General features: G+C 69.4%; 433 protein-coding genes and 4 tRNA genes (2 of these 437 cut by a window edge). 177 read left to right on the top strand and 260 right to left on the bottom strand.

What is annotated here, in order from left to right:
- Nucleotides 1-253, top strand: the 3' end of a protein-coding gene (pdxR, locus tag QTI20_RS15370) for a MocR-like pyridoxine biosynthesis transcription factor PdxR (protein ID WP_286552120.1). 1223 nt of this gene lie to the left of the window's left edge; only the last 253 of its 1476 coding nucleotides appear in the window; the start codon falls outside the window, past its left edge; the stop codon is at nt 251-253.
- Here the strand turns inward: pdxR (QTI20_RS15370) and QTI20_RS15365 are convergent.
- From QTI20_RS15365 to QTI20_RS15325, 9 genes are all read right to left on the bottom strand, one after another.
- Complete coding sequence (locus QTI20_RS15365) at nt 250-1179, bottom strand: helix-turn-helix transcriptional regulator (RefSeq protein WP_286552119.1); 930 nt, start codon at nt 1177-1179, stop codon at nt 250-252. The two genes, pdxR (QTI20_RS15370) and QTI20_RS15365, sit on opposite strands and share 4 nt — an antisense overlap.
- A 38-nt stretch (nt 1180-1217) precedes the next feature.
- Nucleotides 1218-1919, bottom strand: coding sequence for a fumarylacetoacetate hydrolase family protein (locus tag QTI20_RS15360; protein WP_286552118.1), 702 nt, complete (start codon nt 1917-1919; stop codon nt 1218-1220).
- A gap of 83 nt (nt 1920-2002) precedes the next feature.
- A complete protein-coding gene (locus tag QTI20_RS15355; protein WP_286552117.1) occupies nt 2003-2959 on the bottom strand; it encodes an ABC transporter substrate-binding protein in 957 nt (318 codons plus the stop codon).
- A gap of 33 nt (nt 2960-2992) precedes the next feature.
- The gene (locus tag QTI20_RS15350; protein ID WP_286552116.1) at nt 2993-4141 is read right to left on the bottom strand and encodes a c-type cytochrome; all 1149 of its coding nucleotides are present in this window, start codon (nt 4139-4141) and stop codon (nt 2993-2995) included.
- Nucleotides 4142-4154: 13 nt separating this feature from the next.
- Nucleotides 4155-4928 carry an ABC transporter ATP-binding protein gene (locus tag QTI20_RS15345; RefSeq protein ID WP_286552115.1) on the bottom strand — a complete coding sequence of 258 codons (774 nt, stop codon included), beginning with the start codon at nt 4926-4928 and terminating at the stop codon, nt 4155-4157.
- Nucleotides 4922-5980 (bottom strand): ABC transporter permease, encoded by a 1059-nt coding sequence (locus QTI20_RS15340; protein WP_286552114.1) that lies wholly within the window; start codon nt 5978-5980, stop codon nt 4922-4924. Before QTI20_RS15340 ends, QTI20_RS15345 begins: the two co-directional genes overlap by 7 nt.
- A 61-nt stretch (nt 5981-6041) precedes the next feature.
- Entirely contained in the window at nt 6042-7040 is a 999-nt protein-coding gene (locus QTI20_RS15335) for an ABC transporter substrate-binding protein (protein ID WP_286552113.1), read from the bottom strand.
- 24 nt (nt 7041-7064) lie between these two features.
- Nucleotides 7065-7889, bottom strand: a complete 825-nt coding sequence (locus QTI20_RS15330) for a class II aldolase/adducin family protein (RefSeq protein ID WP_286552112.1) — start codon at nt 7887-7889, stop codon at nt 7065-7067.
- Between the two features lie 152 nt (nt 7890-8041).
- Nucleotides 8042-9148 carry an LLM class flavin-dependent oxidoreductase gene (locus QTI20_RS15325; RefSeq protein WP_286552111.1) on the bottom strand — a complete coding sequence of 369 codons (1107 nt, stop codon included), beginning with the start codon at nt 9146-9148 and terminating at the stop codon, nt 8042-8044.
- Nucleotides 9149-9295: 147 nt separating this feature from the next.
- Between QTI20_RS15325 and QTI20_RS15320 the strand changes: the two genes are divergently transcribed.
- The 3 genes from QTI20_RS15320 (at nt 9296) to QTI20_RS15310 (ending at nt 12534) form a co-directional block, all read left to right on the top strand.
- Nucleotides 9296-10507 (top strand): acyl-CoA dehydrogenase family protein, encoded by a 1212-nt coding sequence (locus QTI20_RS15320; RefSeq protein ID WP_286552110.1) that lies wholly within the window; start codon nt 9296-9298, stop codon nt 10505-10507.
- Between the two features lie 31 nt (nt 10508-10538).
- Nucleotides 10539-12176: a rhodanese-related sulfurtransferase gene (locus QTI20_RS15315; RefSeq protein ID WP_286552109.1), complete on the top strand. Its 1638-nt coding sequence runs from the start codon at nt 10539-10541 to the stop codon at nt 12174-12176.
- Between the two features lie 136 nt (nt 12177-12312).
- Complete coding sequence (locus tag QTI20_RS15310) at nt 12313-12534, top strand: hypothetical protein (protein WP_286553431.1); 222 nt, start codon at nt 12313-12315, stop codon at nt 12532-12534.
- 244 nt (nt 12535-12778) lie between these two features.
- Here QTI20_RS15310 and QTI20_RS15305 read toward each other — a convergent pair whose 3' ends face one another.
- From QTI20_RS15305 to hpaH, 10 genes are all read right to left on the bottom strand, one after another.
- Nucleotides 12779-14257 (bottom strand): DEAD/DEAH box helicase, encoded by a 1479-nt coding sequence (locus QTI20_RS15305; RefSeq protein ID WP_286552107.1) that lies wholly within the window; start codon nt 14255-14257, stop codon nt 12779-12781.
- 111 nt (nt 14258-14368) lie between these two features.
- Nucleotides 14369-15247 (bottom strand): KPN_02809 family neutral zinc metallopeptidase, encoded by an 879-nt coding sequence (gene ypfJ / locus QTI20_RS15300; RefSeq protein WP_183024040.1) that lies wholly within the window; start codon nt 15245-15247, stop codon nt 14369-14371.
- Nucleotides 15248-15296: 49 nt separating this feature from the next.
- Complete coding sequence (locus tag QTI20_RS15295) at nt 15297-15551, bottom strand: hypothetical protein (protein ID WP_286552106.1); 255 nt, start codon at nt 15549-15551, stop codon at nt 15297-15299.
- Nucleotides 15552-15666: 115 nt separating this feature from the next.
- On the bottom strand, nt 15667-16233 hold the full coding sequence (dcd, locus tag QTI20_RS15290; RefSeq protein WP_183024042.1) for a dCTP deaminase: 567 nt from the start codon (nt 16231-16233) through the stop codon (nt 15667-15669).
- A 56-nt stretch (nt 16234-16289) separates the two neighbouring features.
- The gene (guaD, locus tag QTI20_RS15285; RefSeq protein ID WP_286552105.1) at nt 16290-17582 is read right to left on the bottom strand and encodes a guanine deaminase; all 1293 of its coding nucleotides are present in this window, start codon (nt 17580-17582) and stop codon (nt 16290-16292) included.
- 57 nt (nt 17583-17639) lie between these two features.
- Nucleotides 17640-18737 (bottom strand): BMP family ABC transporter substrate-binding protein, encoded by a 1098-nt coding sequence (locus tag QTI20_RS15280; protein WP_286552104.1) that lies wholly within the window; start codon nt 18735-18737, stop codon nt 17640-17642.
- A gap of 84 nt (nt 18738-18821) precedes the next feature.
- Nucleotides 18822-19769 carry a fumarylacetoacetate hydrolase family protein gene (locus QTI20_RS15275; protein ID WP_286552103.1) on the bottom strand — a complete coding sequence of 316 codons (948 nt, stop codon included), beginning with the start codon at nt 19767-19769 and terminating at the stop codon, nt 18822-18824.
- Nucleotides 19766-20638: a DODA-type extradiol aromatic ring-opening family dioxygenase gene (locus tag QTI20_RS15270; protein WP_286552102.1), complete on the bottom strand. Its 873-nt coding sequence runs from the start codon at nt 20636-20638 to the stop codon at nt 19766-19768. Before QTI20_RS15270 ends, QTI20_RS15275 begins: the two co-directional genes overlap by 4 nt.
- Before the next feature lie 14 nt (nt 20639-20652).
- Complete coding sequence (locus QTI20_RS15265; protein ID WP_286552101.1) at nt 20653-22122, bottom strand: aldehyde dehydrogenase family protein; 1470 nt, start codon at nt 22120-22122, stop codon at nt 20653-20655.
- 165 nt (nt 22123-22287) lie between these two features.
- Nucleotides 22288-23091, bottom strand: a complete 804-nt coding sequence (hpaH, locus tag QTI20_RS15260; protein ID WP_286552099.1) for a 2-oxo-hept-4-ene-1,7-dioate hydratase — start codon at nt 23089-23091, stop codon at nt 22288-22290.
- Nucleotides 23092-23350: 259 nt separating this feature from the next.
- On the opposite strand from hpaH, the gene QTI20_RS15255 reads away from it, so the two are divergent.
- Nucleotides 23351-23662, top strand: a complete 312-nt coding sequence (locus QTI20_RS15255; protein WP_286552097.1) for a DUF1161 domain-containing protein — start codon at nt 23351-23353, stop codon at nt 23660-23662.
- 3 nt (nt 23663-23665) lie between these two features.
- Here QTI20_RS15255 and QTI20_RS15250 read toward each other — a convergent pair whose 3' ends face one another.
- Nucleotides 23666-24109 (bottom strand): GNAT family N-acetyltransferase, encoded by a 444-nt coding sequence (locus QTI20_RS15250; protein WP_286552096.1) that lies wholly within the window; start codon nt 24107-24109, stop codon nt 23666-23668.
- On the bottom strand, nt 24106-25023 hold the full coding sequence (locus QTI20_RS15245; RefSeq protein ID WP_286552094.1) for a LysR family transcriptional regulator: 918 nt from the start codon (nt 25021-25023) through the stop codon (nt 24106-24108). Before QTI20_RS15245 ends, QTI20_RS15250 begins: the two co-directional genes overlap by 4 nt.
- Nucleotides 25024-25151: 128 nt before the next feature.
- Between QTI20_RS15245 and QTI20_RS15240 the strand changes: the two genes are divergently transcribed.
- The 3 genes from QTI20_RS15240 to QTI20_RS15230 are packed head-to-tail and all read left to right on the top strand — an operon-like array spanning nt 25152 to nt 28269.
- Complete coding sequence (locus QTI20_RS15240) at nt 25152-26087, top strand: hydroxymethylglutaryl-CoA lyase (RefSeq protein WP_286552092.1); 936 nt, start codon at nt 25152-25154, stop codon at nt 26085-26087.
- 14 nt (nt 26088-26101) lie between these two features.
- A complete protein-coding gene (locus tag QTI20_RS15235; RefSeq protein ID WP_286552090.1) occupies nt 26102-27253 on the top strand; it encodes a CaiB/BaiF CoA transferase family protein in 1152 nt (383 codons plus the stop codon).
- A gap of 35 nt (nt 27254-27288) precedes the next feature.
- Entirely contained in the window at nt 27289-28269 is a 981-nt protein-coding gene (locus QTI20_RS15230) for a tripartite tricarboxylate transporter substrate binding protein (protein WP_286552089.1), read from the top strand.
- 7 nt (nt 28270-28276) lie between these two features.
- Here the strand turns inward: QTI20_RS15230 and QTI20_RS15225 are convergent, their stop codons facing one another.
- Nucleotides 28277-29326 carry an adenosine deaminase gene (locus QTI20_RS15225; protein ID WP_286552088.1) on the bottom strand — a complete coding sequence of 350 codons (1050 nt, stop codon included), beginning with the start codon at nt 29324-29326 and terminating at the stop codon, nt 28277-28279.
- A gap of 169 nt (nt 29327-29495) precedes the next feature.
- Here QTI20_RS15225 and QTI20_RS15220 point away from each other — a divergent pair, with 169 nt between their 5' ends.
- The 3 genes from QTI20_RS15220 to QTI20_RS15210 all read left to right on the top strand — a co-directional run bounded on the left by QTI20_RS15220 (nt 29496) and on the right by QTI20_RS15210 (nt 33106).
- Nucleotides 29496-30731: a phosphatase PAP2 family protein gene (locus QTI20_RS15220; RefSeq protein ID WP_286553430.1), complete on the top strand. Its 1236-nt coding sequence runs from the start codon at nt 29496-29498 to the stop codon at nt 30729-30731.
- 67 nt (nt 30732-30798) lie between these two features.
- On the top strand, nt 30799-31422 hold the full coding sequence (locus tag QTI20_RS15215) for a GNAT family N-acetyltransferase (protein ID WP_286552085.1): 624 nt from the start codon (nt 30799-30801) through the stop codon (nt 31420-31422).
- A gap of 232 nt (nt 31423-31654) precedes the next feature.
- Complete coding sequence (locus QTI20_RS15210; protein WP_286552084.1) at nt 31655-33106, top strand: SulP family inorganic anion transporter; 1452 nt, start codon at nt 31655-31657, stop codon at nt 33104-33106.
- A gap of 31 nt (nt 33107-33137) precedes the next feature.
- Here the strand turns inward: QTI20_RS15210 and QTI20_RS15205 are convergent, their stop codons facing one another.
- The 10 genes from QTI20_RS15205 to QTI20_RS15160 all read right to left on the bottom strand — a co-directional run bounded on the left by QTI20_RS15205 (nt 33138) and on the right by QTI20_RS15160 (nt 45416).
- Complete coding sequence (locus tag QTI20_RS15205) at nt 33138-33515, bottom strand: helix-turn-helix domain-containing protein (protein ID WP_286552082.1); 378 nt, start codon at nt 33513-33515, stop codon at nt 33138-33140.
- Nucleotides 33516-33564: 49 nt separating this feature from the next.
- Complete coding sequence (locus QTI20_RS15200; RefSeq protein ID WP_183024060.1) at nt 33565-33876, bottom strand: type II toxin-antitoxin system HigB family toxin; 312 nt, start codon at nt 33874-33876, stop codon at nt 33565-33567.
- 106 nt (nt 33877-33982) lie between these two features.
- On the bottom strand, nt 33983-35152 hold the full coding sequence (locus QTI20_RS15195; RefSeq protein WP_286552080.1) for a BMP family ABC transporter substrate-binding protein: 1170 nt from the start codon (nt 35150-35152) through the stop codon (nt 33983-33985).
- 50 nt (nt 35153-35202) lie between these two features.
- Nucleotides 35203-36123, bottom strand: a complete 921-nt coding sequence (locus QTI20_RS15190) for an ABC transporter permease (RefSeq protein WP_286552079.1) — start codon at nt 36121-36123, stop codon at nt 35203-35205.
- Nucleotides 36123-37274 carry an ABC transporter permease gene (locus QTI20_RS15185; protein ID WP_286552078.1) on the bottom strand — a complete coding sequence of 384 codons (1152 nt, stop codon included), beginning with the start codon at nt 37272-37274 and terminating at the stop codon, nt 36123-36125. Before QTI20_RS15185 ends, QTI20_RS15190 begins: the two co-directional genes overlap by 1 nt.
- Entirely contained in the window at nt 37267-38805 is a 1539-nt protein-coding gene (locus QTI20_RS15180) for an ABC transporter ATP-binding protein (protein ID WP_183024064.1), read from the bottom strand. The genes QTI20_RS15185 and QTI20_RS15180 overlap by 8 nt, the downstream gene beginning before the upstream one ends.
- A gap of 121 nt (nt 38806-38926) precedes the next feature.
- Nucleotides 38927-39883 (bottom strand): LysR family transcriptional regulator, encoded by a 957-nt coding sequence (locus QTI20_RS15175; RefSeq protein WP_183024065.1) that lies wholly within the window; start codon nt 39881-39883, stop codon nt 38927-38929.
- Nucleotides 39884-39930: 47 nt separating this feature from the next.
- A complete protein-coding gene (gene xdhB / locus QTI20_RS15170) occupies nt 39931-42375 on the bottom strand; it encodes a xanthine dehydrogenase molybdopterin binding subunit (protein WP_286552076.1) in 2445 nt (814 codons plus the stop codon).
- Between the two features lies 1 nt (nt 42376).
- A complete protein-coding gene (gene xdhA, locus QTI20_RS15165; RefSeq protein ID WP_286552075.1) occupies nt 42377-43984 on the bottom strand; it encodes a xanthine dehydrogenase small subunit in 1608 nt (535 codons plus the stop codon).
- Nucleotides 43985-44153: 169 nt separating this feature from the next.
- Nucleotides 44154-45416: an Nramp family divalent metal transporter gene (locus QTI20_RS15160; RefSeq protein WP_286552073.1), complete on the bottom strand. Its 1263-nt coding sequence runs from the start codon at nt 45414-45416 to the stop codon at nt 44154-44156.
- 99 nt (nt 45417-45515) lie between these two features.
- On the opposite strand from QTI20_RS15160, the gene QTI20_RS15155 reads away from it, so the two are divergent.
- Nucleotides 45516-46349: an alpha/beta hydrolase gene (locus QTI20_RS15155; protein WP_286552072.1), complete on the top strand. Its 834-nt coding sequence runs from the start codon at nt 45516-45518 to the stop codon at nt 46347-46349.
- A 6-nt stretch (nt 46350-46355) separates the two neighbouring features.
- On the opposite strand, the gene QTI20_RS15150 is transcribed toward QTI20_RS15155, so the two are convergent.
- Nucleotides 46356-47690: a glycerate kinase type-2 family protein gene (locus tag QTI20_RS15150; protein ID WP_286552070.1), complete on the bottom strand. Its 1335-nt coding sequence runs from the start codon at nt 47688-47690 to the stop codon at nt 46356-46358.
- Nucleotides 47691-47850: 160 nt separating this feature from the next.
- Nucleotides 47851-49056: a urate hydroxylase PuuD gene (locus QTI20_RS15145; RefSeq protein WP_286552066.1), complete on the bottom strand. Its 1206-nt coding sequence runs from the start codon at nt 49054-49056 to the stop codon at nt 47851-47853.
- Nucleotides 49057-49288: 232 nt separating this feature from the next.
- Between QTI20_RS15145 and QTI20_RS15140 the strand changes: the two genes are divergently transcribed.
- Nucleotides 49289-49642: a VOC family protein gene (locus QTI20_RS15140; protein WP_286552065.1), complete on the top strand. Its 354-nt coding sequence runs from the start codon at nt 49289-49291 to the stop codon at nt 49640-49642.
- 16 nt (nt 49643-49658) lie between these two features.
- Here the strand turns inward: QTI20_RS15140 and xdhC are convergent, their stop codons facing one another.
- A complete protein-coding gene (gene xdhC, locus QTI20_RS15135) occupies nt 49659-50459 on the bottom strand; it encodes a xanthine dehydrogenase accessory protein XdhC (protein ID WP_286552063.1) in 801 nt (266 codons plus the stop codon).
- A 68-nt stretch (nt 50460-50527) separates the two neighbouring features.
- On the opposite strand from xdhC, the gene QTI20_RS15130 reads away from it, so the two are divergent.
- On the top strand, nt 50528-51043 hold the full coding sequence (locus QTI20_RS15130; RefSeq protein WP_286552061.1) for a hypothetical protein: 516 nt from the start codon (nt 50528-50530) through the stop codon (nt 51041-51043).
- On the opposite strand, the gene QTI20_RS15125 is transcribed toward QTI20_RS15130, so the two are convergent.
- On the bottom strand, nt 51024-51947 hold the full coding sequence (locus QTI20_RS15125; protein WP_286552058.1) for a LysR family transcriptional regulator: 924 nt from the start codon (nt 51945-51947) through the stop codon (nt 51024-51026). The genes QTI20_RS15130 and QTI20_RS15125 overlap by 20 nt on opposite strands.
- A gap of 169 nt (nt 51948-52116) precedes the next feature.
- Between QTI20_RS15125 and QTI20_RS15120 the strand changes: the two genes are divergently transcribed.
- Both QTI20_RS15120 and QTI20_RS15115 read left to right on the top strand, forming a co-directional pair.
- Complete coding sequence (locus QTI20_RS15120) at nt 52117-53490, top strand: aspartate aminotransferase family protein (RefSeq protein ID WP_286552056.1); 1374 nt, start codon at nt 52117-52119, stop codon at nt 53488-53490.
- Between the two features lie 14 nt (nt 53491-53504).
- Nucleotides 53505-54383 carry a transporter substrate-binding domain-containing protein gene (locus QTI20_RS15115; RefSeq protein ID WP_286552053.1) on the top strand — a complete coding sequence of 293 codons (879 nt, stop codon included), beginning with the start codon at nt 53505-53507 and terminating at the stop codon, nt 54381-54383.
- A 6-nt stretch (nt 54384-54389) separates the two neighbouring features.
- Here QTI20_RS15115 and uraH read toward each other — a convergent pair whose 3' ends face one another.
- A complete protein-coding gene (gene uraH / locus QTI20_RS15110; protein WP_183024078.1) occupies nt 54390-54740 on the bottom strand; it encodes a hydroxyisourate hydrolase in 351 nt (116 codons plus the stop codon).
- An 84-nt stretch (nt 54741-54824) separates the two neighbouring features.
- Here uraH and QTI20_RS15105 point away from each other — a divergent pair, with 84 nt between their 5' ends.
- From QTI20_RS15105 to QTI20_RS15085, 5 genes are all read left to right on the top strand, one after another.
- Nucleotides 54825-55490 carry a GntR family transcriptional regulator gene (locus QTI20_RS15105; RefSeq protein WP_183024079.1) on the top strand — a complete coding sequence of 222 codons (666 nt, stop codon included), beginning with the start codon at nt 54825-54827 and terminating at the stop codon, nt 55488-55490.
- Nucleotides 55487-56431 carry an allantoinase PuuE gene (gene puuE / locus QTI20_RS15100; RefSeq protein WP_286552050.1) on the top strand — a complete coding sequence of 315 codons (945 nt, stop codon included), beginning with the start codon at nt 55487-55489 and terminating at the stop codon, nt 56429-56431. The genes QTI20_RS15105 and puuE overlap by 4 nt, the downstream gene beginning before the upstream one ends.
- 154 nt (nt 56432-56585) lie before the next feature.
- Nucleotides 56586-58373, top strand: a complete 1788-nt coding sequence (uraD, locus tag QTI20_RS15095) for a 2-oxo-4-hydroxy-4-carboxy-5-ureidoimidazoline decarboxylase (protein WP_286552049.1) — start codon at nt 56586-56588, stop codon at nt 58371-58373.
- Nucleotides 58374-58390: 17 nt separating this feature from the next.
- A complete protein-coding gene (locus tag QTI20_RS15090) occupies nt 58391-59617 on the top strand; it encodes a M20 family metallopeptidase (protein ID WP_183024082.1) in 1227 nt (408 codons plus the stop codon).
- A 140-nt stretch (nt 59618-59757) separates the two neighbouring features.
- Entirely contained in the window at nt 59758-60186 is a 429-nt protein-coding gene (locus QTI20_RS15085) for a YciI family protein (protein ID WP_286552046.1), read from the top strand.
- A 40-nt stretch (nt 60187-60226) separates the two neighbouring features.
- Here QTI20_RS15085 and QTI20_RS15080 read toward each other — a convergent pair whose 3' ends face one another.
- Nucleotides 60227-60646, bottom strand: coding sequence for a hypothetical protein (locus QTI20_RS15080; protein WP_286552045.1), 420 nt, complete (start codon nt 60644-60646; stop codon nt 60227-60229).
- A gap of 238 nt (nt 60647-60884) precedes the next feature.
- Between QTI20_RS15080 and QTI20_RS15075 the strand changes: the two genes are divergently transcribed.
- Nucleotides 60885-62381 carry a nucleobase:cation symporter-2 family protein gene (locus tag QTI20_RS15075; protein WP_286552044.1) on the top strand — a complete coding sequence of 499 codons (1497 nt, stop codon included), beginning with the start codon at nt 60885-60887 and terminating at the stop codon, nt 62379-62381.
- 115 nt (nt 62382-62496) lie between these two features.
- Here the strand turns inward: QTI20_RS15075 and QTI20_RS15070 are convergent, their stop codons facing one another.
- A complete protein-coding gene (locus QTI20_RS15070) occupies nt 62497-63354 on the bottom strand; it encodes an aldo/keto reductase (protein ID WP_286552042.1) in 858 nt (285 codons plus the stop codon).
- 134 nt (nt 63355-63488) lie between these two features.
- Here QTI20_RS15070 and QTI20_RS15065 point away from each other — a divergent pair, with 134 nt between their 5' ends.
- From QTI20_RS15065 to QTI20_RS15055, 3 genes are all read left to right on the top strand, one after another.
- On the top strand, nt 63489-64808 hold the full coding sequence (locus QTI20_RS15065; RefSeq protein WP_286552040.1) for a C4-dicarboxylate transporter DctA: 1320 nt from the start codon (nt 63489-63491) through the stop codon (nt 64806-64808).
- 5 nt (nt 64809-64813) lie between these two features.
- Entirely contained in the window at nt 64814-65518 is a 705-nt protein-coding gene (locus QTI20_RS15060) for a GntR family transcriptional regulator (RefSeq protein WP_286552037.1), read from the top strand.
- A gap of 161 nt (nt 65519-65679) precedes the next feature.
- Nucleotides 65680-66825, top strand: coding sequence for an AI-2E family transporter (locus tag QTI20_RS15055; RefSeq protein WP_286552035.1), 1146 nt, complete (start codon nt 65680-65682; stop codon nt 66823-66825).
- 70 nt (nt 66826-66895) lie between these two features.
- Here QTI20_RS15055 and QTI20_RS15050 read toward each other — a convergent pair whose 3' ends face one another.
- The 7 genes from QTI20_RS15050 to QTI20_RS15020 form a co-directional block, all read right to left on the bottom strand.
- Nucleotides 66896-67198, bottom strand: coding sequence for an AzlD domain-containing protein (locus tag QTI20_RS15050; protein WP_286553428.1), 303 nt, complete (start codon nt 67196-67198; stop codon nt 66896-66898).
- A gap of 13 nt (nt 67199-67211) precedes the next feature.
- A complete protein-coding gene (locus QTI20_RS15045; RefSeq protein ID WP_286552034.1) occupies nt 67212-67919 on the bottom strand; it encodes an AzlC family ABC transporter permease in 708 nt (235 codons plus the stop codon).
- Nucleotides 67916-68383, bottom strand: a complete 468-nt coding sequence (locus QTI20_RS15040) for a DUF2000 family protein (protein WP_286552032.1) — start codon at nt 68381-68383, stop codon at nt 67916-67918. Before QTI20_RS15040 ends, QTI20_RS15045 begins: the two co-directional genes overlap by 4 nt.
- Before the next feature lie 19 nt (nt 68384-68402).
- A complete protein-coding gene (locus QTI20_RS15035; RefSeq protein ID WP_286552031.1) occupies nt 68403-69599 on the bottom strand; it encodes a stearoyl-CoA 9-desaturase in 1197 nt (398 codons plus the stop codon).
- A gap of 61 nt (nt 69600-69660) precedes the next feature.
- Nucleotides 69661-70416: a class I SAM-dependent methyltransferase gene (locus QTI20_RS15030; protein ID WP_286552029.1), complete on the bottom strand. Its 756-nt coding sequence runs from the start codon at nt 70414-70416 to the stop codon at nt 69661-69663.
- A gap of 8 nt (nt 70417-70424) precedes the next feature.
- Nucleotides 70425-71153, bottom strand: coding sequence for a cupin domain-containing protein (locus tag QTI20_RS15025; protein WP_286552028.1), 729 nt, complete (start codon nt 71151-71153; stop codon nt 70425-70427).
- Between the two features lie 332 nt (nt 71154-71485).
- Complete coding sequence (locus QTI20_RS15020; RefSeq protein WP_286552026.1) at nt 71486-72388, bottom strand: LysR family transcriptional regulator; 903 nt, start codon at nt 72386-72388, stop codon at nt 71486-71488.
- Between the two features lie 111 nt (nt 72389-72499).
- Between QTI20_RS15020 and gcl the strand changes: the two genes are divergently transcribed.
- The 4 genes from gcl (at nt 72500) to QTI20_RS15000 (ending at nt 78570) form a co-directional block, all read left to right on the top strand.
- Nucleotides 72500-74293 carry a glyoxylate carboligase gene (gene gcl, locus QTI20_RS15015; protein WP_286574221.1) on the top strand — a complete coding sequence of 598 codons (1794 nt, stop codon included), beginning with the start codon at nt 72500-72502 and terminating at the stop codon, nt 74291-74293.
- Between the two features lie 174 nt (nt 74294-74467).
- Nucleotides 74468-75253, top strand: a complete 786-nt coding sequence (gene hyi, locus QTI20_RS15010) for a hydroxypyruvate isomerase (RefSeq protein WP_286552021.1) — start codon at nt 74468-74470, stop codon at nt 75251-75253.
- Nucleotides 75254-75266: 13 nt separating this feature from the next.
- Nucleotides 75267-76169: a 2-hydroxy-3-oxopropionate reductase gene (locus tag QTI20_RS15005; RefSeq protein WP_286552020.1), complete on the top strand. Its 903-nt coding sequence runs from the start codon at nt 75267-75269 to the stop codon at nt 76167-76169.
- Between the two features lie 100 nt (nt 76170-76269).
- On the top strand, nt 76270-78570 hold the full coding sequence (locus QTI20_RS15000; RefSeq protein WP_286552019.1) for an NADP-dependent malic enzyme: 2301 nt from the start codon (nt 76270-76272) through the stop codon (nt 78568-78570).
- Between the two features lie 63 nt (nt 78571-78633).
- Here QTI20_RS15000 and QTI20_RS14995 read toward each other — a convergent pair whose 3' ends face one another.
- Together QTI20_RS14995 and QTI20_RS14990 are read right to left on the bottom strand one after the other, a co-directional pair.
- On the bottom strand, nt 78634-79701 hold the full coding sequence (locus tag QTI20_RS14995; protein WP_286552018.1) for an S-methyl thiohydantoin desulfurase domain-containing protein: 1068 nt from the start codon (nt 79699-79701) through the stop codon (nt 78634-78636).
- Between the two features lie 49 nt (nt 79702-79750).
- Nucleotides 79751-81391, bottom strand: coding sequence for an OPT/YSL family transporter (locus tag QTI20_RS14990; protein ID WP_286552016.1), 1641 nt, complete (start codon nt 81389-81391; stop codon nt 79751-79753).
- Between the two features lie 156 nt (nt 81392-81547).
- On the opposite strand from QTI20_RS14990, the gene QTI20_RS14985 reads away from it, so the two are divergent.
- The 6 genes from QTI20_RS14985 to QTI20_RS14960 all read left to right on the top strand — a co-directional run bounded on the left by QTI20_RS14985 (nt 81548) and on the right by QTI20_RS14960 (nt 86213).
- Entirely contained in the window at nt 81548-82321 is a 774-nt protein-coding gene (locus tag QTI20_RS14985; protein WP_286552014.1) for an IclR family transcriptional regulator, read from the top strand.
- Nucleotides 82322-82460: 139 nt separating this feature from the next.
- On the top strand, nt 82461-83492 hold the full coding sequence (locus QTI20_RS14980; RefSeq protein ID WP_286552013.1) for an ABC transporter substrate-binding protein: 1032 nt from the start codon (nt 82461-82463) through the stop codon (nt 83490-83492).
- Nucleotides 83492-84349 carry an ABC transporter ATP-binding protein gene (locus QTI20_RS14975; RefSeq protein ID WP_286552011.1) on the top strand — a complete coding sequence of 286 codons (858 nt, stop codon included), beginning with the start codon at nt 83492-83494 and terminating at the stop codon, nt 84347-84349. The genes QTI20_RS14980 and QTI20_RS14975 overlap by 1 nt, the downstream gene beginning before the upstream one ends.
- Nucleotides 84346-85122 (top strand): ABC transporter permease, encoded by a 777-nt coding sequence (locus QTI20_RS14970; protein WP_183024101.1) that lies wholly within the window; start codon nt 84346-84348, stop codon nt 85120-85122. Before QTI20_RS14975 ends, QTI20_RS14970 begins: the two co-directional genes overlap by 4 nt.
- A 7-nt stretch (nt 85123-85129) precedes the next feature.
- Entirely contained in the window at nt 85130-85615 is a 486-nt protein-coding gene (locus tag QTI20_RS14965; protein ID WP_286552009.1) for a nucleoside deaminase, read from the top strand.
- Nucleotides 85616-85670: 55 nt separating this feature from the next.
- On the top strand, nt 85671-86213 hold the full coding sequence (locus tag QTI20_RS14960) for a hypothetical protein (RefSeq protein ID WP_286552007.1): 543 nt from the start codon (nt 85671-85673) through the stop codon (nt 86211-86213).
- On the opposite strand, the gene QTI20_RS14955 is transcribed toward QTI20_RS14960, so the two are convergent.
- Complete coding sequence (locus QTI20_RS14955; protein WP_183024104.1) at nt 86210-86611, bottom strand: OsmC family protein; 402 nt, start codon at nt 86609-86611, stop codon at nt 86210-86212. The two genes, QTI20_RS14960 and QTI20_RS14955, sit on opposite strands and share 4 nt — an antisense overlap.
- A 52-nt stretch (nt 86612-86663) precedes the next feature.
- Nucleotides 86664-87740: an aromatic ring-hydroxylating dioxygenase subunit alpha gene (locus QTI20_RS14950; RefSeq protein WP_286552004.1), complete on the bottom strand. Its 1077-nt coding sequence runs from the start codon at nt 87738-87740 to the stop codon at nt 86664-86666.
- Between the two features lie 189 nt (nt 87741-87929).
- On the opposite strand from QTI20_RS14950, the gene QTI20_RS14945 reads away from it, so the two are divergent.
- Nucleotides 87930-88448 (top strand): nucleoside deaminase, encoded by a 519-nt coding sequence (locus QTI20_RS14945; protein WP_286552002.1) that lies wholly within the window; start codon nt 87930-87932, stop codon nt 88446-88448.
- 114 nt (nt 88449-88562) lie between these two features.
- Entirely contained in the window at nt 88563-89393 is an 831-nt protein-coding gene (locus QTI20_RS14940) for an urease accessory protein UreD (protein ID WP_286551999.1), read from the top strand.
- Between the two features lie 3 nt (nt 89394-89396).
- Here QTI20_RS14940 and QTI20_RS14935 read toward each other — a convergent pair whose 3' ends face one another.
- Entirely contained in the window at nt 89397-90572 is a 1176-nt protein-coding gene (locus QTI20_RS14935) for a GGDEF domain-containing protein (RefSeq protein WP_286551998.1), read from the bottom strand.
- A 113-nt stretch (nt 90573-90685) separates the two neighbouring features.
- Here QTI20_RS14935 and QTI20_RS14930 point away from each other — a divergent pair, with 113 nt between their 5' ends.
- Entirely contained in the window at nt 90686-92146 is a 1461-nt protein-coding gene (locus QTI20_RS14930) for an MFS transporter (RefSeq protein ID WP_286551996.1), read from the top strand.
- Here the strand turns inward: QTI20_RS14930 and QTI20_RS14925 are convergent.
- From QTI20_RS14925 to QTI20_RS14845, 17 genes are all read right to left on the bottom strand, one after another.
- Nucleotides 92109-93542, bottom strand: coding sequence for a cytochrome c (locus tag QTI20_RS14925; RefSeq protein WP_286551995.1), 1434 nt, complete (start codon nt 93540-93542; stop codon nt 92109-92111). The two genes, QTI20_RS14930 and QTI20_RS14925, sit on opposite strands and share 38 nt — an antisense overlap.
- 3 nt (nt 93543-93545) lie before the next feature.
- Nucleotides 93546-95198 carry a GMC family oxidoreductase gene (locus tag QTI20_RS14920; protein WP_286551994.1) on the bottom strand — a complete coding sequence of 551 codons (1653 nt, stop codon included), beginning with the start codon at nt 95196-95198 and terminating at the stop codon, nt 93546-93548.
- A 60-nt stretch (nt 95199-95258) separates the two neighbouring features.
- The gene (locus QTI20_RS14915) at nt 95259-95882 is read right to left on the bottom strand and encodes a sugar dehydrogenase complex small subunit (RefSeq protein WP_286551992.1); all 624 of its coding nucleotides are present in this window, start codon (nt 95880-95882) and stop codon (nt 95259-95261) included.
- Between the two features lie 58 nt (nt 95883-95940).
- On the bottom strand, nt 95941-97362 hold the full coding sequence (locus tag QTI20_RS14910; RefSeq protein ID WP_286551990.1) for an MFS transporter: 1422 nt from the start codon (nt 97360-97362) through the stop codon (nt 95941-95943).
- Nucleotides 97359-98627, bottom strand: coding sequence for an MFS transporter (locus tag QTI20_RS14905; RefSeq protein ID WP_286551988.1), 1269 nt, complete (start codon nt 98625-98627; stop codon nt 97359-97361). Before QTI20_RS14905 ends, QTI20_RS14910 begins: the two co-directional genes overlap by 4 nt.
- A 113-nt stretch (nt 98628-98740) precedes the next feature.
- Complete coding sequence (locus QTI20_RS14900; protein ID WP_286551986.1) at nt 98741-100222, bottom strand: heavy metal sensor histidine kinase; 1482 nt, start codon at nt 100220-100222, stop codon at nt 98741-98743.
- Complete coding sequence (locus QTI20_RS14895) at nt 100219-100917, bottom strand: heavy metal response regulator transcription factor (protein WP_183024115.1); 699 nt, start codon at nt 100915-100917, stop codon at nt 100219-100221. The genes QTI20_RS14900 and QTI20_RS14895 overlap by 4 nt, the downstream gene beginning before the upstream one ends.
- Complete coding sequence (locus QTI20_RS14890) at nt 100914-104081, bottom strand: efflux RND transporter permease subunit (RefSeq protein ID WP_286551981.1); 3168 nt, start codon at nt 104079-104081, stop codon at nt 100914-100916. The genes QTI20_RS14895 and QTI20_RS14890 overlap by 4 nt, the downstream gene beginning before the upstream one ends.
- On the bottom strand, nt 104078-105259 hold the full coding sequence (locus QTI20_RS14885) for an efflux RND transporter periplasmic adaptor subunit (protein WP_286551979.1): 1182 nt from the start codon (nt 105257-105259) through the stop codon (nt 104078-104080). The genes QTI20_RS14890 and QTI20_RS14885 overlap by 4 nt, the downstream gene beginning before the upstream one ends.
- Before the next feature lie 4 nt (nt 105260-105263).
- The gene (locus tag QTI20_RS14880; RefSeq protein ID WP_286551978.1) at nt 105264-106799 is read right to left on the bottom strand and encodes an efflux transporter outer membrane subunit; all 1536 of its coding nucleotides are present in this window, start codon (nt 106797-106799) and stop codon (nt 105264-105266) included.
- A 74-nt stretch (nt 106800-106873) separates the two neighbouring features.
- Nucleotides 106874-107566, bottom strand: a complete 693-nt coding sequence (gene urtE, locus QTI20_RS14875) for an urea ABC transporter ATP-binding subunit UrtE (RefSeq protein ID WP_286551977.1) — start codon at nt 107564-107566, stop codon at nt 106874-106876.
- A gap of 633 nt (nt 107567-108199) precedes the next feature.
- Nucleotides 108200-109072 carry an urea ABC transporter ATP-binding protein UrtD gene (urtD, locus tag QTI20_RS14870; RefSeq protein WP_286551975.1) on the bottom strand — a complete coding sequence of 291 codons (873 nt, stop codon included), beginning with the start codon at nt 109070-109072 and terminating at the stop codon, nt 108200-108202.
- The gene (urtC, locus tag QTI20_RS14865) at nt 109069-110283 is read right to left on the bottom strand and encodes an urea ABC transporter permease subunit UrtC (protein ID WP_286551974.1); all 1215 of its coding nucleotides are present in this window, start codon (nt 110281-110283) and stop codon (nt 109069-109071) included. Before urtC ends, urtD begins: the two co-directional genes overlap by 4 nt.
- Nucleotides 110280-111827, bottom strand: coding sequence for an urea ABC transporter permease subunit UrtB (urtB, locus tag QTI20_RS14860; protein ID WP_286553425.1), 1548 nt, complete (start codon nt 111825-111827; stop codon nt 110280-110282). Before urtB ends, urtC begins: the two co-directional genes overlap by 4 nt.
- 184 nt (nt 111828-112011) lie before the next feature.
- Nucleotides 112012-113280 (bottom strand): urea ABC transporter substrate-binding protein, encoded by a 1269-nt coding sequence (gene urtA, locus QTI20_RS14855; protein ID WP_286551972.1) that lies wholly within the window; start codon nt 113278-113280, stop codon nt 112012-112014.
- A 145-nt stretch (nt 113281-113425) separates the two neighbouring features.
- Nucleotides 113426-114238 (bottom strand): putative hydro-lyase, encoded by an 813-nt coding sequence (locus QTI20_RS14850; protein WP_286551970.1) that lies wholly within the window; start codon nt 114236-114238, stop codon nt 113426-113428.
- A 33-nt stretch (nt 114239-114271) separates the two neighbouring features.
- Nucleotides 114272-114907, bottom strand: coding sequence for a GntR family transcriptional regulator (locus QTI20_RS14845; protein ID WP_286551967.1), 636 nt, complete (start codon nt 114905-114907; stop codon nt 114272-114274).
- A gap of 192 nt (nt 114908-115099) precedes the next feature.
- Between QTI20_RS14845 and QTI20_RS14840 the strand changes: the two genes are divergently transcribed.
- The 6 genes from QTI20_RS14840 (at nt 115100) to QTI20_RS14815 (ending at nt 121436) form a co-directional block, all read left to right on the top strand.
- Nucleotides 115100-116287: a M24 family metallopeptidase gene (locus QTI20_RS14840; protein WP_286551964.1), complete on the top strand. Its 1188-nt coding sequence runs from the start codon at nt 115100-115102 to the stop codon at nt 116285-116287.
- A 63-nt stretch (nt 116288-116350) separates the two neighbouring features.
- Entirely contained in the window at nt 116351-117400 is a 1050-nt protein-coding gene (locus tag QTI20_RS14835) for a TRAP transporter substrate-binding protein (RefSeq protein WP_286551962.1), read from the top strand.
- Nucleotides 117401-117407: 7 nt separating this feature from the next.
- Nucleotides 117408-118046 carry a TRAP transporter small permease subunit gene (locus tag QTI20_RS14830; RefSeq protein WP_286551960.1) on the top strand — a complete coding sequence of 213 codons (639 nt, stop codon included), beginning with the start codon at nt 117408-117410 and terminating at the stop codon, nt 118044-118046.
- A complete protein-coding gene (locus QTI20_RS14825; protein WP_286551958.1) occupies nt 118043-119326 on the top strand; it encodes a TRAP transporter large permease in 1284 nt (427 codons plus the stop codon). The genes QTI20_RS14830 and QTI20_RS14825 overlap by 4 nt, the downstream gene beginning before the upstream one ends.
- Nucleotides 119327-119408: 82 nt before the next feature.
- Complete coding sequence (locus QTI20_RS14820; RefSeq protein WP_286551955.1) at nt 119409-120095, top strand: DUF2848 domain-containing protein; 687 nt, start codon at nt 119409-119411, stop codon at nt 120093-120095.
- 33 nt (nt 120096-120128) lie between these two features.
- Nucleotides 120129-121436, top strand: coding sequence for an amidase (locus QTI20_RS14815; protein WP_286551953.1), 1308 nt, complete (start codon nt 120129-120131; stop codon nt 121434-121436).
- A gap of 6 nt (nt 121437-121442) precedes the next feature.
- On the opposite strand, the gene QTI20_RS14810 is transcribed toward QTI20_RS14815, so the two are convergent.
- Nucleotides 121443-122486, bottom strand: coding sequence for an extracellular catalytic domain type 1 short-chain-length polyhydroxyalkanoate depolymerase (locus QTI20_RS14810; RefSeq protein WP_286551951.1), 1044 nt, complete (start codon nt 122484-122486; stop codon nt 121443-121445).
- A 52-nt stretch (nt 122487-122538) separates the two neighbouring features.
- Complete coding sequence (ppk2, locus tag QTI20_RS14805; protein WP_286551949.1) at nt 122539-123468, bottom strand: polyphosphate kinase 2; 930 nt, start codon at nt 123466-123468, stop codon at nt 122539-122541.
- 141 nt (nt 123469-123609) lie between these two features.
- Here ppk2 and QTI20_RS14800 point away from each other — a divergent pair, with 141 nt between their 5' ends.
- From QTI20_RS14800 to QTI20_RS14770, 7 genes are all read left to right on the top strand, one after another.
- Nucleotides 123610-124644 carry a transporter gene (locus tag QTI20_RS14800; RefSeq protein ID WP_286551947.1) on the top strand — a complete coding sequence of 345 codons (1035 nt, stop codon included), beginning with the start codon at nt 123610-123612 and terminating at the stop codon, nt 124642-124644.
- A gap of 78 nt (nt 124645-124722) precedes the next feature.
- On the top strand, nt 124723-125577 hold the full coding sequence (locus QTI20_RS14795) for a 3',5'-nucleoside bisphosphate phosphatase (protein ID WP_286551945.1): 855 nt from the start codon (nt 124723-124725) through the stop codon (nt 125575-125577).
- Nucleotides 125574-126521 carry a DMT family transporter gene (locus tag QTI20_RS14790; RefSeq protein ID WP_503011402.1) on the top strand — a complete coding sequence of 316 codons (948 nt, stop codon included), beginning with the start codon at nt 125574-125576 and terminating at the stop codon, nt 126519-126521. Before QTI20_RS14795 ends, QTI20_RS14790 begins: the two co-directional genes overlap by 4 nt.
- Nucleotides 126522-126525: 4 nt before the next feature.
- Nucleotides 126526-127161: an L-threonylcarbamoyladenylate synthase gene (locus QTI20_RS14785; RefSeq protein ID WP_183029275.1), complete on the top strand. Its 636-nt coding sequence runs from the start codon at nt 126526-126528 to the stop codon at nt 127159-127161.
- Nucleotides 127162-127211: 50 nt separating this feature from the next.
- Nucleotides 127212-127883, top strand: a complete 672-nt coding sequence (locus tag QTI20_RS14780) for a site-2 protease family protein (RefSeq protein ID WP_286551941.1) — start codon at nt 127212-127214, stop codon at nt 127881-127883.
- A 19-nt stretch (nt 127884-127902) separates the two neighbouring features.
- Complete coding sequence (locus QTI20_RS14775; protein ID WP_286551939.1) at nt 127903-129228, top strand: tryptophan--tRNA ligase; 1326 nt, start codon at nt 127903-127905, stop codon at nt 129226-129228.
- A gap of 60 nt (nt 129229-129288) precedes the next feature.
- Nucleotides 129289-129897, top strand: a complete 609-nt coding sequence (locus QTI20_RS14770; RefSeq protein WP_286551937.1) for a response regulator transcription factor — start codon at nt 129289-129291, stop codon at nt 129895-129897.
- A 241-nt stretch (nt 129898-130138) separates the two neighbouring features.
- Here the strand turns inward: QTI20_RS14770 and shkS are convergent, their stop codons facing one another.
- Nucleotides 130139-131575, bottom strand: a complete 1437-nt coding sequence (gene shkS, locus QTI20_RS14765; RefSeq protein ID WP_183029271.1) for a surface-behavior sensor histidine kinase ShkS — start codon at nt 131573-131575, stop codon at nt 130139-130141.
- Between the two features lie 129 nt (nt 131576-131704).
- Entirely contained in the window at nt 131705-132625 is a 921-nt protein-coding gene (locus tag QTI20_RS14760; RefSeq protein WP_286551935.1) for a LysR family transcriptional regulator, read from the bottom strand.
- Between the two features lie 102 nt (nt 132626-132727).
- On the opposite strand from QTI20_RS14760, the gene QTI20_RS14755 reads away from it, so the two are divergent.
- Genes QTI20_RS14755 through QTI20_RS14745 form a run of 3 tightly spaced genes read left to right on the top strand, consistent with a single transcriptional unit; the run spans nt 132728 to nt 135912 of the window.
- The gene (locus tag QTI20_RS14755) at nt 132728-133504 is read left to right on the top strand and encodes an aldolase/citrate lyase family protein (RefSeq protein WP_286551932.1); all 777 of its coding nucleotides are present in this window, start codon (nt 132728-132730) and stop codon (nt 133502-133504) included.
- A 37-nt stretch (nt 133505-133541) separates the two neighbouring features.
- Nucleotides 133542-134504 (top strand): Bug family tripartite tricarboxylate transporter substrate binding protein, encoded by a 963-nt coding sequence (locus QTI20_RS14750; RefSeq protein WP_286551929.1) that lies wholly within the window; start codon nt 133542-133544, stop codon nt 134502-134504.
- Between the two features lie 22 nt (nt 134505-134526).
- A complete protein-coding gene (locus tag QTI20_RS14745; RefSeq protein WP_286551927.1) occupies nt 134527-135912 on the top strand; it encodes an NAD-dependent succinate-semialdehyde dehydrogenase in 1386 nt (461 codons plus the stop codon).
- On the opposite strand, the gene QTI20_RS14740 is transcribed toward QTI20_RS14745, so the two are convergent.
- A complete protein-coding gene (locus tag QTI20_RS14740; RefSeq protein ID WP_286551926.1) occupies nt 135900-136937 on the bottom strand; it encodes an AraC family transcriptional regulator in 1038 nt (345 codons plus the stop codon). The two genes, QTI20_RS14745 and QTI20_RS14740, sit on opposite strands and share 13 nt — an antisense overlap.
- A gap of 249 nt (nt 136938-137186) precedes the next feature.
- Between QTI20_RS14740 and QTI20_RS14735 the strand changes: the two genes are divergently transcribed.
- The 3 genes from QTI20_RS14735 (at nt 137187) to QTI20_RS14725 (ending at nt 142591) form a co-directional block, all read left to right on the top strand.
- Nucleotides 137187-138917, top strand: coding sequence for a CocE/NonD family hydrolase (locus QTI20_RS14735; protein ID WP_286551924.1), 1731 nt, complete (start codon nt 137187-137189; stop codon nt 138915-138917).
- Nucleotides 138918-139027: 110 nt separating this feature from the next.
- Nucleotides 139028-140797 (top strand): CocE/NonD family hydrolase, encoded by a 1770-nt coding sequence (locus QTI20_RS14730; RefSeq protein ID WP_286551922.1) that lies wholly within the window; start codon nt 139028-139030, stop codon nt 140795-140797.
- A gap of 63 nt (nt 140798-140860) precedes the next feature.
- A complete protein-coding gene (locus tag QTI20_RS14725; RefSeq protein ID WP_286551920.1) occupies nt 140861-142591 on the top strand; it encodes a CocE/NonD family hydrolase in 1731 nt (576 codons plus the stop codon).
- Nucleotides 142592-142604: 13 nt separating this feature from the next.
- On the opposite strand, the gene QTI20_RS14720 is transcribed toward QTI20_RS14725, so the two are convergent.
- The gene (locus QTI20_RS14720; protein ID WP_286551919.1) at nt 142605-144719 is read right to left on the bottom strand and encodes an alpha/beta hydrolase domain-containing protein; all 2115 of its coding nucleotides are present in this window, start codon (nt 144717-144719) and stop codon (nt 142605-142607) included.
- 338 nt (nt 144720-145057) lie between these two features.
- Here QTI20_RS14720 and QTI20_RS14715 point away from each other — a divergent pair, with 338 nt between their 5' ends.
- The gene (locus QTI20_RS14715) at nt 145058-146047 is read left to right on the top strand and encodes a hypothetical protein (protein ID WP_286551915.1); all 990 of its coding nucleotides are present in this window, start codon (nt 145058-145060) and stop codon (nt 146045-146047) included.
- A 185-nt stretch (nt 146048-146232) separates the two neighbouring features.
- On the opposite strand, the gene QTI20_RS14710 is transcribed toward QTI20_RS14715, so the two are convergent.
- The 8 genes from QTI20_RS14710 to QTI20_RS14675 all read right to left on the bottom strand — a co-directional run bounded on the left by QTI20_RS14710 (nt 146233) and on the right by QTI20_RS14675 (nt 153417).
- Complete coding sequence (locus QTI20_RS14710; protein WP_286551913.1) at nt 146233-147537, bottom strand: MSMEG_0569 family flavin-dependent oxidoreductase; 1305 nt, start codon at nt 147535-147537, stop codon at nt 146233-146235.
- A gap of 22 nt (nt 147538-147559) precedes the next feature.
- Nucleotides 147560-147844 carry an MSMEG_0570 family nitrogen starvation response protein gene (locus tag QTI20_RS14705; protein WP_286551911.1) on the bottom strand — a complete coding sequence of 95 codons (285 nt, stop codon included), beginning with the start codon at nt 147842-147844 and terminating at the stop codon, nt 147560-147562.
- Nucleotides 147845-147855: 11 nt separating this feature from the next.
- Entirely contained in the window at nt 147856-149064 is a 1209-nt protein-coding gene (locus tag QTI20_RS14700; RefSeq protein ID WP_286551908.1) for an MSMEG_0565 family glycosyltransferase, read from the bottom strand.
- Complete coding sequence (locus QTI20_RS14695; RefSeq protein ID WP_503011401.1) at nt 149057-150085, bottom strand: sll0787 family AIR synthase-like protein; 1029 nt, start codon at nt 150083-150085, stop codon at nt 149057-149059. The genes QTI20_RS14700 and QTI20_RS14695 overlap by 8 nt, the downstream gene beginning before the upstream one ends.
- 25 nt (nt 150086-150110) lie before the next feature.
- The gene (locus QTI20_RS14690) at nt 150111-150713 is read right to left on the bottom strand and encodes an MSMEG_0567/Sll0786 family nitrogen starvation N-acetyltransferase (protein WP_286551906.1); all 603 of its coding nucleotides are present in this window, start codon (nt 150711-150713) and stop codon (nt 150111-150113) included.
- Between the two features lie 3 nt (nt 150714-150716).
- Nucleotides 150717-151787 (bottom strand): MSMEG_0568 family radical SAM protein, encoded by a 1071-nt coding sequence (locus QTI20_RS14685; protein WP_286553420.1) that lies wholly within the window; start codon nt 151785-151787, stop codon nt 150717-150719.
- Complete coding sequence (locus QTI20_RS14680) at nt 151750-152799, bottom strand: Nit6803 family nitrilase (protein WP_286551903.1); 1050 nt, start codon at nt 152797-152799, stop codon at nt 151750-151752. The genes QTI20_RS14685 and QTI20_RS14680 overlap by 38 nt, the downstream gene beginning before the upstream one ends.
- 135 nt (nt 152800-152934) lie before the next feature.
- Complete coding sequence (locus tag QTI20_RS14675; protein WP_183029256.1) at nt 152935-153417, bottom strand: MSMEG_0572/Sll0783 family nitrogen starvation response protein; 483 nt, start codon at nt 153415-153417, stop codon at nt 152935-152937.
- A 356-nt stretch (nt 153418-153773) separates the two neighbouring features.
- Between QTI20_RS14675 and QTI20_RS14670 the strand changes: the two genes are divergently transcribed.
- Complete coding sequence (locus QTI20_RS14670) at nt 153774-155165, top strand: aminotransferase-like domain-containing protein (protein ID WP_286551901.1); 1392 nt, start codon at nt 153774-153776, stop codon at nt 155163-155165.
- A 142-nt stretch (nt 155166-155307) separates the two neighbouring features.
- On the opposite strand, the gene QTI20_RS14665 is transcribed toward QTI20_RS14670, so the two are convergent.
- A complete protein-coding gene (locus QTI20_RS14665; RefSeq protein ID WP_286551899.1) occupies nt 155308-156294 on the bottom strand; it encodes a Bug family tripartite tricarboxylate transporter substrate binding protein in 987 nt (328 codons plus the stop codon).
- Between the two features lie 59 nt (nt 156295-156353).
- Complete coding sequence (locus QTI20_RS14660; RefSeq protein WP_286551897.1) at nt 156354-157847, bottom strand: class I adenylate-forming enzyme family protein; 1494 nt, start codon at nt 157845-157847, stop codon at nt 156354-156356.
- Nucleotides 157848-157949: 102 nt separating this feature from the next.
- On the opposite strand from QTI20_RS14660, the gene QTI20_RS14655 reads away from it, so the two are divergent.
- Nucleotides 157950-159062 carry a M14 family metallopeptidase gene (locus QTI20_RS14655; RefSeq protein WP_286551896.1) on the top strand — a complete coding sequence of 371 codons (1113 nt, stop codon included), beginning with the start codon at nt 157950-157952 and terminating at the stop codon, nt 159060-159062.
- A 50-nt stretch (nt 159063-159112) separates the two neighbouring features.
- Here QTI20_RS14655 and QTI20_RS14650 read toward each other — a convergent pair whose 3' ends face one another.
- The 4 genes from QTI20_RS14650 to metC are packed head-to-tail and all read right to left on the bottom strand — an operon-like array spanning nt 159113 to nt 162711.
- Nucleotides 159113-159547 (bottom strand): PaaI family thioesterase, encoded by a 435-nt coding sequence (locus QTI20_RS14650; protein ID WP_183029251.1) that lies wholly within the window; start codon nt 159545-159547, stop codon nt 159113-159115.
- On the bottom strand, nt 159544-160557 hold the full coding sequence (locus QTI20_RS14645; protein WP_286551894.1) for a zinc-binding dehydrogenase: 1014 nt from the start codon (nt 160555-160557) through the stop codon (nt 159544-159546). The genes QTI20_RS14650 and QTI20_RS14645 overlap by 4 nt, the downstream gene beginning before the upstream one ends.
- Nucleotides 160554-161483, bottom strand: a complete 930-nt coding sequence (locus QTI20_RS14640) for a VOC family protein (RefSeq protein ID WP_286551892.1) — start codon at nt 161481-161483, stop codon at nt 160554-160556. Before QTI20_RS14640 ends, QTI20_RS14645 begins: the two co-directional genes overlap by 4 nt.
- Nucleotides 161476-162711, bottom strand: a complete 1236-nt coding sequence (metC, locus tag QTI20_RS14635) for a cystathionine beta-lyase (RefSeq protein ID WP_286551890.1) — start codon at nt 162709-162711, stop codon at nt 161476-161478. The genes QTI20_RS14640 and metC overlap by 8 nt, the downstream gene beginning before the upstream one ends.
- Nucleotides 162712-162910: 199 nt before the next feature.
- Here metC and QTI20_RS14630 point away from each other — a divergent pair, with 199 nt between their 5' ends.
- Complete coding sequence (locus QTI20_RS14630; protein ID WP_286553418.1) at nt 162911-163369, top strand: Lrp/AsnC family transcriptional regulator; 459 nt, start codon at nt 162911-162913, stop codon at nt 163367-163369.
- 44 nt (nt 163370-163413) lie between these two features.
- On the opposite strand, the gene QTI20_RS14625 is transcribed toward QTI20_RS14630, so the two are convergent.
- Complete coding sequence (locus tag QTI20_RS14625) at nt 163414-165126, bottom strand: M24 family metallopeptidase (protein ID WP_286551889.1); 1713 nt, start codon at nt 165124-165126, stop codon at nt 163414-163416.
- 86 nt (nt 165127-165212) lie between these two features.
- Here QTI20_RS14625 and pdxR (QTI20_RS14620) point away from each other — a divergent pair, with 86 nt between their 5' ends.
- The 3 genes from pdxR (QTI20_RS14620) to QTI20_RS14610 all read left to right on the top strand — a co-directional run bounded on the left by pdxR (QTI20_RS14620) (nt 165213) and on the right by QTI20_RS14610 (nt 167633).
- Entirely contained in the window at nt 165213-166712 is a 1500-nt protein-coding gene (gene pdxR / locus QTI20_RS14620; protein WP_286551887.1) for a MocR-like pyridoxine biosynthesis transcription factor PdxR, read from the top strand.
- A gap of 88 nt (nt 166713-166800) precedes the next feature.
- Nucleotides 166801-167505, top strand: coding sequence for a DUF4865 family protein (locus tag QTI20_RS14615; RefSeq protein WP_286551886.1), 705 nt, complete (start codon nt 166801-166803; stop codon nt 167503-167505).
- A complete protein-coding gene (locus QTI20_RS14610) occupies nt 167502-167633 on the top strand; it encodes a hypothetical protein (protein WP_286551883.1) in 132 nt (43 codons plus the stop codon). Before QTI20_RS14615 ends, QTI20_RS14610 begins: the two co-directional genes overlap by 4 nt.
- 14 nt (nt 167634-167647) lie before the next feature.
- On the opposite strand, the gene QTI20_RS14605 is transcribed toward QTI20_RS14610, so the two are convergent.
- The 6 genes from QTI20_RS14605 to QTI20_RS14580 form a co-directional block, all read right to left on the bottom strand.
- Nucleotides 167648-168499 (bottom strand): LysR family transcriptional regulator, encoded by an 852-nt coding sequence (locus QTI20_RS14605; protein ID WP_183029237.1) that lies wholly within the window; start codon nt 168497-168499, stop codon nt 167648-167650.
- Between the two features lie 207 nt (nt 168500-168706).
- A tRNA-Ser gene (locus QTI20_RS14600) sits at nt 168707-168794 on the bottom strand.
- A gap of 65 nt (nt 168795-168859) precedes the next feature.
- Nucleotides 168860-170191, bottom strand: coding sequence for a serine--tRNA ligase (gene serS, locus QTI20_RS14595; protein ID WP_286551880.1), 1332 nt, complete (start codon nt 170189-170191; stop codon nt 168860-168862).
- 56 nt (nt 170192-170247) lie between these two features.
- Nucleotides 170248-171216 (bottom strand): threonine/serine dehydratase, encoded by a 969-nt coding sequence (locus tag QTI20_RS14590; RefSeq protein WP_286551878.1) that lies wholly within the window; start codon nt 171214-171216, stop codon nt 170248-170250.
- 20 nt (nt 171217-171236) lie between these two features.
- Nucleotides 171237-172208, bottom strand: coding sequence for a 4-hydroxy-3-methylbut-2-enyl diphosphate reductase (ispH, locus tag QTI20_RS14585; RefSeq protein WP_183029231.1), 972 nt, complete (start codon nt 172206-172208; stop codon nt 171237-171239).
- Nucleotides 172205-172663 (bottom strand): FKBP-type peptidyl-prolyl cis-trans isomerase, encoded by a 459-nt coding sequence (locus QTI20_RS14580; protein WP_286551876.1) that lies wholly within the window; start codon nt 172661-172663, stop codon nt 172205-172207. Before QTI20_RS14580 ends, ispH begins: the two co-directional genes overlap by 4 nt.
- Nucleotides 172664-172768: 105 nt before the next feature.
- Between QTI20_RS14580 and radC the strand changes: the two genes are divergently transcribed.
- Nucleotides 172769-173449 carry a RadC family protein gene (radC, locus tag QTI20_RS14575; RefSeq protein ID WP_286551874.1) on the top strand — a complete coding sequence of 227 codons (681 nt, stop codon included), beginning with the start codon at nt 172769-172771 and terminating at the stop codon, nt 173447-173449.
- Nucleotides 173450-173542: 93 nt separating this feature from the next.
- A complete protein-coding gene (locus tag QTI20_RS14570) occupies nt 173543-174199 on the top strand; it encodes a Smr/MutS family protein (RefSeq protein ID WP_286551871.1) in 657 nt (218 codons plus the stop codon).
- A gap of 81 nt (nt 174200-174280) precedes the next feature.
- Here QTI20_RS14570 and QTI20_RS14565 read toward each other — a convergent pair whose 3' ends face one another.
- From QTI20_RS14565 to QTI20_RS14555, 3 genes are all read right to left on the bottom strand, one after another.
- Complete coding sequence (locus QTI20_RS14565; protein WP_286551869.1) at nt 174281-174658, bottom strand: helicase SNF2; 378 nt, start codon at nt 174656-174658, stop codon at nt 174281-174283.
- 267 nt (nt 174659-174925) lie between these two features.
- The gene (locus QTI20_RS14560) at nt 174926-175336 is read right to left on the bottom strand and encodes a group II truncated hemoglobin (RefSeq protein WP_286551867.1); all 411 of its coding nucleotides are present in this window, start codon (nt 175334-175336) and stop codon (nt 174926-174928) included.
- Between the two features lie 45 nt (nt 175337-175381).
- On the bottom strand, nt 175382-177898 hold the full coding sequence (locus QTI20_RS14555) for an ABC transporter permease (RefSeq protein WP_286551866.1): 2517 nt from the start codon (nt 177896-177898) through the stop codon (nt 175382-175384).
- A 140-nt stretch (nt 177899-178038) separates the two neighbouring features.
- Between QTI20_RS14555 and QTI20_RS14550 the strand changes: the two genes are divergently transcribed.
- From QTI20_RS14550 to QTI20_RS14515, 8 genes are all read left to right on the top strand, one after another.
- Complete coding sequence (locus QTI20_RS14550) at nt 178039-178362, top strand: hypothetical protein (protein ID WP_286551864.1); 324 nt, start codon at nt 178039-178041, stop codon at nt 178360-178362.
- Nucleotides 178363-178467: 105 nt separating this feature from the next.
- Nucleotides 178468-181542: a formate dehydrogenase-N subunit alpha gene (fdnG, locus tag QTI20_RS14545; RefSeq protein WP_286551862.1), complete on the top strand. Its 3075-nt coding sequence runs from the start codon at nt 178468-178470 to the stop codon at nt 181540-181542.
- Nucleotides 181543-181707: 165 nt separating this feature from the next.
- Nucleotides 181708-182685 carry a formate dehydrogenase subunit beta gene (gene fdxH, locus QTI20_RS14540; protein WP_286551860.1) on the top strand — a complete coding sequence of 326 codons (978 nt, stop codon included), beginning with the start codon at nt 181708-181710 and terminating at the stop codon, nt 182683-182685.
- Nucleotides 182686-182701: 16 nt separating this feature from the next.
- Nucleotides 182702-183325: a formate dehydrogenase subunit gamma gene (locus QTI20_RS14535; protein WP_286551858.1), complete on the top strand. Its 624-nt coding sequence runs from the start codon at nt 182702-182704 to the stop codon at nt 183323-183325.
- 9 nt (nt 183326-183334) lie between these two features.
- Nucleotides 183335-184354 carry a formate dehydrogenase accessory protein FdhE gene (gene fdhE, locus QTI20_RS14530; RefSeq protein WP_286551857.1) on the top strand — a complete coding sequence of 340 codons (1020 nt, stop codon included), beginning with the start codon at nt 183335-183337 and terminating at the stop codon, nt 184352-184354.
- Nucleotides 184354-185802 carry an L-seryl-tRNA(Sec) selenium transferase gene (selA, locus tag QTI20_RS14525; RefSeq protein WP_286551856.1) on the top strand — a complete coding sequence of 483 codons (1449 nt, stop codon included), beginning with the start codon at nt 184354-184356 and terminating at the stop codon, nt 185800-185802. The genes fdhE and selA overlap by 1 nt, the downstream gene beginning before the upstream one ends.
- A 304-nt stretch (nt 185803-186106) precedes the next feature.
- Nucleotides 186107-188017, top strand: coding sequence for a selenocysteine-specific translation elongation factor (gene selB, locus QTI20_RS14520; protein WP_286551853.1), 1911 nt, complete (start codon nt 186107-186109; stop codon nt 188015-188017).
- 16 nt (nt 188018-188033) lie between these two features.
- Nucleotides 188034-188126, top strand: a tRNA-Sec gene (locus tag QTI20_RS14515).
- Nucleotides 188127-188169: 43 nt separating this feature from the next.
- Here QTI20_RS14515 and prpR read toward each other — a convergent pair.
- Nucleotides 188170-190164: a propionate catabolism operon regulatory protein PrpR gene (gene prpR, locus QTI20_RS14510; protein ID WP_286551850.1), complete on the bottom strand. Its 1995-nt coding sequence runs from the start codon at nt 190162-190164 to the stop codon at nt 188170-188172.
- 242 nt (nt 190165-190406) lie between these two features.
- Here prpR and QTI20_RS14505 point away from each other — a divergent pair, with 242 nt between their 5' ends.
- Both QTI20_RS14505 and QTI20_RS14500 read left to right on the top strand, forming a co-directional pair.
- Nucleotides 190407-191339: a Bug family tripartite tricarboxylate transporter substrate binding protein gene (locus QTI20_RS14505; RefSeq protein ID WP_286553417.1), complete on the top strand. Its 933-nt coding sequence runs from the start codon at nt 190407-190409 to the stop codon at nt 191337-191339.
- A 49-nt stretch (nt 191340-191388) separates the two neighbouring features.
- Nucleotides 191389-192249 carry an isocitrate lyase/PEP mutase family protein gene (locus tag QTI20_RS14500; protein WP_286551848.1) on the top strand — a complete coding sequence of 287 codons (861 nt, stop codon included), beginning with the start codon at nt 191389-191391 and terminating at the stop codon, nt 192247-192249.
- 9 nt (nt 192250-192258) lie between these two features.
- Here the strand turns inward: QTI20_RS14500 and QTI20_RS14495 are convergent, their stop codons facing one another.
- The 3 genes from QTI20_RS14495 to QTI20_RS14485 all read right to left on the bottom strand — a co-directional run bounded on the left by QTI20_RS14495 (nt 192259) and on the right by QTI20_RS14485 (nt 194295).
- Nucleotides 192259-192480 (bottom strand): hypothetical protein, encoded by a 222-nt coding sequence (locus tag QTI20_RS14495; protein ID WP_219209157.1) that lies wholly within the window; start codon nt 192478-192480, stop codon nt 192259-192261.
- Nucleotides 192481-192541: 61 nt separating this feature from the next.
- Nucleotides 192542-193018, bottom strand: coding sequence for a GNAT family N-acetyltransferase (locus QTI20_RS14490; protein ID WP_183029199.1), 477 nt, complete (start codon nt 193016-193018; stop codon nt 192542-192544).
- 32 nt (nt 193019-193050) lie between these two features.
- Nucleotides 193051-194295: an MFS transporter gene (locus tag QTI20_RS14485; RefSeq protein WP_503011400.1), complete on the bottom strand. Its 1245-nt coding sequence runs from the start codon at nt 194293-194295 to the stop codon at nt 193051-193053.
- An 87-nt stretch (nt 194296-194382) separates the two neighbouring features.
- Between QTI20_RS14485 and QTI20_RS14480 the strand changes: the two genes are divergently transcribed.
- Both QTI20_RS14480 and QTI20_RS14475 read left to right on the top strand, forming a co-directional pair.
- Complete coding sequence (locus QTI20_RS14480) at nt 194383-194826, top strand: winged helix-turn-helix transcriptional regulator (RefSeq protein WP_286553410.1); 444 nt, start codon at nt 194383-194385, stop codon at nt 194824-194826.
- A gap of 44 nt (nt 194827-194870) precedes the next feature.
- Nucleotides 194871-195101: a hypothetical protein gene (locus QTI20_RS14475; RefSeq protein ID WP_286551839.1), complete on the top strand. Its 231-nt coding sequence runs from the start codon at nt 194871-194873 to the stop codon at nt 195099-195101.
- On the opposite strand, the gene QTI20_RS14470 is transcribed toward QTI20_RS14475, so the two are convergent.
- Nucleotides 195090-195932 (bottom strand): class I SAM-dependent methyltransferase, encoded by an 843-nt coding sequence (locus QTI20_RS14470; RefSeq protein WP_286551836.1) that lies wholly within the window; start codon nt 195930-195932, stop codon nt 195090-195092. The two genes, QTI20_RS14475 and QTI20_RS14470, sit on opposite strands and share 12 nt — an antisense overlap.
- A gap of 65 nt (nt 195933-195997) precedes the next feature.
- Between QTI20_RS14470 and QTI20_RS14465 the strand changes: the two genes are divergently transcribed.
- From QTI20_RS14465 to QTI20_RS14445, 5 genes are all read left to right on the top strand, one after another.
- The gene (locus QTI20_RS14465; RefSeq protein WP_286551831.1) at nt 195998-196417 is read left to right on the top strand and encodes a helix-turn-helix domain-containing protein; all 420 of its coding nucleotides are present in this window, start codon (nt 195998-196000) and stop codon (nt 196415-196417) included.
- Nucleotides 196418-196512: 95 nt separating this feature from the next.
- Nucleotides 196513-197229 (top strand): DUF3348 domain-containing protein, encoded by a 717-nt coding sequence (locus tag QTI20_RS14460; RefSeq protein WP_286551830.1) that lies wholly within the window; start codon nt 196513-196515, stop codon nt 197227-197229.
- 9 nt (nt 197230-197238) lie between these two features.
- On the top strand, nt 197239-199995 hold the full coding sequence (locus QTI20_RS14455) for a DUF802 domain-containing protein (protein ID WP_286551828.1): 2757 nt from the start codon (nt 197239-197241) through the stop codon (nt 199993-199995).
- The gene (locus QTI20_RS14450) at nt 199995-200642 is read left to right on the top strand and encodes an OmpA family protein (protein ID WP_183029184.1); all 648 of its coding nucleotides are present in this window, start codon (nt 199995-199997) and stop codon (nt 200640-200642) included. The genes QTI20_RS14455 and QTI20_RS14450 overlap by 1 nt, the downstream gene beginning before the upstream one ends.
- On the top strand, nt 200639-201247 hold the full coding sequence (locus tag QTI20_RS14445) for a DUF2894 domain-containing protein (RefSeq protein WP_286551825.1): 609 nt from the start codon (nt 200639-200641) through the stop codon (nt 201245-201247). Before QTI20_RS14450 ends, QTI20_RS14445 begins: the two co-directional genes overlap by 4 nt.
- Nucleotides 201248-201254: 7 nt before the next feature.
- On the opposite strand, the gene selD is transcribed toward QTI20_RS14445, so the two are convergent.
- Nucleotides 201255-202322 (bottom strand): selenide, water dikinase SelD, encoded by a 1068-nt coding sequence (gene selD / locus QTI20_RS14440; RefSeq protein WP_286551823.1) that lies wholly within the window; start codon nt 202320-202322, stop codon nt 201255-201257.
- Nucleotides 202323-202396: 74 nt separating this feature from the next.
- On the opposite strand from selD, the gene QTI20_RS14435 reads away from it, so the two are divergent.
- The 5 genes from QTI20_RS14435 to mnmH are packed head-to-tail and all read left to right on the top strand — an operon-like array spanning nt 202397 to nt 206764.
- On the top strand, nt 202397-203254 hold the full coding sequence (locus tag QTI20_RS14435; RefSeq protein WP_286551821.1) for a putative selenate ABC transporter substrate-binding protein: 858 nt from the start codon (nt 202397-202399) through the stop codon (nt 203252-203254).
- Nucleotides 203255-203261: 7 nt separating this feature from the next.
- Nucleotides 203262-204074: a phosphonate ABC transporter ATP-binding protein gene (locus QTI20_RS14430; protein WP_286551819.1), complete on the top strand. Its 813-nt coding sequence runs from the start codon at nt 203262-203264 to the stop codon at nt 204072-204074.
- Complete coding sequence (locus tag QTI20_RS14425) at nt 204071-204904, top strand: PhnE/PtxC family ABC transporter permease (protein WP_286551816.1); 834 nt, start codon at nt 204071-204073, stop codon at nt 204902-204904. Before QTI20_RS14430 ends, QTI20_RS14425 begins: the two co-directional genes overlap by 4 nt.
- The gene (gene phnE, locus QTI20_RS14420) at nt 204901-205698 is read left to right on the top strand and encodes a phosphonate ABC transporter, permease protein PhnE (RefSeq protein ID WP_286551812.1); all 798 of its coding nucleotides are present in this window, start codon (nt 204901-204903) and stop codon (nt 205696-205698) included. Before QTI20_RS14425 ends, phnE begins: the two co-directional genes overlap by 4 nt.
- Nucleotides 205691-206764: a tRNA 2-selenouridine(34) synthase MnmH gene (gene mnmH / locus QTI20_RS14415; RefSeq protein WP_286551809.1), complete on the top strand. Its 1074-nt coding sequence runs from the start codon at nt 205691-205693 to the stop codon at nt 206762-206764. The genes phnE and mnmH overlap by 8 nt, the downstream gene beginning before the upstream one ends.
- Nucleotides 206765-206770: 6 nt before the next feature.
- Here mnmH and QTI20_RS14410 read toward each other — a convergent pair whose 3' ends face one another.
- Entirely contained in the window at nt 206771-207781 is a 1011-nt protein-coding gene (locus tag QTI20_RS14410) for an aldo/keto reductase (RefSeq protein ID WP_286551808.1), read from the bottom strand.
- Nucleotides 207782-207857: 76 nt separating this feature from the next.
- Nucleotides 207858-208169, bottom strand: coding sequence for a hypothetical protein (locus QTI20_RS14405; protein WP_286551805.1), 312 nt, complete (start codon nt 208167-208169; stop codon nt 207858-207860).
- Between the two features lie 289 nt (nt 208170-208458).
- On the opposite strand from QTI20_RS14405, the gene QTI20_RS14400 reads away from it, so the two are divergent.
- Nucleotides 208459-208935 carry a hypothetical protein gene (locus tag QTI20_RS14400; RefSeq protein ID WP_286551802.1) on the top strand — a complete coding sequence of 159 codons (477 nt, stop codon included), beginning with the start codon at nt 208459-208461 and terminating at the stop codon, nt 208933-208935.
- Here the strand turns inward: QTI20_RS14400 and fdhD are convergent, their stop codons facing one another.
- From fdhD to QTI20_RS14385, 3 genes are read right to left on the bottom strand one after another with little or no spacing between them, the layout of a single operon-like run.
- Nucleotides 208936-209808: a formate dehydrogenase accessory sulfurtransferase FdhD gene (fdhD, locus tag QTI20_RS14395; protein ID WP_286551799.1), complete on the bottom strand. Its 873-nt coding sequence runs from the start codon at nt 209806-209808 to the stop codon at nt 208936-208938.
- Nucleotides 209809-209840: 32 nt separating this feature from the next.
- Nucleotides 209841-210110 (bottom strand): hypothetical protein, encoded by a 270-nt coding sequence (locus tag QTI20_RS14390; RefSeq protein ID WP_286551798.1) that lies wholly within the window; start codon nt 210108-210110, stop codon nt 209841-209843.
- The gene (locus tag QTI20_RS14385) at nt 210110-212464 is read right to left on the bottom strand and encodes an FdhF/YdeP family oxidoreductase (RefSeq protein WP_286551795.1); all 2355 of its coding nucleotides are present in this window, start codon (nt 212462-212464) and stop codon (nt 210110-210112) included. The genes QTI20_RS14390 and QTI20_RS14385 overlap by 1 nt, the downstream gene beginning before the upstream one ends.
- A 143-nt stretch (nt 212465-212607) precedes the next feature.
- Here QTI20_RS14385 and QTI20_RS14380 point away from each other — a divergent pair, with 143 nt between their 5' ends.
- Entirely contained in the window at nt 212608-213210 is a 603-nt protein-coding gene (locus QTI20_RS14380; RefSeq protein WP_286551794.1) for a phosphatase PAP2 family protein, read from the top strand.
- On the opposite strand, the gene QTI20_RS14375 is transcribed toward QTI20_RS14380, so the two are convergent.
- Nucleotides 213144-214079, bottom strand: coding sequence for a LysR family transcriptional regulator (locus QTI20_RS14375; protein WP_286551791.1), 936 nt, complete (start codon nt 214077-214079; stop codon nt 213144-213146). The two genes, QTI20_RS14380 and QTI20_RS14375, sit on opposite strands and share 67 nt — an antisense overlap.
- A 20-nt stretch (nt 214080-214099) precedes the next feature.
- Nucleotides 214100-215191 carry an iron-sulfur cluster carrier protein ApbC gene (gene apbC, locus QTI20_RS14370; protein WP_286551789.1) on the bottom strand — a complete coding sequence of 364 codons (1092 nt, stop codon included), beginning with the start codon at nt 215189-215191 and terminating at the stop codon, nt 214100-214102.
- A gap of 62 nt (nt 215192-215253) precedes the next feature.
- Between apbC and QTI20_RS14365 the strand changes: the two genes are divergently transcribed.
- From QTI20_RS14365 to QTI20_RS14355, 3 genes are all read left to right on the top strand, one after another.
- Nucleotides 215254-216492, top strand: a complete 1239-nt coding sequence (locus QTI20_RS14365; RefSeq protein WP_286551788.1) for a patatin-like phospholipase family protein — start codon at nt 215254-215256, stop codon at nt 216490-216492.
- A gap of 62 nt (nt 216493-216554) precedes the next feature.
- Nucleotides 216555-217160 carry a type IV toxin-antitoxin system AbiEi family antitoxin domain-containing protein gene (locus QTI20_RS14360; protein WP_286551786.1) on the top strand — a complete coding sequence of 202 codons (606 nt, stop codon included), beginning with the start codon at nt 216555-216557 and terminating at the stop codon, nt 217158-217160.
- Nucleotides 217157-218026: a nucleotidyl transferase AbiEii/AbiGii toxin family protein gene (locus QTI20_RS14355; RefSeq protein ID WP_286551782.1), complete on the top strand. Its 870-nt coding sequence runs from the start codon at nt 217157-217159 to the stop codon at nt 218024-218026. Before QTI20_RS14360 ends, QTI20_RS14355 begins: the two co-directional genes overlap by 4 nt.
- 16 nt (nt 218027-218042) lie before the next feature.
- Here the strand turns inward: QTI20_RS14355 and QTI20_RS14350 are convergent, their stop codons facing one another.
- From QTI20_RS14350 to QTI20_RS14335, 4 genes are all read right to left on the bottom strand, one after another.
- On the bottom strand, nt 218043-218753 hold the full coding sequence (locus QTI20_RS14350; RefSeq protein WP_183025087.1) for a YceH family protein: 711 nt from the start codon (nt 218751-218753) through the stop codon (nt 218043-218045).
- A 1-nt stretch (nt 218754) separates the two neighbouring features.
- Nucleotides 218755-219792, bottom strand: coding sequence for an isocitrate/isopropylmalate dehydrogenase family protein (locus QTI20_RS14345; protein ID WP_286551779.1), 1038 nt, complete (start codon nt 219790-219792; stop codon nt 218755-218757).
- Nucleotides 219793-219868: 76 nt separating this feature from the next.
- Nucleotides 219869-220186, bottom strand: coding sequence for a hypothetical protein (locus tag QTI20_RS14340; protein ID WP_286551778.1), 318 nt, complete (start codon nt 220184-220186; stop codon nt 219869-219871).
- 17 nt (nt 220187-220203) lie between these two features.
- Nucleotides 220204-220779, bottom strand: a complete 576-nt coding sequence (locus tag QTI20_RS14335; RefSeq protein WP_286551775.1) for a TetR/AcrR family transcriptional regulator — start codon at nt 220777-220779, stop codon at nt 220204-220206.
- Between the two features lie 103 nt (nt 220780-220882).
- Here QTI20_RS14335 and QTI20_RS14330 point away from each other — a divergent pair, with 103 nt between their 5' ends.
- The 5 genes from QTI20_RS14330 (at nt 220883) to QTI20_RS14310 (ending at nt 225263) form a co-directional block, all read left to right on the top strand.
- A complete protein-coding gene (locus QTI20_RS14330) occupies nt 220883-221548 on the top strand; it encodes a hypothetical protein (RefSeq protein ID WP_286551773.1) in 666 nt (221 codons plus the stop codon).
- Nucleotides 221549-221745: 197 nt separating this feature from the next.
- Nucleotides 221746-221958 (top strand): hypothetical protein, encoded by a 213-nt coding sequence (locus QTI20_RS14325; RefSeq protein WP_286574217.1) that lies wholly within the window; start codon nt 221746-221748, stop codon nt 221956-221958.
- Between the two features lie 8 nt (nt 221959-221966).
- Nucleotides 221967-222746: an ATPase gene (locus tag QTI20_RS14320; RefSeq protein WP_286551770.1), complete on the top strand. Its 780-nt coding sequence runs from the start codon at nt 221967-221969 to the stop codon at nt 222744-222746.
- Nucleotides 222747-222945: 199 nt separating this feature from the next.
- Entirely contained in the window at nt 222946-225042 is a 2097-nt protein-coding gene (metG, locus tag QTI20_RS14315; RefSeq protein WP_286551767.1) for a methionine--tRNA ligase, read from the top strand.
- Nucleotides 225043-225056: 14 nt separating this feature from the next.
- A complete protein-coding gene (locus QTI20_RS14310; RefSeq protein ID WP_286574216.1) occupies nt 225057-225263 on the top strand; it encodes a hypothetical protein in 207 nt (68 codons plus the stop codon).
- Between the two features lie 12 nt (nt 225264-225275).
- Here the strand turns inward: QTI20_RS14310 and QTI20_RS14305 are convergent, their stop codons facing one another.
- Nucleotides 225276-225767 (bottom strand): outer membrane protein assembly factor BamE, encoded by a 492-nt coding sequence (locus QTI20_RS14305; protein WP_286551764.1) that lies wholly within the window; start codon nt 225765-225767, stop codon nt 225276-225278.
- A 41-nt stretch (nt 225768-225808) separates the two neighbouring features.
- On the opposite strand from QTI20_RS14305, the gene QTI20_RS14300 reads away from it, so the two are divergent.
- From QTI20_RS14300 to panC, 5 genes are read left to right on the top strand one after another with little or no spacing between them, the layout of a single operon-like run.
- Nucleotides 225809-226015, top strand: coding sequence for a DUF3460 family protein (locus QTI20_RS14300; protein ID WP_219209125.1), 207 nt, complete (start codon nt 225809-225811; stop codon nt 226013-226015).
- 58 nt (nt 226016-226073) lie between these two features.
- Complete coding sequence (locus QTI20_RS14295; RefSeq protein ID WP_183025099.1) at nt 226074-226871, top strand: segregation and condensation protein A; 798 nt, start codon at nt 226074-226076, stop codon at nt 226869-226871.
- Nucleotides 226872-226881: 10 nt separating this feature from the next.
- Nucleotides 226882-228459, top strand: a complete 1578-nt coding sequence (gene nadB, locus QTI20_RS14290; RefSeq protein ID WP_286551759.1) for an L-aspartate oxidase — start codon at nt 226882-226884, stop codon at nt 228457-228459.
- A 60-nt stretch (nt 228460-228519) separates the two neighbouring features.
- The gene (gene panB / locus QTI20_RS14285) at nt 228520-229407 is read left to right on the top strand and encodes a 3-methyl-2-oxobutanoate hydroxymethyltransferase (RefSeq protein ID WP_286551758.1); all 888 of its coding nucleotides are present in this window, start codon (nt 228520-228522) and stop codon (nt 229405-229407) included.
- A 13-nt stretch (nt 229408-229420) separates the two neighbouring features.
- A complete protein-coding gene (gene panC / locus QTI20_RS14280; protein WP_286551756.1) occupies nt 229421-230251 on the top strand; it encodes a pantoate--beta-alanine ligase in 831 nt (276 codons plus the stop codon).
- Nucleotides 230252-230254: 3 nt separating this feature from the next.
- Here panC and pabB read toward each other — a convergent pair whose 3' ends face one another.
- The 7 genes from pabB to QTI20_RS14245 form a co-directional block, all read right to left on the bottom strand.
- The gene (gene pabB, locus QTI20_RS14275) at nt 230255-232006 is read right to left on the bottom strand and encodes an aminodeoxychorismate synthase component I (RefSeq protein ID WP_286551753.1); all 1752 of its coding nucleotides are present in this window, start codon (nt 232004-232006) and stop codon (nt 230255-230257) included.
- Complete coding sequence (gene nadA, locus QTI20_RS14270) at nt 232006-233118, bottom strand: quinolinate synthase NadA (RefSeq protein WP_286551751.1); 1113 nt, start codon at nt 233116-233118, stop codon at nt 232006-232008. Before nadA ends, pabB begins: the two co-directional genes overlap by 1 nt.
- Nucleotides 233119-233124: 6 nt before the next feature.
- Nucleotides 233125-234003: a carboxylating nicotinate-nucleotide diphosphorylase gene (gene nadC, locus QTI20_RS14265; RefSeq protein ID WP_286551747.1), complete on the bottom strand. Its 879-nt coding sequence runs from the start codon at nt 234001-234003 to the stop codon at nt 233125-233127.
- Nucleotides 234004-234034: 31 nt separating this feature from the next.
- Entirely contained in the window at nt 234035-235069 is a 1035-nt protein-coding gene (locus QTI20_RS14260) for an NAD(P)H-dependent glycerol-3-phosphate dehydrogenase (protein ID WP_286551744.1), read from the bottom strand.
- Between the two features lie 24 nt (nt 235070-235093).
- Entirely contained in the window at nt 235094-235552 is a 459-nt protein-coding gene (gene secB, locus QTI20_RS14255; RefSeq protein ID WP_286551742.1) for a protein-export chaperone SecB, read from the bottom strand.
- A 107-nt stretch (nt 235553-235659) separates the two neighbouring features.
- The gene (gene grxC, locus QTI20_RS14250) at nt 235660-235920 is read right to left on the bottom strand and encodes a glutaredoxin 3 (RefSeq protein ID WP_183025072.1); all 261 of its coding nucleotides are present in this window, start codon (nt 235918-235920) and stop codon (nt 235660-235662) included.
- A 66-nt stretch (nt 235921-235986) separates the two neighbouring features.
- Nucleotides 235987-236406, bottom strand: a complete 420-nt coding sequence (locus tag QTI20_RS14245; protein WP_183025071.1) for a rhodanese-like domain-containing protein — start codon at nt 236404-236406, stop codon at nt 235987-235989.
- A 94-nt stretch (nt 236407-236500) separates the two neighbouring features.
- Between QTI20_RS14245 and gpmA the strand changes: the two genes are divergently transcribed.
- The 3 genes from gpmA to QTI20_RS14230 all read left to right on the top strand — a co-directional run bounded on the left by gpmA (nt 236501) and on the right by QTI20_RS14230 (nt 239550).
- A complete protein-coding gene (gene gpmA, locus QTI20_RS14240; protein ID WP_183025070.1) occupies nt 236501-237244 on the top strand; it encodes a 2,3-diphosphoglycerate-dependent phosphoglycerate mutase in 744 nt (247 codons plus the stop codon).
- Between the two features lie 79 nt (nt 237245-237323).
- The gene (locus QTI20_RS14235) at nt 237324-238766 is read left to right on the top strand and encodes a S41 family peptidase (RefSeq protein WP_286551739.1); all 1443 of its coding nucleotides are present in this window, start codon (nt 237324-237326) and stop codon (nt 238764-238766) included.
- Between the two features lie 34 nt (nt 238767-238800).
- Nucleotides 238801-239550 carry a HesA/MoeB/ThiF family protein gene (locus tag QTI20_RS14230; RefSeq protein WP_286551738.1) on the top strand — a complete coding sequence of 250 codons (750 nt, stop codon included), beginning with the start codon at nt 238801-238803 and terminating at the stop codon, nt 239548-239550.
- 12 nt (nt 239551-239562) lie between these two features.
- Here QTI20_RS14230 and QTI20_RS14225 read toward each other — a convergent pair whose 3' ends face one another.
- Complete coding sequence (locus QTI20_RS14225) at nt 239563-241584, bottom strand: AsmA family protein (RefSeq protein ID WP_286551737.1); 2022 nt, start codon at nt 241582-241584, stop codon at nt 239563-239565.
- A gap of 303 nt (nt 241585-241887) precedes the next feature.
- On the opposite strand from QTI20_RS14225, the gene QTI20_RS14220 reads away from it, so the two are divergent.
- Nucleotides 241888-242286 (top strand): response regulator, encoded by a 399-nt coding sequence (locus QTI20_RS14220; protein WP_286551736.1) that lies wholly within the window; start codon nt 241888-241890, stop codon nt 242284-242286.
- 55 nt (nt 242287-242341) lie between these two features.
- Here QTI20_RS14220 and QTI20_RS14215 read toward each other — a convergent pair whose 3' ends face one another.
- Nucleotides 242342-242974 carry a response regulator gene (locus QTI20_RS14215; protein ID WP_183025065.1) on the bottom strand — a complete coding sequence of 211 codons (633 nt, stop codon included), beginning with the start codon at nt 242972-242974 and terminating at the stop codon, nt 242342-242344.
- A 132-nt stretch (nt 242975-243106) separates the two neighbouring features.
- Between QTI20_RS14215 and QTI20_RS14210 the strand changes: the two genes are divergently transcribed.
- The 4 genes from QTI20_RS14210 to QTI20_RS14195 all read left to right on the top strand — a co-directional run bounded on the left by QTI20_RS14210 (nt 243107) and on the right by QTI20_RS14195 (nt 245872).
- Nucleotides 243107-244462: a CHASE3 domain-containing protein gene (locus QTI20_RS14210; protein ID WP_286551730.1), complete on the top strand. Its 1356-nt coding sequence runs from the start codon at nt 243107-243109 to the stop codon at nt 244460-244462.
- Nucleotides 244463-244632: 170 nt separating this feature from the next.
- Nucleotides 244633-245007: a hypothetical protein gene (locus tag QTI20_RS14205; RefSeq protein WP_183025064.1), complete on the top strand. Its 375-nt coding sequence runs from the start codon at nt 244633-244635 to the stop codon at nt 245005-245007.
- A 39-nt stretch (nt 245008-245046) separates the two neighbouring features.
- Nucleotides 245047-245427 (top strand): hypothetical protein, encoded by a 381-nt coding sequence (locus QTI20_RS14200; RefSeq protein WP_286551728.1) that lies wholly within the window; start codon nt 245047-245049, stop codon nt 245425-245427.
- Nucleotides 245417-245872: a hypothetical protein gene (locus tag QTI20_RS14195; RefSeq protein ID WP_286551725.1), complete on the top strand. Its 456-nt coding sequence runs from the start codon at nt 245417-245419 to the stop codon at nt 245870-245872. Before QTI20_RS14200 ends, QTI20_RS14195 begins: the two co-directional genes overlap by 11 nt.
- Before the next feature lie 77 nt (nt 245873-245949).
- Here the strand turns inward: QTI20_RS14195 and QTI20_RS14190 are convergent, their stop codons facing one another.
- From QTI20_RS14190 to nudB, 8 genes are all read right to left on the bottom strand, one after another.
- On the bottom strand, nt 245950-246471 hold the full coding sequence (locus QTI20_RS14190; RefSeq protein ID WP_286551724.1) for a BON domain-containing protein: 522 nt from the start codon (nt 246469-246471) through the stop codon (nt 245950-245952).
- Between the two features lie 43 nt (nt 246472-246514).
- Nucleotides 246515-246712, bottom strand: a complete 198-nt coding sequence (locus tag QTI20_RS14185) for a CsbD family protein (RefSeq protein WP_286551722.1) — start codon at nt 246710-246712, stop codon at nt 246515-246517.
- Nucleotides 246713-246832: 120 nt separating this feature from the next.
- Nucleotides 246833-247675 (bottom strand): DUF429 domain-containing protein, encoded by an 843-nt coding sequence (locus QTI20_RS14180; protein ID WP_286551720.1) that lies wholly within the window; start codon nt 247673-247675, stop codon nt 246833-246835.
- A 13-nt stretch (nt 247676-247688) separates the two neighbouring features.
- Nucleotides 247689-248570 carry a DMT family transporter gene (locus QTI20_RS14175; protein WP_286551718.1) on the bottom strand — a complete coding sequence of 294 codons (882 nt, stop codon included), beginning with the start codon at nt 248568-248570 and terminating at the stop codon, nt 247689-247691.
- Nucleotides 248571-248626: 56 nt separating this feature from the next.
- A complete protein-coding gene (locus QTI20_RS14170) occupies nt 248627-249049 on the bottom strand; it encodes a BLUF domain-containing protein (protein WP_183025058.1) in 423 nt (140 codons plus the stop codon).
- A 5-nt stretch (nt 249050-249054) separates the two neighbouring features.
- Nucleotides 249055-249786 carry a GTP cyclohydrolase I gene (gene folE / locus QTI20_RS14165; RefSeq protein WP_183025057.1) on the bottom strand — a complete coding sequence of 244 codons (732 nt, stop codon included), beginning with the start codon at nt 249784-249786 and terminating at the stop codon, nt 249055-249057.
- A gap of 70 nt (nt 249787-249856) precedes the next feature.
- Nucleotides 249857-250615 (bottom strand): endonuclease/exonuclease/phosphatase family protein, encoded by a 759-nt coding sequence (locus QTI20_RS14160; RefSeq protein ID WP_286551716.1) that lies wholly within the window; start codon nt 250613-250615, stop codon nt 249857-249859.
- Nucleotides 250612-251073: a dihydroneopterin triphosphate diphosphatase gene (gene nudB, locus QTI20_RS14155; RefSeq protein ID WP_286551712.1), complete on the bottom strand. Its 462-nt coding sequence runs from the start codon at nt 251071-251073 to the stop codon at nt 250612-250614. The genes QTI20_RS14160 and nudB overlap by 4 nt, the downstream gene beginning before the upstream one ends.
- 393 nt (nt 251074-251466) lie before the next feature.
- On the opposite strand from nudB, the gene mqo reads away from it, so the two are divergent.
- Complete coding sequence (mqo, locus tag QTI20_RS14150; protein ID WP_286551710.1) at nt 251467-253134, top strand: malate dehydrogenase (quinone); 1668 nt, start codon at nt 251467-251469, stop codon at nt 253132-253134.
- A 101-nt stretch (nt 253135-253235) separates the two neighbouring features.
- Here the strand turns inward: mqo and aspS are convergent, their stop codons facing one another.
- The 12 genes from aspS to serA form a co-directional block, all read right to left on the bottom strand.
- Nucleotides 253236-255044: an aspartate--tRNA ligase gene (gene aspS, locus QTI20_RS14145; protein ID WP_286551709.1), complete on the bottom strand. Its 1809-nt coding sequence runs from the start codon at nt 255042-255044 to the stop codon at nt 253236-253238.
- A gap of 35 nt (nt 255045-255079) precedes the next feature.
- Nucleotides 255080-255703: a DUF502 domain-containing protein gene (locus QTI20_RS14140; RefSeq protein ID WP_183025052.1), complete on the bottom strand. Its 624-nt coding sequence runs from the start codon at nt 255701-255703 to the stop codon at nt 255080-255082.
- An 18-nt stretch (nt 255704-255721) separates the two neighbouring features.
- A complete protein-coding gene (locus tag QTI20_RS14135) occupies nt 255722-256069 on the bottom strand; it encodes an FmdB family zinc ribbon protein (RefSeq protein WP_183025051.1) in 348 nt (115 codons plus the stop codon).
- Between the two features lie 82 nt (nt 256070-256151).
- The gene (locus QTI20_RS14130) at nt 256152-257600 is read right to left on the bottom strand and encodes a high affinity choline transporter 1 (RefSeq protein WP_286551705.1); all 1449 of its coding nucleotides are present in this window, start codon (nt 257598-257600) and stop codon (nt 256152-256154) included.
- A 66-nt stretch (nt 257601-257666) separates the two neighbouring features.
- On the bottom strand, nt 257667-259232 hold the full coding sequence (gene ubiB, locus QTI20_RS14125) for a ubiquinone biosynthesis regulatory protein kinase UbiB (protein ID WP_286551703.1): 1566 nt from the start codon (nt 259230-259232) through the stop codon (nt 257667-257669).
- The gene (locus tag QTI20_RS14120) at nt 259229-259786 is read right to left on the bottom strand and encodes a ubiquinone biosynthesis accessory factor UbiJ (RefSeq protein WP_286551702.1); all 558 of its coding nucleotides are present in this window, start codon (nt 259784-259786) and stop codon (nt 259229-259231) included. The genes ubiB and QTI20_RS14120 overlap by 4 nt, the downstream gene beginning before the upstream one ends.
- A 70-nt stretch (nt 259787-259856) precedes the next feature.
- The gene (locus tag QTI20_RS14115) at nt 259857-260888 is read right to left on the bottom strand and encodes a Tim44 domain-containing protein (RefSeq protein WP_286553408.1); all 1032 of its coding nucleotides are present in this window, start codon (nt 260886-260888) and stop codon (nt 259857-259859) included.
- Between the two features lie 46 nt (nt 260889-260934).
- Nucleotides 260935-261666 carry a bifunctional demethylmenaquinone methyltransferase/2-methoxy-6-polyprenyl-1,4-benzoquinol methylase UbiE gene (gene ubiE / locus QTI20_RS14110; protein ID WP_286551700.1) on the bottom strand — a complete coding sequence of 244 codons (732 nt, stop codon included), beginning with the start codon at nt 261664-261666 and terminating at the stop codon, nt 260935-260937.
- A 78-nt stretch (nt 261667-261744) separates the two neighbouring features.
- Complete coding sequence (locus tag QTI20_RS14105; protein WP_286551698.1) at nt 261745-262158, bottom strand: gamma-butyrobetaine hydroxylase family protein; 414 nt, start codon at nt 262156-262158, stop codon at nt 261745-261747.
- Nucleotides 262158-262601, bottom strand: a complete 444-nt coding sequence (locus QTI20_RS14100; RefSeq protein WP_286551696.1) for an HIT family protein — start codon at nt 262599-262601, stop codon at nt 262158-262160. The genes QTI20_RS14105 and QTI20_RS14100 overlap by 1 nt, the downstream gene beginning before the upstream one ends.
- Nucleotides 262598-266476 (bottom strand): DUF3683 domain-containing protein, encoded by a 3879-nt coding sequence (locus QTI20_RS14095; protein ID WP_286551695.1) that lies wholly within the window; start codon nt 266474-266476, stop codon nt 262598-262600. Before QTI20_RS14095 ends, QTI20_RS14100 begins: the two co-directional genes overlap by 4 nt.
- Before the next feature lie 82 nt (nt 266477-266558).
- Nucleotides 266559-267788 carry a phosphoglycerate dehydrogenase gene (serA, locus tag QTI20_RS14090; RefSeq protein WP_286551694.1) on the bottom strand — a complete coding sequence of 410 codons (1230 nt, stop codon included), beginning with the start codon at nt 267786-267788 and terminating at the stop codon, nt 266559-266561.
- 252 nt (nt 267789-268040) lie between these two features.
- Here serA and ugpB point away from each other — a divergent pair, with 252 nt between their 5' ends.
- From ugpB to QTI20_RS14040, 10 genes are all read left to right on the top strand, one after another.
- Entirely contained in the window at nt 268041-269351 is a 1311-nt protein-coding gene (gene ugpB, locus QTI20_RS14085) for a sn-glycerol-3-phosphate ABC transporter substrate-binding protein UgpB (RefSeq protein ID WP_286551693.1), read from the top strand.
- Nucleotides 269352-269504: 153 nt separating this feature from the next.
- On the top strand, nt 269505-270386 hold the full coding sequence (gene ugpA / locus QTI20_RS14080; protein ID WP_286551692.1) for a sn-glycerol-3-phosphate ABC transporter permease UgpA: 882 nt from the start codon (nt 269505-269507) through the stop codon (nt 270384-270386).
- A 1-nt stretch (nt 270387) separates the two neighbouring features.
- Complete coding sequence (gene ugpE / locus QTI20_RS14075) at nt 270388-271239, top strand: sn-glycerol-3-phosphate ABC transporter permease UgpE (RefSeq protein WP_183025040.1); 852 nt, start codon at nt 270388-270390, stop codon at nt 271237-271239.
- A gap of 139 nt (nt 271240-271378) precedes the next feature.
- A complete protein-coding gene (ugpC, locus tag QTI20_RS14070; protein ID WP_183025039.1) occupies nt 271379-272386 on the top strand; it encodes a sn-glycerol-3-phosphate ABC transporter ATP-binding protein UgpC in 1008 nt (335 codons plus the stop codon).
- Between the two features lie 2 nt (nt 272387-272388).
- On the top strand, nt 272389-273129 hold the full coding sequence (gene ugpQ / locus QTI20_RS14065; protein ID WP_286551691.1) for a glycerophosphodiester phosphodiesterase: 741 nt from the start codon (nt 272389-272391) through the stop codon (nt 273127-273129).
- A 34-nt stretch (nt 273130-273163) separates the two neighbouring features.
- On the top strand, nt 273164-275653 hold the full coding sequence (locus QTI20_RS14060; protein ID WP_286551690.1) for a DUF3772 domain-containing protein: 2490 nt from the start codon (nt 273164-273166) through the stop codon (nt 275651-275653).
- 210 nt (nt 275654-275863) lie between these two features.
- Entirely contained in the window at nt 275864-276790 is a 927-nt protein-coding gene (locus QTI20_RS14055) for an ABC transporter substrate-binding protein (RefSeq protein WP_286553405.1), read from the top strand.
- Nucleotides 276791-276862: 72 nt separating this feature from the next.
- Nucleotides 276863-277759, top strand: coding sequence for an ABC transporter permease (locus QTI20_RS14050; protein ID WP_183025036.1), 897 nt, complete (start codon nt 276863-276865; stop codon nt 277757-277759).
- Nucleotides 277759-278553, top strand: coding sequence for an ABC transporter ATP-binding protein (locus QTI20_RS14045; RefSeq protein WP_219212603.1), 795 nt, complete (start codon nt 277759-277761; stop codon nt 278551-278553). The genes QTI20_RS14050 and QTI20_RS14045 overlap by 1 nt, the downstream gene beginning before the upstream one ends.
- Entirely contained in the window at nt 278553-279065 is a 513-nt protein-coding gene (locus QTI20_RS14040; RefSeq protein ID WP_286551687.1) for a GNAT family N-acetyltransferase, read from the top strand. The genes QTI20_RS14045 and QTI20_RS14040 overlap by 1 nt, the downstream gene beginning before the upstream one ends.
- Before the next feature lie 7 nt (nt 279066-279072).
- Here the strand turns inward: QTI20_RS14040 and QTI20_RS14035 are convergent, their stop codons facing one another.
- A complete protein-coding gene (locus QTI20_RS14035; RefSeq protein WP_286551684.1) occupies nt 279073-279351 on the bottom strand; it encodes a hypothetical protein in 279 nt (92 codons plus the stop codon).
- A gap of 105 nt (nt 279352-279456) precedes the next feature.
- Here QTI20_RS14035 and hemA point away from each other — a divergent pair, with 105 nt between their 5' ends.
- The 5 genes from hemA (at nt 279457) to paeA (ending at nt 284624) form a co-directional block, all read left to right on the top strand.
- Nucleotides 279457-280746 (top strand): glutamyl-tRNA reductase, encoded by a 1290-nt coding sequence (gene hemA, locus QTI20_RS14030; RefSeq protein WP_286551681.1) that lies wholly within the window; start codon nt 279457-279459, stop codon nt 280744-280746.
- A gap of 180 nt (nt 280747-280926) precedes the next feature.
- A complete protein-coding gene (gene prfA / locus QTI20_RS14025) occupies nt 280927-282015 on the top strand; it encodes a peptide chain release factor 1 (protein ID WP_286551679.1) in 1089 nt (362 codons plus the stop codon).
- A complete protein-coding gene (gene prmC / locus QTI20_RS14020; RefSeq protein ID WP_286551678.1) occupies nt 282012-282860 on the top strand; it encodes a peptide chain release factor N(5)-glutamine methyltransferase in 849 nt (282 codons plus the stop codon). Before prfA ends, prmC begins: the two co-directional genes overlap by 4 nt.
- Before the next feature lie 68 nt (nt 282861-282928).
- Entirely contained in the window at nt 282929-283255 is a 327-nt protein-coding gene (grxD, locus tag QTI20_RS14015) for a Grx4 family monothiol glutaredoxin (RefSeq protein ID WP_183025029.1), read from the top strand.
- A 67-nt stretch (nt 283256-283322) separates the two neighbouring features.
- The gene (gene paeA / locus QTI20_RS14010) at nt 283323-284624 is read left to right on the top strand and encodes a polyamine export protein PaeA (protein WP_286551675.1); all 1302 of its coding nucleotides are present in this window, start codon (nt 283323-283325) and stop codon (nt 284622-284624) included.
- Here the strand turns inward: paeA and QTI20_RS14005 are convergent.
- Both QTI20_RS14005 and QTI20_RS14000 read right to left on the bottom strand, forming a co-directional pair.
- Entirely contained in the window at nt 284621-285265 is a 645-nt protein-coding gene (locus QTI20_RS14005; protein ID WP_286551674.1) for a lytic transglycosylase domain-containing protein, read from the bottom strand. The two genes, paeA and QTI20_RS14005, sit on opposite strands and share 4 nt — an antisense overlap.
- Nucleotides 285262-287007 (bottom strand): proline--tRNA ligase, encoded by a 1746-nt coding sequence (locus tag QTI20_RS14000; RefSeq protein WP_286551672.1) that lies wholly within the window; start codon nt 287005-287007, stop codon nt 285262-285264. The genes QTI20_RS14005 and QTI20_RS14000 overlap by 4 nt, the downstream gene beginning before the upstream one ends.
- A 114-nt stretch (nt 287008-287121) precedes the next feature.
- Between QTI20_RS14000 and QTI20_RS13995 the strand changes: the two genes are divergently transcribed.
- Together QTI20_RS13995 and QTI20_RS13990 are read left to right on the top strand one after the other, a co-directional pair.
- Nucleotides 287122-287778 (top strand): RNA pyrophosphohydrolase, encoded by a 657-nt coding sequence (locus QTI20_RS13995; RefSeq protein WP_286551669.1) that lies wholly within the window; start codon nt 287122-287124, stop codon nt 287776-287778.
- Nucleotides 287765-288265, top strand: coding sequence for a CNP1-like family protein (locus tag QTI20_RS13990; RefSeq protein ID WP_286551668.1), 501 nt, complete (start codon nt 287765-287767; stop codon nt 288263-288265). The genes QTI20_RS13995 and QTI20_RS13990 overlap by 14 nt, the downstream gene beginning before the upstream one ends.
- A gap of 20 nt (nt 288266-288285) precedes the next feature.
- Here the strand turns inward: QTI20_RS13990 and proB are convergent, their stop codons facing one another.
- The 4 genes from proB to rplU all read right to left on the bottom strand — a co-directional run bounded on the left by proB (nt 288286) and on the right by rplU (nt 291256).
- Nucleotides 288286-289425: a glutamate 5-kinase gene (gene proB / locus QTI20_RS13985; protein WP_286551667.1), complete on the bottom strand. Its 1140-nt coding sequence runs from the start codon at nt 289423-289425 to the stop codon at nt 288286-288288.
- 67 nt (nt 289426-289492) lie between these two features.
- On the bottom strand, nt 289493-290548 hold the full coding sequence (gene cgtA / locus QTI20_RS13980) for an Obg family GTPase CgtA (RefSeq protein WP_286551666.1): 1056 nt from the start codon (nt 290546-290548) through the stop codon (nt 289493-289495).
- A gap of 123 nt (nt 290549-290671) precedes the next feature.
- Nucleotides 290672-290932, bottom strand: a complete 261-nt coding sequence (rpmA, locus tag QTI20_RS13975) for a 50S ribosomal protein L27 (RefSeq protein WP_140839925.1) — start codon at nt 290930-290932, stop codon at nt 290672-290674.
- 12 nt (nt 290933-290944) lie between these two features.
- Entirely contained in the window at nt 290945-291256 is a 312-nt protein-coding gene (gene rplU / locus QTI20_RS13970) for a 50S ribosomal protein L21 (protein ID WP_183025021.1), read from the bottom strand.
- A gap of 184 nt (nt 291257-291440) precedes the next feature.
- Between rplU and QTI20_RS13965 the strand changes: the two genes are divergently transcribed.
- From QTI20_RS13965 to QTI20_RS13930, 8 genes are all read left to right on the top strand, one after another.
- Nucleotides 291441-292433 (top strand): polyprenyl synthetase family protein, encoded by a 993-nt coding sequence (locus QTI20_RS13965; protein WP_286553403.1) that lies wholly within the window; start codon nt 291441-291443, stop codon nt 292431-292433.
- Nucleotides 292434-292486: 53 nt separating this feature from the next.
- Nucleotides 292487-292563, top strand: a tRNA-Pro gene (locus QTI20_RS13960).
- Between the two features lie 116 nt (nt 292564-292679).
- Nucleotides 292680-294413 (top strand): type IV-A pilus assembly ATPase PilB, encoded by a 1734-nt coding sequence (gene pilB / locus QTI20_RS13955; protein ID WP_286551664.1) that lies wholly within the window; start codon nt 292680-292682, stop codon nt 294411-294413.
- Nucleotides 294414-294436: 23 nt separating this feature from the next.
- Nucleotides 294437-295660: a type II secretion system F family protein gene (locus QTI20_RS13950; RefSeq protein WP_183025019.1), complete on the top strand. Its 1224-nt coding sequence runs from the start codon at nt 294437-294439 to the stop codon at nt 295658-295660.
- Nucleotides 295660-296508, top strand: coding sequence for a prepilin peptidase (locus tag QTI20_RS13945; RefSeq protein WP_286551655.1), 849 nt, complete (start codon nt 295660-295662; stop codon nt 296506-296508). Before QTI20_RS13950 ends, QTI20_RS13945 begins: the two co-directional genes overlap by 1 nt.
- A 4-nt stretch (nt 296509-296512) precedes the next feature.
- Nucleotides 296513-297103, top strand: coding sequence for a dephospho-CoA kinase (gene coaE, locus QTI20_RS13940; protein WP_286551653.1), 591 nt, complete (start codon nt 296513-296515; stop codon nt 297101-297103).
- A gap of 67 nt (nt 297104-297170) precedes the next feature.
- On the top strand, nt 297171-297926 hold the full coding sequence (gene zapD, locus QTI20_RS13935) for a cell division protein ZapD (RefSeq protein ID WP_286551652.1): 756 nt from the start codon (nt 297171-297173) through the stop codon (nt 297924-297926).
- A 61-nt stretch (nt 297927-297987) separates the two neighbouring features.
- Nucleotides 297988-298200, top strand: a complete 213-nt coding sequence (locus tag QTI20_RS13930; protein ID WP_183025015.1) for a DNA gyrase inhibitor YacG — start codon at nt 297988-297990, stop codon at nt 298198-298200.
- Nucleotides 298201-298213: 13 nt separating this feature from the next.
- Here the strand turns inward: QTI20_RS13930 and QTI20_RS13925 are convergent, their stop codons facing one another.
- The 4 genes from QTI20_RS13925 to secA form a co-directional block, all read right to left on the bottom strand.
- Nucleotides 298214-298618: an NUDIX domain-containing protein gene (locus QTI20_RS13925; protein WP_183025014.1), complete on the bottom strand. Its 405-nt coding sequence runs from the start codon at nt 298616-298618 to the stop codon at nt 298214-298216.
- A complete protein-coding gene (locus QTI20_RS13920) occupies nt 298615-299484 on the bottom strand; it encodes an ATP-binding protein (protein ID WP_183025013.1) in 870 nt (289 codons plus the stop codon). Before QTI20_RS13920 ends, QTI20_RS13925 begins: the two co-directional genes overlap by 4 nt.
- A gap of 62 nt (nt 299485-299546) precedes the next feature.
- A complete protein-coding gene (gene argJ / locus QTI20_RS13915; RefSeq protein WP_286551651.1) occupies nt 299547-300776 on the bottom strand; it encodes a bifunctional glutamate N-acetyltransferase/amino-acid acetyltransferase ArgJ in 1230 nt (409 codons plus the stop codon).
- Between the two features lie 36 nt (nt 300777-300812).
- Nucleotides 300813-303605 (bottom strand): preprotein translocase subunit SecA, encoded by a 2793-nt coding sequence (gene secA / locus QTI20_RS13910; protein WP_286551649.1) that lies wholly within the window; start codon nt 303603-303605, stop codon nt 300813-300815.
- Nucleotides 303606-303771: 166 nt separating this feature from the next.
- Between secA and QTI20_RS13905 the strand changes: the two genes are divergently transcribed.
- Nucleotides 303772-304077 (top strand): methionine synthase family protein, encoded by a 306-nt coding sequence (locus tag QTI20_RS13905; protein WP_286553402.1) that lies wholly within the window; start codon nt 303772-303774, stop codon nt 304075-304077.
- Between the two features lie 85 nt (nt 304078-304162).
- Here the strand turns inward: QTI20_RS13905 and QTI20_RS13900 are convergent.
- The 6 genes from QTI20_RS13900 to petA all read right to left on the bottom strand — a co-directional run bounded on the left by QTI20_RS13900 (nt 304163) and on the right by petA (nt 308496).
- A tRNA-Thr gene (locus QTI20_RS13900) sits at nt 304163-304238 on the bottom strand.
- A gap of 31 nt (nt 304239-304269) precedes the next feature.
- Nucleotides 304270-304827: a ClpXP protease specificity-enhancing factor gene (locus QTI20_RS13895; protein WP_286551648.1), complete on the bottom strand. Its 558-nt coding sequence runs from the start codon at nt 304825-304827 to the stop codon at nt 304270-304272.
- A gap of 158 nt (nt 304828-304985) precedes the next feature.
- Nucleotides 304986-305597, bottom strand: a complete 612-nt coding sequence (locus QTI20_RS13890; RefSeq protein WP_183025009.1) for a glutathione S-transferase N-terminal domain-containing protein — start codon at nt 305595-305597, stop codon at nt 304986-304988.
- 98 nt (nt 305598-305695) lie between these two features.
- Nucleotides 305696-306451, bottom strand: coding sequence for a cytochrome c1 (locus tag QTI20_RS13885; RefSeq protein WP_286551646.1), 756 nt, complete (start codon nt 306449-306451; stop codon nt 305696-305698).
- A 15-nt stretch (nt 306452-306466) separates the two neighbouring features.
- Nucleotides 306467-307867 carry a cytochrome b gene (locus QTI20_RS13880; RefSeq protein ID WP_286551645.1) on the bottom strand — a complete coding sequence of 467 codons (1401 nt, stop codon included), beginning with the start codon at nt 307865-307867 and terminating at the stop codon, nt 306467-306469.
- A gap of 14 nt (nt 307868-307881) precedes the next feature.
- A complete protein-coding gene (gene petA, locus QTI20_RS13875; RefSeq protein ID WP_183025006.1) occupies nt 307882-308496 on the bottom strand; it encodes a ubiquinol-cytochrome c reductase iron-sulfur subunit in 615 nt (204 codons plus the stop codon).
- 162 nt (nt 308497-308658) lie between these two features.
- Between petA and mscL the strand changes: the two genes are divergently transcribed.
- On the top strand, nt 308659-309087 hold the full coding sequence (gene mscL, locus QTI20_RS13870) for a large conductance mechanosensitive channel protein MscL (protein WP_286551643.1): 429 nt from the start codon (nt 308659-308661) through the stop codon (nt 309085-309087).
- On the opposite strand, the gene pdxA is transcribed toward mscL, so the two are convergent.
- Both pdxA and QTI20_RS13860 read right to left on the bottom strand, forming a co-directional pair.
- On the bottom strand, nt 309074-310144 hold the full coding sequence (pdxA, locus tag QTI20_RS13865; protein ID WP_286551642.1) for a 4-hydroxythreonine-4-phosphate dehydrogenase PdxA: 1071 nt from the start codon (nt 310142-310144) through the stop codon (nt 309074-309076). The two genes, mscL and pdxA, sit on opposite strands and share 14 nt — an antisense overlap.
- Before the next feature lie 5 nt (nt 310145-310149).
- On the bottom strand, nt 310150-310923 hold the full coding sequence (locus tag QTI20_RS13860; protein ID WP_183025003.1) for a Nif3-like dinuclear metal center hexameric protein: 774 nt from the start codon (nt 310921-310923) through the stop codon (nt 310150-310152).
- A gap of 110 nt (nt 310924-311033) precedes the next feature.
- Here QTI20_RS13860 and QTI20_RS13855 point away from each other — a divergent pair, with 110 nt between their 5' ends.
- Nucleotides 311034-312197, top strand: a complete 1164-nt coding sequence (locus QTI20_RS13855) for a S1C family serine protease (protein WP_183025002.1) — start codon at nt 311034-311036, stop codon at nt 312195-312197.
- Between the two features lie 48 nt (nt 312198-312245).
- Here the strand turns inward: QTI20_RS13855 and tatC are convergent, their stop codons facing one another.
- The 42 genes from tatC to QTI20_RS13645 all read right to left on the bottom strand — a co-directional run bounded on the left by tatC (nt 312246) and on the right by QTI20_RS13645 (nt 351117).
- Nucleotides 312246-313049 (bottom strand): twin-arginine translocase subunit TatC, encoded by an 804-nt coding sequence (gene tatC / locus QTI20_RS13850; RefSeq protein ID WP_286551639.1) that lies wholly within the window; start codon nt 313047-313049, stop codon nt 312246-312248.
- Nucleotides 313050-313109: 60 nt separating this feature from the next.
- Entirely contained in the window at nt 313110-313571 is a 462-nt protein-coding gene (gene tatB, locus QTI20_RS13845) for a Sec-independent protein translocase protein TatB (RefSeq protein WP_286551638.1), read from the bottom strand.
- A 10-nt stretch (nt 313572-313581) separates the two neighbouring features.
- Complete coding sequence (gene tatA, locus QTI20_RS13840) at nt 313582-313818, bottom strand: Sec-independent protein translocase subunit TatA (RefSeq protein ID WP_183024999.1); 237 nt, start codon at nt 313816-313818, stop codon at nt 313582-313584.
- A 76-nt stretch (nt 313819-313894) separates the two neighbouring features.
- A complete protein-coding gene (locus tag QTI20_RS13835; protein WP_183024998.1) occupies nt 313895-314254 on the bottom strand; it encodes a histidine triad nucleotide-binding protein in 360 nt (119 codons plus the stop codon).
- Nucleotides 314244-314633, bottom strand: coding sequence for a DUF4870 family protein (locus QTI20_RS13830; protein WP_286551636.1), 390 nt, complete (start codon nt 314631-314633; stop codon nt 314244-314246). Before QTI20_RS13830 ends, QTI20_RS13835 begins: the two co-directional genes overlap by 11 nt.
- 9 nt (nt 314634-314642) lie before the next feature.
- Nucleotides 314643-315017, bottom strand: a complete 375-nt coding sequence (locus tag QTI20_RS13825) for a phosphoribosyl-ATP diphosphatase (protein ID WP_503011399.1) — start codon at nt 315015-315017, stop codon at nt 314643-314645.
- Nucleotides 315017-315406 (bottom strand): phosphoribosyl-AMP cyclohydrolase, encoded by a 390-nt coding sequence (gene hisI / locus QTI20_RS13820; RefSeq protein WP_183024996.1) that lies wholly within the window; start codon nt 315404-315406, stop codon nt 315017-315019. The genes QTI20_RS13825 and hisI overlap by 1 nt, the downstream gene beginning before the upstream one ends.
- A 46-nt stretch (nt 315407-315452) precedes the next feature.
- Nucleotides 315453-316232, bottom strand: coding sequence for an imidazole glycerol phosphate synthase subunit HisF (hisF, locus tag QTI20_RS13815; protein ID WP_286551634.1), 780 nt, complete (start codon nt 316230-316232; stop codon nt 315453-315455).
- A 28-nt stretch (nt 316233-316260) separates the two neighbouring features.
- Nucleotides 316261-317094, bottom strand: a complete 834-nt coding sequence (locus QTI20_RS13810; protein WP_286551633.1) for a D-hexose-6-phosphate mutarotase — start codon at nt 317092-317094, stop codon at nt 316261-316263.
- A gap of 19 nt (nt 317095-317113) precedes the next feature.
- Nucleotides 317114-318301 carry an AAA family ATPase gene (locus tag QTI20_RS13805; RefSeq protein ID WP_286551632.1) on the bottom strand — a complete coding sequence of 396 codons (1188 nt, stop codon included), beginning with the start codon at nt 318299-318301 and terminating at the stop codon, nt 317114-317116.
- A gap of 49 nt (nt 318302-318350) precedes the next feature.
- Nucleotides 318351-319094, bottom strand: coding sequence for a 1-(5-phosphoribosyl)-5-[(5-phosphoribosylamino)methylideneamino]imidazole-4-carboxamide isomerase (hisA, locus tag QTI20_RS13800; protein WP_183024992.1), 744 nt, complete (start codon nt 319092-319094; stop codon nt 318351-318353).
- A gap of 21 nt (nt 319095-319115) precedes the next feature.
- Nucleotides 319116-319763, bottom strand: a complete 648-nt coding sequence (hisH, locus tag QTI20_RS13795; protein WP_286551631.1) for an imidazole glycerol phosphate synthase subunit HisH — start codon at nt 319761-319763, stop codon at nt 319116-319118.
- On the bottom strand, nt 319763-320392 hold the full coding sequence (hisB, locus tag QTI20_RS13790) for an imidazoleglycerol-phosphate dehydratase HisB (protein ID WP_183024990.1): 630 nt from the start codon (nt 320390-320392) through the stop codon (nt 319763-319765). The genes hisH and hisB overlap by 1 nt, the downstream gene beginning before the upstream one ends.
- Nucleotides 320389-321489 carry a histidinol-phosphate transaminase gene (gene hisC, locus QTI20_RS13785; RefSeq protein WP_286551630.1) on the bottom strand — a complete coding sequence of 367 codons (1101 nt, stop codon included), beginning with the start codon at nt 321487-321489 and terminating at the stop codon, nt 320389-320391. Before hisC ends, hisB begins: the two co-directional genes overlap by 4 nt.
- 6 nt (nt 321490-321495) lie before the next feature.
- Nucleotides 321496-321849 carry a hypothetical protein gene (locus QTI20_RS13780; protein WP_183024988.1) on the bottom strand — a complete coding sequence of 118 codons (354 nt, stop codon included), beginning with the start codon at nt 321847-321849 and terminating at the stop codon, nt 321496-321498.
- A 10-nt stretch (nt 321850-321859) separates the two neighbouring features.
- Nucleotides 321860-323182, bottom strand: a complete 1323-nt coding sequence (gene hisD / locus QTI20_RS13775; RefSeq protein ID WP_286551629.1) for a histidinol dehydrogenase — start codon at nt 323180-323182, stop codon at nt 321860-321862.
- Between the two features lie 4 nt (nt 323183-323186).
- On the bottom strand, nt 323187-323828 hold the full coding sequence (hisG, locus tag QTI20_RS13770; protein WP_183024986.1) for an ATP phosphoribosyltransferase: 642 nt from the start codon (nt 323826-323828) through the stop codon (nt 323187-323189).
- A gap of 28 nt (nt 323829-323856) precedes the next feature.
- Nucleotides 323857-325128: a UDP-N-acetylglucosamine 1-carboxyvinyltransferase gene (gene murA, locus QTI20_RS13765; protein WP_286551628.1), complete on the bottom strand. Its 1272-nt coding sequence runs from the start codon at nt 325126-325128 to the stop codon at nt 323857-323859.
- A gap of 43 nt (nt 325129-325171) precedes the next feature.
- Nucleotides 325172-325414 carry a BolA family protein gene (locus tag QTI20_RS13760; RefSeq protein ID WP_183024984.1) on the bottom strand — a complete coding sequence of 81 codons (243 nt, stop codon included), beginning with the start codon at nt 325412-325414 and terminating at the stop codon, nt 325172-325174.
- A 142-nt stretch (nt 325415-325556) separates the two neighbouring features.
- On the bottom strand, nt 325557-326321 hold the full coding sequence (locus QTI20_RS13755; protein ID WP_286551626.1) for an ABC transporter permease: 765 nt from the start codon (nt 326319-326321) through the stop codon (nt 325557-325559).
- Nucleotides 326318-327265, bottom strand: a complete 948-nt coding sequence (locus QTI20_RS13750; protein WP_286551625.1) for an ABC transporter ATP-binding protein — start codon at nt 327263-327265, stop codon at nt 326318-326320. The genes QTI20_RS13755 and QTI20_RS13750 overlap by 4 nt, the downstream gene beginning before the upstream one ends.
- 70 nt (nt 327266-327335) lie before the next feature.
- The gene (locus QTI20_RS13745) at nt 327336-327608 is read right to left on the bottom strand and encodes an STAS domain-containing protein (RefSeq protein ID WP_286551624.1); all 273 of its coding nucleotides are present in this window, start codon (nt 327606-327608) and stop codon (nt 327336-327338) included.
- 2 nt (nt 327609-327610) lie between these two features.
- Complete coding sequence (locus QTI20_RS13740; protein WP_286551623.1) at nt 327611-328270, bottom strand: MlaC/ttg2D family ABC transporter substrate-binding protein; 660 nt, start codon at nt 328268-328270, stop codon at nt 327611-327613.
- Nucleotides 328271-328462: 192 nt separating this feature from the next.
- On the bottom strand, nt 328463-329218 hold the full coding sequence (locus QTI20_RS13735) for an MlaA family lipoprotein (RefSeq protein ID WP_286551622.1): 756 nt from the start codon (nt 329216-329218) through the stop codon (nt 328463-328465).
- A complete protein-coding gene (mlaD, locus tag QTI20_RS13730; RefSeq protein ID WP_286551620.1) occupies nt 329215-329724 on the bottom strand; it encodes an outer membrane lipid asymmetry maintenance protein MlaD in 510 nt (169 codons plus the stop codon). Before mlaD ends, QTI20_RS13735 begins: the two co-directional genes overlap by 4 nt.
- Nucleotides 329725-329751: 27 nt before the next feature.
- Entirely contained in the window at nt 329752-330531 is a 780-nt protein-coding gene (gene mlaE, locus QTI20_RS13725; protein ID WP_183024977.1) for a lipid asymmetry maintenance ABC transporter permease subunit MlaE, read from the bottom strand.
- Nucleotides 330528-331391, bottom strand: coding sequence for an ABC transporter ATP-binding protein (locus tag QTI20_RS13720; RefSeq protein ID WP_286551619.1), 864 nt, complete (start codon nt 331389-331391; stop codon nt 330528-330530). Before QTI20_RS13720 ends, mlaE begins: the two co-directional genes overlap by 4 nt.
- 110 nt (nt 331392-331501) lie before the next feature.
- Nucleotides 331502-332980, bottom strand: a complete 1479-nt coding sequence (locus QTI20_RS13715; protein ID WP_286574215.1) for a glutamate synthase subunit beta — start codon at nt 332978-332980, stop codon at nt 331502-331504.
- Nucleotides 332981-333018: 38 nt separating this feature from the next.
- Entirely contained in the window at nt 333019-337758 is a 4740-nt protein-coding gene (locus tag QTI20_RS13710) for a glutamate synthase-related protein (protein WP_286551616.1), read from the bottom strand.
- 200 nt (nt 337759-337958) lie between these two features.
- Nucleotides 337959-338654: a transposase gene (locus QTI20_RS13705; protein WP_286551615.1), complete on the bottom strand. Its 696-nt coding sequence runs from the start codon at nt 338652-338654 to the stop codon at nt 337959-337961.
- Between the two features lie 22 nt (nt 338655-338676).
- Complete coding sequence (locus tag QTI20_RS13700) at nt 338677-339549, bottom strand: class I SAM-dependent methyltransferase (RefSeq protein WP_286551614.1); 873 nt, start codon at nt 339547-339549, stop codon at nt 338677-338679.
- Nucleotides 339546-340124, bottom strand: coding sequence for a DUF1415 domain-containing protein (locus QTI20_RS13695; RefSeq protein ID WP_219212719.1), 579 nt, complete (start codon nt 340122-340124; stop codon nt 339546-339548). The genes QTI20_RS13700 and QTI20_RS13695 overlap by 4 nt, the downstream gene beginning before the upstream one ends.
- On the bottom strand, nt 340121-341380 hold the full coding sequence (locus tag QTI20_RS13690) for an MFS transporter (protein ID WP_286551613.1): 1260 nt from the start codon (nt 341378-341380) through the stop codon (nt 340121-340123). Before QTI20_RS13690 ends, QTI20_RS13695 begins: the two co-directional genes overlap by 4 nt.
- A 2-nt stretch (nt 341381-341382) precedes the next feature.
- Nucleotides 341383-342552: a deoxyguanosinetriphosphate triphosphohydrolase gene (locus QTI20_RS13685; protein ID WP_286551612.1), complete on the bottom strand. Its 1170-nt coding sequence runs from the start codon at nt 342550-342552 to the stop codon at nt 341383-341385.
- Between the two features lie 12 nt (nt 342553-342564).
- Nucleotides 342565-343674: a 3-dehydroquinate synthase gene (gene aroB / locus QTI20_RS13680; RefSeq protein ID WP_286551610.1), complete on the bottom strand. Its 1110-nt coding sequence runs from the start codon at nt 343672-343674 to the stop codon at nt 342565-342567.
- 26 nt (nt 343675-343700) lie between these two features.
- Complete coding sequence (locus QTI20_RS13675; RefSeq protein ID WP_286553398.1) at nt 343701-344249, bottom strand: shikimate kinase; 549 nt, start codon at nt 344247-344249, stop codon at nt 343701-343703.
- A gap of 20 nt (nt 344250-344269) precedes the next feature.
- Nucleotides 344270-346027, bottom strand: a complete 1758-nt coding sequence (locus QTI20_RS13670; protein ID WP_286551609.1) for a carboxypeptidase-like regulatory domain-containing protein — start codon at nt 346025-346027, stop codon at nt 344270-344272.
- Nucleotides 346028-346059: 32 nt separating this feature from the next.
- On the bottom strand, nt 346060-348204 hold the full coding sequence (locus QTI20_RS13665) for a type IV pilus secretin PilQ (protein ID WP_286551608.1): 2145 nt from the start codon (nt 348202-348204) through the stop codon (nt 346060-346062).
- Nucleotides 348201-348743, bottom strand: a complete 543-nt coding sequence (locus QTI20_RS13660; RefSeq protein ID WP_503011398.1) for a pilus assembly protein PilP — start codon at nt 348741-348743, stop codon at nt 348201-348203. The genes QTI20_RS13665 and QTI20_RS13660 overlap by 4 nt, the downstream gene beginning before the upstream one ends.
- Nucleotides 348740-349417 (bottom strand): type IV pilus inner membrane component PilO, encoded by a 678-nt coding sequence (locus QTI20_RS13655; RefSeq protein ID WP_286551604.1) that lies wholly within the window; start codon nt 349415-349417, stop codon nt 348740-348742. Before QTI20_RS13655 ends, QTI20_RS13660 begins: the two co-directional genes overlap by 4 nt.
- 12 nt (nt 349418-349429) lie before the next feature.
- The gene (locus QTI20_RS13650) at nt 349430-350041 is read right to left on the bottom strand and encodes a PilN domain-containing protein (protein ID WP_286551602.1); all 612 of its coding nucleotides are present in this window, start codon (nt 350039-350041) and stop codon (nt 349430-349432) included.
- On the bottom strand, nt 350038-351117 hold the full coding sequence (locus QTI20_RS13645; RefSeq protein ID WP_183024961.1) for a pilus assembly protein PilM: 1080 nt from the start codon (nt 351115-351117) through the stop codon (nt 350038-350040). The genes QTI20_RS13650 and QTI20_RS13645 overlap by 4 nt, the downstream gene beginning before the upstream one ends.
- A gap of 241 nt (nt 351118-351358) precedes the next feature.
- Here QTI20_RS13645 and QTI20_RS13640 point away from each other — a divergent pair, with 241 nt between their 5' ends.
- Complete coding sequence (locus tag QTI20_RS13640) at nt 351359-353758, top strand: penicillin-binding protein 1A (RefSeq protein WP_286551600.1); 2400 nt, start codon at nt 351359-351361, stop codon at nt 353756-353758.
- Between the two features lie 9 nt (nt 353759-353767).
- Here QTI20_RS13640 and cyaY read toward each other — a convergent pair whose 3' ends face one another.
- On the bottom strand, nt 353768-354097 hold the full coding sequence (gene cyaY / locus QTI20_RS13635; RefSeq protein WP_286551599.1) for an iron donor protein CyaY: 330 nt from the start codon (nt 354095-354097) through the stop codon (nt 353768-353770).
- Between the two features lie 12 nt (nt 354098-354109).
- Between cyaY and lptM the strand changes: the two genes are divergently transcribed.
- Both lptM and lysA read left to right on the top strand, forming a co-directional pair.
- On the top strand, nt 354110-354343 hold the full coding sequence (lptM, locus tag QTI20_RS13630) for an LPS translocon maturation chaperone LptM (RefSeq protein WP_286551598.1): 234 nt from the start codon (nt 354110-354112) through the stop codon (nt 354341-354343).
- Nucleotides 354340-355620: a diaminopimelate decarboxylase gene (gene lysA / locus QTI20_RS13625; RefSeq protein WP_286551596.1), complete on the top strand. Its 1281-nt coding sequence runs from the start codon at nt 354340-354342 to the stop codon at nt 355618-355620. Before lptM ends, lysA begins: the two co-directional genes overlap by 4 nt.
- Here the strand turns inward: lysA and msrQ are convergent.
- The 5 genes from msrQ to QTI20_RS13600 all read right to left on the bottom strand — a co-directional run bounded on the left by msrQ (nt 355617) and on the right by QTI20_RS13600 (nt 361661).
- Nucleotides 355617-356276, bottom strand: coding sequence for a protein-methionine-sulfoxide reductase heme-binding subunit MsrQ (msrQ, locus tag QTI20_RS13620; RefSeq protein WP_286551595.1), 660 nt, complete (start codon nt 356274-356276; stop codon nt 355617-355619). The two genes, lysA and msrQ, sit on opposite strands and share 4 nt — an antisense overlap.
- A 16-nt stretch (nt 356277-356292) precedes the next feature.
- Nucleotides 356293-357291: a protein-methionine-sulfoxide reductase catalytic subunit MsrP gene (gene msrP, locus QTI20_RS13615; RefSeq protein ID WP_219212748.1), complete on the bottom strand. Its 999-nt coding sequence runs from the start codon at nt 357289-357291 to the stop codon at nt 356293-356295.
- Nucleotides 357292-357376: 85 nt separating this feature from the next.
- Complete coding sequence (ccsB, locus tag QTI20_RS13610) at nt 357377-358693, bottom strand: c-type cytochrome biogenesis protein CcsB (protein WP_286551592.1); 1317 nt, start codon at nt 358691-358693, stop codon at nt 357377-357379.
- Entirely contained in the window at nt 358690-360825 is a 2136-nt protein-coding gene (locus QTI20_RS13605) for a cytochrome c biogenesis protein ResB (protein WP_286551590.1), read from the bottom strand. Before QTI20_RS13605 ends, ccsB begins: the two co-directional genes overlap by 4 nt.
- Before the next feature lie 167 nt (nt 360826-360992).
- A complete protein-coding gene (locus tag QTI20_RS13600) occupies nt 360993-361661 on the bottom strand; it encodes a c-type cytochrome (protein ID WP_219212754.1) in 669 nt (222 codons plus the stop codon).
- Nucleotides 361662-361731: 70 nt separating this feature from the next.
- Between QTI20_RS13600 and yihA the strand changes: the two genes are divergently transcribed.
- Together yihA and QTI20_RS13590 are read left to right on the top strand one after the other, a co-directional pair.
- A complete protein-coding gene (gene yihA / locus QTI20_RS13595; RefSeq protein WP_286551589.1) occupies nt 361732-362415 on the top strand; it encodes a ribosome biogenesis GTP-binding protein YihA/YsxC in 684 nt (227 codons plus the stop codon).
- Nucleotides 362416-362546: 131 nt separating this feature from the next.
- Entirely contained in the window at nt 362547-363458 is a 912-nt protein-coding gene (locus QTI20_RS13590; RefSeq protein ID WP_286551588.1) for an alpha/beta fold hydrolase, read from the top strand.
- 40 nt (nt 363459-363498) lie between these two features.
- On the opposite strand, the gene QTI20_RS13585 is transcribed toward QTI20_RS13590, so the two are convergent.
- Together QTI20_RS13585 and QTI20_RS13580 are read right to left on the bottom strand one after the other, a co-directional pair.
- On the bottom strand, nt 363499-364383 hold the full coding sequence (locus QTI20_RS13585; protein WP_286551587.1) for an LpxL/LpxP family acyltransferase: 885 nt from the start codon (nt 364381-364383) through the stop codon (nt 363499-363501).
- Between the two features lie 61 nt (nt 364384-364444).
- Nucleotides 364445-365323 (bottom strand): lysophospholipid acyltransferase family protein, encoded by an 879-nt coding sequence (locus QTI20_RS13580; protein WP_286551584.1) that lies wholly within the window; start codon nt 365321-365323, stop codon nt 364445-364447.
- Nucleotides 365324-365532: 209 nt separating this feature from the next.
- Here QTI20_RS13580 and metK point away from each other — a divergent pair, with 209 nt between their 5' ends.
- Complete coding sequence (gene metK / locus QTI20_RS13575; protein ID WP_183024947.1) at nt 365533-366717, top strand: methionine adenosyltransferase; 1185 nt, start codon at nt 365533-365535, stop codon at nt 366715-366717.
- A 3-nt stretch (nt 366718-366720) separates the two neighbouring features.
- Here metK and QTI20_RS13570 read toward each other — a convergent pair whose 3' ends face one another.
- A complete protein-coding gene (locus QTI20_RS13570) occupies nt 366721-368154 on the bottom strand; it encodes a sensor histidine kinase (protein WP_286551582.1) in 1434 nt (477 codons plus the stop codon).
- 11 nt (nt 368155-368165) lie between these two features.
- Entirely contained in the window at nt 368166-368840 is a 675-nt protein-coding gene (locus QTI20_RS13565) for a response regulator transcription factor (protein WP_183024945.1), read from the bottom strand.
- Between the two features lie 150 nt (nt 368841-368990).
- Here QTI20_RS13565 and QTI20_RS13560 point away from each other — a divergent pair, with 150 nt between their 5' ends.
- From QTI20_RS13560 to QTI20_RS13550, 3 genes are read left to right on the top strand one after another with little or no spacing between them, the layout of a single operon-like run.
- A complete protein-coding gene (locus QTI20_RS13560) occupies nt 368991-370019 on the top strand; it encodes an ABC transporter substrate-binding protein (protein ID WP_286551579.1) in 1029 nt (342 codons plus the stop codon).
- A 2-nt stretch (nt 370020-370021) separates the two neighbouring features.
- A complete protein-coding gene (locus QTI20_RS13555; protein ID WP_286551577.1) occupies nt 370022-370834 on the top strand; it encodes an ABC transporter ATP-binding protein in 813 nt (270 codons plus the stop codon).
- A 23-nt stretch (nt 370835-370857) separates the two neighbouring features.
- Nucleotides 370858-371730: an ABC transporter permease gene (locus tag QTI20_RS13550; RefSeq protein ID WP_286551575.1), complete on the top strand. Its 873-nt coding sequence runs from the start codon at nt 370858-370860 to the stop codon at nt 371728-371730.
- A gap of 49 nt (nt 371731-371779) precedes the next feature.
- Here QTI20_RS13550 and QTI20_RS13545 read toward each other — a convergent pair whose 3' ends face one another.
- From QTI20_RS13545 to QTI20_RS13495, 11 genes are all read right to left on the bottom strand, one after another.
- Nucleotides 371780-372811, bottom strand: coding sequence for a DUF1513 domain-containing protein (locus tag QTI20_RS13545; RefSeq protein WP_503011421.1), 1032 nt, complete (start codon nt 372809-372811; stop codon nt 371780-371782).
- A gap of 40 nt (nt 372812-372851) precedes the next feature.
- On the bottom strand, nt 372852-373883 hold the full coding sequence (locus QTI20_RS13540; protein ID WP_286551572.1) for an imelysin family protein: 1032 nt from the start codon (nt 373881-373883) through the stop codon (nt 372852-372854).
- Nucleotides 373883-375319 carry a di-heme oxidoreductase family protein gene (locus tag QTI20_RS13535; RefSeq protein ID WP_286574212.1) on the bottom strand — a complete coding sequence of 479 codons (1437 nt, stop codon included), beginning with the start codon at nt 375317-375319 and terminating at the stop codon, nt 373883-373885. The genes QTI20_RS13540 and QTI20_RS13535 overlap by 1 nt, the downstream gene beginning before the upstream one ends.
- Nucleotides 375320-375327: 8 nt before the next feature.
- Entirely contained in the window at nt 375328-376539 is a 1212-nt protein-coding gene (locus tag QTI20_RS13530; RefSeq protein ID WP_286551569.1) for an imelysin family protein, read from the bottom strand.
- A gap of 112 nt (nt 376540-376651) precedes the next feature.
- Nucleotides 376652-378766 carry a TonB-dependent receptor family protein gene (locus QTI20_RS13525; protein WP_286551568.1) on the bottom strand — a complete coding sequence of 705 codons (2115 nt, stop codon included), beginning with the start codon at nt 378764-378766 and terminating at the stop codon, nt 376652-376654.
- 55 nt (nt 378767-378821) lie between these two features.
- Nucleotides 378822-380399: a DUF4394 domain-containing protein gene (locus tag QTI20_RS13520; protein ID WP_286551566.1), complete on the bottom strand. Its 1578-nt coding sequence runs from the start codon at nt 380397-380399 to the stop codon at nt 378822-378824.
- A 75-nt stretch (nt 380400-380474) separates the two neighbouring features.
- Complete coding sequence (locus QTI20_RS13515) at nt 380475-383171, bottom strand: excinuclease ABC subunit UvrA (protein ID WP_286551564.1); 2697 nt, start codon at nt 383169-383171, stop codon at nt 380475-380477.
- Nucleotides 383168-385462: a xanthine dehydrogenase family protein molybdopterin-binding subunit gene (locus tag QTI20_RS13510; protein ID WP_286551562.1), complete on the bottom strand. Its 2295-nt coding sequence runs from the start codon at nt 385460-385462 to the stop codon at nt 383168-383170. The genes QTI20_RS13515 and QTI20_RS13510 overlap by 4 nt, the downstream gene beginning before the upstream one ends.
- On the bottom strand, nt 385459-386493 hold the full coding sequence (locus QTI20_RS13505; RefSeq protein ID WP_286551560.1) for an FAD binding domain-containing protein: 1035 nt from the start codon (nt 386491-386493) through the stop codon (nt 385459-385461). Before QTI20_RS13505 ends, QTI20_RS13510 begins: the two co-directional genes overlap by 4 nt.
- The gene (locus tag QTI20_RS13500) at nt 386490-387035 is read right to left on the bottom strand and encodes a (2Fe-2S)-binding protein (protein WP_286551559.1); all 546 of its coding nucleotides are present in this window, start codon (nt 387033-387035) and stop codon (nt 386490-386492) included. Before QTI20_RS13500 ends, QTI20_RS13505 begins: the two co-directional genes overlap by 4 nt.
- A 156-nt stretch (nt 387036-387191) precedes the next feature.
- Complete coding sequence (locus QTI20_RS13495; RefSeq protein ID WP_286551558.1) at nt 387192-388169, bottom strand: ferritin-like domain-containing protein; 978 nt, start codon at nt 388167-388169, stop codon at nt 387192-387194.
- A gap of 245 nt (nt 388170-388414) precedes the next feature.
- On the opposite strand from QTI20_RS13495, the gene QTI20_RS13490 reads away from it, so the two are divergent.
- Both QTI20_RS13490 and QTI20_RS13485 read left to right on the top strand, forming a co-directional pair.
- Entirely contained in the window at nt 388415-388657 is a 243-nt protein-coding gene (locus QTI20_RS13490) for a hypothetical protein (protein ID WP_286551557.1), read from the top strand.
- 146 nt (nt 388658-388803) lie between these two features.
- Nucleotides 388804-389799 (top strand): CysB family HTH-type transcriptional regulator, encoded by a 996-nt coding sequence (locus QTI20_RS13485; protein WP_219212791.1) that lies wholly within the window; start codon nt 388804-388806, stop codon nt 389797-389799.
- On the opposite strand, the gene QTI20_RS13480 is transcribed toward QTI20_RS13485, so the two are convergent.
- The 10 genes from QTI20_RS13480 to QTI20_RS13435 form a co-directional block, all read right to left on the bottom strand.
- Nucleotides 389768-390637: an ABC transporter permease gene (locus QTI20_RS13480; RefSeq protein WP_286551556.1), complete on the bottom strand. Its 870-nt coding sequence runs from the start codon at nt 390635-390637 to the stop codon at nt 389768-389770. The two genes, QTI20_RS13485 and QTI20_RS13480, sit on opposite strands and share 32 nt — an antisense overlap.
- Nucleotides 390638-390751: 114 nt before the next feature.
- Complete coding sequence (locus tag QTI20_RS13475; protein ID WP_503011397.1) at nt 390752-391663, bottom strand: ABC transporter ATP-binding protein; 912 nt, start codon at nt 391661-391663, stop codon at nt 390752-390754.
- Complete coding sequence (locus tag QTI20_RS13470; RefSeq protein ID WP_286551554.1) at nt 391663-392673, bottom strand: ABC transporter substrate-binding protein; 1011 nt, start codon at nt 392671-392673, stop codon at nt 391663-391665. Before QTI20_RS13470 ends, QTI20_RS13475 begins: the two co-directional genes overlap by 1 nt.
- A gap of 139 nt (nt 392674-392812) precedes the next feature.
- Complete coding sequence (locus QTI20_RS13465) at nt 392813-393724, bottom strand: TauD/TfdA dioxygenase family protein (RefSeq protein WP_286551552.1); 912 nt, start codon at nt 393722-393724, stop codon at nt 392813-392815.
- 144 nt (nt 393725-393868) lie between these two features.
- Nucleotides 393869-394450 carry a hypothetical protein gene (locus tag QTI20_RS13460; RefSeq protein ID WP_286551551.1) on the bottom strand — a complete coding sequence of 194 codons (582 nt, stop codon included), beginning with the start codon at nt 394448-394450 and terminating at the stop codon, nt 393869-393871.
- An 11-nt stretch (nt 394451-394461) separates the two neighbouring features.
- The gene (locus tag QTI20_RS13455; protein ID WP_286551550.1) at nt 394462-395286 is read right to left on the bottom strand and encodes a MetQ/NlpA family ABC transporter substrate-binding protein; all 825 of its coding nucleotides are present in this window, start codon (nt 395284-395286) and stop codon (nt 394462-394464) included.
- Nucleotides 395287-395430: 144 nt separating this feature from the next.
- Complete coding sequence (locus tag QTI20_RS13450; RefSeq protein ID WP_183026147.1) at nt 395431-396093, bottom strand: methionine ABC transporter permease; 663 nt, start codon at nt 396091-396093, stop codon at nt 395431-395433.
- The gene (locus QTI20_RS13445; protein ID WP_219212806.1) at nt 396086-396961 is read right to left on the bottom strand and encodes a methionine ABC transporter ATP-binding protein; all 876 of its coding nucleotides are present in this window, start codon (nt 396959-396961) and stop codon (nt 396086-396088) included. Before QTI20_RS13445 ends, QTI20_RS13450 begins: the two co-directional genes overlap by 8 nt.
- 102 nt (nt 396962-397063) lie before the next feature.
- Complete coding sequence (locus QTI20_RS13440) at nt 397064-397843, bottom strand: tRNA-uridine aminocarboxypropyltransferase (protein ID WP_286551547.1); 780 nt, start codon at nt 397841-397843, stop codon at nt 397064-397066.
- A 39-nt stretch (nt 397844-397882) separates the two neighbouring features.
- Entirely contained in the window at nt 397883-398290 is a 408-nt protein-coding gene (locus QTI20_RS13435; protein ID WP_286551545.1) for a Rid family hydrolase, read from the bottom strand.
- A gap of 133 nt (nt 398291-398423) precedes the next feature.
- On the opposite strand from QTI20_RS13435, the gene QTI20_RS13430 reads away from it, so the two are divergent.
- From QTI20_RS13430 to QTI20_RS13420, 3 genes are all read left to right on the top strand, one after another.
- The gene (locus QTI20_RS13430; RefSeq protein ID WP_286551544.1) at nt 398424-399350 is read left to right on the top strand and encodes a LysR family transcriptional regulator; all 927 of its coding nucleotides are present in this window, start codon (nt 398424-398426) and stop codon (nt 399348-399350) included.
- Between the two features lie 111 nt (nt 399351-399461).
- The gene (locus QTI20_RS13425) at nt 399462-400289 is read left to right on the top strand and encodes a MetQ/NlpA family ABC transporter substrate-binding protein (protein WP_286551543.1); all 828 of its coding nucleotides are present in this window, start codon (nt 399462-399464) and stop codon (nt 400287-400289) included.
- Between the two features lie 155 nt (nt 400290-400444).
- Entirely contained in the window at nt 400445-400804 is a 360-nt protein-coding gene (locus QTI20_RS13420) for an HPF/RaiA family ribosome-associated protein (RefSeq protein WP_286551542.1), read from the top strand.
- A 14-nt stretch (nt 400805-400818) separates the two neighbouring features.
- Here the strand turns inward: QTI20_RS13420 and QTI20_RS13415 are convergent, their stop codons facing one another.
- The gene (locus QTI20_RS13415) at nt 400819-401805 is read right to left on the bottom strand and encodes a glycosyltransferase (protein ID WP_286551540.1); all 987 of its coding nucleotides are present in this window, start codon (nt 401803-401805) and stop codon (nt 400819-400821) included.
- 236 nt (nt 401806-402041) lie between these two features.
- On the opposite strand from QTI20_RS13415, the gene QTI20_RS13410 reads away from it, so the two are divergent.
- Nucleotides 402042-403055, top strand: coding sequence for a sensor domain-containing diguanylate cyclase (locus tag QTI20_RS13410; protein ID WP_286551539.1), 1014 nt, complete (start codon nt 402042-402044; stop codon nt 403053-403055).
- On the opposite strand, the gene QTI20_RS13405 is transcribed toward QTI20_RS13410, so the two are convergent.
- A complete protein-coding gene (locus QTI20_RS13405; RefSeq protein ID WP_286551536.1) occupies nt 403052-404059 on the bottom strand; it encodes a Bug family tripartite tricarboxylate transporter substrate binding protein in 1008 nt (335 codons plus the stop codon). The two genes, QTI20_RS13410 and QTI20_RS13405, sit on opposite strands and share 4 nt — an antisense overlap.
- 127 nt (nt 404060-404186) lie before the next feature.
- Here QTI20_RS13405 and QTI20_RS13400 point away from each other — a divergent pair, with 127 nt between their 5' ends.
- From QTI20_RS13400 to rutD, 9 genes are all read left to right on the top strand, one after another.
- Nucleotides 404187-404798: a hypothetical protein gene (locus QTI20_RS13400; protein WP_286551533.1), complete on the top strand. Its 612-nt coding sequence runs from the start codon at nt 404187-404189 to the stop codon at nt 404796-404798.
- Between the two features lie 223 nt (nt 404799-405021).
- On the top strand, nt 405022-405945 hold the full coding sequence (locus tag QTI20_RS13395) for a LysR family transcriptional regulator (protein WP_286551531.1): 924 nt from the start codon (nt 405022-405024) through the stop codon (nt 405943-405945).
- Nucleotides 405946-406078: 133 nt separating this feature from the next.
- Nucleotides 406079-407155 (top strand): ABC transporter substrate-binding protein, encoded by a 1077-nt coding sequence (locus tag QTI20_RS13390; protein WP_286551528.1) that lies wholly within the window; start codon nt 406079-406081, stop codon nt 407153-407155.
- Between the two features lie 17 nt (nt 407156-407172).
- On the top strand, nt 407173-407859 hold the full coding sequence (locus tag QTI20_RS13385) for an isochorismatase family protein (RefSeq protein WP_286551526.1): 687 nt from the start codon (nt 407173-407175) through the stop codon (nt 407857-407859).
- Between the two features lie 45 nt (nt 407860-407904).
- A complete protein-coding gene (locus QTI20_RS13380; protein ID WP_286551524.1) occupies nt 407905-408291 on the top strand; it encodes a Rid family hydrolase in 387 nt (128 codons plus the stop codon).
- A gap of 31 nt (nt 408292-408322) precedes the next feature.
- Nucleotides 408323-409159: an ABC transporter permease gene (locus QTI20_RS13375; RefSeq protein ID WP_286574211.1), complete on the top strand. Its 837-nt coding sequence runs from the start codon at nt 408323-408325 to the stop codon at nt 409157-409159.
- 12 nt (nt 409160-409171) lie between these two features.
- Complete coding sequence (locus QTI20_RS13370; RefSeq protein ID WP_286551522.1) at nt 409172-409996, top strand: alpha/beta fold hydrolase; 825 nt, start codon at nt 409172-409174, stop codon at nt 409994-409996.
- On the top strand, nt 409993-410778 hold the full coding sequence (locus QTI20_RS13365; protein ID WP_286551521.1) for an ABC transporter ATP-binding protein: 786 nt from the start codon (nt 409993-409995) through the stop codon (nt 410776-410778). The genes QTI20_RS13370 and QTI20_RS13365 overlap by 4 nt, the downstream gene beginning before the upstream one ends.
- Nucleotides 410775-411560, top strand: a complete 786-nt coding sequence (rutD, locus tag QTI20_RS13360; protein ID WP_286551520.1) for a pyrimidine utilization protein D — start codon at nt 410775-410777, stop codon at nt 411558-411560. The genes QTI20_RS13365 and rutD overlap by 4 nt, the downstream gene beginning before the upstream one ends.
- Before the next feature lies 1 nt (nt 411561).
- On the opposite strand, the gene QTI20_RS13355 is transcribed toward rutD, so the two are convergent.
- From QTI20_RS13355 to QTI20_RS13335, 5 genes are read right to left on the bottom strand one after another with little or no spacing between them, the layout of a single operon-like run.
- Complete coding sequence (locus QTI20_RS13355) at nt 411562-412290, bottom strand: ABC transporter ATP-binding protein (RefSeq protein ID WP_286551518.1); 729 nt, start codon at nt 412288-412290, stop codon at nt 411562-411564.
- On the bottom strand, nt 412274-413311 hold the full coding sequence (locus QTI20_RS13350) for an ABC transporter substrate-binding protein (RefSeq protein WP_286551517.1): 1038 nt from the start codon (nt 413309-413311) through the stop codon (nt 412274-412276). The genes QTI20_RS13355 and QTI20_RS13350 overlap by 17 nt, the downstream gene beginning before the upstream one ends.
- Nucleotides 413308-414432: an LLM class flavin-dependent oxidoreductase gene (locus tag QTI20_RS13345; protein ID WP_183026127.1), complete on the bottom strand. Its 1125-nt coding sequence runs from the start codon at nt 414430-414432 to the stop codon at nt 413308-413310. The genes QTI20_RS13350 and QTI20_RS13345 overlap by 4 nt, the downstream gene beginning before the upstream one ends.
- A gap of 16 nt (nt 414433-414448) precedes the next feature.
- Entirely contained in the window at nt 414449-415324 is an 876-nt protein-coding gene (locus QTI20_RS13340) for an ABC transporter substrate-binding protein (protein WP_286551515.1), read from the bottom strand.
- A gap of 37 nt (nt 415325-415361) precedes the next feature.
- The gene (locus QTI20_RS13335; RefSeq protein WP_286551513.1) at nt 415362-416192 is read right to left on the bottom strand and encodes an ABC transporter permease; all 831 of its coding nucleotides are present in this window, start codon (nt 416190-416192) and stop codon (nt 415362-415364) included.
- A gap of 182 nt (nt 416193-416374) precedes the next feature.
- On the opposite strand from QTI20_RS13335, the gene QTI20_RS13330 reads away from it, so the two are divergent.
- From QTI20_RS13330 to QTI20_RS13305, 6 genes are all read left to right on the top strand, one after another.
- The gene (locus QTI20_RS13330) at nt 416375-417022 is read left to right on the top strand and encodes a CGNR zinc finger domain-containing protein (RefSeq protein WP_286551512.1); all 648 of its coding nucleotides are present in this window, start codon (nt 416375-416377) and stop codon (nt 417020-417022) included.
- Nucleotides 417023-417095: 73 nt separating this feature from the next.
- The gene (locus QTI20_RS13325) at nt 417096-417809 is read left to right on the top strand and encodes a 2OG-Fe(II) oxygenase (protein WP_286551510.1); all 714 of its coding nucleotides are present in this window, start codon (nt 417096-417098) and stop codon (nt 417807-417809) included.
- Nucleotides 417809-418459, top strand: coding sequence for a DNA oxidative demethylase AlkB (gene alkB, locus QTI20_RS13320; protein WP_286551508.1), 651 nt, complete (start codon nt 417809-417811; stop codon nt 418457-418459). The genes QTI20_RS13325 and alkB overlap by 1 nt, the downstream gene beginning before the upstream one ends.
- Before the next feature lie 85 nt (nt 418460-418544).
- A complete protein-coding gene (gene ada / locus QTI20_RS13315) occupies nt 418545-419633 on the top strand; it encodes a bifunctional DNA-binding transcriptional regulator/O6-methylguanine-DNA methyltransferase Ada (protein ID WP_286551507.1) in 1089 nt (362 codons plus the stop codon).
- A 2-nt stretch (nt 419634-419635) separates the two neighbouring features.
- Nucleotides 419636-420229 carry a 2OG-Fe(II) oxygenase gene (locus QTI20_RS13310; RefSeq protein WP_286551505.1) on the top strand — a complete coding sequence of 198 codons (594 nt, stop codon included), beginning with the start codon at nt 419636-419638 and terminating at the stop codon, nt 420227-420229.
- Nucleotides 420230-420480: 251 nt separating this feature from the next.
- Nucleotides 420481-422406, top strand: a complete 1926-nt coding sequence (locus QTI20_RS13305) for a S8 family serine peptidase (protein ID WP_286551504.1) — start codon at nt 420481-420483, stop codon at nt 422404-422406.
- A gap of 126 nt (nt 422407-422532) precedes the next feature.
- Here the strand turns inward: QTI20_RS13305 and QTI20_RS13300 are convergent, their stop codons facing one another.
- Nucleotides 422533-423006, bottom strand: coding sequence for an Lrp/AsnC family transcriptional regulator (locus QTI20_RS13300; protein WP_286551503.1), 474 nt, complete (start codon nt 423004-423006; stop codon nt 422533-422535).
- Nucleotides 423007-423188: 182 nt separating this feature from the next.
- Here QTI20_RS13300 and QTI20_RS13295 point away from each other — a divergent pair, with 182 nt between their 5' ends.
- From QTI20_RS13295 to msrA, 6 genes are all read left to right on the top strand, one after another.
- On the top strand, nt 423189-424406 hold the full coding sequence (locus QTI20_RS13295) for a diaminopropionate ammonia-lyase (RefSeq protein ID WP_286551502.1): 1218 nt from the start codon (nt 423189-423191) through the stop codon (nt 424404-424406).
- A 37-nt stretch (nt 424407-424443) separates the two neighbouring features.
- Nucleotides 424444-425406, top strand: coding sequence for a Bug family tripartite tricarboxylate transporter substrate binding protein (locus QTI20_RS13290; protein ID WP_286551501.1), 963 nt, complete (start codon nt 424444-424446; stop codon nt 425404-425406).
- On the top strand, nt 425406-426566 hold the full coding sequence (locus tag QTI20_RS13285) for an amidohydrolase (RefSeq protein WP_286551500.1): 1161 nt from the start codon (nt 425406-425408) through the stop codon (nt 426564-426566). Before QTI20_RS13290 ends, QTI20_RS13285 begins: the two co-directional genes overlap by 1 nt.
- Nucleotides 426567-426861: 295 nt before the next feature.
- Nucleotides 426862-427152 carry a co-chaperone GroES gene (locus tag QTI20_RS13280; RefSeq protein WP_183026119.1) on the top strand — a complete coding sequence of 97 codons (291 nt, stop codon included), beginning with the start codon at nt 426862-426864 and terminating at the stop codon, nt 427150-427152.
- 51 nt (nt 427153-427203) lie between these two features.
- Nucleotides 427204-428856 (top strand): chaperonin GroEL, encoded by a 1653-nt coding sequence (groL, locus tag QTI20_RS13275; RefSeq protein ID WP_183026118.1) that lies wholly within the window; start codon nt 427204-427206, stop codon nt 428854-428856.
- A 234-nt stretch (nt 428857-429090) separates the two neighbouring features.
- Entirely contained in the window at nt 429091-429819 is a 729-nt protein-coding gene (gene msrA / locus QTI20_RS13270; RefSeq protein WP_286551496.1) for a peptide-methionine (S)-S-oxide reductase MsrA, read from the top strand.
- 12 nt (nt 429820-429831) lie between these two features.
- On the opposite strand, the gene xylB is transcribed toward msrA, so the two are convergent.
- From xylB to tal, 11 genes are all read right to left on the bottom strand, one after another.
- Nucleotides 429832-431289 carry a xylulokinase gene (gene xylB / locus QTI20_RS13265; protein WP_286551494.1) on the bottom strand — a complete coding sequence of 486 codons (1458 nt, stop codon included), beginning with the start codon at nt 431287-431289 and terminating at the stop codon, nt 429832-429834.
- Between the two features lie 201 nt (nt 431290-431490).
- Nucleotides 431491-432414, bottom strand: coding sequence for an AraC family transcriptional regulator (locus QTI20_RS13260; protein ID WP_286551493.1), 924 nt, complete (start codon nt 432412-432414; stop codon nt 431491-431493).
- A gap of 25 nt (nt 432415-432439) precedes the next feature.
- Nucleotides 432440-433240, bottom strand: a complete 801-nt coding sequence (locus QTI20_RS13255) for an L-iditol 2-dehydrogenase (RefSeq protein ID WP_286551492.1) — start codon at nt 433238-433240, stop codon at nt 432440-432442.
- Nucleotides 433237-434199 carry a carbohydrate kinase family protein gene (locus tag QTI20_RS13250; protein WP_286551491.1) on the bottom strand — a complete coding sequence of 321 codons (963 nt, stop codon included), beginning with the start codon at nt 434197-434199 and terminating at the stop codon, nt 433237-433239. Before QTI20_RS13250 ends, QTI20_RS13255 begins: the two co-directional genes overlap by 4 nt.
- Before the next feature lie 3 nt (nt 434200-434202).
- Nucleotides 434203-435588, bottom strand: coding sequence for a D-arabinitol 4-dehydrogenase (gene dalD / locus QTI20_RS13245; RefSeq protein ID WP_286553395.1), 1386 nt, complete (start codon nt 435586-435588; stop codon nt 434203-434205).
- A gap of 72 nt (nt 435589-435660) precedes the next feature.
- A complete protein-coding gene (locus QTI20_RS13240; RefSeq protein ID WP_286551490.1) occupies nt 435661-436692 on the bottom strand; it encodes an ABC transporter ATP-binding protein in 1032 nt (343 codons plus the stop codon).
- Between the two features lie 167 nt (nt 436693-436859).
- Nucleotides 436860-437681, bottom strand: a complete 822-nt coding sequence (locus QTI20_RS13235) for a carbohydrate ABC transporter permease (RefSeq protein WP_286551489.1) — start codon at nt 437679-437681, stop codon at nt 436860-436862.
- Between the two features lie 142 nt (nt 437682-437823).
- On the bottom strand, nt 437824-438681 hold the full coding sequence (locus tag QTI20_RS13230) for a carbohydrate ABC transporter permease (protein WP_286551488.1): 858 nt from the start codon (nt 438679-438681) through the stop codon (nt 437824-437826).
- Between the two features lie 143 nt (nt 438682-438824).
- A complete protein-coding gene (locus QTI20_RS13225; RefSeq protein WP_286551486.1) occupies nt 438825-440135 on the bottom strand; it encodes an ABC transporter substrate-binding protein in 1311 nt (436 codons plus the stop codon).
- 228 nt (nt 440136-440363) lie between these two features.
- Nucleotides 440364-441917, bottom strand: a complete 1554-nt coding sequence (gene pgi / locus QTI20_RS13220; RefSeq protein ID WP_286551484.1) for a glucose-6-phosphate isomerase — start codon at nt 441915-441917, stop codon at nt 440364-440366.
- On the bottom strand, nt 441914-442864 hold the full coding sequence (gene tal / locus QTI20_RS13215) for a transaldolase (protein ID WP_286551483.1): 951 nt from the start codon (nt 442862-442864) through the stop codon (nt 441914-441916). Before tal ends, pgi begins: the two co-directional genes overlap by 4 nt.
- 104 nt (nt 442865-442968) lie before the next feature.
- Between tal and QTI20_RS13210 the strand changes: the two genes are divergently transcribed.
- Complete coding sequence (locus QTI20_RS13210) at nt 442969-443655, top strand: lipocalin family protein (RefSeq protein WP_286551482.1); 687 nt, start codon at nt 442969-442971, stop codon at nt 443653-443655.
- Here the strand turns inward: QTI20_RS13210 and QTI20_RS13205 are convergent.
- From QTI20_RS13205 to QTI20_RS13190, 4 genes are all read right to left on the bottom strand, one after another.
- Nucleotides 443652-444287, bottom strand: a complete 636-nt coding sequence (locus QTI20_RS13205) for an HAD family hydrolase (protein ID WP_286551481.1) — start codon at nt 444285-444287, stop codon at nt 443652-443654. The genes QTI20_RS13210 and QTI20_RS13205 overlap by 4 nt on opposite strands.
- A gap of 46 nt (nt 444288-444333) precedes the next feature.
- Nucleotides 444334-445377 (bottom strand): ABC transporter ATP-binding protein, encoded by a 1044-nt coding sequence (locus tag QTI20_RS13200; RefSeq protein WP_286551480.1) that lies wholly within the window; start codon nt 445375-445377, stop codon nt 444334-444336.
- Between the two features lie 137 nt (nt 445378-445514).
- Nucleotides 445515-447725: an ABC transporter permease gene (locus tag QTI20_RS13195; protein WP_503011396.1), complete on the bottom strand. Its 2211-nt coding sequence runs from the start codon at nt 447723-447725 to the stop codon at nt 445515-445517.
- Between the two features lie 4 nt (nt 447726-447729).
- Nucleotides 447730-447791, bottom strand: the end of a protein-coding gene (locus QTI20_RS13190) for an ABC transporter substrate-binding protein (protein ID WP_286551479.1). Its footprint extends 955 nt past the window's final position; only the last 62 of its 1017 coding nucleotides appear in the window; its start codon lies beyond the right edge, outside the window — the gene reads right to left on this strand; its stop codon occupies nt 447730-447732.

Here is a 447791-nt window from a genome sequence, read left to right as displayed (position 1 = left end):
GCCGCACAGCATCGAGGGCGGCCACTGCGGCCTGCACCTGACGGTGCGCCTGCCCGCGGAATTCGACGACCGCCGGATCGCGGCCGAGGCGCTGCGCCACCGCATCGCGCCCTCCCCGCTGTCGGGCTTCGCGCTGCAGCCGCTGGCCGGCGACAACGGCCTGGTGCTGGGCTACGGCAACACCTCGGCCGAACTGTTCGAGCCGCTGGTCCGGCGGCTCTCGCAGATCGCGCGGGCGAGCGCACGTCCCTAGGCCTGCGTGCCCGCCGCCTGCGCGCACCGGAAGTGGCGCGGCGTGGACCCGACCCACTGGCGGAAGCGGCGGTTGAAGTAGGCTTCGTCGGTGAAGCCGCACTGGTGGGCGATCTCGCGCACCTGCAGCGAGGTGGACGCGAGCAGTTCCTTCGCGCGCTCCATGCGCCGCTCGGTCACCAGCTCGGTGAAAGTGCGGTCGGTCTTCTTGCGCAGCAGGTTCGCCAGGTAGTTGGGCGAGAGAAAGGCGGCGGCGGCCGCATCGGTGAGCGACAGCGGCTGGTCGAGGTTGTCGCGCACATAGCGCACCACGCGCTGCAGGGCATCGCGCTGCGAGGTCCGCCCGTTGTGCTGCAGCGAGAGCCGCATCAGCGAGTCCTCCTGCCGCATGCAGGCCAGCCCGATGATCTGCTGCACGATGCCGCGCATCGCGATCTTGGCGCCGAAGCCGCGGCCCGCGTTGAGCGCCTGCAGTTCGTCGAGCCAGCCGCGGATGCGCGCGAAGTCCGCCGCGTCGAAGGCGAAGTCGACGTACTCCTGGAACAGGAAGGGCGCGAGATCGGGATGGCGTGCGAGCGACACGTCGTCGAGGTCCAGCGCATCGACCTCGAGCGTCGGCCAGAGAAAACGCTGGTCGAAGTTGACGATGCAGTACAGCGCCTCGGGCGGGTGGGGGATCACGTGCACCCGGTAGGGCAGCACGAAGCTCAGGTGGCGCGGGCCGAAGGGCCGCACCGCGCCGCCGATGGCCTGCTGCGACTGCCCTTCGATGCCGACCTGGATCTGGAAGTAGGCATGCCGGTGCGGCAGCGTGAGCTCGTTGCGCGCGCCCTGGAAGCGGATGTCGAAATCCAGGTGATCGGCACGCTCGTGCATGCCGTAGGTGCGGACGGACGTCGGAAGGGAAGAAGAAGAGGAAGAGCGCATCGCGCCCGCGAGCGTACGCCAGCCGGCGCGCCGCCGCTTCAGACGACCTCGGCCTCCAGCACGCCGACGCCCGCCACCGTGCCGCGCAGCCGGTCGCCGCGCTGCACCGCGCCCACGCCGGCCGGCGTGCCGGTGAAGATCAGGTCGCCGGGCTGCAGCGTGAACAGCGTCGACAGGTAGGCGATGGTGTCGGGCACGTTCCAGATCATGTCGGCCAGGTCGCCGACCTGGCGTTGCGCGCCGTTGACCTCGAGCCGGATCTCGCCCGCGGCGGGATGGCCGGCCTGCGCCACCGGCACCAGTTCGCCGCAGGGCGCGGAGCCGTCGAAGGCCTTGCCGGTGTCCCAGGGCCGGCCCGCCTTCTTGGCCTCGGCCTGCAGGTCGCGGCGCGTCATGTCCAGGCCCACGGCATAGCCGTAGACATGCGCGAGCGCATCCGCCGCGGCGATGTTCGCGCCGCCGGTCTTGAGCGCGACCACGAGTTCGATCTCGTGGTGCACGTCCTTCGACAGCGTCGGGTAGGCGAAGGCCGCGCCGTCCGCGACGATCGCGTTGGCCGGCTTCATGAAGAAGAAGGGCGGCTCGCGCTCGGGGTTGTGGCCCATCTCGCGTGTGTGTTCGGCGTAGTTGCGGCCCACGCAGAAGATGCGGTGGACCGGGAAGCGCGCGCGCTCGCCCGCGATGGGCAGCGAGTGGACGGGCGCGGGGGCGATGGCGTAGCGGGTGTCGGTGGAAGTCATGGATCGACTCTAGCCAGCGACGGCCCGCGCGCCGGGCACGCGTCTACGCAGGTCTTGGACTCCGCTACGTTTCGGCGCGCCGCTCAGCCCGCGACGCTGAAGCCGGTGTCGAAGGTCCCCTTCACATCGAGCGGCTGCTTGATCAACCCGACCTGGCGGTAGAAGTCGGCCGTGGCCTGCTGGTCGGCGACCACCTGCGCGTCGATGGCCACCCACTTCTGCTGGCGGCGTTCGAACTGCAGCTTCGCCGCCTCGGGCGGGATGCCGATGATCCGGGCCAGCGCGGCCGAGTAGGCGTCGACGTTGTCGTAGGACCAGCGCTGCGCCTTCACCACGCGCTGCAGGAAATCCTGCAGCACCGGCCGCTTGGCGCCGATGGCGCCGTCGGTGGCGGCAAGGTAGCTCAGGCCCGGCAACAGGCCGCGCCCGCTGACCAGCACCCGCGCGTGCTTGCTGACCTCGGCCAGCGCGGTGTAGGGCTCCCAGGTGGCCCAGGCGTCGACCGAGCCCTGCGTGAGCGCCAGCTTGGCATCGGCGGGCGCGAGGAAGCGGATGTTCACGTCCTCGGGCTGGAGGCCGGCCGAGCCGATGGCCTTGAGCGCCACGTAGTGCCCGATCGAGCCGCGGTTGGTGGCGATGCTCCTGCCCTTGAGCTCGGCCGCGGTCTTCAGCGGCGAGTCGGGGCGCACCAGCACGGCCGTGCCGTAGGCGTCGGAGCGGTTGGCGCCGATGGCCTTGACGCGCGTGCCCGCGGCCAGCGCGAAGATCAGCGGCGCATCGCCGATCGGGCCCGAATCGACCGCGCCTGCATTGAGCGCCTCGGCCAGCGGCGCGGCGGCCGGAAACTCCGACCACTGGATGTCGTAGCCCAGTCCTTCGAGCCCGCCCGCGGCCTCGAGCAGCGCGCGCAGGCCGCCCTTCTGGTCGCCGGCCTTGAGCACCGGGCGGGACTGGGCGTGCGATGCGAGGGCGGGCAAGGCCAGGGCCGCGGCGGTGCCGAGGGCCTGGGTCACGAACTGGCGGCGGGAAGTGAAGGTCATGTCGAGATGTCTTTCAGGGGGAGAGGAGGAAACTCAGTGGACGAAGCCGCCCTTGACGAAGCGCACCGGCTGCGCGTCCATGCGGCGGATCAGCGCCTCCAGGCCGTCGGTGGGCGGTGGCGCGTCCACGGCGCGCGGCGCGATCTCGGTGCGGCACAGCAGGTCGTCGTCGGACCAGCCCGCCTGACCCGGCCGGCCGAGCGCGCGCAGCCAGCCGTCGCGGTCGGCGAGCAGTTCGGCGCCGGCCAGCGCCGCGCTGCCGGCGACCTGCGAGAACGCGGCCCAGGCGGCGTCGCCCTCGAGCACGCAGCCCGCGCTCGGCGCGGCCGAGGCGGCGGGGCGCAGCCAGACCGTCACGAGGCGCGGGTCTTCCAGCGGCGGCGCGCCCGCGGCCACGATGCGCACGCGCTGGCCGCGCCAGCTCGCGAGCGGGCGCGCCGGGCCGCCGTCGCAGCGCACGGCGGCGTCGGGCAGCGCCACCGGCAGTGCCCAAGCGCCGGTCGCGCGCAAGGTCTCGCCCGCGGCCTGCGCCTTCATGAAATCGATCAGCGCCCAGGCCTCGTCGTCGCGCAGCACGGCGCCGAAGGCCGGCATCGACGGCGCGCCGTGGCGGTCGCGCGTGCCGTTGAGCACATGCCACAGCAGGTCGCCGTCGGCGCGCCGCCACAGCAGCGGGCCGCTCAGGTTGGGCGGCCACACCGGCTGCGCGGCCGCAAGCGGCCCCTGCCCTCGCCCGTCGCTGCCGTGGCAGGCGATGCAATGCTGCGCATAGAGCGCGCGGCCCTGCGCGATCGATTGCACCGTGAAGCCGCTGGGCGAGCGATGGAAGCTGGTCGGCGTGGCCGGCACCCAGGCCACGCGCGCGTCGGGCCAGGGCGCGAGCAGCAGCAACAGGGGCACGCTGGCCAGCAGGGGCCAGCGGCGGCGGCGCCAGAAGACGGCCAGCAGCAGCACGAGGGCGCACAAGGCGAGCACCGCCACCGTGAGGCCCAGGCGCCGCGCCTGGCCCAGGTCGATCAGCAGGTTCTCGCCCGACAGCCGCCAGGCCCAGGGCCAGGCCGGCTGGCCATGGCTGCTGCCCGCCAGGCCCAGCCAGCCGAGCAGGCGCAGCAGCCCGAGCTGTAGCGCCTGCAGCAGCGCGATCAGGCCGTTGAGCCAGCCGCCCTCGATCACGGCGCTCACGCCGTCGCTCGGCTCACCATGTCGCGTCCAGGCCGAGGTGACGCAGCGCCTCGTGCCGCAATTCGACCAACCGCGGATGGTTGCGGTGCCGCGGGTACGGCAGGTCGACCACCAGCTCGGCCACGATGCGCGCCGGGCGGTCGCTGAGCACGATCACGCGCTTGGCGAGGAACAGCGCCTCCTCCACGTCGTGCGTGACCAGCAGCGCCGAGAAGCCGGCGCGCTGCCAGAGCTTGACCAGCTCGCTCTGCATCGCGATGCGCGTGAGCGAATCGAGCTTGCCCAGCGGCTCGTCGAGCACCAGCAGCTGCGGATCGTTGACCAGCGCGCGCGCCAGCGCCACGCGCTGCGCCATGCCGCCCGAGAGCTGGTGCGGAAAGCTCTTCGCGAAATCGGCGAGGCCCACCAGCGCCAGCGCATCGTCGACGCGCGAACGCTGCGTCTTCAACAGGCCGCGCGCCTGCAGGCCCAGCGCCACGTTGTCCCGGACGTTGCGCCAGGGGTAGAGCGTCGGGTCCTGGAACACGACGATGCGCGAGGGGTCGGGCCGGGTGATGGCCTCGCCGTCCTGCGCGATGCGGCCCACGGTCGCGGGCTCAAGCCCGGCCACCAGGCGCAGCAGCGTCGACTTGCCGCAGCCGCTGGGGCCCAGCAAGGCGACGAACTCGCCGGGCTGCACGCGCAGGTCGATGTGGTCGAGCACCTGCAGCACGCCGTCCTGCTGCTTGAACCAGTGGCTCACCCCCTCGATGTCGATGTGGGCGCCGGCCGTGGCGGTGGCTACCATTGGACGGTCCCCTTCTGCCACGACAGCGCGCGGTCGCGCACCGTGAACAGCAGCGTGATCAGGCCCGAGCACAGCACCGCCATCACCCCCAGTGCCGCATACATGTTGGCGTAGGCAGCCCAGCCCTGGGCCCACTGCAGGTACCAGCCCAGGCCGGCCTTGACGCCCATCATCTCGGCCGTGACCAGCACCGAGAACGAGGCGCCCAGGCCCATGAACAGGCCGACGAAGACCTGCGGCAGCGCCGCCGGGATTGCCACCCGCCGCACCAGGAACCACTCGGTGGCGCCCAGCGTGCGCGCCACGTCGTAGTAGCTCTTGTTCACCGAAGCCACGCCCGACCAGGTCAGCACCGCCACCGGGAAGAAGGTGGCGAGCCCGACCAGGAACACGGCCGCGGCATAGCTCGAGGGCGCGAAGAAGAAGGCCAGCGGCAGCAGCGCCGACGCGGGCACCGGCCCGAGGAAGCGCAGCACCGGGTGCACCCAGTAGCCCGCGATGCGCGACCAGCCGATCCACACGCCGGTGCCGAAACCGACCAGCGCGCCCAGCACGAAGCCGTGCGCGAGCAGGCGCAGCGAATGCGCGGTCGAGAGGCCGAGCCGGGCCCAGTCCTCGCAGGCCACGTCGATCAGGCTCTGCGGCGGCGCGAAGAAGGGCGGCGGCAGCAGGCCCAGCTTGGCGGTCAGCAGCTCCCACAGCGCCAGCAGCAGCGGCGCGGCGATCAGCCACTGGCCCGCGGGCCGCAAGCGGCGGCCGGCCGCACCGGCGTGCGTGCCGAGCAAGGCCACGGCCAGCAGCAGCACGCCCGCGACCAGCGCGGCCACGCCGAGCTCGGTGGTGAAGGTCCAGTCGTTGAAGCCCACTTCCTTGTTGGGCCAGGCGAGCGTGAGCCCGCCGAAGGCCAGCCAGGCCAGGGCCGCGACGACGCCGGTGCGCCAGAGGCCGGTGGCGACGACGTCCTGCAGCGACGCGGGCAGCGTGGCGGCGCGCGGCAACGGCGCCACGGGCCGCTCCAGCCGTCCGCCCAGAACCTGCTCGGCGGTCGTCATGGAAGCACCTCCGTGCTGCGCACTGCGGTGCAAGCTTGCTTGGGGCGGCCCGGCGCGGCGCTCATGCCAGCACATCCACCGCCACGTGATTGGCGAGTCGCGCCGGATCGGTCGAGGCCTTGAGCACGCCGACCGAGCGGAAGTCGCGCGCATAGAACTCGACCTCGTCGCGCAGGTTCTTGCCCACCGGATGGTGGCCGTGCGTGAGCGTGCCCAGCAGCGCCTGCAGGTCTTCGACCGGCACCTTGGGCGAGTACTTGGCGAACAGCTTGGCCGATTCGTTGGGGTTCTCGGCCACGAAGTCCGAGGCCTGCACGATCGAGCGCACCAGCGCCGCCACCGTGGGCTTGTCCTTGCGCACCAGCTCGCCGCGCGCGCCGACGATGCAGCAGACCTTGTCCTTGTATTCGCCCGAGAGGTTCGACGCCAGCTCGACGTAGCGGCCCTTGTTGCGCTTCTCGATCAGGTAGAGCGTCGGGTCGCCATCGGCGATCGCCTGGATCTCGCCCTTGTTGACGGCGATGTCGAGCAGGTCGGCCGGGTACTGGCGCCAGGCCACGTCCTTGTCGGCATCGATGCCGTTCTTTTTGAGCAGGATGGAGAAGAAGTTCTTGCCCGGGCTCGCGATGTCCGACACGCCGATGGTCTTGCCCTTGAGCTTCTGCAGGTCGGTGATGCCCGCCTCCTTCACGCCCACCAGCCGCACGCAGCCGCCGTGCGAGCTGCCCACGATCTTCACGTCGAAGCCCGACTCCAGCGGCTTGAGCCAGCGGTGGATCATGCCGACCGCGGCATCGGCCTTGGCCGTGGCCAGCGACTCGAGCAGCTGGTCGGTCGAGCCGGTGTAGTTGATCAGGTCCACCTGCAGGCCGTTCTTCTCGAAGAAGCCGCGCTCCTGCGCCACCACCACCGGCGACAGGCAGAAGGCCGATGCGTTCCAGGCGAAGGTGAGCTTGCGCGGCTGCGACCAGGCGCGCGAGGCGAGCAGGCCGCTCGATGCGACGACCGCGGCCGCGCCGCCGGCACGCAGGACGCCGCGACGGGAAAGGGATGTGTTCATGCTGGAGGGACCTCGTTCTTGGATTTACAGGAGCAGTTCGGGCTCGGCCTCGACCAGCCCTTCGTAGAGGCTCTCGAAGGCATGGCGCGCGCCGTCGGGCCCGCCGATCTGGCCGTGCGTGTGGCGCGCCACCGCCTCGTCGATGGGCTGCGGCGTGCCGGCCGCCTCGGCCAGCAGTTGCGTGTGGCAGGCGTTGTCGAGCGCGATGTACCACCAGGCCGCGGCCTCGACGCTCGGACCCGCGGTCAGGATGCCGTGGTTCTTCAGGATCGCGCCCTTGCCGTCGCCCAGCGCCTTGGCGATGCGCAGGCCTTCGCTGTCGTCGACCACCATGCCGGTGAAGTCGTCGAACAGCGCCACGTCGCCGTGGAACACGCAGCTGTCCTGCGTGAGCGTGTCGAGCTTGCGGCCCAGCGTCGACCAGGCCTTGCCGTAGGTCGAGTGCGTGTGGGCGGCGGCGACGATCGCGGGGTTGTATTCGTGGATCGCCGCATGGATCGCAAAGGCCGCCTTGTTGAGCGGCCGGTCGCCGATCACGGTCTCGCCCTTGGCATTGACCAGCAGCAGGTCCGACACCTTGATGCGCGAGAAATGGATGCCCAGCGGATTGACCCAGAAGTGGTCGCCGAGCTCGGGGTCGCGCGCCGTGATGTGGCCGGCCAGGCCCTGCGCGAAGCCGAAGCGCGCGAACAGCCGGAAGGCGCCCGCCAGCCGCTCCTGCCGATGGCGGCGCTCGGCCTCGACGCTGGTGCGCGGCGCGGGCGGGTCGAACCAGAACTTCTGCTGCGGGTTCGGGTTGAGCTTCAGCGGCTGGGCCGCGTGGCGGTCGATGGAAAGAACAGCGCTCATGGGGATTCCTCGTGTGTTGGGGGTATTGCTCCTTCCCCCTCTGGGGGAAGGCGGGGATGGGGGCTTGCGGCGCATCGAACGCTGCGGCGGTCTTCAAGGCTGCGGGCCCCCACCCCCGCCCTCCCCCAGCGGGGGAGGGAGAAAGAAAAGAGTCAGGCCGCCTTGCGCGCCGAAGCGATGCGCTGCGCCACCAATTCGTGCGTGCGCGGGATCAGCTCGCGGCCGTAGTCGCTCGCGTCCTCCAGCGGGTCGAAACCGCGGATCAGGAAGGTGGTCACGCCCAGGTCGTAGTAGTCGAGCAGCGCGTCGGCGACCTGCTCGGGCGTGCCGACCAGCGCGGTGCTGTTGGAGCGCCCGCCGATCTCTTCGGCGACCGCGGTCCACAGGCGCTTGTCGACGCGCGAGCCCTGCGCGGCCGCGGCCAGCAGGCGTTTCGCGCCTTCGCTCTGCTGCGGGCCGCCGCGGTTGTAGCCCTGCACCACGCGCAGGCGCTTGGTCTCGGCCAGGATGCTCTCGGCGCGTGCCCAGGCGGCCTCCTCGGTCTGCGCGAGGATCGGCCGGAACGACACCGAGAAGCGCACGCTGCGCCCATGCTTCGCGGCCTCGGCGCGCACGCGGGTGGTCAGCTCGCGCGCCTGGTCCAGCGATTCGCCCCACAGCGCGTACACGTCGGCGTACTTGCCGGCGACCGGAATCGCCGCCGCCGAAGCGCCGCCGAAGTACACCGGCACATGCGGCTTGCCCTGGCGCGTCTGCACCGGCTTCACTTCTGAGAAAGCGCTCTGGAAGCGGTAGTGCGCGCCTTCGTGGTCGAAGGGCTTGTCGGCGGCCCAGACCTTGTGCAGCACCTCGAGGTACTCGTCGGTGCGCGCATAGCGCTGGTCGTGGTCGAGCCAGTCCCCGTCGCGCTTCTGCTCGTCGTCGGAGCCGCCCGAGATGTAGTGCACCGCGAGCCGGCCGCCGCTGAACTGGTCGAGCGAAGCGAACTGGCGCGCCGCCAGCGTGGGCGACACGAAGCCGGGCCGGTGCGCCAGCATGAAGTGGATGCGCTCGGTGACCGAGGCGGCGTAGGCGACGGTCAACGTGGCGTCGGGGCCGGTCGAGTGGTGCGGCACCAGGATGCGGTCGAAGCCCGCGTTCTCGTGCGCCTGCGCAAAGGCCCTGACGTAGTCGCGGTCGATCGCGGGACCGCTGGGCGCATGGATCTCGGAGACCTTCTGGCCCTGGATCATGCCGATGAATTCGATGGGACTGCTCATGGGTTTTCCTTCGACGTGGACGCGCAAAGCGGGATGCAGGACCGAGACCGTAAGCGGCGCCCGGCCCAAACCCAAGGAGGAAAAGCGCGTTTGGATATGCGCGAAACTTTGTTCGCCCGGTCGGGGCCGGCGCTTACCGTCGCAGGCATGAGCACCCACGCCCTGCAACGCACCGCCCTTCCCCCCGCCCCCGCCATCGACGACGTGGTGCTGGCGCAACTGACGGCCCGCTTCGCCGCGACCGCGGCCGACCACGACCGCTACGGCAGCTTCCCGCACGACAACTTCGCCGCGCTGCAGCAGCACGGGCTGATCGCGCTGGTCGCCCCCACCGCGCTCGGCGGCGGCGGCGCCTCGCTGGGCACGGCGCGGCGCGTGATCGCGGCGGTGGCGCGCGGCGAACCCGCGACCGCGCTGATCCTCACCATGACCTACCTGCAGCACAGCACGATCACGCGCGCCGACAGCCGCTGGCCGCGGCACCTGCGCGAACGCGTGCTGCAGGACGCGGTGCGGCACGGCGCGCTGGTGAACGCACTGCGCGTGGAACCGGCGCTGGGCTCGCCCGCGCGCGGCGGCCTGCCCGGCACCCTCGCCCGCCGCGACGGCGAGGGCTGGACGATCGACGGCCACAAGCTCTACACCACCGGCATCGAGGGCCTGGGCTGGCTGTCGGTCTGGGGCCGCACCGACGAGGCCGCGCCGCGCGTCGGCACTTTCCTCGTGCCGCGCGATGCGCCGGGCGTGCGCGTGATCGAGAGCTGGGACCACCTGGGCCTGCGCGCCTCGGGCAGCCACGAGGTGGTGTTCGAGAAGGTGCGCATCCCGCTCGACCATGCGGTGGACCTGCGCGCGCCGGCCGACTGGGCACCCGACGCCGGCAGCCAGACCGACATCGACGGCCACGCCACGCAGAACGCCTGGATGGTGGTGCTGCTGGGCTCGCTCTACGACGCCATTGCGCAGGCCGCGGCCGACTGGCTGGCGGCCTTCCTCCACGAACGCGCCCCGGGCAGCCTGGGCGCGCCGCTGGCGAGCCTGCCGCGGGTGCAGGAACAGGTGGGCGAGATCCGTGCGCTGCTGCGCAGCAACCGGGTGCTGCTCGACCAGGCGGCGGCCGAGGTCGATGCCGGGCGTGCGCCGTCCGTGGTCGACAGCGGCCTGCTCAAGTACACCGTGACGCGCGACGCGGTGCGCGCCGTGGAGATCGCGCTGCAGCTGTGCGGCAACCACGGCCTGAACCGCCGCAACCCGCTGGAGCGCCACTACCGCGACGTGCTGTGCAGCCGCATCCACACGCCGCAGAACGACGCCATCCTGCTGGCCGCGGGCAAGGCCGCGCTGCGCCCCGCGGCCTGACTGGTCGCCGAACGATCGACAATCCCTTTCCATGACCACTGCCACGCTCACCCCCGCCGACGTCCGCCGCCACCTGCTCGCGCGCGACACCGAGATCGCGCTGCTCGACCTGCGCGAGGAAGACCCCTTCGCCCAGGAGCACCCGCTGTGGGCCGCCAACCTGCCGCTGTCGCGCATCGAGATCGAGGCCTGGCGCCGGATCCCGCGGCGCGACACGCTGGTCGTGCTGTACGGCGAACACGGCGGCATCGACCTCGCGCCCCAGGCCGCGAAGGTCTTCGCCGCGCTGGGCTACACGAATGTCCACCGGCTCGAACGCGGCCTCGAAGGCTGGCGCGCGGCGGGCGGCGAACTGTTCCGCGACGTCAACGTGCCGAGCAAGTCCTTCGGCGAACTGGTGGAGCACGAGCGGCACACGCCCTCGCTGTCCGCGCCCGAGGTCAAGGCGCTGGTCGATGCCAAGGCCAACGTGGTGGTGCTCGACGCGCGCCGATTCGACGAGTACCAGACCATGAGCATCCCCTCGGCCACCAGCGTGCCCGGCGCCGAGCTGGTGCTGCGGGTGCGCGCGCTGGCGCCCGACCCGGCGACGCAGGTGATCGTGAACTGCGCGGGCCGCACACGCAGCATCATCGGCACCCAGTCGCTGGTCAACGCCGGCATCCCCAACCCCGTGGCGGCGCTGCGCAACGGCACCATCGGCTGGAAGCTGGCCGGCCAGGTGCTCGACCATGGCGCCGACCGCCAGGCGACCGCCCCGCTGTCCGACGCGCAGCGTGCCCAGGCCCAGGCCGATGCGCGCCGCGTGGCCGACCAGGCCGGCGTGCGCCGCATCGCGCTGGCCGCGCTGCACACGCTGGAAGCCCCCGGGCGCACCGTCTACCGCTTCGACGTGCGCACGCCCGAGGAATACGCCGCCGGCCACCTGCCGGGCTTCGCCAGCGCGCCCGGCGGCCAGCTGGTGCAGGAGACCGACCACCAGGTGCCGGTGCGCGGCGCGCGCATCGTGCTGGCCGACGACGACGGCGTGCGCGCCGCCATGAGCGCCTCCTGGCTCGCGCAGATGGGCTGGGAGGTCTATGTGCTCAGCAGCGTGCCGGACGCCGCAGCGCTCGGCGAGAAGACCGTGCCTGCGCCCGCCTACCCGCCGGTGGCCGCCGTGGTGGCGGAGATCACGCCCAGTGAACTGGCGGCGCTGCTGAAGCTGCCTTCAGGCACGGCCGTGATCGACGTGACCACCAGCGCCAACCACGTCAAGCGCCACATCCCGGGCGCCTGGTGGGCGATCCGCGCGCAGCTCGCGGATGCGCTGGCCGTGGTCCCGGCCGCGCAGCGCTACGTGCTGACCTGCGGCAGCAGCCTGCTCGCGCGCCATGCCGCGGCCGACCTGCGCGCGCTGCTCGATGCGCGCGGGCAGCAGGAGGTCGAGGTGGTGGTGCTCGCGGGCGGCAACGCCGCCTGGTTCGCCGCCGGCTTCGACGGCGAGAGCGGCGAGGCGCGGCTGGCCAACCCGCGCACCGACCGCTACCGCCGGCCCTACGAGGGCACCGACGCGCCTGCCGAAGCCATGCAGGCCTACCTCGACTGGGAGTTCGGCCTGGTGGCGCAGCTGGGGCGCGACGGCACGCACCATTTCAAGGTGATCGGGCAGCCGCCGAAAGCGGCCTGAAAGCATCGCAACGCGGCCGTCACAGTATGTAGGCCGGGTAAAGGATCGCGCGGTGCGGCGACATCCGTCATCGGCCGAAGCGCCTGGACGTTGGAGGGAAACACCCACAACAACACCCGTCAGGAGCTTTGCCATGATCCGACTCCCCGTCCTTGCCCTGTCCGCCGCCACGCTGGCGGCGGCCCTCACCGGTTGCGTGGTCGCGCCGGTGGCGCCCGCCTACGCAGCGCCTCCGGGCGTCGCCTATGTCGCGCCGACCTATGTGTCGCCGGGCGTGGGTTTCGTCTGGGCCTACCACCCGCGCTATGGCTGGGGCTGGCGCCACCCCCAATACGGCTGGCACCGTGGATGGAGATAGGCTCTCCCCCGAGGGCTTTGCGCACTGCGTGTCGCTTCGCCTTCCCCCTCCGGGGGCAACACCAGCGGCCCGGAAAGCCGGTTCCGCGGTAGCACTTGGATCTCCCCCGAGGGCTCGCGCACTGCGTGTCGCTTCGCCTTCCCCCTCCGGGGGCAACACCAGCGGCCCGGCAAAGCCGGTTCCGCGGTGTTTCACGAAGGGAAGAGGAGCGCGCGGAGCCCTGCTTGGGCTCGGCGTCTGAGCCTCAGCTCGGCTCGGCGCTCTTGAACAGCGCCGCGACCTTGCGCTTGGGCTTGATGTTGCTCGAGATGCCGCGCGCGGGCGCGGCCTTGGCGGCGGCCTCCCAGGCGGGGGTGGCGTCGGGCTCGCCCGGTTCGTAGGGCTTGTCGAAGAAGGGGTCGCGCGAGGCGGCGCGGTGCGGACGGCCGGCGGGGCCGCGCGCGGGGCCGCTGCTGCGCACTTCCGCACTGCGTTCGCGCGGGGCGTCGAGCTTGTCGAGCACGTCGCGTGCATCGCCGGCCTCGCCCTCTTCGCGCCAGTGGCGGCGGCCGTCGTTGATGCGGCCGCGCGGGCGGTCTTCCTCGTACTCCATGGCCTCGAGCTCGATCGGCTTCTTGATCAGCTTTTCGATGTCGGCCACCAGGCGCGCGTCGTTGCCGCCGCTGGCGAAGCTCACGGCCAGGCCGGAGGCGCCGGCGCGGCCGGTGCGGCCGATGCGGTGCACGTAGTCTTCGGCGTTGAACGGGATGTCGAAGTTGAACACCGCCGGCACGTCCTTGATGTCCAGGCCGCGGGCCGCGACGTCGGTGCACACCAGCAGGTCGACTTCGCCCTTCTTGAAGGCCTCGAGCGCCTTCAGGCGTTCGTCCTGGCTCTTGTCGCCGTGCAGCGCGGTGGTCTTGAGGCCTTCACGCTCCAGCGAGCGGGCCAGCCGGGCGCAACCCAGCTTGCTGTTCACGAAGACGAAGGCCTGCGTGATGCCGCGCTGGCGCACGATCTGCTTGAGCGCGCGGCGCTTGTCGTCGTCGCCCACGCTGTAGAAGCGCTGTTCGACGGTCGACGCGGTTTCGTTGGGGCGCGCCACCTCGATGGTGACCGGCTCCTGCAGGTAGCTGCCGGCCAGGCGCTTGATCTCGGGCGAGAAGGTGGCCGAGAACAGCAAGGTGGTGCGCTGCTTGGGCAGGTAGCTCAGGATGCGCTGCAGGTCCGGCAGGAAACCGATGTCGAGCATGCGGTCGGCCTCGTCGAGCACCACATACTCGACCTGGTTGAGCACCGCGTTCTTGGCCTCGATGTGGTCCAGCAGCCGGCCGGGCGTGGCGACCAGCACCTCGACGCCCTTTTTCAGTTCCAGCGTCTGGGGTTTCATGTCCATGCCGCCGAACACCACCGCGCAGCGCAGGTTGGTGTACTTGGCATAGAGCTTGACCTGCTGGGCGACCTGGTCGGCCAACTCGCGCGTGGGCAGCAGCACCAGCGCACGCACCGGATGGCGCGCGGGCGAGGTGGAGCTGTTCTCGTGCTTGAGCATGCGCTGCAGCAGGGGCAGCGAAAAGGCGGCCGTCTTGCCGGTGCCGGTCTGGGCGGCGCCCATCACGTCCTGACCCGACAGCACCACCGGAATGGCCTGTTCCTGGATCGGCGTCATGGTCTCGTAGCCCATTTCGGCTACGGCGCGCGCCAGCGGTTCAGCCAGCGAAAGATTGGAGAAGGAGCTTGTCATGAAGCCCGCTATTGTCGCACCGCGGCAAAAAACGGCGATGACAACGCGGAAAAGCGGCTTTTCAAGCCGCTCGGGTGGCGCGAAAACCACGCGCCACGGCGCTTACAGTCTTTACAACTGCTTGGCAGCGAAGGTGTCGCAGGCCTGCATGCTGCCGGTCTTGTAGCCGTTGCCGAACCAGCGCTGGCGCTGGGCGCTGGTGCCGTGCGTGAAGCTGTCGGGCACCACCGCGCGGCCGGCCGAGCGCTGCAGCGCGTCGTCGCCGATCTTCTGCGCCGCGTTCATGGCCGACTCGATGTCGCCCGGGTCCAGCCACTGCTTGGACTGCTGCGAGCGGTTGGCCCAGACGCCGGCGAAGCAGTCCGCCTGCAATTCCACCCGCACGCTGACCGCGTTGTTCTGGGCCTGGCTGAGCCGCCCGCGCATGCCGTCGACCTTGGCCGTGATGCCCAGTTCGTCCTGCACATGGTGGCCGACCTCGTGCGCGATCACGTAGGCCTGGGCGAACTCGCCCGGCGCCCCCAGGTCGCGCTTGAGCGTGTCGAAGAAGCCCAGGTCGATGTAGACCTTCTTGTCGCCGGGGCAATAGAAAGGGCCCATGGCCGACTGGCCGGTGCCGCAGGCCGTGGGCGTGGCGCCGCGGAACAGCACCAGCCGCGGCGCGGTATAGCTGCCGCCGTTCTGCTGGAAGGCCGCGGTCCAGACCACCTCGGTGTTCTTGAGCACGGTCGAGACGAAGGCCGCCTCGCGGTCGTCGGGCGGCGGCTTGTGGGCCGGGCCCTGCTGCTGCACCTGCGGGGCCGGACCGCTGCCGCTGAGCAGGCCCAGCACGGTGAGCGGGTTGATGCCGAAGATCCAGCCCGCGATCAGCGCGACCGCGACCGTGCCGATGCCGACGCTGCGCCCTCCGATCGGGAAGCCACCGCCACCGCCGCCGCCATCGCGGCGGTCTTCGACGTTGTCCGACTGTTCATTGCCTTCCCATCTCATCGCGCTCTCCTTCGCCGGTGGATGACGGCGACGCCCGGATCGTACGCGCTCAACGGGCCGAAACGTAACTGACGCTGAGCAGGCCGCCCGGTTCGACGGCGCGCTGCGAGGCGGTCGCCGACGACTGCGTGCTCGCTGCGCTCGTGCCCTGGCGTTCGGCCGCGTAGAAGCGCTGGGCCTTCTCGACCTGCGAACGGGTCAGCGACACCATCCAGACGATCTGGACCAGCACGACGGCGAACAGGACGGCGAGCAGCAGCCAGCGGTAGGGACGCTGTTCGCGCAGGGCATTCGACTTGGGCATGGGAGGCTCCGGTACCGCGGGCACAGCGCGGCCGGAAGCGATATTGCCGCGCCGGTGCCTGTGGACCACAGGCGCCGCAGCGCGACCGGCTGTAGGACCGAAGCGGCCCCGCGCCTCAGGTTTTGGGCAGCGTGACGCCGCGCTGGCCCTGGTACTTGCCGCCGCGGTCCTTGTAGCTGGTCTCGCAGACCTCGTCGCTCTCGAAGAACAGCACCTGCGCGCAGCCCTCGCCCGCATAGATCTTGGCCGGCAGCGGCGTGGTGTTGCTGAACTCCAGCGTCACATAGCCTTCCCACTCGGGCTCGAAGGGCGTGACGTTGACGATGATGCCGCAGCGCGCATAGGTGCTCTTGCCCAGGCAGATGGTCAGCACGTTGCGCGGGATGCGGAAGTACTCGACGGTGCGCGCCAGCGCGAAGCTGTTGGGCGGGATGATGCAGTAGTCGCCGTGCATGTCGACGAAGCTCTTCTCGTCGAAGTTCTTCGGATCAACCACGGTGCTGTGGATGTTGGTGAAGACCTTGAATTCGGGCGCGCAGCGGATGTCGTAGCCGTAGCTCGAGGTGCCGTAGCTGATGATCTTCTGACCCGCGGCCTCGCGCACCTGGCCCGGCTCGAAGGGCTCGATCATGCCGTTCTGCTCGGCCATGCGCCGGATCCACTTGTCGCTTTTGATGGTCATGTCGGGTGTCCTTAGGGGGCGCTATTCTAGGCACCCCGTCGCCCGGACCGGCGCGTTCAGCCCGGCAGCGCCTGCGAAATCACCGTCCGTTCGATCAGCCGGTCGTCGCCCAGCACGATCATCGCGAACAGCAGCTCCTCGAGGTTCTGCGCCAGCCCGGTCTTGCGCGCCAGCAGCGGCGTGGCCTGGGGGTCGATCACCAGGAAATCGGCCTCGCAGCCCGGCTGCAGGTTGCCGATGGTGCCGGCCAGGCCCAGCGCCTCGGCCGCGCCGCCGGTGTGGCGCCACCAGAGCTCCGAAGGGGCGATGCTGATGCCGGGCTTGGTCTGGCCCTCGCGGCCCACGTAGTAGGCGGCCAGCATCGTGGTGAAGGGGCTGAAGCTGGTGCCGCCGCCCACGTCGCTGGCCAGGCCGTAGCGGTAGCCGATGCGGTCGGCGCCTTCGAAATCGAAGAAGCCGCTGCCCAGGAACAGGTTGCTGGTCGGGCTCACCGCGGTGGCGGTGCGGGTGGCGCGCATCAGCTGCCGGTCGGCATCGTCGAAATGGATGCAGTGGGCATAGACCGCGCGCTCGCGCATCAGGCCGAAGCCGTTGTAGACCTCGAGGTAGGAGCGCGCCTGCGGGAACAGCTCGCGCGCCCACTTCACTTCGTCCTTGTTCTCCGCCACGTGCGAATGGACCCAGGTGTCGGGGTAGCGCGCCGCCAGCTCGCCCGCGCCGCGCAGCTGCGCGTCGGTGCTGGTGGGGGCGAAGCGCGGCGTGATCGCATAGCCCAGCCGGTCGACGCCATGCCATTGCCGGATCAGGTCTTCGGTGTCGACCAGGCTCTGCACCGTGTCGTCGCGCACGCCGTCGGGCGAGTGGCGGTCCTGCAGCACCTTGCCGGTGATCATGCGCAGGCTGCGGCGCTGGGCCGAGGCGAAGAAGGCCTGCACCGAGGGCACGTGCGAGGTGGCGAAGGCCAGCGCCGTGGTCACGCCGTTGCGCAGCAGCTCGTCGAAGAAGACCTCGGCCACCGCGGCCGAATGGGCCGGGTCGGCGAAGCGGCTCTCGGCCGGGAAGGTGTAGTTCTCCAGCCAGGGCAGCAGGCCGTCGGCGGGCGCGCCGATGATGTCGGTCTGCGGGAAATGGATGTGCATGTCGATGAAGCCGGGCGCCAGCATGCGGCCGGGCCAGTGCGTGACCGCCGCATCGGGGTGGCGCGGCGCCACCGTCGCATGGCTGCCGGCTTCGAGCACGCGCTGGCGACCCTGGGCATCGGGCGCGACGACCAGCAGGCCGTCCTCGTCGTAGAGGGGGCGACCGTGGTCGTCGAAGCGCAGGAGGGCGGCGCGGTAGGCTCTTTTCATCGTGGCCGAAGCCTAGCGCAAGACGCGCCGGCGCCGATCCACCGCCGCGTATAGCGGCTATCGGGCGACACGCCCCTGCACGCCCTCGACCAGCCAGTTCATCCGGAGGATCTGCTCGTCGGCCAGCGCGCTGCCCTTGGCGATCACCACATGCCCGTCGTTGTCGCGCACGTCGGCGGCCACGGCCGCGAAGGGCCGCAGCTGGCCCGCGGCGATGTCCTTCTGCCGCGCCAGCACCTCGTCCTGCACCGCCTTGGGCACCTTGGGGCCGAAGTCGCCCACGCGGATCATTCCTTCCTTGACGCCGCCCCAGAGATTGCCGCTCTTCCAGCTGCCGTCGAGCACGGCGCGCGCGCGCTGCGTGTAGTAGCCGCCCCACTGGTGCGTGACCGCGACGATCTGCGCATCGGGCGCGACCTTGCGCATGTCGGAGTGGTAGGCCACCGCCATCTTGCCGCGCTCCTGCGCGGCCGCCATCACGGCGGTCGAGCCGGTGTGGAAGGCGATCACGTCGGCGTCCTGGTTGAACAGCGTCATGGCGGCGTCGCGCTCCTTGGGCGGGTCGAACCAGACGTCGAGCCACACCACCTTGACCTGCGCCTTCGGGTCGACCGAGCGCATGCCCAGCGTGAAGGCGTTGATGCCCTGCAGCACCTCGGGGATCGGGAAGCCCGCCACGTAGCCCGCCACGTGCGTCTTGGTCATGCGCCCGGCCGCCACGCCGGCCAGGTAGCGGCCCTCGTAGTAGCGCGCGTTGGCGGTGGCGACGTTGGGCGTGGTCTTGTAGCCGGTGATCGACTCGAACTTCACGTCGGGGAAGTCCTTCGCGACCTTCAACGTCGGCTCCATGTAGCCGAAGCTGGGCGTGAAGATCAGCTTGTGGCCCTGCTGGGCCAGGTCGCGGATCACGCGCTCCGCGTCGGCGCCCTCGGGCACGTTCTCGACGAAGGTGGTCTGCACCCGGGGGCCCAGCGCGGCCTCGACGGCCTTGCGGCCCTGGTCGTGCTGGTAGACCCAGCCCGCGTCGGCCAGTGGCGCGACGTAGACGAAGCCGATCTTGAGCGGGGGTGCGGCGGGCGCAGCGCCTTGTTGTGAAAAGGCGGGAGACGAAAAGCAACAGGCAGCCGCGAGCGCGGCCACGAGGTTTTTGTACATGGTGTTCCTCTACATGGCCCCGGTGAATGAAAAACGCGTTGCAGCCGGGACGCCTGCAACGCGGGGCGGTATTTTAAGCCACCGTCAGCGCCCCGCCTTGGCCTGGCGCAGGTTGTCCTTCAAATGCGCGGGCACGCGCTCGTCGAAGCCCAGCGCCACGCGGCGCACCTCGGGCGTGTCGGTGGGCGCATGGCCCACGCCCAGCGCGCTGGCGCGCGGCGCGTCGATGGCCACCACCGTGCCCTCGACCCGGCCGATGCCGCTGATCTCGCAGGCCACCACATCGCCCGCATCGACCGAACGCGAATGGCAGGGCGTGCCCATCAGGATCACGTCGCCCGGCAGCAGCGTGATGTGGCGCGCGATGTCGGCGATCACGTAGTGCGGGCCCCAGATCGTCTCGTCGCCGATGTGGGCCTCCTGCACCACCTGGCCGTTGACCGTGGTGCGCAGGGTCTGGGCGAACAGGTCGACGCCGCGCACGATGCCGGGCCCGATGGGCAGCAGCGTGTCCGCGCCTTTGACGCGCAGCATCGAACCCTGGTCGGTGTCGCGGAAGTCCTGCAGCCCCATGTCCAGCGCGGGGCAGAAGCCCTCGATGAAGTCCCAGGCCTCGTCGGGCGTGACGTTGCGGCAGGTCTTGCCGATCACCACCGCGTACTCGCCCTCGTAGTTGAGGTACTTCACGTCGGCCGGCTTGAGGATCTGGCCGCCGTGGCCGTTGAGCGCCGTCGGCGGTTTGGTGAAGTAGGTCGGCGTCTCGCTGGGCTTGGGCTTGTTGCGCGTCTCGTGGCTGCGCGAGCTGTAGGAGATGTGGACCGCGATGATCTTGCTGGGCGAGACCGGCGGCAGGTAGTGCGGGCCTTCGGCCTCGAGCAGCCGACCGTCGTCGAGCCGCAGCCGGCCGGCGTCGGCGCCCTCCTCCACCACCGTGCCCCAGAAGGCGCTGCCGCCCGCCAGCACGCGGCGGCGCTCGACGCGCGGGCCGCGCATCACGGCGGGCAGTTCATGGAAAGGAAATTCGAAGTTCATGGCGTTCCCTGAAACCACATGTGGATGTTGCCGGTGCCTCTCGCGTTTTCATAGGCCGAGAGCGTCTCGCCCGGCGTGCGGCATTGGGCCCCGCCCAGCGCGCCCAGCATCTGCAGGTAGTGCGCGCCGAAGGCCTCCCAGGGCAGGCGGCGGTACTCGCTGTCCCAGCGCTCGAGGATCTGGTCGTGGCGGCCCTGGCGCAGCAGCTCGATCGCGCCCTTGTCGCTCGCGATGTTCTCGGGCCGCGACACGTTGCTCTCGTGGAAGATGCGCGGATGGTTGGGCTTCCAGTCGATGCCGTTGAACTTGTGGCTCAGCGCGCCCGAGGCGATCAGCAGCACGCGCAGGTCGCTGCGTTCGATGGCCTCGCCGATGGCCTCGCCCGACTTCAGGAAGTGCGGCCACTCGCAGTTCTGGCACGAGCTCACCGTGACCACCGGCAGCGCGGGTTCCTCGAAGCGCAGGTGCTTCACGAGATTGATGGTCGGGTACTGCCGGCCCAGGTCGGGGTGGGCGATCACGCGGTTGTAGCCGCCGCGCTCGCGCGACACCGTCTCGATGGCCTGCGCCAGCGCCGGATGGCCGCGATAGTCGTAGGGCACGCCGTGCAGGTACCAGGGCATCTCGTCGGAGGTGTACATGCCGCTGTACTGCCGGCCGCCGTCGACCAGGTGGTAGCCGGTGGTGAACCAGTGGGTGTCGAAGATCACCGCCACGTCGGGCCTGGCCTCGGCGATCTTCGCGCGCAGCCGGGCGTAGCCGGCGATCAGGTCCGAGTCCTCGCCCGCGCCCTGGAGCCGGCGGAATTCCTCGCACTGCATCAGGCCCGGGTGGTGCGAGACCAGCGCGGCGCCAACGATCGTTCCCATGTGTTGTTTCCTTTTCAACGGTGGCTGAAGCTGGCCTTGAACGGCTTCTTCGGGACCACGACGTCCTTGACGTCGCAGAAGAACTCGAAGCTCCAGTCGCCGCCCTCGCGGCCCACGCCGCTGCGCTTGATGCCGCCGAAGGGCGCGGCCAGGTCGCGGATGCCGAAGCTGTTGACCCAGATGAAGCCGGTGCGCACCCGCTGCGCCACCGCGGTCGCGTGCGCGGCCTCGCCGTAGCAGACGCCGCCCAGGCCGTAGTCGGTGCCGTTGGCCAATGCGATGGCCTCTTCGTCGTCGGCGAAGGTCTGCAGCGTGAGCACCGGGCCGAAGACCTCGTTCTGCACGATCTCGTCGTCCTGCCGCAGGCCGGTGAGCATGGTGGGCTGGAAGTACTGCGCGCCGAAGCCGTGCTTCGCGCCGCCCCACAGCACCTGCGCGCCGCCGGCCACCGCCCGGTCCACGAAGCCGGCCACGCGCTCGACCTGGCGCGGATGGATGATCGGCCCGACCTCGGTCGCCTCCTCGCGCGGATCGCCGACCGTGAGCTGCTCGACCTGCGCGCGCATCGCGGCGACGAAGGCCTCGGCCACTTTTTCGTGCACCAGGAAGCGCGTGCCCGCAAGGCAGACCTGGCCCGCGTTGCGGTACATCAGCGCGCCGGTCGCAGCCGCGGCCTCGAGGTCGGCGTCCTCCAGCACGATGAAGGGGCTCTTGCCGCCCAGCTCCAGGCTGCAGGGCACGAGGTTGGCGCCGGCCGCCTGCGCGATGGTCCTGGCGGTGGGCACTGAGCCGGTGAAGGACACGCGGGCGATGCGCGCATCGGCCACCAGCGCGGCGCCGGTGCGCGCGCCCGTGCCCTGCACCACGTTGAACACGCCCGGCGGCAGGCCGGCCGCGTGCGCCGCATCGGCCAGCAGCGAGCAGGTCAGCGGCGCCCACTCCGGCGGCTTGAGGATGCAGGTGTTGCCGGCCGCCAGCGCGGGCCCGAGCTTCCAGGTCGAGAGCATCAGCGGCGCGTTCCAGGGCGTGATGATCACCACCACGCCGGCCGGGTCGTGGCGCACGATGTGCTGCGCCTGCTCGGTGTCGATGGGCCGGTCCTGCAGCGTGAGCGCGTGCTGCGCGAACCAGCGGATGTTGAGCATGGCGCGCGGCACCACGCCGTGGCGCATGCGCGAGAGCAGCACGCCGGCGTCGTTGCTCTCGAGCAGGCAGAAGGCCTCGGCGCGCTTGCCGATCTCCTCGGCGAAGCGGTCCAGCAGCGGCTGGCGCTCGGCCGCCGTCAGCGCGCTCCAGGCCGCAAAGGCCTTCTGCGCGGCGGCGATCGCGGCCTCGACATGCGCGGCCGTGCCTTCGGCGATGCGGCCCAGCAGGCGCTGGTCGATCGGGCTGTGCAAGTCGAAATGCTGGTCCGACGGCACGCGGCGGCCGTCGATGTAGTGGTCGGGGGACACGGCGATGCCGGCCACGTCGAGGGTTGTCATGGGTACACCTTCACAAGTCGGTTGTCCATTGCGCTACACGCCGCCCGCAGCCGACGAAACGGGTGCAGCCAAGGCGAGAGATACCGCGGAACCGGCTTTGCCGGGCCGCTGGTATCGCCCCCTTGAGGGGGAGGCGCCGAAGGCGCTTCGGGGGTGGGCTTCATTTCAGACGAAGCGGACGGAGATGGAGCCCAAGGGCCCGTAGTCCGCATGGAACACATCGCCCGCCGCGCAGGGCACGGGCCGGGTGAAGGAGCCGCCCAGCACGATCTCGCCGGCGTCCAGCCCCTGGTCGAAGGCCGCGAGCTTGTTGGCCAGCCAGGCCACGCCGTTGGCCGGGTGGTTGAGCACCGCGGCGCCCAGGCCCGATTCCTCGATCACGCCGTTCTTGAACAGCAGCGCGCCGGCCCAGCGCCAGTCGACCGCGTCGGGCCGCATCGGCCGGCCGCCCAGCACGATGGCAGCGTTGGCCGCGTTGTCGGCGATGGTGTCGAGCACCTTGCGCGGCGCCTTCGTCTCGCGGTCGAACTGCTCGATGCGCGCGTCGATCAGTTCCAGCGCGGGCACCACGTAGTCGGTGGCGTTGAGCACGTCGAACAGCGTCACGCCCGGGCCCTTGAGCGGCTTCGCGAGGATGAAGGCGAACTCGGTCTCGAAGCGCGGCACGATGAAGCGGCTCGCCTCCACCTCGGCGCCGTCGCGCAGCAGCATGTCGTCGAGCAGGGTGCCGTAGTCGGGCTCGGTGATCTGCGAGGCCAGCTGCATCGCGCGCGAGGTCAGGCCGATCTTGTGGCCGATCACGCGCCGACCCTCGGCCCGGCACAGCTTCATCCACTCGGCCTGGATCGCGTAGCTGTCCTCGATGGTCATCGTGGGATGGCGGCGCGAGAACTGTTCGAGCTGCACGCGGCTGCGCTGCGACTGCTGCAGTTCGCGCGCCAGCGCGGCGTGGATCGACGCATCGAGCATGGGGTGTCTCCGTCTTGGGTTCAGGGTGCGGGCCACGAGTGTCGGCCGCGCCCGGCGCGCTCACAAGCAATGGTTTCGGAGACATTCACAAGCAGAGATTGACAATCGACGGGAATGGGCGCGCCGCATCGGCCCGCCGGCTGAAGCATTCGGTTGCAGCCGCCCCGCCGGATGCTGGCAACCTCGGGGCTTCATGGAAAAAAGAAATCCCTTTCAACGACACGCGGCCGCCCTTCGATGCCTGGGGCTCGCGGCCCTCATGCTCGGCGGCGCCGCCCAGGCACAGAACAACACCGGCGCGAGCTGCGAAACCCTGCGCGCGCAGATCGAATCGCGCATCGCCGCGGCGGGCGTGGCCCAGTTCAGCGTGACCACGGTCGACGCCAACGCGCCCGCCAATGGCAAGGTCGTGGGCAGCTGCGAGCTGGGCTCGAAAAAGATCGTCTACGAGGTCAAGGACGCCAAGGCGCCCGCGCAGGGCACGACCGCGCCGCGGCCGGCGCGCGGCCCGGCCATCGTCACCGAGTGCCGCGACGGCACGGTCTCGATGGGCGGCGACTGCCGCCCGTAGTCCTCAGTGCGCGTCGTCGGCGCGCGAGGCCAGCAGCAGGTAAGCGCTGTCGCCCGTCCCCCCGCTGCCGGCCAGCGTGAAGCCGCAGGCGCGATAGAAGGCCTGCGCGCCTTCGTTGAGGCTCAGGCACTTGAGCACGAAGCGCGTCTGCGGCCAGCCCGGCAGCGCCCGCAGCAGGGCCCGGCCCACGCCGCGCCCGGCCCAGGCGCGGTCCACGTACAGGTGGTGGATGAAGCGCTCGGGTGCCCAGAGCGCGATGAAGCCGATCGGCCGCGCCGCGTCGTCGAGCGCCACCCAGAGCTGCTCGTCCTGCGTCTGCGCATCGAAGTCGGCCAGCGCGAAGGCCTCGGCGGGCTGCCAGACGAAGGTCTGGCGGCGCGAGCGCAGGAAGAGTTCGCGCAGCGCTGGGGCATCGGCGGGCTCGGCACCGCGGATGGTGAAGCTCATGCGCCGGCCTCCTCGGCCTCGCCCTTCTTCACCAGGAACTCCACCATCTTCGCGGCCGCGGGCTGCAGGCTCTCGGCCTCGCGGTAGCAGACCGCGAAGCGCCGGCGCGCCCAGGTCTCGTGCAGCGGGATCACCTGGACCATGCCCGTGCGCGCGGAGGCCAGGCCGACCTGGCGCGGGATCACGCTGATGCCCAGGTTGGCCGCCACCACGCGCAGCGCGGCGTCGAAGTTCGACACCACCACCCGGTAACTCAGCGTGCGGCCGGCGCGCGCCGCGGCGCGGTGCAGCATGGTGTGCACCGCCGTGGCCGGCGGCAGGCCCACGTGCTCGAAGTCCAGCGTCTGCTCGAAGCGCAGCGTGCGCCTGCGCGCCAGCGGATGCTCGGGGTGCACCGCCACCGCGAGCTCGTCGCGCCGGTAGGGCCGGTGCTGCAGCCCCTCGAAGCCGATGCTGTCCCAGCACACGCCCAGCGACGCGCTGCCCTCGCGCACCATGCGCACCAGGTCGCGCGAGAAGCGCTCCTCGATGTCGACCTTGATGTCGCGGTGCGCGGGCTCGCGCATGAAGGCCGCCACGTCGTCGAGCAGCGATTCGGCGATGGCCGAGGCGCTGGCCACCAGCCGCACCTGGCCGCGGATGCCGCCCGCGAAGGCCGCCACGTCCGACTCGATGCGCGCCAGGGTGAACAGCAGCGTGCGCGCATGCTCGAGCAGCGCCAGCCCGGCCGGCGTGGGCTCGACGCCGCGCCGCCCGCGCACCAGCAGCGGCGCACCCAGCTGGTGCTCGAGCTGGGCGATGCGCTTGCTGATGGCCGAGGGCTCGATGTGCTCCTGCGCCGCCGCCTGCTTGATGTTGCGGTGGTCGCACACGGCCACCAGCAGGCGCAGGGTCTTGAGGTCGAGGTCTTGCATCGCGTCTTCCTGAGAGATTCCGATCTGGAACTTTGCATGTTCCGATTTACCACTGGATCATGCCATCGGGAATTCCTATAGTGGGCCCACAGCGCGCTGCAACCCGCAGCCCGACCCGGAGACACACGATGAATGGATTGCCCGCACGCGCCACGGTGCGCGAGGTCGGCCTGCGCGACGGCCTGCAGAGCATCGCCACGGTGCTGCCGACCGAGCGCAAGCGCGAATGGCTGCGCGACGCGGTGGCCGCGGGCCAGCGCGAGATCGAAGTCGGCTCCTTCGTGCCGGCGCGCCTGCTGCCGCAGCTGGCCGACACGGCCGAGCTGCTGGCCTATGCCAAGACCCTGCCCGGCCTTTCGGCCTCGGTGCTGGTGCCCAACCTGCGCGGCGCCGAGAGCGCGCTCGAGGGCGACGCCGACCTGATGATCCTGCCGCTGTCGGCCAGCCACGCCCACAGCCTGGCCAACCTGCGCAAGACGCCCGACGAGGTGGTGGCAGAGCTGGGCCGCATCCGCGCGGCCCGCGACGCCTCGGGCCGCAAGACGCTGATCGAGGGCGGCGTGGGCACGGCCTTCGGCTGCACGCTGCAGGGCGCGGTCGCGCCGGCCGAGGTGCTGCGCCTGCTGCAGGCGCTGCTCGACGCCGGCGCCGACCGCGTGAGCCTGGCCGACACCGTGGGCTACGCCGACCCGCTGTCGGTCAGCCGGTTGTTCGAGCAGGCGCTGAAGATCGCCGGCGACCGCTTCTGCTGCGGCCACTTCCACGACACGCGCGGCCTGGCGCTGGCCAACGTGCTGGCCGCGGCGCAGCTGGGCGTGAGCCGCTTCGACGCCTCGCTGGCCGGCATCGGCGGCTGCCCGCACGCGCCCGGCGCGAGCGGCAACGCCGCCACCGAGGATCTGGGCTTCATGCTGGCCGCGATGGGCATCGACACCGGCCTCGACATGGACGCGCTGCTCGCGCTGCGCGCCAAGGTCGCGGGCTGGCTCGCGGGCGAGCAGACGAACGGCGCGCTGTGGCGGGCCGGCCTGCCCAGGACCTTCCCACGCGCCGCGGCGCACTGAAAAAGAAAAGCCCCATGAACACTCCCCCGACCGCCACCGGCCTCCCGCTCGAAGGCGTGCGCGTCATCGAATTCACCCACATGGTCATGGGCCCGACCTGCGGCATGATCCTGGCCGACCTGGGCGCCGAGGTCATCAAGGTCGAGCCGCCCGGCGGCGACAAGACGCGCCAGCTGCCGGGCCTGGGCATCGGCTTCTTCCGCAGCTTCAACCGCAACAAGAAGAGCGTGGTGCTCGACATCCAGACGCCCGAGGGCCTCGCCACCGCGGTCGAGCTCATCGGCCAGTGCGACGTGATGCTCGAGAACTTCCGCCCCGGCCTGATGGCGCAGCTGGGCCTGGACCACGCCACGCTGTCGGCGCGCCATCCGCGGCTGATCTACGTGAGCCACAAGGGCTTCCTGCCCGGCCCCTACGAACACCGCACCGCGCTCGACGAGGTGGTGCAGATGATGGGCGGCCTGTCGTACATGACCGGCCCCGAGGGCCGGCCGCTGCGCGCGGGCACCAGCGTGAACGACATCATGGGCGGCATGTTCGGCGCGATCGGCGTGCTGGCCGCGCTGCGCGAGCGCGAGCGCACCGGCCGCGGCCAGGAGATCCAGAGCGCGCTGTTCGAGAACTGCGCCTTCCTCTCGGCCCAGCATGTGCAGCAGTTCCTCATGACCGGCGAGCCCGCGCCGCCGATGCCCTCGCGCGTGTCGGCCTGGAGCGTCTACGACGTGTTCACGCTGGCCGAGGGCGCGCAGCTCTTCATCGGCGCGGTCAGCGACAAGCAGTTCCAGACCCTGTGCCGCGTGATCGACCGGCCCGACCTGGCCACCGACCCCGCGCTGGCCACCAACGCGCAGCGCGTGGCGGTGCGGCCCGCGCTGCTGCGCCAGCTGGGCGAGACCATGGCGCACCGGCGCATCGACGAACTCTCGGCGCAGCTCGAGGCCGCCGGCCTGCCCTATGCGCCCATCACCCGGCCCGACCAGCTGGTCGACGACCCGCACCTGCTGGCCAGCGGCGGCCTGGCGCCGATGGAGGCCGAGGACGGCAGCCAGACGCAGGTCGTGCTGCTGCCGCTGCTCATGGGCGGCCGCCGGCCGGGCGTGCGGCAGGCGCTGGCGAAGATCGGCGAGCACACCGACGAAGTGCTGGCCGGACTGAACGCGCGCTGAAGCCCATTCGATTGACACAAGACGGAGACAAAGAGATGAACACAGCCATTGCACGCCGCACCCTGCTCGCCCTGGGCGCCGCCGCGCTGTGCGCCGCCACCGGACTGGCCAGCGCACAGAACACCACGCCGCTGCGCGTGGTCCTGCCCGTGGGGGCGGGCTCGGGCGTCGACACCATCATGCGTTCGGCCCAGGTCGCGCTGTCGAAGGCGCTGGGCGGCCAGCCGGTGGTGATCGAGAACCTGCCCGGCGCGGGCGGCATCAGCGGCACGCAGGCCGTGGTCAAGGCCGCGCCGGACGGCAACACCGTGGGCGTGGTGTCGAACAACCATGCGGTGAACCCCAGCGTGTTCAAGAAGATGCCCTACGACGGCATTGCCGACCTCACGCCCATCACCGTGATCGGCGGCTCGCCCTTCGTGCTGGTGGTGAACCCGGCCAAGGTGCCGGCCAGGAACGCCAAGGAACTGCAGGCCTTCCTCAAGGCCAAACCCGGTGCCTACAACTACGGCTCCTCGGGCAACGGCACCATCATCCACCTCGCGGGCGAGATGTACATGGAGGCCGCGGGCGTCGAGGTGCGCCACATCCCGTACAAGGGCATGGGCCCGATGCTGGCCGACATCGTGGGCGGCCAGGTCGAGATGGGCGTGGGCGCGGTGCCCGCGGTGCAGGGCCACCTCAAGGCCGGCACCTTGCGCGCCATCGGCGTGATGGGCAAGCAGCGCGTGGCCTCGTTGCCCGATGTGCCGACCATCGCCGAGCAGGGCTTCCCGGGCGTGGACGTCGAGGGCTGGTTCGCGCTGGTGGGGCCGGCGAAGCTGCCGGCCGCGCAGGTCAAGCGGCTGCACGACGCCATCGTCGCCGCCTTCAACGACCCCGAGGTCAAGGCCGCGATGGCGCGGCAGGACAACTTCATCGCCCCCACCACGCCCGAGGCCGCGGCGCAGTTCTTCAGGACCGAGCAGGAGCGCTACGCCCGGCTGGTGAAGAAGGCGAACGTGCAGGTCGAGTGACGACGCTTCAGGCGGCGGCGAAGCGCGCGAAGGTCTCGTTCAGGCGCTCGATGTAGCGCGCCTTGGCCGCATCGTCGATGAAGCTGCCCTCGAAGCTGTTGGCGGCCAGCTGCCAGGCGTGCTGCGCCGTGAGGCCGGTGGCCGCGAAGGTCTGCAGGAAGTTCTCGTTCATGTAGCCGCCGAAGTAGGCCGGGTCGTCGGAGTTGACGGTGGCGGCCAGGCCGGCGTCGAGCAGCGTGCCGAGGTTGTGTTCCTTGAGGTCGGGGAACACGCAGAGCTTGAGGTTCGACAGCGGGCACACCGTGAGCGGGATGCGCTCCTTCGCGAGGCGTGCCATCAGCGCCGGGTCCTTGGCGCTCTGCACGCCGTGGTCGATGCGCTCCACCTGCAGCACGTCGAGCGCGCTCCAGACATAGGCCGGCGGGCCCTCCTCGCCCGCATGGGCCACGAGGTGCAGGCCCAGTTCGCGGCAGCGCGCGAACACCTTGGCGAACTTCTCGGGCGGATGGCCGACCTCGCTCGAATCGAGGCCGACGCCGATGAACTTGTCGCGGTAGGGCAGCGCCTGCTCGAGCGTCTCGAAGGCCTCTTCCTCGCTCAGGTGGCGCAGGAAGCACAGGATCAGCGCGGCGCTCACGCCCAGCCTGGCCTGCGCATCGACGCAGGCGCGGTGCAGGCCGTCGATCACCACCTTGACGTCGACGCCGCGCGCGGTGTGGGTCTGGGGGTCGAAGAACATCTCGGTGCGCAGCACGTTGTCGGCCGCGGCGCGCTCGAGGTAGGCCCAGGCCATGTCGTAGAAGTCCTGCTCGTGGAGGAGCACGCTGGCGCCGGCGTAGTAGATGTCGAGGAAGGACTGGAGGTTGGTGAAGGCGTAGGCCTGGCGCAGTTCCTCGACGCTCGCGTAGGGAATGGCCACGCCGTTGCGCTGCGCCAGCGCGAAGATCAATTCGGGCTCGAGCGAGCCCTCGATGTGCATGTGCAGCTCGGCCTTGGGCATGGCGCAGAGCAGTTCGGGCAGCCGTTCGGCGGGGATCTTGAAATCGTGGGGGTTCATGCAGGGACTCTAAATCCATTTCCGGCGCAGCGACAATGGGCGCCCTGGCCGACAGCGCCGTCGGTCGCCGGGTCCGACGTTTTCCGAAGAAAAGAGTGCTCCTCATGTCGAAGCGAATGCCTGCAGCCCCCAGCGTCCGGGGAGACGGACGTTGAACGCCTTGAACCTGGTGCTTTTCGACTGGCTGGGCGCGGGCTTCGCGCCCCACCCCGCGCTGCTGCACATCGCCTCGCTGCTGGCCGAGGGCTCCACCTGGCTGTGCGCCGCGCTGATCGTCGGCGCGGCCTGGATGCAGCCGCCGGTGCGCCCGCGCGTCGCGCTGATCCTGGTGGTGGCGGGACTGGTGTCGATGCTCTCGCGCGAGATCGCCGCCGTGCTCGCCATGCCCCGGCCCTTCATGCTCGGGCTCAGCCCCATGCACATCCCGCACGATGCCCGGCCCGGCCTGCCCAGCACCCATGCCTCGGTGATGTTCACCGTGGCCTTCATGCTGCTGACCGACCGGCGCCTGCGGCCCATCGGCTGGGCCGTGCTGGCCATGGCCGTGCTGACGGGCGGCGCGCGGGTCTACGTCGGCGTCCACTTCCCGCTGGACGTCGTGGCCGGCGCCCTGCTCGGTGGCTGCGTGGCCCTGGGGGCGCAGGCCGTGCTGAGGGCCACCGGCCGCCTGCGCGAAAGCGCCAGACCGCAACTGACGGCACTCGCGCGGGCCCTGTCGCATCCGCGGTCCGGGCCTTGGTTGCTGGTCGGCATCGCACTGGCCGCGACCTGGATCGGGCTCAACATGCCCTTGTCCTTCCGGCCGAGCCTGCTGCAGCAGGGCGGCGCCATCGGCAACAGCACGCTGATCGGCTACCTGCTCGCGGCGTTGTTCGTGCTCAGGATGCGTCCGCCGGCATGGTCGAAGCGCGATGCCGGCGCGCTGCTCGTCGTGCTGCTCGCCCTGGCGGCGAACGAGGCCGGCCTGCACGTCGCGTTGTTCGGCATCAGCATCCTCAAGGCCCGTTTCTACAGCGGTGGCGCGCCGTGGCAGATCGCCGTGGCGCTGGCCCTGCTGGCGCCGATCGCCATCGCCGCGGGCTGGCTGCTGCGCCGCTCGCACGGCGTCTGGCGCAGCGCGCTCGCGCGCCGCCGCTGGCGTGCCGCGGCCCGCACGGTGGCCTCCTTCGGGGTGGCCGTCGTGACGATCAGGGTTCTGGACGGACTGCCGGGCCTCCTGCTGGATGCCGGGATGCTGAGCGAGGTGCCGAGCGCGCTGCACTATCTGTTGCTGAGCCTCGAGGAGATCCTGGAGCTGGCGCTGCCGCTGCTGGCCCTGCTGGCGCTGGTACAGCTGCGGCTGGGCCGCCATCCCACCTGGCTGCGCCGCGGCGACGGCGCGCCCCGGCTGGCGGCCACGGCCTGAGGCCGCAGCCGCGCGATGGCGCGCGCTACGCTATCGGCCCTGCCACCGCGGCCCCCGAGGAAAAGAGATGGACCTTCAACCGACATTGACCGCCACCGCGGTCGAACTCCGGCCGCTGCAGGCCGCCGATGCGCCCGCCCTGCTCGAGGCCGCGGCCGACGGCGAACTGTGGACGATGAAGTTGACCGTCATTCCCGGCCCGGAAACCGTCGAGCGCTATGTCGCGACCGCGCTCGCCGGCAGGGAGGCCGGCACCGTGATGCCCTTCGCGATCGTCCGGCGCGACACCGGCCGCATCGTGGGCAGCACGCGCTTCTGGAAGATCGACCGGGCCAACCGCAAGCTGGAGATCGGCCACACCTGGCTGGGGCTGTCGGTCCAGCGTTCGGGCATCAACACCCAGGCCAAGTACCTGCTCTTGCGCCATGCCTTCGAGGCGATGGGCTGCGTGCGCGTCCAGTTCACGACCGACGAACTCAACGAGCGCTCGCGCGCCGCGATCCTGCGCATCGGCGCCCGGCAGGAGGGCGTGGTGCGCCACGAACGGATCATGCCCGACGGCCGCAAGCGCAACTCGGTGCGCTTCAGCATCATCGACGACGAATGGCCCGAGGTGAAGGCCATGCTGCAGCGCCGGCTGGACGGCGGGCCGCCCGCGCCCTGCGCCGCTTCATCGGCTTCATCGACCTGACCCGTCCCGCCGTGGCAGGGCACCGACGAAGACCGGAATCCCGGTCCCCCGGGCTTCGGCGTTCTCCCCACAAACCTTGGGTAACTCTGTGAATAACTCAGGCAATGCCTTGTAAAGAGCGCGCAAGCTGTTGTTTTTAAAGAAGAAAGCTTAGCCTGCCCAAAAGGTGGGCAGTGGACACCTGGATCTCGCGCCGGCCTTTAGCAGAATTTTTTCGTACTGTCAGCTTTCAATGCCTCTTTCCCGACTGCGCGCCGAATGGGCGCCAAGCATTCCGCGCGAACTCATGGCGGGTGCCGTGGCCACCTTCGCGCTGATCCCCGAAGTCATCGCCTTCTCCTTCGTCGCCGGCGTCGACCCCTCGGTCGGCCTGTTCGCCTCCTTCGTGATCAGCATCGTGATCGCCTTCACCGGCGGCCGCCCCGCCATGATCTCGGCGGCGGCCGGCTCGGTCGCGCTGGTGGCCGCGCCGCTGGTGCAGTCGCACGGCCTGGCCTACCTGCTGGCGGCCGGCGTGCTGGCCGGCCTGGTGCAGGTCGCGTTCGGCCTGCTGCGGCTCGGCGCGCTGATGCGCTTCGTCTCGTCCTCGGTGCGCACCGGCTTCGTCAACGCGCTCGCGATCCTGATCTTCGCGGCCCAGATGCCGCACCTGGTGGGCGCCAACGGCGCGAGCTGGGGCCTGCTGGCGCTGGGCCTGGCGATCATCTACCTGCTGCCCCGGCTCACTTCGGCCGTGCCCTCGCCGCTGGTCTGCATCGTGGTGCTGTCGGTGCTGGCGGCCGTGGCCGGCCTGCCGGTGAAGACCGTGGCCGACCTCGGCCAACTGCCCGACGCGCTGCCGATGTTCGGCTGGCCGGACGTGCCGCTCGACCTCGCGACGCTGCGCCTGATCGCGCTGCCGGCGCTGGCCATCGCGATGGTCGGCCTGCTCGAATCGATGATGACGGCCAAGGTGGTGGACGAACTCACCGACACGCCCAGCGCGAAGAACCGTGAATGCACCGGCCTGGGCATCGCCAACGTCGCGGCCAGCCTGTTCGGCGGCATCGCGGGCTGCGGGATGATCGGCCAGACGGTGAGCAACGTGCGCTACGGCGGCCGCGGCCGGCTGTCGACGCTGTTCGCCGGCGCCTTCCTGCTGATCCTCATGGTGTTGCTCAAGCCCTGGGTGTCGCAGGTGCCGGTGATCGCGCTGGTGGCGATCATGGTGATGGTCTCGGCCTCGACCTTCGACTGGGGCTCGCTGCGCGGCATGGTGCGCCACCCACGGGTGTCGAGTGCGGTGATGCTGGTCACCGTCGCGGTGACCGTCGCGACCGAGAACCTCGCCGCCGGCGTCGCCGTGGGCGTGATGCTCAGCGGCGTGTTCTTCACCTTCAAGGTGGCGCGGCTGATGGGCGTGGCCATCGAGGACGACACGGCCGGCGGCCCGCGTGTCTACCGGGTGACCGGCCAGGTCTTCTTCGCCTCGGCCGACCTGTTCGTCGACGCCTTCGACACCCGCGCCACCGAGAACCGCCCGGTGCGCATCGACCTGACGCAGGCGCATTTCTGGGACCTGACCGCGGTCGAGGCGCTCGACACCGTGGTGCAGCGCCTGCGCAAGCACGGCAGCGTGGTCGAGGTGGTGGGGTTGAATGCGGCGAGCCGGGTGCTGATCGACAAGCTGGGCAGGGGCGCGTAGCGATCGCTCGTGACGCTCTACGCCGCGCGCTTCAGGCTGCGACGGCGTCCGATTCGCGAATCAGCACTTCGGCCGGGATGCGAAGGCCGTCCGCGAGCCTTCGGATCATGCCGAGCGACAGCGGGCGCTTGTACGCCAGCACTTCGTACACCCGGTTGAGCGGGCCGATGTAAGGCACGAGGTCTTTCACCGTCAGGCCTGCCTGGTCCATCCTGAACTTGATGGCTTCGATGGGGTCGGGCGGATCGATGGGGTGATGCTTGGCCTCGTAGGCCTGGACAAGCGTCACCAGCACATCGAGGCGATCGCCATCCGGCGTGCCCAGGTCCGGGTCGCGCGCCATGAGAAGCGACACATCGCGCAGCGTCGCCTTGTAGTCCGCGGGGGTCCGGATCGGATGGATATTCATGTCGTTCACTCCAGACGCGACTCCCGCGTCCCTTGAATAAACACACCGTCTACTGAGTCTGGTCGACGGTCTCGGCATCGATCGCGTCGTACGCAACATGCGTCCCGACGAACTTCACGTACACCACCTGTTGCTTGTAGGAGATCGACACAATCAAGCGATAGTCGTTCCCCTTGATATTGAAGACCACACGCCCGCCCTTCAGGATGCTTGCGTTGGCGTAGCGCGCCTTCACGTCTGCAGGCTGGGTCCATGCTGCCGCCGTCGCTTCGGCGTACCAGGCCTTCAGCGCTTGTTCTGCATGGCGGTGTGCGGGCAATGCCCAAAAACTCCGCAATGTCGACAGCGCAATCACTCGCATGCCAGGATTTTAGTCCCATTTCGGGACTAGGTGCCAGTCCCCAAACGACAACGGGCCGCACCCTTGCAGGTGCGACCCGTGAAGCAGTTGGCTTTGCCTTGTGCTTTTACTTCTTGTCGCCGCCCGGCACCTTGCCTTCGACGCCCTTGACGTAGAAGTTCACGCCCGAGAGGAACTTGTCGTCGGCCACGGCACCGGCCGCGACCACGTCCTTGCCGTCCTGGCCCAGGATCGGCCCCTTCCAGATCGAGAAGCTGCCGTCCTTGAGGCCGGCCTTCACGGTCTCGACCTTGGACTTGATGTCGGCCGGCACGTCTTCAGCCACCGACACCAGGTCGATCGCGCCTTCCTTCACGCCCCACCAGCTCTGGCCGGTGGCCCACTTGCCGTCGAGCGCGTCCTGGGTGGCCTTGATGTAGTACGGGCCCCAGTTGATCACGGCCGAGGCCAGGTGGGCCTTGGGGCCGTAGGCGGTCATGTCGGAATCCCAGCCGAAGGCGCGCTTGCCCTTTTCCTGCGCGGTCTTGAGCACGGCCGGCGAGTCGGTGTTCTGGAACAGCACGTCGGCGCCGCCGTTGATGAGCGCGGTGGCGGCTTCGGTTTCCTTCGGCGGGCTGAACCATTCGTTGACCCACACCACCTTGGTCGTGATCTTCGGGTTCACCGACTGCGCGCCCAGCGTGAAGCTGTTGATGTTGCGCAGCACTTCGGGGATCGGCACCGAACCGACCACGCCCAGCGTGTTCGACTTGGTCATCGCGCCCGCGATGATGCCGGCCATGTACGCGCCTTCGTAGGTGCGGCTGTCGTAGGTGCGCATGTTCTCGGCCGTCTTGTAGCCGGTGGCGTGCTCGAACTTGACTTCCTTGTTGTCGGCGGCGACCTTGAGCAGCGGCTCCATGTAGCCGAAGGTGGTGCCGAAGATCAGCTTGTTGCCCTGGCCCACCAGGTCGCGGAACACGCGCTCGGCGTCGGCCGACTCGGGCACGCTCTCGACGAAGGTGGTCTTGATCTTGTCGCCGAATTCCTTCTCGAGCGCCTTGCGGCCGTTGTCGTGCGCGAAGGACCAGCCACCGTCGCCCACCGGGCCGACATAGGCGAATGCGATGTTGAGCGGCGCGGCGGCGGCCGGCGCGGCAGCGGCGGCCGGTGCGGGCGCGGGGGCCGGTGCGGCGGCCGCCGGCTCTTCCTTCTTGCCGCAGCCGATCAGGGCGGCGGAAGCGACAGCCGTGACGGCGGCCAGCTTGAGCAGGGAGCGCTTGTTCAAATCATTCATTGGTCTAAATCCTCGAAGGACGGGTTGGCGAAGAAACGAAGGGAAACAGATTATGAGCCGGGGTAGAAGGGTTTCCCGATGGAAGCCGGCATGTTGGCGCGGATGAAGGCCGGGTTGCGCGAGATCAGCGCCAACACCACGATCGGCGCGATGTACTGCAGCATGCTCAGGAACTGGCTGGGCACGTCGACGCCGGTGCTCTGCAAATGAAAGCCCAGCATCGACACGCCGCCGAACAGGTAGGCGCCCAGCAGCACCCGCACCGGTCGCCAGGTGGCGAAGGTGGTCAGCGCCAGCGCGATCCAGCCGCGGCCGGCCACCATGCCCTCGACCCACAGCGGCGTGTAGACGGTCGACAGGTAGGCCCCCGACAGCCCGCACAGCGCGCCGCCCGCGACCACCGCCATGAAGCGGATGCGCCGCACCGGATAGCCCAGCGCATGCGAGGACTCGGGCGACTCGCCCACCGAGCGCAGCACCAGGCCGGCGCGCGTGCGGTAGAGGAACCAGATCAGGCCGAGGGTCAGCGCCACCGCGAAATACACCATCGGGTGGTGGCGGAACAGGGCCGGCCCGACCAGCGGGATGTCGCCCAGCACCGGCAGCGCATACGACACGCTCTCGGGCAGCTTGGCCTGCACGAAGTTGATGCCGACGAAGGCCGAGAAGCCCACGCCGAACAGGCTCAGCGCGAGCCCGGTCGCGTACTGGTTGGTGTTGAGCCAGATCACCAGCACGCCGAAGACCGCGGCCATCGCCGCGCCGGCCGCCATGCCGGCGAGGAAGCCCAGCCAGGGATTGTGCGTGGTCACCACCGTCGCGAAGCCCGCGATGGCGGCGCACAGCATCATGCCCTCGGCGCCGAGGTTGACGATGCCGGCCTTCTCGTTGATCAGGAGGCCGAGCGCCGCGATGGCCAGCACGGTGCCGGCGCTCAGCGAGGAGCCGATGAGCAGTGCGTAGGAGTCCATCAGACTTGTCCCCCGGTGGTGCGCGCGACGGGCGCGGTGAGTGGTGTGCTGGCTTGCAGCGAAGAAGTGGTGGCGGCGACCGATGCCGCCTTGGCCGCGGCCTTGCGGCGCACGCGGTAGACGATCAGCGTGTCGCAGGCCAGCAGCGAGAACAGCAGCAGGCCCTGGAACACGCCGGTCAGCGACTTGGGCAGGCCCAGGCGCGACTGCGCGAGTTCGCCGCCGATGTAGAACATGCTCATCAGGATGGCCGAGAAGATCATGCCCACCGGATGCAGCCGGCCGACGAAGGCCACGATGATGGCGGCGAAGCCGTAGCCCGCGGGCACGTAGGGCGTGAGCTGGCCGATCGGGCCCGCCACCTCGAGCGCGCCCGCCAGGCCGGCCGCGCCGCCCGAGGTCAGCAGCGCGATCCAGACCGCGCGCCGGGCCGAGAAGCCCGCATAGCGCGCGGCCGCCGGTGCCAGGCCGCCGACCTGCTGCGCGAAGCCGGCGCGGGTGCGGAACAGGAACACCCACAGCGCGCCCGCGCCCACCAGCGCGATCAAGAGGCCGATGCTCACGCGCGAGCCCTTGATCAGCCGCGGAATCTGCGTGACCGCATCGAAGGTCTTGGTCTGCGGGAAGTTGTAGCCCGCCGGGTCCTTCCAGGGCCCGTAGACCATGTAGCCCAGCAGCAGCGTCGCGACATAGACCAGCATCAGGCTCACCAGGATCTCGTTGGCGTTGCACTTGTCGCGCAGGAAGGCCACGATGCCGGCCCACACCATGCCGCCCAGGATGCCGGCCATGAGGATCGGCACCACGATCCACGGGCCGGTGCTCTTGTCGGCCAGCAGCGCCACGCCGCCGGCGAAGATCGCGCCCATCACGAACTGGCCCTCCGCGCCGATGTTCCAGACGTTGGAGCGGAAGCACACGGCCAGGCCCAGCGCGATGATCAGCAGCGGCGTGGCCTTGACCATCAGCTCGCCCAGCGCGTAGCCGCTCTTGATCGGCTCCCAGAAGAACACGCCCAGTCCCTTGACCGGGTCCTTGCCGAGCAGCGCGAACAGCGCCACGCCAATCACCACCGTGATCAGCAGCGCCAGGATCGGCGAGCCGTAGGTCCAGAAGCGCGAGAGTTGCGGGCGGGGTTCGAGCTTAAACATGGGCCATCTCCTTGGCGGCAGCGGGTGCGCCGTGGGCGTCCCAGAGGCCGCTCATCCATTCGCCGATCTTCGGCACGGTCGCGGCGGCGCGGTCGACCGAGGGCGACAGCCGCCCCTTGGCGATCACATAGAGCCGGTCGCTGATCTCGAACAGCTCGTCGAGCTCCTCGCTCACCACCAGCACCGCGCAGCCGGCATCGCGCAGCGCCAGGATCTCGTTGCGGATCAGCGCGGCCGCGCCCACGTCCACGCCCCAGGTCGGCTGCGAGACGATGAACAGCTTGGGCTTGGCGTCGATCTCGCGCCCGACGATGAATTTCTGCAGGTTGCCGCCCGACAGCGAGCGCGCCGCCGCATGCGGGCCGCCGGCCTTGACGTTGAAGCGCCGGATGATCTCGCTGGCATGCTGCGCGAGCTGGCCGGTGCGGATCCAGCCGCCCTTGCCCACCGAGTCGCTGCGCGTGAGCAGCATGTTGTGCGCCAGGCCCAGCGTGGGCACCGCGCCGCGGCCCAGCCGCTCCTCGGGCACGAAGTGCACGCCCAGCGCGCGGCGCTGGCGCGGCCGCAGCCGGGCCGCGGCCTGGCCGAAGACCTCGATCATCGCGGGCTCGGCCCGCGTGTCCTCGCCCGACAGCGCATAGAGCAGCTCCTTCTGGCCGTTGCCCGAGACGCCGGCGATGCCCACCACCTCGCCCGCGCGCACGTCGAGCGAGACGCGGTCGAGGTCGACGCCGAACTGGTCCTCGCGCGCCAGCGTCAGCGCCTTGACCCGCAGCGCCACCGCGCCCGCCTTGAGTTCGCGGTGCTGCAGCGGCGGCGGCTCGGCGCCGATCATCAGCCGCGACAGCGACTCGTTGGTCTCGTTCTGCGGATTGCACACGCCCGTGACCTTGCCGCCGCGCAGCACGGTGCAGGCGGTGCAGAGCTCGCGGATCTCGTGCAGCTTGTGGCTGATGTAGAGGATGCTGCAGCCTTCCGACGCCAGCTTCTTCAGCACCACGAACAGCTTGACCACCGCCTGCGGCGTCAGCACCGAGGTGGGCTCGTCGAGGATCAGCAGTTGCGGGTCGGTCAGCAGCGCGCGGATGATCTCCACCCGCTGCATCTCGCCCACCGACAGCGTGTGGACCGGGCGCGAGGGGTCGATGTCGAGCCCGTACTCGCCGGCCTTGGCCGTGATGCGGCGCGTGACCTCGGCCAGCGCCAGGCTCTTGTCGAGCCCGAGCCAGACGTTCTCGGCCACGGTCAGCGTGTCGAACAGGCTGAAGTGCTGGAACACCATGCTGATGCCCAGCGCGCGCGCCTCCTGCGGATTGCGCACGTTCACGGCCTGGCCGTTGAACATCACCGTGCCCTCGTCGGGCTTGACGGAGCCGTAGATGATCTTCATCAGCGTCGACTTGCCGGCGCCGTTTTCGCCGAGCACGGCGTGCGTCTCGCCCGGCTGGACCACCAGCGAGACGTCGCTGTTGGCCACCACCGCCGGGTAGCGCTTGGTGATGTGGGAGAGCTGGAGTCGTGGCGTGGTCATGCGTGTCTCGCTGGCATCGTGGTTGTCATGGGGGCCGAATCGGTCCGTGGATCCATCGTTGTTCTTCGGTTTCGGCATCGACGTGGAAGCAGGAAGCAGGCCACGCGCGGTGCCCGGGGCGCTAGGGTTCCAGAACGGCGGCGGCGGCGGGCGAACGCAGCGAGGCCGCCACCGACTTGATGCGCTCGCGCAGCCAGCGCGCCGAACTCGACGCGTGCGTGCGCTCGTGCCACAGCTGGTAGTACATCAGGCGCGGAAAGCTCACCGGGCACTCGACGATGCGCACCGGCAGCCGGGCCGCGAAACGCTCGCAGTACTGGCGTCCGGTGGTCAGCACCAGCAGGCTCGAGGCCACCATGTCGGGAATCAGGCCGAAGTGCGCGCAGCGCGCCGTGATGTTGCGCTGCAGGTCCTGCGCGTCGAGCATCTGGTCGATGATGCCGCGCGCGCCCGGGTGCATCGGCGTCGGCGCGACGTGCTCGGCCGCCAGCCAGGTCTCGGCGTCCCAGCCGCGGCGCAGCACCGGGTGGTCGGCGCTCACCAGCGAGACGATCTCGTCGCCGAACAGCCGGGCCATGTGCAGGTCCTCGGGCGGCTTGAGCCAGTTGCCTATCACCAGGTCGACGTCGCCCAGCGACAGGTGGCCGTGGTAGTTGGAGTCGGGCGACAGCGGGTGGATCTCGATCTTGCACAGCGGCGCCTGCGCCTTCACCTGCGTGACGAACAGCGGCAGGAACATCGGGTCGAGGTAGTCGCTGGCGGCCACGCGGAAGGTGTTGGTGGCGGTCTGCGGGTCGAAGCCGCGGGCGTCGCTGAACAGCACCTCGGCCGAGCGCAGGATGCTGGCGGCGGGCTCGATCATGCGCAGCGCGGCGTCGGTCGGCACCATGCCCGAGCCGGAGCGCACCAGCAGCGGGTCGCCCGACAGTTCGCGCAGCCGCTTGAGCGCGGCCGAGACGGCGGGCTGGTACATGCCCAGCCGGATGGCGGCGCGCGACACGCTGCGGTCGGTCAGCACCGTGTGCAGCACACGGATCAGGTGCAGATCGATCTTGTCGAACAGCGCTTGGTCTCTCATAACAATCTACACATTTTCACAATATGCGGACGGTTATACCGCTGCTTTCAGGCAGCGGCGGCCTGGACGGCGGTGATCGCGCTCAAAATCGCCTCGCTGGTCGCGGGCGCGCGCAGCGGCGGGTCGATCCGGTGCCCGCCGGCGGCCGAGACGGCGTCGCGGATCGCGAAGAAGACCGAGAAAGGCAGCAGCAGCGGCGGCTCGCCCACGGCCTTGCTGCGGTGGATCGAATCCTCGGCGTTGGGGCCGTCGAACAGCCGCACGTTGAACACGGGCGGGCAGTCGTTGGCGGTCGGGATCTTGTAGGTGCTGGGGGCGTGGGTCGTGAGCTTGCCGCTTTGCGGATGCCAGACCAGTTCCTCGGTCGTGAGCCAGCCCATGCCCTGGATGAAGGCGCCCTCGACCTGGCCGATGTCGATGGCCGGATTCAGCGAGCGGCCCGCGTCCTGCAGGATGTCGGCGCGCAGCAGCTTCCACTCGCCGGTCAGGGTGTCCACCACCACCTCGCTCACGGCCGCGCCGTAGGCGAAGTAGTAGAAGGGCCGGCCCTTGAGGCGGTCGCGGTCCCAGCTCAGGCCCGGCGTGGCGTAGAAGCCGTCGGACCAGAGCTGCACCCGGTCGATGTAGGCCTCGCCCACCAGCGTGGCGAAGCTCAGCGTGCGGCCGGCGACTTCGACCTGGTCGTTGGCGAAGCGCACGTCGGCCGGCTCGCCGCCATGGCGCGCGGCGGCGCACACGGCCAGCCGCTCGCGGATCTGCCGCGCCGCATCCTGCGCGGCCTTGCCGTTGAGGTCGGCGCCGGTCGAGGCCGCGGTGGCCGAGGTGTTGGCGACCTTGGTGGTGTCGGTGGCGCTCACGCGCACGCTCTCGAAACCCACGCCCAGCTCGTGCGCCACCACCTGGGCGACCTTGGTGTTGAGCCCCTGCCCCATCTCGGTGCCGCCGTGGTTCACCAGCACCGAGCCGTCGCTGTAGACATGGACCAGCGCGCCCGCCTGGTTGAAGTGCTTGACGTTGAAGGAGATGCCGAACTTGAGCGGCGCCAGCGCGAGGCCGCGCTTGAGCACCGGGCTCGTGCGGTTGAAGGCCGCGATGGCCTCGCGCCGCGCGCGGTAGTCGCTGCTCTGCTCGAGCTCGGCCACCAGTTCGTGGATCACGTTGTCGGTCACCACCTGCTCGTAGGGCGTGACGTTGCGCTCGTCCTTGCCGTAGAAGTTGATGCGCCGCACGTCCAGCGGATCGCGGCCCAGCGCGCGCGCCACGGTGTCGAGGATGTTCTCGACCGCGATCGCGCCCTGCGGCCCGCCGAAACCGCGGAAGGCGGTGTTGCTCTGGGTGTTGGTCTTGCCCGAATAGCCGTGCATCGACACCTCGGGCAGCCAGTAGGCGTTGTCGAAGTGGCACAGCGCGCGGGTCATCACCGGACCCGACAGGTCGGCCGAATGGCCGGCGCGCGAGACCATCGAGATCTCCGCGCCCAGCAGCCGGCCCTCGTCGTCGTAGCCGACCTCGTAGTCGTACCAGAAGCAGTGGCGCCGGCCGGTGACCATGAAGTCGTCGTCGCGGTCCAGCCGCAGCTTGACCGGGCGCTGCAGCTTGTTGGCCGCCACCGCCGCCACGCAGGCGAACAGGCCCGATTGCGATTCCTTGCCGCCGAAGCCGCCGCCCATGCGCCGGCATTCGACATGCACCTCGTTGGCATGCAGGTGCAACGCGTGCGCCACCAGGTGCTGCATCTCGCTCGGGTGCTGGGTCGAGCAGTGCACATGCATGCCGCCGCCCTCCTTCGGGATCGCGTAGCTGATCTGGCCCTCGAGGTAGAACTGCTCCTGCCCGCCCACGTCGAGCGTGGCCTTCAGCCGGTGCGGCGCGGCCGCGATGGCGGCGCGCACCGCCGCCTGCTCGTCGCCGCCGGGGGCGGAAGCGCTGCGCCGCAGGTGCATCGGCGGCACCACGTACTGGCCGCGCGCGTGCGCGTCCTGCGGCGTGAGCACCGGCGGCGCGGCCTCGACCGTGAGCACCTCCTTGGCGCGCGCGGCCACGCGGCGGGCGATGTCGCGCGTCTGTGCGATCACCGCGAACACCGGCTGGCCCAGGTAGCGGATGTCGCCGCTGCACAGGATGGGGTCGTCGTGCACGATCGAGCCGCAGTCGTTGCTGCCCGGGATGTCGGCGGCCGACAGCACCGCCACCACGCCGGGCAGCGCGCGCAGCCGGTCGAGGTCCATGCCGGTCAGCCGGCCATTGGCCACCGGCGACAGGCCCAGCGCGCAATGCAGCGTGCCGCGCAGTTCGGGGATGTCGTCGATGTAGGTGGCCTCGCCGGCCACATGCAGCTGCGCCGATTCGTGCGGGCGGCTGATGCCCACGCGCGCGCCGCCGTCGTGCGCCTTGGCCTCGGCACCGCGGTCGATGCGCGCCAGGATGTTGGCCTCGTAGTCGGCAAAAGCCTCGGCGGGCTGGAGCAGCAGGGCGTCGATGGACTTGTTCATCTCAGGCTCCTTGGACCGTGGCGGTGGCCGCGGCCGGCAGCACGTCGTGGGGCATCACGCTCCAGACGCTGGTGGATGCGGGCGGCAGCGCGTCGGTGGCGCGGGTTTCCAACCACAGGCGCTGGACCAGGTTCTGCGCCACCTGCAGCCGGTAGGCGGCCGAGGCGCGCATGTCCGACAGCGGCTGGAAGTCGTCGGCCAGCGCCTGCTGCGCGGCCTTCACGCTGGCCTGCGTCCAGGGCTGGCCCAGCAGCGCGGCCTCGGCCCCGGCCGCGCGCTTGACGATGCCGGCCATGCCGCCGAAGGCCAGCCGCACCTCCTTCACCGTGTCGCCGTCGAGCGCGAGCGCGAAGCCCGCGCACAGCGCCGAGATGTCGCAGTCGAAGCGCTTGCTGATCTTGTAGGCCCGCACCTGGCGCTGCAGCGCGGCCAGCGGCACCGACAGGCCCTGGACGAACTCGCCGGGCTCGAGCCGGTTCTTCATGTAGTCGAGGTAGAAGTCGGTCAGCGGCAGGCGGCGCGTGCGCTCGCCGCGGCGCAGCTCGATCTGCGCGTCCAGCGCCATCAGCACCGGCGGCGAATCGCCGATGGGCGAGCCGTTGGCCACGTTGCCGCCCATGGTGCCCGCATGGCGGATCGGCGGCGAGGCGAAGCGCAGCCAGACATCGACCAGCGAAGGCGCGCGCTGCGCCAGCGCGCTCCAGGCGGCCTCGAGCGAGGCGCCGGCGCCGATGTAGAGCGCGTCGCCGCGCTCCTCGACCACCTTGAGCTCGGCCACGTCGCCCACGTAGAGGATGTCGCCCAGGTCGCGGAATTGCTTGTTGACCCAGAGGCCGACGTCGGTCGAGCCCGCGAGCAGCCGCGCGGCGGGCTTGCTTTCACGCAGCGCGGCCAGGGCGGCCAGCGTGGTCGGGGCGTGGAAGTGGTCCTGGCGGCCGTCCCGGGCGGCGGCATAGTCGAAGGTGCCGTCGCGCCGCAGGCCTTCGAGCGCCTGCACCACCGGGCGGGTGTCGAAAGGCATCGCGGGCAGGTCGAACATGCGCTGGCCGGCATCGAGGATCGGCCGGTAGCCGGTGCAGCGGCACAGGTTGCCCGACAGCTCGTCGGCCAGCTGCTGGCGGCTCGGGCGGGTGCCCGTGGCCTGGTGGTGTTCGTAGCTGGACCACAGCGACATCACGAAGCCGGGGGTGCAGAAGCCGCACTGCGAGCCGTGGCAGTCGACCATCGCCTGCTGCACCGGATGCAGGCGCTGCACCGGGTGCTTGTCGTGGCGCGCGGCGTCGTGCGTGCGCTCGGCGGCGCAGCGCGACTTCAGGTCCTCGACCGTGAACAGCGCCTTGCCGTGCAGGGTCGGCAGGAACTGGATGCAGGCGTTGACCGTTTCCAGCTTCAGGCCGCCCACGGCGCCGGGCGTGCCCTCGGGGGCCAGCTCGCCGATGACCACGGTGCAGGCGCCGCAGTCGCCTTCGTTGCAGCCTTCCTTGGTGCCGGTGCAATGGGCGTCCTCGCGCAGCCAGTCGAGCACCGAGCGCGTGGGATGCACGCCGCCCACCTCGACGGTGCGGCCCTGATGGAAAAAGCGGATCGGTGAAGTCGTCGTGGGCGTCATGTTCTGGTGCGGCTCGGGTCGGTCGGGGCGGCGCATTCCGCCCATGCAGGAACTTAAGGCCCGCAGGCCTCTGTTTCATACGGACGTCACCATAGTGGCTATATGGGCCAGCCGCTGTGCGGACCGCCGATCCGGCCATTGTCATCCCGCCGGCAGCCCGGCGAAAGGCTCAGAAGAACAAATCGCGCGCCATCATCAGCACCGCGAAACCCATGAGCGCGGTGCCGCCCCAGCCCAGCCAGCGGGTGCGCCGGCTCGAGACGAAAACGCCCATCACGCGCTCCTTGGCCACCAGCATCATCATGGCCGCCATGATCGGCACCGCCACCACGCCGTTGACCACCGCGCTCCAGTACAGCGCCTTCATCGGGTCGATGGGCGTGAAGTCGAGCGCGGTGCCGACCAGGGTCGCGATGCCGATGATTCCGTAGAAGGGCTTGGCCTCGCGCCAGTGCAGTTCCAGCCCCTCGTCCCAGCCGAAGGCCTCGGCCACCGCATAGGCCGCCGACGAGGCCAGCACCGGCACCGCCAGCAGGCCGGTGGCGATGATGCCGCCGGCGAACAGCCAGAAGGCGAAGTCGCCGGCCAGCGGCCGCAGCGCCTCGGCGGCCTGCGCGGCCGAGCTCACGTCGTGGATGCCCGCGGTGTAGAGCACCGAGGCCCCCACCACCATCACGAAGAAGGCGATGGTGTTGGAGAAGATCATGCCAATCCAGGTGTCGAGCTTGACCCGTCGCAGCCCGCGCCAGATCTCGGCCTCGGTGCCGACGTGGCTCACGCCGCCGCCCTTCTGCCGCAGTTCCTCGACCTCCTGCGAGGCCTGCCAGAAGAACAGGTAGGGCGAGATCGTGGTGCCCAGCAGCGCGACGATCATCATCCAGTAGTCGCTGCTCCACTGCAGCTGCGGCACCACCAGGTCGTGCAGCACCCTGGCCCAGGGCACCTTGACCGCGAACACCGTCGCCACATAGGCGAACAGCGTCAGCGTGAGCCACTTGAGGATGTGCGCGAGCCGGCGGTAGGGCACGAAGATCTGCAGCAGCACCGTGACCACGCCGAACGCGAGCGAATGGAAATGCTGGCCGCCGCCGACCACCAGCTGCAGCGCCTCGCCCATGGCACCGATGTCGGCCGCGATGTTGATGGTGTTGGCCAGCACCAGCAGCCCGATCAGGCCCAGCAGCAGCCAGCGCGGCATGTGGTCGCGCAGGTTGGCCGCCACGCCCTTGCCGGTGACCCGGCCGATGCGCGCCGAGACCATCTGGATCGCGATCATGAAAGGCAGCGAGAGGAACACCGTCCAGAGCAGGCCGGTGCCGAACTGCGCGCCGGCCTGGGTGTAGGTGGCGATGCCCGAGGGATCGTCGTCCGCCGCACCGGTGACGACGCCGGGGCCCACGTGGCTGAGGAAGGACGGGATCCGGTTTTTCATGGGTGCGAAGCTAGCATGGGAGGATGGGGCGAAACTGACGAAATCACGGACTCACCCGATGCGGCGAAACTAGGGCCTGTCTGTCTTCCAGGAGTCTCCTTGTCATCCAAAGCCTCCCGCATCGCACTCTCGGTCTCGGCCGCCGCCCTCGGCAGCCTCGCGGCCTACTGGACGCTCCTGGCCACGCGGCAGGGGCATATCCTGTTCAACGCCCGCAAGCTGCCCGTGGTGCACCTGTCCGAGCACTTCTCCACCTACTCGCACACGGTGCCGGGCGGCATGGTGCGCGGCTATGTCTACCACCCGCTGGGCGAAGAGGCGCTGCAGGACCTGTTCATCTACTTCGCGGGCCGCGGCGAGGACGTGCGGGCTACCGCCCAGGCGCTGCACTGGCTGCCCGAGGGCTTCGGCCTGGCCGCCTTCAACTACCGCGGCGTGGCCGATTCGCAGGGCGACCCGTCGGAGATCGCCTCGGTGGCCGACGCGATCCAGTTCGCCACCCACTTGCGCCGCGCCTTCCCGCGCGCGCGGCTGCATGTGGTGGGCCGCAGCCTGGGCACGGGTGTGGCCATCCAGCTGGCGGCGCAGCGCGACTTCGCGAGCCTGCAGCTGGTGACGCCCTACGACTCGATGCTGGAGGTGGCGAAGAAGCGCTTCCCGCTGGTGCCGCTGGCGCTCTTGCTGCGGCACCGCTTCGACTCGCTCAAGCACAGCCAGGAGGTCGCGGCCAAGACCCAGGTGCTGCTGGCCGAGCACGACGTGGTGGTGCTGCCCGAGCGCTCGCAGAAGCTCATCGACGCCTGGCCCACGCCGGTCCACGTCCAGACGGTGGCGGACTCCGATCACCACAACATCATGGGCCTCGAGGCTACCTGGCTGCACCTGGTCGATTTCGCGCTGACGACCGTGCTGCCCGAGACCAAGGCCGCCTGAGACGGCTCAGAGAATCAGCAGCGCCCGGAAGTCGTTGACGTTGGTGTGGGTCGGCCCGGTGACCAGCAGGTCGCCGATCGGGTCGAAATAACCGTAGGCGTCGTTGCGGTCCAGGTGATCGGACAGCTTGCGGCCCGCGGCCGTGGCGCGCGCCAGCGTGTCGGGCGTGACGAAGGCGCCGGCGTTGTCCTCGACGCCGTCGATGCCGTCGGTGTCGGCGGCCAGTGCCCAGACCTGTTCCTGGCCCGTCAGCGCACCGGCCAGCCCCATGCAGAACTCGCCGGCCCGGCCGCCCCGGCCCTTGGCCTGGCCCGGCTGGCGCGGCCGGATCGTGACCGTGGTCTCGCCGCCCGACAGGATCACGCAGGGCCGCGCGAAGGGCTCGCCGCGCAGCGCCACGGCACGCGCCAGCGCCGCATGCACCTTGCCGACCTCGCGCGACTCGCCCTCGATCTCGTCGCTGAGGATGTGCGCCGCGATGCCCGCATCGCGCGCGGCCTGGGCCGCCGCTTCGAGCGACTGCTGGGGCGTGGCGATCAGGAAGGTCTCATGGCCCTGGAAGACGGCGTCGGCCGGCTTGGGCGTCTCGAGTTCGCCGCTCTCCAGCCGGGCCCGCACCGGCGCCGGCACCTCGATGCCGTAGCGGTCGAGAACGGCCAGCGCGTCGGCGCAGGTGGTGGCGTCGGGCACGGTCGGGCCGCTGGCGATCACGGCCACGTCGTCGCCGGGCACGTCGCTGATGGTCAGCGTCAGCACGCGGGCCGGCGCGCAGGCCGCGGCCAGCCGGCCGCCCTTGATGCGCGACAGGTGCTTGCGCACGCAGTTCATCTCGCCGATGCCGGCGCCGCTCTCCAGCAGCTGCTTGTTGATGCGCTGCTTGTCTTCCAGCGTCAGGCCCTCGGCCGGCAGCACCAGCAGCGAGGAGCCGCCGCCCGAGATCAGGCACAGCACCAGGTCGTCGGCCGTCAGGCCCTCGGTCAGCGCGAGGATGCGTTCGGCGGCCTGCATGCCGGCCGCATCGGGCACCGGGTGGGCCGCCTCGACGATCTCGATGCGTTGCGGCACGCCTTCGGGGCGCGGCGGGATGTGCTCGTAGCGCGTGACCACCAGCCCCGACAGCGGCGCCTCGGCCGGCCACAGCGCCTCCAGCGCCTGCACCATCGAGCCGGCCGCCTTGCCTGCGCCCAGCACCAGCGTGCGGCCCTTGGGCGGCGGCGGCAGGTGCGCGCCCAGCGTGTGCAACGGCAGCGCGCGGGCGACCGCCGCGCGGTAGAGGTGTTCGAGGAAGGCGCGCGGCGCCGTGCGGGGATCGGGGATGGTCACGGGGGTCGAGGCGGTCATGTTGTCTTGCGTGTCTCCAATCCCGGAATTCTGCCGCACACCCTGAGCTGCCGCTTTGGCGCCCTTCCAGGAACACCGCGGAACCGGCTTTGCCGGGCCGCCGGTGTTGCCCCCCGGAGGGGGGTTGGCGCTGCCACACGAAGTGGGCAAGCTTGGGGGGTCAGTCTATTTTTGCGCCGGCCTGGAACCAGCGGCCGATCAGCGCGCGCTCCGCGTCGGTGATCTGGGTCGCGTTGTTCATCGGCATGATCTTCGTGACCACCACCTGCTGGTAGACCGCCTGCGCATGGGCCGCGACCTGGTCGGGCGTGTCGAGCCGCACGTTCTTCATCTGCACGGCCGCGCCATGGCACATGTAGCAGCGCTGCTCCAGCACCTTCTGCACGTCGCCGAAGGCGACCTTGGGCACCACGGCGCCGGCCACGGGCGCGGCCACCGGTTCGGGCTTCATCCAGACGATGGTCAGGCCCAGCACCGCGATGCCGAACAGCGCGTAGGGCAGCGGATGGCGCGCATTGCCCAGCTTGAAGCGGTGGCGCACCACGAAGAACTGGCGAATGGCCGCGCCGCCCAGCATGATCAGCAGCAGCACCACCCAGTTGTACTTGTGGGTGTAGGTGAAGCTGTAGTGGTTGCTCAGCATCGCGAACAGCACCGGCAGCGTGAAGTAGGTGTTGTGCACGCTGCGCTGCTTGCCGCGCTGCCCGTGCACCGGGTCGACCGACCTGCCCTCGCGCAGCGCCTGCACGTTCTTGCGCTGGCCGGGAATGATCCAGAAGAACACGTTGCCGCTCATGGTCGTGGCCATCATGGCGCCGACCAGCAGGAAGGCCGCGCGGCCGGCGAACCACTGGCAGGCCAGCCAGGTCGCGAAGGCGATGAAGACCGCGATCAGCACGCCGACGATGGTGTCGCCGTTCTTGCGCCGTCCGAAGATCTGACAGATGCCGTCGTAGACGATCCAGAACACCACGAAGAAGGCCAGCGCCACCGAGATCGCGGCGCCCGGCTCCCAGTCCATCTTGCTCTTGTCGATCAGGTAGGTGCTGGCGTTCCACAGATAGGACATCGTGAACAGCGCGAAGCCGGTGAGCCAGGTCGAATAGCTCTCCCAGTAGGACCAGTGCAGATGGTCGGGCAGCTTCTTGGGCGCCAGCGCGTACTTCTGCATGTTGTAGAAGCCGCCGCCGTGCACCGCCCACTGCTCGCCGCCCACGCCCTTGTCGAGCGACTCCTGGTCCTGCGGTTTCTCGAGGCTGTTGTCCAGCATCACGAAATAGAAGGAGGCACCGATCCAGGCGATGGCGGTGATGACGTGGACCCAGCGCAGCAGCAGGTTGGCCCAGTCGAGGTAGTAGCTTTCCATGCTCAACCTTGTCGGCGCGTGGGAGCGCCTTGTGAGGGTTTGGATCTGCTCACCACTGCGGGCGCTGTAAGCAGATGAATGGCCGCGAACGCAGGTCTGGCGACCTCGCTCCGCTGCGGCTTGTTGTGGACCAAAGTGTATACACATTTCCTCCGTGTCTGGTGGTTTTTATGGGCAGGGATTTACCGTATCGACCAGCACAATCCGGGCCACCTTCACGCATTGGAACGCCATGGCAGCCACGGGCCAGGATCGGCAGATCGACAACATCGAATTCAACGTCGCGGACATCGCGCGCAGCAAGGCCTTCTACGGCGCCGTGTTCGACTGGGCCTTCACCGACTACGGCCCCACCTACACGGAGTTCAGCGACGGCCGGCTGACCGGCGGCTTCACCACGGGCGAGCCGGTGCGGCCGGGCGGCCCGCTGGTGATCCTGTATGCCGACGACCTGGCCGAAACGCAGCGGCGCATCGAGGCCGCGGGCGCGGCGATCTCGCGGCCGGTGTTCGCCTTCCCGGGCGGGCGCCGATTCCACTTCACGGACCCCGACGGCTACGAGCTCGCGGTCTGGTCGGCGCCCTGAGCCGGCCCGGCGGCGCTCACTGCATCAACAGCTGCGCCGCCACCGCCACCGCGATCACCTCGGGCTCCTTGCCCTCGATGCCCGGCACGCCGATCGGGCAGGTGATGCGCGCCAGCTCCTCGGGCGTGAAGCCGCGCGCCTCGAGCCGGTGGCGGAAGGTCGCCCACTTGGTCTTGCTGCCGATCAGGCCCACGAAAGGCAGGTCGTCGCGCGCGCGCAGGCGCTGCAGGCAGGCGATCACCACGTCGAAGTCCTCGGCATGGCTGAAGCTCATGATCAGCACGCGGGAGCCCGGTGCCAGCCCGGCCACCGCGCCCTGCACCGGTTCGGAATGCTCGGTCTCGATCTGCACCGGCAGCGCGGGCGCGAACACGCCCTCGCGGCTGTCGATCCAGCGCACCGAGAAAGGCAGCGTGGCCAGCAGGCGGGCCAAGGCGGCCCCCACGTGCCCGCCGCCGAACAGCGCGACCGGCTTGAAGTGCGCGCTGAGCTCGCGGGTCAGCGCCGGCACGTCGCGCGCGATGACCCGCTGGAAGGCCAGGAACACCACGCCGCCGCAGCACTGACCCAGGCTGGGGCCCAGCGGGTAGCGGCGCACGGCCTCGATCGGCTCGCCGCCGGCCAGCCAGGCGCGCGCCTCCTGCACCGCCTGGAATTCGAGCTGGCCGCCGCCGATGGTGCCGGTCAGGTCGTCCTGCCAGACCGCCATCCAGGTGCCGGCCTCGCGCGGCACCGAGCCCTGCGTGGACGCGACGCGCACCAGCACCGCGGCCTCGCGGCCGAGGCGCTGCAGCAGTTCGTCGAGGGCCGGGATCATCGTGGGATTGTCCTCCGGGATCACATGCCGATGCATGGGCCTGCCGTATGCACGGTATAACGTCGGCGATGATTTTCCGCCTCACCCCGCGCCATGTCGCGCTCGCCGCCGCCCTGTCCGCCACGCTCTGGCTCGCCGGTTGCGGCACCGCCCCCACCGCCACCACGCCCGGCCAGGTGCCCGGCCAGCTCAGCGGCGCCACCTCCGCGCCGCCGGGCCCGGTCCAGCAGCCGGCGCCCCGCGCGTCGGTCGCGGCCAACCCGCGCGAGTACCGGCGCGACGCCGCCCGCCACGTCTACGACGCCAACAAGGACCGCATCTACGGCGGCAAGCTGCCAGCCGTGCTCTATGCCGTGGGCACGCTGCAGGTGAACCTGGACGCGGGCGGCAAGGTGCTGTCGATGCACTGGATGCGTGCGCCCCAGCATGCGCCGGAAGTGATCGCGGAGATCGAACGCACCGTGCTCGCCGCCGCCCCCTACCCGGTGGCGCAGCGCCTGGGCCCGGTGACCTGGACCGACACCTGGCTGTGGGACAAGGGCGGCCGCTTCCAGTTGGACACCCTCACCGAGGGTCAGCTGTAACCACGCACGGGGACGGCGCCCCGCTGCAGATCCGTTCCCACAACTGCCCGACGACCGCCCGCGCCTGCGTCCGGGCGCGGTAGGCCACGATGCTCACCTCCACATCCCAGGCGCCCTCGCCCACCGGCACCAGGTCGGCCAGCCGCCCGGCGACGAAGGAGCTGTCGGGCAGCCAGGCGACGCCCAGACCCTGCGACGCCAGGTCGCCCAGCACATCGGTCATCTCGGCCTCGAAGGCCCGGTAGCCGAACAGCGGCTGCGACGATTGCTCGATGGCCGAATCGACCACGCGCGCGAAGTAGCCGCTGGCCGAGTACATGAGCAGCGGCACCGGCCGCTCCGGCGTGCCCGGCAGCGCGAGCCCGCCCGAGGCGGCCAGCGCGCGCGACGCATAGGGCCGCAGCCGCTCCACCCCCAGTTCGTGCCGCTCGAAGCGCGCCATGTCGAGCTGGATCGGATGCGCAGCCTGGTGGAAGCCGATCAGGATGTCGGCCGAGCCCGCGTTGAAGGCCGACACCGTGTCGTGCACGTTGCCCACCTCCAGGCTGCAGGTGATCGCGCCTTCGCCCGACCACTGCCGCCACCATCCCGGCAGCCGCGTGCTGGCCAGCGCATAGGTCGAGGCGATGCGCACATGGTTGCGCGAGGGCGCGTCGCCGATCGCGGCCTTGGCGTCGGCGATCTGGTCGAGCAGCCCGGTCGCGACCTTGCGGAAACGCTCGCCCGCCGGCGTGAGCCGGGTCGGGAACGCGGCACGGTCGATGAGCTTGGCGCCCAGCCATTGCTCCAGCGCCTGGATGCGGCGGCTGAACGCGGCCTGCGACACGTTGCGCATCTCGGCCGCGCGGGTGAAGTTCTGCACTTCGGCCAGTGTCACGAAGTCCTGAAACCAACGGGTGTCCATTGCCTGATTTGCTCCTTTGCCACGACCTTTTGCAAGTCGCATGCCGATTCGATTTGCGCATCGGCCATGCGTGACGCGCATTGCGGCCGGATGCAAACTCAACATTGGACCGCAGGCCGCTCGCTCGCGACCATCACGAATCCCCTCTTCACAACCCAAAGGATTCATCATGAGCGAGCAACTTCGCGCGGCGGCCAAGGAATACATGGTCCGCTACGGTGGCGACACCTTCCCCAACCTGTTCCGCAGCGCCCGCGGCGCCATCGTGATCGACGACACCGGCCGCGAGATCCTCGACTTCACCTCGGGCCAGATGTGCGCCACCATCGGCCACAACCACCCGGCCATCGTGCGCGCGGTGCACGAGGCCGGCGAGAAGGCCTTCCACATGTTCAGCGGCATGATCCCCGAGGTGGTGGCCGAACTCGCGCAGAAGATGGCGACCGACTGGATGCCCGCGCCGCTGACCAAGTCGATCTTCGTCAACACCGGCTCCGAGAGCAACGAGGTGGCGCTGCGCATGGCGAAGATGTACACCGGCGGCTTCGAGATCCTGGCCGTGGGCGGCTCCTGGCACGGCGTGACGGGCGGCACCAGCGCCGTGTCCTTCGCCAGCGACCGCAAGGGCTACGGCGTGCACGTGCCCGGCGTGTTCGTGATGCCCGAGCCCAACGCCTACCGGCCCTACATCCAGGGCATGTCGGCCGAGGAGTCGGCGCTGACCTGCCTCGAGCTCGGCCTCAAGATGTACGACATGGCCTCGACCGGCCGCCGCGCGGCCATCATCATCGAGCCCATCATCAGCGCTGGCGGCGTGCTGGTGCCGCCCAAGTCGTACATGCAGGCCCTGCGCAAGGCGGCGGACGATCGCGGCATGCTGCTGATCTTCGACGAGGCCCAGACCGCCTTCGGCCGCATCGGCCACCGCACCGCCTCCGACTTCTACGGCGTGGTGCCGGACATCATGTCGGTCAGCAAGACCATGGGCGGCGGCCTGCCGCTGGCCGCGACGGTGACCAGCCCCAAGATCGAGCAGGACGTGTTCGAGAAGGGCTTCACCTTCTACACCAGCCACGTCTCCGATCCGCTGCCCGCCACCGTGGGCCTGGCCGTGCTCGAGACCATCCGCAGCGAGGGCCTGATCGAGCGCGCCCGCAGCACCGGCGCCTACCTGCGCGGCCAGTTGCTCGACATGCAGAAGCGCTACGAGGCCATCGGCGACGTGCGCGGCGAAGGCCTGCTGCTGGGCGTGGAACTGGTGCAGGACCGCGACTCGCGCCTGCCCTACCACGAGCTGGGCGCGCGCACCACGAAGAAGTGCTTCGAGCTGGGCCTGAGCATGAACATCCGGCGCCGGCCCGAGCGCGGCTCGGTCTGGCGCATCGCGCCGCCGCTCAATGTGCACCTCGAGGAGGTCGACCGCGCCGTCGCCATCCTCGACCGCGCGCTGCGCGAGAGCCTGGACGAGATCGCGCGGCCCGCGCCCGTGGCGCGCGCGGACGCGAAGGTGGCTGGCAAGGCCGTCGCGGCGGCGAACCACTGAAGGGCGGCGTCACCATGACCCGACCTCTTCTCCTCGGCGTCGCGCTGGCCCTCGCCTGCCTGGGCGCCGGCGCGCAGGACAGTGGCACGCTCGCCAAGGCCCGGGCCGCGGGCAGCGTCACGATGGGCGTGCGCGACGCCTCGCCGCCGCTCTCGTACTCGCTGGGCACCGGCTATGCGGGCTACCACGTCGAACTGTGCGAGCAGATGCTGTCGAAGCTGCTGCCCGGCGTCGCGATCCGGCAGATGGCCGTGACCTCGCAGAACCGGCTGCCGCTGCTGCAGAACGGCACCATCGACATCGAGTGTGGCTCGACCACCAACAACGCGGCCCGCCAGCAGCAGGCCGCGTTCGCCCACACGACCTACATCACCGAAGCGCGCTTCGCGGTGCGGGCCGCGAGCGGCATCGGCTCGGTCGAGCAGCTCAAGGGCAAGACCGTGGTGACGACCACCGGCACCACGCTGGTCCAGCGGCTGCGCCGGCTCGAGCAGGAGCGGCACATCACGGTGGTGCTGGCCAAGGACCACGCGGAAAGCTTCCTGCTGCTGGAGAGCGGGCGTGCCGACGCCTTCGCGATGGACGACAACACGCTGGCCGGCAACATCGCCAACGCGCGCAACCCCGGGGACTTCAGGATCGTGGGCAAGCCGCTGGGCATCGAGCCGATCGCGATCATGCTGCGCAAGGACGACCCGGCCTTCAAGAGCGCGGTCGACGGCTACCTGGCCACGGCCATGGCCTCGGGCGCGCTGGAGAAGCTCTACGCCAAGTGGTTCATGGCGCCGATCCCGCCCAAGAACGCGGTCATCAACATCCCGCTGAGCGATTCGCTCAAGGCCGCGTTCCTCGCGCCCAACGACCGGCCGGCCGAGGCCTACGAGGAGAAGTAGCGCCGCTCAGGACCCGCGGTAGGTGGAGTAGCTCCACGGGCTGACCAGCAAGGGCACGTGGTAGTGCTGGTCGGTGTGGGCCACGCCGAAGTCCAGCGAGACCTTGTCCAGGAAATTGGGCTCGGGCAGCTGCACGCCGCGGGCCTTGAAATAGGCCGCCACGTCGAAGGTCAGGCGGTAGGTGCCCACGCGCAGGCTGGCGTTGTCGTAGAGCGGCCCGTCGCTGCGGCCGTCGGCGTTCAGGGTGAAACGCTTGACCAGCGTGGCCTGTTCGCCCTGCGTGGTGTACAGCGCCACCGCCATGCCGGCGGCGGGCCCGCCGTGCATCGTGTCCAGTACGTGGGTGCTCAGGCCCATGGCTCGCTCCTTCGGTCCGGCGGTGCCGGTAGTTTGGTGGACAAAAGTGTATACAGTTGTGGGATTCAGGTCTATCATGAATGCATGGAGTCCTCCACCACCGGCGCGATCGTCGACGCCCTGACCAAGGCGATTGTCGAGCACCGCCTGCAACCCGGCAGCAAGCTCGCCGAACAGAAACTGGCCGATCATTTCGGCGTCTCGCGCACGCTGGTGCGCCAGGCGCTGTTCCAGCTGTCGCAGAACCGGCTGATCCGGCTCGAGCCCGCGCGCGGCGCCTTCGTGGCCGCGCCCACGGTCGACGAGGCGCGGCAGGTCTTCGCGGTGCGCCGCATGCTCGAGGCCGAGATGACGCGCGCCTTCGTGCGACAGAGCACGCCGGCCCGGATCAAGGCGCTGCGCGAACACGTGGCGCACGAGAAGGATGCGGTGTCCGGCGGCAGCGCCCGGCAGCGCAACGAACTGCTGGGCGACTTCCACGTGCGCATGGCCGAGCTCATGGGCAACGAGGTGCTGGCGCAGATGCTGGGCGAGCTGGTCTCGCGCTGCGCGCTCATCACGCTGATGTACCAGAGCACGAGCGCCGCCGAGCACTCGCACGACGAGCACGCCGACATCGTGAAGGCGCTGGCCGCCCGCGACGAGGAGCGCGCGGTGCGCCTCATGACCGAACACCTGGAACACGTCGAGGCCGAACTGACCTTCGACCGCAAAGTCCCCACCAACGACATCTCGCAAGCCTTGTCATGACCGTTTACGACTCCACCCTGCCCTACCCGCGCGACCTGGTCGGTTACGGCCGCAAGCCGCCGCATGCGCGCTGGCCCGGCGGCGCCCGCATCGCGGTGCAGTTCGTCCTCAACTACGAGGAAGGCGGCGAGAACGCCACGCTGCACGGCGACGCGGGCTCCGAGCAGTTCCTGTCCGAGATGTTCAATCCGGCCAGCTACCCGGACCGCCACATCAGCATGGAAGGCATCTACGAGTACGGCTCGCGCGCCGGCGTCTGGCGCATCCTGCGCGAGTTCGAGAAGCGCGGCCTGCCGCTGACCGTGTTCGGCGTGGGCATGGCGCTGCAGCGTTATCCCGAACTCACGGCCGCCTTCCAGGAACTGGGCCACGAGATCGCCTGCCACGGCTGGCGCTGGATCCACTACCAGAACCTCGACGAAGCCACCGAGCGCGAACACATGCGCCTGGGCATGGAGGCCATCGAGCAGCTCACCGGCGAACGCGCGCTGGGCTGGTACACCGGCCGCGACAGCCCGCGCACCCGCCGGCTGGTGGCCGACTACGGCGGCTTCGAATACGACAGCGACTACTACGGCGACGACCTGCCCTTCTGGATGAAGGTGCAGAAGACCGACGGCACGGTGGTGCCGCAGCTCATCGTGCCCTACACGCTGGACGTCAACGACATGCGCTTCGCGCTGCCGCAGGGCTACTCGCACGCCGATCCCTTCTTCCAGTACATGAAGGACAGCTTCGACGCGCTCTATGCCGAAGGCGACCCGGACGGCGACGACAGCCCCAAGATGATGAGCATCGGCATGCACTGCCGCCTGCTCGGACGGCCGGGCCGCATCACCGCGCTGCAGCGCTTCCTGGACCACATCGCGCAGCACGACAAGGTCTGGGTCTGCCGCCGCGTGGACATCGCGCGCCACTGGAAGCAGGTCCACCCGGTATGACGCCGGCCACGGTACGTCGCAACGGTCTTCACCCCTTCCCCCTTTGGGGGAAGGCCGGGATGGGGGCAAGCACCCCAACTGCCCGTGCACCGAGCGCCGCGTGCCCCCACCCCTGCCCTCCCCCAGCGGGAGAGGGAGCCAGACAAGGAACGATATGAGCCAGACGAATCTGACCGTTGCCCAACTCAACGCCGCCGCGCCGGCCGAGGCCGTCGCGCTGCTCGACGGCGTCTACGAGCATTCGCCCTGGATCGCCGAGCGCGCGCTGGCCGCGCGGCCCTTCCGCTCGCTCGCGCACCTCAAGCATGCGCTGGCGCAGGTGGTGAACAACGCCGCGGCCGACGAGCAGATCGGCCTGATCGCGGCCCACCCCGAGCTCGCCGGCAAGGCCATGGTCAGCCAGACGTTGACGGCCGAATCGACCAACGAGCAGCGCAAGGCCGGCCTGACCGACTGCACGCCCGAGGAGTTCGCGCAGATCCAGCAGCTCAACGCCGACTACAACGCGAAGTTCGGCTTTCCCTTCATCCTCGCGGTGCGCGGCCCGCGCGGCACCGGCCTGCCCCGGCGCGAGATCATCGAGACCTTTGCGCGCCGGTTGCACCACCACCCGGCCTTCGAGCGCGGCGAGGCGCTGCGCAACATCCACCGCATCGCCGAGATCCGGCTCGACGACAAGTTCGCCGTCGACCTCGCGCTGGGCAACGACGTCTGGGACTGGCAGGAACAGCTGTCGGTCCACACCGATCCCGGCTATGCCGAGAAGGGCCAGCTCACCGTCACCTACCTGACCGACGCGCACCGCGCCTGCGCCGCGCAGATCTCGGCGCTGATGCTGGCCACCGGTTTCGACTCGGTGCACATCGACGCGGTCGGCAATGTGGTGGGGCGCTATGAAGGCGCCACGCCCGACGCGAAGACGCTGCTCACCGGCTCGCACTACGACACCGTGCGCAACGGCGGCAAGTACGACGGGCGGCTGGGCATCTTCGTGCCCATCGCCTGCGTGCGCGAGCTCAAGAAGCAGAACAGGCGCCTGCCCTTCGCCTTCGAGGTGGTGGGCTTCGCGGAAGAGGAAGGCCAGCGCTACAAGGCCACCTTCCTGGGCTCGGGCGCGTTGATCGGCCACTTCGACACCCGCTGGCTCGACCAGAAGGACGCCGACGGCATCACCATGCGCGAGGCCATGCAGCACGCGGGCCTCCAGGAAGAGGACATCCCGAAGATCCAGCGCGATCCGGCGCGCTACCTGGGCTTCGTCGAGGTGCACATCGAGCAGGGCCCGGTGCTGACCGAGCTCGACCTGCCGCTGGGCATCGTGACCTCGATCAACGGCAGCGTGCGCTATGTGGGCGAAGTCATCGGCATGGCCAGCCATGCCGGCACCACGCCCATGGACCGCCGCCGCGACGCCGCCGCCGCGGTGGCCGAGCTGATCCTCTACACCGAGCGGCGCGCCGCGCAGGATGGCGACTCGGTCGGCACCGTGGGCATGCTCGAAGTGCCCAGCGGTTCGATCAACGTGGTGCCGGGCCGCTGCAAGTTCAGCCTGGACCTGCGCGCGCCCAACAACACGCAGCGCGACGCGCTGGCCACCGACGTGGTGGCCGAACTCCAGGCCATCTGCGAGCGCCGCGGCGTGCGCTTCGAGCTGGAAGAAACCATGCGCGCCGCCGCCGCGCCCAGCGCGCCCGCCTGGCAGCAGCGCTGGGAGAAGGCGGTCGATGCCCTGGGCATCCCGCTGTTCCGCATGCCCAGCGGCGCCGGCCACGACGCGATGAAGCTGCACGAGGTGATGCCCCAGGCCATGCTCTTCGTGCGCGGCATCAATTCGGGCATCAGCCACAACCCGCTCGAATCGAGCACCAACGACGACATCCAGCTGGCTGTCCAGGCCTTCCAGCTCTTGCTCGAAGGCCTGACCACCGACCCTGCCCCTTGATTCGGAGAAGACACGACATGACCGACTACGCCAAGCTCGACGCCTGGATCGACGCCCACTTCGACGAGGAAGTGAAGTTCCTGCAGCAACTGGTGCAGGTGCCCACCGACACGCCGCCCGGCAACAACGCGCCGCACGCCGAGCGGACGGCCGAGCTGCTGAAGGACTTCGGCTTCGAGGCCGAGAAGCATGCCGTGCCCGCGCAGGAAGTGCAGGACTACGGGCTCGAGTCGATCACCAACCTGATCGTGCGCCGGCCCTACGGCAGCGGCGGCCGCACGGTGGCGCTCAACGCGCACGGCGACGTGGTGCCCCCGGGCGACGGCTGGACGCACGACCCGTATGGCGGCGAGATCGCCGAGGGCAGCCTCTACGGCCGCGCCGCCGCGGTCAGCAAGAGCGACTTCGCCAGCTTCACCTTCGCGCTGCGTGCACTCGAGGCCGTGGCCAAGCCCACCCAGGGCGCGGTCGAGCTGCACTTCACCTACGACGAGGAATTCGGCGGCATCCTCGGCCCGGGCTGGCTGCTCAAGAACGGCCTGACGAAACCCGACCTGATGATCGCTGCCGGCTTCAGCTACGAAGTGGTCACGGCCCACAACGGCTGCCTGCAGATGGAAGTCACGGTGCACGGCAAGATGGCCCACGCGGCCATCCCCACCACCGGCGTCGATGCGCTGCAGGGCGCGGTCAAGATCCTCAACGCGCTCTATGCGCAGAACACACGCTACCAGCAGGTCACGTCGAAGGTCGAGGGCATCACCCACCCCTATCTCAACGTCGGGCGCATCGAAGGCGGCACCAACACCAACGTGGTGCCCGGCAAGGTGGTGTTCAAGCTCGACCGCCGCATGATCCCCGAGGAGAACCCGGTCGAGGTCGAGGCCGCCATCCGCCAGGTGATCGCCGATGCGGCCGCCGAGAGCGCGGGCATCACGGTCGAGATCAAGCGCCTGCTGCTGGCCAATTCGATGAAGCCGCTGGCCGGCAACAAGCCGCTGGTCGACGCGATCCAGAAGCACGGCCAGGACGTGTTCGGCGAACCCATCAAGGCCATGGGCACGCCGCTCTACACCGATGTGCGCCTCTACGGCGAAGCCGGCATCCCGGGCGTGATCTACGGCGCCGGCCCGCGCACCGTGCTCGAGTCGCATGCCAAGCGCAGCGACGAGCGCGTGGTGCTCGAGGACCTGCGCCGCGCGACCAAGGTCATCGCGCGCACGCTGGCCGACCTGCTGGGCTGAGCGCAGCGCCCGCTGACGTGCCATGCGGCGTCGATGCCGCTCCTGGTGGCCGGCGGGCGACGCACCGTCGATTGGCGTCGCGTCCCTCGTCGCGCTAAAGTGGACCGAGGGCCTTTCCTCTGTCTGCCAAGGAGATCGACATGCGTTTCATGGTGATGGTGAAAGCGACGAAGGACAGCGAAGCGGGCGTGATGCCCACCCAGGAAGAATTCGCCGCGATGGGTGCCTTCAACGAGGCGCTCGTCAAGGCTGGCGTGATGGAGGCCGGCGAGGGCCTCCACCCGAGTTCCCATGGTGCCAGGGTCGCGTTTTCCGGCAAGGATCGGCGTGTGATCGACGGGCCGTTCCCCGCGACGCAGGAACTGGTCGCCGGCTTCTGGATCTGGAAGTGCGCCTCGCTGCAAGAGGCGATCGAATGGGTCAGGAAATGCCCCAACCCGATGCGCACGGACTCCGAGATCGAGATCCGGCAGATCTTCGCACCCGAAGATTTCGGCGACGCGCTGACCCCCGAACTGCGCGAACAGGAAGCGCGGCTGCGCCGGGAAAGCCAGTCGCGCGCCGACTGACGCGAGACGCCTTGCCTGCCTGGCGCCGCCAGCCGTGCAGCTACTGCGCAACGAAGGCGATCACCTCGCCATTCACGTTGCGCTTGTAGAACAGCATGTTGTCCTTGACCCGCACGTCATTGCAGCTGCTCTCGATGGTCTTGCGCATGTCCTGGCAGAGCTTGTCACCGTCGAGTCTCACCTTGCCGTCCAGCATGCCCGCTTCTCCTTGCATGGCGATCCGGTAGCCGTAATCGGCCCCGAAATCCAAGGTCAGGGATTTGCCGTCCGCTCGCTTGCCGACGAACTTCTTGCCTTCGAGACCCTTGAGCGTTTCGGCCGTCAAGGGCGTCGCGTCGGTCGGAAATTCCTTGGGCTGCGCGCTCGCGATACCCATCCAGATCGCGGCGATCCAGACGCCCGCATTCCGGCAGCTTCGAGGAACGGCGGCAGCACCGAGGCATGGACGGTTGGAAGTCATGGGCAACTCCTTCTGGTCGTTGGGTGGACACGAGGCCGGACGCCATCTTGCGTCGCAACGCGCCATCGCACCCCACTTTTTGTGAAACCTTTTGTTTTAGATTTCTCTGAAATTTGCGCCTTCACGGCCGCCGCAGCCGTGCTCCGAGACCGATAGAAAACACTATTGCGCACATCTTTGTATACAGTTAATGTGGACTGATCGTCGACCTTCGTCGTTTTCAGCAGGAGTTTTCGCCATGAGCACTCACTCGTCCGCACCGCCCGCCACGGTCCATCCCGTGGACCAGCGGCTCCCTCTCGGCAAGGTTTCGGCCCTCGGGCTGCAGCATGTGCTGGTGATGTATGCCGGGGCCGTCGCGGTGCCGCTGATCGTGGGCCGCGCGCTCAAGCTCACGCCCGACGAGGTCGCGCTGCTGATCTCGGCCGACCTGTTCTGCTGCGGCATCGCCACGCTGATCCAGTCGCTGGGCGCCACGCAGTGGTTCGGCATCAAGCTGCCGGTGATGATGGGCGTGACCTTCGCCTCGGTCGCGCCGATGGTCGCCATCGCCAATGCCAACCCCGGCACCGCAGGGGCGCAGCTGCTGTTCGGCTCGATCATCGGGGCCGGCGTCATCTCGATCCTGATCGCGCCCATGGTCAGCCGCATGCTGCGCTTCTTCCCGCCGGTGGTCACCGGCACGATCATCGCGGTGATCGGCATCAGCCTGATGCGCGTGGGCATCAACTGGATCTTCGGCAACCCCTTCGGCCCGACCGCGCCCGCGGTGGTCGATCCGGTCTATGCCAAGTGGCTGGCCGAGGTCACCTCGCCCGGCAGCTCGATCCCGCCGGTGCCCAAGGGCTTCGCGATCATGCCCACCATGCCCAACCCCAAGTACGCCGACCTCACGGGCCTGGGCGTGGCCGCGCTGGTGCTGGTGTCGATCCTGCTGATCGTGAAGTACGCCAAGGGCTTCATCGCCAACATCTCGGTGCTGCTGGGCATCGTGATCGGCGCGGTGGTGGCTTCGGTGATGGGCATCATGACCTACGAGAAGGTCGGCAAGGCGCCCTGGTTCGACGTGGTGCTGCCCTTCCACTTCGGCATGCCGGCCTTCGACCCGGTGCTGATCCTCACCATGACCTTGATCATGATCGTGGTGATGATCGAGTCCACCGGCATGTTCCTGGCGCTGGGCGAGATGACCGACCGCAAGGTCGACCAGAAGGCGCTGGCCAAGGGCCTGCGCACCGACGGCCTGGGCACGCTGATCGGCGGCATCTTCAACACCTTCCCCTACACCAGCTTCTCGCAGAACGTGGGCCTGGTCGCGGTCACCGGCATCAAGAGCCGCTATGTCTGCGCGGCCGGCGGCGTGATCCTGGTGGTGCTGGGCCTGCTGCCCAAGATGGCGGCGCTGATCGAGTCGCTGCCCACCGTGGTGCTGGGCGGCGCGGGCCTGGTGATGTTCGGCATGGTGGCCGCCACCGGCATCCGCATCCTCTCGGGCGTGGACTTCAAGACCAACCGCCACAACCCGATGATCGTCGCGGTGTCGATCGGCGTCGGCATGATTCCGCTGATCGCCCCCAACTTCAAGCAGTGGATGCCGCACGGCCTGCACTCGCTGATCGAGTCGGGCATTTTGCTGGCCTCGATCACGGCGGTGCTGCTGAACCTGTTCCTCAATGGCGCCAAGCACGACGAGCAGGCGATCATCACCGCGGCCAAGCAGGCCGAGGCGCACTGAACCGACTCACCCCCAGTCTCCGCGCACTGCGTGTCGCTGCGCCAACCCCCTCGCCGGGGGCAACACCAGCGGCCCGGCAAAGCCGGTTCCGCGGTGTTCCGCGCGAAGAGGCCCGTCAGATCATTGCCAGAGGCATTTTTCGCCGCGGCGGTGGCCGCAGCCGGTCCAGCTCGGCCAGGGTCGCTGCATCCAGCACCAGGTCGGCGGCGGCCAGGTTCTCCTTCAGGTGCGCACTGCGCGCCGCCTTCGGGATCGCGACCACGCCGGGCCGTGCGATCACCGCGGCCAGCGCGAGCTGCGCGGCCGTCACGCCCAGCCGGGTCGCGAGCCGGCCCAGCGCCGCGTCCCCGGCCAGCGCGCCCTGATCGATCGGGCTGTAGGCCATCAGCGGCATGCCGCGCTCGCGCAGCCAGGGCAGCAGCGCGAACTCGGGCCCGCGCTCTCCCAGCGACAGATAGACCTGGTTGACCGCGCAGCCGGGGCCATCGCCGATGGCCTGCGTCAGCGCCTCCATGTCGTCGGTGTCGAAGTTGCTCACGCCCCAGTGGCCGATGCGGCCCTTCGCCACCAGCGCCTGCATCGCCTCCACCGTTTCACGCAGGGGATGGTTGCCGCGCCAGTGCAGCAGGTAGAGGTCGATCGCGTCGAGCCCGAGCCGCTGCAGGCTGCGTTCGCAGGCGTCGCGCGTGTCCTCGCGGCTGGCGTTGTGCGGATAGACCTTGCTCACGATGAACAGCTCCTCGCGCCGCACGTCGCCGGCACGCAGGGCCTCGGTCACCGCCTGGCCCACCACGGTCTCGGCGCCGCCCTCGCCGTACATCTCGGCCGTGTCGATGAGCCGGTAGCCCATCACGATGGCCTCGCGCAGCGCCGCGACCTCGGCCGCGCGACGCGCTTCGGCCTCGCCCATCTGCCAGGTGCCGAGACCGAGAACCGGCATCTCGCCACCGGTGGGAAGGGGAAGTTTTCGCATGGCGCCGATGGTACGAGCGGCCCGGAATCCGCCCCGGGATAACCCTCTGTGGTGCCCCGGGCATCTTGCCTACATTCCTTGTATGCAAGATAGAGCGGTCCTTGCATGCAAACCCAAAGACAACAGGAGACTCCATGCCTCGCTTCGCCAAATCGCTTTTCGGTCAGGTGGTCATCGCGCTGGTGCTGGGCGTGCTCGCGGGGCTGCTGGCCCCCGAGTACGCCGTCAAGCTCAAGCCGCTGGGTGACGGCTTCATCAAGCTGATCAAGATGATCATCCCGGTGCTGGTGTTCTGCGTGGTGGTGCACGGCATCGCCGGCGCGGGCGACCTGCGGCGCGTGGGCCGGGTGGGCATCAAGTCGCTGATCTACTTCGAGGTGCTGACCACCATCGCGCTGGCCATGGGGCTGGTGCTGGCCTTCGTGTTCGAGCCGGGCGTGGGCATGAACGTCGATCCGTCCAAGCTCGACCCGGCCGCGATGAGCGCCTATGCCTCCAATGCCGACAAGCTCACCAGCGGCGGCACGGTCGACTTTCTGATGAAGCTGATCCCCACCACGGTGGTCAATGCCTTCGCCACCGGCGACGTGCTGCAGGTGCTGCTGTTCGCGGTGCTGTTCGGCTGCGCGCTCACGCTGCTGGGCGAGCGCGGCAAGCCGGTGGCGGTGGTGGTGGATGCGCTCTCGCTGGTGCTGTTCAAGATCATGGGCATCCTGATCAAGCTGGCGCCGCTGGGCGTGCTGGGCGCGATCGCCTTCACCGTCGGCCAGTACGGCATCGGTTCGCTCAAGCAGCTGGGCATGCTGGTGGCGCTGTTCTACGGCGCGGTGCTGGTCTTCGTGTTCGTGGTGCTGGGGCTGGTGATGCGCATGTCGGGCTTCAGCCTGTGGAAGCTTCTGCGCTACCTGCGCGAGGAACTGGCGGTGGTATTCGCCACCACCTCCTCCGACAGCGTGCTGCCGCAGATCATGGCCAAGCTGCGCCGCATGGGCATCCGCGATTCGACGGTCGGGCTGGTGATCCCCACCGGCTACTCGTTCAACCTCGACGCCTTCTCGATCTACATCACGCTGGCCGCGGTGTTCATCGCCCAGGCCACCAACACGCCGATCTCGATGGCCGACCTGATGACCATCCTGGCGATCGCGCTGGTCACCTCCAAGGGCGCGCACGGCGTGCCGGGCTCGGCCATCGTGGTGCTGGCCGCCACGCTGCATGCGATTCCGGCGATCCCCGCGATCGGGCTGGTGCTGGTGCTGTCGGTCGACTGGTTCATGGGCATCGCCCGCGCGCTGGGCAACCTGATCGGCAACTGCGTGGCCACCGTCGCCATCGCCGCCTGGGAAGGCGACATCGACCGCGAGCGCGCGCATGCGGTGCTCGACGGCACCTACTCGCCCGACGACGAGCCGCTGGCCGAGGCCGGTGCCGCGCCGCTGTCGACGGGCCACTGAGCGCCATGGCGACCGACGTCAGCCCCACCGCCATCGCCGCGCGCGTGGTCGAGGCCATCCTGGCGCAGAAGCTGGCGCCGGGCGAGCGGCTGGGCGAGCAGACGCTGGCCGAGACCTTCGACGTGAGCCGCACCATGGTGCGCGAGGCGCTGATGCAGCTGCAGGCGCGCGGCTTCGTCGAGGTGCAGCCGCGCCGCGGCTGGTACGTGGTGGAGCCCTCGGCCGAGGAGGCGCAGGACGCCTTCGCCGCCCGCCGCATCGTCGAGTCGGGCATCCTGGCCGAGAGCAAGGGCCGGCCGCTGCAGAAGGTGATCCGCAAGCTGCGCGAGCACATCGGCCAGGAGCAGCGCGCCATCGACGGCGCCGATGCCGCCACCCGCGCCTTCCTGCTGGCCGACTTCCATGTGTGCCTGGCCGAGCAGATGGGCCACCGGCTGCTGGTCGACGTGCTGCGCGACCTCACGGCCCGCACCACGCTGGCGGCCACGCTCTACCAGTCGAAGCACGATGCGGGGCAGTCGTGCGCCGAGCACGGCGCGATCGTCGCGGAGCTCGAAGCCGGCGACAACGCGGCGGCGCGCACGCTGATGATCACGCACATCGGCAACGTCGAACGCGCGCTCGAGGTCGCGCCGGCGCCCGGGCTCGATGCGCCGGGCCGGCTGCGGGCCGCGCTGTCGCCCGTGGAGCTGCCCCGCGGCAAACGCTGAAGCCGTGACTTATTACCGCCGGCTGCTATCGAATGCGTAGCTAGAGGTCCAGCACTGGCAGCCGTCCGGCGCCGGTTCCTGGACCGGCCTTGTGGGGGCTCATGAGGGCATGCCCGCCGACACGACGGCGGCAGCGGGCTCGGATAAAGTCCTCCTCACCTATGAATTCACCCCAACTTCAGCGCGGCGTGTTCCTCGCCCTGCTCGCCGCCGTCACCGCCGCCTTCCTCTGGGTGCTGCATCCCTTCTTCGGCGCGGTGCTCTGGGGCGTGGCACTGGCCATCCTGTTCACGCCGCTGTTCAAGTGGCTGCTCCGCAAGATGCCCGGCAAGCGCAACGCGGCGGCGCTGTCGACCCTGGCGCTGTGCCTGTTCATCGTGATCCTGCCGCTGGCCATGGTGGGCGTGTCGCTGGTGCAGGAGATCGCGCTGGTCACGCAGAACATCCGTTCGGGCGAGATCAACTTCGCCACCTACTTCCAGCAGATCCTCGATGCGCTGCCGCAGTGGATGCTCAACCTGGTGCAGCGCTTCAACCTCGGCAACATGGAAGCCTGGCAGGCCCGCATCTCGGCCGGCGCCGCGCAGGGCAGCCAGCTGGTCGCCAGCCAGGCGCTGACCATCGGGCAGAACACCTTCGATTTCGTGGTGAGCTTCTTCGTGATGCTCTACCTGCTGTTCTTCCTGGTGCGCGACGGCGCGGAGCTCTCCAAGAAGGTGCGCGATGCGCTGCCGCTCGCCAAGCCGCACACGCACTACCTGCTGAACAAGTTCACCACCGTGATCCGCGCCACCATCAAGGGCAACGTGGCGGTGGCCGTGGCGCAGGGCACGCTGGGCGGCCTGACCTTCTGGTTCCTGGGCGTGCAGGGCGCGCTTCTGTGGGCCGTGCTGATGGCCTTCCTCTCGCTGCTGCCCGCGGTGGGCGCGGCGCTGATCTGGGGCCCGGTGGCGATCTACTACCTCGCGACCGGCCAATGGTGGCAGGGCGGCGTGCTGATCTTCGTGGGCGTGTTCGTGATCGGCCTGGTCGACAACATCCTGCGCCCGCTGCTGGTGGGCAAGGACACGCAGATGCCCGACTACATCGTGCTGATGTCCACCATCGGCGGCATGGCGCTGTTCGGCATCAACGGCTTCGTGGTCGGCCCGGTGATCGCGGCGCTGTTCATGGCGGCCTGGAGCCTGTTCGCGGACTCGGGGCATGTGGGAAACGGACATGGGACATACGAAGATGCCCCGAAAGAGTCCGTGGCGTCCGATCCAGCACTCTTGTCCAAGCGCGACGACAGCAGAAGGAAAAATTAGGCCACGAGTCGAAACTGTCTCGGAAAAAGTGCGCTCCTGGTGTCATTCAACATCCGTGCGCTCTGCGCCTCTACAGCATGTATCGCGTGAGCAAAGAAAGCACCACCAATCCGAGCACAACACTCCCCAAAGCGTTGCGCCAACGCAGATAGCTGAACGCAACGCAGCCCAGAGCAACGATTTGCGGCCCTGTGTGCGACCACAACGGGCCAGGCACTCCCGAGCTCCCCATCGAGGTCAAGATAAGGACCACCATGACGCAGAGCGGCAGTTCTTGGTTCAAGCGCAACATCCATGGCGCACGCAGCCAGGACTTGCTCATTAAAAGTGGGACTGCCCGCAGCAGGATGGTGATGCCGCTCATCACTGCCACGGACAGCCAGGGGTCATTCAACTGAATCAACTTTCGCCCCTTCAGTGCGCGGCACCGACGACGCCGCAATTGCGCACACCACAAGAATCACCAGCCCAAAGGCGAGTGAAAAGAGCAGTTCATATCCGCTGAACCACTTGGCTGCGATGAGGTAGCCCATCAGGCCGACCATGATCGGCATCCAGCGGCGGCGAACGAGGTACTGTTCAATAGCCAGAATAGTGAAAAGCGCCGGCAGCGCAAAATCCAGGTTTGGAATCCAACGACCCGCCTGCGCGCCGAGCGCCACGCCGAGACCCGTGCCCACTATCCAGTAGGCATGGTTGCACAGAGTGATGCGTGTCGCCAGTCGCAACCGCTCGGAAGATGGCAGCGTCGTGAGCACGGAGTAATTCTCATCCGTCAGTGCTGCCACCACGTACGCCCTGCTTAGGCGTCGCCGCGGCAAATGATCGATCAATGGGATTGCATAAAGAACGTGGCGCAGATTGACAAGCAAAGTCGTCAGCACGAATGCGCCCAATCCCGCCGGCGACGCCAGCATGGAGATCGCCGCGAACTGCAAAGCCCCTGCAAAAATGAAGATACTCATCGCCATTGCCAGCATTGACGAAAGGCCGGCCTGAACGGCCAGCACGCCAAACGCAAATCCTGTCGGCAGATATCCCATGCCTACTGGCAAAGTGCGCTGAAGAACCTCCTTCCAGATGCGTTGCCTCATGGCTTGGTGTCCGCACCCAGCGCATGAGCGGTATCGCGGAGGCTGTAGAGCGTATGTGACTTGATGAATGGCCGAATCTCAGTCTCTTCACCAACGAGCGAAACACAAACGATTCGCACGCTGCCCGGGGTCGCCTCCAGCGTCCTTCGCTGCTGTTCCGTGGCAGAGCTTCCCAACATGCTTTCCATGAAGACGTTGTGCGCAATGCCTGCCGTCTTCAATTGCATAACAAGTTTCTCCAGAGACGCTGAACGCTTGCATCGCAGAACAATGACCGGATACTCGCTGATTCGGCTGTTCGCGCCGAAAGCGGGACTGGGGTAATCCAGAAATCTCCAGTTCTCTGCGCCATGCGCGTCCCTTAGCCCGAGTGCGACGTGTGCGACCGCATTCAGGAGTACGGTAATGGGGAACTCCGCATTCAGTACCAATACCGTTTTCCGAGCGTTATCGGAATAAGCCATTCCAGCGTCCCTCCTTTTTTTATTTTCTGGCGGCGTGGGAGCGAGAATCTGCGCCCGGCATTTCGTAATGGCACACGATGCTCTCGAGCCAAGTGAACTGGTGGGCGATCATGCGTGGCAAGCCCCATAGCTCGCGTTGCGCGAAACCAGCTCGATCACCATCTGCAATCGCCTTCTGACGCAGGTGGAGGCTTGACTGCCAAGCGCGCGCATTCTGGCCAGCCATATGTGCAAGATGATGCCAGTCATGGGCTGGCAGGTCCGACACGAGGCAGGCCAAGCGCACCGGCAGGTGCAGAAACAGCATCTTCACAATCCACACCATCACTCGGGCTACGAACAAAATGCCGCCTCCAAACCCGTTGGTCCGTTGAGGAAAGCGCGCTCCACAGAACCGCCCCCAGCAGCGTTGCGCATAGTGCGTCCAATCTTCGACGGGGCCTGCTGCAACGTTCCATGCATGTTCGGTTAGAAATTGGAGCAATGCACTGATGTGATACAGAGGAAATAGAGGCAACACAACAGCCAAAAGAAAGGCCTTTCCACCAACAATCCAAAGCAGAATCGCATACCCGAGTGCAGCGCCTACGCTCAACAGAACAGCTACAGGCTTGGCACGAACGAAGACGGAAGTAAGACGCGCTTGCAAAAAGAGCAAGTGAAAAACCGGGCTCAGAACTGTCATCCACAAGCTCATCCAGAGTTCGTCTTTTTTTCGTCCCGGCAAGAATCCAAGCCTCGCTAAAAATGCTGCATCAGCATCGTCCTTTGTAGTGAAGACGTCTGCATTGTGATGAGCCAGATGCTCCTTACGATATTCATCTGAATTTTGAATGAAGAGTACAGCAGACACCAAGGTCGCATAGGCCTTGTTAAGACGAGAACTCTCGAATAGGCGATTGTGAATCGCATGATGCATGTGTGTCACTTGTACTTTTCGCAACAATCCTACCAGCGGCAACCACAGCACGAATATACCAATCCACGCAAAAATCGTATCCAAAGCGGATAGGTAAATCAGCAGAGCAACGATGCCTAGCGCCAAGACCAGCGTGAAGATTACGTCACCCCATCGAGGAAAATGATACGACGGTGGCTGCTGTTCATGGAGCGGCTTTCCTGTCAGCCAGGTCAGTACCGGCTGCAGGAAGAGTGGGAGTCCGCGCATAGACTCGCGTAGGCCGACTTCGAACATTTCTTGTGTATTCTTTTTCATTTCTGGAATTTCTCTGAAGCTTCGCTCGGTTTCACTGTGAAGACATCGTTTTACTTGGTGTTCATGCCTTCTCTGCGCGAAAACGAATTCTGGTGTAGTCCACGGTCCATCGACCATCAGCGCCGAGCAACTCAGGCTCGAGCCGCTGACTTACTTCGTCGAGAAAAACGGTCTTTTCCAATTCACTACCAAGCACCGTAAGGTATGGACTTCCAAAGATTCGAATCCACTCAATGATTGAATAGTCCAGCACCACAGGGCGATCGAATAATTCTACGTTGGACACCATAAGCCCCCCGCCTTCCAACACCCCGCGATAGGCTTGTGCGGTAGGCAAATACCACGGATCAACTTTCGCAGATTCAATGCCTCGTCTTTCCAATGCTTGGTGAATTTCACAACGAATACGAAACGCATTTCCGAACCCCGCGAATTCACCCACAAAGCGCCCCCCAGGCTTCAAAGCGTTCGCAACAGCCGCAACAACTGCGCTCGGGCGTCGCATCCAATGAAGCGCCGCATTACTGAAAATAGCGTCGAACTCGCAGCTAAAATCCATCTCCTCTGCATTTCCGACGATGACTTCCAAGCCTCGAGCGCGAGCCGCATTTGCAAGCTCAGGGCTGAGATCGTAGCCAAGCAGTCGCGCGCCCATCGTGGCAAGCCTATGAGTCAGATAGCCATCACCACAGCCGACATCGAGAATTCGCTCACCTTTCCGAGGATCGAGCAATTCGACGACCGCGCCGGCCAGATCGCCAACGAAATGTGCTTTTTCTGCATACGACTGGGCATTCCATCGTTGCAAGTTCGGCATTGAACGCATCATTCCAGGTCACCAGCGACGGTCTGCAGGCACCCTGACTGGGCTGTTTTTCCGTTGACATAGGTTCGGTTAAGCATTGTGTGATCGGTATGCGTAGGACCTGAATCGGAGTCGGGGTGGTATATCACCACGCGCAGCGCCTCGTCTGCACTCTGAAAGCTATGCAGCACTTCTGCTGGAATGAAAAAGACAGTTCCCGGTCGGAACGGAAGAGAGCCATACGCCGTCCCACAACTTCCACTCCCCGACAGAATCAAACCGATGCGGGGAGACGGATGTGCGTGCAGTGTTTGCGTTGTCCGGCAGGGCAGGTGCATGAAGTTCAAGCAGGGTTCACCACGCACGGGCGGAGGGATGAGCAAGCTGGCCGTGCAACCATCAATGTAACGAAGCCGACCTCTCGCCTCAATGGGCCCCCCCATGAGCACTGGGCTTTCATAGCCCATGCTCGAGATAATCAATGCACTCCCACGCGCCTTCAATCGAACTGCACCAGGGAAACTGCCGAAACAGTTCTCGCGCAGAACATATTCCCCTGTCACCAATGACGCACGCACTTCACCTTTATGAATGACAACGAAATGACTCGCCTGGGGATCGAGGTTTAACTCAGAATCAACAATCGATTGAACACGTATGTGGTGCTTATCGTCAACGAAATCGAATTTTTCGAGCAAGCGAATTGACATCCGATCACCCTGCAATGGATTGTCTTTTTTAATTTTCATCTCCCTCTTTAGTGATCCCAGGTGCAGCCCTTGTGCCTACCCGGAAAATCTTCCTTGAAGAACCGGAAGTTCCGCCCTCCAAACCCACCTGCAGTTTCTACCTGAAGAGTCGACCACCCTGTTGGTAACAAGTGACATCCAGCCCTGGCCGTTTGCAAGTCAGTGCAATCTTTCACGAACAGCGGAAAAACAAATCTGCATCAGATCATGAGGAGAGAGAATTAACAATGCAACGACAATGAACTTAAAATTTGACGTTTACAAAAATCGTGGTCATGGATAACTTTTGTATTGCGCCAAGTGCATTCATGCTGCCGCAAGCTAAATTCCTGTTAGAGCTCCCACCAGCCTTCCTCGAAATGCCCCTGCAGGAAGGCCACGAAGCCCGACACCTTGCCGGGCAGCAGCTTGGGCGAGGGGAAGACCGCATGGATCTCCTGCTCGGGCAGGCTGTGGTCGGCCAGCACCGCCAGCACCTTGCCGGCCGCCAGCGACTCGCTCGCCACATAGCGCGGCATCAGCGCGATGCCCAGCCCGTCGCGCGCGGCGGCGAGCACGGCCGACAGGTTGTTCGAGCGGAAGCGGCCCGACACCGGCACCGTGACCGCATCGCCCTTGGGCGTGTGCATGCGCCAGAACTCGTCGCCCACCACGCTGCTGTAGACCAGCGCCACGTGTGCACCCAGGTCCTGCGCGCGCCTGGGCGTGCCGTGCTTCTTCAGGTAGGCGGGTGACGCCACCATGACCCACGGATTCACGCCGAGGTAGCGCGCGCCCAGCGAGGAATCGGCCAGCTTGCCCATGCGGATCGCGACGTCGATGCCCTGCGCGATCAGGTCGACGTAGCGGTCCTCGAAGCTCAGGTCGAGCTGCAGTTGCGGATGCCGGCGCATGTAGGCCAGCGCCAGCGGCACCACCACGCGGCGGCCGAAGGCCACCGAGGTGCCGATGCGCAGCAGCCCCTGCGCCTGGTTCTGGCGCAGCTGCACGATGCTGTCGGCCTCCTGCGCGTCGCGCACGATGCTCTTGCACTTCTCGTAGTACAGCGCGCCAGGCTCGGTCAGGCTCACGCCGCGCGTGTTGCGGTTGAGCAGCCGCACCTTGAGACGCGCCTCGGTGGCCGCGACCTGCTTGGTCACGGTGGGCTGGGTGGTGTTGAATTCGCGCGCGGCCTTGGAGAAGCTTCCGGTCTCCACCACGCGCACGAACATCTCCATGGCTAAGAGGCGGTCCATGGCCCGCATCCTAGCCACTTATTCCGCCACGGAATAGCTTTTATGGCCCCCCGCCCTCTTCTTCGAACGCGCCCCGCTTCCTACAGTGGGCCCACCTCAAGGAGAGTTCCCATGGCAAAGATGACCGCGGCCCAGGCCGCCGTGCTGGTGATGGAAAAGGAAGGCGTGACGCAGGCCTTCGGTGTGCCGGGCGCGGCCATCAATCCGCTGTATGCGGCGCTGCGCGGGCGCGGCAGCATCGCCCACATCCTGGCGCGCCACGTCGAGGGCGCCTCGCACATGGCCGAGGGCTACACGCGGGCCATCGCCGGCAACATCGGCGTGTGCATCGGCACCTCGGGGCCGGCCGGCACCGACATGATCACCGGCCTCTACTCGGCCTGGGCCGATTCGATCCCGATCCTCTGCATCACCGGCCAGGCGCCGCGCGCGCGGCTCTACAAGGAAGACTTCCAGGCGGTGGACATCGAGTCGATCTCCAAGCCCGTGACCAAGTGGTCGGTCACGGTGCGCGAGCCCGGCCAGGTGCCGCAGGTGTTCCAGCAGGCCTTCCACCTGATGCGCTCGGGCCGGCCCGGCCCGGTGCTGATCGACCTGCCCTTCGACGTGCAGATGGCGCAGATCGAGTTCGACATCGACAGCTACGCGCCGCTGGTGCCCTACAAGCCGGCCGCCACCCGCGCGCAGATCGAGAAGGCCATCGGCATGCTGAACGCCGCCGAGCGGCCGCTGATCGTGGCCGGCGGCGGCGTGATCAACGCCGATGCGAGCGATCTGCTGGTGCGCTTCGCCGAGGCCACCGGCGTGCCGGTGATCCCCACCCTGATGGGCTGGGGCGCGATCGCCGACGACCATCCGCTGATGGCCGGCATGTGCGGCCTGCAGACCAGCCACCGCTACGGCAACGCCACGATGCTGGCCAGCGACTTCGTGCTGGGCATCGGCAACCGCTGGGCCAACCGCCACACCGGCTCGGTCGAGGTCTACACCAAGGGCCGCACCTTCGTGCACGTGGACATCGAGCCCACGCAGATCGGCCGCGTGTTCACGCCCGACTTCGGCATCGTGTCCGATGCCAGGGCCGCGCTCGAACTGTTCGTGGAAGTGGCCGAGGCCATGAAGGCCGCGGGCAGCCTGCCGGACCGTGGCAGCTGGGCCGGCGCCTGCCGCGACCGCAAGCGCACCATGCTGCGCAAGACCCATTTCGCCGATGTGCCGATGAAGCCGCAGCGCGTGTACCAGTGCATGAACAACCACTTGGAACGCGACACCTGCTACGTGAGCACCATCGGCCTGTCGCAGATCGCGGCGGCGCAGTTCCTGCACGTCTACAACCCGCGCCACTGGATCAACTGCGGCCAGGCCGGTCCGCTGGGCTGGACCATCCCCGCCGCGCTGGGGGTGCGCGCGGCCGACCCCACGCGCAAGATCGTCGCGCTCTCGGGCGACTACGACTTCCAGTTCATGATCGAGGAGCTGGCCGTGGGCGCGCAGTTCAAGCTGCCCTACCTGCACATCGTGGTCAACAACTCCTACCTCGGGCTGATCCGCCAGTCGCAGCGCGGCTTCGAGATGGACTACTGCGTGCAGCTCGCCTTCGACAACATCAACGCGGCGCCCGATGCCGGCATCGAACGCGGCTACGGCGTGGACCATCTCAAGGTGGTCGAAGGCCTGGGCTGCAAGGCGATCCGCGTGCGCACCCAGGAAGAGATGGCGCCGGCCATCGCACGTGCCGAGGCGCTGATGGCCGAGTTCAGCGTGCCGGTGGTGATCGAGGTGATGCTGGAGCGCGTGACCAACATCGCGATGGGCACCGAGATCGACGCCATCAACGAATTCGAGCCGCTGGCCGAGAGCCTGGCCGATGCGCCCACGGCGCTGGCGGTGGCGATGCTGGATTGAATGCGGACTTCCGGACGCAGAGGACGCGAAGGTTTCGCGGAAGACGCAGAAGGAAAACCAGACAAAGATCTTTTTCGGATGTTCTTCCGCGTCCTCTGCGAAATCTCTGCGCCCTCTGCGTCCTGCCCCCGATCCCGATCCCGATCCCGATCCTGAATTCAAGAGACACCCACCATGCCCCAATTCGCCGCCAACCTCACGATGCTCTTCACCGAGCTGCCCTTCATGCAACGCTTCGAGGCCGCCGCCAAGGCCGGCTTCAAGGGCGTCGAGTACCTGTTCCCCTACGCCTTCGACAAGAAGGAACTGGCCGCGGCCCTGCGCGCCAACGGCCTGCAGCAGGTGCTGCACAACCTGCCGGCCGGCGACTGGGACCAGGGCGAGCGCGGCATCGCCTGCCACCCGGACCGCACGGGCGAGTTCGCCGAAGGCATCGCCATGGCGATCGACTACGCCAACGCGCTGGGCTGCCCGCAAGTCAATTGCCTGGTCGGCAAGCTGCCGGCGGGCGTCGATGCACAGCTCGCCCGGCAGACGGTGGTCTACAACCTGCACCTCGCGGCGCGCCAGCTCGAGGCGGCCGGCCTCCGGCTGCTGATCGAGCCGGTCAACAGCTTCGACATCCCCGGCTTCTTCCTCACCCGCACCGAGCAGGCGCTGGCGCTGATCGACGAGGTCGGCTCGGCCAACCTGCGGCTGCAGTACGACATCTACCACGCGCAGCGCATGGAGGGCGCACTGGGCCAGACGTTGACGAAGCACCTGGCGCGCATCGGCCACATCCAGCTGGCCGACAACCCGGGCCGCGGCGAGCCGGGCACGGGAGAGATCCACTACCCCTGGCTGTTCCGGCACATCGATGCGCTGGGCTACGACGGCTGGATCGGCTGCGAATACAAGCCGCGCGGCACGACGGTCGACGGCCTCGGATGGCGCGAGGCGCTGACCGCACAACAATAGGAGCAACCAAGACATGAGCACCCCCCAGAAGATCGGTTTCATCGGCCTCGGCATCATGGGCGCGCCCATGGCGGCCCACCTGCTCGACGCGGGCCACGCGCTGTTCGTCCACACGCGCAGCGGCGCGCCCGAGCCCTTCGCCTCGCAGGCCCGGGTCTGCGCCTCGGCCACCGAGGTCGCGCGGCAGGCCGACATCGTGTTCCTCATGGTGCCGGACACGCCCGACGTGCAGAAGGTGCTGTTCGACGAGGACGGCGTTGCGGCCGGGCTCTCGGCCGGCAAGCTGGTGGTCGACTGCAGCTCGATCGACCCCATCGCCACCCGCGCGTTCGCCCGGCGGATCGCCGACCTGGGCTGCGGCTATGTGGATGCGCCGGTTTCGGGCGGCGAGGTCGGCGCGCGCGCGGCCAGCCTGACCATCATGTGCGGCGGCGCCGAGGCCGACTTCGGGCGCGCCAGGCCGCTGCTCGAAGCGATGGGCAAGAACATCACGCACGTGGGCGACGTGGGCGCGGGCCAGGTCACCAAGGTGGCGAACCAGATCATCGTGGCGCTCAACATCGCGGCCGTGGCCGAGGCGCTGGTGTTCGCGTCCAAGGCCGGCGCCGATCCGGCCAAGGTGCGGCAGGCGCTGATGGGCGGCTTCGCGTCATCGCGCGTGCTCGAGGTGCACGGCGAACGCATGATCAAGCGCACCTTCTCGCCGGGCTTCCGCATCGCGCTGCACCAGAAGGACCTGCAGCTCGCGCTGCAGGGCGCGCGCAGCCTGGGCCTGGCGCTGCCGCAGACCGCGGCCGCCGCCCAGCTGATGAACACCTGCGCCGCGCTGGGGCACGGGCAATCCGACCATTCGGCGCTGGTCAAGGCGCTGGAGGCCATGGCGCAGCATCCGGTGGCGCCCGATCCCGCGCAATAACCCGGTACGGCCCGCTGCCGTATTTCCACCGTACAGGAGAGGTGCCGCTTTGCGGTAGCCTCTCCTTTGTTTTTGACAACGAAGATCCCGGAGATCCCCCATGGCCACCAAACTGTCACCCGCCGAAGAGACATTGCGCGAAGCAGCGCGCGAATACCACCGCAGCCCCGTGCGCGGCAAGATCTCCGTCACGCCCACCAAGCCCCTGCTCAACCAGCGCGACCTGTCGCTGGCCTACTCGCCGGGCGTGGCCTATCCCTGCCTCGACATCGAGGCCGACCCCAGCCTCGCGGCCGAGTACACCTCGCGCGGCAACCTGGTGGGTGTCGTCACCAACGGCACCGCGGTGCTGGGCCTGGGCAACATCGGCCCGCTGGCCGCCAAGCCAGTGATGGAGGGCAAGGGCTGCCTGTTCAAGAAATTCGCCGGCATCGACGTGTTCGACATCGAGCTGGCCGAGACCGACCCCGACAAGCTGGTCGAGATCATCGCGGCGCTCGAGCCCACGCTGGGCGGCATCAACCTCGAGGACATCAAGGCGCCCGAGTGCTTCTACATCGAGCAGAAGCTGCGCGAGCGCATGAACATCCCGGTGTTCCATGACGACCAGCACGGCACGGCCATCATCTCGGCCGCCGCGCTGATCAACGGCCTGGAGCTGGTCGGCAAGAAGATCGAGGACGTGAAGATCGCCGTGTCGGGCGCGGGCGCCGCGGCGCTGGCCTGCCTGGACGTGATGGTCGGCCTGGGCGCGCGCAAGGCCAACATCCACGTGGTCGACTCCAAGGGCCTGATCTACGTCGGCCGCGCGGGCGGCTTCGACGAATCGAAGGCGCGCTTCGCCCAGACCGACAGCGGCGCACGCACGCTGGCCGACGTCATGAAGGACGCCGACGTGTTCCTCGGCTGCTCGGCACCGGGCGTGGTCACGCAGGACATGGTCAAGGGCATGGGCACGCAGCCCATCATCCTGGCGCTGGCCAACCCCGAGCCCGAGATCCGGCCCGAGCTGGCCAAGGAAGTCCGGCCCGACTGCATCGTCGCCACCGGCCGTTCGGACTACCCGAACCAGGTCAACAACGTGCTGTGCTTCCCCTACATCTTCCGCGGCGCGCTCGACTGCGGCGCGACCAAGATCACGGAAGAGATGAAGCTGGCCTGCGTGCGCGAGATCGCCGAGCTGACCAAGGCCGACATCAGCGAGGAAGTGGCCACCGCCTACGCGGGCCAGGAACTGGTCTTCGGCCCCGACTACCTGATCCCCAAGCCCTTCGATTCGCGCCTGATCCTGCGCATCGCGCCGGCCGTGGCCAAGGCCGCCGCCGCCTCGGGCGTGGCGACCCGCCCGATCGAGGACATGGAGGCCTACCGCCAGCACCTGACGCGCTTCGTCTACCAGACCGGCATGTTCATGCGCCCGGTGTTCGGCGCCGCCAAGCTCGCGACCAAGAAGCGCGTGGCCTATGCCGAGGGCGAGGACGACCGCGTGCTGCGCGCCGCCCAGCTGGCGGTGGACGAAGGCCTGGCCAAGCCGATCCTGATCGGGCGCCCCTCGGTGATCGAGGCCCGCATCAAGAAGGCCGGCCTGCACCTGCGCCTGGGCGTCGATGCCGAGGTGGTCGACCCCGAGAACGATCCGCGCTTCCGCACCTACTGGGAGGCCTACCACCAGCTCATGGGCCGCCAGGGCATCACGCCCGAAGCCTCGAAGAGCATGGTGCGCCGCTCCAACACCAGCATCGCCGCGCTGATGGTGCACCTGGGCGATGCCGATGCCATGCTGTGCGGCCTGGTGGGCCGTTTCGACAGCCACCTCAAGATCCTGCAGCAGCTGCTGGGCACCAAGCGCGGCGCGCCGGGCTTCGCCACGCTCAATGCGCTGACGCTGGAGAAGTACACGCTGTTCATCGCCGACACCAGCGTGCACGAAGACCCGACGGCCGAGCAGCTGGCCCACATCGCGCTGATGGCCGCGGAAGAAGTGCGCCGCTTCGGCCTGCCGCCCAAGGTGGCCTTCCTGTCGCACTCGAACTTCGGCACCTCGGAGCGCGCCTCGGCGCGCAAGATGCGCATCGCGCGCGACCTGTTCGCCAAGATGGCGCCCGATGTCGAATGCGACGGCGAGATGCACGGCGACGCGGCGCTGTCGGAAGACATCCGCCGCACCTCGCTGCCCACCAGCACGCTGACCGGCGAGGCCAACCTGCTGATCTGCCCCAACCTCGACGCCGCGAACATCCTGTTCAACGTGCTCAAGATGACCGGCGGCAACGGCATCACGGTCGGCCCGATCCTGCTGGGCGCCGCGGCCACGGTGCACATCCTCACGCCCTCGGCCACGGTGCGCCGCGTGCTCAACATGACGGCGCTGGCGGTGGCGCAGGCCTCGATCCAGAAGTAAGCCGGCATTCCCGTCCACCGACGCCCCGCCACGGCCTGCCGTGCGGGGCGTTGCCATTGGCGCTCAGGCCGGCAGCGCGTCTTCCGTCGGCGCGAAGGCCTCGCCCAACGACTTCTCCAGCGGCCGGTAGAGCTCGGGCATGAACATCGTGCGCGAGAGCAGCAGCCGCGCGCGCGGCGCCACCAGCACGCGCAGCGTCGCGCCCTCGCGCACATGGGCCGAGACCACCGGCTGGCCGTCGCCGGAGAAGGTCATCACCAGGTCGGGGAAGCGCGCGATGCGCCGGCCCTGCTGTTCGAGCAGCATGTACTCGTTGATGAAGCGCAGCGTGGTGCGCGCCGCGTCGTCGAGTTCGACGATGCCCACGTCCAGGCCTTCCTGCTGCTCGCAGCGGTAGCTGCGCACCGTGCCTTCGGCCACGAGGCGGCCGTCGAGCGCACGCGCCACGGCGTCGACGCCGCCGTCGAGAAAGGTCTGGCCCAGCGCGATCGCATGGCTGATGGCGCCCGGCGCGCCGTGCTGCGTGGCGTAGCCCACCGTGACCGGGTTGCGCGCCACGGCCACCAGGCCGCCCGCCTCCACCGAGGCGCGGCGCACCACGGCCGAGGTCTGCTCGAGCCGGCCGGCCACGACGCCTTCGACATAGCGCCCGGGCTCGCCGCCCGCATAGGCCTGCACCGAGCGGTAACCGGGCTCGGTGTGCAGGCCCAGCGCGCCCATCACGCTCGACGGATGGGCGCGGCCGTTGCAGGCCAGGTCGATCACCGGCAGGCCGGTCATGGCCGCATGGAACCATCCGTTGACCGTGGTCTCGGCGCCGTTCTCGTTGGCATGCAGCCCGACCAGTGGCTGGCCCGCGGGCAGCTCGCGCTGCAGCAGCTCGAGCGTGCGCAGCAGGTGCGCGGGCTGCACATGCGGATCGGGCGCGGCGGGCGCGCCGACCAGCGCCATGGTGGCGGTGAGCGCGGCCGGGTCGAACTCGTCGACGCTCCAGAGCTGCGGCGTGCCGACCTGCAGCGCCAGCCCGGCGGCGCGCTCGCCCGAGGCGATCAGCCCGCCGCCGCCGCCGCCCAGGATGGCGCCGCCCCAGATGGCTGCGCGGACGTCGTCGGGTGTGAGGTTGCGTTTCATGGATGTATGGGTCCTGTGAGTGAAGAAGAAGAAGAGAGAACAGGGCGGGCTACTTGCGCAGGCTCTTCACCGCGCCCGAGAAGAAGCTGTAGAGCGCATCGCCGGCGATCACGCCGCCCGCGAAGACCTCGAGCCTTTCGCGCGCCGAGGCGCCGACCACGCGGTGCACGACCAGCCGGCAGCCGATGCCGGCCGCGACCATCCAGCCGGCCATGGGGCTCGCGATCAGCAGGCCGGTGGCGAACAGCACACCCAGTTGCTGGCGCGCGCCGCCCAGGATCTGCAGGATGGCGCCGGGCACGGCCCACAGCGCGAGGTTGCGCGCGGTGTCGAGCGAGATGCCGGCCTTGATGGCCGCCACGTAGGCCGCGTTGATGGGCGCGGTCTGGTGGTTGGCGAAGAACATGCGGTAGGTGCAGGCCACCACCACGATGGCCACGCCGAAGCCCACCATGCCGGCGATCATCTGTTCGCGCCGGCCCTCGCGCTCGAAGGCGGTGTCGGAGGCCTCGCCGCGCAGGATGTGGCCGGCCTTGAGGTCGTAGCCCATGTCGGCGAAGGCCGGGCCGGTGGCGGCCGAGAAGCCGGCCAGCACCACCAGCGCCTCGGGCGGGAAGCCGATCAGGATGCCGATCAGCAGCGAGATCAGCGCCACCGCGAAGGCCGGGAACCAGCCCGAGTGCATGGCCGCGATGCCCACGATCAGTTCGTGCACGAAGGCCGCGAAGGTGCCGTAGATCACGAAGCACACCAGCATGGTGGGCGACATGCCGGTGTAGACGCCCGTGCCCACGGCCAGCAGCACCATGATCGCGAGGTAGCCTACGCTGCCCAGGCGCAGCGAACGGCCGAGTGCCGTGGCGCCGCGGGCTTCCTGTGCGGCGACCGCGGCCGAGGCGCCCGCCGTGCGCTCGCGCTTGTGCAGCACCACCCGCGCCACCTGCACCAGCGCCACGATGCCCGCGCCGATCATCATCCCGTGCGGCAGGTAGAGCGCGCCGATGTCCAGCCCGAACAGCGGCGCCGAATAGCCGCGCACCAGCAGGCCGATGCCGAAGGCCGTCATCGCGCCCAGCCCGCCGATCAGCGCCACGCCGAAGGCCGACATCGGCAGCTTGAACACCGCGCCCGCCACACCGGTGGCCAGCCCGCCCAGCAGCAGCCAGGCCTGCTTGCCGCCGCCGTCGCCGGCCTTGATCGCCTCGGCCGCGGCGACGCCCAGCGGCCAGGGGTTCTTCGCGGGGAAGGCCGGCGTGTCGAACATGCGGTAGAGCAGCCAGGCGTCGAGCAGCATCGCCAGGCTCACGCCGACGAGCATGGGCAGCACCATGTCGGGCAGGCCGAACAGGAAAGGAATGCCGATCGGCAGGAACAGGCTGTTGGCCGCGCCGAAGGTGGCCGAGGAGATGCTGGTCTGCGCCAGGTTCTGCGCATGCACCGAGCGGAAGCCGCGGAACATGGCCAGCGGCACGCGCGCCAGCGTCATGGCCGCGAGCGCGCCGATCAGCGAGGTGCTGGGCGTGATGCCCAGGCTGGCCAGCATCTGGATGCCGACGATGGCACCGAACACGCTCAGCACCACCGTGAGGATCAGGTTGGCCGGCGCCAGCGCCTTCGGATGCAGTTCGACGGGCGCAGCGCCCGCGTCGTCGGCCTGGAGCGGGCCGGCCGCCCTCGCTTCATGGGTCATGGTTCTTCCTTGTAGTTCCATTTTATGGAACCATATCCAATAAAATTGAACCAATGATAGAAGCCCACCTTGCGCTGTCAAGGCCGGTTCACCCTGATCGGCCGAACGGCGCGGGGGTGGAACCTATGATTCCCCCCTCGCCAACTCCCTCGAACTATGAGCACTCTCGCCAACGCCATGGACGTCCTGAAGCTGATCGCGCGGCTGCGTCGCGACATCACGGTGACCGACGTGGTGAACGAGCTGGGCCTGCCCAAGAGCTCGGCCTCGCGCACGCTGAGCATGATGGCGGGCTACGGTTTTCTCGACCGCGACGCGGCCACGCGCGCCTACCGCCCGGGCGGCGTGATCATGGAAGCCTCCTACCACTTCCGCGCCTCGCACAACGCCGCCTCGCTGGTCGAGGAGGCGCTCGACGCGCTGGTGCGCGAGACCGGCTTCACCGGCTACGTGAACGTGCTCGAGGGCGTCGACACGCTGGTGATCCAGATGCGCATCGGCGCCGGCGCGCTGCAGATCTACACGCCGCCGGGCAGCCGCGCGCCGGCCTACTCCAGCGCCATGGGCCGCGCGCTGCTGGCCCGCGCCAGCGACGCGGAGGTGACGGCGCTGTTCGAGCCCCGGCTCGACCGGGCCCAGGGCGATGCGCCCAAGACGCGCAAGGAGCTGCTGGCGCGGCTGGCGGTGATCCGCGCCAGCGGCTGGGCGCTGTCGCGCGGCGAGGCCGTGCCCAACGTGGCGGGCATCTCTTCCTCGGTGTTCGACTCGGCCACGCGCCAGAGCTATGCCTTCGGCATCGCGCTGCCGGCCGACACGCTGACGGACACGCTGGTCGAACGCTTCGGCGGCATCGTGCGCGATGCGGCGGCCAGCGTGGGCAAGCGGGTCGGCGACCCGTATTGGCTCGGCTTTGGTGCAGCCGAAGCCTGATCTCCGCGCCCGTGCTTTGAAGGGGTGCGCGACGCACCATCCTGTGATCTCTTGAAAGGCCTGCACCAATCGCGTGCGGGCACCGTTTTTGCTTTGGATGCAGGGAACACTCTGCATTCATCTTTCAAGGATCGCCCGCATGAACAAGCGCCAACTGCTCCAGTCCTTCCTTGCCGCCTCGGCGCTCAGTTTCGGTCTCTCGCCGGTCTTCGCCCAGGGCACGACACCGATCAAGTTCCAGCTGGACTGGCGCTTCGAAGGACCGGCCGCGCTGTTCCTGCACCCGGCCGCCAAGGGCTACTTCAAGAACGCCGGGCTCGACGTGACCATCGACGCGGGCAACGGCTCGGGCGGCACGGTCACGCGCGTGGCCTCGGGCGCCTACGAGATGGGCTTCGCCGACCTCGCGGCGCTGATGGAATTCCACGCCAACAACCCCGACAGCCCCAACAAGCCGGTGGCGGTGATGATGGTCTACAACAACACGCCGGCCTCGGTCATGGCGCTCAAGAAGAGCGGCATCACCAAGCCCGCGGACCTGGCCGGCAAGAAGCTGGGCGCGCCGGTGTTCGACGCGGGCCGCCGCGCCTTCCCGATCTTCGCCAAGGCCAACAACGTGGGCGCGGTCAACTGGACCGCGATGGACCCGAGCCTGCGCGAGACCATGCTGGTGCGCGGCGACATCGACGCCATCACCGGCTTCACCTTCACCTCGCTGCTCAACCTCGAGGCGCGCGGCGCCAAGGCGGCCGACGTGGTGATCCTGCCCTACCCCGACTACGGCGTGAAGCTCTACGGCAACGTGATCATCGCCTCGCCCAAGCTGATCAAGGAGAACCCGACGGCGGTGAAGGCCTTCCTCTCGGCCTTCGCCAAGGGCGCCAAGGAAGTCATCGCCAACCCGGCCGTGGCGATCGAATCGGTCAAGGCACGCGACGGCATCATCGACAGCAAGCTCGAGACGCGCCGCCTGCAGCTGGCCATCGACACCGTGATCAATAGCCCCGATGCGCGCGCCGAAGGCTTCGGCGCGGTCAACGCGGGCCGCATGGCGCTGATGGCCTCGCAGGTGTCGGACGCCTTCAACACCAAGACGCGCGTGAGCCCCGATGCGGTGTGGACCGCCGCGCTGCTGCCGCCCGCGGCCGAACTCAACATCCTCAAGAAGTGATGGCCGACGCACCCGGCACCGGCGCACCCTTCGTCGACTTCCAGGACGTCTGGCTCGCCTACAACGAGGAACTGCTGCGCGCCAACCACTTCGCGGTCGAGGCCATCGACCTGAAGGTCAAGCGCGGCGAGTTCATCGCCATCGTCGGCCCTTCGGGCTGCGGCAAGTCGACCTTCATGAAGCTCACGACCGGGCTCAAGATGCCTTCGATGGGCAAGATCCGCATCGACGGACGGCCCGTGACCGGCCCGCTCAAGATCTCGGGCATGGCCTTCCAGGCGCCTTCGCTGCTGCCCTGGCGCACCACGGTCGACAACGTGCTGCTGCCGCTGGAGATCGTCGAGCCCTACCGCTCGAGCTTCAAGGCCAGGCGCAAGGAGTACGTCGAGCGCGCGCGCCGGCTGCTGCAGAAGGTCGGGCTCGGCGGCTACGAGGACAAGTTCCCATGGCAGCTCTCGGGCGGCATGCAGCAGCGCGCGAGCATCTGCCGCGCGCTGATCCACGAACCCAAGATGCTGCTGCTCGACGAGCCCTTCGGCGCGCTCGACGCCTTCACGCGCGAGGAGCTGTGGTGCATCCTGCGCGACCTCTGGACCGAGCAGCAGTTCAACGTGATCCTGGTCACGCACGACCTGCGCGAAAGCGTGTTCCTGGCCGACACGGTCTATGTGATGAGCAAGAGCCCGGGCCGCTTCGTGGTCCGGCGCGAGATCGAGCTGCCGCGTCCGCGCGAGCTCGAGCTCACCTACACCAAGGAGTTCACCGACATCGTGCTCGAGCTGCGCAGCCACATCGGCGCCATCCGCAACACCGGCATCTCAGCCGCCCAGACCGCCGCCGCAGGAGCCGCCGCATGAGCAGGAACAACAGCAAGCAGATCGAACGCTGGTCGCCCTGGATCCTGCTGGTCGCGGTGATCGTGCTGTGGCAGATCGTCTGCTCGGCCTTCGAGGTCTCGGACTTCATCTTCCCCAGCCCGATCCGCATCTGGAACCAGTTCTGGGAGTTCAAGACCATCATCGCGGGCCATGCCTGGCGCACCTTCTGGGTCACGATGGCCGGTTTCGGCCTGGCGATCGTGGTGGGCGTGCTGCTGGGCTTCGTGGTCGGCAGTTCGCGCCTCGCGTACGCGGCGATGTACCCGCTGATGACGGCCTTCAACGCGCTGCCCAAGGCGGCTTTCGTGCCGATCCTGGTGGTGTGGTTCGGCATCGGCGTCGGGCCGGCCATCCTCACGGCCTTCCTGATCAGCTTCTTCCCGATCATGGTGAACATCGCGACCGGCCTGGCCACGCTCGAGCCCGAGCTGGAAGACGTGCTGCGGGTGCTGGGCGCCAAGCGCTGGGACGTGCTGATGAAGATCGGCCTGCCGCGCTCCATGCCCTACTTCTTCGCCTCGCTCAAGGTCGCGATCACGCTGGCCTTCGTCGGCACCACGGTCAGCGAGATGACCGCCGCCAACGAGGGCATCGGCTACCTGCTGATCTCGGCCGGCTCGGCCATGCAGATGGGCCTGGCCTTCGCGGGCCTGATGGTGGTGGGCGCGATGGCGATGGCCATGTACGAGCTGTTCAGCGTGGTCGAGAAGCACACCACGGGCTGGGCGCATCGCGGATCACAAGACCAATAATGGGCGCATGACACCTGAACAGATCACGAAGGCGCTGCGCCGCGCCGACGCCGTGGCCCGACGCGCCATGGCCATGGGCCGCCATCCCTTCGGCGCGGTGCTGGTCGCGCCCGACGGCGAGACGGTGCTGGCCGAGCAGGGCAACATCGACACGGTGCAGCATGCCGAGGCCACGCTGGCGCGCACCGCGGCGCAGAACTGGCCGGCCGACTACCTGTGGCAGTGCACGCTGGTCACGACCTTCGAGCCCTGCGCCATGTGCGCGGGGACGGCCTACTGGGCCAACATCGGGCGCGTGGTCTATGGCGCCGAGGAATCGGCGCTGCTCGCGCTGACCGGCGACCACCCCGAGAACCCGACGCTGTCGCTGCCCTGCCGCGAGGTCTTCGCGCGCGGCCAGAAGCGCATCGAGGTGATCGGGCCGGTGCCCGAGGTGGCCGACGAGATGACGGCCACGCACCGCGGTTTCTGGGCGCGCGACGGCGCCAGCTGAGCGGGCCCGATCCCCAGGTGGTTACAGTGGCGCCGGCCTTTCGCCCTTCGCCTCCATGACCAAAATCCAAGCCCGCCGCCAACTCATCGTCATCCTCCTCCTGTGCGTCGCCCTGGGCGGCGCCGCGCTGCGGCACCTGAGCGCTCCCGGCACCACCGCGCGCGACATCGGCACGCTGCTGATGCTGCTGTGGATTCCGGTGATCGGCAACGTGATCGCCTGGCTGATCGGCCGCGTCAAGCGCAAGCCCGCGGTGGAAGCGCCGGTCGCCACCTTCGCCGAGGCCGCGCCCTTCCGGGCGCAGGTGCAGGTCGAGCTCACGCTGCGCCCGCCCTCGGTGCCGGCCGAGGACATCGCCATCGCCGAGGGCGAGCACCACTGCGCCTTCGTGCTCGGCAACGAGGGCTTCTCGGGCAAATGGCAGGTGCCCGAAGGCGGTTCGTTCCGGCGCGGCACGGCGCAGGTGCTGCCGGTCGAGTTCCTCACGCCGGCGCTCGCGCTGCCCAAGTTCCAGCCCGGCACGGTGTTCCGGATGCTGGTCGGCGACTCCTTCGTCGGCGACGGGCGGGTGCTGCAGGTGCTGGACGCGGGCCACTAGGCCGCCCAGCCGGTCTCGATCTCGGTCTTCACGTCGACCATGAGCCGGTGCACCGGGCACTTGGCGGCCACGCGCAGCAGCTCGGCGCGCTGCGCCTCGTCGAGCGCGCCGGTGACGTGCAGCGAGGCCTTGAGCCGGTAGACGCCCTGGCGTTCCTGGCTGTCGTCGCGCTCGATCTTCACCTCGATGTCCTCCACCGGCATGTTCTTGCGCTGCGCATAGAGCAGCACCGTGAGCGCCTTGCACGAGGCCAGCGCGGCGTCGTAGAGGTCGTGCGGCGAAGGGCCCGCATCGGCACCGCCGCCCGCGGGCGAGGCATCGACCGCGAAGGCGTGGTTGCGCACGTGCACCGTGTGGCGCGTGCCGGTGGTGCCGTCGCGGCGGACTGAAATGCTCATGGGGAGGCTCCTGGGAAGTGAGCGGCCATGGTAGCGCCGCGCCCTGGCGCGCTCAGGCCGCCTGCGCGAGCGCAATGGTGCGCGTGCCGCGGTGCACTTCGCTCTCCCCGTGCTTCGCCAGCAGCTGCATCAGGTGGCGCCGGATCAGGATGCCGGGCTTGTCGGACTCCATCGAGTACTCGACGCCGCGGCGGCGCGTGTCGACCATCGCGTCGGGGTCGGTCGACTCGAGGATGTCCTTGTCCTCGCGCGTGATCTCCTGGTCGAAGTCGATCAGCAGCTGCGCCGGACAGTCGGCCTCGGTGTCGTTGCGGTAGAGCCATTGGCACAGCTGCATGCGGCCGTCGTCGATGGGCGTGAAGCAGTTGATGATGATGTGGCGGATGCCCGAGGGGTACTCGATGTCGAGCCGGCGCGAGAAGGGCAGGAAGTAGGCGTTGCGCATGTGGCGCTGCGTCACCGGCTCGCTCACGCCGCTGATCGCATGGAAACGCGCCGGGTTGGCCGCGGCGATCACGGTCTCGGCATGGAAACCGTTCTCGCGTTCGACGAACTCGTACTTGCTGGGCCTGGGCTTGTCCGGCACGCCGAAGGTGGCGCGGTGCACGAAGCTGAAGTGCGAGTTGTCGAAGGAATTCTCCAGCGCGCGCATCGGGCTGGTCTGCCATTCCTCGTGGAACTGGAAGATGGTGCGGTAGGCCGGGTCGTCGAACTCGGGCACGGCGGGGATGTCGGCGATCGGGTCTTCCAGCGCGACCCAGGCGTAGCCGTAGCGCGCGCTGCAGTGGTAGGCGGTGGTCCGGTACTCGGGCGAGATCTTTCGGTCGGCCTCGTACTGCGGGATGCGGATCACCTGGCCGCTGCGGTCGTAGGTCCAGCCGTGGTAGCCGCACTGGATCGCGCCCGAGGCGCAGGCCTGGCCCCGGGCATCGACGCACCAGCCCTTCGAAAGCTTCGCTGTGCGGTGGCAGCAGCGGTCGCGCAGGGCGGCCGGCTGGCCGTCGGCATCGATGAACAGCACGATGTCCTCGCCCAGCAGCCGGAACGGCTTGGGGCCCTGCGCCAGGTCGGTGAGCGGCATGACCGCATGCCAGAACTTGCGGAAGACGGGTTGTCGGGTGACGAGCATGAGCGGACTCCTTCGGTTGCGTGGGAACAAGCGTGAAAGAGCAATTTCCCGCCGACCGTGCCGGCTGAACGCTTCTACTCTGGGCCGATGCACAAGCAAGTTGCGCACCATGCCTCCGCTTCTGCCCCGCGTCAGAGGGCGACACGGCACATTGGCATGCCTCGTGCTTGAATCGATGCAGGTCCCGACATGCATTTCCCATCCCTCACCCTCCCCTGCGAAACCACCCTCGACGAGCGCGACGGCCGCTACCTGCGCAAGGCGATCCTCTGGTCGCATGCCGCGGGCCGGCGCGGCAACCGGCCCTTCGGCGCGCTCATCGTGTCGGCCGAGGGCGAGGTGCTGGCCGAGGGCTACAACAACAGCTTCGAGACCGGCGACTGCACCGGCCACGCCGAGGTCAGCGCGATCCGCGCGCTCGCGGCCAGGCGCCCCGAGCGCGCGCTGCTGGCCGGCGCCACGCTGTATTCCTCGGCCGAGCCCTGCGTGATGTGCGCCGGCGCGATCTTCTGGGCCAACATCGGCCGCGTGGTGTTCGGCATCGACGCCGAGCGGCTGCGCGCCTTCCGCGGCGAGCGCCAGGACCAGCGCGATGCCGAGCTCTCCTGCCGCGACGTGTTCGCGGCCTCGCCGCACCCGATCGAATGCATCGGGCCGGCGCTGCTCGACGAGGCGAGCGCGGCGCACGAAGGCGCCTGGAAGACATGAGGCTCCAGGGCCTGTTCGCACTGTTTTCGGGGATCGCGTTGGTTGAGCCAACCCTTCGGGAAGGCCTGCCTTCGCGACCCCGGAAATAGTGTGAACAGGCCCTAGACTCCCTCCATGCCATGGCACGCCCGACTCGCGCTCGACTACAGCGCCGAAAACCAACGCAGCGTCGCACGCTTTCGCCACGACGGCCCGCTGCGCATCCTCCAGAGCCTCTACCCCGAGGGTGACGCGGTCTGCCACAACGTGCTGGTGCATCCGCCCGGCGGGCTGGTGGGCGGCGACACGCTGGACATCGCCATCACCGGCGCGCCCGGCAGCCATGGCCTGGTGACCACGCCCGGCGCCACGCGCTTCTACCGCTCCGAGGGCGAGGCGGCCGTCCAGCGCACGCAGATCCGGCTCGAGGCCGATGCCCGGCTCGAATGGCTGCCGCTCGAGGCGCTGTGCTACAGCGGCTGCCGCGCCGAGAACCGGCTGCGCATGGCGCTCGCGCCCGGCGCCGAACTGCTGGGCTGGGACGTGAGCGCGCTGGGCCTGCCCGGCGCCGACCTGCCCTTCGAGCGCGGCAGCCTGCTGCAGCACATCGAGGTGCCGGGCGTATGGCTCGAACGCGGGCGCATCGAGGCCACCGACCAGCGCCTGCTGCAGAGCCCGATCGGCCTGGCCGGCCACCGCTGCATCGCCTCGCTGTTCTTCGTCGCCGGCACGCCGATTCCGCGCGCCCGGCGCGAGGCCCTGCTCGAGATCGCGCGCACGCTGGCCGACGCGCACCCGCTGGCCGCCAGCGCCGGCGCGACCGGCCCGCATGCCGAGGTGGTGGTGCTGCGCGTGCTCGCGCCGGTGGTCGAGCCTGCGATGCAGCTGCTGCGCCAGGTCTGGCAGGCCTGGCGCGCGGCGCTGTGGCAGATGCCGGCCAGCGCGCCGCGCATCTGGGCGATGTAGGGCTCAGGCCACTTCGACGCGGTTGCGGCCCGCGGCCTTGGCGCGGTAGAGCGCCGCATCGGCCCGCGCCAGCATCGCATCCAGCGTGTCGCCCGGGCCCTGGAAGGCGGCCATGCCGATGCTCACCGTGAGCCGGTCGATGCCCACGCCCGCCAGCGGCGAGCCGGCCTCGAAGGGGCGCGCCAGCCCTTCGCGCAGGCGCTCGGCCAGCGCATGGGCCGCGTCGGGCGCCAGGCCCGGCAGCACCGCGAGGAACTCCTCGCCGCCGTAGCGGCCCAGGCGCGCCGCGGCCGGCAGCGGTTCCTGCAGGCGCTGCGCGAGTTCACGCAGCACCTCGTCGCCGGTCTGGTGGCCGAAGGCATCGTTGATGCGCTTGAAGTGGTCGGCGTCCAGCATCAGCAGGGCCATCGGCGCCTCGCCGCGCCGGCTGCGGGCGAAGGCTTTCTCGCCCTGCGCGAACAACGCGCGCCGGTTGAGCACACCGGTCAGCGGATCGTGCGAGGCCAGGAACTCGAACTCGATGCGCACGCGGTCGGTGGCCATCAGCACGCCCGCGATGCTCATCAGCAGCGCGGTGAAGGAATACATCACGATGTAGATCACCTGCAGCCACGAGGGCTGGAGCAGGTCGGAGCCGGCCGCGCCGAACAGCACGGTGACGAAGCGCAGCCCCGCCACCGTGGCCTGCAGCAGCAGCAGGCCGGTCATCACGCGCATGCCGAGGTGCGACAGGCGATGCCGCAGGTAGAGCTGCGCATGGAAGGCGAACAGCACCGAGATGGTGACGGTGAAGACCGCCAGCCGCATCGTGTAGTCGGGCTGGAACTGCGAATACCAGAACAGCACCGCGCCCAGCACCAGCGTCACGATGCTCCAGCCGCGGGTGTCGCGTTCATGGCCGAGGAACAGCTGGCTGCCCGCGTAGTAGGTGATGCAGCCCTGGAACAGCACCATGTTGGCCAGCGGGATGGTGAGCACGTCGGGCAGCACGCCGCGCATGGCGAACAGCACCGTGCTGCCGAAGCACATCAGCGGCGCCAGCGTCCATTCGCGCAGCCCGCGGATGCTCGAGGGGTAGCTGCGGCGCATGGAAAACATCACCAGCGACATCAGCAAGCCCATCACGCCGGCGAGGACGATGACGGAGCGAGGGTCCAGGGCGGAGGACAGGGTCGGCATGGCGGCTGTGGCTTGGCGAGGTTGCCAAGCGTAACCGACGACCCGCCGCCGCATTCGGGGCCTTGGCCGACAGCGCCGGCCCGGCCCTGCTGCCTACAGTGCAAAGCAGCCGCATGACGACGACCGCCACCGCCACCGACATCCCTGCCCGCCTGGACCGCCTGCCCTGGTCGCGCTGGCACTGGCGCGTGGTGATCGCGCTGGGCGTGGCCTGGGTGCTCGACGGGCTCGAGGTCACCTTGGTCGGCTCGCTGGGCGGCGTGCTGGAGCGCGACGACACGCTGGCGCTCACGGCCGCGCAGATCGGCGGCGCCGGCTCGCTCTACATCGGCGGCGCGGTAGTCGGCGCGCTGGTCTTCGGCCGGCTGGCCGACCGCTGGGGCCGCAAGAAGCTGTTCCTGATCACGCTGGCCGTTTACACCGTGGCCAGCTTCGCCACCGCGTTCTCGCCCGGATTCGGCTTCTTCGCGCTGTGCCGCTTCTTCACCGGCGTGGGCATCGGCGGCGAGTACGCGGCCATCAACTCGGCCATCGACGAACTGATCCCGGCGCGCGTGCGCGGCCGGGTCAACCTGGCGATCAACGGCAGCTTCTGGGTCGGGGCTGCACTGGGCGCGGGCCTGAGCCTGGTGCTGCTGGACCCGCGCGTGCTGGGCCCCGTCTGGGGCTGGCGCGCGGGCTTCGGCCTGGGCGCGCTGCTCGCGCTGGCCATCCTGCTGGTGCGGCGCCACGTGCCCGAGAGCCCGCGCTGGCTGATCGCGCACGGCCGCGCCGACGAGGCCGAGGCCGTGGTCGCGCGCATCGAGGCCGAGGTGGCGGCCCGGCACGGGCCGCTGGCGCCGGTGACGCAGCGGCTGGTGTTCACCCGCCAGGCCGCACCCTCGCTGCGCCAGGTGGCGGAAGTGCTGCTGCACCGCTACCGCCAGCGCAGTGTGGTCGCGCTCTCGCTGATGGTGTCGCAGGCCTTCTTCTACAACGCGATCTTCTTCACCTACGCGCTGGTGCTCACGCGCTTCCATGGCGTGCCCGACGGTCGCGTGGCGCTCTACATCTTCCCCTTCGCGCTCGGCAACGTGCTGGGGCCGCTGCTGCTGGGCCCGCTGTTCGACCGCGTGGGGCGCCGCAGGATGATCGCCTTCACCTATGTGCTGTCGGGCGTCGGCCTGGCGCTGACCGGCGCGGCCTTCATGGCCGGTTGGTTGAATGCGCTGACGCAGGCGCTGTGCTGGTCGGCCGTGTTCTTCCTGGCCTCGGCCGCGGCCAGCTCGGCCTACCTCACGGTGAGCGAGGTGTTCCCGCTGGAGATGCGCGCGCTCGCGATCTCGCTGTTCTATGCGGTGGGCACCGGGGCCGGCGGCTTCGCGGCGCCGTTCCTGTTCGGCCTGCTGATCGACACCGGCAGCCGCGGCGCGGTGGCGGTCGGCTATGCGATCGGCGCGGCGCTGGTGGTCGGCGCGGGCCTGATCGCGCTGCGCTGGGGCGTGGACGCCGAGCGCCGATCGCTCGAGGACATCGCGCCGCCCATGGGCTCGACGCTCAACGACGCGCGCGACGCCGCCGCAGCCACACGCTGAGCAGCGCGAGCACCGCCAGCCCCGCCACGACCATCGCCGGCAGGATCAGGGGCTGCGCCCGCGCCAGCAGCGGCTTCGCGCCGCCCGCGCGCGCCACGGCCACGTCGCCCTCGCTCACCGTGGCCGCGCTGTTGCCGTAGCGCACGAGCACATGGTTGGCGATGGCGGCGATCTGCCCATCGGTCAGCGGATCGACGTACGACAGCGCATCGAAGCGCGGCATCAGCACATGCGTGTCGCCCACCTTGCGGTCCACGCCGTAGAGGATCGCCGCCACCAGGTTGGCCGGATTCGCGAGCCCGGTCGCGGTGTTGTGGAACAGCGAGGGATAGGCCTGGTTGCGGCTGCCCGCGCCGCTGGCCTGGTGGCAGCTGGCGCAGTAGCCGTTGTAGAGCTGCTCGCCGGTGGTGAGCCGTTGCGGGTTGTTGAAGGGCGCGGTGCCGCGTTTCGTCGCTTCGCTGCTCCAGGCCGCGCCCCAGGCATGCGCGGGCTTCGCGCCCTCGGCATCGCCCTTGTCGCGGATCGGCACGGTGCCCTTGAGGTACACGGCGATGGCCTTCAGGTCGGCCTCGGGCAGGTGCTGCAGGCTGTTCTCCACCGCCTCGGCCATGCCGCCCGCGGCCTGGGCCTTGCCTTCGACGCGGCCGGTGCGCAGGTACTGCACCAGCTCGGCCTCGCTCCAGCCGCCGATGCCGCTCACCGGGTCCGAGGTGATGTTGGGCGCGAGCCAGGGCCCGACCATGCCGCCGGCCAATGCCTGGCCGCCCTGCTCGGCCATCAGCGCATTGCGTGGCGTGTGGCAGGCGCTGCAGTGGCCCAGCGCGCCGGCCAGGTAGGCGCCGCGGTTCCATTCGGCGCTCTTGGAGGCATCGGGCTCGAAGCGGCGGTCGTCGAGGAACAGCAGGTTCCAAACGGCCATCGAGAAGCGCAGGTTGAAGGGAAAGGGCAGCGCGGTCTGCGCGGCCTCGGTGTCGACCGGCGCCACGCCGTGCATGAAGTAGGCGTAGAGCGCCGAGGTGTCGGCGTCGCTGAGCTGCGTGTACGAGGTATAGGGCATGGCCGGGTAGAGCCGCGCGCCATCGCGGCGCACGCCCTGGCGCAGCGCGCGCGCGAACTCGGCCTCGCTGTAGTCGCCGATGCCGGCCGTCTTCGAGGGCGTGATGTTGGTCGCGTAGATCGTGCCCAGCGGCGACTCGATCGAATAGCCGCCCGCGAAAGGCTTGCCCTTGCCGCCGGGCGCGGTGTGGCAAGCCATGCAGTCGGCCGCGATCGCGAGCTGGCGGCCCTTGTCGATCAGCTCGGCGGGCGGGGCCTGCTGCGCCATCGCGGCGGGGGCCAGCAGCATCGCGAGGCCCAGCGAGGACGCGGTGCGGCGGATCAGTGAATGCAGCGTCATGGCTCAGCCCTTCGCCAGTGCGCGGCCGATCGCATCGGCGGCCTTCAGGCCCAGCGCCGCCATGGTCAGCGTGCTGTTGACCACGCTGGCCGAGGGGATCGGGCCGCCGCCGGGCAACCAGAGGTTGTCGTGGTCGTGCGTGCGGCAGTCGCCGTCGACCACGGAGTCCCGCTTGTCGGCGCCCATGATGGTGCCGCCCATGATGTGGTTGTTGGCGTTGAGCGAGCTCGTGATGTTGAACTCGGTCGCGCCGAAGAGCTGGCCGATGTGCTCCAGCTGCTTGTGCGCGGCGGCCGCGCCCTTGCGCACGTAGTCGCCCACGTCGTAGTGGATCTCGGGGCAGGCCAGGCCCAGCGGGTCCTTGCGGGTCGTGCTCAGCGTGAGCCGGTTGTTCGGATCGGGCAGCGGCTCCAGGCTGATCGAGAGGTCGACGCCGAAGGCCGCGCGGCGGCGGATCTCCTCGTCGAGCGCCTGGCCCACCAGCCCGAGCTTGAGCGCCTGCTGCGTGGCCGGGCCGACGCGCGTGATGTTGTTGAGGATCATCTTGTTGGATGAATACTCGCTGCGGAAGGCCCCGTCGCGCGGGCCCACCAGGCAGCTGCTCTGGGCCGGGCCGCGGCCGATCCACAGCGGCTCGTTGGCCAGGAAGGTGCAGTGGAAGCCCGAGTGGTCCATCATGTTGCGGCCCACCTGGTCGGAGCTGTTCGCGATGCCCCTGGGGTTGCGCTCGTTCGCCGCGAGCAGCAGCAGGCGCGGCGTCTCCAGGCTGTTGCAGGCGATCACGAACTGGCGCCCGGTGGCCTTGTGCGACTTCCTGTCCTTGTCGTACCAGTGGACCGCGGTGATGCGGTTGTTGGCATCGGTGTCGATCCTGTAGGCCACGGCTTCGGGCAGCAGCGTGGTGCCCTTGGCCTCGGCCGTCTGCACATGGTGGATGCCGTTGTACATCGCGCCGATGGGGCAGATCGGCTGGCAGTTGTTGTTGCCGCAGCAGGTCGGCCGGCCGTTCCAGGGCCGCGTGCTGCGGCCCTGCGGGATCGGCACCGAGCGGTAGCCGTGCGCGTTCACCACCTCGGCGAAACGCTTGTCGCCGTAGCTCCAGGGCACCATGTCCATCGGATAGGGCTTGCTGCGCTCCGAGGGCGACTGCTGCGCGGGATCGTTGGGGCCGGCCACGCCCATCTCTTCCTCGGCGCGGCAGTAGTAGGGCTCCAGCTCGTCGTAGCCGATGGGCCAGTCGCGGCCCACGCCGTAGGTCGACTTCATGCGCAGGTCGACCGGCAGGTGGCGCCAGCTCGAGGCGGCCCAGTGCCAGGTGGTGCCGCCCACCACGCGCAGGTAGCCCTGCTGGAAGCCCTTGCCGTCGGGGCCCGACAGGCCCACGTAGTCGTTGGGCGGGAAGTACAGCGGCGCGGGCGCGAGCGGCGACTGCGGGAACAGGCCCTGGAAGTCCGAGCCCACGCGGTTGGCGAAGGGCATGTTGCGCCAGTTCTCGACCGCCTGGGCGCGCTGGATGCGCGGGCCGGCCTCGAGCATCAGCACCGCGTGGCCCTGGCCCGCGAGCTGGTCGGCGATCATCGCGCCGACCACGCCGGAACCGACCACGACCACGTCGGCGCTGGCATCGCCATCGGCCGTGAAGACTGCTTTTTTCATCGTGTTTTTTCTTTGTGTTGTTCTGGGGGGGATGGGCGAAGCGGGTGAGGCGCGCGGCGGCTACTGGCTGCGCATCACCGGCGGCGGCGGCGGCTTGGGCTTGGCCTGCGCGGCCTGCTGCGGTGTCGGCACGCCGACCTCGGGCGGCGCCGCGGTCCACCACAGCGGCCCTTCGTTGCAGTAGGTCGGCACCGAGAGGCCGTCGGCCACCGGCCGGTACATCAGCGCCTGCTCGTAGGCCACGACGGTGGTGGCGGGGCCCGCGGTCACGGTGCCCGTGTACCAGGCCGCGACCACGGCCAGTGCCGCGTCGCGCAGGCCCGCGCCCGAGGCCGCGGCCAGCAGTGCATCGGGCGCCATGCCGGGCTGGACCAGGCCGGCCAGCGTCTCGGCCTGCGTGGCGAAGGCGCCGTCGCCCTGCACCATCGCCTCGCGGATGCGGCCGGCGGTCACGGCGTCGATGTCCGCGTGGCCGGTGATGGCCTGGGAGAAGGCGAAGAAGCGCGCGACGGCCGCGGCATCGACCGCGGTGCCGGTCGTCGCCGCAGCCGCCGCCGCGGGCGGCGTCACGCCGCCCGCGGGCCAGCCCAGCAGCGAGGTGGATGCGACGGCGGCCGCGGCCAGCACGGCCTCGCGGCGCGTGAACCGCGCGGGGCCCGAAGGCGGGGTGTTCTCGGGGGTCATGGGCTTCTCCTCTGTGGCCTCGCGAAAAAAGAAAGGGCGCGATGTCGCGCCCACGAAATCAGCTCGGCCGTGCGAGAGGTCGGCGCACTTCGTCGCCCGCATCGCGCGCCAGCCGGCGCACGTCGAACAGCGGCAGCAGCGCCAGCACGCCGATCACGGCGAAGGCGATGCGGAACTCGTCGAGCGCCAGCGCCGAGCCGGGGCTGCCGTGGCCGCCCAGCAGCAGCGCGGCCAGTTGCAGGGCCAGCGCGCCGATCGCGATGCCCATGCCCAGCGCCATCTGCTGCAAGGTGTTGAACAGGGTGTTGGCGCCGCTCATGCGCGGCTGCGGCACGTCGGCGAAGGCCAGCGACGCGAGCGCGGTGAACTGCATCGAACGCGCCAGGCCGCTCACGAAGAGCACGGCCGCGATCACCGGCACCGGCGTGGCGGGCGACATCAGCGCACAGGCGAAGATGGCGGCCGCATTGATCAGCCCATTGACCAGCAGCACCTGGCGGAAACTGAAGCGGCGCAGCACCGGCCCGGTCATGGGCTTCATCGCGATGTTGCCCGCGAACACCGCGAGCACCAGCAGGCCGGCCTCGAAGGCGTTCAGCCCGAAACCGAGCTGGAACATCAGCGGCAGCAGGAAGGGCACGGCGCCGATCGCGATGCGGAACATCGAGCCACCATACACCGTGACCGCGAAGCTGGGCACGCGCAGCGCCCACAGGTCGACCATCGGATGCGGATGGCCGCGCGCATGCCGCACCGCCAGCACGCCCAGCACCAGCGCGGCCGCCGCGCTGCCCGCGGCCGCCAGGCCCTCGCCGCCATGGCTCAGCAGTTCGACTGCGGCCATCAGCGCCAGGCAGGCGCCGCTGGTGAACACGAAGCCGCCGAAGTCGAAGGGCCGGCGCGTCTCGGCCTGGCCCTTGGGGATCAGCAGCATCGCCGCCACCAGGCCCAGCAGGCCCAGCGGCACGTTGAGAAAGAAGATCCAGTGCCACGACCAGTGGGTGGTGATGAAGCCGCCCACGGGCGGCCCGAGCACCGGCGCCGCGAGCCCGGGCCAGGTGATGGTCGCGATGGCCCGCATGAGCTGCGGCTTGGGCGTGTTGCGCAGCACCACCAGGCGGCCCACCGGCACCATCATCGCGCCGGCCGCGCCCTGCAGCACGCGCGCCGCGGTGAAGCTGGCGAGGTCGGTGCTCAGCCCACAGAGGATGGAGGCCAGCGTGAACAGCACGATGGCGGCGGCGAACACGCGCCGCGCGCCGAAGCGGTCGGCCACCCAGCCGCTGGCCGGGATCAGCACCGCCAGCGTGAGCACATAGGCCGAGACGCCGATGCTCATGGCCACCGGCGCCACGCCGAAGGATTTCGCCATCTGCGGCAGCGCGGTGACGATCACCGTGCCGTCGAGGTTCTCCATGAAGAAGGCCGCCGCCACCAGCCACGGCAGGGCCGCGGGCGAAGCGGCCTTCTTCAGGTTCATGCGCGTTCCGCGGCGACCGTGCCGACCGTGGGGGCGGCGCTCCGCCGCTCGGCCTTGAGCGACCAGGCGAAGATGCCCAGCCCGGCCAGGCCCAGCAGCGCGCCGACCCAGCCGGTGGAGGTCCAGCCCAGGCCGGCCGTGATGGCCACGCCGCCCAGCCAGGCGCCCAGCGCGTTGGCGGTGTTGAAGGCCGAGTGGTTGAGCGCGGCGGCCAGCGTCTGCGCCTCGCCCGCCACGTCCATCAGCCGGATCTGCAGCGGCGCGCCGATGGCCACGATGGTGCCCAGCAGGAAGGTGGCGAGCGCCGCCGTGGCCACGTGGTGGGCCGCGAACACGAAGCCGGTCAGCACCAGCACCGACCAGACCAGCAGGCCGCCGATGGTGCGCATCAGCGACTTGTCGGCCAACCGCGAGCCGACGATGTTGCCCGTGACCATGCCCAGGCCGAACAGCGCCAGCACGAAGGGCACGCCGCCCAGCGGCAGGCCCGCAACCTCGGTCAGCGTGGGCTTGATGTAGCTGAACACCGCGAACATGCCGCCGAAGCCGATGGCGCCGATGCCCAGCGTGAGCCAGACCTGCGGCCGGCGCAGCGCGTCGAGTTCGCGCATCGGGCTGGCGCCGGAGGCGGCCGGCATGTCGGGCACGCCGCGGCGCAGCATGGCCATCGCCAGCAGCGCGATCAGGCCGACGAAGACGAAGGCCGCGCGCCAGCCGAAGACCTGGCCCAGCCAGGCCGCGATGGGCACGCCCACCAGCGTGGCGCCGGTGAGCCCCAGCATCACCAGCCCGACCGCGCGGGCGCGCTGCCCCGGCGGCGCGAGCGTGGCCGCCACCAGCGCGGCCACGCCGAAGTAGGTGCCGTGCGGCAGCCCGGTGAAGAAGCGCAGCAGGTTGAGCGAGCCGTAGCCCGGCGCCAGCGCCGAGGCGAAGTTGCCCAGCGCATAGACGCCCATCAGCGCGATCAGCAGCGCGCGGCGGTTCCAGCCCGCGGCCAGCACCGCCAGCACCGGCGCGCCGATCACCACGCCCAGCGCATAGGCGCTGATCACGTGGCCGGCCTGCGGGATGGTGGTGCCGATGTCCTTCGCGACCTCGGGCAGCAGGCCCATGATCACGAACTCGCCGGTGCCGATGGAGAAGCCGCCGATGCCCAGCGCCAGCACGGCGCGCAGCAGGGTGCGGTCGCGCGCGGCGTCGGACACCGCGGGCAGGTCGTTCGGGGCGGCGCCGTCGGCGGGCGTGGGGGCGGTCACGGAGCTCATCTTCAATCGTTGTGTCGGTGGTCCCCGCCGGCAGTGCCTCGGCCCGCGAACGTGGCGTCGGCGAAGGCGACGGGCACGCGGCGTGCGGCCGGCCTTTTCGGCGGGATGGGTAGTTACCCTAGGTTCCCAACCGTATCACGAGCCGGCCGATCCTGCAGCGGACCCGGTATTTCCCGAGCGCCCGCCTGCGCCGCTGCCTCCTCGCCGTCCGGCCCCGGCCGGCGCGACACGCTGAAGCCGAAGGTGTTGACGCCGCCCTGGCTGCGGACGCCGACCTGCCCGCCGTGCATCGCCGCCACCGCCTTCACGATCGCCAGGCCCAGGCCGTGGCCATGGTGCTCGCCCTGGCCGCGGCGCGATTCGTCGACCCGGTAGAAGCGGTCGAACAGCTGGCCGATGTGGGCCGGCGCGATCGGCTCGCCCGGGTTCGACACCCGGATCCAGGTGGCTTCGGCCTGTTCGTCCAGCGCGACCGACACGTCGGCGCCCGCCGCCGAATGCTCGATCGCGTTCTGCAGCAGGTTCGACATCGCGCGCCGGAACAGCGCGCTCTCGATGCGCGCCGCGGCCGCCAGGTCGCCCTCGATGCGCACCTTCACGCCCTTGTCGTCGAGCACGAACTCGAAGAACTCGATGGTCTTGCGCACCTCCTCGGCGATGGGCACCCGCACCAGGCCGGTGGCCAGCTCGCCGCGGTCGGCGCGGGCCAGGAACAGCATGTCGTTGACGATCGAGCGCAGCCGCTCCAGGTCCTCGAGGTTCGAGGCCAGCACCTCCTGCAGCTCGGGCGCAGGCCGCTGGCGCGAGAGCGCGACCTGGGTGCCGCCGATCAGGTTGGCCAGCGGGGTGCGCAGCTCGTGCGCCACGTCGGCGTTGAAGGCCTCGAGCTGCGCATAGGCCTGCTCGAGCCGGGCCAGCGCGCCGTTGAAGGCCTCGGCCAGCGCCGAGAGCTCGACCGGCAGCGCCTCGGCCTGCAGCCGCTGCGACAGCGTCTTGGGCCGCAGCGCCTGCGCCTCCTGCGACAGGCGTTGCAGCGGGCGCAGCCCGAGCCGCGCGATCCAGTAGCCCGCCAGCGCCACCACCAGCACCGAGCCCAGGCCCAGCGCGACCAGCGCGCTCAGGAAGGTCTCGCGGGTGCGCGCATAGGGCTCGGAATTGCGCCCGACCACCAGCCGCACCGCCGGCCGGCTCTCGAAGGGCGGGATGTGGACCGACAGCGTGCGGAAGGGCCGCTCCTGGCCCGGCAGCATCACGTCGCTGCTGCGGCCGTTGGCCTCGCGCACCAGGCCGTCGATCTCGGCCAGGCCCTTGCCGTACTGGAAGCGCGGGTCGTCGCTCAGCACCCAGAAGCGCACGCTTCCGTCCTCGGGCGTGAGCGCGTCCATGCGGGCCTGCACCCGCGCCCAGCGCTCGGGCGTGCCGATCGACTGGATCCAGAACTGCAGGCTCTTGAGCGTGGTGTCGAGCTCCTCGTACTGGTGGCGCTCCAGCTCGCGCGTGAGCACGCCCTGCAGCGCCGCGCCGACCAGCGCGAAGGTCGCGAGCGAGGCCGCGACGAACATGCACACCAGCCGCGCGGTGATCGAGCGCTTCATGGCGCCGCGCCCTCCTCCGCGCGCAGTTCCAGCACATAGCCCATGCCGCGGATGGTGTGCAGCAGCTTGGGCGAGGAGGCCGCGAAGGGCACGTCGATCTTGTCGCGCAGCCGCTTGATCGCCACCTCGACCACGTTGGTGTTGCTGTCGAAGTTCATGTCCCAGACCAGCTCTGCGATGGCCGTCTTCGACAGGATCTCGCCCTGGCGCCGCGCCAGCACCGCCAGCAGCGCGAACTCCTTGGCCGTGAGGTCGATGCGCGTGCCGCCGCGGAAGGCCTTGCGGCCCAAGAGGTCGATCTGCAGGTTGGCGATGCGCAGCTGCATCGGCTCCTGGGTGCGGCCGCGCCGGTTGAGCGCCTGCAGCCGCGCCAGCAGCTCCAGAAAGGAGAAGGGCTTGATCAGGTAGTCGTCGGCGCCGTCGTGCAGGCCCTTGATGCGGTCTTCCACGCTGTCGCGCGCGGTCAGCATGATCACCGGCGTCTGCTTGACCGTGCGCAGCGCGCGCAGCACCGAGAAGCCGTCGAGGCCGGGCAGCATCGCGTCGAGCACGATCACGTCGTAGTCGTGCTGCAGCGCCAGGTGCTGGCCGTCCAGGCCGTTGTGCGCCATGTCGACCGCGCAGCCCTGCTCGGTCAAGCCCTTGTGCAGGTAGTCGGCGGTCTTGAGCTCGTCCTCGACGATCAGGATCTTCATGGCGTGGCCGCGGCCTCCCCTGGTTCCGTGCGGGCGGCCTTGCGCGCGGCGCGCGCCTCCTTGCGGCGCTGGAACCAGAAGTGGGCTCGGTCGAGGTAGAGGTAGACCACGGGTGTCGTGAACAGGGTGAGTGCCTGCGACAGTATCAGACCGCCGACCATCGCGTAGCCCAGCGGCCGGCGCAGTTCCGAGCCCGAGCCGTGGCCCAGCATCAGCGGCAGGCCCGAGAGCAGCGCGCACATGGTGGTCATCATGATCGGGCGGAAGCGCAGCAGGCAGGCCTGGTAGATCGCCTCCTGCGGCGCCATGCCCTGCTCGCGCTCGGCCTTGAGCGCGAAGTCGATCATCATGATGCCGTTCTTCTTCACGATGCCGATCAGCAGGATGATGCCGATCAGCGCGATCACGCTCAGGTCGTAGCCGCCGGCCATCAGGATCAGCAGCGCGCCCACGCCGGCCGAGGGCAGCGTCGAGAGGATGGTCAGCGGATGGATGTAGCTCTCGTAGAGCAGGCCCAGCACGATGTACACCGCCACCAGCGCCGCCGCGATCAGGTAGGGCTGCGAGGACAGCGAGTCCTGGAAGGCCTGGGCCGTGCCCTGGAAGGCGCCGCTGAGCGACTGCGGCAGACCCATCTCGGCCTGGGCCTTGTTGATCGCGTTGACCGCATCGCCCAGCGCATGGCCCGGCGCGAGGTTGAAGGAGATCGTCACGGCCGGGAACTGGCCCTGGTGGTTGATCGCCAGGTAGGCGTTGCGGCTGGTGTCGACCTTGACGAAGGTCGACAGCGGCACCTGCTGGCCGGTCAGCGGCGAGTTCAGGTAGAGCTTGCCGAACAGCGACGGATCCTGCTGCAGCGCGGGCATGACTTCCAGCACCACGTGGTAGCTGTTGAGCTGCGTGAAGTACTGGGCCACCTGGCGCTGGCCGATCGCGTCGTAGAGCGTGGCGTCGATGGTGGCCGGCGTGATGCCGAAGCTCGCGGCGCGGTCGCGGTCGATGGTCAGCACGGCCGAGGCGGCCGCGTTCTGCTGGTCCGAGGCCAGGTCGGTGAGCTCGGGCAGCTCGCGGAAACGCTGCAGCAGCTTGGGCGCCCAGGTGTTGAGCTCGTCGAGGTTGGAGTCGGTCACCGTGTACTGGTACTGGGTGCGCGAGGCCCGCGCACCCACGCGGATGTCCTGGCCCGCCTGCAGGAACAGGTTCACGCCCTGCACCTTGGCCAGCTGCGGCCGCAGCCGCGCGATGATCTCGTCGGCGGTGGCGGTGCGGCCGGCTTCCTTGGACTTGAGGCTGATGAAGAAATTGCCGCTGTTGAAGGTCGACGAGCTGCCGTTCATGCCGAAGCCGGTCACGTCGGGGTCCTGGCGCACCACGTCGGCCAGCGCCACCATGCGCCTGTTCATCGAGACGAAGGAGCTGTCCTGCGCCGACTCGGCGAAGCCGGAGATGAAGCCGGTGTCCTGCTGCGGGAAGAAGCCCTTGGGAATGACCACGAACAGGAAGCCCGTGGCCGCCACCGTGGCGATGAACACCATCAGCGTGAGGAACTGGTGGCGCAGCACCAGGTGCAGGCCGCGCTTGTAGCCGCCCAGCATCGCGTCGAAGCCGCGCTCGAACAATTGGTAGAGCCGGCCGTGCCGGCGCGCATGCTCGTTCTTGAGGAAGCGCGAGCACAGCATGGGCGTGAGCGTGAGCGAGATCACCACCGACACCACGATGGTCAGCGTCACCGTGACCGCGAACTCGCGGAACAGCCGCCCGACGATGCCGCCCATCAGCAGCAGCGGGATGAACACCGCGATCAGCGACACCGAGATCGAGATGATGGTGAAGCCGATCTCGCTCGCGCCCTTGTAGGCGGCCTCCAGCGGCGACAGGCCCTCTTCCACGTAGCGGTAGATGTTCTCCAGCATCACGATCGCGTCGTCGACCACGAAGCCCACCGCGATGGTCAGCGCCATCAGCGACAGGTTGTCCAGGCTGTAGCCCAGCAGGTACATCACCGCCACCGTGCCCAGCAGCGCCAGCGGCACGGTCACGCTGGGGATCAGCGTGGCCGGCACGTTGCGCAGGAACACGAAGATCACCGCCACCACCAGCGCGATGGTCAGCAGCAGCGTGAACTCCACGTCCTTGACCGAGGCGCGGATGGTCTCGGTGCGGTCGATGATGGCGTTGACCTCCACCGTGGGCGGAATCGAGGCCTTGAGCTTGGGCAGCGCCGCGTTGATGCGGTCCACCGTCTCGATCACGTTGGCGCCCGGCTGCTTGGTGATGGCGAGCACGATCGAGCGGCCGTTCTGCACCGTGCTGCCCTGGGGCGCGGCGGCGCCGGCATAGGCCCAGCCGGCGATCTTCGCGTTTTCTGGGCCGTCGACCGCCACGCCCAGGTCGCGCACGCGGATCGGCGCGCCGTTGCGGTAGGCCAGGATCACGTCGTTCCACGGCCCGGCCTTGAGCAGCTGGTCGTTGGTGTAGACCGTGAAGCTCTGGTCGACGCCGTCGATCGTGCCCTTGGGCTGGTTGACGGTGGCCGAGGCCAGCACCGTGCGCACGTCCTCCAGGCTCAGCCCGAGCGCGGACAGCTTGGCCGGATCGAGCTGCACCCGCACCGCGGGCTTCTGCACGCCGCCGATGTTGACCAGGCCCACGCCGGAGATCTGCGAGATCTGCTGCGCGAGGATGTTGTCGGCGTAGTCGTTGACCTCGGTCAGCGGCAGCGTCTTCGACTGCACGGCCAGGATCAGGATCGGCGAGTCGGCCGGGTTCACCTTGCGGAAGGTCGGCGGGCTCGGCAGGTTGGCCGGCAGCTGGCCGGTCGAGGCGTTGATCGCGGCCTGCACGTCGAGCGCGGCCGCATCGATGCTGCGGTCGAGGTCGAACTGCAGCGTGATCTGCGTGGAGCCCAGGCCGCTGGTCGAGGTCATCTGCGACAGCCCCGCGATCAGCGAGAACTGCCGCTCCAGCGGCTGCGCCACGTTCGAGGCCATGGTCTCCGGACTGGCGCCGGGCAGCGAGGCCGAGACCTGGATGGTCGGGAAGTCGACCTGCGGCAGCGGCGCCACCGGCAGCAGCGGGAACACCGCCGCGCCGACCAGCAGGATCGCCAGCGCCAGCAGCGTGGTGCCGATCGGGCGCTTGATGAAGGCGGCGGAGATGCTCAATTGCGGCTCCCGCTGGCAGGCTTTGGGGGCTCGACGACAGTGACGCCGGGCTTGAGCTTGTACTGCCCGTCGGTCACCACCCGCTGGCCGGCCACCAGGCCCTTGTCGACCACGGCCGTGCCGTCGGCGATCTGCACCACGTGCACGGCCACGTTCTGCGCCTTGTCCTCGGCATCGACCGCCCAGACGTAGGTGTTGTCCTGGCCGCGCTGGATGGCGGCGGCGGGCACGGTGAGCGCATCGGGCCGGCGGTCGAGCTGCAGCCGCACGTTCACGTACTGGCCGGGCCACAGCGTGTGCTGCGGGTTGGCGAAGCTGCCCTTGAGCTGCACGGTGCCGCTGCCGGTGTCGATCTGGTTGTTCAGCAGGATCAGCTTGCCGGTGCCCAGCAGCTGCGTGCCGGCGCGGTCATAGGCCACCACCGCCAGCGGCTGCGCGCTCTGCTGCTGCTGCGCGCGGTGGATGTCCTGCACCGCATCCTCGGGCAGCGTGAACTGCACCGCGATGGGGTCGATCTGGTTGATCACCACCAGCCCGTTGGTATCGGCCGCGTGCACGATGTTGCCCGGGTCCACCAGCCGGGCGCCCGCGCGCCCGTTCATGGGCGAGGCGATGCGCGTGAAGCTCAGCTGCACCTGGGCGTACTGCACCTGCGCGGCATCGCTCTGCACCGTGGCCTCGAGCTGGTGCACCAGCGCCTTCTGCGTGTCGACCTGCTGCTGCGTGGCCGCGTCCTGCCCGAGCAGCGTGGTGTAGCGCTGGAGGTCGGCGCGCGCGTTCGCGAGCTGGGCCGCGTCCCGGGCCCGGGTGGCCTGCGCCTGCGCGAGCTGGGCCTGCAGGGTGCGCGGATCGAGCTGCGCCAGCAGCTGGCCGGCCTTCACGTCCTGCCCCTCGACGAAGCCGACCTTGTCGAGCTGGCCGTCGATGCGCGCCCGCACGGTCACGGTGGCCATCGAGGCGACGGTGCCGATGCCCGAGCGATAGACCTGCACGTTCTGCGGCGTCACGCGCGCGGTGCTGACCTGCACCGGCGGCGGCGCCTTGGGGGCCTCGGGCTTGGCGGCATGGGCGGCCTGGTGCGTGAGCGCCCAGGCCCCGCCGCCCAGCAGCAGCACGAGCGCGGCGGCCGCGAGCCCGGCGGTTCGGCGAGGAGGAGTGGCGGTGTCGGCGGTCGTCATGGCATCAGTTCCCGGAAGTCTTCGGTGCGGCGGCCACGGCGGTGGCGTCGGCGGCGTTCCAGCCGCCGCCCGTGGCCGCGATCAGCGACACGCTGGCGGCCAGCTGGCGGCCGAGCACCTGCGCGGCGGTGCGCTGGTTGGTGAGCGAGAGGGTCTGCGCCGTCACCACGCTCAGGTAGGTGGCGGTGCCCGCGCGGTACTGGCTCAGCGCCAGCCGCTCGGCGAGCTGCGCGGCGCGCACGGCGTCGGCCTGCAGCGCGGATTCGCGCTCGAGCACGCGCAGCGTGGCCAGGTTGTCCTCCACCTGCTGGAAGCCCCCGAGCACGGTCTGCTTGTATTGCGCGACCGAGGCGTCGTAGGCGGCCACGGCCTGGTCGGTGTGCGCCTTGCGCAGGCCGCCATCGAACACCGTCTGCGCCAGCGCCGCGCCCAGCGACCAGACGCGGCTGGGCGTGTCGAACAGCGTGGCCAGGCCGGCGGCGCTGAAGCCGCCGCTGGCGCTGAGCACGATCTGCGGGAAGTACGCGGCCTTGGCAACACCGATGTTGGCGTTGGCGGCCTGCACGCGGCGCTCGGCACCGGCGATGTCGGGGCGGCGTTCCAGCAGTTCCGAGGGCAGGCCGGCGGGCGTGACCGGCAGCTGCACGCGCAAGGCGGCGGAAGAAGACAGCGTCTCGGCGGTCGGCGGCTGCGCTGACGCGGCCAGCGGTGCCAGCGAGAAGGCGGCGGGCGCCTGCCCCGTGAGCACCGCGATCGCATGCTCGAGCTGCGCGCGCTGGGCTTCGAGGTCCACGGCCTGGGCCTGCGCGGTCCTGAGCTGGCTTTCGGCCAGCGCCACGTCGGAGCGCAGCACGGTGCCGGCGGCGTACTGGTGCTGCGTGAGCTCGAGCGCCCTGGCATAGGCCGCGGTGGTGCTGGCGTAGAGGTCGCGCTGCAGGTCGATCACGCGCACCTGCAGGTAGTCCTGCGCGAGCGTGGTCTGGATGCTCAGGCGCGCGCCCGCCAGGTCGTCGGCACTGGCCTGCTCGCTGGCGCTGCCGGCCTCGACCGAACGGCGCACGGCGCCCCAGAGGTCGGGCTCCCAGCTCGCACCCAGGCCCAGGGTGTCGGTGGTGCCGAGCCGGACGGCGCCGGTGCTGTTGGTCTGTGCGCGGCTGGCGCCGGCGTTGAGGCCGACGCTGGGGAAGAAGTTCGCCCGCGCCGCCGCGGTGATGGCCTGCGCCTGGCGGTACTGCGCCTCGGCCACGCGCAGGTTCTGGTTGGCCGCGTTGGCCTGCACGATCAGCGCACCGAGCACGGGGTCGCCGTAGGCCTCCCACCAGGGATGGCTGGCGTCGACGGCCTGCGGGGCCGCGGTCTTCCAGGGGCCGCCGCTTTCCTTGTAGGCCACCGGCAGGTCCATCGGCGGGCGGACATAGTCGGGGCCGACCGCGCAGCCGGCCAGCAGCAGCGTCGCCAACGCGAGCAGGCTCAGCGTCGCTGGCGGGGAACGGAGAAGGCGCGCCGGTCGTCGCGCGCGTGCTGCATCGGATGCGTCCATGGTGGATGCACTCTAGGCACCCGCCACAGACCGCACGCTGTCGGATTCATGACGGTTCTGTCAGTTTGGGCGCCTCAGATCGCGACCAGCTGGCGCACGCCGTCGGCTTCCATGTCCTTGCCCAGCCCGCGCGCGATCACCTCGCCGCGCTCCATCACCAGGTAGTCGTCGGCCAGTTCCTGCGCGAAATCGTAGTACTGCTCGCACAGCACGATCGCCATGTCGCCGCGGTCGGCCAGCATGCGGATCACGCGACCGATGTCCTTGATGATCGAAGGCTGGATGCCCTCGGTGGGCTCGTCGAGGATCAGCAGCTTGGGCTTCGGTGCCAACGCACGCGCGATGGCGAGCTGCTGCTGCTGGCCGCCGGAGAGGTCGCCGCCTCGGCGGTGGATCATCTGCTGGAGCACGGGGAAGAGCTCGAACAGCTCCGAGGGGATCGGGGTGCTGCCGCTCTTGTAGGCCAGGCCCATGCGCAGGTTCTCCTCGACCGTGAGGCGGGCGAAGATTTCCCGTCCCTGGGGGACGAAGCCCATGCCGGCCCGGGCTCTGTCATAGGGCGTCTTCTTCTGGATCGGCTGGCCGTCGAATTCGATGCTGCCGCTCTTGATGGGAACCAGGCCCATCAGGGATTTCAGCAGCGTGGTCTTGCCGACGCCGTTGCGGCCCAGCAGGACGGTGACCTTGCCGAGCCGGGCTTCAAAGCTGAGGTCGCGGAGGATGTGGGAGCCGCCGTAGTACTGGTGGATGTTCTTTACCGTGAGCATTCTTGTGCCTCTGCGCTTTGTTTGAGGGCGGGGCCGGGTCTCGCCCCGGCGGGCGACTCACTTTCTTTTGCTTCGCCAAAAGAAAGTAAGCAAAGAAAAGGCGACCCTGCTGTCTGCGTCCCTCCGCTTCGCTGCGGGCAACCTGCGGTGCTCGCGGTTCGCGGGGTCTCGCTCGAACTCGCTTCGCTCAGACAATCGCGAGCCCTGATCCGCGAACCGCGGCGCTCCTCGGCGCAGCCAGAAGGGATTGGGGAGATGAACGGGCCATCGCTTCGCTCGGCCCGACGAAACACAAGAACAACAAGCCCCAGCGCTGTAGGCGCAACGCGCCTGCAGCGCGTTGTGGGCCGAGCGAAGCAAAGGCCCGAGCGGTCTTCAAGCCCCTCTGGATGCGCTGAGGAGCGGAGCGTTTCGCGGATCAGGGCTCGCAGTTGTTTGAGCGAAGCGAGTTCTGCGAGACCCCGCGAAACGTGAGCACCGCAGGGTGCCCTGGAGCGAAGCGGAAGGGTCGCAGACGGTGGGGTCGCCTTTCTTTTGCTTACTTTTCTTTGGCGAAGCAAAGAAAAGTGAGTCGCCCGCCGGGGCGAGTCCCGGCCCCTGCCTTCGATCACGCGCAAAGCAACCATCGACATATCAACGACCAAGATAAACCTCGATCACCCGCTCATCCCCCTGCACCTCATCCAAAGTCCCCTGCGCCAGCACAGACCCATCGCACAACACCGTCACGATCTCCGAAATCGTCCGGATGAAGCTCATGTCGTGCTCCACCACCATCAGCGAGTGCTTGCCCTTCAAGGTGAGGAACAGCTCCGCGGTCCGCGCCGTCTCCTCGTCGGTCATCCCCGCCACCGGCTCGTCGAGCAGCAGCAGCTTCGGGTCCTGCATCAGCAGCATGCCGATCTCCAGCCACTGCTTCTGTCCGTGGCTCAGGTTCCCCGCCATGCGCGACACGCTGTCCGCGAGGTGGATGGTCTCCAGCACCTCGGCCAGCCGATCGCTCTGGGCCGAATCGAGCCGGAACCGCATCGACTGCCGCACGCCCTTGTTCGTCTTCAAGGCGAGTTCGAGGTTCTCGAACACCGTGAGCTGCTCGAACACCGTCGGCTTCTGGAACTTGCGGCCGATGCCCAGTTGCGCGATGTCGGCTTCCTTGTGACGCAGCAGGTCGATGGTGCTGCCGAAAAACACCGTGCCCGAGTCGGGCCGGGTCTTGCCGGTGATGATGTCCATCATCGTGGTCTTGCCCGCGCCGTTGGGGCCGATGATGCAGCGCAGCTCGCCCGGCGCGATGTCCAGGCTCAGCTTGTTGATCGCCTTGAAGCCGTCGAAGCTCACGCACACGTCTTCGAGGTACAGGATGCGGCCGTGCGTGAGGTCGACCTCGCCCGGCGTCGCATGGCGGCCGAAGTCCGCCGCGCGGCCGCCCGATTCGGTCTGGCCCGGCGCCGGGCCATGGACCTTGGCGATGCGCTGCGCGCCCGCTTCCATCAGGTCGGGGGTCATGCGCGGGCTCCTTCGGGGGTGGCGACAGTGGGTGAAGGCAGGGCCGCGGGCTCGACGCCTTCGGACGCGGCCAGCGCGCGCTGCGCCTCGAGCCGGCCGTCGCTGGGGGATTTTTCCTTCGCGCGCCACTTGCGCACCAGGCCCACGATGCCGTTGGGCAGGAACAGCGTGACGGCGATGAACAGCGCGCCGAGGAAGTAGAGCCAGTACTCGGGATAGGCCACCGTGAGCCAGCTCTTCGCGCCGTTGACGATGAAGGCGCCGAGGATCGGCCCGATCAGCGTGGCGCGGCCGCCGACCGCGGCCCAGACCGCGATCTCGATCGAGTTGGCCGCGCTCATCTCGCCCGGGTTGATGATGCCCACCTGCGGCACGTAGAGCGCGCCCGCCACGCCGCACATGATGGCCGAGATGACCCAGATCGTGAGCTTGTAGGGCAGCGGGTTGTAGCCCGAGAACATCACGCGCGTCTCGGCATCGCGAATCGCCTGCAGCACGCGGCCGAACTTGCTGCGGACCAGCCACTGGCTGAACAGGAAGAAGCCCAGCAGCGTCAGGCCGGTGAGCACGAACAGCGTCATGCGCATGCCCTGCGTGGCGATCGGGATGTCGAGGATGCGCTTGAAGTCGGTGAACCCGTTGTTGCCGCCGAAGCCGGTCTCGTTGCGGAAGAACAGCAGCATCGCGGCGAAGGTCATGGCCTGCGTGATGATCGAGAAGTACACGCCCTTGATGCGCGAGCGGAAGGCGAAGAAGCCGAACACGAAGGCGATCAGGCCGGGCACCGCGACGATCAGGATCAGCGTCATCACGAAGCTGCCCGAGAAGGTCCAGTGCCAGGGCAGCGTCTTCCAGTCGAGGAAGACCATGAAGTCGGGCAGATCGCTCTTGTAGTTGCCGTCGGTGCCGATCTGGCGCATCAGGTACATGCCCATCATGTAGCCGCCCAGCGCGAAGAACATGCCGTGGCCCAGCGACAGGATGCCGGTGTAGCCCCAGATCAGGTCCATGGCCAGCGCGCAGATGGCATAGCACATGATCTTGCCGAGCAGCGCGACCGCGTAGTCGCTCATGTAGAAGGCGCTCTCGCGCGGCACCACGAGGTTGAGCAGCGGCGCGAGCGCGCACACCACGATCAGCGCGACGAAGAAGGCCGTCCAGCCCTTGCGGCTCAGCAGCGGGCCTTTGGTGGGAAGAGTGATCTTGCTCATGCCTCGGCGCTCCGGCCCTTCATGGCGAAGATGCCTTGAGGACGTTTCTGAATGAAGATGATGATGAAGACCAGCACCGCGATCTTCGCGAGCACCGCGCCGGCCCAGCCTTCGATGAACTTGTTGAGGATGCCCAGGCCCATGGCCGCGTACACCGTGCCGGCGAGCTGGCCCACGCCGCCCATCACCACCACCATGAAGGAGTCGACGATGTAGCTCTGGCCCAGGTCGGGGCCGACGTTGCCGATCTGGCTCAGCGCGCAGCCCGCCAGGCCCGCGATGCCCGAGCCCAGCGCGAAGGCGTAGGTGTCGATGCGCGCGGTGTTCACGCCCATGCACGAGGCGATCGGCCGGTTCTGCGTGACGCCGCGCACGAACAGGCCGAGCCGCGTGCGGCCGATGAGCCAGCCCATGGCCAGCAGCACCAGGCCCGCGAAGATCACGATGCAGATGCGGTTCCAGGGCAGGGTCACGTTGCTCAGCATGTTGAAGCCGCCGCTCATCCAGGCGGGGTTCTCGACGCCCACGTTCTGCGCGCCGAACAGCGTGCGCACCAGCTGCTGCAGCATCAGGCTGATGCCCCAGGTGGCGAGCAGGGTCTCGAGCGGCCGGCCGTAGAGGAAGCGGATCACGCCGCGCTCGAGCACCGCGCCGACCAGCGCCGACACCAGGAACGAGACCGGGATCGCCGCCACCAGATAGAAGCCGAAGGCCGACTCGGGCAGGTACTTCTGGAACAGGCCCTGCATCACGTAGGTGGCGTAGGCACCGATCATCATCAGCTCGCCGTGCGCCATGTTGATCACGCCCATCAGCCCGTAGGTGATGGCCAGGCCCAGCGCGGCCAGCAGCAGCACCGAGCCCAGGCTGATGCCGCTGAACACCGCATTGATGCGGTCGCCCCAGACCAGCGCGCCGTCGATGCTGGCGATGGAGGCGGCGATGGCGCTCTTCACGCCCGCGTCGGTCTCGTCGGCCAGGCGCTGGTTGAGCAGCAGCTTGGTGTCGGGGCTCTTGCGTTCGGCCAGGGCCTGGGCCGCGGCGATGCGCCGAGCCGGATCGGCGCTGTTGAGCGTGGAGGCCGCGCGCACCAGCTCGAGCTGCGCCTTGATGGCGGGGTTGGTTTCGGCGGCGAGCGCCTTCTCGACCGCCGGCAGCCGCGATTCGCTGGGCTCCTTGAGCAGGCCCTGCGCGGCTTCGGCGCGCACCTTGTCGTCCTTGCTGCCGAGTTGCAGCACGGCCTGCGCGGCGTCGAAGGCGCCGCGCATCATGTTGTTGTTGACCACGTCCTCGGCGGTGTCGGGCACCTTGAGCTCTGCGCCGGTCACGGGGTCGTAGCCCTTGTCGTCTTTCATCACGAAGACCTTGTCCTCGGTGAACTTGACCGCGTCGTCGGCCATGGCCTGGATGAAGGCGGCCGTCTTCTCGTCGGCCGTGAGCACGGCCTTGTCGAGCGCGGCGATCCGGGCCTCGGTGTCGCCGGAGGCGATGGCCCGGGCTTCGTCGGCGGTCAGCGCGTGGGCGGCCGATGCCATGAAGAGCATGGCGGCGAAGGCGCTGTGGAGGGTTCGTCGAAGCATCATGAGACTGGAAGTTGGGTTGGCTCCCTCCCCTTCCGGGGGGAGGGTTGGGGTGGGGGCACGCGGCGCCTGGACAAGCGCAGTGCTCGAATCGACCGCCGTCAGCCCTCACCCCTGCCCTCCCCCGGCGGGGGAGGGAGATACGCACTTACATCGACTTGCCGGCAGGCTGGTCCGGCTTTTTGTCGTTGCCTTCGATGTACGGGCTCCATGGCTTGGCCTTGACCGGGCCCGGCGTCTTCCACACCACGTTGAACTGGCCGTCGGCCTTGATCTCGCCGATGAACACGCTCTTGTGCAGGTGGTGGTTCTTCTCGTCCATCTTCGAGACGATGCCCGAGGGTGCGTTGAAGGTCTGGCCCGCCATGGCGGCGATCACCTTGTCGGTGTCGGTGGACTTGGCCTTCTCCACCGCCTGCTTCCACATGTGGATGCCGATCCAGGTGGCTTCCATCGGATCGTTGGTCAGCGGCTTGTCCATGTGGCCCGGGATCTTCTTGGCCTTGGCGTAGTCGCTCCACTGCTTGATGAAGGCGGTGTTGGTCGGGTTCTTGATCGACATGAAGTAGTTCCATGCGGCCAGGTGGCCCACCAGCGGCTTGGTGTCGACGCCGCGCAGCTCTTCCTCGCCGACCGAGAAGGCGACCACCGGCACGTCCTTGGCCTTGAGGCCGGCGTTGCCCAGTTCCTTGTAGAAGGGCACGTTGGAGTCGCCGTTGATGGTCGACACCACGGCCGTCTTGCCGCCGGCCGAGAACTTCTTGATGTCGGCGACGATGGTCTGGTAGTCGCTGTGGCCGAAGGGGGTGTACTTCTCGTCGATGTCGCTGTCCTTCACGCCCTTGCTCTTGAGGTAGGCGCGCAGGATCTTGTTGGTGGTGCGGGGGTAGACGTAGTCGGTGCCCAGCAGCACCCAGCGCTTGGCGCCGCCGCCTTCCTTGCTCATCAGGTAGTCGACCGCCGGAATGGCCTGCTGGTTGGGCGCGGCGCCGGTGTAGAACACGTTCTTCGACAGCTCCTCACCCTCGTACTGCACGGGGTAGAACAGCAGGCCGTTCATTTCCTCGACCACCGGCAGCACCGACTTGCGCGACACCGAAGTCCAGCAGCCGAAGATCACCGAGACCTTGTCCTGGCCCAGCAGCTGCTTGGTCTTCTCGGCGAACAGGGGCCAGTTGGAGGCCGGGTCGACGATCACGGGCTCGAGCTGCTTGCCCATCACGCCGCCCTTCTTGTTGATGTCCTCGATGGCCATCAGCACCGTGTCCTTCAACACGGTTTCGGAGATCGCCATCGTGCCCGACAGCGAGTGCAGCACGCCGACCTTGATGGTGTCGGCGGCGAAAGCGGGCACAGCGGAGAGGCTGGCCAGCGCGACGGCGGCGGTGAGCGCCTGGAGGGTGAAACGGCGTTGCATGGTGACTTCTCCTCGGAGTTGGACTTGGGAACCCTTGCCGCCCTCGGCATGAGGGTCGGCACTGGGAGCAAGTCTCTTCGTCGCGGGAGAAGGGGGAAATACGCCGGGTGGCGTACACGCGGGCCGGCGGCGCCGCGTTCGCCGTTCAGGCGAAGGGCAGTTCGCTGTTGCGCAGGTCGGTGATCAGCATGTGGCCCGGCGCATGCGTGATGCAGAAGGCCGGCCTGGCGGCCATCACGATCGCCTGCGGCGTCACGCCGCAGGCCCAGAACACGGGCAGTTCGTCGTCCATCACCTCGACGGCGTCGCCGAAGTCGGGCGCGCCCAGGTCCGCGATGCCGATGAGGGCCGGGTCGCCGATGTGCACCGGCGCGCCGTGCACGCGCGGCGTGCGCGCCGTCACGAGCACCGCCTTGATCGCATCCGCGGCCTTCATCGGCCGCATCGACACCACCATCGGCCCATGGAAGGCGCCGGCGGGCACGGTGGCGATGTGGGTCTTGTACATCGCCACGTTGCGGCCCTGCTGGACGTGCCGCAAGGGGATGCCCGCCTCCATGAGGCCATGCTCGAAGGAGAAGGAACAGCCGAGCACGAAGCTCACCAGGTCGTCGCGCCACAGGGCGCGGATGTCGGGGATGCCGTCCTCGGCCAGCACGCCGTCGCGGTAGACGCGGTAGGCCGGCACATCGGTGCGGATGTCGAGGTCGTGCCCCAGGGTCGGCAGCAGCGGCACGCCCACATCGGACACCGCCAGCAAGGGGCAAGGCTTCGGGTTGGCCTGGCAGAAGCGCAGGAAGTCGGCCGCCTGCGCCGCCGGCAGGATCACGACATTGCCCTGCACGTGGGCCGGCGCCAGCCCGCTGGTGTGGGTCGTCCACTCGCCGCGGCGGATGGCCTGGCGCGCGGCCGCCGCGCTGTCGAAACGCTGCCCGGCGCTCGGGGTCGAAGAAGTCATGGCAAGGGGGTCCGGGGAAGATTCGGAAGGGGCTCAGCGGCGCTGCAGCAGCGAGCGCCTGAAGGATTCGATGTGCGACTGCACCGCCCGCGTCGCGGCCTCGGCGCTGCCCTGCGCGAGGCCGGCGATGATGTCCTGGTGCTCGGCGCTGACCTCGGCCAGATGGCCTTCGGCCGACAGCGAGATGGCCCAGAAGCGCTGCGAGCGCGCGTGCAGCACCTTGAGGATCTCGATCAGCACCTGGTTGCGCGAGGCGGCCGCCACCGCCTCGTGGAACAGGCGGTCGCAATTCATGATGCGCGTCATGTCGCGCTGGGCCACGGCGGCATCGAAGCGATCGGCCATCGCGCGGATCCCGGCGAGTTCGGCGGCCGTCATGCGCACCGCTGCCAGCTGCACGCACAGGGCTTCGTTGACCTGGCGCACGTCGATCAGGTCCAGCGCCTCGTCGATCGACAGCGGCGACACCATCACGCCCTTGCGCGGAATGATCTGCACCAGCCCCTCGGTGGACAGCCGGTGCAGCGCGTGGTTGATCGGCGTGCGGCCGAGCCCCAGCCCGTCCATCAGCGCCGCGGTGTTGAGGTAGTCGCCGGGCTTGTAGACCAGCGTCGTCAAGCGCTCCTTGAGCAGCACGTAGGCCTGCTCGTTCTGGGAGACATCCGCCACGGGCACGGCGGCCGGGGGGCGGGGCTTGCGGGGACGCGAGGTGACGGACACGGGACTTCCGGGGCAAAAGGAGGAACTGTAGCGCAGCTCAGATATTGGCATGAAATTCGCTTGGTATCACGTTAATACTGATGTGAAATTTCACAGTAACATTAAAGTCACGCTCCTGCCCTCGAACCGTTTCCGCCGCCCATGACATCCCGCTCGCCTTCCCTCAGCCGCTTCGCCGTCCCTTGCGCCGCACGGCGCCAGGCCCTGCTGGCGCAGGCGGCGCGGGAGGGCCTGCAGGGCGTGCTGGTGTTCGGACACGGCAGCAGCCTGGGCGCGGGCACGCGCTCCCATGGCGCCCTGCGCTACCTCACGCAATGGGACGGGCACGAGGCCATGTCGCTGCTGGTGTGCACCGCATCGGCGTGCACGCTTCTGGTCGGAAGCCCCTTTCTGGTGCCGCTGGCCCGGCAGCAGCACCCCGAGTTCGTGGTGATCGACGCCGCGCCCGCCACCTGGGGCGCGCGCCTGCCGGCGCTGCTGGGCGCTGCGCAAGGCGTGGCGACGGTCGGCTTCGACGACATGCCGCGGGCCGCCTGGGCGCCGCTGCAAGCCGAACTCGCGGCCTGCACGCTCCGGCCCCTCGACGGCTGGCTGGACACGGCCCGCAGCGTGCTGGACGGCGCACAGGAAGCGGCGCACCGCGAGGCGGCCACGTTGTGCGATCGCCTGTTCGAGGCCCTGGGCCCGGCGCTGCGGCGCGGCCTGCCGGCCTGGCGCATCCAGCTCGCGCTGTCGCAGTTGGCGCTCGAACACGGCGCCGACTACTGCCGCACCTGGCTGACCGCCATGCCGCAGGCCGACTATCCGCGCTACTGGAAGGAAGAGTGCCTGCGCGTCCCGCAAGCCGGCGACCAGGTGCTGTTCGGCATCATGCTGACGGTCGACGGCCACTGGGGCCACGGCATCCGCATGGGACACCGGGGCGTGCCGGGGCCGGAACTGGCGCGCCTGCATGCACGCACCTCGGCGGCGATGGCGGCCGGACTCGACGCCCTGCGCTGCGGCACGCCACTCGACGCGGTCGAGGCCGCCATGCAGGCAAGGCTGCCGATCGGCGACGGCGGCAGCACGCATTTCCGCTACGGGCACGGGCTGGGCCATTCCTACGAAGAGGCGCACGCGACCCGGGCCTTTCCGCAGTGGTTCGGCGCCGCGACGCCGGCGGCGGCCCCGGCACCGCCGGCCCGCGCCGGCATGCTGCTCGAACTGCATCCGAACCTTTTCGTGCCCGGCCTCGGCGGCGCGGCCCTCGGCGAGATGGTGCTGCTCCACGAAGACCGCGCCGAATGCCTGCTCTCCTTCCCCCGTGAACTGGCGGACTGGTCATGACCCGTCCGCCGGCCCTCTTTTCCCGTCCTTTCCCTTTTGCTTTCCCACCCAGGAGTCTTTGAAATGAAGAAGCGATTCGCCCTCTCCCTGCTGCTGGCCGCGGCCACCGGCTTCGGCGCCGCCCAGGCGCAGGAACTGCCCAAGACCTCGCTGAAGATCGTCGGCGGCCTGAGCAACCTCAGCGCCTACAACGACTACGAAAAGCCGTTCTGGCTCAAGACCATCCCCGAGCTGTCGAAGGGCCAGGTCACGGCGGACATCAAGGGCTTCAACGAGATGGGCTTGAAGGGCCCCGAACTCATGCGCCTGATGTCGCAGGGCGTGATCGAATTCGGCACCGCCACGCTGTCGTACTTCGCCAGCGACAACCCCATCAACGAAGCCATCGACCTCGCCGGCCTGGCGCCCGACGTCAAGACCGCGCGCGAGGTGACCAATGCCTTCGCGCCGGTCTACGCCAAGTTCTACGACGAGGGCTCCAACGCCAAGGTGCTGGGCTTCTCGACCTACCCCGCGCAGGTGCTGTTCTGCAATGCGCCCATCGCCGGCCTGGCCGACCTGAAGGGCAAGAAGGTCCGCACCAGCAGCCGCACGCAGGCCGAGTTCGTCGAGGCCCTGGGCGGCACGGGCGTCACCATGGCCTTCGGCGAAGTGGTGCCGGCGCTGCAGAACAAGGTGGTCGATTGCGCCATCACCGGTTCGCTGTCGGGCTACTCGGCCAAATGGTACGAGGTGTCGACCCACCTGGTCGCGCTGCCGATCAACTGGAACCAGCAGGTCCACGCGGTCAACAAGAAGACCTGGAACAACCTCAAGCCCGAAGTCCGCGCCTTCCTCGAGACCAACGTCAGGAAGTTGACCGACGACATCTGGAAGGCCGCCGCCGAACAGACCCAGCAGGGCTACGACTGCAACACCGGCGCCGCTGCCTGCACGCTGCCGGTCAAGGGCAAGATGACCCTGGTGACGCCGAGCGCGGCCGACAAGGTGCTGCTGAAGAAGGTGCTCGACGAGAGCGTGCTGCCGAAGTGGGCCGCCCGCTGCTCGGCCGCCTGCGTGACGAGCTTCAACGACACGATCGGCAAGGTCGTGGGCCTGACCGCACGGAAGTAAGCCGAGCATGCAAGGCGTAGATTCCTCATTGCAGGCCGACCGCTTCGCGGGCCTGGGGCGCATCCTGCGCAGCGCCGAAGCGCTGTCGCTGGGCGCCGTCTGGGTCGGCGGCGCGCTGACCATCGGCAGCGTGCTGCTCATTTCCTTCGACGTGCTGGCGCGCAAGTTCCTGGGCTTCACCACCGGCGGGGCGGACGAGCTGTCGAGCTACGCCTTCGCCATCAGCACGTCGTGGGCGCTGGCCTTCGCCACGCTGCAGCGCGCCAACGTGCGCGTCGACGTGCTCTATGCGCTGCTGCCCACGCGCCTGTCGGCGGTGCTCGACTGGGTGTCGCTGGTGGCGCTGGGCGTGTTCATGGCCTTCCTGACCTGGTATGCCTACGACGTGGTCGGCACCTCGTGGGCCCAGAAGTCGACCGCCAACACCACGCTCGCCACGCCGCTGTGGATCCCGCAGGGCCTGTGGCTGCTCGGGCTCGGCTGGATGTGCATCGTGCTCGCCGTGATGCTGCTGCGCGCCTCGCTGGCACTCGTCACGGGTGACATCGCACGCGTCAAGGCGCTGTGCGGCGTGCGCTCCGCGCAGGAAGAGGCCGACGAGGAAGCCGCCACCGGCGAGCGTCTGGTCCGGGAGGCATCGGCATGATCGCGACCGCTCTCGTCCTGCTGCTGGTGCTCATCGGCATCAGCATCCCCGTGGGCGCCGCGCTCGGCGTCCTCGGCCTCGTCCTCGATCCGCTGTACTCCATGCTGCCGCTGTCGCGCGCGCTGGGCGAGCTGTCCTGGAGCGCCAACAACGAGTTCCTGATGGTGGCGATCCCGCTGTTCATCATGCTCGGCGAGGTGCTGCTGCGGGCCGGCTTCGCCGAACGCATGTACGGCGCGATGAGCCTGTGGCTCTCGTGGCTGCCGGGCGGCCTGATGCACGCCAACATCGGCGCGTCCACGCTGTTCTCGGCCACCTCGGGCTCCAGCGTCGCCACGGCGGCGACGGTCGGCACGGTGGCCATCCCGCAGATCAAGCGCTATGGCTACAACGAGCCGCTGTTCCTCGGCAGCCTGGCCGCCGGCGGCACGCTGGGCATCCTGATCCCGCCCTCGATCAACCTGGTGATCTACGGCGTGCTGACCAACTCGTCGGTGCCCAAGCTGTACCTGGCCGGCATCATCCCCGGCTTCGCGATGGCGGCGCTGTTCATGCTGATGATCATCGTGGCCTGCGTGATCAAGCCGTCGTGGGGCGGCAAGAAGATCCACGCCAGCTGGGGCCAGCGCCTCGCGAGCCTGGTGCACCTGGCACCGCCGATGGGCATCTTCCTGCTGGTGGTGGGTTCGATCTACGCCGGCCTGGCGACGCCGACCGAAGCCGCGGCGCTGGGCGTGCTGGGAGCCTTCATCCTGGCCGCCTGCTACGGCAAGCTGACCTGGTCCATGCTGCGCGAGTCGATCGAAGGCACGATGCGCTCGACCGCGATGATCATGCTGATCGTCATCGCCGCCAGCTTCCTGAACTTCGTGATGTCGGCCACCGGCCTGACCACCGCGCTGACCAGCTCGATCCAGGGCCTGGGCCTGTCGCCGGGCTGGATGCTGCTGGTGGTGGTGGTGTTCTACCTGGTGCTCGGCTGCTTCATGGAGACGCTGTCGATGATGATCACGACGATCCCGATCGTCGCGCCCATCATGATCGCGCTGGGCTACGACCCGATCTGGCTGGGCATCGTGATCATCGTGCTGGTCGAGGCCGCGCTGATCACGCCGCCGGTGGGCCTGAACCTCTTCGTCGTGCAGAGCCTGCGCAAGTCCGGCTCCATGACGGCGGTCATCGTCGGCTCCCTGCCCTTCGTGTTCGCGATGTTCCTGATGCTGATCCTGCTGGCGGCGTTCCCGGGCCTGGCCCTGTGGCTGCCGCAGCTGTTCGGCTGATCGCCTCGCCGCACTTTCCATTGCGCCGGTCGAGCGCCGCATCCGCGGCGGCCGGCGCCCTTCCCCTCTCCCGAAGATCCCCATGAAACTTGAATTCCGCATCGAAGCGAAGAACGGCGCACGCACCGCCACCGTCGACATCTCCAACGTGGTGGTGGCGGGCTGGGCCGGCCGCGACCACGCCGCCATCGAGCACCACATCGAAGAGCTGGCCGCCATCGGCGTGCCGCGCCCCAGCGCCGTGCCGCTCTACTACCGCATCGCCGACAACCAGCTGACGCAGGCCGAGCACGTGCAGGCCGTGGGCCCGCATTCCTCGGGCGAGGTCGAGGCCTTCGTGTTCGATGTCGACGGCGAGCTGATGGTCAGCATCGCGTCGGACCACACCGACCGCAAGCTCGAGTCGCACAGCGTCGCGCTCTCCAAGCAGCTCTGCATCAAGCCGGTGGCGACCGCTGCCTGGCGCTATGCCGAGGTGGCGGATCACTGGGACGAACTGATCATCCGCTCGACCATCGAAGAGAACGGCCAGCGCGTGGCCTACCAGGAAGGCCCGCTCGCCACGCTGCGCACGCCGCCCGACCTGATCGCGGGCTACACCGCCGGCGCGTCGACGCTGCCCGCCGGCACCGGCATGACCTGCGGCACCGTGGCCGTGCAAGGCGGCATCCGCCCCGCGCAGGTCTTCGAGATGGAACTGCACGACCCCAGGCTGGGCCGCTCGCTGCATCATCGCTACGTCGTCGAGATCCTGCCGGAAATCGCCTGACGCCTTCGCCACTCCTTTCCAGAGACCCGCCCCATGACCGACGCCACATCGACCCTGAAACTGGAGGCCGCCCTGGCCGAGATCGCCCGCCTGGGCGACGAAGGCACGCGCATCTTCACGCGCCTCTATGCCGACGAGGCGCGCGACGCGGCGCGGGCCGCCGACGCCCGCCAGCGCGCGGGCCGCACGCTCGGCCCGCTGGACGGCCGGCTGGTGTCCATCAAGGACCTGTTCGACGTGGCGGGCGAAGCCACCACCGCCGGCTCCGTCGTGCGGCGTGAGGCGGCACCGGCCGCCCAGGATGCGTCGGTCGTGCGCCGGCTGCGCGCCGCGGGCGCGGTCATCGTCGGCAAGACCAACATGACGGAGTTCGCCTTCTCGGGCGTGGGCATCAACCCGCACTACGGCACGCCGGGCAATGCGCACGACGTGACGCGCATCCCGGGCGGCTCGTCCTCGGGCGCCGGGGTGTCGGCCGGGCGCGGCCTCGTCGAATTCGCCATCGGCTCGGACACCGGCGGCTCGGTGCGCATTCCGTCGGCGCTGAACGGCCTGGTCGGCTTCAAGCCGACGCAGGCACGGGTGAGCCGCGAAGGTGCCTACCCCCTGTCGTACACGCTCGACACCGTCGGGCCGCTGTGCCACAGCGTGGCCGACGCCGCCGCGGCCGACGCGGTGCTCGCCGGCCAGGACGCGACGCCGCTCGAAGCCCGCAGCACGCGCGGCCTGCGCGTGGGCGTGCCGCGCGGCCTGCTCTTCACGCAGGCGCAGGACGAGGTGCTGACGGCCTTCGAGCAGGCGCTGGGCGCACTCTCGCAGGCGGGCGCGCAGGTGCGCGACGAAGCGCTCGACGACCTGCTGGGCGAACCCTTCCGCCTGCAGGAACGCGGCACCCTGATCGCCGCCGAAGCCGCCTGGATCCACCAGGCCACGGTGGCGGCACAGGCCGAGGCCTACGACCCGATCGTGCTCTCGCGCATCCGCAAGGGCCAGGGCATCGACGCGGCCAGCTACGTGGGCCTGCAGCAGGCCCGCGCCGCGCTGCTGCCGCGGCTCGACGCGCGCCTGGCCGACCTCGACGTGCTGGTGCTGCCGACGGTGCCGGTGCTCGCGCCGCGCATCACCGACGTGCAGACCGAAGAGGCCTTCATGAAGATCAACGGCCTGTTGCTGCGCAACCCCTCGGTCTTCAACTTCTACGACCTGCCGGCGCTGTCGCTGCCGCTGCCGGTGGCGGGCGGGCTGCCGGTGGGCCTGATGGTCGTCGGCCGGCGCGGGCGCGACCGCGAGCTGCTGGCCGTGGGCGCCGCCATCGAGCGCGCGCTGGCCGCGGGCCGCTGATCCGGCTCAGTCGACGCGCCCGCCCTGGAACTGCGCCGAGACGAAGGCCCAGACCAGGCGCGAGGCATCGGGCCCGCTCGCGTCGCTGAAGGCCTGGCTCGCCAGGCCGCCGCTCCAGGCGTGGCCCAGGCCGGCGATCTCGCACAGCCGCACCAGCGTGCGGCCGTCGCGCGCGTAGTCGGTGATGCGCATGGGGCGGCGCTGGCCGCGCTGCAGCGTGCGTTCGACGCCCGAGGTCGCACCGGTCGCCGTGGCCCACACCGCGGCCGTGGCATGGGCATTGCCCGCGCTCACCACCGTGTCGCCATCGCCGTGCAGCACCAGCAGCGGCGGCAGATGCGCGCCCACCGCGGCCGCGCCGAGCGCCTTGCCCACGGCCGTGACCGACACCACCGGCGTGCGGCGCCCGCGCATCGCGCCCAGCGCCGTGGCCGAGGACTGGGCCGCGCCCGGCGCCACACCCGAATGCATGGCGACGGCCTTGAAGCGCGCCGGGAAATGCGTGGCCATCAGCACCGCCATGCTGGCACCGGCCGACAGGCCCGCGACGGCGATGCGCTCGCGGTCCACCGGATGGAACAGGCAGACCTGGTCGACCGCGGCCATCAGGGTCACGGCTTCGGCCCGGGCCTTGCCCGAGCGGGTGTCGTACCAGTTCCAGCAGCCCTGCGGGTTCGCCATGCGGTCCTGCTCGGGGTAGAGCACCAGGAAGCGTTCGCGCGTGGCGAGCCGGTTCATGCGGGTGCTGGCGGCGAAGTCGCGGCCGGTCTGGCCGCAGCCGTGCAGCATGACCAGCAGCGGGATCTTCTCGCCGGGCGCGAGCTGCAGGCCGGGCGGCCGGTAGAGGTGGTAGCGCCGCGCGCCGGCCGGGCCCACCGCCAGGCCCGCGAGCCAGTCGCCGGGGCCGGGCGGCGGCTTGTTCTGCTGCTCGGCGGCGTGCTGCAGCCGGGCCGCCATCTTCTTGCCCGTGCCCAGCGTGGCCTGGGTGAGCGCCTTCAGGTTGCGGGTGTAGGCACGCGTCAGCGCAGAGGAGGTGGAGCGTCGGGCCATGGGCGCACGGTAGCAGCTTCCACGCGCGCCGGGTCGTCTACCCTGTTCCGGCTCAGTAGCGCTCGGGCACGTACATGGACGCCGGCACCGGCTGGCGCAGGTAGTCGGGGTTGCGCACGCGGGCCGGCAGATCGACCGGTGCATGCAGCACCTCGCGGTAGGGCAGCTGGTCGAGCAGGTGGGCGATGCAGTTCAGCCGCGCCTTCTTCTTGTCGACCGCCTGCACCACCCACCAGGGTGCCTCGGGGATGTGGGTGCGTTCCAGCATCGTTTCCTTGGCCTTGGTGTATTCCTCCCAGCGGCGGCGGCTTTCCAGGTCCATCGGGCTCAGCTTCCATTGCTTGAGCGGGTCGTGGATGCGGCCCAGGAAGCGCAGGTGCTGCTCGTCGTCGGTGATCGAGAACCAGTACTTGATCAGCGTGATGCCCGAGCGCACCAGCATGCGCTCGAAGTCGGGCACGGTGCGGAAGAACTCCTCGTACTCGTCGTCGGTGCAGAAGCCCATCACATGCTCGACGCCGGCGCGGTTGTACCAGCTGCGGTCGAACAGCACCATCTCGCCGGCGGCCGGCAGGTGGGCCACGTAGCGCTGGAAATACCACTGGGTGCGCTCGCGGTCGTTGGGCGCGGGCAGCGCGGCGACCCGGGCCACGCGCGGGTTCAGCCGCTGGGTGATGCGCTTGATCACGCCGCCCTTGCCGGCCGCGTCGCGACCCTCGAACAGGATCACCACCTTCTGCTTGCTGTGCTGCACCCAGTCCTGCAGCTTGACCAGCTCGCCCTGGAGGCGGAACAGCTCGCGGAAATAGGCGGCGCGGGCCGCCTTGTCGATGCCGACGGGCGCGCCGTCCTCGTCGACGTTGCGGTCCTCGATCTCGAGCTCCAGCTCCTCGTCGTAGCTGTCGACCAGGTCGCGGGCGATGCGGCGCATCAGGTCTTCGTGGTCGGGGTGGGCCGGGGCGTTGAGGGGAGGCAGGGACATGGCGTGGGCTCTGAAGGAGGTGAAGGGATGCTGACGAGCCGTTGTGACGGCGACATGACACTTTCCCGACACTGACATGGCGTTGTCACATTGGCGCGCAAGCATCGGCCTCTCCTCCTTGTCCGACATGCGCTCTTGACCATGACAACGCCCGGCACCGGCCCGGCCGCCCTGCCCTCCGCCCCCGACGACGCCGGCCTGATCTGCGCCTACCTGTTCGACGGCCCGGACGGCGGCGGCGCGGCGCGCGCGGTCGACGCGGCCGAGGCCGCGCAGTGGCTGGCCGGCGAGAAAACGCCGGCGGCCTTCCTCTGGCTGCACTTCAACCTGAACCACACCCAGGCCGAGCGCTGGATGCTGCGCCACGCCGGCCTGAGCGACACCTTCTACGAGACGCTCAAGGACGGCACCCATTCGACCCGGATCGAGCGCGACGAGGACGCGCTGATCGCGGTGGTGAACGACGTGCACTTCGACTTCGGCTTCGAGCCCTCGGACATCGCCACGCTCTGGGCCAGCGTCGGCCCCCAGCTGGTGGTCACGGCCCGCACCCAGCCGCTGCGCACGGTGGACGCGCTGCGCACCGCGGTGCGCAACGGCCAGTCGCCGCGCTCCAGCGTGGCGCTGCTGGAACAGCTGATGCGCACCCAGGCCGACGGGCTGGTCGACATCGTGCGCGGCGTGACCACCCGCATCGACGGCGTCGAGGACGAACTGCTCAGCGGCCGGCTCGACCACAAGCGCGCCCGCCTGGGCGTGCTGCGCCGGCTGCTGGTGCGGCTACAGCGGCTGCTGGCGCCCGAGCCGGCCTCGCTGTTCCGGCTGCTGCAGCACCCGCCGGCCTGGATGGCCGAGGACGACGTGCAGGAGCTGCGCGGCGCGACCGAGGAGTTCTCGGTGGTGCTGCGCGACATGCAGGGGCTGCAGGAACGCATCAAGCTGCTGCAGGAGGAGATCGCGGCCAGCGTCAACGAGGACAACGGCCGCAGCCTGTTCGTGCTGACGGTGGTGACCGTGCTGGCGCTGCCGATCAACATCCTGGCCGGCCTGTTCGGCATGAACGTGGGCGGCATCCCGCTGGCCGACCATCCGCACGGCTTCTGGATCGTGGTGACCATCGTGCTCGGCTTCACCGTCGTGGCGGCCTGGCTGGCGCTGCGCCGCAAGGACGGCTGAGGCGCGCGGCCGGAGCGCCGCGCAGGGTTGTCGCGGGCGTGCCCGGCGGCCTTTGAAACGAAGGCCTAAAATCGTGGCGTGCCTTCCATCCTCAACGCCGACCTGCACTGCCACTCCGTGGTGTCCGACGGCACGCTCACGCCCGAAGCGCTGGCCGAACGGGCGGCCGCCAACGGCGTCGAGCTCTGGGCCCTGACCGACCACGACGAGATCGGCGGCCAGCACCGCGCCATCGCCGCGGCCCGGGCCCACGGCATGAAATACCTGACCGGCGCCGAGATCTCGGTGACCTTCGCCGGCGAGACCGTGCACATCGTCGGCCTGGGCTTCGACCCCGACGACGCCGGCCTGCGCGCCGGGCTGCAGGCCACGCGCGGCGGGCGCGGCGTCCGGGCGCAGGAGATGTCCGAAGGGCTGGCCAAGGTCGGCATCCTCGGCGCCTACGAGGGCGCGCTGCGCTTCGTGGGCAACCCCGAACTGATCTCGCGCACGCATTTCGCGCGCTTCCTGGTCGAGAGCGGCGTCTGCAAGGACACGCCCGAGGTGTTCCGCAAGTACCTGACCGAAGGCAAGCCCGGCTACGTGCCGCACCGCTGGGCCACGCTCAAGGACGCGGTGCGCTGGATCACCGAGGCCGGCGGCATCGCGGTGGTCGCGCACCCCGGCCGTTACAACTTCACGGCCAACGAGGAGCATGCGCTCTTCACCGAGTTCCAGGCCCACGGCGGCCGCGCGATCGAGGTCGTGACCGGCAGCCATGCGCCGGCCGAATACGTCGAGTACGCCGAGAAGGCGATCGAATACGGCTTTGCCGCCTCGCGCGGCAGCGACTTCCACAGCCCCGACGAGAGCCACATGGACCTGGGCAAGCTGCCCTGGCTGCCCGGCACGCTGACCCCGGTCTGGGAACTGCTCGAAGACCGCATTCAGTGAGCGCCGCGCAGGAAGACGCCGCGGCGCACACCCCCTCGCGCCCCACCCGCGACCTGGCCTCGGAGCGCATCCTCGCGGGCATCGGCCTGGTGATGGTCGCGGTGGCCTGTTTCGCCACGCTGGACACCGCCACCAAGATCTCGATCACCGCGGTGCCGATCCTGATGGGCGTCTGGTTCCGCTACGCCTTCCAGGCGGTGGCGACCACGCTGGTGCTGCTGCCGCGCCACGGCACCGCGCTGCTGCGCACCCGCCACCCGAAGTACCACGCGCTGCGCGGCGCACTGCTGCTCACGACCAGCATCTTCGCCTTCTTCAGCCTGCGCTACATGCCGCTGGCCGAGTTCACTTCCATCGTGCTGATCGCGCCGCTGGCGGTCACGCTGCTGGCCGCCACGGTGCTCAAGGAGCAGGTGTCGGTGCTGCGCTGGACGCTGGTGGCGGGCGGCTTCCTGGGCACGCTGGTGATCCTGCGCCCGGGCGGCGGCGCCTTCAACTGGGCGGTGCTGCTGCCGCTGGGGCTGGTGGCGAGCAACGCCTGCTTCCAGGTGCTGACCAGCAAGCTGGCGCAGACCGAGAACCCGCTGACCATGCACTTCTACACCGGCTGGGTCGGCACGCTGCTGGCGTCGGTGGCGCTGCCCTTCGTCTGGCAGGCCCTGCCCTCGTGGCACTGGTGGGCGCTGCTGGGCCTGATGGGGCTGACCGGCACGGTCGGGCATTTCATGCTGATCCTGGCCTACCAGCGCGCACCGGCCTCCACGCTCACCCCCTATCTCTATGCCCAGATCGCCTTCGCGATGCTGGGTGGCTGGCTCATGTTCTCGCAGGTGCCCGACGCGGTGTCGCTGGTCGGCATGGGCATGATCGCCATCTGCGGCGCGGCCGGCGCCTGGCTGACGGTGCGCGAGCGCCGTGTCCCGATCGAACCAGTGGAAGGCTGACCCCATGGCGCAATTCTTCGAAGTCCATCCCGAAAATCCACAGCAACGCCTGCTCAAGCAGGCCGTGGCGCTGCTCGAGCGCGGCGAGGTGATCGCGGTGCCGACCGACTCCAGCTACGCACTGGCCTGCCACCTGGACGACAAGGACGCGGTCGATCGGCTGCGCCGGATCCGCCAGGTCGACGACAAGCACCACCTGACGCTGCTGTGCCGCGACCTGAGCGAACTGGCCAACTACGCCAAGGTCGACAACAAGCAGTACCGGCTGCTCAAGGCCGCGACGCCCGGGCCCTACACCTTCCTGCTCGAGGCGACCAAGGAAGTGCCGCGCCGGGTGAGCCATCCGCAGCGCAAGACCATCGGCCTGCGCGTGCCCGACCACAAGGTGCTGGGCGAGCTGCTCGCGCTGCACGGCGCGCCGCTGCTCGCGACCACGCTGATCCCGCCGGGCGAGACCGAGCCGCTGAACGACGCCCAGCAGATCCGCGAGCGCTTCGAGAAGCAGATCGGCGCGGTGATCGACGCCGGCGCCTGCGCCTCCGAACCGACCACCGTGGTCGACCTCACGCCCATGGGCACGGGCGACGATCCGGTGGTGGTGCGCCAGGGCCGGGGGCCGGTGGCGGTGCTGGGCCTGTGAGGCACGGCCGGGCCGGCCAGCGCGTCGGGAGCGTCTGAGACAATCGCCCGGTGGATATCTCCAATCTCGTTCAAACCGTCCTGATCTATGCCTTGCCGGTGGTCTTCGCGATCACCGTGCACGAAGCGGCCCACGGCTATGCGGCCCGGCATTTCGGCGACGACACGGCCTATGTGCTCGGCCGCGTGACGCTCAACCCGCTCAAGCACATCGACCCGGTCGGCACCATCCTGATGCCGCTGATGCTGTATTTCGCGACCTCGGGCGCCTTCCTGTTCGGCTATGCCAAGCCGGTGCCGGTGCGCTTCGGCCACCTGCGCAACCCCAAGCGCGACATGATCTGGGTCGCGCTGGCCGGGCCGGCCTCCAACTTTGTGATGGCCATCGGCTGGGCGCTGCTGCTGGTCGGCCTGCTGGCCGCGGGCATCGACGAGACCTTCTTCCTCAAGATGGCGCAGGGCGGCGTGCTGGTCAACCTGGTGATGTGGGCCTTCAACCTGTTCCCGCTGCCGCCGCTCGACGGCGGCCGCGTGCTGGCCGGCCTGCTGCCGCGCGGCGGCGCCCAGACCCTGCTGATCCGCATCGAGCCCTACGGCTTCTTCATCGTGATGGCGCTGGTGCTGGCGGGTATCGTCAGCACCTGGTGGCTGCAGCCGCTCATGGCCTTCGGCTCGCAGGCCATCGGCCTGCTGATCTCGCCGCTCACCGCGCTGTTGCGCTAAGCCCGATTCGTTTCCCGTCATGACCACCTCCTCCGCTCCTTCCGCCACCCTCCGCGTCCTCACCGGCATCACGACCAGCGGCACGCCGCACCTGGGCAACTACGTGGGCTCGGTGCGCCACTCGGTGCGCTTCAGCCGCCGGGCCGACGTGCAGAGCTTCTACTTCCTGGCCGACTACCACTCGCTGATCAAGGTCGACGACCCGGCCCGCATCCAGCGCTCGACGCTGGAGATCGCCGCCACCTGGCTGGCCTGCGGCCTGGACCCCGAGCGCGTGACCTTCTACCGCCAGTCGGACATCCCCGAGATCCCCGAACTCAGCTGGTTCCTTACCTGCGTCACCGGCAAGGGCCTGCTCAACCGCGCCCATGCCTACAAGGCCTCGGTCGACAAGAACACCGCCAAGGGCGAGGACCCGGACGCCGACGTGAGCGCCGGCCTGTTCATGTACCCGGTGCTGATGGGCGCGGACATCCTGATGTTCAACGCCCACAAGGTGCCGGTGGGCCGCGACCAGGTCCAGCACATCGAGATGGCGCGCGACATGGCGCAGCGCTTCAACCACCTCTACGGCGACCATTTCACGCTGCCCGAGGCCGACATCGACGAGGCGGTGGCCACGCTGCCCGGCCTCGACGGCCGCAAGATGAGCAAGAGCTACGACAACACGATCCCGCTGTTCACGCCGCGCGCCCAGCTGCAGAAGCTCATCGGCAGCATCGTGACCGACTCGCGCGCGCCCGGCGAGCCCAAGGACACCGAGGGCTCGGCGCTGTTCCAGATCTACCAGGCCTTCGCCGACGCCGAGGAGACCGAGGCCCTGCGCCGCGCCTTCGCCGACGGCATCGCCTGGAGCGAGGCCAAGCAGACCGTGTTCGAGCGCATCGACCGCGAGATCGCGCCGCTGCGCGCGCGCTACGAGGAACTGATCAACGACCCCGCGCAGATCGAGCGCATCCTGCTGGCCGGCGCCGAGAAGGCGCGTGCGCTGTCGCGCCCCTTCATCGGCCGGCTGCGCCACGCGGTGGGCCTGCGCAAGCTCGAGACACCGGCCACGACCACCGCCCCGAAGGCCGCCAGGACCGCCAAGCCCAGCTTCAAGCAGTACCGCGAGAGCGACGGCCGTTTCTACTTCAAGCTGCTCGACGCCGACGGCACGCTGCTGCTGCAGAGCCGCGCCTTCGCCTCTCCCCAGGAAGCCGGCCGGGCCATCGGCACGCTGCAGGCCGAGCGCGGCGCCGCGCTGGCCGCACTCGCCGAACAGCTGGAACCGGTTGACAATGCGGGCTTGCGTGCGGCGACGGACGCATTGGAGGTGCTGGCCCGACTGGCCAGCGGTGGTTAAACCAAGAATCAACGCGAGAGACCGCCACCCTAGGCTGCGCGTGCACAAAGAAAGCAAACCATGAGCATTTACGTCATCGACGATCATCCCCTGATGCGCGACGCCATCGTGATGGTGCTGCGCCGCCTCCGGCCCGCCGAGAACATCGTCGAGCTGGAACGGCTCGACAAGCTGACCAACGCGGTCAAGCAGCACGGCATGCCCGATCTGTTCTGCCTGGACCTGAAGCTGCCCGACACCACCGGCTGCTCGGGCGTGATCGCGGTCAAGCAGATCTACCCCGACGTGCCGATCGCCGTGTACTCGGCCTCGCCGGCCGCCGACATGGAAGAGGCCTGCATCGAGGCCGGCGCCGACACCTACATCGAGAAGTCGGCCAGCTCGGCCGAACTGACCGCGGTGCTGCGCGGCCTGCTGATGGCCGACGCCGAGGCCGAGGAGTCGCTGGCCGCCTCCACCAGCAGCAAGCTGTCCAAGCGCCAGACCCAGCTGATCGCGATGCTCGACAAGGGCATGAGCAACCGCGACATCGCGGCCGAGCTGGAGATCAGCGAACACACGGTCAAGGTGCACCTGTGGCGCCTGTTCCGCCGCCTGGGTGTGAAGAGCCGGACCCAGGCGCTGCACCATGCGCGCAACCATGGGTTGTTGTCCACTTCGGGGTCTTGACCCACCCCCGAAGGCGGGGCGCGCACTTCGTGTCGCTTCCGCCCTCCCCCTCGAGGGGGCGACACCGGCGGCCCGGCGGAGCCGGTGCACTTGGCTCTCCCCCGAAGGCGGCGCGCACTGCGTGTCGCTTCGCCCTCCCCCTCCGGGGGCGACACCGGCAGCCCGGCGAAGCCGGTTCTGCGGTGTCCCTGGAACTGAAAATGCCCTCTGTCGAGGGCATTTTTGTTTCTATTCGGCCTTCTTAGCCGACCGCGCCGGAGATCCGGGTCTGGGCCTGGGACTCGTCGGCGTCGTTGAGGGCCACGCGGAACACGCTGCCGCGGCCGAGGCGGGAGCGGACGCTCACGGGGTGGCCCAGCGCGTGGGACAGTCGGGCCACGATGGCCAGGCCGAGGCCGAAGCCGTCGGAGGTGCCGGCGTGGTCGGCCACCTTGTAGAACTCCAGAAAGACGTCGCGCAGGTGCTCGCGCGCGATGCCGATACCGGTGTCCCACACCTCGACCCGCAGGCCGTCGGGGGTCTGGCGCGACGCGAGCAGGATGCCGCCTTCGCTGGTGTACTTGATGGCGTTGGCCAGCAGGTTGCCGATCATGCGGCGCACCCGGATCGGGTCGGTCAGCACCGTGCCGCGGCTCACATGCACCCGGAAGCGCAGGCCCTTGGCCTCGGCCACCGGGCGGTACTGCAGCTCCAGGTCGTGCAGCAGCTGCCCGACGTCGACGCGCTCGATGTGCAGCCGCACCTGGCCCGAGTCGATGCGCGCGAGGTCGAACAGCGAGTCGAAGAGCGCGTTCACCGCATGGGTCGCGCGCACGATCTTCGGCGCGATCTCCTGCACCAGCTCCGGTTCGTTGCGCAGCCAGTCGGCGTACAGCGAGAGCGCCAGCACCGGCTGGCGCATGTCGTGCGCGGCGCTGGCCAGGAAGCGGTTCTTCATGGCCACGGCCGAGACCGCGGCCTGGCGCTGCTGGGTCAGCGAATTGATCAGGATGTGGTTGTGGAACAGCAGCTCGAAGCTGTTGCGCGCGGTCTCGTGGATGCGGCGCCCGGCCCGCAGCAGCAGCCACCAGTGCAGCACCGGCAGCAGCAGGAAGCCGTAGTGGAAGTGCGGCCGCTGGAAGTTCATCTCGACCACGCGGAAGGCCACCGCGCTCATCATCGTGATGAACAGCACGTTGACGTAGCGGCGCAGCAGCGGCGGGTAGAGCGCCAGCCCGTTGAGCGGGAAGGTGGCCACGCCGGCCACGATGAGCCAGCTCATGAACTGGTTCACGATCGGCGTGCGCTCGAAGAAGATCAGGATCGACAGGCCCCAGGCGAAGGCGCTGGTGCCCCACAGCCAGCGGTAGCGGTCGACGAATTCCTGCTGCGAGACCGAGTCCTTGTCGGCGTAGTCGCGCATGTAGCGGCGCTCGCCCCAGACGCGGCAGCCGGTGGCGGCGATGCCGATCGCGAGCCAGACGAAGAGCTGCCATTGCGGCACGTGGCCCCAGCTCAGGCCGATCATGGCCGGCATGAGCGCGGCCGCCAGCAGGTAGGAACCGCGGGCCGCGCGCATCAGGCTGCGGATGAGCTCGCCGCGCACCCACGGCTCGGCTTCGTCCACTGTCGCGGGGGCCGGCGTCAGACTCGCGAAGGACGAGTTGCCGAGACCCACGAACGACGAATTACCCTTCATGGCTCACACCCTCTGTCTGTCTGACTGGCCCTTGAGAAATGCCCCTTGCGGAGGGCCTGGCGTGGCGAGATTCTAGGGGCAGCGGGTCGCTTCGCAGGTCGCATGATCTTCGGGCGATCGCCGCGCGGCTCAAGGACCGTCGCCGGAGCCGGCCGGCAGCCCCGCCAGCTGGCGTGCGATGGCGATGAAATGCCCCAGCGCGGGGGTCATGCGATCGGCCCGCCAGACCAGCCGCAGCTCCAGCGGCGGCGGCGGGTCGGCCCAGACCAGCGGGCGGAACACCACGTCCCGGCTGACCGTGTGGTGCTGGACCCAGCCCGCCACCAGCGCCAGCCCCAGGCCGGCCCGCACCATCGAGATCATGGTGTGCGGCTGCGACACCGACTGCGTGACCTCGGGCGCCACGCCGTGGGTCGAGAAGCTGCGCCAGACGAGGTCATGGTAGTAGCGCGCGTCGTCCGGATCGTGGTCGATGAAGGGCTCGCGGTCGAAGGCCGCGATGTCCAGCGCCTCGCGCTGCGCCAGCGGATGGGCCGCGGGCAGCGCCGCGACCAGCGTGTCGCGCGCCATCGTGAGCTGCGCATAACCCTGGGCCGCCGGGATCGGCCGCGCCAGGCAAGCGTCGAGCAACCCCTGTTCCAGCTGCGCCAGCTGCGCGCTGCTGACCATCTCCTTGAGCTGCAGCGACACGCCCGGGTTGACCGAGCGGAAGTCGCGCAGCAGCGCCGGCAGCAGCTCGAAGGCCGCGGCCACGGTGAAGCCCAGCGACACATGGCCGACCTCGCCCTGGGCCGCCAGCCGCGCCACCCGCCGGCCGTCCGCCGCCAGCCGCAGCACGCCGCGCGCGTGCTCCAGGAAGGCCGCGCCCGCCACGGTGAGCCGCACGGTGCGGCTGTTGCGGTCGACCAGCCGCACATCCAGCGCTTCCTCGAGCAGGCGCAGCTGCCGGCTCAGCGGCGGCTGCGTCATGTGCAGGCGTTCGGCGGCGTGGCCGAAGTGCAGCTCCTCGGCGATCGCGACGAAGCAGCGCAGCTGGTGAATCTCGAACATATCCATCCAACCCTTGAATCAATCAATACAAAAATTGTACTTCTCTTGAATCAATCGACATTGAAGAATGCGGGACCTTTTCAGCAGCCTCCCCTCTTTTCCATGCCCCACAACACCTTCAAGCAAGCCATCGCCAAGTTCGAGCCCCGGATCGGCCTGTGGCTGTCCCTGGCCCACCACTACACCGCCGAGATCTGCGCCTCGGCCGGGTTCCAGTGGGTGCTGATCGACGGCGAGCACGGCCCCGGCGACCTGCCCGGCACGCTGCGCCAGCTGCAGGCGCTCGCGGCCTACCCTGCCCATCCGGTGGTGCGTCTGCCGCAGGGCGACGCCACCTTGATCAAGCAGTACCTGGACATCGGCGCCCAGACGCTGCTCATCCCGATGGTCAACAGCGCGGCCCAGGCCGAAGACCTGGTGTCGGCCATGCGCTACCCGCCCCAGGGCCGGCGCGGCGTGGGCGGCGGGCTGGTGCGCGCCACCGGCTGGGGGCTGGACGCGCCCTACATCCACACGGCGAACGAACAGGTCTGCCTGCTGGTGCAGATCGAGACCGGCGCGGCGCTCGCGGCGCTCGACGAGATCTGCGCGGTCGACGGCGTGGACGGCATCTTCCTGGGCCCGGCCGACCTGGCGGCCGACCTCGGCTTCCCGGGCCAGCCCACGCATCCCGAGGTGCAGGCCGCGGTGGACGCGGCCATGAAGCGCGCCATCGCGCTGGGCAAGCCGGTGGGCACCGTCACCGGCGACCCGGTGCTCGCGCGCCACTACTTCGAACTCGGCGCCAGCTTCGTGGCCGTGGGCGGCGACACCACGCTGCTCGCGAGCGGCTCGCGCCGCCTGGCCAGCGATTTCGGCCTGCAGCCGCACCGGCCCTGAGCCCTTCCCATTCCACCAAAGACAGGAGACAAACCCGATGAAGAAACTGACCCGCCGACTGCTCGGCACCTGGCTGGCCTGCACCGTGACGCTGGCCGCGGCGGCCCCCGACCAGACCGCCCTCACCATCGTCATTCCGTACCCGCCGGGCGCCATGGGCGACGCGGTGGCGCGGCTGGCCGCCCAGGCCATGACCCAGGAACAGGGCCGGCCCGTGGTGGTCGAGAACCGGCCCGGCGCCAACGGCGTGATCGGCCTGCAGGCCATCTCCCGCGCCAGGCCCGACGGCAACACCATCGGCCTGGTCACCTCGAGCGCGCTGACCATCAATCCCTCGATCTACAAGGACATGAAGGTCGACACGGTCAAGGACCTCACGCCGCTGACGCTGGCGATGTCGCTGCCCAACGTGCTGGTGGTGAATCCCGCGGTGCCCGCCCGCACCATGGCCGAGCTGCTCGCCCACATCAAGGCCAACCCGGGCAAGGTGTCGTACGCCTCGATGGGCAACGGCTCCAGCGGCCACCTCAACGGCGAGCTGCTGCAGAGCGCGACCGGCACCCAGCTGATCCACGTGCCCTACAAGGGCGGCGGCCTGGTGCTGCAGGGCCTGCTGGGCGGCCAGGTGGACATGGCCTTCGAGAACATCTCCAACGCGCTGCCGCACATCCAGGCCGGCAAGCTGCGCGCGCTCGCGATCACCACCGCCACCGCATCGCCCAAGCTGCCCGACGTGCCGCCGATCGCCAACACCGTGCCGGGCTTCCAGGACCGGGTCTGGTTCGCCTACATCGGCCCCAAGGGCCTGCCCGCGGCCACCACCGCCCAGCTGCATGCGCAGATCCAGCGCGCGATGAAGGCCGAGCCGGTGCAGCGCCTGATCAGCGACCGCGGCGCCACCGCCGAGAGCAGCACGCCCGAAGCGCTGAGCGAGCTGATCGGCCGCGAGCGCGAGAAGTGGGCGCAGCTGATCAAGGAACGCGACATCCACACCGACTGACCCCTCGTCTCGAAACGCCCCCATGCCCCTCCGCTCCATCGCCCCAGCCGCCGACTTCGTGTCGACCGATCCCGCCACCGGCGAAACGCTGGCCCGCCACGCCGCCCATGCGGGCGCCGAGATCGAAGCCCGCGTCGCGCAGTCCCACGCCACCTGGAAGACCTGGTCGCTCACGCCCATGGCCGAGCGCAGCGCCATGCTGCACCGCCTGGCCGACCTGCTCGAGCAGCGCGCCGAGACCTACGGCCGCCTCATCACCACCGAGATGGGCAAGCCCATCGGCGAAGCCATCGCCGAGGTGAAGAAGGCCGCCCTGGGCGCGCGCCACTTCGCCGACCAGGGCCCGGCCTACCTGGCGCCCGAGCCCATCGAGGGCATGAACGCCCGGGTGGTCTACGAATCGCTGGGCCCGGTGTTCGCGGTCATGCCCTGGAACCTGCCCTTCTGGCAGGTGCTGCGCTTCTTCATCCCCACCGCGCTGGCGGGCAACACCGTGCTGGTCAAGCATGCCGAGACGGTGCAGGGCTGTGCGCGTGCGCTGGAGCAACTGGTGCTCGACGCCGGCGCGCCGCCCGGCCTGTACCTGAACCTCGCGATCCGCCGCGGCGCGGTGGCCGCGGTGGTGGCCGACCCGCGCGTGCGCAGCGTGACCGTCACCGGCAGCACGCAGGCCGGCCGCGCGGTGGCGGCCGAAGCCGGCGCCCATGGCAAGAAGGCCGTGCTCGAACTGGGCGGCTCCGACCCCTTCATCGTCTGCGAGGACGCGGACTTCGAGCGCGCGGTGCAGCTGGCCGTGACCTCGCGTTTTTCCAACAACGCGCAGAGCTGCATCGCGGCCAAGCGCTTCTTCATTCACGAGGCCATCGCCGAGAAGTTCCAGGCCGCCTTCGTCGCACGCGCCTCGGCCCTGCGCATGGGCGACCCGCTGCAGCCCGAGACGCAACTGGGCCCGCTCGCGCGCGCCGACCTGCGCGAGAGCGTGCATGGACAGGTGCAGGCCGCGCTGGCACAAGGCGGCACGCTGCTGTGCGGCGGCCAGCCCGGCGAAGGCCCAGGCCACTTCTACCCGCCGACCGTGATCGCGGGCCTGTCCCACGACGCGCCCATCGTGCAGGAAGAGATCTTCGGCCCGGTGGCCTTGCTGTTCAGCTTCAAGACCGACGAAGAAGCCATCGCGCTGGCGAACGCCACCGAGTTCGGCCTGGGCGCGACGATCTGGAGCCGCGACCTCGAGCGCGCGCACCGGCTGGCCTCGGCGGTGGAGGCCGGCGCGGTGTTCATCAACGACTTCGTGCGCTCGGACCCGCGGGCGTCCTTCGGCGGCGTCAAGGGCTCGGGCTTCGGCCGCGAACTCGGCGCGCTGGGCGCGCGCGAGCTGACCAACGCCAAGCTGGTCTACATCGGCTGAGGCGGCACCGGCTCGGTCACCGCCCGCGCGCGGTACTGACCCGGCGTCATGCCGAACCAGCGGCGGCAGGCCCGTGTGAGGTTGCCCTGGCTCGCGAAGCCCAGCAGGTAGGCCACCTCGGCCAGCGTCAGCTGCGGCTGCGCCAGGTGGCGTTCGGCCTCTGCGCGGCGGGTGTCGTCGATCAACGCATGGAAGCTCGTGCCCTCGTGCTGCAGGCGCCGCTGCAGCGTGCGTTCGGCCACGCCCAGCGCGCGCGCGATGGCCGTGCGTCCCGGTTCGCCCTCGGGCAGGCGTTCGGCCACCATCTGGCGCACGCGTTGCGTGTAGGTGGCCGGCGGCCGCTCCAGCGCCTCGATGCGGTCGCCGGCAAAGCGGTCGTGCAGCTCGGCCATCTGCGGATGGAAGGTGGGCAGCGGCGCCTCCAGGTCACAGCGCGCGAGCACCGCGCCATTGCTGCGCGCGCCGAACTGCGGCATGCATCGAAAGGCCTGCAGATAGGCGTGCGGGTCGGGCGGCGCCTCGTGCGTCAAGCTCACGGCCAGCGGCCGCAGCTCGCGCCCCAGCACCCAGCGGCAGAAGGTCAGCAGCGTGAGCAGGTCGAACTCGAAGCGCTGCCGCGGCAACGGCGCCGCGCCGCCGTGCAGCTCGAGCGTGAAGGCCGTGTCCTCGCCCTGCGGCACCGCGCGCACGGCGGCGGCGTGGCTGATGATGCGCAGGTAGCGGATCAGGCGCTCCAGCGCCGTCGCCAGGTTCGCGCTGGACATCATCACGTAGCCCACCAGGCCGAAGATCGCGGGGCGCACACCCTGGGCCGCGCGCAAGGCGATGGCCGGGTCGCCCGATTGCGCGACCGCGAGCTGCCACAGCCGGGTGATCGCTTCCGTGGAATACACCGCGCTCGGGTCCGCGCGCGCCGGGTCGTCGATCGCGGCCTCGGCGCACAGGCGCTGCATGTCCAGGCCGGTCGCCGACAACGCTTCGACGATGCCTCGCACCCAGACCGCGGATGTCGATCTTTCGCTCATTTTTTTCTGCTCCCTTGCGTCTCTTTCGTCCCCGCGCCCCATGGTTTACCCCACACGGCGAAGCGAAGCGTTTGGCCCGCCGAGCGAAGACACCCCATCGCAGGCGCTCCTACGATGCCAGCGTCCCCTTCACGCGTCCGGCCCAGGCCAGGCGCGCAGAGGGAACGGCAACTGTCAGAAAGCGTAGGCGCCAGAACCTTCGAGGCGCATTGCACAAAACCCGAATAAACGATGTCAGGGAGACACTTCATGCGCATTTCTTCACTGTGGACAGCACTCGGTTTCGGCCTGGCGCTGGCCGCCTCGGCCACGCAGGCCCAGACCGCGGCCGAGCTGTGCCGGCTTCCCACGCCACCCGAGGCCGCCCGTTTCACCGACCCCATGAAGGCGCCGGGCATCGTCTCGCCCATCGACGGCACCTGCTGGCTGCCGGCCGTGACCATCACCAGCTTCGACGGCACCCAGCTCGCGGCCAATCTCTTCCTGCCGCGGCGCACCAGCGCGACGCAGAAGTTCCCGACCGTGCTGATGATCGGCAGCTGGGCCGAGCCCGGCCGGCTCGAGTACCTCGGCCAGCAGCAGAAGCTCGCCCAGGACGGCTATGTGGCGGCGAGCTACAGCGCGCGCGGCTTCGGGTTGTCCGGCGGCCAGGTCCGCGTGGCCGCGCCCGAAGACGTGCGCGACGTGTCGTCGGTGATCGACTGGCTGCTCGCGAATGCGCCCGTGGACGTGAACAACATCGCCAGCAGCGGCATCTCCTACGGCGCCGGCCTGTCCCTGATGGCGCTGGCGCAGGACAAGCGGATCAAGACCGTGGCGGCGCTGTCGGGCTGGGGCTCGCTGATCGACGAGATGTACACCCGCGGCACGCCCAACCTGACTTGGGGCGCGATCCTCAGCCTCAGCGGCAACCTCGTGGGCCGCCCCGCGCCCGAGCTGAACGAGATCACGCTGGCCACGATGAACCCGAACACCCCGGCCGCGAAGGTGGCCGAGCTCAGGGAATGGAGCAAGGTGCGCTCGCCGTCGAGCTACGTGGATGCGATCAATGCGCGCGGTGCGCCGGTGTTCTTCAGCAAGAACTTCCAGGACGACCTGTTCACGCCCAACTCGACGCTGGAGATGTTCGCCCGGCTCACGGTGCCGAAGAAGATCGTCTTCAACCCCGGCGTGCATGCGGGCGCCGAGCTGCTCAGCGCCTTCCTCGGCACCTCCAGCTACCCCTACGACCAGGCCCATCGCTGGTTCGACCGCTGGCTCAAGAACATTCCCAACGGCATCGACACCGAACCCAAGGTCACGATGCAGATCAAGTTCAGCGACCGGCGCGAATCCTTCGCGAACTGGCCCGCGCCCGAGCTCCGCGACCAGACCTACTACCTGGGCCCGCGCGGCCTGCCGCGCTTCGATCCCACCTGCTTCTGCGGCAAGGGTGACAAGGGCTCGATCTCCTCTTCGCCCAACAGCGCCAAGGGCTCGGACCTGATCCAGAACTTCTCCGACACCACCGCCACCAGCGGGCCCCTCCCGATCCTCTCGACCTTCGGCGAGGGCTTGAACATCCCGGTGGTCAATTCGCTGCCCTCGGTGGCATTGGCTTCGGGCATCCGCTTCGAAGCGCCCGCGCTGCAGAGCGCGCAGAAAATCCGCGGCATCGCCAAGCTCAAGCTGCGCGTCACGCCCACGCAGGCGCGCTCGCAGATCTCGGCCTACCTCTACGACGTCGACGCGCTCGGCACCGGCGTGCTCATCACCCACGGTGCGAGCACGCTGCATTGGGCCACGCCGGGCCAGACCATCGATGTGCCGCTCGACTTCGCGGCCACCGCCTACGACGTGCCCGCGGGCCACCACATCGGTGTGGTGTTCGACACCACCGACAGCCTCTACGGATCGCCGGTGAACCCGGGCGAGCGCTTCGGCGTGCGCTTCGAGTTCGGCCCGGAGCAGCAGTCGACGCTGGTGCTGCCGACGCTCTGACGACGACCCTCGTCTTGTCCCGGCAGCCGCTGCCGGTCCCCCATGACTTCGCTTGCCCGGCGCCGTGGCGCCTGGCGGCGAGACCGTCCCTCTTTGCAAGGAGTCCATCCATGCTTTCGTTCCTCCGCAGGCCGCTGCTGGGCATCGCCCTGGCGTTGGCCGCCGCCGCCACCCAGGCCCAGACCGCCTCCGAGCTGTGCCGCCTCCCCACCCCCTCCGAGGCCGCGCGCTTCACCGACCCCGTGCAGTCCCCCGGCATCGTCTCGCCCATCGACGGCACCTGCTGGCTGCCGGCCGTGACCATCACCAGCTTCGACGGCACCAAGCTCGCGGCCAATCTCTTCCTGCCGCGTCGCACCGACGCCACGCAGAAATTTCCCACCGTCCTGATGGTCGCGAGCTGGGCCAACCGGGGCCGGATCGAGTACACGGGCCAGCAACGGCGGCTCGCCAAGGACGGCTATGTGGTGGCGAGCTACAGCACACGTGGCTTCGGCCTCTCGGAGGGCCAGGTCCACGTGGCCGCGCCCGAAGACGTGCGCGACGTGTCGTCGGTGATCGACTGGCTGATCGCCAACGCGCCCGTGGACGTGAACCACATCGGCGCCAGCGGCATCTCCCACGGCGGCGGCATCTCGCTGATCGCGCTGGCGCACGACCGACGCATCAAGACCGTGGCGGCGCTCTCCACCTGGGGCTCGCTGATCGACGAGCTCTACCCGGAAGGCTCGCCCAACGTGACCTGGGGCGCGCTCCTCGCCCTGCTGGGCAACACGGGCGGCCGGCTCGGTCCCGAGGTAAATCCGAACATGCTGGCGATCATGAGCCCGGACACGCCGGCCGCACGCATCGCCGAACTCAGGGAATGGAGCGCGCTGCGCTCGCCGTCGAGCTATGTGGACGCCATCAATGCCCGGGGCGCACCGGTGTTCATCAGCAAGAACTTCCAGGACGACCTGTTCACGCCCAACTCGACGCTGGACATGTTCGCGCGGCTCACCGTGCCGAAGAAGATCATCTTCAATCCCGGCATCCATGCCTCCGCGGAACTGCCGGGCGCGCTGCTGGGCATCGACAACTATCCCTACGACCAGGCCCACCGCTGGTTCGACCGCTGGCTCAAGGGCATCCCCAACGGCATCGATACCGAGCCCAAGGTCACGATGCAGATCAAGTTCAGCGACCAGCGCGAGTCCTTCGACAACTGGCCCGCGCGCAATCTCGGAAACGAAACCTACTACCTGGGCCCGCGCGGAACGCCGCGCTTCGACCCTTCGTGCCTGTGCGGCAAGGGCGACAAGGGCTCGATCTCCTCGTCGCCCAACAGCGCCAAGGGCTCCGACCTGATCCAGAACTTCGCCGATACCACGGCCACCAGCGGACCGATTCCCATCCTGTCCACACTGGGCGAAACCCTGAACCTTCCGGTGATCAACGCGCTGCCCTCGGTGGCGCTGGCCACCGGCATCCGCTTCGAAGGCCCCGCGCTGCAGCAGGTCCAGAAGATCCGGGGCATTCCCAAGCTGCGCCTGCGCGTCACGCCAACGCAGGCACGCGCCCAGCTGGTGGCCTACCTGTACGACGTCGATGCGATCGGCACCGGTGTGCTGATCTCCCACGGCACGGCCAGCGTGCATTGGGCCACGCCAGGCCAGGCCATCGACCTGCCGATCGAGTTTTCCGGTACCGCCTACGACGTGCCTGCAGGCCACCACATCGGTGTGGTGCTGGACACCATGGACAGCCTGTACGCACCGCCCGTCAAGCCCGGCGAGCGTTTCGGCGTGCGCTTCGAGTTCGGTCCGGAGAGCCAATCGACGCTGCAACTCCCCACCCCCGGCCTCCCCTTCTATCCGCCCTCCTGGGGTCCGACGCCCTGAATGCGCGGGCCCGACGCGCCAGGGTCGGGCCTTTCACACCGATTCCCGCCAGAAAGAAACCCCATGACGCTGTCCCTGCGTGGACCCCTGTTCGGCTTCGCCTTCGCGCTGGCCGCCACCACCACCCTGGCCCAGACCGCCTCCGAGCTGTGCCGGCTTCCCACGCCACCGGAGGTCGCCCGTTTCACCGACCCCGTGCAATCCCCCGGCATCGTCTCGCCCATCGACGGCACCTGCTGGCTGCCGGCCGTGACCATCACCAGCTTCGACGGCACCAAGCTCGCGGCCAATCTCTTCCTGCCGCGGCGCACCCGCGCCACGCAGAAGTTCCCGACCGTCCTGATGATCGGCAGCTTCGGCGCCCCCGGCCGCATCGAGTACGTCGGCCAGCAGCAACGGCTGGCCAAGGACGGCTACGTCGTGGCCAGCTACACGGCACGCGGCTTCTATCTTTCCGAAGGCGTGATCGGCGGCGCGGGACCGCAGGATGTGCGCGACGTTTCTTCGGTGATCGACTGGCTGCTGGCCAACGCCCCGGTGGATGTCGACAACATCGCTGCGAGCGGCATCTCCTACGGCGCGGGCCTGTCCATGCTCGCGATGGCACGCGACCCGCGCATCAAGACCGCTGCCGCGCTGTCGGGCTGGGGCTCGATGGCCGACGAGCTCTACCCGCGCGGCACCTACAACCTGACCTGGGGCAGCCTGCTCACCCTGGGCGGCAAGGTGACGGGGCGGCTCTCGCCCGAATGGCAGCAGAACACGCTGGCCTTGATGAACCCCGACACGCCGCAGTCGAAGATCGACGAGATCCTCGAAGGCTTCAAGCCGAGCTCGCCCTCGAGCCATGTGGACGCGCTCAATGCGCGCAACGCACCGGTCTTCATCAGCCACAACTTCCAGGACGACCTGTTCACGCCCAACTCGACGCTGGCGATGTTCGCCGCCCTCACGGGGCCGAAGAAGATGGTGCTCAACCCCGGCGTCCATGCGAGCGCGGAAGGGGCCGGGGCGGTGCTCGGTGCCGACAACTATCCCTACGACCAGGCCCACCGCTGGTTCGACCGCTGGCTCAAGGGCATTGCCAACGGCATCGACACCGAGCCCCAGGTCACGATGCAGATCAAGTTCAGCGGGCAGCGCGAATCCTTCGCCACCTGGCCCGCGCCCGAACTCCGCGACCAGACCTACTACCTGGGCCCACGCGGCCTGCCGCGCTTCGACCCCACCTGCCTCTGCGGCAAGGGCGACAAGGGTTCGATCTCCTCGTCGCCCAACGGCACGCCAGGCTCCGACCTGATCCAGAACTTCTCCGACACCACCGCCACCAGCGGGCCCCTCCCCATCCTCTCGACCTTCGGCGAGAGCGTGAACGTGCCGGTGGTCAATTCACTGCCCTCGGTGGCGCTGGCTTCGGGCATCCGTTTCGAAGCGCCCGCGCTGCAGAGCGCGCAGAAGATCCGCGGCATCGCCAGGCTCAAGCTGCGTGTCACGCCCACGCAGGCCCGAGCGCAAGTTGCGGCCTACCTCTACGACGTGGACGCGGTCGGCACCGGCGTGCTGATCACCCATGGCGCCAGCACGCTGCACTGGGCGACGCCGGGCCGGACCCTCGACCTGCCGCTCGACTTCGCGGCCACCGCCTACGACGTGCCCGCCGGCCATCACATCGGCGTGGTGATCGACACCGCCGACAGCCTCTACGCGTCGCCGGTGCACCCGGGTGAGCGCTTCGGGCTGCGCTTCGAGTTCGATCCGGCGCGGCAGGCGACGCTGGTGCTGCCGACGCGCTGACACGCTTGGGCCCTCAGGGCAGCACCGGATTCGCCCTCGCGGCCGCCACCGCCGCGTCCGCATCGGCGCGCAGCAGGAAGCGTTGCGCCACCAGCCGATCGGCGGCCTGCTGGACCGCCGCCACGTAGCCGGCCTGGTCTCCATAGCGCTCGGCGATCGACAGGCGCGGGTCGTTGGCGGCCAGCCGCTCGGCGCGAGTCTTGGCGAAGGGGAACATCGATCCCACCAGCCCCGCCTGGTCGATCCGCCCGGGCCGGCTGGTGGTGTTCCATCCGGTCTGGGTCGCGAGGGGCACGGCGATGTCCAGGCTGCGGATGCCCGCGATGTCGTTGCCGTCCGCATCCACCTGCGGCACGAGGATCGCGTAGTCGCGGTTCAGCGCGATCGGCGGCACCGTGGCGGCGATCCCGCTCTCGTCCCGGGCCTTGAACTTCGGGCCCCAGTCGAGCAAGGGATAGGTGTTGACCAGGCCGGTGTACGTCACGCCGGGAATGTTCGGGAACGCCACCCGCTCGGGGCGCACCAAGGTGGCGTCCGCGATCTTCGGCACCACGCTGTCGGGCGGTGTCACGCCCTTGAGCACCCATTCCTCGAGGTTCTGGTAGAGCGCGCGCACCACCGGGATCACCGCAGTGTTGCCATTGGTGCGGTAGCGGCCGTTGGAGTCGGGCCCCAGGATGGCGGCCGCATCGGGCCCCGTCATCGAGGGGAAGCCGAGCAGGTGGTGCGAGCTCGCATAGAAGTAGATGCGGGCGTTGTCGGGTTGCACCAGGTCGCGCGTGCCCCAGGCATCGGTCAGCAGGGGCGAGCCCTGCAGGGTCCAGAACTCGGTGCCGCTGAAGCCGATGAACAGTTTGGGACAGGTGCCGTTCGCTTCGCAGCGCGTGAGGATCCCGCCCTGGCGCTGCGCCACGTCGTCCACATAGTCCTTCGCGAGGCCGCGCGTGGCCGCCTGGCCGAAGGCCGTGTGGTCGATGCGCACGCCGCCCCCGCCGCCGGGGATCGCGAAACGCATGTTGACGTTGTTCTGCCGCGCCGCGATCTGCGCGAACACGCCGTCGAAGACCTTGCCGCCCGCCCGGTCCTCGTTGAAGCCCAGGTGCACGAAGGTCTTCATGAAGTTGCCGCATTGCGAGACCCCCGAGGCGATGGTGTGGCGGATCGCGGCTGCCACCGGGTTGGCCGTGCCGGCCGCATCGCGCGCGTCGCGATGGAAGAAGGTGACGATGTCACGCAGCGCCGCGAGGCCCAGGCCCATCACCTTCGGGTCCTTGGCGACATAGACCAGCTCGTAGATGTAGTCCGGGTCCCAGCCGCCCTTGAGGCACACGCTGGTCTCGTCGGGCGTGCCGGGGAAGGGCTGGGCCGCGCTGCAGCGGGCGAACTTCCAGTCGGCGGCGGCGATCGGCTGGCGCGGATCGCTCTCGTTGATGCGCCGCGTCAGCGCATAGCCCGGCTGCGTGTTGTCCAGGCTCGCGGGCGCATAGGCCTGCATGGCGGCATTGGCCGCGCTGGCGGGCAGCGTCAGCGAGTTCGGCGTCGCGACGCCGGTCGTGAGTTCGGCGCGGTAGGCACCGGTGATCGTGCTGCCGTCGGCGTTCTTCGCGACCGGCACCTTCAGCGTGAGCTTGCCGGGGCCGGCCGGCACATCGCCCTGCCAGGCGGCCGTGAGGAACACATAGCCGCGCGAGGCGAAATAGGGATCGAGCGCCACCATGTTGCCGCGGTTGGGAGCGTCGTAGCGCAGCACGCCGTTGGCCTTCGCCATGTCCTTGGGCTTGAAGAGCACGAAGTCCGAGCTGTACTCGACCATGCCGTTGGCGTTGCGCGGCGCGAGCGTCAGGTCCTGGATGATGGCGTTGCGCGTGTCGGCGGGATCGACTTCGCCGGTGAAGGTGCCCGTGACCTTCTCGTAGGCGCCGACGCTGCCGAAGCTGCCGGGCACGTCCTCGGTGCTCGCAATGGCCAGCCGCGATTGCGGTGCCTTGGCCACCACCGGTGGCGGGACCGTCGGCGTGTTGTCGGACGGCTGCGGCGCGCGGCCACCCCCACCACTCCCCCCGCATGCGCTCAGCAAAAGGGCGGCCGAAGCCACCGTGGCAGCCCCGAGGCTCCAACGTGTTCTCATGGTTTGTCTCCTGTTTGGATGTCTGCGGCAACCCCGTGCCCTTCGGCTTGCGTGGGTTGCACGGGCGCACTTTAAGTTTGGCGTTCTGATCCGTGAAATCGAAAGATCGAATCAATCCATCGAGAAAACAGATCACTGGAAGCGGCCTGGATCGCGTTGCGGGAGCCATGCCCGTGCGCCGATCGGATCGGCGCATGCCGCCTGCCGCCGACCGTCGCAGCCGCGCGAATGCTGAACCCCCGACGGGCGCGCGGCCTACCGCGTCTCAGGCCGGGGGATGACCGGTGCGTCGGCAGCCGAGCGCGAGATTGCGTTCCTCCAACAAATGAGGATCTGCAATGGCCACCTACTCCGAACCACCCCTCACATCAGCCCGGCTTCAGGACGCAGCGTCCATCGAAGGCCCGCGTCAAGGCAGTGGCGTCTCCTGGGGCGCGATCTTCGCGGGCGCGGCAGGGGCGGCGTCGCTGTCCCTGGTGCTTCTTCTGCTGGGCACCGGCCTGGGCTTTTCGTCCGTCAGCCCCTGGACGAACCAGGGCGCCAGCGCGGCGTCCATCGGCATCGCCGCCATCCTGTGGCTCAGCTTCACGCAGATCGCCGCCTCGGGCATGGGCGGCTACCTGGCGGGTCGGCTGCGGACCAAGTGGGCCGGCATCCACACCGACGAGGTCTATTTCCGCGACACGGCCCACGGCTTCCTGGCCTGGTCCGTGGCGACCCTGCTGACCGCCGCCCTGCTGACCTCGGTCGTCGGTTCGATCATCGGTGCCGGCGCACAGGCCGGCGCGACGGTCGTGGGCGGCGTGGCCTCGGCCGCGACGGTGGCGGGTGCCGGTGCTGCCGGTGCGGCCGCCAGCAATGCGTCGGACGCCGACAGCAGCGGACCGATGGGCTACTTCATCGATTCGCTGTTCCGCAAGGATCCGTCCGCCAACGCAGCGCCCGCTGCGGACGCCAGCGCGGCCGCCGCACCGATGGCACCCGCCATGCCCGAGCGCGGGACGCGTGAGGCAGGCGCCGAGGTCAGCCGGATCTTCCTCAACAGCATCCGCACCGGCGCCCTGCCGCCCGAGGATGCCAAGTACGTGGGCCAGGTCGTGGCGCAACGCACGGGCCTGAGCCAGCAGGACGCGGAGAAGCGCGTGAACGACACCTATGCGAAGGCGCAGTCCACGCTCAACGAAGCGAAGACCAAGGCCAAGGAAGCCGCGGACACCGCGCGCAAGACCTCTGCCTACGGTGCCCTGTGGCTGGTCGTCTCGCTGCTGCTCGGCGCCTTCGTTGCCAGCTTCGCCGCGACCTACGGCGGCCGCCGCCGCGACTTCTGAACCTCCTCACCACGAAAGGACTCCACCATGCGCTCACTTCTCCTGCTGTTCCTTGGCGTGCCGATCCCGATCATCATCCTGATCGCGCTGTTCTTCCGTTGAGCCCCAGGCCGGGTCCGCGATGGATCCGGCCGACCGATCTGCGTGATGCGGAGCGAGGGTGAAAAGACACCCTCGGCGTGCGCTCAGAGCAGCTGAGGCACCGCGGCTGCAGCCCCCTCGAGCGTCGGGGCCGCGCCTTCGATCCGGCCCGCGATCCGCGCCGCCAGGTAGTCCGCATCGCGCGCCACCCCCGAGAAACGACCCGAGCCCCAGGTGTGCAGCCAGGGCAGGCCCAGGAAGTAGAGGCCGGGCTGCCCGGTCACGCCACGCAGGTGCACCGGCTCGCCGCGCCCGTTGAACACCGGCGCATCGACCCAGGCGAAATCCGGCAGGAAGCCGATGCACCACAGCACGCTGGTGATGCCGGCTTCGCGCAGGTTCAGGCGCGTTCGCTCCTGCGCGGGTTCCCACACCGGCACATAGGGCTCGCCCGGCGGCGCATCGATACCGCGGCTGGCGATGAAGCGGTCGATCGAGGCGTTGATGCCGTTGAAGATGGCGTCCGCGTGGTCGAGGTTCTCGCGCAGGTTGGGCTGGAATTCGAGCACCTCGCCCTCCAGCCCCGTGAGCAGGCCGAACAGCTCCATGCCCTGCGCGGCGAAGCGCCGCAGGTCGATGTCGCGCCCGCCGTCGCGGCCCGTGACGTAATGGTTGGTGTTGTCGCGCACGCCCTCGCGCAAGGGGTGCTGCGTGACGGGCATGTCGTAGTAGTCCATGTCGGCCAGCCAGTCCACCACGTCCTTGCCGCGGTAGAAGCGCGCGCAGCGCGGCGCGTTGCCGGTCGCGAGGTAGACCTGCCGGCCCGCCAGGTGCAGGTCTTCCGCGATCTGCGCGCCCGACTGGCCACAGCCCACCACCAGCACGCCGCCCTCGGGCAACTGCGCGGGGTTGCGGTACTGCGCCGAGTGGTACTGCACGATCGACGAAGGCAGCTTCTCGGCCATGCGCGGCACCACGGGCTTGTGGTAGCCGCCCGAGGCCACCACCACCTGGTCGGCGGTGAAGCGGCCCGCGCTGGTGTCGACGGTGTAGCGCACGGCCTCGCCCGAAGCCGCGACAGGCGAGACCTTCTCGACCGTCACGCCCTCGAGCGCCGGCGCCTGCACCTGCTCGACGAAGCCCGCGAGCCAGGCGTTGATCTCGTCCTTCACCATGAAGCCGTGCGGATCGCTGCCGGTGTACGACCAGCCCGGCAGGTTGCACTGCCAGTTGGGCGTGACCAGGCAGAAGGAATCCCAGCGCTGGGTTCGCCAGGAATGCACCAGCGTGCGCTTCTCGATCACGAGATGGTCGATGCCGCGCTGCTGCAGGCCGTGGCTCAGCGACAGGCCGGCCTGGCCGCCGCCGACGATGACGACGCTGTAGTGGGTGGTCTTGGGTGGGGTCATGATGGAAGTCCTTTGGAAGCGGTCAGTCGAAGCCGAGCACGGTGACCCGCGCATCGGGCCGGTCGGCGAAGCGGGCGGCGATGTGCTCGAACTCGCCGAGCTGGTCCATCGCCTGCGAACAGGCGAAGCCGAACTTGGCGCGCACCCGCTCCGACGCGATGCCCAGCGCCTCGCGCGTGCGGCCCAGGAAGTCGGGCAGCTCATAGGCCTGGCCGGGCGTGAGGAAGTCCTGCACGACCAGCGAGGGCGAGTAGCAACGGGTCTCGCTCTGGTCGGGCCAGCGGACGTGGAAATGCATGACGGGCATGGGAGGGGTCCTCAACAGGGGATGGATCGCGCAGCGGCCGCGGCGCTGCCGTGCAGGCCCTCGCGGTAGAGCTGCACATGGCGGGCCGCGCTCGCGGCCCAGCTGAAGGTGGCGCCCAGGCGCGCGGCGCTTGCCGCCATCGCCGCGGTCCGTGCAGGCGAGCGTGACGTGAGCGCGGCCTGCAGCGCCTCTGCGATCGAGGCCGAATGCAGCGGGTCGGCCCACTGCGCATCGGCCTCGCCCAGGTACTCGGTGAAGGGCGCGATGCGCGAGACGACGATCGGCACGCCGCTGGCCAGCGCCTCCAGCGTGACCAGGCCGAAGCCCTCGTTGAGCGAAGGCATCGCGACCACGTCGGCCAGCCGGTAGAGCGACGGGATGTCTTCGTCGGGCAGCGCGCCGGTGCGCACGATGGCTGCACCCGGGCCGATGGCCAGGCCACTGGCCTGCGCCAGGGCTGCGAACTCGCGTGCATACGCTGCATGGTCGAGCAGGCTCGCGCCACCCGCGATCACGAGCTGCGCCTCCGGCCAGCGGGCGCGCAACAGCACGAAGGCCTGCAGCAGCCGCACCGTGTTCTTGCGTGCCTCGACACCGCCCAGCGCCAGCACCACGGGCGCGCCGGTGCGCACGCCCAGGCGCTGCGCGAGCGCCGCGTCGGTGGCTTGCCGCAGCGGACTGAAGCGACCGTGCTGAAGACCGTTGCGAACTTCGCAAGCGCCCACGCCATGGTCTTCGGCCAGCACGCGCTGCCAGAGCCGGCTCACGCAGAACACCTGCCGCGCGGCCTGGAAGCCGCGCGACTGCCAGCGCATGAGCTGCATATCGTCGAAGACCTCGAGGTGGTGCACCGTGCGCACGAAGCCCTCGATGCGCCCCGCGTCCACCAGGTTGGCGAGCGCATTGCCGCCGATCGGGTCGTGCGTGTGCAGCACGTCGAAACGCGCGGTCTCGAGCAGTGCGCCGATGGACGCGGTGAAGGCCTCGATGCGCGACCCCACCATCGCCACCATGTCGCGCGGCGCAGCGTCGACCGGGATCAGCCGCGTGGCGCAGCGCACCGGCCGGAAAAAGCGCTGGCCCGGCGATGCGGGCGCCATCACCGTCACTTCGTGGCCCGCGTCGTGCAACGCATGCGCGAGCTCCAGCGTGTGGACCACGCCGCCCCGCGGGTTGACCGAATGGGTGAGCAGGCCGATCTGGAGCGGTGCGTCACGCATGGCGGGCCTCGCCGATGAAGGCATCGGTGTTCAGGTCCCACAGCAGCTGACGCGCGTCGCCCTGCTTCAGCATCAGCGTACGGCTGTCGTCGACCTCGCCCACCACCTGGCAGGCGATGTCGCGCGCCGCGAAGCGCGTGAGCACCTCGCCCAGCGCCTCGGGCCGCACGCTGAGGACGAAGCCGAAGCTCGGGAAGGAGGTGAGCCAGCGCAGCAGCGGCACGCCCGCGGGCCGCGGGATGGCGTCGAGGTCGAGGGTCGCGCCCACCTTCGAACATTCGAGCAGCATCAGCGTGGTGCCGATGGCGCCGGCCATGCTGATGTCCTTGGCGGCATCGCACAGGCCGGCCTCGGCCAAGGCGGGCAGCAGCCCGAGGTCGGCGCGCAGGCGCGCACCGGGCGCGGTGGTCGAGGCGTTCCAGTAGGGAAAGGGCTCCTGGTAGGCGCCGCGCAGGTCGATGGCCATCAGCAGCAGGTCGCCCGGCCGCGCGCTGAAGCTGGTCAGCAGCTTCTTCGCATGGCCGAGGATCGCGACCGCGAGCTGCGGCCGCACGCTGCGGTTGTTGCTGTGGCCGCCGACGATCGGCACGCCGTATTTCGACGAGGCCTCGGCCATGCCCTGGAGCATCCGGTCGGCCGGCTGCATGCCGGTGCTCCAGAGCGCGTCGACCACGGCCGTCGGCCGGCCGCCCATCGCATAGATGTCGCTCACGTTGACCATCACGCCCGCGTAGCCCGCGAACCAGGGCATGCGCTCGATGAAGTCCTCGACCAGGCCCTCGATGGCGAACAGCAGGTAGCCGCCATGGCCATCGGGGATGGCCGCGCAGTCGTCGCCGACCGGCACGGCCTGCGCCAGGTCGGCCCCGCCGCCGGGCAGGGCCTGGCCCAGCGCGGTCACGATGTCGCTGATGTCGCGCTTGTGGGCGAAGCCGCGGCTGTCGCGCAGGGCGATGACGATCTCGTGCAGCGCCTCGGTATGGCCCCTTCTCCCTTTGGGAGAGGGTCGGGGTGAAGGCACCGGGCCTTCGGTGTGCGAAGCAAGCTCATCCACGGCGGCAGCCCTCGCCCCGCCCGCTCGCGGCGGGAGAGGGAAAAGAAGCACGCGCCCGCGACACGAAGCCGCTCAGCGGGTCGTGGCACGGCGGGTAGTGCGCAAAGTCCGGTTGCATCGCCACGTGCGGCCGCCCATGGATCGCGAGCGTGCCGGTCGTGCGCCAGTGCAGCTTGTGGAACAGCGCCTCGTTCTGCGCCTGCACATGGGCCATGAAGCCGTGAGCGCCCTGCGCATGCGCGCGCGTGACGGCCAGCCGGATCAGCGTCGCGCCCAGGTGGCCCTGGCTGCGGAAGGCGGCATGCACCGCGAGGCGCGAGCCCCACCACAGCCCGGGCGCCTCCTCATGGATGCGCACCGTGCCCACGACCTGGTCGGGCATGCCGCCGATGCAGGACATCGCGACCAGCAGCTGCGCGCGGTCGTCGACGGCATCGCGGTCGTCGCCGACGAAGATCCCCTGCTCGATGCAGAACACCGCGCGCCGCAGCGCATGGGCCTCGTCGCGCTCCCAGGGCTGCGCGGCCTCGCGCACCAGGAACTCGACGGGCGCGTAGTGCCCCACGGGCTCGATCACATCGTCGATGGAACACATGGCTCAACCCTCGTAGACGGACAGCGACGAACACGCCCCGCACTTGCCGCACCCCGCCTTGATGTCGCCCGAGCGCAGCCCGGCCGCGGCCACGCGCTGGCCCAGCGGTTGCAGGATCGACTGCATGAAGGCGGGCGTCGGCGCGGGATGGTCTTCCAGCGGCGTGCCGCCGATCGGCACGAAGGGCACGACGAAGGGGTACACGCCCAGCGCCAGCAGCGCATCGCAGATCTCGAGGATGGCCTCGCGCGTGTCGCCCAGCCCGGCCAGGATGTAGGTGCTGACCTGGCCGCGGCCGAACACGCCGACGGCCGCCTCGAAGGCGCTCATGTAGCGCGCGATCGGCACGCTGGCCTTGCCCGGCATGATCCTCTCGCGCACGGCGGGCGTGACCACCTCGAGGTGCATGCCCAGCGTGTCGATGCCGGCCGCCTTCATGCGGGCGAACCAGCGGTCGTCGTCGGGCGGCTCGCACTGGCCCTGGATCGGCAGATCGACCGCGGCCTTGATCGCGAACGCGCTCTCGCAGAGGATCTGCGCGCCGCGGTCGGTGGCGTTGGGCGTGCCGGTGGTCAGCACCATGTGCTTGACGCCGTCGAGCAGCACCGCCGCACGCGCCACCTCGGCCAGCTGCTCGGGCGTCTTGCGCGCGATGGTGCGGCCGGCCGCGAGCGACTGGCCGATCGCGCAGAACTTGCAGGTCTTCCTGCGGCTCTCGTAGCGGATGCAGGTCTGCAGCACCGTGGTGGCCAGCACGTCGCTGCCGTGCAACGTGGCGATCTGCGAATAGGGCACGCCATCGAAGGTCTGCATGCCGTAGAAGCGCGGCTGCCTGGGAAAGCTGATGCGCGCGATGGGGATCGTGCCGTGCGTGAGCATGCTCTGCCCCGTCGCATCGGGCGCCTGCGCGGTGAAGGGCGAGTGCCACGCGGTGGACGTGTGCACCGGCACCATGATCGTGTGGCCGTCGACGACCACGGCCTTGTGGTCCGACGGGCCCGCGCCGCCACGGCGGCTGGCCGCGCCGGCCGAAGGGTCAGCCAGCCGCAACCCGAAGGACTGCAACTCGGTCATCAACTGCCGGCTGGAGGGAGAGGCTGTCGTGGTCATGGGGATTGATTCCGTTGGAAGGGAGCGAAGGAGAAGCAGGTGCGCCCGCGGGCATCGCGAAGGTGGTGGCAGCGGGTCGTTCGTTGATGGCCAGGCTCAGCAGTTCGGGCCGCGCGTAGTGGCCCACCGAATCCATCATTCGCTTGCGCTTGCTGATCAGCGCCATGTCGAGGTCGGCGACGACCATGCCCTCGCCTTCGGTCAGCGGCGCCGCGAGGTGCTTGCCCTCGGGCGAGACGATGGCCGTGTGGCAGCCGCCGCGCAGCGCCTTCTGCAGGCCCGCATCGGGCGTGATGGCCTGGATCTGCGCCTCGCCGAGCCAGCCCGTCGCGTTGACGACGAAGCAGCCCGACTCGAGCGCGTGGTGGCGGATGGCGACCTCCATCTGCTCTGCGAAGATCGGCCCGACCAGCGAACCGGGGAACTGCGCGCAGTGGATCTCCTCGTGCTGCGCCATCAGCGCATAGCGCGCGAGCGGGTTGTAGTGCTCCCAGCAGGCCAGCGCACCCACGCGGCCGACGGCGGTGTCGACCACCTTGAGCCCGGCCGCATCGCCCTGCCCCCAGACCATGCGCTCGTGGTAGGTCGGCGTGATCTTGCGGCGCTTGAGCCGCAGGCTGCCATCGGCATCGAACACCAGTTGCGTGTTGTAGAGGCTGCCATGGTCGCGCTCGTTCACGCCCAGCACCACCACCATGCCGTGGGCACGCGCGCGCTCGGCCACCGCCAGCGTGACCGGGCCCGGCACCACCACCGCGCGCTCCATCAACCGCAGATGCGCCGCCCCCTGCAGCACCGGCGGCTGCACGAAGGAGAAGTAGGGGTAGTAGGGCACGAAGGTCTCGGGGAAGACCACCAGCTGCACGCCCTGGGCGCCGGCCTCGTCGATCGCCGCGCACACCCGGTTCAGGGTGCCGTCGACGTTCTCGAAGTCGGGCGCGATCTGGACGGCCGCGGCACGAATGATTCGGGCCATTTCAGCGACTCCCCCGCAGCGTCCGCTCTTCGCGGGAGACGCCGCGGAACCGGCTTTGCCGGGCCGCTGGTGTCGCCCCCGGCGAGGGGGTTGGCGAAGCGACACGAAGTGCGCGAAGACTGGGGGTGGACATGGTCAGAGCGTCCAGGTGTCGAGGATCACCGCGCCGGCCTTCTTGTGCAGCAGCACGATGTCCAGCACGTCGAGCGGGTTGATCGGCACGATGCCCGGAATCAACGCGCCTTCGCCGTGGCCGTACAGCGCCTGCAGCGCGAAGCGGCAGGCGTAGACCTTGCCGCCCTCCTCCATGAACTTGACGATCTGCTTGTTGAAGTTCTGGTGGCCGGGGAAGGCCTCGTCGCCGAGCGTGGGGAAGCCGCGCTGCACGCCCAGCGTGACGCCCGGGCCGTAGAGCAGCACCGAGGTCTCGTAGCCCTTGCGCTTGAGGCGCGTGGCCTGCAGCAGGTTGACGAAACCGATCGAGCCTTCGAAGGCCACGGTGTGGAAGGTGACCAGCGCCTTCTCGCCGGGGTCGGCCTTCACGTCCTCGAAGACTTTCTGTTCGTAGTCGACCAGGTGTTCGCCGGTGACGTTGGGGGCTTTGGTGACTTGGGGCATGCGGGACTCCGTGGAGGGATGGATGAAAGAAAAAGGGCTTGCGCGCCCTTCTCTTTCGCATGCGGTGTGCCACCTCGGCCGCGGTGGCGTGCGATCAATGCGCGATCAATCAGCAGGCGTGCGCCATGCGGCCCCGAAAAAAATTTCGCGCCGCATGTCGCGGGCGGCCTCGGGCCCATCGCAGCCCGCCGCGCCGCACCCGATTGATGCGTTTCCATGCAATCAATGCACCCGATCATGGGATGCCGATGCACACGATCCATGCATTCCCGCCCTCTGCCGGCGGCACGCTTCATGCGTTCATCACCTCCGATCGATCCGATCAAGCCATGCGATCAACTTCGACGGAGCATGCGATGGACAAGACCACCCAGCAATGGCAGAAGCGGCTGGAAGCCAGCGACAAGCCGGCCTACCTCCTGCTCGCCGACCTGATCGCCGAGGACATCCGCACCGGCCGGCTCACCGCCCGCGACAAGCTGCCCACGCTGCGCGACCTGGCGGCCGACCTGCGCCTGAACTACACGACGGTGGCGCGTGGCTATGCCGAGGCGCGCAAGCGCGGGCTGATCGATTCGCGCTCGGGCACCGGCACCTTCATCCGCGGCACCAGCCCGGCCGTGCCGCTGCGCGGCGGCGGCGGTGCCGAGATGTCGATGAACCTGCCGCCCGAGCCGCAGGATGCGGTCCTGCTCGATCGCATGCAGGCCAGCGCGGCGCGCGTGATGCGCGACACCGACCCTTACGACCTTCTGCGCTACCAGGACTTCGGCGGCACGCCACGCGACCGCGAGGCCGGCATGCAGTGGATTCGCGCGCGCATCCCCGACTGCCGGATCGACCAGCTGCTGGTATGCCCCGGCATCCACAGCGTGCTGACCGCGCTGTTCTCGCAGCTCGCGCGGCCCGGCGAGCTGATCTGCGTCGAGGCCCTGACCTATCCGGGCGTGAAGGCCATCGCCACGCAGCTGGGCATCCAGCTGCATGCGCTGCCGCTCGACGAGGAAGGGCCGATCGGCGAATCCTTCGAGCACGCCTGCAGGACGCTCAAGCCCAGGGCGCTGTGCATCAACCCCACGCTCAACAACCCGACCACCGCCACCGTCTCGCGCGCGCGGCGCGAAGCGCTGGCCGACATCGCGCTGCGCTATGCGATCCCGATCATCGAGGACGACGCCTACGGCCTGCTGCCGCGCCAGATGCCGCCGGCCATCGCCACGCTGGCGCCCGAGCTCACCTACTACATCACCGGCTTCTCCAAGACCCTGGGTGCAGGCCTGCGCAATGCCTACGTGCGTTCACCCAGCGCGCGACAGTCGCAGCGCCTCGCGGGTGCGCTGCGCGCCACCACCGTGATGGCCTCGCCGATCACCAACGCGCTCGCGACGCTGTGGGTCGAGGACGGCACCGCCGACGCGATGCTGCAGGCCGTGCGCGGCGAATCGGCCGTGCGGCAGGCCATGGCGGCCCGCCACCTGGGCGCCTACGGTGTCGGTGCGCCGAGCGATGGCTTCCATCTGTGGCTGCCGCTGAGCTCGGCCTGGAGCACGGTGGAGTTCGCCTCCTACCTGCGTTCGCAGAGCGTGGGCGTGGTCGCGAGCGCGGCCTTCTCCACCGACGGCGCCCCGCCCGAGGCGGTGCGCATCTGCCTGGGCGGCCCGATGTCGCGCGAGGCCTGCGACCATGCGCTGCGGCTGATCGCCGACACGCTGGCCCATCCGCTGCATCCGCATGCGACGGTGATGTAGTCACCGGCGGTTCCACAAGACACGAGAAGGCCTCGGCATGCGAGCTTGTCTCGATGACGCCACGCCCCTGGGCGCTCGCCTCATGCGCCGACCCGGAACCGGTCCTGGATGCAGGTGGCGGGCGGCTCTCCAAAAGCCCGCCTCAGTCCGCCGTGATCCCGGCCTCCTTGATCACCTTGCTCCAGCGCGCGGTCTCGGTCCGGACCAGCTCGGCCAGTTCCGCCTGCGTCGACGGCGCGGGCGTGGCGCCCTGCTTCGCGAACTGCTCCTTGGTGTGCGCGGCGTTGAGCGCCTTCACCACGTCGGCGTTGACCTTCGCCACGATCTCCGGCGGCGTGCTGGCCGGCGCGAACATCGCCCACCACGAGGTGACCTCGTAGCCCGGCACGCCGGCCTCGACCATCGTCGGCACGTCCGGCAGTTCCGGCGAACGCGTCTTCGAGGAGATCGCCAGCGCGCGCAGCTTGCCCGCCTTGATCTGCGCGAGCACCGCCGGCAGGTTGTCCATCTCCATCGGCACCGACCCGGCCATCACGTCCGCCATGGCGGGCGCACTGCCCTTGTAGGGCACGTGGGTCATCTGCGTGCCCGTCATGCTCTTGAACAGCTCCATGGAGATGTGCGGCCCGGTGCCGGTGCCGGAGCTCGCGTAGAAGGCCTTGGAAGGTTCGCTCTTCACGAGCTTGACCAGCTCCGCCACCGACTTCACCGGCAGCGCCGGATTGACGACCAGCACGTTGGGCACCGTCGCGATCTTGGAGATCGGCGTGAAGTCCTTGACGTGGTCGAAGCCCGGGTTCTTGTAGAGCGTCGGGTTGATCGCATGCGTGTTGAGCGAGCTCATGTAGAGCGTGTAGCCGTCCGGCCGCGCGCGCGCCGCGAACTGGGCGCCGATGTTGCCGCCGGCGCCCGGGCGGTTGTCCACCACCACCGGCTGGCCCCAGGCCTTGGAGAGTTCGTTCGCGATCGAGCGGGTGAAGAAGTCGGAAGAACCGCCGGGCGGAAAGGACACCACGAGCTGGACCGGCCGGGTCGGGTAGCCCGCCTCCGTCGCCGCCGACAGGGCGGGCGCCGATGCGATGGCAGCCAGCGTGCACGCGGCGACGAAACGGGAAAGGATTGCGTTCATGTGAGCCTCGGAAGTGACGGAGAAGACAGGGAAGGAAGGACGGAAAGAAGCGGTGGCCTTCAGGCCGCGAGCGCGGCCGCGCGCTGCATGAGCTGGCGCCGGTCGACCTTGTTGGTGGCGGCCAGCGGCAGCGCATCGACGAAGACCACGCGCCGCGGATGCTGGTAGGCGGGTGCGTTGGCGAGCACGAACTGCTTGACCGCGTTCTCATCGGTGCGCATGCCCGAACGCACGACCACGAAGGCGACCGGCTTCTGGCCCTTGATCTCGTCGGCCACCGGCACGACGCAGGCCTGCAGGATCTCGGGCATCTTCTCGATGACCTGCTCGACCTCGCCCGGGTAGATGTTCTCGCCGCCGCAATTGAACATGTCGTCCGCGCGGCCCACGAAGTGGTAGCAGCCCGTGGCGTCGCGGCGGAAGATGTCGCCGGAGATGTACCAGCCATCGGGCGTGAGCACCTTCGCGGTCTGCTCGGGCAGGTTCAGGTAGCCCAGCAGGTTGGCCGGCGTGCGCATCCAGAGCTCGCCTTCGTCGGCCTCGCGGCCCGCGCGATCGACCAGGCGGACCTCGACGTCCGGCAGGGGCCAGCCCAGGCCGCCGTTCGGTGGCAGCGCGCGCCCCTCGGTGGGACCGAAGACGATCGGGCCGGCCTCGGTCGTGCCGTAGCCGCCGGCGATCGTGGCCGCGGGAAAGGCACTGGACAGCGCCTCGTAGAGCTGCCCGGTTGCCGGGGCGGAACCCAGGCGGATGAAGCGCACGCGCGTCGTATCGATCTTCGACAGCGCCGCCTGCTCGCGCACCACCATCGCCATCATGGTCGGCACCGAGGTGACCCAGGTCACGCCGTGGCGCTCGATGGCGTCGATGAACTTCAGCACTTCGAACTGCGGCATCAGCACGATGCGCGCATGCCCCGCCAGCGCGAACTTGCAGTTGGTGAGCGCGTTCATGTGGAACAGCGGCGCCGCGACGAGGAAGCACTCGGTCTCGTACGAGGCGCGGGTGCGGAAGCGGGACTTCACCGACCAGAGCTGCCCGCCATGCGACAGCTTCACGCCCTTGGGCCGGCCGGTGGAGCCGGAGGTGTAGAGGATCATGGCGCAGTCGGAAGGATCGACGGCGGCCGGCTCGAAGCGGCCCGCGTCCTGGAAGTCGACCCAGCTTTCGTCGTCGAAGCACACGGTGCGCATCCCGGGCGGCACCAGCGGCTTGCGGGCCGCGTCGACGAAGGCCATCGACGCGTTGCAGTCCCGCAGGATGAATTCGACCGACTCCCGGGCGAGCTTGTGGTTGACCGGCACCGTCACCAGGCCCGCCTGCAGCGTCGCCAGGTAGGCGACGATGAACTCGAGCCGGTTCATGCTCAGGATCGCGACCACGTCGCCGGCCTTCAGGCCCGAACGCAGCAGGCCCCGCGCGCAGGCGCGGATGCGCGCATCGAGCTGCGCATAGCTGTAGTGCATCGGCACGTCGCCGCGTCCGCAGTCCACCAGGGCGATGGCTTCGCCGGCCTTGGAATGGTCTATCAAATCACCGAGGTTTTTCCACATGAGGTTTTCTTTTTCCCAATAGAAAGCAATAGAAATTGGAATTATTTTTCAACGAATTTCAATAGCATGGAAGCTCATTTCCAAACGATGCAAAGTCGAAGCATGAACAGTCTTTCCGTGTTTTCCGAGACCTACGCCGAGGCGCGGTCGAAGTTCCTGGAGGCGGCCCGCGCGGCGGGCGCGGCCCTGACCGAATACCGCCATCCCGCGCAGGTGGGTCCGGCGGGCGAGGCGCTGTGCCTCGATGTCGCGCGCCTCGGGCCGGCCGATGCGCGGCATGTGCTCGCCGTGGGCTGCGGCACCCATGGCATCGAGGGCTACTCCGGCTCCGCGGCGCAGACGCACTGGCTGCGCCGCTTTCGGCCGGGCCACCTGCCCGCCGACACGGCCGTGCTGTTCTTCCATGCGCACAACCCCTGGGGCTTCGCCCATGCGCTGCGCTTCACCGAGGAGAACGTGGACCTCAACCGGAACTTCGTCGACTTCGGCCGGCCCCTGCCCGCCAATCCGGGCTACGCGCAGGTGCATGCGCTGATCGATCAGGCGGACTGGGACGAAGACGAAGTCCCGCGCCTCTTCGAGCGGCTTTCCGCCCTGCGCGAAGCGGTCGGCGAACAGCGCTACTCCGATGCCTTCAACGGCGGCCAGTACACGCATGACGACGGCATCTTCTATGGCGGCGCGCGCGAACAATGGTCCAACAAGGCCTTCAGGCAGGCCGTGGCCGACCATCTGCAGGTGGCGGAATCGGCCGCCTTCATCGACTTCCACACCGGCATCGGTCCCGAGCGCGGCCACGTCTTCCTGTGCTTCCATGCGCCGGGCTCCGCCCCCTATGAGCGCGCGCGCCGCTGGTGGGGCGAGCGCGCGGTCAACCGCGAGGGCGTGACGCACAAGGCGGTCGCGAACTACCAGGGCCTGCTGGTCGACGCCTTCGTGGCCCTGCTGCCGGCGCGGCGCACGACCGCGGTGGTGGTCGAGTTCGGCACCCTGCCCCGGCCGCTGATGCAGCGCGCGTCGATGGCCGCCCGATGGCTGTGGGCCACCCGGCACGCCGCCGTCCAAACCGAGGCCGGACGCGCGCTGCGCGCACGCCTGATGCAGGACATCCGCGAGGCCTTCTATCCCGCGGCGCCCGACTGGCGCGCCGGCGTGCTGATCCAGTCCGAGGACATCATCGACCGCGCCCTCGCGGGCGTCGCGCAGGCCGGCTGAGGCCGCGCAAGGCTCCCATCGCATGGACGCGCGCATCGGGGGACTCCTCCTCAGCCGGTGATCGGCACGTAGGTGCCGCGGCCCAGCGCGACCAGCTTGCCGTCGGCCCCGGCGATCTCGATGTCGACCACGGCCGAGGTGCGGCCCGTCCGGCGCACCGTCGCCGTGCCGTCCAGGTAGGCACCGACGCCGGGCCGGAGGTAGTCGATGCGCAGGTTCATCGTCGGCACGCCGCCGCCAACCATCATGCCGATCGCGAAATCGCCCACCACGTCGATCAGCGAGGCGATGGCGCCACCATGGAACTGCTGGGAGCCGGCGCGCCCGCGCTCGAACTCGGGCCGGATCGGCATGCGCACGGCCAGCGTCGACTGCGCATGATCGACCCGCAGCACCTCCAGGCCCATGAAGCGCATGAAGGGCGAACGCTCGAAGATGGCTTCGAGCTCGGGCTGGCCGAGACGCCTGGTGACGTCGTCGCTCATGGCTTCACCAGGATCTTTCCGAAGACCTTGCGGTCTTCCAGGTGCTGGAAGGCCTCGTTGACCTGGTCGAGGGCATAGGTCCGGTCGACGACGGGCTGCAGCTTGCCCGAACGCACCAGGTCCAGCAGGCTCGTGAGGTCCTCCCGCGCCCAGCCGTTCGAGCCGAGCACCTGCAGCTCGTAGCTCCAGATGAAGCGCAGGTCCTCCTTCGGGTCGTAGCCCGCGGTCGCGCCGCAGGTGAGGATGCGGCCGCCGCGGTGCAGCGTGCGCAGCGACTTGACCCAGGTGTCGCCACCGGTGAAGTTCACCACCACGTCCATGCCCTTCTCGTAGAGGCGGCGATGCGGCTTGCCGAAGGTGCCGAAGACCCACTTCATGAAGTCGTCCTGCTTGTAGTCGATGAGGTGGTCCGCGCCGAGCGCCTTCAGGCGCGCCAGCTTCTCCGGGCTCGAGGCCGCGGCGACGACCTCGGCGCCCGCGAGCTTGGCCAGCTGCACGCAGCAGGTCCCCACGCCGCCCGAGGCGCCCAGCACCAGCACCCGTTCGCCCGCGCGCACCTTGCCGATGGTCACCATCATTCGCCAGGCGGTGCCGTAGGCCACGGGCAGGCAGGCCGCGGTCTCGAAGCTCACGTCGTCGGGCAGCCGCACCAGGTGGTGGTCGGGGATCGCGCAGTACTCCGCCAGGCCGCCATGGCGCGCCTCGCCGATCACGCCGCCGAAGGTCTTGCGGTCGGAGGGGTCGACCATCACGCGGTCGCCGACCTTCCATCCGCCTTCGACGCCGGGGCCGACCTCGACGATCTCGCCGGCCAGGTCCAGGGCCATGATCATCGGCATGGGCACCGTGATGCCGGGCATGCCGTTGCGGGTGAAGACGTCGTGGTAGTTCAGCGATGCAGCACCGACCTTGAGGACGACCTCGCCCGCCTGCGCCACGGGATCCGCGAAGTTCGTTTCGTAGCGGACGGTACCGGGTCCGCCGTGTTCATAGATGACTGCTGCTCTCATGTTGCACTCCGTTGTTGACTTGTTTGCACGAACTCCAGCGCAGCGTGCTGCGCCTCGACGGGCCCGACCCAGATCGAGCGGGCACCGTCGTCCGGCGTCGTCCCTTCGGCGAAGGGGACGCCTTGTCTTTCCAGGTAGGCGGCCAGCGCCGGCAGCGACTGCACGGCGATGGTCGCGGCGGCCACGCGCTGCACCGGCGCCTCGGCCAGCACCGGGCAGAGGCCGCGCAGCGTCGCTTCGTCGGCGAGCCACAGCGTCCCCTGCCGCAGCGCGAAGCGCCGCCCCCGGCCGCCGAAGGCCGGGGTGGGCGCGCGGCCCAGCAGCCGCGCCATGCGCGCGGCGCTCGCATCGAGGTCGGCCACGGCCAGGTACACCGCCGCCAGCGCCTCGGCCCCGTTGGGATGGGCCAGCAGATGCGGCTGCCAGAGCACCTCCCGCGTGCCGTGCTCGATCACGATGAAGCGCGCCTCGGGATGCGCGGCCGGATCGAAGTAGACGTTGCGAAAGCGCGCCCGCCGCGTGTGCTCGTCGCGGGCGCCGAAGGTGGCGTCGCGTTCCAGCGCGATGGGCGCGTTCGCGGCTACGCCGGCCTGCACATAGGCCACATGGGCCTGGTCGGCCGAGGCGCAGTCGAGCGCGACGATGTGCAGCCCCTCGTAGCGCTCCACCATCGCCTTCACGTTGCTCGGCAGCGCCGGGTCCAGCAGCCCCAGCAGCTCGAAGTAGCCCTGGCGGAACATGGCGCAGCGGTTGCCCGATCCCCAGGGCACGACCGGCCCGCCCGGGCTCAGCGCGCCCGCATGCAGGCTCAGCGGCGACAGCCGGAAGCCCATCCGTTCGAAGGCCGCGCTCGCGCGCAGCAGGTCGCGGATGCCCAGGCCGACGTGGTCGAGTCCGAGCGCCGCCGGTTCCGCGGGCCTAGCCATGGAGCACCTCTTCGGCCAGGGAGAGATCGCCCGCCGCGCCCACCTGCAGCGCGGCATCGAGCGCCTGGCCCATGTCGGCGATCAGGTCCTCGACGCATTCCAGGCCGGCGTGGATGCGCAGCAGCGGCCCCTCGCTCGGCGCCGCGAGCGAGCTCCGCGCCGGCGCGGGGTCCACCAGCAGCGCCAGGCTCTCGTAGCCGCCCCAGGACAGGCCGATGCCGAAGAGCCGCAGCCGCTGGAAGAGCATCGAGAGCTGCGGCCGCGTCATCGGCTGCAGCACCACGCCGAACAGGCCGCTGGCGCCGGAGAAGTCCCGCTTCCAGAGCGCATGGCCGGGATGGCTCGGCAAGGCGGGATGCATCACGCGCTGCACCGCGGCGTGCCGCTGCAGGCTCTGGGCCAGGCGCACGCCGTTCTCCCAGTGCCGCTGCATGCGCACGGCCAGCGTGCGCAGGCCGCGCAGGGCCAGGTAGATGTCGTCGGGCCCGGCGGTCTCGCCGAAGTGGTGCGCGCTCGACTGCAGCGCGGGCCAGGCGCGCTCGTTGGCGGTGGCCACGCCCAGCAGCGCATCGGAATGGCCCACGATGTACTTGGTCGCCGCATGCACCGAGATGTCGACGCCGTGCTCGAAGGGCTTGAAGAACAGCGGCGTGGCCCAGGTGTTGTCGAGCACCACCAGCGCGCCGGCACGGTGGGCGATGTCGGCCAGCGCGGGGATGTCCTGCATCTCGAAGGTCATCGAGCCCGGCGATTCGAGGTACACGACCCGGGTGTTGGGCCGCACGCGCCGCGCCATGTCCGCCACCTCCATCGGGTTGAAGTACTCGACCTGGATGCCGAGCCGGCGCAGCACCTGCTCGGCGAAGAGGCGCGTCGGGCCGTAGACGCTGTCGCTCATCAGCAGATGGTCGCCCCCTTCGAGCAGGCCGAGCAGCGCATGGGTGCAGGCGGACAGGCCCGAGGGGAAGAGGATCGAGCGGAAGCCGCCCTCGAGTTCGCAGACCGCGGATTCGAGCGCACGGGTCAGCGGCGAACCGAAGCGCCCGTAGCTGGCCATCGGGTTGCCTTCGCTCTTGCGCGACTCCCATTCCTCCAGCGTTTCCGACAGGATCGTGGAGCCGCGGTACACCGGGACGTTGACCATCCCGGCGTGCTCCGCGGGCGCGCGCCCGAGGTGGGCCAGCTGGGTATGCAGTTCGGGCAGGGTGTGGTGATCGGGAGCAATCATGCGAGCAAATCCGGCGTTTCGTTGCAAAAATTCTATGCTTCTAACGAAGGAAAATTATTGCTAACTTTGGCTCGATACGGCCGATCTCTAGAACCATTTTCTCCTATATCGCCGTTTCAAGCATTTTCTTGCACCAAGCCAAACACTATGATGCGCCATGGCCAAAACCACCTCTTCCTCCTCCTCTTCCCATGAGCGCCTGGACCGGGTCGACCGGGAAATCCTGGCCATCCTCCAGGAAGACGCGACGGCCGCGGTCAACGACATCGCCGAGCGTGTGGGACTGACGACCACGCCGTGCTGGCGGCGGATCCAGAACCTGGAGAAGCGCGGCATCATCCGCAAGCGCGTGGCGCTGCTCGACCCCGAGCAGTTGAACGTCGGCGTGACCGTGTTCATCTCGATCAAGACGAACCAGCACGACATCGAGTGGTACGAGAAATTCCACCGCCTCGTGAGCGCCATCCCGGAGGTCACGGAGTTCTACCGGACGACCGGCAGCACCGACTACCTGATGAAGGTGTCGGTGCCCAGCATCGAGGGCTACGACCGGGTCTACAAGATGCTCATCAAGGGCGCCAAGCTGGCGGACGTCAACTCGATGTTCGCGATGGAACAGATCAAGTACACGACGGCGCTGCCGCTGAGTCACGCCTGAGGTCGAAGGCTTCCGGAGCCTTGCGCATCCGGCCCGTCCTGCCCTCAGGACGCCATGCCATCGGCCGTTCGCAGCAGCACGTCTTCGAAGAAGGCACCGATCGGCCGCTGCAGATCGCGCACCTGGACTTCCAGCACCCAGATGCCGTCACCCGGCACGAAATCGGCTTCGGCCAGGCGGTGTTTTCCGTAGAGGGCATGAGGGAAGTCGGCGACGCGATGCCCCGCGGTCTCGTGCACCAGCGCACAGCCATGGGCGCGCGCCAGTCCGTCGGCGAATTCGTAGAGTGCGCTGCCGCTCATGCCTTGGCGCCATGCACGCTGCGCCTGCGCGAAGATGTCTCGCGCCGCCCTTGTGCAGCGTTCATGGTAGGGGTCGCTCCCCATCACGAAGGTGTCGCCGTAGTCGCCCTCGTAGCCGTCCCACACGGGGCCGAGGTCGATGGTGAACAGGTCGTCCGCCCGCAGCTTTCGGTGCCGGTCCACGGGCTGGCGTGAAGTGCATTGGGTATCGGGTCCGAAGCGCACGTAGGTCGGATGCCAGTTGTAGGCCGCACCCATCTCGCGCAGGTGCCGGTCCGCGACGGCGATGGCTTCGCCGGTGGTCATGCCGGGCACCATCAAAGCGGCGATCTGCGGCAAGGCGGCCATGGAGCGCCTGCGCGCGTCCAGGATGCCGTCAAGCGAAAAGGCCGCGCCCACCTTCTCCCAGGGATGGCGAACGATGTACGGCGCCTGGCGCTGCTCCGCCGACGCGGTCGGCAGGAAGGCCTCCGACTGGAAGCGTTCCTTCGGCAGGCCCGCCGCCCTCAACGCGGCACGCGCATCCCGCACCATGGCGGGGTTGCCGCAGGCGTAGACCATCGTGCGTTGCCAGTCGTGATCCGCGGCCAATGCCGCGTCCTGGACATGCTGCGAATCACCGTGCGTCGAAGACACCACGGGCATCCAGTGGAAGCACGCATGCGCCTGCGCGAGCTGGTCGAGCAGGCTGGATGCGTAGCAGTCGCCCGCGCGGCCGCCCCAGTACAGGCCGATCCTGCGAAAGACGCCGCTGGCCAGTGCCGTCTGCAGGATCGCGCTGACGCCCGCGAAACCGGTGCCCGTGGCCAGCAGCACCAGCCGATCGACCGCCTCGGGGGGCGCTTGCCAGGTGCAGGCGCCGTGAGGACCGTCGAGCTCCAGCAGGTCGCCGGGTTGCAGTGCGGCGAGCCTGTGATCGGTGAACGCGCCCCCCGGAACCCGTCGGATATGAAATTCCAGCTGGTTGGCGTCGCCGGTCCGCTCCGGCAGGTTGGCGATGGAAAAGCTGCGGCGCTCCCCGTTGTCCAGCAACAGTTGCGCATGCTGCCCCGGCAGGCATTCGAAACGCTGGGCGCTCTGGAGCTCGAGCACGAGCCGTGTGACGCCGGATGCCACCGCATCCAGTGCGACGATCCTTGCGGAATGGCGCGCAGCCGGACGGGCGGGCGCCTGCCAATGCGGGAAGCGCAAGCGCAGGTCGCTGGTGGCGCGGCACTGGCACATCAGCAGCTCGTCGTCCGCCACCTGGTAGGCGGCTTCGGACGGCGCAGAGATGCGTTCGAAGCGGCCGTCGAGCACCTGCGCCCGGCAGGAACCGCATTCGCCCCGCATGCAGGAAAAAGGCACGGCGATCCCCTCGGCAAGTGCCGAATCGAGGATGCTGCCCGCGATGCCGAGCGGGAAGCGGGCGTCGCCTGGCGCGACCGTGCAGAAGTGGATGGGCGAAGCTGTCATGCGTGGGGCCTGGTGGGTCGATCAACACTGTCCAAAGTGAAATCTACCTAGAATGCGGCCCTGTCCATAGAGCCATATGTGGAAAAATGACCAGGCCACTTTCCCGCAGTTCCCAGCTGCGCCGAACACAGTCGAGCCTCGACCTCGCGGCAGAGCCGCTGCGAGCGGGCGAACTGAAGCAGGCCTGGATCTATCGCCAGATCCGCGACCGCGTGCTGGAAGGCGTGCTGGCGAAGGGCGCGCGCATGCCCTCGACCCGGCACCTCGCCGAGCGCTGGCAGGTGTCGCGGGCCACGGTCGATCTGGCCTACGACCAGCTTCGCAGCGAGGGCTACCTGGTCAGCACACCGGGCTCGGGCACCTACGTCGCGGCCAAGGTACCCGATGCGTTTTTCGACGCGGGTGCGCGTGCGGGCGACGCACCCCCTCGGCGCGCAGGGCCGCCTCGGCACAGGCCGGCGGCGCTCGAGGTCACACCGCTCCTCGCCAACGCGGCCGGCGAACCGTTCGTGGCGCGGGTGCCCGACGCCGCCCTGTTCCCGCTGGACCGCTGGCGCAAGGCGTTGCAGGCCAGCGCCCGGCGCGTGACGATCGAACAGCTGGGCGACAACGAAGTCCTTGGCCTGGCCCACTTGAGGGCACAGATCGCACGCTACCTCGGCGTTGCGCGCGGCATCTTCTGTGATGCGGAGCAGATCGTCGTGCTGTCCGGGATCCGCCAGGGACTGGACCTGTGCGCGCGGCTCCTGCTCTCGCCCGACGACAGGGTCATGGTGGAAGACCCTGGCTACCTCCATGCCGCACCGATCTTCGGCCGGCACGCGCGCGAAGTCATTCACGTGCCGGTCGACGCCCAGGGCTTCTCGGTGGCGCATGCGCGCCGCCACGCGGGCGTCCGGCTTGCGCACCTCACGCCGGCGCACCAGGCGCCCACGGGCATCACGATGCCGATCTCGCGGCGGCTGGAGCTTCTGGCATGGGCCGAAGCATCGGACTGCTGGCTGATCGAGGACGACTACGACAGCGAGTTCAGCTACGACAACGCGCCCCTCCCCGCATTGAAAAGCCTGGACGCGGCCGACCGGGTCATCCATTGCGGCAGCTTCAACAAGACCCTGTTCGCCGGCCTGCGCATCGGCTACGCCGTGCTGCCCGAGAAGCTCGTGCCCGCCTTCCGCAAGGCCAGGCAGGTGACCGGCCGCTCGACCGGCGCGATCGAGCAGCTGGCGCTGGCGAACTTCCTCGAGAGCGGCGACTTCGCGCGGCACGTGCGGCGCGCGCGCCTCGCCTACGCACAGCGCAGGGACATCGTGCTGGACGCCTTGCGCGATGCCCTCGGCCCCGAGCGGCTGCAGGTCACCGGTGAGCATGCAGGATTCCATCTGGTCTGGTGGCCGCCGCCGGAGATGGACGTGGGCGCGTTCCAGAAGGCCGCGGCGGAACGCGGCCTGCGCTTTCAAACGATCGCGGACTTCTGCAAACGCGCCCAGCTCCCGCCGGGGTTGGTCATCGGCTATGCGGCGCTGGACGACGAAGCCTTGCGTCGGCATGTCGATGAACTGGGCGGGCTGATCGCCCGCTTCTGAAGAAGAGGCAGCCCTCACGCCGGAAGCGCGCGGACCTCGGCCCCGCCTCCGGTAGGGGTCGTGAACGCTGCGCGGGTCCGACGCCCCCATGGACGATGTTTCCGCCCGGGTGGCTGCAACGATTGCATCGGCGCATCACAGCTATATCGGGCGCCCTCTTTTCCCGGCTCGCGTCCGCGCTCAGGATCCTGTCATCCATTCACGCCAGGAGCATGAGATGTTCGCAATGCAGTATTCGCACCGTCTTCCCGCCGACTACGACATGGAGACGATCCGCCAGCGCGCGGCTCGGCGCGGCCCGATCTGGGACGACACCGAGGGGCTCGTCTTCAAGGGCTTCGTGGCGCGCGAGCGCGGCCGGCACGGCGCCACCGGCCACGTGTATGCCTCGGTCTATCTGTGGCGCGAGCCCGCGGCGGCTGCGCGCTTCCTGATGGGCGAGCGCTTTCAGGCCGTCATCGATTCCTTCGGCCGGCCGCGCGTGGAAACCTGGCTGCCGCTGGATGCGCGCGCCGGCGCCGCAAGGGCGAAGCCGGCGCGGTGGCTGCATCGCGACGAGCGCACCCTCGATGCCGCCGCCGACCGTGCGGCGCTGCACGCGGCGGAGGTCGAATCCAACCGCGCGATCGCGGCGCGACCGGACACCGTGGCGGTCTGGACGGCGCTCGATCTCGACGCCTGGCGGCTGGTGCGGTTCAGGCTGTCGGCCAGCGCATCCGACATCTCCGACGGAGAAACGGTCTACGAAGTGCTTCACCTGGCCAAGCCCGGCCTCGACCAGCTGGCGCGATGAGCCGACGTGCGCCGCGCCCGGTCGACGTGCTGCTCGGCCACTTGGCGAGCGTGTGCGTGGCGGCCCTCGTCATCTGCGGCCTGGCCGTGCTGGGCACGGCAGTTGTCCATCACCTGGCCGCGATGTAGCGTTGTTGCGCCCGTCAAGCGGCCGTGGCCCGGATCGCCGCGGACAGCGTACGCAGCGCACTGCGCGCCTGCGCATCGGACACGTTGGTGTGCAGCACCACATCGCGCGAGGGCAAGGGCGGCAGGCCCAGGGCCGGCCCCACGTCGAGGGTGCCGGGCGGTGCCACGCGGCGCCCCAGCGCAGCCACCGCGAGCCCGGCTGCCACGGCAGCGCCCACCGTGAGCACACCGCCGCCCACGAACACCTCGGTCCACGGCACGCCGCCTTCGGCCAGCGCGGCAATCGCCATGCTGCGAACGCTGCAGGGCTCGGCCTGCGTGGCGAGCGGCAACGGCTCGCCCGAGTGGTGAACGAAGTCGGGTGCCGCCATCCAGCCGAACTGCTCCGCGAGCAGCACCTCGCCATCGAGCCGGCGGCTGTCGTGCCGCAGGATGATCGCCACGTCGAGCACGCCGCGATCGAAGGCCTCGAGCAGTTCGCGCGAGGTGGAGACGCGCACCTCCATCACCACCGAGGGCTGTGCGCTCTTCATCTGCCGCAGCAGCAGGGGCAGTTCGGCGCCGACGATGTGATGGCTGATGCCGACCACCAGCCGTCGGTGCTTCGCGCCGAAAGCACCGAGGGCGCCGCTGTGCGCGGCCAGCAACGCGCGCGCCAAGGGCAGGAAGGCCAGCCCCTGGGCCGACAGGCGCACCCGCCGCGGCGTGCGCTCCAGCAGGCGATGGCCCACCGTGTCCTCCAGGCGCTTGATCTTGAGGCTGACGGCCGACTGCGTGCTGTCGATGGACTCGGCCGCGCGGGTGAAGTTCTGGAGGTCCGCCACCTGCACGAAGGCCTGCACGGCTTCGATGTCGAGCGCTTTCATCGGAGAGTGGCCATGGGAACAACGGCAAGTCGTACGGACATTTCGCCGCGATCATTTCACAACGCATGCGCGCGTGCATCGCACGGGTCGAAGCGCTTGAATGCAGGCATCGGGACTTCGGGTGGGCGCGAGAACGGCCGACCCGCTGATTTGCCACGCGATCGCGTGGGGTACAGGCAAAAAAATAGCCCCTTGTCGGGGCTATCTTGGAGGAGAGGGAGGGATTCGAACCCTCGGTACGTTTCCGTACGCCTGATTTCGAGTCAGGTACATTCGACCACTCTGCCACCTCTCCGGTGTCTGTCGAGTCTGCGATTCTAGCAGTATTTTTGGGCCTCTCTCAAGGCCCTCGCAGAATAATCAGGCGCGCAGCGTGTCGAGGCCGCCCAGGTACGGGCGCAGCGCCACCGGCACGCGGATCGAGCCGTCCTCGTTCTGGTGGTTCTCCAGCACCGCGACCAGCGCGCGGCCGACGGCCAGGCCCGAGCCGTTGAGCGTGTGCACCAGTTCGTTCTTGCCCTGTGCGTTCTTGAAACGCGCCTGCAGCCGGCGGGCCTGGAAGGCCTCGCAGTTCGACACCGAGCTGATCTCGCGGTAGGTGTCCTGCGCAGGCAACCAGACTTCGAGGTCGTAGGTCTTGCTCGAGCCGAAGCCCATGTCGCCGGTGCACAGCAGCACCACGCGGTAGGGCAGCTCGAGCGCCTTCAGCACGGCCTCGGCATGGGTGGTCATGGCCTCGAGCGCTTCGTAGCTGTGCGACGGGTGCGTGATCTGCACCATCTCGACCTTGTCGAACTGGTGCTGGCGGATCATGCCGCGGGTGTCGCGGCCGGCGCTGCCCGCTTCGGAACGGAAGCACGGCGAATGCGCGGTGAGCCTGATGGGCAGCTGGGCCTCGGGCACCACCTCGTCGCGCACGAAGTTGGTCAGCGGCACCTCGCTGGTCGGGATCAGGTAGAGCGCCTGGTGGTCGGGCACCGGCTCGCCGTCCTGGCCGCCCTTCTTGGCGGCGAACAGGTCGCCCTCGAACTTGGGCAGCTGGCCCGTGCCGCGCATCGAGTCGGCGTTGACGATGTAGGGCACGTAGCACTCGGTGTAGCCGTGCTGCTCGGTCTGCAGGTCGATCATGAACTGCGCCAGCGCGCGGTGCAGCCGGGCGATCGGTCCCTTGAGCACGCTGAAGCGCGAACCCGCGAGCTTGGTGCCCATCTCGAAATCGAGGCCCAGCGGCGCGCCGAGGTCGACGTGGTCGCGCGGCGTGAAAGCCAATGGCGTCGCGCCACCGCCTTCACCGCCCTGCGGGCTCCAGCGGCGCACTTCGACGTTGCCGGCTTCGTCCTCGCCCACCGGCACGCTCTCGTGCGGCAGGTTGGGCACGGCGAGCAGCAGCGCCTGCAGTTCGGGCTGGATCGCATCGAGCCGGACCGACTGCGATTCCTGCTCGGCCTTGAGCGCGTTGACTTCGGCCATCAGCGCGTCGGTGGATTCGCCCTTGGCCTTGAGCGGGCCGATCTGCTTGTTGAGGGCGTTGCGGCGCGCCTGCAGTTCCTCGGTGCGAACCTGCAAGGTCTTGCGTTCGGCTTCCAGCGCGCTGAAGGCGTGGACGTCGAGGAAGGTCTGGTTCTTCTTGCGCGTTTCGAGACGGGCGACGGCCGAAGCCAGGTCTTTGCGGAGCAGGGTGATGTCGAGCATGCCCCGATTTTAGGTGGGCCTGCCGCGCTCGCCGCGCGGCAGGCCCATCGGCCGGATCAGGCCAGGCTCGTCGGGTCGAGGTTGGCGCCGCAGACGATCAGGCAGACCTTCTCGCCGGCACGCGGCACATAGGCGCCGGTCTGCAGCGCGGCCAGCGGCAGGGCGGCCGCGGGCTCGACGGCCAGCTTCATCTCCTTCCAGAGCCACAGCTGCGCCGCGCGGATGGCCTCGTCGGACAGCAGCAGCGCATCGCGCACCTCGCGCTGCGTGATGTTCCAGGCGAAGTCGCCGATGCGCTTGGCGCCCAGCGAATCGGCCGCCACGCCGCCGACCTCGACGTCGACCGGCTGGCCGGCCTCGCGAGCGCGGAACAGCGTGGGCGCGCGTTCGGGCTCGAGCGCGACCACGCGGCTGCGCTGGCCGAACCAGCCGGCCAGGCCGCCGATCAGGCCGCCGCCGCCCACGCTCACCAGCACCGCATCGGGCAGGCCGCCCTGCTCTTCGATCTCGCGGCCCAGCGTGCCGGCGCCGGCCACCACTTCGAGCTGGTCGTAGGCATGGGTCAGCAGCGCGCCGCTCTCGCGCTGGCGCGCCAGGCAGGCGGCCAGGGCATCGGCATAGGCCTCGCCGACCACCGTGACCTCGGCGCCCAGCGCGCGCAGCCGCGCACGCTTGGCTTCGGGCGACACGCCCGGCAGGAAGACTTCGCAGCGCACGCCCAGCGCGCGCGCGGCGGCCGCGGTCGCGATGCCGGCGTTGCCGCCCGAGGCCACCACCACGCCGGCCGCCGGGATCGGCTGGGCCAGCAGGCGGTTCATCATGCCGCGCGCCTTGAAGCTGCCCGCGACCTGCAGCTGCTCGAGCTTGAGCCAGACCTCGGTGCCGCCGGCCGCGAGCGCCGCCGGCAGGCCCAGCGTGGTGGGCGAGAGCTTCCACAGCGGGGTCTCGCGCAGGTAGGCGCCGCGGTGCGCCGCCAGCCGGTCGGCCGCGGCTTCGATCTGCGCGTGCCAGTCGATGTCGTTCATGGTAGGTGTGTTGTTGTCGCTCACGAGATGTGCCCTGGTGCCGGCCCGGTGTCGAGCTTGAGGCCCTTGGGCAGCGGGAATTTGATGGTCTCTTCGATGCCGTCCATCTTGCGCACCGAGACCGCGCCCAGCGCCTTCACGCGATCGATCACCTCGCGCACCAGCACCTCGGGCGCCGAGGCGCCGGCCGTCAGGCCGACCCGCGTCTTGCCCTCGAACCACGCGGGGTTCAGCTCGTCGGCCGAGTCGACCATGTAGCTCTCGGTGCCCAGGCGCTGCGCGAGCTCGCGCAGGCGGTTGCTGTTGGAACTGGTGGGGCTGCCGACCACGATCACGATGTCGACCTGCGGGCTCATGATCTTGACCGCGTCCTGGCGGTTCTGGGTGGCATAGCAGATGTCCTGCTGCTTGGGCTCGCGCACTTTCGGGAAGCGCGCGCGCACCGCGGCCGCGATCTCGGCCGCGTCGTCGACCGACAGCGTGGTCTGCGTGACCACCGCCAGCTTGTCGGTCTGGCCGGGCTGCACGCGGGCCACGTCGGCCACGTCCTCCACCAGGTGGATGCCGTGGGTCAGCTGGCCCATCGTGCCCTCGACCTCGGGATGGCCCTTGTGGCCGATCATGATGAATTCGTAGCCCTCTTTCGCGAGCTTGGCCACCTCGACGTGCACCTTGGTCACCAGCGGGCAGGTGGCGTCGAACACGTCGAAGCCGCGCGCCTGGGCCTCGGCCTCGACCGCCTTGCTCACGCCGTGCGCGCTGAAGACCAGCGTCGAGCCGGGCGGCACGTCGGCCAGGTCCTCGATGAAGATCGCGCCCTTGGCCTTGAGTTCGTTGACCACATAGGTGTTGTGCACGATCTCGTGGCGCACGTAGATCGGCGCGCCGAACTTGGCGATGGCGCGCTCGACGATCTCGATCGCGCGGTCGACGCCCGCGCAGAAACCGCGCGGCTCGGCCAGGATGATCTCGTTGACGGAAGGCTCGCTCACAGCACGCCGATCAGCTGCACTTCGAAGGTCACCGGCTGGCCCGCGAGCGGATGGTTGAAGTCGAACTGCACCGCGGTGTCGCTCGAGGCGATCACGGCGCCGGCGTAGCTGCCGCTGCCGTCGGGCGTGGGGAACTGCACCACGTCGCCGACCGCATAGCGCTCGTCGGGGTCGCCGATCTTGACCAGCAGCGTGCGCGCGACCCATTGCTGCATCTCCACATTGCGCTCGCCGAAGGCCTCGCCGGCCGGCAGTTCGAAGGTGGTGTGCGCGCCCTCCTCCAGCCCGATCAGGCGCTGCTCGACGGCCGGCGACAGCTCGCCGGTGCCCAGCGACAGCGTGGCGGGCTTGTCGGCGAAGGTGTTGATGATGTCGCCCGCAGGTCCGGCCAGCCGATAGTGCAGCGTGAGGAAGGAGCCGGCGGTGACGACGGTGGCAGGAGTGGACGAGGTCAAGGTGCGCGATCGATGGGGGGTCAGGAAAGCACAGCGAGGGCCCAGGGGCCGCCGCTACACTGGACCCGCCATTTTAGGGAGTGGGGCCCAAGCCCCGTCTGCGCCATGTCTTTCCTCCAGGATCTGCCTGCGCAAGCCCGGCCGCGCGAGAAGCTGCTCGCCCGCGGCCCGTCGGCGCTGGGCGACGCCGAACTGCTGGCCCTGCTGCTGCGCACCGGCCTGGCCGGCAAGAACGTGCTGCAGCTCGCGCAGGAGCTGCTCGACACCTTCGGCGGCATCGCCGGCCTGCTCCGGACCGACATCGCCGCGCTCAAGGCCGTCAAGGGCCTGGGCGGCCCGGCCAAGCGCGCCGAACTCGGCGCCGTGCTCGAACTGGCCCGAAGGGCGCTGGCCGAGCAGCTGCGCGAACGCGCGGTCTTCGATTCGCCCGAGGCCGTGGCCCAGTACCTGCAGCTGCACATCGGCGCCAGCCCGCACGAGATCTTCGCCGTGCTGTTCCTCGACGCACAGCACCGGCTGATCGCGATGGAGGAGCTGTTCCGCGGCACGCTCACGCAGACCAGCGTCTACCCGCGCGAAGTCGTGCTGCGCGCGCTGCACCACCAGGCGGCGGCCGTGGTGCTGGCCCACAACCACCCCAGCGGCGGCGTGGAGCCCTCGCGCGCCGACGAGGCCCTGACGCAGACGCTCAAGACCACGCTGGCACTGGTCGACGTGCGCGTGCTCGACCATGTGGTGGTGGCGCGCGGCCAGAGCCTGTCGATGGCGCAGCGCGGGCTGGTCTGACGCCGGCCTCGGCGGGCCTTGCGTAGGATGCAGGGACAATGGGGATCGGCCTCCGCACCGACGCCCTGCTCCCCGCCTGAAAGCCGTCCCGCCATGCCCCGTCCCACCAGCCCCCTCAAGAGCCTCGCCGACCTGCAGCAGGTGCAACGCACGCTGGCCGAGACCCGCGAACGCGAAGCGGCGGCCGCCGCCGAACGCGCCGCCGCCGAGAAGAAGCGGCTGGCCGAGCAGGACCTGTTCAGCCGGGCCATCGGCGCGACCCGGCCGCTCAAGCGCGTGGCCGCGGTGCCGCTCACGCCCGAGCCGCCGGCCCCGATCCCCGTGCAGCACCAGCTCGACGAGCAGCGCGTGCTGCGCGAGTCGCTGTCCGACGAGTTCGACGTGAGCACGCTGCTCGACGTCGACGACGCCATGAGCTTCCGCCGCCCGGGCATCGGCACCGACGTCACGCGCAAGCTGCGCGCGGGCGAATGGACCATCCAGCGCGAGGTCGACCTGCACGGCCTGCGCAGCGACGAGGCGCGCGAGGCCCTGGGCGCCTTCATCCGCACGGCCTTCAAGCAGGGGCTGCGCTGCGTGCGCGTGGTGCACGGCAAGGGCCTGGGCTCGCCCGGCAAGCAGCCGGTGCTCAAGACCAAGACCCAGCGCTGGCTGATCCAGAAGAACGAGGTGCTGGCCTTCGTGCAGGCCAAGCCGGCCGAAGGCGGTGCCGGCGCGCTGGTGGTGCTGCTTTCGCCGAGCAAGCGCTGAACCGGTCCGCACCATGAAAAAAGCCCGCGGCCTGGAAGGCGGCGGGCTTCGCAGAGGGGCCGGGGCCCCGCTGGTGGCTTCTTACATCGAAGCGGTGTTGCTGCGTGCGGCGGCGCGGGCTTCGGCCTGCACCGTGGCGCGATCGAGGCGGCTGCCGGCCACCGACAGCACGCCGGCCGACGCGTTGTCGCCGTAGATGTTGCCCAGGCGGGCGGTCTGCACGGCTTCGCGGCTGACCGTGGCGCGGTCGACGCTGTTCGTCAGGGCCGGTGCCACGCCAGCGAAAGCGGCGTCGCTGTAGATGTTGCCGGCGCGGGCGGTGGCTTGGGCTTCGGCGGCGACGTCGGCGCGGCTGCGCACCGAGTTCACGGTCTGCACGCCTTGGTACGTTTCGGCTTGGGCGCCGGCGATGGTCAGCAGGGACAGGGCGGCAACAGCCAGGATCTTCGAGGTCTTCATTTCAGTTTCCTTATTGGGTAGGGATGATTCGAACCGGTATCGGGGAGGCGCCGTCCCTTTCGGGGGCGGCCGCCGCGCTCGGTGCCAAGCTCACCCAGAGCAGTTGCTTCTTTCATGACGCTTTCTGCTCTGTTGGACGAATCTTAAACCACCTTCTAAGTAGAAACCCTTAAGGAAATGATACGCGGTGTTCACGAAACGGGAACAATGCCGCGGTAAAGGCCTACAACCTGGTAACAGATTGTTCGCGACTGTCGAAATAGCGCCTCAGTGGCGCATCCAGTCCGCGGTCTTGAAGAAGGAATCGCGCAGCCGGGTTCGCAGCGCCTCGTCGACGCCGGTCTCGCCCATGGCCTGGTCCATGCAGGCCAGCCACTGGTCGCGCTCGGCGATGCCGATCGAATGGCCGCCGATGCGCTGCGGCATGTGACGCGCCCGCAGCATCGGATGGCCGAAGCGATCGGTGTAGTGCTGCGGTCCGCCCAGCCAGCCGCAGAGGAACCAGAACAGCCGCTGGCGCGCGTTGTCCAGCGAGCTGCCGTGCACGGCGCGCAGCCGCGCATAGGCCGGCTCGAGGTCCATCAGGTCGTAGAAACGCGTGACCAGCGCATCGACGGCGGTCTCGCCGCCGATCCATTCGAAGGGCGTGTCGAACTTGGGTTTGTCCTGGATTTGCATGGCCCGGATTGTCGGGGGCCGGGCCTGCCCCCTGCGAGCGCAGACCTATTCAGCGGCGTGGCGCAACGTATCCACGACCGGGCGGTTCAGCACTTCGCGCAGACCCCACCAGCCGGCCGCCAGCGCCAGCACGGCACCCGCGGCCGCCCCGGCCAAGGGCACCAGCGGCGACGCGGTCCAGCTGAAATCGAACACATAGCGTGCCAGGCCCCAGCCGATGGCCGAGGCGGCGATGCTGGCCAGGAAGCCCGCCAGCAGGCCCACGCCCACCAGTTCGGCGCGCTGCACCTGGCGCAGCAGGCTGGCGCGCGCGCCCACGGCGCGCATCACGGCGAACTCGCGCGCCCGCTCCTCACGCGTGGCGGTCACGGCCGCGAACAGCACCACCAGCCCGGCCGCCAGCGTGAAGCCGAACAGGAACTCGACCGCGCGGATCACCTGGTCGAGCACCCGTTGCACCTGGCCGATGGTGGCGCTCATGTCGACGTTGGTGACGTTGGGGTAGGCCCGCACCAGCGCGTTGTCGAAGCCCCGGGTCTCGGGCGCGCGGAAGGCGCCCATGTAGGTCACGGGCACGTCGGGCAGCGAGGCCACGGTGTACATCACGAAGAAGTTGGCGTGCAGCGAGCCCCAGTCCACCTTGCGCAGCGAGGTGATGCGCGCGTCGTTCTGCATGCCGCCGATGTCGAAGCGCAGCGTGTCGCCGAGCTTGAGCCCCAGGGTCTCGGCCAGGCCGGCCTCCACGCTGACCTCGTCCTTCGCGCCCGGCGTCCAGGCGCCCGCGGTGATGCCGTTGTGCGGCGGCGCCTCGGCGCTGTTGCTGAGGTTGAACTCGCGGTCGACCAGGCGCTTGGCGCGGTCCTCGGTGTAGTCGTCGGGCGAGACGGCCTTGTCGTTGATCGCGACCAGCCGGCCACGAATCATCGGGTACCAGTCGAAGTTCGCCACGCCGCCGTCGCGCAGCGATTTCTGGAAGGCCTCGCTCTGGTCGGGCATCACGTTGATCACGAAGCGGTTGGGCGCGTCGGGCGGCGTGGCCTTGCGCCAGCTCGCCACCAGGTCGGTGCGCAGCAGCACCAGCAGCACCAGCGCCAGCAGGCCCACCGCCAGCGCGCTGACCTGCACCACCGCATAGGCGGGCCGGGCCGAGATTTGGCGCGTGGCCAGCACCAGCCAGCGCGGCGCGGTCGATTCGTTGACGCTGCGGCGCAGCACCTTGACCGCCACCCAGCTGAGCACAGCGAACACCGCCACCGCGCCCGCGAAGCCGCCGACCGCGATCAGCCCCAGCTTGAGGTCGCTGCTGGCCGCCAGCAGCATGGCCACGAAGCCGGCCGCGCCGATGCCCAGCACCGCCAGCGAGGCCGGCTTGAGCCCGCCCACGTCGCGCCGGATCACGCGCAGCGGCGGCACCTTGGCCAGCTGCAGCACCGGCGGCAGGCCGAAGGTGAACAGCAGCACCAGGCCCATGCCCAGGCCGAAGGCCACCGGCCACAGCGTGGGCGCGGGCAGCGCGGTCTCGACCAGCCCGGCCAGCAGCAGCACGAAGGCGTAGTGCACGCCGAAGCCGATCGCCACGCCCAGCCCGCTCGCCACCAACCCGACGATCGCGAACTCGAAGGCATAGGCGCCGGCGATGGTGCGCTGGCTCTGGCCCAGCACGCGCAGCATGGCGCAGTCGTCCAGGTGGCTGGCCGCGAAGCCGCGCGCGGCCAGCGCCACCGCCACGGCGCTCAGCAGCGCGGCGAGCAACGCCACCAGGTTGAGGAATTTCTCGGCGCGATCCAGCGTCTGGCGCATCTCGGGCCGGCCGCTTTCCAGGGACTCGAGCCGCGCGCCGCGCAGTTCGCCCTTCTTGAGGCTGGCGTCGGTCTCGTCGCTGAAGGTCTTGACCGCACGCTCGCTGCCGGCCACCGCGAAGCGGTAGCTGACGCGGCTGGCCGGCTGCACGAGCGCGGTGCGCGCCACGTCGGCCTGGTTGAGCATCACGCGCGGCGAGAAGCTCGCGAAGCCGCCGCCGCGGTCGGGCTCGAGCGTGATCACGCGGCTCACGCGCAGGCCGGCGTCGCCCAGCAGCAGCGTGTCGCCGATCTTCAGGCCCAGCGCATCGAGCAGCGGCGGGTCGACCCAGACCTCGCCCGGCGCCGGCACCTCGCGCGTGACCTGGCCCGGCGCATCGCTGGACGCCGCCACCTGCACGTTGCCGCGCAGGGGGTAGCCGGCGCTCACGGCCTTGAGCGACACCAGCTTGCTCGCGCCGCCCTGCGCATCGCTGGCGCGCGCCATGGTGGGGAAGCCGTAGGTGGTCGTGGACTGGAGCCCCAGTGCCTGCGCGCGCGCGATGAAGGCCGCCGGCGTGGGGTTGTCGCTGGTCAGCACCGCATCGCCGCCCAGCAGCTGGCGCGCATCGCGCTGCAGGCCGCCCTTGAGGCGGTCGGCGAAGAAGCCGACGGCGGTGAGCGCGGCCACGGCCAGCAGCACGGCGACGATCAACAGGCGCAGTTCGCCGGCACGCAGGTCGCGCCAGAGCGTGCGCCAACCGAGGCGAAGAGAAGAGTTCATAGGGCCGACGATAGCCGACGCCGGTACGGGTCCACCCTAGTAGGGTATAGATGGCCAGGGGCGATGATGTGTCGCTAAACTGAGACGCACCCTGAGACGCAAAGGAGCACGCCGTGATCCCTCGATGTCCCCGCAGTCCGATGACCGCCGCCGCCCTGGCGCTGGTCGCCGTCGTGGCGCTCGCCGGCTGCGACCGCAAGCCGTCGTCACCGCCCAAGCCCGCCGCTGCGATCGCCGGCGAAGGCCCGACCGCGGCATCGGGCGGCCCGCCCTCCAGCAGCTATCCCGCCGGCATCAAGGCCGCGCCCTCGGGCGACAAGGTGGCGACGGCCGCCCCCGAGAAAGGCCCGGCCGAAGGCGGCACCGCGATCGGCGGCATGACGGACAACCAGGGCGGCTCGGCCTCCGGCGGTGCCGGGCCCGCCGCCCCGACCGGCGGCGATGGCCGGCCGGCGCCCAAATGAAGAAGAGACCGCAGGCCGCCAGAGCCTGTCTCGCCCGTTGGTGATTCCTGACTTCCAAAAAAAGACCACGATGAAACACACCGCACTGCCACAGGAGGTTCTGTCATGGACATGAGCCGCCGCCAATTCTTCCGCGTCAGCGGGGCCGGGCTGGTCGGCTCCAGCATGGTGGTGCTGGGCTTCTCGCCCACCGCCGCGCTGGCCGAGGCCCGCAACTTCAAACTGGCCCGCACCACCGAGACGCGCAACACCTGCCCCTACTGCTCGGTGGGCTGCGGGATCATCATGTACAGCCTGGGCGACAAGGCCAAGAACGTGGTGGCCGACGTGCTGCACATCGAGGGCGACCCGGACCACCCGGTGAACCGCGGCACGCTGTGCCCCAAGGGCGCCGGGCTGCTCGACTTCGTGCACAGCCCGAACCGCCTGAAGTACCCCGAGGTGCGCGAGGCCGGCAGCAACGAGTGGAAGCGCATCAGCTGGGATTCGGCCTTCGACCGCATCGCCAAGCTCATGAAGGCCGACCGCGACGCCAACTTCCAGCCAACCAATGCCGCAGGCGCGGTGGTCAACCGCTGGACCAGCACCGGCATGCTGTGCGCATCGGCCTCCTCCAACGAAACCGGCTACATCACCCACAAGGCATTCCGCTCGCTCGGGATGCTGGTCTTCGACAACCAGGCACGCGTTTGACACGGACCGACGGTGGCCAGTCTGGCCCCGACGTTCGGCAGAGGCGCAATGACCAACCACTGGCAGGACATCCAGAACGCGGATGTCGTGCTGATCATGGGGGGCAACGCCGCGGAAGCGCATCCGTGCGGTTTCAAGTGGGTGATCGAGGCCAAGAAGCAGAACAAGGCGCGGCTGGTCGTGGTCGACCCGCGCTTCACGCGCTCGGCCGCCATGGCCGACTACTACGCACCGGTGCGCGCCGGCTCGGACATCGCTTTCCTGTCGGGGGTGCTGAACTACCTGCTGTCCAACAACAAGATCCAGACCGAGTACGTCCGGCACTACACCAACGCGACCTTCATCGTCGGGCCTGACTACAAATTCGAAGACGGCCTGTTCAGCGGCTACAACGCCGAGAAGCGCAACTACGACACCAAGTCCTGGGGCTATGCGCTCGACGAGGCCGGCATGGCCAAGGTCGACATGACGATGCAGGACCCGCAGTGCGTGCTGCAGGTCATGAAGCGCCACTACGCGCGCTACACGCCCGAGCTGGTGAGCCGCATCACCGGCACGCCGCAGGACAAGTTCCTGAAGGTCTGCGAGTACATCGCGAGCACCAGCGTGCCGGGCCGCACGATGACCGTGATGTACGCGCTGGGCTGGACGCAGCACAGCACCGGCTCGCAGATGATCCGCACCGCGGCCATCATGCAGCTGCTGCTGGGCAACATCGGCGTGCCGGGCGGCGGCATGAACGCGCTGCGCGGCCACAGCAACATCCAGGGCCTGACCGACCTGGGGCTGCTGTCGAACTCGCTGCCGGGCTACATGTCGCTGGCGCGCGATGGCGAGCAGACGCTCGAGACCTACTACAAGACCCGCGCGCTCAAGCCGCTGCGGCCCAACCAGATGAGCTACTGGCAGAACTATCCCAAGTTCTTCGTCAGCATGCAGAAGTCGTGGTGGGGCAACGCGGCCAAGGCCGAGAACGACTGGGCCTTCCACTACCTGCCCAAGATCGACAAGCTCTACGACGTGCTGCAGGCCTTCGAGCTGATGAACAAGGGCGCGATGAACGGCTACATCTGCCAGGGCTTCAACCCGGTCGGATCGTTCCCGGACAAGAAGAAGATCGTCGACGGGCTGTCCAAGCTCAAGTTCCTGGTGACCATCGATCCGCTGGTCACCGAGACCAGCGAGTTCTGGCAGAACCACGGCGCCTTCAACGACGTCAAGACCGCCGACATCCAGACCACGGTGTTCCGCCTGCCCTCGACCTGCTTCGCGGAAGAAGAAGGCTCGCTGACCAATTCCAACCGCTGGCTGCAATGGCACTGGAAGGGCGCGGAGCCGCCGGGCGAGGCCATGCCCGACATCGAGATCGTGGCCGGCCTGTTCAGCCGCATCCGCGCCGCCTATGCGAAGGACGGCGGCGCCTTCCCGGACCCGATCGTCAACCTGACCTGGCCCTACAAGATTCCGCACGCGCCCTCCGCCCAGGAGCTGGCGATGGAATACAACGGCAAGGCCCTGACCGACCTGCTCGATCCCAAGGACCCGACCAAGGTGCTGGCCAAGGCCGGCGAACAGCTCTCGGGCTTCGGCCTGTTGCGCGACGACGGCAGCACGGCCTCGGGCTGCTGGATCTACTCCGGCGCCTGGACCCAGGCCGGCAACCAGATGGCGCGGCGCGACAACGCCGACCCCTACGGCATCGGCCAGGCGCTCAACTGGACCTGGGCCTGGCCGGCCAACCGCCGCATCCTCTACAACGCGGCCTCGGTCGACCCGACCACCGGCCAGCCCTGGATTCCCAAACGCACGCTGGTGCGCTGGGACGGCAAGGCCTGGAGCGGATCGGACGTGCCCGACATCCGGCCCGACGCGAACCCGATGGAGGCCGATGCGGTGCGGCCCTTCATCATGACCGCCGAGGGCGTGGCCCGGCTGTTCGCGCCCACCGGCATGGCCGAAGGCCCGCTGCCCGAGCACTACGAGCCCTTCGAGTCGCCGCTGGTCAACAACCTGATGCACCCGAAGAGCGAGGTGGCACGCGCCAACCCCGCGGCGCGCATCTTCCAGGGCGACCTCGAACGGCTGGGCGTGCCCAAGGACTTCCCTTATGTGGCGACCAGCTACCGGCTCACCGAGCACTTCCACTACTGGACCAAGAACGTGCGCACCTCGGCCATCATCCAGCCGCAGCAGTTCGTCGAGATCGGCGAGGAGCTGGCGAAGGAAAAGGGCATCGAGAACGGCGGCTGGGTCAAGGTCAGCAGCAAGCGCGGCTTCATCAAGGCGGTGGCGCTGGTGAGCAAGCGCATCAACGCGCTGCAGGTGGACGGCCGCACGGTGCACACGGTGGGCCTGCCCAACCACTGGGGCTTCATCGGCCTGGCGAAGCCGGGCTACCTGGTGAACACGCTGACGCCCTTCGTGGGCGATGCGAACACGCAGACGCCCGAGTACAAATCGTTCACGGTCAACATCGAGAAGGCATGAGATGACACACGCGCTCGATGCATTCCTCCCTCTCTCGCTGGGGGAGGGCCGGGGTGGGGGCACGACAGCCTCTGCTCTCGCGCAGTGCCTGTTCGCAGGCCGGCCCCCATCCCTGCCTTCCCCCAGAGGGGGAAGGGGCAAGACCGACGAAGACCGGAGCCGCTGATGTCCTCCCTCCAAACCCTCGACATCGCCGCCCGTTCGGCCACCACCACGCCCTCGCCGCATGCGCGCAGCCGGCCGCAGGTGCAGGAAGTCGCCAAGCTGATCGACGTCTCGACCTGCATCGGCTGCAAGGCCTGCCAGGTCGCCTGCATGCAGTGGAACGACCTGCGCGACGAGATCGGCGACGTGGGCGGCAGCTACAACAATCCGAACGACCTCACGCCCGACTCCTGGACCGTGATGCGCTTCGCCGAAGTCGAGCCCGAGCCGGGCAAGCTCGAGTGGCTGATCCGCAAGGACGGCTGCATGCACTGCGAGGATCCAGGCTGCCTCAAGGCCTGCCCCGCGCCCGGCGCCATCGTCAAGTACAGCAACGGCATCGTCGACTTCATCAGCGAGCACTGCGTGGGCTGCGGCAACTGCGTGACCGGCTGCCCCTTCGACGTGCCGCGCATCAGCAAGACCGACAACAAGGCCTACAAGTGCTCGCTGTGCTCCGACCGCGTGGGCGTGGGCCTGGAGCCGGCCTGCGTCAAGGCCTGCCCCACGGGCGCGATCCACTTCGGCACCAAGGACGCGATGCACGAGTACGCCTCGGAACGCATCGTCGACCTGAAGGACCGCGGCTTCGCCAACGCGGGCGTCTACGACCCGGCCGGCGTGGGCGGCACGCACGTGATGTATGTGCTGCAGCATGCCGACCGCCCCGGCCTCTACAGCAACCTGCCCACCAACCCCAAGATCAGCCCGCTGGTCTCGCTGTGGAAGGGCGTGGCCAAGCCGCTCGCGGTCTTCGCGATGGTGGGTGCGGTGGTCGGCAGCTTCTTCCACTACATGAAGGTCGGCCCGATCGAGGCCAAGGAAGACAGGGGCACCGAGGACGACGACGGGGACGTCGTGGTCATCGAAGCCCCGCCCGAACACGGCGTGGTCGTCGCCCCGCTCGATGCGCCACCCGACGGCCGCCCGCGCGCCTGAACCCAAGGAGCCAGCGATGACCCAGCGATACCTCCGCCGCTACCGTGACGCCACGCGCATGAACCACTGGTTCGTCGCGCTGATGTTCTTCGCCGCCGCGCTCTCGGGCCTGGCCTTCTTCCATCCCTCGCTGTTCTTCTTCAGCGCGCTGTTCGGCGGCGGGCCGTGGACCCGCATCCTGCACCCCTTCCTGGGCGTGGCGATGGTGCTGGGCTTCGTGTTCCTGTTCTTCACCATGTGGCGCGAGAACCTGCTGGACCGCAGCGACCGCGAATGGATCGCCAACGCGCCCAAGATGCTCGCGGGCGACAAGGCCTCGATGCCGCCCGTGGGCAAGTACAACGCCGGCCAGAAGCTGGTGTTCTGGGCCTTCGGCCTGAGCCTGCTGCTGCTGTTCGTGACGGGCTTCATGTTCTGGAGCCCCTGGTTCGTCCACTTCTTCCCGATCACGGTGCGGCGCATCGCGGTGCTGGTGCATTCGGTCTCGGCGGTGGTGCTGATCCTCTCGGTCATCACGCACATCTATGGGGCGATCTGGGTCAAGGGCACGCTGCGCGCGATGACGCGCGGTACCGTCACCGAAGGCTGGGCCAAGCTCAACCATCCGCTGTGGCACCGCAAGATGACACGCGGTGAATAATCCCCCACGATGAACCCAGGCACCGGCAACTCCCTTCCGCGAACCACGCGCGTTCTCAGCCCCGAGGAAATCGCCATGCAGGCCGGACGGCAGATGCCGTTCGTGCGGCTGCCGGTGCGGGCTTCGGTCTTCCACGACCGGCAGCTGCGGCTGCGCCAGCTCGCGGCCTCGCACCCGATGCGCGAGTACCTGCTGTTCGTGGCCGACCTGGCCGCGGCGCAGCACCAGGCGCTGCAGGACCATCCACCGGTCGCGGTGCCCGATGCCTCTGCCTGCGCGGCCGCGGCCAAGGCCCTGAAGCCGCCGATGCCCGCCTTCGGCTGGCCGCGCGACCCGCTGTGGCAGGCCACGCTGCGCCGCGTGCTCACGCTGTTCGCGGCCCCGCTCGCAGCAGGCCCGGTGCGGGACACGGTCGAGCGCCTGCTCGCCAGCCCCGCCGACTGGATCGACGCCCAGGCCGACCGGCTGTCGCGCCGCATCACGCTGGGCCTGGACCTCGCGACCGCGCCGCTGATCGCCGCGGGCCTGCAGGCCTACTGGTCTCACCTGGCATTGCAAACCGCCGACACCCACGGCGAGCGCGTGTTCGGCCACACCGAGCCCGGCACCGAATGCCCCTGCTGCGGCAGCCTGCCCACGGCCAGCATCACACGCATCGGCGCCGAGGACGGCGGTTTCCGCTACCTGCACTGCTCGCTGTGCAGCACCCAGTGGCACTACGTGCGCATCAAGTGCACGCATTGCGAAAGCACCAAGGGCATCCAGTTCCAGCAGCTCACGCCCGAGCCGGGCATCGCGCTGCCGGCCACCGGCGCACGCCCCGGCGCGGCCAAGGCCGAATGCTGCGATGTCTGCCACCACTACCTCAAGCAGGTCGCGATGGAGAAGGACCCGGAGGTCGAGCCCGTGGCCGACGACCTGGCCAGCATCACGCTCGACCTGCTGGTGGCCGATGCGGGCTACGAGCGCAGCGGCCACAACCTGATGCTGCTGTTCGGCGATCCCGACAACGACGGCGGAGGCGGCTGATGGCCGCGCCCGAAGAGTCCGTGGTCCACGGCTCGACGGCAAGGCCCTCCGATCTGCCTTCTGTCGATCAACTGCTGCGCGGCGACGCGGCCTCCACCCTGCTCGCCACGCACGGCCGCACACTGGTCGTGACCGAGGCCCGCGCACTGCTCGACGGCCTGCGCCAGCGCTCGCTCGCCGGCCGGCTGTCCTTGGCCGAAGTCGATGCAACGCAACTCGCCGAGGCGCTCGCGGCGCGCGTCGATCGGCGCCTGGCCCCGCGCATGCGCGGCGTGCTCAACCTCACGGGCACGGTGATCCACACCAACCTGGGCCGCGCGGTGCTGGCCGATGCGGCACTGCAGCGGCTGTTGACGGTGATGGCCTCGCCCAACAACCTGGAGTACGACCTGCTCTCGGGCGGCCGCGGCGACCGCGACTCGCTGATCGAGGACCTGCTGTGCACCCTCACCGGTGCCGAGGCCGCGACCGTGGTCAACAACAACGCGGCCGCAGTGCTGCTGACGATTGCTGCGTTGGCACGTGACCGCGAAGTCATCGTCTCGCGCGGCGAGCTGGTCGAGATCGGCGGCGCCTTCCGCATGCCCGACGTGATGGCCAGCGCGGGCGCGCTCATGGTCGAGGTCGGCACCACCAACCGCACGCACCCGGCCGACTACGAGCGCGCGATCACCGAGCGCACCGGGCTGGTGATGAAGGTCCACACCAGCAACTACGCGGTGCAGGGCTTCACCGCGGCGGTCGACGAGAACACGCTGGCCGGCATCGCGCATGCGCGCGGCGTGCCGCTGGCCACCGACCTGGGCAGCGGCTCGCTGGTCGACCTCGCGCACTACGGCCTGCCGCGCGAGCCGCTGCCGCAGGAGATGCTCGCGGCCGGCTGCGACGTCGTGACCTTCTCCGGCGACAAGCTGCTGGGCGGCCCGCAGGCCGGGCTGATCGTGGGCAGCAAGGCCGCTGTCGGGCGTATCCGCAAGTACCCGATGAAGCGCGCGCTGCGCATGAGCAAGCTGCCGCTGGCCGCGCTCGAAGCCACGCTGATGCTCTACCTGCGGCCCGAGCGCCTGGCGCAGGACCTGCCGACGCTGCGGCTGCTGACGCGGCCGGCCGAGGCGATCCACGCACTGGCGCGCGCGCTGCAGCCGGCGGTCGCGGCGGCCGTGGCACCGCGCTTCACGGTCGAGGTGGTGGCGCTGCTGGGACAGATCGGCTCGGGCTCGCTGCCGGTCGAACGCCTGCCCTCGGCCGGCCTGGCGCTGGCGCCCATGGGCACGGCGAAGAAGGGCACGGGCACCGCGCTCGAGGCGCTGGCCACGGCCCTGCGCGGCCTGCCGCTGCCGGTGATCGGGCGCATCGCGGAGGACCGTTTGCTGCTGGACCTGCGCTGCCTGGAGGACAGCGGGCCGTTCGTCGATCAGTTGCCCTTGCTGCGGGAGCGGCTGTCGTGACCGGCATCTCGCCCTCCCCCGCGGGGGGGGGGGGGGGGGGGGGGGCCCACGACGGCCTTCGACACCGCGCAGCGCCCGCTGGCGCGCGGACCCCCATCCCAGCCTTCCCCCAAAGGGGGAAGGAGCAAGACAGCAGCGCCATGCGCACAGACGCGCCGGTAACCGCCTCCCCTCTTCCTCCCTCCCCCGCCGGGGGAGGGCCGGGGTGGAGGCACGACGGCCTTCGACACCGCGCAGCGCCCGTTGGCGCGCGGGCCCCCATCCCAACCTTCCCCCAAAGGGGGAAGGAACAAGACCGCACCCCATGATCATCGGTACCGCCGGCCACATCGACCACGGCAAGACCACGCTGGTGCGTGCGCTCACGGGCGTCGACACCGACCGGCTGCCCGAGGAGAAGCGGCGCGGCATCTCGATCGAGCTGGGCTATGCCTACCTGCGCACGCCCGAGGGACTGTCGCTGGGCTTCGTCGACGTGCCCGGCCACGAGCGCCTGCTGCACACCATGCTGGCCGGCGCCACCGGCGTCGAGCATGCGCTGCTGGTGGTGGCCGCCGACGACGGCGTGATGCCGCAGACGCGCGAGCACCTGGCGGTGGTCGCGCTGCTGGGGCTGCGGCACGGCACGGTCGCGATCACCAAGATCGACCGCATCGATGCAAGCGAACGCGGGGCGCGCATCGCGCAGGTGCGCGCCGAGATCGAAGCCCTTCTTGCGCCCACCGCGCTCGCGGGCGCGCCGGTGTTCGCGCTGTCGGCCGCCACCGGCGAAGGACTCGACGCACTGCGTGCCCACCTGGTCGCCGAAGCGCGCACGGTGCACGCGCACGACGAGGCGCTGGCCTTCCGCCTGGCCGTCGACCGCGCCTTCACGTTGGCCGGCGTGGGCACCGTGATCACCGGCTCGGTGATGGCCGGCCGCGTGCGCATCGGCGACGAACTGCGGATCGTGCCCGGCGACCGGCCGGTGCGCGTGCGCGGCATCCACGCGCAGAACGAACAGGCCGAGGCCGCGCACGCGGGCCAGCGTTGCGCGTTGGCACTGGCCGGCGTGGCCAAGGACGAGGTCCACCGCGGCCAGTGGGTCTGCGCGCCGGGCATCGCACTCAGCACCGAGCGCCTCGACGTGCAGCTCACGCTGTGGCCCGGCGAGGCGCAGGCATTGCGCTCGGGCACGACCGTGCATGCCCACCTGGGCGCGAGCGACGTGATGGCCTCGGTCGCGCTGCTCGACCGCGACACGCTCGCGCCCGGCGACACCGCACTGGCCCAGCTGGTGCTGCGCGCGCCCGTGGCCGCCTGGCACGGCGACCGCGGCGTGCTGCGCGACGCCTCGGCCACGCGCACCGTGGCCGGCGTGCGCGTGCTCGACCCCTACGCGCCGACGCGCTACCGGCGCACGCCCGAGCGGCTGCAGGCGCTGGCCGCATGGGCGCTGGACGAGCGCGGCGAACGCATCGGCGCATTGCTTGCCAGTGCACCGACGGGCCTGGACACCGGGCGCCTGCAACGCGCGCTCGCGCTGCAGGAGGCACCGGTGGCGCCGAGCGATGCCGTGCAACTTCCCCGGGTGCTGATCGCCGTCGAACACCTCGACGCGCTGCGGCAGCAGATCCTTGGCCGTCTCGCGGAATTCCACCAGGCCTCGCCCGAGGAGGTCGGCCCCGACCTGCGCCGCCTCAAGCGCCTGGCCGGCCCGCGCGTGGGCGACGCCTTGTGGCAGCACGCCGTCGAGTCCTTGCTGACGAAGGGCACGCTCGCGCGCAGCGGCCACTGGCTGCACCTGCCCGCGCACGCGGCCGTGCTCAGCGCCGCCGAGGAACGGCTGGCCCAGAAGCTGCTGCCGCAGATGGCCGATGGCGGTTTCGATCCACCCTGGGTGCGCGACCTGGCGAAGAACAACCACGCGGCCGAGCCCGTGGTGCGCCAGACGCTCGCGAGCCTGGCGCGACGCGGCCAGGCCTACCAGGTGGTGAAGGACTTGTACTATCCGGCAGCGACCATCGAAGGCCTGGCCGCGTTGGCGCGCGACTGCATGGCCGACGCCGAAGGCCTTCAGGCCGCGAGCTTTCGCGACGCCACCGGCCTGGGCCGCAAGCGCGCGATCCAGTTGCTGGAGTTTTTCGACCGCGTCGGCTACATGCGACGCGTGAAGGATGTGCACCTGCTGCGTCCCGACACCGTGCTCTTCGGCGGCACGGAGCGCAGCGAGTGACCCCATGAATGTGCATGGGAGGGAATCGTCCCTGGTGGGGCGGCCGGGCTTCAAACCCGGTGGGTGGCGCCACGCGTCGCCGGGAGGGTTCGACTCCCTCTCCCTTCCGCCCTCGGGCCCGCGGTGACGGTTTTGTCGGCCCAGGGGGGCCGCTAGGCCGATGGCTTCTTCGGCCCCGGATCGCCCGCTGCCGACGCGTCGTCACGCAGGCGCCGCCACAGCGTGGCGCGGCTGATGCCCAGCAGCGCACAAGCCTGGCCCTGGTCGCCCTGCACCGACTGCAGCACCTCGCGCACACGTCGCAGCTCGGCCGCGCGGCGCGCCCCCTTCAACAGGCCGTCGCGCACGGGCCCGGGTCGGGCCTGCGAGCACTCCGGGAACATCTCCAGCAGCCGCGCGCGGTCCGGCACGCCGGCCGGCGCGAGGTCGTGGCAGGCCAGCAGGCGCTCGACCAGGTTCTCGAGTTCGCGCACATTGCCGGGCCAGGCGTAACCCGCGGCCAGCGCCATCAGCGCGGCGAGCCCGGCCGCCGCCTGCCCGTCCGGCACGCCCAGGGCGGCGGCGCGGCGCGCCATCAGCGCGCTCGCCAGGCGCGCGATGTCGGTCCCGCGATCGCGCAGGGGCGGCGTCTCGATGCGCAGCACCGCGAGCCGGTAGTACAGGTCGCGCCGGAACAGGCCGCGCTCCACCTGGGCCGCCAGGTCGGCATGGGTGGCGGCGATCACCCGCAGGTCGACCGGCACCGCCGCGGTCGCGCCCAGGCGCAACACCTCGCGCTCCTGCAGCACGCGCAGCAGCCGCGTCTGCAGCGCCAGCGGCATGTCGCCGATCTCGTCGAGGAACAGCGTGCCGGTATGGGCGGCCTCGATCAGCCCGGTCTTGCCGCCACGCCGCGCGCCGGTGAAGGCGCCCTCCTCGTGGCCGAAGAGTTCGCTTTCGAGCAGGCTCTCGGCCAGCGCGGCGCAGTTCACCGCCAGGAAGGGCTGCGTGGCGCGTCGGCTGGCGGTGTGGATGCCCTGGGCCACCAGCTCCTTGCCGGTGCCGCTCTCGCCCGTGATCAGCACCGTGGCATCGCTGGCGGCGCACCGGGCCGCCAGTTCGCGCACGCGCCGCGCGGCGGCCCCCTCGCCGGCGAAGGCCTCGATCCGGTAGCGCGCGGGCGCGCCCCGCTGCCGCTGGTTGGCGCGCAGGTGGCGGTCGGCGCGCTGGATGACGGCCGGGTCGCGGCACACCAGCAGGGCGCCGGTGACCTCGCCGCCTTCGACGATCGGCGCGCGCCGGACCACCAGCGTGCGCATGCCGATCTGCAGCACCTCCTCGGCCGGGGCTTCCTGCATCCGCAGGGTGGCCCCGAGGTCGAGCACCGGTTCCACGTCGCCCAGCACGCGGCCGACCAGCGCGGCCACCGAGCCGCCCAGCAGCTCCGCCATGACCGGGTTCAGGGCCTCGATGCGCTGGCGCAGGTCCACCGCGACCACGCCGTCCTGCAGCTGGCCGAGGATGGTGCCCAGCCGCTCGTGGCGCGCGCGCTCGGCGCGCCCCAGGCGGGCCATGTGCACGGCGTCCTGCAGCGCCTGGCGCACCGCGTCGTCGGAATACATCAGCACGCTGGCGATGCCGGCCTGCTCGGCCAGGTCGGCCACCAGCCCCGGGGCCACCACGGCTTCGACGCCGGCCGCGCGCAGCGCCTCGACGCAGGCGGGTGCATCGTCCGGGCCGCGGTAGCTGAACTGCGCGATGCCCATGCCGAACAAAGTGTCCAGCTGCGCCAGGTGCTCGGACGGGCCGTCGAAGGACACCAGTCCCACGCGCGTCGAGAGGGCGCGCGCCGAGGCCAATGCGCGCATCAGGTCGAAGCCCCGCACCTCCACGATCGCCACCGGCAGGTCCAGGTGCTGGCGCAGCCATTCGCCGCTGGCACCCGCCGCCACCACCGCATCGATGGGCGCCCGGGCGTGCAGCGCCCGCACGGCGGCCACCGCGTCGTCGAAGGCATGGCCGACGAAGGAGACCTCGGCCTGGGCCGCGATCTCCGGCGCCAGCCGCTCGAGCACGCGGCCCAGCCGATGGCGCGCCACGGCCACGATATGGAGCCGGCGGCGCGGCACAGCGGGAACGTCCGGCAAGGCAGGGGTCGGCGAATTCATCTCGTCGAGTATCCCTGTTTCAGACCTGAAACCATTTTGAAATACAGCGCCGACACCAAGCGCCCTCACCGCGCATGAATGCCTTGCAGATCAAGCACTTGCAGCATTCGGGGTTGCCCCTCGAAGCGATGGCACGGCGTTTGCGCCATGGCCCGTGCCCCTGCCGGGGCCCGTCCACCAGAACACAGGAGAACAACTTGAACTTCCCTCGCCTTTCCCCGCTGGGCTGCGCCGCCGCCGCCATGCTCGCCTGCACCCTGCCCCTGGCCGCGCATGCGCAGGCCTGGCCCGCCAAGACGATCCGCTTCGTCGTGCCCTTCTCGGCCGGCGGCGCCAACGACCTGATGGCGCGCGCCGCGGCCGAGGGCGCGGCCAAGGTGCTGGGCCAGCCGGTGGTGATCGACAACCGGCCCGGTGCGGGCGGCTCGCTCGGCGCCGACCTGGTCGCCCGCAGCGCGCCGGACGGCTACACCTTCCTGATCAGCGCGGCCGGCGTAATCTCCAACAGCATGATCAAGAAGTCCATGCCCTTCAAGGACGAGGACCTGGTGCCGGTGGCGATGATCGGCCTCGCGCCCTCGGTGGTGGTGGTGCCCAAGTCGGCGCCGTACAACAACCTGCGCGACTTCGTCGAGGCCTCGAAGAAAGGCGCGGGCTTCAACTTCGCCACCGCCGGCACCGGCAGCACGCCGCACTTCGTGGCCGAGATGCTCAACGTGAAGTACGGCGCCAAGCTGCAGCCCGTGCCTTACAAGAGCGGCTCGGAGAGCACCACGGCCGTGCTCGGCGGCCAGGTCGAAGGCACCTCCGAGGCCAGCATCATCGCCTTGCCGCACATCCGCGGCGAAGGCAAGTTCAAGGCCCTGGCCACCACCTGGACGCAGCGCATTTCGGCCTATCCGCAGCTGTCGACGGCCGTCGAGCAGGGCTTCCCGGACCTGCAGATCGCGCACTGGGCCGGCCTGCATGCACCGCGTGGCACGCCCGACGAGATCCTCGACAAGCTCGCCGCGGCCGTGGACAAGGCCATGCGCGAGCCGGCCACGGTGGAGAAGCTCAAGGGCCTGGGCATCGAACCCATCGGCGGCACCCGGCAGGAGTTCGTGAAGTTCACCGATGCCGAGCGCAAGCGCCTGGGCGAGATCGTCAAGGCCGCCCAGATGCAGGAAAAGTGAGCACGCCAGCAATCCGCCCCTCCGCCACGACCCCTCCTGCAGACAGAACATGAACACCAAACAGCAACTGCGCGCACTGGCCGAGGCCCGCCGCGGCGTCATCGTCCCGGGCGCCTTCAACGCCCTGTCGGCCCGGGTCATCGAAGACCTGGGCTACGAGGCGATCTACGTCACCGGTGCCGGCGTCACCAACATGTGGTTCGGCCTGCCCGACCAGGGCTTCGTGGGGCTGGCCGAAATGGCCGACCACACGGCGCGCATCCGCGACGCGGTGCGGCTGCCGCTGATCGTCGATGCCGACACCGGCTTCGGCAACGCGCTCAACGTGCGCCACACGGTGCGCACGCTGGAGCGCGCCGGCGCCGACTGCATCCAGTTCGAGGACCAGGTCGCGCCCAAGCGCTGCGGCCATTTCTCGGGCAAGGACGTGATCGGCACCGACGAGGCGGTCGGCAAGATCGAGGCCGCGGCCGATGCCCGGCAGGACCCGGACCTGCTGATCCTGGCGCGCACCGACGCCTGCGCGGTGCATGGCTTCGAGGCGGCGATCGAGCGCGCCCAGCGCTTTGCCGAGGCCGGCGCCGACATCCTGTTCGTCGAGGCCGTGACCAGCGCCGAGCAGATCCGGGCGCTGCCGCAGCGCCTGCGCCGGCCCCAGCTGATGAACATGGTGGTCGGCGGCCGCACGCCGATCTTCGGCGCCGAGGAACTGGCCGGGCTGGGCTACGGGCTGGTGCTGTATGCCAACGCCGCGCTGCAGGGCGCGGTGGCCGGCATGCAGAAGGCCCTCACCGCGCTGCGCGACGACCGGCAGTTGGAAGAAGACCCGGCGCTGGTCACTCCTTTCGCCGAACGCCAGCGGCTCGTCGGCAAGCCCGAATGGGATGCGCTCGAGCGCCGCTACGCCTGAAGCGGGCGCTCAGCCCTTGCGCCCACCCATCACCAGCAGCAGCCCACCCACCACGATCGCGCCGATGCCCGCCCACATCGGCACGTTGACCCGCTCCTTCTCCTTGGCCGAGATCTCGAGCGGGCCCAGCTTCACGACCGTCGTGTCCTTGGTGTAGCTGAAGCCGCCATAGGCCAGCGCGAGGCCGCCCGCGACGATGAGGACGATCGCGATGATTCGGGTGGCGTTCATGTGTCTTCCTCCGGGGTTGCGATGCTCGCCACTCTACCGCCGATGCGCGGCCCGGCCGCGCTCACGGCCTGCCGTCCGACGCGAGGGCCAAGGTCATGAAGACGCTGTGCGGATCCTCGCCGTAGTCGGCGAAAGGTCCGCAGCGGGTGAAGCCGGCGCTTTCGTAGAGCCGTTGTGCCGGCGCGAAGGGCGCCGTCGCACCGGTCTCCAGGCTCAGGCGCTCGTAGCCGCGCGCGGTCGCCACCGAAATGATGTGCGCGAGGATCGCCCTGCCCGCGCCCCGCCCGCGATGCGCTTCGGGTGTGCGCATGGACTTCAGCTCGCCATGCGTGGCATCCAGTTCCTTCAACGCGCCGCAGCCGAGCAGCAGGCCGGCCTCGTCCCACGCCGACCAGAAGGTGATGCCGGGCTGGCGCAGCTTGTCCAGGTCGAGCGCATGCACGCTCTCCGGCGGCGACCAGGCGCGCATGCTCTGCAGGTGCTCCTCGAGCAGGGCATGGATGGCGGGGCGGGAGAGGTCGTCGTGTTCGATGTGCATGGTCGAAGAAGGAGGTACGCTGGATCGGTCGCCTATTGTGTACAGCCTGGCGGCATGGCGCGCACGCCGCGCGGCCACGCGCTCGCGCCCCAGACGAGCAGCGCCAGCAGGCTCACGCCCGCGCCGAGCGCGCACACGCCGTGCCAACCCGCCTGCGCATACACCGCGGTCGATGCGATCGCGCCGGCGCCACTGCCCACCGCGTAGAACAGCATGTAGCAGCCGATCAGCCGGCCGTGCGCCGCGGCGGGCCGCTGGAGGATCAGGGCCTGGTTGGTCACGTGCAGTGCCTGGCACGCCGCATCGAGCAGCAGGATGCCCAGCACCAGCCAGCCGAGCGAGCGCTGCATCAGGGCCAGCGGCAGCCAGCCGAGCAGCAGCAGGGCCAGCGACACGCCGCTGGTACGCTGCGCCCAGCCCCGGTCGGCCCAGCGGCCCGCCCGGCCGGCCAGCACCGCGCCCACTGCGCCCAGCAAGCCGAAGGCGCCCACCGCCGCATGCGACAGCGACCAGGGCGCGGCCGTGAGCGGCAGGGCCAGCGCGCTCCAGAAGATGCTGAAGGCCGCGAACATCAGCAGCGCCAAGGTGCCGCGCAGCTGCAGCACGCGGTCGGTGCGCAGCAGGTCCAGAGAGGAACGCAGCAGTTGGCCGTAGGGCAGGCGTTCGACCACCGGCGCCTGGACCGGAAGCCGGCGCCAGATGCAGGCGCCCAGCAGCGCCATCACGGCCGCCGAGCCCAGGTACACGCCGCGCCAGCCGACCAGGTCGGCCACAGCGCCCGACCAGACCCGGGCCAGCAGCAGCCCGATCACCACGCCGGACTGCGCGGCGCCCACCACGCGCCCGCGCTCGTGCGCCGCCGCGCTGCTGGCCGCGTAGGCGATCATCCCCTGCGTCATGGCCGTGCCCAGCAGGCCGACGCAGAGCATGCCGGCCATCAGCGCGATGCCGCTGCGCGCGGCCGCCACGCCGACCAGGGCCAGCACCAGCGCCACGAGTTGCGCGCGCGCCAGCCGGCGCCGATCGTGCTGGTCGCCCAGCGGCACGAGCAGCAGCAGGGCCAGCACCGAGCCGGCCTGGGTGGCCGTCACGACACCGCCGACGGCGGCCTGCGACAGGCCGAAGTCCGAGGCCAGCGTGTCGAGCAGCGGCTGGGCGAAATACACGTTGGCCACGCTGGCGCCGCTGGTGCCGGCGAACAGCGCGACCAGGCTGCGCGGCAGGGGTCGCGCGTCGCTGGGGGAGAGAGGCAATGACATCGTCTTCAATGGTTTCATTTTTAAACCATCTGAGCATAGTCCATGAGTTTTAAAATGCAACCAGTGCGCGGCCAGGCGGCGGCGCTGCTTCCGAAGAACCTCGACATGGCCGAACGCAAACGAATGAACACCGCGACCTGCCCGGTCGCCCGCGCGCTGGACCTGGTCGGTGACCGCTGGTCGCTGCTGATCGTGCGCGACGCCTTCGACGGCATCAGCCGCTTCAGCGACTTCCAGGCCAGCCTGGGCGCGGCGCGCAACATCCTCGCGAGCCGGCTCAAGGCGCTGGTGCAGGACGGCATCCTCGAGAGCCAGCCCGCGGCGGACGGCTCGGCCTACCAGCAGTACGTGCTGACGCCCCGGGGCCAGGCGCTGTTCCCGGTGATCGTCGGGCTGCGGCAATGGGGCGAAGGCCAGCTGTTCGCGCGCGGCGAGCGCCGCTCGCGCCTGGTCGACCGCGAGAGCGGCCAGCCGGTGGCGCGGCTCGGGGTCGAGAGCGCCGACGGGCGCCCGCTGCAGTTCGACGAGGTGCAGGTGGTGGGCAAGTAGGTCGCTTGCCAGAAGCCCCGGCCGGTGCTGCAATGGCGCCGATCATGGACACACTGCTCGCCTTCCTGGGCCGCCTGTTCGCCACCGTGGCCTTCGGCTTCGTCTTCTACTGGCCCGGCTGGGCCATCCTGAAACTCGTCACCTGGGGCCGTTATCCCCGCCGGCTGCGCTCGGCCGAGGGGCTGGACGATGCCCACGGCGTCAGCGCCATCGGCTTCGCCAGCTGCGGGCTGCTGGTGGCCATCGCCTGGAAACTGGTCGCTTCATTCCACTGAGCGCGCCGTGATCCACCAGCAGGCCGCGTCGTAGCGCACCTCATCGCCCCGCACGAAGGGCGCGAAGGCCTGACGCACCGTGTCGACCAGGCGCGCGCGTGTCGCCGCGTCGGCATCCTCCAGCACCAGCCCCAGCGGCCCCAGGCCGGTGAAGTAGCGCACCAGCTCGGCCTCGGGCAGGCTGCAGCCGACGTCGATCGGCTCGATCGCGATCTCGCCCCATCCGCTGCCGCGCAGGATCGCGTCCACGCGCGCGCGGTCGGCAAAGGCGAACTGGCCCGGCGCATCCGGCCGGCGTGGCGGCAGGGCCGGCAGCAGCGGCGCAGCCGCGCGCTCGGCGGTGGTCATGAAGGGGTTCTGGTCGGCCGAGCGCCAGGCGATCAGGCGCAGTTCGGCGCCGGGCCGCGCGGCCCGGCGCAGGTTCGCGAAGGCCGCGAACGGGTCGTCGAAGAACATCACGCCGAAGCGCGAGACCAGCAGGTCGAAGCGGGCCGGCGCGAAGGGCTGGGTCTGCGCATCGCCGCAGAGGAAGTCGGTGCGCCCGCCCTGCCCGACCCGCTGGCGCGCCGCGGCGATCATCGGTTCGGAGATGTCGACGCCCGTGCAATGCCCGGCCGGGCCCAGCCGGCGCGCGATCGCGTGCGTGGTCGCGCCGGTGCCGCAACCCACGTCGAGCACGGCCTGCGCCGCCACGGCGGCTGCGGCGTCCACAAGCATCGCTTCGAAGGGGGCGAACATCCGGTCGAGCATGGCCTGGCCCTCGACCCAGGCACGGCCTGCGCGGCCGTTCCAGAGCGCGGCCTGCACGCTCCCGGTGGGTGATGTCTTCATGTCGCACTCCTTTGGATCTGTCGAAGGCTAGACTTTGCAACTTCAAGTCGACTTGAGGTCAAGCCATGCAGCCACTGGACATCGGCGAAGTCGCCAAACGCTCGGGCCTGCCCGCCTCGACGCTGCGTTTCTACGAGAGCAAGGGGCTGATCGCCTCGGTGGGCCGCCAGGGCCTGCGGCGGCTGTTCGACGCCGACGTGGTCGAGCGGCTGGCGCTGATCGCGCTGGGCCGCGCGGCCGGCTTCTCGCTCGATGCGATCGGTGGGATGTTCGCGCCCGACGGAAAACCCCGGATCGACCGCCAGCTGCTGCGCGACAAGGCGCAGGAACTCGACCAGACCATCCGCCGGCTCGGCGCCCTGCGCGACGGCCTGCTTCACGCCGCGGCCTGCCGCGCGCCCAGCCACATGGAATGCGCGAGCTTCCGCCGCATCCTGCGCGCGGCCGAGGCCGGTGCCATCGGGGGCCGCGCCGCCGCTACGTGAGTGAGCGCTCAGTGTAGACTGCCAGGTTTTTCGATCGGCGGGAGGGGGTGCACGTGTCACAGCGCACAAGTTTCACCGGCTCGGCGCTCGTTCGCTTGCTCGCTCGACTGACGGACATCGACGTTCCCGACGCCAAGCGGTCCTTCTCGGACCGATTGAGCCAATGGTTCGGCTGGACCGACGACATCTCGCTGTCCACCGTCATGAATGGGAGTCCGGCCCCGGCGCCATCGAGCGCGCGCGCGTCCACCGGCAGCGCGGAGGAAGCGGAGTTCGCACGCGTGCGGACGGCGCTGGTGCTGGCCATTGCCGACAAGAACGCCTTTCCCCACGCCGATGCCGCCATGGACACCACCGCCGACTTCACGCCCCACCGCCGGCGCTACCTCGCCCGGCAACAGGCGATGGAGACGCGCATCGCGCCGCTGCGCGCCCATGTGCGCACCCGGCTGGCCGCGAAGTCGCCGGCCATGGCGCAGCTCGCGGCCCTCGACGTGGTGATGGAACAGGTGCTGGGCCCGAAGGAACACAGCCTGCTCGCGACCGTGCCCACGCTGCTGGGCAAGCACTTCGAGCGGCTGCAGAAGGCCCACCAGGCGCAAGTGGCCGCGCAGGCGGCCCAGGCCGAGCGCGCCGAACGCGCGCTGCAGGACGACGCGCCCGACGAACACCACGACTACGACCAGCTCCGCCTCCCCGCCGCCCACTGGCTGGACGTGTTCGGCAAGGACATGCACGCCGTGCTGCTGGCCGAGCTGGATATCCGATTGCAACCGGTCGAGGGGCTGCTCGAAGCCCTTCGCGCCCGCTGACAGACCGACATGACCCGTTCCCTTCCCGATCTCTCCAAATACGCCGCTTTCTTCGTGGGCCTGGCCGCCGTCTGCTGGGTCGGCCTGGGCTACATCGGCACCAACCCCCTGGCGCTGCTGATCTCGCTGCTGATCGGCGCCTTCTACGTGATGGGCGCGCTGGAACTGCGGCGCTACCGGCAGGCCACCGGCACGCTGGCGCAGGCCGTGGCCGAGCTGCCCGCGGCCCCGGCCAGCCTGGCCGCCTGGCTCGAGCCGCTGCACCCCTCGCTGCGCAACGCGGTGCGCCTGCGCGTCGAGGGCGAGCGCATCGGCCTGCCCGGCCCGGCGCTCACGCCCTACCTCGCAGGCCTGCTGGTGCTGCTGGGCATGCTGGGCACCTTCCTGGGCATGATGGTCACGCTCAACGGCACCGGCTCGGCGCTCGAGAGCGCGACCGACCTGCAGGCCGTGCGCGCCTCGCTGTCGGCCCCGGTCAAGGGCCTGGGCCTGGCCTTCGGCACCTCGCTGGCCGGCGTGGCCGCCTCGGCGATGCTGGGCCTGATCTCGGCGCTGTGCCGGCGCGACCGGCTGCAGGCCGCGCAGCTGCTCGACACCCGCATCGCGACCGTGCTGCGCCCCTTCTCGCTCGCGCACCAGCGCGACGAATCCTTCCGGCTGCTGCAGGCCCAGGGCCAGGCGCTGCCCGTGCTGGTCGACCGGCTGCAGGCCATGATGGACGCGATGGAACGCCAGGCCCAGGCGCTCAACGACGGGCTGGTCGGCAACCAGCAGCACTTCCATGACAAGACCGAAGCCGCCTACGCCGGCCTGGCCGCCTCGGTCGACCGCTCGCTCAAGGAAAGCATGACCGACAGCGCGCGCCTGGCGAGCGCGGCCATCCAGCCGGTGGTCGAGGCCACGATGGCCGGCATCGCGCGCGAGACGGCGGCCCTGCACGACACCGTCGGCCACAGCATGCAGCAGCAGCTCGACGGCCTCACGCGCCGGCTCGAGACCGGCACCACCACGGTCGCCGGCCTCTGGCAGGCCGCGCTCGCCGGCCACCAGCAGAGCAGCGCGGCGCTGGCGCAGGACCTGCGCGACACGCTGGGCCGCTTCACCGAGACCTTCGAGCAGCGCTCGGCGGCGCTGGTGGACGGCGTCTCGACCCGCCTCGAACACACGGTCGGCGGCCTGTCCGCGCACTGGGAGGGCGCGCTGGCGCAACATGAGCGCGTGAGCCAGGGCCTGTCGGGCGACACGCAGCGCGCGCTGGCCGCGGCCTCGGCCACCTTCGAGCAGCACGCGGCCGCGCTGCTGCGCAGCGTCGACAGCACCCATGCCGAGCTGCAGGCCGGCCTGGCCGCCGGCGACCAGCAGCGGCTCGCCGCCTGGACCGCTTCGCTGGAAGCCATGGCCACCGCGCTGCAGCAGCAATGGCTGCAGGCCGGCGAACGCAGCGAACGCCAGCAGCAGGCCATCTGCGACACGCTGGTGAAGACCGCGACCGAGATCTCCGCCCAGACCGAAGCACAGGCGAAGAACACGCTCGCAGAGATCGGCCAGCTGATGCAGGCCAGCGCCGAAGCGCCGCGCGCGCTGACCGCCGCCTCGGCCGCCTTCGAGCAGCACGCGGCTTCGCTGCTGCGCACGGTCGACACGGCCCGCACCGAACTGCAGGCCGGCCTGGCCGCCAGCGACGAACAGCGGCTCGCCGCCTGGACCGCCTCGCTGCACGCCATGGCCGCATCGCTGGACCAGCAGTGGCAGCAGACCGGCGAACGCAGCGCGCGCCAGCAGCAGGCCATCTGCGACACGCTGGTGCAGACCGCCACCGAGATCTCCGCGCAGACCGAAGCGCAGGCAAGGAACACGCTCGCCGAGATCGGCCAGCTGCTGCAGGCCGCGTCCGAAGCGCCGCGCGCATTGACCACGGCCTCGGCCGCCTTCGAACAGCATGCGGCCTCGCTGCTGCGCACGGTCGACACGGCCCACACCGAGCTGCAGGCCGGCCTCGCCGCCAGCGACCAGCAGCGCCTCACGGCCTGGACCGGCGCGCTGGAAGCGATGGCCGCCTCGCTGCAGGCGCAATGGGACCAGACCGGCGAGCGCAGCGAGGCCCAGCAGCAGGCGATCTGCGACACGCTGGCGCGGACCGCCACCGAGATCTCGGCCCAGACCGAGGCCCACACCAAGAGCACCATCGCCGAGATCGGCCAGCTGGTGCAGCTGGCCTCCGAGGCCCCGCGCGCCGCGGCCGAGGTGATGACCGAGCTGCGCCAGAAGCTCAGCGAGGGCATGGCGCGCGACAACAGCATGCTCGAGGAACGCAGCCGCATCCTGGGCACGCTCGAGACCCTGCTCCAGGCGGTCAACCATGCGTCCACCGAGCAGCGCGGCGCCATCGATGCGCTGGTGTCGACCTCGGCCGAACTGCTCGAGCGCGTGGGCGCGCGCTTCGCCGACCAGGTCGGCACCGAGGCCGGCAAGATGGCCGATGTGGCGGCGCAGATCACCGGCAGCGCGGTCGAGGTCGCGAGCCTGGGCGAGGCCTTCGGCTTCGCGGTGCAGCTGTTCTCCGAATCGAACGACAAGCTCGGCGCCCAGCTGCAGCGCATCGAGGCCGCGCTGGGCAAGTCGCTCACGCGCAGCGACGAGCAGCTGGCCTACTACGTGGCGCAGGCGCGCGAGGTGATCGACCTGAGCATCCTGTCGCAGAAGCAGATCGTCGAAGACCTGCAGCAGATCGCCAGCCAGCGCATGGCCGCGGGCAGCGAAGCGTGATGAGCGAGGACATCGAAGCCGAGGTCGAACCGGCGGTGCCGGTCTGGGCCGTCTTCGGCGACCTGATGTCGGGCCTGCTGGGCGCCTTCGTGCTGATCCTGGTGGGCGTGATCGGCATGCAGCTCGACCTCACGAGCCGGCTCGAGGCCGAGGTCAAGCAGCGCCAGGCCGAAGCGCAGCGCCTGCAGACGCTCGAGCAGGCGCTCGCGGGCCCGCTGGCCGCCGGCCGCGTGACGCTGACCAACGGCCGCATCGGCATCAGCGGCAACGTGCTGTTCGATCTCAATTCCGCCGAGCTGCAGCCCGAGGGCCGGCAGCTGCTCAAGAGCCTGGCCGAGCCGGTGGCCGCCTACCTGCGCTCTCGCGACGAGATCCTGATGGTCAGCGGCTTCACCGACAACCGGCAGGTGCGCGGCGGCAACCGCCAGTTCGCCGACAACTGGGAGCTCTCGGCCCAGCGCGCGCTGACCGTGACGCGCACGCTGATCGAGGAAGGCCTGCCCGCCGCCTCGGTGTTCGCCGCGGCCTTCGGCGCCGAGCAGGCGGTGGCCTCGAACGCCGATGCCGACGGCCGCTCGCGCAACCGGCGCGTGGAGATGGCGCCCACGCCGCGGCCGTCGAGCGCGGTGGCGGCGAAGAAGCCGTGAACGAAGAAGACGTCGGTGCCCGGCTGGCCGCCTGGCGCGCGGAAGGCGCGCACCGGCTCGACCCGGTGCGCTTCCGGCTGATCGAGGCGATGGCCCGGCGGACGGCCGAGCACAGCGGCGCGGCGCGCGCGGGGCTGGACCGGCGGCTCGAAGCCCTGGTCGCGGCCTATGCGTCGCGGACCGGGCAGGCGGCCGTCGCACCGCCACCTGCCGGCGTCGCGGCCCCGGGGGCGCTCGCCGCGCTGAGCGCGCAGCTCGCCGAACACGCCGCGGTCGACGCGCACGCCCCGGGCGGCCTGGGCGGCGCGCCCGAGCTCAAGACCCTGGGCTACTTCCGCCAGACCTGGACCCGGCTCAATGCCGACCGCCAGCTCACGCAGTCGCTGGCCAAGGTGCCCGAGAACGCGGGCCCGCTGAATTCGCACCACCTGGTGCACCGCTCGCTGCTGCTGATGCGCGAGCTCTCGCCGGCCTACCTGCACCGCTTCATGGGCTATGTCGACACGCTGATGTGGGTCGAGCAGGCGCACGCCCAGGCCGCCACGCCGAGCCCGGAGGCGCCGCGCGCGCCGGCGCGCAAGAGCGCGCGCGCCAAGGCGCGCTGAAGGCCGCTCAGGCCAGGACCCGAAGGCCCGCCGCGCCCGCTTCGGTGCGCCCCACCACGGCCGCCTGCGCGAAGCCCTCGTCGCGGAACGCCTGCAGCACCGCCGCCACCGCCTCCGGTGCGCAACTCACGAGCAGGCCGCCGGAGGTCTGCGGATCGCTCAGCAGGTTCTGCGCCGTCGCGGGCAGGCCCTCGGCCAGCACCACCTCGGCGCCGTAGCCCTGCCAGTTGCGGCCCGAGGCGCCGGTCACGAAACCGTCGGCCGCCATGGCTTCGACGCCGTCGAGCAGCGGCACCTTCGACCACTCGATCACGGCCGTGAGCCCCGCGCCGCGCGCGAGTTCGAGCGTGTGGCCCGCGAGGCCGAAGCCGGTCACGTCGGTCAGCGCATGCACGCCGTCGAGCTGCGCCAGCGCGATGCCCGGCGTGTTGAGCTTCGTGGTCGTGTCGATCATCTGCCGGTAGCCGGCTTCCGACAGCTTTTCCTTCTTGAGCGCCGCCGACAGCACGCCCACGCCCAGCGGCTTGCCCAGCACCAGCAGGTCGCCGGGTTGCGCGCCCGCGTTGCGGCGCACGCGCTCGGGATGCACCAGGCCCATCACGACCAGGCCATAGATCGGTTCGACCGAATCGATGGTGTGGCCGCCCGCGATCGGGATGCCGGCCGCTCGGCACACGTCCTGGCCGCCGCGCACGATCTCGCCGATCACCTCGATCGGCAGCTGGTTGACCGGCATCGCGACCAGCGCCAGCGCCATGATGGGCTTGCCGCCCATGGCATAGACGTCGCTGATCGCGTTGGTGGCGGCGATGCGGCCGAACTCGTAGGGGTCGTCCACGATCGGCATGAAGAAGTCGGTGGTGGCGATCAGCGCCTGCGTGTCGTTGAGCCGGTAGACCGCCGCGTCGTCGGCGGTCTCGATGCCGACCATGAGCTCGGGCGGGATGAAGCCCGCGTGGCTGTTGCGCAGGATCTCCGACAGCACGCCGGGCGCGATCTTGCAGCCGCAGCCGCCGCCATGGGAAAAACTGGTGAGGCGCAGCGGGGCGAGCGGATTCATGGGCGTGGGGTTCATGCGGGGATTATCGGGAGGCGATACCGCTTCCTACAATCGGCCCTTTCCTGCCCTGCACGCCAACTGAGGTATCCATGAAGACTTTCGCCCGGCTGACGCTCACCCTGTCCCTCTCCCTCGCCGCCTGCGGCGCCTTCGCGCAGGCCACGGTGCTGCGCGTGTCGGCCATCCCCGACGAGGCGCCGACCGAGCTGCAGCGCAAGTTCACGCCGCTGGGCGACTACCTCAAGAAGGAGACCGGCATGGACGTGCAGTTCACGCCCGTGACCGACTACGCGGCCGTGGTCGAGGGCCTGGCCACGAACAAGATCGACCTGGCCTGGCTGGGCGGATTCACCTTCGTGCAGGCGCGCATCCGGACCAACGGCGGCGTGGTGCCGATCGCGCAGCGGGCCGAGGACGAGGTGTTCACCAGCAAGTTCATCGTGCCCATCGACAGCACGGCCAAGTCGCTGGCCGACCTCAAGGGCAAGACCTTCGCCTTCGGCGCGCCCTCCTCCACCTCGGGCAGCCTGATGCCGCGCTACTTCCTGCTGCAGGCCGGCATCAACCCCGAGAAGGACTTCAAGACGGTCGCCTTCTCCGGCGCGCACGATGCCACCGTGGCCTTCGTGGCCGCCAACCGCGCCGAGGCCGGCGTGCTCAACGCCTCGGTCTGGGACAAGCTGGTGGAAGCCAAGAACCCCAATGCCGCCAAGGTGCGGGTGCTCGCGACCACGCCGACCTACTACGACTACAACTGGACCGTGCGGCCGGGCCTGGACCCGGCGCTGCAGAAGAAGCTGACCGAGGCCTTCCTCAAGCTCGACCCTGCCAACCCGGCGCACAAGCCGATCATGGACCTGCAGCGCGCGAGCAGGTTCATCGCCACCAAGTCCTCCAACTACGACGGCATCGAGACGGCGGGCAAGTCCGCCGGCCTGATCAAGTGACCCTGGCGTGAGCTTCGCCCTCGAGACCGTCGGCGTCGTCCACCCCAACGGCCAGCGTGCGCTGCAAGGTGTGACGCTGGCCGCGCGCGACGGCGAGCGCATCGCGGTCATCGGCCCTTCGGGCGCCGGCAAGACCACGCTGCTGCGCGTGCTGGGCGCGGCGCTGCGGCCCGGCGAGGGCTCGGTGCAGGCGCTGGGCACGGCGCCCTGGCGCCTGCCGCCGGCGCCGCTGCGCCGGCTGCGCGCGCGCATCGGCACCGTGCACCAGGCACCGCCGATCGCGCCGCGGCTGCGCGTGGTGTCGGCCGTGCTGGCCGGGCGGCTGGGCCAGTGGTCGACGGCGCGCGCGCTGCGCTCGCTGCTGCATCCCGCCGACATCGAGGGCGCGCACGAAGCGCTCGCCCGCGTGGCGATGGAAGACCGGCTGTTCGAGCGCTGCGACCGCCTCTCGGGCGGCCAGCTGCAGCGCGTGGGCATCGCGCGCACGCTCTACCAGCGGCCCGCGCTGCTGCTGGCCGACGAGCCGGTGTCGGCACTGGACCCCACGCTGGCCGACGCCACCGTGCGCACGCTGATCGCGCAGAGCGAGGCCACGGGCGCCACGCTGGTCGCCTCGCTGCACGCGGTCGACCTGGCGCTGCGCTGGTTTCCGCGCATCGTGGGCATGCGCGACGGCGGTGTGCTGTTCGACCGCCCGGCCGCCGAGGTGACGCAGGCCATGCTGGTGGCGCTCTATGCGAGCGAAGGCGGGCCGCCGAGTGCGGACACGGCCGTGCAGCCCCTCGCCGAACCCACCTTCCGCCGGCCCGACTGCCCGTGAGCCCCGCCGCCGCGACACCCCGGCGCGACCCGCAGGCCCGCGCGCGCATCGGCTGGACGATCGTCGCGCTGGTGATCGCCTGGCCCATGCTGGTGCTGGCCGAGTTCAAGCCCTGGGCGCTGTTCGCCCCGGGCAACCTGGCGGTGATCGGCGGCTTCCTCGCGGGCTTCCTGCCGCCCGAGGGCTCGCCCGCCTTCCTCGCGCTGCTGGCCCGCGCCACGCTCGAGACGCTGGCCATGGCCACGGCCGGCACCGCGCTGGCCTTCGCGATCGCGGTGCCGCTGGCCTGCCTGGGCACGCGCGCGCTGTCGGTCTCGCGCATCGGGCCCGGGCCGGGCGGCGCACGCGCGATGGCCGGGCGCCAGGCCGTGCGCTCGCTGCTGATGGTGCTGCGCGCCATCCCCGAGATCGTCTGGGCGCTGATCTTCGTGCGCGCGCTCGGCCTGGGCCCGGCCGCGGGCGTGCTGGCGCTGGCCATCACCTACGGCGGCATGCTGGGCAAGGTCTATGCCGAGATCCTCGAGTCGACCGACACGCGCCCGGCGCGCGCGCTGCTCGAGGCCGGCAGCGGCCGCATCGCCGCCCTGTGCTACGGCCTGCTGCCGAACGCGGCCCAGGAACTGGCCTCCTACACCGTGTACCGCTGGGAGTGCGCGGTGCGCGCCTCGGTGGTGATGGGCTTCGTCGGCGCGGGCGGGCTGGGCCAGCTCATGGACCAGTCGATGAAGATGCTCAACGGCGGCGAGGCCAGCAGCATCCTCTTGGTGTTCCTGGCCCTGGTGCTGCTGGCCGATGCGCTGAGCAACGCACTGCGGAAGCTGCTCGCATGACGACGCTGCCGCCCGCGCCGCCGCCCTGCATCCGCTGCCGGCTCGTGACCCTGGGCGTGCTCGCCGCCGTGGCCGCGAGCTTCGTCTACCTGGGCATCGACTACCGCGCGCTGTTCACCGGCGAGTCGCTGCGGCTGATGGCCAAGTTCGTGGCCGAGTTCTTCCCGCCCGACCTCTCGCCCGCCTTCCTGGCCAAGGCCGGCTGGGGCGCCTTGCAGACGCTGGCGGTGTCGGCGCTGGGCACGCTGCTGGCCGCGGCCGCGGGTGCGCTGCTGGCGCTGCCGGCCTCGGGCCGCTTCGGGCGCGTCGCGCAGCCGCTGTCGCGCTTCGTCCTCAACTTCCTGCGCAGCGTGCCCGAGCTGGTCTGGGCCGCGCTGATGGTGCTGGCCGCGGGCATCGGCCCCTTCGCCGGCGCGCTGGCGCTGGGCCTGCACACCACGGGCGTGCTGGGCCGGCTGTTCGCCGAAGGGCTGGAGAACGCGCCGCGCGCGCCCGAAGACGCGCTGGTGCAGGCCGGTGCCGGCCCGGTCTCGGCCTTCGTCTATGCGAGCCTGCAGCTGGTGCTGCCGCAATGGGTGGCCTACACGCTCTACCGCTGGGAGATGAACATCCGCATGGCCGCGGTGCTGGGCTTCGTGGGCGGCGGCGGGCTGGGCCAGCTGCTGTACTTCCACCTGTCGATCTTCCAGCAGCCGCAGGCCATGACGGTGCTGATCGCGATGTTCGGGCTGGTGGCCTTGGTGGATTTCCTCAGCGCCCGGCTGCGGCGTGGGTTAGGGTCGGCCTATGCATGACCGGCCCTCCAAGAACTTCCAGCCCACGCGCGTGAAAGACCGCCACGCCTTCGACACCCTCATCGACGCGCGCACGCCAGCCGAGTTCGCGCTCGACCACATCCCGGGCGCCATCAACTGCCCGGTGCTCGACGACGACGAGCGCCGCATCGTCGGCACCATCTACAAGCAGACCGGCGCCTTCGAGGCCCGGCGCGTGGGCGGTGCGATGGTGGCGGCCAACCTCGCGCGCCACCTGCGCGAACAGTTCGCCGACCGGCCCGCGTCGTGGCGGCCGCTGGTCTACTGCTGGCGCGGCGGCCTGCGCAGCGGCTCGATGGTGCAGTGGCTGCGCCTGGTCGGCTGGGACGCGCAGCAGCTCGCGGGCGGCTACAAGAGCTTCCGCCACCATGTGCTGGAGCAGATCGAGGCGCTGTGCCCGCAGCTCGACCTGCGCGTGATCTGCGGCGCCACCGGCAGCGCCAAGACGCGCGTGCTGGAGGCGCTGGCCGCGCGCGGCGCCCAGGTGCTGGACCTGGAGCATGCCGCGCGGCACAAGGGCTCGCTGCTGGGCGCCTGGCCGGGCGTGCCGCAGCCCTCGCAGAAGCATTTCGAGACCGGCATCGCCACCGTGTTCGAGACGCTCGACCTTTCGCGGCCGCTGTACCTCGAGGGCGAGAGCCCGCGCATCGGCCGCATCGCGCTGCCGGTGCCGCTGGTCACGCGCATGCGCGCCGCCCGCTGCATCGAGGTCGAGGCCACGCCCGCGGCGCGGCTGGACTTCCTGCTGCGCGACTACGCCTACCTGGGCGAGGACCGCGACGCGCTGGCCGAGACGCTGGGGCGGCTCAAGGAGATGCAGGGCAAGGAAACGGTGCAGCGCTGGCAGGCCTGGGCCCGGGCGGGCGAGCTGCCGCTGCTGTTCGCCGAACTGATGGCGCTGCACTACGACCCGCACTACGCGCGTTCGCAGGAGCGCCACTTCGCGGCCTGGCCGCAGCGCGAGCGGGTCGCGGCGCCGGACCTCACGCCGGCCGGCATCGACGCCGTGGCCGACGCGATCCTGGCCCTGCCGGCGCGCGCCTGAGGGTCCTCAGCGCGGCGCGTCGCCCTTGCGGAACTCGGCCGTGAGTTCGTCGAGCTTCAGCTTGAGCGCCGGGTCGAGCCGGTACGCGGCCGCGGCCAGCGTGTCGTCGAGCTGATCGGGCCGGCTCGCGCCCAGCAGCGGCGCGGTGATCGACGGGTTCGCGAGCACCCAGGCCACCGCCAGCGTGGCGAGCGGCACGCCGGCCTCCTGGGCCAGCGCATGCAGGCCCTGCACCGCGTTGAAGCTGCGCTCGTTCCAGTAGCGGTCCTGGTACATCGTGCCGGCCGTGCCCAGCGTGAAGCGGGTGTTCTCCTGCGGCTTCGAGCCGGGCTGGTACTTGCCGGTGAGCAGGCCGCCCGCCAGCGGGTTGTAGGAGATCACGCCCAGGCCCTCTTCGTCCACCAGCGGCAGCAGTTCGCGCTCGATCTCGCGGAACAGCAGGCTGTAGCGCGGCTGCACCGAGACGAAGCGCGTGAGCCGCAGGTAGTCGGCGCGGCCCAGCGCGCGCGCCAGCCGGTAGGCCAGGAAGTTGGACACGCCGATGTAGCGCGCGCGGCCCGACTTCACGATGGTGTCCATGGCCTCGATGGCCTCGTCCAGCGGCGTCTCGCGGTCGTCGCTGTGCAGCTGGTAGAGGTCGACGTGGTCGAGCTGCAGCCGCGCCAGCGAGGCGTCGATGGCGGCCAGCAGGTGCTTGCGCGAGGCGCCCTGGTCCCAGGCGTTGGGGCCCATCTTGCCGACCGCCTTGGTGGCGACGATGAAATCGCCGCGCCGCGCCGGGCCCTGCGCCTTGAGCCAGCGGCCGACGATCTCTTCGGTCCGGCCCGCGCGCTCGAGCCCGCCGCCCAGCGGATAGACGTCGGCGATGTCGAGGAAATTGATGCCGCCCTCGGTGGCCTTGTCGAGGATCGCGTGCGAGACCGACTCCTCGGTCTGCAGGCCGAAGGTCATGGTGCCCAGCGCCAGGCGCGACACGGTGAGGCCGGTGCGGCCGAGGCGGGTGGTGGGGATGCTCATCGAATGCCTTGTGTGGAATCGGAGGAGCCGAAAGTGTAGGCAGTTGCGCGGATTCGCGCGCGCACGGCCCGAATCCTCAGATCGCGATCTCGTAGGCCTGGTTGCTGCGCACCCAGCTCGCCAGCCCCGCCTGCAGGTTGCGGGCGCGCCAGGCGACGAAGTTCGGGTCGCCGTTGAGCGCATCCAGCGTGGTCCCGAGCTGGCTGGCCGATTCGCAGCGCACGACGAAGGTCATGTTGCCGACCTCGCCCACCTGCACGTTCCACAGGCTCACGTCGGCCCCGTGCTTTCGCCACATCTCGGCCGCCTCCTTGATCAGCGCGAGCAGCTCCTGGAGGTTCGCGCCCGGGTTGGGCTTGAACACGTACTGAACGACGGTGGCGGACATGGCGGTCTCCTTGACGTGGCGACAGGGCCGGGCGAGATGCCGCGGCTCCCGGGGCGATTGGGCGACCAGGGCAGAAAGTAGTCAATTAGCATTACATATCGCAGCGTCTGCCGGGGCGCAGCCACGGCGGCCCCTCGGGCCGAGTCACCGCCTGGGATCTCGGGCCGAGAAAGAAACGTTGGTACTACTTATGTGAAAAAAGCCCGCACAAAGATGAAACCATAGTTCTCATTTTTTCGGTTTGAGGTTCCAATACTTCAACTGCAACAGATTGTGAATAGGCCACGCCATGGACATCAGCTTCGACCTCGACTACGCCCCCGATGCGCTGGACGTCCAGGTGTCGGAACTGTTGATCGCGACCTCGACGCAGACCGATCCGAACATCCACGGGGCGGTGCACCAGGTGCTGAAGCTGCTGCGCGAACAGCAGCAGCTCGACGCGGCCTTCGCCTGCGAAGTGCGCGACGGCCGCCGGATCTTCCGCCGCTACGCGGCCGGCGAAGGCGCGCAGTTCATCGACGAGAAGACCCAGCCGCTGGAACTCGCCTTCTGCAAGCAGGCCGTCCGGGCGCCCGCCAACGTGAGCTGCTACCTCAGCGCGCCGATGGTGCTGAGCGACGGCCGCATCTACGGCACCTTCTACGCCTTCAGCTTCGACGCCGACCTGCTGCTGCGCCAGCGCGACCTGCGCAAGCTGGAGCTGGCCGCGCAACTCGCCGCGCGCATGGTCGAGGAACGCGCGACCCAGGCCGCCGCGGCCTGATCAGTCCTGCCCCGCCCCCGGGGCATAGAGCACGCCGCGCGGCGCGCGGCACATGCCCCACAGGCGCACGCCCGACAGCTCGGCCATGCGCACGCCCATCGCAGTCGGCGCCGAGATGGTGGCCAGCGCCGCCAGCCCCAGGCGCGCGCACTTGCGCACCAGCTCATGGCTGCCGCGGCTCGACAGCACCACGAAACCCGGCGTCTCCAGCCGGTTCGCGCGCGCCAGCGTGCCGATCAGCTTGTCGAGCGCGTTGTGGCGGCCCACGTCCTCGAGCACGTCGGTCAGCTCGCCGTCGAGCGTGGCCCAGCCGGCCGCATGGATGGCGCCGGCCTCGGCGTTGAGCAGCTGACGCGCGGGCAGCGCCTGCAGCGCGCGCAGCACGGTCGGCAGGTCGACGCGGGCGATCCAGTCGCGCGGTGCCAGCGCCTCGGTCGTGAGCTCCAGCGCATCGAAGCTCTCCACGCCGCACACGCCGCAGCCGGTGCGGCCGGCCATGCTGCGGCGCCGGCCCTTGAGCCGCTCGAAGCTGCGGGTGGAGATGTCCAGCCGCACCTCGGCCGCGGGCACGCCTTCGGGCAGGCCGGCCGCTTCGGCCGAGAAGGTGCGCACCTCGATGTCGCGGCAGTCGCGCGCATGGTCGAGGATGCCCTCGCTGAGCGCGAAGCCCAGCGCGAAGGCCTCGAGGTCCTGCGGCGTGGCCATCATCACCGCATGCGAGATGCCGTTGAAGACCAGCGCCACCGGCACCTCGGCCGCGAGCGTGTCCTCGCGCACCACGTCCGAGGCCGCGTCGCCGCCTCCGCCGAACACGCGCACGGTGCGGCGCAGCAGCGATGGCAGGGAAACGGCGGGGTCGGTGGTGTCGGACATGGGGTCGCGGCCATTGTGCCGCCCTTCTTCGCTCAGCGCGGCTGCGTGTCGGCCAGCGCGCGGCCGGCCGCTTCGAGATGCACCACCCAGCGATCGTCCTGCTGCGCCACGCGCACCCAGCCCGGGCCGGGCACGCCGCCGAGCGTGGCGTCGCCCATGCGGCTGAGCTCGCGCATCAGCGAACTCGCGCCCAGGCCCAGCTGCTTGCCCAGGCGCGGCAGCGAGACGCCGCCGCCGTCGCGCGCGGGCGCATCGGCCAGGGCCCGCAGGATGGCCTGCGCCAGGGCGTCGGGGGCGTCCATCAGGCGCCCACCGCGTAGGGCGTGCGCGCGGTGTCGACCTCGGCCCCCTGCTCGGGTGCCACGTGCGGCACCAGGATCACCGGGATCGACTTCGAGGCCGGCGTGCCCGCGTTGAGCGCCACCGAGGACAGCGGCACCAGCGGGTTGGTCTCGGGGTAGTAGGCCGCGAGGTTGCCGCGCGGGATGTCGTAGGCCACCAGCTTGAAGCGGTCGGCCCGGCGCTCCTGGCCGTCGTCCCAGACGGTGCGGAGGTCGACCCAGTCGCCGTTCTTCAGGCCGATGTCGCGGATGTCGTCCGCGTGGATGAAGACCACGCGGCGCTGGCCGAACACACCGCGGTAGCGGTCGTCATGGCCGTAGATGGTGGTGTTGTACTGATCGTGCGAGCGCGTGGTGAGCAGCGTGAAAACACGCGTGTCGCCCTTGCCGGCGAAGCGCGCCCGCGCGCGGTGCGAGGGCGTGTCGCGCGGCACCGGGTGGGTGAAGAAGCCGGCCCTCTTCGACGCCGTCGCCCACACGCGTTCGCTGGCGGTGTTGCGCAGGCGGAAGCCGCCCGGCACGGCCACGCGCCGGTTGAAGTCCTTGAAGTCGGCGAACACCGCTTCGATGTGGTCGCGGATGCGGGCGTAGTCCTCCACCAGCCAGCGCCAGGGCGTGCGGCTGCGGTGGCCGATCGTCGCCTCGGCCAGCCGCGCGACGATCGCCGGCTCCGACAGCAGCTGCGCCGAGGCCGGCGGGTTGATGCCGGTCGAGATGTGGACCATGCTCATCGAGTCCTCCACCGTCACGCCCTGCGGGCCCGCGGCCTGGATGTCGATCTCGGTGCGGCCCAGGCAGGGCAGGATCAGCGCCTCGCGGCCGTGCACCACATGGCTGCGGTTGAGCTTGGTCGCCACGTGCACCGTGAGCTCGCAGCGGCGCAGGCCCTTCCAGGTCTCGTAGGTGTCGGGCGTGGCCGCGGCGAAGTTGCCGCCCAGCGCGAAGAAGACCTTGCCCTGCCCGTCGCGCATCGCGGCGATCGCCTCGACCGTGTCCATGCCGTTTTCACGCGGCGGCTCGAAGCCGTAGACCTCGGCCAGCCGGTCGAGCAGCGCGGCTGGCGGCTTCTCCCAGATGCCCATGGTGCGGTCGCCCTGCACGTTGCTGTGGCCGCGCACCGGGCAGGGGCCGGCACCGGGCCGGCCGACGTTGCCGCGCATCAGCAGCAGGTTGCCCAGCATCTGGATGGTGGCGACCGAATGCGCATGCTGGGTGATGCCCATGCCCCAGCAGACGATGGCGCTGTCGGCCGCGGCATAGACATCGCCCGCGGCGCGCAGCTGGGCGCGGTCGAGGCCGCTCTCCTGTTCCAGCACGTCCCACGACTCGGCGCGCAGGTCGGCGGCCAGCGCCTCGAAGCCGGTGGTGTGCTCGGCGATGAAGGTCTGGTCGAGCAGCGACTCGCCCGCGTCCTGGCGCTCGAGCAGCTGCTTCATCATGCCCTTGACCGCGGCCAGGTCGCCGCCGATGCGCAGCTGGAAATAGTGGGTGCTGATCGGCGTGGCGCCCATCGTCACCATCTCGCGCTTGTCCTGCGGATCGGCGAAGCGCTCGAGCCCTCGCTCGCGCAGCGGATTGAAGCTCACGATGCGCGCACCGCGCTTGTGGGCCGCGCGCAGCTCGCCCAGCATGCGCGGGTGGTTGGTGCCGGGGTTCTGGCCGAAGATGAAGATCGCGTCGGTGCGCTCGAAGTCGTCCAGCGTGACCGTGCCCTTGCCGACGCCGAACTGCGGCCGCATGCCGCTGCCGCTGGGCTCGTGGCACATGTTCGAGCAGTCGGGGAAGTTGTTGGTGCCGTACTCGCGCACGAACAGCTGGTAGAGGAAGGCCGCCTCGTTGCTGGCCCGGCCCGAGGTGTAGAAGATCGCCTGGTTGGGATCGGGCAGCGCGTTCAGGTGGCGCGCGATCAGCGCGAAGGCGTCGTCCCATTCGATGGGCCGGTAGCGGTCGCTGGCCGCGTCGTAGACCATCGGGTGCGTGAGCCGGCCCTGGTCCTCGAGCCAGAAGTCGCTGCGCGCCGCGAGCTCGGCCACCGTGTGCTGCGCGAACAGTTCGGGCCCGGCACGGCGCGCGGTGGCCTCGGCCGCCACGGCCTTGACGCCGTTCTCGCAGAACTCGAAGGTCGAGGCATGGTTGCGGTCGGGCCAGGCGCAGCCCGGGCAGTCGAAGCCGTCGGGCTGGTTGGCCGAGAGCAGCGTCTTCGCGCCCTTGACCGGGATCTCCTGCGCCAGCAGCGCGCGCGTCACGCTGCGCAAGGCGCCCCAGCCGCCCGCGGGCCCGTTGTAGAACTCGATTTTTTGCTCTTGCGCCGCCATGGGATTGTCCTTTGGCGAAACAGTCTACGGACCACGGCTCCGGGAAGCCAATGGGTTCGGGACATGGCCCGATTCGATCCGGAAATGAATCGTTCATCGCGCTGACACGACCCGGCCACAAAGCCCTGCCACGCTCGCGCCCCATGCCTTCCTCCCTCGATTCGCTGCTGTTCGAGCAGCTCGGCGCCGGCCTGGCCGCGGACCCGCGGCTGCTGCAGCTGGCGCTGCCGATGTCCTCGGTGGCGAGCTGGGCGATCGTCGCGCTGCTGGCGTTGAGCGCGCTGCGCCACCGGGGCGCGCGCCTCGACGCCGTGTGGGTGCTGCTCTGCGCGGCTGGCGTCGGCCTGCTCTCGCATGCGCTGGCGGCCTGGCTGGACACGCCGCGGCCCTTCATGCTGGGCCTGAGTGCCGACTTCGTGCAGCACGGCCGTCGCGGCGGCCTGCCCAGCACCCATGCGAGCGTGATGGCCGCCATCGCGGCCTTCATGCGCTGGCGCCCGCTGCTGCGCCCGGCGGGCGTCATCGTGGCCGCACTGGCCGTGGCCACCGGCCTGGCACGCATCTACCTGGGCGTGCACTTTCCTTTGGACGTGCTCGCCGGCTTCGTGCTGGGCACGGTCTGCGGCACCGCGGCCGCGGCGCTGCGGGTCCGGGTGGCGCTGTGGTCGCGGGCCTCGGCTCAGGCCACGGCCGAGGCGAGCTCGGCGCGCCAGTCGGCGCTGCGCGCCAGGTCGACCGCCGCCTGAAGCGCGCGCGACATGCGCTCGCTGGCATGGGTCATGAAGCCCAGCGGCGTCTCGAGCGTGGGCGCGACCAGCGGCCGCGCCTCGAAGGGGCCGTGTTCACGCACCAACAGCTCGAGCGCCGCCCCCGGCAGCACGCTGGCCAGCGCGCCGACGCTGCGCACCAGCGTGTGCAGCGAGTTGGTCTCCATCGCCGCGCTCACCGGCGTACCGGCCATCTCGAAGGCCTGGTCGACGATCGCGCGGTTGTGCATGTCGGGCGTGAGCAGGCACAGCGGCAGTTGCGCCGCTTCGGCCCAGCCGATGGGCGCGCCGATGCGCACGGCTTCTTCGTTCTCCGCCGAACCCGCCACCCGCTGCACCAGGTAGTAACGCTCGGTGCATTGCGGCCAGATCGCCAGGCGCACGTTGCGCACCCGTGTGCGGTCGGTGTAGCCCAGTGCCAGGTCGACCGACATGCCGTCGAGCGCGGTCTCGATCTCGAGCGAGCTCAGCGACACCACGGTCGGCGCGATGCCCGGATGGCGCGCCCGCAGCGCGAGGGCGAAGCGCGAGAGCAGCGTCATCGCGGCCGGCACCGCGGCCAGCCGCAGCCGACCGCGCGGGTGCGCGGCCTCGCTGTGCAGCTGCTCCTGCAGCAGCGCCTGTTCGTGCAGCATGCGCTGCGCGGTCGCGAGCACCGCCTCGCCCTCGACCGTGAAGCCCTCGAAGGCGCGCCCGCGCTGCACGATCAGCACGCCGAACTCGTTCTCCAGCGCGCGCAAGGCGTTGGACAGCGCGGGCTGCGTGATGTGGCAGGCCTGCGCCGCGCGGCCGAAGTGGCGGTGCTCGTTGAGCGCCGCCAGGTAGCGCATCGAGACGAGGACGTTCATCGCGTCGGCAGCCCTGCGGCTCAGGTGTCCTTGCTGACGGTGATCGTCGGGAACTTGGACGAGAAGTCCTTGGCCTTCTCCGCGATGCCGATCGCCACGGTGCGCGCGATGGCCTTGTAGATGCCGGCCACCTCGCCCTCGGGATCGGCCACCACGGTCGGCTGGCCGCTGTCGGCCTGCAGCCGGATGTTGATGTCCAGCGGCAGCGCGCCGAGGTAGTCCATGCCGTACTGCGCGGCCAGGGTCTTGCCGCCGTCGGCGCCGAAGATGTGCTCGACGTGGCCGCAGTTCGAGCACACGTGCACCGCCATGTTCTCGACGATGCCCAGAATCGGCACGCCGACCTTCTCGAACATCTTGATGCCCTTCTTGGCGTCGAGCAGCGCGATGTCCTGCGGCGTGGTGACGATCACCGCGCCGGTCATGGGCACGCGCTGCGACAGCGTGAGCTGGATGTCGCCGGTGCCGGGCGGCATGTCGACCACCAGGTAGTCGAGGTCCTTCCAGTTGGTCTGGCGCAGCAGCTGCTCGAGCGCCTGCGTGGCCATCGGGCCGCGCCAGATCATGGCCTGGTCGGGGTCGACCAGGAAGCCAATCGACATCACCTGCACGCCGTGGTTCTCCAGCGGTGTCATGGTCTTGCCGTCGGCGCTGTCGGGGCGGCGGTCGATGCCCAGCATCATGGGCAGGCTGGGGCCGTAGATGTCGGCATCGAGCAGGCCCACGCTGGCGCCCTCGGCCGCCAGCGCCAGCGCCAGGTTGACGGCGGTGGTGCTCTTGCCCACGCCGCCCTTGCCCGAAGCCACGGCCACGATGTTCTTCACGCCCGGCAGCAGCTGCACGCCGCGCTGCACCGCATGGCTCGCGACCTTGGTCGTGATGTTGACCGAGACGTTGTCCACGCCCGCCACGGTGCGCGCCGCGGCGACGAAGGCCTTGCGCAGGGCCGCATGCTGGCTGCGGGCCGGGTAGCCCAGTTCGACGTCGAAGGACACGTCGCCGTCGGTGATCTGCAGGTTCCTCAGCGCCTTGGTGCTGATGAAATCCTTGCCGGTGTTGGGATCGAGGACCGCCTTGAGCGCATCCTGAAGTCCCGCTTGCGTGAGGGCCATTGACAACTCCTGAATCGGGGTAGTCTACGGCCCGATCCATGGCCGCTTCCGCCCCCGCCCCAATGCCCCCACCCGCCGTCACCGGCCTGCTGCTCACCGGCGGCGGCGCCCGCGCGGCCTACCAGGTGGGCGTGCTCGAAGCGATCGCCGCCCTGCGCCGCGAGGCCGGGGCCGGCGCGGCGGGCAATCCGTTCCAGATCATCACCGGCACTTCGGCCGGCGCCATCAACGCGGCGGCGCTGGCCTGCCGGGCCGACGATTTCGACGGCGCGATCGGCCACATGGTCGAGGTCTGGGGCGCGCTCCATGCGCACGACGTCTACCGCACCGACACCTACGCCATGCTCGACGCGGCGGCGCGCTGGCGGCTGATCCTGGGCATCGGCCAGCTGCTGGCCCGCTGGCTGCGGCTCAAGCCCCGCTCGCTGCTGGACAACGCGCCACTGGGCGAACTGCTCCAGCACCTGGTGCACTTCGAGCGGCTGCCCGGCCTGATGCGCGACGGCCACCTCGACGCGCTGGCGGTCACGGCCTCGAGCTACAGCTCGGGCGAACACGTGACCTTCTTCGAGTCGCGGCGGCCGATGCAGCCCTGGACACGCTCGCAGCGCGTCGCGGTGGCCGACCGCATCACGCATGCGCACCTGCTGGCCTCGTCCGCGATTCCCTTCGTGTTCCCCGCGACCGGGCTGCCGATGCGCGGCCACACCGAGTACTTCGGCGACGGCTCGATGCGCCAGACCGCGCCCACGGCCGCGGCCATCCACCTGGGCGCCGAGCGCATCCTCGCGATCGGCGCGGGCCGCATGAACGAGCCCGCCAACACCGGCGCGCCCACCACCTTCAGCGGCGAACCGACGCTGGCGCAGATCGCGGGCCATGCCATGTCGAGCATCTTCCTCGACGCGCTGGCCGTGGACGTCGAGCGGGCGCTGCGCATCAACGACACCCTGGCGCTGATCCCGCCCGAGGCCCGCGCGCGCACCCGGCTGCGGCCGATCGAACTGCTGCTGATCGCGCCCTCGGAACGCATCGACGCCATCGCCGCGCGCCACACCGAGACCCTGCCACGCGCGGTGCGCCGCCTGCTGGCCAGCGGCACGAATCCGGGCGAAGGCGGCGCGCCGGCCCAGAGCGCGGCGCTCGCGAGTTACCTGCTGTTCGAGCCCGGCTTCACGCGCGAGTTGATGGCGCTGGGGCGGGCCGATGCGATGCGGCAGCGGGAGGCGATCTGTGGGTTTTTCGGCTGGACGGGGGCCCGGAGCGCCAGCTCCGCAGAAGCCTTGCGCAGTGCCCCTTAGATGTTCCATTTTTTCGTCAAGTAAATATATTTGACGAAAAAAAGGAACATACTGCTCGCACCATGAGACCGGACACCCACGCCCGGCAGGTCCTCGACCTGCTTGCCCAGAAGGGGATGCTGCGCCCCAGCGATCTCGATGCCATCGAGGTGCCTCGCATGGTGCTGACGCGCCTGAGCGCTGCCAGCCTGGTGGAGAAAGTCGGCCGCGGCCTTTACCGTCTGCCCGAGCGTGACGGCCTGGAACACGAGAGCCTGACGACCATCGCCACCCGGGTTCCCCAGGCCGTGTTCTGCCTGCTCACCGCACTGCAATTCCATGCGCTGACGACACAGCTGCCGCGTCAGGTCTGGATCGCCATGCCGCGCGGCAGCCATGTGCCGCGGATCGACTACCCCCCACTCAAGATGATTCAGGTTTCCGACGCGGCCTACGCGGCGGGCATCGAGGTGGTCGAACGCAATCAAGTTCCGCTGCGTGTCTACGGCGCCGCCCGCACCGTGGTCGATTGCTTCAAGCACCGCAACAAGATCGGACTGGACGTGGCACTGGAAGCACTGCGGGACGTGCGCGCCCAACGCAAGGCATCGACGGACGAGCTGTGGCACTACGCCAAGATCTGCCGCGTCGCCAACGTGATGCGTCCCTATCTGGAGGCGATCGAATGAGCAAGGACCTTGCAGCATCCATCCGGGCACGCCTGCTGAATGTGGCCAAGGCCCAGGGCGTGGACTTCAACCAGGTCCTGGTGCGCTTTGCCCTCGAGCGCGTGCTGTACCGCCTGAGCCAGTCGGCGCATGCCGATCGCTTCGTGCTCAAGGGCGCGCTGCTGTTCACGCTCTGGTACGACATGCCCCACCGCGCGACGCGCGACGCCGATCTGCTCGGCTTTGGCCCCAGCGACCTGGTGTCTGTCGCCCAGGCCTTCCGCGACATTGCGAGCGTGGCCGTGGAGGACGGCATCCGCTTCGATCCGGCCTCGGTCAAGGTCGAGGACATCCGCAAGGATGCGGGGTATGCCGGAGCCCGGGTCTTGATGGACGCAGATGTGGCAAAGGCACGTTGCAAGACACAGATCGACATCGGCTTCGGTGACGCCGTCACGCCCGAGCCAATCGATGCGACCTACCCCGTGCTGATCCACGACCTGCCCGCGCCGCGCTTGCGCGCTTACCCGGTCTACACCGTCATATCGGAAAAGCTGCACGCGATCGCCGTGCTCGGCATGACCAACAGCCGGCTGAAGGACTACCTGGACCTGTCGGTCCTCCTGGAACGCGAAGCGCTGGATGCCGACATGCTGGCTCGCGCCATTGCCGCAACGTTCATTCGACGTGGCATGGCCGTGCCCAACTCAGCGCCGCTGGGACTCAGCGACGAGTTCGCCAGCGATCCCTCACGCCAGGCGCTGTGGCATGCCTTCCTCCGGAAGAACGGCATGGCGCTGCGGCCTCTGGGCCAGGTGGTCACGACCCTGCGCGACCGGCTCGCGCCATCCCTCGCGCAAGCGTCGACCTTGTTGCGCACGACCTGAACGCAAGGCGCGCAGATCAGGCAGCGCTGTCCGCCTGAATCCCCAGCTCCGACGCGATCCGCCCCACCAGCGCCTTCAGGTCGGTCAGCTCGGCCTCGAGCCGCGCCACGTTGGCCTTGAGCGCCGCGACCTCGCCCAGCGACACGTCGCTGCCCGCACCCTGCCCGCCGTACGTGGCGGCCGCGGCGAAGGCCTCGGGGGCCGGCTCGCCGCTCAGCAGGTGCGCCCAGCGGCCCTCGCGCGCGCCGGGCAGGCGCGGCAGCTTCATCACCAGCGCGCCGGCCGGGCGCTCGGCCAGCTCGTCGAGGAAGCCCTCGACGGCCGAGATGTCGGCGAAGTTGTGCATGCGCTCGCAGGCGATGCGCAGCTCGCCCGCGGTCTGCGGGCCGCGCAGCATCAGCACGGTCAGCAGGATCGACGATTGCGAGGGAATGCGCAGCACGCGGTCCATGTTGTGCGCATAGCGCGAGGCGCGACCGCCGCTGCTCTCGTCGACCAGGCTGTAGCCCTTGAGGCTGTCGATGGCGGCCTGCGCCTCGGCGTCGCTGACCTCGAGCACCGGGTTGCGGCTGGTCTTCTGGTTGCAGCCGGACAGCAGCGCGTTGAGCGTCAGCGGGTAGCTGTCGGGCACGGTGCGCTGCTTCTCGACCAGCACGCCGAGCACGCGGGTCTCGAGCAGCGAGAGGATCGGCACCGGCCGGGCCGTGGGCGCCACGGGCTCCGACATCTCAGGCACCACCCTGGATGCGCGCCACCAGCGCCTTGGTGAAGGCCGCGGTGTTGGCCGTGCCGCCCAGGTCGCCGGTGCGCACCTTGTCGATGTTGAGCGTCTCGTCGATGGCCCGGCGCAGCCGCGTGGCCTCGGCGTTGAGCTTGCAGTGGTCGAGCATCAGCGCGCCGGCCAGCAGCAGCGCGGTCGGGTTGGCGATGCCCTTGCCGGCGATGTCGGGCGCCGAGCCGTGCACCGCCTCGAAGATCGCCGCGTCGGTGCCGATGTTGGCGCCGGGCGCCATGCCCAGGCCGCCGACCAGGCCGGCCACCAGGTCCGACAGGATGTCGCCGAACAGGTTGGTCGTGACCAGCATGTCGAACTGCCAGGGGTTGAGCACCAACTTCATCGCGCAGGCGTCGACGATGATGGTCTCGAGCTCGAACTTGCCCTTGTAGCGCGGCTCCTCGTACAGGCGCAGGCCGGTCTCGAGGAACAGGCCGGTCAGCACCTTCATGATGTTGGCCTTGTGCACCAGCGTGACCTTCTTGCGGCCGGTGGCGATGGCGGTGTCGAAGGCGTATTCGAGCAGGCGGTGGCAGCCCTGGCGGGTGTTGATGCCGGTCGCCATGCCCACCGCATGCGGGTCGTCGTCGATGCGCACATAGTGCTCGTGGCCGATATAGAGGCCTTCGAGGTTCTCGCGCACCACCACCAGGTCGATCTTGTCGAAGCGCCCGCCGGGGATCACGGTGAGGGCGGGGCGCAGGTTGGCGTAGAGCTGAAATTCCTCGCGCAGCCGCACGTTCGACGAGCGGTAGCCGCCGCCCGAGGGGGTTTCCAGCGGGCCCTTGAGCGCCAGGCGCGTGCGCCGGATGCTGTCGAGCGTGGCGGCCGGCAGCGGGTCGCCCGATTGCTGCACGCCGCCCAGGCCGGCGACCTGGCGGTCCCATGCGAAGGGGGCCTTGAGCGCGTCGAAGGCGGCCAGCGTGGCGTCGACGATCTCGGGACCGATGCCGTCGCCGGCGATCAGGGTGGCGGGGATGGAAGTGGTCATCGGCAGTTCTCTCTTCTCTCGTCGTCGATTCGGGGCGCCGCGGGCACGGCCTGGGCCTGAAGCATAGCGGCGCGGATCAGCCGGCGCCGGTTCGGCGCCTGCGCCAGCGGAACAGCCCCAGGGTCGCCAGGGTGAAGGCGCACCAAGCCAGCGGCTCGGGCCAGTAATGGGCCCAGAACTTGTGCCAGGCCAGCGCGCCGGTCGATGCCGGCGTGAAGAAGTCGAACAGGCCGTCGCGCAGGTTCCAGGCGATCCAGCCCCGGAACAGCAAGGTACCCAACGCCAGCAGCAGCGTGGCGAAGAGCACGCGGCGCGAGCCGCTGAAGCCCAGCCAGGCGAAGGCCGCCACCGAGGCCGCGATGGGCCCGAACATCATGAGGGTGAAGCTGTCCATGGCCTGGGCGGCCGTGCTCAGGCCGCGGCTTCGGGCGGCAGCATGCGCCCCACCTGCTCGAGCAGTTGCTGCGCCACGGCCTCGAAGGGTTCGATGCCGTGGTCGGCCCGGCTCAGCACCACCGCGCCTTCGGCGGAGGCGATCAGCATCAAGGCGAAGCTGCGCGCCTGCGCGGGCCCGAGCCCGCCCTGCTCGAGCAGGTCGGCCAGCCGCTCGCGCCAGGCCCGGAACACCGCCGTCGCATGCGACAGCAGCTCGGCCGAGTCGGTGGCGACCGTCACGGCCAGCACCGCACAGCCGGCCTCGCAGGCCGAACGCGTCAGCACCGCGCGCCAGATGGCCAGGAACTGCGCCACCACCGCATCGGCCCGTGCGCCCGCGCAGCGCTCGAGCGCATCGACCAGCACGGCGCCGGCCCGGTCGACGGCCGCGGCCATCAACTGGTCCTTGCCGGCCGGGAAGTGGTGGTAGAGCGAGCCGCGCGGCGCGCCGGTCGCGGCCAGCACTTCGGAGAACGAGGTCGCGTGCAGGCCGCGCCTTCCCAGCAGCACCATCGCGCCGTCGACCATGCGATCCCGAACTTCCTTCGCCATGACTTGCTCGCCACCTTTCGCCTCCGATTCTGCGCCACTATGACAACCATCATAATCTTGCACTATGATGATCGTCATAGAAACCGCCCGCAAAGGACCCGACATGTGGAAAATCGCCTCCAGCCTGCTGATCCCGCTGGCGCTCGCCGCCTGCGGCACCGCCTCTCCTCTTCACACCCCCACCACCCCAGGAGCACCCGCCATGACCGTCGAACAGATCCAGCAAGCCCTCGTGGGCGAGTGGACCAGCCTTGCCACCGAAGTCCGGCCCAGCGCGGCCAGGAACGCGGACGGCACGCTCAAGCCCTTCTATCTGAAGCGCGACTTCAGTTACTTGGCGGGTGACCGCTTCGAACTGGCGATCGTCAATTCGGCCGACGCCTACGGCAAGGTGCCGCTGGCGCGCATCGTCATCCGCGGCCATGTGTTCTGGCGCGGCGAGCATCCGGTGGCCCCGGGTGCGCAGAAGGTCGATTTCGTGGCCGACGAGGCCTACGAGGTGACGCCGCTGCTGCAGGGCTTCGCCGACCTGCTCAACCAGGTGGCGAGCCAGGGCTATGCCAAGTGGGAAGTCGGCACGGCCCAGAGCATCTTCGGCAAGAGCTTCGCGCCCTTCGGCCTGGTCCAGGGCAGGAACTTCATGGAGTTCGACCTGGTCCACCTGTCGAACGGCCTGCTGTTCTGGGGCGCGCGCCACGTCGACGGGCGCGGCTTCGACACCGAGGCGAACCGGCCGACCAACCTGCAGATCCCGCTGGCGCGCAAGTAGGCGGGCCGGGGCGGCGGCTGCGCCACCGCACCGCGCAAGACCGCGTGCGACAACCGAGAGACGCCGTGCCGATGCGCCATTCCGCTGCGAATGCCACCACACACCCGTCTTTCAACGCACGGTTGTAGACTGGCAGGACTATGTCTGATCGGTCTTCCATGTCCACTCGCACCCGTCGGCCCCTCACGGAACAAGAGATGCAGAGTGCCGAACGCCGCATTCCCGAACTTGCGGCGAAGGCAGGCTTTGACGCCTACCGGACGACGTTGAAGCAGACGGGTGGCGTGACGGTGAAGACGAGCACGGGCCAGGTGGTCGAGCGCCGGCGCGACGGCAGTGTCACGGTCATCATGAACCTGCCCGTCGGCAAACGCGTCAAGCCGGGCACCGTCCTCAAGCGCGTCAAGTAGGCCCGGCCGTGGCCACGGCCAAGCGCGTTTCGCGAGCGGCGCAACCGCGGCTTCGTGTGCTGGCCGGTCCCAATGGCTCGGGCAAGAGCACCATCAAGCCCGAACTCAAACCGCAGTGGATCGGCGCGTTCATCAACGCCGACGACATGGAGCGCGAGCTCAAGACCGCCGAAGGTTTCCTGGACTTGCGCGGCCTGGGCATCGAGGGCGACAACGCCGGGGTGCTGGAACGCATCCAGCAGAGCCTCCAGACCTCCGGACTGGAAGGAAAGCTGCCCATCCCCACGCTGCTCGCAGGCATGACCCTCGATGCCGGCATGCGGCTCTGGGTGCCAGGGCCTTACGACTCGTACCTGGCGGCCGCGCTTGCGGATGCAGTGCGACAGGAGTTGCTCGAGGAAGGGCAAACCTTCACCTTCGAGACGGTGATGTCCCATGAATCGAAAATCAAATTCATGCGGAAAGCGCGCGAACGAGGCTACCGCGTCTATCTCTACTTCGTGGCCACGGACGATCCCGCCATCAATATCGACCGCGTGCACCGGCGCGTGCAGCAGAACGGGCACGACGTCGAACCCGACAAGGTGATCGAGCGCTATCACAAGTCCATTGCCCTGATGACCCAGGCGTGCGAGATCGCCCATCGTGCCTACCTCTTCGACAACTCGGGCCAGAAACACAAGCTGCTGGCCGAAGTCACCGATTTCGACACCCTCACGCTCGCGGCCAGCGTCATCAACCCGTGGTTGACCGGCACCGAACTCTGGAAACTGTTCAACGGCGAGTGAGCGGACCGGGAACCGCCCCGCGCACCCGGCCGCCAAGGGCCATCACCTCGCGCCGTCTCGGACGTCCATGACAAGGAAGGAAGGCCAGAGGGCACGGCGCCCACGGGCAAACCCGGGGACGACCTAAAATGCCCCTCCCGCCGCCGCAGCGCACGTCGTGCTGCGCGCCGACATGGACTCTCCCAGAAAGCGCCCTTCGATGCCTCAGCGCAAGCTCTTCGTCACCACCGCCCTGCCCTACGCCAACGGCAAGTTCCACATCGGCCACATCATGGAGTACATCCAGGCCGACATCTGGGTGCGGGCGCAGCGAATGCATGGCGCCGACGTGAACTTCGTCTGTGCCGACGACGCGCACGGCGCGGCCATCACCATCGCGGCCGACAAGGCCGGCGTGACGCCGCAGGCCTTCGTGGCCGAGATCGCGGCCGGTCGCAAGCCCTACCTCGACGGCTTCCACATCGCCTTCGACAACTGGAGCTCGACCGATTCGCCCGAAAACCACGACCTGGCACAGGCCATCTACCGCGACCTGCGCGACAAGGCCGGCCTGATCGAGACGCGCAGCGTCGAGCAGTTCTACGACCCCGAGAAGGGCATGTTCCTGGCCGACCGCTTCATCAAGGGCGAGTGCCCGAAGTGCCACGCCAAGGACCAGTACGGCGACAACTGCGAGGTCTGCGGCGCCGTGTACGCGCCCACCGAGCTGATCAACCCCTACTCGGCGCTGTCGGGCGCCAAGCCCGAGCTGCGCAGCTCCGACCACTTCTTCTTCAAGCTGTCGGACCCGCGCTGCGAGGCCTTCCTCAAGGAATGGACCACCGCGCCCGGCCACGTGCAGCCCGAGGTGCAGAACAAGATCCGCGAGTGGCTCTACAAGGACAACGAGGGCAAGGGCGGCCTGGGCGACTGGGACATCAGCCGCGATGCGCCCTACTTCGGCATCGAGATCCCCGATGCGCCGGGCAAGTACTTCTACGTGTGGCTCGATGCCCCCGTGGGCTACCTGGCCTCGCTCAAGAACCTGCTCGACAAGCGCTGCATCGAACTCGGCGGCGACGGCATCTCCTACACCGAGTACATGGCCGATCCCGAGCTCGAGCAGGTGCATTTCATCGGCAAGGACATCATCACCTTCCACACGCTGTTCTGGCCCGCAATGCTGCACTTCAGCGGCCGCAAGGCGCCCAACGCCGTGTACGTGCACGGCCACCTCACGGTCAGTGGCGAGAAGATGAGCAAGAGCCGCGGCACCGGCATCGACCCGCTCAAGTACCTGTCGACCGGGCTCAACCCCGAGCACCTGCGCTACTACCTCGCGGCCAAGCTCAGCGGCCGCAACGAGGACATCGACTTCAACCCCGACGACTTCGTCGCGCGCGTCAACAGCGACCTGGTGGGCAAGTACATCAACATCGCGAGCCGCGCGGCGGGCTTCATCGGCAAGCGCTTCGGCGGCAAGCTGGGCACGGTGTCGGAAGACGGCGCGGCCCTGCTCGCGGCCCTGCGCGCCGAGGCCGAGGCCCTGCGCGTGCTGTACGACGGTCGCGACACCGCGCGCGCGCTGCGCGACACCATGGCGCTGGCCGACCGCGTGAACGAATACGTGGATGCCAACAAGCCCTGGGAACTGGCCAAGAAGGAAGGCATGGAGGCGCGGCTGCACGACGTGTGCACGGTCTGCATCGAGGCCTTCCGCCTGCTCACGCTCTACCTCAAGCCCGTGCTGCCGGCGCTGGCGAAGAACGTCGAGAGCTTCCTCGCCATCGAGCCGCTGCAGTGGCGCGATGCGGCCACGGCCCTGCCCGCGGGCCACGCGATCGGCGACTACAAGCACCTGACGCAGCGCGTCGACCCGAAGCTGCTCGACGCGCTGTTCGAGCCCGCCGAAGCGGCCCCCGCCGCCGCCGAGGCACCGGCCGCCGATGCGCTGCCGGGCGGTGAAGCCATCGCACCGACCATCACCATCGACGACTTCGCCAAGATCGACCTGCGCATCGCGAAGATCGTGGCCTGCGAGAAGGTCGAGGGCTCGACCAAGCTGCTGCGCCTGACGCTCGACGCGGGCGAAGCGAGCACGCGCAACGTGTTCAGCGGCATCGCCTCGGCCTACCAGCCCGAGCAGCTGGTGGGCAAGCTCACGGTGCTGGTCGCCAACCTGGCGCCGCGCAAGATGAAGTTCGGCATCAGCGAAGGCATGGTGCTGGCCGCGAGCCATGCCGACGAGAAGGCCCATCCTGGCATCCACGTGCTCGAACCGTGGCCGGGCGCTGTGCCCGGCATGCGCGTCCGCTGAACCGAGGCCCCGCCATGACGCTGCTGCGCGCCGTTCTTTGCATCGTGCTCGTGGGCACACTGAGTGGCTGCGCAGTGGTCGCTGTGACCAGCACCGTGGTCGGCGTGGGCGCCTCGGCGGTCGGGCTGGCGGCGGATGCGGTGGTGGGCACGGTGCGCATCGGCGGCAAGGTCATCGGCGCCACGGCCGATGCGGTGATTCCGGGCGGCGGCGCCCCCTGAACCGGCAGGCGCTCAGGGCGCCTCGGTGCCCCGGTCGGGCGAGGAGCCGCTGCGCAGCACGCGCTGGTCGTCGTTGAGCACCGCGGTGAAGACCATCGGCGCATTCGGCGGCTGCACCCAGCGCCATTCCCATTCGGTCTCGCGCTTGAGCGCATAGGGCGTGACCTTGGCCGGCTTGCCCAGCAGCCGGCGCAGTTCTTCCATCGCCATGCCGGGCTGCACCTTGGCGAAGTTCTGCGGCGTGAGCACCTGGCGCAGCGCGCTCATGCGGCCGTCGGCGCCGATGGTGATCATGTAGTTCTTCTGGCCCTGGGGCTGGCGGTTGTACTCGAAGACCCGGCCGGCCGGGCTGTCCCAGACGTTCTCCGGCGTGCCGAAGCGGGCCCGCACGTCGGCCTCGGTCGCCACGCCCTCTTCCAGCTCGCGGATCGCCTGGTTGTCGCAGGCGGCCAGCGCCAGCAGCAGGCTCAAAACCAGCGCCTTGCCCCATTTTTCGCATGCCATGTCGCTGCCCCCGTAAAATCGCGCACCAAAGGTCCCAGTCTATGTCCATCTTCAACCGCCCCCACTACACCTCCGACGCCACCCAGTTCATCGACGAACTCAAGCGCAAGAAGCCCTCGCTCGAGGCGGAACAGCGCGCCGGACGTGCCCTGCTGTGGGACAAGAAGCTCGACCGCAGCCAGCTCGACGAGTACGGCCAGGCCCGCGTGCCGCAACAGCCCTACGTCTACCAGACCCAGGCCAAGTAAGCCGGTGCGCAAGCAGGCTGCCGCCCCGCCGGACGACAGCGAACCGGTGCTCACCGCCATGCCCGAGGTGGTGGACCAGGTGGCGCTGGCGCGCCTGTACGGCGAGCCGCTGTTCGCGCTGCCCAACGACCTGTACATCCCGCCCGAGGCGCTGCAGGTCTTCCTGGAGGCCTTCGAGGGGCCGTTGGACCTGCTGCTCTACCTGATCCGCAAGCAGAACTTCAACATCCTCGACATCCCGATGGCCGGGCTGACGCGCCAGTACCTGACCTATGTCGACCAGGTGCGCCAGACCAACCTCGAACTCGCCGCCGAGTACCTGCTGATGGCGGCGATGCTGATCGAGATCAAGTCGCGCATGCTGCTGCCGCCCAAGAAGGTGGCCGACGGCGAAGAGGCCGAGGACCCGCGCGCCGAACTCGTGCGCCGCCTGCTCGAGTACGAGCAGACCAAACTGCAGGCCGCCTCGCTCAACGCCATGCCGACCTACGGCCGCGACTTCTGGAAGGCACAGGTCTACATCGAGCAGTCGCTCAAGCCGCGCTTCCCCGAGATGAACGTGGTCGACCTGCGCGAGGCCTGGGCCGACATCCTCAAGCGCGCCAAGCTCGTGCAGCACCACAAGATCTCGCGCGAGGAACTCAGCGTGCGCGAGCACATGAGCGTGGTGCTGCGCCACCTGCAGGGACGCCAGTTCGTGGAGTTCGAGAAGCTCTTCGACGTCTCGCGCGGCGCCCCGGTGCTGATCGTGACCTTCATCGCGATGCTCGAGCTGGCCAAGGAAACGCTGATCGACATCACCCAGGCCGAGGCCTTCGCGCCCATCTACGTCCGCCTGGCCTATTCCCCCGTTTGAAGACTTGACCATGGCGCCGCACGATTTCGATGTGCTGATCGTCGGCAGCGGCCTCGCCGGCCTCTCCGCCGCACTGCACCTGGCCCCCACGCACCGCGTGGCCGTGCTCACCAAGCGGGCGTTGAACGACGGCTCCAGCGCCTGGGCACAGGGCGGCATCGCGGCCGTACTGGCCGCGGGCGACAGCTTCGACGCCCATGTGGAAGACACGCTGGTGGCCGGCGCCGGCCTCTGCGACCCCGAGGCCACGCGCCTCGTGGTCGAGGGCGCGCCCCAGGCCATCGGCTGGCTGCGCGAACTGGGCGTGCCCTTCTCGGAAGAAGACGGCGACCTGCACCTGACGCGCGAGGGCGGTCACAGCCAGCGCCGCATCGTGCATGCCACCGACGCCACCGGCGCGGCCGTGCAGCAGGTGCTGATCGAGCGCGTGCGCCGCACGCCGAACATCACGCTGTTCGAGCACCACACGCTGGTCGACCTGGTCACCGGCCCCAAGCTCGGCCTGGCCGACCCGGCCTGCGTGGGCCTCTACGCGCTCGACGACGCCACCGACGAGGTGCTGGCCTTCCGCGCGCCGCACACCATCCTGGCCACGGGCGGCGCGGGCAAGGTCTACCTCTACACCACCAACCCCGACACGGCCACCGGCGACGGCATCGCCGCGGCCTGGCGCGCGGGCTGCCGGGTGTCGAACATGGAGTTCATCCAGTTCCACCCGACCTGCCTCTACCACCCGCATGCCAAGTCCTTCCTGATCAGCGAGGCGGTGCGGGGTGAAGGCGGGCTGCTCAAGTTGCCTGACGGGACGCGCTTCATGCCCACCCACGACGCGCGCGCCGAGCTTGCGCCGCGCGACGTGGTGGCGCGCGCCATCGACTTCGAGATGAAGAAGCACGGGCTGGACTGCGTCTACCTGGACATCTCGCACCAGCCGGCCGCCTTCCTGCAGGAACACTTCCCCAACATCCTCGCGCGCTGCGCCGAGCTGGGCATCGACATCACGCGCGAACCCATCCCGGTGGTGCCGGCCGCGCACTACACCTGCGGCGGCGTGCTGAGCGACCTCGCCGGGCGCACCGATGTGCCCGGCCTCTACGCCATCGGCGAAACCGCCTGCACCGGCCTGCATGGCGCCAACCGGCTGGCCAGCAACTCGCTGGTCGAATGCATGGTGTTCGCGCGCGCCGCGGCCGACGCGATCGCCATGGCGCCCGTGCATGCACGGGCCGAACTGCCCGCCTGGGACGACAGCCGCGTCACCGATGCCGACGAGGCGGTGGTGATCTCGCACAACTGGGACGAGCTGCGTCGCTTCATGTGGGACTACGTGGGCATCGTGCGCACCAACAAGCGCCTGGAGCGCGCGAGCCACCGCATCGCGCTGCTGCAGGCCGAGATCCAGGAGTTCTATGCCAACTTCCACGTCACGCGCGACCTGCTGGAGCTGCGCAACCTGGTGCAGGTGGCCGAACTGATCGTGCGCTCGGCCCAGGCCCGCCACGAGAGCCGCGGCCTGCACTTCAGCCGCGACTATCCTTCGCTCGCCGAACCGACCGCACCGACGGTGCTGACGCCCACCGCGGGCTAGCGTCCCTTCTCTTCAACCGAGGATGCCCGGCCACCGACGCCCGCAGGAGAAAAGCCAACCATGTCGACCCCGCCACAGCCCCAGCCCGAGACCGCATCGCCCTACGGCACGCTGCCGCCCGCCTCGCAGCCGGCCGCGCGCAAGCCAGTGAGCCTGCCGCGCATCGCCGACATGCATGCGCGCGGCGAGAAGATCGCGATGCTGACCGCCTACGACGCCACCTTCGCCGCCATGGCCGATGCCGCGGGCATCGACTGCCTGCTGGTCGGCGATTCGCTGGGCATGGTCTGCCAGGGCCTGAACAGCACCGTGGGCGTGAGCCTGGACACCATGCGCTACCACACCGACAGCGTGTCGCGCGGCCTGCGCCGCGTGCAGGGCACGGCCTGGCTGATCGCCGACCTGCCCTTCGGCAGCTACCAGGAATCGCGCGAACAGGCGCTGCGCAGCGCCACCGTGCTCATGCAGGCCGGCGCCCACATGGTCAAGCTCGAAGGCGGCGGCTGGACCACCGAGACCGTGCGCTTCCTGGTCGAGCGCGGCATCCCGGTCTGCGCCCACCTGGGCCTGACGCCGCAGACCGTGCATGCGCTGGGCGGCTACCGGGTGCAGGGCAAGGGCGATGCCGGCGCGCTGCTCAAGCAGCAGGCGCATGCCTTGCAGGACGCGGGCGCGGCCATGCTGGTGCTCGAGATGGTGCCGGCCGCGCTGGCGGCCGAGCTCACGGCCGAACTGACGCACTGCGCCACCATCGGCATCGGCGCCGGCCGGGCCACCGCGGGCCAGGTGCTGGTGCTGCACGACATGCTGGGCATCAACCTCGGCAAGATGCCGAAGTTCGTGCGCAACTTCATGGCCGATGCGCCGGGCGTGCTGCCCGCGCTGCAGGCCTATGTCCGCGCCGTCAAGGACGGCAGCTTCCCCGACGATCGACGCCACGCCTGGTAAGAGGTTCTTCATCATGCACATCGCACGCACCATCCCCGAACTGCGCGAGCACCTGGCCGCCTTCCGGCGCCCCGCCTTCGTCCCCACCATGGGCAACCTGCACGACGGCCACCTGGCCCTGGTCAAGCAGGCCAAGCCGCTGGGCGACGTGACGGTAGCGAGCATCTTCGTGAACCGCCTGCAGTTCCTGCCACACGAGGATTTCGACACCTACCCGCGCACCTGGGACAGCGACTGCGAGAAGCTGCGCACGGCCGGCTGCGACGTGCTGTTCGCGCCCGACGAAAAGGCGCTCTACCCCGAGCCCCAGACCTGCAAGGTGCACCCCGACCCGGCCCTGGCCGACCTGCTCGAAGGCCACTTCCGACCCGGCTTCTTCATCGGTGTGTGCACCGTGGTGATGAAGCTCTTCAGCTGCGTGCAGCCGCGGGTGGCGGTGTTCGGCAAGAAGGACTACCAGCAGCTGATGACCATCCGCCACATGGTGCGGCAGTTCGCGCTGCCGATCGAGATCGTGGGCGGCGAGACCTTCCGCGCCGCCGACGGCCTGGCGCTGTCCTCGCGCAACGGCTACCTCAGCGAGACCGAACGCGCCGAGGCGGTGCAGCTGTCGAAGACGCTGCAGGCCATGGCCGCGGCCGTGCGCGAAGGCGAGCGCGACCTGGCGGCGATCGAGGCGCGCGCGATGCAGACGCTGACGGCCCGCGGCTGGCAGCCCGACTACCTGGTGCTGCGCCGCCGGGCCGACCTGCTCGCCCCCTCGGCCGGCGAGCCGCTGGTGGCGCTGGCCGCGGCGCGGCTGGGCAGCACACGGCTGATCGACAACCTGGAAATCGACACCTGAGGCTCAGTCCAGATCGGCCTCGATCCAGCCGCGCAGGCTGTTGACGAAGGCCATGGCCTGCACGCGCGGCAGGTCCTCCACACGCACCACGGCCTCGACGAGGCGCCCCTCGGCCAGCGCCTGCGCGCGGCCGATGCCGCCCAGCAGGCCGCAGCGCAGCGGCGGCGTGACCCAGCGGCCGTCGCGCTGCAGCGCGATGTTGCCGCGCGTGGTCTCGGTGAGCTCGCCGTGCCGGTTCCACAGCAGCGTGTCGAACACGCCCGCGCGCGTGGGCGCGAAGGCCTCGTAGTGCGCGCGCCGCGTGGTCTTGAAGCGCACGAACTCGCTGTCGGCCGCCTCGAAGGGCCGGTCGGCCAGCTGCAGCCGCACGCGCGCGGGCGCGGCGTCCTGCGCGAAGGCCTGGGCCTGGGCGCGGCCTTGCGCATCGAGCAGCAGGCGCACGCGCCACAGGCCCTGGGGATGGGCCGCGCGCAATGCATCGAGGCGCTGCGCCACGGCCTGTGCGTCCCAGGGATAGGCGAAGTGCGCGGCCGCCGCCGCCATGCGCGCCAGATGGGCCTCGGCATGGCGCAGCTGCCCGTCTTCCAGTGCCAGCGTCTCCAGCAGTTCGAAGGGCGCGCTCGCGCGTTCGAGGAAGGCGCGCTTGTGGCGCCATTCCTGCCATTCGCCGTCGGTGCCGGCATCGGCCGTGATGCCGCTGCCGATGCCGCAGCGGGCCGCGCCGCCCTGCAAGGTCACGGTGCGGATCGGCACGTTGAAGGTGGCCGCGCCGCCGGGCTGCACCACACCCACGGCGCCGCAGTAGATGCCGCGGGGGGCGGGTTCGAGGTCGCGGATCAGGCGCATCGCCGCGACCTTGGGCGCGCCCGTGACCGAGCCGCAGGGGAAGAGCGCGGCGAACAGGTCGGCCAGGCTGCAACCGGCGCGCGTGCGCGCCTCGACGTCGGAAGTCATCTGCCACACGGTGGGCAGGGCCTGGGTGTGGAACAGCCGCGGCACGCGCACCGAGAAAGGCTCGGCCACGCGCGACATGTCGTTGCGCAGCAGGTCGACGATCATCACGTTCTCGGCCCGCTCCTTGGCCGAACTGCGCAGCCAGGCCGCGGCCGCGGCGTCCTCCTCGGCCGTGGCGCCGCGCACGGCCGTGCCCTTCATGGGGCGGGCCAGCAGGCGCCGCTCGCGCCAGTCGAAGAACAGTTCGGGCGACACCGACAGCAGCTGCTCGTCGCCCGCATCGATGAAGGCCGCGTAGCCGCCGGGCTGGGCGCGCTGCAGGGCCGCGAACAGCGCGTGCCGCGCGTCGTCCGAGAGCGCTCCGGGCAGCGCCTGCAGGGGCGCCGTGTAGTTGAGCTGGTAGAGCGCGCCGGCCGCGATGGCCCGGTGGATCTCGGCCATCGCGCGGTCGAAGGCGGGCCGCGTCAGCGTGTCTTCCCACTGCAGCGAGGGCGCGGCCTCTTCGGCCGGCGCGGGCCACGGCCGGGTGCCGTCATGCACGCCGAACCAGGCCAGCGGACCGTCCGCGGCATGCACCGCCAGCGCGGGATCGAAGGCCGATGCGGCCTCGTAGCGCAGGTAGCCCACGCACCAGCGGCCCTGCCGCGCGTGCGCCTGCACGGCGTCGAGCAGCGGCCGCACCTCGTCGGGCCTGTGCGCAACCAAGGTCTCGCGCGGCGCGCCGAAGGCATGGCGCAGGCGTGCACCGTCGGGCGACCCGGGCGTGCTGAAGTCGATCAGCGCCGAGACGCTCGCCGTCATCAGGCCGCGCCGATCCCCGCCACCAGGCTGCCGGGCGCCAGGCCCTGCTTGAGCCCGGCGGTGAAGGCCAGCATGCGATCGATCGGCACGCGGGCGCGCAGGCCCAGCGCGGGGTCGACGTGCACCTCGCCCGATCCGGTCTCGAGTGCGCGCGCCAGGTCGGCCAGGCCGTTCATCGCCATCCAGGGGCAGTGCGCGCAGCTCTTGCAGGTGCCGCCGTTGCCGGCCGTGGGCGCCTCGATGAAGGTCTTGCCCGGGTTGAGCGTGCGCAGCTTGTGCAGCATGCCGCTGTCGGTAGCGACGATGAATTCCTTCGCGTCCAGGCGCTGGGCCGCGTTCAGGATGGCCGAGGTCGAGCCCACCGCGTCGGCCAGCGCGATCACGTCGGCCGGCGACTCGGGGTGCACCAGCACCTTGGCCCGCGGGTGCTCCTTCATGAGCAGCTCGAGCTCCAGCGCCTTGAACTCGTCGTGCACGATGCAGGCGCCGTTCCAGCTGACCATGTCGGCGCCGGTCTGGCGCTGGATGTAGTCGCCCAGGTGGCGGTCCGGGCCCCAGAGGATCTTCTGGCCGGCCGCATGCAGCGCGTTGACCACGTCGAGCGCGCAGCTCGAGGTGACCAGCCAGTCGGCGCGCGCCTTCACGGCCGCGCTGGTGTTGGCGTAGACCACCACGGTGCGGTCCGGATGCCGGTCGCAGAAGGCGCTGAACTCCTCCACCGGGCAGCCCAGGTCGAGCGAGCAGTTCGCGTCGAGGTCGGGCATCAGCACGCGCTTCTCGGGCGAGAGGATCTTCGAGGTCTCGCCCATGAAGCGCACGCCCGAGACCACCAGCGTCTGCGCCGCATGGTCGCGGCCGAAGCGCGCCATCTCCAGCGAGTCGCTCACGATGCCGCCGGTGTCCTCGGCCAGGTCCTGCAGGTCGGGGTGCACGTAGAAGTGCGACACCATCACCGCGTTGCGCTCGCGCAGCAGGCGGCGGATGCGTTCCTTGAGCGCGACCCGTTCGTCGGCCGAAGGCTCGGGCGGCACGCGCGCCCAGGCGTGGCGCGTGTCGCAGACCGAGCCCTGGGCCGGTTGTTCGTAGTCGACGTCGATGACCGGGGACGACATGGCGGCTCAGCCTTCCTGGAAACGCATCGAGTAGTCGGTGGCCTTGACGTCCTTGGTCAGGGCCCCGACCGAGATCCGGTCGACGCCGGTCTCGGCCAGCGCGCGCAAGCCGTCCAGTGTGACGCCACCCGAGATCTCCAGGATCGCCTTGCGGTCTTCGCCGGCCGCATCGTTGATGCGCACCGCCTCGCGCAGCGTGGGCAGGTCCATGTTGTCGAGCAGTACCATGCGGGCCCCCGCCTCGAGCGCCTCGTGCAGCTGGGCCAGCGTCTCGACCTCGACCTCGACGAAGGCCGCCTGCGACGCCACGGGCGCGACCGCGCGCAGCGCGGCGGCCACGCCGCCGGCCGCGGCGATGTGGTTCTCCTTGATCAGCACCGCGTCGTAGAGCCCGATGCGGTGGTTCAGGCCGCCGCCGGTGCGCACCGCATACTTCTGCGCCAGGCGCAGGCCCGGCAGGGTCTTGCGGGTGTCGACGATGCGGGCCCGCGTGCCCTTCACCGCGTCGGCGTACAGCGCGGTCTTGGTCGCGACCGCGCTCAGCAGCTGCAGGAAGTTGAGCGAGGTGCGCTCGGCCGTCAGCAGCGCGCGCGCCCGGCCTTCGATCTCGAGCACCGTCTGGTCGGCGGCGCAGCGCTGGCCTTCGGCCACCTGCCAGTGGATGCGCACCGCGGGATCGAGCTGGCGCAGCGTGGCCTCGACCCAGGGCGCGCCGCAGACCACGGCCGCCTCGCGCGCCAGCACGCGGGCGCGGGCCTGGCGGTTGGGGTCGACCAGGGAGGCGGTCAGGTCGCCGTCGGCGACGTCTTCCTGCAGGGCGCGGGTGGCATCGGACAGGGCCAGCGCGGCCACGGCCGACGCCGAAAAATCAAAGCGAAGGCTCATGGCACTCGGTCTCTGTGTTCTTGTTCTGGATTCAACGAGGGGAAGCGGGGCCGGCCGAAGACGGCGACTCCGGCACCGGGTCGCGGCCGGTCAGCGCGACGACCGCATCCCGCGGGCTCACGCGGCCGTCGAGCAGCGCGACCACGCCTTCGGCGATGGGCATCTCGATGCCCAGGCCGCGCGCGCGCTGCACCACGGTGCGGGCGCAATACACGCCTTCGGCCACATGGCCCAGCGAGGCGACGGCCTGCGCCAGCGTGCGGCCCTGGGCCAGCAGCAGGCCGACCTTGCGGTTGCGCGACAGGTCGCCGGTGGCGGTCAGCACCAGGTCGCCCAGGCCCGACAGGCCCATGAAGGTCTCGGCACGCGCGCCCAGCGCGAGGCCGAAACGCGTCATCTCGGCCAGGCCGCGGGTGATCAGCGCGGCGCGCGCATTGAGGCCCAGCGCCAGGCCGTCGCACAGGCCGGTCGCGATGGCGAGCACGTTCTTGACCGCCCCGCCGACCTCGACGCCGACGATGTCCTCGTTGGCGTAGACGCGCAGCGCCGGTCCGTGGAAAGCGTCGACCAGCGCGTCGCGCACGGCCGCATGCGGGCTGGCCGCGACCAGCGCGGTCGGCCGGCCTTCGGCCACCTCCTGCGCGAAGCTCGGGCCGCTGAGCACGCCGGCGCGCAACGCGGGCGCGACCTGCGCCCAGATCTCGTGGGCCAGCAGGCCGTGGGACGTGGGGGAAGAAGGGTCGCGCGCGGGCTCGACGCCCTTGCACAGCCAGGCCACGGGCACGGTGCAGCCGCGCAGCGCAAGGAGCTGGTCGCGCAGGGCCGCCATCGGCGTGGCCACGATGACCAGGTCGGCGCCGGCGCTGGCCGTGCCGATGTCGCCGCAGCGCACCGCCAGCGCGGCCGGCAGCGCCAGCCCCGGGAGGTAGCGGGTGTTCTCACGCGCCGTCGAAATGGCTTCGGCCTGGGCGGCATCGCGCGCCCAGAGCGTGACTTCGTGGCGGGCGGCCGCATTGACGGCCACCGCCGTGCCCCAGGCACCGGCGCCATGAACGCAGATCTTCATCGGCGTTGGCGGCGTGCGGCCGGTTTACTGCGTGACGATCGGCGAAGGCTGGCCGGCGGCGGCAGCCTGCTGCTGCTCGTACATGGCCTGGAAGTTGATCTCGGCCAGGTGCACGGGCGGGAAGCCGCCGCGCTGGATCACGTCGGCCACGTTGCCGCGCAGGTAGGGGTAGACGATCTGCGGGCAGGCGATGCCCAGGATCGGACCCATCTGGTCTTCGGGCAGGTTGCGGATCTCGAAGATGCCGGCCTGCTTGGCTTCGACCAGGAACACGGTGCGGTCCTGCACCTTGGTCTGCACCGTGGCGGACACGGTGATCTCGAAGATGCCGTCGGCCACCGGCTGGGCGTCCACGCCCAGCTGGATGTCGACCGTGGGCTGTTCCTGCTCGAGCAGGATGGCCGGCGAATTGGGCTGTTCGAGCGACAGGTCCTTCAGGTAGACGCGCTGGATCTGGAACACGGGATCAGGGGTATCGGCCATGGCTCAACTTTCGAGAATCAAAACAATGCCCGCCGGGGAGAGGTTCCCGCAGCGGGCTGCAGATGAATGAGACGGCGATTATCGCCCCACCGCGAGGCACATTCCGTTCAGGCGCCCTGCAGCAGGGGCACGAGGCCGCCGCGGCCGTCGAGCGCGATCAGGTCGTCGCAGCCGCCGACGTGCGTGTCGCCGATGAAGATCTGCGGCACGGTGCGGCGCTGGGTGATCTCCATCATGGCGGCGCGCGCCTGCGGGTCGGTGTCGATGCGGATCTCCTCGATCTGCTCCACGCCCTTGGATTTGAGGACCTGTTTCGCGCGAATGCAGTAGGGGCAGACGGCGGTGGTGTACATCTTGACGGCTTGCATACGCTCTACCTTGGGGTCGATGGCGGTTTTTCAACGCCGCGCAATCCGGCTGCGCGGCCCGTGGGTTCAGGCCTTTTCCGGAGCCTTCTCGACGGGCAGGTTAGCGTCTTTCCAGCCCTTGAGTCCGCCGGCGATCACTTGGGCCTGCTCGTAGCCGAGTTTCTTGGCCACGGCCAGCGCGCGCTGGGCGCGGGCACCCGAGGCGCACATCAGCAGCACCGGCACGCCCTTGTTCTTGACCGTGGTGGGCAGCTTTTGTTCGAGCTGGTCGAAGGGCACGTTGCGGGCGCCGGTCGCGTGGCCGGCGGCGAATTCGGCCGCGTCACGCACATCGACCACCACGCCGCGCTCGCGGTTGATCAGTTGCACGGCGCCCTGCGCCGTGAGCGAGCCACCGCCGTTGCCGCGGATCAGCGGCCAGGCCAGCATGCTGCCCGAGCCGACCGCAAGGAGGATCAGCATCCAGTTGTCGACGATGAATTTCACAGGGTTCCTTGAATGGCAAACCGCCGATTTTAGAATGGCGGGTCATGCAGGCTCCTGCATTCACGCATCTCAATCTCCGCCAAAGGCCTTCCCCATGCACAAATTGGTACTGATCCGCCACGGCGAGTCGACCTGGAATCTCGAAAACCGCTTCACCGGCTGGACCGACGTCGACCTGACCGAGACCGGTGTCGAACAGGCCAAGCAGGCCGGTCGCCTGCTCAAGGCCGAGGGTTACGACTTCGACGTGGCCTACACCAGCGTGCTCAAGCGCGCCACGCGCACGCTGTGGCACACGCTCGACGAGCTCGACCGCACCTGGCTGCCGGTGGTGCACTCCTGGCGCCTCAACGAACGCCACTACGGCGGCCTGCAGGGCCTCAACAAGGCCGAGACGGCCAAGGAATACGGCGACGAGCAGGTGCTGGTGTGGCGTCGCAGCTACGACACGCCGCCGCCGGCGCTCGACGCGGCCGACCCGCGCAGCGAACGCGGCGACCTGCGCTACGCCAAGCTCGCGCCCGAGCAGATCCCGCTGACCGAGTGCCTGAAGGACACGGTGGCGCGCGTGCTGCCCTTCTGGAACGAATCGATGGCGCCCGCCATCCGCAGCGGCCGCCGCCTGGTGGTCGCGGCCCACGGCAATTCCATCCGCGCGCTGGTCAAGTACCTCGACGGCGTCTCCGACAGCGACATCGTCGGCCTCAACATTCCCAACGGCATCCCGCTGGTCTACGAGCTGGACGACGAGCTCAAGCCGCTGCGCCACTACTACCTGGGCGACGCCGAAGCGGCCGCCAAGGCCGCTGCCGCGGTGGCTTCGCAAGGCAAAGGTTGAAGATTAAGGAACCCTGGTAGAAGAATTGCTTCAAAGCTAGCTGTATATTGGCTTGACACCCGACTAGGACACTCATTACATGGGCCAGAAACTCAAGATCACCGGCTGGGTTGCAGCCGGCGCCGTGGCCGGCGTGCTGACCACCGTCTCGCTGCAGACCGTGGCACGCGGTTCGCTGGCACCCTTGCCGCTCGAGGAGCTGCAACAGCTCGCGGCGGTGTTCGGGATGGTGAAGAGCGACTACGTGGAGCCGGTGGATGAGAAAAAGCTCATCTCCGACGCGATCGCCGGCATGGTGGCCGGCCTCGACCCGCACTCGCAGTACTTCGACAAGAAGTCCTTCAAGGAATTCCGCGAGGGCACGACCGGGCGCTTCGTCGGCGTCGGCATCGAGATCGCCCAGGAAGACGGGCTGGTCAAGGTGGTGTCGCCGATCGAGGGTTCGCCGGCCTTCCGCGCGGGCCTCAAGCCCAACGACCTGATCACGCGCATCGACGACACCGCGGTGCGCGGCCTCTCGCTCAACGACGCGGTCAAGCGCATGCGCGGCGAAGCCAACACCAAGGTGATGCTGACCATCTACCGCAAGGACGAGAACCGCACCTTCCCGGTCACGATCACGCGCGAGGAAATCCGCACGCAATCGGTGCGCGGCAAGGTCATCGAGCCGGGCTACGGCTGGATCCGCCTGTCGCAGTTCCAGGAACGCACGGTCGACGACTTCGTCAAGAAGGTCGAGGAAATCTACAAGCAGGACCCCAACCTCAAGGGCCTGGTGCTCGACCTGCGCAACGACCCGGGCGGCCTGCTCGACGCGGCGGTGGCCATCTCGGCCGCCTTCCTGCCCGAGAACGTGACGGTGGTGTCCACCGACGGCCAGCTCGCCGAGAGCAAGTTCGTCTACAAGGCCGCGCCCGAGTTCTACCAGCGCCGTTCGGGCACCGACCCGCTGCGCGGCCTGCCGGCGGCGCTCAAGACCGTGCCGCTGGTGGTGCTGGTCAACGAAGGCTCGGCCTCGGCCAGCGAGATCGTGGCCGGCGCGCTGCAGGACCACAAGCGCGCCACCATCATGGGCAGCCAGACCTTCGGCAAGGGCTCGGTCCAGACGGTGCGCCCGCTGGGCCCCGACACCGGCCTGAAGATCACGACCGCGCGCTACTACACGCCCAGCGGCGCCTCGATCCAGGCCAAGGGCATCGTGCCCAACGTGCTGGTCGACGAAAGCGCCGAGGGCAGCCCCTACGCGGCCCTGCGCATGCGCGAGGCCGACCTCGAGAAGCACCTGGCCAGCGGCCAGGGCCCCGAGACCAAGGACCCTGAGCGCGAGAAGGCCCGCGACGAGGCCCGCAAGCGCCTCGAGGAAGAGGCCCGCAAGCCGCCGCAGGAACGCAAGGTGCCCGAGTTCGGCAACGACAAGGACTTCCCGCTGCTGCAGGCCATCGCCAGCCTCAAGGGCGCGCCGGTCATCGTCAGCAAGACGCAGGTGATCGTCGACAACAAGGAAGAGAAGAAAGAGAACTGAGCGCGGCCGCGGCAACGCGGCAGGCGCCAAGCGCATGGACGACGAGGCCCTGCTGCGCCATTCGCGGCACGTTCTGCTCGAGGAATACGGCTTCGACGGCCAGCAGCGCGTCGAGGCCTCGCACGCGCTGGTGATCGGCGCCGGTGGCCTGGGCTCGCCGGTGTGCCTCTACCTCGCGGCCGCGGGCGTGGGCCACATCACGCTGGTCGACGATGACACGGTCGACCTCACCAACCTGCAGCGCCAGATCGCCCACACCACGGCGCGCGTGGGCCAGCCCAAGGTCGCTTCGGCGGCCGAGGCAATGCGGGCCATCGACCCCGGCGTCCGGCTCACGCTGCATGCGCTGCGGGCCGATGCGGCCCTGCTGTCCGGACTGGTCGCCGCCGCGGACGTGGTGATCGACTGCTGCGACAACTTCGCCACCCGCCATGCGGTGAACGCCGCCTGCGTGGCCCATGGCAAGCCGCTGGTGGCAGGCGCGGCGATCCGTTTCGACGGGCAATTGAGCGTCTACGACCTGCGGGACCCCGCCTCGCCCTGCTACGCCTGCGTGTTCCCGCCCGATGCGGCCTTCGAGGAGACGCGCTGCGCGGTGATGGGCGTGTTCGCGCCCGTGGTGGGCACCATCGGCACGCTGCAGGCCCACGAGGCGCTCAAGCTGATGGCGGGCATCACCCCGTCGCTGGCCGGGCAGTTGCTGATGTTCGATGGCCGGCGCACGGCCTTCGACAGCCTCCGGGTGGCGCGCGACCCGCATTGCAGCGTCTGCGCCGGCCGCTGAGCCCGTCGCGCTTCAGGGCTGCTTGGCGCCCTTCGCCCTGGCCGCGCCGTTGGCGGCCGCGCCCGCGGTCGGCCGGTTCGCATCCGACAGCACGCCCTTGCAATCCGCATCCTCGCCGGGACCGGTCTCGATGGTCGCGGCCAGTGCCAGCAGCGGATTGATCGCGCCCAGCGCCAGCGCGGCCAGGCCACGTCCCGCGAGCGGCGCGACCTCGACGCCCCCCTTCGGGTCGCCGAAGGTGCCGCTGACCACCAGCGGCGTGCGGATCGAGAGGATGCTCTTGCTCTTGGGCTCGGGACGCACCACGAAGTCCAGCGTCTCGTTGGCCAGGTTGGCCTGCCCGCTGGCGGTGAACACGGCATTTGTGGTGTCGACCACCAGCGTGCGGCCGGTCATGAGCCCCTTGTTGACGTCGAAGGCCACGGCCGCGCAGCGCAGCTCCACGTTGCGGTCGCCGCGCAGCAGGAACTTGATGATGTCGCCGCCCACCAGCGTCGCGAACACCGGCAGCAGGTTGCCGAACTGGCCCTTGCCCGACAGCACCGCGACGTCGCCCGAGGCCCCGCCCAGCCAGCCGGCCACCGAGTTGCCGGAGCCCGAGAGATTGATGCGGCCGCCGAACTTGCCCACGCTGTTGCCGGTGGTCTCGAGCTTGGGGAACAGGCGCGCCAGCTGCATGCCGCGCAGGTCCAGCGAGGCGCGGATGTCGGCCGGGTTCTTGGCCGCGTCGATTCGGATCGCGCCGCTCAGCTTGCCCGCGGCCACGCCCAGGTCCAGCGGGTCGAGCGTGAGCACCTTGTCCTGCAGCTTCACGTGCACGCTGCCCTTGTCGAGCGGCACCTCGCGCACATTGCGGATCCGGTCGGCGCTGTAGCGCACGTCGGCATTCATCGCGCCCAGCCGCTCGAAGTCGAGCGTGGCGGTGGGCAGCACCTTGTCCTGCCCGTTGCGCTGCGGCCGCTTGACCTGCGTCACCGTCGGCGGCGGTGCGACGCCCTCCACCGCGTTGGCCGAACGGGCCGTCGGCGGCAGGCCGATCAGCGGCCCCAGGTCGTCCATGTCCATCACCTGCGAGCGCAAGGTGCCCGAGAGCATCGGCACCTTCGGGCCCTGGTCGAACTGCATTTCGCCGCCGATGTCGGACAGCCCCAGCTTGCCCTTGAGGCCCTTGACCTCCCACAGGCTCGCGCGCTTGCCGAGCTGGCCGCTGAGCGCATAGGGCGAGGTCTGCGGCAGCGCGATGCCGAGCAGGCCGTAGAGGTCGCCCAGGCTCTGGCCGCGCAGGTCGAAGGTGGCATCGATGCCGTCCAGCCCGCTGAGCGCGGCGACCGTGCCCGCGGCCTTGAGCCGGGTCTGGCCGGCGCGCGCGTCGATCTCCAGCGGGAACGGCGGCTGGCCGGTCGCGGCGAGCTGCATGACATTGCCGGTGCGTCCCTGCGCCGTCAGCGGCTGGCGCTTGTAGGTGCCCTTGATGCGGTAGCTCAGGGGCATCTCGCCCTTGCCGCTGTCATAGGCGACCTCCGCATGCAGGTCCACGCCCAGGTACGGGGCCAGGAAGTCCACGCTGCCGTTGTCGACCTGGATCTGCCCGATGGTCGGCACCGTGCCCTCGTCCGAAGTGTCCTTGCCGAGCGCCCAGGTCCGGCGACCGTCCTTCTCCATCTGCAGGCCCACCGCGGGCGCGACCATCATCAAGCGCGGGATCACGACCTTGCCCCCGAGCAGCGGCCACAGCCGCAGGTCGAGTTCCGCACGCTCCGCGCGCACCAGGTAGGGGTCGCGTGCCCAGTCGGGGTTGGCGAATTCGATGCCATCGAGCTTGACCGTGGCACTGCGCCACCCCAGGTCGACGTCGAGGTGACGCGTGATCTCGAAGGTCCGGCCGGTCTTCTCGCTGACGTAGCGGTTCACCGGGCCGCGCAGCACGTCCCAGGGAAAGAACATCACGATCAGCACCAGGATCGCGAACAGGGCCACGAAGGCCGTCACGATCCGCACGGCCCAACGCCTGCCCATCTGCTTGTTGTTCTGCATGGATCATTCCTTCTGCGGGGGGCTGGTACGGGACACGACCCCGGCGGCCCAGGCCGGCGTGCACCTTGCGAGCCTAAACGGCGATCGGCCGGCCCGGGGGTCGGTTCGGCACGGCAGCCCCTGTGGGCAGGGGCCTACGAAAGACGGCCTCGGCACCCGGACGAAGTCCTGAAGTCGGAATGCGCCTACAAGCGCCATCCTCCGGTGCTTGCACGATCGAGGGATGCCGCGGCTACGATACGGCGTGTGCCTCGACCCGCATCGCACGGCAGGGGCGGCATGGAGGGAGGGCGAGTCTTCGCCATGAACACAAGATTGAAAACCTACATCGTCGAAGACAACCTCACGATCCGCGAGAACCTCGTCGGGACGCTGGAAGAACTCACGCAGGCTGAGACCATCGGCCATGCCGAGACGGAGGCCGAAGCGCGTGCATGGCTCGCAGCGAACAAGGATGTCTGGGATCTGATCATCATCGACCTGTTTCTCAAGCAGGGCAGCGGCCTGGGCGTGCTGCAGGCCTGCGCGGCGCGCGAGCCGCGGCAGCAGGTGGTGGTGCTCAGCAACTACGCTACCCAGGACATCCGCAAGCGCTGCGCCCAGCTCGGCGCGGATGCGGTGTTCGACAAGTCCAACGAGATCGAGGCGCTGCTGGACTTCTGCATCGCGCAGTCCGCTGATCGCGCGCGCAACGGCGCCTGAGCAGTGCCCGGCCGCGCACGCCTCCCGGAGAGGCGCCCGCAGCCGGTTCGCGATCTCAGTCGATGAGCTTGTTCTTCAGCGCGTAGTAGGTCAGGTCGCTGTTCGAGGAGAGGTTCATCTTCTCCATCAGCCGCGTGCGGTAGGTGCTCACGGTCTTGACCGACAGCGACAGCGTCTTGGCGATGTCACCCGCGGTCTCGCCCTTGGCCAGCTTCAGGAACACCTGGAACTCGCGCTCCGAGAGCTGCTCGTGCGGTGCGGCGTCGTCCTTGCGGTCGAGCTGGCGCGCCAGCAGTTCGGCCACGGCCGGCGTGATGTAGCGGCGTCCCAGCGAGACGGTACGGATCGCGTTCACGATCTCGATCGGCTCGCATTCCTTGTTGAGGTAGCCGCTCGCGCCCTGACGGATCAGGTTCATCGCATAGTGCTCCTCGGGGTAGCCGCTCAGGATGAGAATGCCCACATCCGGCGCCTTGGCCCGAATCATCGCAAGCGCATCGATGCCGCTCTGACCGGGCATGGACAAATCCATCACCAGCACGTCGAGCTCCGTCGTGCGCACGAGTTCGATCGCCTCGCGTCCGGTTCCCGCCTCGCCTACGACGCGCAAATCCACATGCTCGGAGAAAAACTGCCGCAAGCCGGACCGAACGATGGCGTGGTCATCCACAATTCCGATCTTGATCATCTGTCATCCTCTTTGTTGTCGCGCACTCGTAAGTCGCGATATATCGTTCCCTGAACGGCATCGATTATTCACGAAATTGATCACAGGACCGTCAGCGGAAGCCTCTACATGCGTTGGTTAGCTTTTCCCAAGATGGCTTTGAGCCTCACCCTGGCCTTGTTGGCGGCGGTGGCGCTCGTGGGCATCAACGAAGCCGGATTCCGCCAGTCGACCCGCGCGCTGGAGGAAGTCGGCCAGGCCCAGCGGATGCGCACGGCCCTCAGCGCACTGCTGCAGAACGTGGTGGATGCGGAGACCGGCCAGCGCGGCTATTTGCTGACCGGCGAGACGCACTACCGCGAACCCTACGACAACGCGATCCGCCAGATCGACGGCCAACTCAACGTGCTGCGCGCGCTGTATGCCGACCGGCCCGAGGACAGCGCCCGGCTCAGCGTGCTCTCGACGCACGTGGCACGCAAGCTCGCCGAGATGGAGATGAGCGTGCGGCTGCGCACCAACGGCAACGAGGACGCCTGGAAGTTCGTCATCACCACCGATGTGGGCCGCGAGGAGATGGAGGCCATCCGGACCCAGGCCAATGCGCTGGTCGCCAGCAGCGATGCCGCCCTGGCGCGCGGCCAGGTGCAGATCGCGAAGTCGCTGCAGCTGGCCCGCATCGGCATCGCCGTGGTGGCCCTGGCCGCGCTGCTGGCCTTCTACCTCTACCTGCGCCAGAGCCATGCGCTGCGCTCGGCCGGCCAGCGCCAGCAGGAGGCCCTGCAGCGCGAACGCAATGCGCTCGAGACCGAGGTGCAGGATCGCACGGCCACGCTGGCCGAGCTCGCGACCCACCTGCAGGAAGTGCGCGAGACCGAACGCGGCTTTCTCGCGCGCGAACTGCACGACGAACTCGGCTCGCTGCTCACGGCCGCGAAGCTCGACGTGGCCCGGCTCAAGTCGCGGCTGGCCGACACGCCCGATGCGATCGAACGCCTGCAGCACCTGACCGAGCTGCTCAACAGCGGCATCGCGCTCAAGCGGCGGATCATCGAGGACCTGCGGCCCTCGTCGCTGTCCAACCTGGGGCTGGTCGCCTCGCTGGAGATCCTGGGCCGCGAATTCGCCGACCGCTCCGGCCTGCAGATCGAGATGTCGCTGGAGCCGGCCGTGCTCGACGAGGCACGCCAGCTCACGATCTACCGCATGGTGCAGGAGAGCCTGACCAACATCGGCAAGTACGCCGAGGCCTCGGAGGCCACCATCGTGATGAAGGACTACGGCAACCACGTGATCGTCGAAGTGGCCGACAACGGCAAGGGCTTCGAGACCCAGCGCGCGCGCCCGTCCACGCACGGCCTGGCGGGCATGCGCCACCGCGTCGAGGCCGCACAGGGCAAGCTCACGGTGGCGTCCACGCCCGGCCATGGCACCCGGCTCACGGCCATGCTGCCGGTCCGCCGCGTCGTCGCAACGCCGACGCCGGCCGGCGTGGCGCCGGGACGCTGACGTTGCTCTCCTACGAGGCCCGCGCACGGCTGCTGACAAGCCGCGGCGGACAGCGTGGCTAAGGTGGACACCAAGCTGCTCATCACGGCCCGCCAACGCCTTCCAGCGCCGGGCGGACGCCGTTACGATGGACAGGCCAAGCGCTCAATCTCCCAGAAAGGACTCTTTCCATGAACACGAAGACCGCATCGCAACTCGCCGACGAAGCCAGCCGCACCGCCAACGACGCCATCGAGTCGACCCGCGCTTACGCACAGAACGCCGTGAACGCCGCGGGCGAGAAGGTGCGCGACCTGCGCCGCGAAGCCGAGCCCAGCGTCGAACAGATCGCGGCCCGCGTGCAACAGGCCGTGCAGCGCGGCCTCGATGCCGCATCGACCACCAGCGCACGCGCCCAGCGCCGCCTGGAACAGGCCGCGGACGTGACGGGCAAGTACATCTCCGACCAGCCCGTGCGTTCGGTGCTGATCGCCGCCGCCGCCGGCGCCGCCATCACGGCGCTGATCGTGCTGGCCAGCCGCCGCGGCAACCGGGACGACTACTGAGCCGCTGACGGCCGCTGACACCGTCCCCGCTCGCGCACCATGCTTCATCCCCTCTATGCAACGGTGCTCGGGCATCCGGAGCTCATCGCCGAACACGTCGGCAACTACGCCGCCCTGATCAAGCTCGAAGCCGCGCAGGCCGGGCGCGGTCTGGGCGCGCGCATTGCCGCGGGCGTGGTGGCAGCCATCGGGCTGCTGCTGGCGCTCGGCCTGGCCGGCGTGGCCGCCATGCTCTACGGTATGGAAGGCCGCTTCCACTGGACATTGGTCGCGATCCCTGCCGGATCGCTGCTGATCGCTGCGGTCGCGGGCTGGATCGCCTGCCGTCCCATGGCCTGGAATGGACTGGCCGAGGTCCGCGCGCAGTTCGACGAAGACCTGCGTGCACTGCATGCCGCCGGAGGACGCCGTGGCGATTGACCGTGATGCCCTGACACCGCAGCAGCGCCTGGCGCTGTCGCGCCGCGCGCTGTTCCGGCAGCCCGCCCCCGTTCCCGACGAAGCCTACGACGCCCCGCTGGAAGCAGCCGAAGCCTCCGCCGCGCGCGCCGGTCAACCCATGGCCAGCGCGTTCTCGCTGCAGGGCCTGCCCTGGCTGGACATGACCCGCAGCGTCGCGCTGCGCTGGTGGCGACGGCATCCGGCCAACGCCGCATGCCAGCTGGCGCGCCCGGTGCTGCAACGCTTCGCCGAGGAGCGTCCCGGCCGCCTGATGGCCGTGGCCGCCGGCACCGGCGCCCTGGTGGTGCTGGTCAAGCCATGGCGCCTGCTGTCCGTCACTGCGGTGCTGGCGATGCTGCTCAAGACCTCGGACGTGGCCGACATGGTGACCACGCTGATGCAGCGCGACGACGACCGGCGCTGAGCCCCTCCCCCGACCCCATTGAAAAAGCCCGGCATGCCGGGCTTTTTCAATGGGTGCGGAAGATGCGGAAAGCGGCCCTACATGGCCCGCACTTCCAATTGGTTGTCGACCTGGCTCACGCCGGTCACGCCGCGCGCGATGGTCTCGGCCCGTGCCTTCGCCTCGGCGCTCGGCGCCGGGCCGCGCAAGGTCACCTTGCCGCCCTGGGTACCGACGTCGATGCGGGTGGCGCTCAGGGCCGGGTCCCTGGCCAGGCCGGCGGACACGCTGGCGGTGATGGTGGCATCGCTGACCCCCGCGGAGACGGCCGCACCGGTCTCCTTGGCGGCTTCCTTGATCCGGTCGAGGCCCTGCTGCATCGCGGGCTCCGAAGCCTTCACCTTGGCGCCCGCCTCGCGGGCCAGGGCCTCGGTGCGCGCCGCCGCTTCGGTCGCGGCCTGCTGGGTGCGCGCGATCGCGGAATCCACTTTCTGGCCCGCGCTGCGTTCGTCGCTCTTGTTGCAGGCGGCCAGCGCAAGCAAAAGGCCCAGCAGCGCAAAGCGTGCCAGGCCCGGAATTCGCCCGCGCGGCGCCCCGTGGAAATGCATCGGGGAGTTCATCGCACTGTCCTTTCAGACGCGGGTCCCGCGGGGACCCTCGGACTCACAGCTTCTTGGCGCCGTCCTTGATGGCGTCCTTGGTCTTTTCCTTGACGTCGCCATAGGTGCTCTGCACCTTGCCCGCGACCTTCTCGGCGGCGCCCTCGGCTTCGAGCGACTCGTTGCCCACGACCCGGCCGGTCACTTCCTTGAGCTTGCCCTTGGCTTGGTCCACACGGCCTGCGACTTGATCTTTGTTCATGGTTTGCCTTTCGGAGAGTTGGAAGAACGCGCCTCATCGAGGCGACTGCGTTCACTGTGGCCCGCCGCCCCTGCTGCACGCCGTCGCCATTGCCTCAAGGCCCTGTAGGACGGTGCTGCGTCAGGCGCTGAGGATCCAGCCCTCGAGCGGATCGAGGTCGGCGGGCAGGCCGTAACCGTGCCCTTCATGGCCCTGCCGCGCCGCCCAGGCCGCCTGGACCAGGCACAGCACCGCATCGAGCGCATCGCCGCGGGCGTCGGCCAGCAGCTGGTCGCGCTGGGCATGCGTGAGCGACAGTCGCAGGTCGAGCCGGGTCGCGCCGCGCTCCAGCGCCGACAGCAGGTCGGCCCGCGCCACCCAGCGCTCGGTGTCCTGCCGTGCCAGGTCGTCGCTCTTGTAGCTGCGCCGACCGATCAGCTCGCGCGCCAGCAGGCCGGGGTAGGCCTCGAGCGCGATGCGGGTGGCGCCCGGCACCGCATGCAGGCCCGGCAAGGCGGCCCCCGCGGCCAGCAGCCTGGGCACGCCCGCATGCAGCATGAAGGCCACGGGCGGGTTCACCCACTTCATCGACGGGCTCGAGCCCGCCGGCAGGTCGGTGCGCCGGTGCGCGAACTTGCCGCCCACCGGCCGCGCGTCGCAGAAGGCCGCGAAGGCGTCGCGGATCTGCGCACGCTCCAGGCCCGCGTAGTGCGCCATGCAGGCCCGCCACTTCAGCGGCCAGCCCAGTTGCTCGACCAGCTCGCGCGGCAGGCCGAAAGGCAGGTCGAAGCCACCGATCCAGGCCGGCGTGTCGTGCAGCCACTGGCCCCAGCCTTCGAGCGTTGCGAAAGGCAGCAGTTTCGACAGGGTCACGCGCGCGCCACGCACCGCGCCCAGCGCCACCACGATCGGCTTGCGGGCCGAGGGTGCGCTGGAAAAGTCGCAGCCCAGCAGCAGCGGCGGCGGCTGCGGCTGCGGGCTCATCGGCACGCGCGCCTCACCCCAGCGCCAGTGCGATCACGCCGACCGCGATGAAGCAGGCGCCGATCAGGCGCAGCACGCGGTCGCCCTCGCGCAGCAGGTGCCCGCCGATCAGCGCGGCGAAGAGCATCGAGACCTCGCGCGCGGGCGCCACGTGCGAGATCGGCGCCTGCTGCACCGCGTACAGCACCAGCACATACGACACCGGGCTGATGGCGGCCACCACCAGTGCGTACTTCCACTGCGCGCGCCACAGCCGCACCGTGGCCGGCCGGTCGCGCAGGGCCACGGGCAGCAGCAGGACGATGCGCACCAGGTTGCCGAAGTAGTCGAGCAGGATCGGCGACATCGCGAGGAACTTGACCGCGTAGCTGTCGACCACGGTGTAGGCCGCGATGAAGGCGCCGGTGAGCACGCCGTAGCGGATGCCCTTGTGCACGCGGTCGCGCTGCGCCGCATCCTGCGGACCGCGCCACAGCCGCGGGCCGCCCGCCACCAGGAACACGCCCAGCACCACGCCGACGATGCCGACCAGCCCCACCAGGCTGATGCGCTCGCCCAGGAACAGGATGGCCACCAGCGAGGAGAGCAAGGGACCGGAGCCGCGTGCCAGCGGATACACCACCGTGAGGTCCGACTTGCGGTAGCCGCGCAGCAGCGTGACGTAATAGACCACGTGCAGCAGGCCGCTGACGCCGATGAAGGCCCACTCCTTCGCGCCCCACTGCGGCACCACGTTCCAGCCCAGCCACAGGCCCACGGGGCCCCAGACGAACATCATCAGTACGCTGGTCTGGAAGGCGAAGCGCGCGTCGCCGTTGGCCTTCTTGGCGGCGATGTTCCAGCTGGCGTGGATGATCCCGGCCAGCAGGATCAGGGCGAAGGCGGACAGCGGCACCGCGGTCTAGACGCGGACGCGGCGGTGCGAGAGACCGGGCGCGGGACCCACGGGCCTCAGTTGCGTCCGACGATGGCGGCGGTGGCCATCAGTTCCTCGAGCAGGGCCATCGACACCTTGCCGGAGACGGCGTAGGGGTCGAGCTCCGGGCGCTCGGAATAGCGCAGCAGCGTGGCGGCATGCACCTTGGTCAGGTGCACCTGGCCCATGGTCCAACCGCCGAAGCGGCGTTCGCTGATCTCTTCGTAGTGCAGCAGCACCACGTCCTTGTGGCGCGGGTCCTTCTGGATGTGGCCGTAGAGGTCGCTCACGGCCACGCGGCCGCCCTCGATGGCCTGCAGGAAGATGCCGGCGCTGTAGCAGAGGATGCCGGTGATGCCGCAGGCGGTGTTGTGCGCCCTCGACTGCGCGAGGATCGCATCGGTGGCGCTGGTGCTGTTGTCGACCGCGCGGCTGGCGTAGAGGAGGCGTACGAGCATGGCGTTCAGCGCGAGCGCGGCAGCAGGGACAGGAATTCGCGGCGCAGGTTCGGGTCCTTGAGGAACACGCCGCGCATGACGGAGTTGATCATCTTGCTGTCCATTTCCTTGACGCCACGCCAGGCCATGCAGAAATGCTCGGCCTCCATCACCAGCGCGAGGCCATCGGGCTGGGTCTTCTCCTGGATCAGGTCGGCCAACTGGACCACGGCCTCTTCCTGGATCTGCGGCCGGCCCATCACCCATTCGGCCAGCCGCGCGTACTTCGACAGGCCGATCACGTTGGTGTGCTCGTTGGGCATCACGCCGATCCAGAGCTTGCCGATGATCGGGCAGAAGTGGTGCGAGCAGGCGCTGCGCACCGTGATCGGGCCGACGATCATGAGCTCGTTGAGGTGCTCGGCGTTGGGGAATTCGGTCAGCGAGGGCGGCGGCACGTAGCGGCCGCGGAACACCTCGTTGAGGTACATCTTCGCGACGCGGCGCGCGGTGTTGTCGGTGTTGTGATCGTTCTCGACGTCGATCACCAGGCTCTCGAGCACGCCCTTCATCTTGACCTCGACCTCGTCGAGCAGCGCCTCGAGCTCGCCCGGCTGCACGAACTCCGCGATGTTGTCGTTGGCGTTGAAGCGCTTGCGCGCGGCCTGCAGGCGCTCCCGGATCTTGACGGAGACGGGCGTCCCCTCGTCATCGGCCGGTGCGGCGGGGGGTTGGGGGGCGTCGATCTTCCTGAGCATGGCGGGAATCCTACCAGCGAACGCCCGAACGCCGTGGGGCCGCCGGCGCACACCCCGCGCCCGCGAAGCGCTACTTATTCGATAGCGAAAAGTCGGTCAGCAGCGGCAGGTGATCGGACATCCGGGCCCAGATCGGGCCGCGCGGCACGCTGCAGGCGACCGGGGCCAGCCGGCGCGCATAGATGAAGTCGAGCTGCGTGACCGGCAGCCGCGAGGGATAGGTCAGCGTGGGCGGGCCGCGCAGGTCGCTCGAATCGCGCATGCCCATGGCGTTCATCGCGTAGCGCATGCGCGCGCCCCAGTCGTTGAAGTCGCCGGCCACCAGCACCGCCTCGTCGGGCGGGATCTCGCGCTCGATGAACTCGCGCAGCCGCGCGATCTGGCGCACCCGGCTGCCCTTGATCAGGCCCAGGTGCACCACGATGGCGTGCACCGGCGTGCCGTCGACGTCGATCAGCACATGCAGCAGGCCGCGCTGTTCGAAGCGGTGGTCGGAGATGTCCTGGTGGGTGGTGCGGATCACCGGCCAGCGCGTGAGCAACGCGTTGCCGTGCTCGCCATGGCGCGTGACGGCGTTGGTCTCGTAGACGGCGGTGTAGCCCTCGGGTGCGAGGAAATCGGCCTGCGGCAGCTCGGGCCAGCGCGCGAAGTGCCGCTCGCCCTGCCGGTTCATCTTGCGCACTTCCTGCAGGCACACGATGTCGGCGTCGAGCTGTTCGATCGCGTGGCCGAGGTTGTGGATCTCGAGGCGGCGCGCAGGACCGATGCCCTGCACGCCCTTGTGGATGTTGTAGGTCGCCACCCGAAAGGTGTTCGCGGTCGCGTTCATGGCGCAAATTGTGGCAGCAGCAGGATGGCTTCGGCGTTCGAAGGGGAAAAACAGGCCTCGGCCGCGGCGCGGTGCGGCAGCCATTGCCAGGCCGTGTGCTCGCGCGGCGCGAGCACCGGCACGATGCGCTCGGGCACGCACAGGCCGAACAGGTGCTCGGTGTTGCGCGTCACGCCCGGCGCATAGCGCGCGCGCCAGCGCGGGTAGATCTCGTAGACGTTCTGCAGCCGCCAGTCGCGCAGTTGCGATGCCAGCGCGCTGCCCGGCATGCAGTCGATGCCGGTCTCCTCGCCCACCTCGCGCGCGGCGGTCAGCGCCAGCGGCTCCTCGACATGGTCCTTGCTGCCGGTCACCGATTGCCAGAACTCGTCGGCATCGGCGCGCCGGATCAGCAGCACGTCGAGCGCCGGCGTGTGGACCACGACCAGCACGGACTCGGGAATCTTGAAGGGGCTCATCGTCTGCAGGCGGGCGGGCAAAGCAGCCACGGTACAGCATGCGGCCTTGCCATGGCCCGGGTTTTGGCGCCCCCGGTAAAATCCACCCCGACGCAGCGATGGCGCTTCCCGGCCGGCCCGGGGCAAGCCAAGCCACGCATCCAGGAGCCCGGGCCTTTCGGCCGTCCAACGAGCTCCGCGCGCACGGTTCAATCCAGAAGTCGGTAGACGGCGGTGCAGGGGACATAGAGATTCGAGAACGGGGCGCGAGCCTTCGGTCTCGGTCGTGTCCGTTCGTCCGCATCGACCTCCGCACCCACCGTGCATGCCCCCGCCCTGCCCCGCGCTCGGCTGGCGTCCACAGGTCGATGACGGCAGACGGGTGTCTTTCCACACCACAGGAATCACCAGAAGATGATCTTGAAGAAAACCTACCCCGTCCTGCTGGGATGGGCGCTGTCCCTCACCCTGGCCACGGCCCATGCGGCCGAGCCGAAGAAAGTGGATGTGCTGCTCATCGGCGGCGGCATCATGAGCTCGACCCTGGGCATCTGGCTCAGCGAACTCGAGCCCGGCTGGTCGATGGAGATGGTCGAGCGGCTGGACCAGGTCGCCCAGGAAAGCTCGAACGGCTGGAACAACGCCGGCACCGGCCACTCGGCGCTGGCCGAGCTGAATTACACGCCCGAGGACAAGAACGGCAAGGTCGAGATCGCCAAGGCGGTGGAGATCAACGAGGCCTTCCAGATCTCGCGCCAGTTCTGGTCCTGGCAGGTCAGGAACAACGTGCTGAAGAACCCGCGTTCCTTCATCAACTCGACGCCGCACATGAGCTTCGTCTGGGGCGACGACAACATCGCCTTCCTCAGGAAGCGCTACGACGCGCTGCAGGCCAGCCCGCTGTTCCGCGGCATGCAGTACTCGGAAGACCCGGCGCAGATCAAGCAATGGGTGCCGCTGATGATGGAAGGCCGCGATCCGGCCCAGAAGATCGCCGCCACCTGGACGCCCATCGGCACCGACGTGAACTTCGGCGAGATCACGCGCCAGTTCGTCGGCCACCTGCAGTCGCGCCCGAACTTCTCGCTCAAGCTCTCGAGCGAGGTGCAGGACATCACGCGCAACGCCGACGGCAGCTGGCGCATCGCCTACAAGAACGTCAAGGACGGCACGGCCACGCAGACCGACGCGAAGTTCGTGTTCATCGGCGCCGGCGGCGGCGCGCTGCACCTGCTGCAGAAGTCGGGCATCCCCGAGGCGAAGAACTACGCGGGCTTCCCGGTCGGCGGCTCCTTCCTCGTGACCGAGAACCCCGCCATCGCCGAGCAGCACCTGGCCAAGGCCTACGGCAAGGCCTCGGTCGGTTCGCCGCCGATGTCGGTGCCCCACCTCGACACCCGCATCCTCGACGGCAAGCGCGTGATCCTGTTCGGTCCCTTCGCCACCTTCTCGACCAAGTTCCTCAAGGAAGGCTCCTACCTCGACCTGTTCACCAGCACCACGCCGCACAACGTCTGGCCGATGGCCAAGGTCGGCATGGCCGAGTTCTCGCTGGTCCAGTACCTGGCCGGCCAGCTGATGCTGTCGGACGACGACCGGATGAAGGCCCTGCGCGAGTACTTCCCGAACGCGAAGAAGGAAGACTGGCGCCTGTGGCAGGCCGGCCAGCGCGTGCAGATCATCAAGCGCGACGAAGCCAAGGGCGGCGTGCTCAAGCTGGGCACCGAGATCGTGAGTTCGCAGGACGGCAGCCTGGCCGGCCTGCTGGGCGCCTCGCCCGGCGCGTCCACGGCCGCGCCGATCATGCTGGACCTGATGAAGCAGGTCTTCAAGGACAAGCTGGCGACGCCCGCCTGGCAGGCCAAGATCCGCGAGATCGTGCCCAGCTACGGCACCGCGCTCAACGCCTCGCCCGAGAAGGTGGTGCAGGAATGGACCGCCACGGCCCAGGTGCTGCAGCTGAGCCCGCCGCCGGCGATCGACCTCACGCCGGGCGCGGCCGCGCCCACGCCAGCCTCAGCGCCGACCAACGCCCCGGCCGCGGCGCGCAAGAGCAAGCCCGTCGCCGACGTCGCGCTGTAAGGCGCAGCCACCGGAGCGCAGGCTCCGGCTTCCGGCCAAAGAAAAAGGCACCCCTCGGGGTGCCTTTTTTATCGTTGCGGCCTGCGCCGCCGGCCGCAGCGTCAGGCCGCCGCGGGCTGCACGTTGCGCAGCTTGATGTGCAGTTCGCGCAGCTGCTTCTCGTCGACCGGGCTCGGCGCCTGCGTCAGCAGGTCCTGCGCGCGCTGGGTCTTGGGGAAGGCGATCACGTCGCGGATCGACTCGGCGCCGGTCATCAGCATGACCAGGCGGTCCAGGCCGATGGCGATGCCGCCGTGCGGGGGCGCGCCGTACTGCAGCGCGTCGAGCAGGAAGCCGAACTTGAGCTGTGCGTCCTCGGCGCTGATCTTGAGCGCGCGGAAGACCTTGCTCTGCACTTCCTCGCGGTGGATACGCACCGAACCGCCGCCCATCTCGATGCCGTTGAGCACCATGTCGTAGGCCTTGGCGATGCACTTCTCGGGCGCGGTGTCCATCAGGTCTTCATGGCCGTCCTTGGGGGCCGTGAACGGATGGTGCACGGCCGACCAGCGCTGGCCTTCCTCGTCGAACTCGAACATCGGGAAGTCCACCACCCACAGCGGTGCCCAGCGGTCGTCGAACAGGCCGCTCTTCTTGCCGAAGGCGCTGTGGCCGATCTTCACGCGCAGCGCGCCGATGGCGTCGTTGACGATCTTTTCCTTGTCGGCGCCGAAGAACAGGATGTCGCCGTTGCGGGCGCCGGTGCGCGCGATGATCTCGGCCAGCGTGCTGTCGTCGAGGTTCTTCACGATCGGGCTCTGCAGGCCTTCGCGGCCCGCGGCCGCGTCGTTGACCTTGATGTAGGCCAGGCCCTTGGCGCCGTAGATCTTGACGAATTCCTGGTACGCGTCGATTTCACCGCGCGACAGGCCGCCCTCGCCGCCGCCGCCGGGCACGCGCAGGGCCACCACACGGCCGCCGGCCATGGTCGCGGCGTTCGAGAACACCTTGAACTCGACGCGCTTCATGAGCTCGGTCAGTTCGGTGAACTCGAGCTTGACGCGCAGGTCGGGCTTGTCCGAGCCGTACTTGAACATCGCGTCGCCGTACGTCATGGTCGGGAACACCGGCAGGTCGATGCCCGCGGCGTTGCGGAACACGTTGCGGATCATGCCTTCGAACATCTCGCGGATTTCTTCCTCGGCGAGGAAGGAGGTCTCGATGTCGATCTGCGTGAACTCGGGCTGGCGGTCGGCGCGCAGGTCTTCGTCGCGGAAGCACTTCACGATCTGGTAGTAGCGGTCGTAGCCGGCCACCATCAGCAGCTGCTTGAACAGCTGGGGCGACTGCGGCAGCGCGAAGAAGCTGCCGTCGTGCACGCGGCTGGGCACCAGGTAGTCGCGCGCGCCTTCGGGCGTGGACTTGCCCAGCATCGGGGTCTCGATGTCGATGAAGCCGTTGGCGTCGAGGAACTTGCGGGTCTCCATCGTCACCTTGTAGCGCAGCATCATGTTGCGCTGCATCGCCGGGCGGCGCAGGTCGAGCACGCGGTGCGTGAGGCGGGTGGTCTCCGACAGGTTGTCGTCGTCGAGCAGGAAGGGGGGCGTGACCGAGGGGTTGAGCACCTTGAGCTCGTGGCACAGCACTTCGATCTTGCCGCTCTTGAGGCTGTCGTTGGTCGTGCCTTCGGGGCGCGCGCGCACCAGGCCCTTGATCTGCACGCAGAACTCGTTGCGCAGGCCTTCGGCCACCGCGAAGGTGGTGGCGCGGTCGGGATCGCAGACCACCTGCACGTAGCCTTCGCGGTCGCGCACGTCGACGAAGATCACGCCGCCATGGTCGCGGCGGCGGTTGACCCAGCCGCACAGGGTGACGGTTTCGCCCAGCAGGGCTTCGGTCACGAGACCGCAGTAGTGAGAACGCATGGCCATAAGTCGATTCCGGCGCCGGGAGGGCGCGTGTTCATTCAGGAAGAAGTTGCGAGGGTCGCGGGGCCGCCGGGAACGACCACGCCCATCGAGACGATGTACTTGAGCGCCTCGTCCACGCTCATCTGGAGTTCGATGCAGTCGCTGCGCTTGAGCATCACGAAGTAGCCGCCGGTGGGGTTGGGCGTGGTCGGCACGTAGACGCCCAGGTACTCGCCGCCGCCCAGGTGCGCCAGCACGTCGGCGCCGGGCGTGCCGGTCACGAACGCGATGGTCCAGACGCCCTCACGCGGCCACTGCACCAGCACCGCGGTGCGAAAGGCGTTGCCGTTCTCGGAGAACAGCGTGTCCGACACCTGCTTGACGCTGGAGTAGATCGAGCGCACGACCGGGATGCGCCGCACCACCGCGTCGCCCCAGCCCAGCAGGCGCTTGCCGATGAAGTTGCTCGCCACCGCGCCCACCACCAGCAGGATCGCCAGCGTGAACAGCACGCCCAAGCCGCGGATCTTGTGCATCGTGAGCCAGCTCTGCCAGTCCTCGGGCAGCAGCCAGAGGGTCTGGTCGAGCGTGTCGATGATCCACTTGAGCACCGCCAGGGTGACGAACAGCGGAACGATCACCAGCAGGCCGGCGAACAACCATTTGCGCAGGGCGAGCATGGCAGTGGCGGGCCCCGTTCAGTCGCCGCTCTTGGCGGCGGTGGCCGGCGCCGGCGCCGGTGCGGGGGATGCGGCGGGTGCGGGTGCGGGGCTCGCCGCGGGGGCGGCCGACGACGACTCGCCACCGGACTTGGCGCCGTCGCCCGAGACCGGCGCGGTCGCGGGTTCGGCCTTCTTGCCGCCGCCTTCACGGAAATCGGTCACGTACCAGCCCGAGCCCTTGAGCTGGAAGCCGGCGGCGGTCACCTGCTTCTCGAAGGTGCTCGCCCCGCAGGCCGGGCACACCGTGAGAGGGGCGTCGGACATTTTCTGCAACGCGTCTTTGGCAAAGCCGCAGGCGCTGCACTTGTAGGCGTAGATGGGCATGGGAGTGGGCGAAAAAGAACGACGCAGCTGTCGCTCGCAAAGCCCGCAATTATACGGCCGGGCCCGACCCCGCCCTCCACGCTCAGAGCGTGCCCTCGACCAGCGGGCGGTGCGGCGTGCGGGTGTTGGACACCCACTGCGGCGCCAGCGAACCGGCCACCATGCCCACGAAGGCCGCCAGCACGCCGGCCAGCTGCGCCGGGAAGGCCTGGCCCCAGGGCAGCGCCAGGAACAGCAGCCAGGTGCCGATGCCCAGCAGCACCGCCGCCACCGCACCCTGCGTGGTGGCGCGCTGCCAGTAGAGCCCGCACACCAGCGGCACGAAGGCGCCGACCAGGGGCACCTGGTAGGCGCCCGAGACCAGTTCGTAGATCGGCGTGCCCTGCATGCGGATCGAATAGGCCAGCACCGCGGCGCTGAAGACCAGCGTGGTGATGCGCATGGTGCGCAGGTTCTCGCGGTCGTTGCCGGCCGGGCGGAACTGGCGCCAGATGTTCTCGGTGAAGGTCACGCTGGGCGCCAGCAGGGTGGCCGAGGCGGTCGACTTGATGGCCGACAGCAGCGCACCGAAGAAGAGCACCTGCATCGCGAAGGGCATCTTCTCCAGCACCAGCGTGGGCAGCACCTTCTGCGGATCCTCCTTGAGCAGGGCCGCGGTCTGCTCCGGCATGATCAGCAGCGCGCTGGCCACCAGGAACATCGGGACGAAGGCGAACAGGATGTAGGCCAGGCCGCCGATCACCGGGCCGCGGGTGGCGGACTTGACGCTGTTGGCCGACATCACGCGCTGGAACACGTCCTGCTGCGGGATCGAACCCAGCATCATCGTGATGGCCGCGGCGAAGAAGAACACCATGTCGTGCCAGTTGGGCTCGGGCCAGAACTTGAACAGGTCCTTGCTGACCGCGAAGCTCACCACCTTGTCCGCGCCGCCGGCCATCTGGCCCGCGAACACCGCGATCACCGCCAGGCCCAGCACCAGGATGATCATCTGGATGAAGTCGGTGACGGCCACCGACCACATGCCGCCGAACAGCGTGTACGCCAGGATCGACACCACGCCGATCACCATGCCCAGCGACACGCCGATGGCGCCACCCGAGAGCACGTTGAAGACCAGGCCCAGCGCCGTGACCTGGGCCGAGACCCAGCCCAGGTAGCTCAGCATGATGATCAGCGAGCACGCGACCTCGATCACCCGGCCGTAGCGCTCGCGGTAGTAGTCGCTGATGGTCAGCAGCGTCATGCGGTAGAGCTTGCCGGCGAAGAACAGGCCCACCAGGATCAGGCAGGTGCCGGCGCCGAAGGGGTCCTCGATCACGCCGTTCAGCCCGCCCTCGATGAACTTGGCCGGAATGCCCAGCACCGTCTCCGACCCGAACCAGGTCGCGAAGGTGGTGGTCACGATCATGAAGAGCGGCAGGTGCCGCCCGGCAATCGCGAAGTCGGTGGTGTTCTTGACCCGCCGGGCCGCATAGAGCCCGATGGCGATCGTGAGCAACAGGTAGACGGCGACCAGGGTCAACAACACGACGATTTCTCCTCTTCTTCTCTCAATTCAATGCGGCTCCTGGAGGCCGCGCAAGGGCCGTGCCAGTCAGAAGACCTGGACGCGCACCACGATCTGCATCACGACCAGGCCCAGCACGAAGCCCAGGCCGGTCGCGATCACGGTCTGCAGCAGCCGGTTGGTGCGCTTCTGCGCCGCCAGCAGCTCCAGCAGTTCCCGACGGTGGTCGGCCGGCCTGTTCTCCAGGAACTCGTGCAGCAGGCGCGGCAGCTGGGGCAGCAGCTTGGCGTAGCGTGGGGCCTCGGCCTTGAGCTGCGCGAACAGGCGCTTGGGGCCGATCTGGTCGATCATCCACTTCTCGAGGAAGGGCTTGGCCGTGGCCCAGAGGTCGAGTTCGGGGTCGAGCTGGCGGCCCAGGCCCTCGATGTTGAGCAGCGTCTTCTGCAGCAGCACCAGCTGGGGCTGGATCTCGACGTGGAAGCGGCGCGAGGTCTGGAACAGGCGCATCAGCACCATGCCCAGCGAGATCTCCTTGAGCGGCCGGTCGAAGTAGGGTTCGCAGACGGTGCGGATCGCGGCCTCCAGCTCGTCGATGCGCGTGCCCTCGGGCACCCAGCCGCTTTCCAGGTGCAGCTCGGCCACGCGCTTGTAGTCGCGCCGGAAGAAGGCCACGAAGTTCTGCGCCAGGTATTCCTTGTCGGACTCGGTGAGCGTGCCCACGATGCCGAAATCGAGCGAGATGTAGCGCCCGAAGGTCTGCGGCTGCAGGCTCACCATGATGTTGCCCGGGTGCATGTCGGCGTGGAAGAAGCCGTCGCGGAACACCTGGGTGAAGAAGATGGTGACGCCGTCGCGCGCCAGCTTGGGGATGTCGACGCCGGCCGCGCGCAGGCGCTCGAGCTGCGCGATGGGCACGCCGTTCATGCGCTCCATCACGATCACTTCCGGGTGGCAGTAGTCCCAGAGCATCTCGGGGATCAGCACCAGTTCGAGCTTCTCCATGTTGCGCCGCAGCTGCGCGGCGTTGGCGGCCTCGCGCACCAGGTCGAGCTCGTCGTGCAGGTACTTGTCGAACTCGGCGATCACCTCGCGCGGCTTGAGCCGCTTGCCGTCGGCCGACAGGTTCTCGACCCAGCGCGCCATCATGGCCATCAGCGCCAGGTCCTTCTCCATGACCGTGCGCATGCCCGGGCGCAGCACCTTGACCGCCACGTCGCGCAGCGCGCCCTTGGCGTCGCGCACGGTCGCGAAATGGACCTGCGCGATCGAGGCGCTGGCCACCGGCGTCTCGTCGAACTGCACGAAGACTTCGCCCACCGGGCGGCGAAAGGCGCGCTCGATGGTGGCGATGGCCACCGACGACGGGAACGGCGGCACGCGGTCCTGCAGGAAGGCCAGCTCGTCGGCGATGTCGGGCGGCAGCAGGTCGCGCCGGGTCGACAGCACCTGGCCGAACTTGACGAAGATCGGGCCCAGCCGCTCGAGCGCCTCGCGCAGCCGCTGACCGCGCGGCGCATCGAGGTTGCGGCCGATGGAAACGACGCGCGCGACGATGCGAAGCCAGGGCTTCTGGAAGCTCGTGAGCACGAGCTCGTCGAGGCCGTAGCGCAGCGCGACCCAGACGATGAAGAGGCCGCGATAGAAACGCGTCATTCGGCGCCCGTGCCGCCGATGCCCGGTTTGCGCGTGCGGTCGCCGACGAACTGCCGCAGCGCGCCCACCACGCGCCGCGCCGCATTGCCCAGCGTGTGGGCCGGCACGTCGCCGATCACGCGGGCGAGGTCGTCCTCGACGTCCCAGCGCACATGGTCGACCAGCCAGTTCACCTCGGCCGCGAGTTGCACGTCGCCGACGATGCGCACCGCGGGCTTGTCGCCGCGCAAGGTGGCGCGGGCCAGGTCGAAGGGCGAAGTGTCGGTCACGGTGAGCGTGAGCTCGGGCACCGCGCCTTCGGGCGCCAGGTCGAGCAGGCCGGCCGGCGTGGCGATCAGCCGCATCGTGACGAAGCTCCACTCGAACTGCACCACCCGCCCCTTCTGCCGCACCAGGCGCTGCTGGGCCTCGGGCTCCTGCTGCAGCACATGGTTGAGGAAGAGCACCGCGCGGTGCTGGATCTCGTGCACGGCCCACGGCGGCGGCTGCAGCCGGGTGCCGATGCGGCTGACGAGGTCATTCAGAAATGCGAATGGGGACGATGGTGTGGCCATGTCCCCATTATTCCCGACCCAGCCCCTGGATCGGGGCCTGCGGTGCGACAGATCGCGCCTATCTATCGGGTCATTGGAGGGCCTGCACGCCCGCCACCAGCCAGCCGCCGCGGCCGTCGGTGGGCTTGGTCATGTTCCACACCTCGCGGAACGGGCTCGGGCCGGCCGACGCATCCTCGCGGATCATGCCGGAGAACTCGACGCTCGCGAGGTAGACGTCGGGCGCTTCCTCGATGCCCAGCAGCTTGGCGTCGAGCATCACGACTTCGGTCTTGTTGGGCTGGCTGCCGATGTGCGCTTCACGCTCGGCCAACTGGGCCTGGATCTCGCCGACCATGCTGTCGGTCATCATCGAACGCAGCGACTGGATGTCGTTGCGGTCCCAGGCGTCCTGCAGGGTCACGAAGTTGCGCTTGGCCGCGCCGAGGAAACCGTCGACATCGAAGCCGGCGGGAATGCCCCAGGACTGGCCGCCCTCGAGTGCCGAACCGATCATGCTGGCACCGCCGGCGCCGGCCGCACCGGCCATCGACGAGCCGCTGGCCGTGGCCGGGCTGGCGTCGAAGGAGGCGGCGTTCTGGCGCTCCCAAGGACGGGCCGACGCGTCGTTGCCGACATTGCCGGGGTTGTACTGCGCGGGGGCCGCCGGGTTGCCCGGGCCGCCAGCGCCCTGGAACGCGAAGCCGCCCTGGCCCGCGCCGTTCTGGGGCCGCGAACGGGCCGCGAAGATGCGCCAGACCACCACCGCCGCCAGCACCAGCAGACCGATCAGCAGCATGTTGCCGAAGGCCGCGCCCAGGCCCAGCGAATTCGCCAGCCAGGCCAGGCCCAGGCCCGCGGCCAGGCCGCCGAGCATCGCGCCCCACGGACGCTTGGGCGCGGCCGCGGCCGCCGGGGCCGCGCCGGCCGGCTTGGCCGGTGCCGCGTTGGTGGCGTTCTGTGCCGGTGCGCCCGGCGCGTTGGCCGGCGGGGTCGCCTGGCGTTGCGTCACGTTGCCCGACTGACGGCCGAAGGACTTGCCGCCGCCCATGCGCGCGGCTTCGGCCTGCATGCCACCCAAGGTCATGGCGCACACCAGCAAAACAGTACCCAGTTTTTTCATCATGAAGTCTCCTCTGATCGCCAGAAACGGCAATGCAATCGTCAATTCAACACTTGATTCCAACATGCAGGGCGGCCACGCCCCCCGTCATGTTGTGATAGTCCACATGCCCGAAACCGCCCTCTTTCATGAGGGTCTTGAGCTCTTCCTGCGCCGGATGCATCCGGATCGATTCGGCCAGGTAGCGGTAGCTGGCGTCGTCGCCGGCCACCACCTTGCCCAGCCGCGGCAGCACCTTGAAGGAGTACCAGTCGTAGGCTTTCTGCAGCGGCTTGGCGACGCGCGAGAACTCCAGCACCAGCAACTTGCCGCCGGGCTTGAGCACGCGGTTCATCTCCTTGAGGGCGATGTCCTTGTGGGTCATGTTGCGCAGGCCGAAGGCCACGGTCACGACGTCGAAGTGGCCGTCGGCGAAGGGCAGCTTCTCGGCGTCGCAGACCATGGTGGGCAGCACCACGCCGGCATCGAGCAGGCGGTCGCGGCCGGTGCTCAGCATGGCCTCGTTGATGTCGGTGTGCACCACCTGGCCCGAAGCGCCGACCTTCTTGGCGAAAGCCAGCGCCAGGTCGCCGGTGCCGCCCGCGATGTCGAGCACGCGCGAGCCTTCGCCCACGTTGGCCACCATCACGGTGTAGGCCTTCCAGGCGCGATGCAGGCCCACCGACATCAGGTCGTTCATGATGTCGTAGCGGGTGGCGACCGAGTCGAACACGCCGCGCACACGGCGCGCCTTGTCGCTTTCGTCGACGTTCTCAAAACCGAAGTGGGTGGTGCTCATGCACCCGATGTTAGGGCGGAAGCGCCTGCCATCAAGTGGACGACCCCGCAGCGACGGCGGACATTGCCCCGGAAGGGCTCAGTGGCTGCTGCAGCCGTGGCCGCCCTTGGGCGCCATCGGGGCGTCGCGGTCGACGCCGGCGGCGGCCAGGCGACGCTCGTACTCGGCCCACAGCGCCTCCTGCTTCTGGCCCAGTTCGTAGAGCAGGGTCCAGCTGAAGATGCCGCTCTCGTGGCCGTCGGTGAACACCGGCTTGACCGCGTAGTTGCCCACCGGCTCGAGTTCGAGCAGGCCGACCTCGCGCTTGCCGGTCTGCAGCACCTCCTCGCCCGGGCCGTGGCCCTGCACCTCGGCCGAGGGCGAGTAGATGCGCATCAGCTCGAAGGGGATGCGAAAGCTCGCGCCGTCGGAGAAGCCGACCTCGAGCACCTTCGATTTGTGGTGCACCGTGATCGATTGCGGCGTCGGAGCGCCGGCGTGCAGACCTGCCATCAGGATGTCCTTTCGCTGAGTGCCGCGATCATCGCAGCCTCGGCCGCGGGCAGCGCCGCCGCGACGCCCGCCTCCCTGCCGGCGTCGCGGTCTCGCTGCGCCGTCGCCCAGACGGGCGCCGGGAAGCGCGTGTCCCAGTCGAAGCGCGCGATCACGTGCCAGTGCAGGTGCGCAACCATGTTGCCGAGCGCCGCCAGGTTGATCTTGGCCGGCGACACATGCGCGCGCAGGCACTGCTCGACGATCGCCACCGCCTCCATGCAGACGGCCCGTTCGGCGCTCGACAGGTCGGAGAACTCCGCGGCATGCGATTGCCAGATCACGCGGTAGAAGGCGGGAAAGCCCGCCTCCTCGGCATGGATCACGCGGAACTGCGGCGCCTCGAAGACCAGCCGGCCGCCCGAGGTTTCGCAGAGCACGCAGTCGTCGCGTCGGGCGCTCACACCAGCACCCGTTCGATGCCGCCGCTGTTCGCGGCCGCCACGTATTCGGGCAGCCACTGCTCGCCCAGGATCTGGTTGGCCATTTCCACCACGATGTAGTCGGCCTCGAGCAGCCCGTTGTTCAGGTCGTTGCCGTAGCGCGAGAGGCCCTGCAGGCAGCTGGGGCAGCTGGTGAGGATCTTCACGTTGCCCTGGGCCGCGACCTTGCCGCTGTCGCGCAGCGCGGCCTCGCCCTTCTTGAGCTCCTCTTCCTTGCGGAAGCGGATCTGGGTCGAGATGTCGGGCCGGGTCACGCCCAGCGTGCCCGACTCGCCGCAGCAGCGGTCGTTCTTGAGCACGTTGTCGCCCACCAGCGCCTTGACGGTCTTCATCGGGTCCTGCAGCTTCATCGGGCTGTGGCAGGGGTCGTGGTACAGGTAGCCGCCGCCACCCGCATCGCCCAGGGTGATGCCCTTCTCGAGCAGGTACTCGTGGATGTCGATGATCCGGCAGCCCGGGAAGATCTTGTCGAACTGGTAGCCCTGCAGCTGGTCGTAGCAGGTGCCGCAGCTCACCACCACGGTCTTGATGTCGAGGTAGTTGAGCGTGTTGGCCACGCGGTGGAAGAGCACCCGGTTGTCGGTGATCATCTTCTCGGCCTTGTCGAACTGGCCGCTGCCGCGTTGCGGATAGCCGCAGCACAGGTAGCCCGGCGGCAGCACCGTCTGCACGCCCGCATGCCAGAGCATGGCCTGCGTCGCCAGGCCCACCTGCGAGAACAGCCGCTCCGAGCCGCAGCCCGGGAAGTAGAACACCGCCTCGGTCTCCGAGGTCGTGGCCTTGGGGTTGCGGATGATCGGCACGTAGTCGGCATCCTCGATGTCCAGCAGCGCGCGCGCCGTCTGCTTGGGCAGGCCGCCCGGCATCTTCTTGTTGATGAAGTGGATCACCTGCTCCTTGATCGGCGCCGGCCCCAGCGTGGCCGGCGGCGCGGCCGTCTGCTTGCGCGCCACGCGGCGCAGCAGGTCGTTGGCCAGGCGCTGCGCCTTGAAGCCGATGCCCACCATGCCCATGCGCATGGCCTTGATGGTCTGCGGGCTGGTCGCGTTGAGGAACAGCATGGCCGCCGCGTTGCCGGGCCGGAAGCTCTTCTGGCCCATCTTGCGCAGCAGGTTGCGCATGTGCATCGAGACGTCGCCGAAGTCGATCTTCACCGGGCAGGGCGTGAGGCACTTGTGGCAGACCGTGCAGTGGTCGGCCACGTCCTCGAACTCCTGCCAGTGCTTGATGCTCACGCCGCGCCGGGTCTGCTCCTCGTAGAGGAAGGCCTCGACCAGCAGCGAGGTGGCGAGGATCTTGTTGCGCGGGCTGTAGAGCAGGTTGGCGCGCGGCACGTGGGTGGCGCAGACCGGCTTGCACTTGCCGCAGCGCAGGCAGTCCTTGACCGAATCGGCGATGGCGCCGATGTCGCTCTGCTGCATGATCAGCGACTCATGGCCCATCAGGCCGAAGCTGGGCGTGTAGGCGTTGGTGAGGTCGGCCTGCAGCCCGTGCGCGGCCGGCGAATCGCCGCGCAGCAGCTTGCCCTTGTTGAAGCGGCCTTCGGGGTCGACCCGCTGCTTGTAGTCGGTGAAGGGCTGCAGCTCGGCGTCGCTCAGGAACTCGAGCTTGGTGATGCCGATGCCGTGCTCGCCCGAGATCACGCCGTCGAGGCTGCGCGCCAGCGCCATGATGCGCACCACCGCCGCATGGGCGGTCTGCAGCATCTCGTAGTTGTCGCTGTTGACCGGCAGGTTGGTGTGGACGTTGCCGTCGCCCGCGTGCATGTGCAGCGCGACCCACACGCGGCCCTTGAGCACGCGCTGGTGGATGGCCGCGCACTCGGCCAGGATCGGCGCGAACTCGGCGCCGCTGAAGATGGCCTGCAGCGGCTGGCGGATCTGGGTCTTCCAGCTCGCGCGCAGCGTGTGGTCCTGCAGGCGCGGGAACAGCGCGTCGACGTCCTGCAGCCAGCCGGCCCACAGCGCGCGCACTTCCTGCACCAGGGTCACGGCCTGCGCCACGCGGTCTTCGAGCAGCTCGGCCGAGGGAATGTCGTTGGCGTCGTCGCTCTTGCCCAGCGGCAGGTTGCCGCGCAGGAAGAAGGCCTCGAGCGCGTCGGCGAAGGCCAGCTTGTTCTGCAGCGAGAGCTCGATGTTGATGCGCTCGATGCCGTCGGTGTATTCGGCCATGCGCGGCAGCGGGATCACCACGTCCTCGTTGATCTTGAAGGCGTTGGTGTGCTTGCTGATCGCGGCCGTGCGCTTGCGGTCGAGCCAGAACTTCTTGCGCGCCTCCGGGCTGATGGCGATGAAGCCCTCGCCGCTGCGCGAATTCGCGATACGCACCACTTCGGAGGTGACGCGCGCCACCGCATCGGCGTCGTCGCCCGCGATGTCGCCGAACAGCACCATCTTCGGCAGGCCGCCGTGCTTCTTCGACTTGGTGGCGTAGCCCACGGCCTTGAGGTAGCGGTCGTCCAGGTGCTCCAGGCCCGCGAGCAGCACGCCCGAGCGCTTCTGCTCGGCGAACATGAAGTCCTTGATCTCGACGATGCTGGGCACCGCGTCCTTGGCGTTGCCGAAGAACTCCAGACACACGGTGCGGGTGTGCGCGGGCATCTTGTGCACCACCCAGCGGCAGCTGGTGATCAGGCCGTCGCAGCCCTCCTTCTGGATGCCCGGCAGGCCCGAGAGGAACTTGTCGGTCACGTCCTTGCCCAGGCCCTCCTTGCGGAAGGTCTTGCCCGGGATGTCGAGGGTTTCGGTGCGCAGCCTGGTCTTGCCGTCGGCCGCGAAGTACTGCAGCTCGAACACGGCGCGCTCGGCGTCGTGGATCTTGCCCAGGTTGTGGCCGATGCGCGTGACCTCGAGCCATTCGGCCTGCGGCGTCACCATGCGCCAGGAGGCCAGGTTGTCCAGCGCCGTGCCCCACAGCACGGCCTTCTTGCCGCCCGCGTTCATCGCGACGTTGCCGCCCACGCAGGAGGCTTCGGCCGAGGTCGGGTCGACCGCGAACACGTAGCCCGCGCGCTCGGCCGCGTCGGCCACGCGCTGGGTGACCACGCCGGCCTCGGTCCAGACCGTGGGCACGGGCGCCTCCAGGCCCGGCAGCGCCATGAACTCGACCTCGGTCATGGCCTCGAGCTTCTCGGTGTTGATGACCGCGCTGTTCCAGGTCAGCGGGATCGCGCCGCCGGTGTAGCCGGTGCCGCCGCCGCGCGGGATGATGGTCAGGCCCAGCTCGATGCAGCCCTTGACCAGCAGCGCCATCTCGGCCTCGGTGTCGGGGCACAGCACCACGAAGGGGTACTCCACGCGCCAGTCGGTGGCGTCGGTGACGTGCGACACGCGCGACAGGCCGTCGAACTTGATGTTGTCCTTGGCGGTGAGCCGGCCGAAGGCGCGCGTGGCCTTGCGGCGCAGCGCGGCCACGTCGCGGAACATGGTGTCGAAGGCGGCGATGGCCTGCGCCACCAGGGCCGTCAGCTCACCGACCAGCAGGTCGCGCTGGGCGTCGACGTCGGGGGTGCGGCGCTTGGCCACCTCGCCCAGCCGGTGCTTGAGCGCGTCGACCAGCTGGCCGCGGCGGCGCGGGTTGTCCAGCAGGTCGTCGACCAGGTAGGGGTTGCGCTGCACCACCCAGATGTCGCCCAGCACCTCGTAGAGCATGCGGGCCGAGCGGCCGGTGCGGCGTTCGTCGCGCAGCGACTGCAGCAGCGTCCAGCCGCGTTCGCCCAGCAGGCGGATCACGATCTCCCGGTCGGAGAAGCTGGTGTAGTTGTACGGAATCTCGCGCAGTCGGGCAGGCTCTGCGGCCTGCGTCAACAACGCAGTCAGCGCGATCGGAGCGTTCATCGGGGAGCACCTCGGCAGGACGCTGCGCGCCCTTGAACCGGGCCCGAGATTTTAAGTCAGCGCCGAAGCCGGCGCTGAGGGCTCAGAAAAGGACCCGGCTGCGGATGGTGCCGGGCACCTGCGCGAGCTTCTCGAGCGCCAGGTCGGACGAGGCCGCATCGATGTCGGTCACCACGTAGCCGACCTTCTCGTTGGTCTGCAGGTACTGGGAAGCGATGTTGATCTGGTTGTCCGAGAAGATCCTGTTGATCTCCGACAGCACGCCCGGCACGTTGTGGTGGATGTGCAGCAGCCGGTGCTTGCCCGGGTGCGCGGGCAACGCCACCTCGGGGAAGTTGACCGAGGAGATCGAGGTGCCGTTGTCGCTGTACTTGACCAGCTTCTCGGCCACCTCGCCGCCGATGTTGGCCTGCGCCTCCATCGTCGAGCCGCCGATGTGCGGCGTGAGGATCACGTTGTCCAGGCCGCGCAGCGGCGACTGGAACTCCTCGTTGTTGCTGCCCGGCTCGACCGGGAACACGTCGATCGCCGCGCCCCAGAGCTTGCCGCCCTTGATGCCTTCGGCCAGCGCGTCGATGTCGACCACCGTGCCGCGCGCCGCATTGATCAGGATGCCGCCCGGCTTCATGGCCGCGATCTCGGCCGGGCCGATCATCCATTTGGTGGACGGCAGCTCGGGCACGTGCAGGCTGACGATGTCGCTCTGGGCCAGCAGGTCGTGCAGCTTGGGCACCTGGCGCGCGTTGCCCAGCGGCAGCTTGCTCACCACGTCGTAGAAGGCCACGTGCATGCCCAGCCCCTCGGCCAGCACCGACAGCTGGGTGCCGATCGAGCCATAGCCCACGATGCCCAGCGTCTTGCCGCGGATCTCGTGCGACTGGGCGGCCGACTTCATCCAGCCGCCGCGGTGCACCAGCGCGTTCTTGGCGGGAATGCCGCGCAGCAGCAGGATGGCTTCGGCCAGCACCAGCTCGGCCACCGAGCGGGTGTTGGAATACGGCGCGTTGAACACCGCCACGCCACGCTCGCGCGCCGCATTGAGGTCGACCTGGTTGGTGCCGATGCAGAAGCAGCCGACCGCGACCAGCTTGGGCGCCGCCGACAGCACGTCGGCCGTGAGCTTGCTCTGCGAACGGATGCCGAGGAAATGGACGTCGGCCAGCTTGGCCTTGAGTTCCTCGCCCTGCAGCGCCTTGGGCAGGGTCTCGATCTGCGAGTAGCCGGCGGCCTTGAGAACCTCGATCGCCGAGGGATGCACACCTTCGAGCAGAAGGAACTTGATCTTGCTTTTGTCGAGGGAGGTCTTGCTCATGAGAGGTCGCGAAAGCCCTGCGATCCGCTCGCAAGACAGCGCTGAAAAGGAGGACGACGATGCTAGCATGGTGCAGCGCAGCAGAGCGTCCGGCGGCCCCCGGCCCGGGTGCCAAAAGGGTTTCCCCGCTTGGCGCGGCCGACACCCCCGTGCGACAAACATGACGCGGTTGTGTCACAGGCACGGCCTACGATCAAGCACGGTCTACCATTCGCGCTTCTTTCTGCTTTCAAAATCCCATCAGGAGTCTTCATGCGATTCAAAACGCTCGCCTTGGCCTCGGCGCTCGCGGCAACACTGTTCAACACGGCGCAAGCGCAGACCGAGATCCAGTGGTGGCACTCGATGACCGCGGTCAACAACGAGTGGGTCAACGACCTCGCCAAGCAGTTCAACGAAAGCCAGAAGGAATACAAGATCGTGCCGACCTTCAAGGGCACGTACGACGAATCGATGACCGCATCGATCGCCGCCTTCCGCGCCGGCAACGCGCCGCACATCCTGCAGGTGTTCGAGGTGGGCACCGCCACCATGCAGGCCAGCAAGGGCGCGGTCATCCCGGTGGGCAAGGTCATGAAGGACGCGGGCGAGAAGTTCGACCCGGCCGCCTACATCCCCGCCGTGGCCGGCTACTACACGGCCCCCAACGGCCAGATGCTGAGCTTCCCCTTCAACAGCTCGACCACCATCTTCTATTTCAACAAGGACGCCTTCAAGGCGGCCGGCCTGCCCACCGACAAGGCGCCCGCGACCTGGCCCGAAGTGGTGGCCGCGGCCGCCAAGCTCAAGGCCAGCGGCCACAAGTGCCCGTTCACCACCGCCTGGCAGAACTGGACCCAGGTCGAGAGCTTCTCGGCCTGGCACAACGTCGAGTTCGCCTCCAAGGCCAACGGCCTGCAGGGCCTGGACGCCCGCCTGAAGGTCGATTCGCCGCTGCATGTGCGCCACATCGAGAACCTGGCCAACATGGCCAAGCAGGGCCTGTTCGTCTACAAGGGCCGCGGCAACGTGCCCGAGGCCTCGTTCGTGTCGGGCGAGTGCGCGATGATCAACACCTCCTCGGGCTTCTACGGCAACGTGGCCAAGAACGCCAAGTTCGCCTACGGCCTGGCTCCGCTGCCCTACTACCCGGACGTGGCGGGCGCACCGCAGAACACCGTGATCGGCGGCGCCAGCCTGTGGGTCATGTCGGGCAAGAAGGCCGAGGAGTACAAGGGCGTGGCCAAGTTCTTCAGCTTCATCTCGACGCCTGAAGTGCAGTCCGCCAGCCACAAGCGCACCGGTTACCTGCCCGTCACCACCGCCTCGTACAAGCTGACCGAGGAATCGGGCTTCTACAAGCAGAACCCGGGCACCGACGTCGCTGTGACGCAGATGATCCGCAAGGTGACCGACAAGAGCCGCGGCATCCGCCTGGGCAACTATGTGCAGATCCGCGCCATCGAGGACGAAGAACTCGAACAGGTCTGGAACGGCAAGAAGACGGCCAAGGAGGCCCTGGACTCGATCGTCAAGCGCGGCAACGAGCAGCTCGAGCGCTTCCAGAAAGCCAACAAGGGCTGACGCCTTCCAGGCATTCGCCGCCCCCTCGCACCCCACCCTGCCCTCCCCGCCGAGCGGGAAGGGTTCCTTCCGGTGAGAGGGGGGCTTGCGCCACAGTAGACTCTGCCCGCCGCGCTTTCGAGCCCGGCGGGTTTTCTTTTATCCAGGGTCCCTATGGAAAAACGCGTTTTCTTTCGCTCCGGCTGGTTGCCGTGGCTGCTTCTGACACCCCAAATGGCGGTGATCCTGGTGTTCTTCTTCTGGCCTGCGGCGCAGGCCTTGCTGCAATCGCTGCAGCAGCAGGACCCCTTCGGCACGTCCATCGAGTTCGTCGGCTTCGACAACTTCAGGCAGCTGTTCAACGACCCGAGCTACGTCGAGTCCTTCAAGACCACCGCGCTGTTCTCGGTGCTGGTCGCCAGCATCGGCATCAGCCTGTCGCTGATGCTGGCGGTGTTCGCCGACCGCGTGGTGCGCGGCGGCACCTTCTACAAGACCATGCTGATCCTGCCCTACGCCGTGGCCCCCGCGGTCGCGGCCGTGCTGTGGGTGTTCATGTTCTCGCCCTCGCTGGGCGTGGTGGCCTATGCGCTGGGCAAGATCGGCATCGACTGGAACCACCTGCTCGATTCCGGCCACGCCATGACGCTGATCGTCATGGCCTCGGTCTGGAAGCAGATCTCCTACAACTTCCTGTTCTTCCTGGCCGGCCTGCAGTCGATCCCGAAGTCGCTGATCGAGGCCGCCGCCATCGACGGCGCGCGCCCGTGGCGCCGCTTCTGGACCGTGCAGTTCCCGCTGCTGTCGCCCACCACCTTCTTCCTGCTGGTGATCAATGTGGTCTACGCCTTCTTCGACACCTTCGCGATCGTCGATGCGGCCACCCAGGGCGGCCCGGGCAAGGACACCGCGATCCTGGTCTACAAGGTCTATTACGACGGCTTCAAGGCCATGGACCTCGGCGGTTCGGCGGCCCAGTCGGTGGTGCTGATGCTCATCGTCGTGGCGCTCACGGTCGTGCAATTCCGCTACGTCGAGAAAAAGGTTCAATACTGATATGGTCGAAAAACGCGGAACCCACGGGATCCTGGCGCACGTCGTCATGGTGCTCGGCGTGCTGATCGTCGCCTTCCCGCTCTACCTGGCCTTCGTGGCCTCCACCCACACGGCGCAGGAGATCGTGCAGGCGCCGATGCCGCTGCTGCCCGGCGGCCACATGTGGGACAGCTACAAGGCCGCGCTGTTCGGCCGCGAGACCAGCGCCGGCTCCAACGCGCCGGTGGCCCACATGATGTGGGTCAGCTTCGTCACTGCGATGGTGATCTCGGTCGGCAAGATCGCGATCTCGCTGCTGTCGGCCTTCGCGATCGTCTACTTCCGCTTCCCGTTCAAGAAGATCTGCTTCTGGGCCATCTTCGTGACGCTGATGCTGCCGGTGGAGGTGCGGATCCTGCCCACCTACAAGGTGCTGGCCGACCTGAACATGCTCAACACCTATGCGGGCCTCACCGTGCCGCTGATCGCGTCGGCCACGGCCACCTTCCTGTTCCGCCAGTTCTTCCTGACGGTGCCGGAGGAGCTGACCGAGGCCTCGCGCATGGACGGCGCGGGCCCGATGCGCTTCTTCTTCGACGTGCTGCTGCCCCTGTCGAAGACCTCGATCGCGGCGCTGTTCGTGATCCAGTTCATCTACGGCTGGAACCAGTACCTGTGGCCGCTGCTCGCGACCACCAGCGAGGACATGTACCCGGTGGTGGTGGGCATCAAGCGGATGATCGCCGGCGGCGACGGCCAGAACGAGTGGAACGTGGTGATGGCCACCGCCATCCTCGCGATGCTGCCGCCCGCGCTGGTCGTGGTGCTGATGCAGAAGTGGTTCGTCAAGGGTCTGGTCGACACAGAGAAGTGACCCCCCCCGATGCGGGCTCACTTCGTGTAGCCCGCCTCCCCCTCAAGGGGGCAACACCAGCGGCCTGGCAAAGCCAGATCCGCGGTGTTCCTGGAAAAAGAAATAGCGCCTCGTCGTCGAGGCAGAGATCGAGAAGAACATGGCTGCACTTTCCCTTCGCAACGTCATCAAGCGCTACGGCGTGGGCCCCAAGGCCAACCAGGTCATCCACGGCGTGAGCGCCGAGATCGCCGACCATGAATTCATCGTGATCGTCGGGCCTTCGGGCTGCGGCAAGTCCACGCTGCTGCGCATGGTCGCCGGCCTGGAAGAGGTCTCGGCCGGCGAGATCGCCATCGGCGGGCGCGTGGTGAACAACCTCGAACCGTCCGAACGCGACATCGCGATGGTGTTCCAGAACTACGCGCTCTACCCGCACATGACGGTGTTCGACAACATGGCCTATGGCCTGAAGATCGCCAAGGTGCCGGTGCCCGAGATCAAGACCCGCGTCGACAAGGCCGCGAAGATCCTCGAGTTGGGCCATCTGCTCGAGCGCAAGCCGCGCGAGCTGTCGGGCGGCCAGCGCCAGCGCGTGGCCATGGGCCGCGCGATCGTGCGCCAGCCGCAGGTCTTCCTGTTCGACGAGCCGCTGTCGAACCTGGACGCCAAGCTGCGCGCCCAGACCCGCATCGAGATCCAGAAGCTGCACCGCGAGCTGGGCATCACCTCGCTGTTCGTGACCCACGACCAGGTCGAGGCCATGACCCTGGCCCAGCGCATCATCGTGATGAACGGCGGCGTGATGGACCAGTTCGGCACGCCCGAAGAGGTCTACAACCGCCCCGCGACCACCTTCGTCGCCAGCTTCATCGGCTCGCCGCCGATGAACCTGCTCAAGCACGCGCCGGGCGTGCGCCCGGGCCAGATCCTCGGCGTGCGCCCCGAGCACCTGAAGCTGGACCAGACCGGCTGGACCGTGCAGGTCGAGCACGTCGAGCTGCTGGGCGCCGAGCGCCTGGTCTACGGCCGCATCGGCGAAGAGCAGATCATCATGCGCACCGACGCGGCCGACCATCCGCCGACCGCGGGCGACACGGTCCACATCTCGGCGCCGCAGGAAAGCCTGCACTGGTTCGACGCCGGCTCCGGCAAGAGAACCGTCTGACCATGGCGGCGCCCTGGCCCTACCCTCGCTGGGTCGCGCATCGCGGCGCCGGCAAGCTCGCGCCCGAGAACACGCTGGCGGCCTTCAGGCTCGGCGCTTCGCATGGCTACCGCATGTTCGAGTGCGACGCCAAGCTCAGCGCCGACGGCGTGCCCTTCCTGATGCACGACAGCACGCTGGAGCGCACCACCAGCGGCCGCGGCACCGGCGGTGACCGGCCATGGGCCGAGCTGTCGCAGCTCGACGCCGGCAGCTGGCATTCGCGCGCCTTCGCGGGCGAGCCGCTGGCCAGCCTGGAGAACGTGGCGCGCTACTGCGTGCACAACCGCCTGCTGCTGAACATCGAGATCAAGCCCACGCCCGGCGTCGAACGCCGCACCGGCGAGGTGGTGGCGCGCGATGCGGCGCGCCTGTGGGCCGGCGAGGCGATCCCGCCGCTGCTGACCTCCTTCAAGACCGAGGCGCTGGCCGGCGCGCGCGAGGCCGCGCCCTCGCTGCCGCGCGGCCTGCTGCTCGACACGCTGTGGGACGGCTGGCTGGCCGCGGCGCGCGATCTGGGCTGCGTGGCGATCGTCTGCAACCATGCGCTGTGGGACACCACCACCGTGGCCCTGGTCCACGAGGCCGGGATGCGGGCGCTGAGCTACACCGTCAACGACGAGTGGGCCGCCGAGCGGCTCATCGCGCTGGGCACCGACGGCATCATCACCGACCGCGTCGACCTGTTCAGCCCCGCGGGCTGAGCCCGGCGCCATCGCGGGCTCTGATAATGGCCCGATGAGATCCATTCCCCGCGGGCTGGCCGCCCTGCTGCTGCTGGCGGCCTTCGCCCTGACCGGTACCGCGGCCACCCCGCCGCCGGCCGCGGCTGCGGCCTCGTCTGCCAGCGACGGCGCACCGGCGCCCGAAGTCACGGTGCCCGCGCTGCGCGCCCGGCTCGACAAGATCCCCGAGGCGGTCGACACCGACGACGACGTCACGGCCCTGGTCGCGCAGACCCAGGACATCGTGGCCCAGGCCCAGCGCTTCGTGGCCTCGCGCGCCGGCCCGCTCGCCGACCTCAACGCCCGGCTGGGCGAACTGGGCACCGCCCCGCCCAAGGGCACGGCCGAGGACGCCGACATCACACGCCAGCGCGCCGCGCTGGAAAAGGAACGCAACGCGCTCGACGCCGACATCCGGCTCGCCCGGCTGGTCGCGGTGGACGCGCAGCAGCGCGGCAGCGACCTGCTGGCGCAGCGCCGCGCGCTGTTCGAGGCGCACCTGCTCGAACGCTCCAACTCGCCCCTGGCGGGCGCCTTCTGGCGCGACATCCGCAGCGCCTGGCCGACCGACCGCGACCGGCTGGTGGCGCTCGAGAAGGAAGTCCGCACCGGCGTCTCGAGCGCCCTGCACAGCCCCGAGCGCGGCGGCGTGATCGCCTCGCTGGTCGGCGCGCTGCTGCTGGCCCTGCTGGGCAGCTGGGCCGCCGAACACGGGCTCACCCGGCTCGCGGCCCGCAGCTTCCCGATGGGCCGGTTGCGGCGCTCGCTGCTGGCCGTGGCCATGGTGACGGCCACGGTGCTGATCGTGGCGCTGGCCGCGCAATGGGGCTGGCAGACGCTCGAGGACGCGGGCCAGTGGGGCCCGACCGCGCAGCGCCTGGGCGAATCGGTGGCCAATTTCGCCATCTTCGTCGGCTTCGTGATCGGCCTGGGCCGCGCCCTGCTGGCCAACGGCCGGCCCTCGTGGCGGCTGCCGCCGATGGCCGACGCCATGGCCGCGCGCATGGCGCCCTACCCCTGGCTGATCGCGGGCGTGACCACGCTGATCTGGCTCACGACCCAGATCAACACGCTGGTCGACGCCAGCCTGGCGGCCACGGTCGCGACCCATGTGGCCACGGCGCTGGCGCTGACCGCGCTGACGGTCGTCATGCTGATGCGCCTGCGCCTGCCCGAGGCCACCGTGGCGCCGGTCGCCGCCGCGGCGCCCGCGCCCGACGCGCTCAAGCCGGAAGAGGCCGCGGCACTGGCCGGCCGGCCGCTGTGGGTCGGGCTGGTGACCGGCGCGGTCGCGGTGGTGCTGATCGCGATCTGCGTGCTGGCGGCCTTCGGCTATGTGTCGCTGGCCAGCTTCCTCGCGAGCCAGCTGACCTGGACCGGCGTGGTGGGCGCCGCCGCCTACCTGCTGTTCAAGTTCACCGACGACCTGTTCATCGCGCTGCTGTCCTCGCGCAGCAACGCCGGCCAGCGGCTGCAGAAGAGCCTCAACGTCGCGCCGCAGACGCTCGACCAGGCGGCCATCGTGCTGTCGGCGGTGGGCCGGGTCGCGCTGTTCTTCTACCTGGTGATCGCGCTGCTGGCGCCGCTGGGCACCTCGCCGAGCGAGCTGTTCCAGCGCAGCGGCAAGGTCGGCTCCAGCCTCAAGGTCGGCCAGTTCGAACTGGTGCCGGGCGCGCTGTTCGGCGCGCTCGCGGTGCTGGTGATCGGATTCCTGGTGCTGCGCCTGTTCAAGCGCTGGCTGGACAACAGCTACCTGCCCAGCACCACGCTCGAACCGGGCATGCGCAGCTCGCTGACCACGCTGCTGGGCTATGTGGGCGGCATCCTGGTGATCGCCTCGGCCCTGTCGGCGCTGGGCATCGGCATCGAGCGCATCGCCTGGGTCGCGAGCGCGCTGTCGGTGGGCATCGGCTTCGGGCTGCAGGCCATCGTGCAGAACTTCATCTCGGGGCTGATCCTGCTGGCCGAGCGGCCGGTGAAGGTCGGCGACTGGGTGGTGCTGGGCACGGCCGAGGGCGACGTGCGCCGCATCAACGTGCGCGCCACCGAGATCCAGCTGGGCGACCGCTCGACGCTGATCGTGCCGAATTCCGAGTTCATCACCAAGACCGTGCGCAACATGACGCTGGCCAACGCCGAGGGCCGGGTGCTGATCCGCCTGCCGATGCCGCTGACCACCGATGCGCAGCAGGTGCGCACACTGATGCTCGCGGCCTGCAGCACGCACGAGGGCGTGCTGGCGACGCCCGCGCCCTCGCTCACGCTCGAGGGCATCGAGAACGGGCTGCTGATCTTCCAGGCCATCGCCTATGTGGCCAGCCCGCGGCTCGCGGGTGGCGTGCGCAGCGACCTGCTGTTCGTGATCCTCGACGAACTCAAGAAGGCCGGGCTGCCGATGGCCACGCCGACCACGCTGGTGATGTCCGCGCCCGAGCCTGCTGAGGCGGCGGCCGCCGTCGTGCCCGCCACGCCCGCTTCACCCATCCCCGGCACGCAGACCTGATGCGTTTCGGGGATTCATGCACCGTCCCTGTGCGTTCTAGCCTCTAGACTCGCCATTGCCGGCAGCGCATGGCGCGCGCCGGCCTGCTGCGTGCCGCCCCGGTCGTCCAGACCGAAGCGGCATCCAGACGCATCCACGCTTCTTCGGAGACCTTCAGTGAAAAACGCCTTGCTTCGCACCCCCTTCAGCGCCGTGGCCCTGGCCCTCGGCATGCTGGCCGCCGCGCCCGCCTTCGCCGCCGACACCAAGTCGGTGGCCGTGACCGCCATCGTCGAACATCCCGCGCTCGACGCCGTGCGCGACGGCGTCAAGGCCGAGCTCAAGGCCGCCGGCTACGAAGAAGGCAAGAACCTCAAGTTCAGCTACCAGAGCGCGCAGGGCAACGTGGGCACCGCGGCCCAGATCGCCCGCAAGTACGTGGGCGACGCGCCCGACGTGATCGTCGCCATCGCCACGCCCTCGGCCCAGGCCATGGTGGCCGCCACCAAGACCATCCCGGTCGTCTACTCGGCCATCACCGACCCGGTCGCGGCCAAGCTGGTGAAGAACTGGGACGCCACGGGCACCAACGTGACCGGCGTGTCCGACCTGTCGCCGCTGGAGAAGCACGTGGCCCTGATCAAGCAGGTGGTGCCCGCCGCCAAGCGCATCGGCGTGATCTACAGCCCCGGTGAAGCCAACTCGGTGGCCATCGTGGCCGCGCTCAAGAAGGCCGCGGCCGACGCCGGCATGACGGTGGTCGAAGCCGCCGCCGCGCGCACCGTCGACGTGCCGACCGCCGCCCAGAGCCTGGTGGGCAAGGCCGACGTGATCTACACGCCGACCGACAACAACGTGGTCTCGGCCTTCGAGGGCATCGTCAAGGTCGCGCAACAGGCCAAGCTGCCGGTGGTCGCGGCCGACACCGCCACCGTCGAGCGCGGCGCCGTGGCCGCCCTGGGCCTCAACTACAGCGACATCGGCCGCCAGACCGGCAAGATCGTGGTGCGCATCCTCAAGGGCGAGAAGCCCGGCACCATCGCCTCGCAGACCAGCACCAACTTCGAGCTGGTGGTGAACCCCGGCGCGGCCAAGCTGCAGGGCGTGACGCTGTCCGACGAGCTGCTCAAGACGGCCAAGGCCGTGAGCACCAAGTAAGCCAGCCCTGCGGGCCCGCTCGCCGCCGGGTGGCGGGGGCGGGCCTGTCCTCTTGCCTCGCAGGAAGCCCCCATGTCCCTCATCGCATCGCTGGGCGCCATCGAGATCGGTCTGATCTTCGGACTGGTCGCGCTGGGCGTCTTCATGTCGTTCCGCATCATCAATTTCCCCGACCTCACGGTCGACGGGAGCTTTCCGCTGGGCGCGGCCGTGGCCGCGACGCTGATCGTCGCCGGCTGGAACCCCGTGCCCGCCACCGTCGTGGCCTGCATCGCCGGTGCCGCCTCGGGCTGGCTCACCGCCTGGCTCAACGTCAAGCTCAAGATCATGCAGCTGCTCGCGAGCATCCTGGTGATGATCGCGCTGTACTCGATCAACCTGCGCGTGATGGGCAAGCCCAACGTCGCGCTGATCAGCGAACCCACCGTGTTCACCATGGTCGACTTCGGCGGCATGCCCGAGCAGTGGGCCAAGCCGCTGTTGCTGCTGCTGATCGTGATCGCGGCCAAGATCGTGGTCGACATCTTCTTCGCCTCCGAAGCCGGGCTCGCGATGCGCGCCACCGGCAGCAACGCACGCATGGCGCGCGCCCAGGGCATCTCGACCGACTTCCACACCATGGCGGGCCTGGCGATCTCCAATGCGCTGGTGGCGCTGGCGGGCGCGCTGTTCGCGCAGAGCCAGGGCACGGCCGACATCTCGATGGGCGTGGGCACGATCGTGATCGGCCTGGCCGCGGTGATCATCGGCGAGACCCTGCTGCCCGCGCGCAGCATGGTGATCACCACGCTGGCCTGCATCATCGGTGCGCTGCTCTACCGCTTCTTCATCGCGCTGGCGCTCAACACCGACTTCATGGGCCTGCAGGCGCAGGACCTGAACCTGGTGACCGCCGTGCTCGTGGCCTTCGCGCTGCTGGTGCCCGCCTACAAGCGCAAGCTGGGCGCGCTTTTCAAGGGGAAGAACTGATGCTGCGCGCCCAACAACTCGAGATCACCTTCAACGCGGGCACGCCGATCGAGAACCGCGTGCTGCGCGGGCTCGACCTGGAGATCCCCACCGGCCAGTTCGTCACCGTGATCGGCTCGAACGGCGCGGGCAAGTCGACCTTCCTCAATGCGGTGAGCGGCGACCTGATCGTCGACCAGGGCCGCATCGAGATCGACGGCAAGGACGTGACGCGGCTCAACGCCTGGCAGCGCTCGGGCATGGTGGCCCGCGTGTTCCAGGACCCGATGGCCGGCACCTGCGAGGCCCTGACCATCGAGGAGAACATGGCGCTGGCCTGGAAGCGCGGCGAGCGCCGCAGCTTCGGCTTCGCGCTCAACCGCGGCCTGCGCGAGCTGTTCCGCGAGAAGCTGGCGATCCTCAAGCTGGGGCTGGAGAACCGGCTGACCGACCGCATCGGCCTGCTCTCGGGCGGCCAGCGGCAGGCGGTGAGCCTGCTGATGGCCTCGCTGCGGCCCTCGCGCATCCTGCTGCTGGACGAGCACACGGCCGCGCTCGACCCCAAGACCGCGGCCTTCGTGCTCGAGCTCACGGCCAAGATCGTCGAAGGCAGCCAGCTGACCGCGATGATGGTCACCCACAGCATGCGCCAGGCGCTGGACTATGGTTCGCGCACCGTGATGCTGCACGAGGGCCAGGTGATCCTCGACGTGGCCGGTCCGCAGCGCGACGGGCTCGACGTGCCCGACCTGCTGCGCATGTTCGAGCAGACGCGCGGCGAAAAGCTCGACGACGACAAGCTGCTGCTGGCCTGATGGCGTCGGAAGCCGTGCGGCTGCGCGCGATGCGCGCCGACGACCTCGAGGCCGTGCTGGCGGTCCAGCTGGCCTGCTACGGCGCGGGCTTCGTGGAGGACGGCGCACTGATCGCCCGCCGGCTGGCGGCCGCGCCGCACACCGGCTGGGTGGCCGAACGGGCCGGCGCCGTGCGCGCCTACCTGGCCGCCTATCCCTCGATGCTGGGCAAGCTCACGCCGCTGCACGGCGAATTCGAGCCCGCGCCCGCGGCCGACGCGCTCTACCTGCACGACCTGGCGGTGCATCCGTCGGCGGCCGGGCTGGGCCTGGGGCCGTTGCTGGTGCGCCACGCCTGGGCCCACGCGGCGCAGGCGGGCTGGGCGCATTCGACGCTGGTGTCGGTGCAGGCTTCGGTCGGTTTCTGGGCGCGCCACGGCTATGCGCCGGCAGCGCCCGCGGGGGTCGCGCAGCAGGCCCGGCTCGCCACCTACCCGGGCGACGCGGTGTACATGGCGCGCCGGCTCGGCTGAGGGCGGCTCAGCGGCGCCAGCCGCGCAGCACCAGCCACTGGACCGTGCCGCACACCACCACCAGCGCGGCATAGGTGCTCATCCGGCCGTCGCGCCCGGACAGCACGAGCCCGGCCACCAGCACCCCCAGGCCGGCGGCAAAGGTGATCGCCCACTGCAGCCACCAGCGCGGCACGCCGGTGCGCGAGGCGCCCAGGAAACGCCCGATCGCCACCAGCACCAGCGCCAGAAAGGCCGCCGGCGCGGCGAAATTCAGCAGGTGATCGAGGGTGTTGAGCAGGTCCATCAGAGGGGAAACGAGCGCCAGGCGGCAAAAATCATGGCGGTCATAGGGAATGCCATTGACCCCCTGGCGGGACCCGGTCGGCCGCTGATTTTATAATCGCCGTCTATGTCAGTCTGGGCCCTTGGGTTGAACCACACGACCGCGCCGCTCGATCTGCGCGGTCGTTTCGCGTTCGCGGTCGATCAGCTGGCCCCCACGCTGCAGAGCCTGCGCAGTTCCTTCGCCTCCGGCCGGCACCCGGCCATCGAGGCCGCGATCATCTCCACCTGCAACCGCACCGAGATCTATTGCGCCGCCGACCACGCCGCGGTCGACCACGCGCTGGGCTGGCTGGCCGAGAGCGGCGGCGTGTCGCCGGCCCTGCTGCGCTCCCATGCCTACACGCTGAGCAACGACGCCGTGGCGCGCCATGCCTTCCGCGTGGCCAGCGGCCTCGATTCGATGGTGCTGGGCGAGGCCCAGATCCTGGGCCAGATGAAGGACGCGGTGCGCGCGGCCGAGAGCGTGGGCTCGCTGGGCAGCACGCTCAACCAATTGTTCCAGCGCTCCTTCGCCGTGGCCAAGGAAGTGCGCACCGCCACCGAGATCGGCGCCCATTCGATCAGCATGGCGGCCGCGGCCGTGCGGCTGGCCGGCCAGCTGTTCGAGGACCTGCGCCAGACCCGCGTGCTGTTCGTGGGCGCGGGCGAGATGATCGACCTGGCCGCGACCCATTTCGCGGCCAAGGAACCCAAGTCCATCACCATCGCCAACCGCACCATCGAGCGCGGCGAGAAGCTCGCCACCCGCTTCGGCGGCACCGCGATGCGGCTGGCCGACCTGCCGGCGCGGCTGGCCGACTTCGACATCGTGGTGAGCTGCACCGCCAGCACCCTGCCGCTGATCGGCCTGGGCGCGGTCGAGCGTGCGCTCAAGCAGCGCAAGCACCGCCCCATGTTCATGGTCGACCTGGCCGTGCCACGCGACATCGAGCCCGAAGTCAAGGCGCTGGAAGACGTCTACCTCTACACCGTGGACGACCTGGCCCAGGTGGTGCAGCAGGGCCAGGCCAGCCGCCAGGCCGCGGTGGCGCAGGCCGAAGTCATCATCGACGCCGGCGTGCAGAGCTTCATGCACTGGCTGGACCAGCGCGGCACCGTGCCGCTGATCCAGCAGCTCAACGCCCAGACCGACGAGTGGCGCGCGGCCGAGCTGGCCCGCGCCCGCAAGCTGCTGGCCAGGGGCGAATCGGTCGATGCGGTGCTGGAGGCGCTCTCGCGCGGCCTCACGCAGAAGATGCTGCACGGCGCCATGGCCGAGCTGCACGCGGGCGACGCTGCCGCGCGCGCGCAGACCGCGCAGGTGGTCTCGCGCCTGTTCCTGCGCGGCGACCCGCGCGGCCCCAAAGAGCGTTAGCGACGCTGGCTCGCTCCCGTCCGGTCCGCGCGATGAACGCGGGCCTCCGGACGCAGAAGACGCGAAGGTTTCGCAGAGAACGCAAAAGAAACCTTCAAGAAGCTCTTTCCTTTCGGCGTCTTCTGCGAAACCTTCGCCCCCTGCGTCCGGTTCCCGATCCCGCATCCATCCCCAGTCCCCGTGAAGCCCTTCCTCCGCCACCAACTCGAACGTTACGCGCAACGCCTCGGCGAACTCGACTTCCTGCTCTCGCGCGAAGACATCATGAGCGACATGGCGCAGTACCGCGTGATCTCCAGGGAGCACGCCGAGGTCACGCAGATCGCCGGCCGCTGGGCCCGCTACACGCAGCGCGAGGCCGACATCGCGGCCGCGCGCGAGATGCTCGCCGACCCCGACATGGCCGAGATGGCGCAGGAGGAGATCGCGGGCGGCGAGGCCGAGCTGCTGCAGCTCGAGGACGAACTGCAGCGCCTGCTGCTGCCCAAGGACCCCGACGACGCGCGCAACGCCTTCATGGAAATCCGCGCCGGCACCGGCGGCGACGAATCGGCGCTGTTCGCGGGCGACCTGCTGCGCATGTACACGCGCTACTGCGAGCGCGCCGGCTGGCGCTGCGAGATCGTGAGCGAGAGCCCGAGCGAACTGGGCGGCTTCAAGGAAGTGGTGCTGCGCATCGTGGGCGACGACGTGTTCGGCCAGCTGCGCTTCGAATCGGGCGGCCACCGCGTGCAGCGCGTGCCGGCCACCGAGACCCAGGGCCGGATCCACACCAGCGCCTGCACGGTGGCGGTGCTGGCCGAGCCCGACGAGACGGTGGCGGTGCAGATCAACCCGGCCGACCTGCGCATCGACACCTACCGCGCCAGCGGCGCCGGCGGCCAGCACATCAACAAGACCGACTCGGCGGTGCGCATCACGCACATCCCGACCGGCATCGTGGCCGAGTGCCAGGACGACCGCAGCCAGCACCGCAACAAGGCCAAGGCGCTGCAGGTGCTGTCGGCCCGGATCCAGGAGAAGGACCGCAGCGAGCGCGCCGCCAAGGACGCGGCGCTGCGCAAGGGCCTGGTCGGCAGCGGCGACCGCTCCGACCGCATCCGCACCTACAACTTCCCGCAGGGCCGGCTCACCGACCACCGGATCAACCTCACGCTCTACAAGCTGCTGCAGATCATGGAAGGCGACCTGGGCGACGTGCTGGCCGCGTTGCAGGCCGCGCGCGAGGCCGAGCAGCTGGCCGAGCTGGAATCGAGCCTGCCCGCATGACCGATCTGTCGCAGGCCCCTTCGACGCTGGCCCAGGCGCTGCGCGCCGCGGCCGCGCTGGGCGTGGACCGGCTCGACGCCCAACTGCTGCTGCTGCAGGTGCTGCAGCGCCCGGTGCACGAGCGCGCCTGGCTGCTGGCGCACGACGGCGATGCGCTGCCCGAGCCCGCATGGGCCGCCTTCGCGTCGCTGTGCGCCCGCCGTGCCGCGGGCGAACCCGCGGCCTACCTGCTGGGCGAGAAGGAATTCCACGGCCTGGCGCTGAAGGTCGATGCGCGCGTGCTGGTGCCGCGGCCCGACACCGAGACGCTGGTCGAATGGGCGCTCGAGGTCCTGCGCGAACGCAAGGCCCCCGCCGTGCTCGACCTCGGCACCGGCAGCGGCGCGATCGCGCTGGCCGTGCAGCAGGCGCGGCCCGACGCCCGCGTCGACGCGGTGGACGCCAGCGCCGACGCCCTGGCCGTCGCCAGCGAGAACGGCCGGCGGCTGGGCCTCGCGGTGCGCTTCGCCCAGGCCGACTGGCTGGCCGGCGCGGCCGCGGGCTACGACCTGATCGTGTCCAACCCGCCCTACATCGCGGCCGGCGACCCGCACCTGCCCGCGCTGGCGCACGAACCCGTGGCCGCGCTGGTGGCGGGCGCCGACGGCCTCGACGACCTGCGCCGCATCGTGCGCGACGCGCCCGGCCACCTCGCAGCCGGCGGCTGGCTGCTGCTCGAGCATGGCCACGACCAGGCCGAAGCCGTGCGTGCGCTGCTGGCGGCGCAGGGCTTCGAGGACGTGCAGCACCGCCACGACCTCGCCGGCATCGCGCGCTGCACCGGCGGGCGCCACGCCGGGCTTTGAATCCGCCGCGCGGCGCGAAAGCCGGCGCGGTGAAATAATCCGATCAGTCTATTTTCAGGAGTGCCCCCATGTCCGACGCCCAGCAACGCATCGACGACCTCGTCAAGACCAACGAACTCGTGCTCTTCATGAAGGGCAACGCCAGCTTCCCGATGTGCGGCTTCTCCGGCCGCGCGATCCAGATCCTCAAGGCCGTGGGCGTGGACACGCGCACCCTCAAGACGGTCAACGTGCTCGACGACCAGGAGATCCGCCAGGGCATCAAGGAATACAGCAACTGGCCGACCATCCCCCAGCTCTACGTCAAGGGCGAGTTCATCGGCGGCTCGGACATCCTGATGGAGATGTACGAATCGGGCGAGCTGCAGCAGGTCATCGGCGCCCCCGCCGCCTGAGCCCGCACCCGGCGGGCGCGTCGCGACGCCCGCACAGTCAGTAACATGAGGGTCTTCCGAGACCCCCATGACACTGACCCAAAGCCTGCTTCTCATCCTCGGGCTCATCGCGGCGAGCGCCTTCTTCTCGCTGGCCGAGATCACGCTCGCCGCCTCCCGCCGCCTTCGCCTGCGCCAGATGGCCGACGACGGCGACGCACGCGCCGACCGCGTGCTGCGCATCCAGGAACAGCCCGGGCCCTACTTCACGGTGGTCCAGATCGGCCTCAACGCGGTGGCGATCCTGGGCGGCGTGGTGGGCGAAGGCGCCTTCTCCCCCTTCTTCGCCGACCTGCTCGGCCGCTGGCTCAGCGCCGAAGCGGCCCAGGGCTGGGCCTTCGCGGCCTCGTTCTCGATCGTGATCGCGCTGTTCCTGGTCTTCGCCGACCTGTTCCCCAAGCGCCTGGGCATGAACGACCCCGAACAGCTGGCGGTACGCATGGTCGGCCCGATGAACGTGCTGATCACCACCTTCAAGCCGCTGGTGTGGTTCTTCACGCGCTGCACCGACCTGCTGTTCAAGCTCCTGGGCGTGCCGCTGCAGCGCGTCGACCAGATCACCTCGGCCGACATCCTGGCCATGACCGAGGCCGGCGCCCGCGCGGGCGTGCTGGCCGCGCGCGAGCAGCAGGTGATCGCCAACGTGTTCGAGCTCGACACCCGGCTGGTCGGCAGCGTGATGACCTCGCGCGACCGCATCGCCTGGTTCCAGAAGGACGACCCCGAGTCGGTGCTGCGCGCGCGCATCGTGGCCGAGCCCTTCTCCGCCTACCCGGTGTGCGACGGCGACATCGACCATGTGCTGGGCTATGTCGATGCCAAGGACATGTTCCAGCGCGTGCTGAGCGGCCAGCCGCTGGCGCTCGACCAGGGCGTGCCGCTGCACAAGGCGCTGGTGGTGCCCGACCGGCTCTCGCTGACCGAGGTGCTGGAGCAGTTCCGCCAGGCCCATGAGGACTTCGCGATCATCGTCAACGAGTACAGCCTGGTGGTGGGCGTGATCACGCTCAACGACGTGATGAGCACGGTGATGGGCGACCTGGTCGGCCCGCAGGAGGACGAAGAGCAGCAGATCGTGCGCCGCGACGAGAACTCCTGGCTGATCGACGGCGTGACGCCCGTGCAGGACGTGCAGCGCGCGCTCGACATCGACGTGCTGCCGCATGCCGACGAGTACGAGACGCTGGCCGGCTTCCTGATGGTGATGCTGCGCCGCGTGCCCAAGCGCACCGACAGCGTGGTCTGGGCCGGCTACACCTTCGAGGTGATGGACGTCGACAGCTACCGCATCGACCAGGTGATGGTGACGCGGGCCGCGCCGAAGACCTAATCGGCCGCGCGGTCCTTGAAGGTCCAGAGCCGCTGGTTGGCGAACACCGCGTCGGGGTACGGCGCGCGCCCGCGGCTGCCGTTGTAGCGGCCCAGCGTGAGGAACAGGTCGCCGCGCTCGCGGTCCAGGTAGTGGCGCAGGATCACGCAGCCGAAGCGCAGGTTGGTCTGCATGTGGAACAGCTTGGCCGGGTCGGCGTCGCCGATCACGCGGGTCCAGAAGGGCATGACCTGCATGTAGCCGCGCGCCCCGGCGCTCGAGACGGCGAACTTGCGGAAGTTGCTCTCGACCTGGATCAGGCCCAGTACCAGGCTCACGTCCAGCCCGGCGCGCTTGCTCTCGTACCAGGCGGTCTGCAGGAATTCCTTGCGCGAGGGCCAGTCGGCGATCTTCTTCTTGAGCCGCTCGCTCATGTCGCCGAGCCAGCGCAGGTAGGCCATGCGCGCCTCGGTGCTCGCGAACTCGGGGATCGGCGGCGCCTTGTTGTGGATGGCCGAACTCAGCGCGGTGCGCACCGAGTCGATCAGCGGCTCCTCGATCTGCGCGCCGGCCGAGGCGAGGCGCGGGCAGGCCAGCGCCAGCGCACCGGCCGCCGCGCCGCCGAGCAGCTGTCGGCGGGACGTGGCCGGCGCCAGGTTCATGCGGCCAGGCGGGACTGCAGGAAGCTCAGGGCCGCCGCGGCGGGCACCTTGGTCGCGGCGGTGTCGCGCCGGTGCTGGTACTCCAGCTCGCCTTCCTTGAGCCCGCGGTCCGAGATCACGATGCGGTGCGGCACGCCGATCAGTTCCCAGTCGGCGAACATCGCGCCCGGGCGCTCGCCGCGGTCGTCCAGCAGCACGTCGACGCCGGCCGCCAGCAGCTGCTCGTAGAGCGCATGGGCGGCGGTCTTGACCTCGGCGCTGCGGTCCATGCCGATCGGGCAGACCACCACGGTGAAGGGCGCGAGGGCGTCGGGCCAGATGATGCCGCGCTCGTCGTGGTTCTGCTCGATGGCCGCGGCCGGCAGCCGCGTGATGCCGATGCCGTAGCAGCCCATCTCGAGGAACTGCGGCTTGCCGCCTTCGTCGAGGAAGGTGGCGTTCATGTCCTTGCTGTACTTGGTGCCCAGCACGAACACATGGCCCACCTCGATGCCGCGCTCGATGGCCAGCACGCCCTTGCCGTCGGGCGAGGGGTCGCCCGCGAGCACGTTGCGCAGGTCGGCCACGATCTCGGGCTCGGGCAGGTCACGGCCCCAGTTGACGCCGGTCATGTGGAAATCGACCTCGTTGGCGCCGGTGATCCAGTCGGCCAGCACCGCGGCTTCGCGGTCGGCCACCAGCTTCACGGGCTTCTTGAGGTTCAGCGGCCCGAGGTAGCCGGGCTTGCAGCCGAAGTGCTCGTCGATCTCGGCCAGGGTCGCGAAGCGGAAGCCCTTGTCCAGGCCGGGCACCTTGCCGACCTTGATCTCGTTCATGTCGTGGTCGCCGCGCAGCAGCAGCAGCCAGACCTGCGAACCCTTGAGGTTGCCGGCCTCGTCGAGGATGTCGGTGCTCAGCACCAGCGACTTGATGGTCGTGGCGAGCGGCACGCCCAGCAGCTCGGCCACGTCGGCGCAGGTGCTCTTGCCGGGCGTGGGCGTCTTCTCGAGCGCCTTGGCGGCCGCGGGGCGCGGGCCGGCCGGCGCCAGGGCTTCGGCCTTTTCCATGTTGGCGGCGTAGCTGCTGTCGGGGCAGTAGACGATGGCGTCTTCGCCGGTGGCGGCGATCACCTGGAATTCCTCGCTCAGGTCGCCGCCGATGGCGCCGCTGTCGGCCGCCACGGCGCGGTAGCGCAGGCCGAAGCGGTCGAAGATGTTGCGGTAGGCCTGCGCCATGACCTGGTAGCTGGCCTTGGCGGCGTCGAGGTCGCGGTCGAAGCTGTAGGCGTCCTTCATGATGAATTCGCGCCCGCGCATCAGGCCGAAGCGCGGACGGCGCTCGTCACGGAACTTGGTCTGGATCTGGTAGAAATTCTTCGGCAGCTGCTTGTAGCTGCGGATTTCCTGGCGCGCGATGTCGGTGACCACTTCCTCGCTGGTGGGCTGGATCACGAAGTCGCGGTCGTGGCGGTCCTTGATGCGCAGCAGCTCGGGGCCCATCTTCTCGAAACGGCCGGTCTCCTGCCAGAACTCGGCCGGCTGCACCACCGGCATCGCCAGCTCGACGGCGCCGGCGCGGTTCATTTCCTCGCGCACGATGGCCTCGACCTTGCGGATCACGCGCAGCCCCATGGGCATGTAGGTGTAGATGCCCGTGCCGAGCTTCTTGATCATGCCGGCACGCATCATGAGCCGGTGGCTCGCGACTTCGGCGTCAGCGGGCGCTTCCTTCAGGGTGGAGACAAAGAAACGGGAAGCTTTCATCGGTCGTTCGCGCGCTCGGGAAGGGGGTTTGGGCCGCAGGGCCGGGGAACTGGTCGCTTGCCGAGTGCAACCCGGCAGGCATAATCAACGCAGTTCAAAAATTGGGGTTTGATTATGCTCGACCGGGACGGCTTCAGGCCCAACGTCGGCATCATCCTGCTCAACCAGAGAAACGAGGTTTTCTGGGGCAAACGCATCCGCACGCACTCCTGGCAGTTCCCGCAAGGCGGCATCGATCGTGGCGAAAGCCCCGAGCAGGCCATGTTCCGGGAATTGCATGAAGAGGTAGGGCTCCAGCCGGAGCATGTGAGGATCGTCGCCCGTACCCGTGACTGGTTGCGCTACGAGGTGCCGGATCGGTTCATCCGCCGTGACGCACGGGGCCATTACAAAGGCCAGAAGCAGATCTGGTATCTGCTGCAGTTGGTCGGGCACGACTGGGACCTCAACCTGCGTGCCACCGACCATCCGGAGTTCGATGCCTGGCGTTGGCACGACTACTGGGTCCCCCTCGACGTCGTCGTGGAGTTCAAGCGCGGCGTCTATGAAATGGCGCTGACCGAACTCGCACGCTACCTGCCCCGCCAGGATTTCCGCAACCGCTTCCTGCGCAGCAACGTGCGCGCCCGTGAATTCGAGCGCCCGTCGTCTGGTGCAGGCCAAGACCCTCCGTTCGACCTGCCCCCGGGCGCCACCTTCGACCCGGACCCCAATGCCACGCCTGCCAACGACCACCCTGCCCCGCGCAACCCCTTCCATGTCCCGCGCTAGCCGCGCCCTGCTGCTGGCCTGCCTGCTCGGCGGCGCGGGCGGTGGCGCCATCGGCCAGATCTTCCAGGGTCCCGACTGGAAGGAGAGCGACACCCCGCCGCCACCGGCCTTCGACCTGCACCGCCTGGTGCCCTTCGAAGTGCCCGCCTACATGACGCTCAAGTTCGGCGTCGACCCCGCCACCATCACGATCACCGGCGACGGCCTGGTGCGCTACGTCGCGGTGGGCACTAGCAAGTCGGGCAACGCGGTCAATGCCTTCTACGAGGGCGTGCGCTGCGCGACCGGCGAGGTGAAGAGCTATGCGCGCTCGAGCGGCGGCGCCTGGGAACTGGTCGCCAATCCGGAATGGAAGCCGATGGCGCTGGTGAACTCCAACTACACCCACGCGCTCGCGACCCAGGGCCTGTGCCGCAGCGGCGCGCCGCGCGCCAGCGTCGGCGAGATGATCCGCCGGCTCAAGAATCCGGTGCAGGAACTCGAGTAAGCCCTCGCGCCCGGCGCGCGTCAGCGGCCCATGAGCACCATGTTGTCGCGGTGCACCATCTCGGGCTCGGCCGCATAGCCCAGCAGGCGCTCGAACTCGGCCGAGGGCTTGCGGCACAGCGTGCGCGCCTCGGCGCTCGAATAGTTGGCCAGGCCGCGGGCGACCACCAGCCCCTGCGGATCGCGCACCGCGATCACGTCGCCGCGCGAGAACTCGCCCTCCACGCCCGTCATGCCGATCGGCAGCAGGCTCTTGCCTTCGTCGCGCAGCTTGGCGGCCGCGCCTGCGTCCACGGTGACGGCGCCGCGCAGCTGCAGATGGTCGGCCATCCAGCGCTTGCGCGCCTGGTGCTTGGCGGTCTGCGCGACCAGCAGGGTGCCGATCGCCTCGCCGCGCGCCAGGCGCAGCAGCGCATCGGGCTCGCGGCCCCAGGCGATCACGGTCGAGGCACCCGAACCGGCGGCCCGCTTGGCCGCCAGGATCTTGGTGATCATGCCGCCGCTGCCGATGGCCGAGCCCACGCCGCCGGCCATGGCCTCGAGCGCCAGGTCGCCGGCCAGGCCCTCGTGCACGAAGGTGGCGTCGGGGTTCTTGCGCGGGTCGGCGGTGTAGAGGCCCTTCTGGTCGGTGAGGATCACCAGCGCGTCGGCCTCGACCAGGTTGGCGACCAGCGCACCCAGCGTGTCGTTGTCGCCGAACTTGATCTCGTCGGTGACCACCGTGTCGTTCTCGTTGATCACCGGCACCACGCCCAGGCCCAGCAAGGTCAGCAGGGTCGAGCGCGCGTTCAGGTAGCGCTCGCGGTCGGCCAGGTCGGCGTGCGTGAGCAGCACCTGCGCGCTGCCGACGCCGTTCAGGCGCAGCTTGGTCTCGTAGATCTGCGCCAGGCCCATCTGGCCCACCGCGGCCGCGGCCTGCAGTTCGTTGATCTCGCGCGGGCGGGTGCGCCAGCCCAGGCGCTTCATGCCTTCGGCGATCGCGCCGCTGGAGACCATCACCACCTCGCGGCCGTCCTGCATCAGGCTGGCGAGCTGGCGGCACCATTCACCGATGGCCGCCTCGTCGAGCCCGCGGCCCTCGTTGGTGACCAGGCTCGAGCCCACCTTGACGACGATCCGGCGCGCATCGCGCAAGGCAGTGGAAGCGAAGGTGGAGCTCATGGTGCAGGCGAGGCGGAATCAGAAACTCGGACAACGAGGGGCGACCGCGGCCGCCCCGGGGAAACGCTCAGGCGAAGCGCGGATCGACGTCGACCGGCGGCTGCTCGGCCACCTGCTGCGCCTTGACGTGCTGGTAGATGGCTTTCACGAGCGGCTCGCAGCCGTCACGGGTGAGCGCAGAGATCTCGAACACCGGGCCCTTGAAACGCAGCCGCTTGACGAAGTCCTTGACGCGCGCCGCGCGCTCGTCGGACGCCACCATGTCGAGCTTGTTGAGCACCAGCCAGCGCGGCTTGTCGTAGAGGCCCGCATCGTACTTCTTGAGCTCGCCGACGATCGCCTTGGCCTGTGCCACGGGATCGACGCCTTCGTCGAAGGGCGCGAGGTCGACCACATGCAACAGCAGCCGGGTGCGCTGCAGGTGGCGCAGGAACAGGTGGCCCAGGCCGGCGCCTTCGGAGGCGCCTTCGATCAGGCCGGGCAGGTCGGCCACCACGAAGCTCTGCTCGGGGCCGACGCGCACCACGCCCAGGTTGGGGTGCAGCGTGGTGAAGGGATAGTCCGCGATGCGCGGGCGGGCATTGGAAATCGCGGAGATCAGCGTCGACTTGCCGGCGTTCGGCATGCCCAGCAGGCCCACGTCGGCCAGCACCTTGAGCTCGAGCTTGAGGCTCTTCTTGTCGCCCGGCCAGCCCGGCGTCTTCTGGCGCGGCGCGCGGTTGATCGCGCTCTTGAAGCGCATGTTGCCGAAGCCGCCGTCGCCGCCCTTGGCGATCGTGACCATCTCGCCCGGCACCAGCAGCTCGTACAGCACCTCGCCGGTCTCGGCGTCGGTGATGATGGTGCCGACCGGCATCTTCAGCACGATGTCGTCGCCGGCCGCGCCGAACATGTCGGAGCCCATGCCGTGCTGGCCGCGCTTGGCCTCGTGGCGGCGCGAATAGCGGAAGTCGACCAGCGTGTTGAGGTTGACGTCGGCCACGGCGAACACATGCCCGCCCCGTCCGCCGTCGCCGCCGTTGGGGCCGCCGAATTCCTTGTACTTCTCATGACGGAACGACACGCAGCCGTTGCCGCCATCGCCAGCGGCGATGTCGATGAAGGCTTCGTCGACGAACTTCATGGGATGTCCAGTTTACAAATGAAAAGCCCGGCTGGCGACGGTGCGCAGTGGCTGCGGCCAGCGGACGAAAAAATGAAGAAGCCCCGACAAGCGGGGCTTCGGGCCGATCGGGACGACGGTTGCTTAAGCAGCCGGCGTCACGTTGATCGTGTGCTTGTTCAGCGCGCCCTTGATGGCGAACGACACGTGGCCGTCGACCAGCGCGAACAGCGTGTGGTCCTTGCCCACGCCGACGTTGACGCCGGGGTGGAACTGGGTGCCGCGCTGACGCACGATGATCGAGCCTGCGCTGATCAGTTCACCGCCGAACGCTTTCACGCCCAGCATCTTGGGCTTGGAATCGCGCCCGTTTCGCGTGGAGCCGCCGCCTTTTTTCTGTGCCATGGTGCCTTCTCCTTAACCGGCGATCGCGCCGATTTGCAGTTCGGTGAACTGCTGGCGATGGCCTTGACGTTTCTGATAGTGCTTGCGACGGCGCATCTTGAAGATGTGCACTTTGTCGTGCTTGCCGTGCGAGAGCACAGTGACCGTGACGGATGCGCCGGACACCAGGGGCGTGCCGATCTTGATTTCTGCGCCGTTGCCGACTGCGAGAACCTGATCGATCACGATCTCCTGGCCTACGTCCGCAGCAATCTGTTCTACTTTAATTTTTTCGCCGGAAGCAACGCGATACTGCTTGCCGCCGGTTTTTATGACCGCGTACATGATGACCTCTTGATGAAGATGGCTCCGCGGCGAATTCCGCAGAGCCCAAGATTCTAGCACGGCCTCCTCCAGAGGGCCAGCGCGCCCCGGCAAGCCTTCCCGGCGCTCTCTATAATTTGGCTTCGCACCTGCGGCACGCGCCGCTCGTCCTTCACTTCAAGCAGCGCTCCGGCGCGTCATCGTGTTGCCCAGCCCCGCCGCAGACTCTTCCCCGACGACCTCCGTTCTGGCGCTGATCGCAGGCGACATGGTCGAAGTCGATCGCGTGATTGCACGCCGCCTCGATACCGGGGTGCCGCTGGTCAGCCACGTGTCGCAGTACATCATCTCCGCCGGCGGCAAGCGGCTGCGCCCGGCCCTGCTGCTGCTGATGGCCGGCGCGCTGGGCTACCGCGGCGAGCAGCGCTTCAACCTGGCGGCGGTGGTGGAGTTCATCCACACCGCGACCCTGCTGCACGACGACGTGGTCGACGAGTCCACGCTGCGGCGCGGCCGGCCGACCGCCAACGAATCCTTCGGCAACCCCGCCAGCGTGCTGGTCGGCGACTTCCTCTATTCGCGCGCCTTCCAGATGATGCTGGACGCCGACAACATGCGCGTGATGCAGATCCTGGCCGAGGCGACCAACATCATCGCCGAGGGCGAGGTGCTGCAGCTCATGAACATGCACGACGCCACGCTCGACGAGTCGGCCTACCTGCGCGTGATCCGCTCCAAGACCGCCAAGCTGTTCGAGGCCAGCACCCGACTGGCCGCGGTGCTGGCCGGCGCCGATGCCGCCACCGAGGAAGCCTGCGCCTCCTACGGCCAGGCGCTGGGCACCGCCTTCCAGGTCATCGACGACGTGCTGGACTACGAAGGCGATGCCAGCGAGACCGGCAAGAACGTCGGTGACGACCTGCGCGAAGGCAAGACCACGCTGCCGCTGATCCTCGCCATGCAACGCGCCGCGCCCGCGCAGAGCGCGCTGGTGCGCAACGCCATCGAGACCGGCGACACCACGCAGCTGCCCCACATCGTGGCCATCGTGCGCGAAACGGGTGCGCTCGAAGCCACCCGCGCGGCCGCCGCGGCCGAGGCGCAACGCGCAATCGATGCATTAAGTGGTTTTTCTGCGAATTCGCACGTCGAAGGTTTGCTACAATTAGCGGCTCAGTTGCTTGAGCGACGCGCCTAGACCCTCACGGAAGTGAGAACCCAGGACGACTTCTCATTTCTTGCAACCACCATCGGGGTGTAGCTTAGCCTGGTAGAGCGCTACGTTCGGGACGTAGAGGCCGGAGGTTCGAATCCTCTCACCCCGACCAGCCTTTTGAGGCTGTAATACACAATGCCGCGCCGTCATTCGACGGGCAGCCGTTTACAGTCCCAAGGCGATCAGCGATGATCGTGAAGCAATTTTTCACGCTTTTTACATCCGCTGATGGCCGCTGCAGATCCCATTGCCAAAGATAGCGCCTCCGTTGCCCTCCCGGGCCTCGCACGAGCGCTGATCTCCGCCGGCAAGCTGCCCGCCAGGACCGCCGAAGAAATCTACCAGCGCTCGCTCTCGGGGCGCTCCAGCTTCATCGCCGAGCTCACCGGCACCGGGGCCGTCTCCGCGGCCGATCTCGCACACACCTTGTCCAGCGCCTTCGGCGCCCCCCTGCTCGACCTCGACGCCATCGATCCGCAGCGCCTGCCCAAGGACCTGCTCGATGCGAAGCTGTGCCAGGCCTACCGGATCGTGGTGCTCAGCAAGCGCAACAACCGGCTGATCGTCGCCACGGCCGATCCCTCCGACCAGCAGGCCGTCGAGAAGATCAAGTTCGCCTCGCAGATGGGGGTCGACTGGGTCATCGCCGAGTACGACAAGCTATCGCGCATGGTCGAGCAGGCCGCGGTCACCGCGGCCGAGACCATCGACGGCATCGTCGGCGCCGAGTTCGAGTTCGACGAGGCCTCGATCGACTCGCCCAGCGAAAGCGCCGAACAGGCGGTGGCCGAGGTCGAGGACGCGCCGGTGGTGCGCTTCCTGCACAAGATGCTGCTCGACGCCTTCGCGATGCGCGCCTCGGACATCCACTTCGAGCCCTACGAGCACCAGTACCGCGTGCGCTTTCGCATCGACGGCGAACTGCGCGAGATCGCGAGCCCGCCGCCGGTCATCAAGGACAAGCTGGCTTCGCGCATCAAGGTGATCTCCAAGCTCGACATCTCGGAAAAACGGGTGCCGCAGGACGGCAAGATGAAGCTCAAGATCGGCCCCGACCGGGTGATCGATTTCCGCGTGAGCACGCTGCCGACGCTGTTCGGCGAGAAGATCGTGATCCGGATCCTGGACCCGAGCAGCGCCAAGCTAGGCATCGATGCGCTGGGCTACGACGCGGTCGAGAAGGAGCGCCTGCTGACCGCCATCGGCCGGCCCTACGGCATGGTGCTGGTCACCGGCCCCACGGGCTCGGGCAAGACGGTCTCGCTCTACACCTGCCTCAACCTGCTCAACAAGCCCGGCGTGAACATCGCGACCGCGGAAGACCCGTCGGAAATCAACCTGCCGGGCGTGAACCAGGTCAACGTCAACGAGAAGGCCGGCCTGACCTTCGCCGCCGCGCTGCGCGCCTTCCTGCGGCAGGATCCCGACATCATCATGGTCGGCGAGATCCGCGACCTGGAAACCGCCGACATCTCGATCAAGGCCGCCCAGACCGGCCACCTGGTGCTCTCGACGCTGCACACCAACGATGCCCCCACCACGCTGACGCGCATGCGCAACATGGGCATCGCGCCCTTCAACATCGCGTCGAGCGTGATCCTGATCACGGCCCAGCGCCTCGCGCGCCGGCTGTGCACCGTGTGCCGCGAACCGTCGGAGGTGCCGCGCGAGGCGCTGCTCGACGCTGGCTTCAAGGACGCCGACATCGACGGCAGCTGGAAGCCCTACCGCGCCGTCGGCTGTTCGGCCTGCAACGGTGGCTACAAGGGACGGGTGGGCATCTACCAGGTCATGCCGGTGTCCGAGGAGATCCAGAAGATCATCCTGCGCGACGGCAGTGCGATGGAGATCGCCAGGCAATCCGAGGCCGAGGGCGTGCGTTCGCTGCGCCAGTCGGGCCTGAAGAAGGTGATGCAGGGACTGACCTCGCTCGAGGAAGTGCTCGCGGTCACGAACGAATAGCATTGTTGAGAAGCGGAACCCCCATGGCAACGGCAACATCCACCCCACGCGGACACAAGGAATTCGTGTACGAATGGGAAGGCAAGGATCGCAACGGCAAGCAGGTGCGGGGCGAGCTGCGCGCGGCCGGCACCAACCAGGTCCAGGCCGCGCTGCGGCGCCAGGGCGTGCTGCTGACCAAGGTGAAGAAGCGGCGCATGCGCTCGGGCAAGGCCATCAAGCCCAAGGACATCGCGATCTTCACGCGCCAGCTGGCGACCATGATGAAGGCCGGCGTGCCGCTGCTGCAGGCCTTCGACATCGTCGGGCGCGGCAACGCGAACGCCAGCGTGGCCAAGCTGCTCAACGACATCCGCAGCGACGTCGAGACCGGCACCTCGCTGTCGGCCGCCTTCCGCAAGTTCCCCAAGTACTTCGACAACCTCTACTGCAACCTGGTCGAAGCCGGTGAAGCGGCGGGCATCCTGGAGGAACTGCTGGACCGGCTCGCCACCTACATGGAGAAGACCGAGGCCATCAAGTCGAAGATCAAGTCGGCGCTGATGTACCCGATGTCGGTGGTGGTGGTCGCGTTCGTCGTGGTGGCCATCATCATGATCTTCGTGATCCCGGCCTTCAAGGAAGTGTTCAGTTCCTTCGGCGCCGACCTGCCGGCCCCGACGCTGATCGTGATGGGCATCAGCGAGGTCTTCGTCGCCTACTGGTGGCTGATCTTCGGCGTGATCGGCGGCGGCATCTACTTCTTCCTGCAGGCCTGGAAGCGCAACGAGAAGGTGCAGCGCGTGATGGACCGGCTGCTGCTGCGCCTGCCGATCTTCGGCACGCTGATCGACAAGTCCTGCGTCGCGCGCTGGACCCGCACGCTGGCGACCATGTTCGCGGCCGGCGTGCCGCTGGTCGAGGCACTCGACTCGGTGGGCGGCGCCTCGGGCAATTCGGTGTACGCCGATGCCACGGTCAAGATCCAGCAGGAGGTCTCGACCGGCACCAGCCTGACGACCGCCATGACCAATGCCAACGTGTTCCCCTCGATGGTGCTGCAGATGGCCGCCATCGGCGAGGAGTCCGGCTCGATCGACCACATGCTCGGCAAGGCCGCCGACTTCTACGAGGCCGAGGTCGACGACATGGTCGCGGGCCTGTCCAGCCTGATGGAACCCATCATCATCGTGTTTCTCGGCACGATCATCGGCGGCATCGTGGTCTCGATGTACCTGCCCATCTTCAAATTGGGCCAGGTCGTCTGATGTTCGTTTCGCAAGGTGTGGACGCCGCGTTGGCCGGCGTGCTCGGGCTGCTGATCGGCAGTTTTCTCAACGTGGTGATCTACCGCCTGCCCAAGATGCTCGAGCGGCAGTGGGTCTCGGATTGCGCCGGCCTCGACGGCAGCGAACCGGGCGCGGGCGAGCCCTTCAACCTGATGGTGCCGCGTTCGCGCTGCCAGCAGTGCGGCCACGAGATCCGCTGGTACGAGAACGTGCCGCTGCTGAGCTACGTCCTGCTGCTGCGTGGGCGTTGCTCCTCCTGCAAGACGCCGATCGGGCTGCGCTATCCGCTGGTCGAGCTCGCGACCGGCCTGCTCTTCGCCTGGTGCGTCTGGCGCGCGCCCGGCCAATGGGCGGCGCTGGCCTGGTGCGGCTTCTCGGCCGCGCTGCTGGCACTGGCGCTGATCGACTGGGACACCACGCTGCTGCCCGACGACATCACCCTCCCCCTGCTGTGGGCCGGGCTGCTGGCCTCGTTGCTGGGGCTGACCGGCGTGGCCTTGAACGCCGCCGTGCTGGGTGCCGCCGCCGGCTACCTCTCGCTGTGGAGCGTCTACTGGCTGTTCAAGCTCGCCACCGGCAAGGAAGGCATGGGCTACGGCGATTTCAAGCTCTTCGCGGCCTTCGGCGCCTGGTTCGGCTGGCAGGCGCTGGTGCCGATCGTGCTCATGGCCTCGGTGATCGGCGTGATCGTCGGCCTGGCGCTCAAGTTCAACAACGGGCTGCGCGAAGGCGGCTACGTGCCCTTCGGCCCCTTCCTCGCCGGCGCCGGCTTCACCGCCATGTTCTTCGGCCCCGACGCGATCCTGCGCGCGGTCGGCCTGGGTTGAGGCCATGCGCATCGGCCTGACCGGCGGCATCGGCAGCGGCAAGAGCACGGTCGCGGCCCTGCTGGTGCAGTGCGGCGCGGTGCTCGTCGACACCGATGCCATCGCGCGCGCCATCGCCCAGCCCGGCGGTGCCGCCATGCCCGCGATCGAGGCCGCCTTCGGCCCCGGGGTGCTCGCTGCCGACGGCGGCCTGGACCGCGCCCGCATGCGCGCGATCGTGTTCAGCGACACCGGCGCCCGGAAGCGGCTCGAAGCGATCCTGCACCCGCTGATCGCCCTCGAGACCGAGCGCCAGGCCGTGGCCGCCGCCGGCGCGCCGATCGTCTTCGACGTGCCGCTGCTGGTCGAATCGAAGCGCTGGCGCGGCATCGTGGACCGGGTGCTGGTGGTCGACGCGCGCGAAGCCACGCAGCTGCAGCGCGTGGTGGCGCGTTCCGGCTGGACGCCCGAGGCGGTGCAGGCCGTGATCGCGCAACAGGCGCCGCGCAGCGCACGGCGGGCCGCGGCCGACGCGGTGATCCACAACGACGGGCTCGATCTGCAGCAGCTGGCGCGGGAAGTGCAGCAGCTGTGGGCGCGCTGGATCGCCAAATGAAGCAAGAGGACACATCCGGCATGCCATGCGGCGGCTATGATCCCTCGACAGGAAACGATACACCCGCGTGATTCTTTACGAGTACCCCTTCAACGAGCGCATCCGGACCTACCTCCGGCTGGAGCATCTGTTCCGCCGGCTGGGCGAGCTGGTCCCCTCGGACTCCGCCCTCTCCCATCACTACGCCCTCGTCACGATCTTCGAGATCATGGACGTGGCTGCGCGCGCCGACCTCAAGGCCGACGTGCTGCGTGACCTCGACAAGCACAAGAACGTCTTCAACAGCTACCGCGGCAATCCGGCGATCTCGGAAGCGGTGCTCGACCAGGTGGTCGGCCAGCTCGAACGCAACTTCGCCACGCTCCACACCCTGCCCGGCAAGGCCGGCCAGGCGCTGACCGAGAACGAGTGGCTGATGAGCATCCGCAGCCGCGCCGGCATTCCCGGCGGCACCTGCGAGTTCGACCTGCCGGCCTACCATGCCTGGCAGAACCGGCCGGCACCGCTGCGCCGCGCGGACCTGGAGCGCTGGTCGGCGACGCTGTCGCCGCTGGCCGAAGCGATCTACCTGCTGCTCAAGCTGCTGCGCGATGCCGATGTGCCCTACAAGGTCATGGCGGCCGGCGGCCAGTTCCAGCAGAATCTGCCGCAGGGCCGGAGTTTCCAGTTGCTGCGCCTGCGCATCGACCCGCGGCTGGGCGTGATCCCCGAGATCAGCGGCAACCGCCTGATGGTCTCGGTGCGACTCATGCGCCATGAAGCCGACGATCGCCTGCATCCCAGCACCCAGGACACCCCTTTCGAATTGACGCTCTGCGCGTGAGCCGCGCGCGGACGAACCGGCCTGGACGCCCTCCGCGGGCGCCAGGCGCAGGAGAAACACGATGAGCACCCGAAGCACGCCCACCGGCGAACGCATCGTCCGCTGCCCCGGCTGCGGCGAAGACAGCATCTACGGCCCCAGCAACGCCTACCGCCCCTTCTGCAGCGCGCGCTGCAAGGGCGTGGACCTGGGCGCCTGGGCCAGCGAGGAATTCCGCGTGCCGACCGAGGCCCCGCCGGACGAAGCCTCCTTCGGCGATCCGCGCCTGCAGTGAGCTCGGGTGCCGCCTAGGCGGCGCGCTCTTCGCTGAGCCACTGCAGCACCGGCAGCGCGCCCGGCAGCACCGGGCTCACGTCCAGCGGCAGCTGCTGCCAGCGCATGGCCTGGCCTTCGCGCATCTCGAAGTCGCCGGACCACGCGCGCACCTTGCACCAGTGCAGCCGCACCAGCGCATGCGGGTAGTCGTGCTCGGTGACCTTCCAGACCTCGGCGCCCGCGATGGTGATGCCGAGCTCTTCTTCCAGCTCGCGGCGCAGCGCCTCTTCGACCGTCTCGCCGGCTTCGATCTTGCCGCCCGGGAACTCCCAGTAGCCGGCGTAGGGCTTGCCTTCGGGGCGCGTCGACAGCAGCAGGGCCTCGTCGGCGCCGATCAGGATGCCGACCGCGACCTCGGTGTGCTTGCGCCCGGTCATGCTCTTCCCGCGTAGTCGCGCGCGAACTGGTAGGCCACGCGGCCGCTGCGCGAGCCGCGCTCCAGCGCCCAGACCAGCGCCTCGGGGCGTGCGGCCTCGATCGCCGCCGCGTCGACACCGAAGGACGACAGCCACTGCGCCGTGATCGCCAGGTATTCGCTCTGGCTGAAGGGGTAGAAGCTGACCCAGAGGCCGAAGCGCTCCGACAGCGAGATCTTCTCCTCGATCACCTCGCCGGGATGGACTTCGCCGTCCTCGGTGTGGGTGTAGCTCAGGTTGTCCTTCATGTACTCGGGCAGCAGATGGCGCCGGTTGCTGGTCGCGTAGATCAGCACGTTGGGCGTCGAGGCGGCCACCGAGCCGTCGAGGATGGACTTGAGCGCCTTGTAGCCGGGCTCGCCCTCGTCGAAGCTCAGGTCGTCGCTGAAGACGATGAACTTCTCGGGCCGGTTCGCCACCACCTCGACGATGTCGGGCAGGTCGGTCAGCTCGGCCTTGTCGACCTCGATCAGGCGCAGGCCCTGCGGTGCATAGGCCTGCAGGCAGGCGCGGATCAGCGAGGACTTGCCGGTGCCGCGGGCGCCGGTCAGCAGCACGTTGTTGGCCGGCTTGCCCTCGACGAACTGGCGCGTGTTGCGCTCGATCTTCTCCTTCTGGACGTCGATCTCCTTGAGCGCGTCGAGCGGCATCTTGGCCACATGGCGCACCGGCTCCAGCACGCCATGGCCCGTGCTGCGGCGGCGGTAGCGCCAGGCGATCGCGGCGTCCCAGTCGGCGGGCGCCTGCAGCGGCTGCGGGAGGATCGATTCGATGCGGGCGATCAGGTGCTCGGCGCGCTCGATCAGCTTGTCAAACTTGTCGTTCATGGTTCTGTCGGCAGAGGGGCAGGAAGACGGAGCGACGCGCCCCGCGCGCCGCCCACGGCGGATCAGGACCGGTAGTCGGCGTTGATCGAGACGTAGTCGTGGCTCAGGTCGCAGGTCCAGACCGTGTCGACGGCCGTGCCGCGGCCCAGGCCGATGCGCACCGTGATCTCGCTTTGCTTCATCACGCGCTGGCCGTCCTCTTCGCGGTAGGCCGGGTTGCGGCCGCCCTTGACCGCCACGTGCACCTCGTCGAGGTAGAGGTCGATGCCGGTCTGCTCGAGGTCGTCGATGCCCGCGTAGCCCACGGCCGCCAGGATGCGCCCGAGGTTCGGGTCGCTGGCGAAGAAGGCCGTCTTGACCAGCGGCGAGTGCGCCACGGCATAGGCCACCTGCCGGCATTCCGCGCTGTCGCGGCCGCCTTCGACGCGGATCTCGATGAACTTGGTCGCGCCCTCGCCGTCGCGCACGATGGCCTGGGCCAGCAGCCGCGCCACTTCCTGCATCGCGGCGAACAGCGCCCGGCCGTCGGCCGAGTCGAGCGAATCGATGCGCGCGTGCGCGGCCTTCTGCGTGGCGATCACGACGAAGGAATCGTTGGTCGAGGTGTCGCCGTCGATGGTCACGCGGTTGAAGGAGGCGTCGGCCAGGGCCTTGGCCAGCGGCTGGATCAGCGCCGGGTCGATCTGCGCGTCGGTCGCCATGAAGCCGAGCATGGTCGCCATGTTCGGCCGGATCATGCCCGCGCCCTTGCTGATGCCGGTCACGGTCACGGTCGCGCCGCCGATCTGCACCTGGCGGCTGAAGGCCTTGGGCACGGTGTCGGTGGTCATGATGCCTTCGGCCGCGCGCGCCCAATGGTCGGGCGAGGCGTCGGCGATCGCGGCGGGCAGGCCGGCCTCGATGCGGTCGACCGGCAGCGGCTCCATGATCACGCCGGTCGAGAAGGGCAGGATCTGCTCGGGGGCGATGTTCAGTTCGCGGGCCAGCGCCACGCAGCTCTGGTGCGTGCGCGCCAGGCCGTCCTGGCCGGTGCCGGCGTTGGCGTTGCCGGTGTTGATCAGCATCGCGCGGATGCCATAGTTCTTCGCCAGGTGCTCGCGGCAGACCTGGACCGGCGCGGCGCAGAAGCGGTTCTGGGTGAACACGCCGGCCACGGCCGCGCCTTCGTCGATCAGCACGACCGTCAGGTCCTTGCGGTTCGCCTTGCGCACGCCGGCTTCGGCCACGCCGATGCGCACGCCAGGCACCGCATGCAGCATGGCCGGATTGGGAGGGGTGAGGTTCACGGGCATGGCATCGTCTTCAAAAAAGGGAACAACAGGAGCGGATCAGGTCAGCTTGCCGTGGCACTGCTTGAACTTCTTGCCGCTGCCACAGGGGCAGGGGTCGTTGCGGCCGACGCGCGCGAAGGCCGCGGCTTCGGCGCTCAGGCCCCCACCCGCTGCGGCCGCCGCGGCCGCACGGCGCGTGCTCTCCTCGTCGACCCGCACCTCGACCTCGCCCGTTTCGGTGGGCGCGGTGTAGGTGATGTTCGAGATCGCCTCGGCGCGGCTCTCCATCGTCTCTGCGGCCTCTTCGAGCTGTTCGCCCGACTGCACACGCACCGTCATCAGCTGGCGCGTGACGGCGTTCTTGACCGAGTCGAGCAGCTGGCCGAAGAGTTCGAAGGCTTCGCGCTTGTATTCCTGCTTGGGCTGCTTCTGCGCATAGCCGCGCAGGTGGATGCCCTGGCGCAGGTAGTCGAGCGAGGCCAGGTGTTCGCGCCAGTGGGTGTCGATGCTCTGCAGCAGCACCATGCGTTCGAACTGGGTGAAGTTCTCCTGGCCGATCAACGCCAGCTTGGCGTCGAAGGCGGCATTGGCGGCCGCGACCACCTTCTCGACGATGTCCTCGTCGGTGATGGCCGAAGCCGCCTCGACGTCGGCCTTCAGCGGGATCTCGAGCGCCCAGTCGTTGGCCAGCGTCTTCTCGAGCGCGCCCAGCGTCCATTGCTCCTCGACCGATTCGGCCGGCACGTGCTGGCGCGTGAGGTCGGTGAAGCAGCCTTCGCGCAGCGCCGTGATCTGCGCATTGAGGTCGGTGGCGTCCAGGATGTCGTTGCGCTGCTGGTAGATCACCTTGCGCTGGTCGTTCGACACGTCGTCGTACTCGAGCAGCTGCTTGCGCACGTCGAAGTTGCGCGCCTCGACCTTGCGCTGCGCGCTTTCGATGCTGCGCGTGACGATGCCGGCTTCGATCGCTTCGCCGTCGGGCATCTTGAGCCGGTCCATGATGGACTTCACGCGGTCGCCCGCGAAGATGCGCATCAGCGGGTCGTCCAGGCTCAGGTAGAAGCGCGAGGAGCCCGGGTCGCCCTGGCGGCCCGAGCGGCCGCGCAGCTGGTTGTCGATGCGGCGCGATTCGTGGCGTTCGGTGGCGATGATGCGCAGGCCGCCCAGGGCCTTCACGGCCTCGTGGTCACGAGCCCATTCGGCGCGCAGCGTGGCGATCTCGGCCTGCTTGCCGGCCTCGTCCAGGCCTTCGTCGGCCTCCACGGCCTCGATCATCTTCTCGACGTTGCCGCCCAGCACGATGTCGGTGCCGCGGCCCGCCATGTTGGTGGCGATGGTGATCATCTTGGCGCGACCGGCCTGCGCCACGATGTCGGCTTCACGGGCGTGCTGCTTGGCGTTGAGCACCTGGTGCGGCAGGCCGGCCTTGTTGAGCAGCTCGTCGATGATTTCCGAGTTCTCGATCGACGAGGTGCCGACCAGCACCGGCTGGCCGCGCTCGTAGCATTCGCGGATGTCCTGGATCGCCGCCTCGTACTTCTCGCGCGTGGTCTTGTAGACGCGGTCGAGCTGGTCCTCGCGCTTGCTGATGCGGTTGGGCGGGATGATCATGGTCTCCAGACCGTAGATCTCCTGGAACTCGTAGGCTTCGGTGTCGGCCGTGCCGGTCATGCCCGAGAGCTTGTTGTAGAGGCGGAAGTAGTTCTGGAAGGTGATCGAGGCCAGCGTCTGGTTCTCGGCCTGGATCTCCACGCCTTCCTTGGCTTCGACGGCCTGGTGCAGGCCGTCGCTCCAGCGGCGCCCGCTCATCAGGCGGCCGGTGAACTCGTCGACGATCACGACCTCGCCCTGCTGCACCACGTAGTGCTGGTCGCGGTGGTACAGATGCCGGGCGCGCAGCGCGGCATTCAGGTGGTGCATCAGCGTGATGTTGGCCGGGTCGTAGAGCGAGGCGCCTTCGGGCAGCAGCTTGAACTCCGACAGCACCTGTTCGGCCTTCTCGTGGCCGGCCTCGGTCAGGAAGACCTGGTGGGTCTTCTCGTCGACCGTGAAGTCGCCGGGCTTGGTCACGCCCTCGCCGGTGCGCGGGTCTTCCTCGCCCTCCTGCTTGACCAGCAGCGGCACCACCTTGTTGATCGCCAGGTAGGTGTCGGTGTGGTCCTCGGCCTGGCCGCTGATGATCAGCGGCGTGCGGGCCTCGTCGATCAGGATCGAGTCCACCTCGTCGACGATCGCGTAGTTGAGCTGGCGCTGCACGCGGTCCTGCGCCTCGTAGACCATGTTGTCGCGCAGGTAGTCGAAGCCGTACTCGTTGTTGGTGCCGTAGGTGATGTCGGCGGCGTAGGCGGCCTGCTTCTCCTCGCGCGGCATGTTGGGCAGGTTGATGCCCACGGTCAGGCCGAGGAAGTTGTAGAGCCGGGCCATCCATTGCGCGTCGCGGTTGGCCAGGTAGTCGTTCACCGTCACCACGTGCACGCCCTTGCCGGACAGCGCGTTCAGGTACACCGGCAGCGTCGCGGTCAGGGTCTTGCCCTCGCCGGTGCGCATCTCGGAGATCTTGCCGTTGTGCAGGGCCATGCCGCCGAGCAGCTGCACGTCGAAGTGCCGCATCTTCATCGCGCGCTTGGAGCCTTCGCGCACCGTGGCGAAGGCCTCGGGCAGCAGGTCGTCCAGCGACTCGCCCTTGGCGATGCGCTCCTTGAACTCCTGCGTCTTGGCGCGCAGCGCATCGTCGCTGAGCTTCTCGAACTGGGGCTCGAGGCCGTTGATGCGCTCGACGGTCTTGCGGTACTGCTTGAGCAACCGGTCGTTGCGACTGCCGAAGATTTGGGTCAGGAAGTTGGTGGCCATGTGTGAAGGATCGATCGGGCGCTCGAAGCTTCGGACGCTGCGACGAAATCCCTAAGATAGGGTGAATGCACTTGGGCACGCTTTGCCTGAAAGCAAGCGGTCCATCCCGGCGCCTGTGCCGGCAAACCGGGCATTTTAGCCACTAGGTCCACCCTCGCTCATGTCAATACACCGCCGCTTCAAGCCCCAGACCGTGTTGGAGGCCACCGATGCCTCGCCGACCCTGGCCGGATTGGTCGCGCGGGCCCGCGATGCGAGCGAACGCCTCAAGGCCGTCGAGACGCTGATTCCGGCCGAGATGCGGGCCGCGGTGAAGGCCGGCCCCGCCGAGGAGGACGTCTGGTGCCTGCTGGTGCAGGGCAGCGCCGCGGCGGCCAAGCTGCGCCAGCTGACGCCGGCGCTCGTGACCCGGCTCAATGCCAAGGGCTGGAACGTCTCGAGCATCCGGATCAAGGTCCAGGCCCGGCACTGAGCGCGGCGGGCCGGACAAGAAAAAACCCCTCGGGACGGATGTCCCCAGGGGTTTCGTTCGTTCCGGGATGGTCCCGGATTCAAAGTGGTGCCGCTTGTCGGAATCGAACTGACGACCTACCGCTTACAAGGCGGTTGCTCTACCAACTGAGCTAAAGCGGCGCGGACAGGATTCTACCGGCGCGGATGCGCCCTACTTGATGCGCTTGAGCGAAGGCTTGGCGCCACCGCCCGCGGGCGGCTTGGGCGGCTCCGGATCGGCCGGCGCATGGCCCGCGTCGGCGGACGATTCGTCCGAGCCTTCGACCGCGACCAGGTGCACCACCTTGCTCGCGTCACCCTCGTTGCCGCGCGACGCATCGCGCAGCGGCATGCGGGTCGGCGGCGCCGAGGGCTCGTCGCCCTCTTCGCCCGACGCGGAAGCCGGCGCGGGCGCGGGAAAGGCCATGCCCTGGCCGTTCTCGCGTGCGTAGATCGCGATCACGCGGCCGATCGGCACGACGATCTCGCGCGCGGTGCCCGCGAAGCGCGCCTTGAACTCGATGAAGTCGTTGCCCAGCTTGAGCGAACTGGTCGCGTCGAAGCTGACGTTGAGCACGATCTCGCCGTTCTTCACGTACTCGCGCGGCACCTGCACGGTGTCGTCGACCAGCACCGCCACATAGGGCGTGAACCCGTTGTCGGTGCACCATTCGTACAGGGCACGGATCAGGTACGGGCGGGTGGAAGTCGAATCGAGTGCGTTGATCATGTGAGTGGATAGGTGCGCCGCCAAACTGCAGCTCGGAAGCCCCCCGGGTATGGCGTGAGACACCGAGGAACCGGCTCTGCCGGGCCGCAGGTGTCGCCCCCCCCGGAAGGGGGAAGGCGCACGCGACACGAAGTGCGCGCAGCCCTCGGGGGCGAGTCTTACTTCCGCATGACCTTTTCGGACGGCGTCAGCGCTTCGATGTAGGCCGGGCGCGAGAAGATGCGTTCGGCGTACTTGAGCAGCGGGGCCGCGTTCTTGCTGAGGTCGATGCCGTAGTAGTCGAGGCGCCACAGCAGCGGTGCGATCGCCACGTCGAGCATCGAGAAGTTGTCGCCCAGCATGTACTTGTTCTTCAGGAACACCGGTGCGAGCTGGGTCAGGCGGTCACGGATGTGCGCACGCGCCTTCTCCAGTGCCTTGTCGTTGCCCTTGGCGGCGCGGTTCTCCAGCGCCGCCACGTGCACGAACAGCTCCTTCTCGAAGTTGAGCAGGAACAGGCGCACGCGCGCGCGGTCGACCGGGTCGCCGGGCATCAGCTGCGGATGCGGGAAGCGCTCGTCGATGTACTCGTTGATGATGTTCGACTCGTACAGGATCAGGTCGCGCTCGACCAGGATCGGGACCTGGCCGTAGGGGTTCATCACGCTGATGTCTTCGGGCTTGTTGTAGAGATCGACGTCGCGGATCTCGAAGTCCATCCCCTTCTCGAACAGCACGAAGCGGCAGCGGTGGGAAAAGGGGCAGGTCGTACCTGAATACAGAACCATCATGGCGAGAGACTCCTAAAAATCAAAAAGAGTGGGTCGCGTTGGCAACCCACTCTGCGGGACCGGCCGCCCTGCGGCGGCATCGATCGGCATTGGACGGCTTACTTGACGTCTTTCCAGTACGAGGCGTTGAGGCGCCAGACGAAGACCAGCGTCATCACGAGGAACAGCAGCACCCAGACACCGATGCGCACACGGGTGTTCTGGGCCGGTTCGGCCATCCATTGCAGGTAGTTGACGAGATCGCCCACGGCCTGGTCGTATTGCAGCGGGGTCAGCGTGCCCGGGCGGGTCTGTTCCCAGCCCTTGAAGACTTCGACCTCGTGGCCGTGCGACTCGATCTTGGTGTAGACCGGACGGCGGTCGCCCTGCAGTTCCCACAGCGCGTGCGGCATGCCGACGCTCGGGAACGCGAGGTTGTTCCAGCCCGTGGCCTTGGTGTCGTCGCGGTAGTAGGTGCGCAGGTAGGTGTAGAGGTAGTCGGCACCGGTGCCGCCATGGCCGGCGCGCGAGCGCGCCACCAGCGTCAGGTCGGGCGGGTTCGCGCCGAACCATTCCTTGGCCTGGTGCGGATCGATGTTCGCCTTCATGACTTCACCGACCTTGTCGGTGGTGAACAGCAGGTTGTCCTTGATCTGCTGCTCGGTGATGCCGATGTCCCGCAGGCGGTTGTAGCGCATGAACGCCGCCGAGTGGCAGCCCAGGCAGTAGTTGACGAACAGCTTGGCGCCGTTCTGCAGCGACGCCAGGTCGTTGGTCTTGTTGGGCGCCTTGTCCCAGGCGATACCGCCTTCGGCGGCCTGGGCACCCGTGACGATGCCGAGGGCGGCGATCAGCGTGAGGATCAGTTTCTTCATTCTTCTTCTCTTGGCTCAGTGCGCATGGAAGGTGACGCGGTCCGGCACCTGCTTGAACGTACCCACACGGCTCCACCACGGCATCAGCAGGAAGAAGCCGAAGTAGAACAGGCTGCCGACCTGCGACACGCGCTCGCCCAGCGGCGACGGCGGTTGCACGCCCAGGTAGCCGAGCACCAGGAAGTTGATCACGAACACGCCGTAGAGGTACTTGTTCCAGCTCGGGCGGTAGCGGATCGACTTGACCGGGCTGTTGTCCAGCCAGGGCAGGAAGAACAGGATGATGACGGCACCGCCCATCACGACCACGCCCCAGAACTTGGCGTCGATCGAGAGCATCAGCGCGGCCACGACGACTGCGGCGATCACGAACGCACCCTTGACGATGGCCGGCACGCGGGTCTTCCAGACGCCGAACACCGCGGCGCCCACGACGCAGGCGATCAGCGCATACATCATCTCGCTGGTGATGGCACGCAGCATCGAATAGAAGGGCGTGAAGTACCAGACCGGCGCGATGTGGTTGGGCGTCTTGAGCGAGTCGGCCGGGATGAAGTTGTTGTACTCCAGGAAGTAGCCGCCGGCTTCGGGCGCGAAGAAGATCACGGCCGAGAAGATCGTCAGGAAGATCACGACGCCGAAGATGTCGTGCACCGAGTAGTACGGGTGCGACGGGATGCCGTCGACCGGGTGGCCGTCGGGACCGAGGTTGGCCTTGATCTCGATGCCGTCGGGGTTGTTCGAGCCGACTTCGTGCAGCGCGATCAGGTGCGCCACGACCAGGCCCAGCAGCACCAGCGGCACGGCGATCACGTGGAAGCTGAAGAAGCGGTTCAGCGTGGCGTCGCTCACCACGTAGTCGCCGCGGATCAGCAGCGCGAGGTCAGGACCGACGAAGGGGATCGCGGCGAACAGGTTCACGATCACCTGGGCGCCCCAGTAGGACATCTGGCCCCAGGGCAGCAGGTAGCCCATGAAGGCCTCGGCCATCAGGCACAGGAAGATCGCGCAGCCGAAGATCCAGATCAGCTCGCGCGGCTTGCGGTAGCTGCCGTAGATCAGGCCGCGGAACATGTGCAGGTAGACCACCACGAAGAAGGCCGAGGCCCCCGTGGAGTGCATGTAGCGGATCAGCCAGCCCCAGGGCACGTCGCGCATGATGTACTCGACCGAGGCGAACGCGAGGTTGGCGTCGGGCTTGTAGTGCATCACCAGGAAGATGCCGGTCACGATCTGGATCACGAGGACCAGCATCGCGAGCGAGCCGAAGATGTACCACCAGTTGAAGTTCTTCGGTGCGTAGTACTTGCCCCACTGGTCGTTCCACAGCTTGGTCAGCGGGAAGCGGTTGTCGACCCAGTTCAGCAGCTTTTCGCCGGCCGGGGCATTGGGGGAGATTTCGTGGAATTCAGCCATATTCTTCTTCTGCCTCAGGCTTTCTTGTCTTCGCCGATCAGCAGGCGCGTGTCCGAGAGGTACATGTGCGGCGGGACCGGGAGGTTGTCGGGCGCGGGCTTGTTCTTGTAGACGCGGCCGGCCAGGTCGAAGGTCGAGCCGTGGCAGGGGCACAGGAAGCCGCCTTCCCAGTTGTCGGGCAGCGAAGGCTGCGGACCGGCCTGCAGCCGGTCGATGGGCGAGCAGCCCAGGTGCGTGCAGATGCCGACCACCACCAGCACTTCGGGCTTGATGGAGCGGCCTTCGTTGCGCGCGTACTCGGGCGTGAATTCGGCCGGGTTGCGGGCCGACTTCGGATCGGCCAGCTGGCTGTCGAGCTTGGGCAGCTCAGCGATCTGCTGCGGCGTGCGCTTGAGGATCCACACGGGCTTGCCGCGCCATTCGACGGTGATCTTCTCGCCGGGCTGCATCGCGCTGATGTCCACTTCGACCGGCGCACCGGCGGCCTTGGCGCGCTCGGAGGGCTGGAAGGTGCTGACGAAGGGGATGGCGGTTGCCACGCCACCCACTGCACCGGCGCAGGTCGATGCAATCAACCACGTCCTCTTGCTCTTGTCGATCCGGGGGGCGCCGACGGGGATGTCACTCATGGGGGTCCTCAATCTTCTCGCTGGGGGCTTGGGTCAACCCGCGATTGTAGCGGAGCGATACAGACAGATTCAACGCGCACCCACCCACGGGCCGCGCCGCGCCGAAGCCCGGAGCACCCCTATACTGACCGCGATTCCAACATCAACGCGAGGTAGGCAGACATGAGCGTTCTCAAAGAGTTCCGGGAATTTGCCATCAAGGGCAATGTGATCGACCTGGCCGTCGGCGTGATCATCGGCGCCGCCTTCGGCAAGATCGTCGATTCGCTGGTCGGCGACGTGATCATGCCGCTCGCCGGCCTGGTCTTCGGCAAGCTGGATTTCTCCAACCTCTTCGTGGTGCTGGGCACGGTGCCGGCCGGCGTGGCCAACAACCTGGCCGACCTGAAGAAGGCCGGCGTGCCGGTGCTGGCCTATGGCAACTTCATCACCATCGCGGTCAACTTCCTGATCCTGGCCTTCATCATCTTCATGATGGTCAAGCAGATCAACCGGCTGCGGAAGAAGGAAGAAGCGGCGCCCGCCGTGGCGGCCCCGCCCGAGGACATCGCGCTGCTGCGCGAGATCCGCGACAGCCTCAAGCGCCCCTGAGCGCGTCCGGCGCGAGCGATCGCGCCATCCGGATCGCCTCGATCAGGCTGGCCGGGTCCGCGCGGCCGGTGCCCGCGATGTCGAAGGCGGTGCCGTGGTCGGGGCTGGTGCGCACCAGCGGCAGCCCCAGCGTCACATTCACGCCCTTGTCCACGCCGAGGTACTTGACCGGGATCAGCCCCTGGTCGTGGTACATCGCGATCACCACGTCGAATTCGCCGGCCTTGTCCGGCGTGGCCCGGGCCCGCATGAAGACGGTGTCGGGCGCATGGGGACCCTGGGCGTCGATGCCTTCGGCGCGCGCCGCGGCGATGGCCGGCGCGATGACCTCGCGCTCCTCGCTGCCGAACAGTCCGCCCTCCCCCGCATGCGGGTTCAGCCCCGCCACGCCGATGCGCGGCGCGCGGCCCAGCGCGGCGCCCAGGGCCCGGTGCGCGATCCGGATCGTGTCCAGCACGCCCTCGCGGTGCACCGCATCGATCGCCTGGCGCAGCGACATGTGGATGCTGACCAGCACCGTGCGCAGCTCGTCGTTGGCCAGCATCATGCGCACCGGCACCTCGGCCAGCGGACGCCCCAGGTGCGCGGCCGCCTCGGCCTGCAGCAGCTCGGTGTGGCCGGGGAAGGGAAAGCCCGCGGCCGCCAGCGATTCCTTGTGCAGCGGCGCGGTGACGATGGCCGCCACCTGGCCCGCCAGCGCCGCGCGCGCGGCCCAGACCACGCTGTCGCCGGCCGCCTTTCCCGCGGCCGCGCCGACCTGGCCGGTCACCACGCCCTGCGGCACCTCGATGGCCTGCAGCAGCGGCAGGCAATGCGGCGGCAGGCCCGCGACCTCCTCGGCCCGCGCGATCAGCGCCACCGGCAGCGACACGCCGCCGGGCACGGCCAGCGCCGCCGCGGCCCGGCGCAGGGTGCCGAGGTCGCCCACCACGAAGCAGCCGCGCGTCAGTTCGGGCGCCTGCAGGAAGGCCTTGGCCACGATCTCGGGGCCGATGCCGGCCGGGTCGCCCATGGTGATGGCGATGGGCAGACCGCCCGATGCGGGGATGGCGCTCATGTTCGTCAGGCCGGGTTGTCGATGTCGATGAATTCGTGCGCCAGCCCCAGCTGGGCGGCGACGTGCGCGGCCACCGCCGGTGCGCCGTAGCGCTCGGTCGCGTGGTGGCCGCAGGCCAGGAAGGCCACGCCCATCTCGCGCGCGTAGTGGGCCTGCGGCTCGGAGATCTCGCCGGTGATGAAGGCGTCGGCGCCGGCCGCGATCGCGGCCTCGAAGTAGCCCTGGGCGCCGCCGGTGCACCAGGCCACGGTCTGGATCGGGCGCCGCGTGCCCGGCACCAGCGTGACATGGCGGCCCAGCACCTGCTGGACGTGCGCCGCGAGCGCCGCGGCGTCGGCGAAGCCGCTGCCGTCGATGCGCCCGCCGATGAAGCCCAGGTCCTGCTCGCCGAAGCGGCCCGCGGGGCCCAGGTGCGCCGCCAGGCCCAGCTGCAGCCCCAGCTGGGCGTTGTTGCCCAGCTCGGGATGGGCGTCGAGCGGCAGGTGGTAGGCGAACAGGTTCACGTCGTCGCCCAGCAGCAGGCCCAGGCGCTGCCGCATCCAGCCGGTCACACGGCCGTCCTGGCCGCGCCAGAACAGGCCGTGGTGCACGAAGATCGCATCGGCCTCGGCATGGATCGCGGCCTCGATCAGCGCCCGGCTGGCGGTCACGCCCGAGACGATCTTGCGCACCGTGGTGCGGCCCTCGACCTGCAGGCCGTTGGGCCCGTAGTCCTTGAAGCGCGCGGGGGCCAGCAGCAGGTCGAAGGCGTGCAGGAGTTCGTGGCGGGTGGTGCTCATGTGCCGATTGTGGCGCGGCGTGGCCAGCGTTGCGAAGCGTTGAGGGACAATTGCGCCCTGGCGCCGGCCGCGTGTGGCCGCGCTCTCCTTTCGCTTTTGCCCCTCTGTTCATGAAACGCACCTGGCTGCTCTTCGCCCAAGCCGTGACCGTCCTGCTGGCGGCCTATTTCGTGGTCGCCACGCTCAAGCCCGAGTGGCTCAACCGGCGCACCTCGCTGAGCGGGCTGGTCTCGATCATCGAGGCGCCCGGCAACGCCAGCCCGGCCACGACGGCCGCCGGCAGCCTCAGCGCCGCCGCCCGCAAGGCGGCGCCGGCGGTGGTCAGCATCAACACCAGCAAGGCCGCGCAGCGCCATCCGCGCAGCAACGACCCCTGGTTCCGCTTCTTCTTCGGCGACCAGGGCGACGACCAGCCCCAGGTGGGCCTGGGCAGCGGCGTGATCGTCAGCACCGACGGTTACATCCTCACCAACAACCATGTGGTGGCGGGTGCCGACGAGATCGACGTCACGCTCAACGACAGCCGGCATGCGCGCGGCAAGGTGATCGGGACCGACCCGGAAACCGACCTGGCGGTGCTCAAGATCGAACTCGACAAGCTGCCGGCCATCGTGCTGGGCAACTCCGACGCGCTGGCGGTGGGCGACCAGGTGCTGGCCATCGGCAACCCCTTCGGCGTCGGCCAGACCGTGACCAGCGGCATCGTCTCGGCGCTCGGCCGCAACCAACTGGGCATCAACACCTTCGAGAACTTCATCCAGACCGACGCGGCCATCAACCCGGGCAACTCGGGCGGCGCGCTGGTCGACGTGAACGGCAACCTCGAGGGCATCAACACCGCGATCTACTCGCGCTCGGGCGGCAGCATGGGCATCGGCTTCGCGATCCCGGTGTCGATCGCCAAGCAGGTGCTGGGCGACATCGTCAAGGAAGGCAAGGTCACGCGCGGCTGGATCGGCGTGGAGCCCAACAACCTCTCGCCCGAACTGGCCGAGACCTTCGGCGTCAAGGCCAACGCCGGCGTGATCATCACCGGCGTGCTGCAGAACGGCCCGGCGGCCAAGGCCGGCATCCGGCCCGGCGACGTGATCACCAACGTGGACGACCGCAAGATCGACAACGTGCAGGAGCTGCTGACCGCGGTGGCCGGCCTCAAGCCCGGCAACGAGGCGCGCTTCGCGCTGCAGCGCGGCACCGACAAGATGGAATTGAACGTGGTGCCGGGCCTGCGGCCCAAGGTGCAGCAGCGTCGCAGCCCGGCCGATACGGAGTAGCCCGAAGACGATGCCCGGCGCCGGGCATCGTCCGGAAGATCAGGAAGATCAGGAAGAGGCCGAGTCGGCGCCCTCTTCTTCCTTGGGCGCGGCACTGTGCTTCACGAAGTAGCGCGCCGCGATGATCCCGATCTCGTAGAGCAGGCACATCGGCACCGCCAGCGCCAGCTGCGACACCACGTCGGGCGGCGTGAGCACGGCGGCCACCACGAAGGCCAGCACGATGAAGTAGCCGCGGAAGCTGCGCAGCTTCTCGACCGTGACCAGCTCGAAGCGCACCAGCAGCATCACCACGATCGGCACCTGGAAGGCGCAGCCGAAGGCGATGTAGAGCGACAGGATCGCCTCCACGTACGAGGAGATGTCGGGCGTGGCGGCCACGCTGGGCGGCGTGAACTTCTGGATGAAGCCGAACATCTTGTCCAGCACGAAGAACTGCACGAAGGCGATGCCCGCATAGGCCAGCAGGCTGCCGAACAGGATCAGCGGCAGCGCGAACTTCTTCTCGTGGCTGTAGAGGCCCGGCGCCACGAACATCCAGATCTGGTACATCAGCCAGGGCAGCGCCAGCAGCACGGCGGTCATGCCCAGCACCTTGAGCGGCACGAAGAAGGGCGAGAACACGCCGACGGCGATCAGCTTCGCGCCGGGCGGCATGTGCGCCTTGATCGGCATCGCGATCAGGTCGATCAGGCCGCTGGGGCCCGGCCAGAAGGCCAGCAGCGCCGCGGCCACGGCCAGGCCGTAGACGCAATAGAGCAGCCGGTCGCGCAGCTCCATCAGGTGCGCGACGAAAGGCTGCTCGGTGCCGGCCAGTTCGTCGTCTTTGTTCTTGTCGGTGGAATCGGCCATGAGGGAACGCTGCGGGCAGGAAGTCGGGTCGCGCTGCACGCGGCCGATTCGGCGTGGCGGCTAGTTGATCTTGTGGGGACGGAAGCGCGCGACGCGCGCCGCGCCGGAAAGCGCCTTGGTACGAACGCCGTTGCGGGACTTGTACCACTGCGGCGTGGCGCCCTGCTTCAAACGCCAGTTCTTGCGGGGATGCTTGTACTCGGGATAGGACACGGCCTCGGGCTCGGCCAGCGCCGACAGGGTCTGGCCGCTCTCCGAGAACTGCTTCTCGAAGTCGCTGGCACCCGCGTGGATGCTCTGTTCGACATCGCGCGCAGCTTCCTGCACCGTGTCCTTCATCTTGCGCAGTTCGTCGAGGTCCATCGAGCGATTGACCTCGGACTTGACGTCGTTGACGTAGCGCTGGGCCTTGCCCAGCAGCATGCCGACCGTGCGCGCCACCCGGGGCAGCTTTTCAGGGCCGATGACGATCAGCGCCACCGCGCCAATCAGCGCGAGTTTCGAGATGCCGAGGTCGATCACGCGCGGCGGCTCAGGACTTCTGACGCGCTTCGACGTCGATGGTCGACTTGTCGGCGGCCGGCGTGCCGGTCACGTGCTGCGTGGGCGCAGCGGGCGTGTCGGTGGACGAGCCGTCCTTCATGCCGTCCTTGAAGCCCTTGACGGCGCCGCCCAGGTCGGAGCCCATGTTGCGCAGCTTCTTGGTGCCGAAGATCATGACCACGACGAGCAGCACGATCAGCCAGTGCCAGATGGAAAAGGAACCCATGGAAGTACTCCTGAAGAATGAAAAGAATTTTAGTCCCGGCGGCATGGGCGGACAGGGCCGCCACCCGCCAGCATGACTAGCCCTTGAACCACGGGCGCGGACCGCCCATGACGTGAACATGGAGATGGTGGACTTCCTGCCCGCCCTCTTGGCCGGTGTTGACCACCACCCGGAAGCCGCCCTCGGGGTACGGACGGCAGCCCTGCTCGAGCGCCAGCTGCGGCGCGAGCGTCATGATCCGGCCCATCAGCGCCGCATCGTCGGGTGTCAACTGCGCCATGGACGGGATGTGCCGCTTGGGCACGAGCATGAAATGCACCGGCGCCCAGGGCGAGATGTCGTGGAAGCCGAACAGCTCCTCGTCCTCGTAGACCTTCTTCGACGGGATCTGGCCCGCGACGATCTTGCAGAAGATGCAGTTCGAATCAGACGACATCGGCGGGCTCCATGGAACGGCCGGCGTTCATGCGCACCATGCCCTTGACGATACGGTAGAGGAACCACAGCGAGATCAGCCCCCAGGCGATCCAGCCGGGCACGACGAACAGCAGCCACAGCCAGGCCGTGACCACGTACAGCACGCCCGCCCACAGCACCGAGCGGATGCGCCAGCTGAAGTGCGACTGCTGCCAGGTGCCAGCGGCGTCGGGGCGCTTGACCAGGTCGATCACCAGCGCGATCAGCAGCAGCACGACCGAGGCCTGGGCACCCGGCAACACCGCGCCCACCGCCACGATCAGGTGCAGGATGTAGCTGACCCAGCCCCAGGTCCTGAGCGTCTCGTCGGGCTCGGCGGTCACGATGTCGTTGGCCATGGCGTCCTTTCAGTCGTTGGAAGCTTCGCGGTCCTGCGCCTTGCGCAGGGCCTTTTCCTCGATGCCGCTGGTGCCCGCGCGGCGCGCCAGTTCGGCCACCACTTCGCGCGGGCTCAGGCCGTAATGCGCCAGCGCCACCATGCTGTGGAACCACAGATCGGCGACTTCGTTCACTATTTTTTGCGGATCGCCGCCATGGTCGGCGTCCTTGGCCGCCATCACGACCTCGGTCGCCTCCTCGCCGATCTTCTTGAGGAAGGCATCGGGGCCCTTGTGCAGCAGGCGGGCGACATAGCTCTGTTCGGGGTCGCCGCCACGCGCGGGCAGGCGGCTTTCGATCACGGCCGCAAGGCGGTCCAGCGCGTCGGTGCTCATCGTTTCCATTATTTGTAGATCGTCCCTGGGTCTTTGAGGACCGGTTCGACCGCGGTCCACTGGCCATTCTCGTACCGGCTGAAGAAACAACTGTGACGGCCAGTGTGACAGGCAATGCCGGGTTCGTGACCGAGTTGTGTCACCTTGAGCAGCACCACGTCGTTGTCGCAATCGAGGCGGATCTCGTGCACCGTCTGCACATGGCCGGATTCCTCGCCCTTGAACCACAGCTTGTTGCGCGAGCGGCTGAAATACACGGCGCGGCCGAGCTCGGCCGTCCGGGCCAGCGCCTCGCGGTTCATCCAGGCGAACATCAGGACATCGTTGCTGCCCTGTTCCTGCGCGATCACCGGCACCAGGCCGTTCGCGTCCCATTTCACTTCATCGAGCCAGTTCATGGCCGGATTGTCCCACCCCGGGGCATCACGCCGTGAACAGAGGGCCTCACAGGCGTACCGGGATTCCGCGCTCGGCCATGCGGGCCTTGGCCTGGCCGACCGTGTATTCGCCGTAATGGAAGATGCTGGCGGCCAGCACCGCGTCGGCACCGCCGGTCTGGATGCCGTCGGCCAGGTCGTCGAGGTTGCCCACGCCGCCCGAGGCGATCACCGGCACGTTGACCGCGTCGCTCACCGCGCGGGTCAGCGCCAGGTCGAAGCCGCTCTTGGTGCCGTCGCGGTCCATGCTGGTCAGCAGGATCTCGCCCGCGCCGCGGCGCGCCATCTCGGCCGCCCACTGCACCGCGTCCAGGCCGGTGTTCTTGCGTCCGCCATGGCTGTAGACGTCCCAGCCCGCGCCGCGCGTGGCGGCGTCCTCGGGCGAGCGGCGCTTGGCGTCGATCGCGACCACGATGCACTGGGCGCCGTATTTCTGCGAGGCGTCCTCGATCACCTGGGGATTGGCGAGCGCGGCGGAGTTGAAGCTGGTCTTGTCGGCGCCCGCGTTGAGCAGCCGGCGCACGTCGTCGACCGTGCGCACGCCGCCGCCCACGGTCAGCGGGATGAAGACCTGCGAGGCCACGGCCTCGATGATCGGCAGGATCAGGTCGCGCCCGTCGCTGGTGGCCGTGATGTCGAGGAAGGTCAGCTCGTCGGCGCCCTGGGCGTTGTAGCGCGCGGCGATCTCGATCGGGTCGCCCGCGTCGCGCAGTTCGACGAAGTTGACGCCCTTCACGACCCGGCCTCCGGTCACGTCGAGGCAGGGAATGATGCGTTTGGCGAGCATGGTGTTGGTTCGGGAGAAAAAAGGAGATTCAAAGGACGCTGAGCTGCTGCCAGCCCTGCCACGCGGCGCCGGGCGCCAGCGGCACGGGGTCGTCGATGCGGGCGGCTTCGACGCACAGCATGTGGCGCCAGCCCTCGTCGGGCAGGTCGGCCAGCTTCGACGCCAGCGCGGCACCGGGGTTCCAGACCACGGTTTCGGTGCAGCTCGCGCTCTGGGCGATGGCCAGGGCGCCGCGGGGCTGGACCAGTTTCAGCGCAGCGGCGGGCGCGGCGTAGACGCTGTCGAATTCGGGGCCGAAGCGCAGGGCCTCGGCCGTCTCGGCATGGCGCGCATCGCGGACCGCGTCCCAGCGCTGCGCGCCCTGCAGGCCTTCGAGCCGCACGTCGGCGATCTCGTCGACCTGCAGGTAGGTGTGCAGCGCGGCGGTGAAGGCCCAGGGCTCGGCACCGGTGTTCTGCACGTCCAGCGCGATGCGCAGCGCGCCCGGCGTCAGCGTGACGCGCAAGCCGAGGCGGAAGGCATGCGGCCACAGCGCGCGGCTGGCGTCGTCGTCGCGCAGGCACAACAGGAGTTCGCCCGGCGCCTGGTCCGGCTCGAGCCGCCAGGCCGTGTTGCGCGCGAAGCCGTGCTTGGGGAGCGGACCGCGCTGGTTGAACTGCGGCCAGCACACCGGCACGCCACCGCGGATCGCGGAACGGCCGTCGAACAGCGCCTCGGGGCTCAGGTAGATGCGCTCGACGCCGTCGGCCGTCTGCCAGGACAGCAGCTGCGCGCCGTGCAGCGCCACGGTGCAGGCATCGCCGCCGGGCAGGCGGAGCCGGACCGCGGGCTGGCCGCGGACGCTGAGGGTTTCGAGGGACATGGCGTCGATTCTAGGGTCGCTACCGGGCCGGCCAGTGCCAGGGCGGGATGTCGCCCATGTCGAGGTTGGCGATGCGGGTGGCGCCGAAGTGCTTCTCCAGCACCACCGACTGCAGCGCCATTTCGCCCGCGGCCGACTCCAGCGAGGCGATCAGCCGGGTGGCATGCGACACCACGATGACCTGGGTCTGGGCCGCGGCCTGCGCGATCAGCCGGCCGAGCGCGGGCAGCAGGTCGGGGTGCAGGCTGGTTTCGGGTTCGTTGAGCACCAGCAGGCTGGGCGGCCGCGGCGACAGCAGCGCGGCGATCCACAGCAGGTAGCGCAGCGTGCCGTCGGACAGCTCGGCCGCGCTCAGCGCGCGCAGCAGGCCGTGCTGGTGCATGCGCACCTCGAAGCGGCCGTCCGGGCCGGCCGCGACCTCGACGCGCGCGCCGGGAAAGGCATCGTCCAGCGCATGGTCGAGCGCCTCGGCGTCGCCGATCTCGCGGATGGTCTGCAGCGCCGCCCCGAGGTCTGCCCCGTCGTTGGCCAGCACCGGCGTGTAGGTGCCCAGCTGGGGGCTGCGCGCGGGCGCCTCGGCGTCCGAGCGGAAATGGTCGTAGAAGCGCCAGGAGCGCATGCGTTCACGCAGCGAGAGCATCTCCGGCGCGGCGCGCGGGTCGGCGTACTCGGTCATCATGCTGGCGAAGGCCGGGATGCGGCGCTCGACGGCCACCCAGCGGCCGGCCTCGTCGCGCACGCGCAGCGCCGGGCCCTTGCGGTCGACCAGCTGGCTCGCGGGCCGCAGCACCGGGCCGCTCCAGAGCGCCTCGCGCTTGATCTCCGGGTCGTGCGAGAAGGCCGAGGGTGGCACGGGCGGCGGCAGGCCGATGTCGATCGCGTAGCCGAAATCGTCGTCGCCCTCGCCCGCAAAGCCCAGGCGCAAATTGACCGGCTCGCTGCGCACCGTGCCCTGCACCGGCGCCTCGCCGCGAAGCACCGCGGCCGAGAAGCGCTCGGGCCCGGCCCACAGGGTGGAAGCCAGGCCGCCTTCGCGCACCAGCGAGCGCACCGCGCCGCCGCTGGCGATCTCGGCCAGCAGGCGCATCGCGCGGTAGACGCTGGACTTGCCGCTGCCGTTGGGCCCGGTCACGACCGTGAGCCGCCCGAGCGGCACCGTGAGCTGGCGCAGCGAGCGGTAGTTGGCGATGGCGAGGGCGGACAGCATGCGCGGTCGACCGGATCAGGCCCGGGTCAGCGCCCGGCCCGTGCTGCGCTCAGTTCGCGGCCAGCGCATCCGCGCGGGTCTGGGCCGCGGCGAAGTCCAGGTCGCCGGAGTAGATGGCGCGACCGCAGATCACGCCCTCGACGCCGTCGGATTCGACCGCGCAGAGCTGGTCGATGTCGGCCATGTTCGACAGGCCGCCCGAGGCGATCACCGGGATGGTCAGGGCCTGCGCCAGCTTGACCGTGGCCTCGATGTTGATCCCCGAGAGCATGCCGTCGCGGCCGATGTCGGTGTAGATGATCGATTCGACGCCGTAGTCCTCGAACTTCTTGCCCAGGTCGGCGACCTCGTGGCCGGTGAGCTTGCTCCAGCCATCGGTCGCGACCTTGCCGTCCTTGGCGTCCAGGCCCACGATGATGTGGCCGCCGAAGGCGACGCAGGCGTCCTTCAGGAAGCCCGGGTTCTTGACCGCGGCGGTGCCGATGATCACGTAGCGCAGGCCGTCGTCGATGTAGCGCTCGATGGTGTCGAGGTCGCGGATGCCGCCACCCAGCTGCACCGGGATCTCGTCGCCCACTTCGCGCAGGATCGCCTTGATGGCCGCGTGGTTCTGCGGCTTGCCGGCGAAGGCGCCGTTCAGGTCGACCAGGTGCAGGCGGCGCGCGCCGGCCTGGACCCACTTGCGCGCCATGGCGGCCGGGTCTTCGCTGAAGATGGTCGATTGGTCCATGTCGCCCTGTTTGAGGCGAACGCAGTGGCCGTCTTTGAGATCAATGGCGGGAATCAGCAGCATGGCAGGTCGGCCCGGGGAGGCTCAGGGGTTCCAGTGGAGAAAGTTGCGGTAGAGCTGCAGACCGTGGTCCGCACTCTTCTCAGGGTGGAACTGGGTCGCAAAAATATTATCGCGTGCGATGGCGGCCGTGAACGGCGCGCCGTAGTCGGCCTCGCCCACGCTGTGGCGCGGGTCGACCGGCTTCGCATAGAAGCTGTGGACGAAATAGAAGTAGGCGTCGTCGGGCACGCCGGCCCAGACCGCATGCGGCTGCGCCTGGCGCACCTGGTTCCAGCCCATCTGCGGCACCTTGTAGCGGCTGCCGTCGGGCTGGGTGCGGCCGGCCAGCTCGAACTTGACGACGCGGCCGGGGATCAGGTCGAGCCCGTCGGTCGCGCCTTCGTCGCTGTGCGAGAGCAGCATCTGCATGCCCACGCAGACGCCGAACAGCGGCTTGCTGGCGGCGGCTTCGAGCACCGATTCGCGCAGGCCCGAGTCGCGCAGTTCGCGCATGCAGTCGGGCATCGCGCCCTGCCCCGGCAGCACGACGCGCGTGGCCTGGCGCACCACGTCGGGGTCGGAGGTGACGAAGACCTCCACGCCCACCTGGTCGGCCGCATGCTGCACGGCCTGCGACACCGAGCGCAGGTTGCCCATGCCGTAGTCGACGACGGCGACGGTGTTGCGCATCAGAGGGATCCCTTGGTCGAGGGAATCACGCCGACCGAGCGCGGGTCGATCTCGAGCGCCGAGCGCAGCGCGCGGGCGAAGGCCTTGAACACCGTCTCGCACTGGTGGTGCGCGTTGATGCCCTTGAGGTTGTCGATGTGCAGCGTGACGAAGGCGTGGTTCACGAAGCCCTGGAAGAACTCGTAGGTCAGCTGGCTGTCGAAGCCGCCGATCATGCCGCTGGTGAAGGGCACGTGCATCACCAGGCCGGGACGGCCGGAGAAGTCGATCACCACGCGGCTCAGCGCCTCGTCGAGCGGCACGTAGGCGTGGCCGTAGCGGCGCAGGCCCTTCTTGTCGCCCACGGCCTTGGCCACGGCCTGGCCCAGCGTGATGCCCACGTCTTCCACCGTGTGGTGGCCGTCGATGTGCAGGTCGCCCTGGCAGTCGATCTCGAGGTCGATCAGCCCGTGGCGGGCGATCTGGTCGAGCATGTGGTCGAAGAAGCCGATGCCGGTCGACAGCTTGGCGCGGCCGGTGCCGTCGAGGTTGACCGAGACCGTGATCTTGGTTTCGGCCGTGTTGCGGGTGACGGAGGCCACGCGATCGCCCGCGAGGGCGGCGGCCTGGGGTGCCGTGGGGGTGTTCATAGGGAGGATTCGAGGGCTGCGAGCATGCGGCTATTGTCGTCGGCCGTGCCGACGGTCAGGCGCAGGCAGTTCGCCAGCAATGGGTGCATTCTAGAAACGTTCTTGACCAGCACGCCGTGCGCCTTCATGCCCTCGAAGGTCTTTGCCGCGTCGGGCACCCGCACCAGCACCATGTTGGCCTCGCTGGGCCACTGGGTCACGCCCGGCAGCCGGGCCAGCGCCGCGACCAGCTCCTCGCGCCGGGCCCGGATGTCGGCCGCCTGGGCATCGAAGACCTCGGCATGCTCGAGCGCGAACAGCGCGCACTCGCAGTTGAGCACGCTGATGTTGTAGGGCGGGCGCACCTTGTCGATCTCGGCGATCAGCGCCGCCGGGCCCATCAGGTAGCCCAGCCGCACCCCCGCCAGGCCGAACTTGCTCAGCGTGCGCATCAGCAGCACGTGGCCGTGGCGCGCCACGCGGTCGATGTAGCTGCGAGCGGCGAAGGGCTGGTAGGCCTCGTCGATCACCACCAGGCCGCCCTGCGCGCCCTGGGCCTCGACGATCCGTTCGATCGCCGCGTCGTCCCAGCGGTTGGCCGTGGGGTTGTTGGGATAGGCCAGGTAGACGATGGCGGGCTTCTCGGCCGCGATCGCGGCCAGCATGGCCGGCGTGTCGAGCTCGAAATCGGCCGTGAGCGGCACGCCGACGAAGCGCACGCCCTGCAGCTGCGCGCTCATGGCGTACATCACGAAGCCCGGCACCGGCGCCAGCACCGTCGCGCCCGGCAGGTCGCAGGCCATGGTCAGCAGCGAGATCAGCTCGTCGGAGCCGTTGCCCAGCATCAGCGCGAAGCCCTCGGGCATCTGCGCGTGCACGGCCAGCGCGCGCTTGAGGTCGTCGCCGCGCGCGCCGGGGTAGCGGTTGAGCGCCAGCGCGCCCAGTCGCGCGCCGAGTTCGGCCTGCAGCGCGGGCGGCAGGCCGTGCGGGTTCTCCATGGCGTCGAGCTTGAGCAGGCCGGTCGCGTCCTGCACGGCATAGGCGTGCATCGACTGGACGTCGGCGCGGATGCGCTGGAGCGCGGGGGAAGAAGCGGTGGAGGTGGAATCAGCGTTCATGGGGTGTCAGTGGGTGCAGCGGTAGCTGCCGCGCAGCGCGGCCGACAGCACGAGCTGGACCGGCATGTCCGCCTCGTAGCTGTCGGCGTTGCGCGCGAGTTCGGTCTGGTAGAGCGAGCGCGCCATCGCGGGCTCGAGCCGGCGGCCTTCGACGCAGAACAGCGGCTTCTGGCCCGCGCGCTGGGCGCTGTCGCTGGCCTCGCGCAAGCCCTCCATCACGCCGACCAGGTAGTAGCTGGCGTAGGCCTTGCCGTCCTTCTCGTTGGCCTCGAGCGTGCGCAGTTCTCGGATGCTCATGGCCTGCGCGCCGGCGCCGGCCAGCAGCGCGGCCAGCAGGACGGTGCGTGCGAGCGCAGCCATCGTCGGCGCCTCAGCCGCGCTGCAGCCGCAGCCGGGCCGCCTCGGCATGGGCCTGCAGGCCCTCGCCTTCGGCCAGCGTGACCGCGATCGGGCCCAGCACCTGCGCGCCGGCCTGGCTCACCTCGATCAGGCTGGAGCGCTTCTGGAAGTCGTACACGCCCAGTGGGCTCGAGAAGCGCGCGGTGCCGCTGGTGGGCAGCACGTGGTTCGGGCCGGCGCAGTAGTCGCCCAGGCTTTCGCTGGTGAAGGCACCGAGGAAGATCGCACCGGCATGCTTGAGCAGCGGCTCCCAGCGGTGCGGCTCGCTGCTGCTGACCTCCAGGTGCTCGGGCGCGATGCGGTTGCTGATGGCGCAGGCCTCTTCCATGCTGCGCGTGTGGATCAGCGCGCCGCGGCCGTTGAGCGAGGCGGCGATGATCTCCGCGCGCGGCATGGTGGGCAGCAGCCGGTCGATGGCTTGCTGCACGCGCTCGATGTAGGCGGCGTCGGGGCACAGCAGGATGCTCTGCGCGAGCTCGTCGTGCTCGGCCTGGCTGAACAGGTCCATCGCCACCCAGTCGGGCGGCGTGCTGCCGTCGGCCAGCACCAGGATCTCGCTCGGGCCCGCGATCATGTCGATGCCCACGGTACCGAACACGCGGCGCTTGGCCGCCGCCACGTAGGCGTTGCCGGGGCCGGTGATCTTGTCGACCGCGGGCACGGTGGCGGTGCCGTAGGCCAGCGCGGCCACGGCCTGGGCGCCGCCGATGGTGAAGGCGCGGCTCACGCCGGCGACATAGGCCGCGGCCAGCACCAGCGGGTTCTTCTCGCCGCCGGGCGTGGGCACGACCATGATGATCTCGCCGACGCCGGCCACATGGGCCGGGATCGCGTTCATCAGCACGCTCGAGGGATAGGCGGCCTTGCCGCCCGGCACGTAGATGCCGACGCGGTCGAGCGGCGTGACCTTCTGGCCCAGCAAGGTGCCGTCCTCGTCGCGGTACTGCCAGCTCTCCCCGCTCGCCTTCTTCTGGGCCTCGTGGTAGCTGCGCACGCGGCGTGCGGCGGCTTCGAGCGCCTCGCGCTGCACGGCGGGCAGCGACTCGAAGGCGGCGCGCAGTTCGTCGGCCCTGAGTTCCAGCGCCGGCATGCCGGCCACGTCGAGCCGGTCGAAGCGCGCGGTGTACTCGAGCACCGCCGTGTCGCCGCGCTGCTGCACGTCGGCCAGGATCCCGGCCACCACCGTCTCGATCGCCGAGTCCGCTTCCGCGGACCAATGCAGGCGCGCCTTGAAGGCGGCTTCGAAATCGGCCGAGGCGGTGGACAGGCGCAGAGGAGTGGCGGACAGGGTCATGGTGTCAGGATTGCGGAATGGCCGACGCGAAGGCGTCGAGGATGCGGCGGATCGGGGCCTGCTTGAGCTTGAGCGCGGCCTGGTTCACCACCAGGCGGGCGCTGATGTCCATGATGCGCTCGACTTCGACCAGGTGGTTGGCCTTGAGCGTGTTGCCGGTCGAGACCAGGTCGACGATGGCGTCGGCCAGGCCGGTCAGCGGCGCGAGCTCCATGCTGCCGTAGAGCTTGATCAGGTCGACGTGCACGCCCTTGCTGGCGAAGAAGTTGCGCGACAGGTTGACGTACTTGGTGGCCACCGTCAGGCGCGAGCCCTGCTTCACGGCCGAGGCGTAGTCGTAGTCGGCGCGCACCGCCACGCTCAGGCGGCAGGCGGCGATGCGCAGGTCCAGCGGCTGGTAGAGGCCCTGGTTGCCGCCTTCGAGCAGCACGTCGAGGCCGGTCACGCCCAGGTCGGCGCCGCCGTACTGCACGTAGGTCGGCACGTCGGAGGCGCGCACCAGCACCACGCGCACGTCGGGCCGGGTGGTGGCGAGGATCAGCTTGCGCGACTTGTCCGGGTCCTCGGTGACCTCGATGCCGGCGGCGGCCAGCAGCGGCAGGGTCTCGTCGAAGATGCGTCCTTTGGAGAGGGCGAGCGTGATCATGGGCGGGCTTTCGTCAGGAGGGTGGGCTTCATGCGATGCGCTCGATGTCCGCGCCGAGGCCGCGCAGCTTGGCTTCCATCCGGTCGTAGCCCCGGTCCAGGTGGTAGATGCGGTCGACCAGGGTCTCGCCCTCGGCCACCAGGCCGGCGATCACCAGGCTGGCGGAGGCGCGCAGGTCGGTCGCCATCACGGTCGCGCCCGACAGGCGGGCACCGCCCTCGACCAGCGCCACCCGGCCGTCGACATGGATGGCCGCGCCCAGGCGCACCAGCTCGTTGACGTGCATGAAGCGGTTCTCGAAGATGGTCTCGGTCACGGCCGCCGAGCCGTGGGCCACGCAGTTGAGCACCATGAACTGGGCCTGCATGTCGGTCGGGAAACCCGGGTATTCGGTGGTGCGGAAGGCCTGGGCCTTGAGGTCGGTGGCGCCGGTCGACGCGATCCGCACCCCGCCCTCGACGGCCTGCACCTCGCAGCCCGCGTCGCGCAGCTTGTCGATCACCGCGTCGAGGTGGTCGGCGCGCGCATGGCGCAGGAACACCTCGCCCCCGGCGGCCGCGACCGCGCACAGGAAGGTGCCGGCCTCGATCCGGTCGGCCACCACCGCGTGCTCGCAGCCGTGCAGCTTGTCCACGCCCTGGATGCGGATGTGGCTGGTGCCATGGCCCTCGATGCGGGCGCCCATCTTGATCAGCATCTCGGCCAGGTCGACGATCTCCGGCTCCTGGGCCGCGTTCTCGAGCAGCGTCTCGCCTTCAGCCAGGGCCGCGGCCATGAGGAAGTTCTCGGTGCCGGTCACGGTCACCATGTCGGTCAGGATGCGCGCGCCCTTCAGGCGGGTGCGCCCGGCGGGCAGGCGCGCGACCATGTAGCCGTGCTCGACCACGATCTCGGCGCCCATGGCCTGCAGGCCCTTGATGTGCTGGTCGACCGGCCGCGAGCCGATCGCGCAGCCGCCGGGCAGCGAGACCTTGGCCTGGCCGAAGCGCGCGAGCAGCGGGCCCAGCGCCAGCACCGAGGCGCGCATGGTCTTGACCAGCTCGTAGGGGGCCTCGATGGTGTGCAGCGCGCCGGCGTCGAGCCGCACGGTGCCGTTGCCGTCGCGCTCGACCGCCACGCCCATGTTGCGCACCAGCTTGAGCATGGTCGACACGTCCTCCAGGCGCGGCACGTTGTGCAGCGTCACGGGCTGGTCGGTCAGCAGCGCGGCGCAGAGCTCGGGCAGCGCGGCGTTCTTGGCGCCGGAAACGAGTACCTCGCCGCCAAGCTTGCGCCCGCCGCGAATGAGAAGTTTGTCCATGAAAAATCCAGCGATATCTAGCAGGAATGCCTGCAAAGCGGCATCAACGGGGCGCCGCGGCCCATTCGGCGGGCGTGAAGGTCTTCATCGACAGCGCATGCACCTCGTCGGTATGCATTTTCGCACCGAGCGTGGCGTAGACCCGCTGGTGGCGCTGGATCGAGCGCTTGCCCTCGAATTCGGCCGACACGATGGTGGCGTACCAGTGGCGTCCGTCGCCCTCCAGCGCGATGTGTTCGCAGGGCAGGCCGGCGGTGATGATGGCTTGGAGTTCTTCAGCGGTCATGGGGTTGTTCAATGTGCTTTGGGCTCTCGGGAAACGGACTTCCGGACGCAGAGGACGCGAAGGTTTCGCAAAGAACGCAAAAGACGCCCGAAGCCATTGGCTCCGCTTTTTTCGCGTCCTCTGCGTCCCGCAATCCGGATTCTCAGCCCCGGATCTTGTAGCCGATTCGCAGCAGGTGCACGGCGATCGCGCTCACCACCAGCCAGGCGCTGCCGACGATGCCGAAGCTGAGCCAGGGCGAGGCGTCGCTGACGCCGAAGAAGCCGTAGCGGAAGCCGTCGATCATGTAGAAGAAGGGGTTCAGGTGGCTCACGTTCTGCCAGAAGGGCGGCAGCGAGCCGATCGAATAGAACACGCCCGACAGGAAGGTCATGGGCATGATCAGGAAGTTCTGGAACACCGCCATCTGGTCGAATTTCTCGGCCCAGAGGCCGGCGATCAGGCCCAGCGTGCCCAGCATGGCCGCGCCCAGGAAGGCGAAGATGATGATCCAGGCCGGCGCCGCGAAGTCCGGCACGGCGAAGAACACGGTGACGATGAACACGCCCAGGCCCACGGCCAGGCCGCGGATGATGGACGAGCCCACATAGGCGAAGAACCAGCCCCAGTGCGACAGCGGCGTGAGCAGCACGAACACCAGGCTGCCCATGATCTTGCTCTGGATGATCGACGAGGAGCTGTTGGCGAAGGCGTTCTGCAGCACGCTCATCATCACCAGGCCCGGGATCAGGAAGGCGGTGTAGCCCACCGTGCCGTAGACCTTGACGTGGTCTTCCAGCACATGGCCGAACACCATCAAGTACAGCACGGCCGTGAGGATCGGCGCGCCGACCGTCTGGAAGCCGACCTTCCAGAAGCGCAGCGTCTCCTTGTAGAGCAGCGTGCGCCAGCCCGTGGTGCCGATCATCGCGCCACCTCCAGCGGGATCTGCTCGCCGGCCATCAGGTCGATGAACACGTCCTCGAGATCGGCCTTGCGCATCTCGACGTCCTCCACCGCCACGCCGGCCTCACGCAGCGCGCCGAGCAGCTGCTCGACCTCGTGTGCGTTCTGCGCCGGCAGCTGCACGATGCGCCCGGTGATGCGCGCATGCTGGGCGATCGCCCAGGGCAGGTTGGCATCGGTCTTGAAGCGCAGCACGTTGCTGGCGGCCGACTTCAGCAGCTCGCTGGTGCGGTCGAGCGCGATCACGCGGCCCTGCTTGAGCATGGCGATCCGGTGGCACAACGCCTCCGCCTCTTCGAGATAGTGGGTGGTGAGCAGCACGGTGCTGCCCTGCTTGTTGAGCTTGGCGATGAACTGCCACAGCGTCTGGCGCAGTTCGACGTCGACGCCGGCGGTGGGCTCGTCGAGCACGATCACCGGCGGCTTGTGCACCAGCGCCTGCGCCACCAGCACCCGGCGCTTCATGCCGCCCGACAGTTGCCGCAGGTTGGCGCTGGCCTTGTCGGCCAGGCCCAGGCTGTGCAGCAGCTCGTCGATCCAGGCGTCGTTGTTCTTGATGCCGAAGTAGCCCGACTGGATGCGCAGCGATTCGCGCACGTTGAAGAAGGGGTCGAACACCAGCTCCTGCGGCACGATGCCCAGGTGGCGGCGGGCTTCGGCGTAGTCGCGCTGCACGTCGAAGCCGTGCACGCTGACGGCGCCGGCCGTGGGGCGCGAGAGCCCGGCCAGCATGCTGATCAGCGTGGTCTTGCCGGCGCCGTTGGGCCCCAGCAGGCCGAAGAACTCGCCTTCTTCGATCTGGAAGCTCACGTCGTCGACCGCGCGCAGGCCAGGCTTGCCCTGGGCGCGTTGCTGACGTGAGGCGGGGTAGGTCTTGGAGACCGATTGGAAGGAGATCGCGGGCATGGGAGCCCGGGATTCTAGGCGGCCTGCACTTTCAAGGTGCGCGGCCCTTCAAATGACCTCTTGCCGCCCTTCAGGGCGAGGCCGGCAGCAGGCCCGCGATGCCATAGAGCGCGGCCAGTTCGCGCAGCCGGGGCGACAGCCCCTTGACCGCGAAGCTGCGCCCCAGGGCGCTGGCCTCGCGGCGGCATTCGAGCAGCACGGCCAGCGCCGAGGAATCGAAGCGCACCAGCGCGCTGGCATCCACCACCGCCGCCGAGCCGCTCTGGCCCGCCAGCCCCTGCTGCAGCATGCGCATGCAGGCCGGCGCCTCGTCGTGCGTGAGCTTGGTCGGCAGGACCAGCATCTTCAGCTCTTGCCGTTGCTCTTGTTGCGCGCCGCCAGTGCGGCGATCAGGCCGTCGATGCCCTGGCTGTTGATCTGCTGCGCGAACTGGGTGCGGTAGGTATCGACCAGCCACACGCCCAGCACGTTGAGGTTGTAGACCTTCCAGCCGGAACCCTGGCCCGGCGTCTTCTCGAGGCGGTAGTCCAGCTGGACCGGGTCGCCGCGGCCGCGGACCTCGGTGCGCACCAGCACGTCGGTGTCGTCGGGCGAACCGCGGAAGGGGCGCACGCTGACCGTCTGGTCGCTGACCTGGTCGAGCGCGCCGGCATAGGTGCGCACCAGCAGGGTCTTGAACTCGTCCTGCAGCCGCTTCTGCTGTTCCGGCGTGGCCGTGCGCCAGGCCGGGCCGACGGCGGAGGCCGTCATGCGCTGGAAATTGACGTTGGGCATGATCTTGCTGTCGACCAGCACCATGATCTTGTTGACGTCGCCCGACTTGATCGACTTGTCGGACTTGATGGTCTCGAGCACGTCGGTCGAGATGCGCTTGACCAGCGCATCGGGGCTTTCGTCGGCGGCGCGCGCCGGGCTCACGAAGGCCGCGGCGGCACTGAACAGCAGCGCACCGGCCAGCGCCATGTGGCCGAAGCTGCGTCGTTGCAGGATCATCTTGTTGTTCATCGGGCAGGTCCCTCAGGTTTCGGATCTCGCGCGGCCCGCACGGAAACGGCGTGCCGCGACATGAAAGGTTTGGACAGCGCCATCGCCGTCCGGGTTCCTCGGGCGCCAGCCGCCGCTTGCAACGGAATGCAAGCGATCGGCCAACGGCCCTCACAGCTCAACGTGCCGCCTGCGGTCTGTCGCAGGCGTCGGTCACTTGCCCGCGTCGTCGTCGGGCGCCCTGCCGTCCTGGATCTGGCTGCGGCGGCGCTGCAGGAAGGCATCGCGGGTGAACGAATACTTGTCGAGCGCGGCGTCGTCGATCAGCCGACCGGCGCGCAGGTACTGCGAGCGCTTGTCGACCACACGCAGCGCGGTCAGGGAGTTGCGCCAGGCGACGTCCTGGACGGCATTGAGCGCGTCGCCATAGAGGTCGACCGGCTTGGCCGCGGTGTCGCGCAGCGTCGAGGGGCCGAGCAGCGGCAGCACGACGTACGGGCCCGCGCCCACGCCCCAGCGGCCCAGCGTCTTGCCGAAATCCTCGTCGTGGCGGTCGATGCCGACTTCGGTCGCCACGTCGATCAGGCCGCCCAGGCCGAAGATGGTGTTGACGTTGACCCGCATGAAGGTCTCGGCGCTGTTCTGCAGCTTGAGCTGGGCCACGCTGTTGGCGAAGCTCCAGATGTCGCCCAGGTTGCCGAAGAAGTTGTTCACCCCCGTGCGCACCATCGAGGGCAGCACGTTGACATAGGCGGTGGACACCGGCACCAGCACCACCTCGTCGACCTTCTCGTTGAACGAGAACACGCCGCGGTTGAACGGCTCGAAGGGATCGGACGGGTTGGCATTGGGGCCGGTGGCACACCCGGCCAGCACGGCGAGGACGACGGCGGCCCCCACCCAGCGGGCGTGGTCGGCGATGCGCTTCACGGCATGGGAAGCGGGAGACAGGAAGGATCGTGTTTTCATTTTTTGTTCGGGGTTCCCGGCGCCGCGCCCGCATTCGAGGCATTCGGCGTTCCATCGGCAGCCTTGCTGAAGAGGAACTGGCTGATCAGGTTTTCCAGCACCACCGCGGATTGCGTGGAGGTGACGGTGTCACCGGCCTGCAGGTTCTTTTCCTCGGCGCCCGCCTCGATCCCGATGTACTGCTCGCCGAGCAGGCCACTGGTCAGGATCTTGAGCGAACTGTCCTTGGGAAAACTGTAACGGTTTTGCAGCGCCAGCGTGACGTCGGCCTGAAAGAGCTTGTCGTTGAAGGTGATGGATTCCACGCGGCCGACCACCACGCCGGCGCTCTTGACCGCCGTCTGCGGCTTGAGGCCGCCGATGTTGTCGAAGCGCGCGGTGACGGAATAGGTCTTCTGGAAGTTCAGGCTCAGCAAATTGGCCGACTGAAGCGCCAGGAACAGCAGGGCCGCCGCGCCGATCAGCACGAACAGGCCCACCCAGATGTCGTTGTTGGAACGTTGCATGGTTTGCTCTCGTTGTCGAGTTTGCGCTCAGATGCTGAACATCATGGCGGTGAGAAGGAAGTCCAGCGCCAGCACGGCCAGCGAGGCCACCACCACGGTGCGGGTGGTGGCGCGCGACACGCCCTCGGGCGTGGGCTGGGCCTCGAAGCCCTGCAGCAGCGCGACGAAGGTCACGGTGAAGCCGAAGACGATGCTCTTGATGACGCCGTTGCCCAGGTCCCTGAACACGTCGGTGCCGTTCTGCATCTGGCTCCAGAAGGCGCCGGCATCGATGCCCAGCAGCGGCACGCAGACCACCCAGCCGCCCAGGATGCCGACCGCGCAGAACACCGCGGACAGCATCGGCATCGCGATCACGCCGCCCCAGAAACGCGGCGCGAGCACCCGCTTGACGGGGTCGACTGCCATCATCTCCATCGCGCTGAGCTGCTCGCCGGCCTTCATCAGGCCGATCTCGGCGGTCAGCGAGGTGCCGGCGCGGCCGGCGAACAGCAGCGCGGTGATCACCGGGCCGAATTCGCGCAGCAGGCTCAGGCTGATCAGCACGCCCACCGACTCGGTCGCGCCGTAGCGCTGCAGCCCGTAGAAGTACTGCAGGCCCATGACGAAGCCGACGAACAGGCCCGACACGGCGATGATCGCCAGCGAGTAGTTGCCCAGGAAATGGACCTGGTCGCGCACCAGCGAGAAGCGGCGCAGGCCGCCCAGGTCGCTGAACAGCCGCCAGAACAGGCGCGCGCCGCGGCCCAGGTCGGACAGCTTGGAGCGCACCGCGAAGCCGAGGTCGGCGGGATTCCAGAAGCTCAAGGCCGGCCTCCCGAGGCCGGGCCGAAGTCGTCCTCGACGCCGACGCCCGGATAGTGGAAATGCACCGGCCCGTCGGGCAGCGCATGGACGAACTGGTGCACCAGCGGATCGGCGCTCTCGCGCACGGCCTGCGGCGTGCCCTGCGCGGCGACGCCGCCGTTGGCCAGGATGATCACGTGGTCGGCGATGCGGAAGGTCTCTTCCAGGTCGTGCGAGACGATGATGCTGGTCAGCCCCAGCGTGTCGTTGAGCTGGCGGATCAGCCGCGCGGCCGTGCCCAGCGAGATCGGGTCGAGGCCGGCGAAGGGCTCGTCGTACATCACCAGGTCGGGGTCGAGCGCGATCGCCCGCGCCAGCGCCACGCGCCGCGCCATGCCGCCCGAGACTTCGCTGGGCATCAGCTCGCGCGCGCCGCGCAGCCCGACCGCGTCGAGCTTCATGAGCACGATGTCGCGGATCAGCGCTTCGGGCAGTTGGGTGTGTTCGCGCAGCGGGAAAGCCACGTTGTCGAACACGCTCATGTCGGTGAACAGTGCACCGAACTGGAACAGCATGCCCATGCGACGCCGCGCTGCATACAATGCCGCAGCGTCGAACCTGAGCACATCCTGACCATCGAACAGGACCTCGCCGCGCTGCGCCTTCTGCTGTCCGCCGATCAGGCGCAGCACCGTGGTCTTGCCGCCGCCCGATGCGCCCATCAGGGCCGTCACCTTGCCACGCGGCACGGTGAAGGAGACGCCATCGAGGATGGCGCGCGCACCGTAGCCGAACGTGACGTCACGGAACTCGACGAAGGGTGTGGGCAGGGGGGTGGCTGGGTCCATCTCAATAAAAAAGCCGGGCGCTCCTTCGAGCATCCCGGCATGCGGTTTCACGCGGATGATACCGGGGCCGCGTCGGGCCCCGCCGGATTGAAACAAAATTCAATGCGGCGCGCCATGGGATTGCCCGAGGGCCCCCACGCAGCTCAACGCGGCAGGTCGCTGAAGCCCATCAGGAACTCGTCCACCGAGCGCGCGGCCTGGCGGCCTTCGCGGATCGCCCACACCACCAGCGACTGGCCGCGGCGCATGTCGCCCGCGGCGAAGACCTTGGGCGCGTTGGTGGCGTAGCCGCCGCTGAAGTCGACCGTGGCCTTGGCATTGCCGCGGCCGTCCTTCTCGACGCCGAAGGCTTCCAGCACGCCGGCGACCGGGCTCACGAAGCCCATGGCCAGCAGCACCAGGTCGGCCTTGAGCACCTGCTCGCTGCCGGGCACCTCGACCATCTTGCCGTCCTGCCACTCGACGCGCACGGTCTTCAGGCCCGTGACCTTGCCCTTGGTGCCGATGAATTCCTTGGTCGAGATCGCGAACTCGCGTTCGCAGCCTTCGACGTGGCTGGAGCTGGTGCGCAGCTTGTACGGCCAGTAGGGCCAGGTCATCGGGCGGTTCTCTTCCACCGGCGGTTCGGGCATCAGCTCGAACTGCGTGACGCTGACGGCGCCGTGGCGGTTGCTGGTGCCCACGCAGTCGGAGCCGGTGTCGCCGCCGCCGATCACGATCACATGCTTGCCGTCGGCGCGCAGCTGGCCCTTGAGCTTGTCGCCGGCGTTGACCTTGTTCTGCTGCGGCAGGAACTCCATCGCGAAATGGATGCCGTCGAGGTCGCGGCCCGGCACCGGCAGGTCGCGCGACTGCTCGGCGCCGCCGGTCAGCAGCACCGCATCGAATTCCTTGTCGAGCTGCTCGGGCGTGACGGTTTCCTTGGCCCAGTTGGTGACCTTGGAGCCCTTGCCCAGCGTGTCCTTGGCGGCGCCGACGACCACGCCGGTGCGGAAGGTCACGCCCTCGGCCTGCATCTGCGCGACGCGGCGGTCGATGTGCGACTTCTCCATCTTGAAGTCGGGAATGCCGTAGCGCAGCAGGCCGCCCACGCGGTCGTTCTTCTCGAACAGCGTCACGTCGTGGCCGACGCGCGCCAGCTGCTGGGCCGCGGCCATGCCGGCCGGGCCGGCGCCGACCACGGCAACCTTCTTGCCCGTCTTGTGCTTGGCCACGCGCGGCTGGACCCAGCCCTCGTCCCAGGCGCGGTCGATGATCGAATGCTCGATCGACTTGATGCCCACCGCATCGTCGTTCACGTTGAGCACGCAGGCCGCCTCGCAGGGCGCGGGGCAGATGCGGCCGGTGAACTCGGGGAAGTTGTTGGTCGAGTCCAGCACCGCGAAGGCGTTCTTCCAGTCGTCGCGGTACACCAGGTCGTTGAAGTCCGGGATGATGTTGTTGACCGGGCAGCCGCTGTTGCAGAACGGCGTGCCGCAGTCCATGCAGCGCGCGCCCTGGACCTTGGCCTGGTCCTTGTCGAGGCCGACGACGAATTCCTTGTAGTGCTTGAGGCGCTCCTCGACGGGCTTGTAGCCCTCTTCCACGCGCTCGTACTCCATGAAGCCGGTGATCTTTCCCATCGTGCTTTCCTTGTTTCTTGTTTCTACGTGCGGACGGCTCAGACGGCCGCGGTCTTGCGCGCGGTGCCCGCGGCCACGGCGGCGTGCGCGTCGTTGCCGCTGGCCGCGGCCAGCGCCTTGCGGTCGTGGATCTCGGCCAGCGCGCGCTTGTATTCGTTGGGGAACACCTTCACGAACTTGGTGCGCGAGACGGTCCAGTCGTCGAGCAGTTCGCGCGCGCGCTTGCTGCCGGTCCAGCGGTGATGGTCTTCCAGCAGCTTGCGCAGCTGGGCCTCGTCGGTCAGGCCGTTGTGCCAGATCGACGGCTTGATGCTGGCGGTCTGCTCGGCCGTGGTCAGCACCTTCTCCAGCGAGACCATCGACAGGTTGCAGCGCGAGGTGAACTGGCCGTCCTCGTCGTAGACGAAGGCCACGCCGCCGCTCATGCCGGCCGCGAAGTTGCGGCCGGTCTTGCCGAGCACGGCCACCGTGCCGCCGGTCATGTACTCGCAGCCGTGGTCGCCCGTGCCTTCGACGACCGCCGTCGCGCCCGACAGGCGCACCGCGAAGCGCTCGCCCGCGACGCCGCAGAAGTAGGCCTCGCCGGTGGTGGCGCCGTACATCACGGTGTTGCCGACGATGGTGTTGCGCACCGCTTCGCCGCGGAAGTCCAGGCTCGGGCGCACCACGATGCGGCCGCCCGACAGGCCCTTGCCGGTGTAGTCGTTGGCGTCGCCGATGAGGTACAGCGTGATGCCGCGGGCCAGGAAGGCGCCGAAGGACTGTCCGCCCGTGCCCTCGAGCTGGATGCGGATCGAATCGTCGGGCAGGCCCTCGGGATGGACCCGCGTGAGCGCGCCCGACAGCTTGGCGCCGACGGTGCGGTTCACGTTGCGCGCGACCTCGATGAACTGCACCTTCTCGCCCTTGTCGATGGCCGCGCGCGACTTCTCGATCAGCTTGGTATCGAGGTTGTGCTCGAGCCCGTGGTCCTGGTTCTCGACATGGAAGCGCGGCACGTCGTCCGGCACGTTCGGCAGCGCGAACAGGCGGCTGAAATCGAGGCCGCTGGCCTTCCAGTGCGAGATGCCCTTCTTCATGTCGAGCAGGTCGGCACGGCCGATCATGTCGTCGAACTTGCGGATGCCCAACTGCGCCATGATCTGGCGCACTTCCTCGGCGATGAAGAAGAAGTAGTTGACGACGTGCTCGGGCTTGCCCGAGAACTTCTTGCGCAGGACCGGGTCCTGCGTGGCCACGCCCACCGGGCAGGTGTTGAGGTGGCACTTGCGCATCATGATGCAGCCCTCGACGATCAGCGGCGCGGTCGCGAAGCCGAATTCGTCGGCGCCCAGCAGCGCGCCGATGGCGACGTCGCGGCCGGTCTTCATCTGGCCGTCGGCCTGCACCCGCACGCGGCCGCGCAGGCGGTTGAGCACCAGCGTCTGCTGGGTCTCGGCCAGGCCGATCTCCCAGGGGCCGCCCGCATGCTTGATCGAGGACCAGGGCGAGGCGCCCGTGCCGCCGTCGTGGCCGGCGATCACCAGGTGGTCGCTCTTGCACTTGGTCACGCCCGCGGCCACCGTGCCCACGCCCACTTCGCTGACCAGCTTGGTGCTGATGCTGGCGTGCGGCGCGACGTTCTTCAGGTCGTGGATCAGCTGGGCCAGGTCCTCGATCGAGTAGATGTCGTGGTGCGGCGGCGGCGAGATCAGGCCCACGCCCGGCACCGAGTAGCGCTGCTTGCCGATGTACTCGGTGACCTTGCCGCCGGGCAGCTGGCCGCCCTCGCCCGGCTTGGCACCCTGGGCCATCTTGATCTGGATCTGGTCGGCCGAGGACAGGTACTCGGCCGTGACGCCGAAGCGGCCCGAGGCCACCTGCTTGATCTTCGAACGCAGCGAGTCGCCGGCGTTGAGCGCCAGGTCGACCTCGACATTGGCGTCGCCGATCACGCTCTTGAGCGTGTCGCCCTGCTGGATCGGGATGCCCTTGAGCTCGTTGCGGTAGCGCGCCGGATCCTCGCCGCCCTCGCCGGTGTTGCTCTTGCCGCCGATGCGGTTCATGGCCACGGCCAGCGTCGAATGCGCCTCGGTCGAGATCGAGCCCAGCGACATCGCGCCGGTGGCGAAGCGCTTGACGATCTCGGCCGCCGACTCGACCTCTTCCACCGGAATCGCCTGGCTCGGGTCGATCTTGAACTCGAACAGGCCGCGCAGCGTCATGTGGCGACGGCTCTGGTCGTTGATGATCTGGGCGTATTCCTTGTAGGTGCTCCAGTTGTTGGCGCGCGTGCTGTGCTGCAGCTTGGCGATCGCGTCGGGCGTCCACATGTGGTCCTCGCCGCGGGTGCGCCAGGCGTACTCGCCGCCGGCGTCGAGCATGTTGGCCAGCACCGGGTCGTCGCCGAAGGCGGCCGCGTGCATGCGCAGCGCTTCCTCGGCGATCTCGAACACGCCGATGCCTTCGACGCGGCTGGCGGTGCCCGAGAAATACTTGCCGATCGTGTCGTTGTTGAGGCCGATGGCCTCGAACAGCTGCGCGCCGCAGTAGCTCATGTAGGTGCTCACGCCCATCTTGGACATGATCTTCGACAGGCCCTTGCCGATCGCCTTCACGTAGTTGTAGATCGCCTTCTCGGCCGACAGGTCGCCCGAGAGCTCGGCGTGCAGCGAGGCCAGCGTTTCCATCGCCAGGTAGGGATGGACCGCCTCTGCGCCGTAGCCCGCGAGCACGCCGAAGTGATGCACCTCGCGCGCGCTGCCGGTCTCGACCACCAGGCCGGCCGTGGTGCGCAGACCTTCGCGTACCAGGTGCTGGTGGATCGCGCTCGAGGCCAGCAGGGCGGGAATCGCGACCTGCGTGGCACTCACGCCGCGGTCGCTCACGATCAGGATGTTGCTGCCGCCCTTGATCGCGTCGACGGCTTCGGCGCACAGCGAGGCGAGCTTGGCCTCGACGCCTTCACGGCCCCAGTCGGCCGGGTAGGTGATGTCGAGCGTGGTCGAGCGGAACTTGCCCTGCGTGTGCTGCTCGATGTTGCGCAGCTTGGCCATGTCGGCGAAGTCGAGGATGGGCTGGCTCACCTCGAGCCGCATCGGCGGGTTGACCTGGTTGATGTCCAGCAGGTTCGGCTTGGGGCCGATGAAGCTGTTGAGCGACATCACGATCGCTTCTCGGATCGGGTCGATCGGCGGGTTCGTCACCTGGGCGAACATCTGCCGGAAGTAGTTGTAGAGCGTCTTGTTCTTGCTCGAGAGCACGGCCAGCGGGCTGTCGTTGCCCATCGAGCCGATGCCTTCCTCGCCGGCCTGCGCCATCGGGCTCAGCAGGAACTTGATGTCTTCCTGCGTATAACCAAAAGCCTGTTGCCGATCGAGCAGCGATACGGCGTTGGCGGGCACTTCGGCCGGCGGCGCATCGACGCTGTCGAGCTTGATGCGCAGGTTCTCGATCCACTGCTTGTAGGGCTTGGTGTTGACGACATAGGCCTTGAGCTCGTCGTCGTCGATCATGCGGCCCTGTTCCAGGTCGATCAGGAACATCTTGCCGGGCTGCAGGCGCCACTTGCGCAGGATCTTGTGCTCGGGCACGGGCAGCACGCCCGATTCCGAGGCCATGATCACCAGGTCGTCGTCGGTCACGCAGTAGCGCGAGGGGCGCAGGCCGTTGCGGTCCAGCGTGGCGCCGATCTGGCGGCCGTCGGTGAACACGATCGAGGCCGGGCCGTCCCACGGCTCCATCATCGCGGCGTGGTATTCGTAGAACGCGCGGCGGCGCTCGTCCATCGTCGTGTGCTGCTCCCAGGGCTCGGGGATCATCATCATCACGGCCTGGCTGATCGGGTAGCCGGCCATGGTCATGAGTTCGAGGCAGTTGTCGAAGGTCGCGGTGTCGGACTGGCCGGCGAAGCTGATCGGGTAGAGCTTCTTCAGGTCGGCCGCCAGCACCGGCGAGGACATCACGCCCTCGCGCGCCTTCATCCAGTTGTAGTTGCCGCGCACCGTGTTGATTTCGCCGTTGTGGGCGACATAGCGGTACGGGTGGGCCAGCGGCCACTTGGGGAAGGTGTTGGTCGAGAAGCGCTGGTGCACCAGGCCGATGGCCGAGATACAGCGCTCGTCGGACAGGTCGAGGTAGTACACGCCGACCTGGTCGGCCAGCAGCAGGCCCTTGTAGACCACCGTGCGGCTGGACATGCTCGGAACGTAGTATTCCTTGCTGTGCTTGAGCTCCAGGTTCTGGATGTTGGCGCTCGCGGTCTTGCGGATCACGTAGAGCTTGCGCTCCAGCGCGTCCTGCACGATCACGTCGCTGCCGCGGCCGATGAAGACCTGGCGCAGGATGGGCTCGGTCTTCTTGACCGCGGGCGACATCGGCATCTCGCGGTTGACCGGCACGTCGCGCCAGCCCAGCAGCACCTGGCCTTCGGCCTTGATCGCGCGCTCCATCTCCTGCTCGCAGGCCATGCGCGAGGCATGTTCCTTGGGCAGGAAGATCATGCCGACGCCGTATTCGCCATAAGGCGGCAGTTCGACGCCCTGCTTGCCCATCTCCTCGCGGTACAGCGCGTCGGGGATCTGGATCAGGATGCCGGCGCCGTCGCCCATCAGCTTGTCGGCGCCGACGGCGCCGCGATGGTCGATGTTCTCGAGGATCTTGAGGGCCTGCGTCACGATGTCGTGGCGCTTCTCGCCCTTGATGTGGGCGACGAAACCGAGGCCGCAGGCATCGTGTTCGTTGCTGGACGAATACAGCCCGTGCTGTTCCAGGTGTTGGATCTCGACATCCGTCGTCATGGGGCGCACTCCTTCAATTTATCGCGGGATCTCTCGCAGGGAATCGGAGGATATTGCGTTGCACAAATAATGCCAAGAAGATTAAATGGGGTCAGATTCATATTATTTTCTGACTTTTTTGGTGAGGTATTAATTAGGGACATATCAAACAATGGGCGACGGGATGCCCGAGGCAGCCCGATCGGGCCCCGAACAAGGAATCAAACGGCCGGAGGATTCGGCCGGCGCCCGGCCCGCGCCTTGACCAGCCGCCGCGGCGTGGCCTGCTGCAGCTGCGCCAGGAAGCGCTCGTCGCCCGCGGCCCAGCCCTGCAGCGCCGCGTCGGTCAGCAGCGTCTGCTCCGGGGCGCTGTTGCCTTCGCGCACCCGCTCCGCATAGGCCGCCTCGCGCGCGAAGGGCGTGTTGCCCAGCGCCCAGTACAGCGGATGCGGCGACAGGAAGCGGTCGCTGCGCAGGCCCGCGTAGTGGTGGTGGCTGGACCAGGCGAAGTCGCGCGCCTCCGGAACCAGACCGGCGCGCACCGGGTTCAGGTCGAGGTAGACCATGCAGGGCAGCAGGTAGCGCTCGGCCTGCAGCACGGTCGCGCGGTAGCGCCCTTCCCACAGCGTGCCGCTGCGCGCATGGCGGTCGTTGAAGCTGCGCACATAGCTGCGCCCCACCGCCTGCATGAACTGCGGCAGGCCTTCGGCGGTGGACGGCGTGACCAGCAGGTGGAAGTGGTTGTCCATCAGCACGTAGGCGTGCAGCGCCACGCCGAAGCGCGGTGCGTGCTCGGCCCACAGCGCGACCAGCCGTTCGCGGTCGGCGGTGTCGACGACGATCGGCTGGCGGTTGTTGCCGCGCTGGATCACGTGGTGCAGCTGCTGCGCCAGCGTGAGTCGGGGCAGTCGGGCCATGGCGGCGCGCGGCCTTTTCCGCTCAGTCCAGCCGGAAACGCGTCTGCAGCAGAGCGCTCAGCCCGAATTCGGCCAGCAGGCTGCGCAGGCGCTCGGCGGCGCTGGCCTTCGCCTGGCCGGTGCGGCGCGCGATGATCAGCTCGTTCTTCATGCTGTGCTCCCAGCCGACGAGTTCGGTCACCGTGACCTGGTAGCCCTGGGCCTCGAGGTAGAGGCAGCGCAGCACGTTGGTCAGCTGGCTGCCGATCTCGCGCGTGTGCAGCGGATGGCGCCACAGCTCGGCCAGCGGCGTGCGCGACAGCGACAGCGCCTTGGTCTCGCGCAGGCAGGCCGCCACTTCGGCCTGGCAGCAGGGCACCAGCACCATGTATTTCGCCCGCTTGGCCAGCCCGAAGGCGATCGCGTCGTCGGTGGCGGTGTCGCATGCATGCAACGCCGTCACGATGTCGATCTGCGCCGGCAGCTCGCTGGCATGGGTCGACTCGGCCACGGTCAGGTTCAGGAAGGCCATGCGGTCGAAGCCCAGCCGCTGCGCCAGCGCGCGCGATTTCTCGATCAGTTCGCTGCGCGTCTCGATGCCGTAGACATGGCCGCCGTCGAGCGCGCGGAAGAACAGGTCGTAGATGATGAAGCCCAGGTAGGACTTGCCCGCGCCGTGGTCGGCCAGCGTCGCGTGGCGGCCCTGCTCCGGCAGTTCGCGCAGCAGCTTCTCGATGAACTGGAACAGGTGGTAGACCTGCTTGAGCTTGCGGCGCGAATCCTGGTTGAGCCGGCCTTCGCGCGTGAGGATGTGCAGTTCCTTGAGCAGCTCGATCGATTGCCCGGGCCGCAGCGCCTCCTGCACGTCGGCCTCGGCCTTGGCGGCCTTGCCGGTCTTGTGGTCGGGGCGGCTCATCGTGCGGCTCCCGCGCCCACGTCGAGCGCGGCCCAGCCGGCCGGGCCCAGCGCCTCCAGCGTCTCGATGTTGCGCTCGAAGATCACCTCGGCCTCGGGGAAGGCCTCGACCGCGCGGTCGATGCTCTCCTCGCGCAGCAGGTGCAGCGTGGGGTACGGCGCGCGGTTGGTGGCGTTGCCGATGTCGTCGGGCTCGGTGCCGCCGAACTGGAAGCGCGGGTGGAAGCTCGCGAGCTGCAGCGTGCCCTCGAGGCCCGCGCGGGCCAGGCGGCGTTCGGCGCGTTCGGTGAAGTCGTTGAAATCCAGGAAGTCGGCCAAGGTGTGGGGTGCCATCAGGAGGGTGGTGTCGCGTTCGGAAGCCGGCCGGTCGACCAGCGCCTGGGCCTCGGCCATCAGCAGGTCGAGCAAACCCGCATCGTCGTCGGCGGCCAGGTGCACCGCGTAGTGGACCTGGCCCTTGGCGTGCACCGCCTTGGCGAACGGACAGAGGTTCAGGCCGATGACCGCGCGCTCGAGCCAGCGTCGCGTGTCGGCTTCGGCCTGCGCGGCCGTGATTGTCGCAGTCGTGTCGTTCATGCGTGGATTCCTTGTGTCGATGGCCCCGGCCTCAGCCGGGCCGCGAGCGCGATGCCCGCCAGCGCGCAGGCCAGCGTCACGGCCCAGGTCCATTGCCAGCCGCCCGCGCGGTGCGCGAGCCAGGCCACCAGCGGCGGCGCGCAGAACTGGCCCAGCGCCGAGGCCTGCTGCATCAGCCCGACCGTGGTCGACACGGTGCCGGGCCCGGGCGCGAAACGCAGCGCCAGCACGAACAGCGTGGCCGGCACCATGCCGCCGCCGAAGGAGAAGGCGCACACCGCGGCGTAGCGCAGCGCGGGCGGCAGGCCGGCGGCCAGCAGGCCGTCGCCGAACTGCAGGAAGGCCGCGACGCCGCCCAGCGCCATCGCGCCGTAGCCCCAACGCAGCAGTTTCTCGGGCGCCAGGCCGCGCTGCAGCAGCCGGCCGCCCAGCAGGTTGCCGCCGATGTTCATGGCCGCGGCGCCGGCCGTGAGCACCGCGCTCCAGGCCACGGGCACGCCGGCCTCGGCATAGATCGCAGGCAGGAAGCCGATCACCGCCATCCACTGGGCCGAATAGACCGCGAAGGCGGCCGCCAGCAGCCAGGGGCCGGGCGCGCGCAGCGTGTCGCGCAGCCGGGCCGGCCATGGTTCGGCCTGCGTCGGCGGTGCGGCGGCATCGGCCGGTACGCTGGCCGCCACCCAGCACGCCGCGGCCGCCGACACGCCGGCCAGCGCCCACCACCAGGCGCCCCAGCCCAGGGCCGCGATCAGCGCCGGCCCCACCAGCAGCGCCGAGGCCACGCCCAGCGGCATGTAGGCACCCCACCAGCCGAGCGCGCTCTTCTCCGCGCCGCTGGGCGCGGTGGCACGGATCAGCGCCGGCGCCGGCATCACCACCAGCAGGAAGCCCAGGCCTTCGAGCGCACGCAGCGCCAGCAGCGCGGGCACCGCATGGGCGCCGGGCTGCGCGGCGGCACCGATCGCCCCGCCCGCCAGGCTGGCCAGCGTGAGCAGCGCCAGACCCCAGAGCATGCTGCGGCGCAGCCCGATGGTGTCGGAGGCCAGGCCGGCGGCCAGGCCCAGCGTCATGCTCGCCATCTGCACCAGCGCCAGCAGGAAGCCCGCCTCGACCAGGTCGATGCCCAGCGCGGCCTGCAGCGCCGGCACGGCCGGCGGCAGCTTGCCCAGGTGCAATGCGGCACTGACGCCGGCCGCGACGACGGCCAGCGTGGCGGCCGGCAAGCGCGGGCGCGCGACAGGGGCGATCGCGGCCATGCTCAGGCCTGCCAGGCGCGCCCGGTCAGGCGCTCGTGCTCGCGCATCGCGAAGCGGTCGGTCATGCCGGCGATGTAGTCGGCCACCGCGCGCGCCACGTCGGGTCGGCCCGCGAACGAGTCCGGCATCTCGGCCGGGCGTTCCAGGTAGGCGGTGAACAGTTCGCGCACCATCACCTTGGCCTGGCCCGTGGTCTGCGTGACCTGCGGATGGCGGTAGAGGTTGGCGAACAGGAAGCGCTTGAGCACGATCGACTGCGCGCGCATCTCGTCGCTGAAGCGCAGCAGCGGATCGGCGCGCCGGGCCGCGTCGGCATCGGCCGGCGCGGCCGCCTCGACGGCCGCGCGGGTGGCGTCGATCACGTCGTAGACCTGCGCGCTGAGCATGCGGCGGATGGTCTCGTAGAGCACGCGCCGCCCGCCCAGCGTCGGGTGCTCGGCCAACGCCTCGCGCCGGTAGCGCTCGAACAGCTCGACCTCGCCCAGCTGCGCGATGCTGATCAGGCCCGAGCGCACGCCGTCGTCGATGTCGTGCGCGTTGTAGGCGATCTCGTCGGCCAGGTTGCACAGCTGCGCCTCGAGGCTGGGCTGGGTGCGCTCGAGGAAGCGCCGGCCCACGCCGCCGGGCTCGGCCGCCTCGATGCGCTCGGCATTGGCTCGCGAGCAGTGCTTGAGGATGCCCTCGCGCGTCTCGAAGCTCAGGTTCAGGCCGTCGTACTGCGGGTAGCGGTGCTCGAGCGTGTCGACCACGCGCAGGCTCTGAAGGTTGTGCTCGAAGCCGCCATGGCCGGCCATGCAGTCGTCGAGCGCGTCCTGGCCCGCATGGCCGAAGGGCGTGTGGCCCAGGTCGTGCGCCAGCGCGATCGCCTCGACCAGGTCTTCGTTGAGCCGCAGCGCGCGCGCGATCGAGCGCGCGAGCTGCGCCACCTCGAGCGAGTGCGTGAGGCGGGTGCGGAACAGGTCGCCCTCGTGGTTGAGGAAGACCTGGGTCTTGTAGACCAGCCGGCGGAAGGCGGTGGAATGGACGATGCGGTCGCGGTCGCGCTGGAAGGCATCGCGCGTGGGCGCGGGCGGCTCCGGATGGCGGCGGCCGCGCGACGCGGCCGCATGGCTGGCGTAGGGCGCCAGCCGCCCCGCGGGACCATCGGTGAAGGAGGATTCGACCGGCGCCATGGCAGCGTCTCTTCAGGCGCCGCCGCAGTGCGCCAGCACCTCGCGCACCAGCGCGTCGGGCGCCGGGCGCATCACGGCCGAACCGGGCTTGTCGATGAGCACGAAACGGATCTCGCCGGCCTCGGACTTCTTGTCGACGCGCATCAGTTCCAGGTAGCGCTCGGCGCCGAGCTTCGGCGCGACGGTGGGCAGGCCGGCGCGCTCGACCAGCGTCGTCAGCCGCTGCACGAAGGCCGCGTCGACGCCGCCCAGGCGCTGCGAGAGCTGCGCCGCCATCACCATGCCGCAGCCCACGGCCTCGCCGTGCAGCCACTCGCCGTAGCCCAGGCCCGACTCGATCGCATGACCGAAGGTGTGGCCGAAGTTGAGGATCGCGCGCAGGCCGGCCTCGCGCTCGTCCTGCCCCACCACCTCGGCCTTGATCTCGCAGCTGCGCCGCACCGCATGCGCGAGCGCCGCCGGGTCGCGGGCCATCAGCGCGTCGATGTTCGCCTCGATCCAGTCGAAGAAGGCCATGTCGTAGATCGGGCCGTACTTGATGACCTCGGCCAGGCCCGCGCTGAGCTCGCGCGCCGGCAGGGTGGCGAGCGTCGCCAGGTCGCACAGCACCAGCTGCGGCTGGTAGAAGGCGCCGATCATGTTCTTGCCCAGCGGATGGTTGATCGCGGTCTTGCCGCCCACCGAGGAATCGACCTGCGCGAGCAGCGTGGTCGGCACCTGCACGAAGGGCACGCCGCGCATGTAGCTCGCGGCCGCGAAGCCGGTCATGTCGCCGACCACGCCGCCGCCCAGTGCGAACAGCACCGTCTTGCGGTCGCTGCCCTGCTGCAGCAGCGCATCGAAGATCAGGTTGAGCGTGGGCCAGTCCTTGTGCGCCTCGCCGTCGGGCAACTCGAGCACGTGGACGGTCCGGAAGCGCCCGGCGAGCGTCTTCTGCAGCGCTTCGGCATAGAGCGGGCTCACCGTGGTGTTGGTGACGATCAGGGCGCTGGCGGCGGCGGGCACCGCGTCGAACTGCGACGGGTCGCCGAGCAGGCCGGCGCCGATCAGGATGGGATAGCTGCGGTCGCCGAGGCGGATGTCGACGCGCTGGGGCGAAGCGATGGATTCAGGCTGGGGCATGGCCCCAAGTTTAGGGCCTTGCCCCCTCAGGCGACGGGCTCGCCGCCGGCCGCGGGCGGCGGGGGCGTCACGATGCCCGACAGCTCGAGCTGCATCACGATGGTGTTGACCAGCATGGCGATCGAGGGCCGGCCGGTGTCGACGATGCTGTGCGCGGTTGCGCGGTAGAGCGGGTCGCGCTGGTCGTGCAGTTCGCGCAACCGCGCCAGCGGATCGGCCACCTGCAGCAGCGGCCGCTTGGTGTCGTGGCGCAGCCGCTTGAGCAGGTCTTCGGGCGAGGAGCGCAGGTAGATCACATGGAAGTGATCCTGCAGCGCCCGCCGGTTCGCCTCGCGCAGCACCGCACCGCCGCCGGTGGCCACCACGCCCTGCACGGACGCCGCCAGCTCGGCCAGCACCTGCTGCTCGACATCGCGGAAGGCGGCCTCGCCTTCGCGCTCGAAATAGTCGCGGATGGAGCAGCCGAGGCGCTGCTCGATCACGGTATCGGAGTCCGAAAAGCCGAAATCCAGCCTTTGCGCCAATCGACGCCCAACGCTGGATTTCCCGGAGCCCGGCAAGCCGATCAAGACGATCGGCCTGCCGCGTTGTTCGCTTAATTCGGAGTACTGCAACCTTGTCCTGGGCCTGTGCCGGTGTTACTGCCATAGGGCGGCGTGAGGAACGCGCCGTTGCCCGCATCTTCCTGCGCCGCCCGAAGGACGTAAATGTAGCTTGCAGCGCCTTCGCTGCCGCTCACGCCTGCCGTCACCGTGATTTTCACGCGCAGCCAGGTCGCCACGTTCTGCGGATACTGCAGTTGGATGGTCGCCAGACCCGTGGCATCCGTTCGATTGCTGCTTGGGAAGCCAATGGCGACGTCCGATTGCCGTGGCGTGAGGAATTTATCGCCATTCGTGTCTTCCGTCGTGGGTGGAACCGCGGTCGGATCCGTGTCGAGCACGCCATTGCGATTCACGTCCTCGTTGGGGCACCATTTGTACGGAATGGGTGCGCCACCCGCAGCCGGAATCACCGTGTAGTCCTCCGTGTTGAAGGTGGGAGGACTTCCTGCGACGGTGCCTTTCCAGTAGCCAAGCACATCCACCACTGCCGAAAGAGGGACGTCCGCGGCGTAGTTGCCCGCCGCATTCACCGCCTGGATCTCGAACTTCTTGATGTACGAAATGCCGCTCGCCGTCTTCGTGATCACGTTGTCCGCGCCGATCGTCAGATTGACCGGGTTCGACGCCACGGTGAGTTGGGTCGTCACGCTGTTCGGGCAAGCGTTGGCCGCAAAGTCGTTGACGTCGTAGCAAGCCCGGATGAGCACACCATTGTTCGGACTGGGGCTCGTCGAAGCGATGTACGAAGTGCGCGCCGCACCCGCTTCATCGCTGTACACCAGTGCCGAACCGGTGCTCAGCGACTCGCCCGGCAGCGCGCTGCTGATGACCGAAAAGCGGACCCGCATGTTTGGAAGGCGGTTGTTGCCCGCCTTCAGGAACAGCACGCGAATCTCCGATTGATTCACCGTGCTGCCGGCCGCATTGGTCGCAACGACAACCGGGGTCGCGATCGCGCTCACGCTCGTGACCGGGCCCACCGCAGGAGGAATGGTGGTGGAGCCGGAGGTCTGTACACGGATATCGACCGAGCTGGTGACACCTGCGGCCTGGACGGAGATGGGATAGGTGCCATCGGTCGCGGGGGCGGTCAGCGAATAGGCGACCTCGCCGGCATTGGTGGTCTGGGCCGCAGGAAAGGTGTAGCCAGGGATACCGCTCGCCGTCACGGCGGCTCCAGGCACGGCGTTGCCGGCCGAGTCCTTGACCTTCACGGTCAAGGTGAAGGTCTGTCCCGGCTGCGGCGTGGCAGGCACAGCGGCGGCGGTGATGGCGATGCCCGAGATCCCCACGGTTCCGGATTTCGAGATCGTGCCGGACTTGACGGTGTAGCGGACCAAGCGGTTGGACTTGTCGCTGCCTGCGCCGATGCTGCCCGAGAACGTCCCGTCAGTGCCCGTCACCGAGCCCGATGTGGGCGTGAAGACAGCGTTGTTGTCGAGGGACACCGAAACCGCGGCCGCAGGCACCACGTTGCGCGCACTGTCCACGGCCGTCACCGTGAGGACGGCCTTGTCGGTGCCGGAATTGTTGATCACCGCCTTGTCCAGCGAAACGATGAGATCCGCAGCCAACGGCGTCGTGGGTGTGGGGTCCGGCGTCGGAGTGGGCGTGGGGGTTGTGGGCGTACCACTGCCGCCACCACTGGTCGGAACGCTGGGGCTCCCGCCACCACCTCCGCATGCCGCCACGAGCATCGCCGCCGCGAACGCGGCAGCCCCGATCTTCAATCCGCTCACATACTTCATTTTTTCCCTCGACTCCTGTTTGGATGCTGCGATCAACGTGCCGCATTGCGGTCAGTGATCATCTTCGGCGTGATGAAGACCAACATTTCGGTCTTGTTGAACGTCCGGTCACGCGTGCGGAAGAGCGTGCCCAGGTAGGGCAGTTCGCCCAGCAGCGGGATGCGCGACTCGTTGTTGTTCTCGGTCATCTCGAAGATGCCGCCGATGACCACCGTGCCGCCGTTCTCCACCAGCACTTCGGTCTGCACGTGCTTGGTGTTGATCGCGAAGCCGGCCGTCGTGGCCTGGCCGACCGTGTCCTTGTTGACGTCCAGCGTCAGGATGATGTTGCCCTCGGGCGTGATCTGCGGCGTGACCTCGAGCTTGAGGTTGGCCTTGCGGAAGGCGATCGAGGTGGCGCCGCTGGAGGTCGCGACCTGGTAGGGCAGCTCGGTGCCCTGCTCGATCAGGGCCTTGGTCTGGTCCGCCGTGACCACGCGCGGGCTGGACACCACCTTGCCCTTGCCGTCGGCCTCGAGCGCCGAGATCTCCAGGTTCAGCAGCCGCGAGAAGCTCGAGTTGAACAGCGACACGGCGAAGGTGCCCGGCGCATTGCCGTTGCCCGCCACACCGGTGGACGGCAGGTTCACGAAGTTCGAGTTGGTGAAGGTCGTGGTGGCGCTGGGCTGGTTGGTGAAGCCGCCGTTGACGACCGGGTTCGAGGTCACCACCGGCATCGCGCCGACGGTGCTGCGCGTGTTGATGATGCCGCCGCCCAGGCGCACGCCCAGCGACTTGCCGAAGGTGTCCGAGGCCTCGACGATGCGCGCCTCGATCAAGACCTGGCGCACCGGGATGTCCAGCTTCTGGATCAGCTCGGCCACCCGCGCCAGGCGCGAGGGCACGTCGGAGACGAAGATCTGGTTGGTGCGCGACTCCGCGATCACGCTGCCGCGTGCGCTCAGCAGGCGCGAGGTGGTGCCGCCACCGCTGCCACCGCCGCCGGCCGAGGCGCCGGTGCCGGTCAGGCCTTCGGCAATCACCAGCGCCTTGGTGTAGTTGAGCTGGAACGACTGGGTGCGCAGCGGCTCGAGGGTCTCGATGGCCGCCTTGGCCTCGAACTCCATCTTTTCCTTGGCGTTGATTTCGTCCTTGGGCGCGATCCACAGCACGCTGCCGTTCTTGCGCATGCCCAGGTTCTTGGCCTGCATGATGATGTCCAGCGCCTGGTCCCAGGGGACATCCTTCAGGCGCAGCGTGAGCGCACCGGTCACCGAATCCGAGGTGACGATGTTGAAGTTGGTGAAATCGGCGATCACCTGCAGCAGCGAACGGATCTCGATGTTCTGGAAGTTCAGCGACAGCTTCTCGCCGCTGTAGCCCACGCCCTGCGTGAGCTTGGTCGGGTCGACCTTGCGCGGCCGCACCTCGACCACGAACTGGTTCTCGCTCTGGTAGGCGCTGTGCTCCCAGTCGCCGCTGGGCTCGATCGTCATGCGCACGCGATCGCCCACCTGCTGCGTGGTGATCAGCTGCACGGGGGTGCCGAAATCCGCCACGTCGAGGCGGCGGCGCAGGCCTTCGGGCAGCGTCGACTTGGTGAACTCGACCACCAGGTTCTTGCCCTGCTGGCGGATGTCCACGCCCACCTGGTTGTTGGCCAGGTCGACGATCACCCGGCCGGTGCGTTCGGACGCCAGGCGGAAGTCGACGTCGCGCAGCGGCAGGGTGTCGCGGTTGCGGTTCTCCGCGAACGCGGCCGAACTCGAGGTCGAGGTCACCAGCGCGGCGCCGGCCACGGGCTCCAGCGACACCAGCAGCGACTTGCCCTGGATCTCGGTCTTGTAGGCGGTCGCCTGCTTGAGGTTCAACACCAGGCGCGTGCGTTCGCCCGCCTGGACCACGTTGATCGAACGGAGGTTGCCCTGGTTCACCTCGACGGCGGAACGGCCGATGCCGTTGGTCACGCCCGGAAAATCGAGCGCGATGCGCGCCGGCGTCTGGATCGCGAAGCCCGGGGGCGCCGCGGCGAGGGGCTGCGTGAGGTCGATGCGCACCACTTCGGCGCCGGACTGCATCGAGGTGGTCACCGATTCGATCGCGTTCTGCGCATGCGCCGCGACCACGGCGCTCAGCGCGGCAAGGGAGAGGCCCGCGGCGCGAAGCCACCGTGCCAGGGTTGATTTCTGCTGACTCATTTCGACCTCTCTTGCAATTCCAACGTCGCCACGCGCTCGATCCACTCACCGGCGGCGTCCTGCACGATTTCCCGCAAGGCCAGTTCGGTTTCCCCGATACGGGTCACGCGCCCGTAGTTCAGCCCCAGGTAGTTGCCCACGCGCACCTGGTACAGCAGCTTGTCGACCATCACCAGCGCCACCGGCTGGCCGCCGCGGTTCATGCTGCCGACCATGGCCATCGAGTCCAGCGGCATGGCTTCGAGCGCTTCCTTGCGCCGTGCCAGCTCGGGCCCGATCAGCCCCGAACTGCTGGGCTGCGCGGAGTCGCGCCGCAGGGCCTGCGTGAGCTTCTGGCTGTTGAAGGGATCGAGGGTCGTGCCCTCGGTGTAGGCCTGGGGCGTGAACTTCTTCGGCTCGCTGATCGGCGGCACCGCGGGCCGCACCTTGGCCCGCTCCTCGACCATCCACTGCTGCAGGTCGTCCTGTTCCGATCCCCAGCAACCGCTCAGCAGCAGCGCCGCGGCGCACAGTCCCAGGGCTTTGAGGCGGATCATCATTTCTTCTGCGCTCCCGCGGTCGCGGCGCGGCGCTGGCTGGCCTGTTCCTCGTCGTCGAGGTAGCGGTAGGTGCGGGCCGTGGCGTCCATGGTCAGGGCCCCGTCCTTCTGCGGCGCGATCGACAGGTCGTTGAGCGTCACGATGCGCGAGAGGTTGGCCACGTCGGCCACGAAGGCGCCCATGTCGTCGTAGCGCCCGGTCACGCGCAGCGCGATCGGCAGCTCGGCGTAGTAGTCCTTGACCGCCACCTGGCCCGGGCGGAACAGTTCGAACTGCAGGCTGCGGCCCAGGCCGGCCTGGTTGATGTCGGACAGCAGGGCATCCATCTCGGCCTTGCTGGGCAACTGCTTCTCGAGCAGGGTCACGTACTGCTGCACCTGTTCGCGCTGCTTCTTGAGCAGGTCGAGGTTGGCCGCCTGGGCGACCTTCTTCTGGTAGTCGGCCTTGAGCGTGACTTCGGTGGCGCGCTCGGTCTCGAGCTCGTCGTTGGCGTTGGTCAGCCAGACGAACCACAGCGCCACCAGCACCAGCACGGTCACGGCGACGCACAGCGCGTAGCGCGGCGCGGCCGGCCAGACGGAAGGATCGTTGGGGTTCAGGCCACGGAACTGTTCGCCGAAGCGGCGCAGGGATGCGGCGACATCGACGTTGGAGGCGAATCGTTTGCTTGCCATATCGGACCCCGCTTAACCCTTGACCGCCGCCGCGGCCGCGCCGGCCGCCGGCTTCGCCACATCGGTCGGACGCTTGAGGCCGATGCGCATGGTGAAGTTCGCCACGCGGCGCTGGTCGCGCGGGTTCAGGGTCACGGTGCCGGCCGTGATCTCGACCAGCTCGGGCTTGACCAGCCAGGGACTGCCGTTGCCCAGGTTGCGCAGCAATTCGGACACCCGCTCGTTCGACTGCGCCATGCCCTGCAGCGTGACCGTGCGGTCGGTCTGCTTCATGCTGGCCAGGTACACGCCGTCGGGCAATTGCCGCACCAGTTCGTTGAGCAGGTGCACCGGCATGTTGCGGTCGCCCTGCAGGTCCTCGACGGCCTGCTGGCGCGCCTTGAGCGCCGTGATCTCGGCCTGCAGCGTCGAGATCTCCTTGATCTCGGACTCGAGCTTCTTGATCTCGGCCTGCAGGTAGCTGTTCTTCGATTGCTGGGTCGAGATCTGTGTCTGGTACCAGACATAGGCCGCGCCCGCGATCAGGCCGCCGAGCAGGGCCGCCGCGCCCAAGGTCACATAGAAGCTCTCGCGGCGGCGCTTGCGGGCCGCTTCGCGGTGCGGCAACAGGTTGATCAGGATCACTGCAGAAACCTCCGCATCGCCAGGCCACAGGACGTCAGGTAGGAAGGCGCCTCGCGGCGCACCTTCTTTTCCCGGATGCCCGAGCCGAGTTCCATGCCGTCGAAGGGGTTGACCAGCGTGCAGGCGAAGGAAGTCTGGCGGGTCACGGCACTGGTCAGGCCCGGCAGCGCGGCCGAGCCGCCGGCCAGCAGCACGTAGTCGACGCGGTTGTGCGGCGTGCTGGTGAAGAAGAACTGGAGCGCGCGCGCGATTTCCTGCGCGATGCTGGCCACGAAGGGCTTGAGCACGCCCGAGCCGTAGTCCTCGGGCAGGTCGCCGCTGCGTTTCTTGCTTTCCGCCTCTTCGGCCGAAAAGCCGTACTGGCGCACGATCAGCTGGGTCAGCTGGGCGCCGCCGAAGGCCTGGTCGCGGTCGTACAGCACCTCCTGGTTGCGCAGCACCTGCATGCTGGTGGTGAAGGCGCCGACCTCGAACAGCGCGACGACCGCATCGCGGCCCTGGCCCGGCAACTGCTCGATCAGCCGCGAAGTCGCGAGCCGCGAGGCGTAGGACTCGACGTCCAGGATCACGGCCTTGAGCCCGGCCGCCTCGGCCAGGCCCTGGCGGTCCTGCACCTTTTCCTTGCGCGAGGCGGCGATCAGCACCTCGACGTCCTCGGCCGCGCCGGCACTGCGGCCGACCACGCAGAAGTCCAGGCTCACTTCGTCGAGGGAGAAAGGAATGTACTGGTTGGCTTCGGACTCGACCTGCAGCTCGAGCTCCTGCTCGCTCATGCCGCCGGGCAGCACGATCTTCTTGGTGATCACGGCCGAAGGCGGCAGCGCCAGCGCGACGTTGCGGGTGCGGGTGCCGCTCTTGCGCACCACGCGGCGCACGGCCTCGGCCACCTCGTCGAACTTCTCGACGTTGCCGTCGCTGATCCAGCCCCGCTCCAGCGGTTCGATCGCGCATCGCTCGAGCACCAGCTTGCCGCTCGCGTCACGGCCCAGCTCGACCAGCTTGACGCTGGACGAACTAACATCCAACCCGACCAACGGCGCGGGCTGACGGCGAAACAACGATCCCAGTGCAGTCAAGTTCGATCCCATCCGTTTGTAACGATTGGAAATATTTACGTATGGTTGCATGCTAGCAGCAAGAAGTGGGCGCTACCAAGGCGCCCCGCCGAGGATCGGCGGGAGCGTTGTCAAAAGTTGACGCCCACGTAGTCTTCTGCAACTTACGTGACGACACCCCGGAATTTGGCCGTCCGAGGCCTTTGCTGACGCCCCTTTTCCGGGCCATTTTTTATAATGCGCGGTGACTCCGCCCTCCTCCATGCCCCAATCTCCCCGCCCCGAGAAGCGCGCCAAGCCCGCCTCGACCCGGCCTTTCTGGCTGAAGTGGCTGCTGCGCCTGCTGTTCTGGAGCGGCGGCATCGTGCTCGCAGGCGCCGTGTCGCTGGCCTGCGTGATCGCCGTTGCACTGGCGGTGGCCTACCCCAACCTGCCCGACATTTCGGAACTGGCCGACTACCGGCCCAAGCTGCCGCTGCGGGTGTTCTCGTCCGAAGGGACGCTGATCGGCGAGTTCGGCGAGGAACGGCGCAACCTCACGCCCATCGCCACCATTCCCAAGGTCATGAAGGACGCGGTGCTGGCGGCCGAGGACGCCCGCTTCTATGACCACGGCGGCGTGGACTACAAGGGCCTGGTGCGGGCCGGCCTGGCCAACATGAACCGGGTCAAGAGCCAGGGCGCCTCGACCATCACCATGCAGGTGGCGCGCAACGTCTACCTGAGCTCCGAGAAGACGCTCACCCGCAAGATCTACGAGGTGCTGCTGACCTTCAAGCTCGAGCACCTGCTGAGCAAGGACCAGATCTTCGAGATCTACCTGAACCAGATCTACCTGGGCAACCGCGCCTACGGCTTCGCCGCCGCCTCCGAGGCCTATTTCGGCAAGCCGCTGCAGGACATCTCGATCGCCCAGGCCGCGATGCTGGCCGGCCTGCCCAAGGCCCCGGGCGCCAACAACCCGGTCAACAACCCGACCCGCGCCCGCGGCCGCCAGCTGTATGTGATCGACCGCATGCGCGACGCCGGCTTCATCACCGCCGAGCAGGCCACCGAGGCCAAGAAGGAAGAACTGCACCTGCGCGACGCCGCCGACCCGAACCGGCTGCATGCCGAGTACGTGGCCGAGACCGTGCGCCAGCTGATGTACAGCCAGTACGGCGACAGCACCTACACCCGCGGCCTCAAGGTCTACACCTCGCTGGTGGCGGCTGACCAGGCGGCGGCGTACAAGGCGCTGCGCAAGGGCATCATGGACTACGAGCGGCGCCAGATCTACCGCGGCCCCGAGAAGTTCATCGACCTGCCGACCGACCCCAAGGAACTCGACGAGGCCGTCGACGACGCGCTGGCCGAACACCCCGACAACGGCGACGTGATGGCGGCCGTGGTGCTCAAGGCCAGCCCCAAGGAGATCACCGCGGTGCGCGCCAACGGTGACGTGCTGCAGATCACCGGCGACGGCCTCAAGCCGGCGCAGTCGGGCCTGTCCGACAAGGCGCCGCCCAACATCAAGGTCCGCCGCGGCGCCGTGATCCGGGTCGCGCGCACGCCCAAGAACACCTTCGAGATCACCCAGCTGCCCGAGGTCGAGGGCGCCTTCGTCGCCATGGACCCGCGCGACGGCGCGGTCAAGGCCATGGTCGGCGGCTTCGATTTCGGCAAGAACAAGTTCAACCACGTGACCCAGGCCTGGCGCCAGCCGGGCTCGAGCTTCAAGCCCTTCATCTACTCGGCCGCGCTGGAAAAGGGCTTCTCGCCCTCGACCGTGATCAACGACGCGCCGCTGTTCTTCGACGCCGGCACCACCGGCGGCCAGCCCTGGGAGCCGAAGAACTACGACGGCGGCTTCGAGGGCCCGATGTCGATGCGGCGCGCGCTCATGAAGTCCAAGAACATGGTGTCGATCCGCATCCTGCAGTCGATCGGCACGCGCTACGGCCAGGAATGGATCGGCAACTTCGGCTTCGAGCGCGAGAAGCATCCGGCCTACCTGCCGATGGCGCTGGGCGCGGGCTCGGTCACGCCGATGCAGATGGCGACCGCCTACTCGGTGTTTGCCAACGGCGGCTACCGCGTCAATCCCTACCTGATCACCCGCGTCACCGACCACAAGGACCGGGTGCTGGTCGAGACCCAGCCGCCGATGCTCAACGAGACCATGCGCGCGATCCCGCAGCGCAACGCCTTCATCATGGACAGCCTGCTGCAATCGGTGGCCAGCGGCGGCACCGCCGCGCGGGCCCAGGCCACGCTCAAGCGGACCGACATCTACGGCAAGACCGGCACCACCAACGACTCGCTCGACGCCTGGTTCGCCGGCTTCCAGCCGACCATGACCGCGGTCGCGTGGATGGGCTACGACACGCCGCGCAAGCTGGGCGACCGCGAGACCGGCGGCGGCCTGAGCCTGCCGATCTGGATCAGCTTCATGGAAACCGCGCTCAAGGGCGTGCCCGTGGCCGAACTCACCGCGCCGGCCGGCGTGGTCAACGTCGGCGGCGAGTGGTACTACGACGACTACGGCCCGGGCCGCGGCGTGTCCAGCCTGGGCGTGGATGGCGGCGGATCGGGCTCGTCCGAGACGACCGGCAGCGCACCCATCGGCGCCCCGCCGGCGCCCGAGGAGCGCAACCGCATCCTCGACCTGTTCAGGAACTGAGGATCGGGCTCAGGCGGTGAACAGCAGGGGCTGTCCCGCCTGCAGCGTGGCTTCGCGCGACAGGTTGCCGAAGAACTCCTCGCCGGTCTTGGTGTCGATCCAGGCCGTGCCGTCGTGGCGGTAGTGGTAGCCGCCGGAGCGCGCCGCCAGCCAGATTTCGTGCAGCGGCTTCTGCAGGTTGATGATCAGCTGGCTGCGGTTCGGAAAGGTCAGCGTGATCATGCCGCCCACGCGCTGGTTGTCGATATCGGCCTCGGTGGCGTCGTTGATGCGGTCGCAGGACTGCTCGATCGCAGCCAGTGCGGCTTCCGCACGATCCATGTACTCGGGGTCGGTCATTACAATTTCACCATGTTGAACGTCCGCCAAATTCTAGTGAGCGCCATTGGCCTCTGTGCGCTCGGGGTCGGCTTGTCCGGCTGCGGGCTCAAGGGCCCGCTCTATCTGCCCACCGATCCGGCCGCTGCCCAGCGCGCCACCTTGCCCGAGCTGCTCACGCCGTCGATCGGCAAGCCCGCCGCCGATGCCGGCGCGGCGCCCACGCCCGCGCCCGCCGCCAGCGTCCCCGCCGGAGCCCCGCGATGAGCACTTCTTCCGCCCTCCCCGGCCACCCGCACATCGCCCAGCGCGACGGCGCCCTGCACGTCGAGGCCCTGCCGCTGGCAGCGCTGGCGCGCGAGCACGGCACGCCGCTGTTCGTCTATTCGAAGCAATGGATGCTCGACGCGCTGGCCGCCTACCAGCGCGGCTTCGAGGGCCGCGACGCCCTGGTCTGCTACGCGATGAAGGCCAACTCCTCGCTGGGCGTGCTGCGCGTCTTCGCCGAGGCCGGCTGCGGCTTCGACATCGTCTCGGGCGGCGAGCTCGCGCGCGTGCTGGCCGCGGGCGCCGATCCGGCCAAGGTGATCTTCTCGGGCGTGGGCAAGACCCGCGCCGAGATGCGCCAGGCACTGGCCGCGGGCATCGCCTGCTTCAACGTCGAGAGCGAGGCCGAGCTCGAGGTGCTCAACGCCGTGGCGCTGGAAGAAGCAGGCCGGCGCGCCCGCATCAGCATCCGCATCAATCCCAACGTCGACCCGAAGACCCACCCCTACATCTCGACCGGGCTCAAGGGCAACAAGTTCGGCGTGGCGCACGACCGCGCGCTGGCCACCTACCGCCATGCGGCGGCGCTGCCGGGCCTCGAGGTGGTGGGCATCGACTGCCACATCGGCTCGCAGATCACCGAAGCCTCGCCCTACCTGGACGCGCTCGAGCGCGTGCTCGACCTGGTGGTGCTGATCGAGGAAGCGGGCATCCCGCTGCACCACCTGGACTTCGGCGGCGGCCTGGGCATCGACTACAACCACGACACGCCGCCGGCCGCGGACGCGCTCTGGAAGCAGCTGCTGGCCCGGCTCGACGCGCGCGGCTTCGGCCAGCGCAAGCTGGTGGTGGAACCCGGCCGCTCGCTGGTGGGCAATGCCGGCGTCTGCGTGACCGAGGTGCTCTACACCAAGCCCGGCGAGGACAAGAACTTCTGCATCGTCGACGCGGCCATGAACGACCTGCCGCGCCCGGCCATGTACCAGGCCTTCCACCGGATCGTGCCGCTGGCCGCGCGTGACGCCGCCGAAGCCACGACCTACGACGTGGTCGGCCCGGTCTGCGAAAGCGGCGACTGGATCGGCCGCGACCGCGAACTGAACGTGGCCCAGGGCGACCTGCTGGCCGTGCTCTCGGCCGGCGCCTACTGCATGTCGATGGCCAGCAACTACAACACCCGCGGCCGGGCCGCCGAGGTGCTGGTGGCGGGCGACCTCGCCACGCTGATCCGCCGGCGCGAGAGCGTCGAGGACCAGTTGCGCAACGAGCTCGGCTAGGACTTGGTCGGCTGCACGCGCGCCACGGCCGGCGCGCGGGCCGCTGCCGGCTTCTGCTTCTTCTGGCGCACGAAGTGCCAGACCCGCCAGGCCAGCAGCGCGGCCACGATGCCCGCGTAGACGAACACTTCGGCGAAGTTGTTCTTGCCGGCACGCATCCAGAAGAAGTGCAGCAGGCCCAGGCCGGCGATCAGATAGACCAGCTTGTGCAGCCGCTGCCAGCGCTTCGCGCCCAGCGCCTTGATCGCCCGGTTGAACGAGGTCGCGGCCAGCGGCGTCAGCAGCACGAAGGCCGCGAAACCCACCAGGATGAAGGGCCGCTTGGCGATGTCGCGCGCGATGTCGCCGACTTCGAAGCCCATGTCGAACCAGCTGTAGCTCAGCAGGTGGACCGCCACGTAGAAGTACGCGAACAGCCCCAGCATGCGCCGGTAGCGCGCCAGGCCGGTGAGCTTGAGGCTCACGCGCAGCGGCGTCACGGCCAGCACGATGCACAGGAAGCGCAGCGTCCAGTCGCCGGTCGAGCGGATCAGGTACTCGGCCGGGTTCGCGCCCAGCCCGTCGGTGACGGCCCCGAACACCAGCCAGGCGAAGGGCAGCAGGCACAGCAGGAAGACCAGCGGCTTGGCCGCCTTGTGCAGCAACAGCTTGTTCATCGCGGACGGCCCGGCGTCAGTAGAACTTCTTCAGGTCCATCCCGGCGTAGAGCTGGCCGACCTGGGCTTCGTAGCCGTTGAACATCTCGGTCTTGCGCCGCTTGGCGAACAGGCCGCCGCCGTCGCCGATGCGGCGCTCGGTGGCCTGGCTCCAGCGCGGATGGTCGACGTTGGGGTTCACGTTGGAATAGAAGCCGTACTCGTTGGCGGCCGACTTGTTCCAGGCGGTGCTCGGCTCCTTCTCGACGAAGCGGATCTTGACGATCGACTTGGCCGACTTGAAGCCGTACTTCCAGGGCACCACGATGCGCACCGGCGCGCCGTTCTGGTTGGGCAGCACCTCGCCGTACATGCCGAAGGTCAGCAGCGTCAGCGGGTGCATGGCCTCGTCCATGCGCAGGCCCTCGGCATAAGGCCAGTCGAGCACGCGCGAGCCCACGAAGGGCATGGTCTTGGGGTCGGCCAGCGTCACGAACTCGACGTACTTGGCATTGCTCTGCGGCTCGACCTTCTTGATCAGCTCGGCCAGCGAGTAGCCGACCCAGGGGATGACCATCGACCAGCCCTCGACGCAGCGCAGGCGGTAGATGCGCTCTTCCTGCGCGCTGAGCTTGATCAGGTCCTCGATGCCGTACTTGCCCGGCTTCTTGACCAGGCCCTCGATCTCGACGGTCCAGGGGCGGGTCTTGAGCGTGCCGGCGTTCTTCACCGGGTCGCCCTTGTCGGTGCCGAACTCGTAGAAGTTGTTGTAGCTCGACGCGTCCTTGTAGTCGGTGAGCTTCTCCATCGACTGGGCCCCCGGCACCGCCGACTTGCCACCCTTGAGCGCCGCCAGCTTGCCCGGCGCCACGGTCTGCGCCATCGCGTCGCGCGCGGCCCAGCCTGCGAGCGCCGCGCCGGCGGCCCCGCCGGCCATCAGCTTGAGCAGGTCGCGCCGGCCTTCATAGGCGCTGCGCGAGGTGATCTCGCTGGAGGCCGGGTGGGTGAAGCCGTTGTCACGGGAACGAATCAGCATGGCGCGCCTTTCGATGGCAGGTGGATCTCACCCTCAACTTCGTTGCGGGGCACCGAAAGGTTACGCGCTGGCCGCGCGTTCGGTTTCAGAGCGTGCCGTAACTGTGCAATCCGCTGAGGAACATGTTCACGCCCAGGAAGGCGAAAGTGGTCACGGCCAGGCCGCCGAGCGCCCACCAGGCCGCCACGGTGCCGCGCAGGCCCTTGACCAGCCGCATGTGCAGCCAAGCCGCGTAGTTGAGCCAGACGATCAGCGCCCAGGTCTCCTTCGGGTCCCAGCTCCAGTAGCCGCCCCAGGCGTCGGCCGCCCACAGCGCGCCCAGCACGGTGGCGATGGTGAAGAAGGCGAAGCCGACGGTGATCGACTTGTACATCACGTCGTCGAGCACGTCGTTGGCCGGCAGGCGTGCCGCGATGCGCTTGCGGCCCAGCAGGATGCCGGCCGCGATCAGCGCCGAGATGGCCGCGTAGACCACCCAGTAGCTGCCGCCGGCTTCCTGCACCCGCTGGCGGAAGGCCACGGGCACGAAGCACAGCGCCACGCCCAGCAGCCAGATCGGCGTCAGCTTGTACCAGCGCTTCTCCTCGGCCTGCTCCTTGATCAGGTAGGCGAAGGCCACCATGGCGGCCAGCGCGAAGGTGCCGTAGCCGATGAAGTTGGCGGGCACGTGCAGCTTCATCCACCAGCTCTGCAGCGCCGGCACCAGCGGCTGGATCTCGTGCGCCTCGCGCACCAGCGTGTACCAGAGCAGGAAGCCGACCGCGGCGCTCACCACCAGCATCACGAAGGCGCCCATGGCGCGGGTGCGGTAGATCGATTCGAAGTACAGGTAGAAGGCCGCCGTGAGCCAGCTGAACAGCACGAAGACCTCGTAGAGGTTGCTCACCGGGATGTGGCCGATGTCCGGGCCCAGCTGGTGGCTTTCGTACCAGCGCACCATGGTGCCGATCAGCGCCATCGTGATCGCGGCCCAGGCCACGCGCGAGCCGATCAGCTCCAGTGCATCGCCCTGCTTGCCGCCGAACAGGCCCAGCCAGTAGAAGACCGTGCTCATGAAGAACAGCACGCTCATCCAGAGGATGGCCGACTGGCTCGAGAGGAAGTACTTGAGCCAGAACACCGTGTCGGCCCGTGCCAGGTCGCCCTGGTAGGAGGTGATGGCCAGCACCGTGGCCGCCGCGACCCCGACCGCCAGCAGCTGCAGCGGGCGCCAGAACCAGCCCAGCCAGACCATGGCCGGCACGGTGGCCACGAGGATGGCCTTCTCGTAGATGTCCATCGAGCCCGCATAGCGCGAGAAGGCGAACAGTGCGCCGGCCGCGACGATGGCCGCGAACACCCAGTCCAGGAGGTTGCGGCGTGCGAGCCAGCCGTCGTTGAGGGTCAGTGTCGTGGTGGTCATGGCGCCGGTTCTTTCTGGAGGGCGAGCAGCTTGTCTTTGAGATTGTCGAATTCGCGGTCGCTGTCGATGGTGCGGCGATTGACCGAGAAGGCCATGGTCGCGCTGCTGCCGCCGGCCTCGGCCGGCGCGAGCCACACCCAGAGGCGGCGCTCGCGCACGTAGAGCATGGCGAAGATGCCGACGATCAGGAACAGGCAGCCCAGGTAGACGATGCTCTTGCCCGGGGCCCGGGCCACCTGGAACACGCTGGCCTGCACCTGCTTGAAGTCGGTCATCATCATCGCGACCGGCGCCGGGTAGAAGTGGGCGTCGCTCAGCGCCAGCACCGCCTGCGTGAGGAAAGCCTGCGACTTGTCGTCGCCCGGCAGCGCGGCCTGGCCCGCCGATTCGCGGCTCAGGTTGAGCACCTCGAACAGCACCTCGTTGAGGATGCGCACCAGCACCGCGCCGGCGCGCGGGCGCTCGGCCTCGGGCACGTTGAATTCCATGAACTCGGCGATCGCCTGCCAGCCGCCCTTGCTGGTGGCGTCGGCCTTCACCCGCTCGGTGCCGGCGAACAGCGCCAGCGCGCGCGTGGCCGAGGCCCGCAGCTGCTCGGCCAGCTCGGGGCGCGCCGGGTCGGTGGCGCGCGCGATGTAGCGCTCGACCGCGCGGGCGCGCATCGATGCGTCGTCGAGCGCGGCACGCATGCGCTGGAAGCCGTCCATCGAACCGTTCTCGTCGGCCGGCACGCGCAGGTAGCGGAACGGGTCCTCGGGCTTCTCGCGCATGCCCAGCAGGAACACCGGCTGCCCGTCGCCGGTGTCGACCGGCACCATGTAGTTCTGGTACTCGCGGGCCTGGCCCGCGGCGTCGCGCAGCTTGTAGCCGATGCTCGGGCCGATGTTGCGCAGCACCTTGGGCTTGTTGACCTTGTTGGCCGCGCCCAGGCGCGATTCCAGGCTGTGCTGCAGGTCGACCTTGCGCACGTCGGCGCCGCTGGTCATGGCGCCGCCGGCCTCGTCGGCGAAGTTCTCGACGTTGATCACGCGCAGCGCCACGTACTCGAGCGTGAGCTTGTCGCTGCCGTTGGTAATCTCCGAGCTGCTGCCGATCGTGCCCTCGAGTTCGAAGGGCTTGGCCGCGGCCGACATCGGCACCGCCTTGACCTTCACCGTCGAGCCGCCGTCGTCGAAGCTGGACTGGTAGATCTCCACGCCCTTGTAGCTGGCCGGGTGGTTGACCTCGATGCGCGCGGGCACCTGCTCGCCGGTCTCGCGGTCGTGCAGCACGACTTCGCTGGCGAACAGCTTGGGCATGCCGGTGGAGTAGTAGTCGACGATGAACTTCTTCAGTTCGATCGAGAAGGGCAGGTCCTGCAGCAGCACGCCGTCGGCCTGGTTCAGGATCGCCACGCTCGAGCGGCCGCCCTCGGGCACCAGGATGTTGCCGCGGAAGGTCGGGTTCGAGGGCGACAGCCGGTGCTCGGGCGCCACGTCGGCGATCATGCCGCCGCCGGTGAACACGCTCTTGCCGTTGAACCAGGTCTGGGCGCGCACCACCAGGTCGCCGTCGAGCAGGCCGCCGATGCAGATCAGCACGATCGCACCGTGCGCCGCGATGTAGCCCAGCTTGTGGGCGCCGCCGGCACGCGCCGCCACCATCCAGCCCGCGCCTTCGCGGTACTGCAGCTTGACCTTCCAGCCGCCGCCCGTGAGCAAGGTGCCGATGCGCTGCGCGGCAGCCTCGGGCACTTCGCCCAGCGTGGTCGCGGCGCGCTGGCCGAAGGCCCGCAGGCCCTGGACGCGCAGGTCTTCCTTGTAGTTCTTGAGGTCGCGCAGGATGTGCGGCGTGTTGCGCGCGATGCACAGCGTGGTGCTGATCACCAGGAACAGCAGGATCAGCAGGAACCACCAGGCGCTGTAGATGGCGTCGAGCCGGGCGGCGCGGAACAGCGCGGCCCAGAAGGGGCCGAACTGGTTGATGTAGTTGCCCAGGGGCTCGTGCTGCTTGAGCACGGTGCCGATGATCGAGGCGATGCAGATGACCGTGAGCAGCGCGATCGCGAAGCGCATCGACGAGAACAGCTCCACCGTCGCGCGGACCGCTTGCGGGCCGCGACGGACGCGAAGGCCGTGGGTGGAAACTGACATGGAGAGAAGACTTCGGGGACGCTGGCTGGAGAAAGCAAAAAGGCGGGCCATCCTGCTGGATCGGCCCGCCTTGTTGGATTGATTATTGGCGGTTAGTTCATCACGGTCCCGGACGCCGCGGCGCCTGCAGGATGCGGCGCGAAAGGGCGGCGCGGGCCTTGCCCTGCTCAGCGCAGGCCGGCGATGTAGTCCGAGACGGCCTTGATTTCACGGTCGTTGAGCTTGGCGGCCACACCGGTCATGGGCGCGCTGTTGGCACGCGCGCCGTCGCGGAAGGCCACGAGCTGGGCGGTGGTGTAGTCGGCGTGCTGGCCACCCAGGCGCGGGTACTGCGCGGGCAGGCCGGCACCGGTGGGGCTGTGGCAGCTGGCGCAGGCCGGGATCATGCGGTCGGCGATGCCGCCGCGGTAGATCTTCTCGCCCAGGGCGACCAGGTCCTTTTCCTTGGCGAAGCCGGGCTTGACGGTCTTGGAGCCGACGAACCAGGCGATGTTGCGCATGTCCTCGTCCGACAGGGCCGAGGCGTAGGGCTTCATGATCGCGCTCTTGCGCTTGCCGGACTTGAATTCCTGCAGCTGCTTGAGGATGTATTCGGGATGCTGCTGCGCCAGCTTGGGGTTGGCCGCGATGGCCGAGTTGCCGTCCGCGTTGTGGCACGACGCGCAGCTCTGGCTGTTGGCCGGTGTCGCATTGAAGATCGTGTCGCCCTTGGCCGGGTCGGGCTTGGCCGGCTTGGCGGCCGCGGCGGGTGCGGCCGCAGGCTCGTCGGCTGCAAAAGCAGCGCTGGTGGCGGCGCCCATGAGGGCTGCAAGCAGGAAATGGGCAAACAACTTCATATCGGGGGGCTCGATTTATTGGCGCAAAACCCCGCGATTCTACAATGGTGCTCCGTTACCAAGGCTTCCTATGACCACCCCCGCGCCTTCACCGGCCCCCGCTACGCCCCCCGCGGCGCCTGCACCCGACCGGATCCGCACGGCCATGGGCTGGATGCACACCGCCCATTTCCTCACCAGTGCACCCCAGCTCGAGCATCTGCCCGCCTTCGATCTGCCCGAAATCGCCTTCGTCGGCCGCTCCAACGCGGGCAAATCCACCGCGATCAACACCCTGACGCAGCAGCACCGGCTGGCCTTCGCCTCGAAGACCCCGGGCCGCACCCAGCACATCAACCTGTTCGGCGTGGGCAAGCAGAAGGTCGACGACGCCGTGCTGGCCGACCTGCCCGGCTACGGCTATGCCGCGGTGCCGCGCGAGGCCAAGCTGCGCTGGCAGCGCGTGATGGGCAACTACCTCATGACGCGCGAGAACCTGCGCGGCGTGGTGCTGATGTGCGACCCGCGCCACGGCCTGACCGAGCTCGACGAGATCCTGCTCGACGTGATCCGCCCGCGCGTCGAGGCCGGCCTCAAGTTCCTGGTGCTGCTGACCAAGTCCGACAAGCTGACCCGCGCCGAGGGTGCGAAGGCGCTGTCGATCGTGCGACTGCAGGCCGGCGGCGGCGAGGTCAAACTGTTCTCGGCGCTGAAGAAGCAAGGCGTCGACGAAGCCGCCGAACTGCTCTGGCGCTGGGCTCACCCCGAGAACTAGGCTCTCCCCCGAGGACTCGCGCACTGCGTGTCGCTTCGCCTTCCCCCTTCCGGGGGCGACACCCGCGGCCCGGCAAAGCCGGTTCCGCGGTGTCCCTGGAAGGAACCCGAAACGAACGAGGAGACATGGCGATGATCGAAACCTTCCAGCGCACCCTGCCCAACGGCATCACGCTCAGCTGCCGCGCCAGCGGCACACCGGGCCGGCCGCTGATGCTGTTCCTGCACGGCTTCCCCGAGGGCGCGTTCATCTGGGACGCACTGCTCGAGCACTTCTCGCAACCCGAACACGGCGGCTACCGCTGCGTCGCGCCCAACCTGCGCGGCTTCGAGCAATCGAGCGCGCCGCCGGCCGTCGAGGACTACCGCCCGCACCTGCTGGTGCAGGACGTGCGCCAGCTGGCCGCCACCGAAAGCGCCGACGGCGTGATCGACACGCTGGTCGCGCACGACTGGGGCGGCGCCTTCGGCTGGGGCTTCGCCAACGCCTTCCCGGCGCAGGTCCGGCGGCTGGTGATCGTCAACTCGCCGCACCCCGGCACCTTCGCGCGCGAGCTGCGCGACAACCCGGTGCAGCAGCAGGCCAGCGCCTACATGAACTTCCTGGCGCGACCCGATGCGCCCGCGCTGCTGGCGGCCGACGACTACCGCCGCATGTGGCCCTTCTTCACGCTCATGGGCGCGGGCAGCGATGGCTTCGGCTGGCTCACCGACAGCGTGAAGGACCAGTACCGCGCGCTCTGGGATGCGGGGCTGCGCGGCGCCTGCAATCTCTACGCCGTGACGCCACTCAAGCCGGCCATGCCGGGCCAGGACGCGCCACCCATCCCGCAGCTGCCGCGCGAACGCCTGACCATCGAGGCGCCCACGCTGGTGCTCTGGGCGCTCGACGACAGCGCGCTGCTGCCCGGCCTGCTCGACGGGCTGGAAGACTACGTGCCGAAGTTGAAGCTGGTGAAGGTGCCGGGCGCGACCCACTGGATCGTGCACGAACAGCCGCAGCGCGTGGCAGCCGAGATCGAGGCCTTCCAGCGCGGCACCTGAGTTCTTCGCGGGACACCGCGGAACCGGCTTTGCCGGCGAGTCAATACACGGGTGGCGCGCCTTCGGGGCGCGTTTTGAAGCGCCGGTGCACCCAGTAGTACTGCGAGGGCATCGCGTCGATGTAGCCCTGCAGCCGGGTGTTCATCAACGCCGTGTCGGCCACCGCGTCGTCGCTGGGGAAGTTCTGCCAGGCCGGCAGCACCTCGATGTCGTAGCCCGTGGCCGTGAGCCGCGACACCACCGGCACCACCTTGGCCTTGCCAAGCCGCGCGAAGCGCGAGAGCGAAGGCAAGGTGGCGGCGGGCACGCCGTAGAAGGGCACGAACACCGACTGCTCGCGGCCGAAGTCCATGTCCGGCAGCAGGTACAGCAGGCCGTTCTTGCGCAGGCCCGCGACGATCGGCTTGATGCCCTCGGTGCGGTTGAGCGTGATCACGTTGCCGAAGCGCTGCCGCCCCTCGCGGATCCAGGCGTCGACCAGCGGGTCGCGCTGCGTGGTGTAGATGGTGGTCGAGGGCCGCGCCGTGTGCATGGTGAGCGCGGTCGCGGCCGCGTCGAGGCCGTAGAAGTGTGGCGCGAACAGGATCATCGGCGCGCTGCCGTGCGCGATCTCGTCGATCTCGGACGACGAGCCGACCACCCGCAGCCGGCTCGCCACCACCGCCTCGGGCGCATGCCAGAGCCAGCTGCGGTCGAGCCAGGACTGGGCCACGAAGACGAAGGTCTCGCGGGCGATGGCGTCGCGCTCGGCCTTGGATTTCTGCGGCAGGCACAGCGCGAGGTTGGTCTGCACCACATGGCGGCGCGACACCGCGACCCCATACAACACGCGGCCCAGCACCTTGCCGAAGCCGCGCACCAGCGGCAAGGGCAGGCGCGCCAGCGTGCGCATGAAGCCGATGCCGAGTCGGGACGACAAGCTCATTCCAAAACCTTCGTGCTGCGCACTGCGGTGCGAGCTTGCTTGGGGCGGCCCGGCGCGGCGCTCATGCAGCCGCCTTCTGCATCGGCTCGCCCTTGGGCTGCTTGAAGCGCGCGTAGTCCCAGACGTACTGGCCCGGCAGCTGCCGGATCAGGCGCTCGATGCCCTGGTTCATCGCCGCGGCGGCGGCCTCGGGCGTGGCGGCCGGGTCGCTCACCGCGGTGCCGTCGAAGGGCTCGAAGCGGATCACGAAACGCCCGCCCCGGGGCAGCCGTTCGCAGACGCAGAGGAACACGTGCGCGCCGGTCTGCTGCGCCAGGCGCGGCAGCAGGGTCATGGTGTAGGCCGGCCGGCCCAGGAAGGGCGCCCAGACGCCCTGCCCCAGCGGCGGCACCTGGTCGGGCAGGATGCCGGTGTAGCCGCCGTTGCGCAGCGTGCGCATCAGGCCGCGCACGCCGGCCACGCTGGTCGGCAGGGTCTGCAGGCCGGCGCGGTCGCGCGAGCCCTTCATGAGTTCGGCCATCCAGGCCTTGCGCGGCGGCCGGAACAGGGCCGTGAGCGGGCCGTGCGCGGCCACGAAGCGCTCGGCGATCGCCTGGCCGCAGAGCTCCCAGCTGCCGATGTGGGGCGTGATCAGGATCAGGCCCTTGCGCTCGGCCAGCGCGGCCTCGAAGGCTTCGGCGCCGTCCCAGCGCGCGATGCGCGGCAGCACGCTCGCGCCCTGCGGCCGGGCCCAGAGCCAGGGCAGCTCGGCCGCCATGGCGCCGGCCGCCCCGACGGCGGGGCGGTACTGGGCGGGCGTGAAACCGGCCGCTTCGGCGTTGGCCCGGAAGCGGCGCCGGTAGTCGGGGGCGGCCCACCAGACCAGCCAGCCGAAGCATGCGCCCAGCCGGTGCATCCAGGGCAGCGGCACATGGGCGAGCAGGCGGAACAGAGGAATCATCGAGTCGGAAGAAGGGTGAGAAGTGAGGCTCACGCAAGCAAAACGCGGCTCGCATAGAATCCAAATTGTCGCTGAGTTATGGAACTACTTGCAGGGCGACATGCACAAGCGCCAGGCGATTGTGCCCGTGCCGATCCGGCATTCTGCTAAAGCGTTCGCCGAAGCTCCCCAGCTGGCAACGCGCCAACTGACCAGACGGAGTTTTATCAATGGCGAACGATTTCCTCTTCACTTCCGAGTCCGTTTCCGAAGGCCACCCCGACAAGGTCGCCGACCAGATCTCGGATGCCATCCTCGACGCGATCTTCGAACAGGACCCGCGCAGCCGCGTGGCCGCCGAGACGCTGACCAACACCGGCCTGGTGGTGCTCGCGGGCGAAATCACGACCAACGCCCACGTCGACTACATCCAGGTCGCGCGCGACACCATCAAGCGCATCGGCTACGACAACACCGAGTACGGCATCGACTACAAGGGTTGCGCCGTGATGGTCTGCTACGACAAGCAGTCCAACGACATCGCCCAGGGCGTGGACCACGCATCGGACGACCACCTGAACACCGGCGCCGGCGACCAGGGCCTGATGTTCGGCTACGCCTGCGACGAGACGCCCGAGCTGATGCCCGCGCCGATCTACTACGCGCACCGCCTGGTCGAGCGCCAGGCCCAGCTGCGCAAGGACGGCCGCCTGCCCTTCCTGCGCCCGGACGCCAAGAGCCAGGTCACGATGCGCTATGTCGACGGCAAGCCGCACAGCATCGACACCGTGGTGCTCTCGACCCAGCACCACCCCGACCAGAGCGAAACCTCGACCAAGATGAAGGCCTCGTTCAACGAAGCCATCATCGAGGAGATCATCAAGCCGGTGCTGCCCAAGGAATGGCTGCAGAACACGCGCTACCTGATCAACCCCACCGGCCGTTTCGTCATCGGCGGTCCGCAGGGCGACTGCGGCCTCACCGGCCGCAAGATCATCGTCGACACCTACGGCGGCGCCTGCCCGCACGGCGGCGGCGCGTTCTCGGGCAAGGACCCGTCGAAGGTCGACCGCTCGGCCGCCTACGCCGCGCGCTATGTGGCGAAGAACATCGTGGCCGCGGGCATCGCGCGCCAGTGCCAGATCCAGGTTGCCTACGCGATCGGCGTGGCCGAGCCGATGAACATCACGGTCTACACCGAAGGCACGGGCCTGATCCCCGACGAGCAGATCGCCGCCCTGGTGCGCGAACACTTCGACCTGCGCCCCAAGGGCATCATCCAGATGCTCGACCTGCTGCGCCCGATCTACCAGAAGACCGCCGCCTACGGCCACTTCGGCCGCGAAGAGCCCGAGTTCACCTGGGAATCCACCAACCAGGCCGCGGCCCTGCGCGCGGCCGCCGGCCTGAAGTAAGGCCTACGCGCTTTCCGCCGGCGCGGCCGGCGGAAAGCGCACCGTGACCAGCAGGCCGCTCGCCTCGCGCGGGTTCGCCGACAGCGCCACGTCCACATCGAAGGCCCGCGCGATCTCGCGCACGATGGCCAGTCCCAGGCCCGTGCCCTCGCTGTCCTGGGCCACGCGGTAGAAGCGCTCGAACACCCGTTCCCGCACCTCGGGCGCAATGCCCGGGCCGTTGTCTTCGACGCTCAGCACCACGCTGCCCTCCGTCTCCCGCACACCGACCGTCACCCGACCGCCCTGCTGCGTGTAGCGCAGCGCGTTGTCCAGCAGGTTGCTCACCAGCGCATCGAGCAGCGCGGGCTGCGCCATCACGACAGCCGGCTGCGCGGCCTCCAGGCCCAGGTCGATGCCGCGCCGGTCGGCCAGCGCCGCCAGCTGCTCTACGCAGCGCAAAGCGGCCGCGCTCAGGTCGACCCGCTCGAAGCCCGTGTGCGCGTCGCCATGCTCGGCCTGGGCCAGCAGCAGCAGCTTGTTGGTGACGTCGACCAGCCGGCGGTTGCTGACCTGCATCTCCTGCCACATCGCATCCATGTCGGCCCGGCGCGTGTCCCATTCGCCGCGGTGCTGGCGCGTGTAGCGCGCGAACTCGATCTGCGAGGCCTGCATGGCCAGCGGCGTGCGCAGCTGGTGCGCCGCATCGGCGATGAAGCGGCGCTGCGCCTCGGAATGCGCCTTCAGCTGCGCGACGAAACGGTTGAGGGTGTCGGCCACGGGTCGCAGCTCGCTGTGCAGCGCGGCCGGGTCCACCACCAGGTCGAGGTGCAGCGGATCGCGCGCGTTTCGCTCGGCGAGCTGCTGGCTCAGCCGCACGATCGGCCGCAGCTCCAGCGTCAGCGCCGCCACCGCCAGCACGATGGCCAGCGCCAGCGCGATCAGCAGGTATTCCATCGTCGGCCACCACAGGGTGCGCAGCATGTGGTTGCGGCTGCCCTCGGTCTTGCCCACGGCGATGGTGATGTCGCGCGCGCCGCCGGCCTCGTACATCGCGCGCGTCGTGACCACGGCGCGCAGCGGCAGGCCGCCGAACTGCGTGTCGTACCACTGCGCGCGGTCGATGCCTTCGGGCTTGCGCACCGCGGGCAGCGGGAAGTCGGCCGAGCCGGCCAGCACCTCGCCGTTGGCGCCGGTCACGCTGAGGAACACGCGGTCGCGCTCGGGCGAGACGAACAGGCTCAGCGCCGAGGGCGGCACGCTGGCCTGCACGTCGTCGCCCTCCCAGATCAGCCGGTCCGACAGCACCTTGGCCGAGGACAGCAGGTCGTGGTCCTGCACATAGTCGGCCACCTCGGCCGCGTTGCGCCAGCTGAGCCAGCCGCAGATCGCGACGAAGACCGACAGGGGCAGCAGCAGCCAGAGGGCCAGGCGCAGGCGCAGGCTGGCGCGTTTCATCCGGCGGCCCGCTAGTCTTCCTGCCGCGTGCGCAGCAGATAGCCCACGCCGCGCAGCGTGATGATGGTGGCCTGGCTGGCCTCGAGCTTCTTGCGCAGCCGGTGGATGTAGATGTCGACCGCGTCCGCGCTGGGCTCGTCGTCGAGGCCGAAGATGGCGTCGATCAGCGCCTGCTTGGACACCGTGCTGCCGGCCTTGAGCACCAGCGTCTCGAGCAGCGTGCGCTCGCGCGGCGGCAGCGAGAGCTCTTCGCCGGCCAGCGTGAACTGGCGCGTGCGCAGGTCGTAGCGCAGGTCCCCGCAGGCGATGTCGTTGGCCTTGCCCGGCATCTGCCGGCGCACCAGCACCTTGATGCGCGCCACCAGCTCGCGGATCTCGAAGGGCTTGACCAGGTAGTCGTCGGCGCCGATCTCCAGGCACAGCACCTTCTGGTCGAGCGAGGCGGTGGCCGTGAGGATGATCACCGGCACCGTGTCGCCGCGCTCGCGCAGGCGGCGCAGCACGCCCTTGCCCGAGAGCTGCGGGATGTTGAGGTCGAGCAGCACCACGTCGTAGGCCGCCTGCAGCAGCAGCCGGTCGGCGGCGTCGCCGTCTTCCACGTGATCGACCACGAAGTCCTGCGCCCGCAGCAGGCTGGAGAGCCAGTGCGCGAGTTGCGGGTTGTCTTCGATCAGCAGCAGCTTCATGAGGGGGTCGGGAGGGTGGCGGTGGATTCTAGGAAGCATCGCCCGGCCCTAGGGATAACCATGACAAATCAGGCCGCCCGCCGAAAGCTGGCCGAAGGATGCCGATTTCTAGACTGGCCTCGTCGCTCAACCCTTCCGGAGACAACAACCATGTCCGCTTCACGCCGCACCCTGCTGGCTGCCGCCCTGTGCACCGCCTTCGCCGTCGCCGCGCCGCTCGCGCAGGCCGCCGAGGCGCCGATCACCATCATGGTGGGCGGCATCAACAAGATCATCTACCTGCCGGCCAAGCTCACCGAGGCGCTGGGCTACTTCAAGGACGAAGGGCTCAACGTCGAGCTGCAGTCGCAGCCCGCCGGCGTCGATGCCGAGAACCAGCTGATCGCCGGTGCGGTGCAGGGCGTGGTGGGCTTCTACGACCACACCATCGACCTGCAGAGCAAGGGCAAGGAGATCCAGGCCATCGCGGTGTTCTGCAAGGTGCCGGGCGAGGTCGAGCTGGTGTCGACCAAGGCCGCGGCCGCGGGCTTCAAGTCGATGGCCGACGCCAAGGGCGGCAAGACGCTGGGCGTGACGGGCCTGGGCTCGTCGACCGACTTCCTCACGCGCTACCTGGCCGACCGCGCCGGCGTGGCTTCCAAGGAATACTCGCTGCTGCCCGTGGGCGCGGGCAACACCTTCATCGCCGCGATGAAGCAGGACCGCATCCAGGCCGGCATGACCACCGAGCCCACGGTCTCGCAGATGCTCAAGACCGGCGACGCCCAGGTGCTGGTCGACCTGCGCACCGAGCCCGACACCGTCAAGGCGTTGGGCGGCCTCTATCCGGCGGCCAGCCTCTACGTGCAGAACAGCTGGGCCGAGTCGCACAAGGCCGAGGCCACCAAGCTGGCCCATGCCTTCGCCCGCACCATGGCCTACATCCACACGCACAGTGCCGAGGAGATCGCCGAGAAGGTGCCGCGCGACTACTACGGCAACGACAAGGACCTGTACATCACGGCCCTGAAGGCCTCGCTGCAGATGTTCACCACCGACGCGAAGATGCCCGCCGGCGGCCCCGAGACCGTGCTGAAGGTGCTGGCCACCTACAAGCCGCTGGTCAAGAGCAAGAACATCGACCTGTCCAAGACCTACAGCAACGCCTACCTGGCGGCAGCGGCAACGGCGGCGAAGTGACCATGCGCAACGGAACCCCCAACGGCCCGGGCACCGCGGTGACCTCGGCGATCGACTTCGACGACGTCTCGCTGCGCTTCATCTCGCAGGACGGCAATGCCACCGTGGCGCTGCGCAACTTCAGCATGTCGGTGGCGCGCGGCGAGTTCGTCGCCATCGTCGGCCCCACCGGCTGCGGCAAGTCGACCACGCTCAACATGATCACCGGCCTGCTCAAGCCCACCGTGGGCGAGGTCAAGGTGATGGGCCAGCCGGTGAACGGCGTGGACCCGCGCATCGGCTTCGTGTTCCAGGCCGACGCGGTGTTCCCGTGGCGCAGCGTGGAGGACAACGTGGCCGCCGGCCCGATGTTCCGCGGCAAGCCCAAGAAGGAAGCCCTGGAACTCGCGCAGGAGTGGATCCACCGCGTGGGCCTGGCCAAGTTCGGCAAGCACTACCCGCACCAGCTGTCGGGCGGCATGCGCAAGCGCGTGGCGCTGGCGCAGACCTTCATCAACGACCCCGAGATCCTGCTGATGGACGAGCCCTTCTCGGCGCTCGACATGCAGACCCGCACGCTGATGCAGGACGAGCTGCTGCAGCTGTGGTCGGGCAATGGCGGCAGCGTGCTGTTCATCACCCATGACCTGGAAGAAGCCATCGCGCTGGCCGACCGCGTGTTCGTGCTGTCGGCACGCCCCGGCACGCTCAAGCGCATCTACGAGATCGACCTGCCGCGCCCCCGCGTGATGTCCGAGGTGCGCTACGACAAGCAGTTCATCGAACTGTCCAAGCACATCTGGGACGACCTGCGTGAAGAGGTGGTGATTCAATGAACACGACGACGACAACCCCCGCCATGAACCCTTCGACCGCCCCCAAGACCGGCGCGCTGCCCTCCTCGCTGAGCGACGCCGCGCTGGCGCGCGAATCCGAGATCGCGCAGGCCGCCATCCGCGGGCGCCGCCGCATGATCATCACGCTGCGGCTGATCGTGCTGGTGGTGGTGCTCGGCGGCTGGGAGCTGGCCGCGCGCCTCAAGTGGATCGACCCCTTCTTCTACTCGCAGCCCACGCTGATCTACAACCAGCTCGTGGAATGGATGCGCGACGGCACCTCGCAGGGTTCGCTGTGGATGCAGGTGGCGGTCACGCTGGAAGAAACGGTGCTGGGCTTCCTGATCGGCTCGGTCGCCGGCATCGTCTGCGGCATCCTGCTGGGGCGCAACAAGCTGCTGTCGGACGTGTTCAGCCTCTACATCCAGATCGCCAACTCGATCCCGCGCGTGGTGCTGGGTTCGATCTTCGTGATCGCGCTGGGCCTGGGCATGGCCTCGAAGGTGGCGCTGGCGGTGGTGATGGTGTTCTTCGTGGTCTTCGGCAACGCCTTCCAGGGCGTGCGCGAAGCCGACAAGTACATGATCGCCAACGCGCAGATCCTGGGCGCCTCGCCGCGCCAGCTGACCTGGTACGTGGTCATCCCCTCGGCCATGTCGTGGATCCTGGCCAGCCTGCACGTGAGCTTCGGCTTCGCGCTGGTGGGTGCGGTGGTGGGCGAGTTCCTCGGCGCCAAGGAAGGCATCGGCCTGCTGATCTCGACCGCGCAGGGCGCCTTCAACGCCAGCGGCGTGTTCGCGGCCATGATCGTGCTGGCGGTGGTCGCACTGGCGGCGGACTTCCTGCTGAGTTCGCTGGAGAAGCGGCTCCTGAAGTGGCGGCCCGCGGCGTTCTGACGGGCTGCGCTTCCCCTCCCCTTCCTTGAAAGAGAGCGGGGCTGCTGCTTCAGGCCATCGCGGCCCAGTGGTTGTCCAGCCGCAAGGCGGCCACCACGGCCGCCTCGCCCCCCGCCCCGGCCATCGGCAGCGCCTGTTCGCGGCCCCCGGCCCAGACCCCGCCCTGCGCCGGCGCGAGCGCACAGGCTTCGCCCAGCGGCGTGAAGCCGTCCCAGCGCCCATCCGCACGCCACATCGCCACGCCGTTCGCCCGCGGGCAGCTCACCGCGAAGCGATCGCCACCGAAGGCGATCGCGCCGCCATAGCCCGCGAGCGCATGGCCGGCCTCGACGGTGCGCAGCGCGCGGCCGTCGAACAGCGCCAGCAGCGGCGCCGCGGCCTTGTCTTCGGCCCGGTCGTGCTCGGCCTGCAGCGCGATGCCCAGCTGCCCACGTGCGCCCCAGGCCATGTGGCGCAGGCTCAGGCGCCTGTCGGCCAGGCGCCACTGGCCGCGCAGCGTGCCGTCGCTGCCGTCGAGCCGCACCAGCGACGCGTCCATGCGGTCCAGGTGCACCTTCACCCGGCCGGTCTCGGGCAGCGTCGGGATGCCGCCATTCGCGACCACCAGGCTGCCGTCCATGTCGGCCAGCAGTTCGTGCGGGTCCATGCCGTGGGTCGGCCACTCGTCGGTCTTCTCCAGCGATGCCGCATCGCGCACGCCGATCAGCCCCTCGGCGGTCTCGAGGTCGGTCTCGGCGGTGTAGAGCGTCCGCCCATCGGCGCTCGCGATCACATGGCCGTTGAAGGCGCGGCCGGCTTCGATCCAGCACCAGGCCAGCGCCTGGCCGTCGGGCCGCCAGCGCACCAGCCAGTCGCCCGGCCGGCGTGCCGCGGCGAGCAGCGTGCCGCCACGCTCCACCCACAGGCCGTGGGCGCGCGTGGGCACCTCGAGCGCGGACTGCGCGGCCAGGCCCTGCGGCGTCCGTGCCAGCACGCCGACGCGGTGGCCGGCCTCGGCCTCCCAGGCCGCGACGAAGCGTGAAGCCGATGCCGCCTCGGCCCTCGCCGATGGCCCCAGCGGCACCAGCGCGGAGGCCGCCATCCAGGCGAGCCAGCGCCGGCGGTCCAGCGGCAGGCGCGCCTCAGTCACCGTCGCCGTCCGAGAAGCCCACCACCACCTCCAGCGCCGGCGCCACCTCGGCCTCGATCAGCTTCTTCACGCCGGCCAGCGCGCGCGTGGCGGCGGGCAATGCCGGCAGGTCGGCCGGCGTGGCGCGCTGCATCGCGGCATCGGCCTCGGCCACCGACTGCGTCAGCCGATCGGCCAAGGGTTTCCTGCCGCTGGCCGCCAGCGATTGCGCCACCGGGCCCGCGAGCGCACGCAGCGCCTCCCACTGCGCGGCCCAGCTCTGCGCCGCATGGCCGCTGGCGGCGCGCGCGAACACCGGCGCCTTGCCGGCGCTCGAGGTCTCGACGGTCTTGAGCGGCTTGTCGATCTGCGTCCAGCGCAGGCGTTCGAAGCCGCCCAGCCACTGGTTGAACAGTTCCTGCCAGGCGAGGTAGGTGCGCGCCGGATCGGCCGCCCAGTCGGTCGCCGCCAGTTCGGCGAAGCCGGCCGACAGCGTCGCGCCTTCGCGCGCCAGTTCGATCGCCACCTGCTGGGTGTAGCGGCAGGCCGGCGACTGCGGCGCGGGCTTCCGGGTCCACAGCAGCCATTCGAGCGCGGGAATGCCCTTGGCCGGCGTGCCCACGCGCTCCATCGCTTCGGCGCCCACCGGCGCGCTGCCGATGGCGCGTTCGATCAGCGGCGGACGGGTCGGGTTGAAGTCGAGCGCGGTCAGCGCGCGGCGCTTGACCAGCGGCCCGACCGCCACGCCGGCCAGCCGGTCCCAGGCGGTGGTGGTGGCCTGCCATTGCGTGCGCGCGGCCGTGAGCGCGGCATCGGCATCGGCATCGGCGGCCGGGGCCTCGCAGAGCGTGTCGATGGCCGCGTGGAGCGCCGCGCTCTCGGCCGCGAAGGCGGTGGCGCGCGGCTGGAAGCCGTCGCGGTAGGCCGAGGCCAGGAACTGCGGCGCTTCCGCGGGCGCGACGGCCGCGGGCTGGGCCTGCGCGGCACCGGCGAGCAGCAGCACCAGCGCGGCCGGCAGCGGAGAAAAACGGTTGGCCTGCAGCATCACAGCGACTCCACGAACTTGACCAGCGCTTCGCGCTCGGCCGCATTGAATTGCAGCACCGCGTCGCGGCTCTCGCGCGCTTCGCCGTCGTGCCAGAGGATGGCTTCCATCACGCCGCGCGCCCGACCGTCGTGCAGCAGCCGCTGGTGGCCGTTGACGTCGGGGATCAGGCCGATGCCCCACAGCGGCGGCGTGCGCCACTGGCGGCCGTTGGCGAGGAAGTCGGGCCGGCCGTCGGCCAGGCCGTCGCCCATGTCGTGCAGCAGCAGGTCGGTGTAGGGGTGGATGGTCTGGTTGAACAGCGCCTTGCTGGTCACGCGCGGCGTGAGCGGCGGGAACAGCTCGCGCGCCGTGGTGTAGGTGGGCCGGTGGCAGGTGGCGCACTGCACCTGCGCGAACAGCGCCTGGCCCACGCGCACCTGCGCGTCGTTCACGTTGCGCCGCGCGGGCGGCGCCAGCGTGGCCTGGTAGAAGACCACGTCGGCCAGCGTCCGGTCGTCGATCTCGTGGCCGCGGCCGTCGGCCCCGCTGGGCGCGGCGGCGCAGTCGGTCTGGCGCGGCGTGCAGGTGGGCTCGGGGAACGGGCGCGAGGTGATGCCGATGTCGCCCGAGAAGGCGGCCGCCGTCTGGTGCGCCAGCGTGGCCACGTTGGCCTTCCAGCCGAAGCGGCCGACCAGCATCTGCTGCGAGGGCACGTCGTAGACGCGGTTGGCGACGCCGCGGATCGGGCCGTCGGTCGCCGCCTGCTCCTGCGCGTTGCGCAGGATCTCGGCCTCGGGAATGGCCTCGAGCAGGCCGACGCCGATCACCTGCGGCGCGATGCGCGGGCTGAACATCGCGTCCTTCGCCATCGGGCCGTAGTTCAGTTTCGAGAACGAATAGACCGGGCGCTGCAAGGTGTAGCGCGTGCCGTCGGCGAAGCGGCCGGCCACGTTCTCGTAGCGCAGCGCGATCTGCCCTTCGGACTTCACGCCGCGGATCGCGAAATTCTGGAACTGGTCGCCGTACACCGGTTCGGGCAGCGGCCCGCCCACGCGGTCGGTGCCGGGCACCGACAGCCGCATCAGCAGCGCCACCGGCGGCTCCGACAGGCCCTTCCTGAAATCCGGCGGCGCACCGCGCCCGTCCTGCATGTGGCAGGCCGCGCAGGAGCGCGCGATGAAGTGCGGGCCGAGCCCGTCGCGCGCCTTGGTCGAGGCCGGTGCCTGCACCCAGTTGCGCTTGAAGAAGGAGTTGCCGATCACGAAGCGCGTGCGCTCGGGATCGTCGAGGTTGGCGGCGGGGAAGGAGAAGGCGTTGCGGCCGGTGGCGAACACGGTCGTGTCGCCGCCCGTCTTCTCCTCCGCTTCACCGGGATGCGCGACGACTTCGGGCCCGGCCAGGGCCACGAAGCCGAGCGCACCCATCCCGGCCCAGGTTCGCACACGACGGCGCATCGCGCCGCCTACTCGGGGTTGACCAGCGTGAGCCGGGTGATGCCGATCGCGCCCGCGGCCTCGACCAGGTCCTTGCTCTGCTGCGTCAGGCTGTCGATGGCCTTCTGCACGCGCAGCCGGCCGGGGGCGTCCTTGCCGCCGACGATCTCGCGGTCGAAGGGGGCCTGGATGCCTTCGGTGGCAGCCACCGAGGCCGCGATCTGCGCGCCGGTGCGCGCCGCCAGCTGCGGGTTGCGCGCCGCCACCAGCGCCTGCAGCGACGGCCCTTCGACCACGCGGCCGTCGGTGCGCACGTAGCGGCCGAGCCAGACGTTCTGGATGCCCATCGCATTGGTCACCGCATCGCGGTGCGTGTTGTCGGAGAAGCAGGAGTGCTCGTCCTCCTGGTCCTGGCTGGCCAGCGCGACCTCGAGCCGCTCGCCCGCGAGCTCGCCGCGCGACAGCGAGCCCAGGCCGACCAGCATCTTGCGCAGCGACTCGTTGCCGCCGCGCGCGAAGCTCGCGCCGTAGTTCTTCTGCTGCGGCGCCCAGGCCTTGACCAGCGTGCGCAGGTCGTCGATCAGCAGCGAGGTCACGACCGTCAGGTACTGGCGGCGGCGGTCGGCGTTGGGCCGCTTGCCGTCGACGAAGTCCTCGAAGGAACGCTCGCCCGGGCCGGTCTCGCTCAGGTCCTGGCCCCAGAGCAGGAACTCGATCGCGTGCCAGCCGGTCGCCACGTTCTCCTCGCCGTCGCGCTCGTTGAGGCTGGCCAGCGACTTCTTGGTGATCGCGACCTTGCGGTCGTTGACGATGCCGGCGGTGGGCGCGTCGACCACGTAGTCCACATAGGACTCGTCCATCGGCCAGGCGTTGATGCGTCCTTCGGGGCCGTTGTCATCGTCGATCGGGCCGCCGTAGAAGCGGAAGGCCTCGGTCTGGCCATAGGCCTCGCGGGCCTGCAGCCAGGCCTTGCGCGCGGCCGCCAGGCCGGCTTCGGACGGGGCCGCGGTGAAGGCCGCGATGGCCTTCTGCAGCGCCAGCGCGCCGCCCAGCGCATCCTCGTAGTTGACATGCACCAGCACCGCGTAGTGCGCGGCCACCGACTGCGGCGTCACCGGCGTGGCCGGGCTGCTGCGCACCGCGGCGGCGGGTTGCTGCGCCCACGCGGGCATGGCGAAGGCCAGGGCGGCCGGAACGGCGATGGCGGCGACGAAGGCGGAGGCCAGACCCGGGGTTTTCATGCAGCAGGAGCTCGTTCGAAGTGGACAGGGCGGCCATTCTGATGGGAATAACTCTCAATCCGCTTCAACTCCACAGAAGGGCGCAGGGTATCCCCGCCCGCCTGTCGCCCCCTCAGAAACGGTACGAAGCCGCCGCGCCCACGGTCCAGTTGCGGCCCGGCGCGCTCTCGTAGTAGCGCGCATTGCCCTCGTTGACGATCACCGAGCCGACGGTGCGCCGGTCGGCCACGTTGTCGACGCGCGCGAAGGCATCGAGCTCCCAGCGGCCCCAGCGCTTCAGGTAGCCGGTCTGCAGCGCGAGCAGCGCATAGCCCGCGGCGCTGGCGGTGTTGGCGTCGTTGGCCTGGATGCGGCTCAGCGCGCGCAGTTCGGCGCCGGCGCGCCAGCCTTCGCTGGGCGCATAGCCGAAGGAGGCGAAGAAGGACTGCTTCGCGATGCCCGGGATGCGGTTGCCCGCCGCCACCGCATTGCCGGCCGCGCAGGGCGCGGGCGAGCAGAAGCCGTCGCTGTAGCGCGCATCGAGCCAGGTGAAGGCCAGCTGCGTGCGCCAGTGCGAGCGCGTCTCGTGCAGCCAGCCGAGCTCGAGCCCTTCTCGCCGCGTGCGGCCCGCGTTCTGGAAGGTGGCGCGGCCGCCGATGTTGGTGCCGGTCACGATCTCGTCGTCGGTGCGGGTCTGGAACACCGCGCCGGTCAGCAGGCCGTCGGCCACGCGCGCCTTGGCGCCGAGCTCGAGGCTGCGGTTGACGGCCGGCTGCAGTGCGAAGTTCAGGCCGCCGACATTGCCCGGCCGGTACGACAGCTCGTTGAGCGTCGGCGTCTCGAAGCCGCGCCCGGCCGAGACATAGAGGTTCAGGTCGCGCGTGGCGGCGTAGCGCAGCGCGGCCGCGGGCAGCGCCTGGCGGTAGCGCGCGGCGCCGCTGTCGTCGCCGTTGGCGCCGCGGATGTAGCGGTCGTCCGAATCGAAGCGCACGCTGCTGTGGCGCAGCCCGGCCTCGAGCGTCCATTGCTCGGCGAAGTCCCAGCGCGTCTGCACATAGGGGTCGACATTGCCGACCTCGTTGCGCTCGTCGCGCCGCAGGCCGCCCTGCACGCCCAGCTGCTGCGCGGCACCGCTGCCCGTGAAGTTCTCGTAACCGCGGCGCTGCTCGCGCAAGGTGTCGTAGGCCAGGCCGGTCGAGAGTTCGAAGGGCCGGCCCGCGAGCGCGGTGCGCAGCGTCCAGCGCGCATCGAAGCCCGCATAGCGGCGCTGCAGGTCGATCACCGCGCCCGCGCTCAGCGGGCTGGCCTGGGCCGAGGGCGGGATCGACTGGAACTGCGTGGTGCGGCGGTCGCCACCGTAGAGCATCAGCCGCAGGTCCTGGTCGGCGTTGAGCCGGCGTTCGTAGAGCAGGCCGACCTGCGTCTGGTCCACGGTCTTGCGCGTGTCGTACTGCGTGGCCAGCGGCGCGGCGCGCGGGTCGGCGTCGAGCTGCGCGCGCGTCAGGCCCAGCGGGTCCTGCGCGTCGATGCGCACGCTGTTGGCCACCAGCGTGAGCCGGCTGTCGTCGTCGAGCTGCACGCCCAGCTTGCCGTTGGCGATGTCGCGCGTGGCCGCGCTGTGCTCGCGGTAGCCGTCGGTGCGGAAGCGGCTGGCGCTCAGCACGTAGTCGATGCCGCCGCTGGCGCCCGAGGCCTTGGCGCCGAGGCGCATGCTGCCGAAGCTGCCGCCGGCCACCGAGAAGCCCAGCCGCGGCGCGCCTTCGCCGTCCTCGGTGAAGACCTGGATCACGCCACCCGAGGAATTGCCGTAGAGCGCCGAGAACGGGCCGCGCAGCACCTCGACGCGGTCGGCCGAGCCGATGTCGATGTTCGAACTCTGGCCCTGGCCGTCGGGCAGCGTGGCGGGGATGCCGTCGATGTAGAGCCGCACGCCGCGCAGGCCGAAGGTGGAACGCGCGCCGAAGCCGCGGATGGAGATCTGCAGGTCCTGCGCATAGTTCTGCCGGTTCTGCACCTGCAGGCCGGGCACGCCGCCCAGGCTCTCCGACAGGTTGACCTGCAGCCGGCCCTCGCGCAGCTGCCGGCGGTCGACCAGGTCGACCGAGGCCGGCATGTCGAAGGGCGTGGCCGCGCCGCGCGGCGTCGAGACGGTGACGGCCCGCAGCGCGGGCACGTCGTCGACCGGGGTTTGCGCGTGCAGCGTGGCCGCGAAGAAGGCCGATGCGGCCGCGACAGTGGTTCTTCTCATGCCCCGATTCTGACGACCCGCCGCGAAGCGGGTGTCGGCGAGGAGGCCGTGCCGCTCAGTAGCGGATCGCGATGTCGCGCACCACCGGCCCGCCCGCGCCGCCGATCTGCGCGAAGGCCGCGCCGTTCGCCGCACCGAAGGGCGTGGCCGCACCGGTCGCGAGCGACAGCGTGTAGAGCGTGAAGGGGCCGGCATTCGTGCCGCGCAGCGCGGCCAGCGCCAGCCCGTTGGCACCGCCCGCGATGTCGAACGCGGCCTGCCCGTTGAGCGGGACGCCCACCGCGCCCACGTTGACCAGCGTGCCGTCGTTGGGCGGGCTCTGGCGCGCCAGCACGTTCTCGTTGCCCTCGAGGTCGAACAGGTCGGTCGCGGTGCTGCCGGCGAAGCTGTTGGTGTAGGCGCCGGCCACGACCACGGCCGGCGTGGCGCGGTTGATCGCGCCGTCGGTGGTGGTGAGGCCGGTGTCGACGTTGATGCGCAGGCTCTGGCCGGTGTCGCTGATCACCCGCAGGCGATCGGCCACCGGGTTGAAGTCGACGGTGAAGCGCGCACCGGCCAGGCCGGCATAGGGCAGCGTGGTGTCGGCCGGGTCGGCCGCGAGCACGGTCGCCACGGTCGAGGCACCGGTGTCGGGGTCGACGGTCAGCACCCGGGCCGCGCTGGTCAGCGCGTAGAGCCGGCCGTTGGCGGGGCGGAAGTCCACGCCCACCACCGTCTCGTTGGCCGCGAGGCCGCCGATGGTGACGGCGCTCGACAGCGTGTTGGGCGCGGTCAGCGCGAAGCTCGCGAGCCGCGCGGCCTCGTGCAGCACATAGACCTTGGGCGCGGCGGGCGGCACCAGCGTCAGCCCGACCAGCGCGTCGCCCGCGCCGATGGTGCCGATGCGCTGCGCACCGGCCGTGCCGCTCAGGGGCACGGTGTAGAGCTGCGTGGCGCCGCCGACCGTGAGCGCCGCATAGCCCACGTTGTTGCGCGCATCGATGTCGAAGCCGTTGCTCGCGCTGAAGACCACGTTCAGCGGCACCGGGTTGGCCAGCGTGCCGTTGTTGGGCGGGTCCTGCAGGTAGAGCGTGCCGGCCGCGTCGAGGTTGTAGAGCTGCGTGGTCGTGGTGCCGGCGAAGGCGTTGGTGTAGGCCGAGGCGGTGATGCTTGCGGACGCGCCGTTGATCGCGCCGTCGACCACCGCCACGCCGGTGTTCACGTCCACGCGCAGGTTCTGGCCGGTGTTGCTGACCAGGCGCAGCCGATCGGCCACGGGGTTGAAGTCGACGCCGAACTGGGTGCCGGCCAGCGGCGTGCTCAGCGTGGACTTCAGCGTCAGCGCGCCGCTGGACGCATCGAGCGTGAAGATGCGGCCCTGGTTGCTGACCGCATAGATCGCGCGGTCGGCCGGCCGCACGTCGATGCCCACCAGCGTCTCGCCCGCCGCCAGGCCCGACACGGGCAGGCTGGTGGCGAGCGTGCCGGGAGTGGTTCGGTTGAAGGAGATGACGCGGCCCGAGGCGGTGACCGCCACGGTGTCGCCCAGCGGGCCGGTGCTGCCGGTGCCGCCGCCGTCGTGGCTGCCGCCACCACAAGCGGTCAGCGCGGCAGCGGCGATGAGGGAGAACGGAAGAAAGGAAAAGCGGTGCATGGGGAGGTCCTGGTAGTGGAAGGGCATGCCCCGCACCCTGTTTTTCTTCGGCGTCGGCGGCGCGGCATGCCGGTACTACCCGCGAGAACGCACTTTGGATGCACCCTCACGATCTTTTGTTTCGGGCTGCCCGCGGGACACCCCGCCCAGCGCACGCGCCAGGTAGGGCGCGGTGCGGCTGCCCGGGCTGCGTGCCACCTCGGCCGGCGGCCCGCAGGCCACGATGCGGCCGCCCTCGCCGCCCGCGCCCGGGCCCAGGTCGATCACCCAGTCGGCGCCGGCCACCACCCGCATCTCGTGCTCGACCACCACCACCGTGTTGCCCGCATCGGCCAGGCCTTCGAGCTGCGCCATCAGCTTGTCGACGTCGGCCGGGTGCAGGCCGGTGGTGGGCTCGTCGAGCACATAGAGCGTGTCGCCGCGCTGCGCGCGCTGCAGCTCGGTCGCGAGCTTGATGCGCTGCGCCTCGCCGCCCGAGAGTTCGGTCGCGGGCTGGCCCAGCCGCAGGTAGCCCAGGCCGATGCGGCGCAGCAGGTCGAGCGGGCGCAGCACCGCGGGCTCGTCGGCGAAGAAGGCGCAGGCCTGGTCCACCGTCATGGCCAGCACCTCGGCGATGTGGCGATCGTTCCAGCGCACCTGCAGCGTGGCCTCGTTGTAGCGCGCGCCGTGGCAGGTCGGGCACGGCGCATAGACGCTGGGCATGAACAGCAGCTCGACGCTGACGAAGCCCTCGCCCTCGCAGGTGGCGCAGCGACCCTTGGCCACGTTGAAGGAAAAGCGCCCGGCGTCGTAACGGCGCTTGCGCGCGGCCGGCGTGGCGGCGAACAGTTTGCGCACCGCATCGAACAGGCCCGTGTAGGTCGCGAGGTTGGACCGCGGCGTGCGCCCGATCGGCTTCTGGTCGACCTGCACCAGCCGGCGGATGCGGTCCGTGTCGCCGGCCAGCCGGCCCGCGGTCGCGGCGGCGGCGGGTGCGGGCATGCCATCGCCCGCATCCTCCTCGTCGGCCACCGGCGCTTCGTGGCCCAGATGCGCCGACAGCAGCTCGATCAGCGCCTGGCTCACCAGGCTGGACTTACCCGAGCCCGAGACGCCGGTCACGGCCGTGAGCACGCCCAGCGGAAAGGCCGCGTCGATGCCCGCGAGGTTGTTGCGCACCACGCCCTCGAGCCGCAGCCAGCCGCTCGGCGCGCGCGCGGGCCGGCGCGCGATGGCATGGCCATCGCCGAACAGGTAGCGCGCGGTGTGCGACGCGGCCACCTCGCGCAGGCCCGCGGGCGGACCGCTGTAGAGCACCTGCCCGCCCTGCTCGCCAGCATCGGGGCCGACGTCGACGATCCAGTCGGCGCGCCGCATCACCTCGAGGTCGTGCTCGACCACGAACAGCGAGTTGCCCGCGCGCCGCAGCGCGCCCAGCGCCGACAGCAGCGCCTCGGCATCGGCCGGATGCAGGCCGGCCGAGGGCTCGTCGAGCACGTAGACCACGCCGAACAGGTTGGAGCGGATCTGCGTGGCCAGCCGCAGCCGCTGCAGCTCGCCGGGCGACAGCGTGGGCGTGCTGCGCTCCAGCGACAGATAGCCCAGGCCCAGCCCACGCAGCGTCTCGACGCGGTCCAGCACCGCCTGCGCGATGCGCTGGGCGGCGATGCGCTTCTCTTCCGACAGCTCGGGCGTGCGCCGCACGTCGGGCGAGGCCGCATGCGTCGCGCCGCCGGCCGCCACGCGGCGCGCCGTGTCCTGGCGCGAGGCGGCGCGGCTGCGCACCCTGGTCTCGCCCTCGGCGCGCTGCGTGCCGGCCGCGGCCGGCGCCAGCACCTCGGCCAGGCGGTCGAGCGGCAGCCGCGCCAGCGCACCGATGTCGAGCCCGGCGAAGGTCACGCCCAGCGCCTCGCGCTTGAGCCGCTTGCCCTCGCAGGCCGGGCAGACGCTGCCGGCCATGAAGCGCGCCACGCGCTTCTTCATCAGCGCGCTCTGCGTGGTCGCGAAGGTGTGCAGCACGTACTTGCGCACGCCCATGAAGGTGCCCTGGTAGCTGGGCTCGGCCTTGCGGCGCAGCGCGGCGCGGGTCTCGGCGGGCGTGAAGCCGGCGTAGACCGGCACCGTGGGTTGCTCGTCGGTGAACAGGATCCAGTCACGGTCCTTGCGAGGCAGATCGCGCCAGGGCGTGTCGATGTCGTAGCCCAGCGTGACCAGGATGTCGCGCTGGTTCTGCCCGCCCCAGGCCGGCGGCCAGGCCGCGATGGCGCGCTCGCGGATCGTGAGCGTGTCGTCGGGCACCATGCTGCGCTCGGTCACCTCGTAGACATGGCCCAGGCCGTGGCAGGTCGGGCAGGCGCCCTGCGCGGTGTTGGGCGAGAAGTCCTCGGCGAACAGCATCGGCTGCTTCGCGGGATAGTGGCCGGCGCGCGAGTACAGCATGCGCAGCAGGCTGGACAGCGTGGTCACGCTGCCCACCGACGAGCGCGTGCTCGGCGTGCCGCGCTGCTGCTGCAGCGCCACCGCGGGCGGCAGGCCGTCGATGGCGTCGACGTCGGGCACGCCGACCTGGTCGATCAGCCGCCGCGCATAGGGCGCCACCGATTCGAAGTAGCGCCGCTGGGCCTCGGCATAGAGCGTGCCGAAGGCCAGCGAGGACTTGCCCGAGCCCGACACGCCGCTGAACACCACCAGCGCATCGCGCGGGATGTCGACGTCGACGTCCTTCAGGTTGTGCTCGCGCGCGCCGCGCACCCGCACGAAGGCATCGGGCCGGCGATCCCCGGGCACGCTCACGGCGCCATCACCTTGTCGGGCGTCATCGGCGTGCTGCGCACGCGCCGGCCGGTGGCGTGGAAGATCGCGTTGCACACCGCGGCCGCGACGCCCACGATGCCGATCTCGCCCACGCCCTTGGCGCCCAGCCGGCTCACGATGCGGTCGTCCTCCTGCACGAAGATCACGTCGATGTCGTGGATGTCGGCGTTCACCGCCACGTGGTATTCGCTCAGGTTGTGGTTCATGAAGCGGCCGAGGCGGTGGTCGGTCAGCGTCTCCTCGTGCAGCGCCTGGCTGATGCCCCACACCACCGCGCCGCTGACCTGGCTGCGCGCGGTCTTGGCGTTGATGATGCGGCCGGCCGCGACGGCGCTCACCACGCGCGTCACGCGCACCGTGCCCAGGAGTTCGTCCACCCGCACCTCGCAGAACACCGCCGAATGGGTGGCGCGCTGGTACTTCCTCTGCTTGAACACGTGCGGCAGCATCAGGTACTTCTCCTCGATGCGCGCCGCGCGTGCATGGGCCAGCACGTCGACCAGCCGGATCGCGCCCGAGGGATCGACCGCCCGGCGCAGGGTGCCGTCGACGAATTCCATCTCCTCGAAGGCGACCTTGCGCAGCGCGGTGCCGGGCATGGCGCGCGCCATCCCGAACAGCCGGCGCTGCAACTTCTCGCACACGCCCTCGACCGCCGAGCCGACGGTGGTGACGTGCGAGGAGCCGCCTTCGATCGGCGCCACCGGCAGGGTCGAATCGCCCAGCTGGAAACTGACCTGCTCCAGCGGCAGGCCCATGGCCGCGGCCGCGATCTGCGCCATCACGGTGTAGGTGCCGGTGCCGATGTCGGTGGCGGCGCTGCTCACCACCAGCCGGCCGTCGGCATGCAGCACCGCGCTGGCGCGCGCGAACATCTGCATCGCGTCCCAGGTGCCGGTGGCCATGCCCCAGCCGACCCACTCGCTGCCCTGCTTCATCGAACGCGGCGCGAGCGGGCGCGCGGCCCAGCCGAAGCGCTCGGCGCCCTGCAGGTAGCAGGCGCGCAGCTCCTTGGTCGAGTAGGGCAGGTCGTCCATCGGGTTGCGCTCGGCATAGTTCTTCAGCCGCAGGGCGAGCGGGTCCATGTCCAGCGCATAGGAGAGCTCGTCCATCGCGACCTCGAGCGCATGCACGCCGTGCGCGGCGCCGGGCGCGCGCATGTCCATCGGGCTGTACTGGTCGAGCGACACCACCTGGTAGCCGAGCCGGATGTTGTCGCAGCGGTAGAGCTGGCCCGACCAGTTCACCACCACCTCCACATAGTCCTCGAAGCGCGAGGTCTCGGCCACCGCGTGGTGCCGGATCGCGCGCAGCGTGCCGTCGTGCTCGGCCGCGAGCCCGATGCGCTGCTGCGTCTCGGGCCGGTGGCCGAAGCTGAACATCTGCTGGCGCGTGAGCACCACGCGCACCGAGCGCTCGAGCTTCAGCGCCGCCATCACCGCGAGCGGCAGCTGGTACTGCGGCCGCAGGCCGGAACCGAAGGCGCCGCCGACATAGGGGTTGCGCACCGTGACCCGGTCCTTCGACAGGCCGAACACACGCGACACGTACCAGCGGCTGTTCTGCGAGCTCTGCGTCTTGTCGTAGATCGTGAGGTGGCCGTCGGCGCCGCGGATCACGGTCGAGGCGAACAGCTCCATCGGGTTGTGGTGCTCGACGCCGCTGTGGTACTCGGCCTCGATCCTGACCGGCGCCGCGTCGAAGGCCGCGCGCGCGTCGCCCTTCTCCGCGGGCGGCGGCGCGTAGCCGGCCTTGAGCCGGCTGGGCTTGCGGCCGCGGTGCAGGTTGGCCAGCAGGCGCGTGTCGTGCGGCTCGACCGCGTAGTCGACCCGCACCAGCGAAGCCGCATGGCGCGCCGCCTCGAAGGTCTCGGCCACCACCAGCGCGACCGGCTGGCCGCTGTAGGCGATCCGCGCATCGTGCAGCGGCTTGAAGGGCGTGCCGCCGGGGGCGGTCATGTCCTTGTAGAACAGGCCGGCGCTGCGCGTCTTGGGCTTGTTGGCGTGCGTGAGGATGTCCAGCACGCCGGGCACGGCCAGGGCCGCGTCGAGCGCGAAGCCGGTGATGCGGCCCCGCGCGACGGTGCTGTTGACCACCACGCCATACACCAAGGGAGACGCCGGGTCGTCGACCTGCACCTCGGCCGCATAGCGCGCCTGGCCCGTGACCTTGGCACGGCCGTCGATGCGGGAGACCGGGTCGCCCACCCGCACATGGCCGGTGCCGGCGTCGGCGCGGGGCACGGCGAGCGCGTCGATGAGATCGGTCACTGGAGCGCTCCTTCGGGCACGCGGCCCTGGTTGTCGACGGTGCCGGCCGCGGCGGTCTCGAGCGCGCGCACGATGGCGCGGCGGGCCAGCGGGATCTTGAAGTCGTTGTCGCCCTGCCCCTGCGCGCTGCGCAGCAGCGCATCGGCGACCAGCGCGAAGTGTTCGGCCGTGGGCCGCGCGCCGACCAGCAGCGACTCGGCCTCGGGCAGGCGCCAGGGCTTGTGCGCCACCCCGCCGAGCGCCACGCGCACCGCGCGCACCGTGCCGTCCTCGGCCAGGTCGAGCGCGGCCGCCACCGACACCAGCGCGAAGGCATACGACGCCCGGTCGCGCAGCTTGAGGTAGGCCGAATGCGCGCGGAAGGCGGCCGCGGGCGGCAGCACGATGTGGGTGATGAGTTCGTCCGGCGCGAGCGTGTGGTCCTGCGACGGCCGGTCTCCGGGCAGCCGGTGGAAGTCGGCGAAGGCGATGCTGCGCTCCCCGCGCTGCGAACGCACCTGCACGGTGGCGTCCAGCGCAGCCAGCGCCACGCACATGTCCGACGGGTGCGTGGCGATGCAATGGTCGCTGGCGCCCAGGATCGCGTGCTGTCGCGTGAGGCCGCCGATGGCCGGGCAGCCCGAGCCCGGCTCGCGCTTGTTGCAGGGCACGCCCACGTCGTAGAAGTAATGGCAGCGCGTGCGCTGCAGCAGGTTGCCGCCGTTGCTCGCCATGTTGCGGATCTGCGGCGAAGCGCCGGCCAGGATCGCCGCGCCCAGCAGCGGACAGTGTTCGCGCACCAGCGGGTGGTAGGCGGTGTCGGCGTTGCGCGCCAGCGCCCCGAGGCGCAGGCCGCCGTCTTCGGTGGTCTCGATGCGGTCGAAGGGCAGGCCGTTGATGTCGACCAGGCGCGCGGGCCGCGCGATGTTCTCCTTCATCAGGTCGATCAGGTTGGTGCCGCCGGCGATGCAGCGGGCACCGTCGTCCGCGGCCGAGAGCGCAGCGAGCGCGGCCTGGACGTCGCCGGCCCGCTCATAGGCGACGGGCGTCATGCGGGCACCGTCCCGATCACGATGCGGCGCTGCGCATCCGCAGGCGCCGCCAGGCCCATCACCTCGCCGACGGCCTGCACGATCTGCGGATAGGCGCCGCAGCGGCACACGTTGCCGCTCATGAGTTCGCGCACCTCGTCGGCCGTTTGGGCATGGCCTTCGTTCATCAGGCCCACGGCCGAACACAGCTGGCCGGGCGTGCAGTAGCCGCACTGGAAGGCATCGTGCGCGATGAAGGCCTGCTGCAGCGGATGCAGGGCATCGCCGTCGGCCAGGCCCTCGACCGTGGTGACCTCGCGGCCCTGCTGCATCACGGCCAGCGTGAGGCAGGCGTTGATGCGGCGGCCGTCGACCAGCACGGTGCAGGCACCGCACTGGCCGTGGTCGCAGCCCTTCTTGGTGCCCGTGAGCGCGAGCCGATCGCGCAGCAGGTCGAGCAGCGTGACCCAGGTTTCGACCTCCAGCGTGTGCGGCCGGCCGTTGACGCTCAGCGAGAGCGCATGGCGCGGCACCGTGCGCGCGGGGGATTCGGAGGTGTCCATGGCGGTTCCAGTGGCGATCGTGAGGGGCTTCAAGATGGATCAGCGGCCGGCGCCGGCGTGTAAGACAAGGGCGGTATCGGAGCGTGCCATGCCGCGGGCCCGAAAAAAAGCCGCCCGAAGGCGGCTGTCTGTCTGCGCGTGTCCGCCCGCGGCGGTTCAGGCGGCAGCGCGGGCCGCGTCGCGCAGGTCGCGGATCTGGTCGTGGTTGCGCTGCGCGCCCTCTGCCTGGCGCTCGATCACGGTGCGCACCGCGGCCGGCAGCGTCTGCTTGAGCGCCTTGCGGTAGCGCGCGAGGGCCGCGTCCTCGCCGCGCTCGCATTCCTCGAGGATCGACTTCTCGCTGTTGGCGCCGACCGCGCCCTTCACATGCACCCAGCCGCGGTGCATGGCGCCGCTGGCCGTGCCGCCTTCGGCCGGGATGCCGCCGTATTGCGTCACGAGGTGCATCAGTTCGTTGGCCGCGACCCGGCAGCTCGCCACGCGCTCGCCGAACAGCTGCTGCAGGTGCGCGCTTTCCACTTCCTCGGCGCAGGCGAGGAATCCGTATTCGCCATCGCGCGAGTTCTCCAGCAGGTCGTTGAGCACGTCCACCACCTCGTCGTCGGCCAGGCCGTCACCCGTGGTCGAGACCGCACGGTTCTCGCCGGCGCTGAAGTAGTCACGGTCGACGCGGTCCCAGGCTGCGCGCGTGGCAGGGCGGGCGCGCTCCCAGTCGAGGCTGGAGCTGCCGCGCAGCCGTTCCCATTCGGTTGCGAACGCGGGCTCGAGCGTGTCGAAGGATTCGTTGCGCGCGGCCCGGCTCGACCAGCCCAGTTCATAGGCCGGCCGGTAGTCGTCGTAAGGGCGACCCGTCTCGTAGTAAGCCTCGCGGTTGTAGGCGTCGCGCCAGTGTGCGTCTTCCGCGCTGGGGTTGACGGCTTCCGCGACGGCCTTGCCGCCCAGGCCGCCCGCCACGCCGCCGGCCACCAGGCCGACCACGGCCCCCACCGGTCCGGCCAGGGCGCCCGCCGCGGCACCGGCCAGTGCGCCCCCCGTGGTCCCCAGGCCCGTTCCCACGGGATGCGCGCCGGGCGTGCCGGTGATCGGATCGCGGTTCAGGTCGGTCGCTGGCATGAGGTCTCTGTCGTTGGCCATGAGGGGCTCCTTTGGATGGTGAAGGTTGGAGGGCCTGGGCGTCGAGCGCCGCGGGCATTGCGAAAGCCCACTGTCGAGCGCGTGCCGCGCCCATCGGGTCGGCCCTGCCCCACCCTGTGTGTAGGGCTTGGCCTTCGCGGCCTGCGATGCGATGCGCCGCGCATCGAGGGGCCTGGCCTACACGGCGCGATCGCGCGCCGCTTTATCAACGCAGTTCCTCTTCCACCGACAAAAAGGAGCGCCCCTTGGACGCCAAGAACTTCATCCACAAGGCCCGCGTCGCGGACGACCGTCGTGACGACCTGCCCGGCGAGCACTGGGTGGTGCTCGGTGCCGGCCTGTTGCTGCTGCTGGCCGCGAGCCGCGGCCGCTCCTTCATCGGCCGCACCGTGGCCGGCACGCTGGGCAGCGCGCTGGTCGGCCGCGCCGCCACCGGCCGCGGCGGGCTCGAGCGCCTGGTGCGGGCCGTCTCGGGCGCGCGTCGCTGAGCGCGTCGCGCAGCAGGTCCTTCGCTGCGCTCATAGACGATTGGCTCATTTGGAACCAACGAAACGGTCGTTCCTTGTTGGCGGCATGCGCCGGAAAATCGCGGCCTGCGCCATCCACGGCGCCTTATGCCGCGAAGTTTCCTGCCATGAATTTCCAACAGCTGCGCTCGGTGCGCGAGGCCGTTCGTTGCGGCTTCAACCTGACCGAAGCCGCGCACACGCTCCATACCTCTCAACCCGGCGTGAGCCGGCAGATCCGCGAGCTCGAGGATGAACTCGGCATCGAGCTGTTCGTGCGCGCGGGCAAGCGCCTGACGGGGCTGACCGAGCCCGGCGGCCATGTGCTGCCGATCATCGAACGCGTGCTGCTGGAGAGCAGCAACCTGCGCCAGGCCGGCCAGGAGTTCGCCGCGCGCCAGGACGGCATGCTGTCGGTGGCCGCGACCCACTCGCAGGCGCGCTATGCGATGCCGGTGGCGGTGCAGGAATTCCGCGCGCTGTTCCCGCAGGTCAAGCTGCACCTGCACCAGGGCTCGCCCAAGCAGATCGCGCAGATGCTGCTCGAAGGCGAAGCCGATGTGGGCGTGGCGACCGAGGCGCTGGGCGACTACCCGCAGCTCGTCGCCCTGCCCTGCTACCGCTGGACCCACTCGGTGGTGGTGCCGCCCGGCCATCCGCTGCTCGACGAACCGCTCACGCTGGAGCGGCTCGCGCAGCACCCGCTGATCACCTACGACACCGGCTTCACCGGCCGCACGCGCATCGACGACGCCTTCACCGACAGCGGCGTGGACCCCTCGATCGTGCTGACCGCGATGGACGCCGACGTGATCAAGACCTATGTGCAGCTGGGCATGGGCGTGGGCATCGTCGCGGGCATCGCCTACGAGGCCGAGCGCGACACGCAGTTGCGGGCCATCGACGCCGGCCACCTGTTCGGCATCAACCTCACCAAGCTGGCGGTGCGCCGCGGCAACTACCTGCGCGGCTACGTTTACGCCTTCATCGAGGCCTTCGCCCCCACGCTGACGCGCGAGGTGGTGGATGCGGCGCTCGGCGCCGATGCGGTGGCGCCCGCCGCGCGCCGGCCCGCGGGTTTTGCACTGAGCGCTAGCGCTGCTGACCCCAGCGTCGCACAGTGAGCCGCTCCAGGGTGGCGAAGCCCAGGCTTTCCACCAGCAGGCCGATCAGCACCACCATCGCCAGGCCGGCGAACACGCGGTCGGTGTAGAGCTCGTTGCGGTTCTGGAAGATGTACCAGCCCAGGCCGCCCTTGCCCGAGGACGCGCCGAACACCAGCTCGGCCGCGATCAGCGTGCGCCAGGCAAAGGCCCAGCCGATCTTCAGCCCCGACAGGATCGCGGGCAGCGCGGCCGGCACCAGGATCTGCAGCACGTAGCGCAGTCCCGTGAGGCCGTAGTTGCGCCCGGCCATGCGCAGCGTCTCGGGCACGCCCTGGAAGCCCGCATAGGTGTTGAGCGCCAGCGGCCACATCACCGAATGGATCAGCACGAAGACCAGGCTGCCGCGGCCGAGGCCGAACCACAGCAGGGCCAGCGGCAGCAGTGCGATCGCGGGCAGCGGGTTGAACATCGAGGTCAGCGTGTCCAGCAGGTCGCGGCCGACCTGCGTCGACACGGCCAGCGTGGTGAGGCCGAAGGCCAGCAGCACGCCCGCCACGTAGCCCTGCAGCAGCACGGCCAGCGAGATGCGCACCTTCTCGACCAGCTCGCCGCTGGCCAGGCCCTCGACCAGCGCGCGCGCGGTGGCGCTGAAGGTGGGCAGCAGCAGGTCGTTGTCCTGCCAGCGCGCGGCGAGCTCCCACAGCAGCGCGATGGCGAGCAGGATCAGGGCCTTGCGCAGCCAGGCCTGCGACCAGATGCGCGTCGAAAGCGGGAGCGCGCGCTCGACAGGCAGCTCGGTGAAGGGTTGCAGCGGGCGTTCGTATTCGGGGCGGATGGGCGGTGTGAGGGTGCTCATGGGTTCTCGCTCCTTCCCCCTCCGGGGGAAGGCTGGGTTGGGGCAAGCGGCGGTGGACAGGCTGCCAGCCCCCACCCCCGCCCTCCCCCGGCGGGGGAGGGAGAGAAAACGCAGTCATGCGTGTTCTTCCTCGAACAGCATGTCGTGGATGCGCGTGGCCGTGGCCTGGAACTCGGCGCCGCCCAGGCTGTGCTGGCCGAAGGCATGGCTGTTGATCTCGGCGCGCATGCGGCCCGGATGCGGCGACAGCAGCGCGATGCGGTTGCCCACCACCAGCGCCTCTTCGATCGAATGGGTGACGAACAGCAGCGTGAAGCGCACCTCGTCCCAGAGCTCGAGCAGCTCTTCCTGCATCTTGCGGCGCGTGAGCGCATCGAGCGCGGCGAAGGGCTCGTCCATCAGCAGCACGCGCGGCTGCATGGCCAGCGCGCGCGCGATGGCCACGCGCTGCTTCATGCCGCCCGAGAGCTGGTGCGGATGCACGTCGGCGAATCGGTCGAGGCCGACCTTGGCCAGGTAATGCAGCGCGCGCTCGGCCGCTTCCTTGCGGCCCAGCGTCTTCGAGGCCAGCAGCGGGAACATCACGTTCTGCTTCACCGTCTTCCACGGCGGCAGCTGATCGAACTCCTGGAACACCACGATGCGGTCCGGGCCCGGTGTGTGCACGCGCCGGCCCTCGAGCCGGATCTCGCCTTCGACCGGCGCGATGAAGCCGGCCACCGCCTTGAGCAGCGTCGACTTGCCGCAGCCCGAAGGGCCCAGCAGCACGAAGCGGTCGGCCGCATGCACGTCGAAGCTCACGCGGTGCGTGGCGCGCACCACGCGCTCGGGCGTGCGGTATTCGAGGCTCACGCCATCGACCTGGAGCAGCGCCGCCGTGTCTGTCTCCCTCCCCCCCTGGGGGAGGGCCGGGGTGGGGGCCGACGGCCGTCGATCCGCTTCATGCGCCATGGCCGTGCGAGCGCCCTCGGCCAGCCCGGCCTTGCCCCAGAGCGGCAAGGCGTCCACGCCCTCGGCCGCCCGCATCAGTTCCCCGCCGCGTTCTGCGCGTCGTCGAAGAAGTAGTCCTTCACCGAGGCCGGCTTGTTCTTGATCGCGCCCACGCGGTGCATGAACTCGGCCAGCGCGTAGGTGTTCTGCGGCGTGGTCTTGAACTGCACTTCGGGGTTCTTGATGATCTTGAGCAGCAGCTCGCGGTCGATCTTGGCGTTGCTGACCTTGATGTAGATGTCGGCCGCCTTCTCGGGGTTGGCGGTGACGAACTGCGCCGCCTCGCTCAGGGCCTCGACGAAGGCCTGGTAGGTCTTGGGGCTCTCGGCGCGGAATTTCTCGGTCGCATAGAGCACCGTGGCCGAGGCCGGGCCGCCCAGCACCTGGTAGGAATTGAGCACGATGCGCGCCTGCGGATTGCCGGCCAGTTCCTGCTCCTGGAAGGGCGGGTTGCCGAAGTGGCCGGTGATCTCGGTGCCGCCCTTGATGATGGCCGCGGCCGCGTCGGGATGCGGCACCGCCACGCTGATCTTGTCGAGCTTGGCGAACTCCTTGTCGCCCCACAACTTGGCCGAGGCCAGCTGCAGCACGCGCGACTGCACCGACACGCCCACGGCCGGCACCGCGATGCGGTCCTTGTCGGTGAAGTCGGCGATCGTCTTCACGTTGGGGTTGTTGGTCACCAGGTAGTAGGGAAAGTTGCCCAGCGAGGCCACGCCCTTGACGTTCTGCCGGCCCTTGGTCCGGTCCCAGATGGTCAGCAGCGGCCCCACGCCCGCGCCCGCGATCTCGATGTTGCCCGACAGCAGCGCATCGTTGACCGCCGAGCCGCCCGAGAGCTTGACCCACTCGACCTTGGCATCGATGCCCGCGGCCTTGGCATGCTTCTCGATCAGCTTCTGGTCCTGCGCCACGTTGAGCAGCAGGTAGACGATGCCGAACTGCTCGGCGATGCGGATCTGCCCTTCGGCATGGGCCGCAAGGCTGGAAAGAACGAGGCCCAGGCCGGCGATGGTGGTGGCGGTCTTGCGGAGGATCGGATGCATGGAACTAAACCTTGGAAGGAAGAGGAGGGACGGTCTTCACGGGAGACACCGCGGAACTGGCTTTGCCAGGCCGCTGGTGTCCCCCCTTGAGGGGGAAGCGCCGCAGGCGCTTCGGGGGTGGGTCAATGCCCGGGGTGGGTCAAAACACCCGGTCGCCTTCGATCGTGGTCCGGAACAGCTTGCGCCGAAGGTGGTCCGGCGTGCCCGCCGCCAGGTGCATCAGCGAGCGGTTGTCCCAGAACACCAGGTCGTGCGGCTTCCATTCATGGCGATAGACGAAGGCCGGTTGCACGCTGTGCGCGAACAGTTCGGCCAGCAGCGCGTCGCTCTCGTCCTGCGGCAGGCCGACGATGCGGGTCGTGAAATGCTCGCTCACGAACAGCGCCTTGCGGCCGGTCTCGGGATGGGTGCGCACGATCGGGTGCACGGCCGGTGCGACCTGATCGATCTGCTGCTGCGAGAGCTTGGGCCGCCACGGGTTCTTGGCGCGCAGCTCCTCGTACTTCGCGAGATAACTGTGCTCGGCCTTGAGCGGCAGGATGCGCTGCTGCAGTGCGGGCGGCAGCGTCTCCCAGGCCAGGTGCTGGTCGGCGAACAGCGTGTCGCCGCCCTCGCTGGGCAGCTCCTGCGCATGCAGCAGCGAACCCAGGCTGGGCGTTTCCTTGTACGACAGGTCCGAGTGCCAGTAGACGCCGGCATCGCCCAGGCCGATGGGCTCGCCGTTCTCCTTGATGTTGGAGACGATCAGCACCTCGGGATGGCCCTGGAGCTGGAACTGGTGCAGCACGTGGATCTGCAACGGCCCGAAGCGGCGGCTGAAGGCCACATGGTCCTCGGGCGACACGCGCTGGTCGCGGAACACCACCACGTGGTGGTCGAGGTGCGCGCGATGCAGCCGCGCGAAGTCGGCGGCGTTGATCGGCCGGGAGATGTCGAGGCCGACCACCTCGGCGCCCACGGGCGCGTCGAAGGGGCGGACCTCGAAGTCCTGCGGTGCGGCGACAGCCTGCGCCGCGGCGTTCTCGGTATCGGTGGGGGTGATGACGGTCATGCGAGCCACTCTTCTGTGAAGTGCCGCCGGCCCAGGGCCCCGCGGCGAAGAGTTCGACTCTAGGCAAGCACGACCCTACAAGGAACGACTGAATCGTTGCTTGCTTATGCGTGAAACGTCTTTGGGCGCCGTCGGCGCCCGGCGTCAGTCGACTTCGGCTTCGTGTCCGGTCATCTCGAGCAGGCGCTCGACGAAGTCGTCGAACAGCGGCAGAGCCGCGGGCAGCACGTGGCCCGTGGGCTGCGCGACCCAGCCCTGCGGGTCGGCGAACAGCCGCAGCGCATCGAAGTCCGGCTCGGCGCCGGCATCGAAGGCATGGGTGGTGCCGGCCGGCAACGCGACCCAGTCGCCGGCCTCGCACAGCAGGCCCGCGTAGCCCTTGCCGCTGCGCACATAGAACAGGCCCGCGCCTTCGAGGAAGAAGCGGATCTCCGCGTCGGCGTGCGTGTGCTCGGTGAGGAACTGCGCGCGCAGCGCGGGCCAGCCCGGCTGCCCGGGCGCCACGCGCACGCGGTCGGCACTGCGCACCTCGAAACGGCCCGGCAGCGCCGCGATCTCCTCACCATAGGCCGCGCGCACGGCGGCGGCATCGCTGCCGTCGACCTCGCGCACCGGCCAGCGGCCCCAGGCCACGCCGGCCTGCGCCAGCGAGCGGCCGATCAGGTGGTCGCACACCAGCGTGTCCTGCCAGCGGCCCTCGGCGTCGAAGCAGACCAGCGCGGCCATGGCTTGCCGCCTTACTGCAGGAAGCTGGGCTTGGCGTAGCCCTGGAACTTGCTGTCGACCACGGCCTTGTATTCCTTCGAGCGGTAGGCGTCGGCGATGTCCTTGGCCCAGGCCGTGTCCTTGTCGGCACGCTTGACGGCCACCACGTTCAGGTAATGGTCGGGGGTCTTCTCGAGCGCCACGGCTTCGGTGAGCTTCAGGCCCGACGAGATCGCGAAGTTGCCGTTGATGATGGCGTACTCGGTGTCGCCGATCGAACGCGGCAGCTGGGCGGCTTCGAGCGGGATGAACTTGAGCTTGCGCGGGTTTTGGTCGATGTCTTTTTCCGACGCGCGCAGCGGATCGATGCCGGTCTTGAGCGTGACCAGCTTGTTCTGCTCCAGCAGCACCAGCGCGCGCGCCAGGTTGCTCGGGTCGTTCGGCAGCGTGACGCGGTCGCCGTCCTTGGCTTCGCTCAGGCTCTTGCGGTTCTTGGAATACACGCCCAGCGGCGCGATCGGGCCCTGCACCAGTTCGACGATGTCGAGCTTCTGGTCGGCCGCGAACTTCTTCAGGTAGACCAGGTGCTGGAAGAAATTGGCGTCGAGCGAGCCCTGGGCCAGCGCCAGGTTGGGTTGCACGTAGTCGTTGAACTCGACCAGCTTCACCGTGTAGCCCTTCTTCTCGAGGATCGGCACGATGCCCAGCTTCAGCTGGTCGATGTTCGAACCGGCGGTGCCGCCGATCACCAGGTTCTTCTTGGCGGCTTGCGCCTGGGCGTCGAGCGTGAGGCCACCGAAGGCGAGGGCCGCGATGGACAGGGCGAGGAAGGAGCGGCGCAGGGCAGAGGTTTTCATGTCGGAGAGAGATCAGGGAACAAAAAAAGAAAGCGGTACTTGAGCCAGGGCACTCGCGGAACTGGCTTCGCCAGGCCGCCGAGTGCGCCCTCTTGAGGGGGAGGCGGCGACACGCAGTGCGCCGCTTCGGGGGTGGGCCAAGTCCTAGCGTTTGTCGAGGCGGCGGGCGGCGGTGTTGCCCACGAATTGCAGGATCTGCACCAACACCACCAGCAGCACCACGGTGAAGACCATCACGTCGGTCTGGAAGCGGTAGTAGCCGTAGCGGATCGCCAGGTCGCCGATGCCGCCGCCGCCCACCACGCCGGCGATGGCCGAGTAGGAGAGGAAGCTGACCGACAGCACGGTGAGCGCCAGCACCAGGCCCGAGCGGGCCTCGACCACCAGCACGCGCCAGACGATCTGCAGTTCCGAGGCGCCCATCGCATGGGCGGCTTCGATCACGCCGCGCGGCACCTCGCGCAGGCACTGGTCGACCAGGCGTGCGAAATACGGGATGGCCGCCACCGACAGCGGCACCGCGGCCGCGAGCGGGCCGATGGAGGTGCCCGCGATGATCCGCGTGAAGGGCACCAGCGCGACCAGCAGGATGATGAAGGGGAAGGAACGCACGGTGTTCACGATCCAGTTCAGGATCAGGAAGGCCGGCTTGTTGTCCAGCGACTGGCCCGGGCCCAGCAGGAACAGCAGGATGCCCAGCGGCCCACCGATCAGCACCGCGGCCGTGAGGCCGATGCCCAGCATCAGGAAGGTCTGGCCCGCGGCGAGCCAGAGCTCGGGCAGGATGGCGGCAATGTTCTCAGGCATGGGCGAGTCCTCGGGGCGCGGCGGCAGCCGACAGGGGGGTGTTGGCGGCTTCGCGCGCATCGCGTTCGCGACGGCGCACCAGGGCATCGATCTCGCGGCCCAGCGCGGTCAGGCGCTCGGCCTGCGGCGCTTCGTCGACCGCGAACTGCTCGATCAGCTGGCCCTTCTCGAGGATGGCGACACGGCGGCACAGCACCTCGACCACCGAGAGTTCGTGCGTGACGATCACGATGGTCACGCCGATCTTGGCGTTGATGTCGCGCAGCGTCTCGAGCAGCGAGCGCGTGGTCTCGCTGTCGAGCGCCGAGGTGGGCTCGTCGCACAGCAGCACCTGCGGGCGCGGGGCCAGCGCGCGGGCGATGGCCACGCGCTGCTTCTGGCCGCCGGAGAGTTGCGCGGGGTAGGTGTCGATCTTCTCGGACAGGCCGACCAGCGCGAGGCATTCGCGCACCCGGGCGTCGATCTCGGCGCGCGAATGGCGGCCATGGATCTTGAGCGGGAAGGCGACGTTGTCGAACACGCTCGCGTTCTGCAGCAGGTTGAACTGCTGGAAGATCATGCCGAGGTTCTGGCGCGTGTCGCGCAGCTCGCGGCGCGAGAGCGTCGTGAGGTCGCGCCCGCCCACCAGCACCTGGCCGGCATCGGGCCGCTCGAGCAGGTTGATCAGCCGCAGCAAGGTGGACTTGCCGGCGCCGCTCTTGCCGATCAGGCCGAAGATCTCGCCCTCGGGAATGTCGAGCGTGAGCGCGCGCACGGCGTCGAACACCTCGCCGCTGGGCAGGGCAAAGGATTTCTGCACGCCCTGGAGACGGATCACCGGAGGTTTCAGGGGCGGCGCCTGTGCCGCATCGGTCGAAGAAAGGGTCATCGCGACGGAATCGCCGGGGGCCACGCGGCCATCGGACAGAGGAAAAGGACGCGAGTATGGCAAATGAACCACACCGGATGGAACGACTGAATCGCGATCTGCTTATTCGGATTCCGTATAAGGCGGGCCGGTCCGGGCCGCAATGTGCGTTTCGCACGCCGCGCGGAGGGCTTTAAGTCGCTGGTGCGCGGGGCTGTCCCGGACCACGGGCTGCTGGTTCTTCGCCAGCAGGTAGTGCTCGGTGAACAGCGCCAGGTAGGCATCCAGGGTCCGCGCCAGCGCATGCTCGCCGATCAGGTCCATGCACAGCGCGGCCACCTCGCTGGTGCAGAGGTGGTCGTCGCGACCGGAGCGGCGCAGCCGGTACTGCGTGGCCTGGTCGGGCTCGACGCTCAGCACCGGCAGCGCATTCAGGTACGGGCTGCGGCTGAACATCTTGCGCGCCTCGGACCAGGTGCCGTCGAGCAGGATGAACAGCGGTCGCCTGCCGCCCTCGCCTTCCGCCGGCGCCACGCGCTGCACCACGCGCTCGGGCGCCGCGTACTGGCCCGGGAACACCACATAGGGCTGCCACCGGGGATCGGCCAGCAGCGCCAGCAGCGCGGGATCGACCTCGGTGCGGGCCCAGCCGAAGGCGAAAGTGTCGGCCACCACGTCGGCGATCAGCCAGCCGGTGTTGGTGGGCTTGAGCGGCTCGATGTACGACATCAGCAGGCACACGCCGGCGCGCGTGTCCATCGACGGGCGCAGCGCGCAGAGGCAGTGGCTGGGCAGCAGCCGGCAGCCGGCGCAGCGCTCGCGCTTGAAGCCGCCGCGCGAAAGAAAGGGTTTGGTACTGCCCGCGAGGCGCTCGGCGCGCAGCAGGGAAACGGCGTGGGGCATGCGGGGATTGTCCGCCTCCGCGGTACGCCCCGCGCCAGCTCAGTCCGCCCGGGCCGTTTCGGGCAGCTTCGCGATCACCTTGATCTCGAACTGGAAGCCGTAGAGCCAGGTCACGCCCACGCCGGTCAGCGTGGGGTGCGGCGCCTCGCCCCAGTACTCGGGCACGATCTTCCAGATGGTCTCGAAGTTCGCCTCGGGGTCGACCACGAAGACCGTGACGTCGACCACGTCGTCGAAGCTGCAGCCGGCTGCGGCCAGCACCGCGTTCAGGTTGTCGAAGGCGCGCCGCACCTGCGCTGCGAGTTCGGGTTCGGGCGAGCCGTCGGGGCGGCTGCCGACCTGGCCCGAGACGAAGAGGAAGCCGTTGGAACGGATCGCCGGTGAGTACCGGTTCTTTTCGTAGAGCGCCTGGCGCCCGGGCGGGAAGACGACGTCGCGAGTGGTCATGGAAGGCCTTGGGTGAATGCGTCGAAGATGACGATGAAGGGACTTTAGGGACGCGCGCCGTGCGGATAAACAGGCCGGATCGACAGTCACTGTTTGCAGAACCCAAACAATCCCGGAAGGCGCGGACTCGACGATGGACCGTATTGACGCGATGCAGGCCTTCGCCCGGGTGGTGGAAACGCGCAGCTTCACCCAGGCCGCCGCCACGCTGCACCTGAGCAAGACCACCGTGACGCAGCTGGTGCAGCAGCTCGAGGCGCGGCTGCGCGTGAAGCTGCTCCACCGCACCACGCGCAAGGTCAACGTCACGGCCGACGGCGCGGCCTACTACGAGCGCGTGGTGCGGCTGCTGGCCGACATGGACGATGCCGAGACCAGCCTGTCCAGCGCCGTGGCCGCGCCCCGCGGCCGGCTGCGCGTGGACGTGCCGAGCCCGCTGGCCCGGATCATCCTGGTGCCCGCCCTGCCCGCCTTCCATGCGCGCTACCCCGACATCCAGCTCGACATGGGCGTGAGCGACCGCCCGGTCGACCTGATCGGCGAGAACGTCGACTGCGTGGTGCGCGGCGGCGAGATCACCGATGTTTCGCTGATCGCGCGCCGCGTGGGCGACCTCCAACTCGGCGTCTACGCGGCGCCGGGCTACCTCGAACGCGAGGGCACGCCCACGCGCCCGCAGGCGCTGGAAGACACGCACCATCGCATCGTGGGCTTCCGGTGGGCCCGCACCGGCAAGGCCCTTTCGTATGCGATGCAGCGCGCCGGCGAACGCCTCGAAGTGCAGGGCCGCCATGCGTTCGCGTTCGACGACGGCAATGCCTACCTCGAAGCCGGCCTGGCCGGCCTGGGCATCCTCTGGCTGCCCGACTACATGGCCCGCCCGCATGCGGCGCGCGGCGAACTGGTGCCGCTGTTCACCGACTGGCAGCTCGATCCGATGCCGCTGTACCTCGCGTTCCCGCCGAACCGGCATGTGAGCGCCAAGCTGCGCGTGTTCATCGACTGGATCGTCGAACTGATGGCGCTGCATGCGCCGGTCGCACCGCCGCGCAGCGCCTGATCGAGGCCCGCCGCGCGGGGCGCGGGCATATAGACATGAGGATTTGTTCGTTCACGAAAGGGCGCGGCACGGGCACAGTCGCCCCCTCTTCTCTTCATTCCTTTCGTCGCCATGCTGTTCTCCGCCCTTCGCCGTCGTGGCGCCCTCGCCGCCCTGTCCGCCACCGTGCTCGCCGCCGCCTTCGCCGCCAGTGCGCCGGTGCATGCCCAGGACAAGTCCCGCATCAAGGTCGGCATCTCGGTCGGCAACGCCGAGCAGATCTTCGAGGTGGTGAAGAAGGTCGCCGCGCGCGACGGCCTGACCGTCGACGTGGTGGTGTTCAACGACTATCAGCTGCCCAACGCCGCGCTGTCGGCGGGCGACCTGGACGCCAACGCCTTCCAGCACCAGCCCTTCCTCGACAACCAGACCAAGTCGCGCGGCTTCGACCTGGTGCCGGTCGGCCTGACCGTGACCGCGCCGCTGGGCTTCTACTCGCGCAAGCTCAAGAGCATCGACGCGCTGCCCGAGGGCGCCTCGGTCGGCATCCAGAACGACCCCTCCAACGGCAACCGCTCGCTGCTGCTGCTGCAGGCCGCCGGCCTGATCACGCTCAAGCCCGAAGCCGTGAAGAACAACACCGCCACGCCGCTGGACGTGGTGACGAATCCCAAGAAGCTCAAGCTGGTGGCGCTCGACGCCGCACAGCTGCCGCGCTCGCTCGACGACCTGACGATCGCATCGATCAACAACGACTACGCCGAGAAGTCGGGCCTGTCCTTCAACAAGGATGCGGTGCTCAAGGAATCGGCCAAGAGCCCCTACGCCAACCTGATCGCGGTGCGCCGTGCCGACAAGGACGCGCCGTGGGCGAAGAAGCTGGTCGCGGCCTACCAGTCGGCCGAGGTGCGCCAGTTCATCGAGACCAAGTTCAACGGTGCGCTGATCCCCGCCTTCTGACCCTCCCCTGACGCAGGCGGCAAGAGGCTCCCTTGGCCTACGCCGCGGCGCCGCCGGTGGCGCCATGCTGTGACTTCGAACCGCCGCCGCGCGCTCACGCGCGGCGAGCGGCCTCGCTGCCAGAGTGCAGCGCCGAACATGGAGCACACATCCGCATGGAAATCCACATCAACACCGGCAACGGCATGGACAACAAGGAAACGCTGGAGAACTGGGCCGACGGCGAGATCCGCCGCACGCTGGGCCGCTTCTCGAACGACGTGCGCCGCATCGAAGTCCATCTCTCCGACGAGAACAGCGGCGCCAAGGGCGGCGCCGACGACAAGCGCTGCGTGATCGAGGCCCATGTGACCTCGCTGCCGCCGGTGGCCGTGACGCACCAGGCCTCGAGCCTGGACGAAGCCTTCCGGGGCGCCGAAGCCAAGGCCCGGCGTGCACTCGATACCGTGGTCGGCAAGCTCCACGAGCGCCGCGACCACACCTCGATCCGCACACAGCAGCCCGACGGGGTCTAGCCCCTTCTCCCGCCCTAGCCGCGCCAGGGCAGCGACCGCGCCGCGCCCTGGATCACCGGCGGCGAGGCATTGAGCAGCTCGCCCGCCACCACCCGCTCGTAGTAACGCAGGTAGCCACGGGCCATGGCGTCCGAGCTGAAATGCCGCACCACGTGCGCATGGCAGGCGCGCGCATCGAAGCGCGACGATTGCAGCGCCTCCGCCAGCGTGGGCGCATCGGCCGCGAGCACGCCGCAGTCCTGCGGCACCAGTTCGGGCAGCGAGCCGTAGGGCGTGGAGAACACCGGGCAGCCGAAGTAGAGGCTCTCGATCACCGCGAGGCCGAAGGGCTCGTGCCAGCGCACCGGAAACACCATGCCGCGCGAACCGTTGAGCAGCTCGCACTTCTGCTGGCCGCCCACCATGCCGTGGAAGTGCACGCGGCGCGAAAAGGTCATGCGGATGCCGCGGCGGAAATTGAAGCGCTCGCCGCCCAGCACCTCGAGTTCGATGCCCGCCAACCGGGCCACGCGGATCGCGCCCTTGAGGTTCTTGACGCCCCAGGCGCCCTTGCCGAGAAAGTGCGCGTAGGTGCGCGGCCGCTCGAAATCCACCGGCCCGTAGGCCGACCAGTCGAGGCCGTTGTAGACGAACTCGCTGGAGCCGTAGCGGGACGCATGGTTGCGCGTGAGGAAGACGGTGTTGCGCGGCAGCGGCCGGGCCCGGTGGCTGTTGCCATGCTCGGTGAACAGGAAGGGCTTGCCCAGCGCATCGTCGGAGCCCAGGCGCGGGTCGAACTGGAAATGTACCAGGTCGACGTCGTCGGGCACCTGTTCGTGCCAGGGCCGCTCGGGACGGATCGGCAGCAGCCGCGCGAAGTCGCAGCGCGAACCCTCGGGGACCAGGTAGGTGACCTGATGGCCCATCTCGACCAGCTTGCGCCCCAGGTCCCAGATCACGCGCTCCGTGCCGCCGTAGGCGAACACCGGAATGGGCGAGTTGTTGGCGATCATCACATGCATGACGCGCTCCGTGACGGCCACGCCGCAGCGGGGATCCACGCCATCGCAGGGTCTGCATGGGGATCGTGAGAAGACCAGTTCATGAGAGTCGCTTTCCTCTGGCGCTCCGTCGAAGCGGGAGCTGTCAGGGCGTGATTCTCGATGCAAACCGGAAGCTGCCGGGCAAACATGATGGATCCGGCGCCGACGCACCGCGGACCGCGGTGGGGGATTGAGGACACAGGACACAATAGCCCATGGATTCTCTGATCGTTCAGCTCTCCGAGTCGGTCTCTTCCGCCCAGACGCTGGAAGAACTGGCCCGCCCCATGCTCGAGATGCTCGAGGCCGTCACCGGCTGCGAATCGACCTACCTGACCGCCATCGACCTGCAGGCCGGGGTGCAGCAGATCGTGATCGCGCGCAACACCCGGCAGCTCCAGATTCCCGAGGGCCTGTCGGTGCCCTGGGAGGACACGCTGTGCAAGCGCGCGCTCGACGAGGGACGGCCCTACACCGACGACGTGGCCGGATGCTGGGGCGACTCGGATGCGGCCCGCCAGCTGGGCATCCGCACCTATGTCAGCACCCCGGTGCGGGCCGACGGCGACCTCTACGGCACGCTGTGCGCCGCGAGTTCGGCCCAGCTGCCGCTGCCGCCCAACGCGCAGCATGTGCTGCAGCTGTTCTCGCGCCTGATCGGCCAGCACATGGAGCGCGAGCGCCTGCTCACGCAGCTGAGGATCGCCAACGCGCAGCTGGTGACCAGCACGCTGACCGATACGCTGACCGGCCTGCCCAACCGCCGCATGCTGGTCGAGGAGCTGGGCCAGCTGCTGGCCCGCGGCGCACGCAGCGGGAGCACCGTGCTGGTCGGCTTCGTCGACCTCGACGATTTCAAGGCCATCAACGACACCTACGGCCACGACTGCGGCGACGACTTCCTGCGCGCCATCGCGCGCCGCCTCGACGCCACGCTGCGCGCGGGCGACACGCTGGCGCGCCTGGGCGGCGACGAGTTCGTGGTGGTCGGCCCGGGCCCGCTGCCCGGCCCCGCGGCGGCGGCGGCGGTGCAGGCGCTCGAGTCGCGCCTGAGCCTGGCCAGCACCGGCGAGGTGGTGCTGCGCGAACGCACCATTGCCTATGGCGGCGCCAGCGTCGGCGTGGTCGCGGTCGACCCGAAGACCCACGACGTGAACGATGCGCTCAAGCAGGCCGATGCCGCGATGTACCAGGTCAAGCACCGGCGCCGCTCCGCAGCGTCGCGCTAGGCGTCCGTCTTGATGCCGCGCATCAGGATCACGCCGCCGAGCAGCGAGGTGTCCTGGCGCATGCGGTAGCTCAGCGCCTTGGGCGTGCCGGACTGCGCCTGCCAGCCGGCCTTGAGCAGGGTCTGCTGCACCTCGGGCGCGCGCACCACCTCCGACAGCGCCGCATTGAGCTTCGCGACCGCCGCGGCCGGCATGCCCGCGGGCGCGGCGATGGCGGTCCAGATCTCCAGGTCGGCACCGTGCACGTTGGCATCGCGCAAGGTGGGCAGCTCCTCGTACAGCGGGCTGCGCGCCGCCGACGTGACCCCGATGGCCTTGAGCTTGCCCGACTGGATGTGCGGCTTGACCAGGCCCGGCGGCAGCAGCGCCAGCTGGATCTCGCCGGCCAGCATGGCGGCGATGACCTGCGGGTTGCCGTTGAAGGGCACGTGCGTGGCCAGGATGCCGCTGCGGCTCTTGATCAGCTCCATGCCCAGGTGCCCGACCGTGCCGGCACCGGGCGTGCCGTAGCGGCCCTTGTCGTTGAGGTTGCGCGCCCACAGCAGCAGCTCGACCGGGTTGGCGCCCACCGCCTGCGCGCTCGCCGCCAGCACCAGCGGCGCGGTGCCGACCAGGCTGACCGGCGCGAAGTCCTTCTCGGGATCGAAGGGCGTCTTGGGATTGAGCAGCCGCGCGATCGTGAGGTTGCCGTTGATCAGCGCGCCGATGGTGTGATCGTCCTGCGCCTTGGCCACCAGGTTGGCCGCGATGTTGCCGCTGTCGCCGGGCTTGTTCTCTACCGTCACCGGCTGGCCCAGCAGCCGCGACAGCGGCTCGGCGATGGCGCGCGCCGCGAGATCGGGCGAGGCCCCGGCCGGGAAGCCCACCAGCAGCCGCACCGGCTTGCTGGGCCAGCCGCCGGGCGACGGCGCGGCGGCGGCGCGCGCGCTGCCCTGGGCCCAGGCGCCGGGGGCGCAGAGGGCAAGGGCCATGGTTTCGAGCGCGCGGCGTTTGGTGATCGTCATCATCGGCGTTGGTAAAAATGTTACACAACGTTACCGCACTGCAGCAATGGCGCGCAAGTAGACGAAATGCCTCGTCTGCACACCGGCTGCCACGACGCTTGCCGAAGCCCGCAGTATGCTGTGGCGCATGCAGCCGCTCCATCGCCTCTGGATCTCCCTCGCCTGCCTGGCCGCCCTCGGCGGCCTCGCGTCCGTGGCCGCGGCGGGCGCACCGCCGGTCGAACTCGCCGGCATGGATCCGCCGAGCTGGGTGCACGGCGCCGACAAGGCCAGCGGCCGGGGCTGCCGCGCGGTGCGCGCGCGCCGGCCCGCGGAACTGCCGGCGCCCTGGCGCGGGCTGGTGCGCACGATCACGATGCAGTGCACGCCGATGGCCGGCGTCGACAAGGAGCCTGACGCGAGCACCGAATCCGTGGCCACCTTGCGGCCCGGCGCCGCGACCCTGCGCGGCATCCCGGTGCTGGCGCTGCGCCTGAGCGAATCGTGGGCGCACGGCGACACCCAGTACGTGCTGGACGCGCCCCATGCCGAAGTGGCGGCCCTGCTCGGCGCCTACATCAAGGCGCGCTGCCTGTCGCGCGCGGGCACCACCGTGGTGGTCGAGGGCCTGTGCGAACCCATGGCCGACGAGGGCAATGGCGGGACCTACACCCGCACCAGCGAACTGGGCGGCGCCTGGCTGCACCCGGACCCCGACGACGCGCGCCGCACGATCCTGGCGGACGCCTGGTCGGAGTAGCGCAGCCGCCCGGCGCTCACGCAGCTCGGGTCGCATCCGAGGGTTGGGCCCGATTCCTGCAAGGACGCACTGGAAGATGCTTCGCCCCTGCGATCCGTCTTCCGGTCCGGCACGCCGGACCGATTCCCAGCGTCCCGATGGAGTCTGTTCCCGTGCGTTCCGTTGTCCTGCCGCGCCGCCTTGCCGGCGCCGTCTCTCCCCTCCCCCGCGCATCGAGTCCCGCATGCGCTTCCTGACCATCCGCTACTTCCACGAGGTGGCCAAGCTCGGCTCGATCCGGCGCGCGGCCGATCGGCTGCACGTGGCGCCTTCGGCCGTCAGCCGCCAGATCGCGCAACTCGAGACCGAGCTCGACGCGGTGCTGTTCGAGCGCTCGAAGATCGGCGTGCAGCTCACGGCCGCGGGCGAGGTGCTGCAGCGCGAGACGCGGCGCATCTTCCAGGACCTGAGCCGCGCGCGCACCGCCCTCGACGACCTGCGCGGCCTGCGCCGCGGCGAGATCGTGATCTGGCTGCTCGAAGGGCTGGTGTCGGGCTTCCTGCCGCGCATCATCGCCACCTTCAACCAGCGCTATCCCGACGTCACCTTCAACGTCCAGACCGCGCCCACCGACCGCATCATCGAGGCGCTGCTCGAGGACTGGGCCGACATCGGCATCACCTTCAATGCCGCGCCACGCGCCGAGATCGAGGTGGTGGGCGAGTTCGTCGAGCCGATCTCCTGCCTGGTGTCGAAGACGCACGCCTATGCGGGCCGCAAGCAGCTCAAGATGGCCGACATCTGCAAGCAGCCGCTGGCCCTGCCCGAGCACAGCTTCGGCCTGCGGCAGGTGTTCGAGCGCGCGGTGCGCAAGCGCGGCTACAAGCCCAACGTGGTCGTCACCACCAACTCGCTCGAACTCACCAAGACCATGGCCGCCACCGGCCAGGTGATCGCCTTCATGCCGGCGCTCACGGTCACGCACGAGGTCGAGACCGGCTCGCTGCTGGTGATCCCGGTCGACGAACCCGAGTTCGCGGCCGCGCGGTCGAGCGTCAGCGTGCACCGCGACCGCCCGCTGCCGCATGCGGCGCGCGCCTTCCTGCGCCTGCTGACCGAGGAAAGCCAGGCCGCGGCCGAGCGCATCCAGGCGCCCCGCAAACGCTGAAAACGCCCGCCGGCAGCATCGGTTTCCGCACGTCCAGCGTGTTGCCTTTTGCGCACTGCCACATGACAGATTCGGTAATTTACAGAACACAGGGCGCCCCCTAAATTTGCGCCATCCACTCACAGGAGCCCGCATGACCCACCCGGCCAAAGACCCCCTCCCCGCCGCTCCCGCGGTCCTCACGCGCACGCGCCGCCAGGTGCTGGTCGGCGCCGGCGCCGCCGGTTTCGGCACGCTGCTCGGCAGCCTGGGCAGCCCGGCCATCGCGCAGGGGCTCAAGCCCATCCGCATCTCCGAGGCGATCCATCTGGGCATGTACGCCTCGGTGTACGCGGCGGTCCATGGCGGCTACTTCAAGAAGCACGGGCTGGACGTGGCCGTGAGCTCGGCCGGCGGCATCGCGCTGGCGGTGCCGGTGGTGCTGTCGGGCAACGCCAGCTTCGCCGTCACCGGTGCGGGCATGTCGGTCAACGCCACCAACGAAGGCGCCAAGCTGGTCAACATCGCCAAGATCGTGGGCGGTGTCGCGATGTGGGCCGTGGCCAAGCCGGGCACGAACATCAGGAAGCTCGAGGACTTCCGCGGCAAGACCATCGCAACGCTGCGCTTCCCTTCGTCGAGCATCCAGACGCCAACCTTCGCGATGAAGGAACGCGGCGGCTTCGACCCCGAGAGCGCGGGCGTGAAGTTCCTGCAGCTGCCCGCCGGCGCCCAGGCTCAGGCCGTGCTCGACGGCCGCGCCGACGTGGCCACGATGTTCGAGTGGGACGTGAGCATCGCCAAGCAGAAGTTCGGCCTCGAGCCGGTGTTCGCCTTCGCCGACATCATCGGCCCGCTGTCGTGGACCACCGCCATCGCCACCAAGGCGCTGGTCGAGAAGGACCCGGCGCTGGTGCAGGCCTTCTGCGACGCCATCGCCGAGGCGCAGGCCGCGCTGCAGGTCGACCGCGAACTGTTTCTCAAGGCCTCCTTCGCCGAGTTCCCGCAGATCGACCAGGCCGTGATCCGCGCCGCGGCCGACAACCTGCTGACCAAGTCGACCGCGATCCCCAGGAACCCGACGATCTCCAAGGCCGAGTGGGACACCAACATGGCCTTCGAGATGGCCGGCGGCTCGGTCAAGTCGCCGCGGCCCTACGAGGAGATGGTGGACAACCGCTTCGCCGAACGCGCCACCGCCAAGTTCGCCGCCGCCAAGAAATCGTCGTGAAACCCACTCCAGCCATCATGTCCATCCAGCTCCCCGCCCGCCCCGAAGCCTTCGACCTCGACCCCGCCCGCACCGCGCTCATCGTGGTCGACATGCAGAACGGCTACTGCTCGCCCGGCGGCTACTTCAGCCACCTGGGCGTCGACCTCTCGGCCACCGCCACCGTCTACCCCGCGATCCAACGCGCGCTCGACGCCGCGCATGCCAGCGGCATCCAGGTCATCTGGCTGCAGAACGGCTGGGACGTCGCGCAGAAGGAAGCCGGCGGCGAAGGCTCGGTCAACCAGCGCAAGGGCAATTCGCTCAAGCTGATGCGCGAGCGCCCCGAGCTCGCGGGCCAGCTGCTCACCAAGGGCACCTGGGACTATGCCTTCGTCGATGCGCTGCAGCCCGGCGGCGACGACATCGTGCTGCCCAAGCCGCGCTACAGCGGCTTCACCAGCACCGCGCTCGACAGCATGCTGCGCAGCCGCGGTATCGACACGCTGCTGGTCTGCGGCACGGCCACCAACGTGTGCGTGGAGTCGACCATCCGCGACGCCTTCTTCCACGAGTACTTCCCGGTGCTGGTGCGCGACGCCTGCTTCCAGGCCGGCCCGGCCTTCATCCAGGAAGCGACGGTCTACAACGTCGAGCGCTTCTTCGGCTGGACCACCACCGTGGACGAACTGGTCGAAGCCTGCGCCGAGCCGGCCGTGGCCTGAGCCACCCGCATCCCGATCCCCCCAACGCCAACGCAAGGAGACCCCATGTCCATCGAAGTGATCGTTCCCCCAGGCTCCGCGCCGCCGCTCGCGCCCTACAGCCCCGGCATCAAGGCGGGCGGCTTCGTCTACGTGTCCGGAACGCTGGCCATCGGCCCCGGCGGCGAGACGCTGGCGGTCGGCGACGTGACGGCGCAGACGCGCATCGTGCTGGAGAGCATCAAGTCCGTTATCGAGGCCGCGGGCGGCACGATGAAGAGCGTGGTGTTCAACCAGATCTTCCTCAAGGACCTGGCCGACTACGCCGCCATGAACGCGGTCTACAAGGAGTACTTCCCCGAGCAGCCGCCGGCGCGCTATTGCATCAAGGCCGACATGGTCCGACCCGAGTTCCTGGTCGAGCTGGCCACCACCGCCTACGTCGGCACCTGAGGCCATGGCACACACCGACCTCGCCTCCGCCATGCCATCGCATCGCCCCGTCGCTTCGAAGCCCGCCGCATCGGCCACCGCCACGGCCAAGGCACCGAAGCGCAAGCCCGCGCCGCGCAGCCCCGGCAAGCTGCTGATCCTCGCAGGCCAGGTGCTGCTGGTGGGCGGCCTGTTCGCCCTGTGGGAACTCGCGATCCGGCGCGAATGGCTGCCGGTCTATTCGTACGGCCAGCCCACGGGCATCTGGCGCGAGTTCGTCTCGGGCCTGGGCTCGGGCGCGCTGCTGCGCGACACCTGGGTGACGGCGCAGGAAGCCATCCTGGGCTTCCTGATCGGCAGCATCCTGGGCTCGGTCTCGGGCCTGCTGCTGTGGCTGTCGCCCACCGTGGCCGCGATCCTGCGGCCGATCATGGTGGCGCTCAACGGCCTGCCCAAGATCGCGCTCGCGCCGCTGATCATCGTGTGGTTCGGCATCGGCATGGAGTCGAAGATCGCGGTGGCCGCGTCCATCACCTTCATCGTCTCGATGCTCACCAGCTTCACCGGCAGCCAGGAGGTCGACCACGACTACGTGCGCATGCTCAAGGCCATCGGCGCCAAGCGCTGGCAGATCTTCCGCATGGTCATCGTGCCGGGCTCGCTGCCGTGGATCAGCTCGGCGCTGCGCCTCAACGTGGGCTTCGCGATGATCGGCGCGGTGGTGGGCGAGTACATCTCGGCCGAGAAGGGCCTGGGCTACCACGTCTACTACGCGGGCACGCTCTACAACCTCAACGGGGTGTGGGTCGGCATCTTCGCGCTGATGGCGCTGGCCCTGGTGCTCGACACGCTGGTCGGCTGGGTCGAGCGCCGGCTGGCCTGGCGCTGAGGCGGTCGCGCCATGCCGCTCGCGAACATCGGCGACGCCAGCCTCCACTACGAGATCGCCGGCCGCGACGAGGGCACGCCGGTGCTGCTCGTCGCCGGCCTCGGCGGCGTGGCCGGCTACTGGCAGCCCAACCTCGAGGCCTTCGCCGCGCGCCACCGCGTGCTGCTGCACGACCACCGCGGCACCGGGCGCAGCACGCATTCGGAGATGCCGTATTCGGTCGAGCTTATGGCCACCGACCTGCTGCGGCTGATGGACGCGCTCGACGTGGAAAGCGCCCACCTGGTGGGCCATTCGACGGGCGGCGCGATCGGCCAGGTGCTTGCCGCCACGCAGCCCGAACGCGTCGCGAGCCTGGTGCTCTACGCGAGCTGGGCCACGCTCGATGCGCAGATGGCGCGCTGCCTCGCGCTGCGCCGCACCTTGCTGCGCAGCGCAGGCATCGCCGAATACCACCGCGCGACGCCGGTCTTCCTCTATCCGCCGGACCACGTCTGCGCGCACCACGACCTGCTGGAACGCGACATCGCCGCGGCCACCGCGGGCTCGCCCTCGGCCAGCATCCTCGAAAGCCGGGTCGACGGCATCATGGCCTTCGACGGCCTGCCCTACCTGCCGCGCATCCAGTGCCCGACCCTGGTGCTGGTGGCCGACGACGACATCCTCACGCCACCGGATTCGTCCCGGCTGCTCGCCGAGCGCATCGCCGGCGCACGGCTGGTGCGCACACCGCATGGCGCACACGCGCTTTCGCGCGTCGAGCCGGCCTTCTTCAACGACACCGTGCTCGCCTTCCTGGCGCAGCATTCCACAGAGACCACCGAGGCCACGCCATGAACTCCCAAGACACCGTGCTGTCCGCCCGCAACGTGGGCATGACCTTCAACCAGGGCACGCCCAAGGCGGTGACGGCCATCGACGACATCAGCTTCGAGGTGAAGCGCGGCGAGGTGGTCGCCATCGTCGGCCCCTCGGGCTGCGGCAAGACCACGCTGTTCAACATCATCTCGGGCCTGCTGCAGCCCACGCAGGGCAGCATCCTGGTCAACGACAAGCCGGTGCACGACGCCACCGGCCACGTCGGCTACATGCTGCAGAAGGACCTGCTGCTGCCCTGGCGCACGGTGCTGGAGAACGTGATCATCGGCCTGCAGGTGCGCAACGTGCCACGTGCCGAGGCCGACAAGATCGCACGCGGCCTGATCGAGGCCTACGGCCTGAAGGGCTTCGAGGAAAGCCTGCCCTCGGGCCTGTCGGGCGGCATGCGCCAGCGCGTGGCCTTCATGCGCACGCTGGCCTTCAGCCCCGACGTGATCCTGCTCGACGAGCCCTTCTCCGCGCTCGACAGCCAGACCCGGCTGATCCTGCAGGGCGACATGCTGCGCATCATCCGCGAGCGCCAGTGCAGCGTGGTTCTGGTGACGCACGACGTGGGCGAGGCCATCACCATGGCCGACCGCATCGTGGTCATCAGCAGCCGGCCCGGCCGGGTGCATGCGGTGCACGACATCGACATCGCGGCCGAGATGCGGCACCCGTTGAAGATCCGCAAGCTGCCGCTGTTCAACGCGCTCTACGACCAGATCTGGGGCGAGCTCGGCATCGAGATGGCCGCATGAGCGCGCTGCGCTACGAACTCGTCGGCCGCAGCGATGCGGCCGCCCCCACGGTCGTGCTGTCGGCCGGCCTCGGTGGCGGTGCCGGCTTCTGGCAGCCGCAATTCGATGCGCTGGCCACGCACTTCCGCGTGATGCGCTACGACCACCGCGGCACCGGCCGCAACGCTGGCGCGCTGCCCGCGGGCTACCGCATCGCCGACATGGCGGACGAGGTGGCGGGCCTGCTCGACGCGGCCGGCATCGAGCGCGCGCATTTCATGGGCCATGCGCTGGGCGGGCTGGTCGGACTCGAACTCGGCCTGCGCCATCCGCAGCGGCTCGACCGCCTGGTGCTGGTCAATGCCTGGGACACGCTCGACAGCCAGACCGCGCGCTGCTTCGAGGCCCGATTGCATGTGCTCGACGCGGGCGGCGCCGCGGCCTATGTAAAGGCGCAGCCGATCTTCCTCTACCCGGCCGCCTGGCTGTCGGCGAACGCCGAGCAGGTCGAGGCCGAGGTGGCGCACGGCATCGCGCACTTCCAGGGCCGCGAGAACCTGCTGGCGCGCATCGGTGCGCTGCGTGCCTTCGATGTTTCGCAACGGCTGCGGGAGATCCAGGCACCCACGCTGGTGATGGCTGCGCGCGACGACGTGCTGGTGCCGTGGACGCGTTCGCAGCGCCTGGCCGAGAGTCTGCCGCAAGCGCGCCTGCACCTGGTGCCCGAGGGCGGCCACGCGTTCAGCGCGACCGAGGCCGCGGCCTTCAACGCGGCGCTGCTGGACTTCCTGCAGGCCGATTGAATCAGGCGTCGACCTCCACGCCCAGCAGTTGCAGCAGATCGACCTTGTGTGCCTCCAGCCCCGGGTCCGACATGCGCCGCGGCCGCGCGATGTCCAGCGCCAGGTCCGACACGATGCGGCCCTGGTCGAGCACCAGGATGCGGTCGGCCAGCAGCAGGGCTTCGTCGACGTCGTGGGTCACCAGCAGCACGGTCGGCTGGTGGCGCTGCCAGAGGTCGAGCACCAGCCGCTGCATCGTGAGCCGCGTCAGCGCATCCAGCGCGCCGAAGGGCTCGTCGAGCAGCAGCAGCGCGGGTTCGCGGGCCAGCGCGCGCGCCAGCGACACGCGTTGCGCCTGGCCGCCCGACAGCGTCTGCGGCCAGGCCTCGGCCTTGTCGGCCAGGCCGACCTCGGCCAGCGCCGCGACGCCCTGCGCTCGGCGGTCGTCGCCGCCGAGGTTGAGCACCACGTTGCGCCAGACGCGCAGCCACGGAAAGAGCCGCGGCTCCTGGAAGGCCACCGACACCGAGGCCGGCACCTGCAGCCGCTCGGCCTCCTGGCCGCCGTCCAGGCCCGCGAGCACGCGCAGCAGCGTGGACTTGCCCGAGCCGCTGCGGCCCAGCAGGGCCACGAACTGGCCCGGCGCGATGTCCAGCGACAGGCCGCGCAGCACCGGCGGCGCATCGCCGAAGCGACGCGTCAGTCCGCGCAGCTGCACGCGGCGGTCGTCGCGATCAGAGGGCAGCGACATCGACGGTGGTTCCCTTGACCTCGATCGGCTGGGCCGTCAGCCCGTGCTTCGCATAGAAGTCGGCGATCTCCTGGAACTCGCGCAGCAGCGCGTCGTCGGCCGGCACCACGGTCGAGGGGGGCACCTGGCGGATGATGTCCGCGACCGCCTTGGGCACGCCCTGCTTCTCGTTCAGGTCGGCCACGCGGCCGGGCGTGGCCTGCACCGCCTCGGCCTCCTTGCGCAAGGCCTCGTAGACGGCCTTCACCAAGTCCGGGTGGGCCTGCGCGAAGGCGCGCGTCGTGACGTGCACGTTGCGGTTGAGCGAGCCGATGTCGCCGCCGTAGACCACCACGCGCGCACCGGGCTCGGCCTGGCCGGCCGCGAAGAACTGCTCCCACACGGCCCAGGCGTCGACATGGCCTTGCGCGAAGGCGGTCGAGGCATCGGTCGGGCCCAGGTAGACCACGGTCACCTTCTCGACCGGGATGTCGTGGCGCGCCAGCGCGAGCCGCAGCAGGTACTCGCCGGTGCCGCCCTTGTTGACCGCGATCTTCTTGCCGACCAGGTCGGCCACGGTGCGGATCCCGCTGGCGCCGGTCGCGACGATGCCCTGGTCCTTGCCCGAGCTCTTCTCGGCCGCGAACACCACCAGGTCCTTGTCGGCGGTCGAGGCGGTGAGGAAGGAGGTGGCGCTGCCGCTGCCGATGTCGATCGCGCCGCCGCGCAGCGCCTCGGCCGTGGGCACGTAGGCCGGGAACGGCGGCTTCCACACCACCGAGCCGCCCGCGGCCTGGACCGAGCTCTCGATGCCGCCGCTCAGCTGCGCCAGCGTGAGGAAGTTGAAGGCCTGCAGCGGCGCGATGCGCGCGACCTTGGCGGTGGTGGCGGCGGTGGCGGGTGCGGCCGGTGCGGCGCCCGCGGCGGCAGGCGCCGGCGTGGATTCGCGCGAGCAGGCCGCGAGCAGCGTGGCGAGCACGCCGCCGCCGATCAGGCCCAGCGCCGCGCGGCGGCCGCTGTTGTTCAGGTCCGAAGATTTCATGCTTGCTTTTTCCATGCCGTATCCCTTTCTTTGGTCCAGGCGGAGGTGACGCCCGGGTCGACCGCACGGTCGACGGGCAGATGGGGCAGCACCAGCTCGGCGAAGCGGTAGGCCTCTTCGAGCAGCGGCATGCCGGAGACGATCAGCACCTCGATGCCGGCATCGCGGTAGTCCTGGATGCGCGCGAGCACCTGCTCGGGGCTGCCGACCAGCGCGGTGCCGGGGCCGTGGCGCACCAGGCCGATGCCCGACCAGAGGTTGGGCGCAATCTCGAGCTCGCGCAGGTCGCGCGGCTTGCGCCCGCCGTGCAGCGCGGACATGCGCTGCTGGCCGATCGAATCGATGCCGGCCACGTACGACTGGGCGCCGGCGATGGAGCGCTCGTCCATGTGCTCGTACAGGTCAGCCGCCGCTTCCCAGGCCTTGGCCTCGGTCTCGCGCACGATCACGTACAAGCGGATGCCGAAGCGGATCTTGTCGGCCCGGCCGTGCTTGGCCGCGAGCGCGCGCACTTCGCGGATCTTCTCTTCGGCCTGCTGCGGCGTCTCGCCCCACGAGAGGTAGGTGTCGATGTGCTTGGCCGCCACCTCGTGCGCGGCCGGCGAGGAGCCGCCGAACCACAGCGGCGCGGGCTGGCGGTAGGGCGGCAGCGGGATGCCGGCGTCGACCACGTGGATGTACTTGCCCTTGAAGGTCACGGTCTCGCCGCGCAGCAGCGCCGTCAGCACCGTGAGGTACTCGTCGGTGTAGGCATAGCGTTCGTCGTGGCTCAGGTGCACGCCGTACTGCGCCATCAGCTTGGCGTCGCCGTTGACGATGTTGACGCGCAGCCGGCCCTTCGAGAACTGGTCGAAGGTGTTGATCATCTTGCCCAGCAGCACCGGCGACAGCAGGGGCGGATGGGCCGCGATCAGGTGCTGGAAGTTGTCGGTGTAGGGGATCAGCGACGCGCCCTGCACCCAGGCGTCGTGCGAGCCCGTGGCCAGCAGGGCACCGGTGTAGCCCAGGTGGTCGACTGCACGCGCGAGCTGCTGGAAGTAGGGATAGGTGAGCGCGCGGGCGCCGTCGGCGCGCCAGGGGTAGCGGCCGTCGGGGCCGGTGAGGTACCAGAGAACTTCCATGATCGATTCCTTTGAGTCAGTGCGCGCGGCCGGCCGGGAAGGCGGCGGTCACGGTGTCGCTCACGTCGAGCGGCGAAGGGATGAGGCCGAAGCGCGCGAAGATGTCCGCATGCGATTGCTGCTCGGCCGCGAAGCCGGCGTCGGGCACGTCGATGCCCCAGGGGCGCGACTGCAGCGAAGGCAGCCATTGCGCGGCCGTGTTGCCGTTCACGCCTTCGAGCAATTGCGCGGCGGCCAGCGGGTCGGCGGCGGTGAGGCGGTCGGATTCGGCGATGGCATCGACCAGCGCCTGCACCGCCTGCGGATGCGCGGCCACGGTGGACTGCCGCGCCCAGTAGACCGAGCGGTTCGAGAAGCTGCTGCCGGGCTGCGCCAGCACGCGCACCGGCACCGTGGACTCGATCTTCGACAACAGCGGATCGGTCGCGACGATGGCGTCGAGCAGGCCGGCCTCGAAGGCGTCCTTGGCGGTGGCGGGCAGCAGCTCGACCGCGTTGACCTCGCGCCAGTCGATGCCCGCGGCGTGCAGCTCGGCCGCCAGGAACTGCGTGTGCCACGAGACCGGCATCAGCGCGATGCCGCGGCCCTTCAGGTCGGCCAGGCTGTGCAGCCCCGAATCGGCGCGCACCACCACGCCGCCGCGCTCGGCGCGCGGGCCGGACATGCCGAACACCACCACCGGCAGCTCGCGCGCCTTGGCCAGGATCGGCGGCGTCGCGCCCGTGCCCATGAGCTGCAGCACGTCGAGTTCCATCAAGGGGATGGTCTGCGCGCCGGCGCCGTGGATGAAGAAGTCGATGCCCTGCGCCTTGAGCGAGGCGCGCAGGGCGGACCGGCGGGCGAGGATGGACAGCGAAGGGTTCTGCGGATGGGCGCCGACGATCAGGGACATGGGATGCGAGAGAGAAGAAACGAAGGAGACGCTGGCTTCAACCCGTGTAGACACGGCGCCAGGAAAGAAGAAGGCGCTCGAGCAGGCGCACCCCGTAGTCGGTCGCCAGGCCCAGCAGCGCATAGACCGCCACGCAGACCAGCATGATGTCGGTGCGCACGAACTGGCGCGCATTGGTCAGCAGGAAGCCGATGCCGGAGTCGGCACCCACGGTCTCCGCGATGATCACCGCCACCCAGGCCAGCCCCAGCGCGAAGCGCAGGCCCACCAGCAGGCTGGGCAGGGCCGCGGGCAGCAGCACCTGCAGCGCGATCGCGAAGCGGCCCATGCGCGCGACCCGCGCCACCTCGACCAGCTTGGCGTCGACGTTGCGGATGCCGCCGAAGGTGTTGATGTACATCGGCACCGCGACACCGAAGGCCACCAGCAGCACCTTGGGCGTTTCGTCGATGCCGAACCAGAGGATGAACAGCGGCACCAGCGCGGTGAAGGGGATGGTGCGCAGCATCTGCATGGGCTTGTCGACCAAGTCCTCGCCCAGCCGCGAGAAGCCCGCGAACACGCCGGTCGCCAGGCCCACGGCCAGGCCCAGCAGCGAACCCTGCACCACGCGCGACAGGCTCACCAGCAGTGCATGGGGCAGCGAGCCGTCCTGCACCATGGTCCAGGCGGTGAGCAGCAGGCGGTCCGGGCCGGGCAGCGTGCGCGGGTTGAGCCAGCCGGCCGCGGAGGCCGCATACCAGGCGAGCAGGAACATGACGATGGACAGCCAGCTGCGCAGGCCGGCCAGGGCGGTCCACACACCCAGCCTGGGCCGGCGGCCCGCGATGCGCTCGGCCTGCAGCGCTGCACTGCTGTCGTCGCTCATGCGCGGGCCGTCCCGTGGGGAGGTGGTGCGGCGGCCGCGAGGGCCGCCTGGAGTTCGTCGTCATGGGTCATACCAATGACGAATCTAAGGGTCGACCCTGAGTCGACCAAGGAAGGAAAACAGATATCCATATGCGATCACCGACGCGGACCGCGAACGGCAACGCTCCTAAACTGCCCCGCGTGCAAAGCGGACGCAGACCCCACATCCCCGAGGCGACGCCGCGCGCGCACGTCGCCGTGCGCCCGCTCAAGGCCGGCGATTTCTCCTTCAAGTTCCGCGCCGGCGTGCCCTGCCTGCTGCTGGTCGAGACGCTGGGCGAATGGACCAGCCGACGCTACGAACGCGTGCGCAACGAAGACCTCTGGCACAGCTGGCTGCGCAGGATGAAGCTGCCCGTGCCGCAACTGCCGGTGGGCGAAGAGGGCCTGGCCGACATGCGCGTGCTGCGCGCCGCCATCTACGAGACGGCGCAAGCCATCCGCGGCCAGCGCGCGCCGCAGCACGACGCCATCACGCAGATCAATGCCTGGGCCTGCCACACGCCGCTGCCGCGCCTGCTCGACGGCACCGGCACCGCGCTCGAGCCGCTGGCCGAGGTGTCGAACGCCCATGTGCTGGCCCTGCTGGCGCGCGACGCGATCGCGCTGTTCTCGAGCGAGGCGCGCAGTCGCATCAAGGAATGCGCGAGCCCGACCTGCCCCGTGATGTTCCTCGACCGCTCGCGGCGCGGCGACCGCATCTGGTGCTCGCCGACCTGCGGCGCGCGGCTGGCCTCGGCGCGCTACCGGCGGCGGCTGTTTCCGGTGCCTGAAGAAGAAGCGGCCTGAGGCGCCGGCGAAGAATTCGGGCGCAAGGATCGGAGTGCCGTGCGGCAGGGCACCGGCCTAGACTGGGTCGGCCATGCACGACTTTTTCACGCCATCGCCCGACACGTCCGAAGACGCCGCCCTCGCGGCCGCGCTCGACGCCGAAGGCCATGCGCTGCTGCCGCGCCTTCTCACGCCCGACCAGTGCCGGCAACTGGCCGGCCTCTACACGCAGGAGGCCCTCTATCGCTCCACCGTCGTGATGGCGCGCCACGGCTTCGGCCGCGGCGAATACAGGTACTTCGCCTATCCGCTGCCGCCGCTGCTGGAACGACTGCGGCACGCGCTCTACCCGCGGCTGGTGCCGATCGCGAACCGCTGGAACGCGCAGCTCGGCATCGACGTGCGCTACCCCGCCACGCTCGCCGCATTCCTCGATCGCTGCCACCGCGCCGGGCAGCGCCGGCCCACGCCGCTGATCCTGTCGTACCGCGAAGGCGACCACAACTGCCTGCACCAGGACCTCTATGGCGCGCACGTCTTTCCGCTGCAGGTCGCGATCCTGCTGTCGCGACCCGACGTCGACTTCACCGGCGGCGAGTTCGTGATGACCGAGAGCCGCACGGGCCATCAACGCGCCGACGTGGTGCCGCTGACGCAAGGCGACGCAGTGGTCTTCACGGTCAACCAGCGCCCCGAGACAGGCCCCAGTGGCCGCACGCGCAGGCTGGCCATGCGCCACGGCGTGAGCCGGGTGCACGGCGGCCAGCGGCACACTGTGGGCCTGATCTTCCACGACGCCCTGTGATGCACACGCTCGCGCTCTTCGACGACGAGGCCCCGCTGCCCGACCTGCGCCTGGGCCCGCAGGCCGTGGTGCTGCGGGCCTTCGCGTTGCCGCGGGTCGGCGATCTGCTGCCCTGCATCGACGCGATCGCGGCGGTGTCGCCGTTCCGGCGCATGGTCACGCCGGGCGGCTTCACCATGTCGGTGGCGCTGACCAACTGCGGCGCGCTGGGCTGGACCACCGACCGCCGCGGCTACCGCTACGCGGCCGTCGACCCGCTCACCGGCCAGCCCTGGCCCGCGATGCCCGAGGCCTTCACACGCCTCGCAAGCGAAGCCGCCGCCGCCGCGGGCTTCGCCGATTTCTCGCCCGACGCCTGCCTGGTCAATCGCTACGAACCCGGCGCGCGGCTGGCCCTGCACCAGGACAAGGACGAGCAGGACTACGGCGCGCCCATCGTGTCGGTGTCGCTGGGCATGGCGGCGCGCTTCCTGTTCGGCGGCCTCGCGCGCGCGCAGCCCACGCAGAAGGTCCTGCTGCAGCACGGCGACGTGGTGGTCTGGGGCGGCGCCGACCGCTTGCGCTACCACGGCGTGATGCCGCTCCAGGGCGACGCGCACCCGCGGCTCGGCCTGCAGCGCATCAACCTCACCTTTCGCCGGGCGGGCTGAGCCGGGCACGCCAGTTCGAGCGCAAGAAGCGGAGTGCTTGCGATCGAAGTCCGCAAGACACTGGGATCTCCTCTGGAGCACCACCATGAATGCCATCCTCAAGCACCCCGACGCCGACGCCACCCCGGCCTACCCGGACGACGAGCAGCGCTGGGCCGCCGTGCAGGCGCGCGACGCGCGCGCCGACGGCCACTTCGTCTACGCCGTGCGCACCACCGGCGTGTACTGCCGGCCCAGCGCCTCGGCCCGGCGGCCGAAGCGCGAGAACACCGTGTTCTTCGCCACCGCGCAGGCAGCCGAGGCCGCGGGCTACCGCAGCAGCCAGCGCGCCGCGGGCGACCGCAGCGCCTTGGCCGCGCAGCGCGCCGCCACCGTCGCCCAGGCCTGCCGGCTGATCGAGCGCTCGGAGTCGCCACCGCAACTCGACGCGCTCGCCGCCGAGGTCGGCCTGAGCCCGCACCATTTCCACCGCGTGTTCAAGGCCCAGACCGGGCTCACGCCCAAGGCCTATGCCTCGGCCTTTCGCGGGCGCCGTCTGCGCGCCGAACCGGCCGAGCACGGCGCTACCGTCACCGATGCGATCTACGGCGCGGGCTTCAACTCCAACAGCCGCTTCTATGCGACCGCCGACGACCTGCTGGGCATGCGGGCGCGCGACTACCTGGCGGGCGGCCCGAACCAGCGCATCCGCTTCGCGGTCGGCCAATGCGCGCTGGGCGCGATCCTGGTCGCGCAGAGCCCGCGCGGCATCTGCGCGATCCTGCTGGGCGAGGACCCCGATCGGCTCGTGCGCGAGCTGCAGGACCAGTTTCCCAAGGCGGAGCTGATCGGCGCCGACGGCGACTTCGAACAGCTGGTGGCGCAGGTCGTGGGCTTCGTCGAGGCGCCTTCGCTGGGCCTGGACCTGCCGCTGGACGTGCAGGGCACGGCCTTCCAGGAGCGGGTGTGGCAGGCGCTGCGCGAGATCCCGCCCGGCACCACCGTGAGCTATGCGCAACTCGCGGCGCGCATCGGCCAGCCCAAGGCGGTGCGGGCCGTGGCCCAGGCCTGCGGCGCCAACCACCTGGCGGTCGCGATCCCCTGCCACCGCGTGGTGCGCACCGACGGCGCTTTGTCGGGCTACCGCTGGGGCGTGGAGCGCAAGCGCGCACTGCTCGCGCGCGAGGCGGCCTGAGCGTGGGCTTCGACGCAGCGGTCGCCCGGCTGGACTGGGCCGGCCTCGAAGCCCGGCTCAACCAGGAGGGCTTCGTGGCGATCCCCGCAATGCTCGGCGACGCACAGATCCGCGCGCTGACGACAGGCACGGGCTGGCCCGTTGGGGTCGCCGAGCTGCAGCGGGCCTTCCATCCGCGGCTGGCGCCGATCTCGGCGCGCTGGAACGACACCCTGGGACGGCCGCCGCGCCACGCCGGCACGCCGGGCGTCTTTCAAGCGTCGCAGGCAAGCCTGAGCCGCCTGCGGGCCGGCGAGGACCAGCCCCTGCACGACCGCGGCGCCGAGACCCAGGGCTTCGCGCTGCAGCTCGTGGCCCTGCTCGGCGAGCCCGGCGAGGACTTCACCGGCGGCGCCTTCGTGATGACGGAGCAGCGCCCGCGCATGCAGTCGCGGCCCCTGGTCGTGCCGCTGCGCCGGGGCGATGTCGCGGTGATCGCCGTGGCGCAGCGGCCCCAGGTGGGCAGCAAGGGCACCTACGCGGTCCATCTGCGGCACGGGATCGGCCGGGTGCGCAGTGGCGAGCGCCTGGGGCTGGAATTGCTGCTTTCTAATTGAAATTGTTAATTTGAATTTTCAATTCAAAACCAAAATCCCAGGAAAAACAACAGGCCAACGAAGATTCATCGACACCCAAAAAACATGACTAACTTCATGTTTTTTCATCATTTTTTGTCAACAATATTCAACCAACATTTCATAAAAAATAAAACTTTCTACAACAAAAAGAGAATAAGAACCGATGCCCTGCAGGCGGCGCACGACGTCCCTCCGGCCCATTTCTTTATTCACCTCCAAAGGATCTTCAGTTGAAGAAAGTTAAGTATTTATCTTGTGGTTGGACCTCCGCCCACCGTGCGCTGCCGATCGTCGCGCTGGCCCTGCTGGCCGGCTGCGGCGGCGGCAACGGTGGTGGCGGGAACACCGGCGGCAATGGCAGCACGGGCAGCGGCGGCGGAGGCACCGATGTCGGCGGCGGGAGCAGTGGCAACGGCAACGGCGATGTCGTCGCGGCTTCGCCCAACCGCCACACGCTGGACGTTCGCTGCGCGGACACGGCCGCGCCCCTGCAGCGCGCCACGGCCGCCAACGAGGACCCGCTGTTCACCGACCAGTGGTACCTGAAGAACATCGGCCAGGCCGTGTTCGCCGACACGCTGCCCTGCGCCGGCGTGGACCTGAACATCGGCACGCTGCACGCCCAGGGCCTGCGCGGCCAGGGCGTGAAGGTCGCGGTGGTCGACAGCGGCATCGACATCGGCCACGAGGACCTGGCCGCCAACATCGTGCCCGGCGGCAGCAAGAACTTCCTCGACGACACCCAGCCCCTGGGCGACAAGGACGGCCATGGCACCAACGTCGCCGGCATCGTCGCGGCCCTGGGCTGGAACGGCCGGGGCGGCCGCGGCGTGGCGCCCGAGGCCGGCCTGCAGGGCTTCAACGTCGGCGAAGTCATCTTCAGCGGCACGGTGGCCGAACAGGCCGCGGCCTTCCGCAAGTACGTCGGCTATGCCTGGGGCGAAGGCGCGGAGGCCAAGAGTACCGACGTGTTCAACACCAGCCTGGGCGCGCCCTACACCGGCGCCTATCCGGCCATTGCGCAGGCCGAACTCCAGGCCTGGGAGTCGCTCATGAGCGGCACGCGCGCGGGCAAGGGCGGGGTCTATGTCTATGCGGCGGGCAACGGTTTCATGCAGCCCGAGGACATGGAGAAGAACGACCAGTTCGCAGGCTGCGACGCCAGTGCAGCGGGCCTGAGCTGCGTGCTGGCCAACACCGATCCGGCCGCCAACTTCCGCCAGACCATCGCCGTCGCCTCGGTCAATGCACGCGGCGCGCGCTCGTACTTCTCCTCCGCCGGCGCCGCGGTCTGGGTGTCGGCGCCGGGCGGCGAAGGCGGCCGGCAGCTCGACGTGGCGGGCCCGGGCCAGCGCGACTACGGCCCCGGCATCGTCACCACGGACATCCGCGGGTGTGCGGAGGGCCTGAACACCACGGCCATGCGCCTCAACGCGCTCGACGGCGGCACGCCGCTGGACCCCGACTGCCACTACACCGCGGCCTTCGGCGGCACCTCCTCGGCCGCGCCGATGGTGGCGGGCATCGCGGCCCTGATGCTGAACGCGAACCCGGCGCTGACCCAGCGCGATGTGAAGTTCATCCTGGCCTCCACCGCCCGCCCGCTGGACCTGGCCCAGCCCGCCGTCAGCGCCCGGGGCACCCTGGTCGACGCCGGCTGGGTCAGCAACGCGGCGGGCTATCGCTTCAGCAACTGGTACGGCTTCGGCCTGGTCGATGCCAGCGCGGCCGTGGCCATGGCGCGCGGCTTCCGGACGCTGCCGCCGCTGCAGGACAGCGGATGGACCGCCTCGGCCGACCGGCCGTCGGAGATCGGCGGCGCCCCGTCGTCGGCCGCGCTGCGGGTGCGGCTGGATGCGAACGTGGCGATCGAATCGGTGCAGTTCAGCCTGGCCACCAGCCACACCCGGCCGAGCGCGCTCTCGGCCACGCTGACCTCGCCTTCGGGCACGGTGAGCCATGTGCTCACGCCGATGTCGACGCTGAAAGGCGGCAGCGACTTCGGCATCCCCCTGTCGTCGAGCAATGCCTTCTTCGCCGAAGCCTCGAAGGGAGAGTGGGTGCTGCGTGTGACCGATGTCTCGGGCCAGCCGGTGAGCGGCGCGCAGTTGCGGAGCTTCCAGCTGCGCGTGACGGGGCACGCGAAACGCAGCTGAGCGCGGGCGTCGGCTGCGCCGTCATCGCACGGCGGTGCACCGGCGCCCCATGGGGTGGGCACCGCGGCGTCGGCTGCACCGTCATCGCACGGCGGTGCACCGGCGCCCCATGGGGTGGGCACCGCGCTATGCCGCCTCGATGTTCACCTTGGCGCCGGTCTTCACCCGGTCCATCACCACCAGCGTCCTGAAAGCCTTGACGTTGTTGTTGCCGTGGAACAGGCGCCGGGTCAATTCGACGTACTGGTCCATGTCGCGGACCAGGAAGATCAGCACGAAATCGCACTCGCCGGTCACGTAGTAGCACTGCTGGATCTGCGGGCAGGCCTCAAACCCGTGCCGCATCTCGTCCAGCAGGTCGGCGCGTTCGCTTTCAACCTTCACCTCCACCACGACAGTCAATCCGTAGCCCACGGCCTTGGGATGGATGCGGGCCGTGTAGCCCTCGATGACACCGGCCTCGCTCAGCAGCCGGAGCCTGCGGTTGACTGCAGCGGTCGAGAGGTTGGCACGCGCACCCAGTTCGCTCTGGGGCATGCGCCCGTCTTCCTGGATGGCGGCCAGCAGCACGCGGTCGTAGTTGTCGAGCTTGGGGGTCATGTGAAAGGGCTGCCGGAAAGCAGCCATGAGATTGATAAATCATTCAACTTCAACCCCTGATTTTAAGAATTTTCCGCGTCAGTGATGAATAACATTTACCTCAGAGCGATGCGTCGACGGCCCCTCTGTCGCCCATGGCACGAACTTGCAAGAGCCCTGTCCCGAACCCCGGAGAACGATGGATGTTGATCGCCAACCCGCGCGCCGAGCGCACGCCCTATCCCGCCGAGCTGCGCGCCATGCTGGACATCGAGGGGGCGCTGGAGAGCCGGCGCTGGCTGGCGCCCTGGACCGGTATCGCACGGGTGGCCACACCGCTCTACGATCTGCCCGACCTGGCGCGAGCCCTGGAGGTCGCCCGGCTCAGCGTCAAGGACGAATCGGTGCGTTCGCCCCTTGGCAGCTTCAAGGCGCTCGGGGCACCGATCGCGCTGGTGCGGCAGATCCTGCGGCTGCATCCCGATTTCGAGCCGACCGCCATCCTGAGTGGCCGCCATGCGGCGCAGCTCGCCTCCTACACCGTGGTCAGTGCCACCGACGGCAACCATGGACGCGGCCTGGCCGCCGCGGCGCGCGATGCGGGATGCCGCTGCGTGATCGTGCTGCATGCCCAGGTGAGCGCGGAGCGCGAGCAGGCCATCGCGGCATTCGGCGCGCGGATCGTGCGCGTCGCCGGCAACTACGACGCGTCGGTCGACGAGGCCGCGCGCCTCGCCTCTGAGAACGGCTGGCAGGTCGTGTCCGACACGTCCTATGAAGGCTACGAGGACATCCCTCGGGACGTGATGCAGGGCTACGGCACCATCGCCGCCGAAATCGTCGAGCAGACGGGCGCGCGCCCCAACGAAGCCGGTGCGTTCACGCACGTGATCCTCCAGGGCGGCGTGGGTGGCCTGGCCGCGGGCCTGTTCAGCTACCTGTGGGAATACCACGGCCTGCAGCGGCCTCGCTTCATCGTCGTGGAGCCGACCCAGGCGGACTGCCTGCTGCAGAGCGCCATCCAGGGCCGCGCCGCCAGGGCCACCGGCTCCGTCGATTCGGTGATGGCGGGCCTGGCCTGCGGCGAAACCTCGCCCCTGGCATGGAAGTTCCTGGCCACCAGCGTCGAGCACTTCATGACGATCAAAGACGAGCAGGCCATCGAGGCGATGCGCATCCTGGCCAGGGGCAGCGACAACGACGTGCCGATCGTGGCTGGTGAGTCCGGCACGGCCGGCCTGGCCGCGCTGCGGTGGCTGCGCAGCGACCCGGTCCTGTCCGCGCACGTGGCGCTCGATGCGCAATCGCGCGTGCTCATCGTCAACACCGAAGGGGCGACCGCGCCGCAGGTGTACCAGGAACTGGCTGGCGAATCCGCCGATTCAGTGCAAGCGCGGCAGTCCCGTTGGATCAGCCGCTGACCCGTCCCCATCGACAACGACTTCAGAAGGCATCTCCATGCGTCGCTCCACCTTCATCGCCGCGCTCGCCGGCCTGTCCATGTTCTGCCACCTGGCGGCGGCGCAGGACGCCAACCCACCCATCCGCCTGCTGGTCGGCTTCTCCGCCGGCGGCGCCCTGGACTCGGTGGCCAGGGCCGTGGCCGACCGCCTGCGCGTGACCCTGAACCAGCCGGTCATCGTCGACAACAAGCCGGGCGCAGCGCAGCGCCTGGCGCTCAGCGAGATCAAGCGCGCCAAGCCGGACGGCCTGACGCTGATACTGGCCAACAGCTCCCCCTTCATCATCTTCCCGCACGTCTACAAGAAGCTGGAGTTCGATCCGGTCAAGGACTTCACGCCCGTGGCCGGCGTGGCGAACTTCGCGCTGTGCATCGCCGTGGGCCCGAAGGCCCCCAAGGGGAACCTGAAGGAACTGATCGCCTGGGCGAAGGCGAATCCCCAGGAAGCTGCCTATGCCACCTCCGGCGCCGGCCAGATGGGCCATTTCCTCGGCCTCATGTTCAGCAACATCTCTGGCACGGCATTCACCCATGTGCCCTACAAGGGCGGAACGCCCGCGATGACGGATCTGGTGGGCGGGCAGATCCCAATGATGATCGACACCATCCTCGAACCCATGGAGATGGCCAAGTCCGGCAAGATCCGCATCGTGGCGGTGCCCGGCGACAAGCGCCTCGAGGTGCTGCCCGACGTGCCCACGATCCGCGAATCGGGCTTCGACCTTTCCGCCGAAGGCTTCGTCGGCATCTACGGCCCGCCCGGCCTGCCCCGGGACAAGGTGGAGCGGCTCGACAAGGCCTTGAAGGAGGCGCTGGCTTCGCCCGAGCTGCGCAACCGCATCCAGCAGTACGCGATGTCGCCGGCCTATGCCTCGCCCGAGGCACTGGCACAGCGTCAGGCTGCGGGCCTGGCCAAGTGGGAGGCCCCCATCAAGGCCAGCGGATTCACGGCGGACTGATGAAAACCTTCCACATCGGCTTCCTGGACGCCCTGCGATCGATTCGCAGGGACATCCACGCGCATCCGGAATTCGGATTCGAGGAAACGCGCACATCCAGGCAGGTGGCATCGCTGCTGCAGGCCTGCGGCATGGCGGTGACGACGGGCGTGGGCAAGACAGGCGTGGTCGGCACGCTTCGGCGCGGCACCGCCACGAAGTCGATCATCCTGCGCGCGGACATGGACGCGCTGCGCATCGCCGAGGCGCCTGGGGAGGATCGCCCCCATGCATCGACCCGCAGCGGCTACATGCACGCCTGCGGCCACGACGGACACACGGCCATGCTCCTGGGCGCCGCGCAGATCCTGGCGCAGGAAGGCGGCTTCGATGGCGCGATCCATTTCGTGTTCCAGCCGGCGGAGGAATGGGGCCAGGGCATGCTCGCGATGCTCGAGGACGGCCTGCTCGAACGCTTCCCCGCTGCCGAAGCCTATGCCTTGCACAACGCGCCCGGCCTGCCCATCGGAAGATTCGAGACCTGCAGCGGCGCCTTCAAGTCCGCCGAGGACAACTTCGAGATCCGGATCAGCGGCAAAGGTGTTCACTCGGCCAGGCCGCACCAGGGCCGGGATGCGCTGGTGGCGGCGGCCGCGACCGTCACGGCACTGCAGACCGTCGTCTCCCGGGTGATCCCCCCAAGCGAGATGGCCGTGGTGTCCTGCACCAGCATCCACTCCTCCGGCACCCGCAATGTCAGCAGCGGAGAGGTCGTCATCGACGGGGACTGCCGTTCGTTCAGCCCTGCAGTAAGTCAACTGATCGAGGAAGAACTGACCCGGGTCGCCAGGGGCGTCGCGGACGCGCACGGCTGCACCGCCGAGGTGAAGTACACCCGCGTGTTCGTGCCGACGGTCAACGACGCCGCACTGACCCAGAACGTGAAACGGCTGATGGAGCGCAGCTTTGGCCCCGGCTGCATCGAGGCCGACGCGCCAGCCAACACCGGGTCGGAAGATTTCGGACAACTGCTCAGACGCGTGCCCGGCTGCTATGCCAACCTGGGCAACGGGGACAGCGCATCGCTGCACAACGCGGCCTACGATTTCTGCGACGACGCGCTCCCTTACGGGGTCGGTTTCTTCGTCGCCGTGGCCCGGGATCGCCTGCCAGCGCCCTGAGCGCGCGCGACGAGCTTCGACCCCGGCTACCGCGTCCGGGACCTGCGCTTCCGCGCCATCTTGCGACCTCAAGGCAGACGCCGCGGCAGCGCGCCCTTTCCTTCGGTCTGGCCCGGCCTGCCGGCGGAAATGCGGACGCCTGTCAGGTCCTCGCCCTTGAAACCCCCGCAAAAGCCCTTATCATTAGCACTCGCCAAGACCGAGTGCTAACAACGCGGTTTCCAAGCGATGGGCGATCCGGCCTGTGGCCGACGCCCTCAACAACCCCCGTTTCTATATCCCTCCAGGAGATGCAATGAACCTTCGTCCTTTGGCCGATCGCGTGATCGTCAAGCGTGTTGACAGCGAAACCAAGACCGCCTCCGGCATCGTCATCCCCGACGCAGCCGCCGAGAAGCCCGATCAGGGCGAAGTCCTGGCCGTGGGCCCGGGCAAGCGCAACGACAAGGGTGAACTGATCGCCCTGACCGTCAAGGTCGGCGACCGCGTCGTGTTCGGCAAGTACAGCGGCCAGACCGTCAAGGTCGGCGGCGACGAGCTGCTGGTCATGAAGGAAGACGACCTGTTCGCGGTTGTCGCGAGCTGAGCCTCTCCTTTCCTTCTTTCCATTCATTCAATCCATTCGGAGTAATACAACATGGCAGCAAAAGACGTCGTCTTCGGCGGCGAAGCCCGCGCACGCATGGTCGAGGGTGTGAACATCCTGGCCAACGCAGTCAAAGTGACCCTGGGCCCCAAGGGCCGCAACGTGGTGCTGGAGCGTTCGTTCGGCGCCCCCACGGTGACCAAGGACGGTGTGTCCGTCGCCAAGGAAATCGAACTCAAGGACAAGCTGCAGAACATGGGCGCCCAGCTCGTGAAGGAAGTGGCTTCGAAGACCAGCGACAACGCCGGTGACGGCACCACGACCGCGACGGTCCTGGCACAAGCCATCGTTCGCGAAGGCTTCAAGTACGTGGCCGCCGGCATCAACCCGATGGACCTGAAGCGCGGCATCGACAAGGCCGTGACGGCCCTGGTCGCCGAGCTGAAGAAGGCTTCGAAGCCCACGACCACGTCGAAGGAAATCGCGCAAGTCGGCTCGATCTCGGCCAACAGCGACGAAACCATCGGCAAGCTCATCGCTGACGCGATGGACAAGGTCGGCAAGGAAGGCGTCATCACCGTCGAAGACGGCAAGTCGCTGGACAGCGAACTGGACGTCGTCGAAGGCATGCAATTCGACCGCGGCTACCTGTCGCCCTACTTCATCAACAACCCGGAAAAGCAATCGGCGATTCTGGACAACCCCTTCGTGCTGCTCTACGACAAGAAGATCAGCAACATCCGTGACCTGCTCCCCACGCTGGAACAAGTCGCGAAGTCGGGCCGTCCCCTGCTGATCATTGCCGAAGAAGTCGAAGGCGAAGCCCTGGCGACCCTGGTCGTGAACACGATCCGCGGCATCCTGAAGGTCGTGGCCGTCAAGGCCCCTGGCTTCGGCGACCGCCGCAAGGCCATGTTGGAAGACATCGCCATCCTGACGGGCGGCAAGGTCATCGCCGAAGAAGTGGGCCTGACGCTCGAGAAGGTCACACTGGCCGACCTGGGTCAGGCTGCACGCATCGAAGTGGGCAAGGAAAACACGATCATCATCGACGGCGCTGGCGCTGCCGGTGACATCGAAGCCCGCGTCAAGCAAGTGCGCATCCAGATCGAAGAAGCTTCGAGCGACTACGACCGTGAAAAGCTGCAAGAGCGCGTGGCCAAGCTGGCCGGCGGCGTGGCAGTGATCAAGGTCGGCGCTGCCACCGAAGTCGAAATGAAGGAAAAGAAGGCTCGCGTCGAAGACGCCCTGCACGCCACCCGCGCTGCAGTGGAAGAAGGCGTCGTGGCTGGCGGCGGCGTGGCTCTGCTGCGTGCCAAGCAAGCCGTGGGCGACTCGATCAAGGGCGACAACGCCGACCAGGACGCCGGCATCAAGCTGGTGCTCAAGGCCGTCGAAGCCCCCCTGCGCGAAATCGTGAACAACGCCGGTGGCGAAGCTTCGGTGGTGGTGAACGCTGTGTTGGCCGGCAAGGGCAACTACGGTTTCAACGCTGCGAACGACACCTACGGCGACATGCTCGAACTGGGCATCCTGGACCCGACGAAGGTCACCCGCACCGCACTGCAGAACGCAGCTTCGGTCTCCTCGCTGCTGCTGACGACCGAAGCCATGGTCGCCGAAGCACCGAAGGACGAAGCTGGCGCCGGCGGCGGCATGCCCGACATGGGTGGCATGGGCGGCATGGGCGGCATGGGGATGTGATGGCTCGCCCCCGAGGCTGCGGCGCACTTCGTGTCGCCTACGCCCTCCCCCTTCCGGGGGCAACACCAGCGGCCCGGCAAAGCCGGTTCCGCGGTGTTCCACGAAAAAGGGGGCAGCTATTGCGGTCCTAGCGACCCAAAAGCCCTGCAGCGCAAGCTGCAGGGCTTTTTTCATGGGCGCGCGGATCGGGCATCGTGTTGCGGGACACTTCGCACTCCAACGACGGAGACACGCATGCGCACCCGAACCTTTCCTTCGCTTCCACTTCGCCGGTCCCTGCTGACCGTGCTGCTCGCCGGCGGCGCGGGCTGGCTGGTCGCGCGGCCCGCGCGGGCGGCGGAGGCGCCGACCGTGGTGCCGGCGCCCACCACCGACCCGGCCGTGGCCTCGGGCGACACCGAGGCGGTCGCGGTGCTGGCGGGCGGCTGCTTCTGGGGCGTGCAGGGCGTGTTCCAGCGCGTCAGGGGCGTGAGCAGCGCGGTGTCGGGCTATGCGGGCGGCGCGGAGCACACGGCCAAGTACGAGGCCGTGGGCCTGGGCGACACCGGCCATGCCGAGGCGGTGCGCATCCGCTACGACCCGCGCCAGATCAGCTTCGCGCGGCTGCTGCAGATCTTCTTCTCGGTGGCGCACGACCCGACGCAGCTCGACCGGCAAGGGCCCGACACCGGCACGCAGTACCGCTCGACCGTGTTCGCGCAGAACCTCGAGCAGGCACGCATCGTTCAGGCCTACATCGCGCAGCTGACGCAGGCCCGCACCTTCGGCAACCTACCGATCGTCACCACCATCGAGCTGCAGAAGCGCTTCTTCCCCGCCGAGGCTTACCACCAGGACTACCTGACGCGGCACCCCGACGACCCCTACATCGTGGCCAACGACCTGCCGAAGATCGCCGATCTCAAGCGCCTGTTCCCCCAGGCCTACCGCGCGCAACCCGCGCTGGTCGGCAGGAGCGCCTGAGCCTCTTCTTGCTCAGCGCGGGAAGCAGGGCCTGAGCGCGCGGTAGAGCGCCTGGAAGCGCGCATGCCGCGCGCGGTGCCCGGCCTGCTGCGCGGCCTCGGGCACGAAGCGCCGGCGCAGTTCGGGCGCGCGGCACACCGCCTCGACGCGGCCGCCATCGGCCAGCCAGGCCAGCCGCGCGGCACCGAGGGCGCCGCCGGCCTCGCCGCCTTCGCCCAGCGCCAGCGGCACCTCGAGGATGTCGGCCAGCAACTGGGCCCACCAGGCGCTGCGCGCGCCGCCGCCGACCAGCGCCAGGTCGCCCTGCGGCGGCTGCAGCGTGTCGAGGCCGTCGCGCAGGCCGAAGCTCACGCCCTCGGCCACCGCGTAGGCGATGTCGGCCGGGCCGTGCGCATGCGTGAGGCCGAAGAGCAGGCCCTGCGCCTGCGCATCGTTGTGCGGCGAACGCTCGCCCGACAAGTAGGGCAGGAACAGCGGCGCCGCGGCGCGCGCGGGGGCATCGAGCCCGGCCGCGGCCGCCAGCAGCGCGGCCTCGTCGGCGAAACCGAAGGCGCGCACCGCCCAGCTCAGCGCGCTGGCGGCCGACAGCATCACCGACATCTGGTGCCAGCGGCCCGGCAGCGCATGGCAGAAGGCGTGCACCGCCTGTGCCGGGTTGGGCGCGAAGCGATCGGTGGCGACGAAGATCACACCCGAGGTGCCCAGCGAGACGAAGCCCTGCCCCGGCGCCACCACGCCCATGCCGATCGCGCTGGCCGCGTTGTCGCCCGCGCCGCCGGCGATCGCGACCCGCGGGCCCAGGCCCCAGCGCGCGGCCAGGTCCGGCGACAGCACGGCCGACACCGCGCTGCCTTCGACCAGCCGCGGCATGTGCGCGCGCGTGAGCCCGGTGGCGGCCAGCAGTTCGTCCGACCAGTCGCGCGCGCCCACGTCGAGCCACAAGGTGCCGGCCGCGTCGGACATGTCGCTCGCCATCTCGCCGCTCAGGCGCCAGCGCAGCCAGTCCTTGGGCAGCAGCACGTGGGCGGTGCGGGCGAACAGCGCGGGCTCGTGCGCGCGCACCCACAGCAGCTTGGGCGCGGTGAAGCCGGGCATCGCGAGGTTGCCCGCGATCTCGCCCAGACGCGGCACCGCGGCGGCGAGTTCATCGCACTGCGCGGCGCTGCGGCCGTCGTTCCAGAGGATCGCGGGGCGCAGCACCTCGCCGGCCGCATCGAGCAGCACGGCGCCGTGCATCTGGCCCGACAGGCCGATCGCGCGCACCCGCGCCAGCGCCTCGGCATGCGCGGTGCGCAGCGCCTGCATCACGGTCTCGAGCGCGCCCCACCATTGCGCAGGGTCCTGCTCCGACCACAGCGCCTGCGGCCGGCTGACGGTCAAGGGTGCGCGCGCCACGCCGACGATGCGGTGGTCGTCCGCGAGCAGCAGCGCCTTCAGCTCGGAGGTGCCGAGGTCGAGTCCCAGGTACATTTTTTCTTCTCTTCTCTTGTCTTGACGGAAGGGATCGGGCTGCCGGACGCAGAAGGCGCAGAGGTTTCGCAGAAGACGCAAAAAAGAAGAGAAAAAAAACAATGTCTTCTTTCGCGTCTTCTGCGAGATCTTTGCGTCCTCTGCGTCCGGATGCCCGCTCCCGATTTCAGCAAGGTTCGTCCGGATGCCCGCCCCCCGATTTCAGTGGGCGCCTCCAAAGCGGCTGTCCGCCTGGCGGCGGAATTCGCTCGGCGTCATGCCCTTCACCTCGAGGAAGCGCCGGTTGAAATTGGCGACGTTGTTGAAGCCCACCTGGTAGCAGATGTCGGTCACGTAGTGGTCGGTCTGCATCAGCAGGTGGCAGGCGTTGTTGATGCGCACGCGGTTGACGAAGTCGGTGAAGCTGTTGCCGGTGGCGCGGCGGAAGTAGCGGCTGAAGCGGCTCTCGCTCATGCCCAGTTCGGCCGCCACCTCGGCCATCGCGATCGGCTCGGCCACGTTGTCGGTGATGCGGTTGACGATGGCGTTGATGCGATCGACCTCGGCGTCGCCCTCGGCGCCCTTCATCTGCACGCTCGACAGCAGCCGGTAGTCGGTGCAGTCGGCCAGGTCGGCCAGGAACTCGCAGAAGGCCGCGAGCCGGCGCAGGCCGTGCGTGGCCTTGACCTGGTGCCAGTGGCGCTCGGCCTGCTCCGACAGGCCGAAGAACTCGATGCCGTGCCGCGCGCGCTCGAGCAGCAGCTGCACCTCGCCCAGCTCGGGAATCTGGCGCGCGGCCTCGGCCACCGGGTCGTGGCGGAACTGGATCACCAGGTCGCGCGTGGGCACGCCGGCATCGGGCGTGTCGAGCGAGATCCAGTTGTGCGGCAGCCGCGGCCCGCACAGCACCAGGTGGCCGGGCTGGAAGGGACCGATCCAGTCGCCGACGAAGGCCTTGCCGGAGGTCGAGGTGATCAGGTGCAGCTCGTACTCGTCGTGGCAGTGCCAGCGCGCCAGCGGGCTCGGGTAGCCGTGCGCCAGGCAGCGCACCCAGCCGGCTTCCGCGGGCGCCTCGTAGCCGAGCGCCGGCGAGCGCGCGAGGTCGTGCTCGAGTTCGGGTTCGCGCTGACGGGGAAGGGATCGCATAGGTTGCGGGGCTGCCGGGCCGTGCTCAGCTCATCACACTACCACCGTCGACGTTGAGTGTCTGCGCCGTGATGTAGCGGGCCTCGTCGCTGGCCAGGAACACCACCGCGCCCGCCATGTCGCCGGGCGTGCCCATGCGGCCCAGCGGCACCGCCAGGCCGACCTGGCGCTTCTTCTCGCCCAGCGGCAGCTTCTCGTAGCGCGCGAACAGCGCGTCCACGCCGGCCCACATGGGCGTGTCGACCACGCCCGGCGCGATGCCGTTGACGCGGATGCCGTGCGGCGCCATCGCCAGCGCCGCGCTCTGCGTGTAGCTGATCACCGCGGCCTTGGTCGCGCAGTAGTGCGACACCAGCGCCTCGCCGCGGCGTCCGGCCTGCGAGGCCAGGTTGACCACCGACGCGCCCGGCGTGCCGGCCTCGACCATGTGCTGCAGCACCGCCTGCATGGTGAAGAACATGCCTTTGACGTTGACGGCGAACAGCCGGTCGAAGGAGGCTTCGTCGCTCTCGAGCAGCGGCGCCATGTCGAACACCGCCGCGTTGTTGACCAGCGTGTGCAGCGCGCCGAAGCGGGCCTGCGCGGTGGCCAGCATGCGGGCCACGGCCGCGCGGTCGGTCACGTCGGCCGCGATGTAGGCCAGCGTGTCGGGATGGCTGGCCGCGAGCGTGCGCACCGCCTCGGGCGTGTCGGCCTCGCGGTCGACCACGCTGCAGCACGCGCCTTCGGCCAGGCAGGCCTGCACGATCGCGAGGCCGATGCCGCCGCCCGCGCCGGTCACCAGCACATGGCGGCCGGCCAGGCGGCCGGAAGTGGAATTCGTCATGCCTGTTCCTTGGAAGAATGATTCAGTGCCGCGTCGAGTTCCGCCCGCGTGGGCGGCGCCGCGCCCGCGCGCGTGCAGTTGAGCGCGGCCGCGGTGACCGCGAAGCGCAGCACGGTGTGCCAGGCTTCGTCGCCCAGCGCATCGAGCTGCGCGGCGTGTTCGACGCCCTGCGCCAGCAGCGCGACCGACAGCGCGGCCGCGAAGGCGTCGCCCGCGCCGATGGTGTCGACCACCTGCACGGAAGGCGGCCGGACGTCGATCGGCGCCCGGCCCGCGCGGTACAGGGTGACGCCCTCGCCGCCGCGCGTGAGCAGCACCGCGCGCGGGCCCGGGCCTTCGTTCGATGCCAGCAGGCTCGCGGCCGCATCGCCCGGCGCGCGGCCCGGCGCGATGTGCGCGGCGTCCTCGTCGCTGAGCTTGAGCAGGTCGCAGGCCGCGACCCAGCGCGGCAGTTGGGCACGGTAGCCCGCCATGTCGGGGATCAGGCTGGGCCGCACGTTGGGATCGAAGAGCACGATGCGCTGGCCGCGCTGGGCCTCGACCAGGGCGGTGATGCGGCCGGCCGCGGGCTCGGTCAGCAGCGAGATGGCGCCGAAGTGCAGGTAGCGGCAGCTGTCGGGCAAGGTGGGCAGCGGATCGGGCGCCCAGCGCGTGTCGGCCGTGCCCTGGGTGTAGAAGGCGTAGCGGTTGGTCTCTGGCGTGCGTTCGACGAAGGCCAGCGTCGAGGGCGCGTCGCTGCGCAGCACGAAGCGGGTGTCGACACCGTTGCGCTGCAGGTGCTGCAGCAGCCGCTCGCCGAACAGGTCGGTCGAGAGCTGCGTGATGAAGCCCGTGGGCTCGCCCAGGCGCGCCGCGGCGATGGCGCCGTTGGCGGGCGCGCCGCCCTCGTGGCCTTCGAAGCGCAGGCCTTCGATGGCGGTGAAATCGATCAGGGCTTCGCCGACGAATGCGATGCGCATGGCTCAGCCCTCCTGCGCGACGAAGGCGTCCACGCGCCGCCTCGCGCGCCGCAGCGCATCGACCAGCCGCGGGTCGCTGGCCAGCGGGCCCCACAGCGCGCGGTCGGCGCCGAAGGCGGCCACCGGGTCGGCCGCGTCGCAGATCGCATGCGCCAGCGCCGGGTCCATGCCCTGGTCCTGGTAGACGTAGGGCAGCTGCCCCGCATGCCAGCGCTGCAGGAAGGCCAGGAACAGCGCGGGCAGCATGGCCACGCTGTCGATGGTTTCGCCGCGCGCGAGCCGCTCGCGCACCGTGGGCGCGATGAAGCCGGGGATCTTCGAGAAGCCGTCCATCGCGACGCGCTGGTTGGTGTCGCGGATGGCGGGGTTGCCGAAGCGCTCGAGCACCACGTCGCGGTAGGCCGGCAGGTCGACCGGGCTCGGTGCGCCGGGCGCGCCCAGCACCGGGATCACGTCGTCGGTCACGTAGTCGTAGGCCATCCGGCGGATCGCGGGCCGGTGCGTGCCCTCGTGGATGAACTGCAGGCCGACCAGGGTGCCGGCCCAGGCGATGCAGCTGTGGGTGGCGTTGAGCAGCCGGATCTTGGCCTCCTCGTAGGGCTGGACCGAAGCCACCAGCTCGACGCCCACGCGCTCCCAGGCGGGCCGGCCCGCTGCGAAGTCGTCTTCGATCACCCACTGGATGAAGCTCTCGGCCGTGACCGGCGCGGCATCGTCCATGCCCGTGGCCGCGCGCACGCGTTCGCGCAGCTCGGGCGGCGGCCGCGGCGTGATGCGGTCGACCATCGCGTTGGGGCAGGTGGTGTTCGCCTGCACCCAGTCGCGCAGGGCGGTGTCGCCGCTGCGCGCGATGAACTCGAGCAGGCCGTGGCGGAAGCGCTCGCCGTTGTGGCGCAGGTTGTCGCAGTTGAGCAGCGTGAGCGGGCCCGCATCCGCAGCCCTGCGCGCGCGCAGCAGCGCACAGAGCGCGCCGTAGACCGTCTGGCCGGCTTCGCCCTGGCGTGCGCGCTCGATGTCCGCGGCCAGTTCGGCGAAGGACAGGTCGAGCGCGCCCTTGGCATCGAGGTAGTAGCCGGCCTCGGTCACGGTGAAGGAGACGATGCGGGTCGCGGGGTCGGCGCCGCAGGCGATCACCGCGGCCAGCGTGGGCTCGTAAGGCAGCACGCGGCGGATCGCCGTGATGCGTTCGTAGTGGAAGGCGCCGGCCGGTGTCACGGTCTCCAGCGTGTAGGCGCCGCCCTGGGCCTGCAGCGCGGCCAGCACCTCGGCCATGTCGGCGCGCAGGTTGGCGCCGACCAGCGACCAGCGCGTGTCGCCCTGGTCGATGAGCCGCTGCAGGTAGACCGCCTGGTGGGCGCGGTGGAAGGAGCCCAGCCCCAGGTGCAGCACCACGAGGTCGGTGTCCGGCACGGTTGCGAGTGTCACGTCGAGCTTTCGGATGAAGAAGAAGACAAAAGGAATTCAGGCCGCGAGCGCCTGGCCCTGGCGGTCGAACAGGTGCAGCACCGTGGGGTCGAGCTCGACGCCCACGTCGTCGCCCACGCGCAGCGGCGTGCGCTCGTTCTGGCGCGCGATCAGCGGCACGCCGTCGACGTCGACGTGGATCAGCGTGTCGGCGCCCAGCGCCTCGACCAGGTCGACCCGGCCGGGCACGCCCGCACCGTGGCCCGGGTGCACCTGCAGGCCCTCGGGGCGCACGCCGAGAAAGCCGTCGGTCGGCAGCCGGCCGCCGGTCTTCGAGGAGAAGCTGGGGATGGCCGCGGCCGGCACCATGTTCATCGAGGGCATGCCGATGAACTGCGCGACGAAGCGGTTCACCGGATGGTCGTAGAGCTCCATCGGCGTGCCGACCTGCTCGATCACGCCGTCCTTGAGCACCACCACGCGGTCGGCCAGCGTCATGGCCTCGACCTGGTCGTGGGTCACGTAGATGCTGGTGGCGCCCAGGGCCACGTGCAGCTTGTGGATCTCGACCCGCGTGTTGCCGCGCAGCGCCGCGTCGAGGTTGGACAGCGGCTCGTCGAACAGGAAGACCTTGGGCGCGCGCACGATTGCGCGGCCGATGGCCACGCGCTGGCGCTGGCCGCCCGAGAGCTCCTTGGGCGTGCGCGCGAGGTACTGCGTGAGGTTGAGCTGCTCGGCCGCATGCGCGACCTTCCTGCGGATCTCGTCCTTGGGCACGCCCGCCAGCTTGAGCGCGAAGGACATGTTGTCGGCCACGCTCATGTGCGGATAGAGCGCATAGCTCTGGAACACCATCGCCAGGTCGCGCTTGCCCGAGGCCAGGTTCGTGATGTCCTTGCCGTCGAGCATCAGCTGGCCGCTGGTGGTGGGCTCGAGCCCGGCGATCAGCCGCAGCAGCGTCGACTTGCCGCAGCCCGAGGGCCCGACGAAGACGATGAACTCGCCCTTCTGGATCTCGAGGTTCACGCCGCGGATGATGTGCGCGTCGCCGAAGCTCTTCTGGATGTTCTTGAGTTCGAGGTAGGCCATTCAAAACTCCTTGATTGCGGATGAGCAGGCTGACGAGACGCCTGCACGGATCGCAGGCGCCCAGCCCGATGCGGGAGCTGCCGCGGAACCGGCTTTGCCGGGCCGCTGGCAGCGCCCCCTCGAGGGGGTTGGCGAAGCGACACGCAGTGCGCGAAGACTGGGGGTGTTCATTTCACGGCGCCGAAGGTCAGGCCTTGGACGAGTTGTTTTTGGCTGAACCAGCCGAACACCACGATCGGCGCGATGGCCATGAGCGAGGCCGCGGACAGCTTGGCCCAGAACAGGCCTTCGGGCCTCGAGTACTGCGAGATCAGCGTGGCCAGCGTGCCGGCCTTGGCCGAGACCAGGTTGAGCGCCCAGAAGGCCTCGTTCCAGCTCAGCACCAGGCACAGCAGGCCGGTCGACGCGAGGCCGCCCACCGAGAGCGGCAGCACCACGTGGCGGAACTCGGTCCAGAGGCTGGCGCCATCCATGCGCGCGGCCTCGAGGATCTCGTTGGGGATGTCCTTGTAGCTGGTGTAGAGCATCCAGACCATGATCGGCAGGTTCGACAGCGTGAACACGAGGGTCAGCGCGCTCAGCGAATCGAGCAGGCCCGCGCTCTGCGCCAGCACGTAGATCGGCACCAGCGCGCCGACCGCCGGCATCATCTTGGTCGAGAGCATCCACATCAGGATGTCGCGTGTGCGCCTGGTGCGGAAGAAGGCCATCGAGTACGCGGCCGGCGCCGCGATCAGCAGCCCGAGCACGGTCGAGCCCAGGCTGGTGATCAGCGAGTTGCGCGCGTACAGAAGGTAGTCGCTGCGGCGCTGCACCTCGGCGAAGTTGTCGAGCGTGGGCTCGAACACGAACAGCGGCGGCACCGCAATGGCCTGCAGCTCGGTCTTGAAGGCCGTGAGGAACAGCCAGCCCAGCGGGAAGAACAGCAGCAGCGCGGCGGCCCAGGCACCGAGGGTGCGCAGGCTCTGGAGCAGGGGGTTGGGTTGCATGACAGAGCCTTTCAATGGCGCCGGAGCACCTTCGTGGAACACCGCGGAACCGGCTCCGGCTTTGCCGGGCCGCTGGTGTTGCCCCCGGCGAGGGGGTTGGCGAAGCGACACGAAGTGCGCGAAGACTGGGGGAGAGCCATGTCTAATCCAGGTTCTTGCCGACGATGCGGATCAGGAAGGCCGCCACGATGTTGGCCAGCACCACCGCGAACAGCGCGCCGGCCGAGGCCACGCCCACGTCGAAGTTCATCAGCGACTGCTTGAAGATCATGTAGGTGAGGTTGGTGCTCTCGTTGCCCGGACCGCCGTTGGTGGTGATGGCGATCTCGGCGAACACGCTGAGCAGGAAGATCATCTCGATCATGATCACCACCGCCATCGGCCGGCCCAGGTGCGGCAGCGTCAGGTAGAAGAAGCGCTGCGGCGCCGAGGCGCCGTCCATGCGCGCGGCCTCCATCTGCTCGCGGTCCAGCGACTGCAGCGAGGTGATGAAGATCAGGCAGGCAAAGGGCAGCCACTGCCAGGCCACCATGATGATCACCGACAGCAGCGGCACGTCGGTGAGCCAGTCGATCGGCGTGGCACCGAACAGGCGCCACAGGTCGGCCAGCACGCCGTAGATCGGGTTCATCATCATGTGCTTCCACAGCAGCGCGTTGACTGCCGGCATGACGAAGAAGGGCGAGATCAGCAGCACCCGCACGATGCCGCGGCCCGGGAAGGGCTCGTTGACCAGCAGCGCCAGCAGCACGCCACCCACCACGGTGATGACGATCACGCTGCCGATCAGCAGCAGCGTGTTCGAGACCGCCGGCCAGAAGTCCGGATCGGTCACGAAGTAGTGGAAGTTCTCGAAGCCGGCGAAGGGATGCTCGCCCGGCTGCATCAGGTTGTAGCTGACGAAGGAGAAGTAGATCGTCATCGCCAGCGGCACGATCATCCAGAGCAGGAGCGTGAGCACCGCGGGCGCCATGAGGGCGCGGGGCAGGAGTCGGTTCATGAGCAGGTCCCTTCTTGTTGTCTCTGGCTCCTTCCCCCTTTGGGGGAAGGCGGGGATGGGGCTCCCCATCGATCACTGCAGCGATCGATGCGGCGCGGGCCCCCACCCCGGCCCTCCCCCGGCGGAGGAGGGAGAGGGACGGCTTACTTGTAGTACCCGGCCTTCTTCATCTCCCGCTCCGCCGCCGTCTGCGAGGTCTTGAGCGCCTGGTCGACCGTGACCTTGCCCGACAGCGCCGCGCTCATCTGCTGGCCCACCGCCACGCCGATGGCCTGGAACTCGGGGATGGCCGCGTACTGCACGCCGACGTAGGGCGACTTGGGCAGCGTGCTGTCGGTGAGGTTGGCGCTGTCGATGGCCTTCTTCTCGGCCTCGGCGAACTTCGCGACCTTCTGGAACTCGGGGTTGGCATAGGTCGACTTGCGCGTGCCGGTGGGCACCGAGGCCCAGCCGGTTTCCTTGGCCACGAGGTTGATGTAGTCCTTGGAGGTGGCCCACTTGATGAACTTCTGCGCCGCCTCGTCCTTGGTCGAGCTGGCCGGGATCGCGAGGTTCCACGACCACAGCCAGTTGGCGCCCTTGGGCGTGCTGGCGGTCGGTGCCTGCGCGAAGGCCACCTTGTCGGCCACCTTCGACTGCTTGGGGTCGCTGATGAACGAGGCCGCGATGGTCGCATCGACCCAGGCCGCGCACTTGCCTTCGTTGAACAGCGCGAGGTTCTCGTTGAAGCTGTTGGCCGAGGCGCCGGGCGGGCCGTCCTTCTTCATCAGGTCGACGTAGAAGGTGATCGCGTCCTTCCAGGCCTTGGTGTCGATCTGCGGCTTCCACTGCATGTCGAACCACTGGCCGCCGTTGGTGTTGACCAGCGTGCTCAGGAAGGCCATGTTGTCGCCCCAGCCCGGCTTGCCGCGCAGGCACATGCCGTAGACGCCGGCCTTGGGGTCGTTGGCCTTGTCGGCGAAGGCCTTGACCTCCGCCCAGGTCGGCTGGTCGGAGAACTTGATGCCGGCCTTGTCGGCCAGGTCCTTGCGGTACATGAGCATCGAGCTTTCGCCGTAGAAGGGCGCGGCGTAGAGCTTGCCGTCGGTCGACAGGCCGGCGCGGATGGCGGGCAGCAGGTCGTCCACGTCGTAGGCCGCGTCGGTGGCGATGGGCTTGAGCCAGCCCTTTTTCGACCAGATCGGCGCCTCGTACAGGCCGATGGTCATCACGTCGAACTGGCCGCCCTTGGTGGCGATGTCGGTGGTCACGCGCTGGCGCAGCGTGCCCTCCTCCAGCGTCACCCACTTGAGCTTGATGTCGGGGTTGGCCTTCTCGAAGAAGGGCGTGAGTTTCTGCATCTCGATCATGTGGCCGTTGTTGACGGTGGCGATGACCAGCTCGGTGGCGGCGTGCGCGAAGCCCGCGCCGGCGATCGCGAGCGCAACGCCCGCCTTGAGATAACAACGCTTCATGACTTGTCTCCTGTGGTTCTCGCGGCCGTCTGCCGCCGAAGCCGATTCTGTAGAGACGGCGCGTCGGTATCGGTACGCCAAAGGAGGCCATTGATACTTTTATGCATCGAATGGCTAGTGGATTCCCTATATCGAGCAAGACAGCATTGAATCGGCGCTGAGACAGTACAGGCCCTGGACGCAAAAAAGGCCGCTGTCGCGGCCTTTTCCGGTGGCGCTGGTATCGCCTCAGCGCAGGCGCTGCAGCAGCCCCGCGGTCGACGGGTCGAGCCCCGCCACGTCGCCCGAGGCCAGTCGCGGTTCGATGTCGCGCGCCAGCACCTTGCCCAGCTCCACGCCCCACTGGTCGAAACTGTTGATGCCCCACAGCGCGCCGCTGGTGAACACGCGGTGCTCGTACAGCGCGAGGAAGGCGCCCAGGGAGGCCGGCGTGAGCTGGTCCAGCACGAAGAAGGTGCTGGGCCGGTTGCCCGGGAAATTCTTGTGGCCGCCGGGGTCCACCTGCCCGACCATCAGCGCCTGCGCCTGCGCCAGCGCATTGGCCAGCAGCTTGGGATGGTGCCCTTCGAGCTCGTGCGTGGCCTCGCGCACCGCGACGAACTCCAGCGGGATCACGTCGGTGCCCTGGTGCAGCATCTGGAAGTAGGCGTGCTGGCCGTTGGTGCCCGGCTCGCCCCACAGCACCGGCGAGGTGCCGAAGGGCAGCGGCGCGCCGCTGGCGTCGACCTGCTTGCCGTTGCTTTCCATCTCGAGCTGCTGCAGGTAGGCCGGCAGGCGCTTGAGGGCGCTGTGGTAGGGCGCGATGCTGCGGCTGGTGAAGCCGTGGAAGTTGCGGTACCAGACGTCGAGCAGGCCCAGGCGCACCGGCAGGTTCTGCGCCAGCGGCGTGGTGCGGAAATGCTCGTCCATCGCGTGCGCGCCGGCCAGCATCTGGCGGAAGCCCTCGGCGCCGATCGCCAGCGCGATGGGCAGGCCGATGGCCGACCACAGCGAGTAGCGCCCGCCCACCCAGTCCCAGAAGCCGAAGGTCTTCTCGATGCCGAAGGCACGCGCGGCCTCGACGTTGGTGGTGAGCGCGGCGAAGTGCCGCGCCACGTCGACGCCGCCCGATTGCGTGAACCAGCGCTTGGCCGACTGCGCATTGGCCAGCGTCTCGGCGGTGGTGAAGGTCTTGGACGCCACGACGAACAGCGTGTGCTCGGGCGCCAGGCCCTTGAGCACGCCGGCCAGCTCATGGCCGTCGACGTTGGAGACGAAGTGGAAGCGCTTGCCCGGCGCGGTGAAGGCATCGAGCGCCAGCACCGCCATCTGCGGGCCCAGGTCGGAGCCGCCGATGCCGATGTTGACCACGTCGGTGATCGTGTGGTCGGCCCGCACCGCTTCGGCGTACGCCAGCATCGCATCGAGCGTGGCGTGCACCTCGGCCAGTTCGGCCTTGCGCGTGGTCACGGCATCGGCCGGTGCGCGCAGCAAAAAGTGCATCACGGCCCGGTCCTCGGTGCCGTTGATGGGTTCGCCGGCAAACATCGCGTCGCGGTGCGCCTCGAGGCCGGACTCGCGCGCCAGCGCCAGCAGCAGCTCTTCGGTGCGCGCGTCGATGCGGTTCTTCGACAGGTCGGCGAAGACGTGCGGTGCCGATTCGCTCAGCGCCTCGAAGCGCGCCGTGCCTTCGGTGGCGAAGGCCTCGCGCACGTCGAAGTCACGGCCGGTCTCGGCGTAGTGCGCCTGCAGCTGCTTCCAGGCCGCGGTGCGGTCGCAGCGCGTGCCCGTGCGGGCGCTCATTGCGCCTCCATCAGCTTCTCGAGCTTGACCGCGTCGACGGCGAAGGCGCGGATGCCCTCGGCCAGCTTCTCGGTCGCCATCGCGTCCTCGTTGAGCGCGAAGCGGAAGGCCGGCTCGTCGAGCACCACGCGCGGAATCTCGCGCGCCTTGGCGGCTTCGGCGTCCAGCGCATGGGCCAGCGGCGCGTCGCTGGCGGCCAGTTCGGCCAGCAGGTCGGGGCTGATGGTCAGCAGGTCGCAGCCCGCGAGCGCGGCGATCTGGCCGACGTTGCGGAAGCTCGCGCCCATGACCTCGGTCGCGATGCCGTGGTGCTTGTAGTAGTCGAAGATCTGGCGCACCGACTGCACGCCGGGATCTTTGGCGCCGGCGCTGGCCGCCTCGTTCCAGGTGCTGCCGGCGGACTTCTTGTGCCAGTCGTAGATCCGGCCGACGAAGGGCGAGATCAGCTTCACGCCGGCCGCGCCGCAGGCCACGGCCTGGGCGAAGGAGAACAGCAGCGTGAGGTTGGTGTGGATGCCCTTCTGCTCGAGCTGCTTGGCGGCCTCGATGCCTTCCCAGGTCGCGGCGATCTTGATCAGCAGCCGCTTCTCGGGGTCGATGCCCTCGGCGCGGTACAGCGCCACGATGCGGTCGGCGCGGGCCAGCGTGGCGGCGGTGTCGAAGCTCAGGCGGGCGTCGACCTCGGTCGACACGCGGCCGGGCACCAGCGACAGGATCTCGGTGCCGAAGCGCACCAGCAGCCGGTCGATCACCTCGTCCACCGGGCGGCCCTTGTGGGCGCGCACCGCTTCGTCGAGCAGCGGCCGGTAGTCGGGCTTCTGCACGGCCTTGAGGATCAGCGACGGGTTGGTCGTCGCGTCCTGCGGCTTGAACTGGGCGAGCTGATGAAAGTCACCGGTGTCGGCAACCACGGTGGTCCATTGGCGGAGGGCATCGAGTTGGTTCATGCGGCCATTATCCCGCCGCAAAACTACAGACCGTGTGGTCCATGGCTGACGAAAGGCCGGTGAGTGGGCGCTTAGGGTCGAAGGCTGCTTTTATGGAGAGTCCCATGCCGCTTCGCCCTCCCCGCACACCCGCGGTGCCCGCCGCCTTCGACGACCGCCGCTTCAGCGCCTCGGTCGGTACCCTGGCCACCGCCTTCCTCGTGGGTGGCGCATTGGCGCTGGCGAGTTTCGGCGTGGCGCGCGCGGCCCGGGCCCATGCCCGGGTGCCGGCCGGGCCCGCCGACGGCGCGCCGCTGATGCGCGCGCCGCTGCAGGCCGTGGCGCCGATCGACCTCAAGCGCTATGCCGGCCTCTGGCACGAGCAGGCCCGGCTGCCCAACCGCTTCCAGAAGGACTGCGCGGGCCCGGTCACGGCCGAATACACGCCCCTGTCCGATGGCACGGTGGAAGTGCGCAACCGCTGCATCCGCGCCGACGGCAATTTCGACGAAGCCGTGGGCAGCGCCCGCGTGGTGCCGGTGGCGGGCCAGCCCGGCGCCGGCCGGCTCGAGGTGCGCTTCGCGCCGGCCTGGCTCAGCTGGCTGCCGGTGGTCTGGGGCGACTACTGGATCCTCAAGCTCGACCGCGACTACCGCGTCGCGCTGGTCGGCACGCCCGACCGCGACTACCTCTGGGTGCTGTCGCGCGATCCGGTGCTGGACGAGGCCTCGCTGCAGGTCGAACTCGACTACGCGCGCAGCCTGGGTTTCGACGTCGACAAGGTGGTGCGCACGGGCGCACCGCTGAACTAGGCGGAAGCGAGCGAGGGCACGAAGCGCGCCACCTGCGCCGCCAGCGCCTTGGGCGCGGTGCAGTGGATGGCGTGCCAGCCCAGAGCCCGTGCGGCCTCGACGTTGGCCGCGGTGTCGTCGATGAACAGCGTCTTCGCCGGGTCGAAGCCATGGCGCCAGGCCAGCATCTGGTAGATGTCGCTGTGGGGCTTGATGAGCTTCACGTCACCCGAGAAGATGCCGCCGTCGAACCACTCGAAGAAAGGCAGCCGGCGCTGCAGCGCGCGGGCATAGGGCACGGGCATGTTCGACAGGTAGTAGAGCCGCACCTCGGCACCCGCCTCGCGCTGTGCGCGCAGGTCGGCCAGCAGCGCCACGCTTTCGGCGATCGGCTCCAGCCGCTCGCCCAGCGGCGCGACCATCGCATGCACCCGATCGGCCGGCAGCGCCAGCCGCGCCGAGGTGCGCGCGACCACCTCGTCGACGCTGCGGATGCCGCAATCGAAGTCGAGCCAGTCGGCGTGGTGGAAGAAGGCCTTGGCCAGCGCGCGGCCGGCTTCGGCGGTGGCGGCGCGCTCGGGAAAATGCGCCTGCAGCAGGCGGCCGGGCTCCCAGCCGACGAGCACGGCGCCCAGATCGAATACGACGTTCATGGCGCCATTGTTCCACGGCACCCTGACAGCGCTCTGTCAGCGCCCCTCAGCCGCCCGGCACCACCGACACGCCGTGCCGCCCCAGGCCCAGCACGGTCTGCGCCCCCGCCGCGAGCGGCCGGGTCAGGTCGGACGACACCGCGAACACCGGCCCGATGGGCGTGTCGAAGCCGTATTCGTAGAAGCTGCCGAGGTAGGCCGCCTTGGTGCAGGTGGCGGGCAGGCCCTCGGCCGTGCCGATCTGCCAGGCTTCGGGCCGCACCGCCACCTTGACCGCGCCGGCCGCCACCGCATGCGGCGGCGTGAGCAGCAGCGGCCCCAGCGCCACCTGCCCGTCGGGCTGCGCGGTGGCCGGGAACACGCTGGCCTCGCCCATGAAACCGGCGACGAACTCGCTCTCGGGCCGCGAATAGAGCTGCTGCGGCGTGCCGCGCTGCGCGATCACGCCGTGGTCCATCACGATGATCTGGTCGCTCACGGCCAGCGCCTCGCTCTGGTCGTGCGTGACGTAGGCCACCGTGAGCTTGAGGCGCTGCTGCAGCATGCGGATCTCTTCGCGCATCTCGCGGCGCAGGCGCGCGTCCAGGTTGGACAAGGGCTCGTCGAACAGCAGCACCGCCGGCTCGAGCACCAGCGCGCGCGCCAGCGCCACGCGCTGCTGCTGGCCGCCCGAGAGTTCGCTGGGCAACCGGTGGTCGAAGCCGACCAGGCCCACGCCCTTGAGCGCCTCGCGCGCGCGGCGCCCGACCTCGTCCTTGGCCACGCCGCTCATGCGCAGACCGTAGCCCACGTTCTGGATCACGTCCATGTGCGGGAACAGCGCGTAGCTCTGGAACATCATGCTCACGTTGCGCTCGGCCGGGCCCAGCGTGGTCACGTCGCGCCCGCCCATCACGATCGCGCCCGAGGTCGGCGACTCGAGGCCCGCGATCATGCGCAGCGTGGTGGTCTTGCCGCAGCCCGAGGGGCCGAGGATGGTGGTGAGCGTGCCCACCGGCACCTCGAAGCTGATGCCCTTGACGGCCAGCGGGGCCGAGGCGTCGCTGCCGTAGCGCTTGGTGACGTTGCGAAACTCAATACCGTTGCTCATAGATCAAACTTCCAGATTGCCGGACGCAGAAGACGCGAAGCTTTCGCAAAAGTCGCAAAAAAGACAAAGAGAACCTGGAGGGTTTCTTTTGCGTTTTCTGCGCAACCTTTGCGTCTTCTGCGTCCGGAGGTCCGTATTCAATGCCCAACGACGACCGGCGCCGCGCCGGCCTTGCGCCGCCCCAGCTTGCGTTCGCCGACCACCAGCTGGATCAGCGCGATGGCCGCCGACATCAGCACGATCAGCACGGTGCAATAGGCCAGCGCCACGCCGTAGTCGCCGTTGCCGACGCGGCCGATGATGTAGGTGGTGGCCAGTTCGTTCTCGGCCGTGACCAGGAAGATCACCGCGCTGACCGTGGTCATGGCGCGCACGAAGCTATAGACCAGCGCGGCCACCAGCGCCGGCTTGAGCAGCGGCAGCACCACCTTGAACAGCGTCTGCGCGGTGGAGACGCGCAGCATCAGCGAGGCCTCGTCGAGCGAACGGTCGAGCTGCTTGAAGGCCGCGGTGCCGGCGCGCACGCCCACCGGCAGGTTGCGGAACATGAAGCACAGCACGATGATCAGCCCGGTGCCCGTGAGCTCGAAGGGCGGCACGTTGAAAGCCAGGATGTAGCTCACGCCCAGCACCGTGCCCGGAATCGCGAAGGCCAGCAGCGCGGCGAACTCGAAGGCGCCCTGCCCCTTGAACTCGTTGCGCGCCAGCAGCCAGGCGATCAGCAGGCCCAGGCCGGCGGTGATCGGCGCGGAGATGCCCGCCAGCTTGAGCGTGGTGATCAGCGAGTTCCACGCGGTGCCGGCCCACACCAGCCCGAACTGGCCCCACTCGAGCGCGAAGGCGGTCTTGAAGTGATTGAGCGTCAGCGTGTAGTCGCGGCCCCAGGTCTGGACGAAGCCGCCGGCGAAGGCGAACAGGTAGACCACCACGGTGAACACGATCCAGGGGAAGGCGATCGAATAGATGGTGCGGCGCACGCCGTCGGGCAGCGGCATCGCGATGCCCGCGTCGCCCTTGCCGCTGACGGTGGTGTAGTTCTGCTTGCCCAGCAGGCCGCGCTGCAAGGCGAACACGCCCAGCGCGAACAGCATCAGCACCCAGGCCAGCGAGGCCGCGCGGCCCTGGTCGTACTGCGCGCCGACGATGGCGAAGAAGATGTCGGTCGACAGCACCGAGAACTGGCCGCCCACCACCACCGGGTTGCCGAAGTCGGCGATGCTCTCGATGAAGCCCACCAGGAAGGCGTTGGCCAGGCCCGGCTTGAGCAGCGGCAGCGTGACCGTGAGGAAGGTGCGGCGGCGGTCGGCGCGCAGCATCTGCGCGGCCTCCTCCAGGCTGGGCGCGATGCCCTGCACCACGCCGCGCATGATCATGAAGGCGATCGGCGTGAAGGCGAACAACTGCGCCACCAGCACGCCCGGCATGCCGTAGAACCAGCGCGTGGGCTCGATGCCGAACCAGGCTTCGAGCAGCTGGTTGACCACGCCCGCGCGGCCGAACAGCAGGATCAGCCCGAGCCCGACCACGAAGGGCGGCGTGATGATCGGCAGCAGCGCCAGCACCCGCAGCGGTCCCTGCCAGCGCTTGCCGCCGCGCTCGGCCATGAGCGCCATCAGCGTGCCCAGGAAGGTGGTGCCGGCGGCCGTGAGCAGCGCCAGGAACAGCGTGTTCCAGGCCACGCCGCAGCGCGTGCCACCCGTGACGCAGCCCAGGCCCCAGATGCGCTCGGTGCCGACGCGCGCCACCAGCGCCGCGATCGACCAGCCGCCGTCCTCGTCGATGAAGGCGCCGGCCAGCGCCTTCGACACCGGGTAGGCGATGAACAGCGCCATGATCGTGCCGCAGCCGAGCACCGCGCCCGCCACGAACAGGTCGCCCTTGAAGAAGCCCAGCCGCGCCAGGCCGAAGGCGGCCAGCAGCAGCAGGGCCGCGAGCGCGACGAAGCCGCCCGCGCCGATGCCGAACTGGTTGACCGCGAGCTCGCCGAAGCTGCTGTTGAAGGCCGCGACGCTCCAGCCGCGCGCCCCGATCAGGAAGCCGCTGGCGGCCAGCCCGACGAAGCCGAGGCCACCGCCGGCCAGCAGCCAGCGCCCCTGGGCACGGCCCGGCGGCTGCAGCGCGCCGACCGCGCAGAGCGCCAGGCCGACGAGCCCGATGAAGAGCCAGCGGCGCCCTTGCGTGGCGGCCTGCAGCAGGCCGTTGGCGCCTTCGGCGCTGCCGAACACCTGGGGCAGCGCCTCGTACCAGCTGGTGTCCTGGATCGCATACCAGGGCAGGAACAGGTAGCCGACGAGGCCCGCGACCAGGCAGGCCCAGACAGCGGTCCGGGGGTGGCGTGCGGCCGACACCGGATCAGCGCGGCAGCGAGTTGACGTCCTTCTCCCAGCGCGCGATCAGGCGGCGCCGCTCGGCGC

The sequence above is a fragment of the Variovorax sp. J2P1-31 genome (assembly GCF_030317215.1).
GTDB lineage: Bacteria > Pseudomonadota > Gammaproteobacteria > Burkholderiales > Burkholderiaceae_C > Variovorax.
Note: the sequence above shows the minus strand (reverse complement) of the source record. Positions and strands in the feature narration are given on the sequence as shown.

Coding starts and splice junctions, on each gene's coding strand:
- QTI20_RS15365 (WP_286552119.1), bottom strand. CDS start 1,179: ATGCGCTCTTCCTCTTCTTCTTCCCTTCCGACGTCCGTCCGCACCTAC.
- QTI20_RS15360 (WP_286552118.1), bottom strand. CDS start 1,919: ATGACTTCCACCGACACCCGCTACGCCATCGCCCCCGCGCCCGTCCAC.
- QTI20_RS15355 (WP_286552117.1), bottom strand. CDS start 2,959: ATGACCTTCACTTCCCGCCGCCAGTTCGTGACCCAGGCCCTCGGCACC.
- QTI20_RS15345 (WP_286552115.1), bottom strand. CDS start 4,928: ATGGTAGCCACCGCCACGGCCGGCGCCCACATCGACATCGAGGGGGTG.
- QTI20_RS15340 (WP_286552114.1), bottom strand. CDS start 5,980: ATGACGACCGCCGAGCAGGTTCTGGGCGGACGGCTGGAGCGGCCCGTG.
- QTI20_RS15335 (WP_286552113.1), bottom strand. CDS start 7,040: ATGAACACATCCCTTTCCCGTCGCGGCGTCCTGCGTGCCGGCGGCGCG.
- QTI20_RS15330 (WP_286552112.1), bottom strand. CDS start 7,889: ATGAGCGCTGTTCTTTCCATCGACCGCCACGCGGCCCAGCCGCTGAAG.
- QTI20_RS15325 (WP_286552111.1), bottom strand. CDS start 9,148: ATGAGCAGTCCCATCGAATTCATCGGCATGATCCAGGGCCAGAAGGTC.
- QTI20_RS15320 (WP_286552110.1), top strand. CDS start 9,296: ATGAGCACCCACGCCCTGCAACGCACCGCCCTTCCCCCCGCCCCCGCC.
- QTI20_RS15315 (WP_286552109.1), top strand. CDS start 10,539: ATGACCACTGCCACGCTCACCCCCGCCGACGTCCGCCGCCACCTGCTC.
- QTI20_RS15305 (WP_286552107.1), bottom strand. CDS start 14,257: ATGACAAGCTCCTTCTCCAATCTTTCGCTGGCTGAACCGCTGGCGCGC.
- ypfJ (WP_183024040.1), bottom strand. CDS start 15,247: ATGAGATGGGAAGGCAATGAACAGTCGGACAACGTCGAAGACCGCCGC.
- QTI20_RS15295 (WP_286552106.1), bottom strand. CDS start 15,551: ATGCCCAAGTCGAATGCCCTGCGCGAACAGCGTCCCTACCGCTGGCTG.
- dcd (WP_183024042.1), bottom strand. CDS start 16,233: ATGACCATCAAAAGCGACAAGTGGATCCGGCGCATGGCCGAGCAGAAC.
- guaD (WP_286552105.1), bottom strand. CDS start 17,582: ATGAAAAGAGCCTACCGCGCCGCCCTCCTGCGCTTCGACGACCACGGT.
- QTI20_RS15280 (WP_286552104.1), bottom strand. CDS start 18,737: ATGTACAAAAACCTCGTGGCCGCGCTCGCGGCTGCCTGTTGCTTTTCG.
- QTI20_RS15275 (WP_286552103.1), bottom strand. CDS start 19,769: ATGAACTTCGAATTTCCTTTCCATGAACTGCCCGCCGTGATGCGCGGC.
- QTI20_RS15270 (WP_286552102.1), bottom strand. CDS start 20,638: ATGGGAACGATCGTTGGCGCCGCGCTGGTCTCGCACCACCCGGGCCTG.
- QTI20_RS15265 (WP_286552101.1), bottom strand. CDS start 22,122: ATGACAACCCTCGACGTGGCCGGCATCGCCGTGTCCCCCGACCACTAC.
- hpaH (WP_286552099.1), bottom strand. CDS start 23,091: ATGCTCGATGCGTCGATCCACGCCGCGCTGGCGCGCGAACTGCAGCAG.
- QTI20_RS15255 (WP_286552097.1), top strand. CDS start 23,351: ATGCTCGGCGGCGCCGCCCAGGCACAGAACAACACCGGCGCGAGCTGC.
- QTI20_RS15250 (WP_286552096.1), bottom strand. CDS start 24,109: ATGAGCTTCACCATCCGCGGTGCCGAGCCCGCCGATGCCCCAGCGCTG.
- QTI20_RS15245 (WP_286552094.1), bottom strand. CDS start 25,023: ATGCAAGACCTCGACCTCAAGACCCTGCGCCTGCTGGTGGCCGTGTGC.
- QTI20_RS15240 (WP_286552092.1), top strand. CDS start 25,152: ATGAATGGATTGCCCGCACGCGCCACGGTGCGCGAGGTCGGCCTGCGC.
- QTI20_RS15235 (WP_286552090.1), top strand. CDS start 26,102: ATGAACACTCCCCCGACCGCCACCGGCCTCCCGCTCGAAGGCGTGCGC.
- QTI20_RS15230 (WP_286552089.1), top strand. CDS start 27,289: ATGAACACAGCCATTGCACGCCGCACCCTGCTCGCCCTGGGCGCCGCC.
- QTI20_RS15225 (WP_286552088.1), bottom strand. CDS start 29,326: ATGAACCCCCACGATTTCAAGATCCCCGCCGAACGGCTGCCCGAACTG.
- QTI20_RS15215 (WP_286552085.1), top strand. CDS start 30,799: ATGGACCTTCAACCGACATTGACCGCCACCGCGGTCGAACTCCGGCCG.
- QTI20_RS15210 (WP_286552084.1), top strand. CDS start 31,655: ATGCCTCTTTCCCGACTGCGCGCCGAATGGGCGCCAAGCATTCCGCGC.
- QTI20_RS15205 (WP_286552082.1), bottom strand. CDS start 33,515: ATGAATATCCATCCGATCCGGACCCCCGCGGACTACAAGGCGACGCTG.
- QTI20_RS15200 (WP_183024060.1), bottom strand. CDS start 33,876: ATGCGAGTGATTGCGCTGTCGACATTGCGGAGTTTTTGGGCATTGCCC.
- QTI20_RS15195 (WP_286552080.1), bottom strand. CDS start 35,152: ATGAATGATTTGAACAAGCGCTCCCTGCTCAAGCTGGCCGCCGTCACG.
- QTI20_RS15190 (WP_286552079.1), bottom strand. CDS start 36,123: ATGGACTCCTACGCACTGCTCATCGGCTCCTCGCTGAGCGCCGGCACC.
- QTI20_RS15185 (WP_286552078.1), bottom strand. CDS start 37,274: ATGTTTAAGCTCGAACCCCGCCCGCAACTCTCGCGCTTCTGGACCTAC.
- QTI20_RS15180 (WP_183024064.1), bottom strand. CDS start 38,805: ATGACCACGCCACGACTCCAGCTCTCCCACATCACCAAGCGCTACCCG.
- QTI20_RS15175 (WP_183024065.1), bottom strand. CDS start 39,883: ATGAGAGACCAAGCGCTGTTCGACAAGATCGATCTGCACCTGATCCGT.
- xdhB (WP_286552076.1), bottom strand. CDS start 42,375: ATGAACAAGTCCATCGACGCCCTGCTGCTCCAGCCCGCCGAGGCTTTT.
- xdhA (WP_286552075.1), bottom strand. CDS start 43,984: ATGACGCCCACGACGACTTCACCGATCCGCTTTTTCCATCAGGGCCGC.
- QTI20_RS15160 (WP_286552073.1), bottom strand. CDS start 45,416: ATGAAAAACCGGATCCCGTCCTTCCTCAGCCACGTGGGCCCCGGCGTC.
- QTI20_RS15150 (WP_286552070.1), bottom strand. CDS start 47,690: ATGACCGCCTCGACCCCCGTGACCATCCCCGATCCCCGCACGGCGCCG.
- QTI20_RS15145 (WP_286552066.1), bottom strand. CDS start 49,056: ATGGAAAGCTACTACCTCGACTGGGCCAACCTGCTGCTGCGCTGGGTC.
- QTI20_RS15140 (WP_286552065.1), top strand. CDS start 49,289: ATGGCAGCCACGGGCCAGGATCGGCAGATCGACAACATCGAATTCAAC.
- xdhC (WP_286552063.1), bottom strand. CDS start 50,459: ATGATCCCGGCCCTCGACGAACTGCTGCAGCGCCTCGGCCGCGAGGCC.
- QTI20_RS15130 (WP_286552061.1), top strand. CDS start 50,528: ATGATTTTCCGCCTCACCCCGCGCCATGTCGCGCTCGCCGCCGCCCTG.
- QTI20_RS15125 (WP_286552058.1), bottom strand. CDS start 51,947: ATGGACACCCGTTGGTTTCAGGACTTCGTGACACTGGCCGAAGTGCAG.
- QTI20_RS15120 (WP_286552056.1), top strand. CDS start 52,117: ATGAGCGAGCAACTTCGCGCGGCGGCCAAGGAATACATGGTCCGCTAC.
- QTI20_RS15115 (WP_286552053.1), top strand. CDS start 53,505: ATGACCCGACCTCTTCTCCTCGGCGTCGCGCTGGCCCTCGCCTGCCTG.
- uraH (WP_183024078.1), bottom strand. CDS start 54,740: ATGGGCCTGAGCACCCACGTACTGGACACGATGCACGGCGGGCCCGCC.
- QTI20_RS15105 (WP_183024079.1), top strand. CDS start 54,825: ATGGAGTCCTCCACCACCGGCGCGATCGTCGACGCCCTGACCAAGGCG.
- puuE (WP_286552050.1), top strand. CDS start 55,487: ATGACCGTTTACGACTCCACCCTGCCCTACCCGCGCGACCTGGTCGGT.
- uraD (WP_286552049.1), top strand. CDS start 56,586: ATGAGCCAGACGAATCTGACCGTTGCCCAACTCAACGCCGCCGCGCCG.
- QTI20_RS15090 (WP_183024082.1), top strand. CDS start 58,391: ATGACCGACTACGCCAAGCTCGACGCCTGGATCGACGCCCACTTCGAC.
- QTI20_RS15085 (WP_286552046.1), top strand. CDS start 59,758: ATGCGTTTCATGGTGATGGTGAAAGCGACGAAGGACAGCGAAGCGGGC.
- QTI20_RS15080 (WP_286552045.1), bottom strand. CDS start 60,646: ATGACTTCCAACCGTCCATGCCTCGGTGCTGCCGCCGTTCCTCGAAGC.
- QTI20_RS15075 (WP_286552044.1), top strand. CDS start 60,885: ATGAGCACTCACTCGTCCGCACCGCCCGCCACGGTCCATCCCGTGGAC.
- QTI20_RS15070 (WP_286552042.1), bottom strand. CDS start 63,354: ATGCGAAAACTTCCCCTTCCCACCGGTGGCGAGATGCCGGTTCTCGGT.
- QTI20_RS15065 (WP_286552040.1), top strand. CDS start 63,489: ATGCCTCGCTTCGCCAAATCGCTTTTCGGTCAGGTGGTCATCGCGCTG.
- QTI20_RS15060 (WP_286552037.1), top strand. CDS start 64,814: ATGGCGACCGACGTCAGCCCCACCGCCATCGCCGCGCGCGTGGTCGAG.
- QTI20_RS15055 (WP_286552035.1), top strand. CDS start 65,680: ATGAATTCACCCCAACTTCAGCGCGGCGTGTTCCTCGCCCTGCTCGCC.
- QTI20_RS15045 (WP_286552034.1), bottom strand. CDS start 67,919: ATGAGGCAACGCATCTGGAAGGAGGTTCTTCAGCGCACTTTGCCAGTA.
- QTI20_RS15040 (WP_286552032.1), bottom strand. CDS start 68,383: ATGGCTTATTCCGATAACGCTCGGAAAACGGTATTGGTACTGAATGCG.
- QTI20_RS15035 (WP_286552031.1), bottom strand. CDS start 69,599: ATGAAAAAGAATACACAAGAAATGTTCGAAGTCGGCCTACGCGAGTCT.
- QTI20_RS15030 (WP_286552029.1), bottom strand. CDS start 70,416: ATGCCGAACTTGCAACGATGGAATGCCCAGTCGTATGCAGAAAAAGCA.
- QTI20_RS15025 (WP_286552028.1), bottom strand. CDS start 71,153: ATGAAAATTAAAAAAGACAATCCATTGCAGGGTGATCGGATGTCAATT.
- QTI20_RS15020 (WP_286552026.1), bottom strand. CDS start 72,388: ATGGACCGCCTCTTAGCCATGGAGATGTTCGTGCGCGTGGTGGAGACC.
- gcl (WP_286574221.1), top strand. CDS start 72,500: ATGGCAAAGATGACCGCGGCCCAGGCCGCCGTGCTGGTGATGGAAAAG.
- hyi (WP_286552021.1), top strand. CDS start 74,468: ATGCCCCAATTCGCCGCCAACCTCACGATGCTCTTCACCGAGCTGCCC.
- QTI20_RS15005 (WP_286552020.1), top strand. CDS start 75,267: ATGAGCACCCCCCAGAAGATCGGTTTCATCGGCCTCGGCATCATGGGC.
- QTI20_RS15000 (WP_286552019.1), top strand. CDS start 76,270: ATGGCCACCAAACTGTCACCCGCCGAAGAGACATTGCGCGAAGCAGCG.
- QTI20_RS14995 (WP_286552018.1), bottom strand. CDS start 79,701: ATGAAACGCAACCTCACACCCGACGACGTCCGCGCAGCCATCTGGGGC.
- QTI20_RS14990 (WP_286552016.1), bottom strand. CDS start 81,391: ATGACCCATGAAGCGAGGGCGGCCGGCCCGCTCCAGGCCGACGACGCG.
- QTI20_RS14985 (WP_286552014.1), top strand. CDS start 81,548: ATGAGCACTCTCGCCAACGCCATGGACGTCCTGAAGCTGATCGCGCGG.
- QTI20_RS14980 (WP_286552013.1), top strand. CDS start 82,461: ATGAACAAGCGCCAACTGCTCCAGTCCTTCCTTGCCGCCTCGGCGCTC.
- QTI20_RS14975 (WP_286552011.1), top strand. CDS start 83,492: ATGGCCGACGCACCCGGCACCGGCGCACCCTTCGTCGACTTCCAGGAC.
- QTI20_RS14970 (WP_183024101.1), top strand. CDS start 84,346: ATGAGCAGGAACAACAGCAAGCAGATCGAACGCTGGTCGCCCTGGATC.
- QTI20_RS14965 (WP_286552009.1), top strand. CDS start 85,130: ATGACACCTGAACAGATCACGAAGGCGCTGCGCCGCGCCGACGCCGTG.
- QTI20_RS14960 (WP_286552007.1), top strand. CDS start 85,671: ATGACCAAAATCCAAGCCCGCCGCCAACTCATCGTCATCCTCCTCCTG.
- QTI20_RS14955 (WP_183024104.1), bottom strand. CDS start 86,611: ATGAGCATTTCAGTCCGCCGCGACGGCACCACCGGCACGCGCCACACG.
- QTI20_RS14950 (WP_286552004.1), bottom strand. CDS start 87,740: ATGCTCGTCACCCGACAACCCGTCTTCCGCAAGTTCTGGCATGCGGTC.
- QTI20_RS14945 (WP_286552002.1), top strand. CDS start 87,930: ATGCATTTCCCATCCCTCACCCTCCCCTGCGAAACCACCCTCGACGAG.
- QTI20_RS14940 (WP_286551999.1), top strand. CDS start 88,563: ATGCCATGGCACGCCCGACTCGCGCTCGACTACAGCGCCGAAAACCAA.
- QTI20_RS14935 (WP_286551998.1), bottom strand. CDS start 90,572: ATGCCGACCCTGTCCTCCGCCCTGGACCCTCGCTCCGTCATCGTCCTC.
- QTI20_RS14930 (WP_286551996.1), top strand. CDS start 90,686: ATGACGACGACCGCCACCGCCACCGACATCCCTGCCCGCCTGGACCGC.
- QTI20_RS14925 (WP_286551995.1), bottom strand. CDS start 93,542: ATGACGCTGCATTCACTGATCCGCCGCACCGCGTCCTCGCTGGGCCTC.
- QTI20_RS14920 (WP_286551994.1), bottom strand. CDS start 95,198: ATGAAAAAAGCAGTCTTCACGGCCGATGGCGATGCCAGCGCCGACGTG.
- QTI20_RS14915 (WP_286551992.1), bottom strand. CDS start 95,882: ATGACCCCCGAGAACACCCCGCCTTCGGGCCCCGCGCGGTTCACGCGC.
- QTI20_RS14910 (WP_286551990.1), bottom strand. CDS start 97,362: ATGAACCTGAAGAAGGCCGCTTCGCCCGCGGCCCTGCCGTGGCTGGTG.
- QTI20_RS14905 (WP_286551988.1), bottom strand. CDS start 98,627: ATGAGCTCCGTGACCGCCCCCACGCCCGCCGACGGCGCCGCCCCGAAC.
- QTI20_RS14900 (WP_286551986.1), bottom strand. CDS start 100,222: ATGAAGCGCTCGATCACCGCGCGGCTGGTGTGCATGTTCGTCGCGGCC.
- QTI20_RS14895 (WP_183024115.1), bottom strand. CDS start 100,917: ATGAAGATCCTGATCGTCGAGGACGAGCTCAAGACCGCCGACTACCTG.
- QTI20_RS14885 (WP_286551979.1), bottom strand. CDS start 105,259: ATGACGACCGCCGACACCGCCACTCCTCCTCGCCGAACCGCCGGGCTC.
- QTI20_RS14880 (WP_286551978.1), bottom strand. CDS start 106,799: ATGGACGCATCCGATGCAGCACGCGCGCGACGACCGGCGCGCCTTCTC.
- urtE (WP_286551977.1), bottom strand. CDS start 107,566: ATGCTCACGGTAAAGAACATCCACCAGTACTACGGCGGCTCCCACATC.
- urtD (WP_286551975.1), bottom strand. CDS start 109,072: ATGACCCCCGACCTGATGGAAGCGGGCGCGCAGCGCATCGCCAAGGTC.
- urtC (WP_286551974.1), bottom strand. CDS start 110,283: ATGAGCAAGATCACTCTTCCCACCAAAGGCCCGCTGCTGAGCCGCAAG.
- urtB (WP_286553425.1), bottom strand. CDS start 111,827: ATGCTCTTCATGGCATCGGCCGCCCACGCGCTGACCGCCGACGAAGCC.
- urtA (WP_286551972.1), bottom strand. CDS start 113,280: ATGCAACGCCGTTTCACCCTCCAGGCGCTCACCGCCGCCGTCGCGCTG.
- QTI20_RS14850 (WP_286551970.1), bottom strand. CDS start 114,238: ATGACTTCTTCGACCCCGAGCGCCGGGCAGCGTTTCGACAGCGCGGCG.
- QTI20_RS14840 (WP_286551964.1), top strand. CDS start 115,100: ATGACATCCCGCTCGCCTTCCCTCAGCCGCTTCGCCGTCCCTTGCGCC.
- QTI20_RS14835 (WP_286551962.1), top strand. CDS start 116,351: ATGAAGAAGCGATTCGCCCTCTCCCTGCTGCTGGCCGCGGCCACCGGC.
- QTI20_RS14830 (WP_286551960.1), top strand. CDS start 117,408: ATGCAAGGCGTAGATTCCTCATTGCAGGCCGACCGCTTCGCGGGCCTG.
- QTI20_RS14825 (WP_286551958.1), top strand. CDS start 118,043: ATGATCGCGACCGCTCTCGTCCTGCTGCTGGTGCTCATCGGCATCAGC.
- QTI20_RS14820 (WP_286551955.1), top strand. CDS start 119,409: ATGAAACTTGAATTCCGCATCGAAGCGAAGAACGGCGCACGCACCGCC.
- QTI20_RS14815 (WP_286551953.1), top strand. CDS start 120,129: ATGACCGACGCCACATCGACCCTGAAACTGGAGGCCGCCCTGGCCGAG.
- QTI20_RS14810 (WP_286551951.1), bottom strand. CDS start 122,486: ATGGCCCGACGCTCCACCTCCTCTGCGCTGACGCGTGCCTACACCCGC.
- ppk2 (WP_286551949.1), bottom strand. CDS start 123,468: ATGTCCCTGCCTCCCCTCAACGCCCCGGCCCACCCCGACCACGAAGAC.
- QTI20_RS14800 (WP_286551947.1), top strand. CDS start 123,610: ATGACAACGCCCGGCACCGGCCCGGCCGCCCTGCCCTCCGCCCCCGAC.
- QTI20_RS14785 (WP_183029275.1), top strand. CDS start 126,526: ATGGCGCAATTCTTCGAAGTCCATCCCGAAAATCCACAGCAACGCCTG.
- QTI20_RS14775 (WP_286551939.1), top strand. CDS start 127,903: ATGACCACCTCCTCCGCTCCTTCCGCCACCCTCCGCGTCCTCACCGGC.
- QTI20_RS14770 (WP_286551937.1), top strand. CDS start 129,289: ATGAGCATTTACGTCATCGACGATCATCCCCTGATGCGCGACGCCATC.
- shkS (WP_183029271.1), bottom strand. CDS start 131,575: ATGAAGGGTAATTCGTCGTTCGTGGGTCTCGGCAACTCGTCCTTCGCG.
- QTI20_RS14760 (WP_286551935.1), bottom strand. CDS start 132,625: ATGTTCGAGATTCACCAGCTGCGCTGCTTCGTCGCGATCGCCGAGGAG.
- QTI20_RS14755 (WP_286551932.1), top strand. CDS start 132,728: ATGCCCCACAACACCTTCAAGCAAGCCATCGCCAAGTTCGAGCCCCGG.
- QTI20_RS14750 (WP_286551929.1), top strand. CDS start 133,542: ATGAAGAAACTGACCCGCCGACTGCTCGGCACCTGGCTGGCCTGCACC.
- QTI20_RS14745 (WP_286551927.1), top strand. CDS start 134,527: ATGCCCCTCCGCTCCATCGCCCCAGCCGCCGACTTCGTGTCGACCGAT.
- QTI20_RS14740 (WP_286551926.1), bottom strand. CDS start 136,937: ATGAGCGAAAGATCGACATCCGCGGTCTGGGTGCGAGGCATCGTCGAA.
- QTI20_RS14735 (WP_286551924.1), top strand. CDS start 137,187: ATGCGCATTTCTTCACTGTGGACAGCACTCGGTTTCGGCCTGGCGCTG.
- QTI20_RS14730 (WP_286551922.1), top strand. CDS start 139,028: ATGCTTTCGTTCCTCCGCAGGCCGCTGCTGGGCATCGCCCTGGCGTTG.
- QTI20_RS14725 (WP_286551920.1), top strand. CDS start 140,861: ATGACGCTGTCCCTGCGTGGACCCCTGTTCGGCTTCGCCTTCGCGCTG.
- QTI20_RS14720 (WP_286551919.1), bottom strand. CDS start 144,719: ATGAGAACACGTTGGAGCCTCGGGGCTGCCACGGTGGCTTCGGCCGCC.
- QTI20_RS14715 (WP_286551915.1), top strand. CDS start 145,058: ATGGCCACCTACTCCGAACCACCCCTCACATCAGCCCGGCTTCAGGAC.
- QTI20_RS14710 (WP_286551913.1), bottom strand. CDS start 147,537: ATGACCCCACCCAAGACCACCCACTACAGCGTCGTCATCGTCGGCGGC.
- QTI20_RS14705 (WP_286551911.1), bottom strand. CDS start 147,844: ATGCCCGTCATGCATTTCCACGTCCGCTGGCCCGACCAGAGCGAGACC.
- QTI20_RS14700 (WP_286551908.1), bottom strand. CDS start 149,064: ATGCGTGACGCACCGCTCCAGATCGGCCTGCTCACCCATTCGGTCAAC.
- QTI20_RS14690 (WP_286551906.1), bottom strand. CDS start 150,713: ATGTGTTCCATCGACGATGTGATCGAGCCCGTGGGGCACTACGCGCCC.
- QTI20_RS14685 (WP_286553420.1), bottom strand. CDS start 151,787: ATGACCGAGTTGCAGTCCTTCGGGTTGCGGCTGGCTGACCCTTCGGCC.
- QTI20_RS14680 (WP_286551903.1), bottom strand. CDS start 152,799: ATGGCCCGAATCATTCGTGCCGCGGCCGTCCAGATCGCGCCCGACTTC.
- QTI20_RS14675 (WP_183029256.1), bottom strand. CDS start 153,417: ATGCCCCAAGTCACCAAAGCCCCCAACGTCACCGGCGAACACCTGGTC.
- QTI20_RS14670 (WP_286551901.1), top strand. CDS start 153,774: ATGGACAAGACCACCCAGCAATGGCAGAAGCGGCTGGAAGCCAGCGAC.
- QTI20_RS14665 (WP_286551899.1), bottom strand. CDS start 156,294: ATGAACGCAATCCTTTCCCGTTTCGTCGCCGCGTGCACGCTGGCTGCC.
- QTI20_RS14660 (WP_286551897.1), bottom strand. CDS start 157,847: ATGTGGAAAAACCTCGGTGATTTGATAGACCATTCCAAGGCCGGCGAA.
- QTI20_RS14655 (WP_286551896.1), top strand. CDS start 157,950: ATGAACAGTCTTTCCGTGTTTTCCGAGACCTACGCCGAGGCGCGGTCG.
- QTI20_RS14650 (WP_183029251.1), bottom strand. CDS start 159,547: ATGAGCGACGACGTCACCAGGCGTCTCGGCCAGCCCGAGCTCGAAGCC.
- QTI20_RS14645 (WP_286551894.1), bottom strand. CDS start 160,557: ATGAGAGCAGCAGTCATCTATGAACACGGCGGACCCGGTACCGTCCGC.
- QTI20_RS14640 (WP_286551892.1), bottom strand. CDS start 161,483: ATGGCTAGGCCCGCGGAACCGGCGGCGCTCGGACTCGACCACGTCGGC.
- metC (WP_286551890.1), bottom strand. CDS start 162,711: ATGATTGCTCCCGATCACCACACCCTGCCCGAACTGCATACCCAGCTG.
- QTI20_RS14625 (WP_286551889.1), bottom strand. CDS start 165,126: ATGACAGCTTCGCCCATCCACTTCTGCACGGTCGCGCCAGGCGACGCC.
- pdxR (WP_286551887.1), top strand. CDS start 165,213: ATGACCAGGCCACTTTCCCGCAGTTCCCAGCTGCGCCGAACACAGTCG.
- QTI20_RS14615 (WP_286551886.1), top strand. CDS start 166,801: ATGGACGATGTTTCCGCCCGGGTGGCTGCAACGATTGCATCGGCGCAT.
- QTI20_RS14610 (WP_286551883.1), top strand. CDS start 167,502: ATGAGCCGACGTGCGCCGCGCCCGGTCGACGTGCTGCTCGGCCACTTG.
- QTI20_RS14605 (WP_183029237.1), bottom strand. CDS start 168,499: ATGAAAGCGCTCGACATCGAAGCCGTGCAGGCCTTCGTGCAGGTGGCG.
- serS (WP_286551880.1), bottom strand. CDS start 170,191: ATGCTCGACATCACCCTGCTCCGCAAAGACCTGGCTTCGGCCGTCGCC.
- QTI20_RS14590 (WP_286551878.1), bottom strand. CDS start 171,216: ATGAACGACATCGACTGGCACGCGCAGATCGAAGCCGCGGCCGACCGG.
- radC (WP_286551874.1), top strand. CDS start 172,769: ATGTCTTTCCTCCAGGATCTGCCTGCGCAAGCCCGGCCGCGCGAGAAG.
- QTI20_RS14570 (WP_286551871.1), top strand. CDS start 173,543: ATGCCCCGTCCCACCAGCCCCCTCAAGAGCCTCGCCGACCTGCAGCAG.
- QTI20_RS14565 (WP_286551869.1), bottom strand. CDS start 174,658: ATGAAGACCTCGAAGATCCTGGCTGTTGCCGCCCTGTCCCTGCTGACC.
- QTI20_RS14560 (WP_286551867.1), bottom strand. CDS start 175,336: ATGCAAATCCAGGACAAACCCAAGTTCGACACGCCCTTCGAATGGATC.
- QTI20_RS14555 (WP_286551866.1), bottom strand. CDS start 177,898: ATGAACTCTTCTCTTCGCCTCGGTTGGCGCACGCTCTGGCGCGACCTG.
- QTI20_RS14550 (WP_286551864.1), top strand. CDS start 178,039: ATGACCGCCGCCGCCCTGGCGCTGGTCGCCGTCGTGGCGCTCGCCGGC.
- fdxH (WP_286551860.1), top strand. CDS start 181,708: ATGTCCTCCCTCCAAACCCTCGACATCGCCGCCCGTTCGGCCACCACC.
- QTI20_RS14535 (WP_286551858.1), top strand. CDS start 182,702: ATGACCCAGCGATACCTCCGCCGCTACCGTGACGCCACGCGCATGAAC.
- fdhE (WP_286551857.1), top strand. CDS start 183,335: ATGAACCCAGGCACCGGCAACTCCCTTCCGCGAACCACGCGCGTTCTC.
- selA (WP_286551856.1), top strand. CDS start 184,354: ATGGCCGCGCCCGAAGAGTCCGTGGTCCACGGCTCGACGGCAAGGCCC.
- selB (WP_286551853.1), top strand. CDS start 186,107: ATGATCATCGGTACCGCCGGCCACATCGACCACGGCAAGACCACGCTG.
- prpR (WP_286551850.1), bottom strand. CDS start 190,164: ATGAATTCGCCGACCCCTGCCTTGCCGGACGTTCCCGCTGTGCCGCGC.
- QTI20_RS14505 (WP_286553417.1), top strand. CDS start 190,407: ATGCTCGCCTGCACCCTGCCCCTGGCCGCGCATGCGCAGGCCTGGCCC.
- QTI20_RS14500 (WP_286551848.1), top strand. CDS start 191,389: ATGAACACCAAACAGCAACTGCGCGCACTGGCCGAGGCCCGCCGCGGC.
- QTI20_RS14495 (WP_219209157.1), bottom strand. CDS start 192,480: ATGAACGCCACCCGAATCATCGCGATCGTCCTCATCGTCGCGGGCGGC.
- QTI20_RS14490 (WP_183029199.1), bottom strand. CDS start 193,018: ATGCACATCGAACACGACGACCTCTCCCGCCCCGCCATCCATGCCCTG.
- QTI20_RS14485 (WP_503011400.1), bottom strand. CDS start 194,295: ATGAAACCATTGAAGACGATGTCATTGCCTCTCTCCCCCAGCGACGCG.
- QTI20_RS14480 (WP_286553410.1), top strand. CDS start 194,383: ATGGCCGAACGCAAACGAATGAACACCGCGACCTGCCCGGTCGCCCGC.
- QTI20_RS14475 (WP_286551839.1), top strand. CDS start 194,871: ATGGACACACTGCTCGCCTTCCTGGGCCGCCTGTTCGCCACCGTGGCC.
- QTI20_RS14470 (WP_286551836.1), bottom strand. CDS start 195,932: ATGAAGACATCACCCACCGGGAGCGTGCAGGCCGCGCTCTGGAACGGC.
- QTI20_RS14465 (WP_286551831.1), top strand. CDS start 195,998: ATGCAGCCACTGGACATCGGCGAAGTCGCCAAACGCTCGGGCCTGCCC.
- QTI20_RS14455 (WP_286551828.1), top strand. CDS start 197,239: ATGACCCGTTCCCTTCCCGATCTCTCCAAATACGCCGCTTTCTTCGTG.
- QTI20_RS14450 (WP_183029184.1), top strand. CDS start 199,995: ATGAGCGAGGACATCGAAGCCGAGGTCGAACCGGCGGTGCCGGTCTGG.
- selD (WP_286551823.1), bottom strand. CDS start 202,322: ATGAACCCCACGCCCATGAATCCGCTCGCCCCGCTGCGCCTCACCAGT.
- QTI20_RS14435 (WP_286551821.1), top strand. CDS start 202,397: ATGAAGACTTTCGCCCGGCTGACGCTCACCCTGTCCCTCTCCCTCGCC.
- phnE (WP_286551812.1), top strand. CDS start 204,901: ATGACGACGCTGCCGCCCGCGCCGCCGCCCTGCATCCGCTGCCGGCTC.
- mnmH (WP_286551809.1), top strand. CDS start 205,691: ATGCATGACCGGCCCTCCAAGAACTTCCAGCCCACGCGCGTGAAAGAC.
- QTI20_RS14410 (WP_286551808.1), bottom strand. CDS start 207,781: ATGAGCATCCCCACCACCCGCCTCGGCCGCACCGGCCTCACCGTGTCG.
- QTI20_RS14405 (WP_286551805.1), bottom strand. CDS start 208,169: ATGTCCGCCACCGTCGTTCAGTACGTGTTCAAGCCCAACCCGGGCGCG.
- QTI20_RS14400 (WP_286551802.1), top strand. CDS start 208,459: ATGGACATCAGCTTCGACCTCGACTACGCCCCCGATGCGCTGGACGTC.
- fdhD (WP_286551799.1), bottom strand. CDS start 209,808: ATGTCCGACACCACCGACCCCGCCGTTTCCCTGCCATCGCTGCTGCGC.
- QTI20_RS14390 (WP_286551798.1), bottom strand. CDS start 210,110: ATGGACGCCCCCGACGCCCTGGCGCAGGCCATCCTGCGGGCCCTGGCC.
- QTI20_RS14385 (WP_286551795.1), bottom strand. CDS start 212,464: ATGGCGGCGCAAGAGCAAAAAATCGAGTTCTACAACGGGCCCGCGGGC.
- QTI20_RS14380 (WP_286551794.1), top strand. CDS start 212,608: ATGCCTTCCTCCCTCGATTCGCTGCTGTTCGAGCAGCTCGGCGCCGGC.
- QTI20_RS14375 (WP_286551791.1), bottom strand. CDS start 214,079: ATGAACGTCCTCGTCTCGATGCGCTACCTGGCGGCGCTCAACGAGCAC.
- apbC (WP_286551789.1), bottom strand. CDS start 215,191: ATGGCCCTCACGCAAGCGGGACTTCAGGATGCGCTCAAGGCGGTCCTC.
- QTI20_RS14365 (WP_286551788.1), top strand. CDS start 215,254: ATGCCCCCACCCGCCGTCACCGGCCTGCTGCTCACCGGCGGCGGCGCC.
- QTI20_RS14360 (WP_286551786.1), top strand. CDS start 216,555: ATGAGACCGGACACCCACGCCCGGCAGGTCCTCGACCTGCTTGCCCAG.
- QTI20_RS14355 (WP_286551782.1), top strand. CDS start 217,157: ATGAGCAAGGACCTTGCAGCATCCATCCGGGCACGCCTGCTGAATGTG.
- QTI20_RS14350 (WP_183025087.1), bottom strand. CDS start 218,753: ATGTCGGAGCCCGTGGCGCCCACGGCCCGGCCGGTGCCGATCCTCTCG.
- QTI20_RS14345 (WP_286551779.1), bottom strand. CDS start 219,792: ATGACCACTTCCATCCCCGCCACCCTGATCGCCGGCGACGGCATCGGT.
- QTI20_RS14340 (WP_286551778.1), bottom strand. CDS start 220,186: ATGGACAGCTTCACCCTCATGATGTTCGGGCCCATCGCGGCCTCGGTG.
- QTI20_RS14335 (WP_286551775.1), bottom strand. CDS start 220,779: ATGGCGAAGGAAGTTCGGGATCGCATGGTCGACGGCGCGATGGTGCTG.
- QTI20_RS14330 (WP_286551773.1), top strand. CDS start 220,883: ATGTGGAAAATCGCCTCCAGCCTGCTGATCCCGCTGGCGCTCGCCGCC.
- QTI20_RS14325 (WP_286574217.1), top strand. CDS start 221,746: ATGCAGAGTGCCGAACGCCGCATTCCCGAACTTGCGGCGAAGGCAGGC.
- metG (WP_286551767.1), top strand. CDS start 222,946: ATGCCTCAGCGCAAGCTCTTCGTCACCACCGCCCTGCCCTACGCCAAC.
- QTI20_RS14310 (WP_286574216.1), top strand. CDS start 225,057: ATGACGCTGCTGCGCGCCGTTCTTTGCATCGTGCTCGTGGGCACACTG.
- QTI20_RS14305 (WP_286551764.1), bottom strand. CDS start 225,767: ATGGCATGCGAAAAATGGGGCAAGGCGCTGGTTTTGAGCCTGCTGCTG.
- QTI20_RS14300 (WP_219209125.1), top strand. CDS start 225,809: ATGTCCATCTTCAACCGCCCCCACTACACCTCCGACGCCACCCAGTTC.
- QTI20_RS14295 (WP_183025099.1), top strand. CDS start 226,074: ATGCCCGAGGTGGTGGACCAGGTGGCGCTGGCGCGCCTGTACGGCGAG.
- nadB (WP_286551759.1), top strand. CDS start 226,882: ATGGCGCCGCACGATTTCGATGTGCTGATCGTCGGCAGCGGCCTCGCC.
- panB (WP_286551758.1), top strand. CDS start 228,520: ATGTCGACCCCGCCACAGCCCCAGCCCGAGACCGCATCGCCCTACGGC.
- panC (WP_286551756.1), top strand. CDS start 229,421: ATGCACATCGCACGCACCATCCCCGAACTGCGCGAGCACCTGGCCGCC.
- pabB (WP_286551753.1), bottom strand. CDS start 232,006: ATGACGGCGAGCGTCTCGGCGCTGATCGACTTCAGCACGCCCGGGTCG.
- nadA (WP_286551751.1), bottom strand. CDS start 233,118: ATGTCGTCCCCGGTCATCGACGTCGACTACGAACAACCGGCCCAGGGC.
- nadC (WP_286551747.1), bottom strand. CDS start 234,003: ATGAGCCTTCGCTTTGATTTTTCGGCGTCGGCCGTGGCCGCGCTGGCC.
- QTI20_RS14260 (WP_286551744.1), bottom strand. CDS start 235,069: ATGAAGATCTGCGTTCATGGCGCCGGTGCCTGGGGCACGGCGGTGGCC.
- secB (WP_286551742.1), bottom strand. CDS start 235,552: ATGGCCGATACCCCTGATCCCGTGTTCCAGATCCAGCGCGTCTACCTG.
- grxC (WP_183025072.1), bottom strand. CDS start 235,920: ATGCAAGCCGTCAAGATGTACACCACCGCCGTCTGCCCCTACTGCATT.
- gpmA (WP_183025070.1), top strand. CDS start 236,501: ATGCACAAATTGGTACTGATCCGCCACGGCGAGTCGACCTGGAATCTC.
- QTI20_RS14235 (WP_286551739.1), top strand. CDS start 237,324: ATGGGCCAGAAACTCAAGATCACCGGCTGGGTTGCAGCCGGCGCCGTG.
- QTI20_RS14230 (WP_286551738.1), top strand. CDS start 238,801: ATGGACGACGAGGCCCTGCTGCGCCATTCGCGGCACGTTCTGCTCGAG.
- QTI20_RS14225 (WP_286551737.1), bottom strand. CDS start 241,584: ATGCAGAACAACAAGCAGATGGGCAGGCGTTGGGCCGTGCGGATCGTG.
- QTI20_RS14220 (WP_286551736.1), top strand. CDS start 241,888: ATGAACACAAGATTGAAAACCTACATCGTCGAAGACAACCTCACGATC.
- QTI20_RS14215 (WP_183025065.1), bottom strand. CDS start 242,974: ATGATCAAGATCGGAATTGTGGATGACCACGCCATCGTTCGGTCCGGC.
- QTI20_RS14210 (WP_286551730.1), top strand. CDS start 243,107: ATGGCTTTGAGCCTCACCCTGGCCTTGTTGGCGGCGGTGGCGCTCGTG.
- QTI20_RS14205 (WP_183025064.1), top strand. CDS start 244,633: ATGAACACGAAGACCGCATCGCAACTCGCCGACGAAGCCAGCCGCACC.
- QTI20_RS14200 (WP_286551728.1), top strand. CDS start 245,047: ATGCTTCATCCCCTCTATGCAACGGTGCTCGGGCATCCGGAGCTCATC.
- QTI20_RS14190 (WP_286551724.1), bottom strand. CDS start 246,471: ATGAACTCCCCGATGCATTTCCACGGGGCGCCGCGCGGGCGAATTCCG.
- QTI20_RS14185 (WP_286551722.1), bottom strand. CDS start 246,712: ATGAACAAAGATCAAGTCGCAGGCCGTGTGGACCAAGCCAAGGGCAAG.
- QTI20_RS14180 (WP_286551720.1), bottom strand. CDS start 247,675: ATGAGCCCGCAGCCGCAGCCGCCGCCGCTGCTGCTGGGCTGCGACTTT.
- QTI20_RS14170 (WP_183025058.1), bottom strand. CDS start 249,049: ATGCTCGTACGCCTCCTCTACGCCAGCCGCGCGGTCGACAACAGCACC.
- folE (WP_183025057.1), bottom strand. CDS start 249,786: ATGCTCAGGAAGATCGACGCCCCCCAACCCCCCGCCGCACCGGCCGAT.
- QTI20_RS14160 (WP_286551716.1), bottom strand. CDS start 250,615: ATGAACGCGACCGCGAACACCTTTCGGGTGGCGACCTACAACATCCAC.
- nudB (WP_286551712.1), bottom strand. CDS start 251,073: ATGAGCCCCTTCAAGATTCCCGAGTCCGTGCTGGTCGTGGTCCACACG.
- mqo (WP_286551710.1), top strand. CDS start 251,467: ATGATCTTGAAGAAAACCTACCCCGTCCTGCTGGGATGGGCGCTGTCC.
- aspS (WP_286551709.1), bottom strand. CDS start 255,044: ATGGCCATGCGTTCTCACTACTGCGGTCTCGTGACCGAAGCCCTGCTG.
- QTI20_RS14140 (WP_183025052.1), bottom strand. CDS start 255,703: ATGCTCGCCCTGCGCAAATGGTTGTTCGCCGGCCTGCTGGTGATCGTT.
- QTI20_RS14135 (WP_183025051.1), bottom strand. CDS start 256,069: ATGCCCATCTACGCCTACAAGTGCAGCGCCTGCGGCTTTGCCAAAGAC.
- ubiB (WP_286551703.1), bottom strand. CDS start 259,232: ATGACGCGTTTCTATCGCGGCCTCTTCATCGTCTGGGTCGCGCTGCGC.
- QTI20_RS14120 (WP_286551702.1), bottom strand. CDS start 259,786: ATGGCCACACCATCGTCCCCATTCGCATTTCTGAATGACCTCGTCAGC.
- QTI20_RS14115 (WP_286553408.1), bottom strand. CDS start 260,888: ATGAAAAAACTGGGTACTGTTTTGCTGGTGTGCGCCATGACCTTGGGT.
- ubiE (WP_286551700.1), bottom strand. CDS start 261,666: ATGAGCACCACCCACTTCGGTTTTGAGAACGTCGACGAAAGCGACAAG.
- QTI20_RS14105 (WP_286551698.1), bottom strand. CDS start 262,158: ATGGCAGGTCTGCACGCCGGCGCTCCGACGCCGCAATCGATCACGGTG.
- QTI20_RS14095 (WP_286551695.1), bottom strand. CDS start 266,476: ATGAACGCTCCGATCGCGCTGACTGCGTTGTTGACGCAGGCCGCAGAG.
- serA (WP_286551694.1), bottom strand. CDS start 267,788: ATGAGCAAGACCTCCCTCGACAAAAGCAAGATCAAGTTCCTTCTGCTC.
- ugpB (WP_286551693.1), top strand. CDS start 268,041: ATGCGATTCAAAACGCTCGCCTTGGCCTCGGCGCTCGCGGCAACACTG.
- ugpA (WP_286551692.1), top strand. CDS start 269,505: ATGGAAAAACGCGTTTTCTTTCGCTCCGGCTGGTTGCCGTGGCTGCTT.
- ugpE (WP_183025040.1), top strand. CDS start 270,388: ATGGTCGAAAAACGCGGAACCCACGGGATCCTGGCGCACGTCGTCATG.
- ugpC (WP_183025039.1), top strand. CDS start 271,379: ATGGCTGCACTTTCCCTTCGCAACGTCATCAAGCGCTACGGCGTGGGC.
- ugpQ (WP_286551691.1), top strand. CDS start 272,389: ATGGCGGCGCCCTGGCCCTACCCTCGCTGGGTCGCGCATCGCGGCGCC.
- QTI20_RS14060 (WP_286551690.1), top strand. CDS start 273,164: ATGAGATCCATTCCCCGCGGGCTGGCCGCCCTGCTGCTGCTGGCGGCC.
- QTI20_RS14055 (WP_286553405.1), top strand. CDS start 275,864: ATGCTGGCCGCCGCGCCCGCCTTCGCCGCCGACACCAAGTCGGTGGCC.
- QTI20_RS14050 (WP_183025036.1), top strand. CDS start 276,863: ATGTCCCTCATCGCATCGCTGGGCGCCATCGAGATCGGTCTGATCTTC.
- QTI20_RS14045 (WP_219212603.1), top strand. CDS start 277,759: ATGCTGCGCGCCCAACAACTCGAGATCACCTTCAACGCGGGCACGCCG.
- QTI20_RS14040 (WP_286551687.1), top strand. CDS start 278,553: ATGGCGTCGGAAGCCGTGCGGCTGCGCGCGATGCGCGCCGACGACCTC.
- QTI20_RS14035 (WP_286551684.1), bottom strand. CDS start 279,351: ATGGACCTGCTCAACACCCTCGATCACCTGCTGAATTTCGCCGCGCCG.
- hemA (WP_286551681.1), top strand. CDS start 279,457: ATGTCAGTCTGGGCCCTTGGGTTGAACCACACGACCGCGCCGCTCGAT.
- prmC (WP_286551678.1), top strand. CDS start 282,012: ATGACCGATCTGTCGCAGGCCCCTTCGACGCTGGCCCAGGCGCTGCGC.
- grxD (WP_183025029.1), top strand. CDS start 282,929: ATGTCCGACGCCCAGCAACGCATCGACGACCTCGTCAAGACCAACGAA.
- paeA (WP_286551675.1), top strand. CDS start 283,323: ATGACACTGACCCAAAGCCTGCTTCTCATCCTCGGGCTCATCGCGGCG.
- QTI20_RS14005 (WP_286551674.1), bottom strand. CDS start 285,265: ATGAACCTGGCGCCGGCCACGTCCCGCCGACAGCTGCTCGGCGGCGCG.
- QTI20_RS14000 (WP_286551672.1), bottom strand. CDS start 287,007: ATGAAAGCTTCCCGTTTCTTTGTCTCCACCCTGAAGGAAGCGCCCGCT.
- QTI20_RS13995 (WP_286551669.1), top strand. CDS start 287,122: ATGCTCGACCGGGACGGCTTCAGGCCCAACGTCGGCATCATCCTGCTC.
- QTI20_RS13990 (WP_286551668.1), top strand. CDS start 287,765: ATGTCCCGCGCTAGCCGCGCCCTGCTGCTGGCCTGCCTGCTCGGCGGC.
- proB (WP_286551667.1), bottom strand. CDS start 289,425: ATGAGCTCCACCTTCGCTTCCACTGCCTTGCGCGATGCGCGCCGGATC.
- cgtA (WP_286551666.1), bottom strand. CDS start 290,548: ATGAAGTTCGTCGACGAAGCCTTCATCGACATCGCCGCTGGCGATGGC.
- rpmA (WP_140839925.1), bottom strand. CDS start 290,932: ATGGCACAGAAAAAAGGCGGCGGCTCCACGCGAAACGGGCGCGATTCC.
- rplU (WP_183025021.1), bottom strand. CDS start 291,256: ATGTACGCGGTCATAAAAACCGGCGGCAAGCAGTATCGCGTTGCTTCC.
- pilB (WP_286551664.1), top strand. CDS start 292,680: ATGGCCGCTGCAGATCCCATTGCCAAAGATAGCGCCTCCGTTGCCCTC.
- QTI20_RS13950 (WP_183025019.1), top strand. CDS start 294,437: ATGGCAACGGCAACATCCACCCCACGCGGACACAAGGAATTCGTGTAC.
- QTI20_RS13945 (WP_286551655.1), top strand. CDS start 295,660: ATGTTCGTTTCGCAAGGTGTGGACGCCGCGTTGGCCGGCGTGCTCGGG.
- coaE (WP_286551653.1), top strand. CDS start 296,513: ATGCGCATCGGCCTGACCGGCGGCATCGGCAGCGGCAAGAGCACGGTC.
- QTI20_RS13930 (WP_183025015.1), top strand. CDS start 297,988: ATGAGCACCCGAAGCACGCCCACCGGCGAACGCATCGTCCGCTGCCCC.
- QTI20_RS13925 (WP_183025014.1), bottom strand. CDS start 298,618: ATGACCGGGCGCAAGCACACCGAGGTCGCGGTCGGCATCCTGATCGGC.
- QTI20_RS13920 (WP_183025013.1), bottom strand. CDS start 299,484: ATGAACGACAAGTTTGACAAGCTGATCGAGCGCGCCGAGCACCTGATC.
- argJ (WP_286551651.1), bottom strand. CDS start 300,776: ATGCCCGTGAACCTCACCCCTCCCAATCCGGCCATGCTGCATGCGGTG.
- secA (WP_286551649.1), bottom strand. CDS start 303,605: ATGGCCACCAACTTCCTGACCCAAATCTTCGGCAGTCGCAACGACCGG.
- QTI20_RS13895 (WP_286551648.1), bottom strand. CDS start 304,827: ATGATCAACGCACTCGATTCGACTTCCACCCGCCCGTACCTGATCCGT.
- QTI20_RS13890 (WP_183025009.1), bottom strand. CDS start 305,597: ATGATGGTTCTGTATTCAGGTACGACCTGCCCCTTTTCCCACCGCTGC.
- QTI20_RS13885 (WP_286551646.1), bottom strand. CDS start 306,451: ATGAAGAAACTGATCCTCACGCTGATCGCCGCCCTCGGCATCGTCACG.
- QTI20_RS13880 (WP_286551645.1), bottom strand. CDS start 307,867: ATGGCTGAATTCCACGAAATCTCCCCCAATGCCCCGGCCGGCGAAAAG.
- petA (WP_183025006.1), bottom strand. CDS start 308,496: ATGAGTGACATCCCCGTCGGCGCCCCCCGGATCGACAAGAGCAAGAGG.
- mscL (WP_286551643.1), top strand. CDS start 308,659: ATGAGCGTTCTCAAAGAGTTCCGGGAATTTGCCATCAAGGGCAATGTG.
- pdxA (WP_286551642.1), bottom strand. CDS start 310,144: ATGAGCGCCATCCCCGCATCGGGCGGTCTGCCCATCGCCATCACCATG.
- QTI20_RS13860 (WP_183025003.1), bottom strand. CDS start 310,923: ATGAGCACCACCCGCCACGAACTCCTGCACGCCTTCGACCTGCTGCTG.
- QTI20_RS13855 (WP_183025002.1), top strand. CDS start 311,034: ATGAAACGCACCTGGCTGCTCTTCGCCCAAGCCGTGACCGTCCTGCTG.
- tatC (WP_286551639.1), bottom strand. CDS start 313,049: ATGGCCGATTCCACCGACAAGAACAAAGACGACGAACTGGCCGGCACC.
- tatA (WP_183024999.1), bottom strand. CDS start 313,818: ATGGGTTCCTTTTCCATCTGGCACTGGCTGATCGTGCTGCTCGTCGTG.
- QTI20_RS13835 (WP_183024998.1), bottom strand. CDS start 314,254: ATGTCGTCTGATTCGAACTGCATCTTCTGCAAGATCGTCGCGGGCCAG.
- QTI20_RS13830 (WP_286551636.1), bottom strand. CDS start 314,633: ATGGCCAACGACATCGTGACCGCCGAGCCCGACGAGACGCTCAGGACC.
- QTI20_RS13825 (WP_503011399.1), bottom strand. CDS start 315,017: ATGGAAACGATGAGCACCGACGCGCTGGACCGCCTTGCGGCCGTGATC.
- hisI (WP_183024996.1), bottom strand. CDS start 315,406: ATGAACTGGCTCGATGAAGTGAAATGGGACGCGAACGGCCTGGTGCCG.
- hisF (WP_286551634.1), bottom strand. CDS start 316,232: ATGCTCGCCAAACGCATCATTCCCTGCCTCGACGTGACCGGAGGCCGG.
- QTI20_RS13810 (WP_286551633.1), bottom strand. CDS start 317,094: ATGTCCCTCGAAACCCTCAGCGTCCGCGGCCAGCCCGCGGTCCGGCTC.
- QTI20_RS13805 (WP_286551632.1), bottom strand. CDS start 318,301: ATGCTGTCCGCCCTCGCCATCGCCAACTACCGCTCGCTGCGCCAGCTC.
- hisA (WP_183024992.1), bottom strand. CDS start 319,094: ATGCTGCTGATTCCCGCCATTGATCTCAAAGACGGCCACTGCGTTCGC.
- hisH (WP_286551631.1), bottom strand. CDS start 319,763: ATGCGCAACACCGTCGCCGTCGTCGACTACGGCATGGGCAACCTGCGC.
- hisB (WP_183024990.1), bottom strand. CDS start 320,392: ATGAACACCCCCACGGCACCCCAGGCCGCCGCCCTCGCGGGCGATCGC.
- hisC (WP_286551630.1), bottom strand. CDS start 321,489: ATGAACGCTGATTCCACCTCCACCGCTTCTTCCCCCGCGCTCCAGCGC.
- QTI20_RS13780 (WP_183024988.1), bottom strand. CDS start 321,849: ATGGCTGCGCTCGCACGCACCGTCCTGCTGGCCGCGCTGCTGGCCGGC.
- hisD (WP_286551629.1), bottom strand. CDS start 323,182: ATGACCCTGTCCGCCACTCCTCTGCGCCTGTCCACCGCCTCGGCCGAT.
- hisG (WP_183024986.1), bottom strand. CDS start 323,828: ATGATCACGCTCGCCCTCTCCAAAGGACGCATCTTCGACGAGACCCTG.
- murA (WP_286551628.1), bottom strand. CDS start 325,128: ATGGACAAACTTCTCATTCGCGGCGGGCGCAAGCTTGGCGGCGAGGTA.
- QTI20_RS13760 (WP_183024984.1), bottom strand. CDS start 325,414: ATGACCGCTGAAGAACTCCAAGCCATCATCACCGCCGGCCTGCCCTGC.
- QTI20_RS13755 (WP_286551626.1), bottom strand. CDS start 326,321: ATGATCGGCACCACGGGCTGGCGCACGCTGCTCTACAAGGAGACGCTG.
- QTI20_RS13750 (WP_286551625.1), bottom strand. CDS start 327,265: ATGCCCGCGATCTCCTTCCAATCGGTCTCCAAGACCTACCCCGCCTCA.
- QTI20_RS13745 (WP_286551624.1), bottom strand. CDS start 327,608: ATGCTGGTCCTGCCGACCAAGCTCACGCACGACGAGGCGCCGGCCTGC.
- QTI20_RS13740 (WP_286551623.1), bottom strand. CDS start 328,270: ATGAACAACAAGATGATCCTGCAACGACGCAGCTTCGGCCACATGGCG.
- QTI20_RS13735 (WP_286551622.1), bottom strand. CDS start 329,218: ATGAAAACACGATCCTTCCTGTCTCCCGCTTCCCATGCCGTGAAGCGC.
- mlaD (WP_286551620.1), bottom strand. CDS start 329,724: ATGCAACGTTCCAACAACGACATCTGGGTGGGCCTGTTCGTGCTGATC.
- QTI20_RS13720 (WP_286551619.1), bottom strand. CDS start 331,391: ATGCTCGAAGGAGCGCCCGGCTTTTTTATTGAGATGGACCCAGCCACC.
- QTI20_RS13715 (WP_286574215.1), bottom strand. CDS start 332,980: ATGGGAAAGATCACCGGCTTCATGGAGTACGAGCGCGTGGAAGAGGGC.
- QTI20_RS13710 (WP_286551616.1), bottom strand. CDS start 337,758: ATGACGACGGATGTCGAGATCCAACACCTGGAACAGCACGGGCTGTAT.
- QTI20_RS13705 (WP_286551615.1), bottom strand. CDS start 338,654: ATGGCCCGACTGCCCCGACTCACGCTGGCGCAGCAGCTGCACCACGTG.
- QTI20_RS13700 (WP_286551614.1), bottom strand. CDS start 339,549: ATGAGCCGCCCCGACCACAAGACCGGCAAGGCCGCCAAGGCCGAGGCC.
- QTI20_RS13695 (WP_219212719.1), bottom strand. CDS start 340,124: ATGAACGACACGACTGCGACAATCACGGCCGCGCAGGCCGAAGCCGAC.
- QTI20_RS13690 (WP_286551613.1), bottom strand. CDS start 341,380: ATGGCCGCGATCGCCCCTGTCGCGCGCCCGCGCTTGCCGGCCGCCACG.
- QTI20_RS13685 (WP_286551612.1), bottom strand. CDS start 342,552: ATGGCGCCGGTCGAATCCTCCTTCACCGATGGTCCCGCGGGGCGGCTG.
- aroB (WP_286551610.1), bottom strand. CDS start 343,674: ATGCCCCAGCCTGAATCCATCGCTTCGCCCCAGCGCGTCGACATCCGC.
- QTI20_RS13670 (WP_286551609.1), bottom strand. CDS start 346,027: ATGAAGTATGTGAGCGGATTGAAGATCGGGGCTGCCGCGTTCGCGGCG.
- QTI20_RS13665 (WP_286551608.1), bottom strand. CDS start 348,204: ATGAGTCAGCAGAAATCAACCCTGGCACGGTGGCTTCGCGCCGCGGGC.
- QTI20_RS13660 (WP_503011398.1), bottom strand. CDS start 348,743: ATGATGATCCGCCTCAAAGCCCTGGGACTGTGCGCCGCGGCGCTGCTG.
- QTI20_RS13655 (WP_286551604.1), bottom strand. CDS start 349,417: ATGGCAAGCAAACGATTCGCCTCCAACGTCGATGTCGCCGCATCCCTG.
- QTI20_RS13640 (WP_286551600.1), top strand. CDS start 351,359: ATGCCCCAATCTCCCCGCCCCGAGAAGCGCGCCAAGCCCGCCTCGACC.
- cyaY (WP_286551599.1), bottom strand. CDS start 354,097: ATGACCGACCCCGAGTACATGGATCGTGCGGAAGCCGCACTGGCTGCG.
- lptM (WP_286551598.1), top strand. CDS start 354,110: ATGTTGAACGTCCGCCAAATTCTAGTGAGCGCCATTGGCCTCTGTGCG.
- lysA (WP_286551596.1), top strand. CDS start 354,340: ATGAGCACTTCTTCCGCCCTCCCCGGCCACCCGCACATCGCCCAGCGC.
- msrQ (WP_286551595.1), bottom strand. CDS start 356,276: ATGAACAAGCTGTTGCTGCACAAGGCGGCCAAGCCGCTGGTCTTCCTG.
- msrP (WP_219212748.1), bottom strand. CDS start 357,291: ATGCTGATTCGTTCCCGTGACAACGGCTTCACCCACCCGGCCTCCAGC.
- ccsB (WP_286551592.1), bottom strand. CDS start 358,693: ATGACCACCACGACACTGACCCTCAACGACGGCTGGCTCGCACGCCGC.
- QTI20_RS13605 (WP_286551590.1), bottom strand. CDS start 360,825: ATGTCAGTTTCCACCCACGGCCTTCGCGTCCGTCGCGGCCCGCAAGCG.
- QTI20_RS13600 (WP_219212754.1), bottom strand. CDS start 361,661: ATGAAGTTGTTTGCCCATTTCCTGCTTGCAGCCCTCATGGGCGCCGCC.
- yihA (WP_286551589.1), top strand. CDS start 361,732: ATGACCACCCCCGCGCCTTCACCGGCCCCCGCTACGCCCCCCGCGGCG.
- QTI20_RS13590 (WP_286551588.1), top strand. CDS start 362,547: ATGATCGAAACCTTCCAGCGCACCCTGCCCAACGGCATCACGCTCAGC.
- QTI20_RS13585 (WP_286551587.1), bottom strand. CDS start 364,383: ATGAGCTTGTCGTCCCGACTCGGCATCGGCTTCATGCGCACGCTGGCG.
- QTI20_RS13580 (WP_286551584.1), bottom strand. CDS start 365,323: ATGATTCCTCTGTTCCGCCTGCTCGCCCATGTGCCGCTGCCCTGGATG.
- metK (WP_183024947.1), top strand. CDS start 365,533: ATGGCGAACGATTTCCTCTTCACTTCCGAGTCCGTTTCCGAAGGCCAC.
- QTI20_RS13570 (WP_286551582.1), bottom strand. CDS start 368,154: ATGAAACGCGCCAGCCTGCGCCTGCGCCTGGCCCTCTGGCTGCTGCTG.
- QTI20_RS13565 (WP_183024945.1), bottom strand. CDS start 368,840: ATGAAGCTGCTGCTGATCGAAGACAACCCGCAACTCGCGCACTGGCTC.
- QTI20_RS13560 (WP_286551579.1), top strand. CDS start 368,991: ATGTCCGCTTCACGCCGCACCCTGCTGGCTGCCGCCCTGTGCACCGCC.
- QTI20_RS13555 (WP_286551577.1), top strand. CDS start 370,022: ATGCGCAACGGAACCCCCAACGGCCCGGGCACCGCGGTGACCTCGGCG.
- QTI20_RS13550 (WP_286551575.1), top strand. CDS start 370,858: ATGAACCCTTCGACCGCCCCCAAGACCGGCGCGCTGCCCTCCTCGCTG.
- QTI20_RS13545 (WP_503011421.1), bottom strand. CDS start 372,811: ATGGCGGCCTCCGCGCTGGTGCCGCTGGGGCCATCGGCGAGGGCCGAG.
- QTI20_RS13540 (WP_286551572.1), bottom strand. CDS start 373,883: ATGCTGCAGGCCAACCGTTTTTCTCCGCTGCCGGCCGCGCTGGTGCTG.
- QTI20_RS13535 (WP_286574212.1), bottom strand. CDS start 375,319: ATGCGCCGTCGTGTGCGAACCTGGGCCGGGATGGGTGCGCTCGGCTTC.
- QTI20_RS13530 (WP_286551569.1), bottom strand. CDS start 376,539: ATGAAAACCCCGGGTCTGGCCTCCGCCTTCGTCGCCGCCATCGCCGTT.
- QTI20_RS13525 (WP_286551568.1), bottom strand. CDS start 378,766: ATGAGAAGAACCACTGTCGCGGCCGCATCGGCCTTCTTCGCGGCCACG.
- QTI20_RS13520 (WP_286551566.1), bottom strand. CDS start 380,399: ATGCACCGCTTTTCCTTTCTTCCGTTCTCCCTCATCGCCGCTGCCGCG.
- QTI20_RS13505 (WP_286551560.1), bottom strand. CDS start 386,493: ATGACGCCCGTCGCCTATGAGCGGGCCGGCGACGTCCAGGCCGCGCTC.
- QTI20_RS13500 (WP_286551559.1), bottom strand. CDS start 387,035: ATGGACACCTCCGAATCCCCCGCGCGCACGGTGCCGCGCCATGCGCTC.
- QTI20_RS13495 (WP_286551558.1), bottom strand. CDS start 388,169: ATGGCCAACGACAGAGACCTCATGCCAGCGACCGACCTGAACCGCGAT.
- QTI20_RS13485 (WP_219212791.1), top strand. CDS start 388,804: ATGAATTTCCAACAGCTGCGCTCGGTGCGCGAGGCCGTTCGTTGCGGC.
- QTI20_RS13480 (WP_286551556.1), bottom strand. CDS start 390,637: ATGAGCACCCTCACACCGCCCATCCGCCCCGAATACGAACGCCCGCTG.
- QTI20_RS13475 (WP_503011397.1), bottom strand. CDS start 391,663: ATGCGGGCGGCCGAGGGCGTGGACGCCTTGCCGCTCTGGGGCAAGGCC.
- QTI20_RS13470 (WP_286551554.1), bottom strand. CDS start 392,673: ATGCATCCGATCCTCCGCAAGACCGCCACCACCATCGCCGGCCTGGGC.
- QTI20_RS13465 (WP_286551552.1), bottom strand. CDS start 393,724: ATGACCGTCATCACCCCCACCGATACCGAGAACGCCGCGGCGCAGGCT.
- QTI20_RS13460 (WP_286551551.1), bottom strand. CDS start 394,450: ATGGCCGCGCTGGTCTGCTTCGACGCCGAGGGCCGCTGGCAGGACACG.
- QTI20_RS13455 (WP_286551550.1), bottom strand. CDS start 395,286: ATGAAAACCTCTGCCCTGCGCCGCTCCTTCCTCGCCCTGTCCATCGCG.
- QTI20_RS13450 (WP_183026147.1), bottom strand. CDS start 396,093: ATGCCTGAGAACATTGCCGCCATCCTGCCCGAGCTCTGGCTCGCCGCG.
- QTI20_RS13445 (WP_219212806.1), bottom strand. CDS start 396,961: ATGACCCTTTCTTCGACCGATGCGGCACAGGCGCCGCCCCTGAAACCT.
- QTI20_RS13440 (WP_286551547.1), bottom strand. CDS start 397,843: ATGCCCCACGCCGTTTCCCTGCTGCGCGCCGAGCGCCTCGCGGGCAGT.
- QTI20_RS13435 (WP_286551545.1), bottom strand. CDS start 398,290: ATGACCACTCGCGACGTCGTCTTCCCGCCCGGGCGCCAGGCGCTCTAC.
- QTI20_RS13430 (WP_286551544.1), top strand. CDS start 398,424: ATGGACCGTATTGACGCGATGCAGGCCTTCGCCCGGGTGGTGGAAACG.
- QTI20_RS13425 (WP_286551543.1), top strand. CDS start 399,462: ATGCTGTTCTCCGCCCTTCGCCGTCGTGGCGCCCTCGCCGCCCTGTCC.
- QTI20_RS13420 (WP_286551542.1), top strand. CDS start 400,445: ATGGAAATCCACATCAACACCGGCAACGGCATGGACAACAAGGAAACG.
- QTI20_RS13415 (WP_286551540.1), bottom strand. CDS start 401,805: ATGCATGTGATGATCGCCAACAACTCGCCCATTCCGGTGTTCGCCTAC.
- QTI20_RS13410 (WP_286551539.1), top strand. CDS start 402,042: ATGGATTCTCTGATCGTTCAGCTCTCCGAGTCGGTCTCTTCCGCCCAG.
- QTI20_RS13405 (WP_286551536.1), bottom strand. CDS start 404,059: ATGACGATCACCAAACGCCGCGCGCTCGAAACCATGGCCCTTGCCCTC.
- QTI20_RS13400 (WP_286551533.1), top strand. CDS start 404,187: ATGCAGCCGCTCCATCGCCTCTGGATCTCCCTCGCCTGCCTGGCCGCC.
- QTI20_RS13395 (WP_286551531.1), top strand. CDS start 405,022: ATGCGCTTCCTGACCATCCGCTACTTCCACGAGGTGGCCAAGCTCGGC.
- QTI20_RS13390 (WP_286551528.1), top strand. CDS start 406,079: ATGACCCACCCGGCCAAAGACCCCCTCCCCGCCGCTCCCGCGGTCCTC.
- QTI20_RS13385 (WP_286551526.1), top strand. CDS start 407,173: ATGTCCATCCAGCTCCCCGCCCGCCCCGAAGCCTTCGACCTCGACCCC.
- QTI20_RS13380 (WP_286551524.1), top strand. CDS start 407,905: ATGTCCATCGAAGTGATCGTTCCCCCAGGCTCCGCGCCGCCGCTCGCG.
- QTI20_RS13375 (WP_286574211.1), top strand. CDS start 408,323: ATGCCATCGCATCGCCCCGTCGCTTCGAAGCCCGCCGCATCGGCCACC.
- QTI20_RS13370 (WP_286551522.1), top strand. CDS start 409,172: ATGCCGCTCGCGAACATCGGCGACGCCAGCCTCCACTACGAGATCGCC.
- QTI20_RS13365 (WP_286551521.1), top strand. CDS start 409,993: ATGAACTCCCAAGACACCGTGCTGTCCGCCCGCAACGTGGGCATGACC.
- rutD (WP_286551520.1), top strand. CDS start 410,775: ATGAGCGCGCTGCGCTACGAACTCGTCGGCCGCAGCGATGCGGCCGCC.
- QTI20_RS13355 (WP_286551518.1), bottom strand. CDS start 412,290: ATGTCGCTGCCCTCTGATCGCGACGACCGCCGCGTGCAGCTGCGCGGA.
- QTI20_RS13350 (WP_286551517.1), bottom strand. CDS start 413,311: ATGAAATCTTCGGACCTGAACAACAGCGGCCGCCGCGCGGCGCTGGGC.
- QTI20_RS13345 (WP_183026127.1), bottom strand. CDS start 414,432: ATGGAAGTTCTCTGGTACCTCACCGGCCCCGACGGCCGCTACCCCTGG.
- QTI20_RS13340 (WP_286551515.1), bottom strand. CDS start 415,324: ATGTCCCTGATCGTCGGCGCCCATCCGCAGAACCCTTCGCTGTCCATC.
- QTI20_RS13335 (WP_286551513.1), bottom strand. CDS start 416,192: ATGAGCGACGACAGCAGTGCAGCGCTGCAGGCCGAGCGCATCGCGGGC.
- QTI20_RS13325 (WP_286551510.1), top strand. CDS start 417,096: ATGCACGACTTTTTCACGCCATCGCCCGACACGTCCGAAGACGCCGCC.
- alkB (WP_286551508.1), top strand. CDS start 417,809: ATGCACACGCTCGCGCTCTTCGACGACGAGGCCCCGCTGCCCGACCTG.
- ada (WP_286551507.1), top strand. CDS start 418,545: ATGAATGCCATCCTCAAGCACCCCGACGCCGACGCCACCCCGGCCTAC.
- QTI20_RS13300 (WP_286551503.1), bottom strand. CDS start 423,006: ATGACCCCCAAGCTCGACAACTACGACCGCGTGCTGCTGGCCGCCATC.
- QTI20_RS13295 (WP_286551502.1), top strand. CDS start 423,189: ATGTTGATCGCCAACCCGCGCGCCGAGCGCACGCCCTATCCCGCCGAG.
- QTI20_RS13290 (WP_286551501.1), top strand. CDS start 424,444: ATGCGTCGCTCCACCTTCATCGCCGCGCTCGCCGGCCTGTCCATGTTC.
- QTI20_RS13285 (WP_286551500.1), top strand. CDS start 425,406: ATGAAAACCTTCCACATCGGCTTCCTGGACGCCCTGCGATCGATTCGC.
- QTI20_RS13280 (WP_183026119.1), top strand. CDS start 426,862: ATGAACCTTCGTCCTTTGGCCGATCGCGTGATCGTCAAGCGTGTTGAC.
- groL (WP_183026118.1), top strand. CDS start 427,204: ATGGCAGCAAAAGACGTCGTCTTCGGCGGCGAAGCCCGCGCACGCATG.
- msrA (WP_286551496.1), top strand. CDS start 429,091: ATGCGCACCCGAACCTTTCCTTCGCTTCCACTTCGCCGGTCCCTGCTG.
- xylB (WP_286551494.1), bottom strand. CDS start 431,289: ATGTACCTGGGACTCGACCTCGGCACCTCCGAGCTGAAGGCGCTGCTG.
- QTI20_RS13260 (WP_286551493.1), bottom strand. CDS start 432,414: ATGCGATCCCTTCCCCGTCAGCGCGAACCCGAACTCGAGCACGACCTC.
- QTI20_RS13255 (WP_286551492.1), bottom strand. CDS start 433,240: ATGACGAATTCCACTTCCGGCCGCCTGGCCGGCCGCCATGTGCTGGTG.
- QTI20_RS13250 (WP_286551491.1), bottom strand. CDS start 434,199: ATGCGCATCGCATTCGTCGGCGAAGCCCTGATCGATTTCACCGCCATC.
- QTI20_RS13240 (WP_286551490.1), bottom strand. CDS start 436,692: ATGGCCTACCTCGAACTCAAGAACATCCAGAAGAGCTTCGGCGACGCG.
- QTI20_RS13235 (WP_286551489.1), bottom strand. CDS start 437,681: ATGCAACCCAACCCCCTGCTCCAGAGCCTGCGCACCCTCGGTGCCTGG.
- QTI20_RS13230 (WP_286551488.1), bottom strand. CDS start 438,681: ATGAACCGACTCCTGCCCCGCGCCCTCATGGCGCCCGCGGTGCTCACG.
- QTI20_RS13225 (WP_286551486.1), bottom strand. CDS start 440,135: ATGAAGCGTTGTTATCTCAAGGCGGGCGTTGCGCTCGCGATCGCCGGC.
- pgi (WP_286551484.1), bottom strand. CDS start 441,917: ATGAGCGCCCGCACGGGCACGCGCTGCGACCGCACCGCGGCCTGGAAG.
- tal (WP_286551483.1), bottom strand. CDS start 442,864: ATGAACCAACTCGATGCCCTCCGCCAATGGACCACCGTGGTTGCCGAC.
- QTI20_RS13210 (WP_286551482.1), top strand. CDS start 442,969: ATGCCGCTTCGCCCTCCCCGCACACCCGCGGTGCCCGCCGCCTTCGAC.
- QTI20_RS13205 (WP_286551481.1), bottom strand. CDS start 444,287: ATGAACGTCGTATTCGATCTGGGCGCCGTGCTCGTCGGCTGGGAGCCC.
- QTI20_RS13200 (WP_286551480.1), bottom strand. CDS start 445,377: ATGAGCAACGGTATTGAGTTTCGCAACGTCACCAAGCGCTACGGCAGC.